Genomic DNA, 453,192 nt, shown 5'->3' on the forward strand with positions numbered 1-453,192 from the left:
GAATTCGCCACCCTCGGCGCCGACGGCTTCGGCTTCTCCGACACCCGCGCAGCAGCCCGCCGCTACTTCAAAAACGACACCCACTCCATCGTGGTCAAAGCGCTGCAGATGCTCGCGGCACGTGGGGAAGTTGAGGAGGGCGCCCCGTCATACGCCATGGACCGGTACAAGCTCCTGGACGTCAACGCCGGCACTACCGGCGGGGCTGGCGGGGACGCCTAAGTCCACGTCGGCGGCAGTCGGGGCAGTTTCCGGGGGAAGCTGCCCCGACTGCTTTGGCGTTGGCTAGGGTGCAGCTATGGAGAACAGTGAGGAATCCGGAGGGCCGGGCGCGCGGGCGACGGGGGTTTTGCTTGCCGCGGGGGCGGGCACCCGCCTGGGGCTGGGCCCAAAGGCCCTGCTTCCATACCGGGGGCGGCCCCTGGTGGAGGTGCTCGCCGGCAAGCTGCTGAAGGGCGGCTGCCGGGAGGTGGTAGTTGTCGCTGGCGCAGGAGCATCCGCGGTGCAGGCTGCCGCCGCCCTCGCTTGCTGCCGCGTGGTGGTCAATCCGGAATGGCAGTCCGGCATGGGCAGCTCGTTCTTGCTGGGTAACAACACCGCGGATCCTGAAGACCACCTGCTCATTGCCCTCGTGGACCAGCCAGGGCTGACCCCTGAGATCGTACGGCGGCTGTTGGCCGCCCACCGTCCGGGTCGGATCACGGCTGCAGCCTACCGCGGTCCTGAGTCCGACGGCGGCCAGCTCGGTGGCCTTCCGGACGCCGGCAGCCCGCTCGGCGGCTCGCCGGACACCCACAGCCCGGATGGCAGTGCCGGCCACGGCGGCAACGGAGGGCAGTCATGGGAACTCCGCCGCGGGCATCCACTGCTCATCGACGGGTCGCTGCGGGCCTCGGTGGCCGCAACGGTGACCGGTGACGCCGGCGCGCGCATCTTCCTCCGTACCCATCCGGAACTCGTCGATGAAGTGGATTGCAGTGACCAGTCCAGCGGCGAGGATATCGACACCCCGGACCAGCTCCGCCTTCTCCGGTAAACACCCAGGTACTCAGGAATGGGCGCTCAGGAACCCCTCCAAGGCATCCTCCCAAGGAGATCCGCGGTGGCGGACAATGTCTGCGGCACCCCCAAGGCATCCATGGGGCCACTTTGTGGGTTCCCAGTCCTGGTGTTCGCTGTGGTAGTGGCGGCCGGCCGGTGAGGTCCAGCCCGGTGGTTCGGTTTTGCTGGCCGGGGTGGGTTTCCAGCCGGTGGTGTGCCGGAGCCGGTGGTGTTTCGGGCAGGGCTGTCCCAGGTTGCTGATCCCGGTGGTCCCGCCGTTGGCCCAGGCCAGGATGTGATCGGCCTCCGTGTCCAGGGAGGGGTTGCTGCAGCCGGGGAACGGGCACTTACCGTCCCGGAGCCTGAGCCAATTCCGCATCGCCTTGCCCACCCGGTAACTCTTCCTGCCTATCTCCAACGGTGCCCCGTCCCGCGGATCCACAAGCACCCGGTAAAACGAGCCCGCCCCCTCAGCGACCAACCGGCGCGCCATCGAGGCCGGGATCGGCCCATGCCCATCCAGCACCGCCGCCTCATCCGTCAACCCGAGCAGCGAAAACACCGGCACGGTCACCAACACCTGCGCCCGGACCGCATCAGGCGGGACATCGGCAGGCCTCTCGAGGTCATCGGGGCTGGTGCAACCTTCGCCTGGCCCCACGTCTACCCTCCCGGCGGCCTGTCCCGTGCTCAGCCCCGCGGTCAGAAGGGACGTGGCAAACACATCGGCCCGGAGCTGGGTGAGGGTCCTGGCCTCGCCGGGGCCCTGCACGCCCCGGGCCACAGCGGTCAGCCGGTTCCAGCCCGCTGCCGCCTGGTCCGCGGGCAGATACGCACCCAGCCAAGCCATCCCGTCCCGGTCCGGCCGGAACTCCACCCGCCGGTCCACCACCCCCTTGGCGTGACGCTGCTCAATGCTCCCGGCATGGTGGCGTTCCCGCCAAACCCTGGCCTTGGCCCGGAACCGGTGCGCCGGCAACTCCCCCACCGCACACCCCCGCACCGGATCCGGTGCATCAGGGTCCAGGAAATGGGCCTCCAACCCCGCCGCCCCCGCAGCATCCAACCTGGCCGTTTCATCGGCCATCACCGTGGCGTGCTGCCAGGACAGGGTCCCGTCGTTCAAAGCAGCCGCAGTCCGCGGCAACCCCTTGACCACAGCGTGCGAGGTGGCCAGGAACGAAGACGCAGCCCGCGGACCCAGCGCCAGCACACACCCGATCTCCGCCGCGACCGCCATCTCCTGCGCCACCACCGGCACCCCCGGCCCCGCCACAACCCCGGCAGCATCCGCAAACGCCACCGCAGCCCGCGCCTTCAAACCAGCGACCCGGGCCTCCACCTCACGAACACCGGCCAGAACATCAAGGCAACCATCCGCCAACCCAGCCAACGGATCAGCAACACAGAACGGCACCCCACCACACCCGTCCACCTCGGCAACCAACACGGCAAGGGCAGCACGAATATCCGCCAACGCCCCCACCACCGCCGCTTTCCCCATAAACCCATCATGGCAACGGGGTACGACATTCAAGGTCCGAGATTTAGGGGCCGGCCACGACAACCGGTCACCCAAAGACACGGGACAGGTGTCGACAAGCCAAACCACCGGCAGGCCCGGCCACCCGGCTCCCGGTTTCGGCAAGCTCAACCACCGGTGCCCTCAACCACCAGCGGCGAGAAATTCCTCCAGCCCTTGTTTGAAGCCCGAGCGGCCGCCGTGGGCCGGATGCCTGATCTTGGGCGCAGCCACCCCGCTGCGTTGCAGGCTGTGCTGGGCCACGTTGCCCACCGCAACGATGGAGCTGATCCCAAACAATCCTGCCAGTTCCTGCCAGAAGGGCGTGCCGAGTTCGGTTTCGGACGGCTTGGGCGTGCGGTTGGACCACGGCTTTCCGGGTTGGTGCGGGTGCCAGGGGAAGGCACTCCACAGCAGTGGGAGGAAATTCACTTCTTCCAGGACCTGCCAGAGCACCGTTGCCGTTGGCTCGGCAGCTACCCCAGCAGCTTCGGGCGGCACAACGTACCCCTTGCCCGGGCCAAAGAGTCCAAAGCTGTTAGGCGGGCCTTCCAGGATGGTCCGGTTGGTAAACGGAATGCCGGTAATGCGCATGCCCCTGAAACCCGGCGCCTCCCCCAGCAACAGCACGCCGGGCTGCCGGTCCCGCATTTCCTGCAGGTAAATCTCCAGGTTCCGGCGGCGCAGCGCATTCTCCGGCACCGCGTCGGAGAAGAAGTTGGTGCAGGCCGGTCCGGTTTCCGCGGCTGACAGCCGCGCCACGAACTCCTTGATGCCGCTGCCGGAACGCACGCCGATACCTGCGGACAGGTATTACCAGCGGGGGTGGATGGCCTCGCGGAAGTAGTGGTCGTAGATCCAGCGGACACCGTCGTCGAACTCCTTGCCAACACTTACACCGGCAGCGGCGGCGTTGCCCTGGGCCTGCTCCACGTTGCGCGCGCCAGGAATGACGGAGCTGACGCCGTCCTGCGCCGCAATCCAGGCGATGGCCGCCTGTGCCGTGGTGGCCCCGGCGGGCACCAGTTGCTCGAACTCCGCCACGGCCTTCAGGCCCAGGTCAAAGTCGACGCCGGAGAAGGTCTCTCCCACGTCGAACGCTTCGCCGTGGCGGTTGTAGTTCCGGTGGTCGTTCTCCGCGAAGGTGGTGTCCTTCGAGTACTTTCCGGACAGCAGGCCGGAAGCGAGCGGCACCCGGGCGATGATGCCCACGCCGGCAGCCTTGGCCGCGGGGAGGACTTCATCCAGCGGCTTGAGCCGGAAGGCATTCAGGATGATCTGTACCGATGCGGTCCCTTCGTGGCGGATCGCCTCCAGGGCCTCGTCCGTTCGTTCCACGCTGACACCGTAGTTGCGGATGGCGCCTTCGGCGACCAGCGTGTCCAGCGCGTCATACACCTCGTTGTTGCTGTAGACGGCACTGGGCGGGCAGTGCAGCTGGACCAGGTCGAGGGTTTCGGTGCCCAGGTTCTTCCGTGAGCGGTCCACCCATTGGCGGAAATTGGCCAGTGAATAGTTTTCCGGCCGCTGCTCCATCCGGCGGCCCATCTTGGTGGCAACGGTGACGCCGTGCCCCGGGTTGTCCGCGAGGAACTTCCCGATGGCCTGCTCGCTCTTTCCGTCGCCATAGACATCGGCCGTGTCAAAGAAGGTGACGCCTGCCTCCACGGAGGCGGCGAGGATGGCCTGGGCCTGTGCCGGGTCCACGGTGCCCCAGTCCGCGCCGAGCTGCCAGGTGCCCAGCCCCACGATGGAGACGTTCCGTCCGGTCTTACCTAAAATCCGCTGTTCCATCCCCTGACTATATGGGTTTGGCGTAAAGCTCAGTGAATCCTCCGAAGGAATCTAGCTGCCCGGCACCGGTACGCCGCCCAAAGACCCGGGGTGCCCCAGGGCGCCCGTCCGCCGCCGGGCGAAGGTCCTGGACCGTTCGCTGGAGAGTGCGAGGATCAGCAGGATGTCCAGCGACAAGCTGACCAGCGTGGTGCCCAGCGTGATGGGCGGTCCGCCCGAGGCAGTGGTGGCGAATTGGGTGATGATGGAAAGGCTCCCCAGTGTCATGGCAGTTACCCGGGCGCGGTTTCCGCCCCGGGAGATGAACCGTGCAAGGAGGAACTCAGCGAGGGCGAAGACCCCCATGACGATTGCCCCGGGAAGCAGTGCCCCGGACACGTCCAGGTCGCCGGCGGAACCGCCCAGGAGCGGAGGCGCCAGGGCCTCGTCGGATGCGGCGGCCAGGAGCAGGAAAGCCAGGAAGAGGGCGGCGAATCCCCTGCATGTGACCAGGACTGCCCCGAAGAGAGTGGGCAGTGGCCGCCGCTCCTTCGCAGCCTGCGCCCGGGACAGTCCAGGATCAGCCGCCGGTATCCGGGTGAGGTCCACAATGGGCAGGTCGCCATCGGTCATGATGTTGTCCCCTCCCCCGTTCCTGGAGTGGTAGCCGGTGGAGAAGTCCTTGATGATCGTCACGGCCGCTTCCGGCGCAGCCGCTTGGATGGACCCCACCACGTAGTCCCGTTCCTCGTCGATGCCTGGGGCGATTTTGTGCGTTACCTGCAGCGTGAACAGGGAAAGTCCCACGGCCCTGTCGTAGCTCCCGGCGGCGAGCCAGTCCACCGGGATGCCCCCGGGAAGCAGCCAGCCCGGGGGTACCTTCCAAAAGCGGATGTGGTGGCGTTTGCCTGGGTTGCCGTCCACCTCCTGCTGGTAGGCGAAATCCTGCTGGCGGCCAAAAAGGAACAGTGGACTCACCGGCGCCTCGTCGTAGCTGCGCCTGGTCAGCGTGGAAGTGATGATGCGGCGGCTTGAGGCGAAGGTCACCGGATCGGCGAGGGTCCATCGGGCCTGCCGCATGGCTGCATGGATTTGGGCCTCCCGGCCAAGCAGGGCCACGTTGACCGGGTCCCCAAGCAATCCGTCGCTGGTGCGCGAACGGCCAATGAAGTAGTCGGGCAGGTAGATCCTGGTGAGGATGCGGTGCAGGCGGGGAAGCACCAGGTAGGCAAGCGCTGCCCAGAAGACCACCAGGACCCAGATGTGCGGCCATTCCAGGCTCGACTGCAGGAGCAGCACGGCAAACCAGATCGAGCTGAGGCCGCTGAACGTAAAGAACAGCCGGTCGACCACGGTGTCCGCCGCGGCCGTGGCGGCGGGCGCGGGGCCCGGCATGCCTCCGTCCCGGCCCGCGTCCATGGCTGTCTCGCCCGTCATGGCCACAGGCTACACCTGGATTACCGCACCGCACCCGCCTCAGCCGGAACGAGGCCTGCTTCCTTCAGCCCCAGGTAGATCCGGTCCCGGGCGATGGGAAGCTGCGCGAAGCGGACTCCGGTGGCGTTCCTGATGGCGTTGGCGAGCGCCGGGGCCACGGGGTTGAACGGACTCTCGCTCATCGATTTGGCGCCCAGCGGCCCCAGCGTGTCATTGGTGTCCGCGAAGTACACCTCGCTGCGCGGCACGTCCGCAAAGGTCGGAATGTGGTACTGACGCAGGATGTCCGTGGTGACCTTGCCGTCGTCGTTCACCACCACTTCCTCGTAAAGCGTGGCACCAATGGCCTGGGCGATCCCGCCTTCGATCTGTCCACGGCACTGTCGCGGGTTGACCACCACGCCGGCGTCGGCCGCCTGGACGCTCTGCAGGATTTTCAGCTCGCCGGTGCCGCGGTTCACCGCCACCCGGAACCCGTGCACGTTGAAGGCAACCGAACGCGGCGTGCCGCCCCAGCGTCCCTCGGCGGCGAGGTCGACGCCGGCTTCCTCGGCGGCCTGCGCCAGCTCAGCAAGTGCCACGCGGGTTCCGTCGACCACCACGGCGTCGCCGTCGAGGACGCACGCGGAGGCCTGCGTTTGGCGGATGCCGGCCGCGAACGCCCGGATCCGGACGGCCAGCTCTTCGGCAGCTTCAAGGGTGGCCTTGCCGGCCACCACGGTTCCGGCCGAACCGAACGCGCCCGTGTCGTGCTCCACCAGGTCCGTGTCCGATTGCCGCACCGCCACCCGGGATGCCTCCGTGGACAACGCCGTGGCGGCAAGCTGGGCATGCACCGTGGTGGTCCCGTTTCCGAACTCGGCGGTCCCGACGTCGGCCTGGTACGTTCCGTCCGGCAGGAGCCGGAGCCGGGCATGGGCAAAGTGGCCACGCGGCGGGACGGTATCGATCATGGAGAGCGCCGCGCCTTCGCCCACCATCCAGTCCGGCCCGAGGTCCTCAAGCCCTGCCTGCCGGTAGCGTTCGCTGCCCCGGTCCAGGGCGTCCCGGACCAAGTCCAGGCACTGGTCCAACCCGTAGCTTCCGTAGTGGACGTCCTCCTCCGGCTGGGGCTGCGTGGACAGCATGTGGTCCCCTTCCCGGACCATGTTCCGGCGGCGGAACTCGAGCGGATCCATCCCGATCCCGGAGGCCAGCTCATCCATCGCGGACTCGATCGCAAAAATCATCTGGCTGAGGCCGTAGCCGCGGAACGCGCCGGCCGGGACGGCGTTGGTGTAGACCGACTGGGCGTCCACCTTCTTGTTGGCGCACTTGTAGACCGCCAGCGATTCACCGCAACCATGGAACATGACGCCCGGGCCGTGGTTGCCATAGGCGCCGGTGTTGGTCACCACGTCCAGTTGCAGGGCTGTCAGCCGGCCGTCCTTGGCGGCACCGGCTTTCAGCTTGATGGTGAAGGGGTGCCGGGTTGTGGTGGCGGTGAACTGTTCCGTGCGGGTCAGTTCCAGCTGGACCGGCCGCTTCAGTTTCAGGGCCGCGAGCGCCACGAGGTCCTCGGTGAGGACTTCCTGCTTGCCGCCGAATCCGCCGCCCACGCGTCCGGCCACCACGTGCACGCGGTCCTCTTCGAGCCCGAACACCCGGCACAGCGTGCGGCGGACCAGGAACGGGACCTGGCTGGAGGTGCGGACCTGCAGCCGCCCGTCGTCGTCTACGGTGGCGATGGCCGCATGGGTTTCCAGGGCGACGTGCTGGACCCTCTGGGTCTGATAGGTCTGTTCGTGGATGAAGTCGGCGCCCGCGAAGCCGCCGGCGACGTCGCCCAGTTCCGAGTGCAGTTCAGCCACCACGTTCCGCTCCGGGCGGGAGATGCGCGCTTTCACGGCATCCTTGTCTCCGTGGACCAGGGGGGCACCAGGCAGCAGCGCTTCCTGCGGCGAGAAGACGGCGGGAAGTTCCTCATATTCCACCTGGAGTGCGCGGACACCGGCTTCCGCGGCGGCCACCGATTCAGCCACGACGGCGGCCACCCGCTGCCCGATGAACCGCACCACGTCATCGAGCACCCTGGTATCGTCCGGGTCGTCAGTGAAGAGTTCGTGCTGGGCGGTGGAGAACAGCTGCTCCGGGGCGTCCTCGGAGGTGAAGACCGCCACCACGCCTGGCACGTTCAGCGCTGCGTCCTTGGCGATGGAAAGCACCCGGGCGTGCGGGTGCGGGGAACGGAGGATCTTCAGGTGCAGCAGCCCTTGCTGCTCCTCTTTGGGCAGGTCCAGGGTGTAGCGGGCAGCGCCCGTGACTACGGCGCGGCTGGCTGGAGCCGGGACGTCGTCACCCAGCCGGCCCGGCGCAGGATCCGGTTGCCCCTCCCCTGCGATGCCGGAGCCCGGCCCCCCGGGATCAGGGTGCCCGGGGTGCCCGCAGACGGCGTCGGCGATGGCGCGGTAGCCCGTGCACCGGCAGAGGTTGCCTTTGAGGTTCCGGGGCAGGTTGTCCTTTTGGGCGTCGTCGAACGAGGCCGCCGTCATCACCATGCCGGCCGTGCAGAAGCCGCACTGAAACCCCTGCCGCTCCATGAACTGCTGCTGCACCGGATGCAGGGGGCCGCCGGCGGTACCGGCCAGCCCCTCAATGGTGGTCACCGAGCGCCCCTCGGCCCGGACGGCGGGATAGATGCAGCTGTGAACGGGCGTGCCGTCCACATGTACCGTGCATGCGCCGCAGTCGCCGCCGTCGCAGCCCTTCTTGACGCCGGTGTTGCCCTGCTCCCGCAGGAACGTCCGCAGGCATTGGCCGGGGCGCGGAGCCGCCCCGGACGCGGTGCCGTTGATCTCGATGCCCATGCTCAGGCCCCTTTCGGAAGTGCTGTGGAAACGGGAGCGGAATCGCTCCGGGGCGGCCAGAAGTCGCCGGACACGGGCAGCCCGGGCGTTCCCGCCGGCGCAGCGAGCTCGGCGCGGATTTCCTCGGCCAATCGGTAGGTCATGTCCCGGCGCCAGGCGGGCAGGCCATGGATGTCGTCGTGGTAATGGTCCGCGGGAATGGCGTCGTCCAAGGCAGCTGCCAGCCGGTCGGCATCGGGCAGGCCGTCGAACCGGAGCTGAACGGGCCGCTTGGTGGCCGCGGTGACGGTCAGGACCAGGGAGGTAGCGGCGTCGAGCCGTCCGATCAGGAGCACCCCGGACCGGCCCAGGTTGCTCAGCGACAGCCGGCGGAACGCCACCCGGGAAGAAAGGGCCGACGCCGGGAGGTGGACGCTGCGAAGCAGCTCGCCCGGTGCCAGGCAGTTGGTGGCGTCACCGGTTACGAAGTCCGCCACGGGAACGGTGCGGCTGCCGCCGCCTGGTGCGAGGACCGTGGCAACGCCGTCCAGTCCGGCGCAGAGCGAGATGACGGGCCCGGCGGGCAGGGACGTGCACAGGTTGCCGCCCACGGTGGACATGTTCCACACCTTGAACGAAGCCACGAAGGAATCGCAGCAGGCCCGGACCAGGTCCAGCCCGGGCCAGACGCGGCCGTCCGCGCCGGCGCCGGCCGGCAGGGTGTACAGCTCGGCAATGGTGCAGGTGGCGGCGAGGTCGATGCCGTCGTCACTGACGGTTATGGGAGTCCAGCCGGCTGAGCCGAGGTCCAGCAGCCGCTTGAGGGGTTGAGGCCCAAAGGCGTAACTGCCGTAGGAGAAGAGGACCGTTCCGCCGGCCAGCCAGGCGTCGCCGTCTCGCCAATCTGCGGGGTCGGTGGTGCGGACCACCGCCTCGATGGTGTTCATGTCCATGCGATCTCCTGCGGGGTAAGGTCTGTGGGCGCCGGTGCCGGCGCGCGGTGGTGGATGGTGCCGGCGGTGTCGCGCAGCGGCGCGCACGTGGCGTCGCGGCTGCGCGCGGCGATGAGCTCGGCGGTGACGGAGACCGCCACCTCGGCGGGGGTAGTGGCGCCGAGGTCCAGTCCGATGGGTGAGTGCAGCCGGGCAATCCGTTCCGGCAGGACCCCGGCGCTGAGGAGTTCCTCGACCCGCTGGAGGTGGCTGCGGCGCGATCCCATGGCGCCCACGTAGGCGAGGTCCAGGGCCAGCGCGGCCTCCAGCAGCGGAAGATCGAACTTGGGGTCATGGGTCAAGACGGCCGCCACGGCGCGGCTGTCCAGGCGGCCGGCGGCTGCTTCCGCCGCGAGGTAACGGTGCGGCCAGTCCGTCACCACCTGGTCTGCGACGGCGAACCGTGGCTGGCCGGCAAAAGCGGGCCGGGCATCCACCAGGGTCACGTGGTAGCCGAGCAGCTTGGCCGCCGGCACCAGGGCCGCCCCGAAGTCGTTGGCACCGAACACCAGCATGCGTGGCGGGGCGAGCCGGGACTCCACCAGGACGGCGGGCCCCCCGGGATGCCTGCTGTGGCCGTCGCGGTCCGGCAGGCAGTCCCCTGCCTGGACCAGCGGGACCAGACCGGCGCCGCCGCTGCGCAGGATGGATTCCACCCGAAGCTCTGACTCTCCGTGCAGCAGCGGGGCCAGTTCCGGGGATGCCGGTCCGTGGTGCTTGGCCGGGTCCGGGAGTACGACGGCGGCACCGCCCGATGCTCCCAGCAGCCGTACCAGCGCCACGGGTTCGTCGTGGCGGAGGCCGGCGAGTTGCCGGACGGCGGCCCGGAGCGGTTGCTCCGGTTCACCGGTAACGGCTGCAGGAACCGGCTGGATGTGGATCTCCAGCTGTCCCCCGCAGGTGAGCCCGGCGGCGAAGGCATCGGCGGAACTGAAGCCGAAGACCTGGTGGCGCGGGCCGCCGTCGTCCATTGCCTCCCGGGCGAGCGCCACCACGGCGCCTTCCACGCAACCGCCGGAGAGGCTGCCGAGCACCTCACCGGACTCCGTGACGAGCATGGAGGTCCCCACAGGGCGGGGCACCGAACCCGAGGCGGCAACGATGGTGGCCACTGCGAACCGCTTGTCCGAGAGTCGGGGCAGCCAGGGGCCGAGCGAAGGGATCAGGTCAAGCATGGCGGCACTCCTTCTTCCGCGCGGCGGTGGTGTCCATTGTCTGTCCTGTCAGGGGCCGGGCCAAGGGTTGGCCCGGCCCCCTGTGCGGCTGGGGCAACGATCAGCCGCCCAGCAGGAGGTTGATCGGCCCGCGGGCGAAGTACACCAGGAACCCGGCGCTCACCACCCACATCAGCGGGTGGATCTTTTTCGCCTTGCCTGATGCCGCCCCGATGACCGCCCAGCTCACGAAGCCGACGCCAATGCCGTTGGCGATCGAATAGCTCAGCGGCATGGTCACGATGGTGAGGAAGGCAGGCAGCGCCACGGTGAACTTGGTGAACTTGATCTCGCGGATCTGCGCCATCATCATGGCACCCACCACCACCAGGGCGGCGGCGGCGACTTCCAGCGGGACCACGCTGGTGAGCGGGGTGAGGAACATTGAGCCGAGGAACAGCAGCCCGGTGACCACTGATGCCAGGCCGGTCCGGGCGCCTTCGCCGATCCCTGCCGCGGAGTCGATGTACACCGTGTTGGAGGAACCTGAGGTTGCCCCGCCGGCCACGGCGCCGAAGCCTTCGACGATGAAGGCGGATTTCAGCCGCGGGAACGTGCCGTCCTTGTGTGCGACGCCTGCGCTCTTGGCCAAACCGGTCATGGTCCCCATGGCGTCGAAGAAGTTGGTGAACACGAGCGTGAACACCAGCATGGTGGCCGCAAGTCCGCCGATCCGGCTGAACGAACCAAAGAGGTCGAAGTGGCCCACCAGGCCCAGGTCGGGTGCGGAGACCAGCTGGCCGGACAGGACAGGGGTGTTCAGGTGCCAGCCGCCGGGGTTGGTGGTGCCGGCAGGACCCAGTTTCATGATGGCTTCCACGACGGCGGCCAGCACGGTGGTGCCAACGATGCCGATGAGCAGCCCGCCCTGTACCTTGCGCGCCACGAGGATCCCCATGGCCAGGAGGCCGACGACGAACACCAGCGTTGGCACGGAGGTGATGGAGCCGCCGTCGCCCAGCTGGACGGGCGGCCCGCCGGTGGTGGGCCGGACGAAGCCGGAGTCGACGAAGCCGATGAAGGCGATGAACAGGCCGATGCCCACGGTGATGGCGGCCTTGAGTTCCTTGGGAACGGCCCTGAAGATGGCGGTCCGGGCGCCGGTGACGCCGAACAGGACGATCAGGATGCCGTTGATGACCACCAGCCCCATGGCCTCGGGCCAGGTGACTTCGTGGATCACCGAGACGGCCAGGAAGGAGTTGATGCCCAGTCCGGCGGCGAGCCCGAACGGCAGGTTGGCGATGAGGCCGAACAGGATGGTCATGACGCCGGCGGTGAGGCCGGTGACGGCACCCACCTGGGATGCGGACAACCAGCCCCCGGCAACGTCGGTGGGGGCGTTGTCGGCGCTGAAACCGCCGAGGATGAGGGGGTTCAGGATGACGATGTACGCCATGGTGAAGAAGGTGACCAGGCCGCCCCGGAATTCCCGGGCAACGGTTGAGCCACGGCGGGTGATCTGGAAGAAGCGGTCCAGGAAGGATCCCGACGCCGGCGGGCCGGGTACGGAGGGGGTACGCGGCGACCGCCGCGAGGTGCTGGTGGTTGGAGCCGGATGCTCCTCGTGGGAATGGTCCAGGATGGTCATCTCAGCCGCCCGGCCTAGTAGTCGATCCTGGATTCGAGCGTGTTCCAGGTATTGAACGGCTGCAACGGCGCAGGGGCCTGGGGATCGCCCAGTTCCAGCTTGGAGACCGGCATCAGGGAGTCCCTGTCCTGGTTTTCGAAGTATTCGTAGAAGACGGCGTCGTCGAAGCCCACGGAGGCGGCATCGTGCCGGTCGGCGGCGTAGACCACGCGGTCAACCCGGGCCCAGAGGGCGGAAGCCAGGCACATGGGGCATGGCTCGCAGCTGGTGTAGAGGACCGCGCCGCTGAGGTCGAAGGTGCCGAGTTCACGGCAGGCGGTGCGGATCGCGGTGACTTCGGCGTGGGCCGTGGGATCGTTGTCCGCGGTGACGCGGTTGACGCCGTCGAACGTTTTACCGTCCGCGGTGACGATCATGGCGCCGAAAGGGCCGCCGCTGTTCAGGACGTTGGCTGTTGCCAGCCGGATGGATCTGGCCAGGAACTGCTCGGCCGTGACGGTGGTACTCATGATGCGACTTCCTTTTGCCGGGAAGCCTGTTGCCGTGCAAGGACCAGTAGAACCAGGTGCGACGGTTACCAGGCTTCAGCATGTGCTGTGAAGGTTAAGTTGCGCCTGGTAGATAGCTTCCCGGGTTCGGGTGCCCGCCTTTGGCAGAATCGAGATTAGCACCGCTTTGTGGCCCGCGCCATAGTTTTCTGGAAATTTATTTTCGCTATGTGAAATCCATGTTTCGGTCCGCTAACCCCCTCCAGTCACATCCCGCCGGTGTTGACGCCCCGCGCCCGGGCTGGCTAATCTCATCGGATCCGCGGTCCGCCGCGGCCACCTGGATCAGCAGACAGGGCCTCACTGAGCTGGAAAAATTGCCACCGCGCTCAGGACAGGAACATCCCATGCACCAGCCCCTTCCCGCACCCGCACCCCGGCTCTGGATCCGGAATCCGCAGGCCGCATTCACCGCCAACAACCTTGACGCCTCGGGCGGGGTTGTCATCAGCGGCGGCGTCATCACCGAGGTCCTGGCGGCCGGACAGATACCGTCCGAACCCTGCGCCGAGACATTCGACGCCGGCAGCCACGTGCTGCTGCCGGGACTGATCAACACGCACCACCACTTCTACCAAACGCTCACCCGCGCCTGGGGTCCGGTGGCCAACGCCCCGCTGTTCCCCTGGCTGCAGAACCTCTATCCGGTCTGGGCCCGGCTCACACCCAAGGATGTGGAGCTCGCCGCCACCGCCGCCCTCGCTGAGCTGCTGCTCAGCGGCTGCACCACCGCCGCCGACCACCACTACCTCTTCCCCGCCGGCCTGGAAAACGCCATCGACATCGAGGTGGCGGCCGTGCGCCGGCTGGGCATGCGGGCAACACTCACCCGCGGCTCCATGACGCTGGGAACGGACGACGGCGGCCTGCCGCCGCAGTCAACGGTCCAGGCACCGGAGGTGGTGCTGGCGGACAGCGAGCGGCTGATCGGCGCGTACCACGAGCGCGGGGAGGACGCCGTCATCCAGATCGCCCTGGCGCCGTGCTCGCCGTTCTCCGTCACGAAGGAAATCATGGCCGAGAGTGCCGCGCTCGCCGAACGGCTGGACGTCCGGCTGCACACCCACCTGGCCGAAACCCTTGACGAGGAGGACTTCTGTCGCGAGATGTTCGGGCTGCGGACCGTGGACTACCTGGAGAGCGTGGGCTGGCTGACGGACCGCACCTGGCTGGGGCACGGCATCCACTTCAGCGACGAAGAAATCGGCCGCCTCGGTTCGGCGGGGACCGCCGTCGCCCACTGCGCCACCTCCAACATGCGGCTCGCCTCGGGCACGGCCCGGGTCCTGGAACTTGAGGATGCGGGCGTTCCGGTGGGGCTGGGAGTGGACGGCTCGGCGTCGAACGATGCTTCCAACATGATCCTGGAGGCGCGGCAGGCGCTGTACCTCCAGCGCCTCCGCTATGGCGCTGATGTCCCCGTGGAGCGGGCACTCGGCTGGGCCACCCGTGGTTCGGCCGCAGTGCTGGGACGGCCCGGGCTGGGCCAGCTGGCGCCAGGGATGCAGGCCGACCTTGCCCTGTTCACGCTCGAAGACCTGCGCTTCTCAGGCAGCCATGACCCCGTCGCCGCCTTGTTGTTGTGCGCCGCCGACCGCGCCGACCGGGTGATGGTGGGCGGCCAGTGGCGCGTCGTGGATGGACAAATCCCCGGCCTGGACATCGCCGGGCTCATCGCTGAGCACTCAGCGGCGGCCAAGCGCCTGGTAAATGGGGTCCGGTGAACGGCTGACACGGAACCGGGCCACTGCTACCGTGGCGGCATGACTCCGTCAAAGACGCCGGCCGAAGTCCTGGATATCGAAGGTGTTGAGGTCCGGATCTCGAGCCCGGACAAGGTGGTGTTCCCGGACCCCGGGCTGACCAAGCTGGACCTGGTGCGGTACTACCTGGCCGTGGCGGACGGGGCGCTGCGCGGCGCGGGTGGAAGGCCGATGGTGCTCAAGCGGTTTCCCAAGGGCATCAACGCCGAGCCCTTCTTCCAAAAGCGCGTGCCGGAGAACCATCCACCCTTCGTCGACACCACCACACTGCATTACGCGTCCGGAACGTCGGCGGAAGAAGCTGTCATCCGGGATGCGGCGGGCCTGGCCTGGGTCATCAACCTTGGCTGCCTGGACCTGAATCCGCATCCCGTCAGGGCCGAAGACCTGGAGCACCCGGACGAACTCCGGGTGGACCTCGATCCGATGCCTGGCGTGGACTGGTCGCAGATCGTGGACGTCGCCTACGTGGCCCGGGAGGTCCTGGCCGACGCGGGGCTGGTGGGCTGGCCGAAGACGAGCGGGTCGCGGGGGCTGCATATCCTGGTGCGCATCACCCCGCAGTGGTCGTACCGCGATGTCCGGCTCGCCGCCGAAACCCTTGCACGGGAGGTGGAAAACCGCGCGCCCGGCCTCGCCACGGCACGGTGGTGGAAGGAGGAGCGCGGTGAAAGCGTGTTTGTGGACTTCAACCAGAACGCCAAGGACCGCACCGTGGCCTCCGCCTACTCGGTCAGGCCCCTGCCTGACGCCCGGGTGTCTGCGCCGCTCACGTGGGAGGAAGTCCGCACCGCACGGCCGGAGCAGTTCACAGTGCAGACGGTACCGCAGCGCTTTGCGGACATCGGCGACCCGCATGCCGGCATCGATGACGCGGTGGGCACACTCGGCGGGCTCCTTGCCTTGGCCGAAAAACTCGGCCCGGCAGAGAAAGCGCCCCGCAGCGGCAATGGAACCGGCCGCCGGCAGTCGCTGATGCCGCTTATCGAAGTTGCCCGGACCAAGACAAAGCCCGAGGCGCTGGCAGCCCTTGACCAGTGGAAGGCCCGGCATCCCGCAGCCGTTGGCGGCCTCCAGCCGGCCGACGTCCTTGTCGACGGGATGCGCGGGTCCAGCTCGCTCTGGTACCGGGTCCGCGTCAACCTCCAGCATGTCCCCGAGGACAAACGCCCGCCGCAGGAGGACCTCATCGCGGACTACGACCCCTGGGCAGGCAAGCAGTGGCCGGGACGCCCCGGTTCCTGAGCCTTGCCGCTACTGCCAGACCCGCACCCAGTCGACTTTGATGGCTCCGGCCGGTCCGAACGTCCTCTGGTTGGGGTTGAGTCCCACGTTCAGGAGCAAGTAGTGCGGCGCGTTGCCGTCCTGAGACGAATATGAATAGACCTTGCGGCCGTCGAAATAGATGTCGTTGACACCCGCCATCCGATGCACGCCGTACGTATGGTACCCACCGGCCCAGCACCCCACGATGGCACTTCCCAACTCGCCGCCACTCGCAGAGTGATACACGGTGCTCATGTTCCCCGCCAAGGGCTCCGCTATGTCAATCTCACCGGTTTTCGGATAGGACTGTCCGGTGGTCCACCAGGCTGGCCAGTTGTAGATGCCGCCCGAGCAGGTACCCGGAAAATAGATGCGGGCTTCGACGTATCCCGTGGTGTATTGGAAGCCCACGTGGCCGGAGACCCCATCCTTGGGATTGGTGGACAGCAGCGCCCCGGAATCGGAGTCGGAGAGCTGGAGGACGGCCTCGCCGTTGGCAACCGTAATGTTGCTGGAGCAGGTTTTGACACCGTTCATCTTGGACTTGGGATCACAGTCGTTGAACCAGTAAGGGGTCCAGACACCGGGGTTCAGGGTGTTGAATTCCTCATCGAACACCAAGTGCCAGGCGCCGGGAACCCCGGCGGGGCCCAGTCCCTGGCTGGAAACGACGGGTTTGCCTTCCAGCGGGTCGCCCTGGGCTGTGTCATCGGCGGGTGGCGCAGCGGGAGGAACGGCCTCCGAGGGGGCGGCGTCGGCCGGCGCTGCAGCCCCGGTTGAGGCATCCAATCCGGGTACTTCCGGGGCCTCCGGCGGTGCTGCCGGTGCGGCGGAGCCGGTAGGCCAGGGACTTCCAGAGGGTGCAGGGATAATGACTCCGGACGACCCGGAAGCCGCCTCCGCGGGATCCGCGGGCAGTCCGGACTCCGCCGGGGCGAGGACCGCACTGGCCGAAAGGCCGCCAACCACCAGGAGGCAGCATACGCATTGCAGGAGGCGGGTCTTCATGGACATGCCCCGCACGTCCCACGTCGGGAATCGGGCTGCTTCACACGTTCCTGCATCCTCGCCTCCCCGGCGCTCAACGGAAATCCGGCCCGGGCAGGCACGCAAGCCCAACTCCGGGCAACGACTTACCGCCTCAGGCTATGGGAGTTCGCTGCCGGGGTCGCCAGTAGCGACTACTTGTGTTTGGCCGGCGTGGTTCCGCAGGTAGGCAGGGGCGGTACTCACATCCGCCGGCCGAATACCGGCAACGCGTGGACCCAGCGCGAGAACAGCCCGCGTTCGTGGTGCCGTTCTTCCGGAACGAACAAGTCCGGGTCAATCCCGCCGCCGATGGGGAGGTAGAACTCCTGTGCGCCGGTTCCCGCGGCCGGGGCGGCCGGCACGGAAGGGGTGTCCTGCTGGTACATCGAAACCTCCTAATTTCATATTGCGGAAAGCAAATTCTGCTTTGTGAAAGTTTAGAAGCAACACTGCGGGGCGTCAACAGTCGGCCGCCTGGCCCTTCCCGGGCGATCCGGTCACAAACTGATTTTTGGGGTTGTGATGTACACCACCGGCCGGCGGGGGTACGCTGGTAGGCAACTCGTGGCGCACGTCACGTAACCTGGGAGCAGCAGGCAGGGTCGTAATGAGCTGGCATCAATGGATGCCGGCTCTTTTTTGTTGGGTCGGCTCCACCGGAAACGCGCTTGAAACGCGCGCTTAATTTCAGTGATGGAACCTTGGTTCCACTTACCGGAGATTGGGAAAAGACCATGAGCAGCAAGATCATTCTCGGCGAAAACCAGTACGGCAAGGCCGAAGTCCGCGTCGTCAAGATCACCAGGGACACCAACCGCCACGAGATCGAAGACCTGAACGTCACCTCGCAGCTGCGGGGCGACTTCGCCGCGGCCCACCTTGAAGGTGACAACGCCCACGTGGTGGCCACGGACACCCAGAAGAACACCATCTACGCCTTCGCCCGGGACGGCATCGGTTCGCCCGAGGCGTTCCTGCTGCGCCTCGGCGAGCACTTCACCTCCAGCTTCGACTGGGTCACCGGCGGCCGCTGGGAAGCGGAATCCTACGCCTGGAGCCGCATCCAGGCGCACGGCAGCGAACACGACCACTCATTCGTCCGCAACGGCCAGGAAGTGCGAACCGCGGTCCTGGTCCGCGACGGCGCCGCCACCCACCTGATCTCCGGACTGAAGGACCTGACCGTCCTCAAGTCCACGGAGTCCGGCTTCGTGGGCTACCCCCGCGACCGCTACACGACGCTTCCGGAGACCACCGACCGCATCCTCGCCACGGACGTTTCAGCACGCTGGCGCTTCAAGGCCGGCACCGACTTCAGCAGCCTGGACTTCAACAAGAGCTACGACGACGTCAAGGGCCTCCTGCTCGAAGGCTTCACTGAGAAGTACTCCCACGCACTGCAGCAGACCCTGTTCGACATGGGCGCAAAGGTGCTGGAGGCGCACAGCGAAATCGACGAGATCAAGTTCTCCATGCCCAACAAACACCACTTCCTGGTGGATCTCTCGCCGTTCGGCCTGGACAACCCCAACGAGGTTTTCTTCGCCGCCGACCGGCCGTACGGCCTGATCGAGGCCACCGTCCAGCGTGATGACGCAGCTGCCGCACCGGCGGCGTGGTCGGGCATCGCCGGCTTCTGCTAAAGGGCCACGCCCATGGTTTCGACAGGCTCAGCCATCGGTGGTTGAGCCTGTCGACGCCACACCCGGCACCACTCCCACATCTTCACAACACCTGTTAGCCAGACACCAGTTAGCCAGACGATGACGTCTGCCATGAACCAAGAAAGTCTGCCATGAACACCAAGAAGAAACTTGCCGCCGCAGCCACTGGAAAAGGCGCACGGCCTGGCCGCCCCGAGGACCAGCGGCTCCCCGTTGGAAGCATGTTTGCCTACGGCTTCCAGCACGTCCTGACCATGTATGGCGGCATCATTGCCCCTCCCCTGATCATCGGTGCCGCCGCGGGAATGAACTCCCAGGACATCGGCCTGCTCATCGCCGCCTGCCTGTTCGTCGGCGGCCTCGCCACCATCCTGCAAACCGTCGGCATTCCGTTCTTCGGCTCGCAGCTGCCGCTGGTGCAGGGCGTGTCTTTCGCCGGTGTCTCCACCATGGTGGCCATCGTGCACGGCGGCGGCGGGATCCAGGCGGTGTTCGGATCCGTCATCGCAGCCTCCCTGATCGGCCTGCTGATCACCCCGCTGTTCTCGAAGATCATCCGATTCTTCCCGCCGGTGGTGACCGGAACCGTGATCACCACCATCGGCCTGACGCTGATGCCGGTGGCTGCCAACTGGGCCATGGGCGGCAACAACAAGGCTCCGAACTACGGCAGCGTGGCCAACATCGGCCTCGCCGCCGGCACCATGGGCATCGTCCTGCTCCTGAGCAAGGTGGGCAGTGCGGCCATCTCCCGGCTCTCCATCCTCCTTGCCATGGTCCTGGGCACCCTCATCGCCCTGGTTTTCGGCATGGCCGACTTCTCCAAGGTGGGCCAGGGCGAGATTGTCGCCTTTCCCACCCCCTTCGCCTTCGGACCCCCCACATTCGAGATCGCAGCCATCGTCTCCATGCTGATCGTCATCCTGGTGACCCTCACGGAGACGTCCGCGGACATCATCGCGGTGGGCGAGATCGTGGGCACCAAGGTGGACTCCAAGAGGATCGGCAACGGCCTGCGCGCGGATATGCTGTCCAGCGCCGTCTCGCCCCTCTTCAACTCCTTCACCCAGAGCGCCTTCGCCCAAAACGTGGGCCTGGTGGCCATCACCGGCGTCAAGAGCAGGTTCGTGGTCAGCGCCGGCGGCGTAATCCTGGTGGTCCTCGGGCTGCTTCCCGTCCTTGGCCGGGTGGTGGCCGCGGTGCCGACGCCCGTCCTGGGCGGTGCCGGCGTGGTGCTCTTCGGCACGGTTGCAGCCAGCGGCATCCGGACCCTGTCCAAAGTGGACTACAAGAACAACATGAACCTGATCGTGGTGGCCGCATCCATCGGCTTCGGGATGATCCCCATCGCCGCACCCACGTTCTACGACCAGTTCCCGTCCTGGTTCGGCACCATCTTCCACTCCGGCATCAGCTCCGCGGCCGTCATGGCCATCCTGCTGAACCTTCTCTTCAACCACTTCCGGGCTGGAAATTCGGACAACCAGTCCGTCTTCGTCGCTGGCACCGAGCGGCTGGTCAAGGCGGAGGCCCTCCGTTCCCTGGCGGACGGCGACAGGTTCGAGAACGGCAAGCTCATCGACTGCGACGGGAAGGAAGTCCGGATCGACTCAGCCGAAAAGGCATCGGAGCATTAGCAAGGACACAGCGAACGACGACGGCCCGCACCTTCCAGCGAAGGTGCGGGCCGTCGTCGTCAGCAGTTCCGCAGTATCAGGTGCGGTTGAGCTCGCGGGAGATGGCCTCGGCGGCCTCGCGGAGGACGGGGACGGCCTTGTCGGCAAAGTTTTCGTCCACCCGGGACACCGGGCCGGACACTGAGATCGCGGTGGGCGTGGGGGCGTTGGGCACCGCCATCGCAAAGCAGCGGACACCGAGCTCCTGCTCCTCCTCGTCGATGGAGTAGCCCCGTTCGCGGATGAGCTTGAGGTCGGCCAGGAGTTCTTCGACGTCGCCAATGCTCTTGGCGGTGGGGGTAGGCATTCCGGCGCGGGCCACGATGCCGCGGACGGTGTCGTCGTCAAGCTGGGCCAGGATGGCCTTGCCGACGCCGGTGGCGTGGGTGTGGGCGCGCCGGCCCACCTCCGTGAACATGCGCATGGAGTGCAGCGAAGGGACCTGGGCCACGTAGATCACCATGTCCGAATCAAGCACGGCCATATTGGAGGTCTCCCCGAGGCGGTCCACCAGGGTTTTGAGCTGCGGGCGGGCCAGGGCGCCGAGCTGCTTGTTGGCGCCCTCGCCCAACCGGATCAGCCGGGGACCCAGGGCATAGCGCCGGTTGGGCAGCTGGCGGATGTAGCCGAGCGATACCAGCGTGCGGAGCAGGCGGTGGATGGTGGGAAGCGGCAAATCGGTCGACGAGGACAGTTCACTGAGCGTGACGTCGCCGCCGGCATCCGTGATGAGCTCCAGCAGCTCGAAGACGCGCTCCACCGACTGCACTCCGCCGGAGGCTTTTTCTGCCATTCCGTTGTCTCCTATGGCTCGGAATCCGACAACTCTTATCCGCATCGTGAAAAGAGTTGCTTAGACCACCCAACATACAGCACGGCAGGACGCGCGGCGATGTCCCTCGGCAGTCACATCGCGAAGGGGTTGTGTTTCCATAAAGTAGATAATAATATCCATAATACGAAAATATTCGGATCAGAGCAGAAGCCGGACAAGGCCTAACAGGAGGACATTCAATGGCGAACCCCAGCCCCGGAAATTCGATCACCCTGCGCGTGGAAGCACCGTCGAGCTTCAGCGCCACAAGCGAACTCGCGGCAGCCGTCGGAGCAGCCGGCGCCGCAATCACCGCACTGGACGTCACCGAGTCCCACCACGAAACCCTCGTCGTCGACGTCACCTGCAACACCACCGACGACGCCCACGCCGCGCGGGTCAAGGACGCCCTCAACGCCCTCGACGGGGTCACCGTCCAGCACGTCTCGGACCGCACTTTCCTGATGCACCTCGGCGGCAAGCTTGAAGTGGTCCCCAAGGTCCCGCTGCGCAACCGCGACGACCTGTCGCGCGCCTACACCCCCGGCGTGGCCCGCGTCTGCCTGGCCATTGCCGAAGACCCCGCCGCCGCCCGCAACCTGACCGTCAAGCGCAACACCGTCGCCGTCGTCACCGATGGCTCCGCAGTGCTGGGCCTGGGCAACATCGGCCCCGCCGCCGCCCTCCCGGTCATGGAAGGCAAGGCCGCCCTCTTCAAGCAGTTCGCCAACGTGGACGCGTGGCCGGTCTGCCTCGATACCCAGGACACCGAGGAAATCATCCGCACCGTCAAGCTCCTGGCCCCCGTCTTCGGCGGCGTGAACCTGGAGGACATCGCCGCGCCGCGCTGCTTCGAAATCGAAGCCCGCCTGCGCGAGGAACTGGACATCCCGGTGTTCCACGACGACCAGCACGGCACCGCCATCGTGACCCTCGCGGCACTGGTCAACGCGCTGCGCGTGGTGGACAAGAAGATCGAGGACGTGAAAATCGTGGTTTCCGGCGTCGGCGCCGCAGGCTCAGCGATTATCCAGCTGCTCAAGGCCCAGGGTGCCCGCCACATCGTGGCGGCAGGACGCTCGGGCGCCATCCACCAGGGCGAGACCTACAACGATCCGCACCGCACCTGGGTCGCTGAGAACACCAACCAGGAGGGTTTCTCCGGCAGCCTGCACCAGGCCCTCGCAGGCGCGGACGTCTTCATCGGCGTGTCCGCCCCGAACATCCTCGACGAAGAGCACGTGGCCTCCATGGCAAAGGACTCCATCGTTTTCGCCATGGCCAACCCCACCCCCGAAGTGGACCCTGCCATCGCGTCCCGGCACGCCGCCGTCGTGGCCACCGGCCGCAGCGACTTCCCCAACCAAATCAACAACGTCCTCGCCTTCCCGGGCCTCTTCCGTGGGCTCCTGGACGTCGGAGCGAGCGACATCACCCCGGAAATGCTGGTGGCCGCCGCGGAGGCAATCGCCAACCGGGTGAATGATAATGAGCTCAATGCCAGCTACATCATCCCGAGCATCTTTGACCCGCACGTGACCGCCAACGTCGCGGCGGCCGTCGCGGCCGCGGCCCACGCCTCACAAGTGGCAACGGCTGCCGTTCCCGCCGATTCCGCCAAGGAGCCGGTGGCAGCACTGGCCTCCGCCTGACCGCCCGACTTCCCGCACAAGGAAAGGACCAGAAATGGCCATCACCGTCACAGATCCCCGGCCGATCAACCGCGCTGAGGAGATCCTCACCCCCAAGGCACTGGCCTTCGTGGAGGAGCTCCACAACCGGTTCGCCGGCACCCGCAACGAGCTCCTGGCGGCCCGTGCCGCCAAGCGGCAGCGGGTGGCAGAGACCGGCAAGCTGGACTTCCTGCCGGAGACGCAGGACGTGCGCGACGGCGACTGGAAAGTTGCGCCCGCACCCGCCGCCCTGCAGGACCGCCGGGTGGAAATGACCGGGCCTGCCTCACCGGCGAAGATGGCCATCAACGCCCTGAACTCCGGAGCCAAGGTGTGGCTGGCGGACCTCGAGGATGCCAGCACCCCCACCTGGGCCAACGTCATTGACGCCATCCTCAATCTCCGGGACGCCGCGCAAGGCACACTGAGCTACACGTCGGAGGAAGGCAAGGAGTACCGGCTCCGCACCGACGCGCCGCTGGCCGTGGTGGTGGCCCGGCCCCGCGGCTGGCACATGCAGGAAAAACACCTGCTGCTCAACGGCGAACCCGCAGTGGGTGCCCTGGTGGACTTCGGGCTGCACTTCTTCCACATCGCCAAGCAGCTGGTGCTCAACGGCCAGGGCCCCTACTACTACCTGCCCAAGATGGAGAGCCACCTTGAGGCCAGGCTGTGGAATGACGTCTTCGTGTTCGCCCAGGACTACCTTGGCCTCCACCAGGGCACCATCCGGGCAACGGTCCTGATCGAGACCATCCCGGCAGCCTTCGAGATGGACGAAATCCTCTACGAACTGCGGGACCACGCCTCGGGCCTGAACGCAGGCCGCTGGGACTACCTGTTCAGCATTATCAAGTACTTCCGCGATGCCGGCGAGGAATTCGTCCTCCCGGACCGCGCCTCCGTGGCGATGACCGCCCCGTTCATGCGCGCCTACACCGAGCTCCTGGTCAAGACCTGCCACCGGCGCGGCGCCTTCGCCATGGGCGGCATGGCCGCGGTCATCCCCAACCGGCGCCACCCGGAAGTAACCGAAGCCGCGTTCGAGAAGGTGCGGGCGGACAAGACGCGCGAGGCCAACGACGGCTTCGACGGCTCCTGGGTTGCGCACCCGGACCTGGTCTCCACCTGCCGGGAGGTCTTCGACTCCGTGCTGGGGGACAAGCCGAACCAGGTGGACAAGCAGCGCCCGGAAGTGTCGGTCACGGCGGAGCAGCTGCTCGACGTCTCCTCCGCCGACGGCCAGGTCACCGAGGCCGGGCTGCGCCTGAACCTCTATGTGGCCGTGGCCTACACGGCAGTGTGGCTGTCCGGAAACGGCGCCGTGGCCATCCACAACCTGATGGAGGATGCCGCCACTGCGGAGATCTCCCGCTCGCAGGTGTGGCAGCAAATCCGCAACAAGTCCATCCTGGCGGACACGGGCAACACGGTGACCAAGGAGCTGGTGGAACGGATCCTGGGCGAGGAAACCGAGCGGCTCCGGACCGAGTTCGGTGACGAAGCCTTCCGCCGCTACTACCAGCCTGCCAGCGACCTGATCGCGGACATCTGCCTCTCGGACGGCTACACGGACTTCCTCACCACCCCCGCGTACGAACTGGTGGGCTGAGATGGCAGCACCCAAACCCTCCCTTTCGGCTGCGGACCTGGCCCACATCGACGGACAGCTGGCCGCCACGGACCGGCTGCTGGAGCAGAACTACCCCGGCGGCGACGGCTCACGCCAGCCCGTGCACACGGTGTACGTGCCCGCTGACCGTTTCACGCCGTCGCTCGCCGCGGACTGGGGCGCCCAGGCAACTGCGACGGCGGATGCGCACGGCGGCTTCGAAAAGCTGGGGCGGCTCCTGGGCCACAACGAAGGCCTTGCGGGGGCGGTAGCCACCCGGGTGGCGGCCAAACTGGCTGCCGAGCCGATCGAGGACTTGCGGCTGGACTTCGAAGACGGCTTCGGGGACCGGGGCGATGACGCCGAGGACGCCGCCGCGGTTGCCGCAGCGGCCGCGGTGGCCGCCGCCGTCCAGGCCGGGTCCGCTCCCCCGTTCATCGGCATCCGCTTCAAGTGCTTCGAGGCGCCCACCCGTGCCCGCGGCCTCCGCACCCTGGACCTGTTTGTCTCCGGCCTCGCCGCGGCCGGCGAACTCCCGGAAGGCCTGGTCCTGACCCTGCCCAAGGTCACCACCGTGGCCCAGGTCCAGGCGATGGACTACGCGGTGTCCAGGCTGGAGAATATCCACTCCCTGCCCGCCGGACGGCTCCGCTTCGAGGTCCAGGTGGAGACGCCGCAGCTGATCCTCGGCCCTGACGGCACCTCCCCGGTAGCACAGCTGCCGCATGCCGTGCCCGGCAGGATCAGCGGGCTGCACTACGGCACCTACGACTACTCGGCATCGCTGCAGATCTCTGCCGAGTACCAGTCCATGGAGCACCCGGTGGCCGACTTCGCCAAGGAAGTCATGCAGCTGGCCGTCGCCGGCACCGGCATCAGGCTCTCCGACGGTTCCACCAACATCATTCCGGTGGGCGACAACGTGGAGAACGCCTGGCAGCTGCACGGCCGGCTGGTCCGGCGGTCGCTGGAGCGCGGCTACTACCAGGGCTGGGACCTGCACCCCGCCCAGCTGGCCAGCCGCTTCGCAGCCACCTATGCCTTCTACCGTGAGGGCCTGCCTGCCGCGGCGGGCAGGCTGCGCAACTACGTGGAACGGACCGAAGGCGGGGTCATGGACGAGCCCGCCACCGCCCGGGCCCTGGCCGCATTCGTACTCCGCGGAGTCCAGTGCGGCGCCGTCGGTGCCGAGGAAGTCCAGGCGCTTGCCGGCGTCGGAATTCCGCAGCTGACCGGCCTGGCGCATCCTCGGCTCGCCACCACTTCCAACTCCTAGGCAAAGGATCCCTCTCATGGGCAAGTACTACTCCCCCACCGGCGGACTCCCGCCGCAGACCCACCTGACCACCGAGCGTGCCATCGTGACCGAGGCGTATACGGTGATCCCCAAGGGCGTCATGACGGACATCGTCACGTCCAACCTGCCCGGCTTTTCGAACACCCGGTCCTGGATCATCGCCCGTCCCATCTCCGGCTTTGCCACCACGTTCTCCCAGCTGATCGTGGAAATCGGCCCGGGCGGCGGGGCTCCCAAGGCCGAGTTCGAGGCCGGCGTCGAAGGCGTCATCTTCGTAACCCGCGGCAAGGTCAACCTCACCCTGGACGGCGAACTGCACCCGCTGGAGGAAGGCGGCTATGCCTACCTGGCCGCTGGTTCGGAGTGGGGCCTGGAGAACGTTTCGGACGACGTCGTGTCCTTCCACTGGATCCGCAAGGCCTACGAACGGCTTGAAGGATACGAGGCGAAGTCCTTCGTCACCAACGAGAAGGACGTGGAGCCCACGTCCATGCCGGACACGGACGACGTCTGGAAGACCACCCGGTTCACGGACTCCAACGACCTCGCCCACGATATGCAGGTGAACATCGTGACGTTCCAGCCCGGCGGCGTGATCCCGTTCCCGGAAACCCATGTCATGGAGCACGGCCTGTACGTCCTGGAGGGCAAGGCCATGTACCTGCTGAACAACGACTGGGTGGAGGTGGAAGCGGGTGACTTCATGTGGCTGCGCGCCTTCTGCCCGCAGGCCTGCTACGCCGGCGGGCCCGGCGAGTTCCGGTACCTGCTGTACAAGGACATGAACCGACAGGTGAAGCTCACCTAGGCGCGCACTCCGGGCCTGCAAAGACAAAGCAGGGGCTGTTACGGAAGATCCGTAACAGCCCCTGCTTTGGTATCCAGGTACCCGGGCTCAGGCGCCCGGGTTAAGGACCACTTTGATACAGCCGTCTTCTTTTTTCTGGAACTTTTCATACAGGGCGGGCGCGCCATCCAAGCCCGCACGGTGGGTGACCAGGTCCATTACGCCCAGAGGATCGTCGTCGTCCTCCACCAGGGGGAGCAAGCGGTCCGTCCAGTTACGCACGTTGCACTGCCCCATCCGGACCTGAAGTTGCTTATCGAACATGGTCAGCATGGGCAGCGGGCTGGCCTGGCCGCCGTAGACGCCGCTCAGCGACAGGGTGCCGCCGCGGCGGACCGCGTCGATGGACGCATGCAGGGCGGCCAAACGGTCCACGCCGCCTGTCTCCATGGCTTTCTGCGCCAGTTTGTCCGGCAGCAGCCCAAGCGCCTGGTGTGCAAATCCTGCCAGGGGGGAACCGTGGGCTTCCATGCCGACGGCGTCCACCACCGCGTCCGGGCCGCGCCCAGCGGTCATCTCCCGGAGTTCGTCCCCAATGGTCTTGCCGTAGTCGAGCGTTTCCACGCCGTGCCGCGCCGCCATTGCGCGCCGTTCGGGGACGGGATCAATACCGATCACCCGGAAACCACGATGTACGCCAATGCGGCCGGCGAACTGGCCCACGGGTCCCAGCCCGAACACGGCAAGGGTGCCGCCGGCCGGGACATCCGCGTACTCCACGGCCTGCCAGGCGGTGGGCAGGATGTCGGAGAGGAACAGGTACCGCTCATCCGGAAGCTCCTTGCCAACCTTCACAGGACCGTAATCCGCGTGCGGCACACGCAGGTATTCGGCCTGGCCACCCGGAACGGAGCCGTAAAGCTCGGAATACCCAAACAGCGCCGCGCCGGAGCCCTGCTCCGTGACCTGTGTGGTTTCGCATTGAGACTGCAAGCCCTGCCTGCACATGAAGCACGTGCCGCACGAGATATTGAAAGGGACCACGACGCGGTCGCCTTTGCGGAGGTTGGTGACCCCGCGGCCCACCTCCTCCACGATGCCCATCGGCTCATGTCCAATGACATCGCCCTTGTGCATGTAGGGGCCCAGTACCTCGTACAGGTGCAGGTCGCTGCCGCAAATGGCCGTGGACGTGATGCGGACGATCGCGTCCGTCGGTTCCTGGATCACCGGATCAGGAACTTCCTCCACACTTACAGAACGCTTGCCTTGCCACGTCAGTGCTTTCACAGTTTCCCTTTCGCGCTGCTTTCCCTGGTGCAGTTCGGGTGGATCAGTTGCTCCCGCGCGCCAGCAGCCGGCCAATGGCGCTTGAGCCAAGGTTTTCCAGCAGGTGACGGGGGCTTTCATAGACCTCGACAGCGCCCGCGGCCCTGAGTTCCGTCGCGCTGATTCCGCCGCAGGTGACGCCAATGGCGGGAATATCCAGCGCAGCAGCAGCCTTCATGTCCCACACGGCGTCACCGACATACACGGCGTTCGCGGCGTCGATTCCGAGCGCTTTCAGGGCCGCCGCGAGGATGTCCGGCGCAGGCTTGCTTTCCTCAGCGTCCTTGGAACTCGTGGCGGCATCGATAAAGGCGTCCGCGTCCAGCACGGAGCGCATCACCTGCAAGTCCCTTTCCCGGGCCGAGGACGCCAGAGCCACCGCCAAGCCGTCCGAGTGGCATTGCTCCAGGAGCTCCTTTGCCCCTGCAAAAGCACGCAGCGAGGGCCAGTGCGAGGCATACAGGGCGCCGTGGCTGGCCATGACGTCGTCGTCTTCGGAGCGGTCCCGGTCCGGCGGCAGGAGGTTGTCCACCAGGCGGGCGCCGCCCATGCCGACAAAGTGGTGGATGGCCGCCATCGGAACATCGTGTCCGTACTGGCGGAACGCGCCCCACCAGGCGAGCGTATGGATATAGGACGAGTCGATCAGCGTCCCGTCAACGTCAAAAAGGACTCCGTGGCGTCCATTGTCAGGCGGCGAAGAGGCTCCGGGCATCAGCCGACGGCCGTCCGCCGCACATCCGGCGCTTTTTTCCGTTTCGCCGCGTCTTCCTTCGGGGAGCTGACGGGCCGCACCCGCTCCCGTATCACCGAACCCGCGCCATCCAGGCTCTTGTCCCGAATGAGTCCCGTGCCCGCGATCTCCCTGGCCATGGCAATGCCTGCGACGGCCGCCCGTTTAGTCGGGAAAGTCACTGAAATGGCCATCAGGTTCCCGCTTCCGTCCATCATCCTGATCCGGTATCCGCCGTCAGGGGCATCCACGAGTTCAAAAAATCCGGCCACAACTATCACTCCTCCGTCAATCACGGCATTGTGCTGGGGAGCACTCCATGAGGTGTTAGTAAGTATACTTATCTATCCCGCGAAGGAGAAGTTGCGGCCCCGGCCCGCGCCGCCTCAGCGCGAGTCCGCCCCTTCCGGCGGAATGGGAGCGTCACTGCGCCGAACCGTATCCTGATGCAGCTCCAGGGCGCTAGTCACAAGGGCGAAGTGGCTGAACGCCTGTGGCGTGTTACCCAACTGGCGGCCGGCTTTGACCGCCCATTCTTCGCTCAGCAGCCCCACATCGTTGCGCAGTTCCAGCAACCGTTCGAACAGTTCCCGTGACTCTTCGTGTCGTCCGGCGCCGAGGAGCGCCTCCACCAACCAGAATGAGCAGGCCAGGAAGACGCCCTCATCCCCAGGCAAGCCGTCGTCGCTTTGTTCCGGCCGGTACCGGAGCACGAACCCGTCCTGGGTCAGCTCCTGTTGGATGGCCTCGATGGTCCCCACCACTTTGGGATCGTCCGGGGGCAGGAAGCCCACCCTGGGAATCAACAGCAGGCTGGCGTCCAGCTCAGGCCGGCCATAGGACTGGACGAACGTGTTGCGCTCCGCGTCGTAGCCGTTGGCCAGGATGTCCTGCCGGATCCGGTCCCGCAACGCCTCCCAGCGCACCACCGGCCCAGGCAGCCCGGAGTCCCGCACTCCCTTCACCATCCGGTCCGCGGCCACCCATGCCATGACCTTGGAGTGCGTAAAGTGCCGGCGCGGCCCCCGCATTTCCCAGAGCCCGTTGTCCGGCTGGTCCCAGATGGTCTCCAGGTGCTCCATCAGGGCAATCTGGACGTCCCAGGCCTCGTCCGTGTGCTTGAGCAGCGAGTTCCGGGTCAGCGCCAGGCAGTCAAGGACCTCACCCCATACGTCCAACTGGAATTGCTCGGCCGCCGCATTTCCGATCCGCACCGGAGCGGAATTCTCGTAGCCCTTCAACCAGGGCAGTTCCATCTCCGGCAGCCGCCGCTCGCCGTGGATCCCATACATGATCTGCAGGTCCGCGGGGTCTCCTGCCACAGCACGGAGCAACCAGTCCCGCCAGGCGGCCGCTTCGGCCTTGTACCCGGCAGCCAGCAGCGCCTGGAGGGTCATGGTGGCATCCCGCAGCCAGCAATAGCGGTAGTCCCAGTTGCGTTGGCCGCCCGGCTGTTCCGGCAGCGATGTTGTGACAGCGGCGACGATTCCCCCGGTGGGCGCGTAGGTAAGGGCCTTGAGGGTTACCAGGGAGCGCACCACGGCATCCTGGTACTTCCCTTGGACCGTGCATTGCGAGGACCAGCCCTGCCAGAACTCGAACGTGCTGTGCAGGACTTTTTCCGCCTCGACCGAAACCGGCCGGCCCACATGGCTGGGAGCCCACGTCAGCACGAACGGCACTTTCTCGCCCGCATTGACCGTGAAGTCGCTGACGGTATGCATGTTCTCGCCGTGCAAGGGTGCGGGGGTCACCAGGTAGACGGCGTCCGGGCCGGCGATGGCGTGCAGGCCGCGCTTGTCCTTGCGCACCCAGGGCACGATATGCCCATAGTCGAAGCGAAGCACCAACTCGCCGTGCATCTTTACGCTGCCGCTGACACCCTCGACGATCCGGACGATGTCGGCAACGGAGTCGCGGGGCGGCATGAAGTCTGTGACGCGAACCGTTCCGTCCGGCGTTTCCCACTCGGTATCCAGGATCAGGCTTCCGTCGCGGTAGCTTCGGCGGGTGCAGGTACCACCGCCTTCCGGAGCCAGCAGCCAGCGCCCGGCGTCCGGTGAGTCCAGCAAGGCGTTGAAACACGCAGGGGAATCGAACCGCGGCAGGCAGAGCCAGTCGATCGAACCCTCCTTGCTGATGAGGGCACCTGTGTGAAGGTCGCCAACGACCGCATAATCCTCAATTCGCGCCATGGCATTACCCTGCCACACAACACTGTAGGAACATCGAAGAATGGCAGTCCACATCGGTACCTCCGGCTGGAGCTACGACCATTGGGAGAACGTCCTGTACCCGCCCGGCCTGCCGGTCCGGGACCGGCTCCAACGCTATGCCGCCAGGTTCAGCACAGTTGAGCTGAATGCCAGCTTCTACCGCTGGCCCCGCGACACCACCTTCGCCGGCTGGAACAGGCGGCTGCCACCCGGTTTCAGCATGTCCGTCAAGGCTCCCCGCGGCCTTACCCACGCCCGCAAGCTGTACGCACCCGAAGTCTGGGTGGAACGCATCGCCCGGTGCTGGCATGAACTGGGGGACAAACGGGCTGTGCTCCTGGTCCAGCTGCCGCCGCAGTTGGGCCGCGACGACGCCCGGCTGGAGTACTTCCTGGCAGCGGTTCCGGAATGGATCCGGGTTGCCGTTGAGTTCAGGCACCCCAGCTGGGACTGCCCGGAGGTGTTTTCCCTGTTGGAGCGGCACCAGGCGGCCTATTGCATCATGAGCGGCGCCAACCTGCCGTGCATCCTGCGCGCCACCGCGCCATTTACCTATGTCCGCCTGCATGGTCCCGACCACGAGCACTTGTACGGCGGCTCCTACTCGGAGGCCGACCTGCACTGGTGGGCGGACCGGATCCGCGAATGGGACAGCGGCGGCCTGGACGTCTACGCGTACTTCAACAACGACGGCGGCGGGAACGCCGTGCGAAACGCCGAAACACTGCGTGGGATCCTCGGCGCCGGCTGATCCGAACTCCACCCTGTGGCAGAGTGGTGGCATGGACACGGCTCCCCAGCATCCGGCCCGGAAGACGGCACGCAAGCCCACGCAGGCGGTGCTGGCCCAGTACGCCCTCTCCGGGAACCAGGCCTTCCGGCTGGCCCACCGGGTCTCGGACGCGGTCAACAGCCTGCGGATCCGGCTGGCGAAGCGCTGGAATTTCGTGCCGCAGACCATCGCCTACCAGGGGTACGGTTCCACGACCCGGGTACGTGTGCTGGGCCGCGTGCTGCTGACGCAGAAGCCGCTGCCGGGAAGCCGGGCGGAGCGGGAAGCGAAAATCGGCAACCAGAACATCCGCGGCTGGCGTGCCTTCACCGGCGTGCCGCTGCAGTTTTCCGACGTCGAGATCACCATCGGCGACGTCGTCACCCACATGACCGCGGACCGGGGCGGACTGATCGACACCGAAGTGGACGTCCAGCTTCCCCCCGGCTGGCACACGGCGGTCCTGCGCGCTGAGGGAACCGAACCGGCCGAGGCGCTGATCCAGGTGATCGCACCGGAGGTGAAGTTCGGAATCGTCTCGGACATCGACGACACCGTCATGGTGACCGCGCTGCCCCGGCCCTTCCTGGCGCTGTGGAACACCTTCGTGCTCAGCGAACGGGCACGGATGGCCACTCCGGGCATGGCGGTGCTGCTGGACCGGCTGACCATCGAGCATCCCGATGCCCCCGTCATTTACCTGTCGACGGGCCCTTGGAATGCGGCCCCCACCCTGGGACGCTTCCTGACCCGCAACATGTACCCCAAGGGCGCGCTGCTCCTGACGGACTGGGGCTTGACCCAGGACCGATGGTTCCGGAGCGGCCAGGAACACAAGCGGCGGAACCTGGATCGCCTGGCGCAGGAATTCCCGGACATGCGGTGGCTCCTGATCGGTGACAACGGACAGCACGATGAAGCAATCTATTCGGCGTTCGCCGCGGAAAACGCCGACAAGGTGGCGGCCATCGCCATCCGGCAGCTGTCCGTCAGCGAATCGGTGTTCGCCGGCGGCCACTCCGAAGACGGTGACCACACCTCATCAAAAGTTCCGTGGATCTACTCCCCGGACGGGGCAGGCATCGCCAAGCAACTGGCCATGCTGGACCTGCTCCGGGGCTGACCCCGAACCGGCCCGGCCCCGCACGGTCTAGGCGCTGGCACCCAGCGCCGCGCCGTCGTCGGGCGCTTCACTGCCGTCCAAGGCCTCCGGAACAACGGCCTGGGCGATGGCGGCATCCGCGGCCAAGGCGAGGTCGCGTTCCTCGATGAGCTCCTGGAACCAGAAGTAGGAGGCCTTGGGCGTCCGCTCCAGGGTCTCGAAATCCACGTGCAGGAGGCCGAACGGCTGCTTGTATCCGGCGGACCATTCGAAGTTGTCCAGGAAGGACCATACGTAGTAGCCGCGGAGGTCAACCGATTCGGCTTCGCCGCCGGGGGCCGTGGCCTTCAAGGCGGCCTCAAGATGGTCGGAAATGTACTTCAGCCGGCGCTCGTCGGGAATGAACCTGGTATTGGTGGACTTGTCCCGGACAATGATGTCCTCAAAGCTCGCTCCACCCTCGGTAATGATCACCGGAGGCAGGTTGGGGTACCGCTCCGCCATCTCCTTCAGCGCGACCGCCATGTACTCGGGCTTGACCGGCCACCCGTAGGCGGTGATGTCCGCTTCAGGCCACGCCTCGACGTGGAACGGTGTGGCACCGCCGCCTGCTGCGTTGAGGTCGCTCCCCATCGCCTCCGCCATGCTCGGCGGCACCGCGCCGCTGCCGGGCCCCACGGCGACCTTGGTGGGCATGTAATAGTTCAACCCGTAGAAATCCAGGGGCTGCGAAATGATCTGCATGTCCTCCTCGGGATGCTCGAAGGAGCTGAAGAACTTGGCCGCCCGGATCACGTCCGGATACTTGCCGGTCAGGACCGGGTCCGCGTACAGCCGGTTCTGGCCCAGGTCCATCAGGCCGGCGCTGAGCTTGTCCAGCGGGTTGATGGAGTTCGGCACCATGGGGGAATAGACGTTGGTCATGCCGATCTCTCCCGGCACCCCAGCGGCACGGAGTGCCTGGACCGCAAGGCCGTGGCCGAGCAGCTGGTGGTGGACGGTGGGGAATGCACCCAGGGCCAGCTCCTTGCCGGGTGAATGCACTCCCAGCGAGTAGCCGTTGGCGCTCACCGTTGCCGGTTCGTTGATGGTGACCCAGCGGGCCACCCGGTCGCCGAACGCATCGGCTACGAGGCCCGCATACTCCCCCAGCCGGTAGGCCATGTCCCGGTTCATCCAGCCGCCCGCCTCGTCCAGCTCCAGCGGCGTGTCCCAGTGGTAGATGGTGGCCATGGGTGAGATCCCGTTGGCCAGGAGTTCATCCAGGAGCCGGTCGTAGAACGCCAGGCCCGCACGGTTTACCGGCCCGGTTCCGCCGGGCTGGATGCGGGGCCAGGAGAACGAGAAGCGGTACGAGTCCACGCCCAGCTGCTTCAGCAGGGCCACGTCCTGCGGCATGCGGTGGTAGTGGTCGGTGGCTATGGCCGGGCTGTGGTCCCCCACGATAGCCCCGGGCTTGGCGGCAAACACTTCCCAGCCGGACTTGCCGCGGCCGTCTTCGTCCAGCGCCCCTTCAATCTGGAATGCTGCGGTGGCGACGCCAAGCGTGAACCCCGGGGGGATAAGCGCTGCGAGGTCCTTGGCGGATTTGTGCATGGAGGCCAGCCTTTGTTGCAGTGGTTCGGGTACGTCTCAGGATTACACAGCAGGGACAGGCTGACGAACAGCAACTCCCTTGGCCGCCACGTTGGCTACTGCGAGCCGAAGAGGAACTCCTTGGCGTGCGCCACTGCCTTGCGGAAGGCGTCATTGCGCAGGGTCACCAGATGCTCTGCGTCGCCGTCGGACGGTTCCAGGTACCCGGTGTAGCCGGGCCGCAGGACCCAGATATCGCCGGCAGGTGGAAGGTAGAACACGCCGAAGGACCGTTGCTGCGCCTCATCGGCCGTCCAGATGGGGACCACTGCCAAGGCAGCACCGGTGGCCGGGTTGATCCATTGCGCCCGCGGCATGGGCTGCTCATGTGCTTCCGGGTCCAAAAACGGCGCAGTTCCCGGGCCCCACCGCTGCTCGAAGCGCTCATGGAATGCAGGAATCAGCGGTGAATCGTAGCGCCGCCACTCACTCATGGGGTTTCCGCCTCCTTGGATGAAGTCCTCTGTGCCCGCCAATGGCTGCCGGCGTCCCCACCCGGAGGCAGGGACGCCGGCGCAGCGCCACGGATCCTAGGCGTCGATCTGCTGCATGCCGCCTTGTTGGGTCTGGATCTCGATCTTTCGCGGCTTGGCTTGCTGGGCAACCGGGATCCGCAGGGTGAGCACGCCTTGGTCGTAGGCGGCCTTGATCCTGTCGGTATCCAGGGTGTCGCCCAGGATCAGTTGGCGGCTGAACACGCCGCGTGGACGCTCGGACGCAACCAGTTCCACGTTCGGCTGCATGGGGTCCTTGCGTTCGGCCCGCACCGTCAGGACGTTCCGTTCCACGTTCAGGTCCACGGAGTCCACGTCCACGCCGGGAAGGTCGAACGCCACCACGAATTCGCCGTCTTCCTGCCAGGCGTCCATCGGCATGGCTGCCGGGCGGGCGGCGGTTCCCAAAACCTGCTGCGCGAGCCGGTCCAGCTCACGGAACGGGTCCGTACGCATCAACATCATTTCCCACTCCTTCAGCTTCAAGGTGTCGGATATCCGGCCACCCACCACCTACTTATCTATGGTGGTGAATGTAGATTTTTTATAGCACCAGTGGGAAAATCGGGCAAGACCCTGTTGCGCGGATTTTTGGGAGAACCCATGACGGAACCTGCAGGCGGCCGGCCCGGCCGCTCCCCCGGCCCACGCGCCCTGTACGCGATCTCGGTAGCGGCGGAACTGGCAGGCACCGGACAGCAGAACATCAGGCTGTACGAGGCGAAAGGGTTGCTGACGCCTGCCCGGACCGCAGGCGGCACGCGGCAATACAGCGAGGAGGACATCGCCGTGCTGCTTCGGATTGGCGAACTCCTCCAGGAGGGATTGAACCTCGCCGGTGTCGCCAAGGTCCTGGAGCTGGAGGCAGCAAACCTGAAACTGCACCGGGCGCTGAAACGGGCGCGGTCAAGGCCTTAGCGGGGCAGGAAGCCAACCGGCTCGTCGCGCCGGTTCACTCCTGCGGCGATTCCGCCTTGGAGAGCTCCCCGGTGATCGGTTCACCTTCGATCCTGGCTGTCCGCCAGGTGTCGAGGGCGATGACTCCGCCGAGGATCATCAGCGAGAGGGAGAACGACGCCAAGGTGTCAGTGGGCCAGTGGTAGCCCAGGTAAAGGCGGCTGGCGATTGCCAGGACAATTCCGATGCCGGCTCCAATAAATCCGAAAAGGGCTGCCCGCCGGCTGCGGCGCCGGGACACGATCAGGTACGCGCCCACCAGCAGGAAGTCGCAGGCACCCAGGACATGCCCGGATGGGAACGAGAACGTTTGGTCCGCACCGAACAACATCTGGTCCACCGGCGGCCGAGAGCGCTGCACGATGTGGAGGATGATCTGCGAAACGATCACCCCCGCCAGCATCGCGGACGCCAGCAGGATGGGCCGCCAGGCATGTTTGGCCGCGAAGCCCCAGACGAGGATCACCACCAGCACAATGATGGGCAGGGCGATGGGTCCAAAGAACACCGCCAGGAAAATCATGATGGCGGTGACGGTGCCCGAACGCGTGGTCAGCAGCCAGTCATGCACGGGTTCGTCGGCCGCCGTCAATCCAGTGGACTGCACCACGCTGACAAGGATGGCGATAAAGAGCGCCAGCCCCACTACGGAGAGGATGACCGACGCCCGGTACAGCCCGCGCCGGTCCGCCACGTCCACGTAGCGCTCCTCCACGACGAACTTCTCGTTGAAGGTATGCCACTTGCCGGCCTTGTGCTCCGCAACCCCGGACCCTGATGATCTCTGTACCAATGTGCTGCCTTGTCCCTGCGCCGTGATAAATGCTTAGGGCTGAACACTATCCCGGTGAGGGCCCATTCACTCCATCATGCGCCCGGCAATCGCGGCGGCCGCGGGAAAAACGCAGGCGCTACCCGATGCCGCCCGCCGTGCCGGAGGGAGCGGCTGCGTGGTTCCGCCAACTGTGCTCGGGTTCGAAGCCAAGCATGCGCCGGGCTTTGTCGATGGAGAGCATGGTTTCGTGTTCGCCCAGTTCCTTGGTGACCTTGACGCCGGGGAAGACCTCCGCGGCGAGGCTGGCGCTCGAGCGGCTCATAACGGTGTCTGCGTTGGCAATGATGAAGGCTTCAAAGCCGGGCTTTGCGTTCTCCAGTGCCCGGGCCACTGCCTGCGCACCGTCCCTGCCGTCGATGTAGCCCCATAGGTTCCACTTGCGCAGCGTTGCGTCCTCATCGAACGAGGGGAACCGCTCGTAGTCAGACTCGTCCATGACGTTGGAGAAACGCAGTCCGGTGATGCTCAGCTCCGGGTCCCAGCGGGTCAGTTCCACGGCCATCCGTTCCTCCAGCGTCTTCACCAGGGAATAGGTGCTCTCCGGCCGGGGAGGGTATTCCTCGTCCACCGGAATGTAGGGCGGGTCGACGTCGAACGGCAGGCCGAGCACGGTCTCGCTGGAGGCGTACACCACCTTCTTGATGCCGGCCCGTCGCGCTGCTTGGAAGACGTTGTAGGTGGAGAGCATGTTGTTCTCGAACGTCGCGGCGTCCGGAAGGATGCCAGGGGCGGGGATGGCACCAAGGTGCACCACGGCGTCGAATCCGTCGTGGCGGTCATCCACGCCCAGGAGCGCATCCACCACCTGGCCGTAGTTGCGCAGGTCCACCACCAGCAGGCCCGGGCTCCGGCTACCCGCGCGGTCCAGGTTGAGGACCTGGTGGCCGTCGTCGGTAAGCCGGCGCACCACGTGCCGGCCAAGTTTTCCGCTTCCGCCTGTAACCGCAATTCTCATCAGTGTTTCCTTCTGTTCGAGTCCACCATGCTTTGCTCCGGTCAGGATGGCCGTCGCGGTGCTGCCAGGAATTGTTCGACGGCGGCAATCGCCAATGCGGTAATCTCCCCCGGATCCCCGCTGCCGTTGACGGATACCAGGATTCCCCGGCCCGCGTACACCGAGACTACTTCATGCGTCTGGCGGTGGTAGAGGTCCAACCTGCGTCGGAAGACGTCGATGGTGTCGTCGGTGCGGCCTTGTTCCTGCGCCCGCCGGTGCATGCGCTCTTCCAGTTCGGCGTCGGGAGCGCGCAACTCGATGACAGCGTCCAGCCCGTGCCCCTGGGCGGCGAGCATACTGTCCAGTTCCGTTGCCTGCGGTGCCGTGCGCGGGTAACCATCGAGCAGGAAACCGTGGCTGACGTCGCCATCAAGGAGGCGGTCCTTCACGAGGGCATTGGTGAGGTGGTCGGGAACGAAATGGCCGCCGTCGAGGTATTCGGCAGCCTGGTTCCCCAGCTCCGTCTTCCGGCTGACGTTGCTGCGGAAGATATCCCCTGTGGACACCGCCGGGACCCCGAAGTGCCTGGCCAGGTGTTCAGCCTGGGTTCCCTTGCCGGAGCCCGGCGGGCCGATGATAAGAAGCCTGGTCATGTTCCTGTCCTCCCCGGCGGGCTGCCTTTGGGTTGGCGCCGCATCCGGTGGCCGGCTCCCGCTTCATTGTGCCGGTTACCCCCTGCATGGCGCCAGCGTCCGGGCTGTGACGGCGCAGCGGGCATGACGTTTCGCCTTCCTTGCGGATGTATATACTCTGGTTATCGGTTTAGCAGCGGGCCGTTGGAAAGTTCTTCGATCCAGCGACCATCACCGACTCCCCGCCCACATTGCGGGGCGTTTGTGTGTTGCCGGCTCGTTTTGACCTGAGCGAATGGCACCAAGAAACAGTGGCCAGCGAGTCAACAGCTAAACCCGATACATCCATAACCGAGTACCTGCATGAAATTGTCCTGGACAGCTCCGACGTCGAGGACTTCCTCAATGAGTTGGCGCAGGTCTCCGCGCGCAACCTCTCCGAACCCGGCGATGAGATGCTGTGCGCCGTCACCCTGCTCAGGCAGCGGAAGGGCACCACGGTAGCCAGCAGCAGCGATGAGGCACGGGTCATTGGACGGTTTGAGCACCGGTTCACCGAGACACCGGGCATGACTGCAGCAACTGCCCAGGAAACTGTCCACGTCCCGGATCTCAACGCTGATGGCCGCTGGCCCGACTACTCCTCAGCTGTGCAGGCAGAGGGGATCCGGTCCGTCGCGGCGCTCCCGTTCCGGCTGGAGGGCGACACCAAGGCAGCCTTGCTGCTCTACTCCGGCCGTGCGCACCGTTTCGAGGGCCGCATCATGAAATGCGCCGAGGATTTTGTCAGCCAGACCTCGCTGGCCCTGCGGCTGGCGATCCGCTTTGCGCACTTCAGCGAAACGGCGGCGAACCTCCGCGCCACCCTGGAAAGCCGGACCGTCATTGACATGGCCGTCGGGATCATCATGGCCCAGAACCGGTGCAGCCAGCAGGACGCCTTCGACATCCTGAAGACGGCGTCAAGCACCCGCAATTCCAAGCTTCACGATGTGGCCGCCGCCGTGGTCCACTCCCTGGGCCAGGGACCCGCGCGGACACATTACGACGGATAGGGCCAGGGCCCCGGAAACCCGGCACAGGGGCGATAGACTGTTGCCAACTTTTTCGCCGGGGGGCTTGGATGGAACAGCAGCGCACCTGTCTTGTCGTTGAAGACAACGACGACATCCGCGGACTGATTTCAATAGTCCTTTCACGTGCGGGCTTCGTAGTGAAAGCCGTTGGCACCGGGTCGGAAGCCATCGCCGCGGCGTCCGACCCAGGCATCGCCCTGGTCACCTTGGACCTGGGACTCCCGGACATGGACGGGCACGTGGTTGCCCGTGCCATCCGCGCCAGGAGCTCTGCCCCGTTACTCTTCCTCACGGCCCGCTCGGAGGGGGATGACGTCCTGGCAGGCATGGCGTCCGGGGCCGCCGCCTACCTCACCAAGCCATTCCACCCCAGGGAACTTGAAGCGCTGGCACGGCGGTTGTGCCCCACACCATTGGCAGAGGAGCCCAGCACCACCGGCACCTCCCTCTGCTGAGCGGAGCGGCATAGGGCGACGACGGGACTCCCGCCGCCGCCCCGAGGATTCCTTACTTGGAAAGGAACCCGAGCAATGCCTCGTTGACCTCTGCGGCGTGCGTCCAGAGCAGGCCGTGCGGCGCGCCTTCGATCTCGACGTATTCCGCCGTGGGCAACGCCTTGGCGAACTGCCGCCCGGTCGAGTCGATGGGCAGGATGTTGTCGGCGGTGCCGTGGACGATAAGGGCGGGAACATCGATCTTGGGGATGTCCTGCCGGAAGTCCGTCAGCCACGTGGGCTGGGCGGCAACGGACGCGGTGGCACCGGCACCGGCGGCGAGGTTCCAGCTGGCGTCGACGGCTTCCTGGCTGAGGCGCGGAGTGCCCAGGAAGGTGTCCGAGTTGTAGAAATTCTTGAAGAATTCGGTGAAGAACGCATACCGGTCGGCAGTAACCGCGGCCTTGAGGCCGTCAAAAACGTCCTGCGGAACGCCGTCAGGATTGTCGTCGGTCTTGAGCAGGTAGGGCTCCAGGGATCCGAGGAATGCGGCGCGGGCCACCCGCGCCGAGCCATAGGTGCCAAGGTAGCGGCCCACCTCGCCGGTGCCCATGGAGAAGCCCACCAGCACCACGTTGTCCAGGTCCAGGGTGGTCAGCAGGATGTTGAGGTCTGCCGCGAAGGTGTCGTAGTCGTAGCCGTCGGCAGGCTTGCTGGACTTGCCAAAGCCGCGGCGGTCGTAGGTGATGACCCGGTAGCCCGCGCCAAGGAGCGCGGCAGTCTGTTTTTCCCAGGACGATCCGTCCAGCGGGTAGCCGTGGATAAGCACCACGGGCTGGCCCGAACCGTGATCCTCGTAGTAGAGCTCGATGTCGGTGCTGTTCTCCGTACCAACGGTAATGAAAGCCATCGGGGTAAATTCCTTTCGAGACTGGCCGAAGCGGCCGGCGTCACGCCGTGCCCGTACCCCTCCTACTGTAGGTGGCCGTGCTGGCTCGCCCGCGATGGCCGTCCGACAGACAGGCGTGCAGTGCGTCCGGGTCCGCGTTGTGACACTATATGCGCATGAATGCAGATAAGAATGCTTGCTCGCTGGGGACGGACAGCCAGTACGTGGAGTTGGCCGTGGAGGTCTTCTCGATGCTGGCTGACGCCACGAGGGTGCGGATCATCCTTGCCCTTCGCGACGGCGAAATGGCAGTGGGCGCCTTGGCCGACACGGTAGGCAAATCCCCCGCTGCCGTGTCCCAGCACCTGGCCAAAATGCGGCTGGCCAGGATGGTATCCACCCGGCAGGACGGGACGCGGGTGCTGTACCGGCTGGAGAACGAACACGCCCGGCAATTGGTGGCTGACGCCATTTTCCAGGCCGAACACGCACTCGGCGGCGAACCGGCGCACCACCGCGCACCCGCCCACCACGCACAAGGGAGCGCCTCATGACCGGGCCGCACCAGGAATCAACGCATGCGCACAGCCATCACGACAACGTCCACGCCGGCCACCATCACCACCACGACGACGATGCGCACAATCACGACCACCACCACGGGCACGGGCACGGGCACGACCACGACCACGACCACGACCACGGGCACCATCACCATTCCGGTTTCAAAGGATGGCTTTTCGAGCTGTTCGTGCCGCACACCCACGATGCCGCGGATTCCATCGATGACGCCATGGAGGCCAGCACGGAGGGCATCCGGGCGCTGAAGATCAGCATGTTCGTCCTGCTGGCCACCACGCTGCTGCAGTTCCTGGTGGTCCTGTTCAGCAGTTCCGTGGCCCTGCTCGCGGACACCATCCACAACTTCTCCGACGCCCTGACCGCAGTGCCACTGTGGATCGCCTTCATCCTGGGGCGCAGGGCCGCGACCCGCCGGTACACATACGGGTACGGCCGGGCAGAAGACCTCGCCGGCCTGTTCATCGTGGCTGTAGTGGCCCTTTCCGCCATCGTGGCGGCCTGGCAGTCCGTTGACCGGCTCATCCATCCGCAGGCCCTGCAAAACCTGGGGTGGGTCATGGCGGCGGGCCTTATTGGCTTCGCCGGCAACGAGGCGGTGGCAATCTACCGCATCCGGGTGGGCCGCAGGATCGGTTCTGCGGCACTCGTGGCGGACGGTGTGCACGCCAGGACGGACGGCTTCACGTCGCTGGCCGTGGTGATCGGCGCCGTTGGCGTCATGCTTGGTTTCCCCTTGGCGGACCCGATCGTGGGATTGGCCATTTCCGCCGCGATCATGGTGCTCCTGTGGGGAACGGTCCGCAGCATCGGGCGGCGGCTCATGGACGGCATCGAGCCGGAACTGGTGGAACTCGCCCAAGCCGCACTCGGAGGGACTCCCGGGGTCCTCGCGGTCCGGCAGCTGCAGCTGCGGTGGTCCGGCCACCGGCTGCAGGGGTCTGCCCGACTGGAACTGGCCGAAACCGGGTTGTCGCAGGCGGCAGAGACCCTGGACCGCGCCGAGCACCGGCTCCGGCACGCCCTGCCGAAACTGGACCACATGCTCCTGGCGCCTGAAGCCCGGCGCTAGGGCCCAAACGCAGGAAGTGACCCCGCCGGATGTCGCCGGCAGGGTCACTTTTTGCGTCGTGTGTGTGGTTCCTAGGCCCGGGCAGCCTTGCCGGGCAGCGCCAGCTTGAACACCTTCGCCCAAGACGAACCCACCTGCTTGAGCAGCGGACCGGTGGTGTATTTCAGGCCATAGCGCTGGCAGATCTCGCGGACCCTGGGGGCCACCTCCGCGTACCGGTTGGAGGGCAGGTCCGGAAAGAGGTGGTGCTCGATCTGGTGCGACAGGTTGCCGGTCATGAGGTGCATGAACCGGGACCCCGAAATGTTGGCGGAGCCGATCATCTGGCGAACGTACCAGTCGCCCCGGGTTTCACCCTCCACCATTTCTTCGGTGAAGGTGTCGGTGCCTTCCGGGAAGTGGCCGCAGAAGATGACGGCGTGGGCCCACACGTTGCGGATGGCGTTCGCGGCGATCGTGCCGAACAGGGCCTGCTTGGCGGAGCCGGTGAGCATCGCGAGCGCAGGGGTGGCAGCGTAGTCCTTGGTGAACTGGGTGATCACCTTGCGGCCGAGGGCCTTGAGGTCCTTGAGCAGGGCCTCTTTGGACTTGGTGCCTTCCTTGTATTCGGTCAGCTCGAGATCGTAGACGGCGATCCCCCACTCGAACACCGGCGCAAGGATCGCATTGAACAGCGGGTTGGCCAGGTTGATGGGCTTCCACGGCTGGTTCTCATCCATCCGGAGGAGGTTGTATCCGACGTCGTTGTCCTTGCCCACCACGTTGGTCCAGCGGTGGTGGAGGTCATTGTGCGTGTGCTGCCAGGAGCGCGACGGGGTAACGAAGTCCCACTCCCACGTGGTGGAGTGGATATCCGGATCCCGCATCCAGTCCCACTGTCCGTGCAGGATGTTGTGGCCGAGCTCCATGTTTTCCAGGATCTTGGCCAGGCTCAGGAGCGTGGTGCCGGTAACCCAGGCTGCTTTGTTCTTGCTGACCAGCAGGGCGGCCCGGCCGGAGATTTCAAGCCCCCGCTGGATCTTGATCATGCGGCGGATGTAAGCGGCGTCTTCCGCACCGCGCTTTCCCAGGATTTCGTCCCGGATGGCGTCGAGCTCACGGCCGAGCTCCGCCACTTGTTCGTCGCTGAGGTGCGCTGCCGCCGGGGGCCGGACCGTGGGGCTGCCGGATTCTGCGAGCTTGCCGGGGCGCGTTCTTGAGCTTCCCGTGGCCGTGGCCTTGGCGGGTGAGATTACTGACATACCGTGGTGCTCCTCAGATTTCGAGGTTGACGGGTCCGGCGGCTGCCGAGACACACGTTTGGATAAGTTCGCCGGGTTCGCCATGGACTTCCCCGGTGCGGAGGTCGCGGACCTGGCCGGCCAGGAGCGGAGTGAGGCAGCTGTGGCAGATACCCATCCGGCAGCCGCTGGGCATCAGGACCCCGGCGTCCTCGCCGATGTCCAGGATGGGGGTGTCGCCGTCGGCCTCCACCTCCCGGTCGGAGGCCTCAAAGGTGACCAGGCCGCCGTCGTGGCCTACACCGGCGTTGAAGGTGGTGTTGAAGCGTTCGATCATCAGGTTGCCGGCGTCTCCGGCCACTGCGACGTCGGTCCCGGGCGCGCCGGTGGTCAGGGCTGCCCGCTTCCACAGCGCTTCGGCGTCGTCCAGGAAGCTGTCCGGGCCGCAGGCGTAGGCTGACCGTTCCTTCCAGTCGGGACAGATCTCGTCCAGCTCCCGGGTGCTGGAGAAGTCCATCCGGCCCTGTTCGCCCGTGTACCAGTGCGCCAGCCGGAAATTCGGAAACTGGTCCGCCAACTCGGCCAGTTCCTCGCGGAAGAGGCTGTCACCCGGGGTGCGGGCGGAATGGACCAGGACGACGTCGGCATCAGGCCGCCGCGGGACAAGGGTGCGGATCATGGACATTACCGGGGTGATGCCACTGCCGGCCGTGACCATGAGCAGGGGCCTGGGATGCTCAGGAAGAACAAAATCACCCTGCGGCGGGGCAAGGAACAAGACGTCGCCCGGCTTGGTGGTGCGCACCAATGTGCCGGAAACGGCTCCGACATCGGTAACGGTGATGGCGGGGTCCTTGCCCGCCGGGGCGCTGAGGGAGTATGAGCGCCAGTGGCGTACGCCATCAAGTTCGACGCCGATGCGCGCCCACTGCCCGGCAAGGTGCGCCTTCCAGCCGCGCCCGGGACGGAAAAAGATCGTGGCCGACTGGGCCGTCTCCTGGACCACGCGGGTCACGACGCCCCGAAGCTGCCGGGCCGAGTAGACAGGGTTGAACAGGGACAGAATGTCCTCTGGCGCCAGAGGCGTGGTCAGCACAGAGGCCGCTTGGGCCAGCTGTCGTAGCCGGATCATGCGATCAAGCCTAAGGCGGTGTGAGCCATATTTCTCTCTCTCCGTCATATGACCGTTCCGCAGTCACACAGTAGTAGGGGCGCGAAGCCCCCACCACGCTCTTCAAGAGTAACGGTTAGGTCTCACGGAAAGTTCCCCGGCGTCAGCGGCGGCGCCATCCCAGGGCCGGCGCAACGTGTTCCACGATGGTGCCCAGGAGCTTGGAGTTGTACTCCACGCCCAGCTGGTTGGGGACGGTCAGCAGCAGCGTATCGGCCGCCTGCACTGCCGTGTCTGCCGCCAGCTGCTCCGCCAAGAGGTCAGGTGCGCCAACATAGCTCTTGCCGAACCTTGCGGTGAAGCCGTCAATCACACCCACCTGGTCGCGGCCGTCGCGGAGCGCGCTGCCCGCAAAGTAGTAGCTGTCCTCGTCATCCACGATGGGAAGGACGCTGCGGCTGACCGACACCCGTGGAGGGCGTGTGTGTCCTGCCGCGGCCCACGCCTCCCTGAACAGCTGGATCTGTTCAGCCTGGAGTTCATGGAACGGAACGCCGGTGTCCTCCGTGAGCAGGGTGGAGCTCATCAGGTTCATGCCGAGTTCAGCAGCCCACACCGCGGTCTTACGGCTGCCTGCGCCCCACCAGATCCGGTCCGCCAAACCGGGCGACTGGGGCTGGACGGGCAGGAGTCCGGTGGCACCGCCGGCGTACCGGGGGTCTGCCTGGGCCACGCCCGCACCCGTGATGGCCTGGCGGAAAGCCGCCGTATGGCGCCGGGCCATGTCCGCGTCGGTCTCCCCGGGCTCCGGCCGGTATCCGAAAGCCGAAGCGCCGTTCCGGGCAGGTTCGGGTGAGCCGCGGCTGATTCCCAGCTGCAGCCTGCCGCCACTGATCAGGTCTGCCGCAGCCGCTTCCTCCGCCATGTACAGCGGATTCTCGTAGCGCATGTCAATAACGCCTGTGCCGATTTCCAGCTTGCTGGTGCGCGCGGCTATGGCAGAAAGAAGTGGGAACGGGGAGGCCTGCTGGCGGGCGAAGTGATGGACACGGAAAAATGCGCCGTCAACTCCGAGTTCTTCGGCGGCTACCGCAAGATCAATCCCCTGGAGCAGGGCGTCGGCCGCTGTCCGGGTACGGGAACCCTGTCCGGGACCCCAGTGGCCGAAGGAAAGAAATCCGATGCGCTCCATACTTTCCCCCAACCGCGCGGCAGCCTGCCGAATTCCCGGCTGGCATGATGGCTGCGTGGATATTCCTGAAGGAACCGTCAGTGTCTTCAAGACGATTGTGCTGTTCGTCCTCGCCGCCGCAGCCGAAATCGGGGGCGCATGGCTGGTATGGCAGTCCGTCCGCGAGGGCAGGGACTGGTGGTGGGCCGGACTGGGCGTGATCGCCCTGGGCGCCTACGGCTTTGTGGCCACCCTCCAGCCCGACGCGCACTTCGGCCGGATCCTGGCGGCGTACGGCGGAGTGTTCGTGGCCGGTTCCCTGGCCTGGGGCATGGCGTTCGACGGTTTCCGTCCTGACCGGTGGGACATTGCGGGGTCCGTGGTGTGCCTGCTGGGCGTAGCACTGATCATGTTCGCACCGCGGAGCGGAGCGTGACGGGTAGCTAGACTCTAGCCACAACGAAAGGCGGAGAGCCGTGGAACGGACGGACTACTGCATCATTGGTGGCGGAATCGTGGGCCTTGCCACCGCCTACCAGCTCCTGCGGAAAGAGCCCGACGCATCATTGGTCCTGCTGGAGGCGGCCCCCGCACTGGCTTCGCACCAGACGGGGCACAACAGCGGCGTCATCCACTCCGGCATCTACTACGCCCCGGACAGCCTCAAGGCCCAATTCTGCAAGGCCGGAGCCCGCCAGACCAGGGAATTCTGCCGGGACCACGGCATCAGGTATGCCGAGCCGGGCAAACTTCTGGTGGCAACCTCGGCGGTGGAACGGGAACGGCTGGACCGGCTTGAGGAGCGTGCCGCCATCCACGGCCTGGACTGCGAGCGGATCGACGGCGCAGAGCTCAACCGGCGCGAACCCAATGTTGCGGGGCTGGGTGCCCTGTTCATCCCAAGCACCGGCATCGTTGACTACCAGGAGGTGGCGCGCAAGCTGGCCGAACTCATCACGGCCGCCGGCGGACGCGTCTACACCGGAGCCCGGGTCACCTCCATTGTGGAGCACGCCGGCCACGTGGAGGTTGGGACCGACCGGGACACCTACGCCTGCCGCCGCCTGGTGGCCTGCGCCGGGCTGCAGTCGGACCGGCTCGCCGAATTGGCGGGTATGAAAATCGACGTCCAAATTGTTCCCTTCCGGGGCGAGTATTTTGAGCTGCCGGCCGCAAAATCGCACTACGTCAAACACTTGATCTACCCGGTGCCCGACCCGGACTTGCCCTTCCTGGGCGTGCACCTGACGCCCACCATCGACGGCGGTATCACCGTAGGACCCAACGCGGTGCTGGGCCTGTCCCGGGAGGGGTACGCCAAGTTCTCGGTCCATCCGAAGGACGTGGCCCGCTACCTGCGCTTTCCGGGCTTGTGGCACGTGGCGAGGTCCAATGCCGCCACCGCCGTGCGGGAGGTCCGGAACTCCCTGTTCAAGGGAAGCTACCTGCAGGAATGCCGAAAATACGCGCCTGGCCTGGCCAAAGGCGACCTGCTGCCCCGCGAGGCAGGCATCAGGGCGCAGGCGGTACGCCGGGACGGCACGCTCCTCCACGATTTCCTGCTGGCAGGGACCGACCGGATGCTCCACGTATTGAACGCCCCGTCCCCCGCAGCCACTGCCGCGCTCCCCATCGGTGAGCATCTGGCCGGCAAGGCGGCACTCCGCCGGGCGGCCTGACCGGAGTCCGTGCTTTGACGGCGCGGCTACACTGGGCCCGTGACCAACAGTGAGCATCCGCCCGGGACCGCAGCCCCGCCGCCGCGCGGACGGCTCGCCGAACGCCTGTTGCCGGGCGGCGAGGAACCGGATCCGCGGTTCACCCTCGCGAACGAACGCACCTTCCTCGCATGGATCCGCACCTCCCTTGCGCTGCTCGCCGGTGGCATTGCCCTCGAAGCCTTTACCTCAGGCCTTTTCATCGAACCGGTCCGCAAAGGCCTGGCCATCATCCTCCTTCTCATGGGCATGATGCTCAGCGGCGGCGCTGCCATGCGGTGGCTTCGCGTGGAGCGCAGCATGCGCAACAAAGCACCGCTTCCGCTGCCTTTCTTCGTCCCCCTGCTGGCCGGGGCAGGCGCGCTGGCGGCCGCCGTCGTCCTCGTTTTTGTCCTTCTGCGCTGATGGCATCCGGCGCACCCCGGCCGCACGGTGATCCGGGTCTCCAACCCGAACGGACGGCGCTGGCCTGGGGCCGGACCATGTTGGCGCTGGTGACGGCGAGCGCCTTCTTCCTTCGCTGGCTTCCCACGTACGGGCCGCCCATCCTGATGCTCCCGGCGGTGTCCGGAGCCGCCGCCTTGGCCATCTACCTCACCCAGCGCCGCCGCTACCGGGCGAGGTCCCACGGCCTGGCCGGGGAGAGCATCGAAGCGGACCTTTCGGCTGTGCTCTGGACCGCCTTCGCGGGCGTGGTCCTGGGCGCCCTCGGCGTTGTGGTGGTGGTGACGGGTTAGCAGCCGAAGCTAGAACATCGGCAGGACGAAGCCGCCCAACAGGGCCACGGTGCCGATGGCCGTCAGGCAGCGGCCCAGGACTGACGCCGTCCTGCCCGCCTCTTCCGGTACGGTGGACTGCCACTGGGTTGGGCGTTTGGGGTGGTAGTAGATCGGCAACGTGTCCCCCACGGCCATGTCCCTGATGTCGTACGGGGACATGGGGGCGTTGTGCACCTGGTGCTTCCGGTCGTACCAGCGGAACCCTACGCCGGTGGAGTCCGAATACACCACGGCTTCTGCCACGTCCCACGGGTGGATGAAGCGGCGGAGGAACCCGGTGTAGAACAGCAGTCCCAGCCCGGCGGGCAGGCACAACCAGGTCAGTACTTCCAGGATGGGACCTGCCATATCGAGCGCAGTGGACATGAAATCGATGGTACAGCGCGGGACTGGTGGCTTCAGCACCAGCTACGTAGGCTGAAGGTGACCGGACCGGAGTGAGGGGAAGCCCAATGAATGATCAGGATATTTTGACGCACATCCAGGCCCTCGTGGAAGAGGAGCATGCGCTGCGCGAGGGGTCCGCCGGAGGCCAGGCCCCGGACCAGGCGCGCCTGGAGTACGTGGAGGAAAGCCTGGACCAATACTGGGACCTGTTGCGACAAAGGCGGGCCAAGAAGGAATCCGGGGAAAACCCCAACGAGGCCCAGGCCCGTCCCGTCAGTGAAGTGGAGGGCTACAGGCAGTAGCTTCGCGGCGCGGAAGGGTTCCGCCGCCCCTGGTGGGGCGGCGGAACCTTTTTTATGCCGTTATTGCCCCGGTGCAGCGCTTAGCCGATGGGCTGCGGCATTTGCTCCACGACGTACTGGACGTCCAGCGATTCTCCCGTCTCCGGATCCGCCATCTCCACCTTCCAGCTGCGGGCGAACTGGTTGACGCCGCCCGTCATCGCCACGGTGCCGGAAATCAGCACGGTGCCCGGCTGGTTGAGCCCGCGCGCGGCCAGCACCTCCAGCCAGTAGTCCGGGGTCAGCAGGGCCTCGAGGGAACTGTCCTGGATGAGGGTGTCCGGGGTCTCCCCCTCCCCTACCCAGCCGCGCAGCGTGATGCGGTCCAGGTGGTCCCGCACATCGTCAAGCCGCCACGCCTTGCGGCCAAGGACGTCAGGGCTGGCATTCTTGCTCCACGCCACACCATGCACTTCGAGCTCACGGTCCGTGTGATCGCAGGCGACGGTGAGCAGGACGCCGTCGTCGGTGATGACCAGCGCCCATTCCGCCTCACCGGACGTGCGTCCATGCTGGACGCGGACCTCGGATACCTGCTGCGCGAGGTAGGGCGAGACGGGGTACATGGCCGGAGTGGTGGTGGGGCCGGGGACCCCGAGCTCGGCAAGTTCTGCGATGTGGGCCTGCACCTCATCCTGCTCACGCCCCGCGTAGCCGGCGTTGAGGAGGTGCCGGACCTGCACGTTCTTGATGCTGCCGTCGGGAAGTTCAAAGCTGAGAGCCGTCATGGTGCCGTCCTTTTCGAAGGCCGCGGAGCCGGTGCACCGCGGGAAAATTAACAAACCGGAAACCGGAAACAGTCGCCAATGTACATCCAGTATGCGTAATGTATACATTTAACGCCAGCGTGACAGGCGTCACCTCAAAATCCACTGTGGAGGACACAATGAGCAATTCTCCGGTTTCCGGTGCGGGCGCAGCGCCGCAGTCAGGCCCGCCAATCCGCCCAAAGGGCCTTGTCAAGGCATTTGCGGCGAGCCTGACCGGCACGGCACTGGAGTGGTATGACTTTGCCGTCTATTCCGCGGCGGCCGCTGTCGTTTTCCCCATCGTTTTCTTTCCGTCCTCCGATCCCCTGACCGGCACCATCCTCGCCTTCTCCACCTACGCGGTCGGCTATGTGTCACGGCCCGTGGGCGGTGTGGTCTTCGGACGGCTCGGTGACCGGATCGGACGCAAGAAGGTCCTGGTCACCACTTTGATGATCATCGGCGTGGCAACGGTGCTGATCGGCGTCCTTCCGGGCTACGACAGCATTGGCATTGCCGCGCCGATCATCCTGGTGCTCCTGCGCTTCGCCCAGGGCGTGGGCGTGGGCGGTGAATGGGGCGGCGCAGTGCTGCTCTCCAGCGAATACGGCGACCCGCAGCGGCGGGGTTTCTGGGCCTCGGCCGCGCAGGTGGGTCCGCCCGCCGGGAACCTGCTGGCCAACGGTGCGCTGGCGGTCCTGACCCTGATGCTCACCGAACAGCAGTTCATCAGCTTCGGGTGGCGCATCGCGTTCCTGGTCTCCGCACTCCTGGTCGGTTTCGGCCTGTGGATCCGGCTCAAGCTGGAGGACACCCCCATCTTCAAGGCGATCGAAGCCCATGGAGAACAGCCCGCCGCGCCCATCCGGGAAGTGTTCAGTACGGAACTGCGGCCACTCGTTGCCGCCATCCTGTGCCGGGTGGGCCCGGACGTGCTGTACGCGCTCTTCACCGTCTTCACCCTCACCTACGGCATCCAGGCGCTCGGCTACGAACGCAACCAGGTGCTCACCGCCGTCCTGGTGGGCTCGGCCTTCCAGCTGTTCATGATTCCCCTGGCCGGCGCAGTCTCGGACCGTTTCAACCGGCGTCTGGTCTACGGCGTGGGCGCAGTGGCCGGCGCCGTGTGGACCTTTGTCTTCTTTGGCGTCCTTGGCGGCAACAATGAGCCGATGCTGATCGTGGGCATTGTCCTGGGCCTGGCGGCGCACTCCTTCATGTACGGGCCGCAGGCCGCCTTCATCGTGGAGCAGTTCTCACCCCGGCTCCGGTCCACGGGCAGTTCACTGGCCTACACCTTCGCAGGCGTCATCGGCGGCGCCATCGCCCCCTTGTTGTTCACCGTGCTGCTGTCGCAGTTTGGCACCTGGATTCCGGTGGCCATCTACGTTGCGGTCGCAGCGGCCGTAACCCTCGTGGGGCTTGCCCTGGGCCGCGACAGCAACACCGTGGAGGACCAGGACTACCGCCTGCTGCTGGAAGGCAGTGCTGAATCCAGGGCGGCCGGCGAAGCGGCTCGCGTGTCCGGCGCAGGCGAAACCCTGTGATCAGCTCCGCAGGAGGATGTCCCGCGTCACCGCGAGGTGATGGTCGATAGCCTCTTTGGCACGTGCGGAATCGCCGGCCACCAGGGCATCGAGGATGTCCTGGTGTTCGGCGCACACCGCCTCGCGCCTGCCTCCGGTGCGGAACAGTGCGGCAACGCCCACCAGGACCTGGCGGACATGCAGCTTGCTGTACGTTCGGGAAATGAGTTCGTTTCCGGCGGCGTCGATGAGCTGCTGATGGAAGAGCGTGTCCAGGCGGATGAATTCGCGGGCATCGTCCGGTTCATCGTTGTCCGGAATCTGCGCCTGCTGCCGCAGGGTGTCCTGCATTTGCTTGGCGGGCACCCGGTGTTCGTCAATGACAAGCTTGGCCGCATGGCTTTCCAGCACGCCGCGAAGTTCCATCAGCTCGGAAATCTCCCGGCCGGTGACCACCGGAACGTAGGCGCCCCGTTGCGGAATAAGCTCCACCAGCCCGTCGGAAACCAGAAGCAACAGCGCCTCGCGCACCGGAGTGCGGGACACCCCGATGTCCGCCGCAAGCTCCTGTTCGTTGAGGAAGCGGCCTTGCAGTTCCGGGTCCGTCAGGACGTTCTCGCGCAGGTAGGCGTACGCCTTTTCGCGGCCCGAGGCGGCCGAACCCGAAATTTTTACCATACATTATGTATACAACAGATCGGAGATCTTCCATGCGTATCGCCATCGCCCAAATCATCAGCAGCGCCGACACCGCGGCCAACCTCGGCATCATCAGGGACTACGCGGCCCAGGCGAAAAACGCCGGCGCACAGTTGGTGGTCTTCCCGGAGGCGGCCATGCGGGCCTTTGGGAACTCGTTGAAAGACATTGCCGAACCACTTGACGGCCCTTGGGCAGGCGAGGTGCGCCGCGTCGCCAAAGACCTGGACATCACCATCGTGGCAGGCATGTTCACCCCCGGCGCGGAAGGGCGCGTCCGCAACACGCTGCTGGTCACCGGCCCCTCCGTGGAGGCGTCCTACGACAAGGTCCACCTTTTTGACGCATTCGGCTTCACCGAATCCAAGACGGTGGACGCCGGGCAGGCGCCGGTAACGTTCGAGCTCGACGGCACCGTGTTCGGCCTGGCCACCTGCTACGACGTCCGTTTCCCGGCCCTGTTCACGGCCAACGCCAACGCGGGAGCACACGTCAACATTGTGTGCGCTTCCTGGGGAGCCGGCGAGGGCAAGGCCGAGCAGTGGGACCTGCTGGTGCGTGCCCGGGCACTGGACAGCACCACGTTCGTGGTTGCGTGCGGCCAGGGCGATCCCGAAACCATCGGCGCAGGCCCCGCAGGTGCGGCGCCCACCGGAATCGGGCACAGCGCCGTCGTCACTCCCCTGGGTACCGCCGTGGTGTCACTAGGCGGAAATCCCGAACTCGCCGTCGTCGACATCGATCCGGCGTCCGTGGACTCCGTGCGCGCCACGCTGCCGGTCCTGGCCAACGCCCGCAGCTTCTGAACGGGCGAATCGCCGTTCACGGCGCCGAAACATAAGGCGAAAAGACGCACGACGGCGGATTCTCACCCCTGAAACAGCCGGAAACCCCGCGAAGTCCGCAGCATCGCGGGGCCCGGCGGCCAGGACGATTCCTCACGGTGGGGGCGCGTTTACATTTCTGAAACATGGCTGATACGTGAACTTCACGCAGGAGCGATTTGTGTAACGCGGCCGCAACTTTAAGCGGCACTGGCTGAAACACGCGGCACGAAAAATGGACCGCGGGGGAAATGCCACGGGGCCAAAAGGGCCCCGCACAACGTTCACGCTGCGAAGGGACCCACCAGTGGAAATCACTGCCCAACACGTCTGGCTGATGATTTCAGCCGCGATGGTACTGCTGATGACTCCTGGCCTTGGCCTCTTCTACGGCGGCATGACCCGCGCCAAGGCCGCCCTGAACATGATCATGATGAGCTTCATCTCTGCCGGCATCGTCGGCGTGGTCTGGGTCCTGTGGGGTTACTCCATGACCACCGGCGACGGTGTGCTGGGAGTCTTCGGCAACCCCTTCACCAGCTTCGGCCTGCAGAACCTCATTGGATCCCCGGACCTGCTCAAGGCCGGGTACAGCGCCACTTTTGCCATCATCACCGTGGCTTTGATCAGCGGTGCCATCGCCGACCGCGCCAAATTCAGTGCCTGGGCCCTCTTCGTGCCCGTCTGGATCACGGTGATCTACTGCCCCCTCGCCTACATGATCTGGGGCGGCGGCCTGATGAGTGCAGGCGGCGCCGTCACGGCAATCTTCGGCCAGGTCATCGACTTCGCCGGCGGCGCGGTGGTGGAAATCAGCTCCGGCACGGCCGCCCTGGTGCTCGCCATCATCGTTGGCCAGCGGCACGGCTTCGCGAAGGACCCCAACCACCGACCGCACAACATCCCGTTCATCATGCTGGGCGCAGCAATCCTGTGGTTCGGCTGGTTTGGCTTCAATGGCGGCGCCGCAACCAGCGTGGAGCAGGCCGGGCTGATCTGGGTCAACACCCTGATAGCCCCCGCCGCGGCGATGCTGAGCTGGCTGGTGACCGAGAAGGTGCGCCACGGGCACCCGACCTCCCTGGGCGCCGCCTCCGGCGTGGTTGCCGGCCTGGTCGCCATCACGCCGTCCTGCGCAAACATCAGCCCGCTCGCGGCCGTAGGACTGGGCCTCGTTGCCGGGGTTGCCTGCTGCGTGTTCGTGGACCTCAAGTACCGCTTCGGCCTCGATGATTCGCTGGACGTCGTGGGAGTCCACCTGGGAGCGGGCCTCATCGGCACCTTGGCGCTGGGATTCGTTGCCCTGCCCGTAAACGGCCAAGGAGGCGGACTCTTCTACGGCGGCGGCATCCAGCAGCTGGTGGCCCAGGCGGCTGCCGTCGTCATCACCCTGCTGCTGTCCGGAATCGGGACGGCAATCATTGGCCTGGTCATCAACAAGACGGTGGGGTTCCGTGTCAGCCATGAAGCTGAGACCGCCGGCGTGGACCTGTCCGAGCATGCGGAAACGGCCTACGCCTTCGGAGAAATGGGCTCGGGCTTCAGCGCCCTGGGCCACATGCTGAACCACCACGCAGCCCACGCCGCCGCGGGCCCGGCCAAAGCCGCTGCACCAGCCGAGGCCGGGGTGCCCGCCAAGGAAGACGCGTTCGCTTAGCTTCTCCGCCCGGGAACTCTCTTCCCGGGACCTGCGGCCGGGCGCAGCCGGCGCCTGCCGGCCCGGACCGCCTGGAGCTGCTAGTCAGCAAGGATCTTGTAGAGGGCCCGGCGCGTTTCATCCATCTTTGCGACAGCTGCAGCGCGCTGTTCCCCGGTCACACCCGCGCGGAATTGATGGATGGCACCCATTAGCTTTCCAATGCTCTCGTGGAAGTCCCGGTCTGCACTGTCGGGCTCTGCATTCCAGGCGTTTTCCATCTCCTCTGCATGCTCTGCCACATAGGCCCTGCCCGCATCGGTGAGCGCGAACTCTGTTCCCCGGCCTTCGCTGAGCGCCTCGATCAGGCCTTCGTCCACCAGTTGCTGGAGGGTGGGGTAGATCGATCCGGGGCTGGGCCGCCACATGCCACCGGTCTTCGTGGCAATGGTCTTGATCAGTCCGTAACCGTTGGATGGCGCCTCGGCCAGGAGGGAGAGGATGGCCGCGCGGACATCCCCCCGGCTGGCCCGCCGGCCGCCGCGGCCAAAACCGGGACCGAACCCGGGACCAAAGCCCGGGCCAAAACCGGGTCCAAAACCGGGTCCGAAGCCGGGCCCAAACCCCGGCCCACGGTGCCCGTGCGGCCCCCTGTGGGCCCTCCCCCGCTCGAAGCGGCCTTTGGCGAACTCCGGGCCGGGGTGCTTGTCGTCGAATATGCCTTTCATAGCGGCATCGTCCTTTCACTTCAGGTATCTCGCTGATTACTTCAGCGATAGTTAACGATATGTCGGTAACTATCGCTGGTCAAGACCTTTGACGTGACCAAATCCTGACCGTCAAGCCTCTGTTACGCCGTTGGCCGGCGGCGTATCCTGATCACACCCTGGAGCACGAGGGCTGAGGAATGGCGAAGAAGCGGAAGCGCAGGCATGGATTTGGCGCAGCCGTGGGACGGCTCGTGGGGTTCATTGCAGCCAGCATCCTGTGTGGCGTACTGGCTGCCAGCCTGGTGGTCCCAGCAGTGGCAGCCGCGGGCCTCGGCGTCAGCTCCTCCATTGGATTCTTTGACAACCTGCCTGCGGAACTGACGGTGCAGCCGCCGTCACAAGCCACCAGGGTCCTGAGCGCCGACGGCCAGCCGATCGCGACCCTCTATGCGGAGAACCGCGTTCGGGTGCCACTGGACCAGATGTCACCCTTCATCAAGGACGCCATTGTTTCGATCGAGGACAGCAGGTTCTATGAGCATGCCGGGGTGGATCCGCAGGGCATCCTCCGCGCACTGTTTTCCAACCTGACCAAAGGCGGCGAGCAAGGGGCGTCAACCATCACCCAGCAGTACGTCACGAATGTCCTCAATGAAGCCCAGCTTTCACAGGACAGGCCGGATGCGGTGGTCCTGAGCGGGCAGAAGAACCTGGGCGACAAGCTGCGGGAGATGAAGCTGGCCATCGCCCTCGAGAAGAAGTACACCAAGAACCAGATCCTTGAGGGCTACCTGAACATCGTCTTCTTCAGCAGCAACGCGTACGGGATCGAGGCGGCGGCCCGCTACTTCTTCAGCACCACGGCAAAGGACCTTACCCTGCCGCAGGCGGCCCTGCTGGCCGGGCTGGTGAACAGCCCCACGTTCTACAATCCGGCCATCCATCCGGACAACTCGGCAGTACGCCGGAACCAGGTCCTGTCCGAAATGCTGCGCCTGGGCAATATCACCCGGGCCCAGCATGACGAGGCGGTGGCCGCTCCCATCGAATTGAAGATCACGCCCCCGGAACAGGGGTGCGCCAATGCCGCCATGGCGCCGTACTTCTGCGATTACATTTCCCACCTGATCCTGGACAATCCCGCGTTCGGGCAAAGCGAGGCCGAGCGGGAGCGGCGGTTGTACCGGGGCGGACTCACGATCGTGACCACCCTGGACAGCAGGCTCCAAGCTGCGGCCCAGGCACAGGTGGACGGGACGGCAGGCGCCAACCCGGACCGCTGGGCCGCATCCCTGGTGAGCATCCAGCCGGGCACCGGCAAGATCCTGGCGATGGCCCAGAACACGGTGTTCCTTCCACAACCGGGCAAGTTCGACACGAACCTGAATTTCAACGTGGACGCCAAGGACGCGCAGGGGAACGACCTCAACGGGGCAGGCGGGTTCCAGCCGGGATCGACCATGAAGCCGTTCACGTTTGCCGAGTGGCTGAACGAGGGGAAGGCCCTTACCGCGGTGGTGGACGCGTCACGCCGGGTCTATCCCCTCGACTTCCCGTGGAAGGACAGCTGCGGCAAAGTACTGGGCGCCTATGACACAGCGCAGAACAATCCCACGCTCGGCGCGGCGGACGACCTGCAGAACGCCGAGGACGGCTTCTACCGGCCAATGCCTGTCAATTTCGGCCTCTACAACTCGATCAACACCGCCACGTTCGCCTCGGCAGCACAGCTCGATTTCTGTGGCATCCAGAAGATGGTGGACTCGGTGGGCCTGCATAGCGGACTGGACAGCACGCCGGTCAACATGCACCAGCTGGGCAACTTGCTGGGCGGCACAGGAGTCGCACCCCTGACCCTTGCGAACGCTTTTGCCACCTTCGCCACCGAGGGCCGCTATTGCACGCCCATCGCCCTGGTGGAGGTCACTGATGGCGCGGGCGCGAAACTTCCCGTGCCGGCCCCGGACTGCCGTGACGCCGTCAAGCCTGATGTGGCCCGTGGCGTGAACTCGGTGCTGCAGGACGTTTTGAAACGGGGATCAGGCGTGTGGATCACCCCGAAGGTGCAGGACAAGTTCCCCACCGCAGCCAAGACCGGAACGTCGAACAATAACGGCTCCACCTGGGTGGTGGGCTACACCACCGGCCTGGTCACCGCGTCCTTCTTTGGGGATGCCCTGGGAGGCCAGACGCGTGCCGGCGAGAACGTCACCATCAACGGCACGTTCTATCCCAGCCTGGACGGTTACATGATTGCCGGGCCGCAGTGGGCCAACTACATGCTCAAGGTGGCGGCCCTGTATCCCGCAGCACCGTTCGCTCCGCCGCCAGCATCGATGATCGGCCCAAATCCGACACCGAAGCCTTAATACCCGAAGCCCTGGTGCCGAAAGCCCTGATACCAGCGCGGGATCGGCCTGCGCCGCAAATTGCGCTAGCCCCGGCCGGGCCCTTTCCACAGCCGCTGCCACCAGGAACGCACAGGCTCCGGCTCCGCGGGTAGTTCCACAACGCGCGCTGCCCGGCGGTTCCGCCAGCGGTCCAGTTCCACTTCTACGTCCCGCGTCTTCGTGATGACCGGCGGACCGCCCTGCAATTGCCGGCGTGCATCGACAACCCGTTTGTTGAAGTCCTGCAGGAGGTCCCGCACCTGCTGCTCCGTGGACAGGGCGTCGAGAGTCGCATCAAGGTGGGCATCCTCAGCGCGGAGCAGGATGGCTGCCGGCCCCAGGCCGCTGATATTCTCCCGCTGGATCAGCCCCTTGACCCACCAGTCCGGATCATAGGAATCGCCAAGGCCGGGAATCGGTTTGCCGGCGTACTTGAGGTTGTCGAACTTGCCCTGCGCCATGGCATCGCGGACCAGGTATTCCGCGCGGGCGGCGTCGCTGACCTTCCGGCGCTTGTCGCGCTCCTGAGCGTCCAGGGCATCCAACGTGGCTTCTTCCTCGGCGCTGATGCCCGCACCGCGGTATGAACGCACTTCGGCCGCCCGCTCCAGCCGCCTCCGGAACCCCGCCGACCCGCCACTCATTGCCGCCACCGCCTCACCTCAGGTTGGTCCGCCTTCCAGTATTGCGGCGCCGGCCTGCGCGTTCAACGCCCGCAGGTGGGCGGACGACGGCGGGACGTCCCGCCGTCGTCCGCCCACCTGGCGCCGCCGCAAGGTTCCCGCCGGTTGCCGGGTTCAGATGCAGGTTCAGATGTTGGCGGGCTCTGCGAGGATGCCGTCGATCTGGCCGGCGGCCAGCATCATCCCTTCCTCCATCCCCATGGCAACCATCTTCTCCAGCTGCTCTTCGGACTCGAACGCGGAATGGATGGTCATGCGCGTCCGCTCCCCCAGCGGCTCGAGCGTGACCGTCGCATGGGTGACGCCCAGGTCGCCCGTGGGGTTTCCGTCGCTGTCCGCGGACCCGTCGTCGAACTGAAGCTGCCGGGGTGCCTCGATGGCCGTAAACTCCCACCAGCCATGGGCCTTCTCGCCCTCCGGGCCGGTCATGTAGTAGTTTGCGCGCCCGCCGGGGACGAAGTCGTGCCGGTGGAACGTAGCCGGCCAGGTGGGTGGTCCCCACCAACGCTCGAGCTGGCGGGGATCTTCCCAGAGCTGCCAGACGCGTTCGACGCCGGCGTCGAACTCGGCGACCAGCGTGAGGGAGAGCGCCTCGGGGTCCTTGTCCATACTGATGACTGCCATGGCCGTGCCTTCCTAACCTTCAGCAAGAATGTCTGCCATCCTGGCGGCCCGCTGCCGCCAGATCTGTTCGTATTCGTCGAGCAGCCGCCGGGCTTCCTGGAGCCCTTCGTGGTTGCCCCGGACAACCTGCTCCCTTCCGCGTTTTTCCTTCGTGACCAGCGATGCGCGTTCCAGCAGCGCCACATGCTTCTGGACGGCGGCGAAACTCATGGAATAGAAGGCCGCGAGCCCGGACACGCTGTACTCGCCCACCGTGACCCGGCGGACGATGTCACGCCGGGTGGGATCGGCGAACGCCTGGAAGAGGCGGTCACGTTCGGACTCACGGAGCTGATCTACAACCATTTGGTTGTACGTTAGTCCGCCAGTATGGAGGTGTCAATGGGTTTCCAAACAGCCTTGGACGCCGGAACGGCCGGCATACAGTTACGCCTCGAAATGGGTCCTGACGCCATTCCCGGTCAACTGCTCGATGAGTTCGTTGGCGACATCCCGGAGTTTCCGGTTGCGGTTGCTGGAGACCCGGGCGAGGATATCCATCGCCTCCTGCTGTGAGCAGCGGTTCTGCGCCATGATCACCCCACAGGCAAGGTTGATGGCGGTTCTGCTCTCCAGGGCAGCCTCCAAGTTGTCAGCACGGTTCCGGGCGGTATCGATGCGCACCGACAAATGCAGTGTGTTCTGGGCTGCGGCCGCAAAGCCGAGTGCCTTTTCGAGGACGTCCGCTGTGAATACGCCGGGCCGCGAGGCGAAGAAATTCAATGCCGCGGCGGTCTCGCCAGTGATCTCCAAGGGAACACCGAGCGAGCTGTGGACGTTGGCCGCCAGGAGCGCCCGGTTGTATTCAGGCCATCGCGAATCGGACTCGACGTCGTCGATCAACACCAATGACATCTCACGCAACGCCTTCACGCAGGGACCATCACCCAACGCCTGTTCCAGCTGGTCCAGCTCCAGGGCACGTGCACTGCTGGCCGCAGCCGTGGTGGGCCGTCGCTTCATCTTCAGGGTGACGGCACACTCCACCACACCCCCGCCTGCCTCTGAAACGGCGGCGGCGGCAAGGCGTGACAACCCGGAAAGGAACTCGATGCCATTCTCTGAGCCCACCAGGATGCTCTGGAGGTCTTGGGCAGATTCAGGGTCGGATGAACTCAACATGTCCTCCAGCGAACCGCCACCCACCCATCCAGTCAAGCCCTCCCTGCCTGGGCGGGTTTCGGACGGTCCGGGCCGTGCGGAGCCCGGTGCGGGTGTGGATCTATGCTGGGACCATGGCGCAACTTCCCCTTGACGAGCTAACCGCGGTGATCGCTCGCATCCAGGGATTACTGCCAACGGAAGAAAAGGTCACAACCGCCATCCGTTTGTTGGCCCGGGCCGCCAAGGAATCAGTCCCCGGCACCATCGGGGCAGGCGTCTCACTCATCGACGGCCGGGGACGCCGTACCAGCAGTGGATACACCGACACGATCGTTTCCCAGGCGGACACGGTTCAATATGAATATGGCGAAGGACCTTGCCTTACGGCGTGGGCGTCAGAGCGACCCGCGCTGGTCACCGACCTCAACGTGGAACAGCGGTGGCCCCGGTGGCGCAACGGCATCGCCGGGCTGCCCGTACTCGCAGTAGTCAGCGCGCCGCTGTTGGCGGGGAAGGTATCCCTGGGTGCCCTGAAGTTGTACGCCGCAGCCCCCGACACCTACGACCACGGGAGCGCTGCACTGCTCCAGCTCTTCGCAGCGCCGGCCGCCACGCTGATCTCCCATATCCAGGCCAATGAGGCTCCGCATCGGATGACGGCGGAACTCCAGGCGTCGCTGTATACCCGCGACCTGGTCAACCGTGCCACCGGGGTCGTCATGGAACGGATGGGTTTGCGGCAGGAAGACGCCGTGCGGTTCCTCATCAGGCAGGCCCCGGAGGAAAAAACATCGCTGCAGCAGGTCAGCGAACGCGTCGTGGCCGGGACGCCGGCCTCCGGAACCTAGGTTCGCCATGGGCTTCGACCCCAACGAACCAGAACAGCGACGCCAACTCAGAGCCGCGATGAAGGCTGCCGACATCTCGGTCCCCGACCTCTGGCTGAAGTACTTTGGCCTCTCCGGAGACGCCGGCGAGTACGAAGTGGAGGCCTACCTGCAAGGGCTTCTTTCCCTCCCACCGATCCAACGGGACCTGCTTGCCTTGGCGGCGAACGAGCTGATCGACGACCTTCCCCGGCCCCGGGCGCCCTACTCCGACGATTTCAACGGCTCCCACCACTCCGAAACGGAAGACAGCGGCGAAAAGGACGGAGGCGACCAGGACGGTGGCCACCGTGCAGGTTCCGACGGGTAGCGCGTGCCGGCGCCCGCGTACCAAATGCAGGTGCGGAGGCGTAGTGTCGGATATAGGAGATTTCCGGATAGCCAGCAGATCCAGGGGTTGCCACACGGGCCAGCCGCGCAGAGAGCGGGGGTCGCAAGCCGGGAGCAGCAACCCTGGCGTACTGAGGATCGAGGCCCGATGGCCAAGGAAAATATCATCTCCCTGTCAGACAGGCTGCAGGACCTGCTCCTGGACAGCCCCGGCTTCCCGGACTTCCTCCTTGGCCTGGCAACTATCTCCGCTGCGCAGCTGGGCGCGGACGGCCGCACCATGGAGTGCACCATCACGGTGGAGCGGAACGGCGGACTCGCCACCGTGGCCGCGAGCAGCCAGGAAGGGTACCGGCTCGACGAGACGCAGTATGGTTTCGACATTGGCCCCTGCCTTACGGCCCTCCGGCAGCAAAGAACGGTACTGATTGGCGACCTGGCCAATGATCTGCGCTGGAGCCGGTACTTGGACAGCATCGCTGAAGACAATGTCCGCTCCGTACTGGCGGTCCCCATCCACACAGACTCCTCCGCACGTGCAGCGCTGAACTCCTACGCCTACACCACACACGCCTTCAATCCGGCCGCCATTGCCTTCGTGGAGGACCACGCGGCCTCGATGTCCCGCATCCTCCGCCTGGCGCTGCGGCTGCATGCGCCGGAGGCCCCTGGAGACGATTTCCGATCTGCGCTCAAATCCCGCGCCGTTGTGGACGCGGCCGTCGCCCTGGTCATGCTCCAGACCCGCGGCGGCAGGAACGGCGCCCTCACGGTGCTGCAGGCCGCTGCTGCATCAAACAACAAGCGGATCCGGGAAATTGCTGCCGAGATCGTTGATGGGGGCTACATCCCGGGATCGCCGGATGGACGGCAATGATGAACGCGGACTGGATGGGTGGCCCGGACCAACTGAACGAGGCAGATGCGCACCGCCGGATTGCAGCGAAGCGGTTCCAGGCCTCCAAGGTGACGCTGGTTGAACTCTGGACGTACTACTACGGCATCGGCGGGGACGTTGACGAACTGGCTCTGGATGCCTACCTCAATGAAGCCCTGCACCTGCCCGCAGCACAGGTGGGACTCGTCACGCTGGCTATGAACGAATTCATTGGAGGCGACGGCGCATGACCGACAACGAAGGTTCCCTTCCCACCGGATTCAAGAGTGGATGGGATGCCGATTTGTCGCTGCAGGAACTCGTCCTTGAGAGCAGCGACATCAGGGCATTCATGACGGAATTGGCCGTCCTGGTGTCTTCCCGGCTGAGCATCCCCGGCAACACCATCCACAGCGGCGTCACGGTTATCCGGCAAAAGAAACCCGAAGCCGTTGCCGCCAGTGACGCCGCCGCGAGCGTGTTGGATGAATTGCAGAACGGCTTTGGCGAAGGCCCCTGCCTGACAGCGCTGCGGGAGGAACGCACCCTCCTGGTTCCCGACCTTGCCGCCGAAACCCGCTGGCAGGACTACGTCCGGACTGCCTTGCATCAAGGGGTCTCCTCCATCCTCGCCGTCCCGTTGGACCTCGGTGGAGATGGCGAGGCAGTGCTGAACCTCTATTCCGGCCGCACCAACGGCTTCTCGGTCGAGGACATCGCAACCGTGGAGACTTTCGCCCGGCACGCGGCAAACTCGCTGCGCCTGGTCTTGCGGATTGCCCGCTTGCGTGAAACCAGGAACGACCTCTCCGCGGCCATGCAGTCCCGGACAGTCATCGATATGGCGGTGGGAGCGGTCATGGCCCAAAACCGCTGCACCCGGGACACGGCGTTCGGCATCCTCACCCGCGCCTCGAATACCCGCAACATCAAGCTCCGGCAGGTGGCCACCGCCGTCATTGCATCCATTTCCGGAGAGCAAACGATCCCGGCGCACTTCGACGAATAGACGCCGCGCCTCGCTAAACGTGACGAGAAACACCCGCAATAAAGCGCTTTTTGGTTTCGAGCGCCGTTCCGGCTTGGGCACTATGGATATGGAGGGCGGGCAAGCTCCCGCTCCGAAATCCTGGTGACGCAACGAGGCCCACCGGTGAGCGCAGGCCACCGATCCCCGAAGCGTGGACAGGCCACTCCAGCGGCCCGAAAGGGGCCGCACTGACGAAGGAAAGTACTGAACAATGACGTTTAACGCTGCCAAATCCGTGACGCTGAAGATCTGGGACCGGGCGTCTTTCCACGAGACCCTCGACTCCGCGGTAACGGACCTTTCCGCCCGGCACAACACCACCACCTGCCGCATCGCCGTCACGTGCAGCGGCCCCAACACCTTCACGCTGAGCGTTCGAGGCGACGAAGCGGCCCTGGCGGCCGTCTAAGCAGCGCCCCACGGGGAGCGGACGACGACGGGACCTCCCGTCGTGGTCCACTCCCCTTTTTCACGCCCTCAGTCAGGTGTGACAGGGGTCACTCAAGAAACTGCGTGACGTTTTCCGCCCTGGCCCCGTCCTTACTTGTGAAGGCGCAGAACGCGCCCTTGGAACCCTTTCCAGAGCAAACAAGGAGTGACGCAATGACTACCCAGGCGCAGAACCCCGCAGCAGTCCAGCAGAAGAAGGCAGCCACCGCACCCGGCCATGAACTGTCCCCCGCCAATGGCGCGGACGGCCGCGGACGCACCACGGTGGCCGACGGCGTAGTGGCAAAAATCGCCGGCATCGCCATCCAGGAGATTGACGGCGTGTACGCGCTGGGCGGTGGGGCAGCCCGCGCCATTGGCACCCTCCGCGAGAAGGTGGGCCAGAAGGACCTCACCCAGGGTGTCAGCGTGGAGGTCGGCCAGACCCAGGTGGCCGTGGATGTCACCCTGGTGGTCGAGTACCCGCACCCCCTGCAGCAGGTGGCGGACCGGGCCCGCGATGCCGTCTACACGGCAGTGGAAGACCTGGTGGGCATGGAAGTCACCGAGGTCAACATCACCATCACCGATATCCACGTCCCGTCCGAGGGCGATGACGCGGACGACGCCGAGCGCGAACCGAGGGTCGCATGACCCCCGTCGTCGCCGGCACGGCCGCAGGGGCCGTGCTGGCTCTGGCCGCCCTCGCCTTCGGCTTCTGGGGCTTCCTGCTGACGGCCATCTTCATGGCCATCGGCGCGGTCCTGGGCCGGGCGGCCGAGGGGCAACTGGACCTCGGCGCCGTGCTGGACGCCCTGCGCGGCCGGCGCTCGTCGTCGTGACCCGCCGGGGCCATACCCGGATCGCCCCGGCTGCCCTGCGGCACACCTTGGAAGCCGTGGCAGCCGGCGCGTACGGCGTCCCGCGGGATGACGTTTCCGCCGCCCTCCGGGACGATGCCGGAAAACTCGGGGTCGATCTCCAGATGCGGCTCCCTGTTCCCCCGCTCCTGGCCGCGGCCCCGGCGGGAAGGGAGCAACACTCCACCTTCGAGCAGGCAAACATTGCCCGGCTGAGGATCGCCTTCGCCGGGCGGCGGATCACCGGGATGGACATTGGCCGGATCAACATCCGGCTCACCGCGGCCCCACGGGCGGCCAAAGCAGCCCGCACGGACCGGGCACGGAAACAGGACGGGAGGCAGCCATGAACCAGGGCCGCATGCAAAAGCGGATGCTCCGGAGGGAGACGCACTCATCGCGCACCGGACTGTCCGTGGCCACGGCCGTGCTGCTGCTCGCCGGCTTCGTGTGGCTGGGGGCCGAGTGCGTCCTCGCACTCCTGGGCCGCGGTCCGCTCGTGGCCGGCCCCGATGCCATGGCGAATGCCATAAGGGACCTGCCACAGGCGGTGCAACCGGCCGGGCTGACAGCAGCCGGTACCGCGGCGGCGGTACTTGGGGCAGTGCTTCTCGTGGCTGCGCTCAAGGGCGGCCGCCGGGGCCGGCGGGCCATGCACAGCGAGCGCCTGGCGTTGGTGGTGGATGACGAAGCCATTGCCGCCGCCGTTTCACGCCAAGTGCGCCTGGCCGCCAACCTGGCGCCGGAGCAGGTGAGCACAACGGTGGGACGGCGCCGCGCGCACGTGTCGGTCCGGCCGACGTCGGGCCAGCCCCTTGACCGGGACGCGCTCACCGAAGCGGCAGCCCGGGAAGTTGCTTCCTGCCGGCTGGCCAGGAACCTGGCAGCGGATGTGGCCATTGCCGCGGAAGGGGCAGTAGGACGATGAACAACACGAACAGGGCAATGAACAGGACCTTTCTGGCCCTTGCCGGAGTGATCCTGATCGGCGCTGGAATCCTGGTGGCGGCCGCCGGGCTGAGCGCGGACGTACGCACGGGCTGGACCGCCGTCGCCGGCAGCGCCTTGACGGCGTGGCAGGCCCTCCGGGACACCGCGCCGTCGCCGGAACCGCTGGGCAGCTGGTGGTCCTTGGCCGTGCCAGCGGTACTGCTGCTGGCGGCGCTCACCACGATTCTCTGGCTGGCCCGCCAAGGCGGCGGCCGGACCAGGACGGCGGCGCGGGAAGACGACCCGGAACTGGGGGCTACCGCAGTGGAGGTCTCCTACCTGGCAGCCGCCGTGGAGGCGGCGCTGGAAGGCAACCGGTCCGTCGTCGGCAGTTCCCTGACCGCGTGGCGCCGGCGCGGCTCCAAAAACGCCGCGCGCACCTCCCTGCGCCTGACCCTCCAGGCACGCCGCGGCGCCTCGCCGCGGGAGGTGGCGGACGTGGCCGAGGAACTGGTCCGCAGCATTGATGCACTGCTGGGCCATCACACCGACGTCCTGGTCCGAATAGGAACTGGAACCAGGACCAAACTGGCCCGGGCACTGCGCGCGGGCTAGCACGAAACCGAACACGATAGAAAGGCACACCATCATGGGACTCGACGACAAGCTCAACAACGCGGCAACCAACCACCTCGGCGCCGCCAAGGAAGGTGCCGGCAAGCTGACCGGCAACGAGGAGCTGGAACGTGAAGGCCAGCGGGACCAGGCGCAGGCGAAACTCCAGGAAGCGGGCGAGAAGGTCAAGGACGCAGCCAAGAGCATCGGCAGCAACCTCAAGGACGCTGCCGCCAAGGTCAAAGAAGGTTTCCGCAAAGACTAGCCAATCCCGGCGGCAGGCCCGCGGCACCGCCACGGCGGTCCGCGGACCTGCCTGCCGCGCGTCAGGCGTTCGCGCCGATAGTGAAAGCAGGGTTCGGTGACAGGTTCACCCTTGATGCGGGACCAGTTGGATCTGGTCCCCGATGCCATTTTGGTGGGCAGGGCGGCCGACGGCGACACGGCGGCCTTTGAAGCCCTCGCCCGGCGCTACGGCCCACACATGCGGGCCTCCGCGCGCAGGCTGACAGGTTCCTACGCGGACGCCGACGACGCCGTGCAGGAAGCGCTGGTCCAAGCGTGGAAGCAACTGGACACCCTGCGCGACCCGGCGGCCGTCAAAGGGTGGCTGCTGCGGCTGACCGGCAGCCGGAGCATCGATTTGCTGCGCCGCCGCAGGAACCACACCAGCCTGGCCGGCGGGGAGGACGACGCGCCGCCGGACACTGTCTCGCCCGGAGCCGGGCCCGAGACGACAGCGGTGGCCGGCGCCGGCATCGAATCGCTGAAGGCGGCCCTGGCCACCCTGCCCGAAGAGCAGCGGCGCTGCTGGATCCTGAAAGAGATCAACGGACAGAGCTACGAAGAAATTGCGCAAACCCTGAACATCAGCCCAGCCAGTGTCCGGGGGCGGCTTGCCCGTGCCAGGACTGCCTTGGTCCGCGAAATGGAGGATTGGCGATGAGCATGCCCCACGACACATTCGAGTGCGGCCACACACTTGAGGAACTCAGCATCTACCTGGACACGGGTGAATTCGCCGACCCGCACCACCTGGAATCCTGCCCGGAATGCCGCAACGGGCTCGACTCCCTCCGCCGGCTTTCCGCCGCCGGCAACGAGCTCTTTGCCAGCGACGTTGCCGCGGCCGGCAGTGGCACGGACGAGTGGATGAAGGACATCCTGGCGAACCTGGCCTTGGAACTGCGGCCCGGCAGGACCATCCCGCTGCGGTCCGACGACCCCGCCGACACGCTGTCCGAAACGGAAGGGGCCGTGCTTGCGCTGGTCCGGTCCGTGGCTGACAACCTGCCAGGGACAGTAGCCGGACGCGTAAAGCTCGACGGCGACGTCACCCTCCCCGGAGAGCCGGTGACGGTCCGTGTGGACCTCGCCGTGCTGTTCGGCCAACACCTCATGGACAGTGCGGCATCGCTGCGGCAGGATCTGGCCGAGGCGTTGGCGAGGCACACGGAATTGACCATTGCGGCCATCGACATCACCATCACCGACGTCATCGACGCCCCCCGGGAGGAACAGTGACCACACCCTTGAAGAACGTCGTCATGGCGGTCGACGGCGTCACGGAAGTATTTCCCGCACGGAGCCTGTGGCAGCGCCTGCCGGCCCGGGCCGCGTCCGTACTGAACCCGCGGGCCGCGGAGCCGGAAAACGACGCCCTCGTGGACGTCCGTGACCAGGACGGCCGCACCGAGGTGACCGTGCGGGTAGGCGTCAGCTCGGAGGCCCGTACCCCGGATGTGGTCCGTGGTGTTGCCGCCGCGGTCCGGAAGCACTTTGCCCCGGCGGACGTTTCCGTGAAGGTCACGGTGGCGCGGATTGCGCCCGCAGGCCCGGTGGCGGCAGGAAGCCACGACGCCTAGGGACGTTCCCCCGCACGCCCCGGCCCTGTCACGGCCGGTCCATACCGGCGGCTCCATACCGGCGGCTCCATCCCCGCCGCTTCGTGCCGGAGCAGGACCGGCGTAGCATTCGTCAGGTAGGCGCAGCCGGCCCGGGAGGCATGAGTTGAACAGCGAGCGGAAACCACGTCGGTTCAGTCCCAGGTCCCTGGAACTGCCCGTCATCCAGGCGCCCATGGCGGGCGGGCCGTCCACTCCGGAGCTGGCGGTTGCGGTCAGCGCCGGCGGCGGCCTGGGTTTCCTGGCCGCCGGCTATAAGACGGCGGACGCGATGCGCGCCGACATTGAAGCCGTCAGGGAACACACGGGCGCACCCTTCGGTGTCAACCTCTTTGTCCCCCAGCCCTCCGTCATCACTCCCGACGCCCTGCAGCGCTATGCCGCCTCGCTCGCCCCCGACGCCGAACGCTTCGGCGTCGAACTGGGGGATCCACGGCACGACGATGACGGCTGGGACAGGAAGCTCGAGGTCCTGCTGGACCTGGCACCGGCGGTGGTGTCCTTTACCTTCGATTTTCCCGGTGCAGACGTTGTGGAATCCCTGAAGAAACGCGGCGTGTACGTCATGGCCACGGTGACCGGCCGGGACGAGGCACTCCAGGCACTTACCCGGGGTGCGGATGCCCTCTGCGTCCAAGGGCCCGAGGCCGGCGGCCACCGCGGCACCTTCGACTCCGCCGGCGCCCCGCCGGAGGTGCCCCTGCACGGGATCCTCGAGGAGCTGTCCGACCTCGACGTGCCCCTGGTCGCGGCCGGCGGGATCACCACTGCGGACGAAACGCGGGCCGCCCTCAGCATCGGTGCAGCAGCAGTCCAGGCCGGCACGGCTTTCCTCCGCGCCGACGAAGCCGGAACCAAGCCGGCGCACCGGGCGGCACTGGCGTCCCCGGAGCATTTCACCACCACCGCCGTTACCCGTGCGTTTTCCGGCCGCAATGCCCGCGGGCTGTACAACGCGTTCATGGGCCGCCACGACGCCGATGCCCCCTACGGGTACCCGGAAATCCACCACCTCACCACTCCCCTGCGTGCCGCGGCGGCAGCCGCGGGGGATCCGGAAGGGCTGAACCTCTGGGCAGGCATCAACTACCGGACCACCATGGCGGGCCCGGCCGCGTCGATCCTGCGAAGCCTCGCGCCGTGAGGCCGGTCCGGCCTCGTCCTTCACCCACGGGTTAAGCACGACGGCGGGCCGGCCCCTTTCGGAGCCGGCCCGCCGCACGTGGTGGTGCCTTAGAGGGTGGCGGTATCGATCACGAACCGGTACCGGACATCCGAGGCGAGGACGCGCTCGTAGGCCTCGTTGATCTTCTCGGCCGGGATGACCTCGATCTCGGCGCCCAGGTGGTGCTCGGCGCAGAAGTTGAGCATCTCCTGGGTTTCACGGATGCCGCCGATCATGGAACCGGCGAAGGAGCGGCGCCCGCCGATCAGTGCGAAGGCGTTGACGGGAAGCGGCTCGGCCGGGGCACCGACGTTCACCAGCGCGCCGTCCAGCTTCAGGAGGCCCAGGTAGGAGCTGATGTCGATCGAGGCACTGACCGTGTTGATGATCAGGTCGAAGGATCCGGCGAGCTCGGAGAAGGTGTTCTCGTCGCTGGTCGCGTAGTAGTGGTCGGCGCCCAGCTTCAGGCCGTCTTCCTGCTTCTTCAGCGACTGCGACAGGACGGTCACTTCGGCGCCCATGGCGTGGGCGAGCTTGACGGCCATGTGGCCCAGCCCGCCGAGGCCGACGACGGCAACGTTCTTGCCGGGGCCGGCACCCCAGTGGCGCAGGGGCGAGTAGGTGGTGATGCCTGCGCACAGCAGCGGCGCGGCAACGTCGAGGTCGATGCCCTCAGGGATGGTCACCACGAAGTCCTCGGTGACCACGACGTGGGTGGAGTAGCCGCCCTGGGTGATGGTGCCATCGCGGTCAACGGCGCCATAGGTGCCCACGTTGCCCTTGAGGCAGTACTGCTCCTCGCCCTTCTGGCAGTTGACGCACTCCTTGCAGGAGTTGACCATGCAGCCAACACCCACGCGGTCGCCGACTGCGTGCTTGGTGACGGCCGAGCCAACCTCGGTGACGATGCCGGCGATTTCGTGGCCGGGGACCAGCGGGTACTGCTGCGGGCCCCAGTCGCCGCGGACGGTGTGGATGTCCGAGTGGCAGATGCCGGCGAACTTGATTTCGATCATGACATCGTGCGGACCCACCTCGCGGCGTTCAATGGTGGTGGCCACCAGGTCCTCCGTTGCGGACGGGGATGCATAAGCCTTGACGGTAGTCATGGTTCTCCTCTGATCTGTTGGGGATAACTCGATGCTACAAGGGCTTCCCTGGTGAAACCCTGTGTGTTGGGGCGGCCAGGGTGGCCCTGTTGAAACTGGTCTTGGGAGTCCTACCCTCGACGGCCTCCAGTCGGGGGCAGGACCGTGGTCACGGGCGCAGCAGCACCTTGATGGCCCGGCGTTCGTCCATGGCCTTGTACGCCTCCGCTGCCTTTTCCAGGGGAAGTTCAAGGTCAAACACCTTGCCGGGATTGATCTCGCCGCGGAGGATCAGGTCGATCAGCTCGGGCAGGTACTGCCTGACCGGGGCAGGGCCGCCGTGCAGGTGGACGTGCGAGTAGAAGAGGTCCCGGCCGGGCAGCGCCACATCATGGGAGACGCCCACGAACCCTACGTGGCCTCCGGCGCGGGTGGCGTGGATGGCCTGCAGCATCGATTCCTGGGTGCCCACGGCCTCCAGCACCGAATGCGCGCCAAGGCCGCCGGTGAGTTCCTTGATCTTTTTCACGCCTGCGTCACCACGTTCTTCGACAATGTCGGTGGCACCGAACTCGCGGGCCAGGGCCTGCCGGTCCGCATGCCTGGACATGGCGATGATCTTCCCGGCGCCCATCTGCTTGGCTGCCAGGATCCCCAAGAGCCCCACCGCGCCGTCGCCCACGACCGCTACAGTCTTGCCAGGGCCCACCTCGGCTGCTTTGGCGGCGAACCATCCGGTGCCCAGCACATCGGAGGCAGCAAGCAAGGATGGAATGTGTGCGTCGTCGGGCATTTCCGGGGTAGCCACCAGGGTGCCGTCCGCCAGCGGGACGCGCAGGTATTCGGCCTGGGCGCCGCCCACGCCCTGGCGGTGGACGCAGCCGCTTTGGTAGCCGGAACGGCAGATCTCACAGGTGTTGTCCGAGGCGAAGAAGGACCCCACGACGAATTGGCCCGGTTGGACGTTCTTCACGTCGGCGCCGATTTCTTCGACGATGCCCACGTACTCGTGGCCCATGGGCTGCGGCCGGGCCAGCTTGTCGGCGCCTCGGTAGGGCCACAAATCGGACCCGCACACGCAGGCGGCAACGAGCTTGATGACCGCGTCCGTGGGCCGCTGGACGGCTGGTTTGTCACGGTCCTCGACGCGGACGTCTCCGGGGGCGTGCATGATGGTTGCGCGCATGCTGGGTCCTCCAAATGCTGAACGGCTGAAAGCGGACAAGTACATCAAACCCGCAGCGCCGGCAGTTGGCGAGGGTCTTGCCGAAACTGGTTTTGGCAGACCCTCCTTACGGTTCGCGGAATCGTCGTAACGTGGTCCCTATGGATAACCGAGCCGAGGTACGGCAGTTCCTCTCCTCCCGCCGTGGACGCATCACCCCCGAGCAGGCAGGCATTGAACCGTACGGCGGCCGGCGCCGGGTCCCGGGGCTGCGGCGCGAGGAGGTAGCCCGGCTGGCGGGCGTCAGCGTGGACTATTACACCCGCCTGGAACGGGGCAACCTCAATGGCGTCTCGGACAGCGTCCTGGATGCCATTGCCGGCGCCCTGGAACTGGACCGGGCCGAGCACGACCACCTCTACGACCTGGCCCGGGCAGCCAACTCCTCGGGACGCAAGCGGGCTGCGGGCGCCGGCGGTTCGGCGTCCACGGCGGTGCGGCCGGAGCTGCAGTTCCTCCTGGACACCATCACGGGGGCACCGGCCTTTATTGGCAACAACCGTTTGGACATCGTGGCTGCCAACACCCTGGGCTATGCGCTCTATTCGGACATGTACCGCACTCCGTCGCGGCCGGCCAACCACTCGCGGTTCATCTTCCTGGACCCCCGAGCCCACAACTTCTACACGGACTGGGAGCGGGCAGCGAACACCAACGTGGCCATCCTCCGCCGCGAGGCCGGCCGCAATCCGCATGACAAGGGGATCGCGGAACTCATCGGCGAACTGTCCATGCGCAGCGACGAATTCCGCAGCCTGTGGGCCGCGCACAACGTCCGGCGCCACTACGCGGGCACCAAGTTCTTCCAGCACCCGGTGGTGGGGCTCCTTGAGCTGAACTACCAAGTCCTCGGGCTGGAGGAGGACCCCGGACATACCCTCACCGTGTATCCGGCCACCCCCGGCAGCCCCTCCGAGGAAGCCCTCAAGCTCCTTGCGTCCTGGGCGGTCACCGAGAATATTGCCGGCTTGGCCCAGGGCCGCGTGCGGGCCTGACATCGGGCCTGACACCGGGCCACCGTTCCATCCTCAGTCAACAGAAAGCCGGTGACCTGTCCGTGCGTGACCTAAGAGCGGATCCGTTCGTCATTGAAGGGCTTGAACGGCTCAGCCGTGAGGCCTTTGGTCCCGCCGGGTTTGCCCGCGGGACTGAGGAAGTGGTGCAAGTGCTGGTCCACCGGGGCTCCAGTACCCTGGGCCACGGCTGTGCCCGTACCGGCGGCAAACTTCGTGACCTTGTGGATGGCAAGGAAGAGTTCTCCTACGAGGCGCTGATCGTATGGCTGGACGAATACCGCAGCCGGGCCTACGAACCGGGTATCGGAACCTGGACCTCGGCGGAGGTCCATGTTTACCCTGACCGCCCCGGAGTGGTGGAGCTCTTTGATGAGGAACTTCTCAAGAAGACGGACGACGGCCGGTGGCACCCCGGCGCGGAACCGGCTGGTGCGTCCATCTGGGCACGCCAACTCCTGGCCTACCCCCGGACGGCGGACTGCATCCCTGACTGGATGTGGGCCATCTTCACTGCGGAAGGGGTAGACCCGCCGCTCTACAATCCGGAGTTCGGGGCGGTCGACTGGAACAACAGGCGCCGGCCGGTGGAACGTTGGGGGACGGATCCCGGTGCACGGCCGGCCGTCATCGACCCTGCGCTGGAACCGGGGTTCTTCCAGGGCCTCGGCAGGAGGCTTTTCCGCGCCTGACGACGGGCCTTCGCGGACGTCCAGTCACATTAACGTCCGTTGCGGTTCATGGCGCCGGGTTGCCTGCTTTGTCTCCAGGATGGCGCCATAAGTAGCGCCATTTCGCCGCGTTGAGCGTCCGTTGCGTGGTGCTGGCCAAGATCCCACAGGCCGTGTTTAGGTGTTTCCACGGCACCGGCCAAGCCGTACGCACCACCTGAGGCATCAGCGCAAAAACACGCACCCAGCGCCGTTCAGGCGCCACCAACCTCCCACGCCCACCCGGGCACCCATCCCGGGTGCCGTCGTCGTACCCGGAATCTTCCCGAAAGGAACACCATGTCCTTCCCAGCATCCCCGCCCCGCCCCGGCCCCGCTCGGACGTTTACCCGCCGCCGCGCCCTGGGCGCCCTCCTGGCCCTGCCTGCCGCGGGGCTGCTCTCAGCCTGCGGCGGTGCCGCCACCGCGGGCGGCGAACGCATCAGCCAGTCATCCCTTGGACCGCTGGCCGCCTCCGTCCCGGCCGGGACCACCATCACGGTGGGAGATCCCAGCATCAAAGTGGCCCTGGAACTGTCCGGCCTGATCAAGGACCTGGACGGCTTTACGGTGGAATTCGCCAACATCTCCGGCGGTCCGCAGACCACCGAGGCCTTCCGCGCCAACGCCCTGGACGTCGGGTCAGTGGCGGACATTCCGCCCATCCACGCCACCTGGACCGGGCTGGACGTCCGCATCATCGCCGCCGGCTACCGGCAGGACGCGGTGAACCACCCCATCTACGAGCTCGGTGTGGCGCCGGGAGCCGGCATCCGCAAGCTCGAGGAGCTGCGCGGGAAGAAAGTGGCCTACTCCCCGGGCCAGGCACAGGGCGCCCTGGTGCTGCGCATCCTGGACAAAGCCGGCCTCAAGCAGGAAGACGTCAAGCTCGTGGAGCTCCCCAGCACCGGGGACGCCTACGCCACGGCGCTGGCCAGCAAGCAGGTGGACGCGGCTCCGCTGGGCGGCGTCCAGATCAAGCGCTACCTGGCCAAGTACAAGGCCGACGGCGCCAGCACCCTCCGCCACGGGCTGCGCGATGATCCCAGCCTCCTCTACTCCCCCGCCAAAGTCCTGGCCGATCCCGCCAAGGCTGCCGCCCTTGCTGGCTACGCGAAGGTCTGGGGCAAGGCGCAGCGCTGGATCGAGGACCACCCGGCCGAGTGGCTGGAGGGCTACTACGTCAAGGATCAGGGCCTGTCCCGTGAGGATGGCCAGTACCTGATCGACGCCACCGGCAAACGCGACCTGCCCACCACGTGGACCGACGCGATCGCCCGGCACCAGGAAACCATCGACCTGCTGGCGCGCGAGCAGAAGAAGCCGCAGTTGACGGCGGCAGATCTTTACGACACCCGCTTCGAGGCCATCGCCGGCACGGCGTTCGCCTCCGCCGCCAAGGCTGGCGCGGCATGAGCGCGGTCCTGGACCGTCCCGTCGTCGCACCGCACCAGGACCCGGCGCAGGCTGGCCGGCCGGACGTGCGGCCCACAGGCAGGAGGCTCGGGCCCGGACGACGACGGCGGCTCGCCTGGGTGGGCCCGTCCGCTTTGCTGCTGCTGTGGACAGCTGCTTCCGCCACCGGGGCTCTGGACCCGCGTATCCTCTCCGAACCCTGGACCGTCGTGGCCACCGCCGGTGAGCTCATCGCCGACGGCCGGCTCCAGGAGAACCTGGCGATCTCCGCCCAGCGCGCCGGCCTGGGACTGTTCTTCGGCATCCTGGTGGGAGCGGTGCTGGCCCTGCTGTCCGGGCTGAGCCGGATCGGTGAAGCACTCATCGACGGGCCGGTGCAGATCAAGCGCGCCATCCCCGGCCTGGCCCTGATCCCACTGCTCATCCTGTGGTTCGGCATCGACGAGACCATGAAGGTCCTCACCATCACCCTGGGCGTCTTTGTCCCCGTCTACCTGCAGACCCATGCCGGGCTGCGCGGCATCGACCTGCGGTTCGTCGAACTTGCCCAGACGGTGGGCCTGGGCCGGGCCGGCTTCATCCGCAAGGTGGTCCTCCCCGGAGCCCTGCCCGGTTTCTTCCTGGGCCTGCGCTTCGCGGTGACCGGCGCCTGGGTGTCCCTGGTGGTGGTGGAACAGATCAACGCCACCAGCGGGATCGGCTACATGATGGAGCTCGCCCGCACCTACGGCCAGACCAACATCATCATCCTGGGCCTTGCCGTCTACGGCATCCTTGGCCTCCTCTCCGACGGCATTGTCCGTTTCATCGAACGAAAGGCCCTCTCATGGCAGCGCACCCTGGCGGGCTGACCGCCCTCGCCCCCTCCCCCGCCGGCACTAAGTCCGGCGCCGCTGTTTCAGTCCGCGGGCTCATCCGCAGCTTCGGTACCAAGAGTGTCCTGGACGGTGTGGACCTGGACATCGCGCCCGGCGAGTTCGTGGCCCTGCTCGGACCCAGCGGCTGCGGCAAGAGCACGCTGCTGCGCGCCCTCGCCGGGCTGGACCACGACGTCCGCGGCAGCGGCGTGATCAGCGTCCCGGACCGCGTCTCCGTGGTCTTCCAGGACTCCCGGCTGCTGCCGTGGGACAGCGTGCTGGGCAATGTCACCCTGGGCGTCCGGGAGCACGACGCCGGGGCCCGGGCCCGCAAGGCCCTCGCGGAAGTGGGGCTCGCCGGACGTGAAAAAGCATGGCCGCACCAACTCTCCGGCGGCGAACAGCAGCGTGTGGCGCTGGCCCGTTCACTGGTCCGCGAACCCCAGCTGCTGCTGGCCGACGAGCCGTTCGGCGCCCTGGACGCGCTGACCCGGATCAGGATGCACGGACTGCTCCAGGACCTGGTGGCAGCACATCGTCCCGCCGTCCTGCTGGTCACGCACGACGTGGACGAGGCCATTGCGCTTGCTGACCGGATCGTGGTCCTGGACCAGGGCCGGATCGCCACGGTCCGGCCCGTGCCGGAACCCATCCGCACCTCCGCAGACGCCGCCGGACACGAGGCCCTCCGCCGCGATCTCCTGGCCGCACTCGGCGTCGAAGCAACGGCGGGCCACTGACCCCGGTGGCTGCGCCTGCCGAAACCCACGCCCCTTCCCTCCATCCAGCAAGGAAACAGCCATGACTGCCAACAACCAGCCCACCGACCGCCAGCTTCACCTCAACGCCTTCCTGATGAGCACTGGCCACCACGAAGCATCCTGGCGGTTGCCGGAAAGCGACCCGCACGCGGGCACGAACATTGGGCACTACCAAAAGCTCGCCCAAACAGCCGAGCGCGGCAAGCTCGATTCGATCTTCTTTGCCGACTCCCCCGTCCTGTTCGGCGAGGTGGGCCGCCGCCCGGGCGGCAAGCTGGAGCCCACGGTGCTGCTCACGGCCATCGCGGGCGCCACCGAACGCATCGGGCTGATCGCCACCGCCTCCACCACCTACAACGAGCCGTTCAACCTGGCCCGCCGTTTCGCCTCGGTGGACTGGGCCAGCGGCGGCCGCGCCGGCTGGAACGTGGTAACCACAGCCGGCCCCGACGCCGCCCGGAACTTCGGCGTGGACGATCAGCCCGCCCACGCCGTCCGGTACGAGCGTGCCGCCGAATTCATCGAGGTGGCGCGGAAACTCTGGGACAGCTGGCAGGACGATGCTGTGCTGGCAGACAAGGCCGGCGGCGTATGGGGTGACGCGGACAAGATCCGCACCATCGACCACCAGGGCACGCACTTCAAAGTCCGCGGTCCCCTCAATGTTCCCCGGTCGCCGCAGGGCCATCCCTTGGTTGTCCAGGCCGGTTCGTCCGAGGACGGCAAGGACCTCGCCGCCCGTTATGCGGATGCCGTCTTCACCGCACACCAGACCCTGGCCGACGCGCAGGACTTCTACCGCAACCTCAAGGCCCGCACCGCAGCCGCCGGCCGCGACCCGGAAACCATCAAGATCCTGCCGGGCATTGTCCCGGTCATCGGTGCCACCGAGGAGCAGGCCCTGGAGCTGGAGCGCGAACTGGACCGGCTGATCAAACCGGAGTACGCACGGATCCAGCTGGCCAGAACCCTCCGCGTGGACCCGGAGGACCTGCCCCTGGACCGCCAACTGCCGGCCAACCTGCCCAGCGAGGATGAGATCGAGGGGGCCAAGAGCCGCTACACCTTGATCGTGCAACTGGCCCGCCGCGAGCAGCTCACGGTGAGGCAGCTGATCGGCCGGCTGGGCGGCGGCCGCGGACACCGCACCTTCACCGGCACGCCCGAGCAGGTGGCAGACGCCATCCAGGAATGGTTCGACGGCGGCGCGGCGGACGGCTTCAACATCATGCCGCCGGTGCTCCCCTCCGGGCTGGAAACCTTTGTGGACCAGGTGGTGCCCATCCTCCAGGAGCGCGGACTGTTCCGCACCGAGTACACCGGACGGACCCTGCGGGAGCACTATGGGTTGGCGCGTCCGGAGAACCGGTACGCCGGAGCTGCCGCCCCTGAACTGGCCTCGATCGGTTCGGCGTTTTGATGGGCAGGCGGCGGCGGCGTTTGCGGCAGCAACTGTGTGATACCGAAGCATGACGGGGGTACTCCCTAGACTGGCAGGTGGACAATGCGCCAGGACTAACGAAGGAGTGCAGGATGAGTGGAGTAGTGGTTGTAGGCGTGGACGCGAGCCCGTCGGCACGGAAGGCAGCGGAAGTGGCCTTGGGCCTGGCGGAATCGCTGGGAGCATCCCTGCACGTGGTGACCGGGTTTGAAAGCGAAACCGCCGAAACTTTCGGCGTGGGTTCGGACAAGGTCAGGATTTCCAATGCGGACAGCTCGGAGATCGTGGCGAAGGACCTGGCCAACTCCCGGCCCGGGGTGGAGGTCACCCACTTCGCTGCCCGGGGCAAGCCCGCCGATTCCCTGATCAAGGAAGCGATCCGCCTGGACGCCCGGTTGATCGTGGTGGGTAACCGCAGGATGCGCGGCATCGGCCGGCTCCTGGGCAGTGTCGCCAACAGCGTGGCGCACAACGCCCCGTGCGATGTCTACATCGCCAACACCTACGACGACTGACCCTTCCCCGTGACGAGGAGAGCGGACGGCGCCGGATTCTTCCGGCGTCGTCCGCTCTTTTTCCTGTCCGGGACGGGAGCTAGGCCCCGTATTCCTCGTCAGTGACGTGGTCGAGCCAGGTGACCACCTGGCCGTCCGCATCAGCTTCCTGCATGGCCACGTGCGCCATGAACCGCTCGGGGGTGGCCCCGTGCCAGTGCTCCTCGCCGGGCTCGATGTAGACGACGTCGCCCGGACGGATTTCCTGGACCTCGCCGCCGCGGCGGGCCACCAGGCCGATGCCGTCGGTGACGTAGAGGGTCTGGCCCTTCGGGTGGTGGTGCCACGCGGTGCGGGCACCCGGGGCGAAACGGACATGGGCGCAGCCGATGGCCGACTGTTCATCGGGATTGCGGATCCCGTCGATCTGCACCGTCCCCGTGAACCATTCCTTTGGCCCGGCGCCGGTCTGGCCGCCGCTCTTGGTGAACTTCATGGTCTCCTCCTGTTGATTCGGTTGGCTGGAAATCTGTTGGTCACGCCATCCGGTGCGTGGCCTTGGCAGTCACGAAGGCCAGGACGCCGGCGGCGGACAGGACCGTTGCGCTGGCAACGAAGGTGCCGCCGTAACCGGCGGAGTCGAACAGGAGGCCGCCCAGGGTTGAGCCAATGGCGATCGAGGTCTGGACTACGGCCACCATCAAGCCGCCGCCTGCCTCGGCGTCGTGCGGCATGGCCTCGGCGACCCAGCTCCACCAGCCCACCGGCGCGGCCGTGGACAGCAAGCCCCACAAACCCAAAAGAACCACGACGGCGGCGAACCAGCCGCCGGCCGGCACGAGCAGCGCCGCAATGACGGCCATGAGCGCGGGAATGGTGGCGAGCGTCCGGTACAGGCGTTTCCCCAGGAACCGGCCGATCAGCATAGTGCCGGCAAAGCCTGCCACGCCCAGCACCAGCAGGACCAGGGACACCGTAGCCGCATCAACCCGCGTCACCCGTTCCAGGAACGGGCGGATGTAGGTGAACAGGACGAACTGTCCCATGAAGAAGGAACCGCATGCGGCCATGCCCCAGGCCACCGGGCGGTTCTGGAACGCGGCGAAGATCGCCAGGACGCTGCCGGCTTCCCGCGGCTTGTCCACCGTCATGGACGGAAGGCTGAACCACTGCCAGGCCAAGGCAACGGCGGCCAGTGGAACCAGGCAGAAGAAGGCCGCCCGCCAGCCCATGACGGCGCCCAGCCAGCTGCCCAGCGGGGCGGCCAGGACGGTGGCGAGGGCATTGCCGCCATTGAAGATCGCCAGGGCCCGCGGCACCTGGTGGGGCGGGACCAGCCGCATGGCGGTGGCCGCGGAAAGGGACCAGAATCCCCCGATCACCACGCCGATGAGGGCGCGGCCGATCATGAAGAGCAGGTATCCCGGCGCCAGGGCCACCAGTGCCCCGGAGACCGCCATCAACGCCGTGAGGCCCAGCAGCAGGGCCTTGCGGTTAAGGCTGCCGGCCAGGCGGGAGACGGACAGGCTGGTGAGGACCGCGAACAGGCCGGAGACCGCGATGCCCTGCCCCACCATCCCTTCGGAGACCTGGAGGTCCGCTGCCATTGGTGTGAGCAGGCTGACCGGCATGAACTCCGAGGCGATCAGGGCGAAGACGCACAGCGACATCGCAAAGACGCCTCCCCAGTGGGCCTGGCGATGCTCGCTGCCAGAGGTTTGTTGCGGCGCGCTGGTACTGCTGGTTGTGGTTTCGGGAGGCATACAGTCCATCAAAGCGTGGTCCCGAAGCCCTAGCGAGGGCCCTGCTGAAACGGGTCTTGGCAGACCCCCTTTAGCGCGGCAGTGCAGCCGACGGAATGTCCCTGCGTCGTATGCCTCGTGGTTCCGGCGGCCGGGGCTTGTAGACCCAGGCCACCAGCACCACGGAGATGAGCATCAGCAGGAACCAGGCCACGAGTTTCTCCAGGCCCACCGGATGCCAGCCTGCGGCCTGGCTGGGGTAGAGCCAGGCCCCGGACCAGGTGGCAATGTTCTCGGCGATCCAGATGAACAGTGCCACCAGCAGGAAGGAAACCACCAGCGGCATGCGGAACTCCTTGCGGAAGACACGGAAGTGCATCACGCAGCGGCCATAGACAACCACGACGGCGGCCAGCAGCACCCAGCGCAGATCCCAGATGTAGTGGTGGGTGAAGAAGTTGGCGTAGATGGCGCCGGCGAGGATGGCAGTGATCCAGCGCCTCGGGTAGGCAGCGAACCTGAGGTCGAAGAGCCGGTAGACACGCACCATGTACGAGCCCACGGCGGCATACATGAAGCCGCTGAAGAGCGGTACAGCCCCGATCCGGAGGACGCCCTCGGCCTCGTAGGACCAGGAGCCGACGTCCGTCTTGAACAGTTCCATCACGGTCCCCACCAGGTGGAACAGGACGATGACGCGCAGCTCCCTCAGGGTTTCCAGTTTGAACGCGACCATGAGGACCTGGATGACGACGGCGGCGAGCGTCAGGAAGTCGTTCCGCGCCAGCACCGCATCGTCCGGGTACCACAGCCGGGCGGCCATGAGCACGGCCAGGAGCGCGGCTCCGAAGATGCAGGCCCAGCCCTGCTTGAGGCCGAAAACGGCGAACTCGGTGAGCCGTGCCTTGGCGCCGCGGGCCGGGGCCGTGGCCAGGAAGCGGCGGGCGTAGTCGTCGATCCTCTGCTCGACGGGGGTGGAACTACGCACGGCTCCCCTGGCGCTGCTGCAGCCGACCGTTCCCGTGCAGGTCCTTGTCGAGCTCGCCCAGGCAGTAGTCCTTGAACCAGTGCCGGGTTCCCCGTGGAAGTTTGGGGTAAGCCACCGCCAGGACGCGCATGGTCAGGTTGAAGCGCCGCTCGTGACGGTCGCTCCAGGTGAGGCCGAAGTCCTTCCGCAGCTGGCCTGGCAGCAGCCCGGCGGTCAGGAAGCGTGCCGAGGGCATCATGGCCCGGTACCAGAAGGCGGTGTTTTCCGGGTACAGCAGGCCACGGCCAACCTGGGCGCCTTCGGCTTCCACCCGCAGGGCGGCGAGCTGCTCCTGCCAGTAGCGGCCGAACGCGGCCCGGTCCGCGGGCCACATGGCCGGCGGGACCTGCAGCGCCGTACCGAGCCGTGCATAGTCCTGATACATGGCGTCCGCGGCGGCTTCATCGAGCGGGCCGTAGATCTTCTCAATGACGGTGAGCGCTGTGTCGTAGAGCGTGGCCGCCACCCAAAGCTGCAGCGCGGGATCGAAGGCGCTGTACCCGGCGGACGATTCGTCGGGAATGCGCCGCACGGGGGCATGGGCCCGGTTCACCCTGCGGCGCACCTCATGCACCTGCTCATCGGTTCCGTACACGACGGCGTAAACATAGGTGAGCGTGCCCTTGAGCCGGTTGACGGGACGCTCGGTGAAGGTGCTGTGTGCCGCCACCCCGCGGCCGATGGCGGGATTGGCAAGCTGCAGCAGGATGGCCCGTCCCGCCCCGGCGAGCAGGATGCCTTCCGCCCGGTAATCGGCCACTTCCTGCACCATGTGAAAAGGGTACCGGAGAGGCAGGACGGCAGGGCGGGGCGTTGGTCCCCCATTGGCCGGGCGCCCCCCTGCCAACAGCGTCCGGCTAGTGCTGCACCGGCCGCAGCGAGGTGATCATCTTCCTGATGTCCGAATACTCGGACGTGCCCCGGTACTTCCGGGCGAGGTCCAGGTACGGGAGCGACGGGTCCCCTGGCGTCGCGTTGTTGTTGGGGTCGTAGGACGCCCCGAACATGGCAGCGTTTGGGGGCCACCTGAAGAACTGGAAGATGGGGCACGCGTCCGGTCCGCTGGCCGCGGGGCCCGAGGTGATGCCGTAACCGGCAGCCGGGGTGCTGTACAGGCCGGGGGTCGGGGCATTCGCACGGGATTCGAACACGAACTGCGGCACCTCTCCGCCCTGGACCAGCGCCGGGACGTCCACCGTGTCCAGGATTTCGTAGGGGTACCTTTCGGTGCAGGTGGATCCGGTGGCCATGTTGGTCCTCAGCGTGGCCATTATCTTTCCGGCCTGGTTCCGGACCTCGGCGAATGCCCCGCCACCCTCGGCCAGTTCACCCGCAGGGTCCTTGACGCGCCAGTCGGCGGGAAGGTCGAACGCCATGCTGCCATCCGCCGTCGTAAACGTGGTCCAGGCCGCCGCGGCGGAACTGACCGCGGGAGCGCCGGGCGCTGTTTCTGCGGGCGGTGAGGACGGAACGTCCGACGGCGTCGGCGGGGCGGGCGCTCCGGTCGCCGCTGCGGAGGCAGCAGCGGAGGACCGCGAGGGCTGTGGACTTGCCGGCTGCGGAGAGCAGCCCGCCAGCAGCACCATCACGAGGGCGGCTGCCGCGAGGAACGGTTCAAACCTGCGCACCACACCTCCCCGGGCCCGACGATGACCCTTCAAGTGTGGCGCCGAATTCCCTGGCGGAGGAGGGCCAATGGACCTGCCCTTCCCCCGCCAGGAACCAGCATTACCGCTCCAGCAGCGACACGTCCCGGACGGCACCCTTGTCCGCCGAGAGGGCCATGGCGGCGTAGGCGCGCAGGGCAGCGGAAACCTGGCGGTCCCGGTCCTTGGGCTTGTAACCGCCGTTGACCTCCAGCTTCTCGCGGCGCTCGGCCAGGACCTCGTCAGAGACCTCCAGCTGCATGGAGCGCTGCGTGATGTCGATGCTGATGATGTCGCCGTCCTCCACCAGGGCGATGGCGCCGCCGGAGGCAGCCTCCGGCGAAATGTGGCCGATCGACAGGCCGGACGTGCCGCCGGAGAAACGGCCGTCGGTGATGAGGGCGCACTTCTTGCCCAGGCCGCGGCCCTTGAGGAACGACGTCGGGTAGAGCATTTCCTGCATGCCGGGACCGCCGCGGGGGCCCTCGTAGCGGATGACCACCACGTCGCCTTCCTTGACGGTCTTGTTCAGGATCTTCTCCACGGCTTCATCCTGGGATTCGCACACCACGGCCGGGCCGGAGAAGACCCAGATGGACTCGTCAACGCCTGCGGTCTTCACCACGGCGCCGTCGACGGCCACATTGCCGCGGAGCACGGCCAGGCCGCCGTCCTTGGAGTACGCGTGCTCCACGGAGCGGATGCAGCCTTCCGCCGCGTCCGTGTCCAGGGAAGTCCACTCGTTCGACTGCGAGAACGCGGTGGAGGAGCGGACGCCGCCCGGGGCCGCGTGCCAGAGTGCCTTCGCTTCTTCGGTGGCCTTGCCGCCGCGGATGTCCCAGTCATCCAGCCAGCCGTCCAGGTCATTGGAGTGGACGGAGTGGACGTCCTTGTGCAGGAGTCCGCCGCGGTTCAGCTCGCCCAGCAGGGCCGGGATGCCGCCGGCACGGTGCACGTCCTCCATGTAGTAGGTCTTGTCCTTGGCGACGTTGGGTGCCACCTTGGCCAGGCAGGGCACCTGGCGGGATTTGGCGTCCATCTCGGCCAGGCCGTAGTCCACGCCCGCCTCCTGGGCGGCGGCCAGCAGGTGCAGGATGGTGTTGGTGGAGCCGCCCATGGAGATGTCCAGGGCCATGGCGTTGTCGAAGGCCTTGGCGGTGGCGATCGAGCGCGGCAGCACGGACTCGTCGTCGCCGTCGTAGTAGCGCTTGACCAGCTCGACGACGGTGGCGCCGGCCTTCTCGTATAGCGCCTTGCGGGCGGTATGGGTGGCCAGTACGGAGCCGTTGCCCGGCAGGGACAGGCCGATTGCCTCGGTGAGGCAGTTCATCGAGTTGGCGGTGAACATGCCGGAGCAGGAACCGCAGGTGGGGCAGGCATTCTCTTCGATGAGGTTGATGTCGGCATCCGAGATGGACTCGTCCACGGCGTCGGCAATCGCGTTCACCAGGTCCAGTGACCGGACGGACCCGTCGGTGAGGGTGACTCGGCCGGCTTCCATCGGGCCGCCCGAGACGAAGACCACGGGGATGTTCAGGCGCAGGGCCGCCATGAGCATGCCCGGGGTGATCTTGTCGCAGTTGGAGATGCAGACCAGGGCGTCGGCGCAGTGCGCGTTGACCATGTACTCCACGGAGTCGGCGATCAGGTCGCGGGACGGCAGCGAGTACAGCATGCCGCTGTGGCCCATTGCGATGCCGTCATCCACGGCAATGGTGTTGAACTCGCGCGGCACGGCGCCGGCGGCGAGGATCGCATCGGAGACGATCCTGCCCACGGGGGCAAGGTGGGTGTGGCCGGGGACGAATTCGGTGAAGGAGTTGGCCACGGCGATGATCGGCTTGCCGATGTCCGCGTTGGCGACGCCGGAGGCGCGCAGCAGTGCGCGGGCTCCGGCCATGTTGCGGCCGTGGGTGACAGTTTTAGAGCGAAGTGCAGGCATGCTTACCATCCTGCGGGCATGGCCCTCCATGCGGAAGACGCTCTTACTACTAGTAGCAGGAGTACCAGAGTAATAGTATTTTCTGGTGACTGAACCAGGGCGCCGCAAAGAACTCGGCCTCTTCCTCCGCGCCCGCCGGGACCAGGCGCTCCGGGCGGATTACGGCCTGCCGCCGATCGGCCGGGCGCGCGACCGGGGACTGCGCCGCGAAGAGGTGGCGTTCCTTTCCGGCGTCAGCGTCACCTGGTACACCTGGCTGGAGCAGGGCAGGGACATCAGCCCGTCCCGGCAGGTGCTGGAGGCGGTCAGCCGGGCCCTGCATCTCTCGGCAACCGGCGTGGGCTACGTCCTGTCCTTGGGCGGTTACGCAGCAGCGGCCCCTGCCGGCCCCGCAGCCGATTCCGCCCCGCCCCATATCCAGCGCCTGCTCGATGCACTGGACCCCAATCCGAGCTTCGCGCTGTTTCCGGACTGGGGCGTGGCCGGCTGGAATACGGCCTATGCCGCCCTGTTTCCGAACATCGCCACGGTGGCCCCGGCGGACCGCAACCTCCTCTGGCTGGTGTTCACCGATCCCTACGTCCGCAACCTCCTGCCGGACTGGGAAACCACCAGCAAGCGGTTCCTTGCCGAATTCCGCGCCGAAGCCGGGCAGCGGCTCGGTGATCCGGACATCCAGTACCAGGTAGAACGGCTGAAGGAAGCCAGCCCGGAATTCCGGCAGGGCTGGGACCTGTACGACATCCTGGGCTTCGAATCCCGCGAGCGCCTTTTCCACCACCCGGCCGTGGGTGTGCTCCAGTTGGAACACCACCAGGTGTCCCCGTCCGACCGGCCGGACCTCCACATCGTGGTGTATACCCCTGCACCGGGCAGCGACGCGGCCGCGCAGATGAAGTCCCTGCTGGCTCGAAACGGTTAGGAAGCCCCGGCGCCCAAGTACGCGAGGGCCGCAGCAGCCTGCGCCTGCGTAGCCACGCGCAGGGTGGGATCCACGGCGGGCAGGAAGAACGGTGAGTGGTTGGCTGGAATATCGGTGTCCACGGTGCCCGCTGCCACCGCCTGCCGGTAGGTTTCCCGAGGCACCGACCCGACAACCCAGTACACGTAAGGGGCCCCGAAAGCGTCGGGGATGCGGCTGAAATCCTCCGACGCCGTCTGCGGCGCGGTGCGGTAGACGGCGTCGGCACCGAACGTCGTGGTGAAGGCCGCCGTGACCCTGGCGTTGGCCTCCGGATCGTTGCTGGTCAGCGGGTATTGGTCGTAGTACTCGAACTCAGGTTGCCGCGGCGAGCCGGCAGCCGCGCACTCGCCGCGGACGATCCGCTCGATGGCGGCGAGCATCTGGCTCCGGACCGCCATGTTGTAGGTACGGAGGTTGAGCAGCAGTTCTGCCCGGTCCGGGATGATGTTGGCCGTGGCACCGGCGTTCACCGAGCCGATGGTCAGCACCGCGAACTCCCCCGGGCGCGTTTCACGGGACACCGCGGTCTGCAGGCGGAGGACGATCGAGGCAGCCAGCACCACCGGATCGACCGACTTGTGCGGCATGGATCCGTGGGCGCCCCGGCCGTGCATGGTGATCCGCACCGAATCTCCGGCCGAGAGGATGGGACCCGGCGTGGTACCGATGGTTCCCGCCTCGGTGGGCATGACGTGCTGGGCCAGCGCAACGTCCGGCCGCGGGATTCCGGCGGCCAGGCCGTCGTCGAGCATTGCCAGGGACCCCGCCGCTGTCTCCTCCGCCGGCTGGAACAGGACAACGTAGGTGCCACGCCATCCGTCCCGGTGGCCGGCAAGGTACCGTGCCGCGCCGAGCAGGGCCACCACATGAATGTCGTGGCCGCAGGCATGCATGACGCCCGGGACGGTGGAGGCGAAGGGCGCCCCGGTGGCCTCAGCAACCGGCAGGGCGTCCATGTCCGCCCGCGCCAGCAAGCAGGGACCGGCGCCGTTGGCGAGGACGCCCACGACGCCGGTCCCGCCGAAATGCCGGACGTCAAAGCCCGACCGGGCCAGGTTGTCCGCTGCCGCGGCGGACGTTTCGTGTTCGGCGAGGCCCAGCTCCGGATGCCGGTGGAACTGCTCGTACAGCGGAATCTGCCAGGCAAGTTCCTGCCCGATGCTGTCCTGAAGGCTGGCCATGAGGTCCATTCCGGCACTCCTCCCGGCCGGCGGCGCCGGCCCTTTTTCGGCCACTCTAGGCCAGGACCCCCTGCCGCACCACGGCCGGCTGGAATTGCGCACCCGCGCCCGGGAAGACCGGTACGTCAATCCGCGCGTGCGTGTGGACCTCCGTGACCGAGGCCTTGGTGTGCCGGGCAATCTGTTCCATGGTGGCGACCCACATGCCGTCCATCGCCTTCACCCGCTCGATCAGCTGTTCAAGGGCCACGGCCTTGGACGGCCGGCCGGAAATGAATGGATGGTTGGTCAGGACGAAGCAGCTGCCCTGGGAGTGGTGGGCCTGCGCCTCGAGGGTCCACATTTCCAGGACCTTCGCCGGGCTTTCGATGACGCCGCTGCCGGTCACACCGGGGTAGAAGGCGTACTGCTCCCAGTCATCAAGGGTCCAGTCCACGGGGATCTCCACGATGTCCCGGGGATCATCGGCGGCGACGGCGAAACGGTAGGGGGCATCGCCGTCGAGCAGGCTGGAATCGTAGAGGAAGCCGCGGTCCGCGAGGAGGCCCGGGGAGTGCCAGTTCAGTTCCCACCACGGTGCCCGGTACCCCACCGGCCGGACCCCGGCCACCTTCGCCAGGGCTTCGAGGCCGCGGTCAAGGTAGCCGGCCTCGGTGGCGGCGTCGATGCCCTGCATCGGTTCGTGCAGGTAGCCGTGGTGGCCCACCTCATGCCCGCCGTCGACGATCCGCCGGACCACGTCCGGGTAGGACTCGGCGGTGAAGCCCGGGATGAAGAAGGTGGCTTTGATGTCCTGGCGCTCGAGGATTTTCAGGAGCCGCGGTACGGCGACTTTGGGACCGTACGACTGGTGGGTCATCAGCGACATGCGCCGGGTGGAGCTGGGGTCGTGGGCGATCGTGCAGGACTCCGCGTCCACGTCGAAGGTGAAGGAGGCTGCGGCTTTGGCGCCGTCGGGCCAGGTGACCGGATGCAGGGCGTCCGCGATGGCGGGCTGGTTCACGGGAAATCCTTTCGGCGGGCGCAGGGCGCCCGCCAGGTGTTGGGGGATGGGAAGCTGTGCGGCCTAGCGGGCGGGCAGGACAGGGGCGGCGTCCGTTTCCTTGCCGCCTGCTCCGGGGGCGGGGCTCACGGCGGTGACCGTCCGGGGCTTCACTGCGAGGTACCGGATGTGCTGCCGCGGCCCGAGGATGGCGTACACCCCGGCGCTGGTCAGTCCGCCGGCCAGCCAGGACAGGTCCCAGCCGCCCAGGGCCACCGCGATGGGGCCCTGCATGATGGGGATCAGGCCGTACATGAAGAGCCAGGTTGCGACGATCCCGGCCACCAGGGAGATGACACCGGCCCAGTTGACGCCGGGCAGCCGCTTGGTGCCCACGGCGTCGAACAGGCGCTCCGGCTCGCCCGGCCATCGCTTGTCCAGCCAGAAGTAGTGCACCAGCATGATGCCGCCCCAGGCGGCCACCCAGGCCACCAGGCCGATCAGCCAGGCGTCGAGCACCGCGGCGAAGTCCTCCTGGAAGATGAAGAAGACGACGGCGGCGAGCGAGAAGACGCCGACGAACAGGTTGAGCTTGCGGCGGCTGATGGAGATGTCCAGGGCCTGGGTTGCGACCGAGAACGTGTAGATGTTCAGGATGTTGGTGGCGATGGGGCCGTGGAGCACCATCAGCAGCACGGGCAGCGCCATGGCGCCGAAGTTGAGGACGATCAGCTTGCCGGGATCGATCTCCCCGGAGTTGGTGGCAAGGCTGGCACCAAGGACGCCGAGCCAGACCACCGGGATGAACTGGCCCAGGACCGAGGCGAGGTAGACCTTCTTCTTGGGGACGCTGGTGCTGACGAACCGGGAGTAGTCCGCGGCGTAGGTGAACCAGGTGATGCCCCAGCCAATGCCGATGGCCGTCATGACGGCGCTCATGGCGGCGATCCGTTCCGAGCCTTCCAGGATGGCGCCGGCCGGTCCGGCGTAGCCCCAGTTGATGTCCATGCCGAACCAGGCGACGGCGGACATGACGGCCAGGATGAGGATGGTTGGCGGTACGGTCCATTTTTCGAAGGCCGCGATGGCTTTGTAGCCGAACCAGGCGATGGCGACCTGCAGGGCCATGATGAAGGTGGCGACGCCGATCTTCCAGGCGTAGTTGGGGGCTTCAGGGTCAACCCAGCCGAGGGTTCCGAAGAGTGCCATGACCAGGTCGAGGATGATCCAGGTGTTCACCGCGCACCAGCCGATGACCAGCAGGGCCTGGATGGCGGCCGGCAGGTAGTTGCCGCGGCGGCCGAAAGCGGCCCGGGCCAGGACCATGCCGGTGGCTCCGGTCTTTTGGCCCAGGAGGACGAAGCAGCCAAAGAGGAGCATGCCGATCAGGTTGCCCAGGACCAGGACGGTGACGGTGTCCGCCAGCCCGAGTCCCAGCTGGATGCCGAGTGCCCCCAGCACCCAGTTGATGGGAGCCAGGTTGGCGCCCGCCCAGATCCAGAACTGGCCGGATACCTTGCGTGTGCGCGCTGATTCGGGGATGGGCTGCAGCCAGGCTTCGTGGTCCACGACGTTGTGGTCCTGGCCGGCAGGGGCCGCGTGCCCGTGCGTTGCTGGTGAAAGCTTTTCTTGCATGGGGGCCTCCGTGAGGTGGATAAGTACTCAAAGGCTATGTGGCCCCCATCACAAGGAACAAGATACAATCTGTCGAACAGATTCCCCTACCACGTTACGGAATGTCGTGTCAGTGTTTCTTGGCGAAATACTCGCCCACCCCGCCCTTGCCGCCGCCGATCCCGTACTCCATCCCCTGGGCGTGGTGGCCGATGCGCAGCCGGTGCGCTGGGTCCATTCCAGCGAAGTCCTGGACATCGCTCCCCTGCTCCGTGGCGGCGAGCTGCTGCTCTGCGGCGGGATCACCCTGGCCACGGCCACCCCCGCCAAACGCGAGGACTATGTCCGCGAACTGGCCCAGCGGGGTATCGCGGCGCTCGCCATCGAGACGGGGGGCGCCCTCCCGGAAATCCATGCGGACATGCTGCGGACGGCCGAGGCATACGGCCTTCCGGTGGTCGAGCTGCGGAAGGTGGTGCCCTTTGTGGGCGTCATGCAGGCCATCAATTCCATGCTGGTCAGCGAGTCGGTGGGGCACCTGCAGCAGGCCGACGCCGCCACCCGCGCCATGGCGGCGGAGCTGGCCCACGGGGCCTCGCTGGACAAGATCCTGGCCGTACTGGCGGGCATCACGGGTTCCGCCGTGCACCTCACCTCCCCGTGGGGAGTGACCATGGGCAGCGCCGTCCCCGAGGGGTGGAGCAGCGGGGTGGCCGCCGGAGACGGGCCGGCGGACGACGACGGCTCCGGACCGGGCGCTCACGGCAGCCTTGCCGGCGGGGCCGGGCTGCCCGGCGGAACGGTGGTCAGCGTGGACATTCCCGTGCGCGGCGTCCTGATGGGGCGGCTTGAGGTGCGGGTACCGGAGGCCGCAGACGTGGCGCTGGCGCAGGTGGCCGGGGAACGCTCCGTGGACATCCTCGGGCTGGCGCTGCTGCAGCACACTCCACCCGGACTGCACGCCCTGGCCGGAGCAGAACTGATGCGGGCAGTGCTCAATTCCGCCCCGGAGTGGCGGCTTGAGCAGCTGGCCCCGGGGGCCGGCTTTCCCACGGATTCCCCGGCAGTGGTGGCGGCAATCCATGCGGCGTCACCGCAGGAGGTGCGCGGCGCCGTCGAAACCTTCCTGAGCTCACGCCGGATTCCCTGCGCCGCCTACCTGGACGACGCCGAGCTTGTGGTGATGATCGGCCTCCCCTGCACCGATGCCACCGGTGAGCGGCGGCGGCTGTTGGGATCGTTGCAGGGCCTGGCGGGGGACCCTGACGCGGTGATTGCCGTGGGGCCCCTGGCCGGCGGGGTGGCTGGGGCTTCCTGGTCGCTGGCAGAGGCGCGGCGGGCCTTGGAGGTGCGCCAGATCCGGCGGCGGAACGCCTCGGCACGCCGGCAGTATCCGGCCCGCGGCCTGGTGGTGGTGGACGCGGAGGATTCCGCGGTTGAAAGCCTGTCCCTGACCTGCCTGGATGCCTCGGCGCGGGAGGCGTTCGTGAACCGCCAGCTGCGGGCGGTCCTGGAGCATGACGCGCAGCGGCAGTCCCAGTTGCTGGAGACTTTGCGGGTATGGCTGGACTCGGGCTGCAACACCGCGCAATCGGCGCGCGAACTGCACTTGGAACGGCAGTCCATGCACCACCGGCTGCAGCGGATCTTTGAGCTGTGCGGTGGCGATCCCCGCGGGACGGGGCGGCTGGCGGCATTGCATCTCGCCGCCCGGATGGCGGGACTCCCCTGAGAAGCCCGTCCCGGTAAATTGGCCTCCCCATCCCCAAGCGCGGAGGTCGGCCGCTTTGAGTCTTGGCCTGCTCAGCGACGAACGTCGTACCGGGCCAGGACCGCGCCACCGGGAAAGGCCCTGGTCTCCACAAGCTTCAGCTGCACCCAATGGTCCAGGGAGGTAAAGAAGGGCGTCCCGCCGCCCACCAGGACCGGATGGGTGACCATCACGTACTCGTCGATCAGTCCGGCCCGCATGGTCGCCGCGGCGAGCGTGGCACCGACGATATCAATCGGACCGCCCTCCCCTGCCTTGAGCCGCGCGATCTCCGGAACTGCATCGCCGGTGACAAGGCGGGTATTCCAGTTGACCGGGCGGGGCTTGGAGGAGAACACCACCTTCGGCATGTCCCGCCAGCGTTGCGCGAACTCAATCTCCGCAGGCGTGGCACCAGGCTCCTGGTCCGCGGTGGGCCAGTGGGAGCTCATCGCCTCCCACAGCCTGCGTCCGTACAGGGCCAGGCCCGTCGCCGACACGCGGTCGGACCACCATTGGAACAGTTCATCGTCCGGGATGCTCCAGCCGAGGTCGTCCCCGCGAGCTGCGGTATAGCCGTCCAGGCTGACGTTCATGGCGAAGGTTAGTTTGCCCATGGCGCCAGTTTCCCGCGGGCCGGTGCTGGTTGTACAGACCGGCACGGCTCCGACGAGCGCCCGGACAGGCCGTGAAGAAGCCCGGGGCCGCGCTCCTTTGCGTCCATATCATGAGACATTCGGCATACGACAGCGGCCATCTTCCGGATGCACTGTTTGTGGACATGGACGCCTGGTTGTCCGGCGGCGATCCTGGACCCATCACAGAGGTCCGGGCCGCACTCGCGGAGGTCGGGCCGCCGAGCGGAGCCGGGCTGATAAGGGGCAATGCCCGACCGGACCCGCATCCACCTCCCGCCACGCCGCCGGCTTCGGACGTATGCTTGCCGTGCATTGCTCTTGGGGGCCGGCGCCACGCGTCCGGCGGCCCAGCCGGATTCGAGGGGGCGCACTATGGCCAAGCGGGATACATCGTCGGTAGGTGCACCCTGCTGGGTGGACACGTGGCAACCGGACCCCCGGGCAGCCAAAGAGTTCTACGGCCAACTTTTCGGCTGGAGCTTCGACGAGGCAATTCCCACGTCCGGCATTGACGGTGACTACTACCGGGCGCGCCTCAACGGACGCCTGGTGGCCGGCGTGGGACAGGCCCCGCCACAGTCGCCTGCGGGCTGGCTGACGCACATCCGGGTGGAGGACGTCGCCGAGGCATCGGCACGAGCTGAACAGGTTGGGGGCCGGCGGCTGATGCTCCTGGACGCCCAAGCCCCCACGGCACTGGTTGCCGACTCCTCCGGCGTGCTGTTCTGCCTGCGGCAGGCAGGCGAAAATGACGGCGTTGAGCTTGCCGACCAGCCGAACTGCTGGGCGATGAGTTCCCTGCATACCCCGGATCTTGGAAAAGCCGGGGATTTCTACAGGTCAATGTTCGCGTGGGAGCTGAAGCCATCGCCTGACGCAGCCTTCTCACTATGGCTTCTGCGAGACCGAATGGTGGCAGTGGCCACCTCAACGGAGGGCGTGGACGTTCCGCCGAACTGGAGTGTGAACTTCGCGGTGGCCAGTGCAGACTCCACTGCCGACCGGGCCGTTGCGTTAGGGGGCGGCATCCTCATGGCACCCTCGAACACCCCGGGATTCCGGAGCGCGGTGATCAGCGACCCGTGGGGTGGCGTCGTCGCAGTCAGCGCGGTCACAGCGTGAACCAGGTATTCATCCTGGCCACCTGAACATCCGGCCACCTGAACATGCCGGATCAGCTTGCCGGACGGCCGCCCAGACGGGTGGTCACCTTGGCGGCGGCAGCAACGCAGGCTTCAGCCAGCCTCTCGAATTGCTCTCTAGATACCCGGAAGCGCGGGGCCGGAATCAGGACGGCCGCTACCACGTCGCCACGATGGTCGCGGACCGGGGCCGCCACGCCCACTTCATCCATGGACGATTCACCGTAGTTGCCCGCCCAGCCCCGCCGCGCCACGTCCTGGAGCCGGGCCTCGTAAGCCGCCAGGCCGGCGTCGTCCATTCCGGGAAAGGTGATGGCTCCGCTCCGCAGCAATTCACGCACCCGCTCGGCCGGCAGCGTGGACAGGAATACCTGGACGGAAGCGCTCATGGCGTCCCGGTACCGGGCGCCCAGCGGCGTGGTGTGCTTGATCTGGTGGTGGCTGGCGATCTGCTCCACGCAAATGGCTTCGTCCCCGTTCCAGAGCATGAGCGCACTGGTTTCGCCGGTCTGCTCCGCCAGTTGCCGCAGCACGGGGTACGCAACGCGCCGTTCCTCCATCTCGGCCAGCAGCGGCCCGGCGACGGCGATCAGCCCCAGGCCCAGCCGGAACCGCTTGGTTTCCGGGTCCCGTTCCACCAGGTTCTCCTGCTCGAAGGTGGCCAGGATCCGGGAGACACTGCTTTTGTGCATGCCCACCCGGTTGGCGATTTCCGTAACCCCTAGCAAGGGTTCGTCCGCGGTAAAGGTGCGCAGGACGGCGATGGCATTGACGACGACGGAAGCGCCCTTGGCGTCCGTCCCGCCGTTGGTGCTGGTGCCTGTGCCGTTGCTGTCGGAAGTCGTTGCAGGAGTCATGGTGGACACCATCTTTCCTCATGGACGGCAGAAGCGGCGCCACGTGCATGGCGCCGCTTCGCTGTGGTGATGGTTAGGCCTGGACGATGTTGTGTTCCGGGCCGAAGGGGAACTTGGTGATGTTCTCCACCGTGTTGTCCTCGCCGATGACCAGGATGTCGTGCTCGCGGTAGCCGCCCGCGCCCGGCTGGCCGTCCGCCACCGTGATCATGGGTTCCATGGAGACCACCATTCCGGGTTCCAGGACGGTGTCGATGTCCTCGCGCAGCTCCAGGCCGGCCTCCCGGCCGTAGTAGTGGCTGAGGACGCCGAAGGAGTGTCCGTAGCCGAAGGTGCGGTTGGCCAGCAGGCCGTGGCTGATGTAGATCTCGTTGAGTTCGGCGGCGATGTCCTTGCAGACGGCGCCGGGCTTGATGAGTTCCAGGCCGCGGCGGTGCACCTCCACGTTGATGTTCCACAGCTCCAGGGACCGCTCGTCCGGCTGGCCCAGGAAGAGCGTGCGCTCCAGGGCCGTGTAGTAGCCGGAGGTCATGGGGAAGCAGTTCAGGGAGAGGATGTCGCCCTGCTGCAGCTTGCGGGTGGTGGCCCAGTTGTGGGCGCCGTCGGTGTTGATGCCGGACTGGAACCACACCCAGGTGTCGCGGACTTCGCGGTCGGGGAAGGTCCGGGCGATCTCGTGGACCATGGCTTCGGTGCCGATCAGGGCCACCTCGTACTCGGTGATGCCTTCGCGGATGGCGTTGCGGATGGCCTCGCCGCCGAGGTCGCCGATGCGGGCACCGTGCTTGATGACCTCGATTTCCTCCGCGGACTTGATCATGCGCTGGCGCATGGCGTCCTGGGAGACATCCAGGAGCGTGGCGCCGGGGAACGCTGCGGCGATCTTTTCGCGGGTCAGGCCCGGGAGGAAGTCGTCCTCGACGCCCAGCCGGGTGGCCTTGACGCCGCGCTGGCGCAGTGCCTCCTGGAGGCCGAAGTAGAAGTTGTCGCGTCGCCAGTCGGTGTAGACGATGTTCTCGCCGTAGGAGGTGCGCCATGGCATGCCGGCATCGATGTTTGCGGTGACGGTGACCGAGTCGTCCGCGGTGACAACCAGGGCGTAGTTGCGGCCGAACGTGGTGTAGAGGAAGTCGGAGTAGTACTTGATGCCGTGGTAGCTGGTGAGGATGACCGCGTCCAGCTCCTTGGCGGCCATGATCTGCCGCAGGCCGCCGAGGCGGCGCTCGAACTCTGCGTCAGAGAACGTGAGCTTGCCCTTGGTGCCGTTGTGCAGGACCTTGAGGCGCTCGAGTTCGGCGATGGATGAGGCGTTGTCGGTGGTGATGGTCACAGGTGTGCCTTTCGATATTGCGGGCAGGTTTTTGGCCGCACATGGGTGGGTAGGAAGGAAGAAAGTTCCGGGTCCCCTGCAGGATCAGAGGTGCTTGAGCGGCTTGCGCGAGGTTTCGGCGGCGAACAGGACTGCGGCGAGGGACACGGCGGACGCGGCCACGAGGTACCAGCCGGGGGCCAGCTTGCTCTGGGTCAGGCCGATCAGCAGGGTGGCCATGAACGGCGCGGTCCCTCCGAAGATCGCGTTGGACAGGTTGAAGCTGACGGCGAAGCCGCTGTACCGGACCTTGGTGGGAAACAGTTCGGCCAGGAAGCTGGGCAGGGTGCCGTCGTTGAGGGTGAGCATGCCGCCCAGCAGGATCTGGACCAGGACGATCACCAGGAAGTTGCCGGTATCCAGCAGCATGAACGCCGGGACGGTGAGGAGCATGAACAGCACCGAGGCGGTGATCAGCATCCGCTTGCGGCCGAACCGGTCCGAGGCCATGCCGGTGAGGAAGATGAAGCCGATGTAGCTGGCCAGGGCGATGGTGGTGGCCAGGAACGATTCGGTGGGGCCGAAGCCCAGTTCCTCGGACAGGTAGGTGGGCATGTAACTGAGGATGACGTAGAAGCCGACGGCGTTGAGCAGCACCGCTCCGCAGGCGATGAGCAGCTGCTTCCGGTAGGTCCGGAACATGTCCAGCGCCGGCGCCTTGGGGGCGGACTCTTCCTGCTCTGCCAGGGCGCGGAAGGCGGGAGTGTCCTCGAGCTTGGTGCGGATGTAGCGCCCGATCAGCCCCATGGGGGCGGCCAGGAGGAACGGCAACCGCCAGCCCCAGTCGTGCAGCTGCCCGGTGCTGAGTACCGAGCTGAGGAGGGCCGCGATCAGCGAGCCCAGGAGCAGGCCCGCGGCCGTGCTGGCGGGCACGACCGCAGCGTACAGGCCGCGGCGGTTGGCCGGCGCGTATTCCACCAGGAAGGCCGACGCCCCGGCGTATTCGCCCGCTGCCGAGAAGCCCTGGACGACCCTCACCAGCAGGAGCAGGACCGGGGCCAGCATGCCGATGGTTCCGTAGCCGGGAATGAGGGCGATGCAGAAGGTGGAGACGGACATGATGACGATCGAGAGGGACAGTGCCTTGCGCCTGCCCAGCTTGTCGCCGATGTGGCCCCAGAAGAAGCCGCCCAGGGGCCGGACGAAGAAGGAAATCGCGAACACCGCGAACGTGGCCAGCAGCGCAGTCTGGCGGTCGGCCTCGGGGAAGAAGACGGACGAAATGACGGCCGCGAGGTAGCCGTAGACGGCGTAGTCGAACCATTCGACGAAGTTGCCGATGAAACTGGCCGTGACCACCCGGCGTCGAACGTCCTTGCTTGCCACGGGGCTGCCGGCACCCTGGCCTGCCACGGCGGGGCCGTTGGCGTCAGCGGCAACGGCTCCTGCTCCGGAGGAGTTGGAATTGGTACTCATGGAACCACCATCAGAAAGTATGAGTTGCATTGCTTGCAACGTGGTTGTTTCAACATAGGTGGTGACGAGCGACACAGTCAAGAGGTTTCTGTACCTGCTTCATGATTAACACCAGCGCAGAACGTCTGGCGGGCAATCACGCCTTCGCTTCACCCGCTCCGGCTGGTGTTGCATATAGAGCAACATAGTTGTAATAAGCGCGAAATGTGGGCATTAACGCAGCAATGGCCGCCAAGCGAAGGCTTGGCGGCCATTGAAAGGGTTGGGTCCCTAGCGTGCCGGGACGGGCTCGGCAGCAACGACGGGATGGTCCCGATGCAAGTTTCCCAGTGCGGAGGCGCCCTGCGGCGAGCCCAGTTCATGGAAGAACTCCACGTTGGCGCGGACGTAGTCTGCCCATTCGTCCGGCACGTCCTCCGCATAGTAGATGGCCTCCACCGGGCAGACCGGATCGCACGCACCGCAGTCCACGCATTCGGACGGATGGATATAGAGTGACCGGTCGCCCTCGTAGATGCAGTCCACGGGGCACTCCTGGATGCACGCTTTGTCCTTCACATCCACGCACGGCTGGGCGATCACGTATGTCATGGGACTACACGCCCGTGTAGACGGTTTTGCCCCAGGTAAAGAACTCCAGGGCGGACCTGCCCTGCTCGCGGAACGTGTTGGTGGAAGAATCCTTGACCCCGCCGAACGGCACGTTCAGGTCCAGCCCGGCGGTGGGTCGGTTGACCTTGATGACCCCTGCCTGGGCCCTGGCGGCGAAGTCGGTGGCCAGGGCCAGGGAGTCCGTGCAGATGCCGGCGGTCAGGCCGTAGCGGGAATCGTTGATCCCTGCGAGGCCGGCCTCATAATCGGGGACCTCAAGGACCGCAACCACCGGGCCGAAGATCTCCTCCGTCACCGCAGGATCGTCGAAGTCAAGGCCAGTGAGCACGGCGGCAGGGAAGAACAGCGCCTCGGAGGAATCGCCGTCGTACTTTCCGTGCAGGAGCGTGGCGCCACGCTCAACGGCGCCGCGCACCGCCGCCTGGTCCTGCTCGAACTGCTGGGCGCTCACCACGGCCCCCATGGCGGATTCCAGGCCGTCTCCTGGGGTGTACTTTGCCGCCTCCGCCACCAAGGCGTCGAGGAATGCCGCACGGATACCGGGGGTGACGTACACCCTCGACGTGGCGGTGCAAGCCTGGCCGGTAAGGCCGAACGCGCCGGCAGCAACCACCTGTGCGGCCTTGGCTGGGTCCGCGTCGTCCAGGACCAGGACGCCGTTCTTGCCGCCCATCTCCAGCTGGACGCGGGCACGCCGGCCGTTCAGGATCTCCTGCAACCCCAGGCCCACGCTGGTTGACCCGGTGAAGGACATCCCGGCGATGCGCGGGTCGCGGGCCAGCGCATCGCCCACCACCCGGCCTTTGCCGTGCACCAGGTTGAACACGCCCGCCGGCAATCCTGCGTCCTGCAGGGCACGGGCCAAGTGGGTGGCAGACAGCGGGGTGAGTTCGGCGGGCTTGATCACCACGGCATTGCCGCTGATCAGGGCTGGCGCCGTCTTCCAGGCCGGAATGGCGATGGGAAAGTTCCAGGGGGTGATCAGGCCAACCACGCCCAGCGGTTCGCGCCGGGTGGTGATGGTGGTGTCCGGCAGTCCGCTGGGCAGCACCTCTCCGGTGGCGGCCCAGCCCAGCGAGCCAAAGAAACGCAGCACGTCCGAGGCACGCTTCACCTCGCCCTTGGCCTCGGCCAGGGTCTTGCCCTCCTCCCGGACCAGGTCCTCGGCGATCGCGGACTGCCGTTCGATCAGCAGGTTGCCTGCAGTGATCAGGATGGCCCCGCGGGAGGGTGCCGGCAGGGCGGCCCAGGCAGGCTGCGCTGCCGCGGCGGCGGTGATGGCGGCGTCAACATCCTCCGCGGTGCCGCTGGGCGAGAGTGCTGCCAGTTCGTCCGGGCGTGCGGGGTTGGTGCGGCGGGTTTCCGCGGTTCCCAGCCATTGCCCGTTGATGAGGTGCTGGGCGGTTTTGCTGCGATCCAGTGCGGTGGTGTTGGGGTCCAGGGCGGTGGAGGTCATGGCATTCCTTTGGAAGTTGGGGCTAGAGGCTGCGGATGAGGCCGCCGTCGCACCGCAGCGCCACACCGGTGATGTACGACGCCGGGGCGCTGCAGAGGAAGGCGGCGGCCGCACCGAATTCGGCGGGCTCGCCGTAACGGCGGGCGGGGATGGTTTTGCGGGATTCCAGCCGGATGTCCTCCAGCGTGGTGCCGCGGCGCTTTGCCGCTGCCTGGTCCAGTTCGGTGACGCGGTCCGTGGCGATCCTGCCGGGCAGGAGCAGGTTCACGGTGACCCCGTCCAGGGCTACCTCGGCGGCGAGCGTTTTGAGGTAGCCGGCTAGGGCTGCGCGGCCGGTATTGGAGACGGCCAGGTTGGGCAGCGGTGCTGCGACACCGCTGGAGCCAATGGCAAGGATCCGCCCCCACCGCCGTTCCCGCATGGCCGGGAGGGTGCGGGAGACCAGGGCATGGTGCGGCTTGACCAGGAGGTCGAACGCCGCGGCGATGTCCTCGCTGCCCAGTGTTGCGGCGGCTCCGGGCCGGGGGCCGGGGCCGTTCAGGACCAGGATGTCGATCGGCCCCAGGCCGGCCTCGGCCTGCGTCACCGCGGCGTCAACGCCCTCGGCACCGGTGAGGTCAGCCTCGACGGCGATGGCCGCAAAGCCCGGCAGGCCGCCGAACGCCTCCTGCAGCTCGTCCACGATCTCCTTGGCACGGACGCCGCGGCGGCCCACGATGGCCACCTTGGCGCCTTCCGCGGCGAGGGCACGGGCCACGGCGAGTCCCAGGCCGCCCGTGGAGGCGGCCACCAGCGCCGTCTTGCCGGCAATTCCCAGCTCCATCAGTTCCTCCCCGCCGGGGCGAGCGCCCGGTTCAGGTCCAGGGCCATGGCGGCCTCGCGGAGATGGACCTCCATGGCATGCCGCAGGTTCTCGGGAAAGCCGGCCGCCGGGGCACGGACGCCCGGGTCCTTGATCCAGCCCCGCTCGCGCAGGCATTCCTTGCGGATGGCCAGGGCCACCTTGGCCTGCTGCTCGAAGTTGATCAGCGGGAGGTAGGGCACCAGTTGCCCGGCGGCCGCCGCATACCCCTGCTCCCGCCAGGCTCGGACGCAGGCAATCAAGGCCTCGGGGTAGGAGAACCCGGTCATGGCACCGGCGGCGCCTGCCAGGAGCTCGTCCAGCAGCCCCTGGCCGCCGAGTCCGCCGAATACCGAAACCCCGGTACCGGCGTGGAGCTCGGCGATGGCCACACTGGTGGGCGGCGCCTCAGCCTTGATGGCGATGACGCAGGGGCTTGCCGCGACCACATCAACCAGGGCGGCGGTGGAGATGGCGACGCCGCTGGCCAGCGGATAATCCTGCAGCACCACCTTGGCTCCGGTGGCGCGGTGGATGGCGTCCAGGTGGGCGCTGACCACCTCGGGCTTTGCCGAGTTGGCCTGCACCATCACAGCGGCCAGCCGCTGCCCGGCTATCTCCTGGGCGGCGCGGATTTCCTCGATGGCCGGCCTGGTGGCCAACGCTGTTACGCCCACCACCAGGGGCAGTTCCGTGCATTCGACGGCGATTTCGAGGACCTGGCGGCGTTCCTCCGGGGTCAGCGCGGCGGCCTCCCCGAAGACGCCCAGGACGGTCAGGCCCGTGGCGCCGATGGTTTCGTAGCGTTCCACGAGGTCCGAGAGGCTGTCCAGGTCCAGGTCCAGCGTGCTGCCCTGGAACGGTGTGGCAACGACGCCCCACACGCCCGGCGTCAATGACTCCCGCATCGGGTTCTCCCTTGGTTTGTTGTTCATCTGGCGGCTTTCCCTATCTGCCGGGCCACGCCGGTTTCCGCTTTTCCTGGAAGGCGCGGACGCCTTCGGCGGAGTCTTCGCTGTCCAGGGCTGCCATCAGGGCCGGCAGCCGCAGGCCGCGGGCTTCCTTGGCGGTGAGGTGCCCGGTCTGCGTGACCATCTGCTTCACGGCCCGGACCGAGGTGGGAGCGCAGGCCAGGACCTGGTCCACCCAGCGCTGCACGGCGGCGTCGAGCTCGTCCGCCGGGACCACCTCGTTGACCAGGCCCATGGCCTGCATTTCTGCCGCGTCAGCCTTCCGGCCGGTGAGCAGCAGGCCCATCGCCTGGGTGTAGGGAACGCGGCGGACCAGCTGGTGGATGCCGCCGTCGAGCGCCAACCGCCCGACTCGCGGCTCCGTCAAGCCGAACTTTGCGCTGTCCGCTGCCACCACGATGTCCGCGCCCAGGACAATTTCCATGCCGCCGCCCAGTGCGTAGCCGTTCACCTTGGCAATCACGGGGATATCCAGCGTGGTCCGCAGGCTCAGGCCGCCGAAACCGTTGGGGTCCAAGCCGGCCCAGTATTCCAGGCCCGTCTTGTCCACGGCGGACGCGGACATGTCCGCACCCACGCAGAACGCCCGGGGGCCGGCGCCGGTGATGACCACTGCGCGGACGTCCGGATCAGCCTCAAGCTGCTCCCAGATGGCGTTGAGCCTGGCCTGGGCCGTGCCGTCCACGGCGTTGAGGACGTGCTGCCGGTCGATCACCACGGTGGCCACCTGGTCCTCGATGGCCAGGGTGACCTGGTCCACCGGAGCGGAGGCCTCCGCCGGTGCCTGGGGCTCCGCTGCAACCGCCGTCACCGGAGCACCCCGAGTTCCTGCAGCCGCTTGATGGTGGCTTCGTCGAAGCCGTTCTCCAGCAGCACTTCCACATTGTGTTCGCCCAGGCGGGGCGCCGCCCGGCGGACGCTCGGCGGGGTGGCGGAGAGCCGGATGGGAGCGTTCAGCATCTTCACCGTCCCCACTCCGGGGTGTTCGGCCTCCACGATCATCCCGTTGGCCTCGGTCTGGGCGTCGGCGAGCGCCTGTTCCAGGGTGTGGACGGGAGCGTTGAGCAGCCCCTGTTCCTCCAGCTTGCCGGTCCAGTACTCGGTGGTGTTGGCGGCGAAGTGTTCGCGGAAGATCGCCTGCAGCGCGGGCTTGTTCTTGAACTGCTGTTCCAGCGTTGCGAATCCAGGGCGTTCGGTGAGGTCCTCGTCCAGGCCCAGGGCATCGGAGATCCGTGCCAGCGGGTCCGGGGTGAAGCCGCCCACCATGCACACGGCGCCGTCGGTGGTTTCAAAGACGCCGCTCAGGGGCATGGCGCCCCAGTTGACCTCGTAACCGCGGTTGAGCTGCATGCACGCCTCCTGCATCTGCAGGTGCAGCATGGAGTCGTACATGGTCACCTCCACTTTTTGCCCGGTTCCGGTGGTTTCCCGGGTCCGCAGCGCCAGCAGGATGCCCTGCATCAAGTGCATGCCGGTGATGTAGTCGCACAGGGTGGTGGGGTAGATGGCCGGTTTCTGGTCCTCCGATTCCCGCCGCCACATCACGCCGGAGTACGCCTGCGCGATCGCGTCCTGGCCGCCCTTGTGCGAATACGGTCCTACGGGGCCGAACCCGGTTCCGGAGGCCCAGATGATGCCGGGGTTGTCCGCCTTGAGCTCCTCGTAGCCGAAGCCCATCCGTTCCATGACCCCGGAGCGGAAGTTGCTGACCACCACGTCCGCGTCCGCCATGATGGCGTGCAGGACATTGCGGCCCTCCTCGGTGCGGGTGTCGATGGAGACGCTCCGCTTGTTCCGGTTGATGGACAGGAAGATCGGGTTGTCCTGGCCGTCCTTGTCCGGGAACGAGTTGCGGGAGATGTCACCGGCGCCGGGGCGTTCCACCTTGATGATGTCGGCGCCGTAGTCGCCCAGCAACTGGGTGCAGGAGGGGCCCATGAACACCTGGGTGAAGTCCACGATCTTGATGCCGTCCAGCGGAAGCGGGGTGGCCGGCCGCGCGCCCCCGGTGAGGGGCGAGGCAGCGGCGGGTGCCGTCGTCGGGCGTTCTGCCGTTGCCATGCTCATGCCGGCACCGCCGCGTCGGCATCGATGGTGGCGTTCGACGACGGGACGTCGCCGGGGTCCGCGCCGTGCCGGCGCATGCCCTGCTGGATGTCCGCTGCCGCGACGTCGCGGACCAGCACGCCGGACTGGACGGCGAGCGCTGCTGCGACGCCGACGGCCTGGCCCATGGCCATGCACGGCGGAATTTCGCGCGACATCTTCTGCGCCTCGGGGGTGGCGGAGTAGTGGCGGCCGGCCACCAGCAGCTGGTCCACTTCCTTGGGCAGCAGCGAGCGGTACGGGTAGTAGTAGTCCCGGCCGCGGGCCACGCTGTCCTGGAAATGCCGGCGGGAGGTGACGTCCTCCTTTGTCATGACGTATTCGCCTTGCAGCAGGCGGGTCTGGCGGACGCCCATCTGGGAGGCGACGTCCAGCATGTAGCACTTTTCGAATCCGGGGAGGTTGGCACGGACGTAGTCCACGGCTTCGGAGATCTTGTCGCGGGCGGCGAATTCGGCGGCGGTCATGTCCGCCGGGTCCACGCCGTCGTAGCCGGTCATGTGCGGGGCGTTGCACCAGACCACGCCTTCGATGGGGGTCTTGAGCCACCACAGTTCCCAGGCGCCGCCGAGGAGGCGCTTGATCTTGCGGTTGATGGCGCGGGCTTCCTTGGGGTTGGCCTGTTCGAAGGCCTCCGCGGCCGCGGTGTCCACGTTGCCCAGCCGGAACACCAGGGTGGTGAGGTAGTTGTCCTTGGCGTAGGCGGCGCCGGCGCGGGAGGCGACGTCGATGTCTCCGGTGGTGTCGATGACCACGTCCGCCGTGAAGGCTTGCGGGCCAAGCTTGGTTTCGCAGACCACGCCCTTGATCACGCCGTTGTCCACGATGGGGCGGGAGAACCAGGAGTGAAGCCGCAGGTCCACACCGGCTTCGCGGACCAGGTCGTTGGAGACGCGCTTCCAGCCGTCAGGGTCGAATGCGGCGGCATAGCAGATGGGCTTGGGGGTGGTGTGGGAGTGGAAGTCGAAGGTGCCGTAGCGGCCCCACTTGTTCCAGAGTTCCTCTGAGGTGCGGCGGTCTTCGGCCGGCGGGACGATGGCCAGGCCCAGTTTCTGGAGCCGCTCCACGTACTCGGAGACGATCCCGGTGACCGTGATGTCCTGGCCGTTGATCATGTCGTCCAGCACCAGCACCATGCCGCCGGAGGCGAGGCCGCCCAGTGAGGAGTAGCGCTCCAGGAGGGTGACCTTGGCCCCGGAGCGGGCCGCGGTGACGGCGGCGGCGACGCCGGCGGGACCACCGCCTACCACCAGGACGTCGGAGCGGGAGATCACCGGGGCGGTGAGGTCCGCGGTAGTGGTGGACAGTTCCAGGGACCCGGTTTTGGGCGCGGCAAAGGTAGGTGGGTTGTTCATGGAGGAAATCCTTACTTTCCGACGAAGATGCCGTTGGAGCGGCGGGCGGCGAGGTAGAAAACGATGCTGAGGACGGAGAGGGCGGCCACGTAGACCGGGAACACCCAGGTGAGGTTCAGGGACTGCAACCACACCAGGAGGTAGGAGGCGGTGCCGCCGAAGACGGCCACACCGATGCCATAGCCCAGGGCCACGCCGGTGCCGCGGATGTTCTTGGGCATCAGGGACGAGCTGACCACGTTGTAGAGGGTCATGTTGAGGACCAGCACGATCGAGCCGCCGAGCAGCACGGCCGCGAAACCGCCGATGCCGGGCTGGACGTACAGGAGCATCAGGAAGACGGAGGGAATGGCCAGGACCCGCGTCACCAGGAACCACCGGGACATGGACCGGCCGTCGGCGAGCTTGCCGATGATCCAGCTGCCCACCACCAGGATGGCGCCCAGGATGGTGGTGAGGGCGAAGACCGCGGTGGGATCTTCCTTGAAACCGCTGCGTGCTGCGCTGGGCAGGCCCACGTTCCAGGCGTAGTTGTAAGCCTGGGCAGCGCCCACTACAAAGATGATGGCCAGGACGGAGAGCCAGTGCTTGCCGACTCCGGACCAGACGGACTTTGCCGTGGTGGCGGCCATTTCCTCGGCCTTCAGGGTTTCAGGCAGGGAACGGCGGAGGTAGAGCACCACGAAGCCGAACACGGCGCCGATGATGAACGGGACACGCCAACCCCACTCCCCCATGGCCGCGCCGCCGATCACCAGGCTGCAGACGAAGCTGACCAGGGACGCGAGCAGGATGCCGATGTTGACGTAGAAGGACATGATGCCGGCCACGTAGCCTTCGCGGCCTTCCGGGGCGAGTTCCACCGCGTGGGAGGTGGAGAGCGGCGCTTCGATGCCGGTGGAGATGCCCTGCAGGATGCGGCAGGCCACCAGGATGATGCCGGACCAGGCGCCGATGGTGGCGTAGCTGGGCGTGATGGCGATGACCAGGGTGGTGCCGGCCATCAGCATGATGGACAGCAGCATCACGCGGCGGCGGCCGATGCGGTCTGCCAGCGTGCCGAGCAGGATGCCGCCCAGCGGCCGGAAGGCGAATCCGACGGCGAACACGGCCAGTGCGTTCAGGGTGGCCGAGAGCGGCTCGTCATTGGGAAAGAAGTTGGGGCCGATGAAGGCGGACAGGAGGCCGAAGACCATCCAGTCGTACCATTCCAGGGCGTTGCCCAGGCCAAGGCCCAGGAGTCCCTTGCGGACTTCGGGCGTGAACTTTTCGCGGTTGCGGGGGGATGAGATGGTGGAACGGGGTGACGGGACTGCGTTGTCCGTAGCTTGGATGTCGAGCATGGAAGTGTCCTTACGCTGGCGCCGGGAACGGCGCAGGAGGGTATGACGCAGCGGCGCCTGTTGGAGGAGGCGCATGCTGCGAAGGTGGCAAGGATTGTCCGGGGCCACGTGGGGGGGGTCCGGGCAGTTAAGGGTGGACGTCGGCGCCGGCGGGGACCGGTATGCCTACCACTTGTGTGGTGCGTTCACCCAGATGGCTACGCATACCTCTTCGTAGCTGTTCTTGTACCAGTGCGGGGTCTCTGCCGGGTAGGTGATGGAGTCGCCCTCTTCCAGGCTGTAGCAGACGCCGTCCAAGTAGACGTCCTTGCGGCCCGAAATGATGTAGCAGAACTCTTCCCCGCTGTGGGTAAAAGGTGTCGCGCTGGTGTCGTGCCCTGGGGGCGTACTGATCCATTGCGCTTCGATGGTGCCGTCGCGGTCCGGGGTGAGCAGTTCATGGACTGCTTCGCCCACGGATTCGCGGGTGACGTTTTTCAGGTTGCGCCGTGCCGACCTGCGCACGACGGGGGATTTTGATTGTTCCTGGCCAATGAAGAACCTTCCCACGGGAATGTCGAGTCCATGGGCCAGCTGGGCAAGGGTCGTGAAGGACGGGTTGGCCATGCCGCGTTCGATCTGGCTGACGATCGCCTGGCTGAGTCCGGTGATGTCCGAGAGCTTGGCGAGGGTCATGCCCTTCTCCTTGCGCATGGCCCGCACCTTGTTTCCAACCGTGGCCAGCAGTTCGCTGGTGGCTGGAGGTGCGGTGGTGCTACTCTCGGTGGTCATCGATTGTCTTTCACTCGGTGAGCTAACTCACACAACTATAGTGAAGATTTCTGCCCAGTCAACGCTTTTTCTTAATTATGTTGAATATTGGCCCTGAACCCCCAAGGGAACGGGCCTAAAGGCACAGGTGAAAGCGGCTGCACGGATCCATACTCGTGCCATGGACGACGCAGCACGAAGACCGGACCGGATCCTCCTCGCGCTGGTGGGTGTGGTGGCCGTGCTGGTGGTGGTTGCACTGGCAGTGGTGTTCACCCGCGGTGAGCCGGCCCCACTTGACCAGGCCAGCCCCGCCGGAGTGGTCCAGCGGTACAGCAGGGCCGTGATCGACGGCGACATACCCACCGCGGAAACCTTCCTCACGCCGGGTGCCCGGAGCAGGTGCTACGGCTCCTATTCCGGCGAACCCCGTCCGGCCCGCATCGTGTTGATTTCGACGACGGAGCGGACCGATTCGGCCACCGTACGGGTTTCGATCGTCCAGTCCCCCCGGGGCGGCCCGTTCGGTCCGTCCGAGTATGAAATGGAGGACGCCTTCTCGCTCCTGAAGGTGAATGGACAATGGATGATCGACCAGGCGCCGTATCCCCTGATGGCCTGCACGGCAGTTCCGGCGAAGCCGTGAGCACCCCGGCAGGAATCGTTGCCCCCGTCCCGGCCGGAGGCCTGGCAACCCTCCGCCGGCTGATCGTGTACGGCCTGCTTTTTGCCTTGGTGGTCATTGCCGCCTCGGGCCTGGGCGGACTCCTCGAGCGGCTCTTCCGGACGGCAACCACTCTGGTTTCCGGTGATGTGGCCGGGCTTGCCCTCTCCCTCGCCTTCACCCTGATCGGCGGGCCGCTGGCCCTGCTGCTGTGGTGGCTCGTGTGGCGGCGCCTCGACGACGAAGCCGAGCGCACCGCTGCGGGCTGGGGCTTCTACCTGACCGGGATGTACGCCGTCTCGCTCATCATCGCCACCACCTCCCTGCTGGACCTCGCCTCCTCCTTCATTGGTGCGAGGGACAGCCAGTGGCCGTCCCCGCTGGCCAACGGACTGGTCTGGACGGCCATCTGGGTGTGGCACCGGTGGATGTGGAAGCACCCCCGCAAGCCCTCGTCCCACCTCGAGGACGTGCGGGCCGTCGTCGGCTCCGTTTTTGGCCTGGTGCTGGGCGCCGGCGCGGCGATTGCGGCGTTGAGCGCGCTGCTGGACATTGCCCTCCGCGGTTTCACGGCAGCAGCGTCCTTTGAACCCTGGTGGTTCGATGTCCTGCGTTCACTGCTGTGGGCGGCCGGCGGAGCACTGGTGTGGTGGTGGCACTGGTTCCACGAGGGCGGCCGGCGTTTCCGGACCGGCCTGGTGGACGTTGCCATCATCGCCGTCGGCATCTTCGTTGCCGGCATCACCGCCCTGGGTGGCCTGGGCGTGGCCGTGTTCGTCGTGCTGCGGCTGGCCTTTGACCGGACCGATCCCCTGGCTGTCCTCCTGGAGCCGCTGGCCCCGGCCATCGCGGCCGCCGTCATCGGAGCCGTGATCTGGCGCTACCACCGCACGGCCTCCGTCCGGCGTTCCACCCCGACCCGGCGTGCCAGCCTCCTGGTGACATCCGCCGTTGCCCTGGCGGCAGCAGCCTCCGGGGTAGGCGTGGTGGTCAACGCACTGCTGGCTGCCGCCGTCTCGCCGCTGGCGGGCGGCGCCACCCGCACCCTGCTCCTTGGCGGCATCAGCTCGCTGGCAGTGGGAGGCCCGGTCTGGTGGCTGGCGTGGAAGCCGCGGCACCAGCCCCGGACGGCGGACCAGATCCCGCCCGGGCGGCGCGTGTACCTGGTGGCGTTCTTCGGAGTCAGTGCCGTCGTTGCGCTGATCACGCTGCTGGTGATCGGCTACCGGCTCTTCGAGTTCCTGCTCAGTGACATCACGGCCGGAAGCGTCCTGGACCGGATCCGCGCTCCCCTGGGCCTCCTGGTGGCGGCCGGGCTCGTGGCGGGATACCACTTTGCATTGTGGCGGCATGACCGGACACTGCTCGCCGCCGCGGCCCCGGCGGGCAAGCGGGTGATCGAGTACATCACCTTGGTCAGCGGCTATCCGCCGGGCACCGTAGACCCCGAGGCCCTGGCCCGCGGCATCGCTGCCGCCGTTGGCGGAGCCAAGGTGACCACCTGGCTGCGGACGGACGACGGCGGTCCCGGCCCCACGCCGTCGTCCGCCCTTCCGCCTTCCCTGGAGGAGCTCACGGCGGATGCGGAGGCAGCGCTGGGCAGCGTGGCGGCACGGCACGTCCTGGTGCTAGCCGGCCCCGCCGGCAGGATGGAAATCATCCCGCTGGCGGGCGCCGATTCGCGGGCGCCGCTGAGTGGGGAACCTCGGCGCAGGGCCGCCGTTCCGGGTTCCCAGTAGCGGAGATCCTCAAGATTTGCGCAGTTTATCCCGGCTGTGGACTAACCCTCTTCCCATGCCATTGGAGGGCTCCTAGGGTGTGCATACAGGCTTGTCGAGGGGGACGCGTGAAAAGCTCAGTTGAAGATCCTCAAGGCACCGCAAACCATGATGCGCAGCAGGCGTCCGTGCCTGAGGTAGACGCAGATACTACCGTCCCCGAATGGTCATCCGACCTCCTCCTCACGCTGCACAGCCAGGTCCGGTTCACCCGCGCCGACTGGCCCTGAGCCCCTGCGCAACCCCGCCTTCCTTCCGGGGCGTCCGCGCGCATTAAATCCGCGTTAAGATTCACGGCCCTGCCGTTAAGGATCCGTTAGGCCCGCCTTACATCGCCACAACGGGCTATTCACTGGAACCAGGCCCCGCTTCCGGGGCAACAGTGAAAGGAACCTGATGGCCGACGTGGCTGTAATTGGAATCTTCGCGGCCTGCATGGGATTCGTCATGTGGATCGGTCACCTGCTGACCGCCGCGGCCCGCCAGGAGAAGGCGGAGGACTGGCAGTGAACGGGGACGCACTCATGTGGCTGATCCTGCTGCTGGCAGGGCTTGGCCTGTTCGGCTACCTGCTCGCCGCCCTGATCAAGCCCGGGAAGTGGTGAACGGCCGGTGGCCTTTAACGCTCCTTCCTTCCTCATCCAGGTGGCGGCCCTGGTGCTGGCCCTTGCCGCAGTCCACAAACCACTGGGCCTCTACCTCGCGCGCGTCTTCGACGGCACCGCTTCGAGCCGCCCGGAACGGCTGTTCTACCGGCTCGCCGGCGTGGACGCCGGAAGCGAACAGGCGTGGCCAACATACCTCCGCAGCGTCCTGGTGTTCTCCGCCGTCTCCATACTGGCGGTGTTCGCCCTCCAACGGGCACAAGGCCTGTTTCCCGGCAGCCCGGCGCTGCCCGGAGTGGACCCGTGGGTGGCCATGAATACCGCCATCTCCTTCGTCACCAACACCAACTGGCAAACCTATGCACCCGAATCCACAATCGGCATTGCAGTCCAGACGCTCTTGCTCGCCGTCCAGAACTTCCTCTCGGCAGCAGTGGGCATCGTGGTGGCCGTCGCCCTCATCCGCGGCATAGCCCGAACCAGGACGGACAGGCTGGGGAACTTCTGGGTGGACCTGGCCAGGACGTCATTCCGGGTCCTGCTGCCACTGGCCACCCTCGCCGCCCTGGTGATGGTTCTCGGCGGTGTGGTGCAGAACTTCGCACCCACGGACGTCACCAACAGCGCCACCGGAGTCTCACAGGTTGTCCCGGGCGGCCCGGTGGCATCCCAGGAAGCCATCAAAGTCCTCGGTACCAACGGCGGCGGCTACTTCAACGCCAACTCGGCCCACCCGTTCGAAAACCCGAACGCGCTGGTCAGCCTCTTCCAGGTGTTCCTGATCCTGCTGATCCCCTCGGCGCTGCCGTATGCCTTCGGCAGGATGGTGGGCGACCAGAAGCAGGGGCACACGATAGCCGGCGTCATGGCCACGCTGTGGCTGGCATCCACCGCGCTGACCGGCTGGGCAGTAGCCACCGCGCAGGGGACCGCGACGGCCGCCGCCGGCGGACTCGGCGAAGGGTTTGAGAGCCGCTTCGGCCCGGCGTCGAGCGCGATCTTCGCCGCCTCCACCACCCTCACCTCCACGGGCGCGGTGAATGTAGCCCACGATTCCTTGCCGCCCTTGGCCGGTGGCGTGGCAATGGTCAACATGATGCTCGGCGAAGTGGCGCCGGGCGGCACAGGGTCAGGGCTCTACGGGTTGCTCATCCTGTCCATCATTTCCGTGTTCATCGGCGGCCTCATGGTGGGCCGCACCCCCGAATACCTGGGCAAGAAGATCGGCCCCACCCAGATGAAGCTCGCGGCCCTGTACATCCTGGTGACACCGCTGCTGGTGCTCACCCTGGCCGGGATCACCGTCCTGCTCCCGGATGCCATGGCCAATGCTCCGGCCACGGGACCGCACCAGTTCAGCGAGGTCCTCTACGCCTTCACCTCCGGTGCCAACAACAACGGTTCAGCATTCGGCGGCATCACCACTTCCGGCCCCTATCTTTCGACGATGCTTGGCGCGGCCATGCTGCTGGGCCGGTTCCTGCCCATCGTCCTGGTTCTTGCCCTGGCAGGTTCCCTGGCCCGGCAGGCCCGGATTCCCGCATCCACCGGCACCGTCCCCACCCACGGCCCGCTGTTCGGCACACTGCTGCTGGGCGTGACGGTCATCCTGACCGCCCTGAGCTACTTCCCCGCACTCGCCCTGGGACCCCTCGCAGAAGGACTCCTGAAATGACCCGGTCCACCATGGACACCGCCCCCGGGGCGGAAACCCAAACCTTTGCCGACGGAAATCCGCTCGGCACCCCCGGCGCACACAAGCACCACACCAAGGCACCCGCCAAACTCACGCCGGCCGTGGTTGCAGCGGCCCTGCCGCTCGCGGTCCGCAAGCTGGCTCCGGGGCAGATGATCCACTCGCCGGTCATGTTCACCGTCCTGGTGGGGGCCGCGCTCTGCACGGGTATCTCCGTGTTCCGGCCGTCCGTCTTCGGTATCACCGTCACCGCATGGCTCTGGCTCACGGTCCTGTTCGGAACCCTCTCCGAAGCCATCGCCGAGGGCCGCGGCAAGGCGCAGGCTGACAGCCTCCGCGCCGGCCGCAAGGGAGTCCAGGCCCGGCTGAGGCTGCCGGACGGAACCACCAAGGAAGTACCGGGCACGGAACTGCGCCTGAACGACGTGGTGGTGTGCGAGGCCGGTGATGTGATCCCCTCCGACGGCGAGATCATCGAAGGCCTGGCCAGCGTGGACGAATCCACCATCACCGGTGAATCCGCGCCGGTGATCAGGGAATCAGGCGGGGACCGTTCCTCGGTCACCGGCGGAACCCGCGTGCTCTCCGACCGGATCGTGGTCAGGATCACGGCCGAACCGGGCCAGACCTTCATCGACAGGATGATCCAGCTCGTCGAGGGCGCTGTCCGGCAGAAGACACCCAATGAGATCGCGCTGCACGTGCTGCTGGTGTCGCTGACCATCGTCTTCCTCGTCGTCACCATGACGCTGGCCCCGTTTGCCGCCCTCGCCGGCGCAGCGCCGTCGCCCATTGTCCTGGTGGCACTGCTGGTGTGCCTGATCCCCACCACCATCGGCGCGCTGGTCCCGGCCATCGGCATCGCGGGCATGGACCGGCTGGTCCAGCACAACGTCCTGGCCACGTCCGGGCGTGCCGTGGAGACAGCGGGTGACATCACATCCTTGCTGCTGGACAAGACAGGAACCATCACGTTCGGCAACCGCCGTGCCGTCCACTTCCACCCGGCAGCGGGCGTGGACCGGGCCGAACTGATTAAAGCCGCGCGGCTCTCCAGCCTGGCGGACGAAACCCCGGAAGGCCGGTCCATTGTGGACCTCGCGGCCGAACACGGCGTGCTGGGCCCGGACCTGGCCGCCCTGGAATCGGGCGCGGAGCCGTTGGCGGTGGTCCCGTTTTCGGCCACGACGCGCATGAGCGGGCTGGACCTTGGCGGCCGGATGATCAGGAAGGGTGCAGCCTCCACCGTTGGCAGTTTCGCCGCCGATCTGGGCGCCCGCATGCCCGGGGAGGTGGAACGCCAGGTGCAGGATATTTCGTCGCAGGGTGGCACTCCCCTGCTGGTTGCCACGGCCGATGCCGCCGGCGCACGGGTCCTGGGGACCATCCACTTGGCGGACGTGGTGAAACCGGGCATGCAGGCCAGGTTCGCGGAGCTGCGCAAAATGGGGATCCGGACCGTGATGGTCACCGGCGACAATCCGGTCACCGCCAAGGCGATCGCCGCCGAGGCCGGGGTGGACGACTACCTGGCCGAGGCCACCCCGGAGGACAAGCTGGCGGTGATCAAGAAGGAACAGGCCGCGGGCCGCCTGGTGGCGATGACCGGGGATGGCACCAACGATGCCCCTGCGCTGGCGGCGGCAGACGTGGGCGTGGCCATGAACTCCGGCACGCCTGCAGCCAAGGAAGCCGCGAATATGGTGGACCTCGATTCGGACCCCACCAAGCTGATCAACATCGTGGGGATCGGAAAGCAACTGCTGATCACCCGCGGCGCGCTCACCACGTTCTCGGTGGCCAACGACGTCGCCAAGTACTTCGCGATCGTCCCGGCGCTGTTCACGGCGACGTTCCCCGGGCTTGGGCTGCTGAATATCATGGGCCTGGCAACGCCGTCCTCAGCCATCCTGTCGGCCGTGATCTTCAACGCGCTGATCATCATCGCCCTGGTACCGCTCGCGTTGCGCGGGGTCAAGTACCGCGCCATCTCGGCCAGCCAGGCCCTGGGCCGGAACCTGTTGGTCTACGGACTCGGCGGCCTTATTGCCCCGTTCATCGGCATCAAAATCATCGACCTCCTCATCTCCCTCATCCCCGGCATCGGCTAGGAATCCCCATGTATGCGCTCACCGGTTATCTCCGACAGTCGGGAACGGCCATCCGTTTCCTGTTCCTCGCCACCGTGGTGCTTGGCCTCGCCTACCCGGCCGCCGTCTTTGGCGTCGGGCAGCTGGTTGCCCCGTACCAGGCGAATGGCTCCATCCTCCGCGACGGTGCCGGCGCGCCCGCGGCATCGGCGCTGATCGCCCAGGTGAAGGACGACGACGGCACGCAGGACCCCGCCTGGTTCCACGCCCGTCCCTCCGCCGTCGGCTGGGACCCGGCGTCGTCGTCGGCCTCCAACCTGGGCCCCAACGACGCCAAGCTGACCGACGCCGTCAACGCCAACCGTGCCGCCGTGGCGGAGGCCGAGGGCGTGCAGCCGTCCGACGTCCCCGCGGACGCCGTCACCGCCAGCGGGTCGGGGCTGGATCCCGGCATCTCCCCCGAGTACGCCCGGCTTCAGGTACCGCGGGTTGCCGCCGCCCACCAGTTGGGCACCGAGGCGGTCCAGGCCCTGGTGGACAAGAACACCAGCAGTGGCCTTGCAGCGTTCCTGGGCCAGCCCACCGTCAACGTCACGGCGCTCAACCTCGACGTGGCGGCGGCCGGATCGCCGCGGTCCTGAGCGGCGTTGCCGGAGTGGAAGAATAACGGCATGGCACGTGGAACGCTGCGGATCTTCCTCGGGGCTGCGCCCGGGGTCGGCAAGACCTACGAGATGCTCGAGGAGGCCCACCGGCTGGCCAACCGGGGCGAGGACGTGGTTATCGCGTTCGCCCTTGACCACGGCCGGGCCGAAACCCGCGCCCTCATGGCAGGCCTGGAAACCATCCCGCCCCGGCGGCTGCCCTACCGCGGCACCGAGTTCGAGGAAATGGACCTGGACGGGGTCCTGCACCGCGCCCCGGCCACTGCGGTGGTGGACGAATATGCCCACTCAAATGTTCCGGGAAGCCGGCACGGTAAACGCTGGGAGGACGTTGACGAGCTCCTCAACGCGGGCATCAACGTCCTCTCCACCGTCAACATCCAGCACCTGGCCTCGCTGGGCGACGTGGTGGGCACCATCACGGAGGTCCGGCAGGCCGAGACGGTGCCCGACGAGGTGGTGCGCCGCGCAGACCAGATCCACCTGGTGGACATCTCCCCCGAACTGCTGCGCCAGCGCCTGGGTGAGGGAAAGATCTACGCCCCTGACAAGGTGGACGCCGCCCTGGCCAACTATTTCCGGCTGGGAAACCTGACCGCGTTGCGGGAACTGGCCCTGTTGTGGCTGGCGGACAGGGTTGATGAAGGCCTGGCCCGGTACCGGGCGGACAACGACATCCAGGCGACCTGGCCGGCGCGGGAGCGGGTGGTGATTGGCCTGACCGGCGGACCGGAGGGCGAGATCCTGATCCGGCGCGGGGCCAGGATCCTTAACCGGGTCAACGGCGGGGATCTGCTGGCGGTCCATGTCCGTGCGGCGGACGGGGTGGTCCATGAGTCCCCGCAGTCCCTGGAAGCCCAGCGCCGCTTAATCCAGGACCTGGGCGGCAGTTACCACATTGTGGCCGGTGAGGATCCGGCCGCGGCCCTGCTCGATTTTGCGCGCAGCGTCAACGCCACACAGATCGTGGTGGGCATTTCACGGCGGGGCAAGTTCGCGGGCACGGTGGGCGGCCTGTTGGGCGGGGGCATCGGCACGCGGGTGGTCCGCGATTCCGGGGACATCGACGTGCACATGGTGTCCCATCCCCTGGGCGGCCGGGGAGCCGGTCCACGGCGCGAACGGGACCTGGGCCGAGTCCGCGTCACGGTGGGCTTCATCCTCGCCGCGGTGCTGCCGGTGGTCCTGCAGCTCCTGCTGGCATTGGACCCGGACCCCGGTGTGTCCACCGCCATCCTGGTGCAGCTGACCGGATCGGTCACGGTGGCCCTGGTGGGCGGTCTGTGGCCGGCGGTGCTCGCCGCCCTGTGGAGCAGCCTGCTGGTCAACTACTTCTCGACGCCTCCCGTGGGCACCCTGACCATCAGCGATCCCCACAATTTCTTCTCCCTGCTGGTCTTCGTCGGGGTTTCCGCCGCCGTCGCCGTGGTGGTGGACCTCTCCGCGCGGCGCTCCAAGGAGGCCTCACGCGCCCGCGCCGAGGCCACCACGCTCTCCGACCTCACCCGCGGCGCCGTCCGGTCCGAGGATGGCGTGAAGGACCTGCTCCAGCAGGCCCTCGACGTCTTCAGCGTCCGCGGGGCAGCTTTGTACGGCAGCGGCCCGGACGGCAATGAGCGGACGACGGCGGGCTGGCGGCTGGTTGCCGGCGCCGGCGAGGTGCCAGGACCGGGCGAGACCGGAATCCCGGATTTTGGCAGCGGGGGTGGTGGCGCCCGAGGTTCCGGCGCAGGGAATTCCGGGGCCGCGGATTTTGGCACCGAAACGACGGAGAACATCGATCCCGCCACACGGCTGGTGTTGTTCGGCCGAGCGCTTCCCGCGGGAGACCGGCGCCTGCTGGCGGCGTTCGGCGTCCACCTTGCCGCCCAACTGGAGCGGCAGCAACTGGCGGACAGCCGCCGTGAAGTGTTGCGCCTGGCCGAGGGCAACACCATGCGCACGTCCATCCTCCGCGCGGTTTCCCACGACCTCCGCACTCCCCTGGCCGGCATCAAGCTTTCGGTGGGCATGCTGTTGCAGAAGGACCGGCACTACGCCCCGGAGCAGGAGCACGAGCTGTTGCAGACCATTGATGAATGTTCGGACCGGCTGGACCTGCTGGTGGGGAACCTGCTGGATATGTCCCGGCTCAGCTCCCCCGGGGCCGAGCCACTCCTGCGGCCCGTGCGCTGGTCCGAGGTCATCCCCAGCGCCCTCCGGTCCGTCCCCGCGGGCAGGGTTCGGGTGGAACTGCCGCCGAATATGCCTGAGATCGAGGCGGACCCCGGGATGCTGGAGCGGGTGATCGCCAATGTGGTGGAGAACGCGGTCAAGTACGCGCCGGGTTCCGATATTGCCGTGGTGGGCGGCGCCGGCGGCCTGAGCAACACAACGCTGAAGGGGCAGCCGGCCGGAGAGATCAGTATCATCGACCACGGCCAAGGCGTTCCGGCAGAGAGAGTGGTGGAGATGTTCCGTCCGTTCCAGCGGCTGGATGACATTCCGCAGACCACCGGCGTGGGCCTGGGCCTGGCCGTGGCCAAGGGATTTACCGAGGCGATGGGCGGCACGCTGACCGCGGAGGAGACCCCGGGTGGAGGACTGACCATGGTGATCAGGCTGCCGCTTTCCACCGGCTTTCCCGACGACGGACCCCACGGACAGGCGCCAGTGGTGCCCCAGTCGTTCCTGGCCCGGCGGATCCACCAGGCCCCGTTCCAGGCATCAACGGCGGATCAGCAGTGACGGGCGTCCTGGTAGTGGATGATGACCCGCACCTGCTGCGGATCCTGAAGCTTGCCCTCGAAACCAGCGGCTATGCGGTCACCACTGCCGTTGACGGGAGGTCAGCGCTGCTGGCCGCCACCCAGAATCCGTTGGCCCTGGTGATCCTGGACCTTGGGCTGCCGGACATCGACGGCGTCACCGTGATCAAGGAACTGCGGGAATGGAGCCGTGTCCCGGTCCTGGTGCTCTCGGCCCGGCATACCTCGGAGGACAAGGTTGAAGCCCTGGATGCCGGCGCCGACGACTACCTGACCAAGCCGTTCGGACCGGACGAACTGCTGGCCCGGCTGCGGGCGCTGCTGCGCCGGTCCGCGGACCTGCAGGCACCGGAACCGGTGGTGGTCACGGAGAACTTCACGGTGGACCTGGCCAAGCACCGGGTGAGCCGGGAGGGAGCGGATGTCCGGCTGACGCCCATCGAGTGGAAGATCCTGGAGATCCTGGTGCGGAATCCGGAAAAGTTGATCACCCACCGGCAGCTCCTGACCGATGTGTGGGGCCCGGCCTATGCCAAGGACTCAAACTACCTGCGCGTCTTTATGGCCCAGCTGCGCCGCAAACTCGAGCCGGACACCGGAAACCCCCGCCACCTGCTGACCGAGGCGGGCATCGGCTACCGGTTCCAGCCCTGAAGCGGCGCTGGGGGGTGCCACCCGGCCTACGTGGTGCCACCCGACCTGCGTGGTGCCACCCGACCTACGCGGTGTCACCCCAGGAACGTCCGGTGGACCTCACTGCCGTAGCGGCCGATGATGCTGCGCTTGGCTTTCCGGAAGGCGTCAAGGTCGCCGGCGTGGCCGTTCTGCTCCACCCGGCGCCGCGCCAGTTCCTCCGCGATCACGTCGAGGAACAACTCGGCCAGCAACAGCCGGGCGGAGTCACGGAACCGGCCGCGGCCATCGACGTACAGCTGCACGGTGGGCGCGGCGGTGTTGATGATGACTTTGCGCTCCGCCTCGCTGTAAACGGCCCGGTCGGTGGTGTTGTGGAGGTTGCGGAAGTCGTACCCGGTGAAGAGGTCAACGCCATGGTCCCGGCCGGGACGGTGGGCCTGGTGGCGCGCGCGCGGCGGGGTGCCGTAACCGGGGACTGCAGGGTGCGGCGGCTGGTCCGCGCTTCGACGTGAGGCATGTTCGGCGATGACGATTTCGCTGAGTGCCCAGTAATCCCCGGCACGCACGGTGATTTCCCCTTGGTCTCCGGGCCGGTCCCCGGTAGCCGTCCATTCAAGCCGGGTTGTGTCCTGCACACCGGAAACGGGAAGGGACACCGGGACCGGGACCAGGCGGATCGATGGCGGCAGGTCCACATCGAATTCCAGAAGCCCGCCGGCGGGGAGCTGGCCGGGATCCAGCAGCAGGGCCACGTGGAACGGATGCCCCGGCGGGCGGTAGTAGAACGGCGTGGTGAACCGCAGCGCCGCGGACGCCGGTTCCCCGGTCCCGGCGTCGCGGACTGGTCCGGTGTCCAGGCCCAGGTCCAGGACGGCGGCAGCGCTCATGTGCTGCAGCAGGCGTTCGATCATTTCGGCAGTGCGTCCGGAGGTGGTGGCGCGTTCCAGGTGGGTGAGTTTTTCCTTCTCCGCCTGCACGGCCCCGGCGATCATCCGGCTCACGGCGGCGGAGAAGGCGGCAACGAACGGATCTTTGGGGTTCAGCCCCTCGCGTTCGTCGCTGATGATTGCTTTGCCCCGGCCCAGCATTTCGGTCAGCGACGGGCACCTGACAGTGCCAAAAAGGTACTCCGTGCCTACCTGGTTTTCGTGGTCGAACATCTGGCAGTCCAGGACGGCCATACCGGATTCCACCACCAGGCCGGCGGTGCGCTCGTCGCCCTTCATGGCCAGTTCAACGCCGTTGGCCCGCTTGAGCGTGACGGTGAAGGCATAATCCACGCTGTCAACGGTGAAGGTTCCGGGACGGTCCGGGCCGATGAGCGTGGCGGCCGGGGGTTCTTCGAAGCGGATGGCGTCCCTGCTGTAGCCGTCGGTGCCCGCAGTCCCGCGCACCAGTTCCACGTTGCGGCGGCCCAGCACGTCGCGCAGGTAGATGTTGTCCGCGAGCAGCTGCAGCAGGGTCGCCTGCTGCGTGATCGTGGCACGGGGATTGTCGACGACGATGGTCACCTTGGTGCCGTTCCGTCCCTCTGCGGGGATCCCGCCGTCGTCTATTCCCAGCCGGGCGTAATCCGCAGGGAAGGCCTCGCGGTCGGCGCCGTCGTCGTCGTAGAGGTAGCCGCCGTTTTCGCCCCGGAAGACGTCGATGCGGGTGAACCTGCCGCCCTGGATGGTTTCGATCCAGCCGTGGCCCAGTCCGAAGATGGCCTGTTTCAGTCCGCGCCCGAAGTACCCGCGACCGGCGCCCTCGCCGCGGGCCAGGGGGCTGTGTGCGCCGCCGTAGCTAAGGATCCGGCCGGCCTGCTCGAAGGACATTCCTTCCGCCTGGTCGCTGACCGTCAGGACCGCGCCGGCGTGGTGGCGCTCATAGCCCACCACGATCCTGCCGGTGACCTGGCCGCCGGCCTTTTCCAGGCGCGCGTAGCTGTCGTCGCTGTTGGTGATCAGCTCCACCAGCGCCTTCTCCACCGAGGCGAACCGCCGGGAGTCGATTCCGATCACGCGCTGGTCCACCTGGATTTCCGCGACGGCCATGCTGGATACCCCGCTTACACGTGAATCTGCTGGTGGCTGGTGGCCGCCTGAAGGCTCATCGACGGGCCAACTACGTGGAGCGTAGCAGGTATGCGCCGATCTCAGGAGACCTCGGCGAGCAGCCCGTCAATCCTTGCCAGCAGGCCCGGCCAGCCGTTGCCCATGCCTTCGATCGCATGGCGGCCCATGGGGGTATCGAGGCGGAAGCCGGCGTGCTCGAAATGGAGGATCGTGCCACCGTCAATGGGCTCCAGGCGCCAGGTGATGGTGGTGTCCAGCTGGCCTTCGGCGAAAAGGAAGCTGATGGACGTGCCCGGGTCCACGGCGAGTACCTCGCACTGCTGCCGGCCCCAGGAGTCCATGTCCATGGTGAAGCGGTGGCCCACGGCGGGTGCGATGTTGCCCGGCGCCCACCACCGTGCCAGCAGTTCGGGCGTGGTGAGTGCGGCCCAGACCGCCGCTGCGGGATGCGGGAAGCGGCGTTCGAGCCGGATGGCGTTATCTGTCATGACGGTTTCTCCTCGTCCAGAAGGTCGGCCAGCGCATCCAGCCGCTGCTTCCAGTAGTGCTCAAAGCGCTTCACCCAGCCGCCGATCTCGGCGAGGGCGGCAGGCTGCAGGTGGTACACCCTGTTCCTGCCCTGGCGTTCTTCCCGGACAAGGCCTGCCTCGCGCAGGACTGCCAGGTGCTCGGAGGCGGCGGGGCGGCTGAGGTCCAGCAGCCCCGTGAGTTCACCCGCCGTTCGGGGTCCTTGCCGGAGCTCGTCGAGGATGACGCGCCGCGCCGGGTTGGAGACGGCGGCAAAAACATCAGGAAGCACAATGGCAGTATATGTCGGACTTATCCGACGTATCACCGGATGCCGGCTGAACAGGGGAAAGGATTATCCCGCGCACCTGCCCGGCCGTGTCCTACTCTTGAGTAACCATTCGAGAGGACCCCAACTTTGGCATGCGACGGCTGCACCACATCTTCACGGCTTGATTTCGACTTCAGCATGGCTTTCCAGCCGATCTATGACGCTGTTGCCGGCAGGGTGTGGGGCTATGAGGCGCTGGTCCGGGGCGTGGCGGGCGAAGGCGCGTACGAGGTCCTGCGGAGGGTTTCCCCGGAGCAGAAGTACCGCTTCGACCAGGACTGCCGCGTCAAGGCCATCGAACTGGCGGCGCGTCTCTTCCCGGCCGGCGAGAACCTGATGCTCTCCATCAACTTCATGCCCAACGCGGTCTACGAACCGGCGGCCTGCCTCCGCGCGACACTGCTTGCGGCTGCGAAAGCCGACTTCCCGTTGTCCTCGATCATGTTCGAGTTCACGGAGAACGAAGAAGTCACTGACACCGCCCACCTGACCAATATCATCACCGAATACCGCAAGCACGGCTTCATCACGGCGATCGACGACTTCGGGGCCGGCCATGCAGGCCTGGGACTCTTGGTCGACTTCCAGCCGGACCTGATCAAGATCGACATGAAGCTCATCCGCGGCATCGACGGCAGTCCCGCACGGCAGGCAGTGGTCGCCGGCATCGTGGCCATCGCCGGGTACCTCAACATCACCGTGCTCGCCGAGGGCATCGAAACGGAGGCGGAATACCGGGTTTTGCAGGCAGCCGGCGTCCGCCTGCTCCAGGGCTATTGGTTCGCCAAACCGGCGTTCGAGCAACTTCCCGAGATCCATGTACCCGTTGCCACCGCTGGCGGCGTGCAGGGCCTGGCGGTCTTCCCCCGCTAGCGGCGGAAGGGGCCAGCCCGACGGCCCGCAACCATGCCTGCCCAGAAAGAGAGCACCAGCAGTCCCACGCCGGCAACAGCCAGGCCCGCCTGCGTGCCTTGCGTGATGAACGCAGCCCCGTTGGCGCTGAAAGGCTGGTTGCTCAAGGGAGCGTAGGCAACCCAGCCCGTGAAGTCGCGATTAAGGTACGCGACGAGGCAGCCGACCAGCACTGCCGCCAGACCGAGGCAGGGCACGACGACGGCGGGCAGTTTGGCGCGTTTGGATGGTCGTTCTTCCCCGGATGTGATGTTTTCCCCCATGCAGGCGAGTCTAGCCGGACCTGCCCCGCCCGGTTTAGGCTGGGCGGATGTTGACCATCGGCACCATCGTCCTCGGCGTCAACGACGTCGCCGCCGCTACCACCTTCTGGCATGAAGCCCTCGGCTATGTCCCCCGGGAACCTGGTGACGACACCTGGGTGACCCTCGAACCGCCGTCGGGCCCCGGCGCCCACCTGTCCCTCATGCTCAGCGAAACATCTGTCCAGGCTTACCCGCGGATCCATCTGGACCTGTATGCGGACGATCAGGCCGCGGAGGTGGAGCGGCTGGTCTCCCTCGGCGCCAAGCGCGTGGACTGGGATATGTACCCGGAGGACCCGGACTTCGTGGTGCTTGAGGATCCGGACGGAAACCGGTTCTGCGTCATCGACAAGGGCCCGGAGTAGCGTCCCTGGCGGCCTACAGGCAGCCAGGCGGGCTAGGAGTCCTGGCCGGCAGCCCAGTCAACGGTGGTTCTTGCGCTGCTTTATAACGTGAAGCTCACTGCTTTCGGTTTTCGCCTTTTTTTCGGCACGTTTCTCAAGGATCGACTTGCCGACCTTTTTGGCCGCTCCGCCTTTTGATTTTCCAGACACCGGAACCACGCCCTTCTCTCGCGTTAACGGCCACCATACGCTCTTTTGCTTTTTTAGCCAGTCCCGCCGTCCTGCCCGGCCTGGGGCTTGGATTGGCGGCAGAATCGGCACCAATGACGTGACCTGGCCAGTCATGGCGACTTAATAATTTTGACGGCCTCCGACATTCTTTGCTCCTTTTGTCATCCCCTCTGAGAAGTGCCAAAGGCTCATGCGCCAAAAACTTCCGGGACGTTGGGCCCTACGCCACGGACCGGGAATTCGGCAAGGTAATACAGGACCCGATCCGGACACCACCAGGAGGCCAACGATGGGCAGCATCTACATCCCGTACGGGACCACCGAGGGCCAGACGGCCAGGATTGCCGAGTTCATTGGGGACGTCATCCAGGCGCATGGGCACCAGGCCCGCGTTGCGGACATCAAGCAGGCAGGCGACTCGATCCCGCCCGGGTGTGACGCGGTCCTGGTGGGGGCATCGGTGCACATGGGCAAGCACGAGGAGTACGTCCAGGACTTTGTCCGGAAGAACCGGGAAACCCTGGAGCGGCTCCCATCCGCCCTGTTCTCCGTCAGCCTGGCCGCGCACGGGGATGCCGAAAACGCCGAGAGCTACGTCCGGGAGTTCGAGGAGCAAACCGGTTGGCGGCCGGCCCATGTGGCGCTGTTCGGGGGCGCCCTGCTGTACACGCACTACGGGTTCATCAAGCGCCTCATCATGAAGAAGATCGCCGGCGACAAGGGCTCCCTGGACACCGATACGTCCCGGGACTACGTCTACACCGAGTGGGACGGCGTGAAGAGGTTCGCGGAGGATTTCCTGGCCACGCTGTAGCGGGGCACGTTCGACGCCGGGCGCCCACCCGCCGGCGAACGCGCACCCGCCGGCGAACGCGTCCCCGGAGGCGTCAGCTCCAGAAGGCGGCAAGCCGCCCGGCAAGGGCCGTTCCTTGGGTGTAGCCAGCCTGGGCGGCTGCGGGGCGCAGCCGCAGGTCCATGGCGTTGGCACCGAACAGGTGTTCCGAGCCGACGTCCGGGAAGACCGTTTCCACAACGCTGCCGGCGGCCCGCAGCTCATCGGCCTGCGCTGCGAGCTGCATGTTCCACTCCAGCGGCATCCTTGTCCTGCCGCCGAAGGGCGACAGGACCAGCACCCGCCCGCACCCCGCAGCCAAGTCGGCGTTCTCGTTGCGCCGGTAGCCGCCGTCGATATAGCTGCGGTTCCCGATCCCGTACGCGAAGCCGCTGGCGCAGCTGGCGGCCACGGCGTCCACCAGGTCCACGCCGCTGTGCCGGTGGAACACCACCGGTTCGCCACTGTGGGCATCAACCGCGGTCATCAGCAGCTCGTGCTGCGGCCATTCGAGCGTGGGGAGCCGCGTTGCAACTGTTGCGCGCCACTGCTCCCGGAGGGAACCGCCCTGGGCTGAACTCTCCCCTGCAGAACCTGCCGGCGACGCGCTGTCCTGCACCGGAGCGGTCGCCGTTGAAGGGTTCCGGGCAGCCGCCATTTCCAGGGCAACCGCACCCATCCGGCGGCGCATGTCGGCCGCATCCTCGGCGGCGGCAATGATCCTGCCGGTCCGCTCCAGGTGGTCGGACACCGGCCTGGCAGGGGCGTGGCCGGCTGGAGGGCGGCGTTGTGGCGGCAAAGGCGCGTCCAGGATGGCGGCATATAGTTCGGCCGGGGTTGCCCCGGCGATTTGGGCTGCGGCCGTGGATCCGGCGGAGGTACCGATGACCCGGTCGGCCCGGGTCACGTCCAATCCGGCATCGGCGAGGCCCGCCAGGACGCCGATCAGCCAGGCATTGCCCGTTGATCCGCCCCCGCCAAGGACCAGTGCGCGGCCGGGAAGTGAACCCTGGGAGGGGCGTGGTTGGGAGGAAGGTGTTGTATTCATGGGAGTCGCCTTTCGCGAATAGCCTGTGCGGCGCTCCCGGTGCGGCTAGTTCAGCCGCGCGATCGTGGACTGCGAGGGAGCACCCATTGCGGATACTGCATTCATGGGTCTCACCTCCTGCGTTCGGATCACGATCCCCCGAATAGTCGCACACCGCGGCGCCGCAGGCAACCGGTACCTTTGAAGTGATGATTTCCATAGAGCGGGACAGCCCCGAGCGCGACGACGTCCACCGGCTCCTGAGCGAGCACCTGGCGGACATGTTCGCCACCTCGCCTCCAGAAAGCGTGCATGCGCTGGACCATTCCGCGCTCTCCGCCCCATCCATCACGTTCTGGACCGCCCGCGAGCAGGGTGCACTGCTGGGCTGCGGGGCACTCAAGCTCCTGGGCTCCACACCGGGCGCAGCCGGGAAGGGCGAGATCAAGTCCATGCGCACCACCACATCGGCTCGGGGACGAGGCGTAGCCAGCCTCATGCTTCGGCACATCCTCGCCGACGCGCGGTCCCGGAACCTGGAGCGCGTCTACCTGGAAACCGGGACCGAGGACTACTTCGCCCCGGCCCGACGCCTCTATGCCCGCCACGGATTCACCGAGTGCGCACCATTCGCCGGCTATGTGCTGGATCCCCACAGCGTGTTCATGGAGCTCCGGCTCTAGGACGGCCGGTTTCCGGCACACAGGAAAGCGGACGACGGCGGGTGGGCGCCCGCCGTCGTCCGCTTCAGTGTGGTGCTACCCGCTGTACGGGACCTTTTCCCAGCTCAGGACGTCTGCGCCTTTGGCGTTGTTGCTTGAAACGGTGACGCGGAGGTAGTCGACGGCGTTATTGGCGCCGTCCACGGTGATGCGCTGCAGGTTGTCCGCGGCCGGCGCACCATAGATATCCAGCCAGGGCGAGCCGGCGGCGAGGGGCTGGTTCTGGGCGAAGACGTGGCTGTCGCCGTTGACGAGGTAGACCGGGGCGTCAAAGCGGTTCGTTTCGTCCACGATTGCCTGCACGACCTCCCGGAAGCCGGACACGGTCTTGGGGTCGGCGGCGGCGTCGGCGAGCAGCGCGGGATCGAACATGTCCGCCTGCTGCATGAGTACCACGGCCCGGTCGTTGCTGCGCTTGGCATCGGCGAAGGTCTGGTGGATCTGGGCCAGGACGGCGTCCGTGCGGTGTTCCACCTCGGCGAGCTGTTCCGGCGTGGGAGCGGTCTTGCCCAACCCCGTCCACGGCAGGAGCGAGTTGTTGCTGCCTTGGACGTTCAGAACGGAGAAAGCCACCCGGTTCTTGGTGAAGCGGACGTCCTCGGGCAGCCCCAGGTTCGCCTGGCTCTTGACGGGCATGGTGGCGCCGAGCGTCTTGCCAGGTTCGTTGAAGAACACCTCCCTGATCTTGTCCAGGCGTTCCAGCGGGTTGTAGGCGCCGTTGTTGGTTCGGTGGCAGTCCACCCATTCGTTGTCGCCCGGCGTGTAGACCAGCGGGTGGGTGAAGGTGTCGAACTGGGAGCGGATGTAGGAGAAGTACTCGTTGGAGCAGATGGAGGAGCCGTTCTTGATGTCGCCCACGTGTGCTACAAACTTCAGGTCCTCATCGGCGTTGAGGTCCCGGATGTGCGACGGGAACTTTGCGATCTCGGCCGCACCATAGGGAATGTCGCCGATAACGCCGAAGGTGAAGGCCTGGCTGCTGTCGCTTGTGTTGTCGGCTGCTTGGGCGGGAGCTGCGGCTGCTCCGGCGAGGGTGGCGAGGACGGCAAGCGTGGCCAGGGTGGATCTTACGAACACGGGGTACTCCTTGGACGGTGGGCCTTCCGCCCTTTGTATCGCGAGCCGCCGGGCAGTGGGTGCCTGCCAAGGCTTGTCCGCCCGAAAGAACGGAGGTGGACGTGGTGGTTGCGTAGGGATGAACTGGCCGGGACATTGCTGGGGCACGGTCATGGGCCGGGCACGGAACGGACGACGACCCGACGACGGCGGGGCACCCGGACAGACCCCGGCCAGGCACCGACCCGAGCAACCCCACGACGACGGCACGCATCCGCCGTCGCCCCCCTTCGCTGCATCGGCCGCTGAGTCGGCGCGGCAGTTTCGCCGCTGCAGTGTTCTAACTTTGTGCCGTGGCGTCACGAGGCGAGGTACGCCACGATGATCTCCTCGAATGGGCTGGCCCCACCCGGTGGGCAGCCCGGCGGAACGATCCATTCCGCTGCCGGGAATCCGGGCGGCCATTGCGGTTTCTGCCAGTCAGGTTGTTCGGCCGGATAGTGACGGCCGGCAGGGGAAGTCCATCCGGGTGGCTCGTTCATGGTTGCCGGGGTGGGCGTCCACGTGGAGCCGTGTTTCAGGCGGTGGTGCTTGAGGCACAGCTGCCCCAGGTTGCTGATTCCAGTGGCTCCACCGTGTTGCCAGGCGGTGAGGTGGTCTGTTTCGTTGTCCTGGGTGTGGTTGCTGCAGCCGGGGAAGGTGCACCTGCCGTCACGCATCCGGATCCACCGCTTCATGCTTTCCGGCAGCCGGTAGCTGGTGCGTCCGATCTCCAGCGGCGCCCCGTCCCGCGGGTCCACCAGCACCCGGTAGAACGAACCAGCCCCGTCCGCAACGAGCCTGCGCGCCATGGACGCCGGAATGGGACCGAACCCGTCAAGGTCGGCCGGTTCATCCGTGAGCCCCAGCAGGGAAAAGACGGGCACGGTGACCAGGACGTCTGCTTTTGGTGTGGGAATCCTGCTCAGGTCAACGGCGTAAGGGTTGCCGTCCTCGGTATGGGGGCCGTTGCCGGCATCGAACGAGCGGGCATCGTGGCCGTCGTCGCCAGCCCCGGGGTTCGAGGCGGCATTACGCTTCGAGGCAGCCCCGGGGTTCGAGGCGGCCGCGGGGTTCGAGGCGGCACCAACCGCGCCACCAGCCCTGGCACCCATCAGGAGTGCGGCTGCGATATCGGCACGCAACTGGGTCAGGGTGCGGTCCTCCCCGGGGCCCTGCAACCCGCGGGCCACGGCGGACGCCTTGTTCCACACCGCGCAGGCCCTATCGCCGGGAAGGTACAGGGAAAGCCACGCCATGCCGTCCACGTCCGGCCGGTATTCCATCCGCCGGTCCGCCACGCCAATAGCGTGCCGCTGTTCCAACGAGTCCGGATAGGTGCGCTCCCGCCAGGCCCGGGCCTTCCGCCGGAAGCGCGACGGCACGAGGTCGCCGGGCGCGGCGCCGCGGGCAGGGTTCGGGTCCTCTGGGTCGAAGAAATGGGCCACCAAAGCCGCAGCACGGGCGGGTTCGAGCCCTGTGGTTTCGTCGACCACGGCACGGGCGTGCTGCCACGAAATGGTGCCTGCCTGCAACGCATCCAGAGCCGCCGGCAACGTGGTGGTCAGCGCGTGGGCCTGCCCCAGCAGGGCCGATGCGGCGCGTTCGCCGATGGTGAGTACGCAGGCGATCTCCGCCACCATTGTCATTTCCTGGGCTGATTCCCTGTATGCGCCGACCGGGGGTGCCTCCAACAGGGTTGCCGCCTCCGCGTGGACGGCGATCATCCTGACCTTGGCCGCGGCTGTTGCCGCCTCAATCCGGGCCAGCACTTCCAGTCCCTCAAGGGAGGCTTCGGACAGCTCCCGCAACGGATCGGGCCCTGCGCCAGCCGGGCTGCCTCCGGCCACGACCCGCTCCAATTCATGGACCAGCCCGGCCACAGAGGCGACCGCAGAGGCGATTGCCGCCCTGCCTCCCGCACCTGCCACCACACCGGTTTCCATAACCAAAATCTTCGCAGCAGGGTCTGACATTTTGGGTGACGCCAACAACCTGCACCCCGGCTGGAACAGACAGCCCGCGAGGTACCAAAGCAGCCGCGCAGCACGGAGGCGTACGACGGCGGGTGCCCACCCGCCGTCGTACGCCTTGCCAAGGTGCTGAAGGGAGCCTGCGGGTACGGGTTCCGGGCCGTAGGCTGGGATTTCAGCTTTCTGTAGGGGGAACAGAAATGAAGCACATCATTACCGTCGGCACGGCCGTTGCAGCCCTTTTCGCGCTGGCGGCCTGTTCAGCGCAGGATCCCGCGCAACCGGCTGCCGCGAGTCCCGCTCCCGCGGTCCAGCAGGAGCTCACCACCAAGCTGCTCGTCTCGGATGGGGGCACCAAGGCACTCACGGTCGAGAGTGCACCGTCAGGGCCGCGGGTGGAAGCCACGGTGGCGGGGCAGGTGTCCAGGGATGGCGCCGGCTGCCTCATCCTGCTCGGGAAGGACGGCACCGACTGGACCTTGATCTTTCCGGCGGGCACCAGCCTGGACGGGGAGGCTGCGGTTTTGCCGGACGGCTCCGTCTTGACCCACGGGGACCACGTAAGCGTGGACGGGAACAGGGTTCCGGCCAACGAGGGCGCGAGCATGTGCTTGAACTACGCGAGGCTCTTGTCGGTTGAAAGGGCCGCAACAGGCTAGGTTTTACATCCCCGAAACGCAAAACACTGTTCGCAAACGAAATTGCAGAGTACATTAGATGCAATTGAACTTGCAGAGTGATCTGCGTTACAGGACGGGCACCAGCGTGAACCCCAGCGCTTCCACAGAGCAGGCAGAAGAGCAGGCACCAGGGCAGGCAACCCAGCCGGCAGCAGTGTCAGCAGCAGAGCCGGCACCCGGGCGCGCCGCCGACATTGACGGCAACGGCTCCGGCATCAGCTCCCACGCGTGGCTTGGTGATGCCCTGCCGGACGTTGCGCTGACCAAGGCCCAGAGCCGCGTGGTGGAGGTCATCCGCCGCAACCCGCAGCTGTCCTCCTACGCGGACATCGCCGAGATTGCCCAGCGCGCGGACGTGAACAGCTCCTCCGTGGTCCGCACGGCACAACACCTGGGCTACCGCGGCTGGCCTGACCTGCAGCGGGAACTCCGGTCCCGCTACCTGGTGATGATCTCCACCGAGGACACCCTTACCGAGCACGGCGAAACCCGCAGCCCGCTGTACGAAGCCATCACCCACGACATCGAAAACCTCCGCCTGACGCTGGACTCGAACACCCCCGAGGAAGCCGAGGCTGCCATCGCCGCGCTGGCGTCAGCGAAGTCCATCACCGTCGTCGGCATCGGCTCCTTTGCCGGCCCCGCCAGCGTCATGGCCCACCTGGGTTCCACCATGGGTTACCCGATCAGCCTGGAAAACCGTGCCGGCCCCCACCTGGCGTCCAGCACCAACAGCCTTGGGCCCGGTGATGTCCTGGTGGTGATCAACATGTGGCGCTCCGTCAAGCAGATCATCATCGCCGCCGAAGCCGCCAAAGAGGCAGGCGCAACGGTTGTTGCCATCAGCGACCTGCGCCGCGGCCGCCTGGCCACCGCCGCGGACCACCTCCTGGTGGTCGCTTCCGAAGGCATCTCCTTCTTCCAGTCCGTCACCGCCGCAAACTCACTGGTCTACGGCCTGCTCGCGGGCATGGAGGCAGCACATCCGGAGCGCAGCCGGGCCACCATCCGCCGCACCCAGCAGCTCTGGAAAGACCTGGACATCTACCTCGACTAGCTGCGCCGCAAATACAGAACCGCGCACGCAGAACCACCAACAGCCACCCAGGAGTACCTCTATGAACGAGCCACAAAACAACCGCGTCGCCGTCATCGGCCTCGGCGCCATGGGCGGAGCCATGGCCGCCACCTTGCACAAGGCGGGCTGGGACGTCACCGGCTTCGACCCCTCGGAAGCCGCCCGCCAAGCAGCCGCAGAAACCGGCATCGGCACCACGGACACCCTGTCCAGCCTGGCCGGAACACCTTACGCAGTCCTTTCACTGCCCGCTGCCGGCATCGTCGAAACCACCGTGCCGCAGCTCCTGGCCAGCCCGGGAACGGTCGCCATCATTGACACCACCACCTCCGAGCCCGCCACCAGCAAGCACATGGCCCAACTCGCGGAGGCCGCCGGTGCGGCGTTCATCGACGCCCCCGTTTCCGGTGGGCGCGACGGCGCCGCAACGGGAACGCTCAGCGCCTTCGTGGGTGCCACGGACGCCGCGCTGAAAGCTGCCGAGCCGGTCCTGCTGGCGCTCACCGGCGGCAACTACAGCCACATCGGCGCACCCGGCAGCGGCAACGTGGTCAAGCTCCTCAATAACGTCCTGGCCGCCGCGAACCTCGCCTCCGTGGGCGAGGCGCTGGGCGTGGCCAAGGCCTACGGCATCGATCCCGCTACGGCAGCGGCCAGCATCAGCGGAGCCTCCGGCGGCAGCAAAGTCTCGGCCGCCATGTATCCCAACTGGGTCCTCACCGGTACGCACGATTCCGGCTTCTCCATGGGCCTGATGGCCCGGGACGCCGCCCTTGCCGTGGACGTTGCCGCCCAAATCGGCGAGAAGCCCGCGCTTCTGGCCGCCGTCGCCGACCAGTGGCAGGAGGCCCTTGCAGTCCTTGGCCCGCGGGCTGACTTCACCGAGATCGCCCGAATCGTGGCCCCCGCCATCACCCCAGCCTCCACCTCCGCCGCCTAGAGCCAGCAGCGACAACAGCCCCCAAAGGAAACAAGAACTTGAGTATCACCACAGCACCCACCTCCTCCTCCACGGCCACCGCCAGGTCGGTCCTGGACGCCGCCTTCCCGGGCGGCCTCGGCGCGTTCGTTGACGGCCGCGTCGCCACCGGAAGCGGAGACAGCATCACGCTCACCGCAGCGGCCACCGGCGAGCCGTTCGCCACCTACGCGGACCCCGGCGCCGAGGGTGCCAACGCCATCCTGGAAAGTTCGACGGCGGGCGCCCGGGTTTGGGGCGCGCTGAACTGCTTCGAGCGGGCCGCCATCCTCCGGAACGTCAGCCGCGCCGTGGAGCAGCACGCCGAGGAACTGGCCATCCTCGAGTCCGCCACCACCGGCAAGCCCATCCGGGACGCCCGGGCAGAGGCGGCCAAGGTGGCCGAAATGTTCGGGTACTACGCCGGGTGGGCGGACAAGCTCACCGGGCAGACCATCCCAGTCCCCGGCAACTGGCACACGTACACCGAGCGCGTGCCGTGGGGCGTCGTCGTCGCCATCACGCCCTGGAACGCACCGCTTTTCACCGCCGGCTGGAACTCTGCCGCCCCATTGGCCGCTGGCAACGCGGTGATCATCAAGCCCAGCGAATTCACCCCGGCGTCGTCGGTCCGGCTGGCCCAGATCGCCCATGAAGCGGGCCTGCCGGCGGGCGTCTTCAACGTCGCCGCGGGCCTGGGCCAGACCGTGGGCGCGGCACTCACCACCGACCCGCGGGTGGGCAAAGTCAGCTTCATCGGTTCGGTCCCCACCGGGCGCCGTGTCGCCGTGGCCGCAGCCCAGGCGGGTATCCCGGCCCTGCTGGAGCTCGGCGGCAAGAGCGCCAATATCGTCTTCGCCGACGCCGACCTGGACCGAGCCGCGGACGGCGCCATCTCCGCCATCTTCTCGGGTGCGGGCCAGTCCTGCGTGGCTGGGTCCCGGCTCCTGGTGGAGCGCAGAGTGCACGCCCAGTTCGTGGAGATGGTCGCCGCCAAGGCCGCCCTGCTGCGGGTGGGTGATCCGCTCAGCGCAGACACCGAGGTGGGCCCCATCATCACCGCGCAGCAATTTGCCACCGTCACCGGCCTGATCGAGGCGGGAATGGACGACGGCGGCCGTCGCCTCACCGGGTCAGCGTTGCCGGAGGCGTTGAGCGGCTCGGCGCTGAACGGCGGCCACTGGGTCATGCCCACGCTGCTGGACGGCGTCACCCCGGCGAACCGGCTGGAAACCACCGAAGTGTTCGGCCCCGTGGTGGGCGCGGACGCATTCGATACCGAGGCAGAGGCCATCGCCCGCGCCAACAACACCAGCTTTGGCCTGGCCGGGGCGGTGTGGACCTCGGATGTGTCCCGCGCCCACCACGTGGCCCGCGAGGTCAAGGCCGGCACGTTCTGGATCAACTCCTACAAGACCATCCACGTGGCGGTGCCGTTCGGCGGGTTCGGGGATTCCGGCCACGGCCGTTCTTCCGGCCCGGGCGTGCTGGACGAGTACACCCAGACCAAGGCCGTGTGGGTGCCAACGCGCGCCGCCGGATCCCCCTTCCCATCCCTGTCCTACTAGGAGACCCGTGCACACGACTGACACAACCCCCGCCGCAGGTGCGCTGCGCACTGCCCTGGCGGACGGCGTCGAACGCTGGAAACCCCGCGTGGAGGCGCTGGCCAAGGACATCCACGGCTTCAAGGAACTCTCCTTCGAGGAAGTGAAGTCTGCCGAGGCCATCACCACGCTGCTGGCTGAGGGCGGCTTCGAGGTGGAGCACGGCAGCGCCGGGCTGCCCACCGCCTTCACGGCGACCGCCGGCAGCGGCGACCTGACCGTGGCGCTCTGCGTGGAATACGACGCGCTGCCGGGAATCGGGCACGCCTGCGGGCACAACCTGATCGCCGGCGCGTCGGTGGCCGCGGCCCTTGCGCTGCAGCCGTACGTGGATGAGCTGGGCATCACGCTCAAGGCCATCGGCACCCCCGCGGAGGAGCACGGCGGCGGCAAGGCGCTGATGCTGGAGCAGGGAGCGTTCGACGGCGTGGGGCTGGCTTTGATGGTCCACCCGGTCCAGGACGGGGTCACCTACAACCCGGCCGGGACCAGCGCCCAAGCCGTGGGCCGTTACAAGGCGACGTTCACCGGCAAGGCCGCTCACGCGGCTGCGGCCCCGCACCTGGGCGTGAACGCCGCCGATGCGGCGGTGCTGAGCCAAGTGGCGATCGGGCTGCTGCGCCAACAGATCCCGTCCGACCACCGGATCGCCTGTTTTGTCGCGGAGGCCGGCCACGTCACCAACATCATTCCGGAGAAAGCCGTGGTGGAGTTCGAGTGCCGGGCCTTCACCCTGCCCGAGTTCGAAGCGCTGCTGGTGCGGGTGCGGCGCTGCTTCGAAGGGGCGGCGCTGGCCACCGGCACCACGCTGGCGTTCGAGGACACCGAACCGCTGTACGAACCGCTGATCCAGGATGACGACCTCGCCGCGCACTGGACGGCGGCGATGGACGCGTTCGGCAAGGACACCTCCCCTGCGGCAGGCCTGAGCGGCGGTTCCACGGACATGGGCAACATCTCCCAGGTCATCCCGTCCCTGCACCCGTGGCTGAGCATTCCCGGTGCGGACGTTCCCATCCATTCGCACGCGTTCGCCGCCCTGGCGGACACTCCGCAGGCGTACGGGGTGATGTTCGAGGCCGGCACCGCGCTGGCCTGGACAGTTGCCGCGGCTGCCTCAACCCCCTCCCAACGTCAACGCTTCACCCAAGCGGCGTACCGCCGTCGTACTTTCACCCAGGAAGGCGCATCATGAGCACTGTCACAACAGCCCGGACCGATAAGGCCGGCACCAGGCTGACCATCCCCATTGCCGCTTTGGCGTTCGTGATTGCCCTCGCCGTCCAGTTCATCGGGCAGGCGAAGATCGATCTGGGCATCGGCGCCATCATCATTTTCCCCATGGTGTGGGGCCTGATCCTGGGCCTGCTGGTGTCCATCCAGAAGTTCAAGCCGCTGGGCATCGACCTGCAGCGGGTGGCGGCGGCGCTGGTGGGCGTGGCCGTGCTGCTGCTGGTGGCGCGGCTGGCGTTCAACATCGGCCCCAGCCTGCCCACCCTGTTGAAGGCGGGCCCGGCGCTGCTGCTGCAGGAGGTGGGCCACCTGCTGGGCACCATCGTGCTGGCGCTGCCGCTGGCTGTGCTGCTGCGGATGGGCAAGGCGACGGTGGGTGCCACGTTCTCGCTGGACCGTGAGCCGTCCTTCGCGATGGTGTCCGAGAAGTACGGGCCGGACTCTGACCAGTACCGCGGCGTGCTGGCCATGTATGTGTTCGGGACGCTGTTCGGTGCCGTTTTCATCACGCTGCTGACCTCGCTGGTGGCCAACTGGAAGATCTTCGATCCGCTGGCGCTGGCCATGGGTGCCGGCGTAGGGTCCGGTTCCATGATGGCTGCGTCCGTCGCGAGCATCACCGCCGCGTACCCGGGCGACCAGGACGCTGTCCTTGGCATGGCCGCCGTGTCCAACCTGATCACCACGGTGCTGGGTGTGTACGTGGGCATCTACATTGCGCTGCCGCTGGCGGACAAGTTCTACCGGGTGCTGACGCGGAAGCAGGCGAGCCGTGAGGTGGTTGCTGCCGGTGCTGGTGCTGGTGCTCCCGCTGTATCTGCTGCCGACGCCGAGCGCGAGGCCGCCCAGGCTGAGGAGAACCGGCTGTTCCGTGAGCGGGTGGCGGAGTCCTCGGCCGAGATGAAGCTGCCGCTGTGGCTCTCCCTGTCCGTGCTGACGGTGCTGGGTGTTGGAACTGCTTCCGTTGCGGCGAAGGGGTTGTCGCTCTCGATCGTGCTGGGGTACGTGATCCTGCTGGCGCTGGTCCTGGTGAGCATTGGGCTGGCCAAGGTCACCCGTAAGATCTCGGCGATCGTGTTCATCACGACCATCGGCGCGTACATCTCCAGTCCTTGGTTCTTCGGGGCCGAGGCACTGAACGCAGCGGTCAAGACCGTGGACTTCCTTTCGATCGCCACCGTGATGCTGACCCTGGCCGGCCTGTCCCTGGGCAAGGACATTCCGCTGCTGAAGAACATTGGCTGGAAGATCATCCCGGTGGGGCTGGTGGCCATCACGGCGTCGTTCCTGCTGTCCACGGTGATCGCAGAGTCCGCCCTGGGGTTGTGGCACTGAGGTAGTCACCCTCCCCTGTTGGGGCTTGGGCGGAGCGGACGACGGCGGGTGGGCACCCGGCGTCGTCCGCTTTTGTTTGGAAGGCCGGGGGTTCAAATCCCCCCGTCCAGAAAGAGTTCTCTGTCAGGAACGACTGCAACATGACGGTGACTATTCGGCCGTTGCGTGTAAATGTCGCCGATCGGATGTAGGTTTTTGCTTCATCAGCAGAAAGCGCCGTCGAACACAGAGCCGTGTCCGGGTAGGCCTTACTTGGGGGTAAGACATGGAGTTTGCAGAAAAGCTTTCAGCTCTGGCGGCAAAGGTGCGTCAGCAGCGCGGTGTTATTCAGACGGAAGAGGCAACAAAGAATGCTTTCGTGATGCCGTTCATTTCCACGATTCTCGGTTACGACGTCTTCAACCCCCTGGAGGTCGTCCCGGAATTCATCGCAGATGTGGGGCTCAAGAAGGGCGAGAAGATCGATTACGCCATCGTCAAAGACGGCGAAGTCCAGATTCTGATCGAGTGCAAGAAGTCCACAGAGCCCGTGAAGATTGAGCATGCCTCACAGCTTTTCCGGTACTTCGCGGTCACCAATGCTCGGATCGCCATCCTGACCAACGGCGAAGTGTATCAGTTCTTCACGGATCTGGACGCACCAAACCGTATGGATGCCAAGCCGTTCCTCGTGTTGGACCTGAACGACATCGACCAATCCCTGATACCCGAACTGCAGAAGCTGTCCAAGGACGTCTTCGACCTCGACTCGATCATCAGTGCCGCCGGTGAACTGAAATACATCGGCGAGCTGAAGCGCACCCTCGCTGCGCAGTTCAAGGAACCTGAAGATGATTGGGTCAAGTTCCTGACGGCCAAGGTCTATTCCGGGCCGTACACGCAAAAGGTGCGGGAGCAGTTCACCACACTGGTTAGGAAAGCCACCAAACAATTCCTCAACGACCAGGTCAACGAACGGCTGAAGAAGGCCCTTGGCAACCCGGGTTTCCCGCAGACCGAGGACACGACAGTACCGACGGCCTTCACCAGCGCTCCGGTCGCGGAGGCGGATCTAGCTGAGGCCGATGGTTTGGAAACGACGCTAGAGGAGATCGAGGGCTACCAAATCGTGCGCGCCATTGTGTGCAGCGAGGTCAAGCCAGTCCGTGTTGCTCAGCGCGACGCGAAGTCCTACTTTGCCGTGCTGCTCGATGACAACAACCGCAAACCCATTGCCCGGCTGCACTTCAACCGGACGCAGAAATACATCGGAATCTTCAATGACAGCAAGGAAGAAACTCGAGTGCCGATCAACTCGCTCGAAGAGATCTACGAGCACACTGAAGCACTGCGGGCGACAGTGAAGAGCTACCTGTGACTGCGGCAGCAAGCGACCTCGATCGGCTGCTGCTCGCAATCGCCAAGATTCCTACGCCGTGGAAAGAATGGCCCGGCGGCTACCCCACCAGGCTGGACCTAGCACTGATTGACGCTGTCATGTCCATTCGTTTCCGTTACGGCCGGGAACGCAGCGATGGCTCCTGGACTGGGGTCCGGGGCGCGGTCCTGCGCTACCAAAAGTATTCGGAGCACGTGGCCCATGATGAAAAGATGCGCTACTTGGCCAGTCAGGACCCTGTTGCTCTCGAAAAAGTTCTGAACCGCCAGAAGGTCCACGCGGGAAAGACCAAAACGAGCGCCATTGTCGAGGCGGCCCATCGGTTTGTCGATATCGGAGTTACCGAACCGGAAGACTTACGGCCAGACAATGCTGAACACAGGAGGCAGTACATTGGCGTCTCAGGGCTGGGCCCGATTACATGGGAGTACCTGACCATGCTTCTTCACAGTGACGGCGTCAAGGCAGACACGTGGATCACCAGGTTTGTCCAGCAGGCTCTTCAGCGATCAGTGTCGACCGAAGAGGCAGGCGCTCTGGTCAAGGTAGCTGCTCAAGAACTGGAAGTGACTGAAAAATCCCTCGATCACGCCATCTGGAGTTACGCCAGTACCGGAGGGTTGAGGATAAACCTCAGATGACTTGCCGACCGCGTTGATCCTGAATCCTGTCGAAGCCGAGTCACGGACCTCCTGCGGGCTCCGGGGCCACCGGTAAGTACCTGCTTCGCGATCCGGTCAGCGACGGCGTGGAGAAGCTGTGGACGGTCCCGAGGGTCCCTTCTATCGCGGTCCCGGCCGGCACGGCGCTCCTAGGCGATTGGCAGGAAGCCCAGCTAATGTCCGTAAAGACGCGACCCTGGCCTTGGATCGGTCCGGGAAAAACTTCATAAAGAACCTCGTAAACTCTGAGGCTCGGGGGCCCTTCGGCTTCGTAGTGAAGCGTCCAAAAGCCTTCGTGGAAGTCGCGCTGGCCTAGCCGACGCGAATGGCGTCAAACTTACCCGGCACACCGGTTTTCCTCAGCTTTTCGCGGCGTTCGGGATGGATGGGGGCTTAGCGCTTTTTCGGTGAACATGCTCCCAGCGCCACAGTTGGGGGGCCGGTTTTGCGGTTTGTGAATCGGCCCCACTTGAAATCCGCATAGGCTTTTGTCCGGACTTGAAACTTGTGAAGCGGCCAGGGGTATCGAAGGCCCAGCGGCTGGGGCGGGACTCGCGTGAAATTTTGGTATTGGCTCGCTGGCATTGTGCTGGGCGTCGTTGTTGTCGGCGTAGCGGCCGTGATGATTACTGACTTCTTTTGGCCAAGGCTCCAGGACAGTACGACCGCTAGCGCGGCTTCGGCAATGGGCTCTTTATACGGAGCGGGCGTTGGACTGCTCTCAGCCGTGGCCAGTGCGGCCGCGGCTAGTGCGGCCTTCATGGCCGCGAGGAAAAGCGACGAAACTGCCCAGCGAGCAGGCGAGGCCCTCGGTCTGGCAATGCAGCCCAAGGTAACGGCCCACATCGTGCGAATCAGCCAAAATTCGGGGCCAGCGGACGCGAAGAACCTGGTTCATCTCGAAGTGAAGAATCTTTCCCACTGGCCCGCATCCGACGTGAAAGTTTATCCGTCCGGGCGACGACTCCTACCTCTCGCTGAAATCGACTACCTGCCCGCGGCGACACAACCGAATTACACCGTTGCGGCGAAGCCTCACATCGTCACCGTAGACCTGACAAACAAAACTGCGGCAAGACGGAGTGACTTTGGGAACCTGTTAGTTGTTGAGTTCAGCGACGAACGACACATTCTCAGATGGAGACAAACGATAAATTACACCGGCGGTCTGGAAGCAGAGTTGGAGCGGGTGAAGTGACCCGATAAGGGCGTCTGTATCGCCAGGACCTAGAAGGACGGCCCCCTTTGCCGGCGTTGATCCATCTCCCCCTGCGGTTCACCGGGGGCCGCGCGGCGGCCACTCGTCTACGAATTGTGGACGAGCAAAACTGGAGAGTCCAAGAACGAGGCTGGTCCATTCCGCGCAGCAAGAGTGGCATTTTAGGAGTCGCGCGGCTCCTCATCATCTTCAAGCGGCTTGAAAACAAAATCCTCGCTATGCGGCGCTTCAAGGGCAGCGGAAAGATACGGCGCGTCTTCCTCGGCCTGGGGTATATCGAGCTCAAGCTGATCGGTGTGGCTGATTTCGCGCCGGAACTCGTACCGAGTTGATTGGACTCGATCCAATTTGTCCTTGGTTGAGATGACAGCCACTTGCCAGTTGACCGACTGACCCAGGACCAACCGCATGCCGGTTAGCGTCTGGGTATCGAAGTGCACATCGAAGGCCGGAGAATTGCGGCTTACGCCTTGCTTTACTTTGGCATGTCCAGATTCACGAAGTTCCGTGATGCGTCCGTTCACAGGGATGGTGTCTGTTGTCTCTTCCGAATCATGCAGACCCTTTACGTAGTCCATCCCCCGGGATGTCAATTTTGCCCCTCGCACGTCGCCACTTCTGGCGTAGAACCGAAAGTCTGCCACTAAGTTCAACCGGGAAAGTTCATCTGACAGTTTCTCCACGCCGCCCAGCATCGGGGACTTTGAGTACATGCGGACGTCTTGTTCGTTTTCCACTGCGTCCACGAACTCTATGAAGCGGCGGGCAGAACCAGCTAGTGGGGTTTCCCGAAATGCCGGCCCCTCATCTGAAAACAGTTCGACGGGATCGCGGCGCACAGCTCGGAAATGCAGAACGCTGCTTCCCTTGGAAAAGCCCGAGAGCTCCAACAAGACGTCCTCGGAAGTGGAGGCAGATACAGCCTCCTGCAGGGGCCTTAGCAGCCCGTCCCATTCCAACCGCAGTCCGGAACTTGTGGCGGTGTCACCAACAAGGCGGACGCAGAGTTCTTCGGCAAGGGTTGCGCCCGCGTCATATGATTGTGCAACTTCTAGCCACTGGGCGCGCTCAACACGCTCCCAGCCCAGTGCATCGAGTTTGGAACCGCTCTGCCCTTCCGACGCAACGGTGCGCTCGAATTCGGCTGCATGTTCGGCCATGACGCGTTTGCGCCATGCTGACGTTGACTTCCGTAAGCTCACTCGAACACCACCTCCAAATACCCTCGCCGCGGGGGGCACGTTTCCAACGTAGGCCCCTCACGTTCGCCGTCGCCTCTCCGCCGCTGCCACCAGTCATCCCAAGCACCGCGGCCGGCAAGGTAGTTTTTTTGCGACTCCTCCAACTGGTCCAAACGAAAAACGTGCACTACCGGTTCGTAGTCCAAGAATAGGCGTGAGACTTTGTACTCTTCTAGTACCGATTCCCGAGAGCGCGCGAATATACCCACGCCCGGCTGACCCTTGATAGCGTTTTTTGCCGCTTGGTTGATGTGCAGCGTTGCATCCACGTTCCTAGGATCCAGCTTGGCACTGACAAAGCTTCCGCCCAGCCAGATACGGTCCAGGAGCGGCATAGGGAGGATATCCGCGTACTTTTCCTCCAAGGCGAAAAACAGGGCAAGGTAGCGCTCGAAATTCTCCCAAATTTCCGCGCGGGTTTGTGAGTTCTGAAACCGGGGCGCTTCTACCAGCGCAGCACGGGCATCCTCCGGTGAACAGCTATACCGCCCCACTGGAAGATACCCAGTTTCAACGTCAAAGGTGGGCATCATCGCCAGTCCCCCCACTTACACACTGCGGCACTCCCCCGGTTCATCGTCCACAAATGCTAGTCGAACACCCGAATATATCGGGTCAGGTCACAGCAGCGCGACTCAGCGCGTCGCGAACGGATAACAGTTTAGGACTAGGGCCACGGTAGACATCTCCTTCCGGTTTGGGGTTTGCGCTCCTTCAGGAGTGTCCTATTTGTCCTGCCCGCTGGCACCGCTCGAAGGTAGCAGCATCACAGCTAATCCCTTAAACCTCCGCCACCGGCGCCGCGAACTGGGCCTCGTACAGGCGCGCGTAAGCCCCGCCGGCGGCCAGCAGTGACGCGTGGTTCCCCTGCTCCACGATCTGCCCGGCCTCCATCACCAGGATGAGGTCGGCGTCGCGGATGGTGGACAGGCGGTGCGCGATCACGAAGGACGTACGGTCGGACCGCAGGGCACTCATGGCCTTCTGCACCAGCACCTCGGTCCGGGTATCCACCGAGGACGTCGCCTCATCCAGGATCAGCACCGACGGCCGGGCCAGGAACGCCCGGGCAATGGTCAACAGCTGCTTCTCGCCCGCGGACACGTTCGCGCCCTCGTCATCCAGCACGGTGTCGTACCCCTCGGGCAGCGACCTCACGAACCGGTCCACGTAAGTGGCCCGCGCCGCCTCCAGGATCTCGTCCGAGGAAGCGGTGGGCCGGCCGTACGCGATGTTGTCCCGGATGGTCCCGCCGAACAGCCACGTATCCTGCAAAACCATTCCCATCCGCGAGCGCAGATCGTCCCGGGTCATGGTGGTGATGTCCACTCCATCCAGCGTGATCCGGCCGGCGTCCAGCTCGTAGAAGCGCATCATCAGGTTCACCAGCGTGGTCTTGCCCGCACCGGTCGGCCCCACAATCGCCACCGTCTGCCCCGGCTCCGCCACCAAGGACAACCCGGAAATCAGCGGCTTGTCCGGCGAGTAGGAGAAGGACACGTCCTCGAACACCAGCCGCCCGCGACCGGCACCATCCGGACTCTGCAAAGAAGCACCAACGGGATCAGCAGACTGCTCGTCCGTGTCCAGCAGCTCGAACACCCGCTCGGCAGAGGCCACACCGGACTGCAGCAGGTTGGCCATGGACCCCAGCTGCGCCAGCGGCTGCGTGAACTGGCGCGAGTACTGGATGAAGGCCTGCACATCGCCCAGCTGCATCGCCCCGGACGCCACCTGCAGGCCGCCCACCACCGCGATCCCCACGTAGACCAAGTTCCCAATGAACGTCATGGCCGGCATGATCAGCCCGGAAATGAACTGCGCACCGAAGCTCGCCTCATACAGCTCCGCGTTCTTCTGCCGGAACCGCTCCCCCACCTCGCCCTGCCGGCCGAACACCTTCACCAGCGCATGCCCGGTGTAGGTCTCCTCGATCTGGCCGTTCAGCTCGCCCGTGTTCTTCCACTGCTGTACGAACAGCTTCTGCGAGCGCTTGGCAATCAGCGCTGTGATCCCCAACGTCAAAGGAATGGTCACCAGGGCGATCAGTGCCAGCGTGGGCGAGAGGATGAACATCATCACCAGTACGCCCACCACGGACAGCACGGAGGTCACTGCCTGGCTGATGGACTGCTGCAGGCTCTGCGAGATGTTGTCCACATCGTTGGTGACCCGGCTCAGCAGCTCACCGCGCTGGATCGAATCGAAATAACGCAGCGGCAGCCGGTTGATCTTCGCCTCGATCTTCTCGCGCAGCCCGAACACCGTCCGCTGCACCACGCCGTTGAGCACATACGCCTGCCCCCACATGAAGGCCGACGCCAGCACATACAGCACCAGCGCCCAGGTCAGCACGCTGCCCAGCGCCGCGAAATCGATCCCCGCACCTGGCGTCAGCGTCATGGCGCTGAGCATGTCCGCCTTCTGGTTCTCCCCCGCCGCCCGCAGCTGCGCAATCAGCTGCGCCTGCGTCACGCCCGGCGGCAGCTGCTTGGACACCACGCCGGAAAAGATCAGGTTGGTGCCCTCGCCCAGCAGCCGCGGACCAATCACCTGCAGCACCACGCCCGCCACGGCCATGACCAGCACCAGCATCAGCCACAGCCGTTCCGGCCGCAGGGTGGCCAGCAGCCGCTTGGCCGAGGCGCTGAAGTTCATCGCCTTCTCCGCCGGCACGTTCATCCCGGCAAACGGTCCGCCACGTCCGGGTCCGCCGGCCGGGCGCGGGATGCGTACGACGGCGTCCTGGCCGCCTTTGCCGCCACCTGCGGTTCCAGCAGGCGTACCTCCGCCCGGGCCGGCTCCGGCGGGGCGGGTTCCTGCACGGTGCGTGCTCATACTGTCTCCTCCGCTGCCAGCTGGGACGAGACAATCTCGCGGTACGTCTCCGACGTCTCCAGCAACTCGTGGTGGGTGCCGTGCGCAACGATCCTGCCGTCGTCGAGCACCAGGATCTGGTCCGCCTCCACGATGCTGGACACGCGCTGGGCGATGATCACCATGGTGGCCCCCGCGGTGTTGCGCTTGAGCGCCTGGCGCAGCCGGGCGTCCGTGCCGGTGTCCAGGGACGAGAACGAATCGTCAAAGATGTAAAGCTCGGGCCGTTTGACCAGGGCCCGGGCGATGGCCAGCCGCTGCCGCTGCCCGCCGGAGACGTTGGTGCCGCCCTGCGAGATGGCCGCGTCCAGGCCCTCCTCCATCTGCTCCACGAAGTCGCGCGCCTGGGCGATCTCCAGCGCGGTCCAGAGCTCGTCCTCGGTGGCGTCCGGGTTGCCGTACAGCAGGTTGCTGCGCACAGTCCCGGAGAACAGATACGGCCGCTGCGGCACCAGGCCGATATGCCCCCAGAGCAGGTCCGGATCCAGGTCCCTGACGTTGACGCCGTCCATCAGGACCGCCCCGGAAGTAACGTCGAACAGCCGCGGCATCAGATTCACCAGGGTGGTCTTGCCCGAGCCCGTGCTGCCAATAATTGCCGTGGTCTCCCCCGCGCGGGCGGTGAAGCTGATCCCGGACAGGACGGGCTGGTCGGCACCTGGGTAGGCGAATCCGACGTCGCGCATTTCCAGCTCGCCGCGCCGCGGCTTGCCGGCGAATGCCGCGCTGGTGACCGGGTTCTCCGGCGGCAGGACGCTGGAACTGGTCCCCAGCACCTCGCCAATCCGGTCCGCCGATACTGAGGCGCGCGGGATCATCACGGCCATAAAGGTGGCCATCATGACTGACATCAGGATCTGCATCAGGTAGCTCAGGAACGCGATGAGGGTACCCACCTGCATGGACCCGTCCTCGATCCGGAACGAGCCGAACCAGATCACCGCCACACTGGAAATATTCAGGACCAGCATCACCACGGGGAACATGAGTGCCATCAGCCGGCCGGCACGCAATGCGACCTCCGTGACGTCCCTGTTGGCACCGGCAAACCGTTCCGTCTCCATGTCCTCGCGCACGAACGCCCGCACCACCCGGATACCGGTGAGCTGCTCGCGCAGCACCCGGTTCACGGTGTCGATCCGTGCCTGCATCTTGCGGAACAGCGGCACCATCCGGGTGACAATGAGCCCGACGGCGATCAGCAGCACCGGGACGCACACCGCAATGAGCCACGACAGTTGGGCGTCCTGCCGGATGGCCATGATCACCCCGCCGATGCTGAGCATGGGCGCGGCAACCATCAGCGTGGCGGACATCAGCACCAGCTGCTGGACCTGCTGGACGTCGTTGGTGGAGCGGGTGATAAGGCTGGGAGCCCCGAACTTGGTGACTTCCTGCTCGGAGAACTCACCCACCCGTTCGAAGATGGCGCCGCGCAGGTCCCGGCCCAGGCCCATCGCCGCCTTGGCGCCAAAGTACACGGCGATAACGGCACACACGATCTGCGCCAGCGTGATCAGCAGCATGAAGCTGCCGGTGGACAGGATGTAGCCGGTATCGCCCCGGGCCACGCCCTGATCAATGATGTCCGCGTTCAGCGTGGGCAGGTACAGGGACGCGATGGACTGCGCCAGCTGGAAAACCACGACGGCGGCCAGCAGCGTCCGGTGCGGCCGGAGGTATTCAACGAGTAGCTTCCAGAGCATGGGCGGCTCCAACCTGACGGTGTGTCCACAAACGTGGTGCGACAGTCAGTGTACGTCCGGAAACTGGGACTTGGCCGGGGGTTTCCGCCAGAACTTTCAGGGTTCACTGACGGCGTACGGCAGCCCGTTCTGTGAGGCCTTTCGTCGTGATCAGGGAATCAGATTGTCGGCGCGGTAACGGTCAAACAATGCCGTGAAGGAATCCAGCGTCCGCCGGTATCCTGTGAAGCCGGCGTCCCTGCTCTTGCCCATGTCCGTGACCACTTCGATGCCGCGCCCCAGGTCGCCGTCCGTGTGCCACCAGGACGCCACCCGGCCCAGTTCCGGTTCGCTGAGGTTGTGGTCGGCGGCAATTTTCCGCCATTGGTCCGCCCGCCCCGCCATGGACTGCTCAAGCGGACGGGGTGCATCCTGGTAGCCCTCCCACTCCACGCCGAAGTAGGCCGCGAGTTTCGGCCACATCCAGCGCCAGCGGAACACATCGCCGTTCACGATGTTGAAGGCCTCGTTGGCCGCCGCCGCAGTGGTGGAAGCCCACAGCATGTGCTCGGCAAGCAGCCCTGCGTCCGTCATGTCGGTCAGGCCGTTCCACTGCGTCTCGGAGCCCGGGAAGACGAACGGCTCCCCGCTGTCCCGGCACAGGGTGGCCTGCGCCGCCAGGGTGAGGCCCATGTTCATGGCGTTGCCCACCGCGTGCCCGATCACCGTATGCGCGCGGTGCACGGACCAGGTGAATCCCTGCCGGGCCGCTGCCGCCCAGAGCTCATCCTCCTGGGCGTAGTAGAAGTTGCGTACCGGAAGGCGCGGTTCCTCCTCGTGGAAGGGCGTGTCCGGCATTTCCCCTGCGGCGTACGCCTCGAACGGTCCCAGGTAGTGCTTGAGTCCGGTCATCAGGGCTACGTGGGCCACGTCCTTTCCCCGGAGTGCGGCGAGGAGGTCACGCACCATGCCCGCGTTGACGGCGATGTTCTCTTCCTCGGTGGCGCGCCGCGACCAGGCGGTGAAGTAGACGTGGGACGGATTCTCCGGACCAAGCACAGCGGCCAGCGACGAAGCCGAGGTCAGGTCTGCAGAGAGCCACCGGACGCCGGGGCGCTCGGATCCGGGCCTGCGGGACAAGGCAAGGACTGCCCAGCCTTCGCCCACCAAGGTACCTACCAGGGCGGATCCTGCGATGCCGGTGGCACCCACCACCAAAGCGGTCCGTCCGTTGCCTGCCGTTGTTCCTGATCCGATGGTCATGGTGCTCCTTCTCTAGGTGCCGGGAGTCTCCGCGCGCCGACGCGGCCTTCCGCTGTGGCGGAAGGCCCGCGCGCTGCATCGCGCCGGGAGGTTGGGCCGCCTGCTTGTGCCGATGACGGCCCTCTTGCGACAAGCCGCAGCCTCCGGCAGATATTCCGTCCCTACCCGGCAGCCGTTCCAGGCGCATCGGGCCAGACCCGTTCGGCGAGCGCGATGACCGGCGCCAGGGCCGGGTCGTCCGAGTCCCCGGGCCAAGCAGAGGTGCAGGGCTTGGAAGGTGCCCGTCGTGTCAGGCTCGATCGCCCAATGCGGGCTTACGCCGGTTGACCAACTGTTACGGATACTCCGGACGCACCCGTGGGCCCGCAAAATGGGGGCGCCTCCCCCTGTGCCTCTATGTTCCAATGGGAGGGTTGCACCGGCTGCCCGAGTCCAACCGCGGCCTCGGCCCAACGGAAGGAAGAAGCACATGACCGAACGCCCAGACCATCCCCCGGTACCCGCTCCCGGAAGCGCACAAAGCCCGGAGCAGAATGCCGGGGACGGGTGCCCGGTGGCCCATGGAAGCGCCACGGCCCAGGCCAGCGAGAGTGAAAACCCGGCCATCGATACACCCCAGCCCAAGGGAACCCGGCCGCGGACCAACCAGGACTGGTGGCCCAATCAGCTGGATCTTTCCGTTCTCCATGCCCACGGACGGTCCAGCAACCCGCTGGGACCTTCGTTCAGCTACCGCAAGGAATTCGAAAAGCTCGACGTCGAGGCCCTCAAGCGGGACATCACGGAGGTCCTGACCACCTCGCAGGATTGGTGGCCGGCGGACTTCGGCCATTACGGCGGCCTGATGATCCGGATGAGCTGGCACGCCGCGGGCACCTACCGCGTCCATGACGGCCGCGGCGGGGCAGGCGACGGCGGCCAGCGGTTCGCGCCGCTGAACAGCTGGCCGGACAACGCCAACCTGGACAAGGCCCGGCGGTTGCTGTGGCCGGTCAAGCAGAAGTACGGCCAGAAGGTGTCCTGGGCGGACCTGCTGGTCCTGGCAGGGAACGTTGCCCTCGAATCCATGGGTTTCACGACGTTCGGCTTCGCCTTCGGCCGGGAGGACGTGTGGGAACCCGAGCAGATCTTCTGGGGGCCCGAGGACGCCTGGCTGGGCGATGAGCGGTACACCGGTGACGCGACGATGGCCGAGGACGTGGGCTCCACCGAGATGGGATTGATCTACGTCAACCCCGAAGGTCCCAGGGGCAACCCGGACCCCGTGGCCGCCGCAGCGTTCATCCGCGAAACATTCAAGCGGATGGCGATGAACGATGAGGAGACCTTCGCGCTGATCGCCGGCGGCCACACGTTCGGAAAGACGCACGGCGCCGGTCCCGCCGACGCCCATGTGGGCCCCGAGCCGGAAGCTGCCGACCTGGAGTCACAGGGCCTGGGCTGGCTCAGCACCTACGGCAGCGGCAAGGGTGGCGACACCATCACCTCAGGACTGGAGGTCACCTGGACGGACCAGCCCACGCAGTGGAGCAACCGCTTCCTCGAGATCCTGTTCGAATACGAGTGGGAGCTGGTCAAGAGCCCGGGCGGCGCCCACCAGTGGGTTGCCAAGGACGCGCCGGAGATCATCCCGGATGCCCACGATCCGCACAAGAAGCACCGCCCCACCATGCTCACCACGGACCTGTCGCTTCGTTTCGACCCCGCCTATGAACAGATCGGCCGGCGCTTCCTGGCGAACCCGGACGAGTTTGCCCTCGCGTTCGCCAAGGCCTGGTACAAGCTGCTGCACCGGGACATGGGACCGGTGGGTCCGCACATGCTCGGGCCGTGGGTTCCGGAGGCGCAGCTGTGGCAGGATCCTGTTCCCGCCGTCGACCATGAACTGGTCACCGAACAGGACATCGCCCAGCTCAAGGCCAAGCTCCTGGATTCAGGCCTGACCATTCCGCAGCTGGCCGGGACGGCATGGTCCTCAGCCGCGACGTTCCGGAAGACCGATAAGCGCGGCGGCGCCAACGGCGCCCGCATCAGGCTGGAACCGCAGCGCAGTTGGGAAGCCGGCGAACCGGAGCAGCTGGCCACCGTCCTTCCCGTGCTGGAGCGCGTGCAGGAGGAGTTCAACGCGGCACAAAGCGGCGGCAAGAAAGTATCGCTCGCCGACCTGATCGTCCTCGGCGGGGCCGCCGCCGTGGAAAAAGCAGCCGCCGGCGCCGGGTTCCCCGTCACGGTGCCGTTCCGGCCCGGCCGCACCGATGCCGCCCAGGAGCAAACCGACGTCGAATCCTTCCAATACCTGCAGCCCAGGGCAGACGGCTTCCGCAACTACCTACGTGCCGGCGTCAAGCTCCAACCGGAGACGCTTCTGCTGGACAAGGCGTACATGCTGGACCTCTCCGCGCCGGAGATGACGGTCCTGGTGGGCGGCATGCGTGCCTTGGGGACCAACGTGGGCGGCTCCAGCCACGGCGTACTGACCGACAGGCCTGAGGTGCTCACCAACGACTTCTTCGTCAACCTGCTCTCGCCCGGCACAAAATGGAAGGCCTCTGAATCGGAGGAAAACGCCTACGAGATCACGGATGCCGCAACCGGTGAGCTGAAATGGACCGCCACCGCGGTGGACCTGGTCTTCGGTTCCAACTCGCAATTGCGCGCCCTGGCCGAGGTCTATGCCAGCGAAGACGCGGCGGAAAAGTTCGTCAATGACTTCGTCGCCGCCTGGGCGAAGGTCATGGAGCTGGACCGCTTCGACCTGAACTGATTGGCCCGTCTACCGGGCCGGCTACCTGTGCGGCCGGCCCGGTAGACGGCATCACGGGTGAACAGCCCCTTGAGGGTTTCCACGTCGCCCGTATTGATGGCTTCGTAACCGCGCCGCACTACTGCCGCGTCTTCTTCAATTCCCATCTCGAACCCTTTCCGTCATCTTTCCCGGGGGTCCCGGCGATCGATTTCACGTTCGGCCGTGTTCCCTTGTCCACGGTGAATGCAAGCGTGCCCGGCCCGTTGCTCCGGGCCCACCGCTCCCGCCCCTGCGGCTCGGCTACGATCGTTGAATGGCCCATCTCACCAGCCCTGACACCGCCCTGCAAGCTTCCTGGCTGGAGGCCGCCACGGAATTCGACGGAGCCCGCATGGATGGCGCCGGCCTTGACGGCTGGGAGCTGGAGGACTTCAAGGACCCCACCGTTTTTGCGCAGCTGGTCCAAGCACTGGCAAACGACGCCAAACCGGAAACAGTGCGTAGACCCGGGTACGTCCCGTGCACCTACCTGTGGATCGTGGAGGGCACCACCGTCCTCGGCTCACTGGCCATCCGGCACCACCTCAACGAGTTCCTCCTCAACGAGGGCGGCCACATTGGCTACAGCGTCCGGCCGTCCGCGCGGCGCCGCGGGCACGCTGCGAAGGCGCTGGCTGATGCGCTCCCGGTGGCCCGGGCGCTCGGAATCGAACGGGTTCTCCTGACCTGCGACGAGGACAACGCCGGGTCACGGGCAACGATCGAAAAGAACGGCGGCCGCTACGAGGACTCCCGCAACGGCAAACGGCGCTACTGGATCGGCGGCGGGGAAACTGCAGGGCCTGCCAGGTGATTACCGAACACGCCCTGCTCCCGGTGCTGCCGGGCCGGGAAACGGATTTCGAGGCGGCCTTCAACCAGGCCCGGGCGATCATCTCCGCCATGCCCGGCTTCCGCTCCCTTTCGCTCTCCCGGTCCATCGAGTCGCCCGCGACCTACCTCCTCCTCGTCGAGTGGGAAACCCTGGAGGACCATACCGTCGGCTTCCGTGACTCCCCCGAGTACCAGCAGTGGCGCCAGCTGCTGCACCACTTCTACGAGCCGTTTCCGGTGGTGGAGCACTTCGTGGCGGTGTCCTCAGCAGGACAGTGAGGTAAGGAACATTGGGACAGCCCCCGCGCGAGTCTCGCTCGAGCGCGGGGGCTTCCAGTACTTCCTGCCGGGGAACTGGCCTGGAAGCACTTAAGAATTACAAGCAGGTGGCCGGCACCAATCCGTGTCCCGGCCACCTTTGGCCAATCTTGATCCAACCTTGAGCGCGGACAGGCAAGGCCTGCTCCCCGGCCACTCCTGACGGGCAGGGGCAGGCCTGGAACGCTGACTGGGCAAGGAAACCACGACGGCGGCGCGCAGCTCCCAGGGTTCCCGGCCTCGAGTGCCGTCCCACCGCCGTCGTCCGATCCGGTCCTGCTAGCTGCCGGAGGAAGCGGCCCGCTGCTGCCGCAGGATGTAGCGCTGCAGCTTTCCGGACGGCGTCTTTGGCAGGTCCTCGACGAAGTGGATACGGCGCGGATATGCGTGTGCGGCGAATTGCGTCTTGACCAGGGCCTGGAGTTCAGCGACCAGGGCGTCACTTCCTAGGGTCCCGCCGGCCAGGACAACGTAGGCTTCCAGGACTTCTCCGCGCAGTTCGTCGGGGGCGCCCACCACGGCGCTTTCCGCCACCGCCGGATGCGTGGACAGGACGCTCTCCACCTCGAACGGACCAATCCGGTATCCGGCCATGATGATCACGTCGTCATCCCGGGAGGAGAAAAAGTAGAAGCCGTCCTCGTCCACCATGCCCGCATCACCGGTCAGGTACCACTTGCCGTCCGCGCTGAACCTCCCGGCCGTCTTCTCCGGCGCATCCTGATACCCCCGGAACCACATCATGGGGCTCCCCGCCACGTCTACGGCAACGCGGCCCAGCTCACCCGGCGCGGCCGGTTCGTCAGCATTGTCCTTGAGGACCGCGCAGCTCCACCCCGGCAGGGGCCGGCCCATGGAACCGGGCCGCAGCTCCGTCCTGACGTCGTCGTGCCAGGCGTTGATGATCATCATCCCGTGTTCGGTCTGTCCATAGTGGTCCCGCACCGGAACCCCAAGCATTTCCCGGGCCCAGCTGATCACCTCCGGGGTCAACGGTTCGCCGGCGGACGAGGCGCGCCGAAGGTGGAAAGGACCTGTTCCGGCGACGGCTTTCGCGCGCATGGTGCGGTACACCGTGGGAGCAGCGGCAAAGTTGGTGACGGAAAACGCCTCCAACACCTTGAAGCTGAGTTCCGGGGAGAAACCCGGGCGCAGCAGGAGGTTCCGCCGCCCCGCCGCCATCGGGCCCAGGATCCCGTAGTACAGGCCGTAGGCCCAGCCAGGGTCCGCGGCATTCCAGAACACATCCTCCTCGCTGACGTCCAGGCCCAGTTCGACGTACTGGCGGAAAGCGGCCAGCGCCCGGAGCGGCACCGGCACACCCTTGGGGGCGCCGGTGGTTCCGGACGTGAAGATCAGCACCAAAGCACCTTCACCGCCCACGGCTTCGGCCGCGATGCCGGGTTGTTGCCTGGCCAGGAGCGGGCCGAGCGCCACGTCGGGAAGGGAGGCCTCCGCACCGGCCACCACCACGGCGGCCCCGGTTTCCTGGATCTTCGTCCGCTGGTCGGGGTCGGTGATCACAGCCTTGGCGCCGGAGGCTGTGAGGCGAAGTTCGATGGCGGGCCACGCGAAGGCCGTGAACAGCGGGACGTGGACTGCGCCGCGCCGCCAGATGGCCAGGAGCATAACCACCAGGTCTGCCGACTTTCCCATCAGGGTGGCCACGGCATCCCCGGGCCCGATCCCCAGTTCCGCCAGGGCGGCCGCACCCCGCTCCGAGCGCTCCCGGAGCTCCCCATAGGTGATGTCCTCCGCTGAGAGGTCCGCAGCAACCACGGTAAAGGCAACGCCGCCCGGATCGTGGCTGTCGCAGAGGAGCTCCGCAGCGCAGGCATCGGCCGCGCCGTAGGTGGCAAGAAGGGCATCAACGGCGGGAACCGGACGGGACATTCGTTCTCCTTTGAACAGCGTGGCACGGGGGCAGTGGAATAAACCTACTGCACAGTAGGGCCACCGGGCGCCCCCGGCACTGTGTGGCAGGCACGCGGCAAGGTCCCGTGGCCCGACACGTCGCTCCATCAAAACTCAGCCCCTGGCGCCCGGCGGCCGGATGATGCGCCGCTGGGTGGCTGCGGCGATGGCGGCCGTGCGGTTGTCCACGCCGAGCTTGCCGTAGATGTGCACCAGGTGGGTCTTGACCGTGGCCTCCGAGATGAAGACCTGCCTGGCGATGCCCCGGTTGGACAGGCCGGTGGCCAACAGTTCCAGCAGCTGGACTTCCCGCGGTGTCAGCGAGGTTCCGGGGTTGCTGATCCGGTCCATCAGCAGTGCTGCCGCCCGCGGCGCCAGGGCCGTGCCGCCGGCCGCGGCCTGCAGCACCGCCTGCCGCAGCTGTTCCGGGGGTGCGTCCTTCAGCATGTACCCGCTGGCACCGGCCTCGACAGCGGCAAGGATGTCCGCGTCGGTGTCGTAGGTGGTGAGGATGAGCACCGGCGGAGCCGGGTGGAGCTTCCGGATCTCGGCAGTGGCGGTGACGCCGTCCATCCCCTCCCCCATCTGCAGGTCCATGAGCACCACATCCGGCATACCGCCCAGCGCTGCCAGCCGCGCCAGTTCGTGCAGCGCAGCCCTGCCGTCGGAGGCTTCAGCGGCAATGGAAATGCCGTCGAACCCCGTCAGCATGGCCCGCAGGCCGGCACGCACCACGGGATGGTCGTCCACCAGCAGGACCCGGACCTCACCCATCGCTTCCTCCCTCCAGCGGGGCAGCACCGTCCGAAACGGCACTCTCCACCGGCAGCCGGATGGCCACCACCGTTCCCTCCCCCGGTGCGGACTCCACCGCCAGCGAGCCGTTCAGGCCGGCAACGCGCTCCCGCAGCGAACGCAGCCCGAACCCGCTGCCGTCCGCAGCGTCAGGGGCACCGGCCGCAAGGGACGGCTCAAAGCCCGTGCCGTCGTCGTAAATATCCATGGTCACCTCCGTGCCAAGGAAGGCAAGGGTGACGACGGCGTTCGCGGCCCGGGCGTGGTCGCGGACATTGGCGAGGCTCGCCTGCGCCGCCCGCAGCAGGGCCACGCGCACGGGCTGGGGCAGATCCTGCGGCTCACCGTCCACCTCCAGCCGGCACCGCAGCGCAAGCCCGGCGGCTGCGGCGCCGGTCTCCGTGGTCCCGCACAGCCGGCGCAGGGCCTCCACCAGCGTGGTCCCCTCAAGGTGCGGCGACGACAGCCCGCGCACAAAGCTCCGCGCCTCGGCAAGGTTGTCCGCTGCGGCCTGCTGCACCAGCGCCAGCCGGGCGGCCGCCGTCGGTTCGTCACCGTCGGCCAGCGACTGTTCGGCGGCCCTCCCCAGGAGCACGATGCTGGACAGCCCCTGCGCCAAGGTGTCGTGGATCTCCCGGGCCAGGCGCTCCCGCTCCGCCAGCACCCCGGACTGGTGCTGGGACCGGGACAATTCCTCGCGCGTGCGCCGCAGTTCGTCCGCCGCACGCCGCTGGTTCTCTGCCTCCCGGTAGAGGGCCGCGTAGGCGAGGCCGGTGATCACGGAGAACACCGCGCCCAGCACGGGCCCCACCACGGCGGCCGCATGCGGGACCGGCGCGCCGCTCGCTGCCCACTGGGAGACGATCACCGCCGCGGTCATCAGGGCGATCGTCAGCAGCGCCGCGCGCCGCGGCAGCAGGTGCAGATGCAGGAAGAAGATGGGGAAGGCCAGCCAGGCGAAGTCCGCACTCCCGGCAAGCAGCACCGCCCACAGGGCCGTGACCAGGCCCAGCCACAGGAGGCCGTAGCGGCGGGGGTTGAAGCCGATCCTGGCTTCGGCGTGCCGCTTTTCCAGGACGGTCCCCGCCAGGTAGATGACGGCCAGGACGACTGCGGCTGCCGCCCACAGCCAGCGCAGCGGACCGCCGTCAAGGAACAACCGGACCAGGGCGACGGCCAACAGGACGGCGAACCCAGCGTGCAAGGTGACGCGCAGGACCCGGAGGATCGCGGCCGATGACGCATTTTCCAGGGCGGCCAGCGGCCCCTTGGCCGGGGCGCCGCCGGTTTTTTGCGGTGACGGCGGCAGGAGCGTGGCAGGCATTTCATCAGCTTATGCCGGGCCCGCCGGGACGGGATCAACCAAAAGGTTGACTGCGGGCTCAACCTTTCCATTCCCGCGGATCAACCGTCCCCGCGATGCCGCCGCAGGCTTCCGCCGGGAGAGTGGAAGGACAAGAGAATCCACCCTGCTGAGAGAAGAAAAAACGTGTTCCTGGCAATCCGCGATATCCGCTTCGCCAAAGGCCGGTTCGCCATGATGGGCGGCGTCGTAGCCCTGATTACCCTCCTGCTGGTCATGCTGTCCGGCCTGACGGCGGGACTCGCCGAGCAGTCGACGTCGGCAATCGGCAAGCTCGGTGCGTCCGCCGCCCGGCCGGTGGACGTCATTGCCTTCGGCGCCCCCGGAGCCGGCACGCCCACGGCGTCCTACACGGAAAGCTCCGTGACGGCCGGGCAGGTGGCCCGGTGGAGGAACCAGCCCGGCGTCCAGTCCGCCGAACCGCTGGGCATCACCCAGACCCGGGCGCAGGCGGCCGGCGGCGCGGGGACCGCCAACGTCGCCGTGTTCGGGGTCTCGCCGGGCAGCCCGCTGGCACCGGTGGAGGTATCCGCCGGGACCGCGGTGCTGGGCGCCTCGACGGCGGAAGCGCTGTCCGCAGGCCAGGGCGACAAGATCTCTGTTGGCGGCATCGAGTTGGGCGTAGCCGCCGTGGTGCCGGACCAGTGGTACGCGCACACCAGCGTGGTGTGGACGGCGCTGCCCGCATGGGCAAAGGTGGCGCACGTGTCCGACGGCGACCAGCTGGCCACGGTCATCGCCGTCACTTCCGTGCCCGGGGCCGCGGTGGACGGGGCCGAGGCCAATGCGGCCGCAGGCACGGTCAGCGAATCCCGGACCGGATCATTCCAGGCCCTGGGCTCCTTCAAGAGCGAGAACGGGTCCCTGACCCTGATGCAGGCCTTCCTGTACGGGATCTCGTCGTTGGTGATCGTTGCCTTCCTGACGGTCTGGACCATCCAGCGCACCCGCGACATCGCCGTCCTGAAGGCCATGGGCGCCTCCGGCTCCTACATCCTTAAGGACGCCATGACCCAGGCCGCGATCGTCCTGGTGGCCGGGGCCGCCATCGGTGGAGCAGTGGGCGTGGCCGCCGGTGCGCTGGCGGCCCAGGCTGCCCCGTTCCTGCTGAACGCCGGCACCACGGTGCTTCCCGTCGTCGGGATTGTTGCCCTGGGCCTGGCCGGCGCCGCACTGGCGGTCCGCCGCGTCACCAAGGTCGATGCGCTGCTGGCGCTCGGCGGCAACTGATCCACCCTTTCGAAAGGAACGCCATCATGTCCTCCCCCACCCCTGCTCCCCTGAGCCTGGTCGACGTCACCCTCGAATACCCCGACGGCGGCGGGACCACCACGGCCCTGGACCGGGTCAGCCTCACGGCCCGGGCCGGTCAGCTGGTCTCGCTGGTGGGCCCGTCCGGCTCGGGCAAGTCCAGCCTCCTGGCCACCGCCGCCACCCTGGTCCGCCCCACCCGCGGGCAGGTCCTCATTGACGGCACGGACACAGCCGGCCTCAAGGACAAGGAACTCACCGCCCTGCGCCGGGACAAGGTGGGCATCATCTTCCAACAGCCCAACCTGCTGGCATCGCTCACGGCCGCCGAGCAACTCATCATCAGCGACCACCTGCGGGGCAGGTCCGCCAAGGCGGCCCGGGCGAAGGCTGCGGAACTGCTGGACGTCGTCGGGCTCGGTGGCAGCGCCCGAAAACTGCCGCACCAGCTCTCCGGTGGCCAGCGCCAGCGGGTGAACATTGCCCGGGCACTCATGGGCAATCCCAAAGTGCTGCTGGTGGACGAGCCAACCGCCGCCCTGGACCACGAACGCAGCGCCTCGATCATCGGGCTGCTGCGCCAGGTGACCACCGAGTTCGGGGTTGCCACCGTGATGGTCACCCACGACACCGAGTTCGTGCCGCTGACGGACCTGGTGGCCACCATGCGCGACGGCAGGCTCACCGCGCCTGTGCTGGCGGGAGCCTGAACACGGGCCTCACCCCGGATGGCCCCGGCGGGATCACCGCCGGGGCCATCCTCATCGATGCTGCCCGCTGGGCAGCCGGGCTAACCTTTCGGGGTCACCTGGAGCCGGTCGAACGAGACCTGCTTACCGTCCTTGTCCAGCACCACCACGTCATCACGGCCGTTTTGCACGCCGGCGGGCAGGATGAATTCCACCGTGTTGTCCGTGGTGGGGAAGATCCAGCCGATCCGGTAGCTGCGCTTGTTCAGGTACACGTAATACCACTGCCCGTAGTCGAGCCCCGCGAGGACCACTCTTTGGCCGTTGCGGTATTTGTCCGCGGTGCCGAAGTCGAACGGTGCCACCTGTCCGTCCAGGTCCTGCACCGCAAGCGCGGGAACCAGGTCCGGCTGGGCAGGCTGCACATTCAACTGGATGGCACCGCCGGTCACTGTGGCGGACACGCCTTTGGCACCGTTGTTTGCCGTGGCAGCGAACGTGACCGGTCCAAGCTTCCCGGCCGCGACGTCCGCGGCGGTCAGGCTGTACGACCGGGTGGCCGCCAGGGTGCCGCCCGCCGCCAGGTGCGGTGCCTCGATGCCGGCATCCGGGGCGACCACATTGTCCAGGGATACGTTTCCGGCGTTGCCCAAGGTGTAGGTGTACGTGATGGCGTCGCCTGCGGAGGCATAGCGGTCGCCGTCCCGGTCCGTCCACTCGGCCGCAACGGTGCCGTCAAGCCTGGCGTCCCGGACTTTCACGTCGGTTTCGCCGCCGTTCACCGCGTAGGTCCGGGTAGTCTGGCCGGCCGCACTGACCTCCCAGGTGGAGTCCGGGACAAAGAATCCCTGGTCCGCTTCCGCGGCCGTCACGGTGTGGCGGGGCGTGGCACATGTGTACCCCTGTCCGGCGGGTAGGACGCTGTAGCGGCAGTTGCCCGGCCCTTCGGGAAGGAACGGACTGAAGTTGCCGGCGGTGGGGACCACCTTCTCCACCAGCGGACTGCTGTTGGTCACATCAAATTTGTACGGGAACGCTTCGCCCGCCGTGTACGGCTGGGTGGCGAGGTCGCGGCCGGCGTCGTTGCGGCTGCCTGCGATGCCGGCGGACACCAGCCCGTCCCGCAGCGGCACCGCGGCCCCGCTGAAGGCAACGTTCTTGGTGAGCGTCGGCGTCGCGCTGGCCGTGATGCTGAAAGTTGCCTCGGGGACGAAGTAGCCGCGGTCGATGTCCTGCGCGGTGAGCGTGTGCTTGGCAGTGGTGCAGTTGTAGGAGGCGCCGGCGGCCAGGTTGTTGTACCGGCAGTTGGGCGCCGACGGCGGCAGGAAACCTGCATCGAAGTTCCCCGAGACCGGCACCGAGTTGGCCGTCACGTTCGCCGTGCTTTTGACGGCGAAGGTGTACCCCAGCACGTCGCCGGCTTTGTAGGGGTTGGCCGCCACGTCCCGGGCGGGTGCAGCTCCCGTGATGCTGAGGCCCACCTGCGGCGCCACCGGCACGGTGGCGGTGAACGTGGACTGCGAGACCCGGCCGTCCGCCGTCGTTAGCGCTGCGTTGAGGTTCTGCGGCCCGCTGGCCGTGGCCGCCGCAGTCAGGGCGACGTTGACGGCAACCGAGGCGCCGGGGGCGACGTCGGGCACGGGCACCGTGGTGGCGGACCAGCCCGTGGGGGTAAAGACGGTGGCGGTGGCCCCTGACAGGGTGGCGGCTTCCTGGTTGGTCACGGTGACCGCCACCTGCTGGGTGGCACCGGGCGCCGTGGTGACGGCGGGGAGGGACAGCGGTGCGCAGGCGTAGTTGAGCCAGGCGTCGTCGAAGGTGGAGAACTGCATGTTGTCCGTGTAGTTCCCCTCGTAGAGGACGCCGAACCTGCCATCCTCCAGCCGGGTCACGGTGGAGTAGGCGGAGAACCCGGGACGGATGGTGCGCACCCCGGGCCAGGTGGCGCCGTCGTCGCACGAGACCCGGGCGGAGACGTTCTCGCGCGCGGTCTTGGAATTGGCGTTGGTGAAGACCAGTTTCCTGGCGTCCGCTGTGCCCGGGGCAGCGTTGGGGAACATGCGGGCGATGGAACCGTTGTTGGCCGGATCCGGCAGCTCCGTGTCCTGGGTGACGGGACCGTAGGTGGCCCCGCCGTCGCTGGAAACAGCAACCTTCCGGTAGCCCTGGTTGGCGTTGTCCCGGGAGTTCAGCAGGACCCTGCCGTCGGAAAGCTCAACGGTCTTGTTCTCATCCATCCGGTCACCCACGTTGGCGCCCTTGTGCCAGGTGGCACCGTGGTCGTCCGAATAGACGCTGTACGCCTGGATTTTGTTCGTTCCATCGGCCTGGCGGACGTCACCGGCATACTGCTGGATCAGCCGGCCCTTGTATGGGCCGTACTTGAGCTGGATGCCTTCGCCGGAGGATGCGAAGTTGGACCGGACATCGCCCGCAACCGGGCTGGTGCTGCTGGCGCCCGGCTTGGTGACGTTGGTGATGAGCCGCGGCCCGGTCCACGTGAGGCCGCCGTCGGAGGATTCGATCACGGCGGAGGAAATGACGTTGCGGTCCGCGTCATCATTGCCGAACTGGCTGCCGCCGAATCCTTGGTCCTTTGAGTAGACGAAGAACGCAAAGACCTTGCCTGCCTCCGCGTCGTAGACGTAGGAGGGATCGCTGTAGCCGTATTTCGGCCCCGCGGCATCGGCCACGTGGCCTGCGGCAATCACCTGCACCGGCCCCCACGTGCGCCCGCCGTCCGTGCTGCGCCGCTGGACGATCGAGTTGGGGTTGGGTGCGTCTGCGGAGCTGCCCGGCCGCCCGTCCCAGGCCGCCAGGACCACACCGTTGCCTAGGTAGGTCAGCGCGGGGATGCGGTAGAAGAAGTTGTCCGCGGTGCGGTCGGACCCCAGGTTGGTTTCCTGGAAGGTTCCGGGCGGGTTGGTGGGGCTGTTGCCAGGAATGGGCGCCGCCTGCGCCGCAACACCTCCGGCAAGCAGTGCCAGGGCCAGGGCGGCTGATCCGGCGGTTCTGCACAGTGTCAGGGGTGTGCGCTGTCTTTGGGAATGTGGCAAAGGGACTGACCTTTCTGGATGCCGCGGCGATGCGGCTCTCGGCAGGGCGTCGTCGTTCAGGACCTTCAAATGTTGTTCCTACTACGTACGACGTCCTACCAATGTAATGTGCCGACAGTCACAAAGCCAGAGGTGGCTATGCTGTAGATGTGACATCCCATCTCCTTCCCGCCACCCGCGCCGCACGCCCCGCCATCCCCGCCGCGCGGCCCGCCGTCGAGCATGTCCTGGCGGCCCGCGGCCGCGGCGGCTACCGTCAGTACCGGATCCCCGCCCTCGCCGTCACCGTCAGGGGGACACTGCTCGCGGCCTATGACGGCCGGCCCAACCTGGACGATCTCCCAAGTCCCATCGACCTGCTGATCCGGCGCAGTACGGACAGCGGGCGCACCTGGAGTGGCCAGGAAGTGGTGCGGACCGGAACCGGGCTGGAAGGATTCGGGGACCCCAGCCTGCTCGTTGACGCCGAGACCGGACGGATCTTCCTCTTCCACGCCGCCGGGACGCATGCCGGCTTCTTCGAGGCCACAGCGGGGATGGACCACCACGACCACCAGGTCCAGCATTGCGATCTCAGCATGTCCGACGACGACGGCCTGACCTGGCCGCACCGGCGCATTACGGCGGACCTCAAGGCAAGCAGCGGACGGGAGATCACGGGCATCTTCGCCGCGGCCGGCCAAGGGATCCAGGTCCACTGCGGCCCGCACCAGGGGCGGCTGGTGCAGCAGTATGTGGTGTTGAGCGGGGGCAGGATCATGGCAGCCTCGGCCTACAGCGACGACCATGGCGATACCTGGCGGCTTGGCCGGCTGATTGAGGGGACAGCCGACGGCGGCGCCCCCAACGAGAACAAGGTGGCCGCGCTCAGCGATGGCAGGCTGCTCCTGCACAGCCGGGCCACGCCGCAGCGCCTTGCGGCCGTCTCCGACGACGGCGGCCACAGCTGGAGCACGCCGGTTCCGGTCGCGGACCTTCCCGATCCCAGCGACAACGGTTCACTGGCCCGCTTCGACGGATTGCCGTCCGTCACCGGCCTCGCCGCGCCGGCCACGGATTCCTGGCTATTGGCCACCAACAACCAGGACCCCAATCTGCGCCGCAACACCGTGCTGAGCCTGTCGCCCGACGACGGCGCCACCTGGCCTGCCAAGCTGGTGCTGTGCCCGGGCAGCTCGGCGTACTCCACCGCCACCCGCCTGCCGGACGGCAACATTGGTGTGCTGTACGAACGCCAGGGCTACCGCGAGATCGTTTTTGCCTCGGTGCCGTCGGGCCAGCTCACCGGCCAGCTTTCGTCACCGGATACAGCAGGGCCCGACGCCGGCCTGCCGCCATCGGAGCCGGGCCTGGTCTTCGACATGGAGTTGCGGTCCATCACCCCGGGACTTCCCGACGTGTGGCAGAACGCCGGCGAGTTCCACGTGATGGCGCCAGGCAAAGACGGCTGGGGCGCCGAGTCGTGGAAGGAGATCGGCCAGGCCTACTCCCCCGACCAGGCCCAGGTCCTGGGCACCAGGGAGGCGCAGGACCTGAACTACGGCCCGGTCATTCCCGGGTACAAGGCCGGGGACATTCTGGCATTCACCGGAAGGGCCCGGAATGACGGCAGCCACACCGCCCGGGACGTGCGCCTGCACGGTCCGGGGGCAGGGGAGTTTCCGGCAACCGACCTCCCGCCGGGCCAGGAGGTTCTCTACTTCACGCCCACCTACACCGTGACGGCGGAGGACGTGGAACAGGATGCGTTTGAGGTTGCCTTTGCAGTGGAAGCAGCGGTGGGGGCCGGCAGGCGACAACTGTCCCGGACCTTCCGCTGCGACGTCGCGTCGGGAGCCATCACCGTGGCCGGGAGTACCGGGCGCTGAGCCGCTATTCCCCCACCAGGACCGACATGTGCCGGAGCCGCTCCACGCGTTCTTCCGGCGACAGCTGGTCAGGACCAAGCCCGACCTTGAACCCAAGGATGGGGAGCGGACCCGCTGCGGCAAGGCACCGGTCAATTTCGTGGCGGTTCAGCATGGAGCTGGGCGGGGCGCCCTGGATCTCCACTGCGGGGAGGTGCGCGTCGATCCACGCATAGCCGAAGCCGGTTTCCTCCGGCGAGCAGCCGGAAAAGACCAGGCCCTCGAGGACGCCTGCTTCACGGCCGAGCGACAGGTGTTCAACTGCCGTTTCAGGACTGCCTGATTCGATGACTGAGCGCGCCCAGTTAACGGTCACACCCACGCGCTCCAAACCTTGGTTCCGGAGCGAAACGGCGATGTCCACCTCTTCGGCAAAGGACAGGAAACCCTTCTCCGGACGTGCCCCGGGACGCGGGGCGTCGCAGTGTTCGATCAGCACTCGCGCCGATCCCCAGTCCCACTCCAGGACTTCTTTCAGCGATTCCTCGAACCAGCGGGCGGAGGCCCCACCGGCAGGCGCGGAATGGAGTTCAACAGCCTCCACCTCATGCCCGGCATCCTGCAGCCCGCGGGCATACTCCCGGACACCCGCCGCGAAGTCGAGGGCTTCCCGCCGGCCCGCCGTGTCAGCGGAGGCCAGGCCGAACGCCGCGTTGGCGGCCAGCCGCTGCATGGTCCCGGGGATGGCGGTGACCACCGCGGACCAGGCCTCCGGTGCCCCGGCGGGCCAGCCGGTCCCGCCATGCGGACCATAGGGAAGCTCAAGTCCGCGGATCGGGGAAATGGCAGCGAGGCCCCGGTAGAACTGCTCCTGCAGTTCGACGGGCTGGGCGGGGTAGGCGCCGACAATCAAGGACAAGGAAACTCCATTCGCGAAGGGTATGGCGTCAGGCCAAGCGTAAATGCAAGAAACATTAGTCCACTTGACGCTGGCTGTGATGGGACTTACAGTTTTCCATACGAGCTAGGACATCCTACATCCGATAAACATCTCCTGAACGGTGAGGCCAATGAACAACATCAAGAACCTGCCGCTGGTCAATGACGCCAGCCGCCGGAACTTCCTCAAACTCGGCGGGGCCATGGGCCTGGCCGCAGCCTTTGCCAGCTCCCTGGCCGCCTGCGGTGGACCGGCCGCCACCAGCAGCTCAACCACCAACACCTCGCCGATCAACAAGGACCTCACCATCGAGGCCGGCATCTCTTACGCCCTCTCCACCGGCTTCGATCCCATTTCCTCCTCCGGCGCCACCCCCATGGCCGCCAACCTGCACGTCTTCGAGGGCCTGGTTGAGCTCCACCCGGCAACCCGGGAGCCCTACAACGCCCTGGCTGCAACTGATCCCAAGATGGTCAACCCCACCACCTACCAGGTGGCCATCCGCGAAGGCGCCACGTTCCACGACGGCACCCCGGTCACTGCCGAGGACGTGGTCTTCTCCTTTACCCGGGTCATGGATCCCGCCAACAAGTCCCTGTTCTCGCAGTTCATCCCGTTCATCCAGGACGTCAAGGCCCTCGACGCCAAGACCGTGGAATTCACGCTGAAGTACGCCTTCCCCGGCTTCGGACCCCGGATCTCGGTGGTAAAGGTGGTGCCCAAGGCGCTCACCAACTTCCCGGCCGGCTCGGACCAGCTGAAATCCTTCGATGCCAAGCCCGTTGGAACCGGCCCGTACAAGCTGGTTTCCGCCGTCAAGGACGACAAGATCATCTTCGAGGCGAACCAGGCCTACAACGGCCCCATGCCGGCACTGGCCAAGGGCATGACCTGGCTGCTGCTCTCCGATGCCGCCGCCCGCGTGACCGCAATGCAGTCCGGCCGGGTCCAGGCCATCGAGGACGTCCCCTACCTGGACATGCAGGGGCTCAAGTCCGCAGCCACCGTTGAATCCGTACAGTCGTTCGGCCTGCTGTTCCTGATGTTCAACTGCTCCGCCGCGCCGTTCGACAACAAGCTGGTCCGCCAGGCCCTGCATTACGGCCTGGACAAAGACTCCATCATCAAGAAAGCCCTGTTCGGCAACGCCAAGCCGGCCAGCTCCTACTTCCAGGAGGGCCACCCGGACTACGTCAAGGCCAAGAACGTCTACAGCTACGATCCCAACAAGGCTGCAGACCTCCTCAAGCAGGCCGGCGTCTCCAGCCTGGAGTTCGAGCTCCTCACCACGGACACCGCGTGGGTCAAGGACGTTGCTCCCCTGATGCTGGAATCCTGGAACAAGATCCCCGGTGTCAAGGTGACCCTCAAGAACCTGCAGTCCGGCGCCTTGTATACGGACCGCGTCGGCAAAGGCGACTACAAGGTGGTTGCGGCGCCAGGCGATCCGTCCGTCTTCGGCAACGACGCAGACCTCTTGCTGAGCTGGTTCTACGCCGGTGACACCTGGATGAAGAACCGCGCCTACTGGGGCTCGACGCCGGAGCGTGCCCAGCTCGTGGACCTCATGACCAAGGCCGGCCAGTCGTCCAAGGATGACGCCAAGAAGCTCACCGGGCAGATCGTGGACCTGGTCTCCGAAGAGGTGCCCCTCTACCCGCTGTTCCACCGCCAGCTTCCCAGCGCCTGGGATGCAAAGAAGCTCAGCGGCTTCAAGCCCCTTCCCACCACCGGAGTTTCCTTCGTTGGTGTGGGCCGCACCGCCTAGCCACACCAACCGGAGACTACATTGACCACGATATTGCGCCTCCTGGGCCGGAGGCTGGCAGCCCTGCCGCTGATGGTCCTGGGCATCACCTTGCTCGTGTTCCTCGTCCTGCAGGCCGCTCCCGGCGACCAGGCGAGCAGCGCCCTGGGCGAAGGGGCCAGCGAGGAAGCGAAAGAGCAGTACCGGCAGGCCAACGGCCTGAACGATCCGCTGCTGCTGCAGTACTTCCGCTTCCTTGGAAAACTCCTCCAGCTCGACCTCGGAGTCACCACTCCGCCGGCGAAATCCGTGGCAAGCATGATCGGCTCAGCCTTCCCCCTGACGCTGCAGCTGACGTTCCTGGGCGTCATCATCGCGGTCGTGGTCTCGCTGGTCTTCGGCATCATCGGCGCCTTGTACCGGGACAAATGGCAGGACCAGCTGGTGCGGGTCTTCTCCATCGCCGCGGTGGCAACGCCGTCGTTCTGGCTGGGCATCCTGCTGATCCAGTGGTTCGCCCTTGGTCCGGCGCCGCTGTTCCCGTCCGGCGGCATTGCCACCCCGGAATCCGGTTTCGGCGGCTGGCTCAACTCGATGGCGCTGCCCGCCCTGGCACTGGGCATCCCGGTCTCGGCTTCCCTCATCAGGGTGGTCCGCACCTCCATGGTGGAGGAGCTGGACCGGGACTATGTCCGCACCGCCATCGGCAACGGCGTCCCGTACCGGGAAGTGGTCTCCAGGAACGTGCTCCGCAACGCCCTGGTCACTCCGGTCACCGTGCTGGGACTGCGGATCGGCTACCTGCTGGGCGGCGCCGTCGTCATTGAAATGATCTTTGCGCTGCCCGGCATGGGCCAACTGATCCTCAACGGCATCACCAACCTGGACGTGAACCTGGTGCAGGGCGTGGTCCTGACCATTTCCGTGACTTTCGTCCTGGTGAACATTGCCGTGGACCTCCTCTACCTGCTCATCAACCCCCGAATCAGGACCGTGTGACCCATGCGCAGCAAACTCGCTGAACGTCTGAGCGCCCCCGGACTTCGCTTCAAGGCCCTGCCCTGGGGCTCCCGCCTGGCCCTCTCCTTCCTGGTGGTGATCGCCCTCGCGGCCCTCTTCGCCCCGCTCCTGGCACCGCACGACCCGCTGGAGACCTTCCTGCCGGCCACGCCTCCCGGCGCCGAGCACTTCTTCGGCACCGACCGGCTGGGCCGCGACATCTTCTCCCGCCTGCTCCACGGTTCCCAGTCCTCGCTGATGATCGGCCTGGGCGCCGTGGCGCTGGCGGTCCTCGCCGGCGCGTTCCTCGGCTCGCTCGCCGCGACATCCAGCAAAGCCGTGAACGAACTGCTCATGCGCCTCATGGACATCCTCATGGCGTTCCCGGGCATCGCCCTGGCGGCGGTCCTGCTGGCGGCATTCGGCAACTCGGTGCCCACCATCATCGTGGCCATCGCCATCATCTACACCCCGCAGCTGGCCCGGGTGGTCCGCGCCAACGTGCTCGCCCAGTACGGCGAGGACTACGTCCGGGCGGAACGGGTCATCGGCGCCGGCCGCTTCTACATCCTGGCCAAGCACATCGTGCGCAACACCGCGGCCCCCGTCCTGGTGTTCGCCACGGTGATGGTGGCCGACGCGATCATCCTCGAAGCCTCGCTGTCCTTCCTGGGCGCCGGCGTGCAGGATCCGGCCCCGTCGTGGGGCAATGTGATCTCCTACGGCCGCAACCTGGTCCTCTCCGGCGGGTGGTGGGCCACCACTTTCGCCGGCCTCACCATCCTGCTGACCGTGCTGGCGCTGAACATCCTGGCCGAAGGACTCACCGATGCCATGGTGAACCCGCGGCTCCGCAAGGCGCCTGCGGTGAAGGACGACGACGGCGCTGCGGCATCGGTGGCCGGCGCGGCTGTCGCCGCGGTGGACACCGAGGTAGCCACCTCGGTTGCGCAACCCTCAGTCGTGGAGGAACACGAGCTCGACGGCGTCCGCGAGGCAACAACTGCGAATGCCGGCGAGCGCGAGCTGGCCCATTCCGCCCTGCTGACCGACCGCCGCGCGGCGGCCGCCAACCCGCACGCCCTGCTGGACCGCGAGCTGGAACTCCTCGCCGCCGTCGAGGCCACCCGCACCGACCGGCTGCCCCAGGTCCCCGCCAACACCCGCACCGTCCTGGAAGTCAGGAACCTGTCCATCCGGTTCCCCGGCCGCTTCGGTGACACAGCCATCGTGGACAACGTCTCCTTCACCGTCCGCGAAGGCGAAACCATGGGCCTGGTGGGTGAATCCGGTTGCGGCAAGTCCATCACGTCGCTGGCCATCATGGGCCTGCTGCCCAAGACAGCGAAGATCACCGGTTCCATCACCTTCGACGGCAAGGAACTGCTGGATCCAAAAACCGGGCACAGCAACGTCAAGGCCTACCAGGGGCTTCGCGGCGAACAGATCGCCATGGTCTACCAGGACGCGCTCAGCTCGCTGAACCCGTCCATGAAGATCAAGGACCAGATGACGCAGCTGACCCGCCGCGGCGGCCGGAAGACACCGGCCGAACTGCTGGAGATGGTCAAACTGGACCCCGTCCGCACCCTGGCCAGCTACCCCCACGAGCTCTCGGGCGGCCAGCGCCAGCGCGTCCTGATCGCCATGGCGCTCTCCCGCTCGCCCAAGATCGTGGTGGCAGACGAACCAACCACCGCGCTGGACGTTACGGTCCAGAAGCAGGTGGTGGACCTGCTCAACGAACTGCGGGAGCAGCTGGGCTTCGCCATGGTGTTCGTCAGCCACGACCTGGCGCTGGTGGCCTCGCTGGCCCACCGGATCACGGTGATGTACGCCGGCCAGGTGGTTGAATCCGCCCGCGCCTCCGAACTGCTGCGGAACCCGAAACACGAATACACCCGCGGTCTGCTGGGTGCCGTGCTCTCCATCGAAGCGGACGCTGCCCGCCTCCACCAGATCCCCGGCACCGTGCCTTCGCCCCAGGATTTCGCCAGCGGCGACCGCTTCGCACCCCGGTCGCTGCGCAGCGATGCCGACCCCAACCAGGCACTGGTCCTCACCGCCGTGGGCGGGGACTCGGACCATTACTGGGCCAGCCACCTTAAGGAGGACGCCAAGTGAGCGTATCCACCGGCAAACCGGTCATCGATCTCAAGGACGTAAAGGTCCATCACCGCGCACGCACCGGGGGGCTCTTCCGGCCCAACATCGTCAAGGCCGTCAACGGGGTTGACTTCACCATCAGCCGCGGCGAAACGGTGGGCATCGTTGGCGAATCCGGGTGCGGCAAGTCCACCCTGGCCTCGGTCCTGGTGGGGCTGCAGGCGCCCACATCCGGCGAGGTGCTGTTCCACGGCAAACCGGCCATCAAACGCAACGCCGCCATGCGAAAGGAGTTTGGCCGCGCCGTCTCCGTCGTCTTCCAGGACCCCGCCACGGCACTGAACCCGCGCATGACCATCCAGGACATCCTCACCGACCCGCTCCAGGTCCACGGCATCGGCAACGCCGCGTCCCGGGCCGCCAAGGTCAAGGAACTCCTGGCGCTAGTAGGCCTGCCAGCCTCCGCGGCGGAAGTAACGCCGTCGCAGGTTTCCGGCGGGCAACGCCAGCGTGTTGCCATCGCCAGGGCCTTGGCGCTGGACCCGGACATCATCGTCGCCGACGAACCCACCTCGGCGCTGGACGTGTCCGTCCGCGCCCAGGTGCTGAACCTGCTCTCGGACCTGAAGACCCAACTGAACCTGGGCATGGTGTTCATCTCCCACGACATCCAGACCGTCCGCTACGTTTCCGACCGCATCTGCGTCATGTACTTCGGCGAAATCGTGGAGGAAGGACCGGCGGCCCAGGTGTTCGACACCCCCCGGAACGACTACACCCGCAAACTCCTCGGTGCCGCGCCCAGTTTGCTGCACACCTGAAATTTTCAACCCCACCTCTTACAACCACGCATTGGAGTTTTCCGTGTCTTCCCAGTTCTCGGGCGTCATTCCCCCTGTCGTCACCCCCCGCCACGCAGACGGCAGCATCGACACCGCCTCGCTGCAGAACCTCACCAAGCACCTGCTCGACGGCGGCGTGTCCGGGCTCTTCGTCCTGGGCTCCTCAGCGGAGGTGCCTTACATGACCAACGCCGAACGCGCACAGGTGGTCAGCACCATCGCCGAGGCGAATTCTGCTGCTGGCGCAGCCCGCGTGCCGCTGATCGTGGGCGCCAACGAACAGACCACCAACCGCGTCATCGAGGAAGCCAAGCGGGTGGTGGACCTTGGCGCGGATGCCATCGTGGTCACCTCCATGTACTACGCGATCGGCAACGCCGAGGAAACCGAAACGCATTTCCGGAGCATCCATGCAGCCGTTGACGCCCCGGTCTTCGCCTACGACGTCCCTGTGCGCACCCATTTCAAGCTCCCCACCGACCTGCTGGTCCGGCTGGGCCGCGACGGCGTCATCGCCGGCGTCAAGGACTCCTCCGGGGACGACGTCGCCTTCCGCCAGCTCCTGCTCGCCGCCCGTGGCATCGACAACTTCGACATCTTCACCGGACACGAAGTGGTGGTGGACGGTGCCCTGCTCGGCGGCGCACAAGGCGTGGTTCCGGGCCTGGGCAACGTGGATCCCCGCGGCTACCGCAACCTGGTGGACGCTGCAGCTTCCGGCGACTGGGCGAAAGCCGCCGCCGAACAAGACCGCCTGGCCGACCTCTTCGAGATCGTCTACACCCCCAACGGACGAGTCTCCGGAGGGGCGGCCGGGTTGGGTGCCTTCAAGACGGCGCTGCAGCTCATGGGCGTCATCGAATCCAACACCATGAGCGCACCCATGCAGGCGTTGAACGAAGAAGAGACCACCGCGATCAAGGTCATCCTCGAACGCAACGGCCTGGTGTAAAACGCTGGTGATGTACGCCGTTGGTGTTGATCTTGGCGGTACCAAGACTGCAGCGGGAGTGGTCTCTGCCGCGGGGGAGGTCCTGTTTTCGGAGACCATCCCCACGCTGAACCGTGACGGCGGGTCCGCCATCCTCGATGCCACTGCTGCGCTGGTTACCGCGTTGATTGGCCGGGCCCGCAAAGAGGGCCTGGCCGTGTCGGGGGTTGGAATCGGCTCCGCCGGTGTGATCGATTCCGCCCGCGGCGTGGTGGTCTCGGCCACGGATGCCATCCAGGGCTGGGCCGGGACGGCACTGACCGCAGGCCTGGCCGCCCGGCTGGACCTGCCGGCGTCGTCCGTCCGGGCAGTGAACGATGTCCACGCCCACGCCCTGGGTGAAGCCTGGACCGGAGCGGCCGCAGGGACTGCAAGTTCATTGCTGGTGGCGTTCGGCACGGGCGTTGGCGGCAGTTTCGTGGTGGACGGCCGGCCCGTCCTGGGACACCGGCATGCCGGCGGCCATGTGGGCCATTTCGCTTCACCGCACGCCTTTCACGGGGGCGTTGCGCTGGCGTGCGTCTGCGGCGGGTCAGGGCACGTCGAAGCGATCGCCTCCGGCCCGGCCGTCCTGGAGGCCTACCTCCGGCTGGGTGGCACCGCCCCTGCCCGCGACGCCCGCGGCGTCTTCGCCCTGGCCGGCGCCGGCGACTCCACTGCCGCCAAGGCCATCCACGCCTCCGCTGCGGCCGCCGGCCAGGCGGTGGGCGGCCTGGCCAACATCCTCGATCCCGAAATCGTTGTGGTCTCCGGCGGCCTGGCCGATGCCGGGGAGCGGTGGTGGGAGCCCATGCGGGTAGCGCTCCGGGCCGAACTGCTGCCGGCGCTGGGAGACCTGCCGGTGGTACCCGCGGCCCTGGGCAATGCCGCTGCCCTTGTGGGTGCGGCCCGCCTGGTCCTTCTGCCCCTCCACACCAGCCAAGGAAGCACTCCATGATCCTGTCCCCCGATGCCCTGGAATCCCTGCGGGGCCGGCTCATCGTGTCCTGCCAGGCCTACCCCGGCGAACCAATGCGGGATCCCCGCACCACCGCCCAGGTGGCTGCCTCCGCCGTGATCGGCAGCGCCGCGGCGGTCCGCGTGCAAGGCCTGGCAGATATCCAGTACACGCGCGCCGCCGTCGAGGTTCCGGTCATTGGGCTCTGGAAAGACGGGCATGACGGGGTCTTCATCACACCCACGTTCAGGCACGCCCTGGCCGTGGCCAACGCCGGAGCCCACGTGGTGGCGGTGGACGGGACCCGCCGCGACCGGCCGGACGGCCTGACCCTGGCGCAGACTGTCGCCGGGATCCACCAGGAATCCCACGCCCTGGTCATGGCGGACTGTGGTTCGCTCCAGGATGCCGCCGCCGCCGTCGAGGCCGGTGCGGACCTCATCGGCACCACCTTGGCCGGTTACACCGGCGAGCGCCCCAAGACCGCCGGCCCGGACCTGGAGTTGCTGGCGGATATCGCAGCGGCCGGTTTCGGTGTCCCGCTGATCGCCGAGGGCCGTGTCCATTCGCCGGCGCAGGCCCGGCAGGCCCTCGACGCCGGCGCCTTCGCGGTGGTGGTGGGCACGGCCATAACGCACCCCGCCACCCTCACCGGCTGGTTCGTGGACGCCTTGGCCTAACCGCGCCTAACCGGTCTTTTGCAACGTTGCGTTGCGGGTCAGCAGTTCGGGAGCTTGGGGCTGCCGCGGTTCAGTGAAGGGCATGACCAGCAGGTTGCGGTGCAGGGTGACCCAGCCGTCCCGTTCCATCGGGCCGTGATCAAACTGGTCGGGGACGAAGAGAATGTCCCTGCCGTCGGGGTCCTGCACTTCCGCCAGGATGTCCCGGCCGTCAGGGATGTAGTCGCAGGCCTCCCAGTAGGACACCTGGTCCAGGTCATACTTACCCACCAGGCATGCGACGCCTGACGTCCTGGCCGGCGCGGCGTAGTAGGTCATGGACTCATAGGAGGCGAGCTTCCGGGATTCACGGATGACCGCTTCGCCGTCCTCGTCCTGGATGGCCGGGATGGCGTCGCTCTTGGTCAGCTGCCGTTCCAGCACTGCCATGGTCCCGGGCGTTGCCATCAGGAAGTGCGTGTAAATAAGCCAAAGACCCGCGCAGGTACCCACGCCCACCACGGCGGAGAGGGTGATGATGAGTTTCCAGAACAACGTCAACGGTTGCGCCTGCCGTTTGGCGTTCATGGATGCCCGCTGCCGAGGTCTCCGTGCGCCGGACGCACGGCTGTGACGGACTCGGTGATATTCAAGCGCTGCCCCCTCAGGCTGTTGATCTTCCTGCACGCTACACCGCGCAGGCGGGCGCCCTTTTGCTTTGCCTTCGTGTCGCAGCCTTCGCCGTCGTGCCGCAGCAGCGGTCCGAGGGGCAGGATCCTGTGGTGGCGGCCGGGACACGCAGGGACGGTCCTAGACGCCAACAGCCTCCCGGGGAACGCGCACGGGAACCTGGCCGCTACCGGGAGCCAGCAGTGCTGCCGCGGCTTCGTCTGCCACCACCGTCACGTGCTGGTGGAGTTGCAGCGCGGATGCGGGGCAGTCCTCCGAGACCTCGCCGTGCAGGGCACGGGCGAGGATGCCGGCTTTGTCAGTTCCGGCCACCATCAGGAGCAAGTGCCGTGCCTCGAGGATGGTTCCGAGTCCCTGCGTGATGCACCGGCGCGGCACGTCGGATTCGGACGTGAAGTACCGGGCGTTGGCGGCGCGCGTGCGTTCGGCCAGGACTTCCACCCGGGTGCGGGAGGAGAAGGCGGATCCGGGTTCGTTGAAGGCAAGATGCCCGTTGTGCCCGATGCCCAGGAGTTGCACGTCCACCCCGCCGGCAGCACGAATGGCAGCGTCGTAGTCCTCGGCTGCCTGCCCGGGGTCCGCCGCGTTGCCGGCGGGTACCCGAACGAGCGCCGGGTCCATTCCCAGCCGTTCGGTCACCTCCCGCCGCACCACCTCGCCATAGCTCTGCGGGTGTCCGGCAGGCAGCCCGACGTACTCGTCCAGGGCGAATGCGCGGACCCCGGACATGTCCAGCCGGTGCCCCGCGAGGGCTTGGTAGGCAGGAAGCGGAGAGCCTCCGGTCGCCACGCCCAGGACGGCGTCTGGCTTGGAGCGGACGACGGCGGCAAGAATCCCGGCGGCGACCACACCGGTGGCGGCGGCATCGGGAACGACAAAGATTTCCAAGGCTGGGCTTTCTCGTAAGGAAGGACTGAAGCAGGGCATGCGGCAGCTGGGCCGGTCGGCGTAGGGCCGCCTGCCGCGGAAGCGTGGTGGATCCGGGTTTGCGCCGCTAGGCGGACGCGACGTCCTTGAGTTTTTGGCGGATGCCGTCGAAGTGGCGCTGCAGGCGTTCGGCCGCGAGCGCCTTGTCCCGGTTGGCCACGGCCTCGTAGATGTCCCAGTGGATCCGGGCCTGTTCCTCCAGGTTGACCGGCCCCGATCCCAGGGCCTCATGGATCTGCCGGTAGACCTGCCAAAACACATCCATGAGATTGATCAGGAGTTCGTTGTTCAGGGGGGCATAGAGCTTCCGGTGGAATTCCGCGTCGTGCTCGGCCAGCGGCTCACCTTGGGCTGCGGCGGCCTGCATGGCCTCCATCGAGGACTTCAGGTCCGCGAGGTGTTCCTCCGTCAGCAGGTCGATGGCTGACCCAATCAGCCCTGACTCGAGGGCCTGGCGCACGTCGATGAGCTCCATGGCTTCTTCGCCCTTGTGCCGAAGGGACAGCCGGCCGCGGAACGTCAGTCCGGAAACCAGGGCGCTGAAGTTGTTGGGTGCCACGAACATGCCAAAGCCATGGCGGATTTCGATGACGCCGAGGGCTTGGAGGACCTTGAGGGATTCCCGGACGGTGTTCCGCCCGACGCCGAGCTCTGCGGACAGCTCGCTCTCGGTGGGCAGCGCATCGCCAACGTCCAGGCCACGTTCCAGGATGAGCTCCATGATTCGGGTCTGGAGGGCATGGGACCGGATTTGTGCACTGAACCTTGCGGGCGGTACCGCTGCGGATGCTACTGTCACGTCATCTCCTTTGACCGCACCGGGCGGCGGCCTTTCGTCTTCCATTAGTGTACAGGAGATGGGACGTCCTTTGTCTTATTTCGTTCATGCTGTCGGGAGCACGCACCACAGACCACCTTCGCCTCATGGTGCCCCGCGCAGAATTGATCCGATCTTGAGGCAAATCTTGCACCCCCTAGACATTTGAGGTCCACGCTGGAGGTATCAGACAAAACCAGCTTGGGGAGCAGGAAGTCATGGGAACCAAGACAGCATTGGACAACGAAGTCACCACAGTTGGAGGCGTGCTGACCGACCTCCAGCCGCTGGATTTCCACACTTTGGGGCTGGCCGGGTGCATCGACCGGCTCACGGCACCGCTTCGCCAGCACGGAATTACGGTCCACTGGGATACTCCGCACTGGGGCATCGAGATCCCGGCGGACTGTGCCTCCCTGCTGTACCAGTCGGCCCGGGAAGCCCTCAGCAACGCCTTTAAGTTCTCCGGCGCATCCACAGTGACCGTCCAGCTGCTGGCCGTTGACCACGGGATCCGCCTGGTGGTGGCCGACGACGGTGCGGGCTTTGACCGGGACGCCGCCACGTGCGGGCGGCACCACGGGTACGGGCTGCGGCTGATGGCGGTGGCCGTCCAGGAAGCCGGCGGCACAGTGGAGATCACATCCGCACCGGGCAGCGGCACCAGCGTGACGGTAACCCTGCCGCTGGACTAACAAGCTCGGATGGCCGCTGTCGCTGGGACGGCGGCCATCCGTATTCACGCCCGCGGCAGGACGCCAGCGTGAAAGCTTGGCATTGTCCGGTTCAAGCGTCGATGCGTCCGGGCGCATGGGCCGCCAGGACCCTGGCCACGAAGACCGAACACTCATCAGATGTGACCGTCACCAGCCGGGCAGGTAGTCCGGAAGGCAGAAACCCCTTGCGCCCGGCATTGCCGTCTATTACGTTGTAGTCGTAATCGAGAAAGCGCTTTCCTGCATTCTGGCGGGACCCCTGAGCGCGGCAATCACCAGTGGAATCGGATGACATGACGGACAGCACCCTCATCAGGTGGATCGATGGACAGGCCCCGGCAGAAATCAGCGGCGGAACAACGTGGGGCATGCCGTTCGCCCGCGGCTCAGTGCCCGGCGCTGATGCACTTTCGGTGGCGGACGCCGCCGGCACTCCCCTCCCCAGCCAGGCGTGGCCGCTGGCCACGTGGCCGGACGGCTCCCTGAAATGGGCGGGAATCGCCCTCCCGGCGACGGACACCCCGTCGGAAACCTACCGGGTGCGGACCGGCGCCGGTACGCCCGCAGCAGCAGGCCGGCAGGCGCCGGAAGGTACGGCCGTCACGGTCACCGAGGATGCCGGCGCGCTGACAGTTGATACCGGCGTCTTGCAGATGGTGATCAACCGCAGCGGATCCACCCTGTTCAGCAGCCTGTCCAGGGACGGCAGGCCCGTTGCCCGCGACGCACGGCTGGTCAGCCTGCTGCAGGACGGCGTTCCCGAAGGGGCCGGAACCGCGGGCCGGAAGGCCTTCACCGGCGAGGTGACCGCCGTCGTCCTGGAACAAGCCGGGCCCGTGCGCGCGGTGGTGCGGCTGGAAGGGCGCCACCACCCCGACCTGGCGGACTACGCGCATCGCGACTGGCTGCCGTTTGTGGTGCGCTTCTACTTCCACGCCAACGCCCGCAGCGTGCGCATGGTGCACTCCTTCATCTGGGACGGGGACCCGGAGCAGGACTTCCTGGCCGGCCTCGGCGTCCGGTTCAGCGTGCCGCTGGAGGCTGAACTGCATGACCGGCACGTCCGGATCGCCGGGGCCGACGGCGGGTTCCTCACCGAGGCCGTGCGCGGCCTGACCGGGCTGCGCCGGGACCCCGGCGCGGACGTACGGGAGGCGCAAATCGCCGGCCGCGCCACTCCCCCCGCGGAGGCATGGAACCCCGAGGTCTCAGGCCGGCTGCACCTCATCCCCAGCTGGGGAGACTACACCCTTACCCAGCTCAACGCGGACGGATTCGAACTGCGCAAGCGGACCACCGGCGGCCATGGCTGGGTGGGAATCTCCGGCGGCACCCGCTCGGCAGGCTTCTGCTCCCTGAGCGACACCCGCGGCGGCCTGGGCGTGGGAATCAAGGATTTCTGGCAGTCCCACCCGGGCCAGCTGGACATCCGCGGCGCTGCTACCGGCGAGGCAACCCTGACGGCATGGCTGTTCTCCCCGGAAGCCCAGCCCATGGACCTGCGGTTCTACCACGACGGCCTGGGCCAGGACACGTTCGAGGAGCAGCTCGAGGGGCTCGAGATCACCTACGAGGACTACGAACCCGGATTCGGCAATCCCACCGGCATTGCCCGCACCCACGAGGTGACCCTGTTCGCCTATGACGCCACCCCGTCCACCGTGGGCCTCGCGGCCGACGCCGCCGCCGCGTCCACCCCGGCGCTGCTGCAGGCCACACCGGAATACCTGCACTCCGTGGGCGTCTTCGGTGACTGGGACCCGGTGGACCGCAGCACTCCCGCACGTGCCCGGCTGGAAGACCAGCTGGACTTCCTCTTCGACTTCTACGCCGGCCAAGTGGAGCAGCGCCGCTGGTACGGCTTCTGGAACTTCGGCGACGTGATGCACACGTATGACTTCGACCGGCACGTGTGGCGCTACGACGTGGGCGGATACGCCTGGGACAACTCCGAGCTCTCCCCCGACCTGTGGTTGTGGTACTCCTACCTCCGCTCGGGCCGGGCAGACATCTTCCGCTTCGCCGAGGCAATGACCCGGCATACCGGCGAGGTGGACGTGTACCACCTGGGGCCATGGAAGGGCCTGGGTTCCCGGCACAACGTCCAGCACTGGGGCTGCAGCGCCAAGCAGCTGCGGATCAGCACCCCCGCCTACCGCCGCTTCTACTACTACCTCACGGCCGACGAGCGCACCGGAGACCTGCTGAGCGAACTGGTGGACAGCGACCGGAACTTCCTGGGCCTGGATCCGGTCCGCAAGGTGCGCCCGGATGCTGCCACCTACCGGCCCAACCGGGGCGCCCTGGGCGTCGGGCTGGGGACAGACTGGGGATCCCTGGCCGCTACCTGGCTCACCGACTGGGAACGCACCGGTAACCCATGGTCCCGGGACCGGCTGCTGGGCACAATGGCGGACATCGGTGCGCTGAAGTACGGCTTCCTCACCGGCGAAGCCTTGTACGACCTGGACAAAGGCCGGTTCGACACTGGCCGCGAACAGATCCAGGTCTCACACCTCAGCGCCGTCTTCGGGCTGGTGGAGATCTGCAGCGAACTGGTGGACCTGGTGCCGGATGCGGACTTCGAACGGGCCTGGCTGCAGTACTGCCGCCTGTTCCTGGCCACCAAGGAGGAGCAAGTGGAAGCGGTCGGCCAGCCCTTGGAGGGCGTCTACCTGACGCAGGCGCACAGCCGGCTGACGGCGTACGCGGCGGCAAGGTTGCAGGATCGTGACCTCGCAGCCCGGGCCTGGGACAGTTTCACCGAGGGTGGCGAGCACCTGAACCACGGATCCGCCTTCACGCTGCGCCGGATCGAGCCACCCCACGTACTGCTGCCCGTGGACGAGGCGCCCACCGTCTCCACCAATGACACGGCGCAGTTCGGGCTGGCGGTGATCCAGAACCTGGCATTGGTGGGCAAGTACCTGGACTGACAAGTCCACCGCCGCGGACAAACGGGCGACGACGGCACCTGGCCAGGTGCCGTCGTCGCCCGTTTTCCACTTCCTTGGCACCGCCAGGTCACACCGGGATAACGGCATTTCGTGCCGCTCGAGAAGTTATCCAGTCGACGCCCACCGCCGGTATACAGCATCTCCCGGGCCGCCGTAAGGTGCTCACCTAACCCTGTTGCATTCACGAGTGAGAAGGGAAAAGAGCACGATGAGACGCAAGATTGCCGTGGTGGCCCTCGCCGCCGCAAGCCTGGCCCTGAGCCTGCTGGCCGGCGGCCCCGCCGCGCCCGCGCAGGCTGCCGACAAGCCGCTGATCGGTCTGACCTTCGACGACGGCCCGTCGCCGGAGCGCACCGCGTTCGTCCTCGACGTCCTCAAAGAAAAAGGCGTCAAGGCGACGTTCTTCCTCCAGGGATCGCACGCCCAGCAGTACCCCGACCTGGTCCGCCGGATCAAGGCCGAGGGGCACGTCATCGGCAACCACTCGTGGGACCACGCCAACTTCCCCGACCTCACCCAGGCAGGCCAGAAACAGGAGATTGACGCTACCAACACCGCCATCGGCGCCATCACGGGGACGGCACCCACACTGGTGCGCTTCCCGTTCGGAAACAGCACCCCCTACGCATTGAACTACCTCCGGAGCATCGGCATGAGCGGCGGGATCCAGTGGCATTGGGAAGTGGGTGAACCCGGCGACTTCGAATGCCCGGGCGCGGCAGGCGTGCAGAAGTACGTCCTGGACGAAGCTGCACCCGGCGCCATCATCCTGCTCCACGACGGCAACGACGTCCTGGCCTGTCCCGCGACCCAGTGGACCTACCTGGCCAAGACCATCGACGCCTTGCGCGCCATGGGTTACGACTTTGGCGTGGTGGCCCCCTCCACCACGGCCAGCGCACTGAACGAAGGCTCGTACGGGGTGGTGGTGGCGCCCTAGCCGCACCCTCCTCCGGCCGTCTTTCGCCGGCCGCTCTGGAAACCTGGCCATCCCCACATGACGAAACAGCGCCGCCCGCCTTTGACCGAGGCGGGCGGCACTGTGCCTGCCGCTTCCGCTCAGAGTTTCCCGCCGACGACGGTGCCATCCTGGACTACGTATTCCAGGTGGTCGGCGATGTCCGCCAGCACGGCAATGTCCTCCACCGGGTCCGCCGAGAGCACCAGCACATCAGCGTCCGCTCCGGGGGCGATGACTCCCAGTTCACCCGGGCGGCCCAGCAGTTCGGCGGCGGTGGTGGTCGCGGACCGGATGGCGTCGATGGCCGGCTGGACCTTGCCCAGCAGCCGGAACTGCTCGTTCTGGTGCCGGTGCATCCCGCCCAGCAGGTCCGAGCCGTACACCATCTTCACGCCGGCCTCGTGCGCCCGGGCGATCGCTTCCAGGCCGCTGCTGAGGACTGAATCCACCTTTGCCCACATCTCCTCGGTCAAGCCAAACTCCTTGCCTTCTTCCTTCAGCGCCCAGTAAGTCACCAGGGTGGGCACCAGGAAGGCATCCTTCTCCAGGAAGAGCCGCAGGCTCTCGTCGTCAAGGAGGTTGCCGTGTTCAATGGACCTGACCCCAGATTCGAGGGCGCGGTTGATGGCCCGGGCCGTGTAGGCGTGGGCTGCCACGTAGCGGTTGGCCGCTTCCGCTTCTTCGACGGCGGCCCGCATCTCCTCGCGCGAGTACTGGGTGGAGTCGATGCGGTCCGTCGGGGAAGACACACCTCCGGACGCCATGATCTTGATGTGGTGGGCCCCCTTGCGGAGCTCGTCGCGGGCAGCGGCGCGCACGGCGTCCACGCCGTCCGCCACCCGCCCGATGCCACAGCATCCCCGGCCGTTGGGTTCGTGGTCCTCGCCGGGAAGGCGCATGTCGCCGTGGCCACCGGTCTGGCTGAGGGCGCGGCCGCAAAAGTGCAGCTTCGGCCCCTCCAGGAGCCCCTCGGCCTGGGCTTTCGCCAGGCCAAAGTCGGCGCCTGAGAGGTCGCGCACGGTGGTGAAGCCCCGGCTCAGCATGCCCTGCATGATCCTCGCAGTCTGGGCGTACACGTACGAGGCGGGCGTCCAGGTCAAGGACCGGAAGTCCGCGCTGGAAGCCACCACGTGGACGTGGGCGTCAATGAGGCCGGGAATGACGTATTTGCCCGTGCCATCGATGACCCGCGCATTATCCGGCGCTTCCGCACCAGGCCCAACACTGCGGATTTTTCCGTCGGAGGTCACGACGTCGGCCAAGGAGAAGGTGCCGGCATGGATATCCAGGACGTGGGCGTTCCTGATGACGAGTGGTTCGGTGGAGGAGGTCACGGGAGGACTGCATCCTTTCCTGTCGTAATGGTTTGGTCTGAATCGATGAAGGCTGCGGCAAGCCTTTCGGATGCAGCGGACACTGCCGCGGACGCCGCGTCCAGGCTGTGGCCGGTGTACTGCCCCTCGGCGTCGAGCAATGCCAAGACGCCCACCACCTCGCCGTGGCTTGTCACCGGGATGTTGATCACCGCGCCGCAGCCCAGGGACTGGATCAAGGCGACGTCCGTGAACACCTCCGCGAGGGCGGCGGCATCGGGAGCGAGGAACGGCTGCTGGTTGGCTATGACGGTGTCAAGCCAGCCTTCGGAGATTTCCACCGACTTTTCGGCACCCAGCGGGTAGTCCACCGGGTGGCTGGTGGAGACCCTTCGGAGCACGGAGGGCCCCGGCAGCCAGCGCAGCGCGGTGAACAGGATGACGCCCGGTTCGCGGCGGAGGTGCTCGTAGATTTCCTGGAAGGCGGGGTTGGGATCCTGCGTCATTTGCAGCCTCCCAACACGGCTGCCTGCTCGGGTTCGGTGCGGGCATTGATGTCTTCCAGCGATTTGCCCGCCGTGGACGTTCCGAAGATGACGACTCCGAGAACGCCCACGGCCAGGACCACTGTGGTCATGGTGAACACGCCGCCGAAGCCGAGCGTTGCGGCGAACACACCGATGATGGACGGCGCCAGGATGCTGCCCACGCGCCCTACCGCGCTGGCCAGTCCGACGCCGGTGGCGCGCATCCAGGTGGGGAAGAGTTCCGGGGTGTAGGCGTAAACCCCGGCGTAGGTGCCGTTGAGGAAGAAGGACAGCGTTGCCGCGGCCACCAGGATCATCCCGGAATCGTTGGACTGGCTCAGCCAGAACGCACTGAGGGCCGAGCCCGCCAGGTACAGGGCGATGGTGTTCTTGCGGTCGATCCGGTCGCACAGCCAGGCCGCGGAGAAGTAGCCGGGGATCTGCGCAAGGTAAATGATGATGGAGTATTCGAAACTCTTGGTGACGGTTATTCCGCGCCCCACCAGCAAGGTGGGGATCCAGGAAAAGAATCCGTAGTAGGAGAAGGTGATCACGAACCAGATCAGCCAGATCACGGCGGTCCTCCGACGCAGGGCGGGAGACCACATGACCTTCAGGGCGTTCCAGATGCTGATCTTCTGCCCGTGTTTGGTGATGTCTTCCCCACCGGCTTCCACCACCGGAAGCTCCTTGCCGGTGGCGAGGAGCACCTTCTGCTCGAACCCTTCCACCACCCGTTCAGCCTCCGCCGCACGGCCCTGGCTCATGAGGAAGCGGGGTGATTCGGGAAGGCTGCGGCGCCACCAAAGAAGGAGGAGGATGGGGACGGCGGTAATGACCTGGGCCCACCGCCAGCCGTCGTCACCCAGGGGAACCACAAACCGGCCGATGAGTGCCGCGGCCACGAAGCCGAACGAAAAGAACCCGGCCAGGGTCCCGATGAACCAGCCGCGCCGCTTGGGCGGAATGAACTCCGAAAGGAACGGGGCGATGATGACGCTCTCCGCGCCGGCGCCAAGTCCCGCCAGGACCCGGGCAACAAGGAAGACTTCGAAGTTCGGGGCGACGGCGGCCACCACGGACATGGCGCAGTAGAAGGCAAGCGCCCACAGCATGACCTTCTTCCGGCCGAACCGGTCACCCAGCCAGCCGGACAGGATGGCACCGAAGAAGAAGCCCAGCGGCGCCGCCGAGCCCACCAGGCCCAGGCTTGCGGTGCTCAGGCCCCAGATCTCCTGGATGCGCGGCAGCAGGAAGGCAACCACGGCGCCGTCCATGCCGTCAAAGGAGTAACCGAGCCCTCCGATGAGGAGGAGCTTGTAGTGTGGACGACTGAGTGGGAGCCGGTCCAGGCGTGCTGTGAGAGACATTGGGAATCCTGCCGAAGTGGGCCAAGTTGTACAGTTTTTAGGATTTGCACAGATCTGTGCATGTAGATTGAAGTTACGTGCATCACTTGCGGAGGTCAATAGGTGAAACAAGAAGTTAACAGCGCCACCTTGACCGAATGGCTCGATGGCCAGGCCCAGGGGCGGAAGCTCGCGGCCCGCCAGCTGCAGGTCTTGGGCGTCCTCCGTTCCCAGCCGCGGCTGGCTTCCTACGGCTCCGTCAGCGACATAGCCGCCGCGGCGTCGTCGAACGCCTCAACCGTGACCCGGACCGCCCAGACGCTAGGCTTCAAGGGCTGGGCGGAGTTCCAGTTCGAACTCCGCTCCCGCTTCCTGGCGTCCTTGAGCGCCGTGGAGATCGCCGCACAACACAACGGCCACGTGAGCAGCCCGGCGCAGGCATCCCTGACCACGGACCGGTCCAACCTGGCCCACTTGGAGCGGACCGTGGACCCTGCCGTCATCCATGCCGTTGCGGACGCCATGGCAGGTGCGCGGCAGACCCTCATCATCGCCGCCGGCAGCTATGCCATTCCGGGCAAGGCGCTGGAGCACAACGGCATCATCGCCGGCTATGACGTCCGGCTGCTGGATGCCGATGTGGCAGCGTTGACCAATGCGGTCGCGCGCCTGACGCCGGACGACCTGGTCATTGCCATCAGCCTCTGGCGGGTCTATGACAGCACAGTCCGCGCCGTGGACATCGCCCATCAGCTCGGGGCCCGGATCGTCAGCATCACCGACACCGCAAGTTCGCCGGTGGCAGCCCACGCCGCCCATAAGATCGTGGTCCCCGCCGAAAGCGCGGGCTTCTTCCCCTCCCTCACGGGAGCCGTTGCCGCAGTGCAGGCGGTGGCCGTCGAGCTGGCCTCCCTGGACCGTGAACGGTCCACCCGGAGCATTGCGGCCTCGGAGCGGACCTGGGACCAGATGCGGATCATGCATCCGCGGCCGAGCACATAAAAAGACGGCCGCCCCGCCCCCGGATGGGGCGGAGCGGCCGCGCTTTCTTCTCCGTGCTACTTGGCCTTGCCGGCGTAGTAGACCGCCGGCAAGGCCGGGGCCTGCATGCCCTCACCGAGGAAGAAGCTCGGGTGCGGGGGCTGGTTGTAGCCCACGGTCTCGCGCGCTACGCCGGTCCGGTACATGGGATCGTGCATCAGGGTGCGGAGCCGGACGTCGGTGTGTGAGGTGCTGGTATAAATCCGCAACTCTGTGCTGTCAGCCGACGGGAACACGAGCTCTTCGCGCCAATCGCCCAGGAGGTCCGCCTGCAGCGACGGGTTGCCCTTGGTGTAGTTGTTGGTGCGGGCGCCGGTGGCGGTCAACAGCCGGTCGCTGGACTCCGTTTCCCAATTCCACTTGGAAATGGTGGGCACGCCATAGCCGGCCACGGCGTCGAAATCGTGGTCCACGATCTCCCGCAGCAGGTCGCCGTCCCACCAGGCCATGAAGTTGGCGGCGGGAATCTTGTCGGAAATCCGCTCACCCTTGGCGGACATCAGGTAGCCGACGGTGGAGTTCCACGCGGCGTCGCCACCCACCGCCCAGCTCTCCGAACCCGGGAAACGGGGGTCGATGTCGCCGGTGGCGCCGCGGCCGGTGTCCTTGAAGGCCGGGATGCTCCACAGGACCTCACCGGTGGCGGCGTCACGGAAGGTGGCACCGCGGTTTCCACTCGACCGCATGTCCTCGTGCACCGCGAACGTTTCCAGGCCGGGCCGGGAGGGATCGAGGTCGCCGGTATGGATGGCGTCGCCGTGGCCAAGCTTGGTGTTGTACAGCGGCTGGCCGTCGTCGTCGATGGTCATGGAGCCAAAGACGAACTCGTCCTTGCCATCCTGGTCCACGTCCGCCACGGAGAGGTTGTGGTTGCCCTGGCCCTTGTATTCAGCCCCGGCAGCGTCGGAATCGAACTTCCACCGCTTGGCCAGCTTGCCGTTCACCAGGTCATAGCTGACCAGGACGGTACGGGTGTAATAGCCGCGGCTGAACATCATGGACGGATGCTCGCCGTCGAGGTATGCCACAGCACTGAGGAACCGGTCCACGCGGTTGCCGTAGCCGTCCCCCCAGGCGGTGACGGTGCCGCGGGGCGGATCATAGGGAACGGTGTCCATGGCGGTGCCGGCAGCCCCATTGAACACCGTGAGGAATTCCGGCCCGGACAGGACATAGCCCGCGCTGTTGCGGTAGTCAGCCGCCGGGTCGCCAATGACGGTGCCCGCGGCATCCGTGGTGCCGTCCGCGGTCTTGAAGGCAACTTCGGCCTTGGCGTCGCCGTCGAAGTCGTAGGCGAGCATCTGGGTGTAGTGGGCGCCGGCGCGGATGTTGCGGCCCAGGTCGATGCGCCAGAGTTTGGTGCCGTCCATCTTGTAGGCGTCCACGTAGACGTTTCCGGTGTACCCGGACTGGGAGTTGTCCTTCGCGTTGGAGGGATTCCACAGCTGGATGATTTCGTAGGCGCCGTCGCCGTCCAGGTCCGCCACGCTCGAGTCGTTGGCGCTGTAGGTGTAGGCCTGCCCCGCCGGGGTGACGCCGTCGGCCGGCTTATCCAGCTTGATGGGCAGGTAGTTTTGGGCCAGCGGACTGAACCCGGCGCTCAGCTTGTCCTGCCCCTCGCCGTTGCCCACGGTCTTGATGACGTAAGTGGAGTCCGCCTTGCCTGCGCGGTCCACGTAGGTGGTGGTGCCACGGACGGGTTGATCGGTGATCTGGACGCCGTCGCGGATGACGTGGAAGCCCACGCTGTCCTTGTCCAGGCCCAGCATCCGCCAGCCCAGCGAGACGCCCTGGTCCGTCAGGACGGCAACCGGGGCACGGTCAAGGCTCTCCACCTGCCGCTTCAGCTGCTGCCCTGCCGGCGCTGCCGGGACAGCCGGGGAGCCGGAATTTGCCGGCGTTGCGGGAATTGCCGGCGCCGCGGGGTCCGCGGCCGCTGATGGAAGGCCGGTGAACGCAATCGCTGCCGCCGCCAGGGCGGCAGCAGCAGCCTTCGGCGCCCTGCCCGTCCGGGGCGTCGGGGAATACATTGAGGGGTTTGCCAAAAGAACATCTCCTTTGATGCGGCGGCAGCACAGGGCACCGCCCAGCCATTTTGGAACGTTTCATTCACAGTGGACAGTCCCCCTTACGAGTGATTTTGAGGAGGATTGCTGCGAGGAAACGCTTTCTGCCCTTAACGTCTATCAGCGCCTGACAATTTCAGTCAAGGCTTTGACGGGATCTTAATGGGAGAAATTGTTCTGTTACGTTTCTTTCCGTTCGCCGGCGTTTCGCTGGTGGGTGGCCTGTCGCTGGACCGGCGCGACAAGGAGGACCTGGTGACCGTCACCCTGGAGCACCCGGTGCTGCGGCAACGCCAAGGCCAGATCCAGACCATGACCGGCCGCACCCAGCCGGCCACCCTGACCGCATTCGTGGACGCGCTCATCGACGCCCTGGACCAGCTTGCCTGACGGCGGTCCCGCTACTTCCGCGCAGCTGCCCGCAGCAGGGGCAGGGTCCGGGTGGGCATCACTTCCACCAGAGACATCGCGGTGCTGGTGCGGACGACGCCGTCGATGGCCAGCATCGCGTTGGTGATCCGGTGGAGATCGGCGGGGTCCTTCGCAGCCACTTTGGCGAGCAGGTCGGCGTCCCCGGTCGTGGCGTGCATTTCGATAATTTCCGGGATGGTCTGCAGTGCCGCTACGGCCTGGTCGCTGGATGACTGGCTGATGGAAATCGAGATGAAGGCAACCAGCGGCAGCCCCAGCGCCGCTGTGCGCACCCGCTGGCTGAAAGGGGCCAGGCTGCCGTCGTTCACCAGCCGCCTCAGCCTGGCGTGCACGGTGTTACGGGCCACGCCCAACGTCCGGGACAGTGAAAGGACGGTGGCTTGGGGGTCCTGGTCGAGTGTGAGGAGGATCTCGGCGTCCAGGGCATCAATGTGGTGCATAGTGAGCATTTTGCCACTTTCCCGGCAAGTAAATGCCTGATCTGTCCTGCCCGGGACGTCTGTGTTGCGCAGACGTCCTGCCTCACCCCACCATGCTGTCCATGACCGCTACCCTTCCCGATGCCGCCATGCCGGAACTCCGTGCCGCCGTCGCCCAGCTGCCCGCCTACGTGGCAGGCAAGGGCGCGCAGACTGATTTGACGGCCGCCCTGGCCGCCAACGAGAGCCACTTCGCTCCCCTGCCGTCGGTTGTGGAGGCGATTTCGGCGGAAGCGGGCCGGATCCACCGGTACCCCGGAATGGGAGCGCCGGAGGCCCGGGAAGCCATTGCCCGGCATTTCGGTGTCGCAGCCGAGGAAGTCGCTGCCGGCCCGGGCAGTTCCGGGGTGCTCCAGCAGATCATTTCGGCCGTGTGCGGCCACGGCGACGAAGTGGTGTTCGCATGGCGCTCCTTCGAGGCCTACCCCATCCTGGTGGCGGTGGCCGGCGCCGTTTCGGTGCCCGTGCCGCTCCTGGCCAATGAGCAGCACGACCTTCCCGCCATGGCGGCTGCCATCACGGACCGCACCCGGCTGGTGATCCTATGTTCGCCCAACAACCCCACGGGGGTCTCCATCAGCGCCGGCCAGCTGGAGGAGTTCCTCCAGTCCGTCCCGCCGCGGGTGCTGGTGGTGCTGGACGAGGCCTACATCGAGTTCCAGCGCGGACCCGGCGTTGATGCCCTGGATTTCTACCGCCGGTACCCCAACCTTTGTATCCTGCGCACTTTCTCCAAGGCCTACGGACTCGCCGGCCTGCGGATCGGCTACGCGATCGCCCGGCCGCAGATCACGGAGGGCCTCCGGCGCACCGCCGTGCCGTTCGGCGTGAACAGGATGGCGCAGGCCGCCGCGGTTGCCTCCCTTGCGGCCGGGGACGAAATCCTCCGGCGGACGGAGGCGGTGGCGGCGGAACGCAGCCGGGTCATCGACGCCCTCCGCGGCCATGGCTGGGACGTACCGGACAGCCAGGCGAACTTCTACTGGCTCCGCGCATCCGACGAGCTCCGCGAACAGGTCCTCGCCGCCCTGGGTGAGGCCGACATCCTGGCCCGCGGCTACGCCAAGGACGGCGTCCGGATTACGCTTGCGGACCCGGACACGAACGACAGGGTGCTTGCCGTCCTTGCCAATCGTGGACGCTTCCTGCCCCAGACGGGTGCGGCCCAGTGAGCGCCCCCGCGGAAACCCCCGCCGCACCCAGCATGGACGGCCGCGGGCACCAGGAAGGGCCGACGGCGGCGCGTCCAGGGCCGTCGTCGGCCGTCCGCCATTCGGCAGTCGAGGACGTCCTGGGCATCCTTACCGGCACCTTCGCAGCGTCCTTGGGCTTGTTCCTGCTCAAGTCGAGCGGGGCGGTGACGGGCGGAACCGCCGGCCTGGCGCTGCTGGTCAGCTACACCGTACCTTTGCCGTTCGGCATCATCTTCTTTGCGGTCAACCTGCCGTTCTTCGCCTTGGCAGTCTGGAAGAAGGGCTGGGATTTCGCCCTTCGGACCGGGGCGGCCATCGCACTGGTCTCGGTCCTGGCCGGCGTGCACCCGGCCGCATTCGGCTCCGTGCACCTGGACCCGCTGTACGGCGTGCTGGGCGGAAACCTGCTCGCCGGCGTCGGGCTGCTGATCCTGTTCCGGCACAAATCCAGCCTGGGCGGTTTCAACATCCTGGCCTTGCTCCTGCAGGAGAAGTTCGCGTGGCGCGCAGGCTACGTCCAGATGGTGCTTGACGTGGCCATCGTCCTGGCATCCCTCGTCCTCGTTGCGCCGCTGATGGTGGTCCTGTCCGCGGTGGGCGCCACCCTGTTGAACCTGGTCCTGGCCCTGAACCACCGGCCCGGCCGCTACCTGGGAATGTAAGCGGACAAGGGCCCATCCCGGCGACGGGAACTGCTATATTCTGTTCACTTGAATTTCCGGGCCAGGGGAGCCCGGATACAGCACGTCGAACGGCCCCACTGTGACTTCCAACAGCATCTCTTCACTTCCGGAATCAGCGGAGGATCTTAGCCCCGCGTACCTCAACTGCCCCACCGGGCTGGTGGAATATTTCTTCTCCGACGGTATCTTCCGCTGGTCTGATGACCTGTACCGCATTTACGGCTACGAGCGTGGCGACGTCATCCCCTCAATGGACATGGCCCTCGCCCACATCGAACCGGACGACAGGCCCACCGTGCAGGCGTTCTGGGACCGCGTGGCGGCATCGGGCGGCCCGTCATCGATCTACGTGTCCATCCGGGACCGAAAGGACCGGCAGCACAAGCTGCTCTTCTCGGCGGACTTCATCATCGAAAACGGTACCCCGGTGGGCGTCTGGGGTGTGGTGGTGGATCTGACCCAATCGATCCATACGGACCGGCACCAGCTGGCAACGGAAGCAGTCGCCGCGTCGGCCCGCAACCGCGCTGTCATCGAACAGGCAAAAGGCATCCTGATGGGCCGCAGCGGCGTCACCGCGGACGAAGCCTATGAGCTGATCAACCAACAAAGCCAGTCGCTGAACAAGAAGGTCCATGCGATTGCGCACGAAATCGTGGACCGGGCCGCACAGCATTCCCGCAGCCCACAGGGCTGACGCACTGGCAGGGCCCTGAAATATCCTGGCGCGGCCCGGTGTTGCCGCCCGTATGACAACAATCGGAATCATCGGTGCAGGACATATTGGCAGCCAGGTTGCACGGAAGGCCGTGGAGCTGGGCTACGACGTGGTCATCAGCAACTCCCGTGGGCCGGAAACCCTCCAGGAACTGGTGGCTGAGCTTGGCCCCAAGGCCCGCGCCGCCACCGCAGCCGAGGCTGCAGCCGCCGGGGACTTTGCCGTGGTCACCGTGCCGCTGAAGAACTACAAGGACATTCCGGCCGAGCCGCTGGCCGGCAAGATTGTCATCGACCCGAACAACTACTACTGGGAGCGGGACGGCAGGATTCCCGCCCTGGACAACGGCGAGGCCACCACCTCCGGCCTGCTCCAGGAGCACCTGCCCGAGTCCAAGGTGGCCAAGGGATTCAACCACATCATGGCCAAGGACATCACCTCAGACGGAACTCCGGCGGGAACCGAAAACCGGCGTGCGCTGGCCACCGCCAGCGACTACCCGGAGGCCGCCGAACTGGTCACGCGCCTGTACGACGAGTTCGGTTTCGACACGGTCAACGTCGGCCCGCTCTCGGAAAGCTGGCGGGTGGAGCGTGACCGCCCGGCCTACGTGAAGCGGCAGACGGCCGCTGAGCTGACCGCCAACCTGGCCAAGGCCCCGCGGACCATCTGACCCTGCAGCAGCGGGTTCAACCACTGGCCGGCAGGTCCTCCTGCCGGCCAGTGGTGCGCTCGGTGGCGCGTGGCGGGTCCTCGATGAGCCGACTGCAGGGCAGAAAGGGACCAAGGGAAGAAGCAATGAAAGCCGCCCCGAAGGCGAGGAGGTACCCGATCTGCTTACAATCGAAACCTCTGACCACTACTGAGGGACCCATGAAGAAACTCGCCACAGCCCTGTTTGCCGCCGGCCTCGTTGCCTCCGCCACGGCCTGCTCCGCCTCGCACCAACTGACCACCGCTGAAACCTGTGAGCGGATCCAGGCTGTTGTGTCGAACCCCGCCAACAACGCCGGCAAGACGGGCATGAACAACCTCGCCAACCAGATCCGCCCCATCCACGCCGTTGCGTCGGACGATCTCAAGCCCGCCCTCGCTTCGATCCTTGCGTACACGGATGAGCAGGCCAAGGAGAACCCGGACAAGGACAAGCTCGCCGATCTCCAGTCCGGCTACCAGGAGGCCGGCAGCACCTACAGCAAGTTCTGCGGCCAGGCCGCCGGCTAGGCTGCCGGGTGAAGGAACCGGCCGCCCCTCCGGGCGGCCGGTGACCTTTCAGAGCGTCGCCGGGTCTGTATTCGCGCCGCACAGGATCACGGCAACACGTTCATCCTTCCCGGGCACGTAAGCCCCGGAGGCCAGCGCGGCGTAGGCGGCTGCGGCACCATGCTCCACCACAATCCGGTAGTCGTTCCACAGCGCGGAGCGGGCGGCGACGATCTGTTCATCGGAGACCAGGACGCTTTTGACGCCGCAGCGGACCGCGACGGAGAAGCCGATGTCGCCTATGCGGCGGGCACCCAGGGAGTCCGCGGCGACGCCCGATACCGCGACGTCCACCGGTTCCCCTGCCGCCAGGGCGGCGTGGAGGGTGGGCGCAGTTTCCGGTTCCACAGCCACCACTTTGGCGCGGCCTTCCACTGCGGCAGCCACGCCGGCCATCAGTCCCCCGCCGCCCACGGCCACCAGGACGGTGTCCACCTCCGGCACCTGTTCCAGCAACTCGGAGCCCACGGTCCCGGCGCCGGCGGCAATTTCCGGCTGGTCGTAGGCATGGCAGTAGACGGCGCTGGTCTTCTCGGCGTGCGCAATGGCGGCCTGATAGGCGGCCGCGTACTCTGAACCGCCCTGGACCACGGTGGCACCGATGGCCCTGAGCTTGCCGACTTTGACGGCCGGTGCCGCTTCAGGAACGAAGACCGCTGCAGGCACCCCGAGCTGGGCCGCCGCATAGGCGTTTGCCAGGCCCGCGTTCCCGCCGGATGCCACAACCACCCCCACGTCCGCCTGCAGTTCACCCCGTTCCATGCTGGCCAGGATCCGGTTCAGCGCGCCACGGGCCTTGAACGTGCCCGTGTGCTGCATGAATTCGCATTTGAACCAGACCGGGCCGGCGGCGGTGCCGGCATCCGCCTGCAGGACTGGTGTCCTGCGGACAAGGCCCGCTGTCCGCTGCGCGGCCTGGTCGATGTCAGCGCGGGTGATCATTGTCAGACTTCGTCATCCCAGGTGCCCGGCTCCGCCAGCGCCTCTTCGGGCTTCTGTTCCGGGTCAGCCTCTTCGCCGCCCACATACGATGCCGGGACCGTTCCGGCAGCATGGCCCTGCTGTTCCTCGCGGATGTTGGATGCTCCCGGCTGTTCCAGGTGCTGGCCGGACTGCGGGGCCTTGGTGACGTCGTCCTTGGATTCGTCCTTGGCCCCGTCCGGGTCGCCCGGCCCACGGAGGTCTGCGGTGTTCTGGGGATCGTCGCTGGAAACGGTCATGGTCCTGCCTTTCACCTGGGAACTGCTGTACCGGCCGGGGAACCCCCGACCGGCTTCCAGCCTACGGCCTGGGATTTCGTATTCGATGAAACCTTGACGTCATCCCGGTCCGGCTCCGCCCGGCGTCGTATCCTGCTGTGGACGATGGCCGGCATGGCCAGCCGGCCACCCAGAACCCGGAGCCGAGCATGACTGCAGTCCAGATCATCCCGCTGGTGATACTCGTGGTGATGTTCGTTGCCGCCACCAAGTGGCCGCTGAACATCGGTGTGATGGGACTCGTGGCGTCCTTCGGCGTCGGGTACTTCATGCTGGGCATGTCGGACAGGCAGATCCTTGAGGCCTTCCCGGCCACGATCGTCCTGACCATCATTGGCGTCACGTATTTCTTCAGCATGGCCCAGCGGAACGGCACGATCGACCTCATCGTCAAGGGCTGCGTGCGCATGGTCCGCGGCAAGATGCTGCTGCTCCCATGGGTGTTCTTCCTGATCGCGGCCGCCCTCACCTCCCTGGGCACGTTCTCCCCCGCCGCGATTGCGCTGCTGGCACCGGCCGCCATCGGATTCGCCTATGAATCCCGCATCCACCCGGTGGTCATGGGCGCCTTCATCGTTAACGGCGCCCACGCAGGCGGGTTCTCACCGCTGTCCGTGGCCGGCGTCCTGGTCCACGACATTGCCCTCCGGAACGGCTTCCCGATCTCCCAGGCGGGCCTGTTCCTGGCCAGCTTCGCGCTGAACCTGCTCCTCTCGGTGCTGACCATCGCCTTGTTCGCCCTGCTGGGCAGGCTGCGCGACGGCGCGGGCGTCCGGGGCCAGGACATCGACACCGCTACCGGCCGCCCGCATGGCGAGCAGGTGCTGACGCTGGCACTGATTGCCGGCATGCTCGTGTGTACCCTCGGCTTCCACATGCCCATCGGCTTCGTTGCGCTCTCCGCGGGCCTCCTGCTGGCCTTCATCAACGTCAGGGAACACCGGTCGTTCATCGGCGGGATCTCCTGGTCCACCGTCCTGATGGTGGCCGGCATGATCACCTATGTGTCCCTGCTGCAGCATGTAGGCGTGATCGACACTCTCGCCGGGGAGGCCCTGGCACTCGGTGCGCCGCTGCTGATCGCCCTCATCCTGTGTTACGTGATTGGCGTCGGCTCCGCTTTCGCCTCCTCCACCGCCCTGTTGACCGCCTTCATCCCGCTGGCCGGCCCGCTGCTGGCCACGAGCTCGCTCAGCCCTTCCGGGACCATTGCCGCGCTGGCCGTCGCCGCCACCGTCGTCGATGTCTCCCCCTTCTCCACCGACGGCGCCCTGGTGGTGGCCAACGCCCGCGACGACGACCGCCCGCGGGTCTACAAGCAGCTGATGTTCTATGCGGGCGGCGTGGTCCTGGTGGCGCCGGCGCTGGCGTGGGCACTTCTGGTACCTACCGGGGTCATGTAGGCGGCTGGCTCCGGGCGGCCTGCCCGGGCCCCGGCCGTTCCCCACCCTGTGAATTGCGCCTCACTCGGGACGTTGCGCCCCGGCGCGGCGTTAAACGGGGCATCGGAGGAGGCCGGATGATCATTGTGCTGACAGGCATCGACGGATCGGGGAAGTCGACGGCGGCCCGTGCTCTAATCGCCGGTGTCCGGGCCCGGGGAGGCCGGGCCCGGTTGCTCAACAACCATGCGGGCCGGCGTGTCATGTCCCTGCTGGCCGCCAGGTTGGGAGTTGGCTTGCCCGCCAGGTTGTCCGACGCCGTCGAGACCGTCCTCAGGGTGGGCAACGTGCTGGTTTCACACCTGCGCGCCAGCCGCTACGACGGCTTGGTTGTCATGGACCGGCACCTCTACTGCCAGCTGGCGCTGCGAACCGCCAATGGACTGCCACGGGGCCGGTTGCTTCCATGGTTGCTCGCCCGCCTCCCGGAACCGGACGCCATCTTCCACCTGGACATCGAACCCGCCGAAGCATACCGCCGCATCGTTGCACGTGGCACGGATTCCGAGACCCTTGATGACCTCGCCGCATTCCAGTCGGGATACCGGGAACTGCCGGAGTACGCGGGGTTCGTGAAGCTGGACGCCTCGGTCCCGGCCCATGAGCTGGCAGCCGACCTGGCCTCGCGCCTGGCGCTGCCTTCAGTCACAAAGCCGGATTAGCCTTCCGTATTGTGGAATTTGGTTTTCCTCTTGCGGAATAGTGTGACCGGGATTACGTTGGAAACGAGCCCCGAAAACGGGCTGTTCCCAATTGATAGGCAAAGGTCAATGAAGATCCCTAACCCTGAGGCACTGAAGGCGAGTTCGGTGCCCGCGAAGAGGAAGCCGCTGTATAAGTCGCTCTTCTTCCAGATTCTGATCGCCGTCGTGGCAGGTGTGCTCATCGGGCATTTCTGGCCGGACCTCGGATCCCAACTGAGGCCGCTTGGAGATGGCTTCATCAAACTCATCAAGATGATCATCGCGCCGCTGATCTTCCTGGTGATCGTCACCGGAATATCGGCCGTTGGCGACGTCAAAGCGGTCGGCCGGGTTGGCGTCAAGGCCCTGCTCTACTTCACCGGGGCCACGCTGTTCGCCCTTGTCTTCGGCCTGATCGTGGGCAACATCGTCCAGCCGGGCGCCGGGCTGAACATCGACCCGTCCACCCTCTCCCAGGCCGACCTGGACGCGAAGACCGGGTCCGCGGCACCCAAGGATGCGGCGTCGTTCATCCTGGACATCATTCCCGCCAGCGTCATCGGCGCCTTCGCCAGCAACAGCCTCCTCCAGGTCCTCTTCTTCTCCGTCTTCTTCGGTGCAGCGATCGTCGTGATCGGCCGCGAGCGGTGCATGCCGGTGGTCAATGTCATGGAAACGGTCCTGGAACTGATCTTCAAGATCATGGCCTGGATCATGAAAGTGGCTCCCCTAGGCGCATTTGGTGCCATGGCCTTCATCATCGGCCAGTACGGGCTGGACACGCTGAGTACCTATGCGGTCCTGATTGCCGCCTGCTACGGCGCTGCGCTGGTGTTCATTGGCCTGCTGTTCGTCGTGGCCTGGGGCTTTGCCCGGGTGCCGCTCTGGCATTTCCTCAAATACACCCGGGAAGAATTCCTGCTGGCCCTGGGCACAGCGTCCACCGAAGCGGTGATGCCCCGGATCATGACCAAACTGACCAACGCGGGCTGCTCCCGCGCCACCACGGGCCTGGTGGTTCCCACCGGCTACTCCTTCAACCTGGACGGCGCGGCGATCTACCTGTCGATCTCCTTGCTGTTCCTTGCCCAGGCCTTCGGCCACCACCTTGACCTGGGCCAGCAGCTGGCGGCCCTGGGCGTGCTGCTGCTGACATCCAAGGGCATGGCAGGGGTCCCGGGATCGTCGTTCCTGGCCCTGTCGGCCACGGCCGCCGCACTGGGCATCTTCCCGGTGGCCGGCGTCGCGCTCCTCCTCGGCGCCGACCGGCTCATGGACTCGATGCGCGTGGTGGTGAACCTGCTGGGCAACTGCGTGGCAACGTTCGTGGTGTCCAAGTGGGAGGGCCAGTTTGACCACAGCGTCATGGTGCGGGCCTTCAAAGGTGAAATCACCAACCACGACTCGGCCATCCTGCTCGGCAAGGAAGAGGATTTCGAAGGCCAGGAGTTGCAGCGCCTGACCGAAGGCCAGGATCCTTCGCCGAAGTTCCGCGGCGCGCCAACCCGCGACGTCATCCCCGAACTCCCGGCGGATGGGAGTGCCCGCGTGGGGTTCGGCAGCAAGGCACAGTAGGCATTCTGCCCGGCAGGTAAAGGAAAAAAGGGGAAGGCCAGGACAGCGACGTCCTGGCCTTTCCGTCTTTCCTGCCGCTGCCGCTGCCGGCCAAGCGTCCGGCAGCCCGCCGCCAACACGCGTCTCCTTGGACGGCTCCGTGTGGAATAATCCGAGAAAGTGGTCCTAACCGGACCGCTCCAGACGAAGGAGGGGCTGGATGTCCGCCACACCCGGCAACACGGCGCAGGCGGCCACCGCGCCCATCAATAACACCCAGGTCCCCAAGCATGAGCAGCTCCGGCTCATCATCCTCAAACTTGCCAAGGAGGAGCTGGAGCCCGGCGCCCGGCTTCCCAGCGAGCGGACCCTCATGGATTCCTACGGCGTCAGCCGCATCACCGTGCGCGCCGCGATCGGCCGCCTGGTCAACGAAGGGCACTTGGTGCGGGTTCCGGCGAAGGGGACGTTCGTGGCGGACTCCCCGGTCCAGTCCACGCTGCACCTGGCCTCCTTCACGCAGGAGATGGAGGCGATGGGCCACGTCCCGAGCACGGTGGTCCTGGTGGCCGAACAGGTCCCGGCCCCCGAGGACACGGCAGCCGCACTCAGCCTCGCCCCGGGCGCGGAGGCGTTCCACCTGAAGCGGCTCCGCCTTGCGGACGGCCGCCCGGTGAGCGTGGACGATGCCTGGTACAACCCCCAGCATGCGCCGGGACTGCTGGGCATCGACCTCACCGGCTCCGTCTACAAGGCCCTGGCTGCGCAGTTCGGCCACCAGATCGACCGGGCGCGCCAGAGCGTCCGGTCCGAGGGCGCCCCGGCCGATATCGGGGCACTCCTGGGGACGGGCACCGGCGCGCCGGTGCTGGCGTTTGACCGCGTGTCCTATTCGGGCGCGCTGGCCATCGAGCATTCGCGCTCCTGGTACCGCTCGGACCGCTACTCCCTCAGCATGGAGGTCCGCTTGTGACGCGGTTCAGCCGAGCGTAAACAACAGCTCGCCGGCCGTGACCTTGGCGGCCTCCACCAAGGTGGCGGTGTCCGGCTTGGAATCCAGGACGACGACGGGGCTCACCATTGAGTAGCCCGCAGCCAGGGCTGCAGTGGGATCCACATGCATGACCGGCTCTCCGGCCCCGACCACGTCGCCTTGCGCCACAAGCACCTTAAAGCCTTCGCCCTTGAGCTTGACGGTGTCGATGCCGACGTGCGTCAGGACGCCACGGCCTGACGACTCGACCACCACGAACGCGTGCGGCAGCATCTTGACCACTTTCCCTGCGACTGGGGACACCACGTCGAACGCCACCCCGGCGGGCGGCTCCACGGCTGCGCCGGAACCCACCATCTGGCCTGCGAAGACGGGGTCCGGCACGTCGGCCAGCGGAATGACCGACCCGCCGATTGGGGCCTGGACCGGCAAGGACTGCGCCACTAGAGGAGGTCCTCGATGTCTTCGGCCAGCGTGTCCGCCTCCGGGCCCACAATGACCTGCACGGCGGTGCCGGCGGCCAGGACGCCATGGGCTCCCGCAGCCTTGAGCGACGCCTCGTTGACCAGCGAGGAGTCCTTCACCTCGGTGCGCAGCCGCGTGATGCACGCTTCCACTTCCACGATGTTGCCGGCTCCGCCCAGGCCTTCGATGATTTTTTCTGCTTTGGACATGGCTGCCCTTTCTGACGGTGCCCGTACGGAGCACATCTTCCTACACCTGGGCCGGCGGCCCCGGTACGACCAATGATGGCGTCTTTCGCCACGGGCGGCCCGTCCTGGAGGGAATTTTCCTTCCTTGACACCGGACCGTGGGATGAATCACACTGAACTGGTCATAACCAGACAGTACCGGCTGGAACCCATTCTTCACAAGCCCCCACCCGAACCCCGCAGAGGTGCAACCATGCCAACATCCGAGACCACCGCCCTGGCCCCAGAGAAGAAGCCAAACCGGGCCTTCGCCACCCTTCAGCGGCTGGGCCGCTGCCTGATGCTCCCCATCGCCGTCCTTCCCGCCGCCGGCATCCTGCTGCGCATCGGCCAGGCCGACCTGCTCGGCGCCATCCCCGGTTTCGAAGGCGGCGCGTCCGTCATCTCCGCCGCAGGCAACGCCGTCTTCACCTGGCTGCCCCTCATCTTCGCGGTGGGCATCGCCGTCGGCTGGGCCAAGAAGGCAGACGGCTCCACCGCACTTGCGGCGGTGGTGGGCTACATGGTGATCGACGGCGTCTTCAAGGCGATGTCTCCCCTGGTCCTGGACGGCCAGCTGGACCCCGCGGGGAAGCCGGCCATGATCAATTACGGCGTCCTCGCCGGAATCGTGGTGGGCCTGTTGTCCGCCGGCCTGTGGCAGCGGTTCTACCGCACCAAGCTGCCCGACTTCCTCGGCTTCTTCAGCGGCCGGCGCCTGGTCCCCATCCTGACATCCGTCACCAGCCTGGTGGCCGGCGTCGTCCTGGCCCTGCTGTACCCGCTCTTCAACGCAGGCCTCTCCGCAGTGGGACAGGCTGTGGCGGGCAACGCGGTACTCGGCGGCGGAATCTACGGCTTCGCCAACCGCATGCTCATCCCTGCAGGGCTCCACCACATCCTGAACTCGGGCGTGTGGTTCCTCATCGGCGATTACACGGACGCATCCGGCCACCTGGTCCGCGGCGACCTCAACCGCTTCTTCGCCGGCGACCCCACCGCCGGCACCTTCATGACCGGCTTCTTCCCCATCATGATGTTCGGCCTGCCCGCCGCGGCCCTTGCCATCTGGCGCCACGCCAAGCCGTCGCAGAAGAAGATCGTGGGCGGCATCATGCTCTCCACCGCACTCACGGCGTTCTTCACCGGCATCACCGAGCCCCTTGAGTACTCGTTCATGTTCGTCGCGTTCCCGCTCTACGTCGTCCATGCCGCCCTGACCGGAACCTCCATGGCCCTGGTGAACGCACTGGGCATCCACGACGGCTTCACGTTCTCAGCCGGCCTGATCGACTTCGTCCTCAACTTCGGTAAAGCACAGAACGCGTGGATGCTGATCCCGATCGGCCTGGGCTACGCGGCCATCTACTACTTCCTCTTCTCGTTCGTCATCAAGCGCTGGAACCTTCGCACGCCGGGCCGTGAGGACGACGAAGTGACGGTGGAAACCGAAGCCGCAAAGTAGACCGCCCACCAACTGCACCCTCCAGCCGAAAGCAACCCAACGCATGGAAATCATCATTCTGCCCACCCCTGACGACGTCGCCCGCACGGCCGCGGATGCCATCGAGGAACAGGTCCGCCGCGGCCCGTCCGTCCTGGGACTGGCCACGGGCTCCACACCCCTGGGTACCTACCGCGAACTGATCGACCGGCACCGGAATGGCGGGCTGAGCTTCGCCTCGGCCCAGGCCTTCCTGCTGGACGAGTACGTGGGCCTGCCTGCCGGGCATCCCCAGTCCTACCACTCGGTCATCCGGGACGAATTCACGGCAAGCGTGGACTTCGGCGCCGGCGCGGTCCACGGGTTGGACGGCATGGCCCGGGATCCGCAGGCGGAGGCCGCCGCGTACGAAGCCCGGATCGCCGCCGCCGGAGGGGTGGATATCCAGATCCTGGGCATCGGGACGGACGGCCATGTGGGCTTCAATGAGCCCATGTCCTCGCTCGCCTCCCGCACTCGGATCAAGACGCTCACCCGCCAGACCCGCCAGGACAACGCGCGCTTCTTTGCTGCACAGGAGGAGGTCCCGGACCATGTGCTGACCCAGGGCCTGGGCACCATCCGGGAGGCCCGGCACCTGCTGCTGCTGGCTATGGGCGAGGCCAAGGCAGAAGCCGTGGCGGCCGCCGTCGAAGGTCCCGTCGCGGCGGCCTGCCCGGCGTCGGCCCTCCAACTGCACCCGCACGTGTCGGTGCTGGTGGACGAGGCCGCGGCCTCACGGCTCGCCCACCGCGAGTACTACCAGGACACCTTCGGCCGGAAGCCGGCATGGCAGGGACTCTGAGCTCCAGGCGGGTGCCCAGGGCCGGGACCGTGCAGTTGGAGTTGGCGGTGGAGAATGCCGGCGGCGTCCGGCTGGCCGCTGCCGTGGGCGCTGCCCGCGTTGAACTGTGCGCCGCCCTGGCGGAAACAGAGGGCATCACGCCGAGCATCGGCACCATCGGGCAGGCCTGCGGCCTGGGACTTCCCGTCCATGTCCTGGTGCGTCCGCGGCCCGGCGACTTCAGCTATTCGCCGGAAGAGCTCGATGTCATCGAGCACGATGCCACCGCGGCTTTGGCCGCCGGAGCCGCGGGTGTGGTGGTTGGTGTCCTGTCCCCGGACGGCAGCCCGGACATCCCGGCGATCCGCCGCATCGTTGCTGCTGCGCGGGCCGTGAAACCGGAAGCCGAAATCACGTTCCACCGCGCGTTCGACGCAGCCCTGGCAGCTGGTGCCGACCCGGCCGAGGTGCTCTCCTTACTGGAGCACGCCGGAGTGGACCGCGTCCTCACCAGTGGGGGCGGTCCCGACTGCGCCGCGGGGTTGGAGATGCTGGGCCGGCTTGTGCAGCAGGGGCGCCACAGTGCGCCATCGGTCCAGATCATGGCGGGCGGGGGCGTCACCCTGGCGCTGGTACCGTCGCTCCTTGAAGCGGGGGTCCATGCCGTGCACACCTCGGCGCGGCCCCGGCACGGCGGCGCGGCGGGCGGCGGACACCGGTCCGGCGCCGCGGACCCCGCACTGGCAGCACGCATTGCCGCTGCTGTTTCCATCGATGATTTCACCGAACAAAGGACCTTGAACCATGGGCGATGACGTTGTTCTTCGCGGCCGCATAGTCACCGCCTCGCTGGATGTTGCGGATGGAGTGGTGGCGGCCGACGGCGGCCTGGTCACCTTCGCCGGGCCGGCGCGGGGCTTCCCCGGGGTTCTTCCGCCCGAGGCACCCGCCGGCCGGGTCTTGATGCCGGGCCTCGTGGACGTGCACTGCCACGGCGCCTATGGTTCGGATTTCTCGGAGGGCGATCCCGATGGCGCGGCGCGGGCGGCGCGCTACCTGCACAGCCGTGGAACCACCACGCTGGTGGCAAGCCTGGTCACCGGAAAGCCCGGGGACCTGGTGCGGAACCTTGGAATGCTAAGGGAGCTGGCAGGCCAGGAGCTGGTTGCCGGCTCGCACCTGGAAGGTCCGTTCCTCTCGGGCCACCAGTGCGGTGCGCACGATCCCGGCCTGCTCCTGGAACCCGATCCGGATTTGGTGGCCCGCATGCTGGCCACGGCGGGGAAATCCCTGGTATCGATGACCCTCGCGGCAGAGCTGCCGGGTGCCTCCGAACTTGCGGTCCGGCTTGCGGCCCAAGGGATCATTCCGTCCCTGGGCCACACCGCAGCGGACCATGCGACGGCGGCAGCCTTCCTGGCACGCGCGGCGGAGGCCTTGGATTCGGCCGGCAACGCGACCGGGAGGAACCGCCCAACGGTGACCCACTTGTTCAATGCCATGCCGCCACTGCACCACCGCTCGCCCGGGCCGGTATCGGCGAGCCTCAGTGCGGCCAAGGCCGGGCAGGCCGTGGTGGAGCTGATTGCCGATGGCGTTCACCTTGCCCCGGAAACCGTGAAGTTGGTGTTTGACCTCGTGGGGCCGGAGAACATCACGCTGGTGACCGACTCGATGGCCGCCACCGGCCTGGAGGATGGGCAGTACATGCTGGGCTCCCTCGCCGTGACGGTTGCCGGCGGCGTAGCCCGGGTTGACGCCACGGGTGCCATTGCAGGGGGTACCAGCACGTTGCTGGATGTCATCCGCTCCTGCGTGGCTGCCGGCGTTCCCTTGCGGGATGCCGTCACCTCCGCCTCCGCCGTCCCCGCATCATTGTTGGGTCTCTCGGCGCAGGCCGGTGACCTGCGCGCCGGGATGCAGGCCGACGTCGTGGTCCTTGACCACGACCTGAGCCTGGCGGCAGTGCTGCGCAGGGGCCAATGGGCCAGCGCACCCAGCTGAGCAATCGGGGCAGGCTCCGCGGGTGTTTGGGCCCGGTCCAGCATGGTCCCGGGCTCATCACCTGCGTTCATGGCAGATCTGGCCGGGCCGACTAGTCCTTGTCGAGTTCCTCAAGCAGCGACTTTGCCGCCTTGGCGATGTCGTCGTAGTTGTTTTGGGCGGCCCGGCTTTCGATGGCCAGCACGGCGCACCTGTGCAGCCGGCGGAAATCCCCGAAGGGAAAGCTGTACCGGCCCTTCGTTTCGGGGGTTTTGTCGCTGTCTTCGCCCAGGTGCCAGGTGCCGTATTCGGTGTAGCCGTGCTTGTCTATGTACGCATTTTCCTGCTCCGTGTCCGGGGCATGTTCGCTCCAGTCGTCGCGGGCATCGCGCGTGATTCTGGAGTCCTTGATCAGCTTCCGGGCCTGACGAAGTCCGGCGTCGTTCAGCTTGATGGTCATGAGGGGACCTCCGCCCTGTCGCAGTTCCGTTGGTGCGGTCAATTTCAGGCTATGCAGCCGCCGCCGGATCGTCCAGCACCTACGACAGGTACCCCGCTATCCGCCGTCTTCGGCTGCTTCCTCGATCCGTCGGCGCTGCCGCTCAATTTCTTTTTCGCCTTCCTCTTCGGCCTCGTACAGCTTCGCGTTGCTGATCTTGAGTTCGAGCATCAGCGCATCGAGCTTCACATGCAGGGCGGCGGTGTCCCTGTTTTGGGTGTTCTGGATGATGAAGACCATCAGGAACGTCACAATGGTCGTACTGGTATTGATGACCAGCTGCCAGGTGTCTGAAAACCCCAGCAGCGGACCGGTCAAGGCCCACACAATGAGTACAGCCACGGCGAGGACGAATACCCAGGCGTGTCCGAGTATCTTGGCCGTCCTGGTGGTAAAACGCGTAAAGACGTCAGGCCGGTTCTTATCGCTCGTCATGATGGCCTCCGTTTGAGTATTTTGTTGTGGTTCCCGTGCTGACTGAGAATTTTAGGCCTGACCAGCCCCGGAGGAACCGCGGCCGCAAAGCGGCGACGCTTCGATCGCCGCACATTAGACAGCCCCGGGTGCTCCCGCGGCGCGCCGCCGAAATGCGGTCCGCTGCCTTGGCTCCTTCGCGGCCAGTGCACGCAACCGGGGAGCGATCCCGAAAGTCAGCGGCTGCCCGTGCCCGGGCGCCAGCAGGCGGGGCCCCAGTCCGGCAAGCCGCGTGACCGAGGCCTTGGCCACGTCCATGTTCCACGTGGTGTACCAGGGCGGCCCGGACAGGTCGGGCAATCCCAGCAGAATCCCGCCGAGGGAGTTCAGGTTCACCGTGACGATTGCGTCGCCGGTGATGAGGACGCCGTCGCTTGCGCGCCAGTAGGCAACGTGCCCGGCGGTATGGCCCGGCGTGGGCACCGCCACCCATCCGGGCATGCCCGGCACCTCACCGCTGCGGGGAAGGGGCCGCACGAGGTCCGAAATGTCACCCGCGGCCTCAATCCTGCGACGCGCACGGGCCGGCAGCGACCACATCAGCGGGGCTGTAATCCACCGGTCCAGCGGCATGGACCGCGCGGGGACATATCTTCCGGCAGCCATGGGCAACTCGGCCTGGTGGGCGTACACCGGCACCTTCCACGCGCGGGCCAACGCGCCCGCGGCGCCGGAATGGTCCGGGTGGATGTGGGTCAGGAAGATCGCGTCAGGTTTCGCCCCCGGCCCGAGGACGCGCTCAACGGCGATGCGTGCTGGTTCCGCGCCGCTTCCCCAACCGCAGTCCACCAGCACCCAGGCCGGCCCGGTCCGGACAAGGTAGAAGTTCGAAGCCAGTGGCCCGCTGCCGGAGGTCAGGAGCAGGAGGCCGGAAGCGATCTCCCGTGGTTCAGAAACACGCATCGTCCAGTCGCACCCCCGCGTGGCGTATCACCGAACGCAGCTCCATGTTGACGCTGCGGCGTTGACTCATGGTTCCACTCCGCCGACACCCGCCATGGGCCAATTCTTTCGTCGTTCCGTACCGCGCAGTAGGGCCGAACGGCCTTCGCGCGCAGGCCGGGGCTCCCCGCTCAGTCAGCCCCGGGCAGGCACACCTCCACGAGGCCGCCATTGGTGCGCGTTTCGAAGACCGGCTGGCGGGCGGTGGCAGGCCCGGCCTTGACCTCGCCGGTCCGCAGCGAAAAGGTACTCCGGTGCCAAGGGCAGACGACGCACGGGTCCCCGCCGTCGTCCTTGACCTTGCCTTCATGAAGCGGTCCGGAAAGGTGGCTGCAAACGTCGGACAGGACGTTGACGGTGCCACCCTCGCGGTGGACCAGCAGCGGGATCCCGGCCACGTCGCGCTTGTGGAGGCCGCCTTCGGGCAGGTCAACCAACGGAGCCAAGGGATGCCAGCCGGACGGGAACCGGTGCGGGATTTCCTCGCTGTGGTTCACCCCGGCGGCTTGCCGGTACGTGAGGTGGCCGCCCAGGAAGCCGCCGGCGCTCACCGTGGCCAGCCCCAGGTACGCCAGCACCTTGCCGCTGCCTTGGCTGCCCCTTGCCCTCTGCACCAGCGAGGCAAGGTAAAGCCCGGTGGCCGTGACGTTGGCCGCTGCGTGCACCAGCCCCACCCGTTGCTGCTGCGGGTGCAGCTGCGACCAGTCGGTGAACCCGGCCAGGGCGGACGGAACCACGCTGGCCGCGCCGACTCCAATCAGGAGCCTGGCGGCCTTCTCGCCTCCCGGAACTGCATCAAGGACGCCGGCCGAAAGCCAAGCGCCAATGGGCACCTGGACGGCGAGGGGATGGACCGGGTGGCCGACAGGGACGCCGTGCAGGACATCGCGGGCCCAACGGGCCGGGATGACCTTCTTTACGGCTTTCCGGACACTCTTGGCCAGGGGATCAAGCCAGTCGGCGTCCTCGAGGCGGGTGACAAGTTCAAGCGCGGGCAGCGGTTTCATGTGTCCTCCTTACCCCGATTACCGTAGTCCACTCAGGCTGGAACGGTACCCGGATCCCGGAACAAAATTCCCGCTCCGGAATCCGGGCGTTTCAACGAGTGGCGCGCACCGGCCTACTCCAGCGGCGAGCCCAACACCGTGAACCGGTGGCCGGCCATTTCCCCGGACAGCAACGGCATGGCCTCAGCGATGGCTGCGCGCGTGCTGTCCAACTGCAGTGATGCCTGGTGCGCCTCGGCGGATTCCCAGAGTTCGGAGACGAAAACCGTGTCCGGAACCTCGTCATTCACCCCCACCTCGTACAGCAGGCAGCCGGCCTCCCTCATCCCGGGCTTGGGCCGGAGCAGGATGGCCACCAGGGCATCGCGCTGGCCGGGCTTGGTTCCGAGCATTCCCACATTGGCAAAAGTCATAGGGACAGTCTGCAACACGGGCCGGACAACAGTCTCAGGGGGACGGACCGCCGGGCCGGGGCAACATGGTGGGCGCGGAAGGCAGGACAGGCGGCCGGGACGCGCGCACCTACCGGACTGCCGCCGACGCAGCGCTTGCCGGCTGTGCAGTCACTGCGCCCGGGTGCGTGAACTCGGCGCCGGGTCCCGCTGCCTCCCCCTGCGGCACCGCGGCAACGTCCGGCTGTCCCTCGGCTGCCGTCGTCGTGCCTCCACCGACGGATTCCGTCGCAGCGTCCCCGCCGGCGAACGCCCGGAGCATGGCCTCGCGATCGAACTGTCCTTCCCATTTGGCCACCACAAACGTAGCCACGCAGTTGCCCAGCAGGTTCACCACAACACGCATGGAATCCATGAGTCGGTCGGCGCCGAGGAGGAGCGCGACGCCGGCTACCGGGAAGATGCCCAGCGCACCAGCGGTTGCGGACAAGGCAAGGAAGGCAGATCCGGGAACTCCGGCCATGCCCTTGGACGTCAGCATCAGGATGCCCAGGGCCGCGAGCTGCTGGCCCAGGTCAAGGTTGTAGCCAAAGGCCTGGGCCAGGAAGAGCAGGGAGATGGAGAGGTAGATGGCTGCTCCGTCCAGGTTGAACGAGTAGCCGGTGGGAACCACCAGGCCCGTAGTGGCGCGGGAGCAGCCCGCGTTGGTCAGTTTGGTCATGATCCGCGGCAGGACGGACTCGGTGGATGCCGTGCCCAGGGCCAGCAGGAATTCCTCCCGGGTGTACTTGAGGAACTGCCACAGCGGCACCCTGGGGTAGGCCCATGCCACCACGAAGAGGAGCCCGATGAACACTGCTGCGGCGCCGTAGCAGGCGGCGATCAGCACCGCGTAGGTCCCGAGGGAATCGAGGCCGTACTGGCCGATGATGAAGGCCATGGCGCCAAACGCTCCCACGGGCGCGGCACGCATCACCCAGCCCATGATCTTGAAGAACAGTTCCAGCACGGTTTCCATCAGGGTGATCACTGGCAGGCAGCGTTCACGGCCGACGACGACGATCGCCGCGCCGAAGAAGACGGAGAAACAGAGGACCTGGAGGAGGTTGTTGCCGGCAAAGGCGCCAACGACGCTGGTGGGGATGATGCCGAGCAGGAAGGCGCCGGCATCCTTGGGCGGGGCGGTGGAGGTTTTGGCGTTGAGTGCGTCCTGGGACAGCGTGGCGGGATCGATGTTGAGGCCGGCGCCCGGCTGCACCAGGTTGGCGACGACGAGCCCGAAGACCAAGGCGAACAGCGTGGCGCCGGTGAAGTACGCCAAGGCTTTGACACCCACCCGGCCCACGGCCTTGACGTCGCTGACCGCAGCGATGCCGGTGACGATCACCAGGAAGATGAGCGGCGCAATGATCATCTTGATCAGCTGGATGAAGCCGTCGCCGAGCGGGCGGAGTCCTGCGCCGAGGTCCGGCCAGAAGTGGCCGATGAGGATGCCCGCCACCACCGCCACGAGGATCTGGATGAAAAGGGACCTGTACAACGGCTTCCTGAGTGCATCCTGGGCCGGCGGCAGCGGCGTGGTGGAGGCGGTGATCTTCATGCTGTGTGCCTGTTCGTTGGGAAGGACGCCATACGGGAGCGGCGCCTGCTTCGGATGGCGGCGCCAGAACGCCGCAGGGTCATCCCAAACGTAGGTAACCCATGTTTCCGGAAAGATAAATCCGTAATGCGGAAATATTAAAGTATTTATTCCACACGCTGTATTATTGCTGCGGCTATAGTCCAACCAGCCAAGGCCGCACCGGCGGACCAGCAACGTCGGCGAACAAAGGGACCCCATGGAAGACCCCGCGCAGGACACGACCCGCCCGCCGCAGGACACCGGAACATCCGTCACGGACCCAGCCTCCCGGCGCCGCGGCCGGACCGACCGCACGCCCGCAGGCCGGACTCCGGCCGCGGAAACCGGCATCGCCGTCCTGCTCGGCATCGCTGCCGCACTCGTGGGACTCGCTCCGTGGCTGGCTACGGGAGCCCGGCTCCCGCTGCAGAATCTGTGGGCCAGCGACGCCCTTCCGGCGGACATGCCCCTCACGTTCCTGCCGCTGAGCCAATACCGGGGTACAACCATTGTGGCGCTCTTGACCGTTGGCGCCGCGGCCGCGGGCTTGGCCCTCCGCGTGTGGAAACCGGGCCGCCGCGGCCTCACTACGGCCGGCGCCCTGTCCGGCGTGCTGCTGGTCCATACAGGTGCCACCATCCAGTCATTCAGCGCACTCAACAGTGGATTGGCGCCCGGATCCAGCTCAGCCCTGTACTTCGCCGGCCTGCTGGGGGGCACCATCGCAGCCATAGCTGCCGGCGTCTTGGCGCTGCTGATGCTCGCCGCAAGATCCCGCGCCGTGGCCGCGCTGGGCGTCGGCTTCATGGCCGTGCCCTTCGCCTCCTGGCTGGCCGCCGCCACCACCTTCATGGCGGGCGCGGACGCCGTCCCCGCCCCGATCAGCATGGCGTGGCGCTGGCTTCCGGCGGTCCTGGTTGGCGTGGCCTTGGCGTGGTGTGGATTCAGGCCGCTCGTCCGGCTCCTGGTGTGGGCAGCCGACGCAGCCCTGCTCTGGCTTGTCCCAGCGCTCTTCACCAGCGTGAACTACGTCCTCGGGACCCGCGTCTACCTTGGCGACTTCCAGGAGATGGCCATGCTGTCGCGCCAGATCCTGGCGGCTACCCTCGGGCCGGCGGGCGGAGCCGGGCCCAGTATCCTCGTGGCCCTGGGCATCGGGACTGCCGGAGCAGTGCTCCTCAGCATCCGGGACAGGAAGAACGTGCGGCAGGCAAGCAGCGAGGCCGGCGGCGGCCGCACGGCGTAGCGCACCGCGCCCTCACTCTGCAGCGCCCAGGCTCGCTTCATGCACCACGGCACCGGTCGCCGTCGTATCTTCCCGCAGCATCCAACCAACCCGCTTGACCGTCCGCAGCATCACCGCGCTTTCGACGATCTCGATGCCGGGCACCTTCTGCTGCAGCGCCAGCTCGGCCGACATGATGTCGGCGAGCGAGTGCAGCCACATGATGATCACGAAGTTGGTGGGTCCTGTGGTTGAGGCACTCAGCCTGACGTTGCTGATGGTCCGGATTTCCGCCGCCGCCGCATCGTGGCCGCCGGCCGGGACGTTGACAAACCATTGGCACGTCACCGGGAACGACGAATAGCGCTGGGCGATTTCGCAGCGGAAGGACAGGATGCCGCTGGCCAGCACCCGGTTCAGCTGGCGCTGCGTCGTGGCCGGGTGGCGGCCCAGCGCGCGGGCAATGTCCGCGGCGGTGGCGCGGCCGTCCCTGGCCAGGAACGGCAGGAGGTCGAGGTGGCTCTCCGGCAGCCGGCCCGCGGCCGGACCCGGTTCGGACATGGGCTGGGTACCGAGCGCCCGGAGTGCAGCCAGCTGAGACCGGCTCAGGACGTTCAGCCTCCAGTCGTCCCCGCTGCTGTGCAGCCGCGTGCAAAGGGCCACCTGGTACTTGGTCAGGCCCTCGATGGCCTTGAGCCTGGAGATGATCTTGGCGCTGAATTCCTCCAGCGAGCGGGTGATGACGGTCAGCATCAGGTCCCGGTTGCTGGCCGCCTCTTCCACGGTGACGATCTCCGGGACGGCTGCCAGCTGGGCTGTGACGCTTTCGCGCCGGGTCATCTCGCAGTCCACCGCAACGTAGGCCAGGAGCATCTGCTTCGGATCCCCGGCAAGGTGGGCAGTAACCCACGATGCGCCGCTCGACGTCAGCCGCTCCCAGCGGGCGGCCAACGTGGTGGGGTGTACGCCGAGGACCTTGGCAGCATCCGCCCAGCCCAGCCGCGGGGAGGCCTGCAGGACCTGGATCAGGGCAAGATCGTCTTCGCTCAGCTCTTCCGACACAGCTCTTCCTTTGCGTGAATCCTGTTCCAAAGCGCGGCTTCGAGCATAATTCCAGCGGTTTCGCTGAGTGTGAACCACGCCACTCCAGAATAGTCCACAAGCCCGAATGCCAATTGCCAAGGAGTGCCACGTGCCCACGACCGCCGACGCCACGGACCTGCAGGAAGAGCTCATCCGCCTGCGCCACGACCTTCACCGCCAACCGGAAATCGGGCTCCAACTCCCCCGCACCCAGGAGAAGGTGCTCCAGGCATTGGACGGACTCCCCCTTGAGATCACGCTGGGCAAGGACACGACGTCGGTCACCGCAGTCCTGCGCGGCGGGCACCCCGGAGGGGAGTCCGTTGGCCCCCGCCCCGCAGTCCTGCTGCGCGCCGACATGGACGGACTGCCGGTGCAGGAGAAGACCGGCGTCGACTTTGCGTCGCAGGCGGACGGGGCCATGCACGCCTGCGGCCACGACCTGCACACTTCCATGCTCGTGGGAGCCGCAACGCTCCTGGCCGACAAGAAGCACCTGCTCGGCGGCGACGTCGTCCTCATGTTCCAGCCGGGCGAGGAAGGGTTCGACGGCGCAAGCTACATGATCCGCGAAGGCGTCCTGGACGCCGCCGGAACCCGCGTCCAGGCAGCCTACGGAATGCACGTGTTCTCCGCACTGGAGCCGCACGGCACCTTTTGCACCAAGCCCGGCGTCATGCTCAGCGCCTCGGACGGGCTGGAAGTCACGGTCCTCGGAGCCGGCGGCCACGGTTCTGCGCCGCATTCGGCCAAGGACCCTGTCACCGTTGCCGCCGAGATGGTGACCGCCCTGCAGGTGATGGTCACCCGGCAGTTCAACATGTTCGATCCCGTGGTCCTGTCAGTGGGCGTGCTGCATGCCGGCACCAAACGGAACGTCATCCCCGAATCGGCCCGCATCGAGGCCACCATCCGGACCTTTTCCGACGCGTCACGCCACAAGATGATGGACACTGTCCCGCGCCTGCTGAAGGGGATCGCGGCAGCACACGGGGTGGAGGTGGCCGTCGACTACCTGCAGGAATACCCCCTCACCATCACCAGCGAGGACGAAACACACACGGCGGAAAAGGTGATCACCGAACTGTTCGGCGAGCGCCGGCTCTCACGCTGGGCAACCCCGCTCAGCGGCTCCGAGGACTTCTCCAGGGTGCTGGCCGAGGTGCCCGGCACCTTCGTGGGCCTCAGCGCCGTGGCCCCCGGCGGCAATCCGGCCACCTCACCGTTCAACCACTCACCGTACGCAACGTTCGACGACGGCGTGCTGGCTGACGGGGCCGCGCTGTACGCGGAACTCGCCATGTCGCGGCTGGGTGCCCTCGCCCCGGCCTCCTAGGCTCCGACACCAGCGCAACCTGCCTCCCCCAAACCCAACCGACCAGGAAGAACACCATGTCCGTCGCAGTAAGCAAGCCCCAGACTGGACGCATGTCCACCGCGAAAACCATCGTTGGCACCGGCATCGGAAACGCCGTTGAGTGGTACGACTGGGCAATCTATGCCACGTTCACCCCCTTCATCGCCAGCCAGCTCTTCAGCAAGGAAGACCCGGCATCGGCCGTGTTGTCCACCCTGGCGATCTTCGCCGTCGGCTTCGTGGCCCGGCCGTTCGGCGGGTTCCTGTTCGGCTGGATCGGCGACCGGCTGGGCCGGAAGACTTCCATGACGCTCGCCGTGGGCCTTGCCTCGCTGGGCAGCCTGATGATCGGTGTTGCGCCAACCTTCGCCAGCGTCGGCGCGTTCGCGTCACTCATGCTCCTGGTGGCACGGCTGGTCCAGGGCTTGGCCCACGGCGGGGAGTTGCCGTCGTCGCAAACGTACCTGTCCGAAATGGCACCCAAGGAGCACCGCGGATTCTGGGCCACGCTGATCTACACGTCCGGAACCGTGGGAATCCTGTTCGGCACCCTCCTGGGGGCTGTCCTGAACATGGCGCTGACCACGGAGGCGATGAACGCCTGGGGCTGGCGGATCCCGTTCCTGATCGGCGCGGCCATGGGCCTGTACGCATTGATCATGCGGTCACGGCTGCATGAAACCGAAGCGTTTGAGGGGGCAGCCACGGCCAAGCGGGCTGCGATCTGGCCGCAGATTGTCCGCTACCGCAAGCAGGCGCTGCAGGTGGTCGGCCTGACCGTTGGCCTTACGGTGATCTACTACATCTGGGGTGTGGTGGCGCCAAGCTACGCCACCACGGCGCTGAAGATCGACCGCGGCGAGGCACTCTGGGCAGGCGTGGCCGCCAACATCGTCTTCATCGCGGCGCTGCCGGTCTGGGGCAAGCTCTCAGACCGGATCGGCCGCAAGAAAGTCCTCTGGGCCGGGGCCATCGGCGCAGGGATCATGCACTTCCCGATGACGGCCCTGCTCAAGGACTCCGCCTGGCAGCTGGCGGTGAGCATGTCCGTCATGCTGGTCTTCATCGCCGCCAGCGCAGCAATCGTCCCGGCTGTCTACGCAGAGCTGTTCCCGACGTCGATCCGCACCGTGGGGGTGGGCGTCCCCTACTCCATCTGCGTGGCGGTCTTCGGCGGCACGGCCCCCTACCTGCAGCAGTGGCTGGGGTCCTCGCTGGGCGCACCGCAGGTGTTCAACGTCTATGCGGTGCTCCTGCTGGTGATCAGTGCGGCCTTCGTGTTCACCATCCCCGAAACCAAGGGCAAGGACCTGACGCACTAGAACCCCGGCGGAAGGTCCCCGGTGGCCGGTACCGGCACCGGGGACCTTGTGCTGCACCGGTCGTTTCCCTACTGGCCCGCCAGCCCCGTAACAGCCCGGACACCTACTGACGGGGTTGCCCTGACAGCGTTGGCTGCCCTGTCGGCGGCCACCTGGGCTTCGGTTCCGGAGTCAAGGATCGTATTGCGGGTGGATCCGGCATCGACCTGTACGGCCGTGACGGCGAGCCCGTTGGCAGCGTCCGTAGCCAGGAGGGCGTCCACCTGCGCCTCAAAGCAGGAGTCGCTCGAGGTGGCATTGACGTCGAGGGCAACCACATGGTTGTTGGAGACGAAGTTGGCTGACCCTTCCACCAGCCGAATGATCACCGGGGTGGCGCCCTCCGGCCGGATGGTCTGCGAATCGATGACTTCGGAGAAATGGTTGCCGATAATCGAATTGTTGTTGCCACTGACGGACAGCAGCCCGTGGAGGTCATCCAGCCCGTTGCCGATCCCCAGGAAAGGCGTCCAGGGCTCGTGGTCGCGCAGGAAATGGTTGGTGGCCACAAGGTTCTCGGAACTGCCTTCCGCAAGGACCACCATCCCGGGGTAGAAGGAATGCAGCCGGTTGTTGCTCACGCTTGACCGCGTGACCGCCCTGAGGTGGACGCTGCTCGCACCCCGGGGAAAGACGTTGTTGGCAGTGACCAACAGTCCGCCGTGGTTCTCGGCATAGATTGAATAGCCCTTGAAGCCGGCTCCCACCAGGTTGTCCGTGATCTTCGATGCCTGTCCCCAGCCGCGCAGTTCGATGCAGCTTCCGCATTCAGCGATGAAGTTGTCGTGGATGGACAGTGCGTCCGCGTTGTGAATGGTCAGTGCGTTCTCGAGATAGACGAACCCCATGCCGTTGATGCGGAACGAATCGTTGGCGCTCGCCACGTAGATGCCGGTTTTGCCGTTGACGTAGGTGTTCTCCGGGTGAAGGCCCGAACCGTCCTGAACGAAGTGCAGGCCGTCGATGCAGAAATTGGAGAACTCCACGGAGCTGATCCGCGGGCTGCCGTCCCGCTTTATGAGGAAGGCGGCTCCCGCTGCGTCCCCTGCCTCACCACCGGAAACGAGGTCCACGAGGATCCGGCTGCCTCCCGGCCACAGTTCGTGCAGGTCGGGCCATTCGTCTTCGGGAACATTGAATCGGATGCTCGATGACGTGAAGCCGTGTCCCGAACCTTGGATCTTGAGGAAGCTGACGTCGATCACCACTTGGGTACGGAGCCGGTAGTCTCCGGGCGGCAGGTAGATCACCGCGCCCGGCTTTCCGCCGTGGTCCACATCGGTGGCGGTCTGCCGTTCCTTGACGTCCGCGATGATGCTGTTGATGACTTCCCCGACGTCCTGGGCCGGGTTTCCGATGGGCCACGCCGTCACGTCGTAGTAGTTGCTGCTGGACATAGCTTCTTTCCTTGGTGTTCTCACTGGTTCGCCGGCTGGTGTTGAGGCGCGTCTGACTGCAGTTCATCCAATGTTGGCGGTTGGGCACCGGGGCGGCCAACCGTGATGGCGGCGGCCTTTGACGCCATCCGTCCCAGCGCTTCGAGGACTGACGGCGCCAGTCCGTCTGCGCCGCGCATCAGGAGCCCGTAGATCAGGGCGGACATATAGGAGTCGCCGGCCCCGATGGTGTCAGCCACCGCGGCGGTGACCGGGGGGACCAGCACTTGGGCGTCCCGTGTTGCCAGCATGGAGCCGTCCGACCCCTTGGTGATGGCGACAAGCCCGGCGCCCAAGGCCAGGAGATGGCGTGACACTTCCTCCAGTGGCCGCCGCGGATAGAGCCAGTGGGCGTCCTCGTCGCTGAGCTTGACCACGTCGGTGAACGGGATGAGTTCCTCGAAGGTGGTCTTCGCCTGGACGTGGCTGCCGAGCAGCGCGGGGCGGATGTTGGGGTCGTACGTCACAACGCAGCGCCGGTGTGATTGCTCAAGGAGGTCCCGGACTGCTGCCGCCCCCGGCGCCAGGAAGGAGGCGATGGAACCGGTGTGCAGGATTTTGGGCAGCGTGGCAGGCGCCGTTCGTGGCAGGTCCCAGTGGATGTCGAAGTTATACCGGGCTGATCCATCCGCAGCCAGGACGGCGGTGGCGGTAGCGCTCGTGCCCGGCCGCCTGGAACCGGGCAGTAGGCCTACGCCGGCGCTTCGAAGGTGTTCTTCGATGGCCGTTGCACGGCGGTCCACGCCGATCGAGGTGAGGAGTGCGGTATCGACGCCCAGGCGGCCGAGTCCGTAGGCGACGTTTGCCGGTGATCCGCCCGGATGTTCAGCCGTGCCGTGGGCTGAGGCGACAATGTCCACCAAGGCTTCACCGACCACGATCACGTCCGGACCGGAACCACCGTGGAGGTGCGGGGCTGTTGACATTCTGGACCCTTCCTTAGGTAAGTGATGAAACCGCGAGGTGCAGCACGGTTGCCTGGCCCCCGTCGGCCGAGAGCCAGGTCTGCAGGTGCCCGGCGCCAGGGAAGACGAGGTCGGTCATCACCACCTTGCCCCCCTGTGCAAAGACCTCCACGGAGCAGTGGTCGACGACGATCTGCAGCTTGAGGACACCGTCTTCCAGGACCAGCGGGGCTGATTCGACCGAGGCGAACTTGGCATGGAAGCCGGTGTCGCCTGAGTGCCGGCGGTCAAGGCTGAGCCGGGCGCTGGCTGTGTCGTAGCTCAGGACGGCGCCCGTCGTCCGGTCGCTGCTGCAGAAGATCCGAACCTCGATCCGGTCAGCACCGCCAGGGGCAAGCTCGGCCTCGATGATCTGGGCGGCGCCGGGGATTGCGTCCGGCAGCCGCAGGCCTGCGGCGTTCAGCTCACGCAATCCCGCGTCCGTCAGCTCTGTGGCACGCGGGAGCCTTCCCTCCTGGCCTCGCCCTGCCAGGACTGGTTGCTGGACCAGGCGGGCGGAGCCGGTGACCGTGGCGAGCCGCAATTCGCGGGCCAGGGTCATGGACGACCGCCAGGGTGCGGTGGGCAGTTCGTTGGCGTAATCCCAGTTGTTCATCCAGCCGATGACGATGCGGCGGCCGTCCGGGGCGTTGCTGAAGGAGACAGAGGCGTAGCAGTCGCGTCCCCAGTCAAGCCAGAGGCATTCCCGCAGCGCCGCCGCAGCCTCCGAAGGGTCCGGGACGGTACGCAGCCCGGCCGGAGCCACGAGGGAACCTGCGTCCGGAACGAACCGGGCGCCGTCGAACTGGCCCACGAAGTACTGGCCGCCGGACCCCCCTGCCACTGCGCCGGGGTTGACGTTGACGATCAGGACCCATTTGGTGTTGCCCGGATCCCCGTCCACAGCGAGGGGAAAGAGATCGGGGCACTCCCAGTCACCGGCGTCGGCGTTGGCCGGGCCGAAATCGCTCAGGAAATCCCACGACTTGAGGTCGTCCGAACGGTAGAAGACCACCTGCTGGTGATGCGCTTCGACCGCGACCATGACCCAGTACGAGCCCTGGTCCCCTTGGTAGCGGAACACCTTGGGATCCCTGAAGTTCGCCGAATTCCTGGTGAGGACAGGGTTTCCGTCGTATTTCTGCCACGTCATGCCGCCGTCGGTGCTGTACGCAAGGGACTGGGCCTGCGTGCCGTTCAATTCTGAGGCGGCTTTGAAGGCACTGGTGTAGATGGCCACGAGTGCGGGCTGCTCCGCAGAGCCAAAGCCGGCCGTGTTGCCGTCGTCCACCACGACGCTGCCGGAGAAAATGTCCTCCTCGTCGTCGCAGGCGATGGCAACCGGGTGTTCAGTCCAGTGCAGCAGGTCGGTAGAGGTGGCGTGGCCCCAGGACATGTTGCCCCAGACGTTGCCGAACGGATTGTTCTGGAAGAAGAGGTGGTACTTGCCGTCGTGGAACACCAGGCCGTTGGGATCGTTCAGCCAAGTGTCCCTCGCCGTGAAATGGATGGCTGGACGAAACCTGGCGGTTCCGGCCGGTGTTTCCGGGCGTGCGGCATCAAGGAAGGTGGACATGTTGGTGCGGTCCTCCGGGAAGTGGAAGGGCTGGCTGCTCAGTGGCGTGGGGCCGCGATGGAATCGCGGCGTACCAGCGGGCAGCCCAGGATGGTCGGATGCAGTGCCATAAGGGAAAGGTCCGTCTTCCCCTCGACGGCGTCAATCAGGTGTTCGGTTGCCCAGGCGCCCATCTCGTAATGGGGCAGTGCGACGGTGCTGAGGCCCGGGTGCAGGTTCGCGGCGATGAGTTCCTGGTCATCAAAGCCCACCACGGAGAGGTCGGACGGGATGGAAAGTCCCAGCTCCGCGGCGGCCCGGTAGGCGCCCATCGCCATGCGGTCGTTGTAGCAGAAGAGCCCGGTGGGGCGGTCGTCGCGGGCCAGGATGCGCAGGGCCGCTTCGTAACCGCCCTGGACCTCCGAGGCCGCCGCCTCCACGGGCGCCGTGCCGCCATCGAGCCCTGCCTCATCCAGTGCGGCCCGGAAGGCGTGGAGCCGTTGCCGTGTCGCCGGGACATCGTCGGTGTTGTTGAGGAAGCCCACGCGCGTGTGGCCGGCCTCGAGGAGCGCACCCACAGCCGCGCGTGCGCCACCTTCTTCGTCCGGAATCACGGCTGTGATGTTGCCGTCCGTGGCCACCGAGTCAACCAGGATGGAGGGCACGCTGCCCAGGTTCGCCGGCAGCTTCACGGTGCGGTGGTACATGGTGGCGTAGAGGATCCCGTCCACCCGGCGCTCCAGGAGGGCCTCAACATCGGCCTGCCTCGATTCGAGGCTGGCGGAACCGGAGGTGTTGATGATCATGAGGTTGTACCCCCGGGCCTTCGCGGCCTCATCGGCACCCAGGATGATCCGGCCGGCGTGGGGCGTGGTGGCGATATCCTCGCTCACCAGCCCCAGCATCCCGGTCCGCTGGGTCCGGAGGGCCTGCGCAAGCCGGTTGGGGCCATAACCCAGCTGCTCGGCGGCGGACCGGACCTTGTCCCTGGTTTCGGGGCTGATCCGGGCATAGGAAACCTCGTTGAGGACGTGGGAAACAGTCGTCACGGACACGCCGGCGGCTACGGCCACGTCCTTGATCCCGATGTTCCTGTTACTCATCTGCGTCCCACGTCCTTATGGTTGGTGATGCCCCTGGGGGTTACCAGTAGGCTACTCGTTGCTGGTGGTCTAACCCTTGACGGCGCCGAGCGTCATGCCCGCCACGATCTTGCGCTGCAGCAGCAGGGTCAAAAGGATGACCGGGATGGAGTAGACGGCGGCCAAAGCCGTCATGGAACCCCAGTCCAGGCCAAATTGGGTCTGGAAGTTCGCGATGACCACGGGCGTTGTCTGGGAACGGATGGCCGTCATCAACAGGGCGAAAAGGAACTCGTTCCAGGACGCCAGGAAGGCGAAGATCGCGGTGACGGCGACACCGCCGGACACCACGGGGATCACCACCCGCCACAACGCGCCCAGCCTGCTGCAGCCATCCACGGTGGCAGCTTCTTCCAGGTCTTTGGGCACCGCCTCGAAGAAGCTGGACATGAGCCAGATCGAGAGCGGCAGCGAGATGGTGGTGTGCGCGATGGACAGGGCGATGGGGGTATCGGCAAGGCCCATTGACGCCATCATGGACGCCAGCGGGATGCCGATGGCCACCGGGGGCACCATCCGGGTCACCAGCGCGGCCATGATGAAGATCCGGCCGCTAAGGGTCTTGTACCGGGTGATGCCATAGGCCGCCGGTACCGCCAGCACAAGGGAAAGCAGCGTGCTGATCACCGCGGTCTGGATGCTGTTGATGAACGAGGCCGGGACTCCGTTCCGGCCCAGGGCATTGGCGTAGTTCTCCAGGGTCCACTCCCTGGGGAGGATCGTGGGTGGAACCGCAATGGTGTCGATGGGGGTCTTGAACGACGTGAACAGCAGATACAGGAAGGGGAAGCCGTACAGCACCATGGCCGCCGCGAGCAGGATCCAGAGCAGGGTGCGGGTCCCTCGCCTGCCGGCTTCCAGTCCTTCCCGGTTGACGCCGCGCCGTTTGCGGGGCTGGACGGTGCCGGTCTGCGCCGAAGGTGCCGGCGCCGCCTTGTGCCGCGTTCCGCCGTCGTACGTGGTTCGTTCTGCGGTGCTCATCAGGTGTCCTTTCCGGGCCGCCAGATGGTGGCCACCGCGAAGAATGCGACGGCGAGCATCGCCAGCAGGTAGATGGTGCCCATGGCACTGGCCAGGCCCGGATCGCCAAAGCGGATCATGGTGCGGTAGATCAACAGGCTCATGGTCTCGGAGGCCGACTGCGGGCCGCCGTTGGTCTGGATGAGGATGGTGTCGAAGGCCCGGGCAGCGTCAATGCCCCGGACCACGAGAGCCACGGCGATGACCGGCCGGAGGAGGGGAAGGATGATCCGGAACAGGAGCGCGGGGGCGCGGGCACCGTCCAGCCGGGCCGCCTCGATGAGGTCCCCCGGAATGTTTTGCAGTCCGGCGAAGAGCACCAGGCACATGAACGACGTGGTGAGCCAGATGTCCGGGATCGCCACCGAAAAGAGCACGATGTTTGGGTCCGACAGCCAGCCGATCTGGTTGGGGTCGGAGAGGATGCCGGCTTGGTGCAGGAGGGTGCCAATGAGCCCGAAGTTGTCGATCATCAGGAACTTCCACAGCAGGCCGGCCACGATCGGGGCGATCATGAGCGGATACATGAATACGGTCCGCCAAATCTGGGAGCTCCTGCCCAGCATGGTGAAGAGCAGTGCCATGCCAAGGCCAAGTGCGAATTCGAGCGTGACCACAACCAGTGTGTAGGCCAGCGTCCGCCATCCGGCGCCGGTAAAGGCCTCGGAGGCGAAGGCCCGGACGTAGTTGTCCAGGCCCACAAATTCGCGGGGGCCGCCGGCGATCGGGGAGATCTTGAAAAAGCTGTCCGCGACAAGGCGGAACAGCGGGAAGGCAACAAAAACTGCCAGGAACAGCGCCGCTGGTGTCATCAGGAACAATGCGAAGCGGCGATCGGAGATACGCACGGTTTTCTCTTCCGCTGGTTGGGGCCGCGGCCGGCGCCGGTAGTTCAGGCGCCGGCCGCGGGGGTCTTACTTAAGGAGATCCTCGATCTGCTTCTTGGCATCGGCGAGGAGGGTTGCGGAGTCACCACCGGCAACAGCCTTCTGAAGCATGGGAACCAGAACGGTGTCCACGATCTGCTGCCACTTCTCGGTAGCAGGTCGCGTGGCAGTGGCCTTGCCGTTGAGGGTTTCAATCAGTGGCTTGAAGCTCTCGTAGCCGGGCATGTCCTGGTACTTCTCGAAGGCAGAGATGCGCGCGGCCAGGCCCAGGTTGGATTCGATGCCTTTGTCGTTGTAGTCGTAGGCGCACTTCACGAATTTCTTGGCGGCGTCCACGTTCTTGGTGGCCTTCGGGACGGTCAGGTACCAGGGTCCGGGGACGCCGCCGATGCCGGCCGAGCCGGCGATCATCGGGGCAGCGCCAACCTTGCCTGCAACCGGGGAGTCCTTGGGGATCTGGCGGTAGGCGTGGGCCCAGAACCGGGTCATGGCGGTCTTGCCCTGGTTGAACAGGTTTTGCGCGGCAGCCCAGTCCACCTGGGCGGCCCCGGACGGGGCGTCCTTGACCAGGCTGGTGTAGAAGTCCAGGGCTTCCTTGTGGGCGGCGTTGTCGATGACCACCTTGTTGTTAGCGTCCAGCACCATGGGCGAGCCGGCCTGCAGCACGTGGGCGAGCCACTCGGTTTCCACGCCGCCCTTCACGTCCGTACCGAACATGCCGTCCTTGGTGAAGAACGCGGAAATGTCCTGGTACTGCTTCCAGGTGGTGGGAGCCGCCAGGTCGTAACCGTACTTCGCTTTGAAATCGGCCTTGTTCTTGGCATCTTCGAAAAGATCCTTGCGGTAAAGGATGATCTCGGCGTTCGTCCAGGCGGGCATGCCGATGAAGTGGCCGTCAACGTTGGCTTCCTTCACCAAGGCCGGGAAGATATCCTTTTTGGCTTCATCGGTAAAGAGTTCGTCGATGGGCTGGACCGCGTCCTTGAAGCTGGGGAGCCAGACTGAGTCCAGGGCGGCGACGTCGAAGGAAACGTTGCCGGAGGAAAATTCGCTGGAGAGCCGGTTGAACATGCCGTCATAGGGCAGTTCGACGAAGTTGACGTCGACGCCGGCTTCCTTCTTGCACTGTTCGGCGACGCCGGTCAGCTCGGCGTGGCCGCCGGCTTCGACCAGGACGTTGACCGTGTTGGTGCCGGCACTTCCCGACGTGGCGGCCGGGCCCCCTGCGCCGCACCCGGAGGCGACCAGGGCGACAGCGGTGCAGATGCCGCCGATGGCGAGCCTGTTGATGAATTTACGAGTGGACATCGCTGTCGACTCACTTTCTCTCGAACGGAATGGTGAGAATGAGCTTGGGGTGAAAAATCGTTTTGCCAAAACGACTTGGCAACACTGTAGGACCCCATTCCGTGGAGTGTCAAGTGTCACACCAGCTGGAAATTCGGCCATTGACGCAGCTCGGGATCCGGACTTAGTGTGGTTCTCACTGCCGAGAAGAATCGTTTTGGCGCGCGTTGGCAGGACGGCTGCAGCGCGCGTCAACTACCAGAGACGCGCCACATGGAAGCTCCGTCAGGCAGCGACCGGCACCACGAGGAGGTGCCCGGCCGGCAGTCCGCTGCTCCAGCGCCGCGGCTCGCGGATCACGAACTGCGTCGCCAGCTGCTCGGGACTGAGCAGGCTGTTGGGCGCCGGCGATGGCCCCCACTGCGTGCTGCCGTAGGGATAGAGGGGATCAAGGACGTGGATGCCCGTGACGGAGAAGTCGGCGAACTGCCGGGGGTCGCCCAGCGACTCAAAGCCGCTCATCACCCAAGCATGGCGGCCACTCCACATGACCAGCCCCACCGGCCTTCCCGTCTCGGCCATGGCGCGCGCGGCAGTGCGGAGCGCCTCGCCATAGTCCGGGATGCTGACCACCCGATACGGACCCATTCCCGATTCGGTCAGCACTTGCGCCCAGCCATAGGGGTTGGCGCCATTGAACGAGTCGGACGAGCGGGCGCGGGCCATTTCCCACAAATCGCTTTGCTGCGCCCTGTCAGCCCAGCCGCTTCCCCCGGTGTCGTCGATGAGGTTATGGGCCATCTGGATGCTCGCGGCAACACACCAGTCGAAGGTGTACTGGGGAACGAAGTCACCCTCCCGGTACAGGTTCAGGGCGAAGGGCTGCGGAGCCGGTGCGGGCGGAGCCGGGGTCGGCTCGGCAGCCGGTGAAGAACCAGGCGTCGATGCCGTCGCGGGCGCAGGCGGCGGAGTCAGGGCGTCGCCGGTCTCCGCCACCGCCAGGCCGGCAGACGCCGTTCCGGATGGTGCAGCCGTTGACACAGGCTCCGTAGCCGCCTCCGGAAGGCCCGTCGTCGGCGTGCAGGCCGTAAGGAATCCGGCCAGGGCGACCACCCAAGCCAAAACGCGCAGGCGGGCACCGGCCATGATCGATTGACTCCATCCCTGAGGAGCGGGCTTACCTCCCTCCAGTGTCCTGCCCATGGCGCCCCTTGACTACCCCACCCCAGGATCCCTACACTTTTCATAAAGCAGAATCTAAATTCCACAAAGCGGAAACGGTGAAGACCGGGAAGCAAGGGAAGATAGATCAAAGCCCCTCCTCGGAAGGACCTACGATGACGTACACAGTGAACTGCTCCATCCTCCTTACGGAGCTGCCCCTGCTCGAGCGCCCGGCGGCCGCCAAGGCAGCCGGCTTCGACGCCGTCGAATTCTGGTGGCCCTTCGAAACCTCCGTCCCGGCCGACAGCGAGATCACGAAGTTCGAGAACGCCATCACGGATGCCGGCGTCCAGCTCACCGGCCTGAACTTCAACGCCGGCAACATGCCCGCCGGTGACCGCGGCCTGGTTTCCTGGAAGGGACGCTGCTCCGAGTTCAAGGACAACATCGACGTCGTCACCGGCATCGGCGAACGCCTGGGCTGCAAGGCCTTCAACGCCCTCTATGGCAACCGGCAGGACGAATTCACCCCTGAGGAGCAGGACGAGCTCGCCGTCAAGAACCTGGCGGCGGCAGCCCAAGGGGTCGCCCGCATCGGTGGCACCGTCCTCCTCGAACCGGTCAGCGGCGCACCCAAATACCCGCTCCTCACCGCCAACGACGCACTCAACGTCATCTCCCGCGTCAAGGAAGAGACCGGCGCCGGGAACATCAAGCTCCTCGCCGACTTCTACCACCTGGCCGTCAACGGCGACGACGTCGAATCCGTCATCGAAAAGCACGCCAAGGACTTCGGCCACATCCAAATCGCTGACAACCCCGGCCGTGGCGCCCCGGGCACCGGCACCCTCCCCTTGGGGGAATGGATCGCCCGCAGCCGCGAACTCGGATACCAGGGGTACATCGGCCTCGAGTACAAGGAACCACAGGAAACCGCCTTCAGCTGGGCCATCCGCGAACACGTCGCCCGGTAACCACCGCCGCACACACGCAAGACCCCCAAGACTTCAGAAAGAGAACCATCATGAGCAACGTCGCAGTCATCGGACTCGGAATCATGGGCCTGCCCATGGCCATCAACCTGGTCAAGGCCGGCCACTCCGTCACCGGTTTCAACCGCAGCCAGGACAAGATTGACAAACTGGTCTCCGAGGGCGGCACGGGCGCCTCGAGCATCGCGGACGCCGTCAAGGATGCCGACGTCGTCATCACCATGGTGCCGGACTCCCCCGACGTTGAAGGTGTGGTCAGCGGCAAGGACGGCGTCTTCGCCAATGCCAAGCAGGGCGCCCTGTGGATCGACGCCTCCAGCATCCGTCCCGACGTCGCCGTCCGCCTCGCCGCAGACGCCAAGGAAGCCGGCATCCGCCCCCTCGACGCCCCGGTCTCCGGCGGCGAACAGGGCGCCATCGACGCCGTCCTCTCCATCATGGTGGGCGGCGACAAGGCAGACTTCGACGACGCCCAGGACGTCCTGAACGCCGTCGGCAAGACCATCGTGCACGTGGGACCCTCCGGCTCCGGCCAGACCGTCAAAGCTGCAAACCAGCTGATCGTCGCGGTCAACATCGAGGTCCTCGGCGAAGCCATCGCCTTCCTCGAGGCCTACGGCGTGGACACCGACGCCGCCCTCAAGGTCCTCGGCGGCGGCCTGGCCGGCTCCAAGGTCCTGGAGCAGAAGGGCCAGAAGATGCTGGACCGCAACTTCGACCCCGGCTTCCGCCTGGCCCTGCACCACAAGGACCTGGGCATCGTCACCTCCGCCGCCCGTGAAGCCAACGTGGCCATCCCGCTCGGCGCCATCGCCGCCCAGCTCGTCGCCGCCACCGTCAACCAGGGCGACGGCGCACTGGACCACTCCGGACTCTTCAAGCAGGTCCTCCAGCTCAGCGGCCGGAAGTAGCCACTCCCCGCGCAGCCGGGACAAAAAGCGCGGAAACAAGCACTTAAGCGGGGAGCCCGCCGTCGTGGATTACGACGGCGGTCCCCCCACCACACCCAAAAACAGGTTTCGACAGGCTCAACCACCGGGCCCGACCACAAGCTTTCAAGGAGCACCCCATGAGCAAGATGCGTACCGTTGATGCAGCGGTAGCCATCCTGGAAAAGGAAGGCGCCATCGAGGCGTTCGGCCTGCCAGGCGCTGCCATCAACCCCTTCTACTCGGCCATGCGCGCCCACGGCGGCATCCGCCACACCCTTGCCCGCCACGTCGAAGGCGCCAGCCACATGGCCGACGGCTTCAGCCGCGCCAAGGACGGGAACATCGGCATCTGCATCGGCACCTCCGGCCCCGCCGGCACCGACATGGTCACCGGCCTCTACGCCGCCTGGGCCGACTCCATCCCCATGCTCTGCATCACCGGCCAGGCACCCGTGGCCAAGCTGCACAAGGAAGACTTCCAGGCCGTGGACATCGAGTCCATCGCCAAGCCCGTCACCAAGATGGCCATGACCATCCTGGAGCCCGGCCAGGTTCCGGGCGCCTTTCAGAAGGCCTTCCAGCTGATGCGCTCCGGCCGCCCCGGCCCGGTTCTCCTGGACTTGCCCATCGACGTGCAAATGGCCGAGATCGAGTTCGACATCGATACCTACGAGCCGCTGCCTGTCGAGAAGCCGAAGGCCTCCCGCAAGCAGCTGGAAAAGGCCCTGGACATGCTCCTCGCCGCCAAGCACCCGCTGATCGTGGCCGGCGGCGGCATCATCAACGCCGGCGCCTCCGCGCAGCTGGTGGAACTGGCCGAAACCCTCAACATTCCGGTCATCCCCACCCTGATGGGCTGGGGCACCATTCCGGATGACCACCAGCTGATGGCCGGCATGGTGGGCCTGCAGACCAGCCACCGCTACGGCAACGAGAACTACCTGCAGAGCGACTTCGTGATCGGCATCGGCAACCGCTGGGCCAACCGCCACACCGGCGGCCTGGAAACCTACACCGCCGGCCGCACGTTCGTGCACATCGACATCGAACCCACCCAGATCGGCCGCGTATTCTCCCCTGACCTGGGCATCGCGTCCGACGCCGGTGCGGCGCTGGCCGGGCTGGTAGAGCTCGCCAAGGAGCGCAAGGCCGCCGGGTCCCTGCCGGACTACAGCGCCTGGGTTGCCGAGTGCCAGGACCGCAAGGCCTCCCTGCACCGCAAGACGCACTTCGAGAACATCCCCATCAAGCCGCAGCGCGTGTACGAGGAGATGAACAAGTCTTTCGGCCGCGACACCGTCTACGTATCCACCATCGGGCTTTCGCAGATCGCCGGCGCGCAGATGCTGCACGTGTTCGGCCCGCGCAAGTGGATCAACGCCGGCCAGGCAGGGCCCCTGGGCTGGACCGCCCCGGCAGCCCTCGGCGTCGCCCGTTCCAACCCGGAGCAGACCGTGGTGGCCCTGTCCGGCGACTACGACTTCCAGTTCATGATCGAGGAACTGGCCGTGGGCGCGCAGTTCAACCTCCCGTACATCCACGTGGTGGTGAACAACTCCTACCTGGGCCTGATCCGGCAGTCGCAGCGCGGCTTCAACATGGAGCAGAACGTGTCCCTGGCGTTCGAGAACATCAACAGCGCGCACCTGTCCGAGGACACCCGCGGCTACGGCGTGGACCACCTGAAGGTGGCCGAAGGCCTGGGCTGCAAGGCCGTCCGTGTGGAGGATCCCAGCGACCTCGCCGCCGCCTTCGACAAGGCCAAGGCTTTGATGGGCGAGTTCCAGGTTCCCGTGGTGGTGGAAGTGATCCTCGAGAAGGTCACCAACATCTCCATGGGCGTGGAAATCAACGCCGTGAACGAGTTCGAGGAACTGGCAGAGTCCGCCGCTGACGCCCCCACCGCCATCCTGGCACTGCAGGCGTAACCATGCGGATCGTGATTGCCCCGGACAAGTTCAAGGGATCCCTGTCCGCCCCGGAGGTGTGCAGGTTCCTCGAAAAGGGCCTGCAGCGCGGAGCCGGCGGCAACCTTGACGTCGTCCGGATTCCGGTGGCCGACGGCGGCGAGGGCACCCTCGACGCCGCCGTCGGCTCCGGCTTCACCCGCCGGACGGCAACGGTCACCGGTCCCACCGGCCAGCCGGTTGAAGCGGACTTCGCCGTCCGCGGGCACGAAGCGGTCATTGAGATGGCCACCGCATCCGGGCTCGCCCTGGTACCGCGGACCAGCAAGGGCGCCCGGCCGGACGCGGCAGCAGCCACCACGGCGACGTCCCTGGGGACCGGCCAGCTGATCCGGGCAGCATTGGACGCCGGCTGCCGCCGCATCGTACTCGGCGTTGGGGGCAGCGCGAATACCGACGGCGGCGCGGGACTCATGCAGGGACTCGGCGCCCGTCTCCTGGACAGCAGGAACAACGAACTCCCACCCGGCGGCGCAGCCCTCGCCAACCTGCACAGCATCGATTTCACCCACTTTGAACCGCGCTTGGTGGACACCCGCTTCGTGCTGGCATCCGACGTCGACAACCCGCTGCTGGGCGCCCAGGGCGCCGCGGCGGTCTTCGGCCCGCAAAAAGGTGCCACCCCACAAGACGTCGGCATGCTCGACGCCGCCCTGGCCAGGTTTGTCGAAGTCCTGGCCAGGGAAATCGGATTCCGCGCCGTCAAGGCCGCCGAGGCTCCCGGAGCCGGGGCGGCCGGCGGCGTGGGCTACGCCGCCATCGCCGTCCTGGCCGCAACGCGGCGGCCGGGCATCGACGTCGTCCTCGAATTCACGGAACTGGCGGACCGCCTGGCCGGCGCCGACCTGGTCATTACCGGCGAGGGCAGCCTGGACGAACAAAGCCTGCTCGGCAAGACCCCCATGGGTGTTGCCCGGGCCGCGGCGGCGCAAGGCGTTCCGGTCGTCGCCGTCTGCGGCCGGACCACCCTGGACCACGGGCAGGCGTCGGCCGCAGGATTCGACGATGTTTACGCTTTGACGGCGCTCGAATCAGATGTAAACAGGTGCATAGCAGAGGCAGGGCCGCTGCTGGAGCAGCTGGGCACCCAAATCAGTGCGGGGCTGGCGGCCAACAGGCCTGCCACCGCAAGTACCAAGGAGGACCTCCGTGTCTGAAGAACGTTTTGACCTCGTCATCCGGGGCCGGCGCATCCTGACCACCGCCGGGATTGCCCCACGCGAGGTGGGCGTCCGCAACGGCAGGATCGTGGCCCTCGAACCGCTCGGCAACGGCCTTGCCGGCGCCGAAGTCATCGAACTGGCTGATGACGAAACGCTGCTCCCGGGCCTGGTGGACACGCACGTCCACGTCAACGAGCCCGGCCGCACCGAATGGGAGGGCTTCGCGTCCGCCACCCGGGCCGCGGCAGCCGGCGGGGTGACCACCATCATCGACATGCCGCTGAACTCCGTCCCGCCCACCACCACGGTGGAAAACCTCAAGCTCAAGCGCGAGGTGGCCGAGGACCAGGCGTTCATCGACGTCGGATTCTGGGGTGGCGCCATCCCCGGCAACAAGGCCGACCTGCGCCCCCTGCACGATGAGGGCGTCTTCGGCTTCAAGTGCTTCCTCCTGCACTCCGGCGTGGACGAGTTCCCGCACCTGGACGCGGACGAGATGGAAGAGGACATGGCCGAACTCAAGTCCTTCGACTCGCTCATGATCGTCCATGCCGAGGACTCGCACGCCATCGACCGTGCCCCGCACCCCGGCGGCGACCACTACTCCACCTTCCTGGCCTCCCGCCCGCGCGGCGCCGAGAACAAGGCCATCGCGGAAGTCATCGAACGGGCCCGCTGGACGGGCGCCCGGGCACACATCCTGCACCTGTCGTCGTCGGACGCACTGCCCATGATCGCCTCCGCCAAGCGCGACGGCGTCAAGCTCACCGTGGAGACGTGCCCGCACTACCTGACCCTGATGGCGGAGGAAATCCCGGACGGCGCCACCGCCTATAAGTGCTGCCCGCCCATCCGGGAGGCCTCCAACCGGGAGCTCCTCTGGGAGGGGCTGCAGGACGGCACCATCGACTGCATCGTCTCTGACCACTCCCCCTCCACCCTGGACCTGAAGGACCTGGAGAACGGCGACTTCGCCGTCGCCTGGGGCGGCGTCTCCTCGCTGCAGCTGGGCCTGTCCCTGATCTGGACCGAGGCGCGGCAGCGCGGCATCCCGCTGGAGCAGGTAGTGTCCTGGATGGCTGAAAAGCCCGCCAACCTGGCCCGCCTCGGCAACAAGGGCCAGCTGGCCCTTGGCTACGACGCCGACTTCGCCGTCTTCGCCCCGGACGAGGCTTTCGTGGTGGACGTCTCCAAGCTCAAGCACAAGAACCCCATCACTCCCTATGACGGCAAGGCCCTGTCCGGCGTGGTCCGCAAGACCTTCCTCCGCGGCGCCGTGGTGGACGGCCAGACCCCCACGGGCAAGCTGATCCGCCGCGGCGGCGTATAAGGACCGGCCATGGCAGTGGAAGCCCATCATCCGCGGCCGGCGGCCGCGCACCAGGTTCCAGCCAGGCGGGCCACCGCTTACGGGCTGGCCCTGTGGGTGGTTCCGGCTGAGGGCGCGAGCCCGGAACTCCTGCGCCACGCCGCCCGCATGGTCCTCGCCAAAGCCTTGCAAACTGCTCCGGAGGCGGAAGTCCATTGGCCTGCCGCCGGAGCCCCCACGTCCGCCGCGGAGGGAGCCGCAAACCACTCCTCCCGCACTCCCTCCGCGGCGGAGGACCCCTGCCCGGCACAGCCGGGGGACGCCGACGGCACCCTGCTCCCGCCGTCGGCCGGGCCCGTCAGCCGGGTGGCCGTTGACCTCGCGGCCGATGCCGTCCTGCTGGACGGGACGCCGGTGGCCCTCACCGGCGTCGAATACAAGGTGCTGCACTACCTGGTGACCCACCTGTCCCGCACGGTAGGCCGGGAGGAACTGCAACAGTTCCTGGAGTCCCTGGCGTTTCCCGGCGCCACTGCACGGTCCATCGACGTGTACGTGGGGAGGATCCGCAGGAAACTGGGCAATGCCCGCCATGCCGTGGCCACCGTTCGCGGCGGCGGCTACCAGTTTGTTCCCGGTCCGCACGCAACCGTTCGGGGTCCGGCGGAATACTGCATATGACGCAGGAGTTGTATCACCAAGCGGCAAACCGCTTCACTGGATGTTTGGCCATCACTGACCAGTCTTACAAAGGAACGCCATGAGCCCCACCCTGACCACCAAGCTTCAGCCCGGCACGCCGGCTCCTGAGTTCACCCTCCGGGACGCCCAAGGCCGGGAGACCTCGTTGGCCGATTACCGTGGCAAGAACGTCATCGTGTACTTCTACCCCAAAGCCGCCACTCCCGGCTGCACCACCGAGGCCTGCGACTTCCGCGACAGCCTGTCCTCCCTGCAGGGCAAGGGCTACGAGGTTGTCGGCGTCTCCCCCGACGCCCAGGAGGCCCTGGCCGGCTTCACCGGTGATTTCTCCCTGACCTTCCCCCTGCTCTCAGACCCCGACCACACTGTCGCCCTGGCCTACGGAGCCTGGGGCGAGAAGCTGGTCAACGGCGAAATCCACGAAGGAATCGTCCGCTCCACCGTAGTGGTGGACCCCGAAGGCAAGGTCACCCTGGCCCAATACCAGGTGCAGGCCGACGGGCACGTCGCCCGCCTGAAGGAAGCCCTCGGCATCTAGACCTGCCTCCGCTTCCCGCAGCTGTTTCCCGAACGCCCCTGCACGTGGTGCAAGGGCGTTCGGCGTTCCCGGGACGGCACTTCCCCGGGTGCGTTGCCTGCGGCCGGCAGCCGGTGGAAGGATGGCGGGATGGCCATCGAGGTACGCCCGGCAACGGTTTTCGAGGACGTCATGACCATGGTGGGGCCCAAGCGCCCTGACGCGACGGTCTGCTGGTGCCTGAGCTACCGGATCCCGTCCCAGCAGAACGTCGCGCTGCGCGCTGAGGAACGTGGCGCGCTGGTTAAGGAATTGGTGGCCCAGGACCCGCCGCCGGGGGTCCTGGCGTACGACGGCGGCGAGGTGGTTGGATGGGCCGCGGTCCACCCCCGTGCGGACACCAGCTTCGCCCGGAACCGGAAAATTCCACACGTGGACGGACTGGACGCCTGGTCCGTGTGGTGCCTGCGAGTCCGTCCCGGACACCGCGGCAAGGGCATCTCGCACGTCCTCCTGGCCGGGGCGGTGGAAATGGCCCGCTCCTACGGGGCGCCGGCCATTGAGGGGTATCCGGTGGACAACGGCCGCAGCAAAGTGGACCTCACCATGGCCTACGTGGGCACCCGCAAACTCTTCGAAGACGCCGGGTTCGCCAAGGCCGCGGAAACGGACTCGGTGCTCAATGGCTTCCCTCGTGTCCTGATGAGGCTGGCGCTGCCCTGAACCTTCCCGGCCCGGGACCCGGAAGTGGCAGGTGCTACTTGCGGCGCCAGTACTTCCCCCAGTCAACCTCCATGGCCCACAACGCCAACAACAGCGCGTCCATGGTCATGAGTCCCGCCAAAAGGTACGCCCAGCCTGCCAACACGCCCACTGCAATCTCCTGACTATCCCCAGCCAATCGATTGCTGCTAAGTCTGGCACCTACAGCGCCGCTAAGGAATGCCCGCTTCCCGCAGTCTTTAAAAGATTCGCGAACCTGCTGTGGGCCTCGGTCTCCACCTTGAGCCGCCGGGTCAGCTTCTCCACGTGCCGGGACATCTCCTCCCCCACGGGGAGGCGGTCGCCGGGCCAGCTCGAAACTTCCCGCGATTCGGCGAGCGCCTGCTCCAGGTCCTTGGCCGCGGCCCGCACTTTCCGTGCGTGGAAGTACAGCCGGATCAGGGCCCTGGCCTTGTCCGCCCCTCTGTTCCTGACGTCTTCCATGGGCTTCCCCGCCTTCCGCAAGCTGTACAGTCTCCGCGCGGTCGTCGTCGTATCCTGATGCCCGGAAGCTGCTGCGTTCCTTCGAGTGTGCGCGGGCTTCCTCAACGTCTCGGCAAGCAGGTGCCAAGATTTCCGCAAGATCTGCTGGGTGCCCCGCGGCTGGGGCGGAAGGACCGGAAACCGCCCTGTCAGCCAAGTCACCGGAAACTGTGAAGCATAAGACATGCCCTGTGCGGCTTAATACGGTTAAGTAGAGCTATGGTCTCTCCCTCCGAATCCCGCCGTGCGGTGGTCATCGAAGATGACCCGGACATTCGCGGCCTGCTGGTCCGTGTCCTGGCGAAGCAGGGCTTCGATGTCACCCACGCCGGAGCCGGCCTGCCGGGGGTGGAAGAAGTCCGCCTCCGCAAGCCCGATCTGGTGACCCTGGACCTGAACCTCCCCGACCTCGACGGTCTGGAAGTGTGCAAACTCCTGCGCGAATTCTCCGACGCATTCATCGTGATGCTCACGGCACGGGCCGACGAACTGGACAAGCTGACAGGCCTGGACAACGGCGCCGATGAATACATCAGCAAGCCGTTCAGCCCGCGGGAGCTGCAGTCCCGCATCAACGCACTGTTCCGGCGCCGGCCCTCCGCTGCCGCCGAATCCGCGGCCCGGGGCGAGCTGGAACGCGCCACCGAGGTACAGCAGAGCCTGCTGCCCAAGGAGGACATCCGGATGGACGGCTATGACGTGGCCGGCATCTTCCGCCCCTCGCGCAACGTGGGCGGCGACTTTTACGACTGGTACCAGACGCCCGAAGGTCTCCACCTGACGTTCGCGGACGCCATGGGCAAGGGGATGGGCGCCGCCCTGATCGCGGCCACCGTCCGGGCCGTCATGCGCTCCACCGGCCAGCGGCAGGACCTCGACGCCGGTTTCGCCTCCGCCAGCAAGGCGATCGCCACGGACCTGGATTCCTCCAACTCATTCGTGACCCTGTTCCATGCCCGGCTCGACGCATCCTCCGGAAAGGTCAGCTACGTCGACGCCGGACACGGCCTGGCGCTGCACGTCCAGCCCGTCGGGCCTGCGGCACGCCTTCCTTCCGGCGGACCACCGGTGGGCGCATGGCCCGGGACACAGTGGCCGCATGCGGAACTGGAGCTGGCCCCCGGGGACACCCTGGTGGTGGTCAGTGACGGCGTCCTGGACGTCTTCGCATCGGTGGAGGACTTCACCGACGCCGTCCGGGCGGCCACGCAGTCCGCCGGCTCCGCGCATGAGGCCAGCAACGCCATCCTGGCCCTGGCGCCGGCCGACACCGCGGAGGATGACGTCACTGTGGTTGTGGTCCGTCGGCTGCCCGCAGAGGACGCGGCCGCATGACCCGTTTCTGGACCCGCCTGGTGGTGGTCCTCACCGTCCTGACAGGCCTGAACTACATCGCCTGGCGCTGGATGTCCTCCCTGAACTGGGACGCGTGGTGGATCGCGCTGCCGCTGGTGGCCGCAGAAACCTACAGCCTCATCGACGTCATGCTCTTCGGGATGACCGTGTGGAACCTGAAGATCCGCAAGGGCGCCCCCGAACCGCCCCATGACGCCACCGTGGACGTCTTCATCACCACGTACAACGAGGACCTGGACATGGTCCTGACCACGGCGCTGGCGGCCCAGAAGATCCGCCACCCGCACAGCACCTGGATCCTGGACGACGGCGCCCGGCCCGAGCTCAAGGCCCTGTGCGAACAGCACGGCCTGGGCTACGTCACCCGCAGCGAGGACTGGACCAAGGACCTCCCCCGCCATGCCAAGGCAGGAAACCTCAACAACGCGCTGATGGTCACCGACGGCGAATTCCTGCTGATCCTGGACGCGGACCAGATCCCCGAACCGGACATCCTGGAAAAGACCCTGGGCTACTTCAACAACCGGCGCGTGGCCCTGGTCCAGACTCCCCAGTACTTCAGCAACGTCCCGGCCAGCGACCCCCTGGGCAGCCAGGCGCCCCTGTTCTACGGCCCCATCCAGCAAGGCAAGGACGGCTGGAACGCCGCGTTCTTCTGCGGCTCCAACGCGATCCTCCGCCGCGAAGCCCTGATGCAGCTGGGCTTGGTGGGCTACGTCAAGGAAACCGAAAAGAGCATCCGCCGCGCCCTGGCCGCATCGCGCGCAGCCATCCGGCAGGCCCGCAAGTCCACTGATATCGACTCGCCGTTGGTGGCCGAGGTGCTGGACGAGGTGGAGGCCGCCACCCGGGAAGCCCAGCAGGAAGTGGACGCCGGCCAGCCCTTGGCCGAAGTCACCTACCGGGTACGCCGCCGGGTGGACGCCGCGGTGCAAACCCTGGTCCAGGCCGACGTCGCAGCGCTGCAGGCAGACCTCGAAGAGATCGCCGCCATGGAGCTGGCGCACGTGGGTGAGTCCGGCGTGCCCGTGGTGGCGGACGACGCTGTCCAGCGCATGTCCGCCCGCGACTGGTCGCCGCTGGGCGCGCTGGAATCTGTCCAGGCCGTGCTGGACGCCCTGACCGTGGAGCGGACCGGCGAGGCCCAGCCGGTCATGCCGCTGGCCACCATTTCCGTGACCGAGGACATGGCCACCGCCATGCGCATGCACGCGATGGGCTGGGAGAGCGTCTACCACCACGAAATCCTGGCCTATGGCCTGGCTCCGGAGGACCTGAAAACCATGCTCACCCAGCGGCTGCGCTGGGCGCAGGGAACCATCCAGGTGCTGCTCCGTGAAAACCCGCTGGTGCAGAAGGGCCTGAAGCTGGGCCAGCGCCTGATGTACTTCGCCACCATGTGGACGTACCTGAGCGGGTTCGCAGCCGTCATCTACTTCGCCGCCCCCATCATCTACCTGCTGCTGGGCATCCTGCCGGTGAGCAGCCTGAGCTGGGACTTCTTCATCCGGTTCATCCCGTTCATGGTGGTCAACCAGCTGCTGTTCGCGGTGGCCGGCCGTGGCATCCCCACCTGGCGCGGCCAGCAGTACAGCCTTGCCTTGTTCCCCACGTGGATCAAGGCATGCACGACGGCGGCGCGCAACGTATGGTTCGGCCGTCCCCTCGGGTTTGCGGTCACCCCCAAGGCGCGCCAAAGCGGCGGACCCAGCTGGAGCCTGATCCGGCCCCAGATCGTGGTGTCCGTCCTGCTGGCCGTCGCCGCCGTCGTCGGCATCATCCGCCTGGCCACCGGGCTGGCGGAACCGCTGGGCACCTTGGTCAATGTCATCTGGGTGGTCTTTGACCTGGTGGTCATGAGCATCCTGGTCCGCGCCGTGCTCTACAAGGGGTACGAACCGGCCGCAGAACCTGCAACAAGAGAGGAATCCTGATGGAGTTCAGTTATGAGGTCAAGGACTCATACGCGGAGGTCAAAGCGGACGGACGGCTGAACATGGTCTCCGCCCCGAAGCTGCGCGAGTTCGTCACCGACGTGATCGCCGGTGGGTCGAACCGGATCGTGGTCAACCTGGAAAACACCGCGTTCATGGACTCCTCGGGCCTTGGCGCGCTGATCGGGTGCCTGAAGGCGGCACGGCAGGCAGGCGGCGACCTCCGGATCGCCGCGGTGCAGCCGCAGGTGAACATGGTCCTGAAGCTGACCAGCATGGACAAGGTCCTCACGGCGTACACCACGGCCGAAGAGGCGTTCGGCAATGACTGAGGTCCTGGCCTCGCGCAGCTTCCGGGGGGCGGCCGCCGAGGATGCCATCGAAGCGGTCCACAACGACCTCGACAGCCTGTGGCTGGATGTTCCATTCGTCAACGACATGGACCAGATGACGTTCACCACCGCGGTCATCGAATCTGCGTCCAACATCGTCCAGCACGCCCAGCCCGCCGGTGAACGGGACGTGGAGCTGGGCGTGGAAACCACCGTGCAGCCCGCGCTGCTGCAGGCCCGCGTCAGTGCCTATTACGCCAAGCCGCCGTTCGGTCCGATGGAGGCTTCCACCCCGGACGAGGACGCCGAATCAGGGCGGGGCCTGGCGCTGATCGAAGCGTTGGTGACCACCGTGACGTTTGAACGCCAGGACGGCACCAACACGTGGGTGCTGTCCCGGACGTCCTCCCAGGACTAGGTTCGGGGCCGGCTACGGCCGGGCGGGGAACAGCACCGATACCGTCGCGCCACCGCCTGGTGTGTCACCAATGGCGAGTTCGCCGCCGTGCGCCTGGGCGATGCGCCGGGACGTCGCCAGCCCCAGCCCGGTCCCGGGCCCGTCGCCGGGGCGGTTCAGGCGGACCAACGGCTGGACCGCCCGTTCCCGGTCCGCAGGCAGGATCCCCTTGCCGTTGTCGGCCACGGTAAGGGTGGCGCCTTGGGGTCCTTCGCTGGCGCCGACGGTTATTCGCAGTGCACGGTCGGCGCGGCCATAGTTCAAGGAATTCGCCAACAGGTTCTGCACCAGCGTCCGCAACTGGGCCCGGTCCGCGAAGATTTCCGCGTCCTCGCACGAGATGCCGCTGCCGTAGCCCAGATCCACCCCCAGGTCCTGCGCGGCCTCGGCGGTGACGGCCAGCAGGGATACCCGTTCCGGGCGGATTTCGCCGTCCACCCTGGCATAGGACAGCACTTCTTCCAGCATGCCCAGCATGCGCCGGCCGCCGGTGCCAATCAGGTCCAGGTATTCCGCGGATGGGTCTGACGGCGTGATTCCGGGATCATCCTGTGCCAGCTCCACATATCCCAGGATGGTGGTCAGTGGAGTGCGAAGGTCATGGCTGACCCGGCCGGCGAATTCGGAGAGCAAAGCGTTGCTGCGCCACAGTTCGGCCAGGGCGTCGTTGAGCTGGAGGGTGCGGTGCTGCAGTTCCAGGAGTTCGACCACCTGGTGGGCCAACACCTCCAGCAGTTCGATCTGCTCCGGAGCAGGGAGTTTCGCCTCATCGGAGAACACGCACAGTGACCCAAGGACCAGTCCCGAGGATGTCTCCAACGGCACGGATGCGTAGAAGCGGACGTCGGCGATGCGGCCGGTGACGAACGGGTTGGCGGCGAACCGGGGATCCCGGGAAGCGTCCCGGACCACCGTGGTGCTGTGGTCGAGGAAGACCACGGCGCACATGGAATCCTCGCGGGCGCAGACCCCGGGGTCGATGCCATACGCAGCAATCTGGACCTGTTCACTGGACGTGATGATGTTGACCACGCTGTAGGGCACCCCGCACAGGGAGGCGGCGAGGCGGACCAGGTTCTCGAGCGCCTCCTGCGCCCCGTCATCAATCAGGCCCGCCGTGTCCCCCGCTGCCAATGGCAGCAGTCCGTAGGCCCGCAGGCCCGCGTCGCGTCCTGCATCCTGATCGGTCAGCACTTGCATAGCCGCCCCGTCCATAATTCCCTTGTGCCCCCAGTATCATCAGCGTGGGCCCGTGGCCCTTCCGCGATCCTACCGGCTGGCCCAAATGGCTGATGTACGCTCTTGACACGGGCGCCGGCCTGCCCTTAGATATTACGTATGCTGAAATAACAGTTCCATGATGCGGAAGCCGCTCGGATGATCGGCGCCGGGTCAACCGGCATCCGCATAGCCGTCACCATGGATGCCAGCATGACCACCAAGGAATACGCCAGCATGAAGCTTGCCGAATTCAACACCGCGGAGCCCGCCACGGCCCAGGCCACCCTCCGGCCCTGCATCGACGTCACCCGCTGGGTGGAGGCAGTGGCTGCAGCCCGGCCGTTCGCCAGCCGGGACGGGCTCCTGGCGTTCGCCGCGGACGCAGCCAAGCCGTTCACTCCCGCCGAAGTCGAAGCCGCCATGGCCCACCACCCGCGGATCGGGGAACGCCCGACGACGGCCGGCACCGAGGCGTCCATGTCCCGTTCCGAGCAGGCCGGGGTTGACCCGGCAGATACTGAGGCCGCAGAGGCCCTCGCCAGGGGGAACCGGGAGTACGAGGAAAAATTCGGCCGGGTCTTCCTGATCCGGGCCGCCGGACGCACCGCACCGGAAATCCTGCAGGCACTGAACCGGCGGCTCGCCAACTCCCCCGAAGAAGAAGACACCATCGTGGCCCAGCAGCTGCGCGAGATTGCCGTGCTGCGGCTTGAAGGACTGATCAGCGAATGAGCGTTTCCCACGTCACCACCCACATCCTTGACACCGGCGCCGGACGCCCGGCGGCGGGGGTCGCCGTCGTCCTTTCAAAGAACGACGCCGGCACCTGGCGCGAGCTGGCGGCCTCCAGCACCGACGCCGACGGCCGGGCAAAGGACCTGGGCCCCGAGCAGCTGGAACCCGGGCAGTACAAACTGAACTTCGCCACGGGAGAGTACTACGCCGGGCTGCAGACAGCCACCTTCTTCCCCGAGGTTGACCTGGTCTTCGAAGTGACCGGCCCTGAGCACTACCACGTCCCCCTGCTCCTGAGCCCGTTTGCCTACTCAACGTACCGCGGGAGCTAGCGCGGACGTCAGGGTCGACGTGTCAAGCAGGTAAACCGAATGTCACGGCGGTCACAGTTCCGGCATAGGATCTGGAGGTATGGCTTCGAATAGAGACCCGGAATCCGATACCGACGCCGAGGGCGGCCAGTCCGGCGGGGTGCAATCCGTGGAGCGCGCCCTGACCGTGCTGGAGATCCTGGCCCGGGACGGCCATGCGGGCGTGAGCGAGATCGCCGAGGAAATGGGGATCCATAAGTCCACCGTCTCGAGGCTGATGGGTTCGCTCGTGACCCGCCAGATGGTCCACCAGAACAGCGAACGGGGCAAGTACCAGCTTGGCTTCGGGATCCTCCGGCTGGCCAGCTCCATTCCCGGGCGGCTGAGCCTGGTCCACGAGGCAAGGCCGGTCCTGGAAAGCCTTGCGGACGAGTTCAAGGAGACCGTCAACCTGGCGGTGCTGCGTTCGAATTACGCCGTTAACGTTGACCAGGCCATGGGCCCCTCGACGCTGGCCACCCACGACTGGGTGGGGAGCCTGACGCCGCTGCACGCCACGTCCAGCGGCAAGGTCCTCCTGGCCGCGCTGGAGGCCGACGACCGGGACCGCATCCTGAAGGAGACCGGCCTGGCCGCCCGGACCGCCCGGACCATCACCAGCCGCAAGGAACTGGACGCTCAGTTGCTCAAAGCAGCGGCCGACGGGTATGCCGTGGTGCGCGAGGAGTTCGAGATCGGCCTGAATGCCGTTGCGGTTCCCGTGCGCAACCACCAGGGAACCGTGATTGGCGCCATCAGTATTTCAGGGCCGGCATTCCGCTTCGACCCGGAGCGGATTCCAGGCCTGCTGGATACATTGAAGGAAGCAGGCCATAAGGTCAGCGCCAACATGGGCTACCACGGCCACTAAGAAAATGGGTGACCCCCGGCTGGACCGGGGGTCATTTTTTTATGCAACGGGTCCCTCGCTTCGCCTGGTGAGCAGCGACTCCGCACCCCGTAACACCCTTGACTTTCAAAGTGACGTACAGCACTTTTGTTGCTTAGCGCGAACTCTGTTGATCTTTGCGGAACACCTCCCCATAGGGCCTAATGCCCTGCCACCGCTGGCCAACGGCCAGGCGGCGATTCATCCCCGGATTGCGCTGCCCGATGCCCAGCACTGAACGCAAGCCCATGGACTAGCCAAAGGACCCGCTTTCGTGGCCATTAACAGTGATCTCACCTCCGCCAAGCCAAAAGTGCCGCCTTCCGATGGAATTCCCGCCGAGCCACCGGGCGCCGGCCACGAGGAATCGACAGCCCTTCCCGCCGTCAACGAACACCAGCAGATACTGGAGGAACTGCGGCAGAGTAACAGGGAGCAGGCCGTCTCCCAGCGCCGCGACCGGAAGCTGACGCTGGACAAGGCCACGTTCGGCATCACCGGCGCCATCGCCCTCGCCTTCGTGGTGTGGGGATTTGCCGACAAGGACAGCCTGGCCACCACGTCCAAAGACGCCCTGGCCTGGGTCATGGAATACACCGGCTGGCTCTTTATGGTCCTCGCGTCCCTGTTCGTCGTGTTTGTCCTGTGGCTGGCCCTGGGCAAGTTTGGCAACATTCCCTTGGGCAAGGACGGCGAAAAACCCGAGTTCCGCACGGTGTCATGGATCGCCATGATGTTTGCCGCTGGAATGGGCATCGGCCTGATGTTCTACGGGGTGGCCGAGCCGCTGTACCACTTCGTCTCGCCCCCGCCCGGAACCGTTGACGGGCGTACCCCCGCAGCCATCCAGACGGCCATGGCCACCTCCATCTTCCACTGGACCCTGCACCCTTGGGCCATGTATGCAGTGGTGGGCATTGCCATGGCCTACGGCACCTACCGGCTGGGACGCAGGCAACTGATCTCCGCCGCCTTCACCTCGCTGTTCGGCATCAGGACCGTTGAGGGGCCGGTGGGAAAGGTCATCAACATCCTTGCCATCTTCGCTACGCTCTTTGGCACGGCCGCATCACTGGGTCTCGGCGCCCTGCAAATTGGCAGCGGCTTCACGTCGAACGGCTGGACAGGCGAGGTCGGAACACCTGTACTCGTGGCCATCGTGGCGATCCTGACAGCATGCTTTATCGCCTCCGCCGTATCCGGCATCAGCCGCGGAATCCAGTGGCTGTCCAACGTCAACATGGTCCTTGCCGTGGTCCTCGCCGTCATCGTGTTCGTGGCGGGCCCCACTCTCTTCATCCTTAACCTCATCCCCTCGGCGATTGGCGACTACCTGCGCGACCTGGCCGAGATGTCCTCCCGCACCGAGGCCGTCGGCGACGAGGCGCTGCGGACCTGGATGTCCGGCTGGACGATCTTCTACTGGGCCTGGTGGATTTCGTGGACGCCCTTCGTGGGCATGTTCATCGCACGGATCAGCCGCGGCCGGACCATCCGGCAATTCGTCACCGGCGTTCTGCTGGTGCCCAGCCTCGTCAGTGTCATCTGGTTCGGCATCTTCGGAGGGACGGCCTTCCACATCCAGCAGGAAGCCGACAAAGCCGGTACGCCGGGCCTGATGACCGTCACCGACGGCAAAGCAACCATCGATTTTGATGGGGCCTTGTTCAACCTGGTGAAGAATCTCCCCCTGCCGGGGTGGATGATTGCGGCCGTGATCGTCCTGGCCATGGTTCTGGTTGCAATCTTCTTCATTACCGGCGCCGACTCCGCCTCCCTGATCATGGCGTCGCTGAGCTCCAACGGCAGCTCCGAACCCAAACGTGCCCTGGTCATCTTCTGGGGTGCCCTCACCGGCGCCGTGGCCGCCGTCATGCTTTTGGCCGGCGGCGACCAACCCTCCGAAGCATTGTCGGGCCTGCAGCGGATCACCATCGTCGCGGCCCTGCCCTTTGTCATCGTGATGCTGCTGCTCTGCTTCGCCCTCACCAAGGACCTGCGCAGAGACCCCCTTTCCCTGCGCCGCCGGCTGGCGGACTCTGTGGTGGAGCGGGCTATCCGGACCGGAGTGGAGCAACACCGGGGCGCGCAGTTCGACTTTGTGACAAAGCACGAGTGCCCGGACGGATGCGCCGACGGCCAGCCGTGCCAAGGCAAGGGGCCGGATCTGGAGAAGGCAGCCGCACCGTAGGGAAACACCCGGATTTGGCCCCGGCGCAGCATGCGCCGGGGCCAATCCTTCACTGGCCCTGCTGGTGGGGCTCTGCGGCCACCAAGAAGCTAGGCGTTGAAGAGTGCCTCGCGCACCGCATGTTCGAATCCGCTCACGTGCACCTTGGCAAGCTCGGAAGCCCGCTCCTCGGCGCCGTCGATAACGGCCCGGAGCAGATCGAGGTGTTCGCGCACGTGGTGCGACAGGTCCGGAAGGCGGTCGATCACCATGCACCAGATCCGCGTTGCCAGGTTGTCGTACCGGATCAGGATGTCCTCCAGGTGCGGGTTGGCGGCGGCGGCATAGATGCCTTGGTGCACCCGGGCATCCAGCTGCAGCGTCTCGGTTACGGTTGCCGCGGCAACGTCGAATTCCTCGACCTTCTCGAGCGTGGCCCGCAACCCGTCCCGGACCGCAGGGGAGGCCACCCGTGCGGCCCGGGCGGCCGCAAGGGGCTCAAGCTGGGCACGGATCTCCGAGATGAAGGAAAGGTCCGTCACGTCCACCCGGGTGGCGAAAGTGCCCCGCCGCGGGTAGGTCTTCACCAGCCGGTCCAGCTCCAGCCGCTTCAGGGCTTCGCGCACCGGAGTCCGCCCCATGCCCAAGTTTTTGGCAAGGAGTTCGTCGTTGAGCAGCTCGCCGGGTTTGATTTCCAGCATAAGCAACCAGTCACGGATGCTCTCATAGGCGACGTCCGCCAGTGATTTCCTGCCGGCGTCGTCCGCCACCGCCAAAGCTTCGATCGCCATGCTGAGCCCCTTCTTCGCAACCTGGAAAAAACTATTGACCTCGCCTATGGACCAGTATACGCTGGCATCCAATCTAATATATCAGTCCGCAGCTTTTGAATATATCTAGAAGAAGGAGGAGGGACATGACCCTCATCGAAACAGCTTCAGCAACCGCCACCCTGCCGGCGCTCAAGGAAGAGCAGACGCAGAAGTTCGTGCTGACCCTGTCCTGCCGTGAGCAGGCCGGAATTGTGCAGGCCGTGACCACGTTCCTCTTCGAACGTGGCTTCAACATCGACGAACACCAGCAGTTCGACGACAGCCTGCGCGAGACGCTCCACCTGCGCACAGCGTTCTCCGGCTCCCCCAGCTACACGCCGGCGATGCTCGAAGAAGAGTTCGCCGGCATCGCCAGCCGCTTCGACATGAAGGCCAGCTTCCACGGCCAAACCCCCAAGCGCGTCCTGGTCATGGTGTCCAAGTTCGGCCACTGCCTGAACGACCTCATCTTCCGGTGGCGCGGCGGCAGCCTCGGCGCAGAGCTGGTGGCGGTGGTTTCCAACCACGAAACCCACCGCGCCATGGCGGAAGCCGCAGGGCTGCCTTTCATCTACATCCCCGTCACCCCGGACACGAAGGCCGACGCCGAGCGCCGGCTCCTGGAGCTGGTGGATGAGTTCAACGCCGACCTCGTGGTCCTGGCCCGCTACATGCAGGTGCTCTCAAATGACCTGTGCCGCGCCCTGGAGGGCCGAGCCATCAACATCCACCACTCGTTCCTCCCCGGTTTCAAGGGCGCACGCCCCTACCACCAGGCCTACGACCGCGGCGTAAAACTGGTGGGTGCCACCGCCCACTACGTCACGGCGGACCTGGATGAGGGTCCAATCATCGAGCAGGAAGTCATCCGCGTGGACCACACCTATGGTCCGGCGCAACTGTCCACCGTGGGCCAGGACGCCGAAGCGCTGGCCCTCTCCCGCGCCGTCCGCTGGCACTGCCAGCACCGTGTGCTGCTGGACCAGACCAGCACCGTGGTGTTCCGGTGAGCACCGGCCCTTACCCAGGCACAATCCGTAAAGCAGCAGGAGAGACTACCTTGGAATCGTCGCCACGCATTGTCATTATCGGAGCCGGCATCGTCGGCACCAACCTCGCGGATGAACTCGTCACGCGGGGCTGGAACAACATCACCGTCCTGGACCAGGGGCCCCTCACCATGCCCGGCGGCTCCACCTCGCACGCCCCGGGACTGGTCTTCCAGACCAATCCCTCCAAGTCCATGGCCCTGTTCGCCAAGTACACCGTGGAAAAGTTGCTGTCCCTGACCGAGGACGGCACCAGCTGCTTCAACCAGGTGGGCGGCCTGGAAGTTGCCACCACCGAAACCCGCCTCTCGGACCTGAAGCGCAAGCTCGGTTACGCCTCCGCCTGGGGCATCGACGGCCGGATCCTCTCCCCGGCGGAGTGCAAGGAACTGTACCCCCTCATTAACGAGGAGGAGATCCTGGGTGGCCTGCACGTCCCCAGCGACGGCCTGGCCAGCGCGGCGCGGGCCGTGCAGCTGCTGATCAAGCGCACCGAGGCTGCCGGCGTGAAGTACCAAGGCAACACCACCGTCACCGGCATCGAACAGTCCGGCCGCCGCGTCACTGGCGTCCAGACCTCCGACGGGGTGGTCCCGGCAGACATCGTGGTCTCCTGCGCCGGCTTCTGGGGTGCAAAGATCGGCGAAATGATCGGCATGACCGTCCCGCTGCTCCCGCTGGCCCACCAGTACGTCAAGACCACCCCGGTCCCGGATCAGAAGGGCAAGAACGAGCTGCCCAACGGCGCATCGCTGCCCATCCTGCGCCACCAGGACCAGGACCTCTACTACCGCGAGCACGGGGACCGGTACGGCATCGGTTCCTACGCCCACAAGCCCATGCCCGTGGACCTTGACGAACTCGGCACCTTCAAGCCGGACGAAATCAGCGAGCACAACATGCCGTCGCGGCTGGACTTCACGGTGGAGGACTTCCTCCCCGCCTGGGAGGCCACCAGACAGCTGCTCCCCGCCCTGCGCCAAAGCGAAATCGAAGACGGCTTTAACGGCATCTTCTCCTTTACCCCTGACGGCGGCTCCCTCGTTGGCGAGTCCAGGGAACTCGACGGCTTCTTCGTTGCCGAAGCCGTCTGGGTGACCCACTCCGCCGGCATCGCGCGCGCTGTGGCCGAACTCCTGGTGGACGGCAAATCCTCCATCGACCTGGGCGACTGCGACATCCACCGCTTCGAGGACGTTCAGTTGACGCCCGAATACGTCAGCGAAACCTCGCAGCAGAACTTCGTGGAGATCTACGACGTCCTGCACCCGCTGCAACCCAAGCTCTCCCCGCGCAACCTGCGCGTTTCCCCCTTCCACGCCCGGCACAAGGAACTGGGCGGCTACTTCCTCGAAGGCGCCGGCTGGGAACGGCCCTACTGGTTCGAGGCCAACGCCGAACTGCTCAAAGAAATGCCCGCCGACTGGCAGCCCCCGGCACGCGATGCCTGGTCCGGGATGTTCAGCTCCCCCATCGCCGCGGCCGAGGCCTGGAAGACGCGCACCGCCGTCGCCATGTACGACATGACTCCGCTGAAGCGCCTCGAAATCTCCGGCCCCGGCGCCCTGAAGCTGCTCCAGGAACTCACCACCGCCGAGCTGAACAAGAAACCCGGGGCGGTCACCTACACGCTGCTGCTTGACCATGCCGGCGGCATCCGCAGCGACATCACCGTGGCCCGCCTGTCCGAGGACACCTTCCAGCTGGGCGCCAACGGCAACATCGACACCGCCTACTTCGAACGCGCCGCCCGGCACCAGACCGAAGGCGGCGGCGCCGGCGATTGGGTCCAGGTCCGCGACACCACCGGCGGCACCTGCTGCATCGGCCTGTGGGGTCCGCTGGCACGCGACCTGGTCAGCACCGTCAGCAGCGACGACTTCACCAACGACGGCCTGAAGTATTTCCGCGCCAAGAAGGTGGTTATCGGCGGCGTGCCGGTCACCGCCATGCGCCTGTCCTACGTCGGTGAGCTTGGCTGGGAGCTGTACACCAGCGCCGACAACGGCCAGCGGCTCTGGGATGCACTGTGGAAGGCGGGCCGGCCGTTCGGCGTCATCGCAGCCGGGCGGGCAGCGTTCAGCTCGCTCCGCCTGGAAAAGGGCTACCGTTCCTGGGGCACGGACATGACCACCGAGCACGACCCCTTCGAGGCCGGCCTGGGCTTCGCGGTGAAGATGGCCAAGGACAGCTTCGTCGGGAAGGCTGCCCTGGAAGGCCGCACCGAGGAGAACTCAGCGCGGCACCTGCGCTGCCTGACGGTCGACGACGGCCGCAGCCTGGTGCTTGGCAAGGAACCGGTGTTCTACAAGGACCAGGCAGTTGGCTACGTGACCAGCGCCGCCTACGGCTACTCGGTCCGGAAACCGATCGCCTACTCCTACCTGCCCGCAGAAGTTTCGATCGGCGATTCCGTGGAGATCGAATACTTCGGGCGCCGGATCGTCGCCACGGTCACGCAGGACCCCCTGTACGACCCCACCATGACCCGGCTCCGCGGGTAGGGCCATGATCAGCTCGGAGTCAATCGGCAGCTACCTCGCCCGGCTGGCTGCCAAGCAGCCGACGCCTGGCGGCGGTGCTGCCGCGGCCCTGCACGCCGCACAGGGTGCAGCGTTGGTGGCCATGGTGGCGCGCTACACCACCGGCGCCAAGTATGAGCCGCACGCACCCTTGGTGCAGCGCATCACGGCGGATGCCGACGGCCTTATCGAGGAGGCGCTGCACCTGGCCGAGGCGGACGAGGCGGCCTTCCAGGCAGTCATCGACTCCTACAAACTCCCGTCCGGGACGGCTGAGCTCAAGGCCGCCCGTGCAGCCGGGATCCAGTCCGCACTCATCCAGGCGGCTGAAACACCCGCCCGGCTGGTCACGTTGTCCGGCGAGATCGTGGACCTGGCCACGGAGCTGTACGACGTCGCCAACGCCAACGTCATCAGCGACGTGGCAGCGGCCGCAGATGCCGCCAGGGCAGCCGCCACTACTGCACGCGTGAACATCGACATCAACGTTGTGGCAGTCAAGGACCCGGAGGCACGCGCCCGGCTTGCGCGGCAGACGGACGGCATTGAGGAAAAGGTGGTCTTGGCGGCAGATGCCCTCTCGGCCCGCGTGCGCGAAAGGATCCTTGGTTGAGCACCACAGTACTTTCCGGGAAGCCGTTGGCCGGTTTGTTCCACCAGGAGGTCCAGGCACAGGTCAGGTCGCTGGAAGTTGAGGGCGTCCGCCCGGTCGTGGCAGTGGTCATGGCAACCGGCGACGAATCAACGCACTGGTACGTCCGTTCCATCGAGCGGGCAGCAGAGCGCGCCGGAGTCGGCTGCCGGATCATCGACCTGGGACACGACGCAACGGAGCCGGTCCTGGCCGGCGTCCTGCGGGACCTCAGCGCCGAACCCTCCGTCAACGGCATCATCCTGCAAACACCGCTGCCTCCGGGAGTCCGGACCGACAACTTGGTGGGCCTCATCGCCCCGGAAAAGGACATTGACGGCGCCAATCCCCTGAGCCTGGGACGCCTTGCCGTCGGCCAGCCGGCCTTTGCACCCGCTACCGCGCGCTCCGTCGTCGAAATCCTGGAGCATTACCGGATTCCGCTGGCGGGCAAGGGCGTTGTGGTGGTGGGCCGGTCCGCCGTGGTGGGCAAACCATTATCCCTCCTGCTGCTGGCACGCGACGCCGCCGTGACGGTCTGCCATTCCAGGTCCGGGCCGCTGGCGCGCTATACGAAGGATGCCGATGTGGTGGTGGTCGCCGCCGGCCGCGCCGGACTGCTGGGAGGCGGCGACGTCTCCTCCCAAACAGTGGTGGTCGACGTCGGCACGAACGTCCTTCCCGACGGCTCGCGGGTGGGTGACGTAGACGAAGCCAGCGTCACCGGGACAGCAGCAGCGCTCACTCCGGTTCCCGGCGGCGTGGGCTCAGTGACCACGGTTTTGCTGCTCCTTCACACCGTAGAGGCCGCACGCAGGCAAGTGTCATCCCCGCCGCTGGCGCCCGAGGTCCCGGAGCTCCAGGCCCTGGAAGCCGCAGGCTAGGAACGCCACAGCGTTGGCAACGGGCGTCCCGTTCTCCGTGAAAGGTGCTTCGATGGGCCTAAGACCTGGGGAGGTATTCCTCATCGAAGCACCGTTTTCGGAGAACGGGACCCCGCAACAGCCGTGCCCGGAGCGCGCAACAGGAACGCTTACGGGCTACGTCTTTCTCAGGACTCACTCTTGACATTGGGTGTGAGCTAGCGCACGATTTTGTTGCATACAGCGAACGTTGTTGATCATCACGGAACGTAATACTCCTGGATATGCTCCTCCCGCCCTTCCGAGGCCACCCGCGATGGCATGGAAGCAGCCGGACAGAATTTATGAAGGCCGATCCGAGGGGGAGCCCGGCCCGCAACTCGGCCGCACACGCTGCCGCATCCACGCGGCAGCGCCAGATCACTAAAGGAAACTGTTTATGACTATCAAAGGTGCCAGCACCATCGATCAAAGCAGTGCCGAAGGGACCAGCTCGAAGTTCAAACGCCGCTTCATGGTGCGGCTCGTCGCTGTCTTCATCGGCGGGATGTTCCTCGACGGCTACATCCTCGGAATCATCGGACCCGTCACCGGCCCCATGCGGTCAGACCTCCAGCTCGACGCACTGTCCCTGGGCATGATCGCCGCAGGCCCGCTGGCCGGTATCTTCGTCGGCTCCCCGCTGGCCGGCTGGGCTACTGACAAGTTCGGACGCAAGCCCATGTTCCTCGTGGACATGGGCCTGTTCCTGGTTGCCTCAGCGGCCCAGTTCTTCGTAACCTCCGGAGACGGTGCCGTGATCCAGCTGGCCATCATCCGGTTCATGATGGGTGTCGCGATCGGCGGTGAGTACTCGATCGGCGGCCCCTTGCTGTCGGAGTTCTCTCCCCCAAAGCTCCGCGGGCGGTTGCTCGGGCTGACCCTGATCGCCTGGTACGTCGGTTTCATGATGGCATTCATCATCGGCACGCTCCTGCACGAGGCCGGCACCCCCTGGCGCCTCGTCATCGGGACGAGCACCATCCTCGCGTTCGTCCTGTTCCTCGCCCGCATCGGCCTCCCCGAATCGCCAAGCTGGCTCATCACCAAGGGACGGCGTGACGAAGCACTGGCGATCGCCCACAAGTATGTCGAATCGCCGCAGATGCACGACAGCATCACCGAGGAGATCGACCTGCGGATGATCCAGGAGGCCCAAGCCGCAAAGGGCAGGACCAAAATCAAGAACGCCTCCTTCGGAATGCTGTTCTCGAAGGAACACTGGCGCGCCACCGTCTTCACTTCCGGTTTTTGGTTCTGCGCGGTCACTCCGTACTTCGCGATCGCGACCTTCGCCGACGACGTGCTCACGCAGTTCGGCTTCGGCGGCGGCTGGGCCGGTGGAGTGGGCTTGTCCGCCCTTGCGGCCGCGGGTGTTGTCACCAGCGTGCTTCTGATTGACAGGCTCGGCCGCCGGATCCTCACCGTGCCCGGCCAGTGGCTCTGCGCAGGCATCCTGCTGGTCATCGGGGTCTGGGCTGACGCGCCGGCAATCCTGGTGCTGGCCCTGTTCCTCGCCTTCTCCTTCTTCAATGCCGGCTACACCACCTTGACCCAGGTCTATCCGGCCGAGGTATTCCCCGGCGACCTGCGCGGCATCGGCATGGGCTTCGCCGCGGCCTTCAGCCGCATCGGAGCCGCACTCGGCACCTTCGCCCTGCCGTGGGCGATCAGCAACATCGGCATGGGCCCAAGCATGGTCGTGGCAGCCGCCGTCGCATTACTCGGCGCAATACTCTCGCAATGGCTCGCGCCTGAGACGAAGGGGCGCACCCTCGCCGAGATCTCAACCAACTTCTCGCACTGACACCGGGCAACCGGCCGCAACCCACAGGAGGCCTTCGCCGCACCAGCGGCGGAGGCCTCCGTCATGCCCGCCCTTCCCGGAGCCAGCCTGGGCCCGCTGAAACAGTGACGGCAGCCGCAGCAACAATGCCGGAAACCCTTGACATTCCTTGTGAGCTACGCCACCGTGTTGCATATAGTGCTGCGCGTTGCTTATAGCGAAGCGCGGAGCCACGCACCAACCAGGAGAACCACGAACCATGAGCGCATCACCCCGCGTCGTCATCATCGGAGCCGGCATTGTCGGCACCAACCTCGCCGACGAGCTGGCAAGCCGCGGCTGGAATGACATCACCGTCGTCGAACAGGGCCCGCTGGAGCTGGCAGGCGGCTCCACGTCGCACGCTCCGGGCCTCGTATTCCAGAACAACCCGTCCAGGACCATGACGGAATTCGCGACCTACACCGTCAACAAGCTGCTCGCCCTGGGCAAGGATGGCCAGTCCTGCTTCAACCAGGTGGGCGGCCTTGAACTGGCAACGACTCCGGAGCGCCTGGCGGACCTCAAACGCAAGATGGGCGTGATGACCTCCTGGGGCGTCGAAAGCCGGATCGTGGATGCCGACGAGTGCGAAAAGATCTACCCCCTGCTGACCACGGGGAAGCTCAGCGGCGGCCGGGAAGTCCTGGGCGGCCTGCTCATCCCCACCGACGGCCTCGCCCTGGCGGCCCGCGCCGTCCAGCTGCTGATCGAGCGCACGCGCGAACACGGCGTCACCTACCGCGGGTCCACCACCGTCACCGGCATCGCCCGTGAGGGCGGCAAGGTCACCGGCGTCGAGACCTCGGCCGGACTCATTCCTGCCGATATCGTGGTGTCCTGCGCAGGGTTCTGGGGCCGTGAGCTCGGCAAGATGGTGGGCCTGGAGGTGCCGCTGCTGCCGCTGGCCCACCAGTACGCGGTCACCACGCCCCTCGCCGAACTTGAGGGCGTCAACGAGCTTCCCAACGGCGCCGGCAAGCCCATCCTTCGCTACCAGGACAAGGACCTGTACTACCGCGAATGGGGCGACCGCATCGGCATCGGCAGCTACGCCCACCGGCCGATGCCGGTGGACATGTCCGCACTGCCGAAGGTCCCGGCCGGGGAGATGTCCGACCACCGCATGCCCTCCCGGCTGGACTTCACCCTGGAAGATTTCGTTCCCGCGTGGGAGGACAGCCAGGACCTGCTGCCGGCACTGCGCAGCAGCGAAATCCAGGATGGCTTCAACGGCATCTTCTCCTTTACCCCCGACGGCGGCCCGCTCATGGGCGAAGCACCGGACCTCGAGGGCTTCTTCGTGGCCGAAGCCGTGTGGGTCACGCACTCCGCCGGCGTTGCGAAGGCCATGGCAGAGCTGATCATCGACGGCCAGCCGCGGACAGACCTGCACGGCTGCGAACTGACCCGTTTCGAGAAGGTGCAGACCTCGGACGCCTACGTCAGCGAAACCTCGCAACAGAACTTCGTGGAGATCTACGATGTCATGCACCCGCTGCAGCCGCGTGAATCCCCGCGCGAGCTGCGGGTCAGCCCCTTCAATGTCCGCCAAAGGGAGCTGGGCGCGTTCTTCCTGGAATCCGCCGGCTGGGAACGCCCGCACTGGTTCGAAGCCAACCGCGCGCTCCTCGAAGAACTCCCGGCCGAATGGCAGACCCCGGAGCGGGACTCCTGGTCCGCAATGTTCCACTCCCCCATCTCCGCAGCCGAAGCGTGGAAGACGCGCACCGCCGTCGGACTTTACGATATGACGCCGCTGAAGCGCCTCTCCGTCGCCGGCCCGGGCGCGCAGGCACTCCTGCACCGGCTCAGCACGGGCAACATCGCCAAGAAGCCGGGCGCCGTGACCTATTGCCTGTTGCTGGCGGACGACGGCGGCATCCGCAGTGACGTGACCGTGGCAAGGCTGGCCGAGGAGGAGTTCCAGCTGGGCGTCAACAGCAACGTCGACTTCGACTACCTCCGGGTGGAAGCCCGCCGGCAGTCCGCCGCCGACCCCGGCCAGTGGGTCCACGTCACCGACATCACCGGCAGCACCTGCTGCATCGGTTTGTGGGGTCCGCTGGCCCGCGAGGTGATTGGCAAGGTCAGCACCGACGACCTCACCAATGACGGCCTGAAGTACTTCCGGACCAAGGAGATCTCCGTGGGCGGCATCCCCGTCACGGCCATGCGGCTCTCCTACGTCGGCGAACTCGGCTGGGAGCTCTACACCACCGCCGAGTACGGTTTGAAGCTCTGGGACCTGCTGTTCGAGGCGGGCCAGGAGCACGGCATCATCGCTGCCGGCCGCGGCGCCTTCAACAGCATGCGCCTTGAGAAGGGCTACCGGCTGTGGGGCACGGACATGACGTCCGAGCACCACCCGTACCAAGCGGGCCTCGGTTTCTCCGTGGCCAAGGACAAGACCGGATTCGTGGGCGCCAAGGCCTTGGCTTCGCTCCGCGAGCAGCCTGCGGCGAAGATGCTGCGCTGCCTGAAGGTCGACGACGGCACGTCAGTGGTGCTGGGCAAGGAACCGGTGTACGTGGCCGGGGAAGCCGCTGGTTACGTCACGAGCGCGGCGTATGGCTTCACCGTCGGCAAGCCCCTTGCCTACGCCTGGCTGCCCTCGTCGGTGTCCGAGGGGGACGCCGTGGAGATCGAGTACTTCGGCCGGCGCGTAGCCGCCACCGTCAGCGCCGAGCCGCTCTTTGACCCGGGCATGGAGCGCCTCCGCGGCTGATCTGCCCCATCCACCACAAAGGTGGTTGGGCCTGCTTGAGACCTGCAGGCCCAACCGCCTCTTTTGTTGCCCGCGGAGCGCGCGCTGTTCCACCCCGGCATGCCAACGGCGGCACCCCTGCTGAGCGGGGCGCCGCCGTTGGAACCTTGCTGTTCTTCACAAACGGGAACCGCGCATCAGTTGTTGAGGTAGCCGTTCGGGTCCAGGACGTACTTCGTTGCCGCGCCGGCGTCAAACTCCGCGTACCCGCGCGGGGCGTCGTCGAGCGAAATGGCCTTGGCGTTGACCGCCTTGGCTATCTGGATCCGGTCATGGAGGATGGCCATCATCAGCTGCCGGTTGTACTTCATCACCGGGCATTGGCCCGTGGTGAAGGACAGGGACTTCGCCCAACCGGTTCCCAGGGACAGGGACAGGCTTCCCTTCCGTGCGGCTTCATCCGCGGCTCCCGGGTCCCCCGTGACGTAGAGGCCGGGGATACCCACGGAGCCGCCGGCGGTGGTGAGGTCCATCAGCGAGTTCAGCACGGTGGCAGGTGCTTCCTGGGCGCCGTGGCCGTGGCCGCGTGCCTCGAAGCCGACGGCGTCGATGCCGGAGTCGACCTCCCGGACGCCGAGGATCTGCTCGATCTGGTCTGCCGGGTCGCCGTTGGCCACATTGACGGTTTCGCAGCCAAAGGATCGGGCCTGGGCCAGGCGGTCTTCGTTGAGGTCGCCCACGATGACCACCGCAGCTCCCAGCAGTTGGGCGCTGGCGGCCGCGGCAAGCCCGACGGGGCCGGCACCGGCAACGTAGACGGTGGACCCGACGCCGACGCCTGCCGTGACTGCGCCGTGGAAGCCGGTGGGGAGGATGTCGGAAAGCATGGTCAGGTCCATGATCTTTTCCAGGGCCTGGTCCCGGTCCGGGAACCGCAACAGGTTCCAATCGGCGTAGGGAACCAGGACGTATTCCGCCTGCCCACCCACCCAACCGCCCATATCGACATAGCCGTAGGCAGAGCCGGGACGGTCCGGGTTCACGTTCAGGCAGATCCCGGTCTTGCGCTCCTTGCAGTTCCGGCAGCGCCCGCAAGAGATATTGAACGGGACGGAGACGATGTCCCCCACCTTGATGAATTCGACGTCGGGTCCGGTCTCAATGACTTCGCCGGTGATTTCGTGGCCCAGGACGAGGCCGGCAGGGGCCGTCGTCCGGCCGCGGACCATGTGCTGGTCCGAGCCGCAGATGTTGGTGCTCACGGTGCGCACGATGACCCCGTGCGGCACCTTCCGGCCGACGTTGGCGGGATTGACACCGGGGCCGGCCTTCAGTTCAAACGACGGATACGGGGTATCGATGACCTCGACAACCCCGGGCTCCTTGTACGCAACGGCTTTGTTACCTGACATGGGCGTGGCTCCTATGGTTAGGGTTCAATTGCCACGGAAGGCCTGACGCCGGCTGCATCAGACCCTCCGTGTGGTTATGACTTTCACTTGCGGTAAAACGTGGGACGGCGCGCGGTGCCGGCGGCTCAGGGAAGCGGCTAGGCGTCGATCACCATGTCGGTGCGCGCGGTGGAGCAGCAGGGAAGGAACTTGCCGGCATCGATTTCCCGTTTGCGGATTCCACCCTGGTGGTTCATGTCGATCTCCCCGGACAGCTTGACCACCTTGCAGGAGCCGCACATGCCCTCCTTGCAGTTGGCGCCGATCCGGACACCGGCCCGCTGGGCCACACCCAGGATGGGTTCCTGCGGGTCGATCCGCACATTGATTCCGGTGCGCATGAAAGACAGGGTGAGGCTGCCAGTTCCCACGGTGTCGAAGCTTGACGCATCCGGGGTGGCGGCTTCGGTTGCGGCTTCGGCGGCTTCCACGGACGCGGCTTCCGCCGAGGCCGGGGCTGCAGCTTCCAGCGCCAGCCCCGTGGCCTGCAGGGTTCCATCCTCGTCGTAGCCGGGCTCATAGATCCCGAACGCCGCCGGCTGGCTCTCGAAGTAGTCCTCGGCGGACTCCGCGATCTCGTCGGCGATTTCCTCGGCGATGTCCGCCGCCAGGGCGAGCTCGGCCTGGTATTCGAGGAGGGTCTGCCGGTCGCCGGAGAAGAACTCCATGTAGATGGAGGTATCGTCGACGCCCACGTTCTTGAGCAGTTCAGTGGCGGTGTTCAAGTACCCCTCGGGCCCGCAGGCGTACACCTGCCGGCCGTTGGCGTCCGGTGCCACCTCGTCGATCATGGCCGCCGTCAGCCGTCCGGTGAAGCCATCCCAGTCCTCGGGCCTGCCGCGGTCGCCCAGGGCGTAGAAGACCTTGATGCGCGAGTCCACCGACGCGATGTAGGCCAATTCCCGGTGGAAGGCGAAGCCGCCGGCTTCCGCGCCGTGGTAAAGCACCACCACATCGGCGGTTCCGGGCAACGAGTGGATGGTGCGCAGCATCGACATGATGGGGGTGATGCCTGCGCCGGCGGCCAGGAAGAGGTACCGTGCCCGCCGATCGGCGTCAGGCAGGTGGAATGCCCCGACAGGTCCCAGCATGTCCAGGACAGTTCCGGGCCTGACGTTCCCGTGCACCCACGGGGAAACCAGTCCGCCCGGGTCGCGCTTGACGGTGACGCTGAAGGTCCACGGTTCCGTGGGTGAACTGGACAGCGAGTAGCTGCGGTCCACCGGTTCCTGGTCCTCGCCGTTCACGGGGAAAGCGATATTCACGTACTGGCCCGCGCGGAACGCCAGGGGCGCACCGTCGCAGCGGCGGAAGACGAAGGTCATCATGCCGCCGGCTTCGGGAACGGTTTCGACGCATTCGGCCATGAACTCCTGCGGATGCCACGGGCCCAGCGCCTTGGCTGCACTGGCCGGGCCTTCCATGCTGCCCATCACCCGGTTCCACGGCATTTCAAGGCCGCGGATGCGCTGCGGTTCCCGGACCGGCGCCTGAGTGAGGACGTCAATCATGCCAAGTGCTCCTGCACGCGCTGGACGTACCAATTGATGAAGGCCTCCACCTGGTATTCGCTCTTCATGTAAGGGCCGGGCTCGTACGCGGGGCTGGCAGCACCCTGCTGGCACAGCTCAACGAACGCCTTGTCCTGCAGGTTGGTCTGCTTCCAGGTGTAGGTGAGCTTTTCGAGGTCGTAGTCAACGCCTTCCTCGGCGTCGTCAGCCACCAGCCAGGTGGTGCGGACCAAGGACTGGTGCTCGTTGATGGGGAAAACCCCGAACGTGATGACGTGGTCCCCCAGGAAGTGGAACCAGCTGTTGGGCTGCAGGTGCATCGAGCAGCGGCCCAGGCGGAAGTCCCGAAGGTCGCCGAGCAGCTTCTTCGAGAGCCTGCGGCCGTCTGCGGAGAAAGATTCGCCTTCGCCGTCCAGGGATTCGCGCGAGATGCGGATACCGGCAATGCGGGTGTCGAGTTCCTCCACCACCTCGTAGGGCAGGCCGTAGCGGCGGCACCGCTCCTCGAGGGAGGACTGGGCTTCCTTGTTGCGGTCCCAGACCTCTTCCAGGTGGGCCGGGATCAGTCCCTCGGTCAGGCCCCACGTGGGGAAGAGCGAGCAGGCGAGTTCCGGGTGGCCGTCGCAGTGGTAGCACTCACGGTTGTTCTCCATGACGAGCTTCCAGTTGCCTTCTTCGATGATGTTCTGCTGGTAGGCAATCTTCGTCTTGGACAGGTCGTGGGGGGCGAGGTAGGGCTCGAAAATCTTGGCGGTTTCGTCGAAGTCTGCGGGTGGCTCGTCAGCAATGCAGACGAAGATGAGCCCGGCAACCTCGCGGCTGTGGGCGCGCTTGAGGGCAAAGCAGTTCTTGTCGAACTTGGCTTCGCCGGGGGCGGATGCGTGGATCAGGTTGCCCTCGGGGGAGTACGTCCAGGAGTGATAGCCGCAGACCAGGTTTCCGGTGGAACCGGCGGCTTCGGTCAGGACGCGGGCACCGCGGTGGCGGCAGACGTTGTGCAGGACATTGACGCCGCCCTCGTCGGTGCGCAGCACGATCAGGGAGTAGGGTCCGTAGTCGACCGTGATGTAGTCGCCCGGCTCCGGCAACTCGGCAACGCTGCCGGCAAAGATCCAGTGCTGGCCGAAGATGGCTTCCATGTCGAGCTTGAAGATTGTCGGGTCAGTGTAGAACGGGGCATCAAGGGAGTAGCCGGTGCGCCGCAAAGCAAACAACTCGGTAATTTCGGCCAGCTGCTCGGCAGGCAATGTTGAGGCGAGCTTTCCGCGTGCGCTGAGGGGCGCATTCACTGAGGTAGTCATGTGTTTCCTCCCGATAGGGCTGGGCATGGGGCGATTTGGGGGTGGATACGGAGCAGGTGGGGCACAAGGGGTGTTCAAGACGTTCTGTCAACGAATGTGGGGAGGTTCATCAGCAACAGAAGCGACAACTCCGGAATAAAACTGAAGCGCCTAACGCAACAACGATCACCATATGCAACAGTGTGACTCCAGCCACGCTCACTGTCAATCAATTTCGGATATGACGAAAAAGCATGGCCGACATGGTTGCGGGGCCGGATGCGCCGGTGCAGGCGCAGGAGATGGCGGTCGCGGCGGAGATCGGGTGTGTTGGCCCTGGGTCCGCGCGCCGTGTCGTCGTTCCTGACGGCCTCGCACGGCGTAGTTACCTCATTGCCGAGGACATTGGAGGGGCTGCAGGCCGGGACCCTGTCGTGGCAGCATGCGGTGGTGATGGCGGATGAGACGCGTACCTTGATGCCGCGGGGGCGGCCGGGTTGGAAGCCCACTTCCTGGACCATGACGCCCCGGACCCGGTGCGGGGATGACCGGTGGGGCGGTTGCCGGCGCACCGGTTCAAAGCCAAGGCCCGGACCTGGCGGGAACGCCACCACGCCGAGAGCATCGAGAAACGCCACGTCGAGGGGGTGTCTGATCGGCGGGTAGAGTTCCGGGCGGACCAGGACGGGATGGCCTGGCTCTCCGCGTTTCTTCCCGCGGACCAGGCCCTGGCGGGGTGGAACCGGCTCACCGCGATCGCTCGTGGCAAGGACCTTGACCCGAAAGCCGGTCCGGACGGGAACCACCCGGCATAAAAACCTGTGTGGGGAACGGCGACGGCGGCACCCGGCACCTGCCGGACTGCCGCCGTCGTCATTGCCCGCACCGGCGCACCTTACCCATCCGGTGGGGCTAGGCGTGCGTTCCGGCCAGCTCCCCTGCAGATTCCCCGGCAACCGCTGCCTCTCCCCGGTGCGGCTCGAACCTGACGAACATGGCCTTGAAGCCGGGGGTGTTGGATACGCGGGCCACGTTTTCTTTGTGGACCAGCGCGTTCGCTTCGGGGAAGTACGCGGCCGCGCAGCCCTTGGCGGTGGGATAGGCCACCAGCCGGAACCTGTCCGCCCGGCGGTCCACGCCCTGGAAGGTGCTGACGACGTCCACGAGTTCCCGGTCCTGGAATCCTTGCTCGGCGAGGTCCTCAGGGTGGATGAGGATCACGCGGCGGCCGCCGGAGATGCCGCGGTAGCGGTCATCCAGGCCGTAAAACGTGGTGTTGTACTGGTCGTGGCTGCGGATGGTCTGCAGCACCAGGTGCCCCGGCGGCGGGGTGAGGTATTCGAGCGGGCTGACCGTGAACCGGCCGCGGCCGATGTCGGTGGCGAAGGAGCGGGTGTCGCGCGGCGGGTTGGGCAGCACGAACCCGTTCTTGGTCCGGACCCGGGCGTTGAAGTCCTCGAAGCCGGGCAGCACCCGGGCGATGTGGTCGCGGATCACGTCGTAGTCCTCGGCCATTGCCTTCCAGTCCACTGGGTGGTCCGGGCCAAAGGTGGCCTCCGCCATCCGTGCCACGATGACGGGCTCAGCCAGCAGGTGCTCGGAGACTGGGGTGAGGCGGCCTTGGGTGGAGTGGACCACGGACATCGAGTCCTCCACGGAGAGGAACTGTGCGCCGTTGGGATGCTTGTCGTCCTTGTCGGTGCGGCCCAGGGTGGGCAGGATCAGTGACGTGCGGCCGTGCACCACGTGCGAGCGGTTGGGTTTGGTGCTGATGTGCACGGTCAGCCCGATCCGCTGCATGCCCGCTTCCAGGGCCTCGGTGTCAGAGCAGGCGAGCGAGAAGTTTCCGCCCATGGACACGAATACGTCCACCTCGTCCCGTTCGAATGCCTCCATCGACTCCACGGCGTCGTAGCCGTGGTGCCGCGGGGAGGTGATGCCGAACTCGGCGTCCAAGGCCTGCAGGAGCCACTCCTTGGGTTTCTCCCAGATGCCCATGGTCCGGTCGCCCTGGACGTTCGAGTGCCCGCGGACAGGGCAGGCGCCGGCGCCGGGCTTGCCGAAGTTGCCCTGCAGCAGCAGGACGTTGACCATTTCCTTGATGGTGTCCACCGAGTGCGGCTGCTGCGTCACGCCCAGCGCCCAGCAGAAGATCGAGGCCTTGGACGCCTCCAGCATCGCCGCGACCTTCTCGATCTGGCCCCGGGTGAGGCCGGTGGCCTTCTCGGTTTCATCCCAGTCCAAGGTGCGCCGGGCTTCGCGGTAGGCATCGAACCCGTCCGTCTGGGCGGCAATAAAGGAATGGTCGACGACGGTCCCCGGATTGGCTGCCTCGGCCTCCAGCAGCAGGTGGCCGAGCGCCTGGAACAGCGCCAAGTCCCCGCCCACCTTGATCTGCAAGTACTCATCGGCCAACGGCGTCCCGCCGCCCACCACCCCGGAAACGGTCTGCGGGTCCTTGAAGTTGAACAGGCCGGCCTCGGGCAGCGGGTTCACGGCCACCACCTTGCCGCCCTTGTCCTTGCACTCCTTCAACGCGGACAGCATCCGTGGATGGTTGGTGCCGGGGTTCTGGCCCACCACGAAGATCAGTTCGGCGTCGTGGATGTCATCCAGGGACACCGTGCCCTTGCCAATGCCGATGGTCGGATTCAGGGCCGAGCCGGAGGACTCGTGGCACATGTTGGAGCAGTCCGGCAGGTTGTTGGTGCCCAGGGACCGCGCGAACAACTGGTACAGGAACGCGGTCTCATTCGCCGTGCGGCCGGAGGTGTAGAAGACGCTGCGCTCCGGGGTGGTCGCCCGGAGGTGTTCACCGATCAGCTCGAACGCGTCAGCCCACGAGATCGGCGAGTAATGCGTCTCCCCTTCGCGGATCACCACCGGTTCGCTCAACCGGCCCTGGTTGCCCAGCCAGTACTCGGTCTTCTCCGAGAGTTCGGCGATGGAGTGTTGGGCCCAGAACTCCGCTCCGACGGTACGCAGGGTGTTCTCCTCGGCCACCGCCTTGGCGCCGTTCTCGCAGAACTCCGCCGCTTTTCGCTTCTTGTCCGATTCCGGCCACGCGCAGCCGGGGCAGTCGAAACCGCCCCGCTGGTTCAGCCGCAGCAGCGACTGCGCCGTCCGGGCCACACCCGCCTGCGCCACCGCACGCTCGAGCGCAACCATGACGGCCTTGACCCCGGCAGCTTCGGTCTTGGGCTTGTGGACTTCGAGGTTGTCCTCATTGATGTCCGCAACGGGGGCGGGCTGCTTGCCGAACTTCATCGTTCCAACGTCCTTACCGGCTTGTGCTGATGGATCGCCGGCGGAGGCGCGCCGGGTCCTCCCAGCGCGCCTCCGCCGGGCGCTTTCTTGACTTATGGTTACTGCGGGACCTTCGCCAGCGTTTCCTGTTCGGCGGCGATGGTGGTGTTGTCCCCATGGCCGGTGCGGACCACGGTGTCGGCGGGCAGCGTCAGCAGCCGTTCACGGATGGACGCCAGGATGGTGGGGTAGTCGCTGTAGGACCGCCCGGTGGCACCTGGGCCGCCGTTGAACAGGGTGTCGCCGGTGAACACCGTTCCCTCGCTTTCCAGGTAGAAGCAAGTGGACCCGGGCGAGTGTCCCGGAGTGTGGATCGCACGCAGGGCCGCCCCGCCCACCTGGAACACGTCACCGTCGGAGTGGTAGTGGTCCGGTTTGGCGTCCGGGTAGACCTGCTCCCAGAGCACCAGGTCCTCCTTGTTCAGGTGGATCGGTGCGCCCAGGGCATCGGCGACCTCGCGTGCGGCACCGATGTGGTCGTTGTGCGCGTGGGTGAGCAGGATGGCCTTCACCTTCCGGCTGCGGACCTGGTTGATGATCGCGGCGGCGTCGTGCGGCGCGTCGATGATGATGCATTCCTCGTCATTGCCCACGATCCAGACGTTGTTGTCCACGTCCCAGGTGCCGCCGTCGAGCGAAAATGTGCCGGATGTGACCAGGTTTTCGATGGTGACGCTCATGCGGACGCCCCGGCCGGCTGGACCTCGACGACGGAGCGCAGCACCTTGCCCCCATGCATCCGTTCGAAGGCCTCTTCCACCTGGTCGATCGTGATGCGCTCGGACACGAACGCGTCCAGGTCCAGGTTGCCCTGCTTGTAGTGCGAGACGAGCATGGGGAAGTCGCGGGAGGGCAGGCAGTCGCCGTACCAGGAGGACTTCAGCGAGCCGCCGCGGCCAAAGACGTCCAGCAGCGGCAGTTCAAGCGTCATCTCCGGCGTCGGAACACCCACCAGCACCACGCGGCCGGCAAGGTCGCGGGCGTAGAAGGCCTGCTTGTACGTTTCGGGCCGGCCGACGGCGTCAATCACCACGTCCGCCCCGTGGCCTCCGGTGAGGGCCCGGATGGCTTCCACGGCGTCCTCCTGCTTGGAGTTGACCCCGTGGGTTGCACCGAGGGACCTGGCCATCCCGATCTTGTTGTCGTCGATGTCCACGGCGATGATCGTGGTCGCCCCCGCGAGCTTCGCGCCCGCGATCGCGGCGATCCCCACGCCGCCGCAGCCAATCACTGCCACGGACTCGCCACGCTTGACCTCTCCGGTGTTGATCGCGGCACCGATGCCTGCCATCACGCCGCAGCCCAGCAGGCCCACCGCGGCAGCATCAACCTCCGGGTCCACCTTGGTGCACTGCCCGGCTGCCACCAGGGTCTTTTCCGCGAAAGCACCGATGCCCAGGGCAGGCGAAAGCTCGGTGCCGTCCTCAAGGGTCATCTTCTGCGTGGCGTTGTGCGTATTGAAGCAGTATTGCGGCTGGCCCTTGGCACACGCACGGCACTCCCCACAGACCGCGCGCCAGTTCAGGATCACCCGGTCCCCAGGGGCCACCTGGGTCACATCGGGGCCAACGGCACTGACAACCCCGGTGGCCTCGTGCCCGAGCAGGTAAGGGAAGTCATCCCCGATACCGCCCTGCTTGTAGTGCAGATCCGTGTGGCAGACACCGCAGGTCAGGATGTCCACCAGCGCCTCCCCCGGCCCCGGATCCGGGACCAGGATGGTCTCCAACGACACAGGGGCGTTCTTCTCCCGGACAACAACTGCTTGAACTTTGTGAACCATGGTTCTTGTGTTCCTTTCCTGGATCCGCCCGGATCCGTGAGTCGGCACCAACTCCCAATCTAACTGACAGGCCCGGCCCGGGGACCACGGCGCCTCACCGTTCGAGGCGCAATGAGTTGCATAATAAACAACAGAATGCACATAGTGCCTACAGCAGAATATGGCAGCGACAAGACTCCATGTCAATAGATATATCAGTCACCGAGCAGTTGCCTACCAGTGTGCCACTCCCGCCTCTCCGGGCCGGGAGCGCCAGGCATCCCCAGACACCCGTTTCCCGGAGCAAAACAGTGGGCAGTAGGCTGGATGGCATGTCTTTTGAAGAAACCCCCGCCGAGCGGCGCGAGGTTACCGTCCGCCGGGCACCCAAGTACGTTCCCTTCCTGGTGGTCGGGGCGCTGCTGGGAGCCGTCGCTGCCGCGGTGGTGGCGTACGGGGTGCCGGGGGACACCACCTTCGACCCCGGGGCGGTGTTCGGTTTCTTCCTGGTGATGTTCGCGGCCGCAGGGGCCATCCTGGGCGCCGGGCTGGCGCTCGTGCTGGACCGCCGCAGCGTGAAGCGCCAGCAGCGGGCAGTGGTGGAAGCCGTGCCGGATTCCGAACCGGATACCGACCCCCAGGCCTAGCAGGTCACAATCGGGCAGCCGGAAAAGTCGTACCCCATATCGTGCGATAATCGATCAGTGGCACGCGGCGATGGAAAACTTTCCCATGATCTTCTCCCCGGCGAAAAAGGCCCGCAGGACGCTTGCGGCGTCTTCGGCGTTTGGGCACCAGGCGAAGAAGTAGCAAAACTTACCTATTACGGGCTGTATGCACTGCAGCACCGCGGTCAGGAGTCGGCTGGCATAGCCACCAGCGACGGCAAACGGATCAACGTCTACAAGGACATGGGACTCGTCTCCCAGGTCTTCGACGAGACCACCCTGAACACCCTGACGGGGCATCTGGCCGTGGGCCACTGCCGCTACTCCACCACCGGCGCCAGCCACTGGGCCAACGCGCAGCCCACCCTCGGAGCCACCTCCACCGGCACGGTTGCCCTGGCACACAACGGGAACCTGACCAACACCGCCGAGCTCAACGCCATGATCAACGAACGCAACGGCGGCCAGCTCACCGGCGAAATGAAGCAGGGCAACACCTCCGACACCGCCCTGGTCACCGCTTTGCTTGAAGGCGAGCCGGGCAAGACCCTCGAAGAAACCGCCACGGAACTCCTGCCCAAGATCAAGGGCGGCTTCTGCTTCGTCTTCATGGACGAAGGAACCCTCTACGCCGCACGCGACACCTACGGGATCCGTCCGCTGGTCCTCGGCCGGCTGGAGCGCGGCTGGGTGGTGGCCTCCGAACAGTCCGCCCTGGCCACCGTCGGCGCCAGCTTCATTCGGGAGATCGAGCCGGGCGAGTTCATTGCCATCGACGAGGACGGCGTGCGGTCCAAGCGGTTCGCGGAGCCGACGCCGGCCGGTTGCGTTTTCGAGTACGTCTACCTCGCCCGCCCGGACGCCGCCATCGCCGGCCGCTCCGTCTACGAGTCCCGCGTGGAGATGGGCCGCCAGCTGGCCCGGGAAAACACGCAGCAGGCGGACATCGTCATTCCCGTACCGGAATCCGGTACCCCCGCCGCCGTCGGCTACGCCGAGGAATCCGGCATCCCCTTTGCGCACGGTTTCGTCAAGAACTCCTACGTGGGCCGCACGTTCATCCAGCCGTCGCAGACCCTGCGCCAGCTCGGCATCCGCCTCAAGCTCAACGCCCTCGAGTCCGTGATCCGCGGCAAGCGGGTTGTGGTGGTGGATGACTCGATCGTCCGCGGCAACACCCAGCGCGCCATTGTGCGGATGCTCCGGGAAGCCGGCGCCGCAGCCGTCCACGTCAAAATCTCTTCCCCGCCGGTGCAGTGGCCTTGCTTCTACGGCATCGATTTCGCCTCACGCGCGGAACTCATCGCCAACGGCGCCACCATCGAGGAAATCTCCCAGGCCATCGGTGCGGACTCACTGGCCTACATCTCCGAGGACGGCATGATCGGGGCCACCCGGCAGCCCCGCGAACGGCTCTGCACCGCCTGCTTCACCGGCAAATACCCCATCAAGCTGCCGGACGCCGACAAGCTGGGCAAGAACCTGCTGGAGCGCACCGACCTTGGCGGCCTCAAGCCGTCCCCGGCCGCGCTTCCCGGCGAGACGGCCGCCCTGGCCGTTGATGCCGCGGAGGACCCGGCTGAGAAAGCCGGCGCCACCGGCTGCGATCCCGGACCGGACGCCGAACTCGAAAACCTGCTGACCGAAGCCGACCTCGTGCCCGACGTACACGCCGCCACCAGCGCCGACAAGAAGGACTCCGTATGACTTCCGCCAACACCGCCGCAGAAAACTCCGGCATCACCTACGCCTCCGCCGGCGTGGACGTTGAAGCCGGGGACCGCGCCGTCGAGCTCATGAAGGATGCCGTCAAGGCAACCCACAACTCCTCGGTGATCGGCGGGGTGGGCGGCTTCGCCGGCCTCTATGACGTCTCCAGGCTCCTGACCTACAAGAAGCCGCTGCTGGCCACCTCCACGGACGGCGTCGGCACCAAGGTGGCCATCGCCCAGGCCATGGACATCCACGACACCATCGGCTTCGACCTGGTAGGCATGGTGGTGGACGACATCGTGGTGGTCGGCGCCGAGCCGCTGTACATGACCGACTACATCGCCTGCGGCAAGGTGGTCCCCGAACGCATCGCGGACATCGTGCGCGGCATCGCCGCGGCCTGCTCCGTGGCCGGAACCGCCCTGGTGGGCGGCGAAACGGCTGAGCACCCGGGCCTGTTGGGCGAACATGAATACGACGTCGCCGGCGCAGCCACCGGGGTCGTGGAAGCCGACGCCCTCCTTGGCCCGGACCGCGTCCGCGCCGGCGACGTAGTGATCGGCATGGCCTCCTCCGGCCTGCACTCCAACGGCTACTCGCTGGTCCGCCGCGTCATCAACCACGCCGGCTGGGCACTGGACCGCCAGGTATCCGAACTGGGACGCACGCTGGGCGAGGAACTCCTTGAACCCACCCGCGTCTACGCAGCCGACTGCCTGGACCTGGCCCGCACCTTCCCGGTCAGCGCCGGCGCCGCCGTCCACGGCTTCAGCCACGTCACCGGCGGCGGCCTGGCCGCCAACCTGGCCCGGGTCCTCCCGCAGGGCCTGGTGGCAACGGTGGACCGCGCCACCTGGGAACTGCCCGCGATCTTCAAGCTCGTGTCCGAACTGGGAAATGTCCCGCTGCCCGACCTCGAGCGCACCCTGAACCTCGGCGTGGGAATGGTGGCCATCGTGTCCCCCGACGCCGCCGACGCCGCAGTGGCGCGCCTGAACGACCGGGGCCTGCCGTCCTGGATCATGGGCGCGGTCACGGAGGACTCGGATTCCATTTCCAAGTCCGGCCCCGATTACGTCCAGGGCGCCAAGGGCGTGGATGGCGGCGCCGTCCGCATGGTCAACGCCTACGCCTAGAGCCACCAACCATTGGGGTCCCGCACCGCACGGTGGGGACCCCAATGGTCTCAACTGACCTGGATCAGGCTGAGGATGCCGCCCTGCGGGTCCCGGATGGTGGTCAGTGAACCGTCAGCGGCATGCTCGTCCGGTTCAACGATGATTTCTCCCCCGGCCTGGACCGTTGCCACCGCCGCAGCACGGACGTCCGCGGCGCCAAAGTAGACCTGCCAGGCTGCGTCCCCGCCTTCTTCGGCAGGAACGACGCCGGCCACCTCGGCACCGTCGACAAGCGGCGTACTGTAGCTGCCGCCGTCGTCCTGGGGATATTCGGTGACCTCGTGCCCGAACAGCTGCTGGAAGAAGCCGACCGCGGCCTGCGGCCCGGGCGTGGACAGTTCGGCCCAGGCCAGCGCCCCCGGCTCGTTGAAGAGATGGCTCCCGTAATGGGTTCCGGCCTGCCAGACCCCGGTGGTGCCGCCGCCGGGTGGGGCGAGGAACGCCAGCACGCCGGTAACGCCCACCTGCTCCGGCCCGAACTGGACGGTCCCGCCGGCAAAAGCGGCATCGTCAAGGACCGTGGTGGCGTCCGACGCCGCGAAATAGATGTTCCACCTGGCCGGCGTGCCGGGCGGCTGCAGGGGGCCCTGCGGCGCGATGGTGGCGACCAACCGGCCGTTCATGAAGGCCTGCGCGTAACTGCGGCCGTCCGGAGTAGGAAAGTCCTGGTAGGTCCAGCCGAACACCCTGGCGTAGAAGTCCTTGGCGGCGGCGACATCGGGGGTCTGCAAATCCGCCCAGCAGGGCTCGCCATTGGCGTAAGTCGTCCGAACAGTCATCCGGTCAGGGTACCAACGCGGGAAAGCCCGCTGCCACCGGGTATCCCGGAAAGCAGCGGGCTTCCTCATGTCAGCGGTCACCCGAAAACGGGTACTAAAAAGGAGGTCCCGTGCCATCCCAACGCTGCGGGAAGGCACCTGCGGAGCTTGTTAGCGCGTAGCTGCGGTACGGCCTGGAAAACCGGGGGCCACGGCGGCTTTACGACAACTAGCCGATGCGACGGCTGTCAACCTCGTCGTCATCGTCATCCAAATCATCCGCGTACTTATCCACATAAGCCGAATAGTCCGGCTCGACCGGTTCATTCGAGTAATGGCTCGTTGAACGACTGCCTGGGCCCGTCAGCTCACGCTGAAGTGCCGAGTAATCAGTGTTCGGGGAGTAGTACTTGATGTCCCGAGCCTGCTTGGTAGCTTTTGCCTTTTGACGGCCGCGCCCCATGGCGTGACCCCCTTTTGTACTTGGACCGGAGGTGGTCACCTTGGCGATCGGTGAGGCCCCGGAATGTTTGGTCAATTTGTCGTACACCTAGATTACATGCTTTCGGCTGCCCCTGCTTGCCGCCCAGGGCCCCGGGACGGGGCGTGGGGTACCATGATGCACTTCGAGCCGCAAGAACACGGGATTTTTCTTCGCTAGAGTCACTTAAGAAGTGGCTGTTTCGCCCGGCCGTTGGCGAGCCGCGGCACACAAACCCAGGAGGATGCGCACCCGTGAACCACCAGGACATCCCACCCAAGCCTGCCTCGCCGCCGCGCACCGGCAGCCTGCCGGCGGTCCCACGCGGGGGCAGCGGTTCGGCGCCCGCCCCGGAAGCTGTGACCTGGTCCCAGCGGGTCCCGGATCCCCCGCAGCGCCGGGCAGCCAACAGGGCCGCCTCCTGGAAGGTGTTCCTCATCGTCGTGATCGCGGCCGTCGCCGGTTCGCTGACATGGCTTGCCGTGTGGTTGAACTCATCCTCCGGCGCGGAGAAGTCCGCGGCCGACGCGCCCGGAATGCTGGAGACCACCGCCACCGCGCCGGCCACTCCCCAGCCGCTTCCACGCAACGGGGTGGCACCTGCCGCTTATGCGGTGGGCGACTGCTTCAAGGACTTCGATCCGGAAGCCCTGGCGTCCACCGTCGTCGCCTGCGATACCGGCCATTCGGCACAGCTGGTGGCAACATACCGCTACCCCGCCGGAGCCGCCTACCCGGGGGCTGATCCACTGAAAGCCAAGGCCCTGGAGGCATGCCAGGCGGCCACCCTCGGTCCGGCAGCCAACCAGTTCCACCTCAACTACCAGCGCAGCTTCCCCAGCAGCACCAGCTGGGATTCGGGCGACCGCCGGGTGGACTGCTACGTCACGGCCGATTCCGGCAACGTGATCACCGCCAGCGTGCTGCCCTGACGGTCCGTCCGTCCGGGCAGCACGCCTGGGGCGTGAGTTTGGCCGCTAGTCTTTCCGCCGAACGGACAAACCCGAGCTAGGGGCGCCTGTCAGCGTGTCCACCGCGCCCTCGGTCAGTTCGCCAAGGTCCGCCGCGGTATCAACCAGGACGGTGTCGCCGTCGCTGATATCCCCGGCCAGGATGGCCTTGGCCAGCCGGTCGCCGATCTCGCGCTGCACCAGCCGGCGCAGCGGGCGGGCACCGTACGCCGGATCGTAGCCGGACAGGGCCAGCCACGCCTTGGCGCCGTCGGTGACCTCGAGGGTGAGCCGGCGTTCGTAGAGGCGGCGACCCAGTTCGGCCACGTGCAACTCCACGATGTGCGCCAACTCCTCCACCGTGAGGGCGTCGAACAGGACCACTTCGTCGAGCCGGTTAAGGAACTCGGGCTTGAAGGACGCGTTGACGGTGGCCATGACGGCATGGCGCTTGGCTTCGGGGTCCAGGGTCTGGTCCACCAGGAACTGGCTGCCCAGGTTGGAGGTCAGCACCAGGATGACGTTCCGGAAATCCACGGTGCGGCCCTGGCCGTCGGTGAGGCGGCCGTCATCCAGCACCTGCAGGAGGATGTCGAACACCTCGGGGTGCGCCTTCTCCACCTCGTCCAGCAGCACTACGGAGTACGGGCGGCGGCGGACCGCCTCGGTGAGCTGTCCGCCTTCCTCGTAGCCGACGTAGCCCGGAGGCGCCCCGACCAGCCGGGCCACGCTGTGCTTCTCGCCGTACTCGGACATGTCGATGCGCACCATGGCGCGTTCGTCGTCGAACAGGAAGTCCGCCAAGGCCTTGGCGAGTTCGGTCTTGCCCACGCCGGTGGGGCCGAGGAACAGGAAGGAGCCGGTGGGGCGGTTGGGATCGCTGATTCCGGCGCGGGCGCGGCGGACGGCGTCGGAGACGGCAGCCACGGCCTTGGACTGGCCGATCAGCCGCCTGCCCAGCTCCTGCTCCATGTGGAGCAGCTTCTGGCTTTCGCCCTGCAGCATCCGGCCGGCGGGAATACCGGTCCAGGCCGAGATGACTTCGGCGATGTCCTCCGCCGTCACTTCCTCAGCCACCATCTGCGCCGGTTTGTCCGTCACGGCGGCCTCCGCCTCGGCAGCGGCGTTCAGCTCGCGTTCAAGCGCCGGAATTTCCCCGTACAGGATCCGCGAGGCGGTCTCCAGGTCGCCCTCGCGCTGGGCCTTGTCCGCTGCGGAGCGTAACTCGTCCAGCTTGGCCTTCAGGTCGCCCACCCGGTTGAGCCCTGCCTTCTCGGCCTCCCATCGCGCGTTCAGCGCCGAGAGTTCCTCTTCCTTGTCCGCCTTGTCGGCACGGAGCGCGGCGAGCCGTTCCACCGAAGCGGCATCGGTCTCGCCCTCCAGCGCAAGCTCCTCCATGGTGAGCCGGTCCACCTGGCGGCGCAGCTGGTCGATTTCCTCCGGAGCGGAGTCGATCTCCATGCGCAGCCGGGACGCGGCTTCGTCCACCAGGTCGATTGCCTTGTCCGGCAGCTGGCGGCCCGAAATGTAGCGGTTGGACAGGGTGGCCGCGGCCACCAGGGCGGAGTCCGCGATGGACACCTTGTGGTGCGCCTCGTAACGCTCCTTGAGGCCGCGAAGGATGCCAATGGTGTCCTCCACGCTGGGTTCGCCGACGTAGACCTGCTGGAAGCGGCGTTCCAGGGCGGCATCCTTTTCGATGTTTTCGCGGTATTCGTCCAGCGTGGTGGCGCCGATCAGGCGCAGCTCGCCACGGGCCAGCATGGGCTTGAGCATGTTGCCCGCATCCATGGAGGAATCGCCGGTAGCGCCGGCGCCCACCACCGTGTGGATCTCGTCGATGAAGGTGACGATCTGGCCGTCGGAGCCCTTGATCTCCTCAAGGACCGCCTTGAGCCGCTCCTCGAACTCACCACGGTACTTCGCCCCGGCCACCATGGACCCGAGGTCCAGGGAGATGAGCGTCTTGCCGCGCAGGCTTTCGGGGACATCGCCCGCCACCATCCGCTGGGCCAGCCCTTCCACCACTGCAGTCTTTCCGACGCCGGGTTCGCCGATCAGTACCGGGTTGTTCTTGGTCCGCCGGGACAAGACCTGGACCACGCGCCGGATCTCGGAGTCGCGGCCAATCACCGGGTCAAGCTTCCCGGCCCGGGCCATGGCAGTGAGGTCCGTTCCGTATTTTTCGAGCGCCTGGAAGGTGTTTTCGGGGTCGGGGCTGTCCACCTTGCGGTCCCCCCGGACCCCGGGCAAAGCCGCAAGGAGCGCCTCACGGGACGCGCCGGCGTCCCGGAGCAGCCGGGCGGCGGCGTCGTTGCCGGCCGAGAGGCCCAGCAGCAGCACCTCGGTGGACACGAAGCTGTCGCCCAGCCGGTCCGCTTCCTCTTTCGCGTTCTGGATGGCCTGCAGGGCGGGCCGGCTCAGCTGCGCCTGCTGGCTGGAGCCCCCCGACGTCGCGGGCAGGGCCTTGATGGCGCTGCTGGCCTGGACGCTGACGGCGTCGGGATCGGCACCGGTAGCGCGGAGGAGCGCGACGGCGACACCCTCCCGCTGGTCCATCAGCGCCTTGAGCAGGTGGGCCGGCTCCACTTGGGGGTTGCCGGCAGTGGAGGCATTCATTGCCGCAGCGGAAAGAGCCTCCTGGCTCTTGGTGGTGAATTTGACGTCCAAAGAGGGCTCCTTTCGGGGGCTTGATAACTAAGTTGAGTGTACTACGCTCAACTTTTTAGGACGAGGCTCTCAAGCCATGTTTGCCCACGGCGAAACCGCTGTCCAGAGCCGGAGGTCCCGCCACGCCGCGCTAGGTCCCGTAGACGGAAACTGCGGCCGCCTTGACTACGAAGTGCACGGCCAGCCCCGGCACCAGCCCGAGGTCCGCTGACGCGGCCGGCGTGATGTCGGCGGCCAGGCCTCCGGCCCGGACACGGATCTGGTCGCCGTGCGGCTCAAGGTCGCTGATGGTCACCGCGAAGGAATTGCGGGGGCTGCCGTGCGCGTCGGTGAGGAACACGGAAACGGCCGACGGCGGGAACACGGCCACCCCGGGGCTCCCGGACCCGGCCACCGGGGAAGGTTCGCCGGACCTGCCCGGCTTCCCGGGCGCCGCCTGCTGCCCGTCGGCTTCCGGATCCCCGCCATGGCCGGCGATCCGCAGGCCTTCCTCCGTGCGCACGGCGGCCCCGTCCAACGTTCCGGGGACGAAGTTCAGCCCGGCCAGGCCGGCCGCAAAGGAACTGCGCGGGCGTTCCAGCACCTCCCGGGTTGGGCCGTCCTCGGCAATCCTGCCGCCCTCCAGGATGACCACCCTGTCCGCGAGGATCAGCGCATCAAGGACATCATGGGTGACGATGATGGCCTGCCGCCCCGCGAGGACGCGCTTGAACAGGCGGCGCAACAACGGGGCTGAGTGGATGTCGAGGGCGGCGAGGGGCTCGTCCAGCAGGAGCAGCGCGGGATCCGCGGCAAGCGCGCGTGCCACGGCAACACGCTGGGCCTGGCCGCCGGAGAGCTCGGCGGGGCGGCGACCGGCCAGGGCTTCAGCTTCAACGTCAGCCAGCCAGCCCAGGGCACGCTGCCGGGCTTCCCGTTTGGGAATGCCGGCACTGCGGGGCCCAAAAGAGACATTGTCCACCGCGCTCAGGTGCGGAAAGAGCAGGGGTTCCTGGGCGAGCAGGGCGGTTCCGCGATGGTGCGGCGGCACCCAGGTGCGGTTGCCGCCGTCGAGGTCGAACAGGGTCTTTCCGTTGAGTTCCGCCCTGCCGCTGTCCGGCCGCAACAGCCCGGCAATACTGGAGAGCAGGGTGGACTTCCCGGCGCCGTTGGGCCCCATCACGGCGACGGTTTCACCGGGCCCCACCGTCAGGGACACGTCGAATCCACGCCCGGCCACGGCTGCCTGGAAGGACAACGTCACTTGCTGTTCCTTCCTGCCGGTACCGGCGTCGTCGGCCGTTTTCCTGCTCCGCTGCGCGCTGCGGGCCGGCGGTACGCGAGCGCCACCACCGCCACGGCGACGGCCACCAGCACCAGCGACAGGGCGACGGCCGCGTCCGGGTCTGTTTCCCGCTGCAGGTAGATTTCCAGCGGCAGGGTGCGGGTCACCCCCTGCAGGCTGCCTGCAAACGTCAGTGTGGCACCGAACTCACCCAGGCTGCGGGCGAACGAGAGGACAGCGCCTGAAGCGAGGCCGGGCAGGACCAGGGGAAGCGTGACCCGCCGGAAGACGGTGCCCGGGCGCGCGCCGAGGGTGGCGGCCACGGCCTCATAGCGGGAGCCTGAGGTGCGCACGGCACCCTCCAGGCTGACCACCAGGAAGGGCAGCGCCACGAACGTCTGGGCCAGGACCACGGCGGTGGTGGAGAAAGCAATCTGCAGGCCCAGCATGTCGAAGGCCCGCCCCACCAGGCCCTGGCGGCCGAACGTATAAAGCAGCGCGATGCCGCCCACCACGGGCGGAAGCACCAGCGGCAGGAGCACCAGCGAACGCAGCAGCCCCTGCAGCCGGAAAGAATCCCGGGCGAGGACCAGCGCCAACGGGACACCCAGCACAATGCACAGCAGCGTGCTGGCCGCGGAGGTCCGCAGACTCAGTCCCAGCGCCGTCAGGGACGCGTCCGAGGTCACGAGCGGAATGAACCGGGTCCAGTCCACCCGCAGCACCATGGCGAGCAGCGGGAGCAGCACGACGACGGCGGCAACAACAGCCAGTGCGCGGACCCAGCCGGGAACGCCGGAATAGCCTTGCCCCACCACTTTGGTACCTTCCGTGTATGCCTCCCTCAGCGAGGTCCGCTGAGGAAGACCGTTATTGTCCACCGGGTCCGAATCCCGCCCCGGCCAGGACCTTTTGCCCTTCCGCGCCGGTCACCAGCGCAATGAACGCCTGCGCGGCCGCCTTGTTCCGGCCACTGGCCACGCCGGCGATGGGGTAGGTATTCACGGCGCCCTGCGACTCAGGAAATTCGATGCCCGCCACCTTTGCGCCGGCCGCCCGGACATCCGTGCCGTACACCAAGCCCGCGTCGGCCTCCCCGGAGGCGACCTTGCCCAGAACGTCGGTGACGGCATTTTCCTCGCTGACGGGAGCCAGCGAAATCCCTGCCGTGCCCGCCACCTTTGCCGCCGCGGCCCCGCACGGGACCTGCTTGGCGCAGACCACCAGCTTGACGCCCGGCCGCGCCAGGTCCTTCAGCGCCGAAATGCCGGCCGGATTGCCCGGTGGAACCGCGATGGCCAGGGTGTTGGTGGCGAAGTTGCGGGGTGTGCCGTCGACCAGGCCGGCGTCCTGCAGCTTCTTCATGTGGGCCGTGTCCGCCGAGGCAAAGACGTCCGCGGGTGCGCCCTGGTTGATCTGGCTGGCAAGGTCCGAGGATCCCGCGAAGCTCAACGTGACTGTGGTTCCGGGGTTCCCTGCTTCGAAGGTGTGCGCCAGTTCGGTGAAGGTGGCCTTGAGGGAGGCTGCCGCGAAGACCGTGATGGTTCCTGTTGGCGCACCGGAGCCTGCGCCCGCAGCGGAAGTGGTGCCCGCGGCCGGTCCGCCTGCCGGCGCGCAGCCGGAGAGGACGGCCAGTAAGAGTACCGCCAGCGGGAGGACGGCAGCCCGGACGGTGGACCCGGCGGGGCGGACAGCTTGCCTGCTCATGCGGTGGCCCGGCCTTTCGGGGATTCGATGATGACTGTTGTTGCCTTGACCACGGCGGTGGCGACGGCACCGGGCTCCAGCCCAAGATCGCGCACGGCTTCGCTGCTCATGAGGGACACCACCCGGAAAGGCCCGCACTGCAGCTCCACCTGGGCCATGACCTTGTCGGCGACGACGTTCGTGACGAGGCCGACGAACCGGTTTCGGGCCGAACTGCCGCCGCGTTGCGGATCATCCGGGAGCTGGGCCAGCTTCCGGGCATGCGTGGCGAGCTCCAGCCCGTCGACGGCCAGCCGGCCGGACTCGTCGCGGAACGGCGTCAGTGTTCCGTGATCGGTCCACCGGCGGATGGTGTCGTCGCTCACGCCCAGGAATCGGGCGGCTTCTGAAACGCGGATAAGGGCCATGCGGCAATCCTAATCCGCAAATGCAACCGTCGGGACGTCTTTACTGCGCAAATGAGGAATGCGACTGGAGCGCCCGGCTGGCAGGAACTGGACCGCCGGGCCGCCAGGAGACCGCCCAGTGGCAGCACTAGACTCCTTCCATGGCCATCTACATCGACCCGCCATTGTGGCCTGCTCACGGTACGCACTTCTCCCACCTGGTGTCCGATACGTCGCTGGACGAGCTGCACGCGTTCGCTGCCGCAGCGGAAATCCCTGAGCGGGCGTTCGACGGCGACCACTACGACGTGCCGGAGCGCCGCTTCGATGAGCTGGTCGCGGCGGGGGCCGTCCCGGTCGAAGCCAGGCTCCTGGTCCGCAAGCTGATCGCCAGCGGACTGCGGATACCGGCACGCCGGCGGAACAAATCGCTGAAAGTTCCGCTGCTGAACCGCTGGGAAGCCATCATGCCCGGGCACGATGCCCTCTTCCTGGACCTGCTGGACCGCTGGAGCGAACCCCACCGCCACTACCATGGCTGCACCCACCTGCTCTCCGTCCTGGAAGCACTGGACCTGCTTACCGAGCCGGCCGGGGCACCACGGACCGTGCTGCTGGCAGCGTGGTTCCACGACGCCGTGTACCGGGGCACGGCGGGACAGGACGAGGAAGAATCCGCCCGGCTGGCCGAGGACCGGCTCACCGCGGCCGGCCTGCCGGAGGCGGACGTGGCAGAGGTGGTCCGGCTGGTCCTGGTGACATCGGACCACCGGCCCGAACCCGGTGACGACGACGGCGCCCTCCTGAGCGACGCGGACCTGTCCGTCCTGGGCGGGGAACCGGAGGAGTACGCCCGCTACGTCGCGGCCGTCAGGAAGGACTACGCGCACGTCGGTGACGCCGACTTCGCTGCCGGCCGGGCCGCCGTCGTGCGTCACCTGCTGGAACTGGACCCGCTCTTCCGCCACCGCCGCGCCAAGGAACTGTGGCTGGACGCCGCGCACCGCAACCTGAAAGGCGAACTGGCATGAACGCTCCCCGTTCCACGCCGCGGCACACGCACTCAGCGAACGCCGCGCACCGGCAGCTCCCGTTCGAGGTTCGGCTTGACTGGGGACTGAACGGCGCCAGGACCGTGGCCCCGGGTGCGGACATCGCGGTGGTGGTGGACGTCCTGTCCTTCAGCACCTGCGTCAGCGTGGCGCTGGACCGGAACGCGGAGGTCTTCCCCTTTCCGTGGCGCGATACCCGGGCCGAAGACTTCGCCGCCCATCACCACGCCCAGCTGGCAGGCCCCCGCGACGGCGGTGGGCTGAGCCTCTCCCCGGCAAGCCTGCGCAGCGCAGCAACGCTGGACCGGATTGTCCTGCCATCCCCCAACGGCTCTGAACTGTGCCACGAGCTGGCAGGAGAGGTTCCACTGGTGGCCGCAGTGTGCCTCCGCAACGCCGCGGCCACGGCGGACTGGGTTGCGGCCAACCTTCCCGGCGACGCGGTGGTGGCGGTGGTTGCGGCCGGCGAGCGGTGGCATGACCGTACCCTTCGGGCCGCCGTCGAAGACCAGATCGGGGCCGGGGCTTTCATCGCAGGGCTGGCGGCCGCCGGGAAGGGCGGCTACGAAGCCGGCGACGGCAGGCACGGCTATGCGCCGGAAGCCGTGGCGGCGATGGCCGTTTTCGAAGCCGCCGAGCCGCGGCTGCGCGAGGTGCTGTTACGGTGTTCCAGCGGCCGCGAACTGACAGGTGCCGGCTACACGGAGGACGTGGACATCGCGGCCGAACTGGACGACAGCGGGTCCGTGGCCATCCTGCGGGACGGGGCGTTCCGGCCCCTTCCGCCGGCGCACTGACCCTCAGCGGTAGTTGCTGGCAAACGGCCTGCTCGACGGCACGATCTGCTTGCCCAGCGGCATCAGGGACACCGGGATCAGCTTGAGGTTGGCGATGGCCAGCGGGATGCCCACGATGGTCACCGCCATGGCGAACGCCGTGAGCACATGGCCGATGGCGATCCAGATGCCGGCAACGAGCAGCCAGATCACGTTGCCCAGCAGCGAGAAGACACCGTTGCCGCCGGGCCGGTCAACCACCATCCGGCCGAAGGGCCAGAGCGTGTAGGCAGCGATCCGGAAGGACGCGATGCCCCAGGGGATGGTGACGATCAGCAGGCAGCAGACCACGCCCGCGAGGAAATAGCCCAGGGCAAGCCAGAAGCCGCCAAAAACCAGCCAGATAACGTTCAGAAGTGTCTTCATGCACCCATTCTGCCCCCGGACCTCTGGCAAAAAGGTAGGGGACTCCCCTGATCTTGCCCTGAGCCGGGCGACTACACGGCGGCGGTTGCCTTGGCGGCCTGCACGAAGGCGCGGATCTTCGCCAGGTCCTTCACGCCGCGGGTCGCTTCGACGCCCGAGGAGACGTCCACGCCCCAGGCCTGGGCAGCGGCCGAGGCCTGGCCAACGTTGGCCGCGTCCAGGCCGCCGGCAAGCAGCCAGTCCCGGCCCTGCAGCACCGGCAACGCCGCCACGGAGGCGTAGTCCCAGGACTCGCCGGAGCCCGGCGCCGCCGCATCGATCAGGAGCAGGTCCTCGCCCCAGTCTTCGAATTCATCGTCGGAGGCACCCATGGTGATGGCCCGGACCAGCTTCATGCCGGCATTATGCACCGTTGCCACGTCCGCCCGGGAACGGTTCCCGTGCAGCTGGATCCATTCAAGGCCCGCCGCCCGGGCAATGGCGACGGCGTCCACCACGGGTTCGTCGCGGAACACGCCCATCGGGCGAACTCCAGCGGGCACCTCCGACAAGAGGGAGGCGGCCTGGGAGGGCGAGACCACCCGGGGGCTGGCGGTGAGCACGAAACCTACGGCGTCGGCCCCTGCTTCCACCGCCGCGCGGACCGATTCGGGCGTACTGAGACCACACACTTTGACGAACATTCCCGGCTCCTTCAGGCTGTTTTCGTGATGACCCCCCGGAGGAGATTAGCAGGACGGGACGCAACCTGCGACGCCGGACCCTGAACCTGCCGGGCTTGGGAACTAGGCTGGGCGGATGCAGATCATCCGCTTCGCAGGGCTCAAGGCCGAACCATGGCGCAACGGGGGCGGGGTGACGAGGGAAATCGCGCGCCAGGGCTCGTCCGACGGCGGCTGGGATTGGCGGGTGAGCATCGCGGACGTCACCAAGGCAGGTGACTTCTCCGCGTTCCCCGGCATGGAACGGGTCCTGACCGTGATCGAGGGTGAACTGCTGCTGCTCACGGTGGACGGAGCAGAGCAGCCGTTGGAGAAATACCGTCCCTTCCGGTTCGACGGCGGCGCGGCCACAACAGGGTCACTGCCCACCGGAGACATCCGCGACCTGAACGTCATCACCCGCGCCGCGGCATACAAGGGGTACACCTCCATCATCGAGCTGTCCAAGAAGCGGGCGCATCCGGTGTTCGATGGCCAACTGGCGGTGCTGCTGCAGGGTCAGGCTGTGGTGAGTGAAGGCGGCAGCGGGCAGGCGGACACCAACCCGGTGGAACTGGGCCGTTACGACGCCGTGGCCGGTTCGGACGACAACAGCCCGGAGATCCTGGGCCGGGGCTTCCTGGCAGTGGTGTCGGTCGACCCGCTGGAGCCCGCCGGGTAAAGCCCCCTCCCCCCGCATGGTGAGGTTGGGCACCATCGCTGGCCCCCCGGCGTCGTGCGTTGCTACGCTGGAATCCAAGGCTCCGCACCAGAGCCTCCGGACGACGGTTCAGTACCCGGCACGCGACAAGACTGGCCAAAGGATCTGGTCATGTCGTGGATAATCCTTCTTCTTTCCGGCGCCCTCGAGGCCGTCTGGGCAGCCGCCCTGCACCGGTCCGCCCAGGTTTCCGGCCGCCGCCGCATCGCGCCCGCGGCCGTGTTCCTGCTGGCCGTCGCGGCGAGCACCGGCGGCCTCGCCATCGCCATGCAGTCCATCCCCACCGGAACGGCCTACGCCGTCTGGGTAGGGGTCGGCGTGGTCCTGACCTCCGCCTACGCCATGGCCACCAGGGTTGAACGCCCGACGGCGGCCCGGCTGGCGCTGCTCACCGGCATCGCCGCGTGCGTGGTCGGCCTGAAGGTGGTGGCGTAACCGTGAAACGCTCAGTTCCCTGGCTGGTCCTTCTGGCCTCCGCGGTCCTGGAAGCTGTCTGGGCCACCGCCCTGGGCTTGTCCGAGGGCTTCAGCAAGCCCCTCCCCACCGTCGTTTTCGCCGTCACGGCGGCCCTGAGCATGTTGGGCCTGGGCATGGCCATCCGGAGCATTCCACTTGGCACGGCCTACGCGGTCTGGGTGGGCATCGGTGCTTCACTGACGGTCGGCTGGGCGATGATCACGGGCGTGGAGCCCTTCAGCGTCCTGAAGCTCCTGTTCATTGCCGGCATCGTGGGTTGTGCCGCCGGCCTGAAGGCGCTTCCCGCGAAGGACCAGGCAGCCGCGCGCAGCAGTGACTAGGCTCTTGCCATGGACTCCCCCGAGATCGTGCAGGCAGTCGATGCGCTCCGGCGCAGGCTGGCCCCGGAGACGCGCACCATCCTGGGCATCGCCGGCGCGCCGGGATCCGGGAAGTCCACGTTTGCCGCGTGGCTGCAGGAGCAGTTCAGCCCCGGCACGGCGGTGGTGGTCCCGATGGACGGCTTCCACCTGGGCAACGCGATCATCGAGGGGACGCCGCTGCGGGAGCGCAAAGGCGCCATTGATACGTTCGACGGCGGGGGCTACCTTTCGCTGCTGCGCCGGTTGGCGCGCCGGGACGAGGCCGTAGTGTACGCACCGGAGTTCCGCCGCACCCTGGACGAGCCGGTGGCTGCCTCGATTGCGGTGCCCGCGGACGTCCCGCTGGTCATCACCGAGGGCAACTACCTGCTGGCCGGGCAGGAGCCGTGGAAGGAGGTGCGGGCGCAGCTGGACGAAGTATGGTTCCTCGAAACTCCGCCCGCACTCCGCCTGCAGCGGCTGGTGGACCGGCACGTGTCATTCGGCATGGACCGTGCGGCCGCCCTGGCCTGGGCCACCGGACCCGATGAAGCAAACGCTCGGCTGATCCAGGTCGACCGGCAGGCGGCCGACCGGATCATCCCCTGGCTGTAAACGACCACCACTCCACACTGCAGGAACCGAACAGGAGCACCCATGGCACACACCCCCACTGACCACGGCCACCCGGTCCAGCTCGGCGACGGCCTGGCCGTCAGCCCCCTGGGCTTCGGCGGCATGGCCCTCACCCCGGTCTACGGCGACGTTGACCCCGCTGAGGCGCTCCGGACGCTGCACCACGCCGTCGATGCCGGTGTCAGCTTCATCGACACCGCGGACATTTACGGCGGAGGCAGCAACGAGGAGCTGATCTCCCAGCTCCTCAAGGAGCGGCGGGCCGAGATCCAGCTGGCCACCAAGTTCGCGCTGGTGGGCACCCCCGCGGACGGCTACACGGACATCCGGGGCGACGCGGAATACGTACGCCAGGCTGTGGACCGCAGCCTGCAGCGGCTGGGCACCGACGTCATCGACCTTTACTACATGCACCGCCGCGACGTCAGGGTCCCCATCGAGGAAACCGTGGGCGCCATGGCGGAGCTGGTGCAGCAGGGCAAGGTCAAGCACTTGGGCCTGTCCGAGGTGACGGCGCAGGAACTCCGGGACGCCTCCGCCGTCCACCCGATCTCCGCAGTCCAGAGCGAGTGGTCCATCTGGAGCCGGGATGTGGAACGCAACGTGGTTCCTGCCGCAGCAGAGCTGGGTGTGGGCTTTGTCCCCTACTCCCCGCTGGGCCGCGGCTTCCTCACCGGCACCGTGGATACGTCAAGCCTGGGCGAGAAGGATTTCCGCCGGAATATCCCGCGCTTCGCCCCCGATGCCGCAAGCGCCAACCAGGCAGTGGTGGACACCGTCCGGTCCGTCGCGGAACAGCTGAACGCCACGCCGGCGCAGGTTGCCTTGGCGTGGCTCTTCGCCCAAGGCAAGCAGCTTGGCCTGCCCGTCGTCCCCATCCCCGGGACCCGGAAGGCGGCCCGGATCGACGAGAACCTTGGCGCCCTGGGCCTGGACCTTACCCCGGCCCACCTGGCCGTCCTTGCCGCGGCGTCGGACGCCGTCGTCGGGTCCCGGTCCGCGAACCCCACCTGGGTGTCCGAAGGGCGCGAATAGCCGGCCGGCCGGATACGGCAAAGGGCGGCTCCCCCGGAGGGAGCCGCCCTTTTGGCCAGGCCGTGTGGATCAGGCGGTGCGTGCCGCGCGGACCAACTCCGCGCAGCGTTCGCCGATCATCATCGTGGTGATGTTCGGGTTCACGGTGGTCAGCTCGGGCATCACGGACGCATCGGCCACCCGGAGGCCGGTGACGCCCTTGACCCGCAACTGGGGATCCAACGGCGACATGTCGTCGTCGGCCGCTCCCATCCGCACCGTCCCCGCGGGGTGGTACACGGTGTTGTGGGTCTTGCGGATGTAGTCGGCGATCTCCTCGTCGGTCTGGATGGCGTCGCCCGGATACAGCTCGGTGCCCACCCAGTCAGCGAGTGCAGGCTGCGCGGCCATCTCGCGGGCCTTGCGGATTCCCGCGGTCATGACGCGCATGTCGTGGCCGTCCGGATCGGTGAAGTAGCGCGGATCCACCTTGGGCTTGTCCCGGAAGTCCTTGCTGCGCAACTTCACCGTCCCGCGGGAGCGGGCGTGGGTGACGTTGGGGGTCAGGCAGAAGCCGTTCTCCGTGGTGGGGAAGCCCTGGCGCAGGGTGTGCATGTCGAACGGAACCGACCCGTAGTGGAACATCAGGTCCGGCCGGTCCAGGCCCTCTTCGGTGGTGGTGAAGATACCGGCCTCCCACCACTGGGTGGACGTCTTGGTCATGGGCTGCTTGGCCTCCCACTGGATGACGCCCTCGGGGTGGTCCTGCAGGTGCTCGCCCACGCCGGGGGAATCAACGCGAACGGGGATGCCGAACTCTTCCAGTTGCGCGGCCGGGCCGATCCCGGACAGCAGAAGCAGCTTGGGCGAATCGATGGCGCCGGTGGAGACGATCACTTCGGACCTTGCGGTGAGCTGGTGTGTTTTGGCGAAGGCGTTGTCCACCACGGCCACGCCGGTGCAGCGGTTGGTCCCGTCAAACGTCAGTTCCTTGGCGCGCAGCCCGGTCAGCAGGGTGAAGTTCTTCCGGTCCATGATCGGGTGGATGTAGGACACCGAGCTGGAGGACCGGGTGCCGTCGGCGCGGCGGTTGATCTGGAAGAAGCCCGCGCCGTTGACCACGGTGTCGCCGGTGTTGAAGTGTGCCTTGGGGATGCCCGCCTGTTCGCAGGCTTCCAGCATGGCGCGGCCGGTGGGGTCCGTGGCCGGAACGTTCATGAGGTGGACGGGGCCGCTGTCGCCGTGGTGCGGCGCGTCCGGGCCGGCGTCCTCGTTGGTTTCCAGCTGCTTGTACAGCCGGTAGGCCGTCTCGGAGTTCCAGCCGGCGGCGCCGAACTTCTTCTCCCACTCGTCAATGTCTTCCCGGGGCGCCCAGAACGCAATGCAGGAGTTGTGGCTGGAACACCCGCCCATCACCTTGGCACGGGCATGCCGCATGAAGGAGTTGCCGTTCTCCTGCTCCTCGATGGGGTAGTCCCAGTCGTAGCCGGATTCCAGCAGCTCCATCCAGCGGTCCAGCTGCAGGATCTCGGGAATGTTGCGGTCATCCGGCCCGGCTTCCACCAGGGCAACGTCCACCGACGGGTCCTCGCTCAGGCGGGATGCCACGGCGGCGCCGGCGGAACCGCCGCCGATCACGATGTAGTCGAACTCAGTCTTTGCTTCGCTTGCCATGTGTCCTACTTCCCCTCTGCAGCGGCGGCATGGTCGCTGAACCAGCCGGTGACCTGCGGATCGATGTTCTGGTAAACGTGCTTGGCTTCCTGGTATTCGGCCAGGCCGGTGGGGCCCAGTTCGCGGCCCACGCCCGACTGGCCGAAGCCGCCCCACTCCGCCTGCGGCAGGTAGGGGTGGAAATCGTTGATCCAGATGGTTCCGTGGCGCAGCGCCCGGGCAACCCGCTGGGCCTTCCCGGCATCCTGGGACCAGACGGCACCGGCCAGGCCGTAGTGGGTGTCGTTGCCGATCTTGATGGCCTCCGCCTCGGTGTTGAAGGTTTCCACCGTGACCACCGGCCCGAACGCCTCGTCAACCACCACGGACATGCCGCTCTTGACCTGGTCCAGGACGGTGGGCAGGTAGTAGAAGCCCTTCTCGAGCTCCCCGCCGCCCCAGGCGCCGCCGCACCGCAGGCGGGCGCCTTCGGCGATGCCCTTCTCCACGTAGGCGGTGACCTTGTCCCGGTGCGCGGCAGAGATCAGCGGGCCGGTCTCGGCGTCGGGATCGAACGGACCACCCAGCCGGATCTTTTCGGCCCGGCGGACCAGTTCGGTTACGAACTTCTCCGCAATGGACTCCTCAACCACCAGGCGTGCACCGGCGGAGCAGACCTGCCCGGAGTGCACGAACGCGGCGTTGAGCGCGTTGTCCAGGGCGGCGTCGAAGTCGGCGTCCGCGAAGATGATGTTCGGGTTCTTGCCGCCCAGTTCCAGCGCCACTTTCTTGACGGTGGCAGCTGCCGAGGCCGCGATGGCTTTCCCGGTCTCCAGGCCGCCGGTGAAGGAGACCAGGTCAACCTCAGGGTGGCCGGAGAGGACGGGCCCCACGATCTTGCCGTCGCCCAGGACAAGGTTCGCGACGCCGGCGGGCAGGCCCAGTTCCTGCAGGACTTCCATCATCAGGATGGAGGTGTGCGGCGTCAGTTCGCTGGGTTTGAGGACGAAGCTGCAGCCGGCGGCGAGGGCAGGTGCAATTTTCCAGGCGGCCTGGAGCAGCGGGTAGTTCCACGGCGCGATCAGCGAGCACACGCCCACGGGCTCGTATTCGATCCGGCTGACCACGGTGCGGCTGCCCGCGTCCACCACCCGTCCGGAGTCCTGGCCGGCCAGCTTGCCGAAGTACTCAAAGCAGTTGGCGATGTCGTCCATGTCGATTTCGCTTTCCACCAGTCGCTTGCCGGTGTCCAGCGTCTCGGCGCGGGCGAAGTCATCCTTCCGTTCCCGCAGCCTGGCGGCGACCCCCAGCAGGAACGAGCCCCGCTCCAGTGCCGAGGTGCCTGCCCATTCCCCGGCGTCGAACGCCGTCCTGGCCGCGTGCACGGCGCGCTCGGCGTCCCCTGCTGTTGCTTCCGCAACGGTCCCGACCAGCTGCCCGTCCGCGGGGCAGTGGATGTCCCGGGTGCCGCCGTCGGACGCTGCAACCCAACTGCCGCCGATGAAAAGCGTTGACGTGCTCACTTAGTTTCCTCCTGCATGTCGAAGTCGGATTCCCAATTGTCTTTTGCCACCTGGTCCTCCACGAGGAGGGTGATTCCGGGCGCTGCACGGTTCAGGTGCAGGAATTCGAGGTGCTGTTCGTAGTGGTCCAGGACATCCGTGATGACCTGTTCCCTGGTGTAGCCCATGAGGTCGTAGCCGTGGCTTCCCTCCTGTGCGAACACTTCCATCCGGTAGTAGTGGTCATCCGGATCCGCCCGGCGGGTGGCGTAGCTGGGGGTCTCGTACCGGACCGGGTAGATCTGGTACTTGAACGCCCGTTCCTCCCCCATGGCCAGCTGCAGGTCGATGCTCGGAATCCCGCAGGCCTCCACCGTGGTGATGGCCAGGGTTGTTTCGGCGCCCTGCTCGCGCAGCTCCGCTTCCACTTCCTCCAGCGCCGGAATGGCCACGGTTTCGGCGAACCGGATGGTCTGCTTGCGGCCGGGATAGTTCATGGCCCGGACCAGCCGCTGCCGCCAGGTGCGGCCGGAGCGTTGGTCCGCGGCGCGGCCGGTAATGATGCCGGGAAGGCTGGCACGGTAGCTGTCGTTGAGCGAGTTCTCCACGCGGAGGGCCTTGTACAGGCCCAGCATGATCAGCACCAGCAGCAGGGACAGCGGCAGCCCCATGACGATCGTGGCGTTCTGCAGCGTGGTCACGCCGCCAACGGTCAGCATGGCCAGGGTCAGCAAGCCGGTGGCCACGGCCCAGAACACGCGCATCCACTCGGGACCGTCCGAGTCCGCGTCCTTCAGGTGCGAGGTGAAGTTGGACATGACCAGCGCGCCGGAATCGGCGGAGGTCACATAGAACAGCAGGCCCGTGAACGTGGCCACGGCGGCGGTAACCGGGACGGCCGGAAACTGCTCCAGCAGGCTGTAGAAGCCGCCCTCCGGGTGGATCATGGCCGCCTCGCCGAACGCTGCGTTGCCGTTCATGATCAGGTCGAGGCTGGAGTTTCCGAAGATGGAGATCCACAGCACGATGAAGATGAACGGAACGGTCATGGTGCCCAGGACGAACTGCCTGATGGTGCGGCCACGGGAGATCCGGGCCAGGAACAAGCCAACGAACGGGGCCCAGGCGATCCACCACGCCCAAAAGAACAGGGTCCAGGCGTTCATCCAGTCGGTGGGACGGTCATAGGCGAAGGTATCCAAAGTCATGCCCGGGAACCGGCTCATGACGTCGCCGACGTTCTGGACGATCCCGTCCAACAGGAAGCTGGTCTTCCCGGTTACCAGCACGAACAGCATCAGCGCCACCGCCAGGACGACGTTCAGTTCCGAGAGCCGGCGGATGCCCTTTTCGACGCCGGACACCACGGAGACCGTTGCCATCACCACGGACAGCACGATCAGCCCGATCTGCACGGCCAGGTTCTCCGGAATGCCGAACATGAAGTTCAGCCCGTAGTTCAACTGGACGACGCCGATGCCCAGGGATGTGGCGATGCCGAAGATGGTGCCGAGCAGGGCGGCGATATCCACCGCGTGCCCCATGGGCCCCTCGATCTTCTTGCCGAAGATGGGGTAGAGCGCGGAGCGGATGCTCAGCGGCAGGTTGTGGCGGTAGGAGAAGTAGCCCAGGGCGAGCCCCATCAGGGCGTACAGGGCCCAGCCGGTGATGCCGTAGTGGAACAGGGTCCACACCAGCGCCTGGCGGGCGGCTTCCGGAGTACCACCGCCGCCCTGCGGCGGGGCAAGGTACTGGCTGACGGGTTCGGACACGGAAAAGAACATCAGGTCGATGCCGATGCCTGCCGCGAACAGCATGGCCGCCCAGGTGAACATCCCGAACTGTGGCTTGGAGTGGTCCGGCCCGAGCTTGGTCTTGCCCACCCGGGACAGCGCGGCGACCAGGACGAAGATGACCACGGCGGTGACGATCAGGAAGTAGTACCAGCCCATGTTGGTGGACACCCAGCCCACCATGGACCCGATGACGGCGTCGGCGTTGTCCTTGGCAAGAATCGCCCAGAGCGCGATGCCCACCACGCCGATGGCGGAGCCGAGGAAGACAGTTTTGTTGACCCGGGTCCTGGCCTCCGGGCTGCCTGTTCCGGCCACCGCCGGCGGCTTCTGTTCCGATGTTTCACGCCCCGCGGTGCCCACGGGGGGTGCTGCTTTTTGGCTCATTGGATCCCATTTCAGTTTTGAGGCTGCGGTCCGGACGCCGGTTCCACGTGCTTGGTACTGACTGGGGAAAAGCACTCAGCCGGCGTCGCAAAGAGTCTGGCTTGACTTCCGACGCTAACAACCGGAACTGCAGAAGGCCCACTTTTATGAATCTCCTCACGGCGGATGCAGCCGCAGGTCACACCGGGATTTGGGTCCGGCAAGGGCGGGAAGAAAGCGGTCCGCAGCCGTGTTGCACGCAGTGGGTACCGGTCAGCCGGCCGTGCCACGCCCATGCCAAGGAGCCTCATGCCTGCCATCGTCCACTTCGAAGTCCGGATCGACCCCGCCCGCCGCAACGACGCCGCAAAGTACTTGTCCGAAACGCTCGCGGCCACCCGCGCGTGGCCTGGTAACCAGGGCATCGAGGCGCTGGTGGATGACGCGGACCCCTGCCACATCCTGGTCGTGGAAACCTGGGCCACCACGCAGGACCACGACGACTACGCCGCCTGGCGCACTACACCCGAAGGAAAAAACGCGCTGCACGAAATCCTGGCCGGCCCGCCGTCCAAGCAGGTCTACTCCACTGCCTTGCCGCTGGGCCTGTAGCCCGTCCCTAGACTGAAGCCATGGACTCACTTCTCTACGACCTGCCGGCCATCACCATCCGCAGCATCTCCGTCAGCGCAATGGACAACAACGTGTACCTGCTGACCGCCAAGGAAAGCGGCGCGCAGCTGCTCATTGACGCCGCTGACGACCTTCCGGCCATCCGGCAGTTGCTCGCGGACGGCGCCGCGGACACAGCCGCGGCTCCGCGGCTGGCCCTGATCGCCACCACGCACCAGCACTGGGACCACGTGCGGGCGCTGAAGGAACTGGTGGACGCCACCGGGGCCAGGACAGCGGCGGGAGCGGACGACGCCGATGCGTTGCCGGTTCCGGTGGACGTCCGGCTAAGCCACGGGGACGTCGGGAATTTCGACGGCTTCGACGTCACCGCCGTGCACCTGCGCGGCCACACGCCGGGCTCGATCGCCTTTGTGTACCAGGAGCCGGAAGGACCGGCGCACATCTTCTCAGGCGACTCGCTGTTCCCCGGCGGGGTGGGCAACACGGAGAAGGACCCGGAACGGTTCGCCCAGCTCCTGTCCGACGTCACGGAGCGGTTGTTCGACGCCTACCCGGACTCCGCCGTCGTGCACCCCGGCCACGGCAAGCCGACCACGCTCGGCGCCGAACGTCCGCACCTGGACGAATGGCGCGTCCGAGGCTGGTAAAACCAGGCGGCTATTTGGGTTAAAACACAGCGGCGGTTGAGCCTGTCGAAACCGACAAGCTCAACCACCGCTGTGGTCAAGGCGCGCTTCTAGCGTCCGCGGCGCTCGTTCGACGCCGGAGCCGACGCGCGGCGGGGGCCGCTGCGGGCGGGACGGCCCGAGCCGCCGTTGCCACCGCTGCCGGACCCGTAGGAGCCGCCTGAGGTTCCGCCGGTGTTGGAGGACCAGACGGCCTTGCTGCCGCCGGCGCCTGATGAACGCTGGCCGGAGGCACCTGCCGCTGCACGCTGGCCGGTTGCCGGGCGCCCGCTGCGCTGGCCCCCGCCGGACGCGGGGCGTCCGCCTGAGGCCGGGCGGCCGGAGCCGCCGCGCGGGGCATCGCTGCGGGTGATCCGGGAATCGCCCCGGCCCTCCGCTGCACGGCCGTCGGAACCGCGGCCGGCCGATGAGCGGCCACCTGCTGCGGGAACGTCGTTGCGGTGGGTTGAGGCGGTGCCGCGGCCGCGGGCATTGCGCCGGGCAGCCGCAGCTGCCACAGCGCGGTCCTCGTTCTGCTCTGCGTTGCGGTCAAAGGCGGCGCGGGCTTCGGTCCGGCCTTCGAAGGCTGCTGCGCGGCGCTCAGCACGGGGGGCGTCGCTGCGGGCGGCCTCGGCCGAAACCTTGCCACGTCCACCACGGCCACCACGGCCACCGGCACTCGGGGCAGCCTGGCGGCGTGCACGCTTGCGCTCGGCGTTGGCACCGGTGGAGGTTCCGGCACCCTGCTTGGGGGCCTTGGCCGCCAGCAGTGCGGCGCGGGTGCGGGGATCGACCTTTTCGGCGATATCGCCAACAAGCTCCGCCACGATCGGCGAGCTGGCGGTGACGCGTTCAAAGCTGACGTCCACGCCGGCGGCCTTCATGAGCTTCTTCACGTCGGACTGCTGCTCCGGCAGGGTCAGGGTGACCACGGTACCGTCGGAGCCGGCGCGCGCGGTGCGGCCGGAACGGTGCAGGTACGCCTTGTGCTCGGTGGGCGGATCCACGTGGATGACCAGTTCGACGTCATCGACGTGCACACCGCGGGCGGCAACGTCGGTGGCCACCAGGACGCGGACGTCGCCGTTGGAGAACTCGGCGAGGTTGCGGTCACGGGCATTCTGCGACAGGTTGCCGTGCAGGTCAACGGCGGGGATCCCGGCGTCGGTCAGGGTCTTGGCCAGCTTCCGGGCGTGGTGCTTGGTCCGCATGAACAGGACGCGGCGGCCGGCACCCGAAGCGAGCTCAACGATCAGCTGCTTCTTGACGGTCTGGTCGTTGACCACCAGCACGTGGTGCTCCATGGTGGTCACCGCGGCCTGCGGGTCGTCCACCGAGTGGGTGAGCGGGTTGGACAGGTAGCGCTGGACGATCTTGTCCACGCCGTTGTCCAGGGTGGCGGAGAAGAGCAGGCGCTGGCCCTGGCTGGGGGTCATGTCCATGAGCTTCTTGACCACGGGCAGGAAGCCGAGGTCGGCCATGTGGTCGGCCTCGTCCAGGACCGTGATCTCCACGCCTTCGAGGGTGAGGATGCGCTGGCGGATCAGGTCCTCCAGGCGGCCGGGGCAGGCGATGACGATGTCGACACCGGCGCGCAGCGCCTTCTCCTGCCGGGCCTGGGAGATGCCGCCGTAGATCACGGTGGTGTTCAAACCGGCGGCCTTGGCCAGCGGCTCGATGGTGGCGTTGATCTGGGTCGCCAGTTCACGGGTGGGTGCCAGGACCAGGCCCATGGGGCGGCCGGGCTTGCGGAAGTACTTGGCTTCCCGCTCAGCGAGTCTTGCTACAAGCGGGATAGCGAAAGCAATGGTTTTACCGGATCCGGTCCGGCCACGGCCAAGGACGTCACGGCCGGACAAGGTGTCCGGGAGGGTCTTCACCTGGATGGGGAACGGTTCAACGATTCCCTGCGCGGTGAGGGTGTCTGCAAGGGCCTTGGGAGTACCGAGGGCAGCAAAAGTAGTCATGTAGTTTTTTACGGTCTTTCTGGCGGTATCCGGGCGGATATCGGCCCCCGGTGCCGGTTGGCCCAGGGGTTTCGCCGAAGAAAAGTCAGGTGATCAACCGGGCGCTGCACATAGGGACAGCCGGCCGGGACCAAATGGAACGCGTTCATCGACGCAGGATGTGCCTCTCACATGAAGAAAGCCCACTCCCTGGAAGGAACTCCAGATCCGGAGCAGGCGGCATCACTGCACATCAAGTTCCTCCAGTCTAGCATCCCGAGGCCGGGCGGCCGTCCGCGGCGTTGCCAACGGGGACATGGCGGGGCAGTGTTGGAGCATGAGTGAACACCCGGGGCAGGGCCAGGACACGCACCAGGAGGAAGCGCACCGGCAGCACGCGCACGACGCCGGCGGGGCGCCGGAAGCGGGCAGCGGCGTCGACCCCGGGGCGGTTTGGGACGAGCGGTACCGGAGCAAAGCCCGGCTCTGGAGCGGAAAGCCGAACCCCCAACTGGTCCATGAGGCCGGCGGCCTGCGCCCCGGCAAGGCACTGGAACTCGGGTGCGGCGAGGGCGCCGACGCCATCTGGCTTGCCCGGCAAGGCTGGTCCGTCACCGCCGTCGATGTTTCCGCCGTGGCGCTGGAACGGGCCCACTCGCACGAACTGGCCGAGCTGGCACGCGAAAGCGTGAACACATCCAGCGGGGACATCCGCAGCCGGATCACGTGGCACCAAGCGGACCTCACGACGTGGCAGCCCGAGGGTTCCTACGACCTCGTGACCTCACAGTTCCTGCACTCCCGGGAACTCGACTGGCGGGTCCCGCTGCGCGCAGCCGCCGCTGCCGTCAAACCCGGCGGGACCCTGCTGGTGGTGGGCCACCACCCGGACCGGCTGCCGCCATGGGGCAACGACCACCACCAGCACCTGGACATGTTCTACACCGGAGACCAGCTGGTCCGTGAACTGGCCCTGGACGGCCCCGGCTGGCAGCTGGAAGTCCTCACCAGCCGGGCGCGCCCTGTCACCGGGCCGGACGGGCAGGAGGCGACCATTGCCGACGTCGTCCTGCGCGCCACCCGCCTTCCCTAGCCCGCCGGACCCTGCCTGCCGGTGACCCGCGGCGCCACCAGCACCGCGGCCAGCCCGAGGGCCGCGGTGAAGGCGAAGACGCCGGCAAAGGACTGGACCGCCGTGGTAAATGCCGCGAAGACTATCCCGGTGGCGGCGAGTGAAAGAGCCCCGCCCAGCGAGTCGGCGATTGACATGGCGGAGCTGTTGAAGCCCTCGTTGTCCTTGCTGGACAGTGCCAGTGTCATCACGCTCAGCCGGGGGTAGAGCAGGCCCATCCCGCCGCCGGCCAGCACCCACCCGGCGATGGCGACGGCGGCCGGCCAGTGCAGTCCCGCCGTGGCCAGGGCCAGGAGGATGGCAGCGAGCACCATCAACGAGCCCACCCGCACAGCCCTCCGGTGCTCCAGCCGCGGGCCCATGCGGCCCTGGACCGCCGCGGCACCGGCCCACGCCAGCGCCCCGCCGGTGAGGGTGACACCGGCCAAGGTGGGCGGGAAGCCGAACTGGTCGATCAGCAGGTAGGGAAGGTAGACCTCCGCCCCGAAGAAGGCCGCCGAGGCGAGGCCGCGGGACAGGATCACGCTGGGCAGTCCCCGCCGTGCCCTAAGGGTCCCGGCGGGCACCAGCGGCCGGACCGCTGCCAGAGCAAGGACGACGGCGGCAACGGCCAGGAGTGCCTTGGCGGGCGGGAAGGCGGGGATGCTGAGGCCGGCGGAGAGGTTGAGCCCCAGGACGGCAAGGGCTGCCAGCGCCGCCCAGCCGAGCCGGGCCGGAGCCCACGGCGGGAGGCTTCCTTCCGCTCCGCCGGCTGGTTCCGGCGGGTCCAGTCCGCGCAGGACCGGCACGATCATCGCGAGCGCCGGAATGACCAGCCCCACCACGCCCAGGAACACCCAGTGCCAGCTGAAGACCTGCGCCACCACACCGGCCGCGACGGGCCCCACGAGTGAGGGCACCACCCAGGCGGCCGAAAACGCCGCGAAAATCCGGGGATGCAGGGTGCCCGGGTAGAACCGCGCCACCAGGACGTAGAGGGCCACGGTGAGTGCGCCCCCGCCGAAGCCCTGGACCAGGCGGCCCGAGACCAGCATGGGCATGGAAACCGAGGTGCCCGCGACCAGCAGGCCGGCCACGAACAGCGCTACGGAGGCATACAGCGGCAGGGCGGGCCCGCGCCTGTCGGACCAGTTGCCGGCGCCCACCATGCCGATGACACCGGTGGCCAGGGGCCCTGCGAAGGCCAGCGCATAGAGGTTTCCGCCGTTCAGTTCCCTGCTGACCAGCGGCATGATGGTCGTCACGGCGAGGGATTCGAAGGCGGCCAGGAACACCAGGGCGCAGGTGCCCACTGTCACCCAGAAATACGGTGGCCGGAAGATTCCGGTGGCATGGTGGACGGCCGGAAGCGTGGGGTCCTGCATTACGTTTCCTCGCCCACATACCGGTTCCGGCCGGAGCGGTAGCCGAAGACGGCCGCGAGCAGGCCCACCACCGTGAACAGGACGCCGGCGGGAACGAAGGACCCGGTGGCCTGGTGGAGTTGACCCACCAGGAGCGTTCCGGTGGAACCCACCCCGTAGCCAACGCCCTGCATCATGCCCGACAGGTGCGCGGCGGTGTGCCCGTCCCGGGTCCGGAGCATGATCAGGGTCAGCGCACAGGCGGTCAGGCTTCCCTGGCCCAGGCCCAGCAGCCCCGCCCAGACCCAGACCAGATCCAGCGGGCCCACAATGCTCAACACGAACCCTCCCCCGGTCATCAACGCCACCACGGTATTGATGGCCCGCTGGTCGCGGAACCGCGCGGCCAACGCAGGGGCGAACAGGGACCCCAGCATCTGCAGCACGATGCACACGGCAACGATCAACCCAGCCGTGGCCCCGTCAACGCCTCTTTCCCGGAGGATGGGCGCCAGCCACGCAAAACCGCTGAAGGACATCATGGCCTGCAGCACCATGAAGATCGTCACCTGCCACGCCACCGGCGACCGCCACACGTTCACCCCGTCCCTGACCACCTGGTGCCGGACCGTCCCCTGCCGCACGGCAACAGGCAGGAACAGCAGGAGCACGACGGCGGCCGGCACCGCCCAGACCCACAGCGCCCTGGTCCACTCCCCCGTCGCCGTGTAGACCGGGTAGGTGAACCCGGCCCCCAGTGCCGCGGACGCGCAGATAGCCGTGGTGTACAGGCCGCCCATGAGGCCCAGCCGGTGCGGGAAGTCCCGCTTCACCAGGCCCGGCAGGAGCACGTTGCACAACGCGATCGCCGCACCGCACGCCGCCGTGCCGGCCAGGAGCGCAGGCAAATGCCCGGCCCCACCCATCCCAGCCCCGGCATCCACAGGCCGCAACAACAAGCCCGCCGTCAGCAAGGCCATGGCCCCCAACAGCACCCGCTCAGCACCAAACCGGCGCGCCAAAACCGGGGCCACCGGGGCAAAGACACCCAGCAACGTCACCGGAACCGTGGTTAACACCACCACGGACCAGCCAGGCAGCCCCGCCTGCGCGGTCACCTCGGGAAGGACGGCGGAGAGGCTGGAAAAGACGCTGCGGAGGTTCAGGCCGATCAGGACCAGGCATACACCCAGATAGGCAAGGGCACGGCGGCCGCCCACCCGGGTGGGCCCCGGCGCGGGAAGTTCGTCAACCTCCGCGTCCACCAAAGTACCCGGATCCACCAGGCTGCTGCCCGTCCTGGGACGTCTTTGGCTTTCTTCGGAGACAGCCCCTCGCCGTTGCTTCCTTGCGTCGGCATTCGTTGCGTCCGTCATCCGCCCATTCTTGCAGGAGCGCGCTGCGCCGGGAGTTATCCATCTGCGGCGGGGGCACCGCGGAGGCGGTTGCCGTCGAAGGCCGCCGGGCTGCCCGAATGATGCCCTGACCGCCGTTCTCTTCGCGGCGCTATTCTGGAAGGGATGAGCGAATCCCCTGAAAACCCCCAGCAGCCGCATGTCCCCAGGCCCGTCACGCCCGGAACCCAAGCCTCCTTCGGTACCTACGGCGGCCGGCCGGTCAGTTTCGTGCGCCGCGGCACCCGGTTGCAGGGCCGCCGCCAGGCCGCCTGGGCCGAGCACGCGGAGCGGTGGGCCGTGGACGTTCCCCGGCACGTGGCCAACACCTCGGTCCACCCCGACTACACCTTCGACGCAGCAGCCGAGTTTGGCCGCGAGGCCCCGCTGGTCGTCGAGATCGGGTCCGGACTGGGCGATGCCATCTGCCACGCGGCAGAACAGAACCCGGACACGAACTTCCTGGCCGTCGAGGTCTACACGCCCGGGCTCGCCAACACCATCATCAAGATCAACAGCCGCGGCCTGACCAACGTCCGGGTGGTGGAGGCCAACGCCCCGGAGGTTTTGGCCACCATGCTTCCCGCAGGCTCCGTCAGCGAACTGTGGGTCTTCTTCCCGGACCCGTGGCACAAGTCGCGGCACCACAAGCGCCGCCTCATCCAGCCAGAGTTCGCCGCCCTGGCGGCAAAGGCGTTGAAACCAGGCGGCCTGTTCCGGATCGCCACCGACTGGTCCAACTACGCCATCCACGTCCGGGACGTCATGGCCGGCTCGGCGGACTTCGAAAACCTGCACACCGGCGAGCGCCGCGGACCGGAAAGCCCGCTCACCCAAGTGTGGCAGTCCGGCGTCGAATCACTGGTGGGCGGTGCACCGGTCAGGGAGGGACGGGCGCCCGTAAGCACCGGGCACACCGGTCCCAATGAAGGCGTGGACGAAACCGGCGGCTGGGCGCCACGGTTCGAAGGCAGGATCCGGACCAGCTTCGAGGCGAAGGCCCACGAGGCCGGCCGGCTGATCTTCGATCTCTGCTACCGCCGCCGCTGACACGCCGAACGGCAAGGCCCTCCCGGCTGCTGCGGCGCGGGCGCGTTATCCCACGTTAATGGCGGCCACGATCTCCTTGAGCATGCCCAGCCGGGGCTCCGCCTCAGCGTTCAGGTACGGCCAGATAACCACCACGCCGATGAACCGGCCGCTCTCCCACACGCCGACCGTGGCTGCCACCTTGGCCGCCCCTTCGGCGTCGTCATAACCCACCACCACGCCATACGCGGACTTGCCGGGGAGGTTCAGCTCGCCCTCGGCCAGCAGGGTGCCGCCGCGCTCCTCACGGTAGAAGTCGGACATCAGGTGGGCCCAGCCGTTGGCCTGCGGCGCATCCTGGACGGAGGTGTCGTCCTTGATCACGGTGACCAGGACGCCGCCCAGCAGGCCGTACTGCTCGCTGTTGGGCCCGGCGGTGGAGTCGTCCAGGACCTGGGTGTGCTCGGGGAAGTCTGCGGTGAAGCCCAGCGGGGATTCGATGTGCACTGACATGGTTTCAGAGCCTCTCGAGCTTGGTGTCGTTGGGGACTTTATAGTACGTGGAGACGTTGGTGGTGGCCTGGTTCTCGGTCTTCACTTCCACCTCGCCGAGCTTCACGTCGAACCCCGCCTCATTGGTGGCGGTGACCACGGAGTTCACCTGGACGGTGGCGGAGCCGGCCTCGTACAACCTGGCGGCGTCCCGGGCAGCACCGGCCTCATTGCCGAGGGCAACGTTGCGAAGGTAGCTGTCGATGACGGGCCGGTTTTCCGGGGAGTAATCCACGTTGATCTTGACCGTTCCCTGGGTACCCGCGGTCACGGTCGAGTCGAACTTGGCGGCCTTCCCGTCCACGCCTTCGGTGACGCCCTGGGCCACGGTCCCGTCCATGGAGACGGACACCGAGTCGATGTTGTTGCCCTTGTCCATGTTGACCTGCAGGCCGCCCTTGCCGGAGGCCTCGAAGACACGGCCGTCCAGGTTGAGCTTGCCCTGTGCCGAGACCTCGCCGCTGGCCGTTGACGTTCCGTCCGTCAGGTTGCGCTCGTACGCGAGGTCGAGTTTCGCAGAGCCGGACGCCGGGCCGGATTCGCCCGAGGCCTCCAGCGAGAAGGTTCCCTTGGCCTTGTCCGTCTGGCCGGTGGAGCCGTTGTCGTGGGCGGCATCGTTGATGGTGTCCAGGATGTAGCCGGGTGGGTTTCCGGCCACGTCCTTGATGTCGCCGATGCTGTCCGGCGGCAGGTCCTTGTACATTTGCTCACGGGCCGCCATGGCTTCCTCCACGCTGGCGAACGTGTACTCACGGGATACTTCCCCGGTCAGGGTGGCTCCTGCCGTGCCGGTGGTGTCGTTCACGCCCAGGCCCATGTTTCCGTACACCTTCATGGTGGCGGAACCGTCGGCGTTCTCCACCACTTCCGTGCCCACTTCGGCGCCGCCGTGGACCCAGGCCACCCGGGCCTCGATGGAGGCCTTGCCCGTCTCCGAGTAGATCGGGATATCCGCCTTGGCAAGCTCCTGGAGGTGCTGCTTGGCCAACTGCTGGGCTGCGGCCGGGATGCCGCCGTCCATGCGCATCAGGTCCTCGGCGAAGGGCCCGTCGCTGCCTTCGCCTTCTATCAGGTATTTACGGTCTGCCGCTGACAGGCTGTCCCACCACTTGGCCTGCTCTTCCGGGCTGGCGTTGACCATGCGCTCCAGCCCGGCTTCGAGTTCCTGGCGGTGCTCGGCTGCCGCCCTGGCCGCCTCGGCCTTCTCCTTCAGCCACTCCCGGGCCTGGGCGGCCAGCGAGGTCAGCCGGTCCCAGGTGCTGGTCCCGGAACCGCCGGAACCCGCGGTGGAGGCTTTTTCCTGCTCGTCGGCCTGCCGCATCAGGACCTTTGAGTTCTCCCGCAGGCTGGCCACCACCTTGTCCAGGCTGGGCCGGTGGCTTCCGCTCCACTCCTGGCGGAAGCGCTCACCGTCCCGCCCCTTCCACGGAGCGGACTGGATCTGGCTGTGCAGGGTGCCGGCCCGGCTGCTCAAAAGAGACGCCGCCTGGTCCGCTGCCTTGGCCAGAGCCCGCAACTGGCTGACGTCAGCGCCGTAAAAAGTCATGGTTTCCCCCGGAAAGTGTGCAGTGCGTGTGAATCGCTGGTCCTTATGGTTGCACAGGTGGCCGGGCCCGGCGATGGGGATCCCTCCCCATCCCCGTACTCGGGAGCAACGGGTGGGCCATGCGGCGGCCGGCGGACGCTTGCGGGGCCGGCTGTTCCGGACCGGGCGGGCGTGGCACGATTGCCCTTGTAAGAAGGGCACGCACACCAGCGCACCACCGCGCTTGGCCAAAGGAACGACGATCAAAAAAGAATTGCAGCAGGCCGTTGACAAGGCCGAAGACGTCACGAATTCGCGTGTCCTGGAAATTCTTGCCCGGCTGGGTTTCGCGGTCAGCGGCATCCTGCACCTGCTGGTGGGGGCGATTGCCATCCGGCTCGCCGTGGGCGGTACCGGCAGCGCCGATTTCAGTGGGGCTGTGGCCGAGTTGGCCACCATGCCGGTTGGCCCCTTCCTGCTGTGGGGCAGCTTCGCCGCGTGCGCCGCCTTGTCGTTGTGGCAGACCAGCGATGCGATCTTCGACTTCAACCACCAGCCCACCAAGACCAAAGCGAAGAACAAGGCCAAAGCCGTCCTGCAGGCCATCGTCTACGCCGTGCTGGCCCTGACGTTGTGGCACTTCGTCACCGGCACCGGCTCCGGCGGCGACAACCGCAAGGCCACCAGCGACTTCACCGTTTCCATGATGGTGGCGCCCGGCGGTGTGGCGTTGCTGGTGCTGATCGGCGTGGCGGTGGCGGTCACGGGCGTGGTGTACGGCATCAGGGGACCCAAGAAGTCCTTCCAGAAACAGCTGCGGATGCCCGCTCCCGGCCCGGCCAGGACGGCGGTCACCGCGTTGGGTGTGACCGGCTACCTGGCGAAGGGAACGGTGCTGCTGCTCGCCGGCCTGCTGATCGTCGTGGCCACCGTGAAACAGCACCCGGAGGACTCCACGGGCCTCGATGGTGGCCTGCGCGCCCTCCGCGACCAGCCCCTGGGTCCGTACCTCCTCGCCGCGGTGGGGGCGGGACTGATTTGCTACGGCGCGTACATGGTAATGCGCGCCCGGATGGCAAAAATGAGCAAGTAAACGGCGGTGCGGGTGGCTAGGGTTGGGGCATGCCCCAGGTACGAGCCGAACGTTTCATCCGCACCGACCCGGATACTGCCTTTGCCTTCTCCCAAACCACCGGGACCTTCCGGCTGAAGTGGGATCCCTTCATTTCCGCCCAGGGGTTCCTGGACGGCGCCCGGGCTCCCGGAAAAGGCGTCCGGACCCGCACAAGGTCGCGGCTGGGCCTGTCCATGGTCAGCCAGTATGTCTCGTTCGCGCCGCCGCGCAGCGTCGGGATGACCATGGTGTCCGGTCCGTGGTTCTTCGATAATTTCGGGGGCGGCTGGCGCTTCACCGCGGACGACGGCGGCACACGGGCGGTCTGGAAGTACACCTTTTCCTGCCGGCCGGCCGTCCTCCGGGCAGCAATGGAGCGGATCGGCAGCCGGCTGCTCGGGTACGAGATCGAACGGCGGATCGAGGCTTTCGCCCGCGCCTGCGAGGACGAGGCGCTGGTGGCAGAGTTCCGGGCGATGAACGCCGGGCAGGGTGGGCCTACGGAACCGTAATCACCGCCACCGCGTGCTGGGCGCCGTCGCGCAGTTCCACACTGGAGATGCTGGCCAGCTGGATGGGCGTTGCCCCGGTGACCTTGACCTTCCCCGTGGGGGTGGCCGACCAGGCGCAGGCACGGTCCTCGCCGCCGGCGCGGTCGCGGACCCACAGCGAAAGCGTCCCGTCCGCGGGCAAGCTGCTGCCGCTCACTGCGAGCTCGGTCCCCCAGGCTTTGCGCGCCATGTCGATGTGGACCTGCAGCCCGTCCCCGGAAGCCACGGAGTAGGTGGCATCCGGCTGCGGCGGCCTGACCAGCAAGGGCCCCACCGCAAGGCCCACTGCCAGGCACGCGGCCGCAACGGCGCCCGCCAAAGCCACCCACCGCCGTCGTACATTCCGACGCCGGCGGGACAGTTCCTCGAAAAGGCGGGCGGGAACGTTGCTTCCGGCATCCTCGCGCCCACCGGGTACCGCGGTGAGCGCCAGGGCGTCAGGGACGGGAAGGGCGTCCAGGAGCACAGGCACCTTTTCCAGCGATGCCAGCTCCTTGCGGCAGGCAGCGCAGTCCTGGAGGTGGCTTTCGAAGACGGCGACATCCTGGGGATCGAGCCCGCCCAGGACGTAGGCGCCGAGCAGGTGGTGCGGGTTGGCGCTCACCGTTCCACCCCCATCTCGTCCAGGATGGTGCGCAGGGCCCGGAGCCCGTAGTACGCGCGGGACTTGACCGTGCCGCTGGGGATATTGAGCTGGGCGGCCGCCTCGTTGACCGTAAACCGGCGGTAGTGCAGGGCCACCAGGACCTCACGGTGTTCCTTGCTCAGCCTCACCAGCGCTTCCTCCATCAACACCCGGTTAAGCATGTCGTCGACGCGTCCCACCACCTCGACGGGATCTGCGAGGCCGCTTCCGAGGGCCTCAGCCGGCCGGCGTTGGCTCCGGCGATAGTTGTCGATCATGACGTTCCTGGCTGTGCGGTACAGGTAGCTGCGGAAGCTGCCGTTGATGTCCGGGGCGTGCTGCCAGACGCGGAGCACAGTTTCCTGGACCACGTCCTCCGCCAGCTGCGGATCCCGGATTGCGCTGAGCACGAAGCGGCGCAGGGCGCTGCCGTGTTCGCGGTAGATTGCCTCCACCACGCCGTCATCGAGCGGCATCCCACCCTCCCGTCACCTGGCTTGTCGCCGAAACACTGCGCTTCCGGCTGTTACGACGCCCGCGGGGCGGAAAAGGTTCAATCGCGCGCAGCGTGTGAACCATTCTTCACCCGAAGGCGTCGTAGGGGTTAGCGTCCGGTGATCCGACGCCGGGCCCTACCAAGGAAAGAATCCAGCCAAGGGAGCACACCATGAAGCACCATCTCGGGCCGGGCCTCGCCGTCCTGGCCCTCGCCGCAGCCCTCAGCGGCTGCGGCAGCAGCTCCGGCACCGCGCCGGTTGCCACCAGCCCGGCAACAGGCACCGCGGCTTCCGCGTCCTCCGCCTCCTCGCCTTCGTCCTCCGCATCGTCCTCGCCGGCCGGGGCCGCCGTCGAGCTTAAGACGGCGTCCTCCTCAGCCGCGGGCAGCATTGTGGTGGACGGAAAGGGAATGAGCCTCTACCTCTTCACGAAGGACACCAAGGATTCCGGTACCAGCGCGTGCACCGGCTCCTGCGCCGTCCAGTGGCCGCCGCTGACCACCACATCCGGGACGCCCACCGCGGAGGGGGTCACCGGCAAGCTGGGGACCATCACGGGCGCGGACGGAAAGATGCAAGTGACCTTGAACGGCATGCCCCTGTACTACTTCGCCAAGGACACCAAACCCGGAGACACCCTCGGCCAGGGCGTCGGCGGCGTGTGGTTCCTGTCCGATCCGTCAGGTGCCATGGCCAAGGCGGCGGGGCAGGCCTACTGATTGGCCTTCGACGGCAGGCCGGCTTACTTCAGGGGAACGTCTGTGGCCTTGCCGGGAAGCGGGACCCCGGTGGGGACGGGGACGGGGAGTTTCGGTGCCTGCTCCAGGCCCTTCCTGACGTCTCCGGGGACCTCCGTGGGCAGTGACGGCTCCGCCGGCACCCCGGCCGGCTTCGGGGCCGGGGACGCGGACGATCCGTGGCTGGGGGTGCTGCCCGGCCGCGAGGCAGCCGACGACGCCCCGCCGGCGGGTGCCGGAGCGGTTGCAGGTGCCGCCGGAACGGCCTCCGGGCTGGCGGCCGCGGGCCGGGTCGGCGCGGGGCCAGGCACCGGCACTTCCCCGCCCTTGGTGCCAGCGGGTGCGGCGGTGGAACCGGTCACGAAGGACGTGACTGCCTGGTTCAGCTGGCTGAACGAATCACGGAATCCCTGGTCGGAGGCGGCGGCGACCGCGCCGCCGGCCGCGAGGGACGCGGCAACGGAGAGCGTGGTGAGCGTAATACGGCGCTTGGCCCTGCGGCGGGCGGCCAGTTCATCTGCCGGTTTGGCCGCAGGAAGCGCCGCCGTTGCCGGGGCCACGGCGTGAAGCACGGTGGTGGCCGGGGCGGCGGTTGCCGCGCCGGCCATCAGGGCGGCGATTCCGGCTGAAGGCTCCGGGGTCCCGGCTGCCAGCGAACGCAGGTCGAGCAGGGCGTCACGGAGCTGGCCGTCGTCGTCGAGGCCTGCCTCCAGCAGGAGTTCGTCAACCACCCCGTCGTTGCGGGGTCCTGCGGTGTCACTCATGATTCGCCTGGTTTCTCTTGAGCGTTTGGGCCTTAAGGTTCTGCAGGGCGCGGCGCTGGAGCTGCTTGATGGCTCCGGCGCTCTTGCCCATGATGGCGGCCACCTGTTCGATGGACAGGTCAGCCACGACGCGAAGGGCCAGGACCTCCTGGTGTTCTTCGCTGAGTCCTTCCAGCATGGCGGCGGCTCCGCCGGTCAGTTCAACGGCGTGGTCCTCCGCGGACGGGGTTGTCCGGCCGTCGTGCTGGGGGTCGTACGGTGTCAGCTGGGGGCGCCGCTCCAGCCGGCGGTAGTGGTCCACCATGCGGGCGTGGGCGATGGAAAAGAGCAGCGACTTGGCGCCCTGCAGCCCGCCGGTGAGGTTGCCGATCCTGGGATAGAACGCCATGAAGACGTCCTGGGTGACGGCTTCGGGGTCATCAAGTCCGCGTGCTTTGAGGTAGCCCTGCACCGGCCCCGCAAAGGTTTTGTAGGCAGCAGCGAACAACGCGGCCGGATCCGTTCCGGCTGCGTTGTCGAATATGTCGGACTCTTCTTGGGCCAAAGTGTCTAGCACCAGCGGCTCCTCCATCCCGGGATCCGGTTCGCGGCTTTCCCGGTTTGCGGTATGGACTGCCAGTTTCCGTGGTCTTCCGGCTGCCTTGTTGCGGGTGGTTCAGGGATGCTGTCCCAGGCATGCGCACCCCGCCCGGGTGCCCGGACTGCGGCCGCAGCCGCAGTCCAGACTAGCCAACTGCCTTAGCGGACCGAAACTGAAGGGGCGTGGGCGGTGTTGCCACCCACTGCCGGAACGGCCGGAACGGCGGGCACGGTGGTGTTGCCTTCGGCGCCCGGAACGGCAGGGACAGCGGGCACGGCGGGCACGGACGGAACCGCGGGCTTTTCGGCCTCAACCGAGGCTGAACCCTTGGCTGCGGCAGCAGCCTTGGCGGCAACGTCGGCCTTGGCCACGACGTCAGCGCAGTAGCTCTTGATGTTCGCGTCACCCTTGGCGGCGATGGACAGCGAGGAGAACGCCGTCGAGGACGCGTTCAGTCCGCCATTGGCGAAGGCGGTGCAGAGGCCCAGGGCAGCCGGACCGGCAGCGTCTACAGCGGTCTTGGCGTCGGCGGAGGCGGTGGTGGTGGCGGAGACCTTTTCGTCTCCGGCCGCAGCGGTGCCGGTGGCCTTGGCGCCGGCGTCCGCGGAAGCGTCAGCGGTTTTCAGGGCGTCGGAAACGGCGGCGGTGGCGGTGGGCGCCGGGGTGGACTGGCCGTTGGCCGCGGCGTCGGCGCCGAGCTTGGGGGCCGGTGCGCCGAAGACTTCATGGGCCGTCTGCTGGGCCTGGGTGGGCAGGACGCCCGAGATGGCGGCGGCGCCGGTTCCGCCAACGGCCAGGGTTCCTGCAGCCAGGACTCCGGCGGCGACTTTGCTGGTGGCGAGCACGGTGAACACAGACATTTAACTTCTCCAAACCTAGACAACACGTCCGATTGGGCCCGGCGGGCGGACCCATCACTGACTACATCGCCGGGGAGGTGGCGGAGGTTACGGGTGTCTGCTTTTTTATTTCCGGTCTCCCCGGGTGGCCGCGCCGGGAACGGAGCGGCCACCCGCGCTGCTAGGCCTCCACCAGGTCTGCGTCCTCGAATTCCACGGCGGCCACGATCTCCTGGGTCTCGGGATTGATCATGAAAGCCTCGTCCTCCTCTTCCACCATGAGGAAGTCGCCGTTGTCGGTGCTGAAGTGCCACGCCAGGGTCTTTTCGCCGTCGTGAATGTAGTTGGGGTCGCCCATGGTGATCTTCGTGAGCTCGACGCCGGCAATGTCGCACAGTTCGCGGATGATCACTTCGAAGTCCGGCGCGTCCTCGAGGGCTTCGGCATCGGCTTGGGCGCGGCGTTCCGGCAGGTCCGGGATGTGCGCAACCAGGCCCTGGATGTATGGCCCCACCTCCTCGTCGTCGAGCACCACGAGGTCTGCCTGGCGGCGGAGCCAGCCGGCGTTGAGCGCCGTGATGTTCTCCTGCTCCAGCAGCTCCTCGAATTCGCCGTCCAGCTCCTCCATCCGGAGGACGGCGTCGGGGACATCGCCGCTGTCACCGACGCTGCCGTCGAGGTAGAGCTCCGTTTCCTCCCCGGACAGCGCGTCGTAGCATTCGACGGCGCGGTTGAACAGTTCCAGGTGCGCGGTGGCCCCCATGCCCGCCATGCCCTCGCAGATGAGCGTGTCCGTCGCGGTGCGGTCGAGCGCCAGGAAGGCGTATTGCGCGAAGCCGCCTTCCAGCGCCTGCGTCAGGTAGAAATCGACGTAGTAGCTGCGGACAGCCACCGGCGCCATTTCCTCGGTGCGGAGCAGGGCCGTATGCATGGCGTCGATGACGGTGACGTTGGCCTGGACCGCTTCCTCATCGCTCGCTTCAATGCTGCTGCTGGTCAGGACGACGGGCTGGGGCGTGGTGATCATGGAATTCCTCGCTGCTGGGGTGGTGGTGCTCCGGACGCTGTTCACGCTACGGGGGCCAGTTCACGGCAGCATTGAGGAGGAAGTGAACGTCAAGCGAAGTTTTCGAGGCCGCCCAAGAAAGAGCGCGGGACATGGGCCTGCTGCCGGGAGAACTAAGATGGATCAGATAACCACCCACCGGACCCGGCTCCGCCGTGGCCTGCCGAAAGTAGCGCGCACCATGCCATCCCAACCGGACGAAAGTGCGGCACTGGCAATACAGACACCCGCCATCAACGACCGTTCCCTCGCGGCCGGGCTGGCGTATGCCATGGCCAGCAGGGTTTCGGGCATGTCGTTCGACGCCGGTACCGGGCTCATGCTGGGCAAGGTCCGGGGCGGCGCGGAAGTTCCGTATTCCACTACCGCCAAGCTGGTCCGCAAGGCGGGCGGCTGGAGCTGCACCGTTGGCGTCTGCAGCTGCCCCGTGCGCAAGGACTGCAAGCATGTGGCTGCCTTGCTCTTCGCAGCGGAGGACAACCCGGCCATCCGGATGCAGCTGTTGGCCCCGTCCACGGCCACGCAGGTCTCCCGCGCCCCCTCCGCGGCCCTCTCGGACTGGGAGCAGGCCCTCAGCCCGCTGATTTCCCAGCCCGGCGCCGCGCCTTCGACCAGCGGTGTTCCCCTGGCGCTGCAGTTCGAGGTTGAAGAGCCGCCGCCGCATTTCTCCTACACCGGCCGCCGCGACCCGGTGCGCGGCGTGCGCCAGCTCAAAGTCCGGCCCGTCATCATGGGGGCCAAGGGCAAGTGGATCCGCGGGGACGTTTCCTGGAACACGCTGAGCTACCTGAACTTCCGGCGCGAATCGAACCACGCGCACGTGGAATGGATGCAGGAGTTCCTGGCCGGGCACTCGCCGTCCGCCAGCCGGATGCACAATTCTTCCGGCCTGTGGCTGGGCTTGAACTCCTATGCCGGGAAGAACCTGTGGGGCCTGCTTTCCGATGCCCGCAAGATCGGGCTGGCCCTGGTCCACTCGCGCGGCGCTGAGCCGGTCCGGGTCGCGGAGGACCCCGCCGCCGTCGGGCTTTCCCTGAGCAGGTTCGGGGCGCCGGCGGATCCCGGCGGCTCCGGAAATCCGGTGTCCGACGCCGGGCTGGAGTTGTCGCCCACCATCACCGTGGCGGGGGAAGAGGTTGATCCGGCAGCGGTAGGCACCATCGGCCGGCCCGCGCACGGCCTCTTCTTCACCTCCGGTGAGGCCGCACTGCCGGGCGTCCCGGATCCGGACGGCGCCATAACGCTGGCGCCGCTGGAGAACGGGCTGAGCGAAGAGCTCCTGGCATTCGTCACGGCCGGCAGCACCCTCCACATTCCCGCCAAGGACGAATCGCGGTTCCTCACGGGTTTCTACCCGAAACTCAAGCAGGCTGCCCGGGTCACGGCGCGGGACGAGTCCGTGGAGCTCCCCGAGCTGGCCGTCCCCACCCTGTCCCTGCTGGCCAATTACGGGGCGGACCACCGGGTGCGGCTGCACTGGGAGTGGCACTACCGCACCGGAAAACTGGTCACGGCGCAGCCCCTGTGGCGGCACCCCGGCGATCAGGGTTACCGGGACGACACCGCCGAGTCCCGCATCCTGGAAGGAATCGGCCAACCCTGGGACGCCGTGGCCGCCCTGGGCGAGTCCGCCACCGGCGGCTGGGGCACTCCGCGCCTGGCGGCGTCGGTGGAACTCAAGGGCCTGGATACGCTGGCGTTCACCGAAGAGGTGCTGCCCAGGCTGCGGGAAGCCCCGGACGTGGACGTGGAAACCGTGGGCGAGATCGCCGACTACCGCGAAGCGGAGGAAGCACCGGTGGTGTCCATCTCCACCAAGGCCACCGAACAGCGGGACTGGTTCGACCTCGGCATCCAGATATCCCTGGAAGGCCAGCCCGTCTCCTTCGCAGCCGTGTTCTCCGCGCTCGCCTCCGGACAGACCAAGATGCTGCTGCCCAGCGGCGCCTACTTCTCGCTCGACCTGCCGGAACTGCACCAGCTGCGGGCACTGATCGAGGAAGCCCGTTCGCTGCAGGACAACAAGGATGCGCCGCTGCAGATCAGCCGCTTCCAGGCAGGGCTCTGGGACGAACTGGCGCAGCTGGGCATCGTGGACCAGCAGGCCGCCGCCTGGCGCTCGGCCGTGGGCGGGCTCCTGGAGGGCGGGGTGGACGGTTTGCCGCTGCCGGCGTCCCTGAACGCCGAGCTGCGCCCGTACCAGCTGGAAGGCTACAACTGGCTCAGCTTCCTGTACAAGCACGGGCTGGGAGGCGTCCTGGCCGACGATATGGGCTTGGGCAAGACCGTGCAGGCCCTGGCACTGATGTGCGCTGCCAAGGACCATGGGCTTACGTCCGGGGAGCAGCCGTCCGGGGAGCAGCCGTCCGGAGACCGGCACGACGGCGGAGCTGCCGCCGACCCTGAAACCCAACCCGCCGGCGTCGCGCCCTTCCTGGTGGTGGCACCCACCAGCGTGGTGGGCAACTGGGCGCTCGAAGCCGCCCGCTTCGCGCCCGGCCTGACCGTGCGCACGGTGGGCGAGACGTTCGGGAAGAGCGGCCAGGACGTGGCCGAGGCCCTGGGCGGGGCCGACGTCGTCATCACCTCCTACGCTTTGTTCCGCATCGACTACGAGGCCTACGCCTCCCGGACCTGGGCAGGGCTGGTCCTGGACGAGGCGCAGTTCGTGAAGAACCACCAGTCCAAGGCCTACCAGTGCGCCCGGAAGCTGCCGGCGGTCTTCAAGCTGGCCATCACCGGCACCCCGCTGGAGAACAACCTGATGGAGTTCTGGGCGTTGACGTCCATCGTGGCGCCCGGCCTGTTCTCCAGCCCCAAGCGCTTCGCGGAGTACTACCAGAAGCCGGTGGAAAAGAACGGCGACAAAGCGCAGCTGGAGAAGCTCCGGCGGCGGGTCCGGCCGCTGATGATGCGGCGCACCAAGGACCAGGTGATCAAGGACCTGCCGCCCAAGCAGGAACAGATCCTGGAAGTGGTGCTGAACCCGAGGCACCAGAAGGTCTACCAGACGCACCTGCAGCGCGAGCGGCAGAAGATCCTGGGGCTGATCGAGGACGTCAACAAGAACAGGTTCACCATCTTCCAGTCGCTGACGCTGCTGCGGCAGCTCAGCCTGGACGTCTCACTGGTGGATCCTGCCTTGTCCGCGGTGCGGTCCTCGAAGCTGGATGTCCTCTTCGAGCAGCTCGAGGACCTCGTGGCAGAGGGGCACCGGGCCCTGATCTTCAGCCAGTTCACCGGATTCCTGGGCAAGGTCCGGGAGCGGCTGGACGAGGAAGGGATCGAGTACTGCTACCTCGATGGCGGCACCCGGAACCGCGCCGACGTGGTCAGCGAATTCAAGAACGGCAGCGCGCCGGTGTTCCTGATTTCGCTCAAGGCCGGCGGATTCGGGCTCAACCTCACCGAGGCGGACTACGTCTTCCTCCTCGATCCCTGGTGGAACCCTGCCTCGGAGGCGCAGGCCGTGGACCGGACCCACCGGATCGGGCAGGCGCGGAACGTGATGGTGTACCGGCTGGTGGCCAAGGACACCATCGAGGAGAAGGTCATGGCGCTGAAGACCCGGAAGTCCCAGCTGTTCGCCGACGTCATGGAGGGCGATGCCCTGGCCGGCGGCGCCATCACGGCGGAGGACCTGGCGGGGTTGTTCAAGGAGTAGCACCCGGTTTTGACGCATATGATGGACTCCAGCGCGAAACTACAACGTTGGAGAAGACTGTGCACCAGCAGCAGGCCGCCCAGGAAACCGTTGCCCTGACAGCACCGCCCCTGCGCGCGGACGCCTTCACCCTCCCGTACCGGGATCCGGTATGGGATGGACCCACGGACCCCATCCTCGTGGCCGACCACCTCACTGGTGAGTGGGTCCTCCTCTACACCCAGCGGCGCGCCACAGCGCCAGGGCTGACAGGCGTCGAGTGGGTTCACGGGACCGGCATCGGTGTTGCGAGGTCGTCCGACGGCGGCGCCACCTGGCGCTACCAGGGCACCGTTGAGGGACTCATCCCGCCCGGAACGGAACCACCGGCAACCCTCTGGGCTCCCGACGTCGTCCGCATCGGCAACCGGTGGATCATGTACCTGACGGTGCTGGGCGGGCGGCGGACGGACTGGAGCGGGAAAGCTGAAATCGTGCAGTTCGCCAGCCATGACCTGGCGAAGTGGGAGTACCTGGGCGCTGTGGACCTGGATTCACCGCGGGTCATTGACGCCGCCGTCGCCGGGTGCGGGGACGGCCGGTACCGGCTCTGGTACAAGGACGAGGCCCGCGGCTCCAATACCTTCAGCGCGGTCAGCGACACCCCGGATGATCCGTCGTCGTGGGTCCTTGAAGGGGTGGCCATCCCGGGCCGGCCGCACGAAGGCCCCAAGGTCTTCGTGCTGGGCGGCTGGTACTGGATGATCGTGGACGAATGGCGCGGCCAGGCGGTGTACCGCTCGGTGGACGGCACCGGAAACTGGACCCGGCAGGAGCACCTGGGCGGGCTGATCCTCACGGCGCCGGAGTCCTGGGACGGACGGCCCGTCGTCGGACGCCACGCGGATGTGGTGCCGCTTGGCGGGGACCCGGGCGACGGCGGCGCGGAGCGGGCGCTGCTGGTCTACTTCACGCATCCGTGCTGGGGCGGGGAGGACATCGGCACCATGGCGCCCGACCCGCGCACCCGCCTCAGCCACGTCCGTGCCGCTGTGCTCGAAGTGCGCGGCGGCGTCCTGGCCTGCACGGAACAGTAGGCACGACGAAGGGCCAAACCCTGGAACTATAAGCCGGCGGCTGCCGGCACCGGTCCAAGGTTTGGCCCTGACTCGTGCGCTGGGACCCGCGACGCGGAAGCGTCCACCGGGCGCCGCCCCCAGCAGGCGGGCGCCCGGTGCGTTGCGGCGGTTACACCCGCTGCGGCGAGCCCAGTTCCACCGGGTCCTCATCCGTAAGGTAGGCGAGCTCGGAGTGGGCTGCGAGGTCGATGCCCCGCAATTCGTCCTCGGGCTTGATGCGCAGGCCACCCATGGCCTTGTCCAGGATCTTGGCCAGGAGCCAGGTGATCCCGAAGGAGTAGGCCAGGACGCTGACGGTGGCGATCGCCTGGACGCCGAGCAAGTCGAAGCCGCCGCCGTAGAACAGGCCGCTGACGCCGTTCGGGGCCTTGTCGGTGGCGAAAAGGCCGATCAGCAGGGTGCCCAGGATGCCGCCGACCAGGTGGACGCCCACGACGTCGAGCGAGTCGTCGAAGCCGAGGCGGAACTTCCATTCAATGGCCAGCGAGCAGACGGCCCCGGCGATGGCGCCGATGGCCAGGGCGCCCAGCGGGCTGACGGCGCCACAGGCCGGGGTGATGGCCACCAGCGCGGCGATCAGGCCCGAGGCGGCGCCCATGCTGGTGGCGGCGCCGTGGCGGACCCGCTCCACGAGGGCCCAGGCAAGCAGGCCGGCGGAGGCGGCGACGGCGGTGTTGAGGAAGACCACGGCCGCGGACTGGCCGGCGGCGAGCGCGGAGCCTGCGTTGAAGCCGAACCAGCCCACCCACAGCAGGCCTGCGCCCACCAGGACCAAGGGTCGGCTGTGCGGCTTCGTGTGTTCCATTTTCGGCCAGCCGGAGCTCTTGCCCAGGACCAGGGCCAGGGCCAGGGCGGCAGCGCCGGCGTTCATGTGCACCGCGGTGCCGCCGGCGAAGTCGATGGCCTTGATCCCGTTGGCGATCCAGCCGCCCACCGTGCTGCCGTCCGCAGAGTCGAACGCGAACACCCAGTGCGCGATGGGGAAGTAGACCACAGTGGCCCAAATGCCGGCGAACACCATCCAGGCGCCGAACTTCATGCGCCCGGCGGCGGCTCCGGCAACCAGTGCGGTGGTGACGCAGGCGAAGAACAGCTGGAACGCTGCGAACAGGATGACGGGGATGGACGCGGAATCATCCTTGGCCAGCAGCTGCCCCATGCCGGGGAATTCGGTGACGTCACCGATCAGGCCCAGGCCGCCCACGGAGTTGCCGAAGGCCATCGAGTAGCCGAACAGGGCCCAGAGGACGGCCACCAGGCTGGCGCCGCCGAAGCACATCATCATCATGTTGAGAATGCGGCGCGACCCCACCATGCCCCCGTAAAACAGGGCCAGGGCGGGGATCATCATGCACACCAGCGCCGAGCTGGCCAAAATCCAAGCGACATTTCCCGAATCCATGGGAAACCCCTTTCGTGATGCGAAGAGAGAACGGTCGTTTGCCGTCAGAGCCGCTCTGCGGAGGGACGTGGCCGGAGAAACCACGTTCAGCGGGTGGGGCGGCTGTTGCCGTCTGATTCCAACTGTATGGCGGCAATTCCCGGGTGGGTTTCCGGTGTGTTAAATGGTGATTTCAGGCATCCACTCCCCCGTTTCAGGCGCCACGCCACGCGCAGGAGGCACGCGCGCGTCACGGCAGGCACGCTTTTGCGGGAACGTCCGACGGCGGAGGCCGGGTTTGCGCCGGACACGGCACCGCGGCGGGACGAAAGCGTGCTCCGCGTGACGCCGGGCACGCTGCCGGCGGCCGGCTGGCGGCTAAGCTGAAAAACACCCAAACACGGCAGGACCCGGCCCCGGAAGGACAGACTGGAATGGCTCGAGCGACCGTGCAGGACGTCGCCAAAACGGCGGGAGTATCCGTGGGTACGGTCTCCCGCGTCCTCAACGGCAGTCCCGCGGTGAGCGCCTCCAGCCGTGAGAAGGTGGCCGGGGCTATCCGGGAGCTCAACTACCGGCCGCTCGCCTCCGCCCGGGACCTGCGCCGCGACCGGACCATGCGCATCCTGGCCCTCGCCAAGAACCTTGAGTCCCCGGTCATCAGCGAAGCCTTCCGCGGGGTGGGCGACGCCGCGGCACGGTCCGGCTACGTGAGCCTGATTGCCCCAACCGCCGGAAGCCCGGATCGCGAACAGCAATTGGTGGACATGCTCCGGAACGGGTCCGTGGACGGGCTGGTCCTGTTTTCGCCCACCATGCCCGACGACGATGTGGAAGCCCTTGCAACCCAGCTGAGCGTGGTCCAGTTGTGCGAGGTGGCGGAGTCGGAAGCAGCCTTCGGCGTCTCGATCGATGACCGGCAGGCCGCCCGCGACATCACCCGGCACCTCATCGGAACCGGCGCCCGGCGGCTTGCCATGATCGGCAACCGGGCGGCCCGGTCCGGGCGGCTGCGCGAACAGGGGTTCCGCGAAGCGCTGTCCGAGGCAGGCCTGGAGGCGGCACAGAGCCTCTTTGCCGCCGGGGACTTCGACTTCCACGCCGGCCGTCGGCTCACCCGCGAACTCCTCGCCGCGGACCACCTTCCCGACGCCGTATTCTGTGGCAGCGACACGGTGGCAGCCGGTTGCGTCCGCGAAATCACCGACGCCGGCCTCCGGGTTCCGGAGGACCTGGCCGTTGCCGGCTTCGACGATTCCATCCAGGCGGAGATGTGCGTTCCGGAATTGACCACCATCCGGCAGCCCGCCTATGAGATGGGCCGTGTGGCGTTTGGGGCGCTCCTGGAACGGATGACGGAGCCGGGGGTGCACCGCCGCGGCCGGATGTTCCTCCCGCACGAACTGGTCATCAGGGACTCCACGAAGAACTGACAGGGGGTTGACGTCCCCGCGCTCTTGCTGACAAGCTTTTGGAATCGATTCCAAACACGCCTCAGCATTCATTGCTGATCATTTTGGAATCGATTCCACAAACCCAGTCCAGCACCAGCCCGGCACCGAAAAGGAAGCACCCTTGAACTACCAGCAAAGCCCCGGCCCGAAGCCCCCGGAACCAGGAAAGGCCCCGGCCAAGGAGCTCCGCGTCGGCGTCGTCGGCATCGGCTGGGCCGGCCAGCAGCACCTGAAGGCCTACAGCGACCTGGAGGGCATCCGCATCGTCTCGCTGGCAGGAATGGAGCAGGAACTCCGGACGGACCTGCAAGCCGAATACGCCATTCCCAACGGTTTCGCCGACTGGCAGGACATGCTGGACCACGGCGGCCTGGACGCCGTGAGCGTGGCCGTTCCCACCTTCCTGCACGCCCCCATTGCCATCGCGGCCCTGGAGCGGGGAATCCATGTGCTGAGCGAGAAGCCGATCGCCCGCAACGCTGTGGAGGGCCAGGCCATGGTGGATGCTGCCCGCAAGGCCGGACGGGTCCTGGATGTGGCGTTCAACCACCGCCGCCGCGGCGACATCAAGGCGCTCAAGGACGTCATCGACGCCGGCGGCCTGGGCCGCCCCTACTACGCCAAGGCCTCCTGGCTCCGCCGCTCCGGCATCCCCACCCTGGGCAGCTGGTTCACCAACCCCGAGCTCGCAGGCGGCGGACCGCTGGCGGACATCGGCGTCCACGCACTGGATTACGCCCTGCACCTGCTCGGAGAACCGAAGGTGGTGGCCGTCTCTGCCGCCACCCACTCGGAGCTGGGCCCGCAGGGACGCGGCGGCGGCAGCAGGTACTCGGCCCAGGCCACGAGCCACGCCTTCGAAGTGGAGGACTTCGCCTCTGCGTTCCTCCGCCTTGAGGGCGGCGGAACGCTGCTGATCGAGGCCGGCTGGGCAACATACCGGGAAACTGACGATCTCCTCGACTTCACGGTCTACGGCACGGACGGCGGCGCCGAACTGAAGGTGCACGGGGCTCCGTTCCCGCCCGTGGGCCAGCTCCGGGTGTTCACGGACACGGACGGCGAGTCAGCCGACTACGTGCCGCCGGTGCTGCCCGGCCGCGCCCACGACGCCGTGGTGGAAGACTTCGTGACCGCAGTCCGCGACGGGGAAGCGGCCTGGGCCGAGCATGACGGCTCCTTGGCGCTCTACCGGGCACAGGTCATCGACGCTTGCTACCAGTCGGCACTCGAGCAGAGGGAGGTCAGGCTCTAATGAACGGAAAACTGAGGATCCGGGTCTGGAATGAGGGCGTCCACGAGGCCAACAACGAGCCCGCCCATATCGGCGATATCTACCCGGATGGTATCCACGGCGCCATCGCCGCGGGGCTCCGGCCCTACTACCCGGACGCGGACATTACGACGGCGGTGCTCGCCAGCAACGACGACCACGGCCTGGACGAGGAGGTGCTCGCGGAAACGGACGTCCTGCTCTGGTGGGGCCACATCGCCCACCACGAGGTGAGTGACGCCGTCGTCGAACGCGTCCACCGGCACGTGCTCGGCGGGATGGGACTGATCGTGCTCCACTCGGGGCACTTCGCGAAGATCTTCACCAGGCTGCTGGGCACCAGCTGCTCCCTGGCCTGGCGGAACGACGGCGGGCGCGAGCTGGTGTGGACGGTGAAGCCGTCGCATCCCATCGCGGAGGGCGTGGAGAGCCCCATCGTCATCCCCGAGCAGGAAATGTACGGCGAACTGTTCGACATCCCGGACCCTGACGACCTGATCTTCATCAGTTCCTTCGCCGGCGGCGAAGTGTTCCGTTCCGGCGTCACGTTCACCCGGGGCAAGGGCAGGATCTTCTACTTCAGCCCCGGCGACCAGGAATACCCCGTGTACCACCATCCGCAGGTCCAGCGGGTGCTGGCCAACGGCGTGAAATGGGCGGCGCAGCCGGGGCTGGACCGCTCGGCTCCTGCGGTGACCAACCCGGCCCGGGAATGGTTCGAAGGGGCCGCCCGGCATTGACATCGCCGGCGCCGGAGAGCAGATTGAAATCGTTGCGACGCAAGGTCCGGCGGGTTCCTGACGGGCACTTCCCGCCCCGCCGGACCGTCATTCCCTGAGCGGCTCAGCGCCCGTGGGCGAATTTCATAACCACTCCCTTTCGAGGAGCCAGAAATGCCTGCAATAACGGTCAAGGACCTTGAAACCAAGTCCTTCAACGACGCCGACGAAAAGCGCCGTCCGCCCAAGACCCAGGTGGACGTAGTCAACATTGGCGGCGCCACCCTGGGCCGGCTTACCTTCGAGCCCGGCTGGCGCTGGTCCGAAACGGTCAAAACCGTGGTCCACACGGACAGCTGCCAAAACAACCACCTTGGCTTCTGCACCGCCGGGACCCTGACCGTCCAGCTGGACGACGGCACCCGCACCACCATCCACGCGGGGGACGCCTACTCCATTCCGGCCGGCCACGACGCCTGGGTGGAAAACGACGAGACGTTCGTTGGTTATGAAGTCATGAGCGCGGCCGAGTACGCCAAGCCCGCCTGACAACCGGACAAGCGCCAGGCCGCGCGTCGCCACCTTTCGCGGCACGCAGCCTGGCGTTTCTGCGCCGCCTACCGCCGGCGCAGCCTCGCCACCAACGTGGCGGCCACCAGGGCGGTGGCCAGTTCCAGGCCGATGACCAGCAGCAGCCGGGCGCTGCCGCCGGACTCAGCACCAGCGGACGACGACGGCACTGCGCCGTGCGCGTGGCCGGCACCGCCGGCTCCCAGCAGGAGGCCCGCGTGGACGGCGGCCATGGCCACGGCGGCAGCGGTGACCCGGTGGAGTGCGGCCACACCGCGGTGCCGCCAGATATGGACGGCACAGGGCACGCAGACCGCGGCAAGGGCCAGCATGAGGGCGCTAAGCCAGGCACCGTGGGTGCCTGTGGCGGCCAGCCAGACGTGCATGGCGCAGGAAACGGCGGTGACCACGGCCGCGAGCCGAGGGTGGACCACCGGACCGCCGGCACGGGCCCGGGCCGCCGCCGTCGTCCTTCCTGCTGCTGCCCTGCCTGCTGCCGCCCTGCCTGCTGCCGGCGCCGGGGCAGGGGCGGCGCTAGTGGCAGCCACCGCTGCCGCCCTCGGTGTGGCAGGACGCGGCTTGCCGGTTCGGGTTGGCCGGGACATCCAGCACCGGACTGCGGTCGAAGAAACCTTCCGGCCGGAGCTTGAAGCCCACGGTGTCCACGGGCATGATGGGCCAGTCCTCCACCCGGGGGAAGTGGGTGAGGCCGAAGGTATGCCAGACCACGATGTCCTGGCCGTCGATGTCGCGGTCCTGCGCCACGTAGGCCGGCAGGCCCGCGCCGCCGGCGTGCTGGTTGACGAAGTCGCCCGTCGGGTAGCGTTCCCCGTCCGTGTGGCGGGTGACCCAGAGATCCTTGGTGGCGAAGGCTGCGCGGCGGGCGATCGAGGAGTCCGGATCGGCCAGGAGCGTGGGCTGGTTGTGCGGGTGGAGCTTGTAGCCCACGGGCTCACCCAGCCGGTTGCGGGATTCGGGATTGGAAATGATCCAGGTGCGGCCTGCGCGGGCGTCGGCCTCGCGGACGGCCTCGGATTCCCGCGCCAGCACGGTGCGCTTGCGGGAGAAGGCGTTGCCGCGCTCGTTGCCCGGCCCCATGGCCTGCCGGACCACGTCTTCCTCCTCCACCCGGTTGGTGAAGCCGTCGATCGCCATGTCCAGCCGGGCGCTGAAGAGGTGCTGGTGGAACGGGGCGCCCAGGCCCGGGGCCAGCTGGGAGATGTTGTCCGAGCCGCCCGCCGGGAACGCGGACGTGAAAACGACGCCGGTGGCCTTGGCTTCGAACTCGATGGTGCCGTCCAGGTAGAGGTACCAGTAGAAGCCGTAGTCGTAGTTGCCGATAGTGGTGAAGAAGGAGATCACCAGGCGGCGGTTGCGGCGGGTGTAAGTGACGCCGCTCCAGAGGTCCGAGTGCTTGGCGAGGATGCTCCAGTCTTCCTCGTGCATGCAGATGCCGTTGCGGATTTCGCGCGGGTTGCCGAACGCGTCGGAGATGACGGGGCTGAGGTAGGTGATCTCGCCCAGGCAGTCGCAGCCCAATTCCAGGGAGTTGGCGTACTGGCCCACCAGGTATTCGCCGGTGTCGAAGTAGTTCTGCCATGACCGGACCGGCGACGGGTCGCCGTAGGGAACCACCATCTCGGCAATGGACGCCCGGTTGATGATGGGCCGCGTCCGGCCGCCGTCCCGGAAGGCGAGATTGTGCAGGACAACCCCTTCGCGGACATCGAAGCCAACGTCCACGCTCCACTTTTCCCACTCCACGTGGTTTCCGCCAGCGACAGTGAAGCTGGGGCCTTCGGGCTGGGTGATGCTGATGGGCTTTTGGGTGGTCCGCAGCGGGCCGGTCAACTCCGGGTCGGTGTAGTTGCCGTGCTCGGCCGGGACGGGCATCACGCCGAGGTCGACCACCTGGGTGACCTCCTTGCTGACCACATCCACATAGGCCACCAGGCCGTCCACCGGATGCGCCCAAGCACTGTCCTCCGGGAACTCCTGCACGAATGCCAGCCCGCGGAGGATCCGGCGGCCCTTCTCTTCGGCGTATTCGAAGACCCCGGCGGACAGCGGGGCCACCCGGACCTTCCCGACATCCAGCCCGCGGTCCGCCAGCGCTTTGAGCCACCGTTCGTCCGTGGCCAGCAGCGCCTCCACCACCTCGAACTCCTCCTCGAGGACCGGAAGCTCGCCGGTCACCGCGGTGTCCAGTTCGACGGCGGAGAGCACCTCGTGCCGGGTGGTGGAGACCACGACATCGCGCGGCGCAGCGCCTGAGACATCGTGGATGAAGACGCGGAAGCGTCGGTCGGCCGGCGCTGGATCGGTGCCGCGCGAAGGATCCAGCTGGCCCAGGTAGGCGATCCTGTGCTGCGGGCCGAGGTGGCCTTCCGACTGCAGGATGGAGCGCACGTCCAGGATTTCCTGCGCCGTGGCCAGCCGGTAGGCCGACGCAGAGGCTGATGCAGTGTCGGTGGGTGCAAGCGTCATGGAGCAAACCTTCGTCCGGGCCGTCGCCGGCCATTGGGTTTATTTTCTATAGTTGTAGAGAATAAACGTCCGTAACATGGCTCACAAGAGGTTGGGCAAAGAAATTTCCAGGGAGTGGCCGCCGTGCCGAAGATTGTTGACCATGACGAGCGCCGCCTGGAACTCGTGGATGCCACGTGGCGGATCATCGCCCGGCAGGGGCTTGAAAGTGCCACCATGCGCGAGATTGCCATGGAGGCCGGCTTCGCCAACGGCGCCCTGAAGCCATACTTCCCCACGAAGGACACGCTGCTTGAGTTCGCCTTCAGCCATGTGTTCAACCGGACCAATGAACGCATCGCCCAGGTGACGGCAGGCAAGGCCGGATTGGAGGCGCTGCGGTCCTTTTGCCTGGAGGTCCTCCCCCTCGATGAAGAGCGCATCAATGAAGCGCGCGTGGTCATCCCGTTCTGGCAGAAGGCCGTCAGCGATCCACGGAAGGCTGACATCCACCGCGAATCCATGGCCGAATGGCTGGCCGCCATCCGCCGCTACCTCGGAGAGGCACGGAACAGCGGGGACGTCAACGCCGGCGTCGCCGACTCCATCCTTGCCGGCCAGCTGCTGAACATGCTGCTGGGAGCCCAGGTCGAGGCCGCCCTTGCGCCGGAGGGCCAAGTGCAGTTCGGCCACGCCGCGCAGCTGGAAGGCTACCTCGCCCTGCTTGGCAAAATTCCCGGCGGCAAATGAGCCCTAAACTCGAAAGTATGCTTACTATTGACTGGTCAGGTTCTGGTGCAGACCGGAGCGAGCACGAATTGTTAGGAGCATCTCCATGGGTTTGGACGACAAGATCGGCAACGCTGCAGAGAAGCTTGGCGGCAAGGGCAAGGAAGCTGCCGGCAGCGCCACGGGCGATGAGAGCCTGAAGGCTGAGGGCCAGGGCGACCAGGCAAAAGCCGACCTCAAGCAGGCCGGCGAAAAAGTCAAGGATGCCTTCAAGAAGGATTAATTGACGCCTCCCACAATGGGTGCAGCTCCCGCAGGAGCTGCACCCATTGGCGTTAACGGAGCCAACCCGCCCACGCGGGCGTTTAGTGGATGAGGCCGGACACCAGGTTGATGGTGGTGGCCAGGACGATGGCCCCCAGCAGGTAGGACAGCAGGGCTTGCCGGAGGACCGTGGAGCGGATGGCGTTGGTCTTCAGGTCCGTATCAGATACCTGGAAGGTCATGCCAACGGTGAACGCCAGGTACGCGAAGTCCGCATAGCGGGGCTGGGTTTCCTCATTGAAATCGACGCCGGTCCCGTCGCGGTAGTAGATGGCCGCGTAGCGGAGCGTGAACAGGGTGTGGACCAGGAACCACGACAGGGCAATGCTGCCCAGGGCCATGGCCACCGTGGCATCCTTGCTCATGCCCTGCGAGCTGGAGGCATCCAGCAGGATCAGGGCCACTCCGGCAAAGCTGGCCACCGTGGCACTGAGGACCATCGTGTCCGAAAAGACCCGGCCCGGATCCTCCCGGCGGGCATGGGCGGCGGTTGCGCCGGGCCCCAGGTGCCGGATCACACTCCAGACCCAGACCAGGTACGTGGCCGAGGCGGCCGCCCAGCCGAGGGCGGGCGCGTAGGTCCAGTGCCCCAGCGCACCCACGCCAAGTGCCACCACCACGCCGACAGCGAGCATCACCACCATCCGCAGCCGGGAATGATGCGCGGGGGAATTGAAGTTGCGGTGGCGGTCCTGCGAAGCGGCGACGGCGTTCATGCGCGGATCATGCCACGGGAAGCTTGGAAACGCCTGACAGGCAGCCGAGCGATTCTTTTTTCGCCAACCGTTGAAAAAAGATTCGGCCCGCGGTACCCTGTACGTACTGTGTCGCAGGACACAGTCCGGGGGACATCAGGTGGCCATCTGTCGCAAGGAACATCCATGCCAGCAACAGCTACAGCCGGAAAAGTTACCCGGCCCGAACGCCAGCACGTTACTGCGAGCGTTGCGGCGTCCTTCGACCACTGGAGGCACCTGGTGGCAGAGTCCTTCGTGCCCCTCACCGCACAGACAGCTGACGTGGACGGGTTCCAGGGCCGGATGCGCTCCCGGGTGCTGGACCGGATGTCCGTTGTTGAAGTGACCGCCACCTCGCACGAAGTGCACCGCACGCCCGCCCTGATCGCACAGGCCCACGAACGCTATTTCAAGCTCAACCTGCAACTGGAGGGCACCGGGCTGCTGATCCAGGACAACCGCGAAGCCGTGCTCCAGCCCGGGGACCTGGCCATTTACGACACCAACCGGCCGTACACCCTCGCCTTCGAGGACACGACCCGCATCATGGTGCTGATGTTCCCCTGCGACGCCGTGTCCCTGCCCACCGACTATGTGGGACAGTTGGCGGCAGTGCGGATGGGCAGCGGAGGCCTGAGCGGACTCGTGGGTCAGTTCATCCGCCAGTTGTCGGAAAACCTGGACGTCCTGAACGGCCCCAGCGGGTCCCGGCTGGCAACGAATGCCCTGGACCTGGTGTCCACCATGCTGCATGCCGAAATGGATATTAAGCCGGACCGGATGAAGCCGCAGGCGCTGCTGGCCGTCTCGGTCCGCGAGTACATCGAGGCGCACCTCTCGGACCCGCTGTTGTCCCCGGCGAGCATTGCAGCAGCACATTTCATCTCCACCAGGCACCTGCATAACGTCTTTCACGAGTCCGGGACCACGGTGGCCAGCTGGATCCGGACCCAACGGCTTGAGGGCGCCCGCCGCGAACTCCGCGACCCGCTGAACGCGGGGCAGTCCGTCGGCGCGATTGCGGGCCGCTGGGGTTTCCTGGACGCAGCCCACTTCAGCCGCACCTTCCGCGACGCCTTCGGCGTCTCACCCAGCGAGTGGCGCAAAAGCGCCTAGGCCGCACCCGGCCGTCCCCACCAATTACGACCAGGGCCCGTTGGGCGCCGCCCCTCCGCTTCCGCTAACGTCCGTCAGGTGACAAAGAAGTTCCGCCTTGCGTTAGTTTTCCGGGAAGAGGGCCGCTGATGCCTTTCATTTGCCTCCTGCTCTCCGGTGCCGCGCTGCTGGCCAACGGGCTGGCGACCCTCGGGCACGTTCCCCGCCGCGACGCCGCGGCCCTCAACCTGCTGGTGGGCGGCACCCAACTGGTGCTCGCCGTCGTCTATGTCTCTGCCGCCGGGGACGCTCCGGCGCCGCTCCTCACGGCCGCCGGCATGTTCCTGTTCGGAGCCACCTATCTGTACTCGGGGCTGGACGTGTTGCTGGGGCTCGGGTCACGCGGCCTGGGCTGGTTTTGCGGGCTGGTGGCGTTCTGCGGCATTCTGCTGGCCACCGCCTGGCTGGGCGCGGATCCGCTGCTCGCGGTGCTGTGGGTGTGCTGGTCCGTGCTGTGGGCCCTGCTGTTCGCCTGCCTGGCCCTGGGCGCGGTGCGGCTTGAACGTTTCACGGGCTGGGCCTTGGTGCTGGCTGCTCCGGCGTCGGCCACAATTCCGGCGCTCCTTGGCCTGGCAGGGCTCTGGCCCGCTTCTCCGGCCGCAGCGTGGGGTGGCGCGCTGATCGGGGCCATCCTGATCGTCGCGGCACGCGCACTGGCCCGGCGCGAACCAAAGGTTCCACGCCGGGCCAGTGCCGGAGATCCCGCGCCAGCTAGGTAAGCACGTGGCCCGGGGAAGCTGAATGGTGGCGCCGCTCGATGACCCATTCCACCAGCACCCCGGACAGGAAGACCGCCGGGACCGTTGCGAGCAGGGCCGTGGCCGTCTCGGCATTGCCGCCAATGAGGGCGGTGAAATTGCTGACCACCAGGTAGAGGACCCATGCCAGCAGGACTGCCGCCAGGGCCGGGGCAATCCGGGTCTGCCACAGCCCGGCGCCGGCATGTTCCCGTCGGAAGAACGCGACGACGGCGGCTGAGCAGAGCATGTACAGCACCAGGAGAGCTGCCACAGCAAGGCCGCTGAACCAGGAGAACAGGGTCAGCACAGGGTCCATCGACAGGATGGCGAACGGCACCACCAGGACGACGGCGGTGGCGGTCTGGACCCAGGCGGCAACGGCTGGAGCCCGGTGTAGGTTGGTCCGGGCAAGGACGGCGGGCATGGAACCGCGCAGGGCCAGGGAGTGGAGGTAGCGGTTGATGCCGTTGTGGAAGGCGATGATGCCGGCGAGCAACGAGGTGACCAGCAGGATGCCGGCCACGATGCCCGCCCAGGGGCCGAACAGTTCCACCAGCGGACCCAGCACGAAGGACGTCGCATCCCCCGACTCGAGGGCGGCGCCCGCGGCGTCCATGACGCTTGAGGGCCCGTAGTAGCTCACCAGCATCCAGGAGATGAAGGCGAAGAACACCGAGATCACCCCCACCGAGAGGTACGTGGCCTTGGCGACGGTGCGGTGCGGGTCCTTGGCCTCGGCGGAGTAGATGGCAGTGGACTCGAAGCCGAACATGGACGCCACCGCGAACATGATGGCAACGCCGGGGGCACCTGCGCCTATCGCTTCGGGGGAAAAGGACGCCGCAACGCTGATGCCTTCCGGGCCGCCGCCGTGGAACAGTACGGTGAAGCCGAACATCAGCAGGATGGCCACCTCCAGGCCCACCAGCACGGCCAGGACGCGGGCGCCGATTTCGATGTTGAGGGAGCCCAGTACCTGGACTCCCGCCATGGTGGCCACGGCCAGCAGCCACCAGGGAATGTCCAGGCCGGTCGAGGCCAGGAGCCCGGAGAAGGCCGCACCGTACAGCCCGTACATGGCGGCCTGGACGGTGCTGTAGGCCAGCAGGGCCAGCCAGGCCGCCCCGGCTCCGGTCCGCCTGCCAAAGGCTGCCGTCACGTAGGCGTAGAAGGCGCCGTTCGCTTGGATCTTGCGGCTCATGGCAACGAAGCCGACGGCGAAAATCACGATGACTATGCCCACGATCAGGTACGCGCCGGGGGCACCGGCGCCGTTGCCCAGGGCCGCCGCCAGCGGCGCTGCCCCCACGATCCCCGTCAGGGGCGCCTGGGCGGACAGGACGAAGAACAGGATGCCGAGCACGCCGATGCTGCCGGCGCGGAGGGCGGTGGAATGCTCCTTGGCCGGAGCGTCAGCGGTCCGGGTCTCGGAATTCGAAATACTCATTGGATCCTTCTTAACGGTCATGAGCTCGGGAAAATTGCTGTGGAATCCAGCTTGGCAGCGGCAGGGATTTCCGCTTTGTCCACCAGCGATCAGTTGTTGTCGGTCCGCGCAGCGCCGGTCCGGGCATCCTCCCGCCGCTGAATTTCCCCACCTTTCCGCCCGCATCACTCGCAGCCGGCGGCGTTTGGCGGGGACACGCCGTCGGGCGAGCCCAAACATGGGGAGAATCAGCCGGGCACAACGATGCGCGGCCGGCCTCCCCTGGAAGGAAGCCGGCCGCGCCGTCGTAATTCAGTTATCTGGGATTACCGCAGCACCACGGTGCGGTTGCCCTGCAGCAGGACCCTGCCCTCGCAGTGCCATTTCACCGCGTTGGAGAGGGCCTTGCATTCGGTGTCGCGGCCCGCGGCCACCAGGTCCTCTGGCCCGTAGGTGTGGTCCACCTCCACCACCTGCTGGGCGATGATGGGTCCTTCGTCCAGTTCAGCGTTGACGTAGTGGGCTGTGGCGCCCACGGTCTTGACGCCACGCGCGTAGGCCTGGTGGTACGGCTTGGCGCCCTTGAAGCTGGGCAGGAACGAGTGGTGGATGTTGATGGCCCGGCCGTCCAGCTTGCGGGTCAGGTCGTCGCTGAGCACCTGCATGTACCGGGCCAGCACCACCAGTTCCACCTCCAGCCCGTCAACCAGGTCCATCAGCTGCGCCTCGGCCTCGGGCTTGGTGTCAGCCGTGACCGGGATGTGGTGGAACGGGATGCCGTGCCACTCGACCAACGCCTGGTGGTCACGGTGGTTGGACACCACGGCCACCACGTCAACGGGAAGTTCGCCGATCCGGGCACGGAACAGCAGGTCGTTGAGGCAGTGTCCGAACTTGGACACCATGATCAGCACCTTGCGCTTGGAGCCCTGGCGTTCCAGCTGCCACCGCATGCCGAATTTGTCCGCGACCGGGGCAAACGAGTCCCGCAGGACTTCCACGGTGGAATCGTCGCCCTCGGAAACGAAGTGCACCCGCATGAAGAAGTGGCCTTCGGAGCGCTCACCGAACTGCTTGTTGTCGATGATGTCGCAGCCGTGTTCCAGCAGGAAGCCGGAGACGGCGTGCACGATGCCGGGGCCCTCGGCGCAGTCGAGGGTCAGGACGTGCTCCACGGTGGTGGGCGCCTTCGGGGCGGGCATCCGGGTCTCAGTAACAGTCATGGCTCAGCACTCGATCACATTCACGGCGAGGCCTCCTCGGGAGGTTTCCTTGTACTTGGTTTTCATGTCGGCTCCGGTGTCGCGCATGGTCTTGATGGCCTTGTCCAGCGAGACCTTGTGGCTGCCGTCCCCATGGAGGGCCAGCCGGGCTGCGTTGATCGCCTTTACGCTGGCGATCGCGTTCCGCTCGATGCAGGGGATCTGCACCAGGCCGCCCACGGGATCGCAGGTCAAGCCCAAGTTGTGCTCGATCCCCACCTCCGCGGCGTTTTCCACCTGCGCCGGTGTCCCGCCGAGCACTTCGCAGAGCCCGGCCGCGGCCATGGAACAGGCGGAGCCCACCTCACCCTGGCAGCCCACTTCGGCGCCGGAGATGGACGCATTTGTCTTGAAAAGGATTCCGACGGCGGCCGCCGCCAGCAGGAAGCGGACCACGCCGTCGTCGTCTGCTCCCGGAACAAATTTCACGTAGTAGTGCAGGACGGCCGGCACGATCCCGGCCGCGCCGTTGGTGGGAGCCGTGACGATCCGCCCGCCGGCGGCGTTCTCCTCGTTCACGGCGAGTGCGAACAGGTTGACCCATTCCATGGCCAGCAGCGGGTCCGCCGGTGCCTGGACGGGCGACGGCGTTGCTGCCGCCGCCTGGGCGGAGGCCTCCGCCGATGCCGCAGCGGACGCCGTCAGGGTGCGGAACAGCGCCGGTGCGCGCCGGGGTACCTTCAGGCCGCCCGGCAGGATGCCCTCGGCGTTGCAGCCGTTCTCCACGCATTCGCGCATCACGGCCCAGAGCCCGAGCAGCTTCTCCCGGAGTTCTGCCTCGCTGTGCCAGGTGAGTTCGTTGGCCAGCATGACATCGGAAATGGACATGCCCTCGCGGCTGCAGATCTGCAGGAGCTCGTCCGCCGTGGCGAACGGGTAAGGCAGGACGGTGTCGTCCGCCACCACCTTGTCGGCCCCTTCGGCGTCGCCGTCCACCACGAAGCCGCCGCCAATGGAGTAGTAGCTGCGTTCGCTGAGCACGGCGCCGGTGTGGTCGAGGGCGCGGAAGGTCATGCCGTTAGGGTGCGCGGGAAGGGACTTGCGGCGGTGCAGCACCACGTCCTCTTCCCAGTTGAAGTCCACCCGGTGGCTGCCGGCGATGTGCAGCTCGGCGTTCAAGGCCGCTGCTGCCACTTGGTCGTCAGCGGTGAACGTGTTCACGGTTTCGGGCTCCAGGCCCTGCAGGCCCAGGACCACCGCCTTGTCGGAGCCGTGGCCGCGGCCCGTGGCGCCCAGGGAACCGAACAGTTCCGACTGGACACGCACGGTGGAGGCCAACTGGCCGTCGCCCTTCAGACCGTCGGCGAAGAGCTTGGCAGCCCGCATCGGGCCCACCGTGTGTGAGGACGAGGGCCCGATGCCAACGGAGAACAGGTCAAGGACGCTGAGCGCCATCAGGGCACCTCGGGTGAGGCGTACTCCCGCATGGCGTCCAGGAGCCACCGGCCCAGGAACTCGGCGAACGATGCCCGGGGGAAGATCCGGAAGGAGTCCTCCCCGGTCTTCCAGAGGATCGCTGGGATGTTCGCGATTTCGGTGGAAAAGGCGGTACCGGCTTTGAACACCCGGGGGTGCAGGTCCAACGAGCAGCCTTTTTCCAGGACGGCGCGGGCCCGGGGGCCCACCAGTTCGAACGTGGTGCGGTTGGCGGACAGGTCCACCACCTGGCCTGCGTCGTTGCCCAGCGCTTCGCGGAGGGCCGGGATCAGGTCCCCGCCAAGGGATTCGTGCGCCTCGGTGGGTGCCACCACCAGGAACTCGGAGGGCCCCAGCCACAGGACAGAGGTGTCCCCGGTGGTTGCCACAGCACCGGAGGCGGCGGGCAGTCCGCCGGTGGCGGCGGCCAGCCGCTGCGCCGTTTCCGAGCCGGCGTCTGCCCGCAGCCCCACCATGGTCAGGAAGGGGAGCTCGGACAGTTCGACGGTGCCGGCCAGGGAGCCTGCGGTGAAGGCTTCCGCCAGCTGGCGTGCCGGGCTGACGCGTGCCGAGAGGTTCTGCTCTGCGGAGCTCTGGGTGGGGGATGCTGCTGTTTCAGCCATCTTTACGGGTCCCTTCTGGGTCAAAAAGCACTGTTTCCGCAACAACCACGTCCACCAGCTGGTCGCCGGCGGCGGCCACCAGTGTTTCGCCGATGCGGTTGCGGCCGTTCTTGATCAGGGCCAGGCCGAAGGACCTGCCCAGCGCTGCGCTGTGGTAGCTGGAGGTGACGAAGCCTTCCATCGGAACCGGCCCGTAGGCCGGGTTGGTGGAGCGTCCCTTTTCCACCAGCTGGGTCCCTTCAGGCAGCCGGAGCGTTCCGTCGACAGGAAGCACGCTGACCAGGTGCTTGCGGTCCTCGCGGCTGGAATCGGCGCGGGAGTACGACCGCTTGCCAATGAAGTCCTTGGCCTTGGAAACGATCCACTCCATGCCGGCGTCCTGCGGGGTGACGGTGCCGTCCGTGTCCTGGCCGACGATCGGGTAGCCCTTTTCGGCGCGCAGCACGTGCATGGTTTCGGTGCCGTACGGGGTGATGTTGAACTCGGCTCCGGCGGCGGCCACGGCTTCCCAGGTGTTCAGCCCGTACCAGGCCGGGATGTTGATCTCGTAGGCCAGTTCGCCGGAGAACGAGATCCGGCAGATCCGGGCGCGGACGCCGGAAGCCAGGGTGGTTTCGCGGAAGGTCATGAACGGGAACGCCTCGGCGGCCAGGCCGCCGTTGGCAGCCAGTTCCGGTGCGACCCTGGCGATGATTTCACGGGACTTGGGGCCGACGACGGCGATGGTGCTCCACTGTTCCGTCACCGAGGTGCACTTGACGTCCAGTTCCGGCCACTCTGTCTGCAGCCACTCTTCCAGCCAGTCCAGGACCTTCGCGGCGCCGCCGGTGGTGGTGGTCATGAAGTAGGTGTCGTCGTCCACGCGCAGGGTCACGCCGTCGTCGAAAATCATTCCGTCCGGCGTGCACATCACGCCGTAGCGGGCCGAGCCCGGGGCGAGTTTCTTGAACGCGTTGGTGTAGACCCGGTTCAGGAACTCCCCCGCATCCTTGCCGCGGATCTCGATCTTGCCCAGCGTGGTGGCGTCCATGAAGCCCACGGACTCGCGGACAGCGGCACATTCGCGCAGCACTGCGGCGTCCATGTCCTCCCCGTCCTGCGGGTAGTACCAGGGGCGCTTCCACTGCCCGACGTCCTCGAAGAGCGCACCCTTGGCCACATGCCAGGGGTGGATGGAGGTGATGCGGGCGGGGTCGAAGAGTTCGCCGCGCTGGCGTCCGGCCAGTGCCGCGAAGGCCACCGGGGTGAACGGTGCACGGTAGGTGGTGGTTCCGATGTCGCCGATGCCGCGGGAGGCTTCGCCGGCCGTGCGGAGGGCCGCGGCGATCACGCCGATGGCGTTGACGCCGGAGGTCTTGCCCTGGTCGTTGGCGGTGCTGATGGAGGTGTACCGCTTGATGTGCTCGACGGAACGCATGCCGGCCCCGGTGGAGCGCAGTACGTCAGCCACGGACTGGTCGCGCTGGAAGTCCACGAAGTGGTGGTGCCAGTCGTCGGGGGTGCCGTTCTCGCCCGGCACCAGCCAGAGCTGGCGGGTGGGCGCGGCGGCCTTGGGCGCACCGAACGTTGACGGTTCGACGGCGGATTCGAAGCCCGCTGCGATGGCGGCCCGCGCGCCGGCGGAGACGCCCTCGGCAAGGCAGTCGGCGGTGGCGAAGGAGCCGCGGCCGGAGCCGATGGTCTGCTGGTTGGGCACTTCGGTGCTGGGGACGAAGGCTGCCAGTCCGTCGTCCCAGCGCAGCTTGCCCTGGCGCTGGGAGTGCAGGTGGACCAGCGGGCTCCAGCCGCCGGACACAGCCAGCAGGTCGCAGGCGATCTGTTCGACGCCGGAGGTGAGCTCGCCGTCGTCGTTGATGCTGCGGACGGTGACGCCGTCCAACCGGCCGTCGGCTGCGCCTTCTCCGGAGGAGGAAGTGTTGGCCACCGCGCTGCCGATCAGCACCCGGATTCCGGATTCGACGGCGGCAGTTGCCACGGCGGTCAGCGCGGGGCGGGCGTCCACGACTGCGGCAACCTTGACCCCGGCGGCGGCGAGATCGGCTGCGGCGGCGTAGGCACTGTCGTTGGTGGTGCCGATGACCACGCGCTTTCCGGCGGCCACGCCGTACCGGTTGAGGTAGGTGCGCACGGCCGATGCCAGCATGATTCCCGGGCGGTCGTTGTTCTCGAACACCAGGGGGCGTTCGTGGGCGCCGGGGGCCAGGACCACCTGATTGGCACGGATGTGCCAAATCCGCTGCCGGGACACGCCGGGGGCGGCGGGGCTGGAGAGGTGGTCGGTGCGGTTCTGGACGGCGATCACATAGTTGGCGTCGTAGGCGCCGAATGCGGTGGTGCGGTTAAGGACGGTGGATTCGGCGCCGGACACCAGCTCGGCTTCAACGTCGGCCACCCACTCCAGGGCGGGCTTGCCCTCGATGGTCTCGGCCAGGCCGGGCGCGGTGGAACCGGAGAGCAGGGAGCCGCCCAGTTCGGGCTGGTCATCCAGGAGCATGACGCGGGCGCCGCTGCGGACGGCCTCGCGGGCTGCGGCAAGTCCGGCGGGGCCGCCGCCGATGACCAGGATGTCGGTGTGGACGTACTTCTTGTCGTATTCGGCGCGGTCATCTTCCGGGTCCAGCTTGCCCAGGCCGTTGAGCCGGGTGGCCTGGAGCCCGTCCACCAAGGAAACGGTGGTGGCAGGCAGCATGGATTCGGCGACGTGGCCGGGGAAGCGGGCCTCGATGCGGACCAGGGCGTTGGCCTCTTCCACTCCGGCAGACATGATGCCGCGGGGCCGGTCCTGATAGAGCGAATTGCCGGCGGCGATGCGGCCGTTGGCGAGCAGGGCCGAGGCCAGCGTGTCGCCGGGGTGCCCGGTGAATTCCTCGCCGTCCACGCTGAAGCGCCAGGAGATGGTGCGGTCGATGCGGCCGCCGGTTGCCAGGCGGGCGTTCTGCGAGGTCACTTGGTGGCTCCTTCCGGGGCGGTGCGGGTAGTGCTGGCGGCAAGGCTGGTTGCTGAGAGGCTGGGTGCCGCGGCACCGGTGGTGGTGCTGTCGGCGGCTGTACTGGCGGTGCCTGCCTCGACGGCCGGACCAGCGGCAAGGTCCGGCCGGCGCGTACCCATCGGGTAGACCGCCTGGATGTCGTAGCTGACGGTGTCGCGGAGCATGTTGAACCATTGGCGGCAGCCCGTGCTGTGGACCCAGCGTTCGGCGAAGATGCCTTTCGGGTTCTCCCGGTAGAAGAGGTAGCGGGACCATTCGGTGTCGGTCAGCTCGTTCGGGTTCTCCGGGTAGGGCACGTGGGCCTGGCCACCGTAGTGGAATTCGGTTTCGTCCCGCGGGCCGCAGTTGGGGCATGGGATCAGCAGCATGTGCGTTAGTCCTTTTCTGGTGGCGGCGGCTAGTGGGCCACGGCGGCGGCGCCGTGTTCGTCGATGAGCGCGCCGGTTTCGAAGCGTTCCAGCGAGAACGGCTTGTTCAGCCGGTGCGGGGTGCCGGTGGCGATGGTGTGTGCGAAGGTCATGCCGGCGGCGGGGGTTCCCTTGAATCCGCCGGTCCCCCAGCCGCAGTTCACGAACATGTTCTCCACCGGGGTCAGGCCCACGATCGGGGAAGCGTCCAGGGTGGTGTCCACGATGCCGCCCCAAGTCCGGAGCACGTGGGCCCGGGCGAAGATGGGGAAGAGCTCGACGGCGGCCGCCATCTGCTGCTCGATCACGTGGAAGGAGCCGCGCTGGCCGTAGCCGTTGTAGGAGTCGACGCCGGCGCCCATGACCAGTTCGCCCTTGTGGGCCTGGGAGACGTAGACGTGGACGTGGTTGGACATGACCACCGTGGGGTGGACCGGCTCGTGCAGTTCGGACACCAGTGCCTGCAGCGGGTGGGACTGGATGGGCAGCTGGAAGCCGGCCATTTCGGCCAGGACCGAGCTGTGGCCGGCGGCGCAGAGGCCCACCTTTTCGGTGTTGATGGTGCCGCGGTTGGTCTTGACGCCCACCACCCGGTCGCCGTCCTTGAGGAAGCCGGTGACTTCGCAGTTCTGGATGATGTCCACGCCCATTTCGTCGCACTTGCGGGCAAAGGCCCAGGCCACGTGGTCGTGCTTGGCGATGCCGGCGCGCGGCTGGTATGTGGCGCCCATGACGGGGTAGCGGATGTTGTCGCGGATGTTCAGGATGGGGCAGAGTTCCTTGACCTGCTGCGGATCCAGCCATTCGGCGTCCACGCCGTTGAGCTTGTTGGCGCCCACGCGGCGGATGCTTTCGCGGACGTCGCCCAGGGTGTGTGCCAGGTTCATCACGCCGCGCTGGCTGAACAGGAAGTCGTACTCGAGTTCCTCGGGCAGGATCTCCCAGAGCTTGAGGGCGTGCTCGTAGATGGCCGCACTCTCATCCCAGAGGTAGTTGGAGCGGATGATGGTGGTATTGCGGGCCATGTTGCCGCCGGCCAGCCAGCCCTTTTCCAGGACGGCGATGTTGGTCATCCCGTGGTTCTTGGCCAGGAAGTAGGCGGTGGCCAGGCCGTGCCCGCCGCCGCCCACGATCACGGCGTCGTAGGAGGACTTGGGTTCCGGGTTCCGCCAGAGGAAGTCCGGGTGCTCCGGAAGGTGCTGGGTGCTCACTGGGCGGCTCCAATCAGGTCTGCTTCAGCGTCGGCCAGGCCGGCATCGGCGGTGAGGTGCGGGTAGAGGGGGAAGGCGTTGGCAAGGGCCGTCACGCGTTCGCGGAGTTCGACGGCGGTGTCCCCGGGCAGGGTGCCCGTGCCGTTTGTGCCAGAAGCGGCAGCCGCGATCAGCGCGGCGGCGATGATGTCGGCCACCTCCGTGAACTCGGCGGCGCCGAAGCCGCGGGCGGCCAGTGCCGGGGTACCGATCCGGAGGCCGGAAGAAACCATCGGCGGGCGGGGATCGAACGGGACGGCGTTGCGGTTGACGGTGATGCCGATCGTGTGGAGGGCGTCTTCACCCTGCTGGCCGTCCAATTCGGAGTGGCGGAGATCCACCAGGACCAGGTGGACGTCGGTGCCGCCGTTGACCACGGAGATGCCCGCGGCCTGGACGTCCGGCTGGAGGAGCCGTTCAGCCAGGAGCTTGGCGCCCTGCAGGACGCGTTCCTGGCGTTCCTTGAATTCGGGGGCGGCGGCGAGCTTGAAGGCCACGGCCTTGGCGGCGACGACGTGCTCCAGGGGCCCGCCCTGCTGGCCGGGGAACACGGCGCTGTTGATCTTCTTGGCGTATTCCTCCTTGGCCAGGATGACGCCGCCGCGGGGGCCGCCAAGGGTCTTGTGCGTGGTGGTGGTGACCACGTCGGCGTAGGGGACGGGGTTGGGGTGCAGGCCCGCGGCCACGAGGCCGGCGAAGTGGGCCATGTCCACCATCAGGTACGCGCCCACGAGGTCTGCGATGCGGCGGAATTCGGCGAAGTCCAACTGGCGGGAGTAGGCGGACCAGCCGGCCACGATCAGCCTGGGCTTGTGTTCCAGGGCCAGCGCTTCCACCTCTGCCATATCAATGCGGAGGTCCGATTCGCGGACGTGGTATGGCACCACGTTGTAGAGCCTGCCGGAGAAGTTGATCTTCATGCCGTGGGTGAGGTGGCCGCCGTGGGCCAGGGACAGGCCCAGGATGGTATCTCCCGGGTTGAGCAGGGCGAACATGGCGGCGGCGTTGGCCTGCGCGCCGGAGTGCGGCTGGACGTTGGCGAATTCGGCGCCGAACAGGGCTTTGACGCGGTCGATGGCGAGCTGTTCGATGACGTCCACGTGCTCGCAGCCGCCGTAGTAGCGCTTGCCCGGGTAGCCCTCGGCGTACTTGTTGGTCAATACCGAGCCCTGGGCTTCCATCACGGAGGCCGGAGCAAAGTTCTCCGACGCGATCATTTCCAGGGTGGACTGCTGGCGGTGCAGTTCCTGCGCGACGGCGGCGGCGACATCGGCGTCCACCGTGGCGAGCGAGGCGTTCAGTACGTCCTGCATTGTTCTCCTTCAAAGCCCTTCGGAGTTACTGATCCATAACTGATCTGTAACTGATATATTAGAACTAACGTAATAGTATGTTGTAGATCACGCGGCAGTCAATAGCTACCTTGGGAGAGCTCGCAATGAGCGTAATGACAGAGAACCAGCTGGCCGGCGAAGGCGATCTCTCGCTCGCCGAGCAGGCCTACCGGCACCTTCGGGACCGGCTCATCATGCTCGATATCCGGCCGGGTGAGGCCATCAACGACGGCAAGCTGGCCGCGGAACTCGGGATCGGCCGCACACCGGTACGCGAAGCGCTCAAACGCCTGGAAGGCGACCACCTGGTGGTCTCGTACCCCCGCCGCGGAACGTTCGCCACCGTCGTCGACATCACCGAACTCGCGGACGTCTCCGAGCTCCGCGAGTCATTGGAACCCCTGGCAGCCCGGCGGGCCGCCAAGCTGGCAACCCCTGCCCTGCGCAAGGAAATCCGGGAAACCGCGGCGGCAATTGCCAGGATGGGGGCGGATGACGATCCCTACGACCTCATGCGGTATGACATCAAGGTCCACCGCCTCATCTACCGGGCCGCCGCCAACACCCACCTCGAGGACGTGCTGATCCGGTACGACAACCTGGCTACCCGCATCTGGTGCATGGTGCTGGAAAAGGTGCCGTCCGTGGCGGAGCACATCGCCGAACACGTGGAACTGCTGGAGGCAGTGGCCGACGGCGACTCGGACCGGGCGGGCAAGCTGGCCCTTGAGCACGTGACCAGTTTCGAGCAGGCCATCCGCAGCGTGCTGTAGGTCCTGCTGCGATCCCTCAGGGCAACGACACGATCTGGTTTGGACACTGACCTGTCTGGCCACGTTTCCGCTGGTAATGCTGGCGTTCGGTGCTCCCAAGGCAGCCTCAACGTTCATGAGCCCGTGCCATCTTGGCGTCAGTTGTGGAAACCCTCGCGCATTCGAGAACGAGCAGGCGCGCCACGCTCTCTTTGCGCTGTATCAACAATTTCAGAGGATAAACAAAGCAGCCACGGAAGTGCGCCCTACTCCACATACCGGTTTCGGCCGGAGCGGTAGCCGAAGACGGCCGCGAGCAGGCCCACCACCGTGAACAGGACGCCGGCGGGAACGAAGGACCCGGTGGCCTGGTGGAGTTGACCCACCAGGAGCGTTCCGGTGGAACCCACCCCGTAGCCAACGCCCTGCATCATGCCCGAGAGGTGCGCGGCGGTGTGCCCGTCCCGGGTCCGGAGCATGATCAGGGTCAGCGCACAGGCGGTCAGGCTTCCCTGGCCCAGGCCCAGCAGCCCCGCCCAGACCCAGACCAGATCCAGCGGGCCCACAATGCTCAGCACGAACCCGCTCCCGGTCATCAACGCCACCACGGTATTGATGGCCCGCTGGTCGCGGAACCGCGCGGCCAGCGCAGGGGCGAACAGGGACCCCAGCATCTGCAGCACGATGCACACGGCAACGATCAATCCAGCCGTGGCCCCGTCAACGCCTCTTTCCCGGAGGATGGGTGCCAGCCAGGCGAAACCGCTGAAGGACATCATGGCCTGCAGCACCATGAAGATGGTCACCTGCCAGGCGACGGAGGAGCGCCACACGTTGACGCCGTCCCTGACCACCTGGTGCCGGACCGTCCCCTGCCGCACGGCAACGGGCAGGAACAGCAGGAGCACGACAGCGGCCGGCACCGCCCAGACCCACAGCGCCCTGGTCCACTCCCCCGTCGCCGTGTACACCGGGTAGGTGAACCCGGCCCCCAGTGCCGCGGACGCGCAGATGGCGGTGGTGTACAGGCCGCCCATGAGGCCCAGGCGGTGCGGGAAGTCCCGCTTGACCAGGCCGGGCAGGAGCACGTTGCACAACGCGATCGCCGCACCGCATGCTGCCGTGCCGGCCAGGAGCGCAGGCAAATGCCCGGCCCCACCCATCCCAGCCCCGGCATCCACAGGCCGCAACAACAAGCCCGCCGTCAGCAAGGCCATGGCCCCCAACAGCACCCGCTCAGCACCAAACCGGCGCGCCAAAACCGGGGTCACCGGGGCAAAGACACCCAGCAACGTCACCGGAACCGTGGTTAACACCACCACGGACCAGCCAGGCAGCCCCGCCTGCGCGGTCACCTCCGGCAACACAGCAGACAGGCTGGAAAAGACACTCCGCAGGTTCAAGCCGATCAGCACCAGGCACACACCCAGATAAGCCAAGTCACGGCGGCCGCCCACCCGGGTGAGTTCCGCGGCCGGCAGCTCGTCGATTTCAGCGTCCACCAGGGTGCTGCCCGTCCGGGTAATCCCTTGGGTTTCGCCTGTACCTTTCATGCGGTTAGGCGCGTAGTTGGTATTGTTCGGCAACGCTTCGGTCTTCGTTCACGCCCGCCGACTTCTGGGAGCGCACAGACTCCGTGCCGGGTTGTTCGAGTGCTTGTTCGGTGTGTTGGCCAAGGGTGGGCGCGGGTGACTTTGGTTTGTAGAGGGACCCCTGGCCTGAGAACGGCAGGCCGGGGTAGTCGTGGGTTCCTGCTTCCGGATGCGTCAGGGCGGTAAACCATCCTCGGTGCCGGAGCTGGGGGTCGAAGTAGAGATCTTTTCCGTTCTGCACAGGGGCAGCCGGAACGCCTGCTGTTTGGAGCGCGTGCGCGAGTTCTGACTTGTTTTCGAGTTCTGAGCGGGTCCGCAGGCGGTGCATGATGATCTCCGAATGCCGGCGGCGGCCTTCAACCGTAAGCAGCTCGTTGTCAGCGAGCAGGTCGTGCCAGCCGAAGGAACTGCAGAGTGCTTGCCATTGTTCTGCCGTTTCCACGCTTAGGGCCAGCCACTCGTCGTCACCTGCGCAGGCGAAGGCGTCTTGGGGGAAGGCAGACTTCACGGCGTTGCCGCTGGGTCCAGAAACGTGACCCGTGATCCTGCTGTCGAGAATCAGCTCTCCGATCCAGTGCATCGCCGCTTCTCTCTGGGGGACCTCGGTGTACTGGGCGGCGCCTGTCCGGTCACGGGCGATGAGTGCGGTCAGGGCAGCGGCGGCTCCAGCCAAGCCACCCATGGGGTCCAGGTATGCCGATCCCGAACCAAGGGGTTCGCCGTCCTCATATCCGATCAACGAGGTGATCCCGGCCATCGCTTCCATCGTTTGTCCGTAGGCGCGGTGTTCCCGCAGGAATCCGGTGTCTCCGTACCCGGACATCTCCGTCATGACAATGTCCGGGTTTGCTGTTCTGAGTTGGTCGAAGCCCAGCCCCAGGCGTGCCATGGTTCCGGGGCTAAAATTGCCCAGCACGATGTCGCACGATGCGGCCAAGGTGAGCGCGGAGTCCCGCTCAGTCGGGTTCTTCAGGTCCAGGGCGACAGACTGTTTGTCGACATTCTGAGTGTTGAACCATGCGTTGCGGTTATACGGTGACAAGCCAGGTTCGCCGCCGGGGTACGACTCCGGATGGGTCGCGTGGACTTGGGGTCCGCGCCAGGCGTCCATGTGCGTGCGGCTTTCGACTTTGATCACTGTCGCGCCAAGGGAGGCGAGGATCCGTGTTGCCAGCGGACCTGACCATGCGGTTGTGAAATCGGCAATTCTCAGCCCGTCAAGCGGGCGGCTGTTCTGCTCAAGGTGCGCCGGGTCGGCGTCAGACCTGGCCGCGTCCTTGAGGAAATCCCAAAAGGATGCGCTGGCGTCGTGCTCCTCGGTGTGGGTTTTTCCGGCTTTCGCACCGGGGCGGTAGTAGAACGGGCGCCACATCGGGCCAAGGAGAACATCCGAGCGCGCGGAGACAGGGCTGTTTGTCCAAAAGTCCCTTTCAGCAAGTTGTTGGTCCTGGAAGAGGTCTCCGAGACTCCGTACTGGTGAGAGCACCAGCTTATGCTTGAGCGCTGCGGTGAGTAACTGTTCCTGACTGATACTGCTTGCACGTTCTTCGAAGGCATCACGCGCCGAGGAAAGGTTCTGAATGAATGAGTTCCAGGAGGAAAACCTTGGATCCTCAAGGAGGTCATCGGCGCCAAATGCAGTAAAAAGCTCCGCGAGCCTGCTTGGCATGGCGAAAAATACGACCCAACCGTCCTTGCACTTCACGCGGCCTTTGGGTCTGGTAAGTTCTCCGCGTTGAGCGATGCTCTTGCTGTATGACCACTGTGTGGAAAAGTTCTGCTCCATGGCCGCAGCGGCTTCGTGGACCGCGATCTGCTGCAGACCCGGATCGCTGATTCCGACCATCCGCGCGCGGATGGTCGCGACAATGCGGATGTAGAGGCAGAGCCCAGCCGCGTACGATGCGCGGTCTCCTGCGCCAAAGAGTGGCGGTTCGCCAGACCGGCCGTTGTAGTACATAGAGCCCGATAGTGCCTGGTGAACGATTTCGGTGGCACTCCAGTTGCGATAGGGGCCTTCGTCGGCGAAGTCTGTGACAACAGCAATGATGCACTCCGGGTAGCGCTTCAGCGCGTCCGCCGCGGCCTGTCCGTTCGAGAAGATCATGATGTCAGCGTCGGCAGCAACGGAAGGACACGGCTCCCCAGTCGTCCAGGTCGCTTGAATCTTGGGTGCGTTCAGATGGTCCATTAGCGCGTGTTCAGCGGGGTGGCCGTCAACTGTGCCGGACTGCCGGGCGCCTGACTCCGGACGAGGACCGTTCTGTCGCACCAGCGTCACATCTGCCCCGTGGTCCGCCAAAAGCCTGGCAGCGAACTGACCGGCTATGGTTTCCGAGAAGTCGGCAACTTTCAAGTTTTCAAAAGGGAGAATGCGGGGTGAAGTGTGGGATGAAAAGTTCACGTCCATGTGCCTTTACCTAGATATTGGGTCATTCCCGGACCGCCCTGGCAGCTCACCACGTCGGGATCAGCGCGGGGGCGCGCGGGGCGTTTATGACAAATCAAACTTACTGAATAAGCGTTTAGTTAACGATAATGGAAGGTGTACCGGCTGGTGCCCGCGACGAAGTAGTCGTGGCGGTAGGATCGGGACGGCTTATGATCCTGACAAGGCAAGGTATACCGTGAAGGCTTCAAAAAACACCGCTGGTATCCCCGGCCTCTCGCCCGGGCAATCTTTGTTGTTCAAGGCCGCGGCGCAGTGCTTTTACGAACACGGCTATCACGGCACATCGGTGAAGGAAATCACTGATGCCGTTGGCTGGACGCCTGGCGCTTTGTACCACCATTACCGGTCCAAGCAGGATCTGCTGATGGATATCGTGAGCTGGTTCCTCAGTCAGTCCATTGCCGTCACTCGTGAGGCCCTTGAGGTTGCCGGCACGGATCCAGTCGCCCGTCTCTACCATGCCGCCAGGTCGCACGTTCTTTGGAATGCTTCGGATGTTGTCTCGAGCTTCGTCGTGAACAGTGAAATACGCAGTCTTGAACCCGAGAACCGTGCGCGCAACGTTGCCCAGCGTGATGAACTTCAGGGCCTGTTCGATACCGCGGTGGCTGACGGGGTGGCCTCGGGTGTATTCACCACGCCCTACCCGAAGGACGCCAGCAGGGCAGTGGTAACCATGTGTACGGCGGTTGCGAGCTGGTATAAGCCCGAGGGTCCCTTGACCCCGGCCGACGTTGCCATACGCTACGCCGAGATGTCCCTGAACCTGGTGGGATTTCAGGGACATCCACCCAGAGAGCGCGCTTAGCGGCCGCTGAAAACAGCTGGCCGCTTATCCATAAACGCTGTTGCTGCCTCGGCCGCGTCTTTGCTTTCCGCGCAGAACGAGTGCCTCTTGGCTTCCACGTGAAGGGCTTCGGAAAACGTCGAATATTCGCCATCTACCAGGTTCTGTTTGATCAGCTGCAGGGCAAGCGGGGCCGCTTGGGTCAGGCGTTTGGCCTTCGCCATGACGGTGGGCATCAACTCGTCGGCGGAAACGGCCTCTGAGACAAGGCCGATCCGCAGCGCCTCGGCAGCGTCAAACGGTTCAGACAGCAGGTACTTCTCCCGCGCCCGTCCGGCACCGATGATGCGGGGAAGTGTCCAGGTGCCGCCGAAGTCTCCCGACAGGCCCGCATCCAGGAATGCTGTGTTGAAGCGGGCCTTCACGGAGGCGAAACGAAGGTCTGCGGCGCAAGCCCAGGACAGGCCGGCTCCAGCGCAGGCGCCATTGACCGCCGCGATAGTAACAGCGGGCATGCTGTGCAGGATCATGGACGTTTCCATGAACTCCCGAAGCTTGTCCGCGGCTGCTTCCCCGGTGAGATTTCCTGTTACGGCACCTCCTGGCCCTTCGGCAAGATCACCGCCGGCGCAGAATCCTCTCCCGGCCCCGGTCAGGATCATGACCTTAATAAATGGATCGGCTGCGACGGTGGTGAACACGTCCCGAGCTTCTTGCAGCATGTCTGCAGTCATGGTGTTGAGCCGCTCAGGGCGGTTCAGGGTGACGAGGGCAATGCCTTCATCAGGTACTTCCAGTGTCACGAGTGGCATTGCGGGTTGTGTCCGTTCTGCTAGTGGGTTGCGGTGATTTGGCGCAGGCCGCTGCCGATAGCTGCTGAGGCTATCGTTCAGCGGTGGCTACGACCGCCGGGGCAGGAACCGGGCGGGCGCTCTCCTGCAGCGGGGCGGCCGGCTTGTCGCCGAGCCTGAAGATGTGGAATACGGCCATGACAATAATCGGTGTTGCGATAGCTATATACGCGTTGTCCACACCAAAGGGATTTCCGAGGAGGTACCACCCAATAGTTGTGATGAGGGAGCACCATATGGAAACTATGGCGCCCTGCTTGGTCCCGAACAGGGGTTTATAGAACATCAGAACGACGAACACGGCAAGCGAGGCCCGTAGGGCTTTGGCTAGGAAAGTTACTTCGAGAACGTTGGCAGCAAAGAGCGCTAGGGCCACGGGGATTAGGCCGCACACCACGGTGGCGATCCGTGCGAAGCGAATGGACTTTCCTTCATGGTTCTTTTTATTAAAGTACGGCTGGTAAAAATCCTTGAGAAGCAACGTTGAGGCGCCGATGGTCAGAGCTGAGATCAGCCCGAAAACCGAAGCAGTCAGGCCTGTTACGGCGAGTCCGGCCAGGAAGGGGTTCAGGTCGAGGACCATGACTGGCAGCGCGTTGAGGCTGTTGATGTCAGGGTGGACGACCGCGGCGGAAACTCCGATCAGGGCCGCGAGGAATCCGTAAGGAATGAGGATCAGGCTCGTGTAGAAACTTGCCCGCCGGGCTTTGGTTTCGCTGTCAACTGCAGTGATGGACTGAATGACGTACTGGGTGGAGAACATCGCGCCGCCGCCGGCGATGAGCCAAGCGCCGATCTGGGCCCAGCCCACGCCGTCCCAAGAGAGCATTTTGGCTGGAAGGGCGATACGCATGCCCTCGACGCCCCCGGCCGCGTTATAAGCGAATGCTGCGACAATGACGATGCTCACGACCTTGACGACAATGTTGATGATGTTCGTGTAAATCACGGACTTCATGCCGCCGATGCCGACGTAGACGCTAGCGAGGCTGCCGACGATAACGACCGCCCACTCGGGGCTGACATGGAAGAGTTCTGACAGCATAGCTCCGCCGCTCTTATAGGCAGCTGTGGCCACGAGCAGCAACGAAGCGATCATGGTGATGGAGGTGGCGCGCCGAACTTTTCCTCCGTAGGTGCGTTCGAGGGCGCCGGAGATCGTCAGCTCGTCCAGTGCTTTGAATTTCCGGGCCAGGAAGATGGCAAACAAGATAAAGCCGAGTCCGAGTGCGCCAATATTCCAGGCTGCCGAGATTCCGCCCTTGAACGCTCCCTGGGCCGTGCCGATGCTGGCCGAGGTTCCTATGACCTCGGAGGCGAGGAATAGCCCGATGATGATGGCAGGAAATGTCTTGCCGCCTCGGATAAATCCCTCGGAAGTTCTACCGGCTTTCCGTACCAGGAAGCTGACCAGTGCGAGGGCAACTATATAGAGGACGACCATTACGGTGATGATCCAGGATGACTCCATTGTTCTCCTTGAAATTTGATTTGTGGTGCGGTGATATGGGACTTCGATGCATGCTGCAGTCAGTGCCCACGCGGTAGCGGCCAAAAGGCATTGGCCCGGTGTGAGAGCCAGTGCCGCGGCAGCGCAAAAGGTGTTGACATGGCACCCTCAGGTTCTGAGGGCGCCTGCCAGCAACTGCTTTTTGACGTGGGATCCCCACAGGATGGTGTTCACGACACTTGTGCCGTCCGCCGTTGCGAGCATCTCTGCGTCATCACGGCGCGCGGCCACAGGGTGGGCCGGGTTCAAGCCTTTCGCGGCGCACATGGCCACCAGCTCGGTACATACGCCCACGGTCGTGTCCGTCGCGTGGGCTTTCGCGCCACTTGCCAGAGCCGGTGCTGAAGGGTGGCCCGACTCGATAGCGAGAACGGACTGATAGGCCATCAACTGGGCTGCGTAGAGACGGGAAGTAAGCTCACCGATACGGTGCTTGGTGTAGTCAAGATCGATGACGCGGCTACCACGTGCTGTCCGGCCTTGAAGGTAGCGGACCGTTTCCCGGACCGCTTCAAAACCCAATGAGACACTCTGGACGGCCACCAGGGAACGCGCCACAGCGAACCCTGCCTTGGCCCCGGCCACGCCTTCATCTGCGAGGATCTGCCACGCCTGGACCGGAACATTCTTGAACGTCAGGGATCCAAAGGTGAGATGTTTCAGTCCGCGGGTTGATGCTGGTGTGCGCTCAACGCCAAGGGCGTTGAGGTCTACCAAGACGCGGCAGGGAGTGTCGTCGGCTCCGACAGCGAGGACAACGGCCAGGTCGGCAGTCATGGCGTGGGTGACCCAGTCTTTTCGACCGTTGAGCGATAGGCCGGAGGAGCTGCGCGTGATCCGGGTTCGCAGGTTTTTCATGTCGCTGCCGCCCTGTTCTTCAGTGACAGCAACGGCGCCGATTAGGTCTCCGGAGAGCAGGCCCGGCAGCCAGTGGTCCTTGGCCTCCTGCGTTCCTGCCGCGGCGATGAATCGCTGCGGGCTGTGGTTTGACAGGAAGGGAGCGCCGCTGGCGCAGCCATCAAGCAGTGACGCGAAGCCCGACAGGGTCAACCCTCCATTAGCTGTACCCGGAATTGTTGAGTCAAGGTAACCTAACGGCCGGAGGGACCGGAATAGATCCTGAAGTTGGCTCCGACTGAACGGCGCGGAGGCAGGGTGCTCGATCTCAGCGTTTGCGAGAGCAGTACGGGCCGCGGCAACCAAGGACACGTTTCGACCCGGGAAGTGGGGAACCAGCAAGTCGTCAACGCGTTCCCCCGACGTCACGTCAGTCGCGAAATTCATAAGAGTCTCAATTCATCGCGCTCTCCCGATCAGTAGGGAGGGCGCGAGTAACAGGGGTGTGGGCTTTGGCCTAGATGAGGTGGATCGAGGCTAGCGCTGGATGGATTGGTGCTCAAGAAATTCCGAGATTCCCCAGGACCCGAGTTCCCGCCCGTATCCGGAGTGCTTGAACCCGCCGAAAGGGGCTGCCGGGTTGAAGGCTGCCCCGTTGATGTCCACCTGCCCCGTCCGGATAGCGCGGGCGACGCGGTGAGCCCGGTCCTCGTCCCGGGACCACACGGCTCCCCCCAACCCGAACCGCGAGTTATTGGCTATACGAATGGCCTCAGCCTCGTCGCGGAATCCTATGATCGACAGAACCGGTCCAAATATCTCTTCCTGAGCCAATGAGGAGTCTTCATCGACATTAGAGAAGATGGTTGGCTGAACGTAATAACCCGGGCCTGCGGGGACTTCCGGACCACCAAAGATCAATTTTGCACCGCTGGCTATCCCTTCGTTAATGGCCGCTACGATCCGTTCCTGCTGTCGTGCGCTAACCACAGGACCCATCCTTGTTCCACCATCGAGAGGATCGCCAGGAACGTACTTAGCAGCGGCAGCCGCGGCAAGCTCCTCGACTGAATCGAGGATGTCCATAGGGACAATCATCCGCGTCAAGGCATTGCAGCTCTGGCCAGTGTTGAGGAAGCAGTTAGCAACTCCAACCTTGACTGCCGTTGACACATCGGCATCATCAAGGATGACGTTGGCGGACTTTCCGCCCAGCTCCAAAGTGACGCGCTTAAAGTTTTCAGCCGCATCACGGGCGATAATGCGCCCAACCTCTTCGGATCCCGTGAACGATATGGCATCGACGCCAGGGTGGGCTACCAAAGCGTTGCCGACGACAGATCCGCGGCCTGTAATCACGTTCAGCACTCCGTCGGGCAGCCCAGCCTCCGACATAATCTCGGCCAGAGACAGCGCGGTAAAAGGTGTCAGGTCACTTGGTTTGAGCACGACGGTGCAGCCAGCAGCAATAGCAGGCACCACTTTGCTGACCACTTGGTGAAGTGGGTAGTTCCACGGAGTTATCGCCCCGACAACACCCACCGGGATGGACCGCACCAAGGAGTTGCCGATTTCAGTTTCGAAAGGTACGTCCCGCAGGGCCATAGCCGTGGCGCGGATGTCCCGGATCGGAAGGGCAGCATGAAGCGAAGCGGACAGCCGGATCGGCGCACCAAGTTCTGACGTGATGGTCCGCGCGAGATCTTCGGAGTGCTTTTCGAGGGCTACGCAAACCGCTTCAAGGATCGCAGCACGGTCCTCAACCGTGCTCTCCTGCCATGAAAGCAGCGCCGCTCTCGCACTCGCAACTGCCTTGTCCACATCGACAATGTCCGCTTCGGCAACAGTCCCCACCAATTCGCCAGTTGCCGGATTTTCAACACTGATAGACATTTTGCTGTTGCCGGCGATCCACTCCCCATTAATGAACAACATCCCGGTTTTCAAGTCCATGAGTCCTACTCCTCCACCTGGGGCGAAAGATCAGCTTCCGCTCTCCGATAACTAAATGATCGTTTAGCTAGAACCGTACAGCTAAATGACCATTTAGACAATGGAAGTTTCCGGGATTCTGCCGGACGACTATCGGAGCACCACTGATGTGTACTCATCCGCGCCTAAGCCGGGGCCTGGAACCGTGCTTACAAAAGCAGCTGCCCAGGGCAACCTCGCCAGTTTGAACTGGCCTATGCGCCAAGAGTTCTCAAGTGGCTTGGCATCGCACCGGGTTCATGCCGCTCCACCCCACGATCCACATCCACGTCACGGCAGCACCACCCCGTGTGACGTGGAATACTTCCGTACAGGTGCGCGGCCGGGATGTCCGGCGGAGTTGCGGAAGGGGCCGGTCACATGCAGGAATTCAACGAGGACGAAGAAGCGCTCCGGCAGGTGCTGTCCGCGGTGGCCCGGGAACGGGAGCTTGGACTGCGCCCGGACCCGGACTTTGACCGGCGGCTCGACGAGCACTTTCCCACCCTCCGCAGCCTGTTCCACTCCCTCTACGGTGCACGCCGGGACTGGCTGGACCAGCTGGCCGCCCTGGTGGTCCAGAGTGCCCGGTCCTGGCAGGAGCGCTCCCCGGAACTGAAGGCCCTGGATGCAGGCCGCGAACAAGAGCCGGACTGGTTCCAGTCCAACCGCATGCTGGGCGGAGTGTGCTACGTGGACCGCTATGCGAAGAGCCTGGAAGGGGTCCGCGCCCGCATCCCGTATTTCAAGGAGCTGGGCCTCACCTACCTGCACCTCATGCCCCTTTTCCTGGCGCCCGAACCCCACTCGGACGGCGGCTATGCCGTGTCCAGCTACCGCCAGGTCAACCCGAAGCTGGGCACCATGGAGCAACTGCGCGGCCTCGCGGCCGAACTGAAGGCCAACGGAATCAGCCTGGTGGTGGACTTCATCTTCAACCACACCTCGGACGAACACGAGTGGGCGCGCAAAGCTGCCGCGGGTGACCCCGGGTTCAGCGACTACTACTGGATCTTCCCCGACCGGACCATGCCTGACGCCTTCGAGGCGAATGTGCGCGAGATCTTCCCCGAGAACCACCCGGGGTCCTTTATCCGGATGGATGACGGCCGCTGGGTCTGGGCCACCTTCCACACGTACCAGTGGGACCTGAACTACTCCAATCCCGAGGTCTTCCGGGCCATGGCGGGCGAGATGTTGTTCCTGGCCAACCAGGGCGTGGACATCCTGCGCATGGACGCCGTGGCTTTCATCTGGAAGCAGCTGGGCACCCCGTGCGAGAACCTGCCCCAGGCGCACACGCTGCTGCGGGCCTTCAACGCGGTGTGCCGGCTGGCGGCGCCCTCGCTGCTGTTCAAGTCCGAGGCGATCGTGCACCCGGACGAGGTGGCGCTGTACATCGACCCGGCAGAGTGCCAGCTGTCCTACAACCCGCTGCAGATGGCCCTGATCTGGGAGTCCCTGGCCACCAGGGACGCCTCGCTCCTGGCCCAGGCCCTGGAACGCAGGCACAACATCCCTGACGGCACCGCCTGGGTGAACTATGTCCGCAGCCATGACGACATCGGCTGGACCTTCGCCGACGAGGACGCCGCCGAACTGGGCATCAACGGCTTCGACCACCGCCGCTTCCTGAACTCCTTCTACGTCAACCGGTTCCCTGGCAGCTTTGCCCGCGGCGTCCCCTTCCAGGACAACCCCAAGACGGGTGACTGCCGGATTTCCGGCACGACGGCGTCCCTGTGCGGGATGGAGGTTGACCCGGCCGAGGCGGTGGAACGGATCCTCCTGGCCCACTCGGTGCCGTTCAGCACCGGCGGCGTGCCGCTGCTGTACCTGGGCGACGAGGTGGGGCAGCTCAACGACTATTCCTACGCCTCCGAACCGGGCCATGGCGAAGACAGCCGCTGGGTGCACCGCCCGCACTTCCCGGCGGAGCAATACGCCCGCCGTCTTGACCCCGCCACACCGGAAGGGGCAATCTACGCAGGCCTCAGGCGGATGATCGAGGTCCGCGCCCGCACTCCCGAACTGGCTGGAACCACGCTGGTGGATTTCGCCACGAACAACCGCTCCGTGCTGGCATACCAGCGGCCCGGTGACGGCGAGGGCCCGGCCACCATCCTGGCGCTCGCCAACTTCAGCGACTCACCCCAGGCGCTGCCCGGGGAAACCTTCGGCGGATTCTCACCTGCCGCCGTCGACCTCCTCTCCGAAGCCGCCCTGCACCTGCACGACGGCGTCACGCTCCTCCCCCGGCAGTACCTCTGGCTGCGCGTTACGCCGCAGTAATTGGGAGCTGGCGCCGGGGCGTGAAACCATACGGATCATGGCCTCCAAGATTGCGTACCAGGGTGAGCCCGGCGCCAACTCCAATATCGCGTGTCAGCAGATGTTTCCCGACGTCGAAAGCGTGCCGTGCGCCAGCTTCGAGGACGCGTTCGAACTGGTGACCACCGGCGAGGCCGACCTGGCCATGATCCCGATCGAGAACTCCATCGCCGGCCGCGTGGCGGACATCCACATCCTGCTGCCGCAGTCCAACCTGCAGATCGTGGGCGAATACTTCCTGCCCATCCACTTCGACCTGCTGGGCATCCCCGGCAGCACCATCGAAGCGGCTACGGAAGTCCACAGCCACATCCACGCCCTGGGCCAGTGCCGGAAGCTGATCCGCGAGCACGGCCTCAAGCCCGTCATCGCCGGCGACACCGCCGGGTCCGCCCGGGAAGTTGCCGAGTGGAACGATCCCCGCAAGCTCTCCTTGGCTCCCCCGCTGGCGGCACAGATCTACGGCCTCGAGGTGCTGGCCTCGCGCGTGGAGGACGACCCTTCCAACACCACCCGCTTCGTGGTCCTGGCCCGGGAAACGGCACTTCCGGCCAAGGAGGAGCTGCCCGGACCGGCGGTGACCAGCTTCGTGTTCCGCGTCCGCAACGTCCCCTCCGCGCTGTACAAGGCGCTGGGCGGCTTCGCCACCAACGGCGTCAACATGACACGGCTCGAGAGCTACATGGTGGGCAACGAATTCGCGGCCACCATGTTCATGGCCGACGTGGAAGGCCACCCCGAGGACCTGCCGCTGAAGCTGGCCCTCGAGGAACTGGACTTCTTCACCACCGAGGTTCGGATCCTCGGCGTGTACCCGGCCGCGGACTACCGGGCTGCGGCAGCCACCGCCTGACGCGGTACCTGCGCGGGTGCCGGGCGGTTTAGCAAGGGCCCGAAGAACGCACCCAGCTCCGCCGTTGCGGTGAGCGGCAGGACGTTGGCCACGTACTGGTCGGGGCGGACCACCACCACGGCGCCGGCACGGTCGATGCCGCGCGCCTCGAAGATGTCCGCCTTGGGGTCCGTGGCGTACACCTTCTCGTAATCGGTCAGCTTGAAGGGGCCCACCAGGGGCTTGAACACGGCGGGCACGGCATTGATGTCGACGGCGGTGTGCGGCTGCTGGTAGATGACCTTCAGGTCGAACCACGCATCCAGGTCGGCGCCGGCGGGCGTGGCGGCCAGCGGGGACTCCGGCGAGTTCGCGAACCACTCGGCGAGCAAGTCCGTGGCGGAACCGGTGCCGGGCAGCGCGGGATCGGCGAAAACGTAGATCCGCCACCGTCCGTCCGCCGTGGCGTGGTGGCCCAGGTGGATGGGGTTCGTGTCCCCCACGCGGACCACAGGTGCGGACTTGAAACGCTTGCCCACGGGGAAGCCTGTGGCCAGGTCTTGGTGGTCGGTGCCGCCAACAATCAGCGACGGCGCGTACTGGGTCATGAACCCGGCCGGGAACTCGGCGGTCTGGACGTAGAAGTCCTCAAGGTCGGAGGGGTGCTCGAACTCCTCCGGCTTCTTGGCCATCATGGTGGACCATTCCTTGTCGAAGTCGATGAGGTTCTTTGCCACCACCTGGCGCTCCTCCGAGTAGGTGGAGAGCAGGCTTTCCGGGCTGCGGCCCTCGAGGACGTGCCCCAGCTTCCAGGCGATGTTGAAGCCGTCCTGCATGGAGACGTTCATGCCCTGGCCGGCCTTGGCGCTGTGGGTGTGGCAGGCGTCGCCGGTGATGAAGACCCGCGGGGTTCGCGTGCCGCGGTCGGCCGGCAGGACGTCGTCGAACCGGTCCGTGAGGCGGTGCCCCACCTCGTACACGCTGTGCCACGCAACGTTCCGCACGTCCAGCGTGTACGGGTGCAGGATGGCGTTCGCCTTGGCGATGATCTCCTCGATGGTGGTGTTGCGGATGGAGTGCTGGCTGTTCGGGTCTACTTCCCCCAGGTCCACGTACATGCGGAAGAGGTGGCCTCCTTCGCGCGGGATGAGCAAGATGCTGCCCTCGGCGCCCTGGATGGCGCATTTGGTCCGGATGTCCGGGAAGTCGGTGACGGCGAGGGTGTCCATGACTCCCCAGGCGTGGTTGGCCTGGTCCCCGGCGAGCGTGCAGCCGATCGCCTGGCGGACCTTGCTGCGGGCGCCGTCGGCGCCCACGACGTATTTGGCGCGGACTACCCGCTCCTGTCCCTCCTTGGGGCCGGAGGTGTGGACCAGCCGCACGGTGACCGGGTAGTCACCCTCGCCGGTGACCTCCAGTCCTTGGAAGTCGTAACCGTAGTCGGGCTTCATCCGGGTGGGTGCGTTGGCCATGTACTCGGCGAAGTAGTCCAGCACGCGCGCCTGGTTCACGATCAGGTGCGGGAACTCGCTGATGCCCATTTCGTCATCCACGGCGCGGGCGGTGCGGATGATGTTGGCGTGGTTGGCGGGGTCCGGCTTCCAGAAGGCCATTTCGGTGATCCGGTAGGCCTCGGCGATGATGCGCTCCGCGAACCCGAACGCCTGGAAGGTCTCCACGCTGCGGGCCTGGATTCCGTCCGCCTGGCCGATGGCGAGCCTGCCGGGGCGGCGTTCGATGATGCGGGTGCTCACGTTGGGGAACATGGACAGCTGCGCGGCGGCGAGCATTCCCGCCGGACCGGTGCCCACGATGAGAACGTCCACTTCCTCGGGGGGGTCCTCGGGGCGGTTCAGGCCGACGCCGGCCGCCGGTTGGACGCGGGGGTCGCCGGATACGTATCCGTGGTGGTGGAACTGCACGGGATGCCTCACTTCGTTGTGGATGATGATCTCCGCATGTGTTCTATATGAGAACTGGAGATTCGATAATAGAAAATCAGGAGCCTGGTTTCCACTGTACGCCGGATGTGACGCGGGCGACAAGTACCGCCGGGGACGCCCGCGTACCAGCGGAATTCCGGGGGTTGACGGACGCGGCAGCATGCGTGATAGTGATCGTATACGATTTCGTACCTGATGAGGAGAAGGCTTTGGAGCAGGTCAACGGCGACACCCTGGCAGCAGCCCGCAAGGTGGTCGCGGTGCACATCAACTACCCCAGCCGCGCTGCCCAGCGGGGCCGCACGCCGGCGCAGCCGTCCTACTTTCTCAAGCCTTCGAGCTCGCTGGCCCTGAGCGGAAGCCCCGTGGAGCGCCCGGCCGGCTGCGAACTGCTCGGCTACGAAGGCGAAATTGCGCTCATCATCGGCAAGGCCGCCCGCCGCGTTTCGATCGAGGACGCCTGGAGCCACGTTGCCGCCGTCACCGCCAGCAACGACCTCGGCGTCTATGACCTGCGCTGGGCGGACAAGGGCTCCAACCTCCGGTCCAAGGGCGGCGACGGGTTCACCCCCGTGGGCCCGGCACTTCTTCCGGCAGACGCCGTCGACCCTTCAAAACTTCGCATCCGCACCTGGCACAACGGTGAACTGGTCCAGGACGACACCACCGGGGACCTGCTCTTCCCCTTCGCCCGCCTGGTGGCGGACCTGTCCCAGCTGCTCACCCTCGAAGAAGGGGACCTCATCCTTACCGGCACCCCGGCAGGGGCGTCCGTGGCGAAGCCCGGCGACGTCCTGGAAGTGGAAGTGGAGACTATCGACGGCAGCCTCAGCACCGGGCGGCTGGTCACCACCGTTGAGGAAGGCACGACGACGCTCGCCGACTTTGGTGCCCAGCCCAAGGTGGATGACCTGCAGCGGGAGGAAGCCTATGGCTCCCGCGAGGCCGCCGGGCTGGCACCCGTTGCTGAACAAGCCCAGGCTCCTGCCGCCGTCGCGCCGGCCCTGTCCCCGGAGCTGAAAGCCAAGCTCGAATCCGTTGCCACCGCCACGCTGTCCTCACAGTTGCGTAAGCGCGGCCTTAATAACGTCAGCATCGACGGCCTTCAGGGCACCCGACCGGACCGCCGCGTGGTGGGCCTGGCCCGGACCCTGCGCTATGTTCCCAACCGCGAGGACCTCTTCAAGATCCACGGTGGCGGCTTCAATGCCCAGAAACGCGCCATCGATTCCGTCAACGAGGGCGAAATCCTGGTGATGGAAGCCCGCGGCGAAAAAGGCACCGGCACGGTGGGCGACATCCTGGCCCTGCGCGCCCAGGTCCGCGGCGCCGCAGCCATCATCACCGACGGCGGCGTCCGCGACTACACCGCGGTAGCCGGCCTGGACATGCCCACCTGGTTCGCCAACCCGCACCCGGCCGTGCTGGGCCGCCGGCACATCCCGTGGGACACCGACATCACCATCGCCTGCGGCGGCGCCACTGTCCAGCCCGGCGACATCATCGTGGCCGATTCCGACGGCGTCCTGGTGATCCCGCCCGCCATCGCCGAAGAACTCGTTGAGGACTGCATCCAGCAGGAAAAGGAAGAAGCCTTCATCTTCGAGATGGTCAAGCAGGGCAACAGCGTTGACGGGCTCTACCCGATGAACAAAGAGTGGCAGGCAAAGTACAAGGCATGGGAAGGGCAGGCCAATGACTGACACGGCCACCGACCTCCCCGCTGCCACTCCCGGCAGCAAGTCCGAGCAGGCATACCAGGCCGTCAAGGCCCGCATCGTGGAAGGCACTTACACGCCGGGCTACCGCCTGGTCCTGGGTTCCATTGCGAAGGACCTCGGCGTCAGCGTGGTCCCGGTCCGGGAAGCCATCCGCAGGCTCGAAGCCGAGGGCCTGGTGACGTTCGAGCGGAACGTCGGCGCCACCGTGGCCGGCATCGACCCCACCGAATACCTCTACACGATGCAGACCCTGAGCATCGTCGAGGGTGCCGCCACAGCCCTCTCGGCCCCGCTGATCGACCCGGCGGCCATCGCCCGGGCCCGCGCCGTGAACCAGGAAATGCGCGAGTGCCTGGACCACTTCGACCCTGTCCGGTTCACCCGGCTGAACCAGGACTTCCACAGCGTCCTGTTCGAGCACTGCCCCAACCCGCACATCCTGGACCTGGTGCACCGCGGCTGGAACCGGCTCGCCTCGCTCCGGTCCTCCACCTTCCGCTTTGTCCCCGGCCGCGCCCGCGACTCCGTGGAGGAACACGAGAACCTGCTGAAGCTCATCGAAACAGGCGCGGACGCAGAACAGATCGAAAAGGCGGCCCGGCTCCACCGCTCCGCCACCCTGGACGCCTACCTCGCCCAGGCCAACAACCCCTGACCCCCAGATAGGACTTCAACGATGACGACCTCGGTAGAAACCAGCACGCACTATGTCCCTGAGGACCTGCCCACCCATATCCAGCACTTCATTAACGGGAAGTTCGTGGACTCCGTGGGCGGGGCGACCTTCGACGTCCTGGACCCGGTGTCCAACCGGAACTACGCCACCGCCGCCGCCGGCCAGAAAGAGGACATCGACCTCGCCGTCGCCGCGGCCCGCGAAGCCTTCAAGAACGGCCCATGGCCGAAGATGAAGCCCCGGGAACGCGCCCGCATCCTGAACCGGATCGCCGACGCCGTCGAGGCCCAGGAAGCCCGGCTCGCCGAACTGGAAACGTTCGACACCGGCCTGCCCATCACCCAGGCCAAGGGCCAGGCCCTCCGTGCGGCGGAGAACTTCCGGTTCTTCGCGGACCTGATCGTGGCCCAGTTCGACGACGCCATGAAGGTCCCCGGCTCGCAGATCAACTACGTCAACCGCAAGCCGATCGGCGTGGCCGGCCTCATCACCCCGTGGAACACGCCGTTCATGCTGGAGTCCTGGAAGCTCGCCCCGGCCCTGGCCACCGGCAACACTGTGGTCCTCAAGCCCGCCGAGTTCACCCCGCTGTCCGCCTCCCTGTGGGCCACCATCTTCAAGGATGCGGGCCTGCCGGACGGCGTCTTCAATCTGGTCAACGGGCTCGGCGAAGAAGCCGGCGACGCCCTGGTCAAGCACCCGGATGTTCCCCTGATTTCCTTCACCGGCGAGACCACCACGGGCCAGACCATCTTCCGCAACGCCGCCGCGAACCTGAAGGGCCTCTCCATGGAGCTCGGCGGCAAGTCCCCCTGCGTCGTCTTCGCCGACGCCGACCTGGACGCCGCGATCGACTCCGCCCTGTTCGGAGTCTTCTCCCTCAACGGCGAGCGCTGCACCGCCGGCTCACGCATCCTGGTGGAGCGCGCCATCTACGACGAATTCTGCGAAAAGTACGCCGCCCGGGCAAAGAACATCGTGGTGGGCGATCCGCACGACCCCAAGACCCAGGTGGGCGCCCTGGTCCACCCCGAGCACTACCAGAAGGTGGCCTCCTACGTGGAGATCGGCAGGTCCGAAGGCCGGCTCCTGGCCGGCGGCGGCCGCCCCGACCACCTGCCCGAAGGCAACTACATCGCACCCACGGTGTTCGCCGACGTCGCCCCTGACGCCCGGATCTTCCAGGAGGAAATCTTCGGACCCGTCGTGGCCATCACCCCGTTCGAGACCGACGAGGAGGCACTCGCCCTGGCGAACAACACCAAGTACGGGCTCGCCGCCTACATCTGGACCCAGAACCTGACCCGCGCCCACAACTTCTCGCAGAACGTCGAAGCCGGCATGGTGTGGCTGAACAGCCACAACGTCCGCGACCTGCGCACCCCCTTCGGCGGCGTCAAGGCCTCCGGCCTGGGCCACGAGGGCGGCTACCGCTCCATCGACTTCTACACCGACCAGCAGGCCGTGCACATCACGCTCGGCACCGTCCACACCCCCAAATTCGGCGCCTAGCCAGCCCCCTTTCAAAGAAGAGAGACTCCCATGACCAACTTCGTTCCCACCCCCACCGTCCCGGCACCGGACATTGTCCGCTGCGCCTACATGGAGATCGTGGTCACCGACCTCGCCAGGTCCCGCGAGTTCTATGTCGACGTCCTGGGCCTGCACGTCACCGAGGAAGACGACAACGCGATCTACCTGCGGTCCCTGGAGGAGTTCATCCACCACAACCTGGTGCTCCGCAAGGGACCCATCGCCGCCGTCGCCGCCTTCGCCTACCGGGTGAAGTCCCCCGCCGAGGTGGACGCCGCCGAGGCCTACTACCGCGAACTCGGCTGCCGGGTGGAACGCCGCAAGGACGGCTTCACCAAGGGCGTGGGCGACTCCGTGCGCGTGGAGGACCCGCTGGGCTTCCCGTACGAGTTCTTCTACGACGTGGAGCACGTGGAGCGGCTCACCCAGCGCTACGACCTCTACTCCGCCGGTGAACTGGTCCGCCTGGACCACTTCAACCAGGTCACCCCGGACGTCCCGCGCGGCCGGGCATACCTGGAGGACCTGGGCTTCCGCGTCTCCGAGGACATCAAGGATGCCGACGGCGTCACCTACGCCGCCTGGATGCACCGCAAGCAGACCGTCCATGACACCGCCCTGACCGGCGGCAACGGCCCGCGCATGCACCACGTCGCGTTCGCCACGCACGAGAAGCACAACATCATCCAAATCTGCGACAAGATGGGCGCCCTGCGCATCAGCGACCGGATCGAACGCGGCCCCGGCCGCCACGGCGTGTCCAACGCGTTCTACCTCTACATCCTGGACCCGGACGGCCACCGCATTGAGATCTACACCCAGGACTACTACACCGGCGACCCGGACAACCCCACCATCACCTGGGACGTCCACGACAACCAGCGCCGCGACTGGTGGGGCAACCCAGTGGTCCCGTCCTGGTACACCGAGGCCTCCCTGGTCCTGGACCTGGACGGCAACCCACAGCCGGTCATCATCCGCGAGGAAAAGTCCGAAATGGCCGTCACCGTGGGCGCCGACGGCTTCTCCTACACCCGCAAGGACGGCTCGCCCGAAGGCGACCGGACGGGCTTCAAGCTGGGAGTCCAGGTCTAGCCATGCTGGAGCCCACGACGATTGAGGCCATCGCGGACGAGCTGGTGGAAGCCGGCCGGACCCGCACCCCTGTCCCCCGCCTGACCGCCCGGTACCCGGAGATGACGGTGGAGGATTCCTACGCGGTGCAGCAGCTCTGGCGGCGCCGCAACGAGGACGCCGGCCGGACCCTGGTGGGGCGCAAGATCGGCCTCACGTCCAAGGCCATGCAGGCCGCCACCGGCATCACCGAACCGGACTACGGCGCCATCTTCGATGACATGGTGCTGGAGACCGGCTGCTCCGTTCGGTGGGACCAGTACACCCACCCGCGGGTGGAGGTGGAGCTGGCGTTCGTCCTCAAGGACGGACTCAAAGGCCCGGGCGTGACCATCTTCGATGTCCTGAAGGCCACGGACTACGTGGTTCCGGCCCTCGAAATCCTGGACTCCCGGATTGAGATGGAGGGCCGGACCATCGTGGACACCATCGCGGACAATGCCGCCATGGGCGCCATGGTGATCGGCGGCAACCCGGTCAAGCCGGACGCCGTGGACCTCCGCTGGGTCTCCGCCATCCTCTACAAGAACCAGACCGTGGAGGAAACCGGCGTGGCCGCCGGCGTCCTGGACCACCCCGCCAACGGGGTCCACTGGCTGGCCAACAAGATCGCCGCGCACGGGGACTCGCTCAAGGCAGGCGACATCATCCTGGCCGGGTCCTTCACCCGTCCGCTCTGGGTCTACAAGGGCGATACGGTACACGCCGACTACGGACCCCTGGGAGCTGTGACATGCCGCTTCGAATAGAAGACACCTTCCGCTCCGCGCTGGCCGCGCAAAGGCAAAAGGGAAAGGCAGGCCGGCCACTGGCCGGGATGTGGGTGTGTTCCGGCAGCCCGCTGGTGGCCGAGCTCTGCGCGGGTGCGGGCCTGGACTGGCTCCTGGTGGACGCCGAGCACAGCCCCAACGGGCTCGAGTCCATCCTGGGGCAGCTGCAAGCCATCCACGGCTACCCGGTGCACACTATGGTCCGGCCGCCCGTGAACGACACCGTGGTGATCAAGCAGTACCTGGACCTCGGCGTGCAGAACCTGCTGATCCCCATGGTGAATTCGGTGGCGGAAGCCGAAGCCGCGGTGGCGGCCACCCGGTACCCGCCCCAGGGCGTCCGTGGCGTGGGGTCCGCCCTGGCCCGTGCCGCCCGTTGGAACCGGGTCCCGGACTACCTCGCCCGGGCCAGCGGGACCATCAGCGTCACCGTCCAGATTGAATCGACGGCGGCCGTCGAGGCTGTGGAGGACATCCTCAAAGTCGACGGCGTGGACGCCATCTTCGTCGGCCCCTCCGACCTCGCCGCCTCCATGGGCCTGCTGGGACAGCAGGAACACCCCGAGGTGCGCGCCGCCGTCGAACACTGCCTGTCCGTTGCCAAGGCGGCCGGGAAACCCGGGGGCGTCAACGCCTTCAACCCCGACACCGCCCAGCACTACCTGGCGTGTGGCGCGGACTTCATCCTGGTCGGCGCCGACGTCGCCCTCCTGGCCCGCGGCTCCGAAGCCCTCGCCGCCAACTACATCAAACCCGTCGACGGCGACACCCCTGCCAGCTACTGACGTCTGTTCCCCAAGGATTTCTTTCATGACAGTGGCTTCTGCGCTTCCCCGGTAGGTTGCGAGCCCGCCAACAACACCGAATACCGAAGGGGCGGCGGCGTCACGCACGGCAGCCTTTAGGGCCAACTTCGGTGGCGGGACCCAGGAAACACGGGGTCGCGCCACTGTCTGTTGCGCAAAAACGTGCTTGGCGTTACATTGCGTTCGCTGCCGTCCAAGGGCTCTGCGCACACAGACAAGAGCGGGACGGGGCTCTCAACCAGACTGGGAGCAACCCGCTATGCCGCCCGGCTGGCGCCCTTGACTACTCGAAGTGGAGTACCCCTTGGAAACCTACGATGCGCTCCTCGCGTCCATTGCCCCCGCTGCCGGCGCCGGCCGGACCATCCTCGATCCGGCCACGGGCCAGCCGGTCGGCGAAGCTCCCGTCCACGGCCTCGACGACCTTGAAAGCGCCGTGGCCGCGGCCGTCGCCGCGCAGCCGGCCTGGGCTGCGCTGGGCCATGAGGCCCGGTCCGCTGCGCTCCTGAAGGCAGCAGACGCCGTCGAGCGTTCCGCCGAGGAACTGGCCCGGTTGCTCTCCCGTGAGCAGGGCAAACCACTGAACGGCCCCAACGCCCGGTTCGAGGTGGGCGCCTGCGTGGCGTGGCTGCGTGCCACGGCCGGCCTGCCGCTGGAGCCGGAAACCATCGTGGACGACGGCGAAACCCGGGCCGAGCTGCATTACCGGCCCATCGGCGTGGTGGGCGCGATCGGGCCTTGGAACTGGCCCATGATGATCACCGTCTGGCAACTCGCGCCCGCACTGCGCATGGGCAACGCCATCGTGGTGAAGCCCTCCGAGTACACACCGCTTTCCGTCCTGGCGCTGGCCAAGGTCATTAATGAGGAACTCCCGGAAGGCCTCCTGACCGTGGTCTCCGGCGGCCGCGACGTCGGCGCCCGGCTGGCCGAACACCCGGCGATCGGCAAGGTCATGTTCACCGGCTCCACCGCCACCGGCCGGGCCATCATCAAGTCCTCCGCGGACACCGTTAAGCGGCTCACCCTGGAACTGGGTGGAAACGACGCCGGCATCGTCCTGCCCGACGCCGACCCCAAGGCCATCGCCCAGGACATCTTTTGGGGCGCCTTCATCAACACCGGCCAGACCTGCGCCGCCCTCAAGCGCCTTTACGTCCACAGCGACATCTACGACGCCGTCTGCGAGGAACTCACCGCCGTCGCCAAGGCCATGCCGATGGGCAACGGCCTGGACGAAAACAACGTGCTGGGCCCGCTGCAGAACAAGGCCCAGTACGACGTCGTCGCGAACCTCGTGGAGGCGGCAAAGGCTTCCGGCGCACGCATCCTGCTGGGCGGGAACCCGGACACCGGCCGGCCCGGGTACTTCTACCCCACCACCCTGGTGGCGGACATTGACAACGACAACCCGCTCGTCGCCGAAGAACAGTTCGGCCCCGCCCTGCCAATCATCCGCTACAGCACCATCGACGAAGCAGTGGAGAAGGCCAACGCCCTCGACGTTGGACTGGGCGCCTCGGTCTGGTCCCGGGACCTGGCCGCCGCGCGCGAGGTGGCCGCCCGCATCCAGGCCGGGACCGTGTGGATCAACCGGCACGGTGCCGTGGATCCCCGCATCCCCTTCGGCGGGGCCAAGCAGTCCGGCTACGGCGTCGAATTCGGCGTGGAAGGGCTCAAAGCACTCGGGGTACCGCAGGTCATCAACGGCTGAGGTTGAAGCGGGAGCCCGGCACGCAGGTTGCCGATGCCGGGCTCCCGGGGCTTTGCGGGGCTATCCCAGGGCCGGGGCGGCAGCGGTCCGGCTGGCGAACTGCCGGCGGGCCCAGCGGGCGAGCTTCCTGCCCTTGCCTTTCCACCAGTTGTCCTCGTCCTGGTTGTGGTGGAACCGGAAGACGATGGCCACCAGCACGAACATGCCCATCACCACATCCACCCAGGAGGCCATCACCAGGGCCACGAAGACCGTCAGTGCGTTGGCGACGATGGACGGGATGGCCAGTGTCCGGAACACGGTACTGGCCACATAGCGGCGGTGCGACCTCGGGACGGACAGTTCGCGGACCATGTCGAAGCAGACGCAGACCACCACAATGGTCTGCCCCAGGGCCAGGAGCATCTGGCCCTGCATTGAGCCGCTGAATGCCGCGACGGACTCCATGCCCGGGCTCATGGCCGGGCCTTGCGGTTGACACCGTTGCTGACTGCACCAAACACGGAAAACCCCCAGAACTTGCGGAACCACCGCCGCTGATCCGGCGATGGTTCCATTCAAGGTTCGGGAGGCTTTGGGGTCACGAGTAGTGGGTACTCTAGTTTTCGCAGGGACCCAACCGCTGTACTTACTTGCCGATGGCGCGCGGCCGCCACAGCATGACGGCCTGCGACCGTGGCCGGGGCCGCTGCCCGCGGGAAAGGCTCACGACGTCGCCGGCGGCACCAGCCGCGAAGATGCGCGAGTCCACGGCCCGCGGCCGGCGCCCCAGTTCCTCGGTGAGTTCCGCGATCCGGCTCTGGAGGGCAGCCACCTGGTTTTCAAGTTCCAGGATGCGCTTGATGCCCTCCAGCGAGACCCCCTCCTGGGACAGCCGCTGCACCTCCCGCAGCATGTTGACGTCGCGCTGCGAGTAGCGCCGGGACTTCCCGGGGGCACGGCTCGGCTTGACGATGCCGAGCCGGTCGTATTGCCGCAGCGTCTGCGGGTGCATGTCTGCAAGCTCGGCCGCCACGGAGATCACGAAGATCGGCTGGTCAGCACTGATGTCCACGGCTCACCTCCGCTCCTAGAGCCGGGCCTTGGCTGCCAGGCCCTCACGGACGTCCGCCGACGACGTCGCCTCGGCGAACGCCCTGACCGCAGCTTCGGCGTCCTTGTTGAGATTCTTGGGAACGGCGACGTCGATGGTCACCAGCAGGTCACCGGTCGCCTTGGACGTCTTTACGCCTTTGCCCTTGACCCGCAGCGTGCGGCCCGACGGCGTTCCTGCCGGAACACGGACCTTGACCTTGTCGCCGTCAATGGTGGGAACTTCGATGTCCGCGCCCAAGGCAGCCTCGGGGAAGGTGACAGGGACGTGGATGCGGAGGTTGTCGCCGTCGCGCGTGTAGAACGCATGCGGCTGGACCGCGACGGACACCACCAGGTCACCGTTGCCGGCCGCACCCGGCTGGCCCTTGCCGCGGACGCGGACCTTCTGGCCGTCCTTGATGCCGGCGGGGACACGGACGTCGATCACCTCGCCGCTGGGCTCGCGCAGGCCGATAGTGGTTCCGCGGATGGAACCGGCAAACGAGATGCTGGTGGACGCGGTGCGGTCGGCGCCCTTCTGAGGCGTGCGCTGGAAGCCGGGGGAACCACCGAAGCCGCCGAACAGGTCTGCGAACTCGGGCGGGATGCCGCCTGCGGACGGGTTGAACCCGCCCGAGTGGCGCCCGGTGTTGCCCGTGAAGAGGCCACCGAACATGTCCTCGAACCCGCCGTTGGGGGCGCCGGCGCCGCCGGGGGCAAAGCGGGCTCCGCTGCCCATGGCGCGAATAGCGTCATACTGCTGGCGCTCGTCCGGGTCCGAGAGCACCGAGTAGGCCTCGGAGATGTCCTTGAACTTCTTCTCGGAAGCAGCGTTCCCGGCGTTGGTATCAGGGTGGTGCTGCCGCGCAAGCTTCCGGTAGGCCTTCTTGATGTCGGCTTCGGAAGCGTCCTTGGCAACACCAAGGATCTTGTAAAAATCCTTGTCCACCCAATCCTGGCTAGCCAATGGCGTTTCCTTTCTTAAACAAAACCTAAGTGCCCGGCGGGGCGACGCTCCGCTGGGTAGGGGGCCGTGCCCGCTTCGCGGTGCCCGCCACGCCGCGGCCCCCTACCCAGCTGCGCTTCGCTTGCTCCCACCTTAGGTGAGACAACCGCTGAGCGCCGGACGGATCAGGGGGCCCGGGAGTGGCATCGGGCCTGCCGGAGGTGGGTGGCGGAGGATCGCAGATCCTTCGCCACCCACCGTAGGGGCGGGGCCCCCTTATCCGTCCGGCGCGTCTACGAGAGCAACCTAGGCCGGAACGGCCACAATCACCTGGGCGGCGCGGAGCACGCGGTCTCCTGATTTGTAGCCGGAGCGGAGGACCTGGCTGACGGTGTCAACCTCGATGTCCTCGCCGGGCTGCTGGATCAGGGCTTCGTGGATCGTGGGATCGAACTCCACGCCGGTCTCGTTGATCCGGACCAGGCCGTAGGTCTTCAGCGCGTTCTCCAGCTTGGTGGCGATCGCGGCGAAGGGCCCGTCGGTGAGGTCGCCGTGCTGCCGTGCGGCGTCGACGTCGTCCAGGACCGGGAGCAGGGAGTTCAGGACGCCGATGACGGCCATCTCCCCGGCCACGGCGCGGTCCCGTTCAACCCGCTTGCGGTAGTTGACGTACTCGGCCTGGAGGCGGAGCAGGTCGTTGCGCAGTTCGGCGGCCTCTGCGTTGCCGGCGGCGGCCGGAGCCCCCTGGGCCACGGATTCCTCTGCGGGCACGTCCACCCCGTTGAGGATTTCCTCTGCCTGGGCCAGTGCGTCGCCATCGGAATCGGCAGCGCCCTGCTGGTGGCCGGCGCTTGAAGCGTGGCCGCCTTCGGGGTGCCGGGCCTGGCCGGTCACCGGGTCAACCTTGCGGTTGTCCCGGATGACCGGTTCGCCGTTGCCCTGCTTGGCGTCATGGTTCGCGGATGAGTTGTGCTCTTCCTCGTTACCGTGGTGCGGCATGGCTACTTCTTCGCTTCGTCTTCGTCGATGATCTCGGCGTCGACGATGTCCTCATCGGCCTTGCTGCCCGCAGAGGCACCGGCGGCACCCTCGGCACCGGCAGCGCCGGCACCGTCCGGCGAACCGGCCTGCGAGTAGATGGCTTCGCCCAGCTTGGTCTGCGAGGCCTGCAGCTTCTCGAACGCGGCCTTCACGGCGGCGTCGTCCGTGCCTTCGAGGGCCTTCTTGAGGCTGTCGACGTCGCCCTGGACCTCGGTCTTGACCTCTTCGGGCAGCTTGTCCGCGTTGTCGGCGATCAGCTTGTCCACGGAGTAGGCGAGCTGCTCGGCCGTGTTGCGGGTGTCGGTTGCCTCGCGGCGGGCCTTGTCCTCGGCTGCGTGCTCCTCGGCGTCCTTGACCATGCGGTCAATGTCTTCCTTGGAGAGGCTGGAACCACCGGTGATGGTCATGGACTGTTCCTTGCCGGTGCCCTTGTCCTTCGCGGAGACGTGGACGATGCCGTTGGCGTCGATGTCGAAGGTGACCTCGACCTGGGGGACGCCGCGCGGAGCCGGCGCGATGCCGGTCAGTTCGAACGTGCCCAGCGGCTTGTTGTCGCGGGTGAACTCGCGTTCGCCCTGGAAGACCTGGATGGCCACGGACGGCTGGTTGTCGTCCGCCGTGGTGAAGGTCTCGGACCGCTTGGTGGGGATGGCGGTGTTCCGCTCGATCAGGTGCGTCATGACGCCGCCCTTGGTTTCGATGCCGAGGGAAAGCGGGGTGACGTCGATGAGCAGGACGTCCTTGCGCTCACCCTTCAGCACGCCGGCCTGCAGGGCGGCACCGACGGCAACGACCTCGTCCGGGTTGACGCCCTTGTTGGGCTCCTTGCCGCCGGCCAGTTCCTTGACCAGCTCGGAGACGGCGGGCATACGGGTGGAGCCACCGACCAGCACGATGTGGTTGATGTCGGAGAGCTTGATGCCGGCTTCCTTGATGACGTCGTGGAACGGCTTCTTGGTGCGCTCCAGCAGGTCCTTGGTGAGGTCCTGGAACTTGGCGCGGGTCAGCTGCTCGTCCAGGTGGACCGGGCCGTCGGGGGTGACGGAGAGGTACTGGAGGGAGACGTTGGTGCTGGAGGAGGAGGAGAGTTCCTTCTTGGCCTGCTCGGCAGCTTCGCGGAGGCGCTGCAGGGCAATCTTGTCCTTGGAGAGGTCGATGCCCTTGACCTTGAGCTGGTTGAGCAGGTAGTCAACAACGCGCTGGTCCCAGTCGTCGCCGCCCAGGCGGTTGTCACCGGCGGTGGCGCGGACCTGGATGGTGGAGAAGTTGTCTTCGTCCTTGCCGACTTCCAGCAGGGAGACGTCGAAGGTACCGCCGCCGAGGTCGAAGACCAGGATGAGTTCGTCTTCCTTGCCCTTGTCCAGGCCGTAGGCGAGGGCTGCCGCGGTGGGCTCGTTGACGATGCGCAGGACGTTCAGGCCTGCGATTTCGCCGGCTTCCTTGGTGGCCTGGCGCTCGGCGTCGTTGAAGTAGGCCGGGACGGTGATGACGGCGTCGGTGACCTTTTCGCCCAGGTAGGACTCGGCGTCGTTCTTCAGCTTCATCAGCGTACGCGCGGAGATTTCCTGCGCGGTGTACTTCTTGCCGTCGATGTCCACCTTCCAGTCAGTGCCCATGTGGCGCTTGACGGAGGCGATGGTGCGGTCGATGTTGTTGACGGCCTGGCGCTTGGCGATTTCGCCGACCAGGACTTCGCCGGACTTGGAGAATGCAACGACCGACGGCGTGGTGCGGCCACCCTCGGCGTTGGCAATAACGGTGGGCTCGCCACCTTCGAGAACGGAGACGACGGAGTTGGTGGTTCCGAGGTCGATACCTACTGCACGTGACATGTGTTGCTTCCTTCTTTCCTTGGAAACTGGGTGGCGCCCAATGATTGAGCGTTCTGGACTCAACTTTACTCAGGCACCACCAGATGTCAACACAACTTGAGTGAACTACGCTCAACTTTGCTCACGGCGTACAAGAAGGGCGGACGACGGCGGCCCGTCGCCATCGGCGCGGGGGCTTCAGTCGCGGGCGGGCGCATCCAGCACCGCCGCAAGCAGTCCGGGGAACCGCGCCTCGAGATCCTCCGTGCGCAGGGTCAAACGGCGGCCGCGGCCGTTAGCCTCGTTGCGGATCACGCCGGCCTCGCGCAGCACCTTCATCAGGTGGGACTTGGTGGACTTGGGCATGTCCGGGTTGCTCAGGGCACACTCGGCCATGTCAAGGGGGCCGGCGCGAAGCTGGCGCGCGATCTCCAGCCGGTCCGGGTCACTCAGGGCAAAAAGCACACTGGGCAACTGGAGGTCCGCGCGTTCGGGATGGGGAAGGTTCGCCGGTGTAGCCACAGTTCGACTTTAGTTGAACCATTAGCGTCACTGCCAGTAGGCTGAGGTTTCGACTATTTTCGAACCAAATTCACCCTACGCAGAAGGCGGCACGTTTTGACGCACTCCCCCGCAGCCCGGCCCCAGGAGGCACGCCGGCGGCTGGGCTTTGCCCTGATCGCGGCTGCCACGGCAGCGATGATGGCCGGAGCCAGCGCGCCGTCGCCTTTCTACCCCACACTGCAGGAGCAGCTGCACCTGCTGCCCGTGGCAACCACCGGGATCTTTGCCGTGTACGCCGTGGCCCTGCTGGCAGCCCTGCTGGTCTTCGGCTCGATTTCGGACCACTTGGGCCGCAGGCCGGTGATCAGCGCAGCCTTCATCCTGCTCGCCTCCAGCGTCACGGCCTTCCTGGTTGCCGATTCGCTGGCCATGCTCCTGGTGGCCCGCGTACAGCAGGGCATCGCCAGCGGCATCCTGCTGACCACGCTCTCTGCCGCGATCGCGGACCTGGAAGCAGAGGATGACCCGGGCTCCAGTGCCGCCTGGAACACCGTGGCGCCGCTGGGCGGCCTGGCACTGGGCGCCCTGGCATCCGGTCTGCTGCTGGACCTGCTGGCTGAGCCGCGCACGCTGGTGTTCGTTTCGCTGACCGTCCTGTACATGGTGTTCGCCGCACTGGTGTGGGCCGCCCCCGAAACCTCGCCCCGGACGCCCGGGGCAGCGGCCTCGCTCAAGCCGCACCTGACCCTGCCACCCGCCGCACGCCGCGGATTCGTCACCGGCGCCCCGGCCGTCTTTGCCGGCTGGGCCACGGGCGGGCTGTACCTCTCGCTCGGCGCCGCGATCGTCCACGCCACATTCGGCATCCGGGAGCACCTGTGGCAAGGCATGGTGATCACCATCCTGGCAGGCACCGGAGCAGCCACTGCTGCAGTCCTGCACCGCTTCGGAGCCCGTACCATCACCATTTTCGGCACCTCGGCTTTGGCCTTGGGAACTGCGCTGTCCCTGCTGGCCATCGGCCTGGGCTCGTTTGGCCTGTTCCTGGCTGCCGTAGTGGTGGCGGGAGCAGGTTTTGGCACGGCGTTCATGGGCGTGATCCGGTCCATCAGCCCCCTGGTCGAGGACCACGAACGCGCCGGCACCTTCGCCTCGCTCTTCGTGGTGGCATATACGGCTTTCGGCGTTCCAGCAGTGCTGGCCGGCCTGCTGGCCCCCGTGCTGTCCCTCCCGGTCACCACCTACGCGTATGGCGGGCTGGTGACGGTCTTGGCCGCGGTGGCTGCGATCAGCCGCGCCCGCAGCAGCGACGTCGAACCGGCCGGGGACGCCACAGTGGCGGCACCGGACGCCGGGAACCACTCGGGCAGCACGGAAGACGTCGCCGCAGGAGCGGTTCCGGAATCCGCGGGCCGCTAGCCGCGCCGTTGCGATAAATGGGCGAAGCGGGCCGCACAGGAAGCGGCCCGGGAGGGGTCCTTACCGGTCGGAGTCCGGGCGGCCGTGCAACGGTCCCCGGTCCTCCGCGGTCGACTGGACCTGGCCGTCGGTCAGGCCGTCGCGGATCGCTTCCTCCGTGCGCGCGCCTCCCGTGGTTCCGGCGTCGCCGTAGTTGCCTTCCTCGTATTCGCCGTCGGCTTCGCGTTCCGGCTCGTTGATGGTGCCCGCGGCGCCGTAGTCCCCGTCCACGTACTGACCACCTTCCCCTTCCAGGCCCGGGGCGCTGCTGCCCTTGCGTGGTTCCTCGGCTGCAACTTCGGGGTTCTCAGTCATGGTGCATCTCTCCTTCGAGGCTCCGCGTCCGTGCGGGCGCACTGGCAGTCTACCGAGGCTCCCTGGCCGCCAACAGGGCCAGGCCTACCCGTCATCACGGGACGCGCGCAGCTGCAGCCCCGCCACGCCGGCAAGGACGGCAAGATGGTGGTCGAAAAGTTCCGCCGGAACGCTGAAGGTATCCGGCCCGTACTGGTTGAAGGCCTCGAAGCTGACGGCGCCAAACAATGCGCTCCACACCAGGACTCCCCGGGCCACGAGTTCCTCGGGGACGGTAAGGCCGAACTGTGCCCGGATGGTGTCCAGGTCAGCTTGGAGCGCGGTGGGGATCTCTGCCCGCACGGCATCCGCCACGGCCAGCCGCCCGGCCCGGAAGGCAGACTCCAGGATGCCAATCAGGGCGACGATCACCCGGGTACCGGGGACCGTGGTCCGCTCGGCGGGCGCGTTGTAGCCGGGGACCGGGCTGCCGAACAGGAGCGCATAGCTTGCCGGCTCCCGCAGCGCCCAGGTCCGTACCGCGCGACCCAAGGCCGTGAAGCGGCCGGCGTGGTCATCGACTGGAACCGCCCCGATGGCGGCGTCCACCTCGTCCCCCAGCTCATTGAAGGCATCTATCAGCAACAGCGTCAGCAGCTCATCCCGGCTTTCCACGTAGCGGTACACGGCTGAGGAAACCACTCCCAAGTCCCTGGCCACCGCCCTGAGGGACAGTGCCGCCGCCCCGTGCAGGGCCAGGTGGCGCCGTCCCAGCCGGATGATGTCGGCCACGGTCTGCGTCCGTGCCCGCTGCCTGGGCGTCAGGGCCCGGGCCGGTGCCGCCGTCGCGTCCGTTTTTTCTGTGTCCGTCACAGGCTCCAGCATGCCACAACCGAGAGCGGTGCCAACAAAGGAGAGCAGTGCTCTTGACAAGGTTGCGACACCCGGTCCATGCTGAAAGCGAGAGCACCGCTCTCGCTACAAACTTTCCCAGGAGGACTCATGGTCAAGAATTTCGTCGTCACCGGTGCGGGGCCGGTGGGCTGGACGGTCGCCGAGCAGCTCGCGGCCGATGGACACCGCGTCCGCGTAGTCACCCGGTCCGGCAGCGGACCCGACCACCCCTTGGTTGAGCGGATCACGGGAGACGCCAAGGATCCCGAAACCCTGCGGCAGGTCTTCGCCGGTGTCGATGCCGTCTTCCACTGCATCCACGGCTCGTCCTACACCGCCGCAGCTTGGGAGGCGGAATTGCCCGCAGCCGAGCAGGCGGTGTTGAACGCGGCACACGAGGCAGGCGCCGTCGTCGTCTTTCCGGAAAGCCTGTATTCATACAGCGAGCCGGACCGCGTGATGACCGAGGACAGCCCGCGCCGGGCGGCCGGCGGCAAGCGCGGCGTGCGCACCCGCCTGCTGCAGGCGAGGGAGGACGCAGCTGCGGCAACTGTCAGCGTGGTGGCCGGGGACTTCTTTGGTCCGCGGGTCCGGATGGCGCACGGCGGCGAGCGCATCGTGGTCCCCATCCTCGCCGGCCGGAATGTCAGCGTGGTGGGGAGCGCGAACCAGCCGCACTCCTTTACCTACGTTCCGGACCTGGCCGCAGCGATGGTCGCCGCAGCCGCCAACCCCGCCGCCTGGAACTCGGTCTGGCACGCCCCCACCGGCCCGGCCCTGACGCAGCGGGAGCTGGTTCGTGCCTTTGCACGGGCCGCGGGCGTGCCGGCACCCAAGGTGCGCGTCCTGCCGGGCTGGGCCCTGCGGGCGGCGGCGTTCTTTTCCGCCGACATGCGGGAACTGGCGGAGCTCAGCTACCAGTTTGAGCACCCGTTCGTGATGGATTCGGCCCGTTCGGAGGCCATCCTTGGCATACGGCCCACCCCGCTGGACGCGGCTGCCGCCGCCACCGTGGAATGGTGGCGGCGGCAGGACTGAGCGTCAGCGGGTGGGTACCTCCGTGCGGGGCTCGAGGCCGGACTCCCGGGATCGGGTGCCGGATCCGGCCTGGGCGCGGGCCAGTTTTCCGGGCCACCAGATCTTTGGGCCGATGTCGTAGGCGAGCGCCGGTACCAGCAGCGAGCGCACCAGCACGGTGTCCAGCAGCACGCCGAACGCCACGATGAAGGCCAACTGCACCAGGAACATGATGGGGATGACGCCAAGGGCGGCGAACGTTGCGGCCAGCACCACGCCCGCCGAGGTGATCACCCCGCCGGTCACGCTGAGGCCGCGCAGGATCCCGGGCCGGGTGCCGTGCTTGAGCGACTCCTCCCGGACCCGGCTCATCAGGAAGATGTTGTAGTCCACGCCCAGGGCCACCAGGAACACGAAGCCGAACAGCGGGACAGTGGCATCCGCTCCGGGGAACCCGAAGATGTTGTTGAAGACGAACGCGGACACGCCGAGCGCCGCCGCGTAGGACAGCACCACGGACAGCACCAGCAGGACCGGGGCAACAATGGAGCGCAGCAGCAGCATCAGGATGAAGAGGATCACCACGAGCACCACCGGGATGATGACCACGAGGTCATGCTGGGCGGTGGTGTTGGTGTCCAGGGCTGTGGCGGTCACGCCGCCCACCAGCGCGCCGGGATCCACGGCCTTGACCTCGCTGCGGAGGGCCTTGATGGTTTCTTCAGCCTGCAGGGAGTCGGCGGCGTCGTTCAGCGTGGCGTTGATCAGGACCTTCCCGTCCCTCACGTCCGGGGTGTTGGGAGCTCCCGGCGCTCCGGTGATGGGCACGCTGCCCGGCCCCAGGAGGTAGGCCTCGCCCACGCCGTCGTCCGCTTTGACCCGGTCCAGCACTTCTGCGGCCTTGGCCTGGTCCGCAACCACGACGGCGGGGCTTCCGCTGCCGGCGTCGAAGTGGCGCGCCAGCGCGTCCTGGCCGTCAACGGCGTTGGAGGCCGTGAGGATGACGTCCGTTTGCGGTACGCCGTTGGCTTTGAGCTGCAGCAGGCCGCCGGCCGCCACCAGGAGCAGCAGGACCGACGCGACCCACACGGTCCTGGGGCGCCGGGACACCAGGGAACCCGTGGCGCGCCACAGGCCTTTCTGTCCTTCCAGCCCGGTCACCAGCTCGGGTTCGCGCTGGTCGGCGGGGACCAGCTTGGGGCGGAACGGCCAGAACGCGGCCCGGCCCAGGAGCGCCATCAGTGCAGGCAGCAGGGTCAGCGCGGCGAACAGGGCGCACAGGATGCCGGCGGCGGCGACCGGGCCGAGGGCCTTGTTGGAGTTGAGGTCCGAGAACAGCAGGCACAGCAGGGCAATGATCACCGTGGCGCCGGAGGCCAGGATCGGCTCGAACGAGGCCTTCCAGGCGGTGAGGACTGCGGCGGTGCGGTTGGTGGTGTGGGTGAGGGCTTCGCGGAAGCGGGCCACGAAGAGAAGGGCGTAGTCCGTGGCCGCGCCGATCACCAGGATGGACAGGATGCCCTGGCTTTGGCCGTTGAGCTGGATCCAGCCTGCCTTGGCCATCCCGAACACCAGCAGGATGGCCGCGCAGAGGGCAAAGACGGAGGTCAGCAGCACCATGATGGGCAGCAGCAGGGAACGGTAGACGATCAGCAGGATCACGAAGACGGCGGACAGGGCCACGAGCAGCAGGATGCCGTCAATGCCGCCGAACGCGGCGGCAAGGTCGGCGGCCAGCCCTGCCGGTCCGGTCACGAAGGTTTGGGTTCCCTGCGGCGCCGCCGCGGACACCGTGTCACGGAGCTCCTTGACGGCGTCCTTCAGTTCGGTGGAGGACCCGATGGGGACAACGAACTGGACGGCTTTGGCGTCTTTGGAGGGGATCGGGCCGATCACGGCGCTGCCCAGCTTGAGGCCTTCGAGGCTGGTCTTGAGCGTGGCCAGCTCGCCCAGCTGCGCGGGGGTGAAGGCGGCGGTGTTTTCGATGACGATAATGCCGGGCACCTCGTCCGAGTCCCGGAACTTTGCCTGCCAGTCCTGCGCCTCGGTCGCTTCGGCGCTGGCGGGCAGGAAGGACGCCTGGTCATTGCTGGAGACTTCTTCGAGGCGGCCGAACGTGGGGCCGCCCACCCCGGCCAGTCCCAGCCAGGTCACGACCAGGACGACGGGGATGAGCCAGCGCAGCCAGAACGGGACGCGCTCTTTGGCAACTTTTGTTCGTTTCATGATGCCTTCCATCCAGGGTGCCGCGAGTAGGATTGATTCCAGCATAGATTATCTCCATCATGGAGATAAGTGCCAGTCGAGCTTTTTTCCCGGTCCCGCCGGTACGGATAGCGCGGACAGGGCCGGGCCTCAGGCTGCTGCAGTAATATCCGTCAGTACGGTCGGGCGGAAAAGACCCGGCAGGAACGGTTCGGCACGAACGCAAACACGAATGGCTGAAGGGAGGCGGGCATGGCAGGACAGACTGCATCAGGTCCACCGTCCTTTCCCCAGGCCGGACCGGAATTCGGCCCGCCGAACCCCCTGCTTCGGCTTTTGCAGGAGTTCACCATCGAGGCGAACCGGTACGTGGACGCGGCCGGTGACCGCAAGGACATGCACCGGACAGACATGAATGCCCTGGCGGTGATCATGCGCCATACGGCAAGGGGCGAGGTGGTAACCCCCGGCGTCCTGCGGAAGGAGCTCAACCTGAGCTCCCCCGCCACCACGGCACTGATCGACAGGCTGGACAATTCCGGGCATGTGGTCCGTGAACGGCACGCCACGGACCGGCGCCAGGTCCAACTGAAGATGACGCCCAAGGCTTTCAGGGACGGCGGCGCCATCTTCGCCCCGCTGGCGCAGCACATGGACAGCGCCATGGCAGGGTTCTCCGCGGCGGAACTGGAAACAGTGACCCGTTTCATGACCGCCATGGTCGAGGCAACCGCCGCGGCCCGGGAAGAATCCGACGACGAAAAACCCAAGGGCGGCCACCCCGGATAAGCCACGGGGCTTGTGGTGTTGGCCGCGAAGAAGCGCCAACCGCAGCCCGGTTGGGAGTAGCGTTTGGTTATGAGTGCGCAGCAGCCAGGGGAAGACGTCTACACGCACGGCCACCACGAATCGGTGGTCCGCGCCCATGCCGCCCGGACCGCCGAAAATTCCGCGGCGTTCGTCCTCCCGCACCTTACGCCGGGAACAGCCCTGCTGGACGTGGGCTGCGGGCCCGGCAGCATCACCTGCGACTTTGCCGCACTGGTCAACCCCGGGCACGTCACCGGCCTGGACCGCTCGCCGGACGTCATCGCCCAGGCACAGGCCCTCGCCGCCGAACGCGGCGTTCCCAATGTTGAATTTGTTGCCGGCAATATCTACGACCTTGACTTCGCGGACGAAACGTTCGACCTCGTCCACGCGCACCAGGTGCTCCAGCACCTGACGGACCCGGTGGAGGCCTTGCGGGAGATGCGCCGGGTGGCCAAACCCGGCGGCATCGTGGCGGTCCGGGACGCGGACTTCCACGGGATGAGCTGGTATCCGGCCATCCCGGAACTGGACGAGTGGATGGACCTGTACCAGCGGATTGCCCGCCGCAACGGAGCAGAGCCCGACGCCGGGCGCCGGCTGGTCAGCTGGGCCCAGTCCGCGGGGTTCAGCGACGTCGCCCCCAGCAGCAGCAACTGGTTGTACGCGACGGCCCAGCAGCGCCGCTGGCAAGCGCGGGTGTGGGGCGAGCGGGTGCTGCATTCAGCCTTCGCGGAGCAGGCCCTGGAGTACGGGTTCGCCAACCCGGCGGACCTGGCCAGGATTTCCGCGGGCTGGCACCGGTGGGGTTCCACCGACGACGGCTGGTTCCTGATCCCCAATGGCGAAGTGATCGCCCGGGCCTAGCGCTGAACCCGAGGCGTGCCGCCCCTAGGATTGATGAGTGGAATTTTCCCTTTGGCTGGCCCTTGCAGGTGCCGGCGCCCTTATCAGCTTCACCCCGGGTGCCGGGGCCATCAACACCATGAGCAACTCGCTGAATGCGGGGTTCCGCCGGTCCATTTGGGGAATCCTGGGCCAGCAGGCGGCCCTGGTGGTGCATGTGCTGATTGTCGCTTTGGGCGTAGGGGTGCTGGTGGCGAGCTCGCCCGTGGCCTTCAACGTGATCCGATACGCCGGCGCCGCGTACCTGGTGTACCTGGGTATCCGCCAGTTCCTGAGCAAGCCCACGGCCGCCCGGGAGGAGGCCGCCGCCCTGCGCGATGAACCGGCGTGGTCCATCTTCCGGCGCGGCTTCTGGGTCAATCTGCTGAATCCGAAGGCGATCGTGTTCTTCCTGGCGTTCACACCGCAGTTCATCCGGCCCGAGCAACCCCTGTTCACGCAATACGCGGTGCTTACCGCCACCATCGTGGCCATCGACATCCTGGTGATGTGGTTCTTCTTCGCCGCGGCCGCCAGGTCCTTCCAGCGCTTCACCAGCACCGAGCCGGGCCAAATCGTCCTCAGCAGGGTCTTCGGCACCCTGTTCGTGGGCGTTGGCATCCTGCTGGCCCTGATCCACTAGCGGCCGGGCGAAGGGCACAGCCACACGGAAGCCATCCCCATATGACAGCCAGTAATTCATATTTACAAACCCGTAAAACATTGTGAACAGCCCGCTAGCCAAGACGGGCAACCAGCGCGCATGCTTAGCTTCATGAACTCAACGTCGAGCCCATACCGTGTCATCACCGTCTGCACCGGCAACATCTGCAGGTCTCCCATGGCCGAGTTCATGCTCGCGGCAGCGCTGGAACGCGAAGGGCTGGACGGGCTGGTGGAGGTGGACTCCGCCGGCACCACCGGCTACGAGGCCGGCAGGCCCATCGATCCCCGGGCCGCCCGCCGGCTGGCGGCAGCACAGTTGGCCTCCGAAAACCATGTCGCCCGGGAGTGGGACCCGCGGTGGTTCAGCGAGCGCGACCTGATCCTGGCCCTGGACATCGACCATTACGCCTGGCTCACCGAGGCAGCACCGGGCCGGGATGCCTTGAACAAGATCCGGATGCTCCGCAGCTTCGACCCGGCCATGGCCGGCCGCGACCGGCTGGACCAGGGCATCGAGGATCCCTGGTACGGCGGCCACGCCGATTTCGACGCCGTCTGGCACCAGATCCACTCCGCCCTTCCCGGGATCGTGGACCACATCAAGTCGGAGGCCCTGCGGGACACGGGACTGCAGCGGCAGGCACGCTGAAAACGGTACGCTCTAGTCCATGAGCCCAGCCCCCGTCATCATCGCCATCGACGGGCGCTCCGGAGCAGGCAAGACCACCTTGGCAGTCGAACTCGCGGCGCTGCTCCGCGCCCACCACAAGGTGTCCCTGTTCCACCTCGAGGACATCTACCCGGGCTGGGACGGGCTCGCGGCCGGCGTCGAACGCTATGTGTCCACGGTCCTCACGCCGCTGAGCAGGGGCGAGGCCGCCACCTGGACCAGCTGGGACTGGGCCAACCATTACGACGGCGATGCCCGGGTAACACTGCCGGCGGAGATCGTCATCGTGGAGGGCGTGGGCGCAGCGTCCGAGCCTGCCCGCCCGTTCCTGAACGCCGTGATCTGGGCGGAGGCACCGGACGACGTCCGACGGACCCGGGCCCTGGACCGCGACGGCGACACCTACAGGCCGTTCTGGGACCAGTGGGCGGCCCAGGAGGAAGAATGGCTGGGCGGCGACAACGTCCCCGGCCGGGCGGACCTGCGCGTCAACAACCGCGCTGACGGCTCCGCGCCCGCAGACCTGTTGCGGCTTCTCCCCTACCTGCCTGCGCTGGCACCGGTGCTCGCCCCGGAATTGTCCGCCCGCCGCGGCCTCCGCCTGCACGCCGAGCGCCTGGACCTGGCACCGGACGCACCGGCCCTGTTCGAATCCCTGTACGGCCGCTCCCCCAACGCCGTTTGGCTGGACTCCTCCAACCACCGGGACGCACCGGCCGCCCCCGGGCAGCCGACGTCCGGTCCGCAGGCGTCAGGTCCGCAGGACAGGACGGCCGCCGAACGCAGCCGGTTCAGCATCATGGCGGACGACGCCGGCACGTTCGGGCAGTATGTCACGCACCGCGCGGGGGTGGGCTTCATCAGCGCGGGTTCGTCCGTGGCGAAGGTTCCGGGCCCGTTCTTCCGCTGGCTGAACACCGTCTGGGGCCGGCGGGCGGTCCGGACTCCCGAGGGCTATCCGGGCGAGTTCACCCTGGGGTGGCTTGGCTGCCTGGGTTACGAACTCAAGCGCGAAACCGGCGGCAGCGACCTTTCCGCCCCCACACCGGACGCCGCCCTGATCTTCGCCGGCCGGGCCGTGGTGCTTGACCATACCGAAGGCACCGCCTGGCTCCTGGCGCTTGCGGCACCTGACGCCGATGAATGGCTGGACCGCGCACGGGCAGCCGTGCAGGCCGCCGCTTCAGCCTCCACGACCCCCGCGGGCCCCGCCGGAGCGGTGGGCACAAGAGCGGTGGGCGCCGGGGATGCCGGCGGCAGCACCGGCGCCGGACGCCCCGGCCCGCCCGTTTTCCGCAGCCGGGACACGGGCGCCCGCTACCGGGCGAAAATTGCGGCCGCCCAGCACGAGATTGCGCAGGGAAACACCTACGAAGTCTGCCTGACCACCACCCTGGAAGCCCGGATCCCGGCGGAGACCCTGGATCCCTGGGCCACCTACCTCGCGCTGCGCCGCCGCAACCCGGCCCCGTTCGCCAGTTACCTGCGGCTGGGCGGCCTTTCCGTCGCCAGCACCTCGCCCGAACGGTTCCTGAAGATAGCAGCCGACGGCGGCATGCGCGCCGAACCGATCAAGGGCACCCGCCGCCGGGCTGCCGATCCGCAGGAAGACTCGCAACTGCGCGCCGACCTGGCCACGTCCGTGAAGGACCGCGCCGAGAACATCATGATCGTTGACCTGCTGCGCAACGATCTCAGCCACTTTGCGGTGCCCGGCTCCGTGACGGTCAGCCGGCTGTGCGCGATCGAAAGTTACGCCACCGTCCACCAGATGGTCAGCACCATCGACGCCCGGCTCCTCCCCGGGGCGGCCCGGGCCGAGGCAGTGGCGGCCTGCTTCCCGGCAGGGTCCATGACCGGCGCGCCCAAGATCAGCACCATGGCCATCCTGGACCGGCTGGAGGCCGGGCCCCGCGGATTCTACTCGGGGGCCATCGGGTACTTCTCGCTCAACTCGGCGACCGACCTCGCCGTCGCCATCCGGACCCTGGTGATCGACGCCTCGGGCGACGGAGCCGCGGACCTGACGCTCGGCGTCGGCGGTGCCATCACGTCGGACTCCGACCCGGACGACGAGTACGACGAGATCCGCACCAAGGCCTTTGGCGTGCTCTCCACCCTCGGCTCGGACTTCCCGGAGGACTGACCCTGGCTTAGCGGAACACGGCGGTCCTACTGCACCGTGGCCGTCAGCCGGGCCACGTTGTCCACATACCGGGCGGCCAGCGGCCGGTTCAGCCAGTCCGCCAGCTTCAACTCGTGGGAGATGTCCCGGTAGGTGTCCTCCACCGCGCGCATCTTGTTGACGATGTCCTCGCCCAGGAGCATCACGGAAACCTCAAGGTTCAACGAGAAGGAACGCATGTCCATGTTGCTCGATCCCAGGACGGCCACTTCGTCGTCGATGGTGAAGTGCTTGGCGTGCAGCACGAACGGCGCCTTGTACAGGTAGATGCGTACGCCTGCCTCGAGGAGTGCTTCGTAGTAGGACCGCTGCGCGTGGTGGACCAGGAACTGGTCGCCCTTTTCGGAGACGAACAGTTCCACATCGACGCCGCGCTGCGCCGCGGTGGTGATGGCATACAGCAGGGAGTCGTCCGGGACGAAATAGGGGCTGCAGATGGAAATCCGGTGCTGCGCGGAGTAGATGAGCGTGTTGAAGAGCCGGAGGTTGTTTTCCGTGATGAACCCGGGGCCGCTGGGCACCACCTGGGCCGTGACATCTCCGGGCTCGGGATTCGCCGGCAGTTGCAGCTGGTGCTCCAGGGATTCGTCGGTCTCGCTCAGCCAGTCGGTGGCGAAGACGACGTTCAGGGTGGTCACGATCGGCCCCCGCAGGCAGGCCATCAGTTCCACCCATTCGCGGCCGGCCTTGCGGTGCCGCGGGTTGTTGTAGGAGGGCTCGATCAGGTTCTGCGACCCCGTGAAGGCGATTTCGCCGTCCACCACCATGATCTTGCGGTGGTTGCGCAGGTCCGGCCGGCGCCATTGGCCATGGATGGGCAGGAGGGGAAGCATCCGCTTCCACTGGATCTTGCCGGCCCGCAGGCGCTTGAGCAGCTTCCGGTAGCCCTTGATGCGCAACGTGCCGATGTGGTCGAACAGGAGCCGCACTTCCACGCCCCGTTCGGCCGCTTCCTCCATGGCGGTCAGAAGATCGTTGGTGATGTGGTCCGAGCTCATGATGTAGAACTCGGCGTTGACGAAGGTCTTCGCCTTCCGCACCGCGTTGGTCATGGCCAGGATGGAGTCCGGGTAGCCGGGGATGAGCTCAACGGAGTTGCCGTCCACCATGGGAAGCGAACCCAGGGTGCGGTTGAGCTCCGCCGCGGACTTCACCCATTCCGGCCCGGGGTAGTCGCTCTCAACGTCCGACAAGGCAGTGATGCCGGCCCGCACGCGGTCGTTAACCTGCTCCTGCTGCGCGCGGCGGCGGCTGGACAGCTGGAAGTTGCCGAACAACAGGAACAGGACGATGCCCAGGAACGGGATGAAGAAGATCCCCAGCAGCCACGCCATGGCTGTGGTGGGGCGCCTGTTGCCGGGGATGATGCCCAGTGCGAGGACCCTGATCACCAGGTCGGCAAAGCCCAGGAGCACCACAACCCACGTCGGCGCGGTGCCGGCAAGCGAAAAAGGCCACAACACGTCAATATCTCCCGGGGAGGTCGGGCTCCGGGGACGGTTCCGGCCGGCGCACTCCGCCCAGCTTAGCGGCGCCGCCGCACTAAGCTGGTGCCATGAGCTCTCCAGCCCCCGTTGTCCTCGTTTTCCTTGACCCTGCCTACCCTGACGGCAGGGTGGCCGACGCCGCCAAACCGCAGCTCCTGGTCACGGACCTGGGCGTCACCCGGGGTGACGGGATCTTCGAAACCATGCTGGCCGTCGGCGGGACAGTCCGGAAAATGCAGGCCCACCTGGACCGGCTTGCAGGCTCCGCCCGCGCGCTGGACCTCGACATTCCGGGGCAGGACGTGTGGCAGCGCGCCATCGCGGCCGCCGTTGCCCGGTACCGCGCCGGGAACCCGCCGTCGGACGCTGCCGCCGACGAACTGGTGGTCAAGCTGGTGGTGACCCGCGGTGTCGAGGGCGCCCCGGCCCCCACCGCCTGGGTGCAGGTCGCACCTGCCGGAGCGGCGGGCCGCCGCCAGCGGGAAACCGGCATCGACGTAATCCTGCTGGACCGCGGCTATGACAGTGACGTGGCCGAACGGGCCCCGTGGCTGCTCCTGGGTGCCAAGACGCTGTCCTACGCGGTGAACATGGCGGCCCTCCGGCACGCCCACAAGCAGGGCGCGGACGACGTAATCTTCACCTCATCCGACGGCCGCGTCCTGGAAGGACCTACCTCCACCGTGCTGCTGGCCCACGTGGAAAAGTCCGACGACGGCACTGCGGTCAAGCGCCTCATCACGCCGCAGCTGGACAGCGGCATCCTGCCCGGAACGTCCCAGGGCGCGCTTTTCGCGGCGGCCAAGGCGGCGGGCTGGGAGCTGGGGTACGGCCCGCTGGAGCCCCGCGACCTGCTGGATGCGGATGCCGTCTGGCTGATCTCCAGCGTCCGGCTGCTGGCCCCCGTGAACCGTATCGACGGCAAGGAAATCGGCACGCCGGCCGTGAAGAAGGAACTGACAGCGGAGTTGAGCGGACTTTTCGCCGGGATCCAGTAGCCGCGCAACAGGGCCACCGGCCCCTTTTGCCCTCCCGGCTTCACCCGTAAGGTGTGGACCATGGACTCGCACAAGCTGCCGATCGAAAACCTCTCCTTTGACGACTGCTGGGAACTCCTCGCCAATGACACCGTGGGCAGGCTGGCCATCGTGGTGGACGAGCATCCCGAAATCTTTCCCGTGAACTACATCGTCCACCTGCGCAGCATCGTCTTCCGGACAGCGCCCGGTTCCAAGCTCTGGGGCGCCAAAATGGAGCGGCCGGCGGCGCTGGAGATCGACGGCTACGACCCCGCCACCGAAATGGCATGGAGCGTGGTGGTGCGCGGCGATACCGGGATCATCGAGGACCAGGCGGTAAAGGACCAAGTGGACGGCCTCGGCCTGGAACCGTGGCAGCCCGGCGAAAAGGCCAACTACGTCCGGCTGAACGCGAAGGCCCTGACCGGCCGCAGGTTCCAGGTCAACCGGCCGGATGTCTGGAACACCCGCGTGCAGGACCGGCGCAGGGCCTCGTTCGAATAATGCCCCGCCGCCCGCTTCCGTTCTAGCCGAGCGCTGCTGCCGCCTGCCGGGACAGCTGTGCTTCCAGTCCGGACAAGAGGATGGTGAGCCCCTGGTCAAGCTCGCTGGCGCCGTCGTAATCTGCCAAGGCCGGGGCCAACGCCCGCAGGTTGGGAAATTCCTTGGCGGGCAGGCGGTGGAGCCCCAGCCGCAGCAGCACCTCGTTCTCTTCGGGGTCCACCACGAACTCCTGCAGTTCGTTGAGGATGTGGCCGTAGAGGAAGCCGTAGTACACGCGGTAGACGTGCAGCGCGTCTGAGGGATCGAATCCGGCCGACACCAGCAGGGAAAGGATCTTCTCCAGCGGCCGCAGCGTGCCCAGCGGGCGCAAGCCGAGGGGCGTGGAGAGTGGCCTGGTCACCAACAGGGGCACCACGTTGGGATGCTGGAGCGCCAGGGTCCGCAGGTTGTGGGCGATCGCCCGCAACTGCGCCTTCCAGTCAGGGTCATCCTGCTGGATGGTGAGCTGGTCCAGCACCAGTTCCGAAACCCCGTCGAGCAAGGCAGCCCGATTCTCCGCATAGCGGTAAAGGCTCATCGGGTCCCTGCCGAGCTCCTGGCCCAAGCGGCGCATGGTCAATGCTTCGAGACCTTCCGCATCCACCATTTCCAGCGCTTTGGCCAGCACGATGTCCCGGCTGAGCCTGGCCTTGGCCTTGCCGGTGCCGGATGGTTTGGGGGAAGTCATGAATTTGTCCTCGCTGCGGACAACTGACCCGAGATCATTCGAGAGGGTTGCCTCATATGTAGTCTACGGGTAAAGTCTACAGTGTAGACAGGCGTTGACGGCGCTCATGATCCCGGTTTCTTTCACAGGATTAATCTATGGACCCGATTGCCACCAGTGCAGGGCATCGAGGTTCGCTGCTGTAGCCGAACGGCGGCGCCACGCACTTAGCGAAGGGACGCCCTCATGGCACATTCCCAGTTTGATCTCTTTCTCCAAGACGCCACCTACTTCGACCAGACCTCCGAGTCCACCCTGGAACGCGACCGCTTCTACGGCCTGTACATGAGCTGGTGCTTCATCAACCAGCACCTGCCGGGTACGGAAACGACCTTCTGGTCAGCGATGAAGACGCGGTTGCCGGGCAGCCGCAAGGGCCTGCGCATGAAAGGTCCGGCTGCCGCCGACTACATCGTGTCCTCGTATCCCGAGCTGGTCTAGGACACATACCCTCCAAGGGATTCCCAGTCCTCACCTGGCACGTGATCGAAATGCTGTGGCACCCACCGTGCCGCAGCATTTTTCATGCCCGGGCCATGGTTCCCAGGTGGAAGATGGGGCCTAGGTGGGAATGATCCGGAACAGGAACCTGGTGCGGACCATCACCCACAGCAGGCCCAGCACCACGGCGTACGCCACGGTGTTGAGGAAGATACTCTCCTGCTGGAGGGCGGGGATGTTGGCCACGACGGCGATCAGCACCACGTGCATGATGAAGACATAGAGCGTTGCGCGGCCCAGCGGGATCAGGAACCAGCCCAGCGCCCACTCAACCGGTTTCCAGTAGGCGCTGAGGAACGCATACGCCGCCACCACCAGCAAGACGACGTTGAGCAGGCGGCCCGGAGCCAGGTAGGTCCGGCCAAAGAGGGCGTCATACATGGCCCGGTAGGTGGCGTCCGGCATCAGCGCCAGCCGGACGTCGTAGTTGTTGGCCAAGTAGGGGTTGCCCCAGGATAGGAAGGCCAGGGCGACTGCAGCCACCGTACAGGCGGCCACCACCCAGGCATGCGCCGACAACCACGCGATAATGCTGCGCCGGTGGTATCCCACCACGAGCCCCAGCACGAACAGCACCTGCCACACCAGCAGCGGAAAAGAGTCCTCGAACTGCGACGGCAAAATCCTGAACCTGGTTCCGGCCCCCACGGCGTACACCGCCAACGATACCACCAGGACCCATACGGCCTTTCCGCGGTTCAACAGGGCCAGGATCAAGGGGCTGGCCAGGAGCAACACCACGTACAGGCCCATCACGTTAAACTGCCAGGGCCCGAACTGCAGCAGCAGGATGGCCGGCAGGACCTGGGGCGGCACCGGGAACTGGAACAGCGACGACATCCCGGCGTAGAGGTCGTACGTCCGGCCGGCACCGTTATGCCCGGCCCCGCCGGTCCCCTGGTCCACGAACGTGGTTAAGGCCTCGGTGTGGAAGAACGGAAGCTGCGCGATGAGGAAGACGCCGATCAGCACCGACAGCGCGGTCACATAGAGCTTCCCCGCCCGGCGGGAGGTGAGGTCCACAACCTTGCCGAAGTCTTCCCTGGCCTTCGGCCCGTAGACCATGCCCACCACCAGGCCGGAGAACAGTACGAAGAGTTCGGCACCCGATACGAAGCCCACGGCCTCCTGGGTGAGCAGCTGGAACAGCGAGACCAGGCCCAGGTGGTTGACCACCACGAAGACAATGGCCATCCCGCGCAGCAGATCCACGCGCGAGTCCCTGTTTCCCGGCTCCTGGTAGCTCCATGCGGTGGCGGCGTTGACCCGGCGGGGAATCTGCCACAGCGCCGCCAGGAGGATGGCCATCGCCACGGCCACGGTCCAGACCGCTGCCCCGGACAGGGTGTTGGCCCGGACATACGATCCGTCCGCGGCCACATCGGTGACCGGCCCGGTGACCACAGCAGAGGACTTCAGCCGGTCCAGCGCAGCTTTGGCGATGGCGGGATTTCCGGTGAGCAGCCAGTCGATGCTGGCCACGCCGGTATCCCGGGTGCTGGTGCGCTCGTCCCACACCACCGCCGCCGTCCTGGCGAAAGCCGGCGAGGTGGCGGTACCCACCACCTGGTCCCACCAGGCCGTCTTGATATCCGCCTCCGGCGGTCCGCCCGCGGCAGGGCTGTAGAACGCCGACGTCTGGAGCAGTAGCGGCTTCCTGCGGACCTCCGCGTAGGCACTGTAGAAGTTCTCGCTGCCCGCGCCGGTCAGCATCTCCTGGAGTTCACCGGCACGCGGCACGGTGTTAACGGCAGCGGCGCCGGCAGTGTCGTCATGGTAGGCAGTCAGGCCCACCCAGTCCACGGCGTCGTCCCCCGGATAGTAGGGGGCGTAGGCGGCGTCGGAGCCGTTCCAGGCGCCGTCGCCGTTGGTGTCCAGGAGGGCGAAGCCGTCACTTCCAGGCTGCGGGGCATTCCTGCTCCGGTCAAAGGGGTAGTCCTTGCCCAGGTACGGCGCCCAGACCATGGCGGCCCGGCCGCCGTCGTCCTTTTTGACCGCTGCCGCGACCGCCTTGAAGGCCTCCCGGTAGGCGGCCGGCTGCTGCCCCCAGGCCACCCAGCTCGAGTTCATGTCCGGCGCAAACCGGATCAACAGCCGGCCCTTGAACCCGGAGGCCAGGTCGCGGACCTTGCCGGCGAAGGCTTCCGCTTCGGAGGCGCCGATCTGGTCCAGCGGCACCGTGGGCTTCACGGTGAGCATGGCGTGGGCGCCCTTGGCCGAGGCCTGCTGCAGGAACCCCTCGATGTTGTTCCGGTCCGAGTCGCGGAACGGCAGGCCGATGTCGTGGCCAAACACGGCCGGGCTCGCACCCAGCCGGTCGGAGAATCCAGCGGCGGTATCCTCGCCCCATTCAAGGACGGCACCCAGCCACGGCTTGCCTTGGTCCGGTACCGCGGAGGCCGCCTGCGCAGCACCGGCGGGCGCCAGCAGCGCCAGGAGCACGACGACGGCGGCGGCCAGGAACGCCCCGGGGGAACGGTGACGGGCACGACGACGGCCGGCCTGGTGGTGCGATGTTGCTGCTCGCATGCTGGCAAGACCCCCCGGTACTCCCACTGTGACGGCAGGGCGGCGCCCCCGGTAGAAACTTTATCGGTCCGGCCGCCTTGCCGCGTTCCCGTGACGCGGTGGTCGCGGGCTCTCAATTACGGAACATGACGACGGCGGCCGTGCGGCTTGGCGGCGCAGGTGTTACGTTTTTGGGGAGTAATGAGTACCGGTGCTAAGCCCTGACTGGCCGGTCGGCAACCCTCCTCTCGCGGCGGGGTGCCTCAGGTGAATACTTGGCATATCGACCGATTCGAGCTGCAAGCGTGAAAGAAGGAGATCCGTCGTGTCTGACGCACCCGCCCCTGACGAAAAATTGTCCTACCGCCTGATTACGGGCCCGGACGACCGCTCCTTCTGTGAGCGGATCTCGGCTGCGCTTGCGGACGGTTACGTCCTGCACGGCAGCCCGGCGGCCACTTTCAACGGCAGCAGCGTCATCGTGGCCCAGGCCGTTGTCCTCCCGGCCGCCATCGCGTCGGCTGACGCCGCGGTGGCCACGGCCGTTGACGACCTGGAAGGCGAGTTCGACGGCGAGGGCCACGCATGAGCTACGCGGGAGACCTGACGCCGCAGGAAGCGTGGGCCAAGCTGGAGCAGGGCGCCATCCTGGTGGACGTCCGCACCGAGGGCGAATGGGCCCACATTGGCATTCCGGATACCAAGGCAACGGACAACGATCCGCTCTTCATCCAGTGGACCTTCCCCGGCGGCATCCCCAACCCCGATTTCGTGAAGGACCTCAAGGAGCAGGCGCCTGAGGACCCGGGCGCTGAGCTCGTGTTCCTTTGCCGTTCGGGCCAGCGATCCATCGCCGCGGCCGTGGCGGCCACCCAGGCCGGCTTCACTTCCTACAACGTCCTGGAGGGCTTCGAGGGGGAACCTGACCGCTACGGCGAACGGACCGTCAACGGCTGGAAGAACCGCGGCCTGCCCACCAACCTCGGAAAGAACTAAGTGACTTTCAATCAAGATGCCCCCGGCTGGAGCCCCGACACCCAGGCTGTCCGCGGCGGGCTGGACCGCACCAACTTCCAGGAAACCTCAGAGGCCGTCTTCCTGAATTCCGGGTTCGTCTACGAATCCGCGGCCGCGGCCGAACGCGCCTTCACCGGCGAGGACGAGCGCTTTGTGTACTCGCGCTACGGCAACCCGTCCGTGGCCACCTTCCAGGAACGGCTCAGGCTGCTGGAAGGCACCGAGGCCTGCTTCGCGACGGCGTCGGGCATGTCCGCGGTGTTCACGGCCCTGGGCGCGCTGCTTGCAGCCGGTGACCGCGTGGTGGCCGCCCGCTCACTGTTCGGGTCATGTTTCGTGATCCTGAACGAGATCCTGCCGCGGTGGGGAGTGGAAACGGTCTTCGTCGATGGCCCGGACCTGGACCAGTGGCGCGAGGCCCTGTCCAAGCCCACCACCGCCGTCTTCTTCGAATCCCCGTCCAACCCGATGCAGGAAATCGTGGACATCGCCGCGGTGAGCGAACTGGCCCATGCCGCCGGCGCCACGGTAGTTGCGGACAATGTCTTCGCCACTCCCCTGCTGCAGCGCTGCGGGGACCTGGGCGCGGACGTCATCGTGTACTCCGGCACCAAGCACATCGACGGGCAGGGCCGGGTCCTGGGCGGTGCCATCCTGGGCACCAAGGAGTTCATCGACGGCCCGGTGAAGCAGCTGATGCGCCACACAGGTCCGGCGCTTTCGGCGTTCAACGCCTGGGTCCTGACCAAGGGCCTGGAAACCATGAGCCTGCGCGTCCGGCACTCCTCGGCCACCGCCCTGCGGCTCGCTGAGTGGCTCGAGGAGCAGCCTGCCGTGAGCTGGGTGAAGTACCCGCTGCTGACATCGCACCCGCAGTATGAGCTGGCGGCGAAGCAGATGAGCGCCGGCGGCACGGTCCTCACCCTTGAGCTGGCGCCCTCGGGCGGGCGCTCCGGCAAGGAGGCGGCCTTCGCCCTGTTGGACGGGCTGCGGATCATCGACATCTCCAACAACCTGGGCGATTCGAAGTCCCTGATCACCCACCCCGCCACCACCACGCACCGCGCCATGGGGCCGGAGGGGCGGGCCGCCATTGGCTTGAGCGACGGCGTGGTCCGGCTCTCCGTGGGGCTCGAGGACGCGGACGACCTCATCCGCGACCTGGAACAGGCCCTGAAGCAGATATAAGGCGTCAGGCCTGGCGGACCCGCAGCAGTTCCGGGGTGTCTTCCACGCCGGAAAGATCCAGGGCGCCGCGCATGGTGGCGTCTACGGCGTGCCGGACCACTGCACCGAAGCCCATATCCTCGGGAGGCGGTCCGGCCAGCGCCCTGTCGCGGGCCCGGCGCTGCTCAGCGGCCCCTGTCCCGCGGGCGATGATGTGCTCCACGCCCTGGCGGGCCATGGCCAGTTCGCCCTGTTCCTGAAGGACAGGCGCCAGGTAATCCACCAGGGAACGGGCTACGTCCGCGGCCGGGGCCGGACGGAAGTTCCCAAAGTCCAGGAGCTCGCCGCCGAGTCCCGAACTGCTGGCCTGCCAGGAGGCCATCCGCAGCAGGACAGTGGGCACGGGCGCCGGGTCCACCCCCTCGCGCCATTCCCTGCCGGCCGATTCCACCAGGGCGCGGACCAGCACGGCGATCAAGGCTGCATCCTCGGCGCGGAGGCAGACGTCCGCCACCCGCACCTCCACGGTGGGGTGGTTGCGGGAGAGCCGCGCGTCGAAATACAGCATCCCTTCATCGAGCATCACGCCGGTGTCCAGCAGCCGGGTGACCACCCTCCGGTAGGCGGGGTACGTCCCGTAGATCGCGGCCGGGCCGGACGTCGGCCACCGGTTCCAGGCCTGGGTACGGTAGCTTTCGAACCCGGTGGGGACGCCGTTCCAGTACGGCGAGTTGGCGCTCAACGCCGTCAGCACCGCCAGCTTGTCGCGGATCCGGTCCAGGACCGCCACGCCCTCTTCCGGCGATTCGATGTAGGTGTGCACGTGGAAACCGCAGGTCAGCTGTTCCTGCGCCGTGAGGCCAAAGCGCTCCAGCATCCTGGCGTAGCGAGGGTCCGGCGTGGTGTGGCTGGCGGATGCCAGCGGAGACGTGGCCAGCGCAGCCACCCTGGCTCCGTTCTTGGCGGCCGCCTGATTGGCCATGGCGCGGCCGGCCCTGATCTGCTCGAGCAGGGCCTCGGACTCCAGGCAGGGCTTTGTCTGCGTCTCGATCTGCTCAAGCTTCAGCTCGGCACTGAGGCCCATCTCGTCGTCGTGATCCGCCTGCTTCCCGGAGTGGTGGAGGTCCGGGTCCACCGGGAGATCGTCCGCAGCGACACGGTGTCCGGCGAGGAGGGCGTCCGCCAGGGCAAGCGGCTCCCCGGACTCCGGATCAACAATCAGGAGTTCTTCCTCGACGCCGAAAGTACGCATACGAACATTCTGCGTCAGGGCCAGGAAATTCCGGGCGCAGCTGCTGATCATGACGAAGCATGAACGCCTAGTCCTGGAAGTACTCCACCTTGGCGCCGATGGTGTTGAGGCGTTCCGCCAGGTCCTCGTAGCCGCGTTCGATCACGTAGATGTTGCGCAGCTCGGAGACGCCCCGTGCGGCGAGCATGGCCAGCAGCAGGCATGCAGCGGGGCGGAGCGCCGGCGGGCAGCCCACCTCCGCGGCACGCCACTTGGTGGGTCCGTTGACGTAGATCCGGTGCGGGTCCAGCAGCTGCACCTGTGCACCGAGCCGGTTCAGCTCCGTCAGGTAGATGGCACGGTTTTCGTACACCCAGTCGTGGATCATGGTCTGCCCGTGGGCGTTCGCGGCGATCACGGCAAAGAAAGGCAGGTTGTCGATGTTCAGCCCGGGGAACGGCATGGGGTGGATCTTGTCCTCGGGCGCGCGCAGCTCCGACGGTTTGGTAGTCACGTCCACCAGCCGGGTGCGCCCGTTGCGGGCCATGTATTCGCCGGAGATTTCGAGCTTCTGCCCCATCTGGCCCAGGGTGGCCAACTCGATTTCCATGAATTCGATGGGTACCCGGCGGACCGTGACCTCGGAATTGGTGACGATGCCGGCCGTAATCAGGCTCATGGCCTCAATCGGGTCCTCGGACGGGAAATACTCGATCTCGGCGTCGATCACGGGCCGGCCGGTGATCCGGAGCGTGGTGGTTCCCACGCCCTCGATGGCCACCCCGAGCATCTGCAGGTAGAAGCAGAGGTCCTGTACCATGTAGTTGGGGCTGGCGTTGCGGATCACGGTTGTTCCCGGCCGGTGGGCCGCCGCCATGATCGCATTCTCGGTAACGGTGTCCCCCCGTTCGGTGAGGACGAAGGAACGGTCCCTGGTGTCCGCGGGAGGCGCCTGGACCGTGTAGAAACCGGCGGTGGCTTCCACGGAGAGCCCGAATTCGCGCAGTGCCTGCATGTGGGGTTCCACCGTGCGGGTGCCGAGGTCGCAGCCGCCGGCGTAGGGCAGCCGGTACTCCCGTGACTCATCCAGGAGGGGGCCCAGCAGCATGATGACGCTGCGGGTTCGCCGGGCCGCGTCAACGTCCATCCCTTCCAGGTCCAAGACGGCCGGGCGGCGCAGGCGCAGATCAGTGTCGTTGAGCCAGGTGCATTCCACGCCGATGCTGGTCAGCACTTCAACGATGCGGTTGACTTCTTCGATCCGGGCGAGGCGGCGGAGCACGGTGGTGCCCCGGTTGATCAGGCTGGCGCACAGCAGCGCCACGCCGGCGTTCTTGCTGCTGTTGACGTCCACCGCGCCGGAGAGGGTGCGGCCGCCCTCCACCCGCAGGTGCGTCATCCTGGGCTTGCCCACGTTGACGATGCTCCGGTCGAAGATGGTCTCCAGCCGCTGGATCATCTTGAGGCTCAGGTTCTGCTTGCCTTGTTCCATCCGGGCGACGGCGCTTTGGCTGGTTCCGAGTTCGGAAGCCAACTGGCCTTGGGTCCAGCCCTTCTCAGTCCGGGCGTTCCTCAACATGGCGGCGACGTGGCCGGCGGTCTCCTGAGTCATGACGCGAATATATCATAAATGAGATAGAAGGTCGCGGTATGGCCATCCGAGGGAGTATCCGGGGTGACCTACCCGCTACATGCGATAGTACCGGCAGGTAACCCTGCTAGCTGCCCAGCCACACCATGTTCCAACGGCCCGCGGCAAGCGCCGCACCGAGGGCGCACCCGGCGATCAAGACGCCACCGCCTACCACCCACAGGTCCAGCACACTGAACGTCGATTCGCGGGCCCAGGTTCGCTGCCCGCCGCCGAAACCCCGCGCTTCCATGGTCACGGCAAGCCTCGACGCGCGGCGGATCGCCTGCACCAGGAGCCCGAAACTTTGGCCCAGGGTCGCCTTCACCCGCTGGACCACGTTGCCGCGCGACCCCACGCCGCGGGCACGCCGGGCCATCCCGATGGTCTGCCATTCCTCGGCCATGAGCCCCACCAGGCGCATCGCCGCCAGGGTTCCCAGGACGAACCGGTGCGGCAGGCGCGCCTTCTGTGCCAGCGCATCGGCAAGGTCCGTCGGATCGGTGCAGCTCATCAGGAGCACCGCCGGAAGGGCGATCGCGAAGCCCCGCAGCAGGAAGCCGATGCCCAGCTGGAGGGAGCCTTCGCTCATGGTCCAGATGCCGGCGTCGAGCAGGATCCTCCCGCTGTCCGGCGCCAGGATGGACGTGCTCCAGCCGCCGATGGCGGCGGCGAGGATCAGCGGCCAGCCCCGCTGCCAGAGCAGGGACACGGTGAGGCCGGCCAGGGGAAACAGGATCAGTTCGAAGACCAGCGCCACGGACGCGGAAACCCAGTCGATGGACAGCGCCAGGACCGCGGTGATCAGCACGACGGCGGCAAATTTGCTCAGCGGGTTGGCCCGGGCAAGAAGGGCGCGGTTGCAGTCCAGGGTCAGCTGCTGCCTCATGGCGCCACCGGTTCCGTGGCGGCCATCCGCAGCTCGGCCCCGCCCAAAGCCCGGGTGAATTCGGCGTCGTGGGTCACGGACACCACGGCCGTGCCGGCGTCCAGGAGTTCGGAGAGGAACGAGGCCAGCTCCGCCCAGGTGTTGGCGTCCTGCCCGAACGTCGGCTCGTCCAGGACCAGCACCTGCGGGCTGGCGGCCAGGACCGTGGCCACGGACAGCCGACGCTTCTCACCGCCGGACAATGTGTAGGGATTGGCGTCCACCAGCTGGGTGAGCCGCAGCCGCTCCAGCAGTTCCTCCACCCGGTCCTTGCCGTGGCCCAGGTGCCGCGGCCCGAACAGCAGCTCGTCCAACACCTTGCCCGTCACGAACTGGTGCTCCGGTTCCTGGAACACGGTACCCACCCGTGAGATCAACTGCTCTGCCTTCCACGCGTAGGGGTCGATCCCGGCACCGCGGCTCAGGTCCACGGCGGCCGACACCTTTCCGGACACCGGTTCAAGGAGCCCGGCAAGGGTCAGTGCGAACGTTGATTTTCCGGCGCCGTTCGGGCCGGTGACGGCCAGCGCCTGGCCGGCCCGGACCTGCGCAGCAACACCCTCCTGGACAGGAACCGGCGGAATCTTCCGGAAGCCTTTGCGGCGGGGACGCTCGCGGGAGACCGCCAGGTCTTCGGCTGCAAGCAGGAGGTTGCCGGTTACGGCGGCCGGGATTCCGGACCGGCGGCGGGTGGCCGGCACATACCCCGGCACCCAGACTCCGGCTGCCGTCAGCATGGCCCGGGCCTCGCTGAGCACCCGGTCCGGAGGTCCGTCCAGGAGCACGGCGGGATCCGAGGCGGAGCCCGGCTGCAGGACCACGATCCGGTCCACCAGGTCCTTCCAGACGGAAACCCGGTGCTCCACCACCACCAAAGTGGCCCCGGTCTTGTCGAGGCAGCGTGCCACGGCGTCCCGGACCTCCAGGACGCCGTCCGGGTCGAGGTTGGCGGTGGGCTCGTCCAGCAGGATCAGCCCGGGACGCATCGCCAGGATGCCCGCCAGCGCCAGGCGCTGTTTCTGACCGCCGGAGAGGGCCGACGTCGGGTGGTCCAGCGGGAGGTGGGACAGTCCGACGTCGGCAAGCGCCTCGTGCACGCGCCCCCAGATGGCGTCGCGGGGCACGGCAAGGTTCTCGGCGCCGAAGGCGACGTCGTCCCCCACCCGGGAGAGGACCACCTGCGTCTCCGGGTCCTGCTGCATCAGGCCGGAGCGGCCGCGACGCTCGCGGGGCGGGGCGCCGTCAACCAGCAACGAACCGGACTCGTCCGCATCGCCGGCCTCGCCGTCGTCGTTGATGTCGCCCAGGACCCCGGCGAGGGCATGCAGGAGCGTCGACTTCCCGGCACCCGAGGGACCGAGCAGGAGTACCCGCTCGCCGGGGCGGATATCCAGGTCGAGGGCGTGGACGGCAGGTTTGGCCCTGCCGGCATGCCGCCAGCCCCAGCCGCGGGCCGTGACGGCGGCAGGGCGCACGCCTCCTGCGGCGTCCTGGGAAGGTGCCATCAGGAGAAAACTGGCTCCGTTGCAGCCTTGCGGGACGCGAAGGAACTCAGCACCCCGGTGCGGGCCAGGCCGCGGGTGGCGAGCCAGGACAACGCGCCCGCCAGCACGGCGCCGGACACCGTGGTCAGGACGATGTAGGCGAGCTTGTCCGCCCCGGAGTAGGCAATGCTCCAGCCCCACGGTGCGAATGAGTCATTCAGGCCGCAGAAGAAGCCCGCGGCCGCCCCCGCCACGAGGGAGACGGGCAGGTTGAACTTGCGGTAGACGAAAACCGCGAAGATGATTTCCGCGCCCAACCCCTGGATGAAACCGGAGAAAAGGACGGAGGCGCCGTATTGGGAACCCATCAGGAGCTCGCCCGTTGCGGCCACAGTTTCGCAGAACAGGGCGGCTCCGGGTTTGCGGATGATGAGCATTCCCAGCACGCCGGGAATCATCCAGCCGCCGGCCAGGATCCCGGTCAAGGGCGGGTAGGCGGCGTTCATGGGGGCCGACAGGGCGGCGGCGCCCTGGTCCCAGGCCCAGAAAATGACCCCGCCGGCGATGGCCACCAAGGCCGCCACCACGATGTCGACGACGCGCCAGGACTTACTGGTGGTCTTCTTGATTGCAGCAGTACTCATGTGATCCTCCTGGGTAACAGGAGGGGAAAGTGGCTCCGGCTGGCGGACCGTTGCCGGTCCGGCCGGACACTTTGAGAACTCGACTCCCTTGCGCCGGTACTAACCGGATCAGGTTCGAGGGTCTGCGGCTGTCCCGCACTCTCAGCGCCCACCTGCGGTTCCCGGCATGGCCAGGTTGTCCGACGGCGGCGCTCCCCTGTCGTTTTTGAATGTTGATGTTCGCGTGTTAATATTGCCCGGTTTGGGCGTGGTCAAGTTTACACCTGGCGGGGGCTGGGCGGCGGCCATGCCGGCTGTTGAACCGGATGTGACCGCGGACCGCCGCCAGCGGGCCCGAGAGGATGCCGGCCATGCCCTTGCCCGGACCGGTCCGGGTGTACGGCTAGGCTGGAGGCAGTCCGTTTTCCGCCCGCAAGGAGTACTAGGAATGAACCTCTTCATCAAGCTGCTCGGTACCGCGGTGAGCCTGGGCGCAGGCCTGGTCGGCACCAAGCTCGTCAACACCATCTGGGAGAAGACCACCGGGCAGAAGCCGCCCAGCGGCAAGGGCGAGGACGTGCCCACCAGCCTGCGGTCGGCCTTGACTTTCGCACTGATCTCCGCGTCCGTCAGCGCCATCATCCAGGTCCTGGCCAACCGGGGCACCCAGCGCGCCATCACCCGCTTCGCCAAGACGCAGGACATCGTCTAGCTACTGGCGGTTTTCGCCGTCGTCGCGGTTGTCCGTCAGGGCAGCCTCGGCGGCGGCTTTTTGCACTACGGCCTCAAGCTCATCGGCGGCGAGCAGCTCCCGGTGCAGGTGCTTGGTGCGGTAGCCGGCCCGGCCCACCATGTGCGCGGACACCGGCACCGTGAGCAGCTGGAAGATCCAGGCCACCACCAGGACCGGCCAAACCCACCAGCTGCGCATCTGCAGCCCAATGGCTGCCAGCAGCAGGAACAGGCCCAGGACCTGCGGCTTGGTGGCGGCGTGCATGCGGCTCATCAGGTCCGGGAAGCGGAGCAGCCCGATAGCGGCGCCCAGGGACAGGAGCGCACCCGCCACCATGAACACCGCGGAGGCAAGGTCGATCCACGCGTCCGCGCCGGAAAAGTCAGGATTCATGGGGGTTCACCCTCCGGTCGGCGACGAACCGGGCCACCGTGACCGACCCGATGAACCCAATGATGGAGATGGCCACCACCAGCATCAGGTTGTTCAGGTGCCGGTTCACGGCCATGTCCACGCACAGGGCCCCGCCCAGGATGGCGAGCAGGACATCGGCCGCAAGCACCCGGTCCAGCAGCGAAGGGCCGCGGGCAATCCTGATGATGGCCCCGCCCGCGGCGAGGGAGAAGATGACGGCCGTGACCGCCAGGACAACGGGCATCATGCGGACGCCTCCATTCGGACGGCTTCAAGTTCTTCGGCGGACCCCATGATGCGGATCAGGCCCGCTTCGATGGACCGGACCTCGTTCCGCAGGCCCTCGATGTCCTGCTTGGAGGTGATGTTGAGTGCGTGCAGGTACAGGGTGGAGGCCGGGCGGTCCACCTCCACCACCAGGGAGCCGGGAATCAGGGAGATCACGTGCCCGGTGGCGGTGACGATCAGGTCCTGGTGGCTCCGGAGCTTCACCGCGACGACGGCGTTGGTCACCTTGGGTCCGCGGACGGTGGCCAGGTACAGGACCTGGCCGCTGGCGACCACCACTTTCGCCAGGAAGGCAAAGGCGAAGGGCACGGCGTACAGGATGTTGAACCGGCCGCTGAGTTCCACCGGCGGAAGGTAGAACAGCCTGGCAACGCCTACCGCCAGCAGGGCACCGAAGAGCAGGTTCCCGGGGCTGAAGTCCTGCCACAGGGCACCCCACACGATTACCAGCCACACCAGGAGGGGAAGCTCCTGCCGCAGCGAAATCCGTTTGCGGCTCATCGTCCTCCTCCCGTCACGGTGGCCGGAACGGCGGTATTGCTGCCGAGGACCGACTGGATGTAGGGGGCCCGGTCGAGCATGTCCCGCGCAGCCTGGTCGGAGAGCCCGAACAGCGGCCCGGCGAACACGGTGAGCGCGACGCCGAGCACCACCAGGCCAAGGGTTGATCCCACCATGGTGCGCGGCAGGAGCGTGACCGTGTTGAGTTTGGCGCCCGGACCGGCGGCGCGCCCCGAGGGGCCGGCCAGCAGCACGGGGTCCGGATGTTCGGCGTCCTCCGGCTTCCGCCAGAACGCCCGGTTCCATACGCGGGCAATGGCCAGCAGCGTCAGCAGGCTGGTCAGCACCCCGCCGATCACCAGTGCGTAGGCCAGCGGGGTCCCCAGCTCAATGCCGGCCTGCAGCAGGCCCACCTTGCCGAGGAACCCTGAGAACGGGGGGATGCCGGCCAGGTTCATGCCGGGGATGAAGAACAGCATTGCCAGCAGGGGCGAGAGCTTGGCCAGGCCGCCCAGCCGGTCAACGGAGGAGCTGCCGCCGCGGCGTTCGATCAGGCCGGTCACCAGGAACAGGCTGGTCTGGATGGTGATGTGGTGGGCCACGTAGAAGACCGCAGCCGCCAGCCCGGCCACGGAGGACATGGCCAGCCCGAACACCATGTACCCGATGTGGCTGACCAGGGTGAACGAGAGCAGACGTTTGATGTCGCTTTGCGCCAGCGCACCAAGGATGCCCACCACCATGGTCAGCAGCGCCACTACCATCAGTGGCGTGTTCAGGGTGTCGCCGGGGAACAACAGCGTCTCGGTCCTGACCATGGCGTACACGCCCACCTTGGTCAACAGGCCGGCGAACACGGCGGTGACGGGTGCCGGCGCCGTGGGGTAGGAGTCGGGGAGCCAGAAGGACAGCGGGAAGACGGCGGCCTTGATGCCGAACGCCACCAGCAGCATGACGTGCAGCAGGGTCCTGGTGCCTTGGTCCAGGTCGCCCAGTTTGAGGGCGAGGTCAGCCATGTTGACGGTGCCGGTTGCGCCGTACACCATGGCGATGGCGATCAGGAACAGCACGGAGGACACCACCGACACCACCACGTAGGTGACGCCGGCGCGGATCCGGGGCCCGGTGCCGCCCAGGGTCATCAGCACGTAGCTTGCGGTCAGCAGGATCTCGAAGCCGACGTAGAGGTTGAAGAGGTCGCCGGAGAGGAACGCGTTGGACACCCCCGCCACCAGGATCAGGTAGGTGGGGTGGAAGATCGAGACCGGTGCGTCTTCGTCGCCGTCGGCCATGCCTTGCCCGGTGGCGTACACCAGCACGGCGAGGCTCACTGCCGAGGAGACCACCAGCATCAGCGAGGAGAACTGGTCCACCACCATCACGATGCCCCAGGGCGGCAGCCAGCCGCCGATGGTCACCGCGGCGGTCCCGCTGTTCCACGCGGACGCCAACAGGAGGCATTCGAGGGCCAGGGTGAGTGACAACAGTCCGATGCTGACCGCCCGCTGGGCCCGGGAGTGCCGGATCAGGAGGAAGGTCAGTGCGGCGCCCAGGATGGGAAGGACGACGGCGAGCGGGGCCAGGCTGGCGATGTTCACTTTTTGCCGCCTTCCGGGCCGGATTCGATGGTGAGCGAGCCGGGCTGTTCTTCCGCGGCTGCCTGTTCGGCCGGCATTTCCCGGCCTCCCGCCGTGACGGTGGCGAGCGGAAACTCGGATGTTTCGGCCGGGATTTCGGCGTCGTCCTCCGCGTCGAAGCTCGGTGTTTCCGCCACCCGGAGGTCCTCCACGTCGTCCTGGATATCGTCCTGGCGGGCCAGGACCCACGTGCGGTAGATGATGCCCAGCATGAACGCCGTGACGGCGAAGGAGATCACGATCGAGGTCAGGATCAAGGCTTGCGGCAGGGGGTCGTTGTAGTCACCGGCGGGGGTGTCCTTGGTGAAGAACGGAGCCAGGCCGGCGTATCCCCCGGTGGAGAGGATCAGCAGGTTGGTGGCGTTGGCCAGCAGCATCAGCCCCAGCAGGACGCGGGTGAGGCTGCGTTCGAGGATCAGGTAGATGCCGCAGGCATAGAGGGCGCCCATGACGATCAGCAGGGTCAGGTTGACGCTCATGCGTTGCCCTTTGCGGTGGTCTCGGCAGGAATACGGTCCGGTTCCTGGTCCTGCTGTGCCGGTTCAGGCCCGGCCGCAGCGGACCGTTCTTCCATGTGTTCATCGATCTCGGCACCCAGGCTGCGCAGCACGTCGAGCACCAGGCCCACCACCACCACGTACACGCCGATATCGAAGATGGTGGAGGTGACGAACTTGATGTCGCCGAAGACGGGCAGCCACACCTCGATGATGGCGGACTGGAACACCTGGCCGCCCAACAGCAGGGGCGTCACGCCGGAGGCAGCGGCCAGGGCCAGGCCGGTGCCCAGCAACGCACCGGCGCTCAGCGGTGCGGCTTCCCTCAGTTCGAACCGCCCGCCGGCCAGGTAGCGGATGGTCAGGGCCAGGCCGGCGGTCAGGCCGCCGGCGAAACCGCCGCCGGGCAGGTTGTGGCCGGCCAGCAGCAGGTAGAGCGAGAAGATGATCATCGAGTGGAACATCAGGCGGGTGACCACCTCGAAGATGATGGAGCGGCGTTCCGGGGCGAGGGTCCTGCCCGCCACGATCCAGGCGTCCCGTGCCGAGGCGGCGAACTTCCGGCTGATGGCCAGCGCCGCACCGTCGCGGGACCCGGGGTCCACGCCGTGGTACCGCCCCACGGTGCCCTCGGCAACGGAGGCGGACCGTTGCAGGCGGTCTCCGCGGCCGCGGACGAAGATCAGGCTGGCCACGCCGGTGGCGGCCAGGGCCAGGACGCTGATCTCGCCGAATGTGTCCCACGCCCGGATGTCCACGAGCGTCACGTTCACCACGTTCAGGCCGCCGCCGCCCTCGTAGGCGAGCTGCGGGAACTGCAGGGACACCGGGATGGCGGTCCTGGCTCCCATGGCGAAGATCGCGGCGAACACCATGGTCACGCCGAAGCCCAACCCGATGATGACGCGCAGCACCCGGTACTTTCCGCCGGTGCGGTCACGAAGCTCAGGAGGAAGGCTGCGCATGGCCAGGACGAACGCCACCAGGATGATGGTTTCCACCAGCATCTGGGTCAGGGCAAGGTCGGGGGCGCCCTGCAGGGCGAACATGAGGGCGATGCCGTACCCGGTGACGGAGACCATCAGCACCGCCAGGAAGCGCTTGTTGGCCTTGACGGCGGCAAGGGCGCCAATCACGATGCCCGCGCCGGCCACGAGCTGCAGCGGCGAGTGCGGGTCCACGAGGTAGATGTCCTGCGGCAGGGCATTGCCGCTGAACAGGATGGCGGTGAGCGGCAGGACGAACGCCACGCTGAGGATTACGGCGAGGTAGAAGTAGAGGGAACCGCGCTGGGTCCGGCCCGTGATCCAGACGGCGGCGTCGTCCAGGGCGCCGATGGTGAGCTGGTAGCCCCGGTCGCCGTCCACCCAGCCCGGAACCCGTGCCTGCACCCTGGCCACGGCGTTGCGGCCGACGTACATCGCCAGGCCCAGCACGAACGTGACGGCCGTCAGCCCCAGTGCCGGGGTGAAACCGTGCCACAGCGCCAGGTGGCCGGCCTGCTCAGCCGGCGTTCCGGCGTCGGGCGCCGTGGAGGCGAACAGCGCCGCGTAAGGCTGGATCCAGGCGTCAACCGGTACCGGCCAGAGCCCGTAGGCGATGGTCAGGAGGCTCAGGACCGCGGGCGCGGCAAGGAAGGAGGGCCGGATGGCTTGAAACGGGGTGGGCTCCACGCCGGGCTTCGCCGCGAAGGCACCCCACATGAACCTGGCGCTGTAGGCGAAGGTCAGGATGGATCCCACCACCAGGCCGGCCAGCACCACCATGCCCCACGGACCGGCATGCGGGCTGGTGGCGTGGTGCACGAACGCTTCGAGTACCGATTCCTTGGCCACAAACCCGGCCAGCAGCGGCACCCCGGCCATGGAGGCCGCACCGATGCCCGCCACGATGCCCAGGGCCCGCGAGGACCGGAAGACGCCGGAGAGTTTCCGCACATCACGGGTCCCGGACTGGTGGTCGATGATGCCCACCACCAGGAACAGCGTGGCCTTGAACAGGCCGTGGGCCAGCAGCATTGCAAGCCCGGCCAGGGCGGCGTCCGGTGTCCCCAGGCCCACCACCATGGTGAGGAAGCCCAGCTGGCTGACGGTGCCGTAGGCAAGGATCAGCTTGATGTCGGTCTGCCGGAGCGCCCGGTAGCCTCCCACCAGCATCGTGGCCAGGCCCAGGCCCAGGACCACGGGCTGCCAGTACGCCGTCTCCGCAAAGCCCGGGGCAAGGCGGGCCACCAGGTAGATTCCCGCCTTGACCATCGCCGCCGCGTGCAGGTAGGCACTGACGGGGGTCGGCGCAGCCATGGCACCCGGGAGCCAGAAATGGAACGGGACCAGCGCGGACTTGGTGATGGCACCCACCAGAATAAGCACGACGGCGGCGCCCACCGTGGCGCCTGACGGTCCGGAGACCAGCGCGGCCGCTTGCTCAAGGATGCTGGAGATGCGGTAGGTCCCTGCGGTGCAGCCCAGCATGATCAGGCCCACCAGCATGGCCAGGCCGCCTGCCGTGGTGACCATGAGCGCCTGCAGGGCGGACCGGCGGGCCGCGAGCCGGGTCCTGGCGAACCCGATCAGGAGGTAGGACAGGATGGTGGTGAGTTCCCAGAAGATGAACAACAGCAGCAGGTCATCGGCCAGCACCAGGCCGAACATGGCGCCGGCGAAGGCAAGCAACTGCGCGCCGAACGCACCGAGGTCCTGGTCTTTCCGTTTGAAATACCGGGCGCAATAAAGCAGCACCAGCGCACCGACACCCAGCACCAGCAGGGACATCACCCAAGCCAGCGCGTCCATCCGGAACGCAAACTCAAGGTGGAGGCCGGGAATCCATTCAAAGACTTCGGATACTGCGCCGGACCCGGAATAGACGGCGTCGTGCTGGAAGGCCAACCAGGCGAAGGAAACAGCCGGGACGGCCGCCAGCGCGTAGAACGCATTCCGGCCCCAGGCCCTGAAGAGGAAAGGCGCCAGGACAGCCACCGAAAAGTGCACGGCAAGGACTGTTATCACTGGTATCTCCGCAACGTCAGGGATTCGATTGTCAAAAGTTGGAGCAGGCGGCAAGAAAGTTAGATCCGGGAGGCTCCAGTTTACCAAGGCCCCGGCACCACCTTTTCTTGTGCGGGGTGGGCCGGGCGGCGAATTCCCCCACGTCACAGGGCTGTGCTCCGCCGGGTGTTCGCCACGGGCGGATACGATTCAACGTATGAACAGCGCCAGCGCTCAGGGGGCAATGCGGCCTGCCTCGGAACTTGAGTCCGGAACCCGGACTTCCACCAAGCGCCGCATCCTGGCGTGGGCCTCCTGGGACTGGGGTTCGGCGGCCTTCAACGCGGTCATGACCACGTTCGTCTTCACCGTCTACCTGACGTCCAACGCCTTCGGCGGGGAGGACAGTGCTTCCGCGGTCCTGGGCTCCGCCCTGGCTGTTGCCGGATTGGCCATCGCGCTCCTGGCTCCGGTCACCGGCCAGCGCTCGGACGCGGGCGGCCGCCGCAAGCTGTGGCTGGGAGTGAACTCGGCCGCCGTCGCCATCCTTACCGCCCTGTGCTTCTTCGTGTTTCCGCACCCGGAATTCCTGCTTCCCGGCGCCTGCCTGATTGCGCTGGGCAATGTGTTCTTCGAGTTCGCCGGCGTGAACTACAACGCCATGCTGGCCCAGGTTTCCACGCCGCAGAACATCGGGAGGGTCAGCGGGTTCGGCTGGGGCGCGGGCTACGTCGGCGGAATCGTGGCCCTCCTGATCGTCCTGCAACTGTTCGTCCAACCGGCTTTCGACTGGGTCGGGGCGTCCACCACGGACAGCCTGAACATCCGGTTGGTAGCTGTCTTCTCCGCGCTCTGGTTTTTCGTCTTCGCCCTTCCGGTGTTGTTCGCCGTTCCCGAACTGCCCCGCGGCACCAATACCGCCCGCCTGGGCTTCCTGGCCAGCTACGGGCTGCTGTTCCGGCGCATCAAGGCCATCTACGCCACCAGTCCGCACACCATTTACTTCCTGCTGGCCAGTGCCGTCTTCCGGGATGGGCTGGCCGCCGTCTTCACCTTTGGCGGCATCATCGCGGCCGGGACCTTCGGCTTCGCTCTGTCGCAGGTCATCTTCTTCGCGATCTTCGGGAACGTGGTGGCGGCCATCGGTGCCGTGATCGGCGGCTTCCTGGATGACAAAGTGGGCCCCAAGGCCGTCATTACGGGTTCCTTGGTGGGGCTCCTGGCCGCCGGGACCGCCATCCTGGTGCTGGGCAACGGAAACTATTCCTTCTTCGGCATGAATTGGGCGGGGAGCACCACGTTCTGGGTGTTCGGACTGTTCCTCTGCCTGTTCGTCGGCCCGGCCCAGTCCTCATCCCGCGCCTACCTGGCCCGCCTGGCGCCGCATGGGGAATCGGGAGAGCTCTTCGGGCTGTACGCCACCACCGGACGCGCCGTCAGCTTCCTGGCCCCCGCACTCTTCACCCTCTGCATCACCGTGGCCACCCCGCTGGTGCCAGCCGGGCAGGCCCAGCGCTGGGGCATCCTGGGCATCATGGTGGTGCTCCTGGCCGGGCTTCTGGTCCTGCTGCCGGTGAAGTCACCGGACAAGGCCCCCATCGCCGTGGTCCCCACTGCCTGACCCTCCCTCAGGCACCCGGCCAGGGCCCGGGCCCGGTGTTGCCAGGCAGACTAGGCTGGAACCATGAACGTGGACGAGACCAACCTGCCCGGCCTGGGCCGCCGGAGGGATTTCATGACCGCCTCGGGGCGCCGCATTGGCGTCGTGGAGCTGCGGGAAGGCCAGACCGAACTCATCGTCTCCACCTGGGACGATCCTGATACCTGCCAGGCGTCGATTCCGCTCACCAGCGACGAAGCCGCCACGTTGGGCAACCTCCTGGGCGGCACCCACCTGGCCATGAAGCTCGCCGAGGAACACAAGGACGTCCCGGGCATCGTTACCCGCCAGTTCTCCATCGCCGCTGACTCCCCGTTCCAGAACCAGCCCATGGGCAAGGCCTGCATCCGTACCAGGTGCGGCGTCTCCATTGTGGCCATCATGCGCGAAGGAGAGGTGCTGCCCTCGCCCGGGCCCGACGTCGTCCTCCACCCTGGCGACCTGCTGGTGGCGGTGGGCACCCAGGAAGGCCTGGACTCGGCGGCCAATATCCTGCGCCACGGCTAAGCCGAATGGACCCGTTGGCCCAGACCCTCATTGAGCTGGGGGCCGTTGTGTTCTGCCTCGGCCTGCTGGCCAGGCTGGCCGGCCGGATTGGAATGTCCCCCATCCCGTTCTACCTGCTGGGCGGACTCGCGTTCGGGGCAGGCGGCATCGTCAAGCTGGAGGGAATGCACGAGTTTGCGCACCTTTCCGGCGAAATTGGCGTCATCCTCCTCCTCCTTATGCTCGGATTGGAATATACGGCTGCCGAGCTTTTCACCGGGCTGCGCCGTTCGTGGCAGGCCGGCGTCCTGGACCTGGTCCTGAACTTTATTCCCGGCGCAGGCCTGGCGCTGGTCCTGGGCTGGGGCGGCGTCGGTGCCATGGTCATGGGCGGGGTCACGTATATTTCGTCGTCCGGCATTGCTGCCAAGGTCATTACGGACCTGGGCCGGCTGGGAAACCGTGAAACACCGGTAGTGCTGTCCATCCTGGTCTTCGAGGACCTCGCCATGGCCGTGTACCTGCCCATCCTCACTGCCACGCTCGCAGGTGTGAGTTTCCTGGGCGGCCTCACCACGGTGGGAATCGCCCTGGCGGTGGTGAGCCTGGTCCTGATGGTGGCGCTGCGGCACGGGCACCACGTCTCCAAAGCCGTCCACAGCGAGAACTCCGAGGTCTTCCTGCTCAACGTCCTGGGTGCCGCGTTGCTGGTGGCCGGCGCGGCGTCGGCCATGCAGGTGTCCGCTGCGGTGGGCGCCTTCATGCTGGGCATCGCCATCTCCGGCGCCACGGCACACAGCGCCACCCGCATCCTCGAGCCGCTGCGCGACCTTTTCGCCGCTATCTTCTTCGTGGCGTTCGGGCTGAACACGGATCCCACGTCCATCCCCCCGGTTTTGGGCTGGGCCCTGGTGTTGGCGGCGGTCACGGCGGGCACCAAGATGCTGACCGGTATCTGGGCGGCGAAACGCGCCGGAATCGCCCGGCCGGGCCGCTTCCGCGCCGGCGCCGCGCTCATCGCACGCGGCGAATTCTCCATCGTGATCGCGGGGCTGGCGGTCGCGTCCGGGGCGGTTCCGCACCAGCTGGCGGCGCTGGCCACGGCCTATGTGCTGCTCATGGCGGTGCTGGGCCCGTTGGCGGCGCGCTACGTGGAACCCTTCGCAAAGGCTGCCATCCGGCGGCCCGTGATCGCGCCGCGGGTTTAGGGCTGCCGCGCCGCCGGATCCAGCGCTGCCGGAGCTAGATGCTGGTGCGGTGGAAGTTCAGGTGGCTGCGGCTGGCCGTGGGACCGCGCTGGCCCTGGTACCGGTTGCCGTACTCCCCCTGGCCGTAGGGGAACTCCGCGGCGGAGCTGAGCCGGAAAAAGCAGAGCTGGCCGATCTTCATGCCGGGCCAGAGCTTAATCGGCAGGGTGGCCATGTTGGACAGCTCCAGCGTGACGTGCCCGGAGAAACCAGGATCGATGAAGCCTGCAGTGGAGTGTGTCAGGAGGCCAAGCCGGCCCAAGGATGACTTGCCTTCCAGGCGGGCGGCGATGTCATCGGGCAGGGTGACGGTTTCGTACGTGGACCCCAGGACGAACTCCCCAGGGTGGAGGATGAACGCTTCGTCCTGCTCCACTTCCACCAGCCGCGTCAGTTCGGGCTGCTCCAGCGCTGGGTCGATGTGCGCGTACTTGTGGTTGTCGAACAACCTGAAGAATTTGTCGATCCGCACATCCACGGACGATGGCTGGACCATCGCGGGGTCGTAAGGTTCCAGCACGATCCGCTGGGAATCAATTTCGGCACGAATGTCGCGGTCAGAGATCAGCACGGCTCCCAAATTACCGTATCGGTTATCCACACCCGCACTTTCCCGTTGTTGCTGTGGCCCCGTGGGGCTAATGTTGCGAATGAAAGCCGCCGGAATGGTCTCCCGGGTAGGCATGACAGAGCTGGGGATGTTGTGAATAAATTGGTGGCACCGTCTTTTATTGGCGTGCTCTGCGCGTTGGCGCTGGTCTCATCGTCCGCCACTGCTCCTCCTGCGCCGCCGTTTGGCCAGGCTTCGGGCACGGCGAGCATCACCCTCGCGGCTCCCTTGGTGCGCGACGCCGGCCGGTCCGCTGCGGCGAACACAGGCGTCGGAAACCTCACGCCGGCCGTGGACCCGGACATCCGGGCCGCTTCACCGCTGCCCGCCTCCACCCCGCCCGCCGCTGCGTCCGCGCCCGCCACGTCATCAACGGCTGCGGCATCCTCCCCGTCCACGCCGTCCACCACGCCGTCCACCGGAGCGCTGCCCGCCGCCACCTCCGCAGCGACGACATCCGACGTGCCGTCCATCCCTCCGCTCTGGGCGCCCGACCACGAACTCGCCGCCCAGGCCCAGCTGGCCGCACCCGAATCGGCCACCGCGCTGCCCTCCACCGAGGCGCTGGTCCCGGACAGCAACGCCGCCGCCATCCTCACGGTCTTCACCAAGATCAATGAGTACCGGGTGGCCAACGGCCTGAACAAGGTGAAATACCACCCCACCGTGGCCGGCCTGTCCCAGGAATGGTCGGACAACATCGCCACCCGGGAGGTGGTGGAACACCGGGCCTCCTTCTGGACAGACCCCCGCGCGATGAGCCCCAACAACGGGGCCGGTGAGATCATCGCCATCCGCACGGACCGCGACGCCGCCCAGCTTGTGGAATGGTGGAAGGGCTCCCCCGGGCACAACGCCATGCTCCTGGATCCCAGGTTCAACGTCATGGGAGCCGGCATCTCCTACACCAACTCCACCTACCAGATCTGGGGAGTGGTGAACTTCTTCGGGTACACCACGCTGCCCGCCGGCACCCTCGATTCCCCGGGCGGCGCCGGCTCCGGCGGGCCCTTCCCGGCACCCCCGCCAAGCCTCTGCGATGCCCCGGTACGGCACATGCCGCCCACCCTGAACCTTTCCGCCGCCGCCATCACCGGCCCGGCTGACCTCGTGTCGGTCGACTCCGCGGGGCAACTGTTGAACAGGGCAGCCACCGGCCCCCGTACCTACGCCGCAGCGAAAGTGATCGGCTCAGGGTTCGCCGGCGCCAAGGAAGTCTTCGTGACGGACTGGGACCGCGACGGCACCTACGACGTCCTGGTCCAGTGGACCACGGGCAACCTGGCCCTCTACCGGGGTATCGCCACCGGCGGCTTCCAGGCGCCCATCACGCTCGGCACCGGCGGCTGGAACACCTTGACCCTGGCGGTGGGAGGCTGGTGCGCCAACAACAGGATGCCCCAGATCCTCGCCCTCGACGGCTCCGGAAACCTGTTCCTCTACCCGAACAAGGGCACCGGCGACATTGCCGACCGCGTCACCATTGCCACCGGCATCACCGCCTCCCGGCTGGCCATGGTGGACTTCGACGGTGACGGCTTCCAGGACATCCTGGCGCTCAAGGCCGACGGCAGTGCCACGCTGTACCGCGGGTGGGGTACCACCACGCTTCGCGCTGAGGCACGTCCCACCGTAGCCACGGGATGGACGGACGTCACCGGGATCCGCGCGCTGCGCAACGTCACCGCGCTGAACTCCCGGGGGGTGGCACTCCGCCGGGCAAACGACACCGTGCAGTACTGGGACCTGGGCTCCGGAAGCCTCGCGTCGCCGTCGAACCTTGCCGGGCCCTGGACCGGCCAGCGGCTGGCGCAGTAGTCCCGGGAGGTGGGGCCGCCGGCTCCGCAGGGTTCAGAGGGCGGGCTGGAGTTCCAGGACGTCCTTCAGCCGATCGAGCTGGCCGACGTCGGAGCTGACGCGGCGCTGCAGCATCCCGTCCAGGAGCCCCAACCGGTTGAAGATGCTGAACCGGCCTTCGCGTTTGGCCTCCACGGCGAACCTGACGCGGGTGCCGGAGCCTTCGGTGCTGAGGTAGTACCCGCCCCAACGGGTGGCGGGCCCGGAAACGATGTGGAATTCGATTTCAGCCCCGGGCCGGATATTGGTGATTTCCAGCTCCGCCGGAATGCTTAGCCCGGAGCGGCCGGCCACCATCTTGCGGTAAACGGCGCCCTTGCTGTCGGCCGGACCCTGCACGAGCTTGACACTGCGGACGTCGTGCCGCCAGGAGGGGAGGTTGGTGGCGTCAAGGAGGTACTGGTAGACGGCCATGGCGTCACGCTCAATGAGGACCTCGTTTTCTGCGCTTGCCATGAAGATATTTCCTGTGGTTGACGTCGGCTGCCGCAGTAGTTGCCTCCCCCAACGTGGCCGCTACCCGGATCAGGTTAGCCAGCGCCCGTCCGCCGGACCTAGCCGGCAGGGCCGACGTTATTGAAGAGTTACTGGATGACGCCGCAGGGTTGGAGGACACGCAACGCCCCGCTTGCCGGGTTGGCGGGGAGCCCCTCGATCTGCGCTAAGCTAAGTTCTGCCCCGCGCGAATGGGGGGCACTGCGGCTGTAGCTCAATGGTAGAGCGCTAGCTTCCCAAGCTTGATACGCGGGTTCGATTCCCGTCAGCCGCTCTGAAACCTCCCTCCCCGCATGTTGCAGCCACCCCGGTGCCCATTAGGTGCAGGGGTGTAGGGTCGGTAGTCAGGAACCCTTTCGGTTCCGCTACAGGAGCAATCATGGCTGACAAGTCCCCGCGTCAATCGGCATCAAAAAAGTCCGGCAAGTCCATCAAGGAAAAGCGCGCAGACAAGAAGGCCGCCGCAGCGCCGGCCAGCTCCCTGGACATCACGTCCACCAAGGCCGCAAAAAAGAAGTGAGCGGCCACGAACCCCGGCTGAGCCTGGGCGTCCTGGCCTCCACGCGAAAACCGGACGAGCGCCGCGTACCCATCCACCCCCTGCACCTCGAACGGATCGCCCCCGCACTGCGGCAGCGCATCATCCTGGAGCAGGGCTACGGCGAGCGCTTCGGCGTCCCGGACAGCCACCTTTCCACGCTGGTGGGACGCATGGCGGCCCGGGAAGAACTGCTGGCCGCGGCCGACGTCGTCCTCCTGCCCAAACCGCAGCCGGAAGACCTGGCGGAGATGCGGGACGGGCAGGTCCTCTGGGGATGGCCGCACTGCGTCCAGGACCGGGCCATCACCCAGCTGGCGATTGACAAGAAACTGACCCTCATCGCGTTTGAGGCGATGAACCACTGGGCCAGCGACGGCGGGTTCGGCCTGCACGTGTTCCACAAGAACAATGAGCTGGCCGGCTACTGCTCGGTCCTGCACGCCCTTGCGCTGACGGGTTCCACCGGGGACTACGGGCGCCGGCTAAGCGCCGTCGTGATTGGCTTCGGCGCCACGGCGCGCGGGGCGGTGACGGCGCTGAACGCGCACGGCATCCACGATGTCCAGGTGCTGACCAACCGCGGCGTAGCAGCGGTGGGCGCCCCCATCCATTCAGTGAACATCGTGCAGTTCGACCACGACGACGAGGCTCCCTTCCTGAGCCAGGTCATCACCGAACGGGGCAGGGTTCCGCTGGCACCGTTCCTCGCCGAGAGCGACATCGTGGTCAACTGCACGCTGCAGGACCCGAACAACCCGCTCACGTACCTGCGGACCGAGGACCTGGCAGCATTCAGCCCCGGCAGCCTTATCGTTGATGTTTCCTGCGATGATGGCATGGGCTTCAGCTGGGCCAAGTCCACCACGTTTGCGGCTCCGATGATCACGGTCGGCGACCACATCAACTACTACGCGGTGGACCACAGCCCGTCCTACCTCTGGAACTCCTCAAGCTGGGAGATCAGCCAGGCGCTTCAACCGTTCCTCGAAACAGTCATGGGCGGACCGGCAGCGTGGGACGCGAACGACACAATAGCGCGGGCCATCGAGATCCGCGACGGCGTCATTCGAAACGAGGCTGTGCTGCAATTCCAGGAACGCGCCGCGGAGTACCCGCACCCGGCGTTGCAGCTGGCAGCCCTCTAGGCAGCTCCCCCCGAAGGGCAACCGGGCACGGCGCCGACCCCGGTTGCCCCAGTAGCGCCTGCGGCCCCTATTAGGCGCCGGGTTTTTGGGGCGCCGGGGTTTTAGGCGCCGGCGTGCCGGCTGACGATCCGCAACGGGTGGCGCCCCTTCAGGTCCATCCGGAGCTGCAGGCCGCCCTTGCGGGCCAGCACGGACCCCACCGACAACGCGGCCAGCGCGGGTACGCCACCGGACACCAGCAGCGCGGCGTGCGGGTTCACATGCTCGGCGATCCAGCCCAGCATGGGCCCGCCCAGCGCCTGGCCGCCGATCAGCACCATGATGTACAGGCTCATGACCCGGCCGCGGATGGCCATGTTGGAACTGACCTGCACCAGTTGGTTGGACCCGGTGAGGAACATCAGGCACCAGAACCCTGACAGGACCATGACCGCCCCGAACCACACCATGGACGGGGCAAGGGCAGCCAGGCAGAGCATCAGTCCGTACATCCCGGCGCAGAACACCACGGACCGCAGGCGCAGCTGCCGACGCCGGGTGGACGCCACGGCGCCGAACAGTGCCCCGAGTGCCACCAGGGCGTTGAGGAGGCCATACCCGCCGGCCCCCACCTGGTAGACGTGGTCCGCGAACGCGGCAAGCAGCACCGGCAGGCTCATGGCGAACACCGCGATGAACCCGGCCATGAGCCATGGCCAGTAAATGGTGGGCTTGCTCAGGGCGTAGCGCAGCCCCTCCCGGAGCATGCCCTTGCTTTTGGGCGTCGGGGCGCTGACGAAAAGCTGGTCCTTGCGCAGGAGCAGGAGCATGGTCACCGTGGAGCAGCAGGCCAGCGCGTTCGCCGCGAACGCCCAGCCGGCCCCCACCGCCGTCAGGAGCAGCCCCGCGATGGCCGGCCCGATCAGGCCGCCCAGCTGGAAGGTGGTGGAGTTGACGCTGATGGCGTTCCGCAAGTACTTGGGGCCCACGAGCTCGTTGACGAACACCTGGCGGGCGGGCTGGTCAAGGACGGTCACCAGGCCCAGGACAAACGCGATGACGTAGACGTGCCACACCATGATCACGCCGGTCAGGGCCAGGACGGCCAGCGCCGCCGCAAGGACGGCGGCCACGCTCTGGCACAGGATCAGGATCTTCCGTTTGGCGAACCTGTCCGCGATCATCCCGCCCCAGGGGCCAAGCACCAGGGACGGCATGAACTGCAGGGCCACCGTGAACCCCACGGCCGTCACGGATCCCGAGAGCTGCAGCACCAGCCAGTCCTGGGCGATGCGCTGCATCCAGATGGCGATGACGGCGATGAAGTGGCCCATGGCGAAGATCCGGAAGTTGGGCACTTTCAGCGAGATGAAGGTGTGCCGCCAAGGCAGCTTTTCAGGGACGACGGCGAGCGGCTGGGTCTGGTTATCCGGCGGCGCTGAGCCCGCCGCGTCGATAACTGGCTGGGTGACGGAGGCCGACGAAGGCGGTGGGGGTGCCACAGGTGTGTCCTCAAAATTGCGGGCGGTCTGGGATGTCTTTAACGCTAGGCTGGCGGAGCCAATTATGGAGCGGTATGGTCCCTATAACTCGTATTGCAAAACGCAATACACGCCGACTGTGAATGCCGCGGGAGTCCCGAGATGTTTGAACCAGCCCAACTGCGATCCTTCCTTGCGGTGGCCGATACCCTGAGCTTCACCAAGGCCGCCGAACGCCTGGGGCTGGCGCAGCCCACCATCAGCCAGCACATCCGCAAGCTTGAAACGGCCGCCAAGCGCAGCTTGATCGCCAGGGACACCAGGGACGTGCGGCTCACCGACAACGGCGACGCCATGGCCGGATTTGCCCGGAATATCCTCGCGGCCCACGATGCAGCCGCACGCTACTTTTCCGGGTCCGCAATGCGCGGGCGGCTGCGGTTCGGCACGGCGGATGATCTCGCCATCACCGGGCTGCCGCGGATCCTGCGCGAATTCCGGCAGATCTATCCGCAGATCAACCTGGAACTCACGGTGGGCCAAAGTGACCAGCTCTACCGAAAACTCAACGCCGGCCAACTGGACCTGGTTTTCGTAAAGTGGGTGGCCGGGGCGAAGGACGGCACGGTGGTCCAGCATGATTCGTTCTCGTGGGTGGGCCTTGAACAAACGTCACTGGAACCCGGAACGCCCGTGCCGTTGATCGCCTACCCGTCCCCCAGCCTCAGCCGGAAACTTGCCATCGATGCCTTGGAAGCCCACGGCCGGACTTGGCGGATCACCTGCACCACCCGCCAGATCAGCGGGGTGCTCGCGGCCGTCCGGGCGGGCATCGGCGTTGCCGTCATGCCCACGTCACTGGTCCCGGATGACCTGAAGATCATCACCCGGCGCTTCGACCTGCCCGCGGTGGGAGATGTGGACTTCACCTTGATCCGCAATCCGCTGGCAAACTCAGAGGTAATTGACGCCCTCACCCAATCGATCGTTGGCCGGACCATTAACCGCCAAACTTAACCCCGTGGCAGCCCGAATTCCAGCATTTGGCGGGATTAGGGGGACCGTGTCCATTGATAGGGGAGGTGCCATCCCCTATGCTCTATTACCAAGGTCAAGCAGCAGGCCGCGTTCACTAACACAGACGCGCGTCCGCATGCCGGCCGCGTTTGGGACAGGCAGCCAATGACGACAGCCAGGAACACCCATCTCAACTCCGCGCACGCACGCCCGTACGCCGAGGCACGGCCTTCCACCCGCCAGAGCACCCTCGGCAGCGGACGGGCTTCGGTTGATACCGGATACGTCGGCAAACCCACCTGCGACAAGTGCCGGACCGACGAATTCGTCTACCTTGAGTCCTATATTCCCCCCACGTACCGTCGCGACGGCAGCGTGGCCGCACTGGGCGAAGTGGCCTACACCTGCACCCACTGCGAGGAATTCTCGGCCCACAACGTCCCAGTGACCTGGACGCCGCCCGGCTGGTACTTGGGCTAAAGAAACCGGCCAGACACACTGCATTAGAGACAAGGCCGGGCAGCCACCGTTCAGTGGCTGCCCGGCCTTTCCTTGCGCCTGGCTGCGGCGCGCGGGTTTCCAGGGATCAGAGCCTCAATGGCTCAGATCAGTGCGTCGGAGAGGTGGTTCGGGGTTCCGAACCGGTGGGCGGTGATGCTGACGGCCTGCTCGTGCAGGAACGGCAGCAGCTCCACCCGCCCGGCCTCCGTGACCGAATGGGCGTACACCGCAAGGTCGGGCCGTCCGCCGGTCGCCTCGGCAAGGGCGGATGCATCGCCGCCGATCAGGCGGATGCGGCCGCCGGACAGCTTGCCCGCGGAGGCGAGGCGTCCTGCCGAAGCCAGCCAGCCGGCGTCGGACTCCACCGTCACTTCAATATCCTGTGCGGTGAGCACGGCACGCAGCTGGGCCGGAAGTTCGACGGCGGTGGAAACGGTGAGCGCGGAGCCCGCCAGCACGCCGGCCGCCACGGTCCGTACGAGGTGCGACAGCGGAGCACCTTCGGACAGGCGGATCGTGACGGGGAGGTTCCGGTAGCGGAAGACGTTGCGTTCCGCGCTCAAGCCCGAAACGTCCTTGGCGGTGCCGAACTCCCCGGCCCAGGCCTCGGCGTCGGACGCCAGTGCCCGCTGGACCGATTCCAGCGCTGCGGCGCCAAGAACCGGTGCGGCTGCGTCCAGGACCCGGCGGACACCCCCGTGAGTCACCGGGGCAGTGGCGGTGCTGGTGGCAGGAACCCAGTCGCCCAGGCCCGCCAGGTAATTCGGGCCGCCCGCCTTGGTGCCGGCTCCGACGGCTGACTTCTTCCAACCGCCGAAGGGCTGGCGCTGCACGATGGCGCCGGTGATGCCGCGGTTCACATAGAGGTTGCCGGCCTGGATGGTGTCCAGCCAGATGCCGAGTTCCTCCGTGTTGAGCGAGTGCAGGCCCGCCGTGAGTCCGTACTCGATCTGGTTCTGGATGGCGATGGCTTCTTCCAGCGTCGCAGCGGTCATCACACCCAGGACCGGGCCGAAGAACTCGGTCAGGTGGAAGTAGGAGCCGCGCTTGACGCCGTACCGCACGCCGGGGCTCCACAGCCGCCCGGTGCCATCCAGCTTCTTCGGTTCCACGGCCCAGCTTTCGCCCTCGCCAAGCGTGGTGAGCGCGTTGAGGAGCTTGCCGTTGGCGGGCTCGATGATGGGGCCCATCTGGCTGGTGGGATCCTGAGGGTAGCCCACCTTGAGTGAGGTGACGGCGTCGATCAGCTGGTTGTGGAACCGCTTGGACGTGGCCACGGAGCCCACCAGGATCACCAGCGAGGCCGCGGAGCACTTCTGGCCGGCGTGGCCGAATGCGGAGTAGGCCACGTCCTTGGCTGCCAGGTCCAGGTCGGCGCTGGGGGTGACGATGATGGCGTTCTTGCCGCTGGTTTCGGCCAGCAGCGGCAGGTCCTTGCGGAAGGAGCGGAACAGTTCGGCGGTCTCGTAGCCGCCGGTGAGGATCACGCGGTCCACGGCCGGGTGGCTGATCAGCTGGCGGCCGAGCTCCCGCTCCCCCAGCTGCACCATGATCAGGACGTCCTTGGGGACGCCGGCTTCCCACAGGGCTTCGACCATCACGGCACCGCTGCGGGCGGCCTGCTTGGCGGGCTTGATCACGACGGCGGACCCGGCGGCGAGTGCCGCAAGCGTGGAGCCTGCGGGGATGGCGACCGGGAAGTTCCATGGCGGTGTGACGACGGTGAGCTTGGCTGGGACGAACGTGGCGCCGTCGACCGTGTCCAGCTTGCGTGCGGACTCGGCGTAGTAGTGCGCGAAGTCGATGGCCTCGCTGACCTCGGGATCGCCCTGGTCGATCGTCTTCCCGGTCTCGCTGGCCATCACCTCGAGGAGATCGGCGCGGCGGGCCTCGAGGATGTCGCCGGCGCGGTGCAGGATCTCGGCGCGCTCGTTGCCGGAAAGCTTGCCCCAGGCTTTGCCCTTTTCCACGGCGGTTTCGATGGCGGTGTTGAGCGCGGCTTCGCCGTTGATGAAGGCGGCCTCAACAGCGGCGTTGCCCAGGGTGGAGGACGGGACGCGTTCCAGGATGGCCCGGCCCCAGGTGCGGTTGGCCGGCAGCGCGGGGTCGGTATCGGGGGTGTTCCGGAATCCGGTGTGCGGCAGGGCCTCCGGGGCCTGGTTCCGGTCCTGCCTGCGGTTGGGCAGCGGAACGGTGTTGTCCAGGGCGTCCAGCGAGGACAGGAACCGCTGCTTTTCCCGCTCGAACAGTCCCTCGTTCTCACTGAGCTCGAACACTGCGGACATGAAGTTTTCCTGGCTGGCGCCCTCTTCGAGGCGGCGGATCAGGTAAGCGATGGCGACGTCGAACTCGGCCGGGTGCACCACCGGGGTGTAGAGCAGCAGGGAGCCGACATCCTTCTTGACGGCTTCGGCCTGGCCCTGTGCCATGCCCAGCAGCATCTCGAATTCGATACCCTGTTCTGCGGCATCCGCGATGCCGCGCTGCTTGGCCAGCAGCCAGGCGAAGGCGATATCGAAGAGGTTGTGGCCGGCCACGCCGATCCGGATGTTCTTGATCCGGTCCGGGTGCAGCGCATAGTTGATGACCCGCTTGTAGCTGGTGTCGGAGTCCTGCTTGGAGCCCCAGGTGGCCAGCGGCCAGTCGTGCAGCGAGGATTCCACCTGCTCCATGGGGAGGTTGGCGCCCTTGACCACGCGGACCTTGATGCCGGCCCCGCCGTTGGCGCGGCGCGCGGCGGCCCAGTCCTGCAGCCGGATCATGGCGGACAGTGCGTCCGGGAGGTAGGCCTGGAGCACGATGCCGGCTTCGAGGTCCTTGAACTCCGGATTGTCCAGGATCCTGGTGAAGACCGCGATGGTCATATCCAGGTCCTTGTACTCCTCCATGTCCAGGTTGATGAACTTGGCCTTCCTGCCAGGGCCCGCGAAGGAGGCAGCGCGCCGGAACAGCGGGGTGAGCTTGTCGACGACGTGCTCCACGGCTTCCTCGAAGGCCCAGGCCGAGTGCGGGGCCACGGTGGAGGAGACCTTGATGGAAACGTAGTCGACGTCGGGGCGGGCCAGCAGGGTGTGCGTGCCCTCCAGCCGGCGGGAGGCCTCGTGCTCGCCGAGGACCGCCTCGCCGAGCAGGTTGACGTTGAGCTTGATGCCGTCCTTCTTGATCTTTGCGATGGCCGGTCCCAGCTTGGCATCGGTGGCGTCAACGATCAGGTGGCCCACCATTTCGCGCAGGACCTTGCGGGCCACGGGGATGACCACCTGGGGCAGGACGGGGGCCATGGTCCCGCCGAGAGCCACGGCGCGGCGCATGTACCAGGGCAGGAAGGCCGGAACCTTGGGGGCCAGTGCGGCCAGGTTGCGGGCGGCTACGTTCAGGTCCTCGGGGCGGACCACGCCGTCCACGAATCCAACGGTGAACTCCAGGCCGTTGGGGTCTTTCAGCACGCCGGCGAGCTGTTGGGCGGAGGCGTCGACCGGAACCTTCGACGCCTCGGTGAGCCAGCGGCGGACCAAGGCGACCGCTTCGTCGGCGAGTGCCTTCGCCTGGGGGACGTCGACGTCGACCGTCTGCGCCGTGGCAGCGACGGGGGCTGCAGGTTCCATTGCAACGTGGGTCATGGTTTTCCCGTTCTTTCCTGGGGTTGGGAGGAGGTCTTTCCACCAGTATGAGCTTCGAATCACATAAGATAAAGCGATCTTTTCCAACCAATACAGGTTAGGAAAACCAATCTTTTAGCCCCTTTCGCAACCCCCGCTCACCTTCGACAGTCAAACCCCCAACCCCCGCTCAGATCCTGCGAATAAATTCCAAACGCCCGCTCACATTCTGCGACTAAACAGCGAAACCCTCCTGCACGTGATGCGCAGGAGGGTCCCCTGTTCTTGCAAGATGTGAGCGGGCGTTTCAGGAACCGCCGCCAGATGTGAGCGGGCGTTTCAGGAATTACGGTCGGATGTGAGCGGGCGTCGGGAAGGGGTCAGGACAGGGGGCGGTGCGTGTCCGCGAGCTCCTGGTGGCGCGGGCTGTTGGGGTTCATCAGCGAGTGCTTGCGTCCGTAGCCGAAGTAGATCACCAGGCCGATGATGAGCCACACCACAAACCGCAGCCAGGTTTCCCAGTGCAGCTGCAGCATCAGGAAGGCCGAGGCGAGCACGCCGAAGGCCGGGATCACGGGCATCAGGGGCAGGCGGAAAGTACGGGGCGCGTCCGGCCGCTTGTAACGGAAGATGATCACGGACAGGCAGACGACGACGAACGCGGCCAGGATGCCGATATTGGTCAGGTCCGCGACCGCCTTAATGGGGAAGACGCCGGCCAGGAAGGCGGACGCGATGCCGCCGATCCAGGTGACGCGCTGGGGGGTACCGTTGCGGTCCGTCTTGGCGAACCAGCCCGGCAGCAGGCCGTCGCGGCTCATGGAGAACCACACGCGGGTCACGCCCAGGAGGAAGGTGAGCATCACGGTGAGGATGGACAGCACGGCGAACACCGAAATGATGGTGGCAATAACCGGCAGCCCCACGGACGTGAACGCGGAGGCGAAGCCCGCCTTGGGGTCGATGTCCTTGTAGTTCTGCATGCCGGTGAGGACAAGCGTGGCGGCAACGTACAGCAGCATGGCAATGATGAGCGAGAGCACGATGGCCTTGGGCATGTGCTTTTTGCCGTCCTTGGCTTCCTCGGCCGCGGTGCTCATGGCGTCGTAGCCGAATACAGCGAAGAAGACGGTGGCGGAGCCGGCAACCACGGGGCCGAAGCCGCTGGGCATGAACGGGTTGTAGTTATTGGTGTCGATGTAGAAGACGCCCAGCCCGATGATGAAGAGGATCAGGACCACCTTGATGCCCACCGCCACGAGTTCAAACCGGCCGAACGCCTTGGTGCCGCGGGAGAGGATCCAGGTGACCAGGAGGCAGACCAGGATGGCGGGAATGTTGACGATGCCGCCCTTGCCTTCGTCAAAGGTGGAGGTGACCGCGGCCGGCAGGTGGATGCCGATGCCGGCGAGGAAGGCGTCAAGGTAGCCGGAGATGCCGATGGCCACCACGGCGACGATGGCAATGTATTCCAGCAGCAGGTCCCAGCCGATGAACCAGCCGATCACCTCGCCGAGCGCTACGTAGCCATAGGTGTAGGCGGAACCGGCACGCGGGATCATGCCCGCGAATTCCGCGTAGGAGAGGGCGGCGGCCGCTGAGGCGAGGCCTGCGATCAGGAACGAGATCAGCACCGCGGGCCCCACCCCGGGAGTTCCGTCGCTGCCGGCCGCCACCAGTCCCGCGAGGGAGAAGATGCCGACGCCGATAATGCCGCCAACACCGATGGCGGTGAGCTGCCACAGCCCGAGGGACTTGAAAAGGCCGCTGTGTTTGCTTTCTTCTTCGATGTCGTCGATGGGCTTGCGCCGCATGATCGACTGGGTCATGTCTCTACTCATCAGGAACTCCTGCTGTGGGGTGCGACCCCGCCGCGGCACGCCAGGGGATGGCTGTGACGGGGGTAACTCGGTTCCAACAGTATGCGTGGGCGCTTGCATTAGATAAAGTGAATCCTTCTAACCAATATTCGTTAGTTTCAGTTAGGAATCCGCTATGCTTGACGTCCGCCGGCTGCGGCTCCTGCGTGAATTGAGCATCCGTGGAACGCTCGCGGAGGTGGCGGAGGCGCTCCAGTACAGCCCGTCGTCCGTCTCGCAGCAGCTCGCGCTCCTGGAGAAGGAAGTCGGCGTCGAATTGCTCCGCAAAACCGGCCGCCGGGTACAGCTCACGCCCCAGGCCGAGGTACTCGTGGCGCACACCGCGCAACTGCTCGAAACCATGGAACAAGCCGAGGCGGACCTAGCCGCATCCCTGACCACGGTGACCGGCACGGTGCGGATTGCGGTCTTCCAATCGGCCGCGCTGGCGCTGATGCCGGACACCCTGACGCGCATGGCCGCCGCCTACCCCGAGGTGCGGATCGAGATGATCCAGCGGGAGCCCGAAACGGCACTGCACGAGACGTGGGCGCGGGACTTCGACCTGGTGATCGCGGAGCAGTACCCGGGCCACGCCGCCCCGCGCTACCCCGAGCTGGACCGGGTAAAGCTGACCACCGACGCCATCCGGCTTGCGGTTCCCCCGGCGTCCGACGACGGCCCGGCCATCCGGTCACTGGCGGACACTGCGGACCTTGCCTGGGTCATGGAACCGCGGGGTGCCGCGTCCCGGCACTGGGCGGAGCAGGCCTGCCGCAGTGCCGGGTTCGAGCCCGATGTCCGTTTTGAAACCGCTGACCTGCAGGCCCAGGCCCGCCTGATCGAGTCCGGCAACGCGGTGGCGCTGATGCCGGACCTGGTGTGGACCGGCCGCGGCACCACAGCGCAGCTCCTGGAGCTTCCCGGCACGCCGCACCGCACCATCTTCACCTCGGTCCGCCGCTCCAGCGTCCAGCGCCCGGCAATCCTCGCGGCCCGCGAGACGCTCGCCGCAGCCGCCGCAGCCGTGGCGGGGACGGACGCCGGGTGACCGGCCGCCGTCGTCCGTGACCAATGTGTTTCCTGCGTCACTGCGGGCAACGGAGCACAGGTCTAGACTGGATCCGTTATGAATCGAACAATGTTCAAGTCCAAAATCCACCGGGCCACCGTCACGCACGCCGACCTGCACTACGTCGGTTCGGTCACCGTTGACCTTGACCTGCTCGAGGCTGCGGACATCCTTCCCGGCGAGCTGGTGTCCATCGTGGACGTCACCAACGGGGCACGGCTGGAGACGTACACCATCGCCGGTGAACGTGGCTCCGGCGTGATCGGCATCAACGGTGCAGCGGCGCACCTCATGCACGAGAACGACATTGTCATCCTGATTACCTACGCCCAGATGACCACCGAGGAAGCGAAGGCTTACGAGCCCCGGGTGGTCCACGTGGACCAGGGCAACCGGATCATCCAGCTGGGCAACGACCCCGCGGAGGGCCTCACCGCCGGCACGATGCGTCCGCCGTTCGCGCTGAACAATGCCACCCTCTGAACCCGGAGCGTGAAGTCCGGTAGACGCTCCCGCCGCGGCCGCGGAGGGATCCCGTGCTAGGGGTCCTGGCAGGATTCTTCGTGGTTTGGTGCATCATCCTGGTGGGATGGTTCGTGGGCCGGCAAAAAATCCTCGGCGAGAACGCCCGGCCCGTGCTGAGCGGTCTGACTTTCTTCGTGGCAAGCCCGGCGCTGCTCTTTGAAACGCTGAGCAAGGCACGGCTCCATGAAGTCTTTGCCCAGCCGCTGCTGGTGACGGCGGTGGCCGCAATCACCACCGCGTCGATCTTTTTCCTGATCGCGCGGTTCTGGCTGAAGCGGGCCCTGCCGGAATCATTGATGTCCGCCATGTCCGCTTCGCTGGCGAACTCGGCCAACCTGGGTATTCCCATTGCGGTATATGTCCTGGGGGACGCCAGCTACGTGGCACCCTTGTTGATCTTCCAGCTGGCGTTCTTCACTCCCATGTTCCTCATGGTCCTCGATTCAAGCACCAGCGCCCACCGCACCACTCCCCTGCGGTTCGTGCTCATGATCCTGCGGAACCCGATGATCGTCGGCTCCGCCCTGGGCCTGGTGGTGGCCGGTACCGGTTTCCAGGTCCCGGCGCTGGTGATGGAACCCATCCACCTGATCGGCGGCGCCGCGATTCCCGCCATGCTGATCGCGTTCGGGATGAGCCTGAACGGTACCCGCCCCTTGCAGGCTTCCGCCGGGCGCCGGGTGGACACCCTGCTGGCGAGTGGCTTTAAGCTCGCTGTCCAGCCGGCCCTTGCGTACGTTTTCGCCCGCTTCGTGCTGGGAATGGACGGCCATGCCCTCTTCGCGGTGGTGGTCACCTCGGCGCTGCCCACAGCCCAGAACGTCTTCGTTGCCGCCAGCCGGTACAAGACCGGGCTCACCGTGGCGAAGGACACCGTGCTGATCACCACGGTGGTTGCCGTGCCGGCGATGATCGGCGTCGCGCTCCTGTTGGCCTAGCTTCTTGACCGCACCACCCCAGCTTGGAGGGCTGATGAATACCAATCTTGACACCGTGGTGATCGGCGGCGGCGCCATGGGCTCCGCGGCCGCCTGGGCGCTCTCCCGCCGCGGCCGCCAGGTGACGCTGGTGGAGCAGTTTGGCCCCGGGCACACGATCGGCGCGTCGCACGGCGCCACCCGGAACCTGAATCCGGGCTACCACCAGCCGGACTACGTGGCCATGCTGGCCGAGGTCTTGTCGCTGTGGGAGGAGCTGGAGCAGGAGAGCGGCGTCCGGTTGCTGGCGCGTACGGGCATCGTCAACCACGGGCCCGGCTTCGAACCGCAGCAGGTGGCCGCGGCGCTGGGTTCGGCCGGGATCCGCGCCGAGTTTTTGGCCCCGGCGGAAGCCGGTGAGCGGTGGCGCGGCATCCGGTTCGACCGACAGGTCCTGCACATGCCCGACGGCGGCCAGCTCAATCCGGAGGCCGCGCTTCCGGTGTTCCAGCAGCTGGCGGCGGCCCGGGGCGCCGAGATCAGGCACCACACCAAGGTGGTGGACTTCAAGGTGTTCGACGACGGCGTGCGGCTGACGCTCGAATCCGCCGGAGGCACCGAGGTGGTCACCGCAGCCCAGGCCGTGGTGACGGCGGGCGGCTGGACGGAGAAGCTGCTGGCCTCCGCCGCCGGGAACGACGCGGCCGGCATGCGGATCCCGACCTTGCGGGTCACGCAGGAGCAGCCGGCGCATTTCCGGGTGGCAGACGACGGGGCGGTGTGGCCGGGGTTCAACCACTACCCGGGCCCGGACTACCAGGGCTGGTACTCCCCCGTGTACGGCATGCAGACCCCCGGTGAAGGCATCAAGGCCGGCTGGCACGGTGTTGGGCCCGTGGTGGATCCGGACCACCGGGATTTCCTGCCGGAGCCGGCCCAGCTCGCCGCCCTGCAGGCGTACGCGCGGGACTGGCTGCCCGGCGTCGACCCCGAGCAGTTCGAGGCCATCAGCTGCACCTACACCACCACCCCGGATGAGGATTTCGTCCTGGACCGGGTGGGCCCGGTGGTGATTGGCGCAGGGTTTTCCGGCCACGGCTTCAAGTTCACGCCCGTGATCGGCCGGATCCTCGCGGACCTTGCCACCGGGACGCGGGACGCACCTTCCATCTTCCGGGCATCCCGCTAGCCGCGGCTTCCAACTGGCCGCGGCACCCGCCAGCCGCGGGTTTACGCTAGGTGGCGCTGCCCTCCGCGCTGCTGGGGACCGGCTGCCCGTCGGCCTTTCCGGCATCGTCAGCCTTCACTGCCGGCATGGCCAGGACCGCTGCCACGGTAAGCAGCCCGGCCACCAGTGCCGCCAGGAACACGGCTCCGGACGCGGCCACCACCGTGGCGGGGTCGGTATCGCCGCCGCTGCTGCCGCCGTAGATGGCATTGGCCACGGCGCCGAAGACGGCCACGCCCAGGGCGCTGCCGATGGACCGGGCAAACATGTTGGTGCTGGTCACCACGCCGCGTTCGTGCCAGGGGACGCTGGACTGGGCGGCGATCAGGGTTGGCGTGGCCAGCAGGCCCAGGCCGAGCCCGACGACGAAGCAGCTGATGGCGATCAGCGCCACGTTGGGCGAGGAGGCCGTCAGCGACAGGATCAGCAGGCCCGCCACGGAAATGGCGATGCCGATCAGGGCCGTGGATTTGAAGCCGATCCGCAGGTAGAACTTGCCGGCCTGCGAGGCACTCAGGGGCCAGCCGAGGGTCAGCGCGGCGAGCGCCAGGCCGGCCACCAGCGGCGAGGAGGACAGCGCACCCTCCAGGTAGGTGGGCACGTAGGAAGTCAGGCCGATCATGACGGACCCGACCCCGAAGGACACCAGGGTGGTGGTGGCAAGCAGGCGGCGCGACACCACCCAGGAAGGCAGGATGGGCTCCGCCGCACGCCGCTCCACCAGGAGGAACGCGACCAGCAGCACGGCACCCACCGCGAACACGCCAATGCTGATGGGCGAATTCCACGCCCACGCCTGGCCGCCTTGGAGGGCGTCGAGGATCAACAGGCCCAGGGATCCCGCCAGCAGCACGGCACCGGCAAAATCCACCTTGTGCTTGGCCCGTTCCACGTCCTCGTGCAGCGTGCGGACCAGCATCCAGCCGGCCAGCAGGCATAGCGGAATGTTGACCAGGAAGATGCCGCGCCAGATACCCAGTGCGGAGAAGATGCCGCCCAGGCTGGGGCCCACCACCGAGGAGACCGCCCACACGCTGGCCAGGTAGCCCTGGACCTTGGCGCGTTCCTGCAGGGTGTAGATGTCGCCGGCGATGGTCACGGACACCGGCAGCACCGCCCCGGCGCCGAGTCCCTGCAGGGCCCGGAAGGCAATCAGGGAGGGCATGCTCCATGCCAGGCCGCAGAGGACCGAGCCAAGCAGGAACAGCCCAATGCCGGTGAGGATGATGGGCTTGCGGCCGGTCATGTCGGACAGCTTGCCGTAGATGGGCACCGAGACCGCCTGGGCCAGCAGGTAGGCGGAGAAGAGCCAGGGGAAGGAGGAGAACCCGCCCACATCGCGGACGATCGACGGTACGGCGGTGGCGACGATGGTGGAGTCGATGGCCACCAGTCCGGTGGACAGCATCAAGGCGATGAGAATCGGGCCCCGCTCGGAACGGAACCCCACTCCCTGGGCGCGGGCAGTCATCATCAGTCTCGTTTCAGTCTTTTCGGGTCCCTGCTACCTCCACTCTAGGTACCCACGACGGAAGCGGACTACCGCCTGCCCTGGTGTGCGTCCAGGAGGCGGGCGCAGCGGATGAAACCCAGGTGCGAGTATGCCTGCGGGTGGTTGCCGAGGTGGGTTTCGGTGCCGGGATCGTATTCCTCCGGGAGCAGTCCGGTGGGCCCGAAGAGGTTCACCAACTGGTCGAACAGGTCCCAGGCCTCGTCGATGCGGCCCACGGCCACGTAGGCCTCGATCAGCCACGTGGTGCAGATGTGGAACCCGCCCTCCAGGCCCGGCAGGCCGTCGTCGTACCGGTAACGGAACACGGTGGGGCCCACCCGGAGTTCGCGTTCGACGGCGGTGACGGTGTCCAGGAAGCGCTGGTCCGTGACGTCCAGCAGGCCCGAGAGGCCGATGTGCAGGACGGCGGCGTCGAGGTCCGGGCTGTCGTAGGCCACGGTGTAGGACCTGGCCGATTCGTCCCAGCCCTCGCGCAGGACCTCGTCGCGGATGGTTGCCGCCGCCGGCGCCCATGCAGGGTCAGGCCGGCGGCCGTGGCGGGCCGCTGTCCGCAGTGCCCGGTCCAGGGTGACCCAGCACATCACCTTCGAGTAGACGTGGTGGCGGGCCGCGCGCCGGGCCTCCCAGATCCCGTGGTCCGGTTCGTGCCAGCGGGCCAGGACGGCCGATGCCATCTGCACCATCAGCTCCCAATGGGCGTCCTCCAGCGACCCCTCCCGCCCGCTCAGCGCGTGGATCAGTTCGGCGACCGGCCCGAAAACGTCCAGCTGGACCTGGTGGTCCGCCGCGTTGCCGATCCGCACCGGGCGGGATCCCGCGTACCCCGGCAGGCTGTCGACGACGGCTTCCGTGGAGAGCGGTGCGCCGGTCACCGAGTACAGGGGGTGCAGCCATTCGGGGCCGGGTGCGTGTTCGAGGATGCGGCCCAGCCAGTCCAGGAAGCCCGCGGCCTCGGCGGTGGAGCCCAGGTCCACGAGGGCGTTGACCGTCATGGAGCCGTCGCGCAGCCAGCAGTAGCGGTAGTCCCAGTTCCGTGTCCCGCCGATGCCCTCGGGCAGGGACGTGGTGGGTGCGGCGAGGACGGCGCCCGTGGGCTCGTGGACCAGGGCGCGGAGCACCAGGGCTGAACGCCGCACCAGGGAAGGCTTGACGGAAGGCAGGGCGAGGTCCTGCACCCACTGGCGCGATTGCAGGGCCACCCCTGCCCGGCGCTCCGTCTCGCCGTCGGGATCCGCAGGCTGCGGATCGGTATCGCCACAGCGCAGGTTCAACACCACGGGGCCGTCCTGCAGGTTCACCGACGCCGTGGCCGTGGCGTGGATGCCGTCCGAGGCGATGCTGAAGCTCACCCCCGGCGCGAACAGGATGATGGGATCCGACGTCCCCACCACATGCAGTTCCTCTCCGCGCGATTCCATGCTGAACGGGGCGTTGGCATAGTCCGGCCTGGGCGCGAAGGTGATCCTCGCGGCGCCGTGGCCGGAGAGCACCCGCACCAGGCTGGTGATGCCGTCCGGGGCGGGCTCCAGGTAGTCGGTTACCGTCACGTCCGCCCACCGGGTTTCGACGATCATGGTGCTGTCCACATAGCGCTGGCCCAGCACCTGGGAGGCTTTGACCGGTTCCACGGAAAAGTGGCCGGCGGCGTCGCCGCCCAGGATATGGGCAAACAGGGATCCGGAGTCCGGCAGCGGGTGGCTCATCCAGCAGATCTTCGCGTCCGGGGTCAGCAGCGCGGTGGAGGAGCCGTTGCCGATCATCGAGTGCCGTTCCAGGCCGACGGCGTCCTCACCGAACAGCCAGGCCCGGCGCAGTTCGAAGAGGAGGGCCAGGACGCGGGCGAAGGCTTCGGGGTCGCGGACGCGGTGTGCGGCGGCGGTCTCCCCGGGCCCGACCCGCAGCCCCAAGTCCGGACCGCGGAGGGTGGCGATGGCCAGTTCGTCGCTGTAGGCGTCACCGGCGCACATGGCGGCGCTGGCGCCGAGCCGGGAGCGGAGGCTTTCCAGTGCCTCCGCCTTGGACGGTTCCACCACGGAGAGGTCCAGCACGGACCCGTCCACGATGAAGAACAAGCCATGGAGGCGGGCGATTTCCCGGGCGGTTTCCGTGACCGATTCCACCACCTCCGGCGGTGCGGGCCGGGTGTGGACGGAAACGGCCACCGGCTTGCGTTCGATCCAGATGCCCTCCTGGAAGCCCACGGCCTCGTTGAGCGCGGCGTTGACCTTGAGCAGGACGGATTCGGTGGCCAGGCTCTGGGCATGTGCGAAGCCCATGTCCGTCTCCGCACCGTGCGACCCGATCAGGTGAACCTCCACAGGCAGCCGGGACACCGCCGCCAGGTCGCGCAGGGACCGGCCGGAAATAATCGCTGCATGCGTGTTCGGCAGGGCCGCCAGGGCGCGGAGGGCGATCGCCGCGTTGCCCAGGGGCAGGATCTCCGTGGAGACGCCCTCAGCCTCGCAGAGCGTCCCGCCGTAGTTGCAGGCCACCAGCAGGGACGGAACCCGGGCAAGCACCTTGAGTTCGGCCAGCAGCGCGGGGGTGAGCCCGTTGTCCGCGGCATCGGACTGGATGAAGGCGCGGAGCATGTCCAACGGGAGCGAGCGGGTGAGCAGCGCGGATTCCGCCACGCTTTGGTTCAACGGCGTAGGCATCCAGGTACCCCTTCAAGGCAGAACCAGGCCGGGAACTCAGCCGCTGGATCGCCTGCGGACTACCGGTTGGTGCCCCGCCCGGAAATCCCAGCAATCCCTGACGGGGCAGTACCCATCTTCAGCCGCGGGGGTTTCCCCGGGGAGTCGCTTTCATTGCGTCCGTGTAAAAGCAGCGGACAGGACCTTCGGGCATCGTGCCCGGCGAAACCTCAGGCGCCCACCCGGGCCAGTCCGGCGGCCTCGGCCAGCAGCTCGACGGAGCGCAGCCGCGCCTCGGTGCCGGTGCTCTGGTGCGCCACGATGAGTTCGTCGGCGTCGGCGTGCTTGCCGAAATCTGCCAGGTAGTCCACCACGGCGTCCGGGGTGCCCACGGCGGAGTAGCGCATCATCTGGGCCACATGCTGTCCTTGCGGGGAGTCCAGGACCATGTCCGCCTCGTCGTCGGTGAACTCCCGGCCGCCGCCGAAGAACAGCGAGACGCGGGCGCGCTTGGTGGCCTGGAACATGGCCTGGGCCTCGGCGGCGGAGTCGGCGGCGATCACGTTGACGCCGGCGATCACGTGCGGCGCGTCCAGCTGCGCGGAGGGCTTGAACTCGCGGCGGTAAATGGCCACGGCATCCCGCAGGGCGGCTGGGGCAAAGTGCGAGGCAAACGCGTACGGGAGGCCCAGCTGCGCGGCCAGGCGGGCGCCGAACAGGGAGGAGCCCAGGATGTACAGCGGGACGTTGGTTCCCTTGCCAGGGGTGGCTTCGACGCCCTGGATGCGGGTGGGGCCGGTCAGGTAGCCCTGCAGTTCCAGGACGTCCTGCGGGAAGCTGTCCGCGGACATCGGGTCCCGGCGCAGGGCGCGCATGGTGTTCTGGTCACTGCCCGGTGCCCGCCCCAGGCCCAGGTCGATCCGGCCGGGGTGAAGGGTTTCCAGGGTTCCGAACTGCTCCGCGATGGTCAGCGGCGAGTGGTTGGGCAGCATGATGCCGCCGGCGCCCAGCCGGATGCTTTCGGTGTGGGCGGCCACGTGCGCGATCAGCACGCTGGTGGCGGAGGAGGCGATGGAGGACATGTTGTGGTGCTCCGCGTACCAGACGCGCCGGTATCCGAGCTTCTCCGCGCTCTGCGCCATGGCCACGCTGCCCGCGAAGCTCTCCGCCGCCGTCTGGCCTTTGCCAATGGTTGCCAGGTCAAGGATGGAGAGGGGAAGAGTCACGTCAGGTGCCGGCCTTTCAAAAAAACGTTTCGTGGGGCGTGCCCCCCGGATTGCGGCGGGCACTTGATGCATAACGACGGCGGGCCCCGGCTTATTTCTGTGAGTTGCGGAATACTCAGCACGCTGATGATGTTGCCGCCCCTATGAGCCAAGATTCAACGAAGCAGCTGGAACTGTCCGCAACGATCGACCTCAAGGACCTGGGAACCGTGCACCGGCTCGGGTTTGGTGCCATGCGCATCGTCGGCGACGGGGTGTGGGGTGAGCCCGCAGACCGCGCCGCCGCCGTGGCCGTGGTGCGCCGCGCCGTCGAGCTCGGTGTGGATTTCATCGACACCGCCGACTCCTACGGACCCAACATCAGCGAGGAAATCATCGCGGAGGCCCTGCACCCGTACACGGAGGGCCTGAGGATCGCCACCAAGGTGGGCTTCACCCGTACCGGGCCCAACAAGTGGATCCCGGTGGGGCGTCCTGAATACCTGCGCCAGCAGACGGAACTGAGCCTGCGGAAGCTGAAGGTGGACACCCTGGACCTGCTGCAGCTGCACAGGATCGACCCCAAGGTGGACGCCGAGGAGCAGTTCGGTGTGCTGCGTGAGCTCCAGGACGAGGGCAAGGTCCGCGCCCTGGGCCTGTCGCAGGTGAGCGTGGCGGAGCTGGAGGCAGCCGGAAAGCACTTCACCGTCTCCACGGTCCAGAACCGCTACAACCTGACCGACCGGTCCTCGGAGGACGTGCTGCGGTACTCGGAGGAGAACGGCATCGGGTTCATCCCTTGGGCGCCCATCTCCGCGGGCGAGCTCGCCAAGCCGGGCGGACCGCTCGATGAAGCCGCCAAGCGCCTCGGCGCCACCACCTCCCAGGTGGCCCTCGCCTGGCTGCTGCGCCGTTCCCCGGTGATGATGCCCATCCCCGGCACCGGTTCCGTGGCCCACCTCGAAGAAAACCTGGCCGCCGCCGGCCTCACGCTCGACGATGAGACGTACGCCGGGCTCGAAGCCGCCGGCAAGTAGAAACCCAACGACAGGAGAAACACCATGGCAAACATCCTGATGATCGTCTCGGCCGCCGATTCCCTCACCATGAAGGACGGCAGCGAACACCCCACCGGCTACTGGGCGGAGGAGCTGGTGGTCTCCCACCAGACCTTGACCGATGCCGGCAACACCGTCCACATCGCCACCCCCGGCGGCAGGAAGCCAACAGTGGACCAGGTGAGCCTTGCCCCCGAATCGGCCGGCGGCGTGGACCGTGCGCAGGGCTTCCGCGACTACCTGGCCAAGATCGACGGCGAGCTGGCGCACCCGCTGGTCCTCGCCGACGTCGACATCAACGGCTATGACGCCGTGGTGATGCCCGGCGGCCACGGCCCCATGGCCGACCTGTTCAAGGACGCGGACCTGGGCCGCCTGCTAGTGGCAGCCAACAAGGACGGGAAGGTCATTGCGCCGTTCTGCCACGGTCCGGCCGGGCTGCTCAGTGCAACGGACGACGACGGCGGGTTCGCTTTCAAGGGCCGGCGCCTGACGGTCTTCACCAACGAGGAAGAACTCGGCGGCGGCACCGGCGAGAACACCCCGTGGCTGGTGGAGGACGCGCTCAAGGACAAGGGCGCCGTGGTGGAGAACGGGGCCGCCTGGTCCTCCCACGTGGTGCGGGACGGCAACCTCATCAGCGGGCAGAACCCGCAGTCCAGCGAGGACGTGGCCAAGGAAGTCCTGGCCGCGCTCAGCTAACGCCCGGCTGGCAGCGCAGGGCAAGGGGGACCGGTTCGCCGGTCCCCCTTTTGCGTGCCGCGGGCACCTCGATGGTGCGTGCCGCGGCGTCCGGGAGCGGCCCGTAATGTGACCGCCGCGGTCCTCCGGTTAACCGCCGTTACGCCCTGTATCTCCGGGTTTCGCGGGCTTTGATTCCCCCGCCGGGGCTGCCGGATAGTTGCTGCAACGCGCACTCCCGCCGCATCTTTCGGCCCCTTCCAGGAGGAACCATGCCCATCAAAACCACGCCGTCCGCCGTCGTGGCGCTCACCGTCGCAGCACTGCTGGGGCTGTCCGCCTGCGCCGATCCGGGCGCCTCGGCGGCGACAGCACCGTCGTCGTCATCAACCGCCAGCGCCGCGGGCAGGACCTTCAACCTGTCGCCGCAGCAGGACCGCTTCCCGGTGAGCAAGGACGCCGCCGCGGCGGCCCTGGTGCCTGAGGCGGTCAAGGCCGACGGCAAGCTCACCGTAGTGACCACGGGCGGCGCGGCGCCGCTGAGCCTGTTCGCCACGGACAACAAGACCCTGATCGGCAGCGAGGTGGACATCGCCTACGCCGTGGGCGGGGCCCTGGGACTGGACGTCGAGGTCCTCCCCGTCGCCTGGGCGGACTGGCCGCTGGGCATCGAATCGTCCAAGTACGAGGCCGTGCTGTCCAACGTGACCGTCACCGAGGCGCGCAAGGAAAAGTTCGACTTCGCCACCTACCGCAACGACCTGCTGGGCTTCTACGCCAAGAGCGACTCCGGCATCGGGGAGGTCAAGGAAGCCAAGGACGTGGCGGGCAAGCGGATCATCGTGGGCTCGGGCACCAACCAGGAAGCGATCCTGGTGCGCTGGGACGAGGAGAACAAGAAGAACGGCCTGGCGCCGGTCCAGTTCCAGTATTACGACGACGATTCCGCCTCAAGCCTGGCCCTCCAGTCCGGACGTGCGGACCTGACCTTCGGACCCAACGCCGCCGCGGCGTACAAGTCCGCGCAGGACGGCAAGACCAAGCAGGTGGGCACGCTGAACGGCGGCTGGCCTCTGACCGCGCAGATCGCCTTCACCACCAAGAAGGGCAACGGCCTGGCGGTTGCCGCGCAGGCCGCGCTGAACCACCTGATTGACGACGGCACCTACGCCAGGATCCTGGACCGCTGGGGCCTCTCTTCCGAGGCGATCCAGAAGTCCGAGCTGAACCCGGCGGGCCTGCCCAAGAAGTAGGCGGCCCGCCGATGAATGGATCCCCGCCGGGTTGTGAGCATGGCGCTTGCTCCCGGCGGGGATTCTTCTGTTTTGACGGGTATCCGGGAAAGTGCGCTCCGCGCCGGGAGGCAATAGTCTGGCCAGATGGGGACGAGTGCCGTGAACTCCGGCGAACAGGTGGACAGGCAATCGCGCATCCTCGAGGCGGCGATGGACCTGCTGTCCCGGCATGGCATCGCCGGGGTGAGCATGCGGTCCGTGGCCCGCGAAGCAGGCGTGGCGCTGGGCCTGGTGAACTATTACTACGATGACAAAACCACGCTGATCCGGGCTGCCCTGCGGCGCGTGGACGAGCATGACCTCCTGCTGGTCGCGCCGGACCCGTCGCTGCCCCCGGACGAGCAACTCCGCAAGGCGTTGCGGCGGGTGGCGGCCAAGGATTTGCTGACCACCCGCTACCTGTCCCTCCGCCTGCACCTGTGGGCCCTGGCCCAGGCCGACGAGGACTACGCCCAGATCAACGCAGTGGCCTTTGACCGTTACATCGACGGCGTCGCCGCGCTGGTGTCCGCCGCCCAGCCCGCACTGTCCTGGGAGGCCTGCAGGGACCGGGCGGCGGACATCGTGGTGATCCAGAACGGCGTGTGGCTGACGGCGCTGCTCGGCGTCGACACGGCCGCCATCCAGCGGAGCATCGAGCGGACGGAGCAGATCGCGTTCGCTCCCGTCCATGACGGAAGCACGGGCAGCGCGGAACTCCGCCCGCACTGAACGACCGGCCGCGGTCACGCCGGCAGCCCCTCAGTAACATTGAACGAGCGTTCAAAAAAGTATTGAACACTCGTTCAAGGTGCATTACTGTCCTTCCTATGACTTACGCCACACCAGCGCGGGAAGCCGCCCAGAGCACTGCACCCGAGGCAGCAGCCACCCTGTTCATCAACGGCGCGTGGGAGCCGGCCGCGTCCGGCGCTGTCCGTGAAATCCGCAACCCGGCCGACGGCGAACTGGTCGCCACGGTCTCCGAGGCCGGCCGCGAAGACGCCGAACGGGCCATTGCCGCGGCCCGCGCCGCGTTCGACGCCGGCGTTTGGTCCTCGGTTCCTGCCCCGGAGCGCGGGACCTTCCTGTTGAAGGTGGCCGCCGGGCTCCGTGAACGCCGGGAAAAATTCGCCCGCGCCGAGTCCCTGGACACCGGCAAGCGGATGGTCGAAAGCCGGATCGACATGGACGACATCGCCGCCTGCTTCGAGTACTTTGGCAGGCTGGCCGGGCAGCAGGCGGGCCGCATCGTCGACGCCGGGAACCCCGCCGTGGTCAGCAGGATCGCTTACGAACCCGTGGGCGTCTGCGGCCTGATCACCCCGTGGAACTACCCCCTGCTCCAGGCGGCGTGGAAGATCGCGCCCGCGCTGGCGGCCGGGTGCACGTTCGTCCTCAAACCCTCCGAGCTGACCCCGTCCACCGCCATCCTGGCCATGCAGCTGCTGCAGGACCTTGGCCTGCCGGACGGCGTCGCCAACCTCGTCACCGGGGCCGGCGCTGAGGCAGGCGCACCGCTCTCGGAACATCCCGACGTCGACCTCGTCTCCTTCACCGGCGGCCTGGAAACGGGCAAGCGGATCGCGGCGGCGGCCGCGGGCACCGTCAAGAAGGTGGCCCTGGAGCTCGGCGGCAAGAACCCCAACGTCATTTTCGCGGACGCCGACTTCGACGCCGCCGTGGACAATGCCCTGAACGGCGCCTTCGTCCACTCCGGGCAGGTCTGCTCCGCCGGGGCGCGTCTGGTGGTGGAGGAATCCATCGCCGAACGCTTCGTGGACGAGCTGGTCCGCCGCGCCCGGGAGATCCGGCTGGGCGGCCCGTTCGACGACGACGCCGAGACCGGCCCCTTGATCTCCGCCGCCCACCGGGACAAAGTCAGCGCCTACGTCCAGCGCGGTGTCCAGGAAGGCGCACGGCTCCGGACCGGCGGCGAGGCACCTTCCGGAGGGAAGTACGACGCCGGGTTCTACTACCAGCCCACCATCCTGGACCAAGTGAAGCGCGGCATGTCCGTGGTCACCGACGAGGCATTCGGCCCGGTGGTCACGGTCGAAACGTTCCGCACCGAAGACGAGGCCGTGGCCACCGCCAACGACACCATCTACGGGCTGGCCGGCGCGGTGTGGACCCAGGACGCCGGCAAAGCGCAGCGGGTGGCGTCCCGTCTGCGGCACGGCACCATCTGGATCAACGACTACCACCCCTATCTCCCGCAGGCCGAGTGGGGCGGCTTCGGCCAGTCCGGCGTGGGCCGCGAGCTGGGCCCCACCGGCCTCGCCGAGTACCAGGAAGCCAAGCACATCTACCAGAACACCAGCCCCCAGGTCACCGGCTGGTTCGCTGACCACGGCAAGGAGAACTAGATGCACTACGACAACATCGAGGACCTCACCGACCGCGGGTTCGACTACGTCGTCATCGGCGGCGGATCCGCCGGTGCCGCCGTCGCCGCCCGGCTGAGCGAGGATCCGGAGGTGACCGTGGCCCTCGTCGAAGCCGGCCCGGATGACCGCAATATCCCGGAGATCCTGCAGCTGGACCGGTGGATGGAACTGCTCGAATCCGGCTACGACTGGGACTACCCCATCGAACCGCAGGAAAACGGCAACTCCTTCATGCGCCACGCCCGCGCCAAAGTGATGGGCGGCTGTTCCAGCCACAACTCCTGCATCGCCTTCTGGGCGCCGCGTGAGGACCTGGACGAGTGGGAAGCCAAGTACGGCGCCACCGGCTGGAACGCCGACGCAGCCTGGCCGCTGTACCAGCGGCTGGAGACCAACGAGGACGCCGGCCCGGACGCACCGCACCACGGGGACTCCGGCCCCGTGCACCTGATGAACGTTCCCCCGGCGGATCCTGCCGGCGTCGCGCTTTTGGACGCCTGTGAGCAGGCCGGCATCCCCCGCGCGAAGTTCAACACGGGCACCACCGTGGTCAACGGAGCGGGTTTCTTCCAGATCAACCGGCGCGCGGACGGCACCCGTTCCTCCAGCTCCGTCTCCTACATCCACCCCATCATCGACCGGCCCAACTTCACCCTGCTGACCGGCCTGCGCGCCCGCCAGCTGGTGTTCGACGCGGACAAGCGCTGCACCGGCGTGGACGTGGTGGACGGGGCGTTCGGCCGCACCCACCGGCTCTCCGCGCACCGCGAGGTTATCCTGTCCACCGGCGCCATCGACTCCCCCAAGCTGCTCATGCTCTCCGGCATCGGCCCGGCAGCGCACCTGGCCCGGCACGGCATCGAAGTGCTGGTGGACTCCCCCGGCGTCGGCGAGAACCTGCAGGACCACCCGGAAGGCGTGGTGCAGTTCGAGGCCAGGCAGCCCATGGTGCAGACCTCCACCCAGTGGTGGGAGATCGGCATCTTCACCCCCACCGAGGACGGTCTGGACCGCCCCGACCTGATGATGCACTACGGTTCGGTTCCGTTCGACATGAACACGCTGCGGCACGGCTACCCCACCACGGAAAACGGCTTCAGCCTCACCCCCAACGTCACCCACGCACGCTCCCGCGGCACCGTGCGGCTGCGCAGCCGCGACTTCCGCGACAAGCCCATGGTGGACCCCCGCTACTTCACGGACCCTGACGGCCACGACATGCGCGTCATGGTGGCCGGCATCCGCAAGGCCCGCGAAATCGCGGCCCAGCCTGCCATGGCGGAGTGGACCGGCCGCGAACTCTCGCCCGGCATCGAGGCGCAGACGGGCGAGGAGCTGCAGGACTACATCCGCAAGACCCACAACACCGTGTACCACCCGGTGGGCACCGTCCGCATGGGCGCAGCCGACGACGACATGTCGCCGCTGGACCCCGAGCTGCGGGTCAAGGGCGTCACAGGCCTCCGCGTGGCCGATGCGTCCGTCATGCCCGAACACGTCACCGTCAACCCCAACATCACCGTGATGATGATCGGCGAGCGCTGCGCCGATCTGATCCGGGCCGCCCAAACGGCCGCGGACCGCACGGCCGAAGAGGCCATGGAAGAGAAGGAGCTCACCACGTCCCTCGCCTGAGCGGCAGGACCTCAGGGGGCCGTCTCCCCAACGGCAACGGCCCCCGCCAACGTCATTCCGCCGCACCCCAGGGCGGCCGGTCCAATCGTGCTTTCTGATCCAGGAGTCCATAGTGGAACCCAGCAAGAGTATTGATTCAAGCGGCATGGACGAATTCGGCTACACCCAGACCCTTGACCGGAGCATCGGCAAATTTGCCAGCTTCGCCGCAGGTGTCAGCTACATCTCCATCCTCACCGGTGTTTTCCAACTGTTCTATTTCGGTTTTTCCATGGCCGGCCCGGCGTACGCCTGGTCCTGGCCCATCGTGTTCGTCGGCCAGCTGATGGTGGCCCTGTGCTTCGCCGAACTGGCCGGCCGCTACCCGGTGGCCGGTTCCGTGTACAACTGGGCCAAGCGGCTCGCGTCGGGGACCTCGTCCTGGCTGGCCGGCTGGCTGCTGCTGCTCTCCTCCATCATGGCCTTGGGCTCGGTGGCGCTGGCCCTGCAGATCACGCTGCCGCAGCTCTGGTCCGGCTTCCAGTTCGTCGGTGACGGCACCGGCCCGTACGACTTCGCCATGAACGGCGTGGTGCTGGCCACCATCATGATCACCATCTCCACCCTGATCAACGCGTTCGGCGTGAAGCTGATGACCCGGATCAACAGCATCGGCGTGTTCGTGGAACTGGTGGCCGCCGTGCTGCTGATCCTGGCCCTGGGCTGGCATGTGGTGCGCGGCCCTGAGGTTTTCTTCCAGACCAACGGCTTCGGCGAAGGCCACGACCTTGGCTTCTTCGGCGTCTTCCTGATCGGCGCCATGGCCTCCGGCTACGTCATGTACGGCTTCGACACCGCCAGCTCCCTCGGCGAGGAAACCAAGGACCCCAAGAAGACCGCTCCCAAGGCCATCCTGCGCGCCGTCACGGCATCGTTCCTGCTGGGCGGCGGGATCCTGCTGTTCGGCATCCTGGCCGCACCGGACCTCACCGACCCCCAGGTGGGGTCTCCCGACGGCGGCCTGCAGCACATCGTGCTCTCCGTCCTGGGCGGCCCGTTCGGCAAGGCCTTCCTGGCCTGCATCGTGGTGGCCGTGGTGGTGTGCACCCTGGCAGTCCACGCCGCCGCCATCCGGATGATGTTCGCCATGGCGCGGGACAACAACCTGCCGTTCAGCCGGCAGCTCAGCAAGGTGGATCCCGTCCGCAGGACCCCCACGGTCGCGGCGATCGTCATTGGCGTCCTGGCCGTCCTGCCGCTCCTGGTCAACGTCACGCAGCCGGCCATCTTCACCATCCTGTCCAGCATCAGCATCGTCCTGATCTACCTCTCCTACCTCCTGGTGACGGTTCCCCTGCTCCGCAAACGGTTCCTGAAGAAATGGCCGCTGGCCGACGACAGTTCCGAGCCAGGGTTCTGCCTGGGCAAGTGGGGGGTTCCGGTGAACATCCTGGCGGTCCTGTGGGGTGCCGCCATGACAGTGAACCTGGTGTGGCCGCGCCCGGAGATCTACAACTCGGTGCCGCCGTTCGAGTGGTACCTGCAGTGGGGCGGGGTGATCTTCGTGGCCGCGGTGGTGGTTGGCGGGACCCTGCTCTACCGGCTGAAGATCCGCCACCAGACCGGGGTGCTGGCCGAGCATGCTGCGTCCGTTGCCGCCCATCCGTCGTCCAATGACCCGCGGTACGACGCGCCGGAGGACGCGGTGCCGGCCAACGCGGTCCTGGCAACCGAAAGCTAACAGCACTGAAACAGAACGGCCGACGACGGCGCCCACCCGGGTGCCGTCGTCGGCCGTTGCGCGGGGCCGGGTGCGCGCCGGGCCGAGACGTTGCGTCACACAAGGCGACCGCCTCCGGTTCCCGGCCCGGCACGCCCTACCCTTGACAGGTGACATTGACTAAGACCCGCACCGCCGCCGCGAGCTCCCTCGCCGCCGCCGGCCTCCTGCTGACCCTTGCCGCCTGCTCAACGCCGGCCGCCACCCAGTCCGCTCCCTCCGCATCCGCTTCCACCTCGGCATCGGCGAGCGCCTCTGCCTCCGCCGGGCCCTGCACCGGGGTGAAGGTAGTGGTGGATTCCGCCTCCCTGAAGCAGTCCGCCGCCGACACCTCCGCCTGCGTGCCCGCGGACGGACCCACCCTGGCATCGGACGTGCTGGCCAAGGCCAACGTGAAGATCGAGGGCACCGCCAAGTACCCCACGAGCTTCGCGTGCCGCGTCAACGGCGTGCCCGCTGCGGACTTCGACATCAAGCACAAGGGCGGCACCACCCGCGAAGCGTGCGATGACAAAAACACGGTCTCTTATTGGGCCCTCTGGGTGAAGCCCGCCGCCGGCGCATGGGCCTACGCGCAGGAAGGCCTGGACACCCTCAAGCTCAGCCCCGGCGAGAGCCTTGAACTGCTCTACACCGTGGACAACGAACCGGCTGCACCCGCGGCATGACCTTCCGGCCCGCGCCGTTGCGCGCAGCAGCGGTTCTCGCTGCTGTGTTCATTGCGGCGCGGGTCCTCTACCGGGTCCTCTTTAACGGGGCGGGTATTGGAGAGCCGCTCCTGCTGGCCCTGCCGCCGCTGCGGCTTCCGGCTCCGTACGCCCACGTGGTGTTCCTGGGCCCGGTCACCGCCCCGGGGCTGTGGGCGGCGGTCCTGTCCGCGCTGCCCATTGCCGGGCTGATCCTGGGCTTCGGCCTGCTCAATGCGTGGGTGGATGTGTCCCGCGGATTCGTCCGGCTGGCCCGGGGCGGCCCGCTGCAGGGCGTGGCCCGGATGCTGGTGGTGGCGTGGGCGGCGCTCCCGGCACTCGCCGACGCTGCGGCTTCGGTGCGCCTGGCGTTCCGGTTGCGTGGCGAACGCTTTGGGCCGCGGGCCTTGGTGCCCGTCCTGGAGCGCACCCTCGAACATGCCGGCCGGGTTGCGGCGGCCCTGGAGCTGCGCGGCTTCGCGGGCCGGCCCGTACCGCCACCGGCCTCCGGAAGCGACGCGCCGCTGGTGGTCCGGGACGCGCTGTTCCGGGTGGGCGGGGCGCAGGTGCACGCGGCCGGGTTCGCGCCCGCCGGCGGATCCCTCACCGTGATCACCGGGCCCACGGGGTCCGGCAAGTCCACCGTCCTGCGCGGCATCGCGGGGTTGCTCTCCCACGTCGACGGCGGTGGCATCTCCGGCACGGTGCAGGTGGCCGGCCTTGACCGCGCTGCCGTACCGCCGCGGGACACCGCGCGCCTGATCGGCGTGGTCCTGCAGAATCCCCGCGCCGCCTTTGCCAGTACACGGGTCCGGGACGAGATTGGCCTGGCCCTGGAGCTGCGTGGCGTGGGCCGGCCGGCCGCCAAAGCCCGGGTGCTGGAGGTGGCGGAGCGGGTTGGGGTTTCGGCGCTGCTGGATCGGGATCTCAGCACCCTCTCGGCGGGTGAGGCAACGCTGGTGGCCATCGCGGCCGCCGTCGTGGACCATCCCGTCCTGCTCCTGGTGGACGAGCCGCTGGCCGACCTGGATTCCACCGCCAGGGCCCGCGTGACCGCCGTGCTCGGCAGCCTTGCGCACCACTCCGGGGTGTGCGTGATCGTGGCGGAGCACCGGGCGGAAGCGCTGGTCCCCGTCGCCGATTCCTGGTGGTCCCTTGAGGGCTGCGTGCTGGTGGCGGGTACGGCCCCAACGCCCGCGACCCTGCGTCCCTTTGTTGGTCCGGCCACGGCGCCGCCTGCCTCCGCGCCCGTGCTGGCGGCCGTAAACCTGGCCGTGTACCGCGGTGGCACGCCCCTCGTGCGGGAGGCTTCCCTGGCCCTGCATCCCGGCGAGATTGTGGCGCTGGTGGGCCCGAACGGTGCCGGGAAGTCCTCCCTCCTGGTGGCGCTGGCCCTCGGTGAGGGGACCAGCGGTTCAAGGACGGACGACGGCGGCCGGGTGGCGTTGGTGCCGGACGCCTCGGACGACCTCTTCACCAGGGACACCGTCGCCGCCGAGTTGCGGGCGGCGGAGAGGCGCCTGGCACGGGGAAAGCCGGGCCAGCCTGCGGAGCCCGGCTTTGCGGCGTCCCGGCTGGCCCTCCTGCGGGGCAACGCCAGCATGCCGATCGGGCATGAGCATCCCCGGGACCTGTCCGCCGGCGAGCGCAGGATCCTTGCCATGACGTTGCAGACCATGGACCGGCCGCAGGTGCTCCTGATTGACGAGCCCACCCGCGGGCTGGATCCCGCGGCGCGGACGGCGGTGGCTGCGGCGTTGCGGGCGGCCGCGGATGACGGCGCCGCGGTCCTGTTCGCCACCCACGATCTCGAGTTTGCGCACCGGCTTGGGGCCCGGGTCCTGCCGATGCGGGACGGGGTGGCGCCGGCCGCCGTGACAGCCGGGGCAGCCGTGACAACAGAAGCTGCCGTTCCTGCGGCACTGCCCGTGGCCTCGGCCCGGGCCGCCGGGCGCCGGCCTGACCTGCCTGCCGCGAAGCCGGCCCGCCGCCCTCGAATGCCGCGGGGCGCCGAGCCGGCCGTCCTGGCGGCAGCAAACCTGCTGGCGTTGGCGGCGTTCTGCTGGCCGCTGCTGGCCGCGGCACTGCCGCAGGATGCCGCTGCGGCCACCCCGTACGCTGCTCTGGCCATCGCACCCCTGGCGGCGGCCGCCGTCGTGGTGGCCCTGGACGGCTCGGTCCGCTCGGCACACACCGTGGCGCTGCTCGGCGTCCTCGCCGCGGTAGGTTCCGCGGTCCGGGTGGCGAGTACCGGCGTCGGCGGCGTGGAGGCCGTGTTCATCCTGCTGGTCCTGGCGGGCCGGGCGTTCGGTCCACGGTTTGGCCTGCTCCTCGGCGCCGCCACCATCGCCGTCTCCAGCGTGCTGTGGGGCGGAATCGGGCCGTGGACACCGTTCCAGATGTTCGCCTGCGCCTGGGTGGGTGCGGGAGCCGGGCTGCTCCCCCGCCGGGTGCGCGGCAGGGCAGAGCTGTGGATGCTTGCCGGGTACGGCGTGGTGGCGTCCTATGTGTTCGGCCTGCTGCTCAACCTGTGGTTCTGGCCCTTCGCCATGGGCAGCGGCACCGGGATTTCCTACGTGCCGGGCGCACCGCTGGGCACCAACCTCAGCAGCTTCCTGCTCTACTCACTGCTGACGTCGACGGCGGGCTGGGACACCCTGCGCGCCGTCACCACGGTCATCGGCATCGCCGTGGTGGGGCGCGCCGTCCTGGCCTCGCTCCGCCGGGTGAAGCCGGTGGCCGGCGGCGCTTCCGGCACGGACGGCCACGCCGCCGCGCCATCCGCTCACAGAGGGGACCGGCGCCAGCTCACACCTTGAAGTACTTGGCCTCCGGGTGGTGGAACACGAACGCATCGGTGGACTGTTCCGGGTGCAGCATGAGCTCGTCGCTCAGGACCACGCCCATGCGCTCGGGCTTCAGCAGCTCGGTGACCTTGCGGCGGTCCTCCATGTCCGGGCAGGCGGGGTAGCCCAGCGAGAACCGGGCGCCGCGGTAGTCGAGCTTGAAATACCCGGCCGTGTCCTTCGGCTCCTCGGACCCAAAGCCGAGCTCCTTGCGGATCCGGGCGTGCCAGAACTCGGCCAGCGCCTCGGTCAGCTGCATGACCAGTCCGTTGAGCTCGTAGTAGTCGCGGTACTGGTTGGCCGCGAACATCTTGGACGTGAACTCTTCGATCTTGGAGCCGGCGGTGACCAGCTGTACGGGCAGCACGTCGATCTGTCCCGATTCGCGGGACTTCACGAAGTCGGCCAGGCACAGGTGCCGGTCGCGACGCTGGCGCGGGAAATCGAAGCGCAGGCGGTCGGTGCCGATGGGACCGCCTGAACCACCGTCCGGGGCGAGCAGGCCCGCTTGGCCCAGGACGCCGTCGTGATCCTCGCCGTGGTGCAGCACCACCACCTGTTCGCCTTCGGAGACCACGGGGAAGTAGCCGTAGGCGACCGACGCGTCCAGCATGCCCTCGCCCAGGATGCGGTCCAGCCAGTAGCGCAGGCGCGGCCGGCCTTCGCGTTCCACCAGTTCTTCGTAGGAGGCGCCGTCCTCGCCGCGGCCGGGCTTGAGGCCCCACTGCCCCATGAAGGTGGCGCGCTCGTCGAGGAAGGCGGAGTAGTCGTGCAGCGAGACGCCGCGGACAATCCGGGTGCCCCAGAACGGCGGCGCAGGAACGGGGTTGTCGGTGGCGACGTCGGACCGGCCGGGCATGGCCTCGGGCTCGGTGATGGTGAACTTCGGGCCGCCCTTGTGGATGCGCTTCTTCAGCGGCGGCAGGCCCACGGAGTCCGGGTCCTCGCCGCGGGCCACGCGGACCAGCGGTTCCATGAGGGCAAGGCCCTCGAAGGCGTCCTTGGCGTACCTGACGGTGCCCTCGAACTGTTCGGCCAGGTCCTGCTCCACGTAGGCGCGGGTGAGGGCGGCGCCGCCCAGGATCACCGGCCACTTCTTGGCCAGGCCGCGGGTCTGCAGTTCGGCGAGGTTTTCCTTCATCACCACGGTGGATTTCACCAGCAGCCCGGACATGCCGATCACGTCGGCGTCGTGTTCCTCCGCGGCGGCGATGATCTCGGCGATGCCCTGCTTGATGCCGATGTTGACTACCTTGTAGCCATTGTTGGTGAGGATGATGTCCACCAGGTTCTTGCCGATGTCGTGCACGTCCCCGCGGACGGTCGCGATCACCATGGTGCCCTTGCCGGAGGAGTCGGCTTTTTCCATGTGCGGCTCAAGGAGCGCCACGGCGTTCTTCATGACCTCGGCGGACTGCAGCACGAACGGCAGCTGCATTTCGCCGGCACCGAAGCGTTCGCCCACCACTTTCATGCCCTCAAGCAGGTGGTCGTTGATGATGCCGAGCGGGGTCATGCCTTCGCTGCGGGCCAGGTCCAGGTCCTCTTCCAGGCCCTTGCCTTCGCCGTCGATGATGCGCCGTTCCAGGCGGGCGCCGGTGGGCAGGGCGGCGAGTTCGGCGGCGCGCTGGTCCTTGAGCGCTGCGGTGTCGACGCCGGCGAAGAGGTCCAGCATGCTGGCGAGGGGGTCGTAGGTGGTGTTGCCGTCGGCGTCGTATTCGCGGCGGTCGTAGACGAGGTCCAGGGCCACCTTGCGCTGCTCTTCCGGGAGGGAGGCGAGCGGGACGATTTTGGCGGCGTCGATGATGCCGCTGGTCAGGCCGGCCTGGACGGCTTCGTGCAGGAACACGGAGTTCAGGACCATGCGGGCGGCCGGGTTGAGGCCGAAGGAGACGTTGGAGACGCCGAGCGTGGTGTTGATGCCGGGGTATTTGGCGGTGATCTGGCGGATGGCCTCGATGGTTTCGATGCCGTCGCGGCGGGTTTCCTCCTGGCCGGTGGCCACGGGGAAGGTGAGGCAGTCGACGATGATGTCCTCCACCCGCATGCCCCATTCGCCCACCAGGGCGTCCACCAGGCGGGAGGCGATGGCCACCTTGCCCTCGGTGGTGCGGGCCTGGCCCTCTTCGTTGATGGTCAGGGCTATCACGGCCGTGCCGTGTTCCTTGACCAGCGGCATGATGCGGGCGAAGCGGCTGTTGGGGCCGTCGCCGTCCTCGTAATTGACGGAGTTGACCACGGGGCGGCCGCCGATGAGTTCCAGGCCTGCCTGCAGCACCGGGGGTTCGGTGGAGTCGATGACCAGCGGGAGGGTGGAGGCGGAGGCGAAGCGGCTGACAACCTCTTTGATGTCGGCGACGCCGTCGCGGCCCACGTAGTCCACGCAGACGTCCAGCAGGTGGGCGCCGACGCGGATCTGTTCGCGGGCGATGTCCACGCAGTCGTCCCAGCGTTCCTCGAGCATGGCCTGGCGGAAGGCCTTGGAGCCGTTGGCATTAGTGCGTTCGCCGATGGCCAGGTAGGCGGACTCCTGGTCGAAGTTGACGTGCTGGTAGAGGGAGGCGACGCCGGCCTCGCGCTCGGTGGGGATTCGCGCCGGTGCGTTGCTTGCCTTGGCGTCCACGGCTTTGGCGCGGAAGGGGGCAAGGCGTTCGACGACGGCGGCCATGTGCTCCGGCGTCGTACCGCAGCAGCCGCCCACCAGGCCAAGGCCGAATTCGCGCACGAATTGTTCGTGGGCGGTGGCGAGTTCGGTGGGAGTGAGCGGGTAGTGCGCGCCGTTGGCGCCGAGGATGGGCAGGCCGGCGTTGGGCATGCAGGCGATGGCCACGGAGGACTGCTTGGAGAGGTGGCGGAGGTGCTCGCTCATCTCGTCAGGGCCGGTGGCGCAGTTCAGGCCGATGGCGTCGACGCCGAGCGGTTCGAGGGCGGTGAGGGCGGCGCCGATTTCGGAGCCCATGAGCATGGTTCCGGTGGTTTCGACCGTTACCTCAACGAAGATGGGGAGCCGGACGCCGCGGTTCACGATGGCCTGCTTGCAGCCGTTGACGGCGGCCTTGGTCTGCAGGAGGTCCTGGCTGGTTTCGATGAGGAACGCGTCCGCACCGCCGTCGATGAGGCCCTCGGCCTGAAGGGCGAAGGTCTGCTTGAGGTAGTCGTAGCTGGTGTGGCCCAGGCTGGGGAGCTTGGTGCCGGGGCCCATCGAGCCGAGGACCCAGCGCATGCGGCCGTCTGTTTCTTCTGCCGCTTCGGCGCGTTCGCGGGCGATGCTGGCGCCTTTGCGGGCGAGCTCTTCGATGCGGTCGTCGATGCCGTAGTCGGAGAGGTTGGACCAGTTGGCGCCGAAGGTGTTGGTCTCGACGGCGTCGATGCCGGTGGAGAAGTAGGCGTCGTGGATATCCGCGATGACGTCCGGGCGCGTGTCGTTGAGGATCTCGTTGCAGCCCTCGAGGTTCTGGAAGTCCGTTTCGAGCTGCAGGTCCCGGCCTTGCAACATGGTGCCCATGGCGCCGTCGGCAATGACCACCCGGTGGTTTACTGCGTCCAGGAGCTCCTGGGAACGGGCGGGACGGGGGACGGACTCGATGTCCAGTGCGAAACGAGGCATTTAATCAGGTTACGTGTGGGGGCGCCGGCGTTGCGCTGTGTGTCCGGATGCTACGAGGGGGTGGCGCCTTGCGCAGGCATCTGGCCCGGGCCGCCCGAATCGTCTACATCGAAAAAATTTGGACCTAATCCTATTGTTCGACAGCTAAGGGGCAGGGCGAGCAGCACCTCATACAGTTCGTGGCATTCTGCATGCGCGTACCGCTGGTAAGTCCTCTGCTCGGCCATCGATGCGGAGCCAATGGGGATCACCACCAAGCCCCACGTGACCGTCGCCCTTCGTTCCCAGCATGCTGCTGCCTTCTGAGAGACCGGGATCTGCGACTGCTGGCCGCGGGCAAAGTTTCGTTCCTGCTCTTGTTCAGGTGGCCCCCGCCGGCGGAAAGCTGATTGAAGCCGTTCTTGCCTGTCCAAAGGGCCGCATTGCGGCTGTCAGCCGCGCATCGTAGACGGTTCCGCAGCCCAGCGGAAGGCGTTTAAACGCTATTGAAGAATCTCCCCGTCAGCCCCATGCTTACCGGAAAATCCCCGCAATTAATCTCTTTTCGACGAGGCGGTCAAAGTGCTGTACGCGGCGAAACTGTAGTCCTTCATCCCGGGCTCTGAGAAATCAAACCGCGGGGACTTTCTTTGATACTACGTCTTGCCCTCAATGGGATCTCCAGGTTTGACGACACTGTTCGCATCTCGACTCCCTCCAACCTTGCGACACCTCCGAAAGTCGAGTGTTGGGCTACAAGACGTCGGATGCGCTTCGCTGCAATTCGGGACCATAGAAACGCTACCTCGCTTCTTTGAACGTCTTAGACCTTCCCGATGCGACACCAACGAGTAGACGTCCATGAAGCATGAATGCGGCTCGTGGAGCCATGATTCAGTTTTGATAACACCGTCGCCGCTACGCCGGTGCGTTATGACGCTCATCGAGAACCTATGCAGTTAGGCTTACCTGAAAACCAGAATTTATTTAGTAGTCAGTAAAGGCGGTTAATAATGTCCGAAGTGGAAGAGCTTGCACTAGCATTTTCTGAGGCAAGAGCTACCGTCTTGGTCGGAACAGGTCTGTCAATTTCTTGCTCCGAGCACGCACCAACTGCCAGTTGGATCGGCTTCATTGAGGAGAGTATCCACTGGGCAAACGATAATATTCCAGGGGTGACTGATGCTTGGACTTCCACAGTCAAACAGAACCTGAAAGCCGCGAAGGACGAAGGTGATACTTCCTTGCTGCTGGGTGCAGCAGGCCTGGTCTCGAGCAAAATTGGAAGCCAGGGCACCCAGGCCAAAGCCAACTGGCTGGCAGCACTTATCGGAAGCCTAGACCCAAAGAGTCCGGAGTGGGCTATTGCCATTGATGGCTTAAAGTGTCCAATACTTACAACAAATTACGACACATTGATCGAAAAGAGCACCGGAAGACTATCCGCAGACTGGTCAGAACCCATCGAACTCCAGCGTGTCATAAGCCGTCAATCCACAGCAGTAGGCCATTTGCACGGAGTTTGGACTAGGGAAGAGTCTGTTGTTCTAAGCGAGGGCGACTACCAGCGAGCTCTTAGCTCCGCACCTTTGCAGGCTCTGCAGCAAGCTGCTTCTTCAGTACGTTCACTGGTCTACATTGGGGTTGGTGAAGGCCTTGGAGACCCAAACTTCTCGCGGCTCTTGGCATGGCACAGACAGACTTTCTCGCCCTCTGCTGTCACCCACTTCCGCCTCTGTCGGGAGTCTGAACTTGCCCACCTGCGCAAGGTCCACTCAGCGGACAACATCACCCCTATCTCCTACGGCGCGGACTTCACGGACTTGCCGAAGTTCCTAGCAAAATTTCACCCGCAGACCGGATCGCCGGCCCTGGTACAAAACAGGGTCGAACTAGCCAGAGACCTCCTGGCAGAGCGTGTGCGTAGTCTTACTATTTTGTGTGAAAACGTACAGGACATAGATGAACGAACCATCGATCAACTGGTAGCTCCTCCTGTGCTGCAACCACTCTCGTCCGAACAGGAACGCGCGGCTCAGACATCGCAACTCACTGATAAGCGACAGGTAGAAAGGTCCGATCCGTATGGGGTTGCCACTCAGTCTGGGGTAACAATAATCGCCGGACACGACGGCTCGGGAAGGACCACTGCGCTCTACTGGCTACTTGAGGAGGCGTCTAAGTCGTCAGGGGCTATGCCACTACTGGTCGGGGCGAAGGACTTGCACAAAGGCGGACGGCCTCTAGTGAACGCTTTGAAAGATAAGTCCCGTGAGGCAGGCTTCCCAATCAAGCGCAACGATCCTTTCCCCAAGCTCATCATTGGGATTGATGATTTATCACCCTACAACACCACCATTTGCCAGCAAACCATCAAGGACATTAAAAGCCTCGATGGATCATCCGTTTTTATAACATGCCAAGAGGGTTACGAAGCTGAACTCGCAAGGCAGCTACTCGATTATGGCATTAAGACCGAGATGCAATACATTGGCGAGCTGTGGCGCTCCGACATTCGGCAGCTACTTGACCTGGTTTCCCCAACGCGATCGAAAACCATAGAAGACAATGTGGTTAGCATTCTCCAGCAGCATCATCTTCCACGTACGCCGTTCACGGTCTCACTGCTTATCTCGGTGCTCCTGGGTGGCAAAATTGTTCCCGCAAATAGCTCTCATACCACGTTACTTGATTTGTATCTAGACCAACTAATCGGCCGAGGTGACTTCGAGGAAGATTCTAGATGGGGAATGGATTCCGATCTACGTTCAGCTGTTCTCGCCGATTTGGCGACATTTTTTGTTGAAAAAGAGTCCGGCCTTATCCTTGAGGCCGAGGCGGCGACACGCGTTGCATCATTCTTCTCAGCACGCGGCATTCCCGAGTCAGCGGTCTCACTTTTGCATGAACTTCGCGACCGCAAGGTTTTACAATACGAACAAGGTCATATTTCTTTTTCGCACAGTAGCTACTTATATGTATTTGCAGCAAAAGCCGCAGCCAGAGATGGCGGCCTCAGAGACCATATGCTTGGAAACCCTCTTCTGTATGCTCCAATACTAAAACATTACCCGTCCCTTGAACGTGCGGATAGGCAGTTTCTTTTATCTTTAGAGTCTTTCTTCAAGGATCTCGATGCAACCGTTCAATCAAACCGGAGTCTTCATGTTCGAGTAAGCAAAGTTGACGCACCTGAAAATCTTGATGAAAACTTCTTGGATTTTCCTGAACATGCTGCGACGCCCGAGGCAAACGACTCTCAGGGCAAGGATGAGGATGTCGACGACCTCGATATGTTCCCGCGTCGAGACCCACAAATCGCTTTGCTTGCACTACCTGATGACCTACCGGCGTTCCACAAGTATTCAATCGGACTAGATCTCGTATCTACGGCATTACGCGACTCTGTACTTATCGCAGATCCCGTATTGAAGGCGCGCGTCCTTAGTGCAGTCCTGGTGGGGTGGGGAAAGCTAGGTTCGGTTTTCGTGGAGGATCCTGAACTTGTGATAGCTGTGGAGCGAACTCTGACGCAAGTCGCCGACACAATCGAAGTGCCAGCCGAAAAAAGGGAAGCACTCGTACGTATGCTTGCTGGGATTACCCCAGTGCTGCTCATCGCTGCTGGTATATCGAGTTCTCTAAGTACTACTCGTCTGGTCGCTGCTCTCAATGACGCACTTAAGGATGAAAACCTAGTTGCAAACCCTGATGCGGCTATTGCCACCGCATTATTTCTCCTTGATGTTCAAGCGCCAGGATGGGTCCGTGACCTTGAGAATGTCACGGAACAACATAGGGATTTGAAAATCATGGCCGAATCGATAAGAATGCTTGCCTTGGCGGCGTATTTGACCAAACATGGGCGTGTTGATGATGCACATCGGCTTGGTCGACTTATATCAGACCTAGAGTCCCGCCGAATCAGCTTCAAGAGGGACGCTGAACGTCAGTTCTACCGCGGGCAATTTGAGCAGAAAATTGCCGCAATTAGAACCGATCCGCGGTTCCGCGAACTGGAGTAGTTGCTGCCCGCTGATCCTCAGTAATCTGCATTGACGAAAGTTTGGCTCAGGACGTTCTTGGCTCGTATTTGTCCTCATGGCAACATGGGAACCGGCTCAGTCGCTTTGGAAGCAGGCGCTTACGTGCCCTCCGGCTAAGGTCGGAGGGCACGCACCAAATGGATGTCAATTTCTGAGCTCGAAGCGTGCAAGTACAGTAATTGTTTCGGAGCAGAGAGCTGGCAAGGTCTTTCAACAATAGATTTGCCTGTCCGTGCAGTCCAAATGCCTTTCCATATAACGCGCAACAGAGAACTTCTGCGAGCGCTTTGCCTATAGAAGGCTTGGGAATTAGTTCGAAGCGCTGATTGGACGCACCGGCTACTAGCCCTTCCCGGGCGCCCAGCCCAAGGCCGGCCCGAGCTTCCCCGCCATGTCCGTCAGGATCTGCACGTAGTCCTCGTGGTCGAAGCTGAAGGGCAGGGCGAAAGCCACTTCGTCCACTTCCTGGAACCCGGCGTGCGCGTAGAGCTGCTCGGCGATCTCATCGCTGGTGCCGATCAGGTCGCGCGCGAACATCATGCCCCTCGGCCCCTGCGGAGCTGCAGTGCGCGGCGTGCGTTCGTCGACGTATCGCTGGTATTTCTCTCGCTGGGCCGGCGATGCCGAGTCGGTTGGGATCACCACCAGTCCCTGCGAGACACGCGCCCCGGCATGCCCCGCCAAAACAGCAGCTTCCCGGAATGCCCGGATCTGCGACTGCTGGACCAGCGCGAAGTCCGGTTCCTGGTCCTTATCCGGGAAGATCACGCTGCTGGACAGCAGGTTGAACCCATTTGAACCGGCTGACACGGCTGACTTCGTGCTACCGGCCCCGTACCAAAGTCGGTCCCGCAGCCCAGGAGAGTGCGGCTCCACGCGGTTGGAGAACTCCTCCACCACACCCTGCTTGCCGGAAAATTCACGCACCGGCTCCCCCGCAATCAACCGAGCAAACCGCTCCACCCGCGCGTAACTGAAGTCCTCCACGTCAGCAGTGTCCGGGTACAGCTCATGCTTCACGGTGTCGTACTGCATCGGTTCGCCCACGCTTACGCCGGGGTTGATCCGTCCACCGGCGAGCAGGTCAACAGTGGCTAGGTCCTCCGCCAGGCGCAGCGGGTTCTCCCAGCCCAGCGGCGTCACTGCAGTTCCAAGCTCAATCCGCGAGGTGCGCTGGCTCGCGGCAGCCATCACGGCCACCGGCGAAGAGATGCCGAACTGCAGGTGCCGGTGGCGCAGCCAGGCACTGTCGAACCCCAGCCGCTCCCCCAGCTCAATGATCTGCAACGTGGACTCGTGGCCCGCAGCCGGGTTTGCCGGATCAAACAAACCAATGGTGAGGAACCCCAGCTTGCGCAAGGGACGGTCGGGGTGCGGCATCGGCTTCCTTCCGGAGCAGGCTACGTGGCTGGTTTCAGACTAGGCGGCAGGTCCTCACATAAACGAACAATCATTGACGCACATGACGGCAATGTGGTTAGGCTCACCACGGGCAGGCGACGGCGCCGCCACAGGAGGAATACATGTCACTGCAGGAAATCGAATTCACGTCCGCCAACGGCCGCGACACCATCCAGGCCTGGGTCTACGAACCCATCGGCCAGCCCAAGGCAATTGTGCAGCTGGTCCACGGGCTCGGCGAGCACTCCCGCCGCTACCTCCACCTCATCTCCACCCTGGTGGACACGGGATTCATCGTGGTGGCAGGTGACCACGCCGGGCACGGCCGCACCGCCATGCAGCAGGGCACCTGGGGTGACGCCGGCGAGGACGCCGCCAAGGTGGTGGTCGCGGACGAGGTCACGCTCCAGGCCAAAGCCAGGGCGGCGCTCCCCCCGCTTCCCTACGTGGTGTTCGGCCACAGCTGGGGCTCCATGATCGCGCGCGGCATGGCCGTGGACCCACAGGCTCAGCTGTCCGGCTTGATCCTGTGCGGCATCGCCGCCCAAATGCGCGGCATCGAAACTACGATCAACCGGCCGGAACTGGCGCGGCTTGCCTCCGGCGCCGGCGCGGCGGAGGCCGCACCGCAGGACCTCGTGGGCCAGCTGTTCGATGGTTTCCTGGGCCGCTTCGGCGACAATCCCGGCCCCACGGCCTGGGTGGCGCTGGACGCCGACGTCGTGGCCGACCACGCCAGGGACCCCTTCAACAACTTCGGCGCACCCCTGAGCGCCCGGTTCCTGCAGGGCTTCGTTGACCTCTACGACCACGTCAATTCCGACGACTGGTACAAACAGCTCCCCGCGGACCTCCCCGTCCTCATCCTCGCCGGCGACCAGGACCCCGTGACCAACTACGGCGAAGGCGCCTACCACGTGGCCAACCGCCTCACCGATTCGGGACACGCGGACGTCCGCACCCGCGTCTTCCCCGGCGTCCGGCACGAGGTGCACAACGAACCCACCACCCGCGCCGAAACCGAGCGCGAGACGGTCGAATTCATCCAGCGCGTCACCCAGCGGCAGGATTCCCCAGCCCCGTAGGCAGCAGGCTGGCCGCCCCGGAAGAAAGCACCCCTGCGGAAAGGTACGACGACGGCACCCGCCCGCCGCCGTCGTCGAACCTTCCAGCCAAGGCAGTCCGGTACGTCAGGCCTGCCGTGCCTTCCCCGGCCAGCGGGGCAGCCGTGAAAAGGTGGGCCCCGCGGGCGCCGGAATCCTGGCAGGGTCGGCGCCCGGCCGCCGTCGTCGCAGCTCCAACGCCAGCGCCTCTTGCCCACGCGCCATCGCCCACCGGTGGTTCGCGGCAAAGGCCGGCTTGAGCAGCCAACTCAGCCGCCGCAGCAGCGGTTTCGCGGCGCCGACCCGCCACTCATAGGTGACCACCGTTTCGGGCCCGTCCTGCTCAAAGGTCCAGCGGCCGGCGCCGTTGAGGTCGCCCCGGGCCGAGATGGCGAATCCGTGTTCCGTGACGGGCTCGGTGACGGTGAGCTGCCACGTGAGCGTGTACGGCAGCCAGCCTTTGGTGTGGAGGAAGAACGCCTTCCCGGTGCCGTCCGGATTGCCCGGATCCAGCTGCTCAACAGTCAGATACACCGACGGCCACCAGCGGGGAAGCGTGCCGGCATCGCCCAGGATGTCCGTGACCTCCCGCGGGGTTCCTGCCACCCGCCAGACAGTCAGGAATTCGTAGTCAGTGCTGCTGGTCGAAGTGCCGGCCATAGGTGCCTCCACGGCGAGGATGAATAGGCGGCCCACAGTACTCACGCCGCCGTTTGCGGTCAACGGGCGGCCGTGCGCTGCTGCCTACTGGCGCACCGGCCGGGACCTGTACACGTGGCCCGGGACCAAGGGCGTTCCCTCGAAGAGCTGCGGGACGGACACCAGCTGGTAGCCCTGGGCCTGCAGCGTGGACATCAGCTCCTGTTGCCCGGCGATCGTTGTCGGCTGCACGTCATGCATGAGCACCACCGCGCCGGGCGTGACCTCCTTGAGCACTTTGGGCACGAACACTGCCGGGTTCTTGCTCTGCCAGTCCAGTGAGTCCACGGCCCAGATAATGAGCGGCTTGCCCACAGCGCCCTGCACCGCGGCATCGGCCGCGCCGTAGGGCGGCCGCATCATGGCCGGTGTGGAGCCGGTCGCGGCCAGGATGGCGGCATCCGTACGCTCCATCTCCTTCTTGACTGCGGGGGTGGGCAGCTTGGTCAGGTAAGGGTGGCTGAACGTGTGGTTGCCGATCGCGAAGCCGGCGTCGGCCACCTGCTTCGCGGTTGCCGGGTTGGCGGCCGTATTGGAGCCTGTCATGAAGAACGTGGCCTGGGCTTTCCGCTCTGCCAGGATGGCCAAAAGCTGCGGCGTGGTGCGGGCGTCCGGCCCGTCATCGTACGTCAAGGCGGCGCACGGGACGATGTCGCAGTTCACGTGCCTGGCTGCCGGTGCTGTCGCGGGACGCGGGACGGCGGCGGCGTTCAGCTGCCCCAGGACCTGCCGGCCGTAGTCGCTGAGCACCGCCCCGGCATCGGCGGCGTTCATGGTCAAGGTCACGTTGCCCCCGGGGTTTCCCGGAACCTCCGCGGACACCGCCAGCTCCCCGGACGGTTTCAGGACCAGGTCGCCTACCGGGATGTCCTGCCGGACGGGGGTGGCGATCTGCGCTGGAACGCCCACCATGCGCGACTGGATGCCCGGAACCGCCTCCGGCCGCATCAGCTCCGCGCCGCCACGGACAGCCCCGGAAACCGTGTCAACATAGACGGTTTCGGATCGCTCGGAGACGGTCCCGCCCGTCCCGGAAGTCCGCACTTTTTGGCGGACAACTATCACTGTTCCCGCAGCCTGAACGGGCGCCGCGGACACCGTCAGCTCCTGGCCCGCGGGCTGCTGTGCGTTCAGCGCCATCGCGGGCCGGTACCGGCCGCCCGCCGGGGCAGCGGCATCGAGGAGTCCCAGCAGCCAGGAGTCAACGTGCGTGTTCAACCCCGGCACCCCGTCAACGTAGGTCCAGGACGCATGCACGTGGTGCTCACCCACGTGGGCCGTCAAGGCCATCCCGTACCCGCCGGGCACCTCCACCGGCCCGTCCAGCGCATCAGAGAGCGGCTGGGGCAACGCCACGGTCTCCGGTTGACTGGAAACTCGTTCGTGGGCGTGCAATGCCGGGTACGGCGCACCGGACATGCTGTCACCACCGCAGAGGAGCGCCGCCACGCAAATCGCCGCCAGGAGGACATGCAGGCAGGCGGCAGCTACGCTCCCGCGGGTGCGCCCCATCCCCAGCCCCATCGATCCGCACGCTCCTCAGGTGTTGACCCTTCGATTGTCCCTTACTGAAGAGCCCGGATGGTGAAACCGGGGGGGCGTTGCCTGGACCTGGGAAGCGCCGGCGCGCTAGATGGTCACGTTGAGCCCCGCCGTGTAGCCGGCCGCCGCCGAGCCGGTCATGGTCGCCAGCTGGTAGATGCCGCCGTCGTCCCCGAACACGTTGTCCGACTGCAGGGTGATGCGGGCCATGTTGGTGACGCTCTTTTCGTATCCGGAGGTGGCATAGACGTCGTCGCAGGCCGCCTTGGGCAGGGCGATCTGGGAGACGGCCAGCACCTGTCCGGCAGCGGTGGCATTGTTCATGGACTCGAAGACCTCAAAGTGGATGTGCGGCCAGCGCCCGGAGTAGGCGGCCGGGAAAATGGACGTAAAGGTGACCTGCCCGTTGGCATCCGCTTCCTGCACGCCGCGGAGGTAGTTCTCGTTCTTCAGGCTGGAGTCGTACATCGAGTACTTCCCGTCCCGGTCACAGTGCCAGGCGTACACCGCGGCGCCGGCCATCGGGGTGCAGCCGTTGGCGTTGTCCAGCAGGGTGAGCGTGAACGTCAGAGGCACACCCTCCGCCGTCGCTGACGCGCTGCCGAAGCTTGAGGTGATGTCCCGGCGCACCACGCCGGAGGCTTCCAGGACGTTCGGCCCGTTGGAGCCGTCGCCTGGGTAGGGGCCCGCCGTTTCCTCCGGCATCTCCACGCCGCATTCGGCGATGGCCCGCGTCAGCGTTGGCGTGGCCGAGGCGGCAGCGGAGCCCGTGGATGCTGCGGCGGAACCTGAGGACGCCGCCGAGGAAGTGGCTGACGTCGTAGCCGACGACGTGGATCCCGTGGTTCCGGCAGGGGTGCAGGCGGCGAGCGCGGCGGCCGCCCCGCCTGCACCCAGGAACAGCCCCAGGGTGCGGCGGCTCATCAGTGTGGTCAGATCGAACTCCAGCCCGCGGTCATGGTTGGGATGGGGCTGGTCGATGTCGGGCTGATCGGGTGTGCGTGAAGTGGTCATGGTCCAAGGAAACCGCATGCGGCTATGCCGGGGGCTGGTGGTATCTGTGCCCTTGCTGTGCGTCCTGGCAGGCTTCATGCTGCCGGAGCCTGCCCCACGGAAGGCTCGACGACGGCACCCACCCCGCCGCCGTCGTCGTCCGTTCCAGCAAAAGCAGCCCGGCGCACGAGGTGCCGGAAAAAGCGAGGCGGGGCAGGCCCTTGGGAGCCTGCCCCGCCTCTTTGCACCGGCTGATGACCTGCGCCCGACTTTCGGGTTTCCTGTTGCGATGGAGTATGCAGGAACATCTGCCGGCGGGTCTTTGTGCGGAACGCCCGCGGCCGTCGGTGCGGCCTAGAGCGTCCTTGGATCTTCGGCGTACATCTTCAACCTGATGTTCAAGGCGTCCGACATGTGGCGGGCCGCGATCTCCCCGGCGAGGGCGGAATCGCGGTCCCCGATGGCGGCCAGCAGGTCGGCGTAATCCGCCAGCACCACCGGCCACCGCCCCGGGTAGGTCAGGGTGGTGAGCGTGTACCGGCGGACCTGTTGGTCCAGGCGTTCCAGCAGTCCGATCAGCGACGGGCTGTGGGTGGCGCGCCACAGCTGGGTGTGGAAGGCGCGGTTGGTTTCCGCGAGCGCCCGGCCGTCGCTAGGGTCCAGCTGCTGCATCTGCGTCAGCAGCCCCGTGAGCAGCTGCCGGTCCAGGGCGGTTGCCTTGACGGCAGCCTTGGCCGCGGCGGCCTGCTCCAGGATGATCCTCGACTCGTAGATGTCGATGATTTCCTCGGCTGAATGCGTTCGGACCACCACCGCCTTGCCGCGCCGTTCCACCAGTCCGTCCTGTTCCAGCCGCTGCAGCGCCTCCCGCACCGGTGTCCGGGAGGCCCCGTACCGCTCGGTGAGCTTGGCCTCCGTGAGCGGCTCGTCAGGCGCAAAGACACTTGCGAGGACATCCTCGCGAAGCCGCTGGTGGATGGGAATGGCCACTTTTTCCTCTTTCCGTTGCTGGTGGGGTTGCTGGGCTGCCTAGGCGATGGAGCCTGCGCGGCGGCCGAAGACGGCGCCCGCCGCAAGCCCGGAGCCGCCGGGGTAGTTTCCGCTGAACAAACCACCCAGGGCTTCACCACAGGCATAGAGCCCATCAAGCGGCCCTGCGTCTTCGGTCAGCACGCGTCCCCAGGTGTCTGTCTTGAGGCCGCCGAACGTGAAGGTGATGCCGCAGGTCACCGGGAACGCGTAGTACGGGCCGGTGGCGATGCTTCGGGCCCAGTTGCTCTTCGGCGGCTGGGTATCCGCCAGGCGCCCGTCCTTGACGTTGGGGTCAAACGGGGCGCCCTCGGTGATCGAATCATTAAAGCTCTTCACCGTCTCCTCCAGCCCCTCAGGGCTGATGCCGGCCTTCTGTGCCAGCTCGGCAAGACTCGGCGCAGTGACCACCGAAACCCCCGGCATGTCGTACTCCTCCGCTCGCAGCATGGGACGGGAGGAAGCGTCAAAGATCTGGAAGGCGGCCGAGCCCGGCTGGGCAAGGATGTCCCGGCCGTACTTCGCATAGGTGTAGTTGCGGTAGTCGGCGCCCTCGTCCACGAACCGCTTCCCGTCGCTGTTCACCACGATGCCCAGCGGGTACCCGCCGCGGGTGAGCTGGTTGGTGAGTTCCAGGTTGCCCTCGTTCTCCGGGTGCCAGGCGTCCCAGGCGACGCTGTGGCAGGTTGACCAGTCGCCGCCCCTGGCCGCGCCGGCGTCCAATGCGGCGACGATCATCTCACCCGTGTTGCCCGGTGTGCCGCGGACCTTCGCGTTCTGCCAGCCCTCCCCCAGGTGTTGGCGGCGCAGTTCAGGTGATGCTTCAAAACCTCCCGAGGCGAGGATGACCGACTCGGCCCGGAGCTCACCTTCTCCGGATGAGGTGCGGTACCGGACCCCGCGGACGCGGCCGTCCTCCTGGATCAGTCCGGTGGCTGCGCAGTCATAGATGACCTCAACGCCCATGCGCTCCGCGGCCGCCCGGTGGTCGGCCATGAGCCCCTTTCCTCCTGCCACGTTGCCCACGTGCAGCCCGCCCCAGAACAGATACCCACCGTCCTGGGTCCGGTACGCCTGGCGCTCATACATCAGCCGGTATTTGAGTCCCATGCCGTGAAGCCAACGCAATGTCGGGTTGCTTTCGCTGACCAGGACCGCGGACAGTTCGGGGTCGTTGCGCCCTTCAGAGACCTTGGACAGATCGTCAAGGTACTCGGCAGCGGTATAGGCGGGGACTTCACTGACGGCGTGCCGATCGTCAGGCTCCACGAATTCGGTAAGCTCCTGGAGCCCGTCATGGGAGATGCGGGTGGCTCCGGCAGTGTAGAAGCTGTTGCCGCCCGATGCGGCCTCCCGGGACTTTTCCAGCAGGACGACTTTCCGTCCGCGCTCTGCGGCTGCAAGTGCTGCCGCAAATCCGGCGTTACCGCCGCCAACCACCAATACGTCGCTCTTGATCATCATCAATCTCCTCAGCTCCATCGCTGTACACGATTGTATACATAAGTATGCCGTCGCATGCAATGACGTCTTGGCGCAGGCTTAACGCGGCTCGGCGGGAGCGGTTTAGTGCCGGGATTTGTGGCTACCCGAGACGCGGGTGGCTGATTTCCTGGGCGTCGATGTACATCTGGATGCGGATGTTCTTTGCCTCGTCCATGTGGGCGCTGGCGATGCGGCCGGCCTCCTCCGCGTTCCGTGCGCGGATGGCCACCAACAGCTCCTCATGCTCCTTCAGTACGCGGTCCCAGCGCTCCTTGGTGGAGAGCGTGGTGCCGGGGTAGCGGATGAAGTGGACCAGGATCCGGTCCAGCAGGTCAAGGAGGGCGGCGCTGTGGCTGGCGGCCCAGATGCGCTCATGGAAGGTGCGGTTGGCGGCGGCCAGTTCAGCCGGAGTGGCAGCATCGAAATCAAGGGTGACCATGGCCTGGTGGGCGCGGTCGATCAGCATCAGGTCCATGTCGGTGTGCCGGAGAGCCGCGGTTTTTGCGGCCGCCTCCTCCAGGAAGGTCCGCACCTCGTAGAGGTCCAGCATCTCTTCCGGGCGGTACTCCCGCACCTGCATTCGCGAACCGTAGCGCTCCACGAGCCCCTCGGTTTCGAGGCGCCGCAAGGCTTCCCTGATGGGCGTCCGGGAGACGTTGTACTTCTTGGCCAGGGCACTTTCAACGAGCTGGGCACGGGGAGGCAGCTCCTGCGAGATGATGGCGTTCCTGATCATCAGGTAGGGGCTTGTCTCTGGTTGCGACGCCACGGGCGGCCTCCGGTCTTCATGCAAACAAGCGGCAGGACGCGCCGGCGCCATACCTTTAGCTGCAATTCTATCGCACTGCATACCGTTTCGGCGCGCTGTGAACACCGTGCCGATTTTCGGCACACCCGCTGCAGCAGGAAGCCCGCCAACCCACCTCGCCGGTATTCATATTCGAAGGACTGTTGCTTAAGTCATATCAACGGTATACCGTTTGTGACCAACGCCATACAGCAGAGCATGTACCGGATTCTGGTTTGCTCAGCTTTGAACATTCACCCGGCGGCTGCACACGGTGGCACGGGTATTTTCAGGAGAACCAATGACGCTTCTATCCAGGGAAGAGCCGCAGGCCGGCACCCTCCCCGTCACCCCGGTGCCGGCCACCCTCGTCCGTGGCGGCACCAGCAAATGCTGGATATTCCGGGACGTGGACCTTCCGTCTGACGCCCTGGAGACGGACCGCCTCCTTATCCGCACCTTCGGTTCGCCGGACCTCCGCCAAATCGACGGAGTCGGCGGCGCCTCGTCAACCACCAGCAAGGCCATCACCGTGGCCGGCACGGACCCGGACGGAACGGTCCGCTACCGGTTCGCCCAGGTGGCCATCGACAAGCCGGCAGTCGAGTGGGCCAGCAACTGCGGCAACTGCGCAACGGCGCTGGGTCTGTACGCGCTCCACGCCGGGCTGGTCGCTCCCACCGGGGAAGTCACCCGGGTACCCATCCTGAACACCGTGACCGGGCTGCGCCTGATTTGCGAGATCCCCACACCAGGGGCCAAGGTGCCGGCCTACGGCGGGCGGCGACTTGACGGCCAGCATTACCCCGGCGTCCCCATCGATGTCATCTTCCAGAAAACCTCATGGTCCACTTACGGAGCACAGTTCCCTACAGGCAACGCCATCGATGACATCGAGGTCGACGGGCAGCGGTACCAGGCGACACTGATCGACGCAGGCGCCCCGGCTGCACTCTTTGCCGCACAGGACCTGGGGCTGGACGCAACCGGCAGCGAGGACGCTTTGGAGGCGCTGGTCCGGATCGCTCCGCAGCTGCGCGCTGCGGCCGCCCGCAGGATGGGCCTGCCGCAGGACCTCAGCTCCATTCCGAAGGTAGGCATCGTGGGGCCTCCGCCTGCAGGCGCGACCGGCGTCTCGGCCCGGATGATCTCGATGACCGCACTGCACCCAGCCATCGGCCTCACCAGCGCGGTCGCCGTCGCTGCCGCCTCAGGAACAGCAGGCAGCGTGGTGCAGCGCAGCGTAGTTCCGGCGGCGGAGGCCGGACTCTTTATCCACTTACTGAAAGGCAAGACGGCGCTGGCATTGGATGCAGCCGATCCCACCGAAGTCTCCTTTCAACGCTCGGCCCGCGTCATCAGCGAAAGCACCATCCTGGTGCCCAGTGACTGAAGAAACCCCTACCGGAAAAACCCAGCCAAGGAATCAGCCATGAAAATCAGCATTCAAAACCTGCAGCTGAAGTACGGAAGCTTCACTGCCATCGAAAACCTCAACCTCGACATCGAAGACGGCGAGGCCCTCGTCCTGCTGGGCCAGTCCGGTTGCGGCAAGACCAGCACCATGCGCTGCATCGCCGGCCTGGAGGAACCCACGTCGGGGCGGATCATCATCGACGACGTGGTGGTCTTCGACTCCGAAAAGGGCATCAACCTGCCCCCGAACAAGCGCAACGTCGGCATGGTCTTCCAGTCCTACGCGGTATGGCCGCACATGACGGTGGCCCAGAACGTTGCCTACTCGCTCAAGCAGAAGAAGCTGTCCAAGAGCGAAATCGATGAGCGCGTCATGGAAGCCCTCACGCTGGTGGGCCTGGAGCCCTACGCGGACCGCGGCGCCAGCCTGCTCAGCGGCGGCCAGATGCAGCGCGTCGCCCTGGCGCGCAGCTTGGTCATGCGGCCCAGCGTGCTCATGCTCGACGAACCGCTCTCCAACCTTGACGCCCGCCTGCGTGACCGGCTCCGCGTTGAACTGCGTGAAATCCAGCTCCAGCTGGGGCTCACCTGTGTGTACGTCACCCACGACCAGCACGAAGCCTTCGCCCTGGCAGACCGCATCGCCCTGCTCCAGGGCGGCCGGATTGTGCAGATGGGAGCCCCGCAGCACATGTACGAGGCACCCGCCAGCGCCTCGATCGCCCACTTCCTCGGCGTCTCCAACATTATGGACTGCACCCCGGAGGGCACCGCCACCGGGTCCACCACCGCACGCATCACCAACAGCGAGCTCACCGTCCAGTCGGCGCAGCAGGCCAGCGATGCCGGCACATCCCCCAAGGTATGCATCCGGGCCGAGGACCTGCAGATCACCGCCATGCCCACCGAACACCCCAACTCATGGCCGGGAACGGTCCGGGTAGCGGGATTCCAGGGCAATGACATCCGGTACGCCATCCAGCTGGAATCCGGGCCCGAGCTTGATGCCCTGGGCGGACTTCGCCGCGGCGAACAGCACAAAGTGGGGGACCGCGTGTGGGTGACCGTCAACCCCCGCGAAGTCCAGATCCTGCCGGCTGAGGTCCTCGCATGAGCCTCAAGACCACCGAGGCGGCCACCCGCGCCGACGCCCGCCTCGCACCCACGCCGGCGCCCCGGGACTACCGTGCAGCCCGGACCCTTTCGGGCCTCCGGAAGAACACGCCGGGCCTGATCGTCCTGGTCATCCTCGGCGTCCTCATCGTTCTTCCTCTTGCCCTCGTCCTGCTCGCCGCCTTCTCGGACAGCGTTCCCCGGCCCGGCAGCATCTCGCTGGGCGGCCTGACACTGTCCAACCTGGCACTGCTGGCCACCCCGGAAGCACTCGGGGCCCTGGTCAACTCGCTCATGGTCGGTGCCGGCTCTGCGATCGTCGCCCTGCTAATCGGGGCATTCCTGGCCTTCGTGTGTGCCCGCTCCGATGCGCCGTTGCGGAAGTTCATTTTCTTCATCGGGATGGCGCCGATGTTCATCCCCGCTTTGGTGGGCGCATTGGCCTGGTCCCTCCTGTGCTCGCCCAGCGCCGGGTACATCAACATCTTCCTCCGCGACCTGGGCATTGATGCCGCCATCAACATCTACAGCCTGCCGGGCCTGGTGTTCGTGCTGGGAATCTTTTACGCCCCGTACGCTTTCCTGCTGCTGCACAGCTCGCTGTCTATGATGAACGCCGACCTCGAAGAGGCCGCCACCGTCCACGGGGCCCCACTGCGCACCATGCTGCGTACCGTCACCCTGCCCCTGGCCCTGCCGGCCATCCTGGGCTCCGCCGTCCTGGTCTTCGCCTTGACCATGGAGAACTTCCCCGTGGCCCAGGTCATCGGCAACCCCGCCGGCGTGGACACCCTGCCCACCTACATCTACCGCCTTATGAGCGCCACGCCCGCCAAGAGCAACCAGGCGGCGAGTGTCGCCGTGATCCTGACCGTTGCGCTGATGGCCGTGACCCTCATCCAGCAGCGCATCATCAACAAGCGCAAATTCACCACCATGACCGGCAAGGGCAACCGTCCCCGCCAGGTGCCGCTTCGCAAGATGCGCTGGCCGTTCACCATCCTGGCCCTGGCCTACTTCGCCGTTTCGGTGGTCCTGCCGATGCTGGCCCTGCTGGCCGCTTCGATGCAGGCCACCCCTTTCGTGTCCTCGATGTCGCAGCTGCTCGAAGCCAACTCCCTTAGCTTCGCGAAGCTGATCGAGGTCCTGGGATCCAACGACTTCCAGCTCGCCCTGAAGAACAGTGTCCTGGTGGCCCTGATCGCAGCCTTCGCCGGCACCACCCTCAGCTTCATCGCCTCCTACATCCGGTACCGCACCAAGTCCAAGGTGGGACGCCTGATCGAGCTGGTGGCCATGACCCCTCTCGCCGTCCCCGCCATCGTCATGGGCATCGGACTGCTCTGGACCTGGCTGCTGCTGCCCCTGCCCATCTACGGCACCCTGGCGATCCTCGCCGTCGCCTGCGTGGCCGTGTTCATGCCGCAGGGATACCGCGGTGTCTCCGCGTCAATGCTCCAGATGGACCAGGACCTCGAAGACAGCGCCGTGATGCTCGGCGCCGGGCGGACCCGGTCCGTACTGGATGTCACCCTGCCCCTGATGCGCGTCGGCATCATGTCCTCGTTCCTGCTGTTCCTCATGCTGTCCATGCGTGAGCTCAGCGCCTCCATCTTCCTCTTCACCTCGAACACCCGGATCCTGTCCATCCTCGTCTTCGACAACTTCGACAACGGCCAGAGCCAGGCAGCTGCCGCCGTCAGCGTCCTGTACTGCCTCGTCATCGGAATCCTCGCCGTCATCGCCCAAAAAGTCGGCGGCGAACGCAAGACCAAGAACTGACCTCCCACCCACCTTTGAAAGGGACACCACAATGAAGTTAGCGTTCAAACTGCCCGCTTTTACCGCAGCCGGAGTACTGCTCGCCCTCAGCCTTGCCGGCTGCGGAAGCCCCGCCCAGAGTGCCGGCGTGGTCACGGCCACAGCCACCGTAAGCACCGATGACGGACTGGTGATCAACGGCGAGTCCATCGCGGACAAGGCCACGTACGAGAAGGCAAAATCGCAAACCCTGTCCCTGTACTCCGGCTACACCGACTCCTCCGAAAGCGCGCTGGTGGACGCCTTCACCAAGGACACCGGCATCAAGGTCAACGTCGTCCGGCTCACCCCGAACAAGCTCTCCGAGCGCGTACTGTCCGAGCAGGGTGCCGGCAAGCTCAGCGCCGACGTCATCCGCACGTCCGACTACCGGATTGCCAAGTCCATGGAGGACGCCAAGGTCTGGAAGGCCTACGACGTACCCGGCGCCTCGGCCCTCAAGGACGTTTCCGTGGACGGCGGCCAGTTCACCCGCATGTTCAACTCCGTCTACACCCTGGGCTACAACACCCAGTTGGTGAAGGAAGCCGATGCCCCCAAGTCATGGGCGGATGCCGTCGGCGGGAAGTGGCAGGGCAAGCTGGGCATCGTCCAGGGCGGCTCGGGCGGGAGCACAGCTGCGCTGAACAGGTTCATGGAAACCAAGATGGGCGGCGACTACTTCGCCAAGTACGCTGCGCAGAAGCCCAAAATCTATGACTCCCTGGGCGCTGAAGCCACGGCGCTGGCCCGCGGTGAAGTGGCCGTAGGCACGGTCACCATCAGCGGCACCAACATCTCGGCCGTCCAGGACAAGGCTCCGGTCAAGTTCATCGTCCCCGAGGAAGGACTCGTCTCTTACGACTACTACCTGGGCATGACGGGCACCGCTACAAACGTGGAAGCCGCGAAGGTCTTCATGAACTACAACCTTTCCAAGCAGGGCCAGCAGGTCTTCGCGCAGATCGGTGAATACCCGGTCCGCACCGACGTGGCACCGCCCACCATCATGGGCGTGACGCTCCCCGCCGTCGATTCCGGCAAGGTCTACCGCATGCAGAACACCGACGCCGCGACCTACGGCAAGGACGACCTTGCCAAGTGGAACCAGGTCTTCGGCTACACCAAGTAACCCCGAAATCCCACGCCCGGGGACCCGGCCTCCGCCGGGTCCCCGGGCTTCTTGTTTCACACCACCATCAGGAGCCCTGTGACCGCCGTCCACGCCGCCGCACTTCCGGTACCCCGGAACACCTCGTCCCTGCTGGTCCTCCAGGACGGCAGGACCGTCGTCGAACTGGGCGACACCACCCGCGCCAGCTACGTCGCCTCTATGCGCAAGAGCCTGCTCTCGATCCTTTTCGGCATCCAGGTGGACGCCGGCACGGTCAGCCTCGACACCACCCTTGGTGAGCTCGGTGTTGACGATGTGGGCGGCCTGCTGCCCATCGAGCGGACGGCCCGGCTCCGTGACCTGTTGACGTCGCGGTCGGGGGTCTACCATCCGCCGTCCAGCCCGGGCAGTGACGAGGATGCTTTCCCTGCACGTGGCACAAAGGCGCCCGGGCAATATTTCGTCTACAACAACTGGGATTTCAACGCCGCCGGCGCCATCTTCGAGAAGGCCAGCGGCCTGGGCGTCTTCGATGCGTTCGAGAAGCACCTAGCCGGTCCGCTGGGGTTCGACGACTACGTCCCCACACGCCAGCAGATGCTCGGGGACGACCAAAAGTCCTCCTTCCGGGCTTACCACTTCTTCCTCTCCGCCCGGGACCTGGCGAAGATCGGGCTGCTGATGGCTGCCGGCGGCCAGTGGCAGCGCCGGCAGCATGTCCCCCGGGAATGGGTCAGGGAGAGCGTGGCCACCCATGTGAGGCGCGCAGACATGGCGCCGGCCACAGGTTTTGGCACCTGCGACTACGGCTACCTGTGGTGGCTCCCCCGGGAATCCGGCCCGCAGTGGGAGGGGGCGTTCCTGGCTGCGGGCAACTACGGCCAGTTCCTGCTGGTCCTGCCGGCGATCGGGAGCGTCATTGTGCACCGGCGCGTCGTCAGCGACAGCTTCGCCATCGCACGGAACACCCGCACGGCAACTGCCTCGACGGCAGGCCCTGCTCCGGTGACCCACTCCGAATTCATGGACCTTGCCAGGGCGCTGGTTGCCGGGCCCCTGGCCCGGTAGGCGTCAGGAAAGGCACGGTACGACGGCGGCCCCATCCATTGTCAGGAAGCCGCGCCCTTGGCGACGGAACGGAACACCTTGGTTGCCTGCTGCGCGGCGGGGCTGAGCCTCCGGTTTGCCAGGTGCGCAAGAAGGATGCGGCGCTTCGGAGCCCCCGCGAGCGGGACTGCAACGACGTCGGGGCGCAGGGCCGTCAGCGCCAGCCTTGGTGCCAGCGCGATCCCGATACCGGCCGCCACCATGCCCTGCGTCTCCTGGTAATCATTGGCCGCGAAGGCGATCCGCGGCTCGAACCCGGCGTCGCGGCATACCCGGCTGAGGACATCGGCCACGGGGTGCTCATCGCGCACCACCCATTCCTGGTCGCTCAATGCGCCGATGCGGACCGAGCGCAGTTTCGCAATGTGGTGCTCACGCGGGACCAGCAGCATTGTTGGATCGTTCATCAGCGTGGCCAGGGTCAAGTCAGGATCCTGGATCTGCTGCCAGGGGTAGTCCCACAGCAGCGTCAGCTCGATTTCCCGCCGCCGCAACCGTTCCAGCAAACCGTCCCGCCGGGCGCTCACCACCGTTACCGCCACCTCCGGATGGCGGGCGCGGAACGCCAGCACCACATCCGGCATCAGGGAGGCCCCGCCGGTGGGAAAGGTCCCGAGCCGCAGTTGGCCGCGCCGAAGGCCCGCGAACTCCCCCATTTCGGCACGGGCAGCTTCCACGGTCCTGTCGATCTCGTCGGCGTAGTGCAGCAGGGCGTGCCCCGCCTCGGTCAGGACCACGCCCCGCGGGTGGCGCTCGATCAGGACCACACCCATCTCCTGCTCGAGTTTCGCGATCTGCTGCGACACCGCTGACGTGGTGAAGGAGAGTGCGGCGGCAGCGGAGGTCAGGGAGCCGGAACGGCCCACCTCGCGGAGCACGTGGAGCCGGTGGAGGTCAAGGATTGCCATGCATTGAGTTTAGCAAAAGTAGATAGTCGTCCACTTATTTGCGATTGTGCTGAAGGCTGCCATCCCGGATCGTAGAAGGACAAGGTGCTGTGAAGTAGGGCACCTGCAAGTTACGAGGGAGAAATACAGTGGGACTCAAAGGACATTGGTACCGGGGCGGCACCAGCAAGTGCTGGCTCTTCGATGCCAGGGACGTGGCCCTCCACGCCGCCACCCGCGAGGACATCCCCGCACTGCTGTCCGCCGCATTCGGCGCAGCGGATGCGCGGCAACTGGACGGCGTCGGGGGCGGAACGTCCACCACGTCAAAGGCTGCGGTCATCTGGGCCACCCCCGGCGCGGAGGCAGACCTCGACTACCTTTTCGCCCAGGTGGGGATCGGCGACCCCACCGTTGAGCTGGGTTCCAACTGCGGCAACTGCGCCACCGCCATTGCCCTGTTCGCAGTCCAGACGGGCATCGTTCCCGCCGGGGACGGCATGACCAAGGTCCGCATGCGCCACGTCACGTCCGGCGCCGTGCTCAGCGGAGCGGTTCCAACTCCCGGCGGCCACATTCCCAAGTCCGGCCTGGCGCGGGTTCCGGGCAGCAGCGCCGCCGGTGTTCCCGTCAGCCTCTCGTTCCACGGCCCCTGGGGCCAGAACACCGGCGCACTCCTGCCCACCGGCAACCCGGTGGACCAGCTTGAGGTCAACGGCAGGATCCTGGGCGCAACGATGGTGGACGCCGGCGCCCCTGCCGTGCTCCTTGCAGCCGACCAGGCCGGCGTCGACCTTTCCTCGATGACGGACAACCTCCCCGCGCAGCTGCCCACCCTCATTGCGGCACGGGCATCAGCAGGCCTGATCATGGGGCTGCGCAAGCCTGAGGATCCGCCGCAGAACGCTGTCCCGAAAGTCGGGGTTGTGGCGCCTGCCGGGGACTACATCGCCGCGGACGGAACCACCATCACCGCCGGCAGCCACGACGTGCGGGTGCGGATGCTGTCCATGCTCGCGCCCCACCCGGCCATCGGCCTCACCTCAGCCGTGGCAGTGGCCCTCGCAGCCTCGCAGCCGTCGTCGGTGGTAGCCAACGCAGCAGCCCAATCATCCTCCGCCGGCACCGGAACTCCCCGCTTGCTGCGGATCGGGACACCTGCCGGCGTGATCACCGCCGAAATCATCACCGATGACACCGGCACCGTCAGCGAAGTGGCCCTCCACCGGGCGGCCCGCCATATCGCCACCGCAGATATCGACGTGGCCCCGGCCGCCGAGCTGTCTGCCTAACACCCCTATCTCTTTGCCCCATCATTAAGGGGCCGCACCAACCAGGAAGTTGTTCAATGAAGATCAAATCCATCCTCGGACACCTGTATGTCCAGGTACTCATCGGAGTCGCCCTCGGCGTCGTTGTGGGCGCGCTGTGGCCGGACCTCGGTTCGTCCCTCAAGCCCATCGGCGACGGCTTCGTGAAACTCGTGAAGTTCATGATCGCCCCCATCGTGTTCTGCACCATCGTCGGAGGCATCACGTCGCTGAGGGACACCAAGAAGGTGGGCCCCACCCTGATCCGTTCGCTGGGCCTCTTCTACGCGCTGACGGCACTCGCCCTGGCCCTGGGCCTGGCCGCGGTGACGCTGTTCCAGCCCGGCGCCGGGATGCACATCGATCCCACGCATCTGGACTCCTCGGTGGCGCAGAAGTACACCACGCAGCTGCCCAGCAGCAACCCCGTGGACTTCATCCTCAGCATCATCCCCACCACCTTCGTTGGCGCCTTCGCCGATGGTGAAGTCCTGCCCGTGCTGGTCATTGCACTGCTGTGCGGCTTCGCCTTCAGCAAGCTCGGCGCACCGGGCCAGCTGGCCCTGAACGTGGTCAACAGCTTCAACAAGCTGCTCTTCATCATGTTTGGCTACATCATGAAGGTGGCTCCGCTGGGAGCCTTTGGGGCCATGGCCTTCACGGTGGGCAAGTACGGCGCCCACTCCATCGGCAACCTCGGCATGCTGATCCTTGCCTTCTACGCCGCCTGCATCGTCTTCGTGGTGGTCGGCCTGGGCATCCTGGCCAAGGTGACCGGCTTCAGCCTGTGGCAGATCCTGCGCTACTTCAAGGACGAATTCCTGATCGTCCTGGCCACGTCCTCCAGCGAACCGGTCCTGCCGCGCCTGCTGTCCAAGCTCGAGCGGATCGGCTGCGACCGCAGCGTTGTAGGACTCGTGGTCCCCACCGGTTACTCCTTCAACCTCACCGGCACGGCCATTTACCTCACCCTGGCCTCCATGTTCATCGCCCAGGCCTGCGACATCCACCTGAGCTGGGGCCAGATCCTGCTGATGCTCGGCATGATGCTGCTGACCTCCAAGGGCGCGGCGGGCGTCACCGGCAGCGGCTTCGTGGCCCTGGTGGCCACCCTGACAGTCATGCCCACCCTGCCGGTGGCCGGCGTGGCCCTCATCGTTGGCATCGACCGGTTCATGAGCGAGGCCCGCGCCCTCACCAGCACGGTCTGCAACATCGTCTCCTGCGTGGCAATCGCCAAGTGGCAGGGTGAGCTGGACATGGTCAAGCTCCGCTCCGAGCTCCAGGCGGGCTTCGTGCCCACCGAGGCGGAGAAGGTCCAGCTGGCCGAACCGGCCCTGGCCCACTAACCGGCCGCCAAGCCACCACCCCAGGGTTTGCCCGGGACCCCGGAACGGGTCCCGGGCAGATCCCTGAGCGGGGTACTACTGCACAAACCCACACGGAAAGGACCCGCCAATGAGCCAGCGCCAAACGGAGCAGGACATTGCAGAAGACTGCGATGAAGGGACCTGCTTCTACTGCCAGAGCCCGGAAACCGACTAGCGGCCCAGCTGTCGGGCCCTACACCCACTGCTCCCATACCGTCAGCTTGAGGGTGATGCTCCCGGACGAACCAGCCACCACAGCACCAGCCCCCACGGAAGGGTCGACGACGGCACCCACCCTGCCGCCGTCGTCGTCCCGTCCGGCAAAACCAGCCTTCCAATTAAAGCCAGCCCCGCGGGCAAAACCGGCCCAGCGCATCACGCCCGGACCGCCTCAGCAGCCTCATCGGCGGTACGCACCGGCGTTTCCAGCCCCAGGTGATCGCGGAGCGTGTTCCCGCGGTACTCCGTGGGGTACACGCCGCGTTCCTGGAGTTCGGGGACCAGGTGGTTCACGATGTCATCCAGGCCGGTGGGGATCAGCCACGGGGAAATGTTGAATCCGTCCACGGCGCCCACCCGCGCGTACTCGGCCAGCTGGTCCGCCACCTCAACGTACGAACCGGTGAAGGTGGAATCAATCCGCGCGGTCTTCGAGGTGACGAACTGCCGGATGGACAGCCCCTTGTCCTTGGCTTCCGCCCGCCACTGGTCCGCCAGCTGCCGGGCCTTGGCGCCGTGGAAACCGCTGCCCCGGGTTTCGGACGTTTCCTCCACCACCGGATCGATCTCCGGCAGGGGGCCGTCCGGATCGTAAGAGGACAGCTCGCGGCCCCAGAACTGCTCCAGGTAGGCAATGGCCTGCTGCGGGCCGATCTGCAAGCTGCGCACCCACTCCTTCTTCTCAGCGGCTTCGGCGGCAGTAGGCGCCAGGATGAACTCGCTGGCCGGCATGATCTGCACGGCGTTGGCGCCACGACCGGCGGCCACGGACCGCTCCACGAGGTCCTTCCGGAAGTCCACGGCGTCGTCGAACTTCGGGTGGGCAGAGAAGATCACGTCCGCCTGCCGGGCTGCGAAATTGCGGCCCTCGGGCGAGTCGCCGGCCTGGAACAGCACCGGCCGGTACTGGGCGCTGCGCGGCAGCCGCGGCGTGACGTCCACCGTGTAGTGCTGCCCCTGATGCAGCACCCGGCGGGCAGGGCCGTTCGGCGTCTCCCAGGAATCCCAGATCCGTTTGGCTGTCTCCACGAATGCTTCGGCGTGCTTGTACCGGTCGGCGTGGTCCAGGTAGCCGCCGCGGCGGAAGTTCGCACCGGTCCAGGCGTTGTCAGTGGTCACGATGTTCCACGCCGCGCGGCCGCCCGAGATCAGGTCCAGGGAGGCGAGCCGGTGCGCCAAATCGGCGGGATCGTTGTAGGTGGTGTTCTGGGTCGCCACCAGGCCGATGTTCTTCGTCACCGACGCCAGGGCGGCGAGCATGGTTTGTGCATCCGGCCTGCCCACCACGTCCAGCGCGTGCGGGCGGCCCAGGTGCTCCCGCAGGCGCAGCCCCTCGCCCAGGAAGAACGCGGCGAACAGGCCCCGCTCCGCGGTCTGGGCGATCCGGCGGAACGATTCGAAGTCCGTCTGCGAGCCCGATTCGGCGGCCTTCCAGATGGTGCCCGAGTTGACGCCCTGGAAGAAGACCCCAAACTGGATCTGGCCGCTCGGGGTGAAGATCTCGGATTTAGCACGGGTGTGCTGTGTCATGTTTTTCCCTCACTTTCCGGCGCCGGCAGGCGCAGCAGCGGCGGCGGTTGCATAGCGGCTGGCCGGGCGCTCCAGGCCGAGCAGGTCGCGGAAGGTTCCGTCCTGCGCCACCGGGCGGAGTGCTCCGCGGCGCCGCAGTTCCGGAAGGACCAGCCGGCCCAGTTCCTCCACGTCAACAAAGAGCGACGCCGGGTGCAGCCGCACGCCGTCGGCCTCCTTTAGAAGGTCGGCGAGGAAGTCGGTGAGGCCGGCCGCAGAACCTGCGAAAGCCGCCCGGCCGCCGTCGAACGATGCGTCCCGCGCAGCCGCGTCCTGGCCGCGGGCGTCCAGGACGACGTCGAGCTCGGCGATCACGGCAATGGACGCCCCCACCCGGGCCCGGACGTCGCGGACCTCAGCCGCCAACAGTTCCGCTGCGGGCGCGGACACCAGCACGGCATCCACCGCGTCCGCCCGGACTTCGCCGAGCAGGGACGCGGGAACCAGCACCGGCAACTGCCCCTGGAGCGGCCGCGGAATGATGGATGGCCCCTTGACCGAGTACCCAACACCGGCAAACCCGGCAGGCGTCTGGAAACCAACGTAGTGCAGCTTGTCCACGTCGATGTACCGGCCGGTGGCAACGTCGCGGATCACGGCGTCGTCCTCCCAGGAATCCCACAGCCGGCGGGACACCTCGATGGAGGCGGCCGCTTCCTGGCCCAGCGCCGCGCCGGTGACGGCGGAACGGCCGACGGCGGCAGCCGCTTCAGGTGCGTCGGCGGCGGTGGCGATCCACCCGGCCCGGCCGCGGGACACGTAGTCCAGGCTGGCCAGCTGGGTGGAGACGTGGAAAGGCTCGGTGTAGACGGTGTCCACCTCCGGGACCAGCGCAATGGTGTGCGTCACCGGCCCCGCGAAGGCTGCCCGCTGCAGGGCGTTGGCCCCGGCGGGAACCGGTGCGTCGGTGAAGGTGGCGGCGTGGAAGCCGGCCGACTCTGCTGCCAGCACGGCGCGGGCAAGGTCCGCACCGTCCCAGCCGGCGCCGTCGAGCTCGATCGCCAGGAAGCCCGGCTTTTTGAAGGTACTCACTGCTGGTCCTGACGTTCGTAGGGAATCTTTTCGCCGGCTTCGATGGCCACGGGCAGCCGGTTTTCGGCTGGCGGCAGCGGGCAGGTGGCCAGGTCCGTGTAGGCGCACGGCAGGTTCACGGCCCGGTTGAAGTCCAGCACCACGGACCCGTCCGCGGCGGGCACCACCGAGAGGGAGCGGTTGGCCGCGTAGGTGGTCTTGCCGGAGGTCTGGTCGGTGAACAGCACGGACAGGGAGCCGGGCGCGTGGCCGTTGAACGCGGTCAGCGCCAGCTCCTGGCCGGCCAGCTTGAAGCGGATTTCCCCGGGTGCCTCGTAGACATGCTGGATGCCTTCCACGGCTGCACCCACGGTGGTGGGCCGCGGCGCCTCGAACGGCACGAAGGTTCCGCGGACGGCATAGGCAGCGTCCGGGGAGTAGGTGGGCGTGCCTTGGTAGGCCTGCAGGAGCGGGTTTTCGGGGTGACGCGGCCGCACGATGTACTCGCCGCCCCGCTTGGCCAGTTCAATGACGGTCTCGCCGGAGACCAGGTTGATGCCGCCGCGTTCTTCGACAGGCCCGAACTCCAGCGATGCGCCGGCTTCGGTGTTCAGCTCCGTGCCGTCCTGCTGCAGGCTGTCACCCGGTTCCAAAAGGACGCGGACGACGTCGGCCGCCACGCTCCAGGTGCCCGGGGCGCCTTCCAGCCGGGCGGGTTCGCTGCCCAGCCAGTGCAGGTGGGTCACCGCCAGGAAGCCGTGCGGGTGGGCGCGGTGCTGTTCGTGGGCGGCGTGCCATTCCTGCCAGTCGGCGTCGAAGGACTCGAGGGCGGTTTCAGTGTGTACGGCGTTCATGAGGCCTTCCCGGAAGGAGTTGCAGCGGATTGGGTGGCCGCGAAATTCTCATCGGTGACGGTCTTGGATTCCGGCAGGGCTTCCTCGGACAGGCCCCAGCGCTCCAGGACCTTGCCGTAGGAGCCGTCCTTGATGGCCGAGTTGAGGGCCTCGGAGATGACCGGCGCCAGGCCGTTGCCGCGCAGGGTGGTGGCTGCCACCAGGGTTTCGGACGGCCAGCCTGCGTTCACTTTGCCCACCACCTTCAGGTCGTCCCGGGTGTTTTCCCGGTACACGGTGGACGGGTAGGGGGCGATGTTAAGGTCCGTCCGGCCGGAGGAGAGCGCCAGGATGGTGTCGGCGTCGGACGAGTAGTACTGCAGCGTGGCCGGGGCCTTGCCCTTGGCCTCC

413 protein-coding genes, 1 tRNA gene, 1 pseudogene and 3 riboswitches (1 of these 418 only partly in view) are annotated in these 453,192 nt (G+C 66.7%); of the genes and pseudogenes, 215 read left to right on the top strand and 200 right to left on the bottom strand.

All coding sequences use genetic code 11. The features are described 5' to 3' along the window. The coding region (locus tag DFO47_RS11450; RefSeq protein ID WP_133831706.1) for a hypothetical protein at window positions 1-222 on the top strand (222 nt) is incomplete at its 5' end. A gap of 76 nt (window positions 223-298) precedes the next feature. Beyond that, entirely contained in the window at window positions 299-1,036 is a 738-nt protein-coding gene (locus DFO47_RS11455; protein WP_133831707.1) for a nucleotidyltransferase family protein, read from the top strand. A 12-nt stretch (window positions 1,037-1,048) separates the two neighbouring features. On the opposite strand, the gene DFO47_RS11460 is transcribed toward DFO47_RS11455, so the two are convergent. The 9 genes from DFO47_RS11460 to DFO47_RS11500 form a co-directional block, all read right to left on the bottom strand. Beyond that, window positions 1,049-2,545: an HNH endonuclease signature motif containing protein gene (locus DFO47_RS11460; RefSeq protein ID WP_133831708.1), complete on the bottom strand. Its 1,497-nt coding sequence runs from the start codon at window positions 2,543-2,545 to the stop codon at window positions 1,049-1,051. Window positions 2,546-2,707: 162 nt separating this feature from the next. Next, window positions 2,708-3,355: a uracil-DNA glycosylase gene (locus DFO47_RS11465; protein ID WP_133831709.1), complete on the bottom strand. Its 648-nt coding sequence runs from the start codon at window positions 3,353-3,355 to the stop codon at window positions 2,708-2,710. A gap of 21 nt (window positions 3,356-3,376) precedes the next feature. After that, complete coding sequence (locus DFO47_RS11470; protein ID WP_133831710.1) at window positions 3,377-4,357, bottom strand: aldo/keto reductase; 981 nt, start codon at window positions 4,355-4,357, stop codon at window positions 3,377-3,379. A 51-nt stretch (window positions 4,358-4,408) separates the two neighbouring features. Next, window positions 4,409-5,773: an LssY C-terminal domain-containing protein gene (locus DFO47_RS11475; RefSeq protein ID WP_243835460.1), complete on the bottom strand. Its 1,365-nt coding sequence runs from the start codon at window positions 5,771-5,773 to the stop codon at window positions 4,409-4,411. A 20-nt stretch (window positions 5,774-5,793) separates the two neighbouring features. Then, the gene (locus tag DFO47_RS11480; RefSeq protein ID WP_133831711.1) at window positions 5,794-8,619 is read right to left on the bottom strand and encodes a molybdopterin cofactor-binding domain-containing protein; all 2,826 of its coding nucleotides are present in this window, start codon (window positions 8,617-8,619) and stop codon (window positions 5,794-5,796) included. Between the two features lie 2 nt (window positions 8,620-8,621). Further along, the gene (locus DFO47_RS11485; RefSeq protein ID WP_018761067.1) at window positions 8,622-9,551 is read right to left on the bottom strand and encodes an FAD binding domain-containing protein; all 930 of its coding nucleotides are present in this window, start codon (window positions 9,549-9,551) and stop codon (window positions 8,622-8,624) included. Next, window positions 9,542-10,765 (bottom strand): XdhC/CoxI family protein, encoded by a 1,224-nt coding sequence (locus tag DFO47_RS11490; protein WP_133831712.1) that lies wholly within the window; start codon window positions 10,763-10,765, stop codon window positions 9,542-9,544. The genes DFO47_RS11485 and DFO47_RS11490 overlap by 10 nt, the downstream gene beginning before the upstream one ends. 100 nt (window positions 10,766-10,865) lie before the next feature. After that, window positions 10,866-12,395 carry an NCS2 family permease gene (locus DFO47_RS11495; RefSeq protein WP_133831713.1) on the bottom strand — a complete coding sequence of 510 codons (1,530 nt, stop codon included), beginning with the start codon at window positions 12,393-12,395 and terminating at the stop codon, window positions 10,866-10,868. Window positions 12,396-12,409: 14 nt separating this feature from the next. Then, on the bottom strand, window positions 12,410-12,904 hold the full coding sequence (locus tag DFO47_RS11500) for a nucleoside deaminase (protein ID WP_133831714.1): 495 nt from the start codon (window positions 12,902-12,904) through the stop codon (window positions 12,410-12,412). A 386-nt stretch (window positions 12,905-13,290) separates the two neighbouring features. On the opposite strand from DFO47_RS11500, the gene DFO47_RS11505 reads away from it, so the two are divergent. Further along, window positions 13,291-14,667 (top strand): 8-oxoguanine deaminase, encoded by a 1,377-nt coding sequence (locus DFO47_RS11505; RefSeq protein ID WP_133831715.1) that lies wholly within the window; start codon window positions 13,291-13,293, stop codon window positions 14,665-14,667. A gap of 39 nt (window positions 14,668-14,706) precedes the next feature. Then, window positions 14,707-15,951, top strand: coding sequence for a non-homologous end-joining DNA ligase (gene ligD, locus DFO47_RS11510; RefSeq protein ID WP_133831716.1), 1,245 nt, complete (start codon window positions 14,707-14,709; stop codon window positions 15,949-15,951). 9 nt (window positions 15,952-15,960) lie between these two features. Here the strand turns inward: ligD and DFO47_RS11515 are convergent, their stop codons facing one another. Beyond that, entirely contained in the window at window positions 15,961-16,986 is a 1,026-nt protein-coding gene (locus DFO47_RS11515; RefSeq protein ID WP_133831717.1) for a family 16 glycosylhydrolase, read from the bottom strand. A 215-nt stretch (window positions 16,987-17,201) separates the two neighbouring features. Further along, entirely contained in the window at window positions 17,202-17,387 is a 186-nt protein-coding gene (locus tag DFO47_RS11520; protein WP_109044984.1) for a hypothetical protein, read from the bottom strand. A gap of 348 nt (window positions 17,388-17,735) precedes the next feature. Here DFO47_RS11520 and pucL point away from each other — a divergent pair, with 348 nt between their 5' ends. Both pucL and DFO47_RS11530 read left to right on the top strand, forming a co-directional pair. Next, window positions 17,736-18,644, top strand: a complete 909-nt coding sequence (gene pucL / locus DFO47_RS11525) for a factor-independent urate hydroxylase (RefSeq protein WP_133831718.1) — start codon at window positions 17,736-17,738, stop codon at window positions 18,642-18,644. A 152-nt stretch (window positions 18,645-18,796) separates the two neighbouring features. Beyond that, window positions 18,797-20,302, top strand: a complete 1,506-nt coding sequence (locus DFO47_RS11530; RefSeq protein ID WP_133831719.1) for a nucleobase:cation symporter-2 family protein — start codon at window positions 18,797-18,799, stop codon at window positions 20,300-20,302. A 76-nt stretch (window positions 20,303-20,378) separates the two neighbouring features. Here DFO47_RS11530 and DFO47_RS11535 read toward each other — a convergent pair whose 3' ends face one another. Beyond that, window positions 20,379-21,134 (bottom strand): IclR family transcriptional regulator, encoded by a 756-nt coding sequence (locus tag DFO47_RS11535; RefSeq protein WP_018761057.1) that lies wholly within the window; start codon window positions 21,132-21,134, stop codon window positions 20,379-20,381. 221 nt (window positions 21,135-21,355) lie between these two features. Here DFO47_RS11535 and DFO47_RS11540 point away from each other — a divergent pair, with 221 nt between their 5' ends. From DFO47_RS11540 to DFO47_RS11555, 4 genes are read left to right on the top strand one after another with little or no spacing between them, the layout of a single operon-like run. Next, window positions 21,356-22,807, top strand: coding sequence for an NAD-dependent malic enzyme (locus DFO47_RS11540; RefSeq protein ID WP_133831720.1), 1,452 nt, complete (start codon window positions 21,356-21,358; stop codon window positions 22,805-22,807). A gap of 34 nt (window positions 22,808-22,841) precedes the next feature. Further along, the gene (gene aceB / locus DFO47_RS11545) at window positions 22,842-24,440 is read left to right on the top strand and encodes a malate synthase A (RefSeq protein ID WP_133831721.1); all 1,599 of its coding nucleotides are present in this window, start codon (window positions 22,842-22,844) and stop codon (window positions 24,438-24,440) included. Window position 24,441: 1 nt separating this feature from the next. Further along, on the top strand, window positions 24,442-25,716 hold the full coding sequence (locus tag DFO47_RS11550) for an aldolase (RefSeq protein ID WP_133831722.1): 1,275 nt from the start codon (window positions 24,442-24,444) through the stop codon (window positions 25,714-25,716). A gap of 16 nt (window positions 25,717-25,732) precedes the next feature. Then, window positions 25,733-26,545, top strand: coding sequence for a bifunctional allantoicase/(S)-ureidoglycine aminohydrolase (locus DFO47_RS11555; protein ID WP_018761053.1), 813 nt, complete (start codon window positions 25,733-25,735; stop codon window positions 26,543-26,545). 87 nt (window positions 26,546-26,632) lie between these two features. Here DFO47_RS11555 and DFO47_RS11560 read toward each other — a convergent pair whose 3' ends face one another. The 4 genes from DFO47_RS11560 to DFO47_RS11575 form a co-directional block, all read right to left on the bottom strand. Continuing rightward, the gene (locus DFO47_RS11560; RefSeq protein ID WP_133831723.1) at window positions 26,633-27,814 is read right to left on the bottom strand and encodes a zinc-dependent alcohol dehydrogenase; all 1,182 of its coding nucleotides are present in this window, start codon (window positions 27,812-27,814) and stop codon (window positions 26,633-26,635) included. Between the two features lie 43 nt (window positions 27,815-27,857). Further along, window positions 27,858-28,568 (bottom strand): HAD family hydrolase, encoded by a 711-nt coding sequence (locus DFO47_RS11565; protein WP_018761051.1) that lies wholly within the window; start codon window positions 28,566-28,568, stop codon window positions 27,858-27,860. Beyond that, a complete protein-coding gene (locus DFO47_RS11570; RefSeq protein ID WP_018761050.1) occupies window positions 28,568-28,858 on the bottom strand; it encodes a YegP family protein in 291 nt (96 codons plus the stop codon). Before DFO47_RS11570 ends, DFO47_RS11565 begins: the two co-directional genes overlap by 1 nt. Before the next feature lie 114 nt (window positions 28,859-28,972). Continuing rightward, window positions 28,973-30,781 carry a glycoside hydrolase family 15 protein gene (locus DFO47_RS11575; RefSeq protein ID WP_133831724.1) on the bottom strand — a complete coding sequence of 603 codons (1,809 nt, stop codon included), beginning with the start codon at window positions 30,779-30,781 and terminating at the stop codon, window positions 28,973-28,975. 40 nt (window positions 30,782-30,821) lie between these two features. Here DFO47_RS11575 and DFO47_RS11580 point away from each other — a divergent pair, with 40 nt between their 5' ends. Together DFO47_RS11580 and DFO47_RS11585 are read left to right on the top strand one after the other, a co-directional pair. Further along, window positions 30,822-31,553 (top strand): DUF72 domain-containing protein, encoded by a 732-nt coding sequence (locus DFO47_RS11580; RefSeq protein ID WP_133831725.1) that lies wholly within the window; start codon window positions 30,822-30,824, stop codon window positions 31,551-31,553. Between the two features lie 31 nt (window positions 31,554-31,584). Next, window positions 31,585-32,697 (top strand): phosphatase domain-containing protein, encoded by a 1,113-nt coding sequence (locus DFO47_RS11585; protein WP_133831726.1) that lies wholly within the window; start codon window positions 31,585-31,587, stop codon window positions 32,695-32,697. Between the two features lie 27 nt (window positions 32,698-32,724). On the opposite strand, the gene DFO47_RS11590 is transcribed toward DFO47_RS11585, so the two are convergent. The 3 genes from DFO47_RS11590 to DFO47_RS11600 all read right to left on the bottom strand — a co-directional run bounded on the left by DFO47_RS11590 (window position 32,725) and on the right by DFO47_RS11600 (window position 35,267). Then, window positions 32,725-34,272 carry a family 1 glycosylhydrolase gene (locus tag DFO47_RS11590; protein WP_133831727.1) on the bottom strand — a complete coding sequence of 516 codons (1,548 nt, stop codon included), beginning with the start codon at window positions 34,270-34,272 and terminating at the stop codon, window positions 32,725-32,727. Window positions 34,273-34,367: 95 nt separating this feature from the next. Next, complete coding sequence (locus DFO47_RS11595) at window positions 34,368-34,745, bottom strand: hypothetical protein (protein ID WP_018761045.1); 378 nt, start codon at window positions 34,743-34,745, stop codon at window positions 34,368-34,370. A gap of 96 nt (window positions 34,746-34,841) precedes the next feature. Beyond that, the gene (locus DFO47_RS11600; protein WP_133831960.1) at window positions 34,842-35,267 is read right to left on the bottom strand and encodes an Hsp20 family protein; all 426 of its coding nucleotides are present in this window, start codon (window positions 35,265-35,267) and stop codon (window positions 34,842-34,844) included. 141 nt (window positions 35,268-35,408) lie between these two features. On the opposite strand from DFO47_RS11600, the gene DFO47_RS11605 reads away from it, so the two are divergent. Next, complete coding sequence (locus DFO47_RS11605; protein WP_018761043.1) at window positions 35,409-35,723, top strand: MerR family transcriptional regulator; 315 nt, start codon at window positions 35,409-35,411, stop codon at window positions 35,721-35,723. Between the two features lie 34 nt (window positions 35,724-35,757). Here DFO47_RS11605 and DFO47_RS11610 read toward each other — a convergent pair whose 3' ends face one another. The 3 genes from DFO47_RS11610 to DFO47_RS11620 form a co-directional block, all read right to left on the bottom strand. Further along, window positions 35,758-36,555 carry a phosphatase PAP2 family protein gene (locus DFO47_RS11610; RefSeq protein ID WP_133831728.1) on the bottom strand — a complete coding sequence of 266 codons (798 nt, stop codon included), beginning with the start codon at window positions 36,553-36,555 and terminating at the stop codon, window positions 35,758-35,760. A gap of 118 nt (window positions 36,556-36,673) precedes the next feature. Beyond that, window positions 36,674-37,552: an NAD(P)-dependent oxidoreductase gene (locus tag DFO47_RS11615; protein WP_109045733.1), complete on the bottom strand. Its 879-nt coding sequence runs from the start codon at window positions 37,550-37,552 to the stop codon at window positions 36,674-36,676. Window positions 37,553-37,593: 41 nt separating this feature from the next. After that, window positions 37,594-38,187: an adenylate kinase gene (locus tag DFO47_RS11620; protein ID WP_109045732.1), complete on the bottom strand. Its 594-nt coding sequence runs from the start codon at window positions 38,185-38,187 to the stop codon at window positions 37,594-37,596. Window positions 38,188-38,477: 290 nt separating this feature from the next. On the opposite strand from DFO47_RS11620, the gene DFO47_RS11625 reads away from it, so the two are divergent. Together DFO47_RS11625 and DFO47_RS11630 are read left to right on the top strand one after the other, a co-directional pair. Beyond that, a complete protein-coding gene (locus tag DFO47_RS11625) occupies window positions 38,478-39,221 on the top strand; it encodes a GAF and ANTAR domain-containing protein (protein ID WP_133831729.1) in 744 nt (247 codons plus the stop codon). A 68-nt stretch (window positions 39,222-39,289) separates the two neighbouring features. Next, entirely contained in the window at window positions 39,290-39,697 is a 408-nt protein-coding gene (locus DFO47_RS11630; RefSeq protein WP_018761038.1) for a response regulator transcription factor, read from the top strand. A gap of 52 nt (window positions 39,698-39,749) precedes the next feature. Here DFO47_RS11630 and DFO47_RS11635 read toward each other — a convergent pair whose 3' ends face one another. Next, complete coding sequence (locus DFO47_RS11635; RefSeq protein ID WP_133831730.1) at window positions 39,750-40,586, bottom strand: alpha/beta hydrolase; 837 nt, start codon at window positions 40,584-40,586, stop codon at window positions 39,750-39,752. Between the two features lie 155 nt (window positions 40,587-40,741). On the opposite strand from DFO47_RS11635, the gene DFO47_RS11640 reads away from it, so the two are divergent. Beyond that, window positions 40,742-41,119 carry a metalloregulator ArsR/SmtB family transcription factor gene (locus DFO47_RS11640; RefSeq protein WP_081624115.1) on the top strand — a complete coding sequence of 126 codons (378 nt, stop codon included), beginning with the start codon at window positions 40,742-40,744 and terminating at the stop codon, window positions 41,117-41,119. Further along, entirely contained in the window at window positions 41,116-42,216 is a 1,101-nt protein-coding gene (locus DFO47_RS11645; protein ID WP_133831731.1) for a cation diffusion facilitator family transporter, read from the top strand. Before DFO47_RS11640 ends, DFO47_RS11645 begins: the two co-directional genes overlap by 4 nt. Window positions 42,217-42,287: 71 nt before the next feature. Here the strand turns inward: DFO47_RS11645 and DFO47_RS11650 are convergent, their stop codons facing one another. The 3 genes from DFO47_RS11650 to DFO47_RS11660 form a co-directional block, all read right to left on the bottom strand. Continuing rightward, window positions 42,288-43,457 carry an acyl-CoA desaturase gene (locus tag DFO47_RS11650; RefSeq protein ID WP_109045728.1) on the bottom strand — a complete coding sequence of 390 codons (1,170 nt, stop codon included), beginning with the start codon at window positions 43,455-43,457 and terminating at the stop codon, window positions 42,288-42,290. Between the two features lie 13 nt (window positions 43,458-43,470). Continuing rightward, on the bottom strand, window positions 43,471-44,568 hold the full coding sequence (locus DFO47_RS11655) for a ferredoxin reductase (protein WP_026264392.1): 1,098 nt from the start codon (window positions 44,566-44,568) through the stop codon (window positions 43,471-43,473). A 142-nt stretch (window positions 44,569-44,710) separates the two neighbouring features. Then, window positions 44,711-45,739 (bottom strand): LLM class flavin-dependent oxidoreductase, encoded by a 1,029-nt coding sequence (locus tag DFO47_RS11660; protein ID WP_018761031.1) that lies wholly within the window; start codon window positions 45,737-45,739, stop codon window positions 44,711-44,713. A 55-nt stretch (window positions 45,740-45,794) separates the two neighbouring features. On the opposite strand from DFO47_RS11660, the gene DFO47_RS11665 reads away from it, so the two are divergent. Genes DFO47_RS11665 through DFO47_RS11680 form a run of 4 tightly spaced genes read left to right on the top strand, consistent with a single transcriptional unit; the run spans window position 45,795 to window position 48,173 of the window. Continuing rightward, complete coding sequence (locus DFO47_RS11665; protein ID WP_018761030.1) at window positions 45,795-46,154, top strand: YnfA family protein; 360 nt, start codon at window positions 45,795-45,797, stop codon at window positions 46,152-46,154. Window positions 46,155-46,194: 40 nt separating this feature from the next. Continuing rightward, window positions 46,195-47,397 carry an L-2-hydroxyglutarate oxidase gene (gene lhgO, locus DFO47_RS11670; RefSeq protein WP_133831732.1) on the top strand — a complete coding sequence of 401 codons (1,203 nt, stop codon included), beginning with the start codon at window positions 46,195-46,197 and terminating at the stop codon, window positions 47,395-47,397. A gap of 39 nt (window positions 47,398-47,436) precedes the next feature. Next, window positions 47,437-47,841, top strand: a complete 405-nt coding sequence (locus DFO47_RS11675; RefSeq protein WP_133831733.1) for a DUF202 domain-containing protein — start codon at window positions 47,437-47,439, stop codon at window positions 47,839-47,841. Beyond that, window positions 47,841-48,173 (top strand): DUF202 domain-containing protein, encoded by a 333-nt coding sequence (locus DFO47_RS11680; RefSeq protein WP_018761027.1) that lies wholly within the window; start codon window positions 47,841-47,843, stop codon window positions 48,171-48,173. The genes DFO47_RS11675 and DFO47_RS11680 overlap by 1 nt, the downstream gene beginning before the upstream one ends. 9 nt (window positions 48,174-48,182) lie before the next feature. On the opposite strand, the gene DFO47_RS11685 is transcribed toward DFO47_RS11680, so the two are convergent. Beyond that, a complete protein-coding gene (locus DFO47_RS11685; RefSeq protein ID WP_018761026.1) occupies window positions 48,183-48,581 on the bottom strand; it encodes a hypothetical protein in 399 nt (132 codons plus the stop codon). An 86-nt stretch (window positions 48,582-48,667) separates the two neighbouring features. Here DFO47_RS11685 and DFO47_RS11690 point away from each other — a divergent pair, with 86 nt between their 5' ends. After that, window positions 48,668-48,904 carry a DUF2630 family protein gene (locus DFO47_RS11690; protein ID WP_133831734.1) on the top strand — a complete coding sequence of 79 codons (237 nt, stop codon included), beginning with the start codon at window positions 48,668-48,670 and terminating at the stop codon, window positions 48,902-48,904. 80 nt (window positions 48,905-48,984) lie between these two features. On the opposite strand, the gene DFO47_RS11695 is transcribed toward DFO47_RS11690, so the two are convergent. Then, complete coding sequence (locus DFO47_RS11695) at window positions 48,985-49,671, bottom strand: DUF2848 domain-containing protein (RefSeq protein ID WP_026264390.1); 687 nt, start codon at window positions 49,669-49,671, stop codon at window positions 48,985-48,987. A 158-nt stretch (window positions 49,672-49,829) separates the two neighbouring features. Here DFO47_RS11695 and DFO47_RS11700 point away from each other — a divergent pair, with 158 nt between their 5' ends. Continuing rightward, window positions 49,830-51,239, top strand: coding sequence for an MFS transporter (locus DFO47_RS11700; protein ID WP_133831735.1), 1,410 nt, complete (start codon window positions 49,830-49,832; stop codon window positions 51,237-51,239). Here DFO47_RS11700 and DFO47_RS11705 read toward each other — a convergent pair whose 3' ends face one another. Beyond that, entirely contained in the window at window positions 51,240-51,896 is a 657-nt protein-coding gene (locus DFO47_RS11705; protein ID WP_018761022.1) for a GntR family transcriptional regulator, read from the bottom strand. A gap of 32 nt (window positions 51,897-51,928) precedes the next feature. Here DFO47_RS11705 and DFO47_RS11710 point away from each other — a divergent pair, with 32 nt between their 5' ends. Continuing rightward, on the top strand, window positions 51,929-52,723 hold the full coding sequence (locus DFO47_RS11710) for a carbon-nitrogen hydrolase family protein (protein WP_133831736.1): 795 nt from the start codon (window positions 51,929-51,931) through the stop codon (window positions 52,721-52,723). Between the two features lie 325 nt (window positions 52,724-53,048). Further along, window positions 53,049-54,398: an ammonium transporter gene (locus tag DFO47_RS11715; protein ID WP_133831737.1), complete on the top strand. Its 1,350-nt coding sequence runs from the start codon at window positions 53,049-53,051 to the stop codon at window positions 54,396-54,398. 80 nt (window positions 54,399-54,478) lie between these two features. On the opposite strand, the gene DFO47_RS11720 is transcribed toward DFO47_RS11715, so the two are convergent. Beyond that, on the bottom strand, window positions 54,479-55,105 hold the full coding sequence (locus DFO47_RS11720; RefSeq protein ID WP_133831738.1) for a PadR family transcriptional regulator: 627 nt from the start codon (window positions 55,103-55,105) through the stop codon (window positions 54,479-54,481). Window positions 55,106-55,284: 179 nt separating this feature from the next. On the opposite strand from DFO47_RS11720, the gene DFO47_RS11725 reads away from it, so the two are divergent. Then, window positions 55,285-57,456, top strand: a complete 2,172-nt coding sequence (locus tag DFO47_RS11725; protein ID WP_133831739.1) for a transglycosylase domain-containing protein — start codon at window positions 55,285-55,287, stop codon at window positions 57,454-57,456. Between the two features lie 65 nt (window positions 57,457-57,521). On the opposite strand, the gene DFO47_RS11730 is transcribed toward DFO47_RS11725, so the two are convergent. The 4 genes from DFO47_RS11730 to DFO47_RS11745 all read right to left on the bottom strand — a co-directional run bounded on the left by DFO47_RS11730 (window position 57,522) and on the right by DFO47_RS11745 (window position 59,945). Then, a complete protein-coding gene (locus tag DFO47_RS11730) occupies window positions 57,522-58,121 on the bottom strand; it encodes a DUF1992 domain-containing protein (RefSeq protein ID WP_133831961.1) in 600 nt (199 codons plus the stop codon). Window positions 58,122-58,286: 165 nt separating this feature from the next. Continuing rightward, window positions 58,287-58,784, bottom strand: coding sequence for an SRPBCC domain-containing protein (locus DFO47_RS11735; RefSeq protein ID WP_133831740.1), 498 nt, complete (start codon window positions 58,782-58,784; stop codon window positions 58,287-58,289). A 12-nt stretch (window positions 58,785-58,796) separates the two neighbouring features. Beyond that, window positions 58,797-59,129, bottom strand: coding sequence for a metalloregulator ArsR/SmtB family transcription factor (locus DFO47_RS11740; RefSeq protein ID WP_133831741.1), 333 nt, complete (start codon window positions 59,127-59,129; stop codon window positions 58,797-58,799). A gap of 81 nt (window positions 59,130-59,210) precedes the next feature. Further along, window positions 59,211-59,945, bottom strand: coding sequence for a GAF and ANTAR domain-containing protein (locus DFO47_RS11745; protein WP_133831962.1), 735 nt, complete (start codon window positions 59,943-59,945; stop codon window positions 59,211-59,213). A gap of 113 nt (window positions 59,946-60,058) precedes the next feature. On the opposite strand from DFO47_RS11745, the gene DFO47_RS11750 reads away from it, so the two are divergent. From DFO47_RS11750 to DFO47_RS11825, 16 genes are all read left to right on the top strand, one after another. Beyond that, entirely contained in the window at window positions 60,059-60,775 is a 717-nt protein-coding gene (locus DFO47_RS11750) for a GAF and ANTAR domain-containing protein (RefSeq protein ID WP_133831742.1), read from the top strand. 7 nt (window positions 60,776-60,782) lie between these two features. Further along, window positions 60,783-61,124, top strand: a complete 342-nt coding sequence (locus tag DFO47_RS11755; RefSeq protein WP_133831743.1) for a hypothetical protein — start codon at window positions 60,783-60,785, stop codon at window positions 61,122-61,124. Window positions 61,125-61,292: 168 nt separating this feature from the next. Further along, window positions 61,293-62,021, top strand: coding sequence for a GAF domain-containing protein (locus DFO47_RS11760; protein ID WP_133831744.1), 729 nt, complete (start codon window positions 61,293-61,295; stop codon window positions 62,019-62,021). Next, entirely contained in the window at window positions 62,018-62,272 is a 255-nt protein-coding gene (locus tag DFO47_RS11765; RefSeq protein ID WP_231369847.1) for a hypothetical protein, read from the top strand. Before DFO47_RS11760 ends, DFO47_RS11765 begins: the two co-directional genes overlap by 4 nt. Further along, a complete protein-coding gene (locus DFO47_RS11770; protein ID WP_133831745.1) occupies window positions 62,269-63,030 on the top strand; it encodes a GAF and ANTAR domain-containing protein in 762 nt (253 codons plus the stop codon). Before DFO47_RS11765 ends, DFO47_RS11770 begins: the two co-directional genes overlap by 4 nt. Window positions 63,031-63,262: 232 nt before the next feature. Next, the gene (locus DFO47_RS11775; protein WP_018761008.1) at window positions 63,263-63,460 is read left to right on the top strand and encodes a hypothetical protein; all 198 of its coding nucleotides are present in this window, start codon (window positions 63,263-63,265) and stop codon (window positions 63,458-63,460) included. 194 nt (window positions 63,461-63,654) lie between these two features. Continuing rightward, window positions 63,655-64,134 carry an Asp23/Gls24 family envelope stress response protein gene (locus DFO47_RS11780; RefSeq protein WP_018761007.1) on the top strand — a complete coding sequence of 160 codons (480 nt, stop codon included), beginning with the start codon at window positions 63,655-63,657 and terminating at the stop codon, window positions 64,132-64,134. Further along, window positions 64,131-64,322 carry a DUF2273 domain-containing protein gene (locus tag DFO47_RS11785; RefSeq protein ID WP_133831746.1) on the top strand — a complete coding sequence of 64 codons (192 nt, stop codon included), beginning with the start codon at window positions 64,131-64,133 and terminating at the stop codon, window positions 64,320-64,322. The genes DFO47_RS11780 and DFO47_RS11785 overlap by 4 nt, the downstream gene beginning before the upstream one ends. Further along, complete coding sequence (locus DFO47_RS11790) at window positions 64,319-64,690, top strand: hypothetical protein (RefSeq protein WP_133831747.1); 372 nt, start codon at window positions 64,319-64,321, stop codon at window positions 64,688-64,690. The genes DFO47_RS11785 and DFO47_RS11790 overlap by 4 nt, the downstream gene beginning before the upstream one ends. Continuing rightward, a complete protein-coding gene (locus tag DFO47_RS11795) occupies window positions 64,687-65,268 on the top strand; it encodes a DUF6286 domain-containing protein (RefSeq protein ID WP_133831748.1) in 582 nt (193 codons plus the stop codon). The genes DFO47_RS11790 and DFO47_RS11795 overlap by 4 nt, the downstream gene beginning before the upstream one ends. Before the next feature lie 17 nt (window positions 65,269-65,285). Further along, on the top strand, window positions 65,286-65,885 hold the full coding sequence (locus tag DFO47_RS11800) for a hypothetical protein (protein ID WP_243835462.1): 600 nt from the start codon (window positions 65,286-65,288) through the stop codon (window positions 65,883-65,885). Between the two features lie 34 nt (window positions 65,886-65,919). Next, window positions 65,920-66,150: a CsbD family protein gene (locus tag DFO47_RS11805; protein WP_109045708.1), complete on the top strand. Its 231-nt coding sequence runs from the start codon at window positions 65,920-65,922 to the stop codon at window positions 66,148-66,150. A gap of 114 nt (window positions 66,151-66,264) precedes the next feature. Then, complete coding sequence (locus DFO47_RS11810) at window positions 66,265-66,831, top strand: RNA polymerase sigma factor (RefSeq protein ID WP_018761001.1); 567 nt, start codon at window positions 66,265-66,267, stop codon at window positions 66,829-66,831. A gap of 2 nt (window positions 66,832-66,833) precedes the next feature. After that, window positions 66,834-67,409, top strand: a complete 576-nt coding sequence (locus DFO47_RS11815; RefSeq protein ID WP_243835464.1) for an Asp23/Gls24 family envelope stress response protein — start codon at window positions 66,834-66,836, stop codon at window positions 67,407-67,409. Beyond that, complete coding sequence (locus tag DFO47_RS11820; protein ID WP_133831751.1) at window positions 67,406-67,750, top strand: hypothetical protein; 345 nt, start codon at window positions 67,406-67,408, stop codon at window positions 67,748-67,750. Before DFO47_RS11815 ends, DFO47_RS11820 begins: the two co-directional genes overlap by 4 nt. A 145-nt stretch (window positions 67,751-67,895) precedes the next feature. Beyond that, window positions 67,896-68,933: a nitronate monooxygenase gene (locus DFO47_RS11825; RefSeq protein WP_133831752.1), complete on the top strand. Its 1,038-nt coding sequence runs from the start codon at window positions 67,896-67,898 to the stop codon at window positions 68,931-68,933. A gap of 89 nt (window positions 68,934-69,022) precedes the next feature. Here DFO47_RS11825 and DFO47_RS11830 read toward each other — a convergent pair whose 3' ends face one another. Then, the gene (locus DFO47_RS11830) at window positions 69,023-70,063 is read right to left on the bottom strand and encodes an NAD(P)-dependent alcohol dehydrogenase (protein ID WP_018760997.1); all 1,041 of its coding nucleotides are present in this window, start codon (window positions 70,061-70,063) and stop codon (window positions 69,023-69,025) included. A 148-nt stretch (window positions 70,064-70,211) separates the two neighbouring features. Continuing rightward, complete coding sequence (locus tag DFO47_RS11835) at window positions 70,212-71,228, bottom strand: zinc-dependent alcohol dehydrogenase family protein (RefSeq protein ID WP_133831753.1); 1,017 nt, start codon at window positions 71,226-71,228, stop codon at window positions 70,212-70,214. A gap of 140 nt (window positions 71,229-71,368) precedes the next feature. Between DFO47_RS11835 and DFO47_RS11840 the strand changes: the two genes are divergently transcribed. The 7 genes from DFO47_RS11840 to DFO47_RS11870 all read left to right on the top strand — a co-directional run bounded on the left by DFO47_RS11840 (window position 71,369) and on the right by DFO47_RS11870 (window position 77,980). Next, a complete protein-coding gene (locus DFO47_RS11840) occupies window positions 71,369-72,262 on the top strand; it encodes a helix-turn-helix transcriptional regulator (protein WP_133831754.1) in 894 nt (297 codons plus the stop codon). 62 nt (window positions 72,263-72,324) lie between these two features. Beyond that, a complete protein-coding gene (locus tag DFO47_RS21325) occupies window positions 72,325-72,972 on the top strand; it encodes a hypothetical protein (RefSeq protein WP_240617782.1) in 648 nt (215 codons plus the stop codon). A gap of 318 nt (window positions 72,973-73,290) precedes the next feature. Beyond that, window positions 73,291-74,406 carry an ABC transporter substrate-binding protein gene (locus DFO47_RS11850; RefSeq protein WP_018760992.1) on the top strand — a complete coding sequence of 372 codons (1,116 nt, stop codon included), beginning with the start codon at window positions 73,291-73,293 and terminating at the stop codon, window positions 74,404-74,406. Next, entirely contained in the window at window positions 74,403-75,257 is an 855-nt protein-coding gene (locus tag DFO47_RS11855) for an ABC transporter permease (RefSeq protein ID WP_133831755.1), read from the top strand. The genes DFO47_RS11850 and DFO47_RS11855 overlap by 4 nt, the downstream gene beginning before the upstream one ends. Continuing rightward, window positions 75,233-76,003: an ABC transporter ATP-binding protein gene (locus DFO47_RS11860; RefSeq protein WP_018760990.1), complete on the top strand. Its 771-nt coding sequence runs from the start codon at window positions 75,233-75,235 to the stop codon at window positions 76,001-76,003. Before DFO47_RS11855 ends, DFO47_RS11860 begins: the two co-directional genes overlap by 25 nt. A 61-nt stretch (window positions 76,004-76,064) precedes the next feature. Further along, window positions 76,065-77,444 (top strand): LLM class flavin-dependent oxidoreductase, encoded by a 1,380-nt coding sequence (locus tag DFO47_RS11865; RefSeq protein WP_133831756.1) that lies wholly within the window; start codon window positions 76,065-76,067, stop codon window positions 77,442-77,444. A gap of 113 nt (window positions 77,445-77,557) precedes the next feature. Continuing rightward, window positions 77,558-77,980: a universal stress protein gene (locus DFO47_RS11870; RefSeq protein WP_026264383.1), complete on the top strand. Its 423-nt coding sequence runs from the start codon at window positions 77,558-77,560 to the stop codon at window positions 77,978-77,980. Between the two features lie 79 nt (window positions 77,981-78,059). On the opposite strand, the gene DFO47_RS11875 is transcribed toward DFO47_RS11870, so the two are convergent. The 5 genes from DFO47_RS11875 to DFO47_RS11895 form a co-directional block, all read right to left on the bottom strand. Further along, complete coding sequence (locus tag DFO47_RS11875) at window positions 78,060-78,455, bottom strand: cupin domain-containing protein (RefSeq protein ID WP_018760987.1); 396 nt, start codon at window positions 78,453-78,455, stop codon at window positions 78,060-78,062. A gap of 40 nt (window positions 78,456-78,495) precedes the next feature. Continuing rightward, window positions 78,496-79,722: an MFS transporter gene (locus DFO47_RS11880; RefSeq protein ID WP_243835465.1), complete on the bottom strand. Its 1,227-nt coding sequence runs from the start codon at window positions 79,720-79,722 to the stop codon at window positions 78,496-78,498. Window positions 79,723-79,792: 70 nt separating this feature from the next. Next, window positions 79,793-80,689: a DUF817 domain-containing protein gene (locus DFO47_RS11885; protein WP_133831757.1), complete on the bottom strand. Its 897-nt coding sequence runs from the start codon at window positions 80,687-80,689 to the stop codon at window positions 79,793-79,795. Beyond that, a complete protein-coding gene (locus DFO47_RS11890; RefSeq protein ID WP_133831758.1) occupies window positions 80,682-81,500 on the bottom strand; it encodes an oxygenase MpaB family protein in 819 nt (272 codons plus the stop codon). The genes DFO47_RS11885 and DFO47_RS11890 overlap by 8 nt, the downstream gene beginning before the upstream one ends. 85 nt (window positions 81,501-81,585) lie before the next feature. Beyond that, the gene (locus tag DFO47_RS11895; protein WP_231369844.1) at window positions 81,586-82,104 is read right to left on the bottom strand and encodes a hypothetical protein; all 519 of its coding nucleotides are present in this window, start codon (window positions 82,102-82,104) and stop codon (window positions 81,586-81,588) included. On the opposite strand from DFO47_RS11895, the gene DFO47_RS21330 reads away from it, so the two are divergent. Next, window positions 82,103-82,381, top strand: a complete 279-nt coding sequence (locus DFO47_RS21330) for a hypothetical protein (RefSeq protein ID WP_243835466.1) — start codon at window positions 82,103-82,105, stop codon at window positions 82,379-82,381. The two genes, DFO47_RS11895 and DFO47_RS21330, sit on opposite strands and share 2 nt — an antisense overlap. A gap of 75 nt (window positions 82,382-82,456) precedes the next feature. On the opposite strand, the gene ilvD is transcribed toward DFO47_RS21330, so the two are convergent. Beyond that, the gene (ilvD, locus tag DFO47_RS11900; RefSeq protein ID WP_133831760.1) at window positions 82,457-84,316 is read right to left on the bottom strand and encodes a dihydroxy-acid dehydratase; all 1,860 of its coding nucleotides are present in this window, start codon (window positions 84,314-84,316) and stop codon (window positions 82,457-82,459) included. An 85-nt stretch (window positions 84,317-84,401) separates the two neighbouring features. Between ilvD and DFO47_RS11905 the strand changes: the two genes are divergently transcribed. Beyond that, complete coding sequence (locus DFO47_RS11905) at window positions 84,402-85,238, top strand: helix-turn-helix transcriptional regulator (protein ID WP_109045697.1); 837 nt, start codon at window positions 84,402-84,404, stop codon at window positions 85,236-85,238. Here the strand turns inward: DFO47_RS11905 and DFO47_RS11910 are convergent. From DFO47_RS11910 to DFO47_RS11920, 3 genes are all read right to left on the bottom strand, one after another. Next, window positions 85,235-86,470, bottom strand: coding sequence for an amidohydrolase (locus tag DFO47_RS11910; protein WP_133831761.1), 1,236 nt, complete (start codon window positions 86,468-86,470; stop codon window positions 85,235-85,237). The two genes, DFO47_RS11905 and DFO47_RS11910, sit on opposite strands and share 4 nt — an antisense overlap. A 46-nt stretch (window positions 86,471-86,516) precedes the next feature. Beyond that, entirely contained in the window at window positions 86,517-87,464 is a 948-nt protein-coding gene (locus DFO47_RS11915; protein WP_109045695.1) for a polysaccharide deacetylase, read from the bottom strand. Between the two features lie 63 nt (window positions 87,465-87,527). After that, window positions 87,528-89,078 carry a cytosine permease gene (locus DFO47_RS11920; RefSeq protein ID WP_133831762.1) on the bottom strand — a complete coding sequence of 517 codons (1,551 nt, stop codon included), beginning with the start codon at window positions 89,076-89,078 and terminating at the stop codon, window positions 87,528-87,530. Between the two features lie 106 nt (window positions 89,079-89,184). Between DFO47_RS11920 and DFO47_RS11925 the strand changes: the two genes are divergently transcribed. Next, window positions 89,185-90,789 carry a PucR family transcriptional regulator gene (locus tag DFO47_RS11925; protein ID WP_133831763.1) on the top strand — a complete coding sequence of 535 codons (1,605 nt, stop codon included), beginning with the start codon at window positions 89,185-89,187 and terminating at the stop codon, window positions 90,787-90,789. Between the two features lie 71 nt (window positions 90,790-90,860). Here DFO47_RS11925 and DFO47_RS11930 read toward each other — a convergent pair whose 3' ends face one another. After that, on the bottom strand, window positions 90,861-91,424 hold the full coding sequence (locus DFO47_RS11930; RefSeq protein WP_133831764.1) for a dihydrofolate reductase family protein: 564 nt from the start codon (window positions 91,422-91,424) through the stop codon (window positions 90,861-90,863). Window positions 91,425-91,859: 435 nt separating this feature from the next. Here DFO47_RS11930 and DFO47_RS11935 point away from each other — a divergent pair, with 435 nt between their 5' ends. Beyond that, window positions 91,860-92,567, top strand: a complete 708-nt coding sequence (locus tag DFO47_RS11935) for a VOC family protein (protein ID WP_243835467.1) — start codon at window positions 91,860-91,862, stop codon at window positions 92,565-92,567. A 52-nt stretch (window positions 92,568-92,619) separates the two neighbouring features. Here DFO47_RS11935 and DFO47_RS11940 read toward each other — a convergent pair whose 3' ends face one another. The 12 genes from DFO47_RS11940 to DFO47_RS11995 all read right to left on the bottom strand — a co-directional run bounded on the left by DFO47_RS11940 (window position 92,620) and on the right by DFO47_RS11995 (window position 105,684). After that, on the bottom strand, window positions 92,620-93,456 hold the full coding sequence (locus DFO47_RS11940) for an IclR family transcriptional regulator (protein WP_133831766.1): 837 nt from the start codon (window positions 93,454-93,456) through the stop codon (window positions 92,620-92,622). Between the two features lie 61 nt (window positions 93,457-93,517). Next, entirely contained in the window at window positions 93,518-94,774 is a 1,257-nt protein-coding gene (locus DFO47_RS11945; protein WP_133831767.1) for an aminopeptidase P family protein, read from the bottom strand. A gap of 84 nt (window positions 94,775-94,858) precedes the next feature. Beyond that, window positions 94,859-96,229, bottom strand: a complete 1,371-nt coding sequence (locus DFO47_RS11950; protein ID WP_026264380.1) for an MFS transporter — start codon at window positions 96,227-96,229, stop codon at window positions 94,859-94,861. 270 nt (window positions 96,230-96,499) lie between these two features. Beyond that, window positions 96,500-96,820 carry a ferredoxin gene (fdxA, locus tag DFO47_RS11955; protein WP_133831768.1) on the bottom strand — a complete coding sequence of 107 codons (321 nt, stop codon included), beginning with the start codon at window positions 96,818-96,820 and terminating at the stop codon, window positions 96,500-96,502. Between the two features lie 4 nt (window positions 96,821-96,824). After that, a complete protein-coding gene (locus DFO47_RS11960) occupies window positions 96,825-98,297 on the bottom strand; it encodes an aldehyde dehydrogenase family protein (RefSeq protein WP_133831769.1) in 1,473 nt (490 codons plus the stop codon). 22 nt (window positions 98,298-98,319) lie between these two features. Further along, on the bottom strand, window positions 98,320-99,120 hold the full coding sequence (locus tag DFO47_RS11965) for an SDR family oxidoreductase (protein WP_018760969.1): 801 nt from the start codon (window positions 99,118-99,120) through the stop codon (window positions 98,320-98,322). Then, entirely contained in the window at window positions 99,120-100,073 is a 954-nt protein-coding gene (locus DFO47_RS11970) for a dihydrodipicolinate synthase family protein (protein WP_231369841.1), read from the bottom strand. Before DFO47_RS11970 ends, DFO47_RS11965 begins: the two co-directional genes overlap by 1 nt. Before the next feature lie 13 nt (window positions 100,074-100,086). Next, complete coding sequence (locus DFO47_RS11975) at window positions 100,087-100,920, bottom strand: enoyl-CoA hydratase-related protein (RefSeq protein ID WP_018760967.1); 834 nt, start codon at window positions 100,918-100,920, stop codon at window positions 100,087-100,089. Then, window positions 100,917-102,176, bottom strand: coding sequence for a CaiB/BaiF CoA-transferase family protein (locus DFO47_RS11980; RefSeq protein ID WP_133831770.1), 1,260 nt, complete (start codon window positions 102,174-102,176; stop codon window positions 100,917-100,919). Before DFO47_RS11980 ends, DFO47_RS11975 begins: the two co-directional genes overlap by 4 nt. After that, window positions 102,173-103,570, bottom strand: a complete 1,398-nt coding sequence (locus DFO47_RS11985) for an FAD-dependent oxidoreductase (RefSeq protein ID WP_109045685.1) — start codon at window positions 103,568-103,570, stop codon at window positions 102,173-102,175. Before DFO47_RS11985 ends, DFO47_RS11980 begins: the two co-directional genes overlap by 4 nt. Before the next feature lie 11 nt (window positions 103,571-103,581). Next, on the bottom strand, window positions 103,582-104,913 hold the full coding sequence (locus DFO47_RS11990; protein ID WP_133831771.1) for an MFS transporter: 1,332 nt from the start codon (window positions 104,911-104,913) through the stop codon (window positions 103,582-103,584). A gap of 165 nt (window positions 104,914-105,078) precedes the next feature. Next, complete coding sequence (locus DFO47_RS11995) at window positions 105,079-105,684, bottom strand: XRE family transcriptional regulator (protein ID WP_018760963.1); 606 nt, start codon at window positions 105,682-105,684, stop codon at window positions 105,079-105,081. 160 nt (window positions 105,685-105,844) lie between these two features. On the opposite strand from DFO47_RS11995, the gene DFO47_RS12000 reads away from it, so the two are divergent. The 8 genes from DFO47_RS12000 to DFO47_RS12035 all read left to right on the top strand — a co-directional run bounded on the left by DFO47_RS12000 (window position 105,845) and on the right by DFO47_RS12035 (window position 116,562). Beyond that, window positions 105,845-106,309, top strand: coding sequence for a hypothetical protein (locus DFO47_RS12000; protein WP_018760962.1), 465 nt, complete (start codon window positions 105,845-105,847; stop codon window positions 106,307-106,309). Next, window positions 106,246-108,066 carry a DUF5671 domain-containing protein gene (locus DFO47_RS12005; RefSeq protein ID WP_243835468.1) on the top strand — a complete coding sequence of 607 codons (1,821 nt, stop codon included), beginning with the start codon at window positions 106,246-106,248 and terminating at the stop codon, window positions 108,064-108,066. Before DFO47_RS12000 ends, DFO47_RS12005 begins: the two co-directional genes overlap by 64 nt. A gap of 545 nt (window positions 108,067-108,611) precedes the next feature. After that, complete coding sequence (locus DFO47_RS12010; RefSeq protein WP_018760959.1) at window positions 108,612-108,710, top strand: potassium-transporting ATPase subunit F; 99 nt, start codon at window positions 108,612-108,614, stop codon at window positions 108,708-108,710. Window positions 108,711-108,717: 7 nt separating this feature from the next. Continuing rightward, entirely contained in the window at window positions 108,718-110,385 is a 1,668-nt protein-coding gene (kdpA, locus tag DFO47_RS12015) for a potassium-transporting ATPase subunit KdpA (RefSeq protein WP_133831772.1), read from the top strand. Further along, the gene (gene kdpB / locus DFO47_RS12020; RefSeq protein ID WP_133831773.1) at window positions 110,382-112,517 is read left to right on the top strand and encodes a potassium-transporting ATPase subunit KdpB; all 2,136 of its coding nucleotides are present in this window, start codon (window positions 110,382-110,384) and stop codon (window positions 112,515-112,517) included. The genes kdpA and kdpB overlap by 4 nt, the downstream gene beginning before the upstream one ends. A gap of 8 nt (window positions 112,518-112,525) precedes the next feature. Beyond that, a complete protein-coding gene (gene kdpC / locus DFO47_RS12025; protein WP_133831774.1) occupies window positions 112,526-113,137 on the top strand; it encodes a K(+)-transporting ATPase subunit C in 612 nt (203 codons plus the stop codon). Window positions 113,138-113,167: 30 nt separating this feature from the next. Then, window positions 113,168-115,888 carry an ATP-binding protein gene (locus tag DFO47_RS12030; RefSeq protein WP_133831775.1) on the top strand — a complete coding sequence of 907 codons (2,721 nt, stop codon included), beginning with the start codon at window positions 113,168-113,170 and terminating at the stop codon, window positions 115,886-115,888. Further along, complete coding sequence (locus DFO47_RS12035; protein WP_109045678.1) at window positions 115,885-116,562, top strand: response regulator; 678 nt, start codon at window positions 115,885-115,887, stop codon at window positions 116,560-116,562. The genes DFO47_RS12030 and DFO47_RS12035 overlap by 4 nt, the downstream gene beginning before the upstream one ends. A 74-nt stretch (window positions 116,563-116,636) precedes the next feature. Here the strand turns inward: DFO47_RS12035 and DFO47_RS12040 are convergent, their stop codons facing one another. From DFO47_RS12040 to DFO47_RS12050, 3 genes are all read right to left on the bottom strand, one after another. Next, entirely contained in the window at window positions 116,637-118,580 is a 1,944-nt protein-coding gene (locus tag DFO47_RS12040; RefSeq protein WP_133831776.1) for an ATP-binding protein, read from the bottom strand. A 101-nt stretch (window positions 118,581-118,681) separates the two neighbouring features. Next, entirely contained in the window at window positions 118,682-119,089 is a 408-nt protein-coding gene (locus DFO47_RS12045) for an SRPBCC domain-containing protein (RefSeq protein ID WP_018760952.1), read from the bottom strand. Beyond that, window positions 119,086-119,400 (bottom strand): metalloregulator ArsR/SmtB family transcription factor, encoded by a 315-nt coding sequence (locus DFO47_RS12050; protein ID WP_133831777.1) that lies wholly within the window; start codon window positions 119,398-119,400, stop codon window positions 119,086-119,088. Before DFO47_RS12050 ends, DFO47_RS12045 begins: the two co-directional genes overlap by 4 nt. 177 nt (window positions 119,401-119,577) lie before the next feature. On the opposite strand from DFO47_RS12050, the gene DFO47_RS12055 reads away from it, so the two are divergent. Beyond that, a complete protein-coding gene (locus tag DFO47_RS12055) occupies window positions 119,578-120,312 on the top strand; it encodes an EAL domain-containing protein (RefSeq protein ID WP_243835469.1) in 735 nt (244 codons plus the stop codon). Here the strand turns inward: DFO47_RS12055 and DFO47_RS12060 are convergent. Further along, window positions 120,309-120,614, bottom strand: coding sequence for a hypothetical protein (locus DFO47_RS12060; RefSeq protein ID WP_133831779.1), 306 nt, complete (start codon window positions 120,612-120,614; stop codon window positions 120,309-120,311). The two genes, DFO47_RS12055 and DFO47_RS12060, sit on opposite strands and share 4 nt — an antisense overlap. Window positions 120,615-120,661: 47 nt before the next feature. Between DFO47_RS12060 and DFO47_RS12065 the strand changes: the two genes are divergently transcribed. After that, a complete protein-coding gene (locus DFO47_RS12065) occupies window positions 120,662-121,021 on the top strand; it encodes a VOC family protein (RefSeq protein WP_133831780.1) in 360 nt (119 codons plus the stop codon). A 57-nt stretch (window positions 121,022-121,078) separates the two neighbouring features. Here the strand turns inward: DFO47_RS12065 and DFO47_RS12070 are convergent, their stop codons facing one another. Then, window positions 121,079-121,345, bottom strand: a complete 267-nt coding sequence (locus DFO47_RS12070) for a hypothetical protein (RefSeq protein WP_133831781.1) — start codon at window positions 121,343-121,345, stop codon at window positions 121,079-121,081. Between the two features lie 175 nt (window positions 121,346-121,520). Here DFO47_RS12070 and DFO47_RS12075 point away from each other — a divergent pair, with 175 nt between their 5' ends. Beyond that, window positions 121,521-122,045, top strand: coding sequence for a flavodoxin domain-containing protein (locus DFO47_RS12075; protein WP_018760947.1), 525 nt, complete (start codon window positions 121,521-121,523; stop codon window positions 122,043-122,045). 73 nt (window positions 122,046-122,118) lie between these two features. Here the strand turns inward: DFO47_RS12075 and DFO47_RS12080 are convergent, their stop codons facing one another. Beyond that, window positions 122,119-123,111 carry a patatin-like phospholipase family protein gene (locus DFO47_RS12080; RefSeq protein ID WP_133831782.1) on the bottom strand — a complete coding sequence of 331 codons (993 nt, stop codon included), beginning with the start codon at window positions 123,109-123,111 and terminating at the stop codon, window positions 122,119-122,121. Between the two features lie 188 nt (window positions 123,112-123,299). Here DFO47_RS12080 and DFO47_RS12085 point away from each other — a divergent pair, with 188 nt between their 5' ends. After that, on the top strand, window positions 123,300-123,773 hold the full coding sequence (locus DFO47_RS12085; protein WP_133831783.1) for a GNAT family N-acetyltransferase: 474 nt from the start codon (window positions 123,300-123,302) through the stop codon (window positions 123,771-123,773). A 75-nt stretch (window positions 123,774-123,848) separates the two neighbouring features. On the opposite strand, the gene DFO47_RS12090 is transcribed toward DFO47_RS12085, so the two are convergent. Further along, on the bottom strand, window positions 123,849-124,889 hold the full coding sequence (locus DFO47_RS12090) for a metallophosphoesterase (RefSeq protein ID WP_133831784.1): 1,041 nt from the start codon (window positions 124,887-124,889) through the stop codon (window positions 123,849-123,851). A 338-nt stretch (window positions 124,890-125,227) separates the two neighbouring features. Continuing rightward, window positions 125,228-126,853, bottom strand: a complete 1,626-nt coding sequence (locus tag DFO47_RS12095) for an HNH endonuclease signature motif containing protein (RefSeq protein ID WP_243835470.1) — start codon at window positions 126,851-126,853, stop codon at window positions 125,228-125,230. Between the two features lie 227 nt (window positions 126,854-127,080). Between DFO47_RS12095 and DFO47_RS12100 the strand changes: the two genes are divergently transcribed. The 9 genes from DFO47_RS12100 (at window position 127,081) to DFO47_RS12140 (ending at window position 137,009) form a co-directional block, all read left to right on the top strand. Continuing rightward, complete coding sequence (locus DFO47_RS12100; RefSeq protein WP_109045667.1) at window positions 127,081-127,539, top strand: hypothetical protein; 459 nt, start codon at window positions 127,081-127,083, stop codon at window positions 127,537-127,539. A 214-nt stretch (window positions 127,540-127,753) separates the two neighbouring features. Then, window positions 127,754-128,617 (top strand): MurR/RpiR family transcriptional regulator, encoded by an 864-nt coding sequence (locus tag DFO47_RS12105; protein ID WP_051083420.1) that lies wholly within the window; start codon window positions 127,754-127,756, stop codon window positions 128,615-128,617. Continuing rightward, window positions 128,544-129,578, top strand: a complete 1,035-nt coding sequence (locus DFO47_RS12110) for an NAD(P)-dependent oxidoreductase (protein ID WP_279586708.1) — start codon at window positions 128,544-128,546, stop codon at window positions 129,576-129,578. The genes DFO47_RS12105 and DFO47_RS12110 overlap by 74 nt, the downstream gene beginning before the upstream one ends. Before the next feature lie 38 nt (window positions 129,579-129,616). Then, window positions 129,617-131,164 carry an aldehyde dehydrogenase family protein gene (locus tag DFO47_RS12115; RefSeq protein WP_133831786.1) on the top strand — a complete coding sequence of 516 codons (1,548 nt, stop codon included), beginning with the start codon at window positions 129,617-129,619 and terminating at the stop codon, window positions 131,162-131,164. Between the two features lie 7 nt (window positions 131,165-131,171). After that, window positions 131,172-132,398 (top strand): amidohydrolase, encoded by a 1,227-nt coding sequence (locus DFO47_RS12120; protein WP_133831787.1) that lies wholly within the window; start codon window positions 131,172-131,174, stop codon window positions 132,396-132,398. Beyond that, window positions 132,395-133,771 carry a DUF3100 domain-containing protein gene (locus DFO47_RS12125; protein WP_133831788.1) on the top strand — a complete coding sequence of 459 codons (1,377 nt, stop codon included), beginning with the start codon at window positions 132,395-132,397 and terminating at the stop codon, window positions 133,769-133,771. Before DFO47_RS12120 ends, DFO47_RS12125 begins: the two co-directional genes overlap by 4 nt. A gap of 265 nt (window positions 133,772-134,036) precedes the next feature. After that, window positions 134,037-135,128 (top strand): type I restriction endonuclease, encoded by a 1,092-nt coding sequence (locus tag DFO47_RS12130; protein ID WP_133831789.1) that lies wholly within the window; start codon window positions 134,037-134,039, stop codon window positions 135,126-135,128. Then, complete coding sequence (locus tag DFO47_RS12135; protein ID WP_133831790.1) at window positions 135,125-135,790, top strand: hypothetical protein; 666 nt, start codon at window positions 135,125-135,127, stop codon at window positions 135,788-135,790. The genes DFO47_RS12130 and DFO47_RS12135 overlap by 4 nt, the downstream gene beginning before the upstream one ends. Before the next feature lie 577 nt (window positions 135,791-136,367). Continuing rightward, complete coding sequence (locus tag DFO47_RS12140) at window positions 136,368-137,009, top strand: hypothetical protein (protein ID WP_133831791.1); 642 nt, start codon at window positions 136,368-136,370, stop codon at window positions 137,007-137,009. 182 nt (window positions 137,010-137,191) lie between these two features. Here the strand turns inward: DFO47_RS12140 and DFO47_RS12145 are convergent, their stop codons facing one another. The 5 genes from DFO47_RS12145 to DFO47_RS12165 form a co-directional block, all read right to left on the bottom strand. Further along, window positions 137,192-138,190 carry a hypothetical protein gene (locus tag DFO47_RS12145; RefSeq protein ID WP_133831792.1) on the bottom strand — a complete coding sequence of 333 codons (999 nt, stop codon included), beginning with the start codon at window positions 138,188-138,190 and terminating at the stop codon, window positions 137,192-137,194. Between the two features lie 38 nt (window positions 138,191-138,228). Next, window positions 138,229-138,804, bottom strand: a complete 576-nt coding sequence (locus DFO47_RS12150; RefSeq protein WP_133831793.1) for a hypothetical protein — start codon at window positions 138,802-138,804, stop codon at window positions 138,229-138,231. Window positions 138,805-139,051: 247 nt separating this feature from the next. After that, window positions 139,052-141,109, bottom strand: coding sequence for an ABC transporter ATP-binding protein (locus DFO47_RS12155; protein WP_133831794.1), 2,058 nt, complete (start codon window positions 141,107-141,109; stop codon window positions 139,052-139,054). After that, window positions 141,106-142,854: an ABC transporter ATP-binding protein gene (locus DFO47_RS12160; protein ID WP_133831795.1), complete on the bottom strand. Its 1,749-nt coding sequence runs from the start codon at window positions 142,852-142,854 to the stop codon at window positions 141,106-141,108. The genes DFO47_RS12155 and DFO47_RS12160 overlap by 4 nt, the downstream gene beginning before the upstream one ends. Before the next feature lie 150 nt (window positions 142,855-143,004). Next, entirely contained in the window at window positions 143,005-144,096 is a 1,092-nt protein-coding gene (locus tag DFO47_RS12165) for an SDR family oxidoreductase (RefSeq protein ID WP_133831796.1), read from the bottom strand. A 469-nt stretch (window positions 144,097-144,565) separates the two neighbouring features. On the opposite strand from DFO47_RS12165, the gene katG reads away from it, so the two are divergent. From katG to DFO47_RS12185, 3 genes are all read left to right on the top strand, one after another. Further along, window positions 144,566-146,860: a catalase/peroxidase HPI gene (gene katG, locus DFO47_RS12170; protein ID WP_133831797.1), complete on the top strand. Its 2,295-nt coding sequence runs from the start codon at window positions 144,566-144,568 to the stop codon at window positions 146,858-146,860. 295 nt (window positions 146,861-147,155) lie between these two features. Beyond that, window positions 147,156-147,695, top strand: coding sequence for a GNAT family N-acetyltransferase (locus DFO47_RS12180; RefSeq protein WP_133831799.1), 540 nt, complete (start codon window positions 147,156-147,158; stop codon window positions 147,693-147,695). Next, window positions 147,692-147,994 carry an antibiotic biosynthesis monooxygenase gene (locus tag DFO47_RS12185; RefSeq protein WP_133831800.1) on the top strand — a complete coding sequence of 101 codons (303 nt, stop codon included), beginning with the start codon at window positions 147,692-147,694 and terminating at the stop codon, window positions 147,992-147,994. The genes DFO47_RS12180 and DFO47_RS12185 overlap by 4 nt, the downstream gene beginning before the upstream one ends. Before the next feature lie 318 nt (window positions 147,995-148,312). Here DFO47_RS12185 and DFO47_RS12190 read toward each other — a convergent pair whose 3' ends face one another. The 3 genes from DFO47_RS12190 to DFO47_RS12200 all read right to left on the bottom strand — a co-directional run bounded on the left by DFO47_RS12190 (window position 148,313) and on the right by DFO47_RS12200 (window position 152,066). Next, window positions 148,313-149,926: an AMP-binding protein gene (locus tag DFO47_RS12190; protein WP_133831801.1), complete on the bottom strand. Its 1,614-nt coding sequence runs from the start codon at window positions 149,924-149,926 to the stop codon at window positions 148,313-148,315. A 135-nt stretch (window positions 149,927-150,061) separates the two neighbouring features. Then, window positions 150,062-150,721 (bottom strand): response regulator transcription factor, encoded by a 660-nt coding sequence (locus DFO47_RS12195; RefSeq protein WP_133831802.1) that lies wholly within the window; start codon window positions 150,719-150,721, stop codon window positions 150,062-150,064. Beyond that, a complete protein-coding gene (locus DFO47_RS12200; RefSeq protein ID WP_208294396.1) occupies window positions 150,714-152,066 on the bottom strand; it encodes a sensor histidine kinase in 1,353 nt (450 codons plus the stop codon). Before DFO47_RS12200 ends, DFO47_RS12195 begins: the two co-directional genes overlap by 8 nt. A 165-nt stretch (window positions 152,067-152,231) precedes the next feature. Between DFO47_RS12200 and DFO47_RS12205 the strand changes: the two genes are divergently transcribed. Both DFO47_RS12205 and DFO47_RS12210 read left to right on the top strand, forming a co-directional pair. Then, window positions 152,232-153,335 (top strand): ABC transporter permease, encoded by a 1,104-nt coding sequence (locus DFO47_RS12205; protein WP_133831803.1) that lies wholly within the window; start codon window positions 152,232-152,234, stop codon window positions 153,333-153,335. A 26-nt stretch (window positions 153,336-153,361) separates the two neighbouring features. Next, the gene (locus DFO47_RS12210; protein ID WP_133831804.1) at window positions 153,362-154,066 is read left to right on the top strand and encodes an ABC transporter ATP-binding protein; all 705 of its coding nucleotides are present in this window, start codon (window positions 153,362-153,364) and stop codon (window positions 154,064-154,066) included. A gap of 80 nt (window positions 154,067-154,146) precedes the next feature. Here the strand turns inward: DFO47_RS12210 and DFO47_RS12215 are convergent, their stop codons facing one another. Next, window positions 154,147-157,101: an exo-alpha-sialidase gene (locus DFO47_RS12215; protein ID WP_133831805.1), complete on the bottom strand. Its 2,955-nt coding sequence runs from the start codon at window positions 157,099-157,101 to the stop codon at window positions 154,147-154,149. Between the two features lie 149 nt (window positions 157,102-157,250). Between DFO47_RS12215 and DFO47_RS12220 the strand changes: the two genes are divergently transcribed. Continuing rightward, on the top strand, window positions 157,251-158,969 hold the full coding sequence (locus DFO47_RS12220; protein WP_133831806.1) for a sialidase family protein: 1,719 nt from the start codon (window positions 157,251-157,253) through the stop codon (window positions 158,967-158,969). 4 nt (window positions 158,970-158,973) lie between these two features. Here the strand turns inward: DFO47_RS12220 and DFO47_RS12225 are convergent, their stop codons facing one another. Next, window positions 158,974-159,867: a DUF4862 family protein gene (locus DFO47_RS12225; protein ID WP_133831807.1), complete on the bottom strand. Its 894-nt coding sequence runs from the start codon at window positions 159,865-159,867 to the stop codon at window positions 158,974-158,976. 151 nt (window positions 159,868-160,018) lie between these two features. On the opposite strand from DFO47_RS12225, the gene DFO47_RS12230 reads away from it, so the two are divergent. From DFO47_RS12230 to DFO47_RS12260, 7 genes are read left to right on the top strand one after another with little or no spacing between them, the layout of a single operon-like run. Beyond that, the gene (locus DFO47_RS12230) at window positions 160,019-161,656 is read left to right on the top strand and encodes an ABC transporter substrate-binding protein (protein WP_133831808.1); all 1,638 of its coding nucleotides are present in this window, start codon (window positions 160,019-160,021) and stop codon (window positions 161,654-161,656) included. Window positions 161,657-161,677: 21 nt separating this feature from the next. Continuing rightward, the gene (locus DFO47_RS12235) at window positions 161,678-162,634 is read left to right on the top strand and encodes an ABC transporter permease (protein WP_043423759.1); all 957 of its coding nucleotides are present in this window, start codon (window positions 161,678-161,680) and stop codon (window positions 162,632-162,634) included. Window positions 162,635-162,637: 3 nt separating this feature from the next. Beyond that, window positions 162,638-164,758, top strand: coding sequence for a dipeptide/oligopeptide/nickel ABC transporter permease/ATP-binding protein (locus tag DFO47_RS12240; RefSeq protein WP_133831809.1), 2,121 nt, complete (start codon window positions 162,638-162,640; stop codon window positions 164,756-164,758). After that, window positions 164,755-165,561 carry an ABC transporter ATP-binding protein gene (locus tag DFO47_RS12245; protein ID WP_133831810.1) on the top strand — a complete coding sequence of 269 codons (807 nt, stop codon included), beginning with the start codon at window positions 164,755-164,757 and terminating at the stop codon, window positions 165,559-165,561. Before DFO47_RS12240 ends, DFO47_RS12245 begins: the two co-directional genes overlap by 4 nt. Before the next feature lie 43 nt (window positions 165,562-165,604). Continuing rightward, window positions 165,605-166,534, top strand: a complete 930-nt coding sequence (locus DFO47_RS12250; protein WP_018760914.1) for a dihydrodipicolinate synthase family protein — start codon at window positions 165,605-165,607, stop codon at window positions 166,532-166,534. Window positions 166,535-166,544: 10 nt separating this feature from the next. Continuing rightward, entirely contained in the window at window positions 166,545-167,510 is a 966-nt protein-coding gene (locus DFO47_RS12255; RefSeq protein ID WP_208294397.1) for an ROK family protein, read from the top strand. Continuing rightward, complete coding sequence (locus DFO47_RS12260; RefSeq protein WP_133831812.1) at window positions 167,507-168,190, top strand: N-acetylmannosamine-6-phosphate 2-epimerase; 684 nt, start codon at window positions 167,507-167,509, stop codon at window positions 168,188-168,190. The genes DFO47_RS12255 and DFO47_RS12260 overlap by 4 nt, the downstream gene beginning before the upstream one ends. Before the next feature lie 6 nt (window positions 168,191-168,196). On the opposite strand, the gene DFO47_RS12265 is transcribed toward DFO47_RS12260, so the two are convergent. From DFO47_RS12265 to DFO47_RS12275, 3 genes are all read right to left on the bottom strand, one after another. Next, the gene (locus DFO47_RS12265) at window positions 168,197-168,757 is read right to left on the bottom strand and encodes a hypothetical protein (RefSeq protein WP_018760911.1); all 561 of its coding nucleotides are present in this window, start codon (window positions 168,755-168,757) and stop codon (window positions 168,197-168,199) included. A 222-nt stretch (window positions 168,758-168,979) separates the two neighbouring features. Then, entirely contained in the window at window positions 168,980-169,747 is a 768-nt protein-coding gene (locus DFO47_RS12270) for a glucosamine-6-phosphate deaminase (RefSeq protein WP_208294398.1), read from the bottom strand. Between the two features lie 106 nt (window positions 169,748-169,853). After that, window positions 169,854-170,585 carry an FCD domain-containing protein gene (locus tag DFO47_RS12275; protein ID WP_018760909.1) on the bottom strand — a complete coding sequence of 244 codons (732 nt, stop codon included), beginning with the start codon at window positions 170,583-170,585 and terminating at the stop codon, window positions 169,854-169,856. 236 nt (window positions 170,586-170,821) lie between these two features. On the opposite strand from DFO47_RS12275, the gene DFO47_RS12280 reads away from it, so the two are divergent. Continuing rightward, window positions 170,822-171,298 carry an ATP-binding protein gene (locus tag DFO47_RS12280; protein ID WP_109045641.1) on the top strand — a complete coding sequence of 159 codons (477 nt, stop codon included), beginning with the start codon at window positions 170,822-170,824 and terminating at the stop codon, window positions 171,296-171,298. 91 nt (window positions 171,299-171,389) lie between these two features. On the opposite strand, the gene DFO47_RS12285 is transcribed toward DFO47_RS12280, so the two are convergent. After that, on the bottom strand, window positions 171,390-171,614 hold the full coding sequence (locus tag DFO47_RS12285; RefSeq protein ID WP_133831814.1) for a hypothetical protein: 225 nt from the start codon (window positions 171,612-171,614) through the stop codon (window positions 171,390-171,392). Here DFO47_RS12285 and DFO47_RS12290 point away from each other — a divergent pair. Then, complete coding sequence (locus tag DFO47_RS12290) at window positions 171,613-174,255, top strand: Tat pathway signal sequence domain protein (RefSeq protein WP_133831815.1); 2,643 nt, start codon at window positions 171,613-171,615, stop codon at window positions 174,253-174,255. The two genes, DFO47_RS12285 and DFO47_RS12290, sit on opposite strands and share 2 nt — an antisense overlap. A 229-nt stretch (window positions 174,256-174,484) precedes the next feature. Continuing rightward, the gene (locus tag DFO47_RS12295; RefSeq protein WP_133831816.1) at window positions 174,485-175,216 is read left to right on the top strand and encodes a polysaccharide deacetylase family protein; all 732 of its coding nucleotides are present in this window, start codon (window positions 174,485-174,487) and stop codon (window positions 175,214-175,216) included. 119 nt (window positions 175,217-175,335) lie between these two features. Here DFO47_RS12295 and DFO47_RS12300 read toward each other — a convergent pair whose 3' ends face one another. From DFO47_RS12300 to DFO47_RS12310, 3 genes are read right to left on the bottom strand one after another with little or no spacing between them, the layout of a single operon-like run. Then, on the bottom strand, window positions 175,336-176,571 hold the full coding sequence (locus DFO47_RS12300) for an amidohydrolase family protein (RefSeq protein ID WP_133831817.1): 1,236 nt from the start codon (window positions 176,569-176,571) through the stop codon (window positions 175,336-175,338). Continuing rightward, window positions 176,568-177,056, bottom strand: coding sequence for a GAF domain-containing protein (locus DFO47_RS12305; RefSeq protein ID WP_133831818.1), 489 nt, complete (start codon window positions 177,054-177,056; stop codon window positions 176,568-176,570). The genes DFO47_RS12300 and DFO47_RS12305 overlap by 4 nt, the downstream gene beginning before the upstream one ends. Then, window positions 177,053-178,447 carry an MFS transporter gene (locus tag DFO47_RS12310; protein WP_133831819.1) on the bottom strand — a complete coding sequence of 465 codons (1,395 nt, stop codon included), beginning with the start codon at window positions 178,445-178,447 and terminating at the stop codon, window positions 177,053-177,055. The genes DFO47_RS12305 and DFO47_RS12310 overlap by 4 nt, the downstream gene beginning before the upstream one ends. Window positions 178,448-178,549: 102 nt before the next feature. Between DFO47_RS12310 and DFO47_RS12315 the strand changes: the two genes are divergently transcribed. Then, window positions 178,550-179,428 carry a MurR/RpiR family transcriptional regulator gene (locus DFO47_RS12315; protein WP_133831820.1) on the top strand — a complete coding sequence of 293 codons (879 nt, stop codon included), beginning with the start codon at window positions 178,550-178,552 and terminating at the stop codon, window positions 179,426-179,428. Window positions 179,429-179,484: 56 nt separating this feature from the next. Here the strand turns inward: DFO47_RS12315 and DFO47_RS12320 are convergent, their stop codons facing one another. After that, window positions 179,485-181,497, bottom strand: coding sequence for a rhamnogalacturonan lyase (locus DFO47_RS12320; protein WP_133831967.1), 2,013 nt, complete (start codon window positions 181,495-181,497; stop codon window positions 179,485-179,487). 198 nt (window positions 181,498-181,695) lie between these two features. Here DFO47_RS12320 and DFO47_RS12325 point away from each other — a divergent pair, with 198 nt between their 5' ends. Next, a complete protein-coding gene (locus DFO47_RS12325; protein WP_133831821.1) occupies window positions 181,696-181,923 on the top strand; it encodes a hypothetical protein in 228 nt (75 codons plus the stop codon). A gap of 11 nt (window positions 181,924-181,934) precedes the next feature. Here the strand turns inward: DFO47_RS12325 and DFO47_RS12330 are convergent, their stop codons facing one another. After that, the gene (locus tag DFO47_RS12330) at window positions 181,935-182,414 is read right to left on the bottom strand and encodes an Lrp/AsnC family transcriptional regulator (RefSeq protein WP_165838029.1); all 480 of its coding nucleotides are present in this window, start codon (window positions 182,412-182,414) and stop codon (window positions 181,935-181,937) included. A gap of 83 nt (window positions 182,415-182,497) precedes the next feature. Between DFO47_RS12330 and hisC the strand changes: the two genes are divergently transcribed. The 5 genes from hisC (at window position 182,498) to DFO47_RS12355 (ending at window position 186,262) form a co-directional block, all read left to right on the top strand. Further along, the gene (hisC, locus tag DFO47_RS12335) at window positions 182,498-183,616 is read left to right on the top strand and encodes a histidinol-phosphate transaminase (RefSeq protein WP_133831822.1); all 1,119 of its coding nucleotides are present in this window, start codon (window positions 182,498-182,500) and stop codon (window positions 183,614-183,616) included. Between the two features lie 32 nt (window positions 183,617-183,648). Beyond that, complete coding sequence (locus tag DFO47_RS12340; RefSeq protein WP_051083414.1) at window positions 183,649-184,299, top strand: YitT family protein; 651 nt, start codon at window positions 183,649-183,651, stop codon at window positions 184,297-184,299. Window positions 184,300-184,399: 100 nt separating this feature from the next. Continuing rightward, window positions 184,400-185,017, top strand: a complete 618-nt coding sequence (locus DFO47_RS12345; RefSeq protein WP_133831823.1) for a PAS and ANTAR domain-containing protein — start codon at window positions 184,400-184,402, stop codon at window positions 185,015-185,017. Window positions 185,018-185,042: 25 nt separating this feature from the next. Further along, window positions 185,043-185,711 (top strand): NAD(P)-binding domain-containing protein, encoded by a 669-nt coding sequence (locus tag DFO47_RS12350; RefSeq protein WP_347876405.1) that lies wholly within the window; start codon window positions 185,043-185,045, stop codon window positions 185,709-185,711. 200 nt (window positions 185,712-185,911) lie between these two features. Next, window positions 185,912-186,262: a hypothetical protein gene (locus DFO47_RS12355; protein WP_018760895.1), complete on the top strand. Its 351-nt coding sequence runs from the start codon at window positions 185,912-185,914 to the stop codon at window positions 186,260-186,262. 48 nt (window positions 186,263-186,310) lie between these two features. On the opposite strand, the gene DFO47_RS12360 is transcribed toward DFO47_RS12355, so the two are convergent. Continuing rightward, window positions 186,311-187,243: a threonine/serine dehydratase gene (locus DFO47_RS12360; RefSeq protein WP_133831825.1), complete on the bottom strand. Its 933-nt coding sequence runs from the start codon at window positions 187,241-187,243 to the stop codon at window positions 186,311-186,313. Between the two features lie 2 nt (window positions 187,244-187,245). Further along, window positions 187,246-187,521: a hypothetical protein gene (locus tag DFO47_RS12365; RefSeq protein ID WP_133831826.1), complete on the bottom strand. Its 276-nt coding sequence runs from the start codon at window positions 187,519-187,521 to the stop codon at window positions 187,246-187,248. 188 nt (window positions 187,522-187,709) lie between these two features. Between DFO47_RS12365 and DFO47_RS12370 the strand changes: the two genes are divergently transcribed. The 4 genes from DFO47_RS12370 to DFO47_RS12385 all read left to right on the top strand — a co-directional run bounded on the left by DFO47_RS12370 (window position 187,710) and on the right by DFO47_RS12385 (window position 192,212). Continuing rightward, window positions 187,710-188,963 carry an SLC13 family permease gene (locus DFO47_RS12370; protein WP_133831827.1) on the top strand — a complete coding sequence of 418 codons (1,254 nt, stop codon included), beginning with the start codon at window positions 187,710-187,712 and terminating at the stop codon, window positions 188,961-188,963. A gap of 116 nt (window positions 188,964-189,079) precedes the next feature. After that, window positions 189,080-189,664 (top strand): AAA family ATPase, encoded by a 585-nt coding sequence (locus DFO47_RS12375; protein WP_133831828.1) that lies wholly within the window; start codon window positions 189,080-189,082, stop codon window positions 189,662-189,664. 108 nt (window positions 189,665-189,772) lie between these two features. Then, window positions 189,773-191,260, top strand: coding sequence for a cation:dicarboxylase symporter family transporter (locus DFO47_RS12380; RefSeq protein WP_133831829.1), 1,488 nt, complete (start codon window positions 189,773-189,775; stop codon window positions 191,258-191,260). Window positions 191,261-191,459: 199 nt separating this feature from the next. Beyond that, window positions 191,460-192,212: a GntR family transcriptional regulator gene (locus DFO47_RS12385; RefSeq protein ID WP_018760889.1), complete on the top strand. Its 753-nt coding sequence runs from the start codon at window positions 191,460-191,462 to the stop codon at window positions 192,210-192,212. A 6-nt stretch (window positions 192,213-192,218) separates the two neighbouring features. Here DFO47_RS12385 and DFO47_RS12390 read toward each other — a convergent pair whose 3' ends face one another. Next, window positions 192,219-192,677, bottom strand: coding sequence for a PTS glucose transporter subunit IIA (locus DFO47_RS12390; RefSeq protein ID WP_133831830.1), 459 nt, complete (start codon window positions 192,675-192,677; stop codon window positions 192,219-192,221). Next, window positions 192,677-192,907: a PTS glucose/sucrose transporter subunit IIB gene (locus DFO47_RS12395; RefSeq protein WP_018760887.1), complete on the bottom strand. Its 231-nt coding sequence runs from the start codon at window positions 192,905-192,907 to the stop codon at window positions 192,677-192,679. Before DFO47_RS12395 ends, DFO47_RS12390 begins: the two co-directional genes overlap by 1 nt. 232 nt (window positions 192,908-193,139) lie before the next feature. Between DFO47_RS12395 and DFO47_RS12400 the strand changes: the two genes are divergently transcribed. The 4 genes from DFO47_RS12400 to DFO47_RS12415 are packed head-to-tail and all read left to right on the top strand — an operon-like array spanning window position 193,140 to window position 197,196. Next, the gene (locus DFO47_RS12400; protein ID WP_018760886.1) at window positions 193,140-194,390 is read left to right on the top strand and encodes a PTS transporter subunit EIIC; all 1,251 of its coding nucleotides are present in this window, start codon (window positions 193,140-193,142) and stop codon (window positions 194,388-194,390) included. Window positions 194,391-194,433: 43 nt separating this feature from the next. Beyond that, on the top strand, window positions 194,434-195,213 hold the full coding sequence (nagB, locus tag DFO47_RS12405) for a glucosamine-6-phosphate deaminase (RefSeq protein WP_133831831.1): 780 nt from the start codon (window positions 194,434-194,436) through the stop codon (window positions 195,211-195,213). After that, a complete protein-coding gene (locus tag DFO47_RS12410) occupies window positions 195,198-196,007 on the top strand; it encodes a copper homeostasis protein CutC (protein WP_133831832.1) in 810 nt (269 codons plus the stop codon). The genes nagB and DFO47_RS12410 overlap by 16 nt, the downstream gene beginning before the upstream one ends. Next, a complete protein-coding gene (locus DFO47_RS12415; protein ID WP_109045622.1) occupies window positions 195,997-197,196 on the top strand; it encodes an amidohydrolase family protein in 1,200 nt (399 codons plus the stop codon). Before DFO47_RS12410 ends, DFO47_RS12415 begins: the two co-directional genes overlap by 11 nt. A gap of 91 nt (window positions 197,197-197,287) precedes the next feature. Here the strand turns inward: DFO47_RS12415 and DFO47_RS12420 are convergent, their stop codons facing one another. The 6 genes from DFO47_RS12420 to DFO47_RS12445 all read right to left on the bottom strand — a co-directional run bounded on the left by DFO47_RS12420 (window position 197,288) and on the right by DFO47_RS12445 (window position 202,089). Next, window positions 197,288-197,635 (bottom strand): hypothetical protein, encoded by a 348-nt coding sequence (locus DFO47_RS12420; protein ID WP_018760882.1) that lies wholly within the window; start codon window positions 197,633-197,635, stop codon window positions 197,288-197,290. Between the two features lie 96 nt (window positions 197,636-197,731). After that, on the bottom strand, window positions 197,732-198,109 hold the full coding sequence (locus DFO47_RS12425; RefSeq protein WP_018760881.1) for a low affinity iron permease family protein: 378 nt from the start codon (window positions 198,107-198,109) through the stop codon (window positions 197,732-197,734). Window positions 198,110-198,223: 114 nt separating this feature from the next. Further along, window positions 198,224-199,051, bottom strand: coding sequence for an MBL fold metallo-hydrolase (locus DFO47_RS12430; RefSeq protein ID WP_133831833.1), 828 nt, complete (start codon window positions 199,049-199,051; stop codon window positions 198,224-198,226). 170 nt (window positions 199,052-199,221) lie between these two features. Next, complete coding sequence (locus tag DFO47_RS12435; protein WP_133831834.1) at window positions 199,222-200,097, bottom strand: Rieske 2Fe-2S domain-containing protein; 876 nt, start codon at window positions 200,095-200,097, stop codon at window positions 199,222-199,224. A gap of 113 nt (window positions 200,098-200,210) precedes the next feature. Further along, the gene (locus DFO47_RS12440) at window positions 200,211-200,510 is read right to left on the bottom strand and encodes a putative quinol monooxygenase (RefSeq protein WP_018760878.1); all 300 of its coding nucleotides are present in this window, start codon (window positions 200,508-200,510) and stop codon (window positions 200,211-200,213) included. Between the two features lie 109 nt (window positions 200,511-200,619). After that, on the bottom strand, window positions 200,620-202,089 hold the full coding sequence (locus DFO47_RS12445) for a C4-dicarboxylate transporter DctA (protein WP_018760877.1): 1,470 nt from the start codon (window positions 202,087-202,089) through the stop codon (window positions 200,620-200,622). 238 nt (window positions 202,090-202,327) lie between these two features. Here DFO47_RS12445 and DFO47_RS12450 point away from each other — a divergent pair, with 238 nt between their 5' ends. After that, complete coding sequence (locus DFO47_RS12450; protein ID WP_018760876.1) at window positions 202,328-203,356, top strand: hypothetical protein; 1,029 nt, start codon at window positions 202,328-202,330, stop codon at window positions 203,354-203,356. 12 nt (window positions 203,357-203,368) lie between these two features. Here DFO47_RS12450 and DFO47_RS12455 read toward each other — a convergent pair whose 3' ends face one another. After that, window positions 203,369-204,397: an Lrp/AsnC family transcriptional regulator gene (locus DFO47_RS12455; protein WP_109045617.1), complete on the bottom strand. Its 1,029-nt coding sequence runs from the start codon at window positions 204,395-204,397 to the stop codon at window positions 203,369-203,371. A 130-nt stretch (window positions 204,398-204,527) separates the two neighbouring features. Between DFO47_RS12455 and DFO47_RS12460 the strand changes: the two genes are divergently transcribed. Both DFO47_RS12460 and DFO47_RS12465 read left to right on the top strand, forming a co-directional pair. Next, a complete protein-coding gene (locus DFO47_RS12460) occupies window positions 204,528-205,754 on the top strand; it encodes a M20 family metallopeptidase (RefSeq protein ID WP_133831835.1) in 1,227 nt (408 codons plus the stop codon). A gap of 56 nt (window positions 205,755-205,810) precedes the next feature. Continuing rightward, window positions 205,811-207,097 carry an MFS transporter gene (locus DFO47_RS12465; protein ID WP_133831836.1) on the top strand — a complete coding sequence of 429 codons (1,287 nt, stop codon included), beginning with the start codon at window positions 205,811-205,813 and terminating at the stop codon, window positions 207,095-207,097. A 68-nt stretch (window positions 207,098-207,165) separates the two neighbouring features. Here DFO47_RS12465 and DFO47_RS12470 read toward each other — a convergent pair whose 3' ends face one another. From DFO47_RS12470 to DFO47_RS12505, 8 genes are all read right to left on the bottom strand, one after another. Continuing rightward, entirely contained in the window at window positions 207,166-208,533 is a 1,368-nt protein-coding gene (locus tag DFO47_RS12470) for a NosD domain-containing protein (RefSeq protein WP_133831837.1), read from the bottom strand. A gap of 20 nt (window positions 208,534-208,553) precedes the next feature. Beyond that, the gene (locus DFO47_RS12475; RefSeq protein WP_133831838.1) at window positions 208,554-209,498 is read right to left on the bottom strand and encodes a carbohydrate kinase; all 945 of its coding nucleotides are present in this window, start codon (window positions 209,496-209,498) and stop codon (window positions 208,554-208,556) included. 13 nt (window positions 209,499-209,511) lie between these two features. Next, window positions 209,512-211,092 (bottom strand): glycoside hydrolase family 32 protein, encoded by a 1,581-nt coding sequence (locus DFO47_RS12480; protein WP_133831839.1) that lies wholly within the window; start codon window positions 211,090-211,092, stop codon window positions 209,512-209,514. 38 nt (window positions 211,093-211,130) lie between these two features. Next, window positions 211,131-212,174: a LacI family DNA-binding transcriptional regulator gene (locus tag DFO47_RS12485; protein ID WP_018760869.1), complete on the bottom strand. Its 1,044-nt coding sequence runs from the start codon at window positions 212,172-212,174 to the stop codon at window positions 211,131-211,133. A gap of 69 nt (window positions 212,175-212,243) precedes the next feature. Continuing rightward, the gene (locus tag DFO47_RS12490) at window positions 212,244-213,194 is read right to left on the bottom strand and encodes a carbohydrate ABC transporter permease (RefSeq protein WP_018760868.1); all 951 of its coding nucleotides are present in this window, start codon (window positions 213,192-213,194) and stop codon (window positions 212,244-212,246) included. Then, on the bottom strand, window positions 213,194-214,081 hold the full coding sequence (locus tag DFO47_RS12495) for a sugar ABC transporter permease (RefSeq protein ID WP_109045611.1): 888 nt from the start codon (window positions 214,079-214,081) through the stop codon (window positions 213,194-213,196). The genes DFO47_RS12490 and DFO47_RS12495 overlap by 1 nt, the downstream gene beginning before the upstream one ends. Before the next feature lie 66 nt (window positions 214,082-214,147). Continuing rightward, window positions 214,148-215,428: a sugar ABC transporter substrate-binding protein gene (locus DFO47_RS12500; RefSeq protein ID WP_133831840.1), complete on the bottom strand. Its 1,281-nt coding sequence runs from the start codon at window positions 215,426-215,428 to the stop codon at window positions 214,148-214,150. Window positions 215,429-215,692: 264 nt separating this feature from the next. Further along, window positions 215,693-216,553 carry a hypothetical protein gene (locus tag DFO47_RS12505; RefSeq protein ID WP_133831841.1) on the bottom strand — a complete coding sequence of 287 codons (861 nt, stop codon included), beginning with the start codon at window positions 216,551-216,553 and terminating at the stop codon, window positions 215,693-215,695. 191 nt (window positions 216,554-216,744) lie between these two features. On the opposite strand from DFO47_RS12505, the gene DFO47_RS12510 reads away from it, so the two are divergent. The 8 genes from DFO47_RS12510 to DFO47_RS12545 all read left to right on the top strand — a co-directional run bounded on the left by DFO47_RS12510 (window position 216,745) and on the right by DFO47_RS12545 (window position 224,876). After that, window positions 216,745-217,545 carry a TIM barrel protein gene (locus DFO47_RS12510; RefSeq protein WP_109045609.1) on the top strand — a complete coding sequence of 267 codons (801 nt, stop codon included), beginning with the start codon at window positions 216,745-216,747 and terminating at the stop codon, window positions 217,543-217,545. A gap of 50 nt (window positions 217,546-217,595) precedes the next feature. Further along, complete coding sequence (locus DFO47_RS12515) at window positions 217,596-218,474, top strand: 2-hydroxy-3-oxopropionate reductase (protein ID WP_018760864.1); 879 nt, start codon at window positions 217,596-217,598, stop codon at window positions 218,472-218,474. A 158-nt stretch (window positions 218,475-218,632) separates the two neighbouring features. Further along, window positions 218,633-220,423: a glyoxylate carboligase gene (gene gcl / locus DFO47_RS12520; protein WP_133831842.1), complete on the top strand. Its 1,791-nt coding sequence runs from the start codon at window positions 218,633-218,635 to the stop codon at window positions 220,421-220,423. Window positions 220,424-220,425: 2 nt separating this feature from the next. Further along, the gene (locus DFO47_RS12525) at window positions 220,426-221,619 is read left to right on the top strand and encodes a glycerate kinase (RefSeq protein ID WP_133831843.1); all 1,194 of its coding nucleotides are present in this window, start codon (window positions 220,426-220,428) and stop codon (window positions 221,617-221,619) included. After that, window positions 221,612-222,955, top strand: coding sequence for an allantoinase AllB (allB, locus tag DFO47_RS12530; RefSeq protein ID WP_109045606.1), 1,344 nt, complete (start codon window positions 221,612-221,614; stop codon window positions 222,953-222,955). The genes DFO47_RS12525 and allB overlap by 8 nt, the downstream gene beginning before the upstream one ends. A 9-nt stretch (window positions 222,956-222,964) precedes the next feature. Continuing rightward, window positions 222,965-223,615, top strand: coding sequence for a winged helix-turn-helix domain-containing protein (locus DFO47_RS12535; RefSeq protein WP_133831844.1), 651 nt, complete (start codon window positions 222,965-222,967; stop codon window positions 223,613-223,615). Window positions 223,616-223,694: 79 nt separating this feature from the next. Beyond that, window positions 223,695-224,174 carry a thioredoxin-dependent thiol peroxidase gene (gene bcp / locus DFO47_RS12540; RefSeq protein ID WP_018760859.1) on the top strand — a complete coding sequence of 160 codons (480 nt, stop codon included), beginning with the start codon at window positions 223,695-223,697 and terminating at the stop codon, window positions 224,172-224,174. 129 nt (window positions 224,175-224,303) lie between these two features. Then, complete coding sequence (locus DFO47_RS12545) at window positions 224,304-224,876, top strand: GNAT family N-acetyltransferase (protein WP_133831845.1); 573 nt, start codon at window positions 224,304-224,306, stop codon at window positions 224,874-224,876. 201 nt (window positions 224,877-225,077) lie between these two features. Here the strand turns inward: DFO47_RS12545 and DFO47_RS12550 are convergent, their stop codons facing one another. Next, entirely contained in the window at window positions 225,078-225,359 is a 282-nt protein-coding gene (locus DFO47_RS12550; protein WP_240617774.1) for a hypothetical protein, read from the bottom strand. A 258-nt stretch (window positions 225,360-225,617) separates the two neighbouring features. Between DFO47_RS12550 and DFO47_RS12555 the strand changes: the two genes are divergently transcribed. From DFO47_RS12555 to DFO47_RS12570, 4 genes are read left to right on the top strand one after another with little or no spacing between them, the layout of a single operon-like run. After that, window positions 225,618-226,733, top strand: coding sequence for a SpoIIE family protein phosphatase (locus DFO47_RS12555; RefSeq protein WP_018760855.1), 1,116 nt, complete (start codon window positions 225,618-225,620; stop codon window positions 226,731-226,733). After that, entirely contained in the window at window positions 226,730-228,688 is a 1,959-nt protein-coding gene (locus DFO47_RS12560; protein ID WP_109045601.1) for a glycosyltransferase, read from the top strand. The genes DFO47_RS12555 and DFO47_RS12560 overlap by 4 nt, the downstream gene beginning before the upstream one ends. Continuing rightward, entirely contained in the window at window positions 228,688-229,020 is a 333-nt protein-coding gene (locus DFO47_RS12565) for an STAS domain-containing protein (protein WP_018760853.1), read from the top strand. Before DFO47_RS12560 ends, DFO47_RS12565 begins: the two co-directional genes overlap by 1 nt. Further along, complete coding sequence (locus DFO47_RS12570; RefSeq protein ID WP_018760852.1) at window positions 229,013-229,438, top strand: ATP-binding protein; 426 nt, start codon at window positions 229,013-229,015, stop codon at window positions 229,436-229,438. The genes DFO47_RS12565 and DFO47_RS12570 overlap by 8 nt, the downstream gene beginning before the upstream one ends. Before the next feature lie 12 nt (window positions 229,439-229,450). On the opposite strand, the gene DFO47_RS12575 is transcribed toward DFO47_RS12570, so the two are convergent. Next, entirely contained in the window at window positions 229,451-230,677 is a 1,227-nt protein-coding gene (locus DFO47_RS12575) for a GAF domain-containing sensor histidine kinase (protein ID WP_133831846.1), read from the bottom strand. Window positions 230,678-230,932: 255 nt separating this feature from the next. Between DFO47_RS12575 and uraD the strand changes: the two genes are divergently transcribed. The 4 genes from uraD (at window position 230,933) to DFO47_RS12595 (ending at window position 234,863) form a co-directional block, all read left to right on the top strand. Then, window positions 230,933-231,430, top strand: a complete 498-nt coding sequence (gene uraD, locus DFO47_RS12580; RefSeq protein ID WP_133831968.1) for a 2-oxo-4-hydroxy-4-carboxy-5-ureidoimidazoline decarboxylase — start codon at window positions 230,933-230,935, stop codon at window positions 231,428-231,430. Continuing rightward, complete coding sequence (uraH, locus tag DFO47_RS12585; protein WP_018760849.1) at window positions 231,427-231,765, top strand: hydroxyisourate hydrolase; 339 nt, start codon at window positions 231,427-231,429, stop codon at window positions 231,763-231,765. Before uraD ends, uraH begins: the two co-directional genes overlap by 4 nt. 79 nt (window positions 231,766-231,844) lie before the next feature. Next, complete coding sequence (locus tag DFO47_RS12590; protein ID WP_133831847.1) at window positions 231,845-232,654, top strand: IclR family transcriptional regulator; 810 nt, start codon at window positions 231,845-231,847, stop codon at window positions 232,652-232,654. Between the two features lie 349 nt (window positions 232,655-233,003). Then, entirely contained in the window at window positions 233,004-234,863 is a 1,860-nt protein-coding gene (locus DFO47_RS12595; protein WP_231369853.1) for a BCCT family transporter, read from the top strand. Between the two features lie 89 nt (window positions 234,864-234,952). Here DFO47_RS12595 and DFO47_RS12600 read toward each other — a convergent pair whose 3' ends face one another. Continuing rightward, a complete protein-coding gene (locus DFO47_RS12600; RefSeq protein WP_133831848.1) occupies window positions 234,953-235,633 on the bottom strand; it encodes a GntR family transcriptional regulator in 681 nt (226 codons plus the stop codon). Window positions 235,634-235,758: 125 nt separating this feature from the next. Here DFO47_RS12600 and purU (DFO47_RS12605) point away from each other — a divergent pair, with 125 nt between their 5' ends. The 6 genes from purU (DFO47_RS12605) (at window position 235,759) to DFO47_RS12630 (ending at window position 245,311) form a co-directional block, all read left to right on the top strand. Then, window positions 235,759-236,664, top strand: coding sequence for a formyltetrahydrofolate deformylase (gene purU / locus DFO47_RS12605; protein WP_133831849.1), 906 nt, complete (start codon window positions 235,759-235,761; stop codon window positions 236,662-236,664). A gap of 50 nt (window positions 236,665-236,714) precedes the next feature. Next, window positions 236,715-239,207 (top strand): FAD-dependent oxidoreductase, encoded by a 2,493-nt coding sequence (locus tag DFO47_RS12610; protein ID WP_133831850.1) that lies wholly within the window; start codon window positions 236,715-236,717, stop codon window positions 239,205-239,207. Between the two features lie 4 nt (window positions 239,208-239,211). Continuing rightward, complete coding sequence (locus DFO47_RS12615) at window positions 239,212-239,838, top strand: cyclodeaminase/cyclohydrolase family protein (RefSeq protein ID WP_133831851.1); 627 nt, start codon at window positions 239,212-239,214, stop codon at window positions 239,836-239,838. Next, window positions 239,835-240,740, top strand: coding sequence for a bifunctional 5,10-methylenetetrahydrofolate dehydrogenase/5,10-methenyltetrahydrofolate cyclohydrolase (locus tag DFO47_RS12620; RefSeq protein ID WP_133831852.1), 906 nt, complete (start codon window positions 239,835-239,837; stop codon window positions 240,738-240,740). The genes DFO47_RS12615 and DFO47_RS12620 overlap by 4 nt, the downstream gene beginning before the upstream one ends. Window positions 240,741-241,158: 418 nt before the next feature. Then, window positions 241,159-242,565, top strand: a complete 1,407-nt coding sequence (locus tag DFO47_RS12625; protein WP_109045592.1) for an MFS transporter — start codon at window positions 241,159-241,161, stop codon at window positions 242,563-242,565. A 238-nt stretch (window positions 242,566-242,803) separates the two neighbouring features. Next, window positions 242,804-245,311 carry an FAD-dependent oxidoreductase gene (locus DFO47_RS12630; RefSeq protein ID WP_133831853.1) on the top strand — a complete coding sequence of 836 codons (2,508 nt, stop codon included), beginning with the start codon at window positions 242,804-242,806 and terminating at the stop codon, window positions 245,309-245,311. 176 nt (window positions 245,312-245,487) lie between these two features. Here the strand turns inward: DFO47_RS12630 and fdhA are convergent, their stop codons facing one another. The 3 genes from fdhA to DFO47_RS12645 form a co-directional block, all read right to left on the bottom strand. Next, the gene (gene fdhA / locus DFO47_RS12635; protein WP_018760839.1) at window positions 245,488-246,702 is read right to left on the bottom strand and encodes a formaldehyde dehydrogenase, glutathione-independent; all 1,215 of its coding nucleotides are present in this window, start codon (window positions 246,700-246,702) and stop codon (window positions 245,488-245,490) included. Window positions 246,703-246,839: 137 nt separating this feature from the next. Further along, complete coding sequence (locus DFO47_RS12640) at window positions 246,840-248,252, bottom strand: ferredoxin reductase (protein WP_133831854.1); 1,413 nt, start codon at window positions 248,250-248,252, stop codon at window positions 246,840-246,842. After that, window positions 248,249-249,553, bottom strand: coding sequence for an aromatic ring-hydroxylating dioxygenase subunit alpha (locus DFO47_RS12645; RefSeq protein ID WP_109045588.1), 1,305 nt, complete (start codon window positions 249,551-249,553; stop codon window positions 248,249-248,251). The genes DFO47_RS12640 and DFO47_RS12645 overlap by 4 nt, the downstream gene beginning before the upstream one ends. 245 nt (window positions 249,554-249,798) lie before the next feature. On the opposite strand from DFO47_RS12645, the pseudogene DFO47_RS12650 reads away from it, so the two are divergent. Beyond that, window positions 249,799-250,296, top strand: a pseudogene (locus tag DFO47_RS12650) (endonuclease); the annotation flags it as partial. A gap of 148 nt (window positions 250,297-250,444) precedes the next feature. On the opposite strand, the gene DFO47_RS12655 reads toward DFO47_RS12650, so the two are convergent. The 3 genes from DFO47_RS12655 to DFO47_RS12665 all read right to left on the bottom strand — a co-directional run bounded on the left by DFO47_RS12655 (window position 250,445) and on the right by DFO47_RS12665 (window position 254,621). Further along, window positions 250,445-252,799, bottom strand: coding sequence for an FdhF/YdeP family oxidoreductase (locus DFO47_RS12655; protein ID WP_133831855.1), 2,355 nt, complete (start codon window positions 252,797-252,799; stop codon window positions 250,445-250,447). Window positions 252,800-252,897: 98 nt separating this feature from the next. Next, window positions 252,898-253,518 carry an MBL fold metallo-hydrolase gene (locus DFO47_RS12660; RefSeq protein WP_133831856.1) on the bottom strand — a complete coding sequence of 207 codons (621 nt, stop codon included), beginning with the start codon at window positions 253,516-253,518 and terminating at the stop codon, window positions 252,898-252,900. Then, on the bottom strand, window positions 253,515-254,621 hold the full coding sequence (locus tag DFO47_RS12665) for an S-(hydroxymethyl)mycothiol dehydrogenase (protein ID WP_018760833.1): 1,107 nt from the start codon (window positions 254,619-254,621) through the stop codon (window positions 253,515-253,517). Before DFO47_RS12665 ends, DFO47_RS12660 begins: the two co-directional genes overlap by 4 nt. Before the next feature lie 311 nt (window positions 254,622-254,932). Here DFO47_RS12665 and DFO47_RS12670 point away from each other — a divergent pair, with 311 nt between their 5' ends. From DFO47_RS12670 to purM, 3 genes are read left to right on the top strand one after another with little or no spacing between them, the layout of a single operon-like run. Further along, window positions 254,933-255,247 (top strand): hypothetical protein, encoded by a 315-nt coding sequence (locus tag DFO47_RS12670; protein ID WP_018760832.1) that lies wholly within the window; start codon window positions 254,933-254,935, stop codon window positions 255,245-255,247. Window positions 255,248-255,304: 57 nt separating this feature from the next. Further along, window positions 255,305-256,975, top strand: a complete 1,671-nt coding sequence (gene purF, locus DFO47_RS12675) for an amidophosphoribosyltransferase (RefSeq protein WP_133831857.1) — start codon at window positions 255,305-255,307, stop codon at window positions 256,973-256,975. After that, on the top strand, window positions 256,972-258,117 hold the full coding sequence (purM, locus tag DFO47_RS12680; protein ID WP_133831858.1) for a phosphoribosylformylglycinamidine cyclo-ligase: 1,146 nt from the start codon (window positions 256,972-256,974) through the stop codon (window positions 258,115-258,117). The genes purF and purM overlap by 4 nt, the downstream gene beginning before the upstream one ends. Before the next feature lie 50 nt (window positions 258,118-258,167). On the opposite strand, the gene DFO47_RS12685 is transcribed toward purM, so the two are convergent. Both DFO47_RS12685 and DFO47_RS12690 read right to left on the bottom strand, forming a co-directional pair. Next, window positions 258,168-258,938: a VOC family protein gene (locus DFO47_RS12685; RefSeq protein ID WP_133831859.1), complete on the bottom strand. Its 771-nt coding sequence runs from the start codon at window positions 258,936-258,938 to the stop codon at window positions 258,168-258,170. Between the two features lie 208 nt (window positions 258,939-259,146). Beyond that, window positions 259,147-259,380 (bottom strand): DUF3073 domain-containing protein, encoded by a 234-nt coding sequence (locus DFO47_RS12690; RefSeq protein ID WP_018760828.1) that lies wholly within the window; start codon window positions 259,378-259,380, stop codon window positions 259,147-259,149. A 272-nt stretch (window positions 259,381-259,652) separates the two neighbouring features. Here DFO47_RS12690 and DFO47_RS12695 point away from each other — a divergent pair, with 272 nt between their 5' ends. Next, on the top strand, window positions 259,653-260,330 hold the full coding sequence (locus DFO47_RS12695; RefSeq protein ID WP_133831860.1) for a septum formation family protein: 678 nt from the start codon (window positions 259,653-259,655) through the stop codon (window positions 260,328-260,330). 45 nt (window positions 260,331-260,375) lie between these two features. On the opposite strand, the gene clpB is transcribed toward DFO47_RS12695, so the two are convergent. From clpB to DFO47_RS12720, 5 genes are all read right to left on the bottom strand, one after another. Continuing rightward, the gene (clpB, locus tag DFO47_RS12700; protein ID WP_133831861.1) at window positions 260,376-263,018 is read right to left on the bottom strand and encodes an ATP-dependent chaperone ClpB; all 2,643 of its coding nucleotides are present in this window, start codon (window positions 263,016-263,018) and stop codon (window positions 260,376-260,378) included. A gap of 130 nt (window positions 263,019-263,148) precedes the next feature. Further along, window positions 263,149-264,261: an ABC transporter ATP-binding protein gene (locus DFO47_RS12705; RefSeq protein WP_133831862.1), complete on the bottom strand. Its 1,113-nt coding sequence runs from the start codon at window positions 264,259-264,261 to the stop codon at window positions 263,149-263,151. Next, entirely contained in the window at window positions 264,258-265,100 is an 843-nt protein-coding gene (locus tag DFO47_RS12710; protein WP_133831863.1) for an ABC transporter permease, read from the bottom strand. Before DFO47_RS12710 ends, DFO47_RS12705 begins: the two co-directional genes overlap by 4 nt. 52 nt (window positions 265,101-265,152) lie before the next feature. Then, complete coding sequence (modA, locus tag DFO47_RS12715; RefSeq protein ID WP_133831864.1) at window positions 265,153-265,989, bottom strand: molybdate ABC transporter substrate-binding protein; 837 nt, start codon at window positions 265,987-265,989, stop codon at window positions 265,153-265,155. Then, entirely contained in the window at window positions 265,986-266,396 is a 411-nt protein-coding gene (locus DFO47_RS12720; protein ID WP_109045578.1) for a TOBE domain-containing protein, read from the bottom strand. The genes modA and DFO47_RS12720 overlap by 4 nt, the downstream gene beginning before the upstream one ends. Before the next feature lie 140 nt (window positions 266,397-266,536). Here DFO47_RS12720 and DFO47_RS12725 point away from each other — a divergent pair, with 140 nt between their 5' ends. Further along, window positions 266,537-267,406: a DUF4031 domain-containing protein gene (locus DFO47_RS12725; protein WP_133831865.1), complete on the top strand. Its 870-nt coding sequence runs from the start codon at window positions 266,537-266,539 to the stop codon at window positions 267,404-267,406. Next, window positions 267,403-268,224, top strand: a complete 822-nt coding sequence (locus tag DFO47_RS12730) for a 2-phosphosulfolactate phosphatase (protein WP_109045576.1) — start codon at window positions 267,403-267,405, stop codon at window positions 268,222-268,224. The genes DFO47_RS12725 and DFO47_RS12730 overlap by 4 nt, the downstream gene beginning before the upstream one ends. A gap of 3 nt (window positions 268,225-268,227) precedes the next feature. On the opposite strand, the gene DFO47_RS12735 is transcribed toward DFO47_RS12730, so the two are convergent. Beyond that, on the bottom strand, window positions 268,228-268,629 hold the full coding sequence (locus tag DFO47_RS12735; protein ID WP_018760819.1) for a YccF domain-containing protein: 402 nt from the start codon (window positions 268,627-268,629) through the stop codon (window positions 268,228-268,230). A 71-nt stretch (window positions 268,630-268,700) separates the two neighbouring features. Then, window positions 268,701-269,312: a phosphoribosylanthranilate isomerase gene (locus DFO47_RS12740; RefSeq protein ID WP_133831866.1), complete on the bottom strand. Its 612-nt coding sequence runs from the start codon at window positions 269,310-269,312 to the stop codon at window positions 268,701-268,703. Between the two features lie 115 nt (window positions 269,313-269,427). On the opposite strand from DFO47_RS12740, the gene DFO47_RS12745 reads away from it, so the two are divergent. The 5 genes from DFO47_RS12745 (at window position 269,428) to DFO47_RS12765 (ending at window position 272,540) form a co-directional block, all read left to right on the top strand. Continuing rightward, on the top strand, window positions 269,428-270,012 hold the full coding sequence (locus tag DFO47_RS12745; RefSeq protein WP_018760817.1) for a HutD family protein: 585 nt from the start codon (window positions 269,428-269,430) through the stop codon (window positions 270,010-270,012). A gap of 74 nt (window positions 270,013-270,086) precedes the next feature. Beyond that, window positions 270,087-270,152, top strand: a riboswitch (guanidine-III (ykkC-III) riboswitch). Between the two features lie 10 nt (window positions 270,153-270,162). Further along, entirely contained in the window at window positions 270,163-270,486 is a 324-nt protein-coding gene (locus DFO47_RS12750; protein WP_018760816.1) for an SMR family transporter, read from the top strand. A gap of 2 nt (window positions 270,487-270,488) precedes the next feature. Then, complete coding sequence (locus DFO47_RS12755) at window positions 270,489-270,848, top strand: multidrug efflux SMR transporter (RefSeq protein WP_018760815.1); 360 nt, start codon at window positions 270,489-270,491, stop codon at window positions 270,846-270,848. A gap of 9 nt (window positions 270,849-270,857) precedes the next feature. Further along, window positions 270,858-271,484: a nucleoside/nucleotide kinase family protein gene (locus DFO47_RS12760; protein WP_133831867.1), complete on the top strand. Its 627-nt coding sequence runs from the start codon at window positions 270,858-270,860 to the stop codon at window positions 271,482-271,484. A gap of 42 nt (window positions 271,485-271,526) precedes the next feature. Then, the gene (locus tag DFO47_RS12765; protein ID WP_018760813.1) at window positions 271,527-272,540 is read left to right on the top strand and encodes an aldo/keto reductase; all 1,014 of its coding nucleotides are present in this window, start codon (window positions 271,527-271,529) and stop codon (window positions 272,538-272,540) included. Window positions 272,541-272,609: 69 nt separating this feature from the next. On the opposite strand, the gene DFO47_RS12770 is transcribed toward DFO47_RS12765, so the two are convergent. The 3 genes from DFO47_RS12770 to betT are packed head-to-tail and all read right to left on the bottom strand — an operon-like array spanning window position 272,610 to window position 277,854. Further along, window positions 272,610-274,193, bottom strand: coding sequence for a GMC oxidoreductase (locus DFO47_RS12770; RefSeq protein ID WP_133831868.1), 1,584 nt, complete (start codon window positions 274,191-274,193; stop codon window positions 272,610-272,612). Window positions 274,194-274,198: 5 nt separating this feature from the next. Continuing rightward, window positions 274,199-275,695 (bottom strand): aldehyde dehydrogenase family protein, encoded by a 1,497-nt coding sequence (locus tag DFO47_RS12775; protein WP_133831869.1) that lies wholly within the window; start codon window positions 275,693-275,695, stop codon window positions 274,199-274,201. Further along, the gene (gene betT, locus DFO47_RS12780) at window positions 275,692-277,854 is read right to left on the bottom strand and encodes a choline BCCT transporter BetT (protein ID WP_243835471.1); all 2,163 of its coding nucleotides are present in this window, start codon (window positions 277,852-277,854) and stop codon (window positions 275,692-275,694) included. The genes DFO47_RS12775 and betT overlap by 4 nt, the downstream gene beginning before the upstream one ends. Window positions 277,855-278,142: 288 nt before the next feature. Here betT and DFO47_RS12785 point away from each other — a divergent pair, with 288 nt between their 5' ends. Both DFO47_RS12785 and DFO47_RS12790 read left to right on the top strand, forming a co-directional pair. Then, the gene (locus DFO47_RS12785) at window positions 278,143-278,445 is read left to right on the top strand and encodes an antibiotic biosynthesis monooxygenase (protein ID WP_133831870.1); all 303 of its coding nucleotides are present in this window, start codon (window positions 278,143-278,145) and stop codon (window positions 278,443-278,445) included. Window positions 278,446-278,465: 20 nt separating this feature from the next. Next, the gene (locus DFO47_RS12790; RefSeq protein WP_133831871.1) at window positions 278,466-279,116 is read left to right on the top strand and encodes an MBL fold metallo-hydrolase; all 651 of its coding nucleotides are present in this window, start codon (window positions 278,466-278,468) and stop codon (window positions 279,114-279,116) included. Window positions 279,117-279,205: 89 nt separating this feature from the next. Here DFO47_RS12790 and DFO47_RS12795 read toward each other — a convergent pair whose 3' ends face one another. Then, entirely contained in the window at window positions 279,206-281,101 is a 1,896-nt protein-coding gene (locus DFO47_RS12795) for a DEAD/DEAH box helicase (RefSeq protein ID WP_133831872.1), read from the bottom strand. A 316-nt stretch (window positions 281,102-281,417) separates the two neighbouring features. Between DFO47_RS12795 and DFO47_RS12800 the strand changes: the two genes are divergently transcribed. Continuing rightward, window positions 281,418-282,173 (top strand): class I SAM-dependent methyltransferase, encoded by a 756-nt coding sequence (locus tag DFO47_RS12800; protein ID WP_133831873.1) that lies wholly within the window; start codon window positions 281,418-281,420, stop codon window positions 282,171-282,173. Here DFO47_RS12800 and DFO47_RS12805 read toward each other — a convergent pair. Both DFO47_RS12805 and DFO47_RS12810 read right to left on the bottom strand, forming a co-directional pair. Further along, window positions 282,170-283,576 (bottom strand): MFS transporter, encoded by a 1,407-nt coding sequence (locus DFO47_RS12805; RefSeq protein WP_208294399.1) that lies wholly within the window; start codon window positions 283,574-283,576, stop codon window positions 282,170-282,172. The genes DFO47_RS12800 and DFO47_RS12805 overlap by 4 nt on opposite strands. Next, complete coding sequence (locus DFO47_RS12810; protein ID WP_208294400.1) at window positions 283,576-284,931, bottom strand: MFS transporter; 1,356 nt, start codon at window positions 284,929-284,931, stop codon at window positions 283,576-283,578. The genes DFO47_RS12805 and DFO47_RS12810 overlap by 1 nt, the downstream gene beginning before the upstream one ends. 144 nt (window positions 284,932-285,075) lie before the next feature. Here DFO47_RS12810 and trmB point away from each other — a divergent pair, with 144 nt between their 5' ends. Beyond that, the gene (gene trmB / locus DFO47_RS12815; protein ID WP_109045562.1) at window positions 285,076-285,999 is read left to right on the top strand and encodes a tRNA (guanosine(46)-N7)-methyltransferase TrmB; all 924 of its coding nucleotides are present in this window, start codon (window positions 285,076-285,078) and stop codon (window positions 285,997-285,999) included. Window positions 286,000-286,044: 45 nt separating this feature from the next. On the opposite strand, the gene DFO47_RS12820 is transcribed toward trmB, so the two are convergent. Further along, window positions 286,045-286,491: a hypothetical protein gene (locus DFO47_RS12820; protein ID WP_133831874.1), complete on the bottom strand. Its 447-nt coding sequence runs from the start codon at window positions 286,489-286,491 to the stop codon at window positions 286,045-286,047. Window positions 286,492-286,495: 4 nt separating this feature from the next. Next, entirely contained in the window at window positions 286,496-288,076 is a 1,581-nt protein-coding gene (locus DFO47_RS12825) for a hypothetical protein (protein WP_133831875.1), read from the bottom strand. 253 nt (window positions 288,077-288,329) lie between these two features. On the opposite strand from DFO47_RS12825, the gene DFO47_RS12830 reads away from it, so the two are divergent. Together DFO47_RS12830 and DFO47_RS12835 are read left to right on the top strand one after the other, a co-directional pair. Then, window positions 288,330-289,148 (top strand): DUF1206 domain-containing protein, encoded by an 819-nt coding sequence (locus DFO47_RS12830; protein WP_018760800.1) that lies wholly within the window; start codon window positions 288,330-288,332, stop codon window positions 289,146-289,148. A gap of 29 nt (window positions 289,149-289,177) precedes the next feature. Then, window positions 289,178-289,681: an SRPBCC family protein gene (locus tag DFO47_RS12835; protein WP_133831876.1), complete on the top strand. Its 504-nt coding sequence runs from the start codon at window positions 289,178-289,180 to the stop codon at window positions 289,679-289,681. On the opposite strand, the gene DFO47_RS12840 is transcribed toward DFO47_RS12835, so the two are convergent. Both DFO47_RS12840 and DFO47_RS12845 read right to left on the bottom strand, forming a co-directional pair. Then, entirely contained in the window at window positions 289,668-290,324 is a 657-nt protein-coding gene (locus tag DFO47_RS12840) for a zf-HC2 domain-containing protein (protein ID WP_018760798.1), read from the bottom strand. The two genes, DFO47_RS12835 and DFO47_RS12840, sit on opposite strands and share 14 nt — an antisense overlap. Continuing rightward, entirely contained in the window at window positions 290,321-290,821 is a 501-nt protein-coding gene (locus DFO47_RS12845; protein WP_133831877.1) for a sigma-70 family RNA polymerase sigma factor, read from the bottom strand. The genes DFO47_RS12840 and DFO47_RS12845 overlap by 4 nt, the downstream gene beginning before the upstream one ends. Before the next feature lie 191 nt (window positions 290,822-291,012). Between DFO47_RS12845 and DFO47_RS12850 the strand changes: the two genes are divergently transcribed. Beyond that, window positions 291,013-291,561, top strand: a complete 549-nt coding sequence (locus DFO47_RS12850; RefSeq protein WP_133831878.1) for a hypothetical protein — start codon at window positions 291,013-291,015, stop codon at window positions 291,559-291,561. A 23-nt stretch (window positions 291,562-291,584) separates the two neighbouring features. Here the strand turns inward: DFO47_RS12850 and DFO47_RS12855 are convergent, their stop codons facing one another. The 4 genes from DFO47_RS12855 to DFO47_RS12875 form a co-directional block, all read right to left on the bottom strand. Beyond that, the gene (locus DFO47_RS12855) at window positions 291,585-292,343 is read right to left on the bottom strand and encodes a hypothetical protein (protein ID WP_133831879.1); all 759 of its coding nucleotides are present in this window, start codon (window positions 292,341-292,343) and stop codon (window positions 291,585-291,587) included. Further along, window positions 292,336-292,914: an RNA polymerase sigma factor gene (locus tag DFO47_RS12860; protein WP_133831880.1), complete on the bottom strand. Its 579-nt coding sequence runs from the start codon at window positions 292,912-292,914 to the stop codon at window positions 292,336-292,338. Before DFO47_RS12860 ends, DFO47_RS12855 begins: the two co-directional genes overlap by 8 nt. A 167-nt stretch (window positions 292,915-293,081) precedes the next feature. Beyond that, window positions 293,082-293,783 (bottom strand): protein tyrosine phosphatase, encoded by a 702-nt coding sequence (locus tag DFO47_RS21120; RefSeq protein ID WP_166651714.1) that lies wholly within the window; start codon window positions 293,781-293,783, stop codon window positions 293,082-293,084. Between the two features lie 160 nt (window positions 293,784-293,943). Next, window positions 293,944-294,789, bottom strand: coding sequence for a hypothetical protein (locus tag DFO47_RS12875; protein WP_133831883.1), 846 nt, complete (start codon window positions 294,787-294,789; stop codon window positions 293,944-293,946). Window positions 294,790-295,009: 220 nt separating this feature from the next. Between DFO47_RS12875 and DFO47_RS12880 the strand changes: the two genes are divergently transcribed. Both DFO47_RS12880 and DFO47_RS12885 read left to right on the top strand, forming a co-directional pair. Next, window positions 295,010-298,492, top strand: coding sequence for a DEAD/DEAH box helicase (locus DFO47_RS12880; protein ID WP_133831973.1), 3,483 nt, complete (start codon window positions 295,010-295,012; stop codon window positions 298,490-298,492). Between the two features lie 59 nt (window positions 298,493-298,551). Next, window positions 298,552-299,568 carry a family 43 glycosylhydrolase gene (locus DFO47_RS12885; RefSeq protein ID WP_133831884.1) on the top strand — a complete coding sequence of 339 codons (1,017 nt, stop codon included), beginning with the start codon at window positions 298,552-298,554 and terminating at the stop codon, window positions 299,566-299,568. A gap of 151 nt (window positions 299,569-299,719) precedes the next feature. Here the strand turns inward: DFO47_RS12885 and DFO47_RS12890 are convergent, their stop codons facing one another. Continuing rightward, a complete protein-coding gene (locus tag DFO47_RS12890) occupies window positions 299,720-301,012 on the bottom strand; it encodes an ammonium transporter (protein WP_018760789.1) in 1,293 nt (430 codons plus the stop codon). Window positions 301,013-301,425: 413 nt separating this feature from the next. Here DFO47_RS12890 and DFO47_RS12895 point away from each other — a divergent pair, with 413 nt between their 5' ends. The 4 genes from DFO47_RS12895 (at window position 301,426) to DFO47_RS12910 (ending at window position 304,986) form a co-directional block, all read left to right on the top strand. Next, a complete protein-coding gene (locus DFO47_RS12895; protein WP_133831885.1) occupies window positions 301,426-302,424 on the top strand; it encodes a LacI family DNA-binding transcriptional regulator in 999 nt (332 codons plus the stop codon). A 142-nt stretch (window positions 302,425-302,566) separates the two neighbouring features. Beyond that, window positions 302,567-303,700 carry a Gfo/Idh/MocA family oxidoreductase gene (locus tag DFO47_RS12900; RefSeq protein ID WP_133831886.1) on the top strand — a complete coding sequence of 378 codons (1,134 nt, stop codon included), beginning with the start codon at window positions 302,567-302,569 and terminating at the stop codon, window positions 303,698-303,700. Next, window positions 303,700-304,458, top strand: coding sequence for a ThuA domain-containing protein (locus DFO47_RS12905; protein ID WP_133831887.1), 759 nt, complete (start codon window positions 303,700-303,702; stop codon window positions 304,456-304,458). The genes DFO47_RS12900 and DFO47_RS12905 overlap by 1 nt, the downstream gene beginning before the upstream one ends. 153 nt (window positions 304,459-304,611) lie before the next feature. Then, window positions 304,612-304,986, top strand: coding sequence for a cupin domain-containing protein (locus tag DFO47_RS12910; protein ID WP_018760785.1), 375 nt, complete (start codon window positions 304,612-304,614; stop codon window positions 304,984-304,986). A 68-nt stretch (window positions 304,987-305,054) separates the two neighbouring features. On the opposite strand, the gene DFO47_RS12915 is transcribed toward DFO47_RS12910, so the two are convergent. Then, window positions 305,055-305,441, bottom strand: coding sequence for a hypothetical protein (locus DFO47_RS12915; RefSeq protein WP_133831974.1), 387 nt, complete (start codon window positions 305,439-305,441; stop codon window positions 305,055-305,057). A gap of 100 nt (window positions 305,442-305,541) precedes the next feature. Continuing rightward, complete coding sequence (locus tag DFO47_RS12920; RefSeq protein WP_133831888.1) at window positions 305,542-307,494, bottom strand: primary-amine oxidase; 1,953 nt, start codon at window positions 307,492-307,494, stop codon at window positions 305,542-305,544. 123 nt (window positions 307,495-307,617) lie between these two features. On the opposite strand from DFO47_RS12920, the gene DFO47_RS12925 reads away from it, so the two are divergent. Continuing rightward, window positions 307,618-308,223 (top strand): TetR/AcrR family transcriptional regulator, encoded by a 606-nt coding sequence (locus tag DFO47_RS12925; protein ID WP_166651715.1) that lies wholly within the window; start codon window positions 307,618-307,620, stop codon window positions 308,221-308,223. An 85-nt stretch (window positions 308,224-308,308) separates the two neighbouring features. After that, complete coding sequence (locus tag DFO47_RS12930; protein ID WP_018760781.1) at window positions 308,309-308,485, top strand: CsbD family protein; 177 nt, start codon at window positions 308,309-308,311, stop codon at window positions 308,483-308,485. Between the two features lie 82 nt (window positions 308,486-308,567). Here the strand turns inward: DFO47_RS12930 and DFO47_RS12935 are convergent, their stop codons facing one another. Then, a complete protein-coding gene (locus DFO47_RS12935; RefSeq protein WP_018760780.1) occupies window positions 308,568-309,242 on the bottom strand; it encodes a DUF1345 domain-containing protein in 675 nt (224 codons plus the stop codon). 165 nt (window positions 309,243-309,407) lie between these two features. Here DFO47_RS12935 and DFO47_RS12940 point away from each other — a divergent pair, with 165 nt between their 5' ends. After that, complete coding sequence (locus tag DFO47_RS12940; protein WP_133831890.1) at window positions 309,408-310,379, top strand: helix-turn-helix domain-containing protein; 972 nt, start codon at window positions 309,408-309,410, stop codon at window positions 310,377-310,379. A gap of 128 nt (window positions 310,380-310,507) precedes the next feature. Then, on the top strand, window positions 310,508-311,137 hold the full coding sequence (locus DFO47_RS12945) for an AmiS/UreI family transporter (RefSeq protein ID WP_133831891.1): 630 nt from the start codon (window positions 310,508-310,510) through the stop codon (window positions 311,135-311,137). On the opposite strand, the gene DFO47_RS12950 is transcribed toward DFO47_RS12945, so the two are convergent. The 8 genes from DFO47_RS12950 to glyA all read right to left on the bottom strand — a co-directional run bounded on the left by DFO47_RS12950 (window position 311,130) and on the right by glyA (window position 321,844). Next, window positions 311,130-312,605, bottom strand: a complete 1,476-nt coding sequence (locus DFO47_RS12950; RefSeq protein ID WP_133831892.1) for an APC family permease — start codon at window positions 312,603-312,605, stop codon at window positions 311,130-311,132. The two genes, DFO47_RS12945 and DFO47_RS12950, sit on opposite strands and share 8 nt — an antisense overlap. A gap of 305 nt (window positions 312,606-312,910) precedes the next feature. Beyond that, window positions 312,911-313,807, bottom strand: coding sequence for a formyltetrahydrofolate deformylase (gene purU / locus DFO47_RS12955; RefSeq protein ID WP_133831893.1), 897 nt, complete (start codon window positions 313,805-313,807; stop codon window positions 312,911-312,913). A gap of 3 nt (window positions 313,808-313,810) precedes the next feature. Further along, the gene (locus DFO47_RS12960; protein ID WP_109045541.1) at window positions 313,811-315,241 is read right to left on the bottom strand and encodes an L-serine ammonia-lyase; all 1,431 of its coding nucleotides are present in this window, start codon (window positions 315,239-315,241) and stop codon (window positions 313,811-313,813) included. Next, window positions 315,241-315,885 (bottom strand): sarcosine oxidase subunit gamma family protein, encoded by a 645-nt coding sequence (gene soxG / locus DFO47_RS12965; RefSeq protein WP_109045540.1) that lies wholly within the window; start codon window positions 315,883-315,885, stop codon window positions 315,241-315,243. Before soxG ends, DFO47_RS12960 begins: the two co-directional genes overlap by 1 nt. Then, on the bottom strand, window positions 315,878-318,832 hold the full coding sequence (locus DFO47_RS12970) for a sarcosine oxidase subunit alpha family protein (RefSeq protein ID WP_133831894.1): 2,955 nt from the start codon (window positions 318,830-318,832) through the stop codon (window positions 315,878-315,880). Before DFO47_RS12970 ends, soxG begins: the two co-directional genes overlap by 8 nt. Then, window positions 318,829-319,242, bottom strand: coding sequence for a sarcosine oxidase subunit delta (locus DFO47_RS12975; RefSeq protein ID WP_133831895.1), 414 nt, complete (start codon window positions 319,240-319,242; stop codon window positions 318,829-318,831). Before DFO47_RS12975 ends, DFO47_RS12970 begins: the two co-directional genes overlap by 4 nt. A 29-nt stretch (window positions 319,243-319,271) precedes the next feature. Further along, entirely contained in the window at window positions 319,272-320,492 is a 1,221-nt protein-coding gene (locus DFO47_RS12980) for a sarcosine oxidase subunit beta family protein (protein WP_018760771.1), read from the bottom strand. After that, window positions 320,489-321,844 carry a serine hydroxymethyltransferase gene (gene glyA, locus DFO47_RS12985; RefSeq protein ID WP_133831896.1) on the bottom strand — a complete coding sequence of 452 codons (1,356 nt, stop codon included), beginning with the start codon at window positions 321,842-321,844 and terminating at the stop codon, window positions 320,489-320,491. Before glyA ends, DFO47_RS12980 begins: the two co-directional genes overlap by 4 nt. Before the next feature lie 134 nt (window positions 321,845-321,978). Here glyA and DFO47_RS12990 point away from each other — a divergent pair, with 134 nt between their 5' ends. Then, the gene (locus DFO47_RS12990) at window positions 321,979-322,638 is read left to right on the top strand and encodes a GntR family transcriptional regulator (protein WP_082581758.1); all 660 of its coding nucleotides are present in this window, start codon (window positions 321,979-321,981) and stop codon (window positions 322,636-322,638) included. Window positions 322,639-322,883: 245 nt separating this feature from the next. Here DFO47_RS12990 and DFO47_RS12995 read toward each other — a convergent pair whose 3' ends face one another. After that, entirely contained in the window at window positions 322,884-324,170 is a 1,287-nt protein-coding gene (locus DFO47_RS12995) for an MFS transporter (RefSeq protein ID WP_133831897.1), read from the bottom strand. A 4-nt stretch (window positions 324,171-324,174) separates the two neighbouring features. Beyond that, on the bottom strand, window positions 324,175-326,619 hold the full coding sequence (locus DFO47_RS13000; RefSeq protein WP_133831898.1) for a CoA transferase: 2,445 nt from the start codon (window positions 326,617-326,619) through the stop codon (window positions 324,175-324,177). Window positions 326,620-326,836: 217 nt separating this feature from the next. On the opposite strand from DFO47_RS13000, the gene DFO47_RS13005 reads away from it, so the two are divergent. After that, window positions 326,837-327,469, top strand: a complete 633-nt coding sequence (locus DFO47_RS13005) for a TetR/AcrR family transcriptional regulator (protein WP_166651716.1) — start codon at window positions 326,837-326,839, stop codon at window positions 327,467-327,469. Here DFO47_RS13005 and DFO47_RS13010 read toward each other — a convergent pair. From DFO47_RS13010 to DFO47_RS13025, 4 genes are all read right to left on the bottom strand, one after another. Continuing rightward, window positions 327,466-328,260 carry an enoyl-CoA hydratase-related protein gene (locus DFO47_RS13010; RefSeq protein ID WP_133831900.1) on the bottom strand — a complete coding sequence of 265 codons (795 nt, stop codon included), beginning with the start codon at window positions 328,258-328,260 and terminating at the stop codon, window positions 327,466-327,468. The two genes, DFO47_RS13005 and DFO47_RS13010, sit on opposite strands and share 4 nt — an antisense overlap. A gap of 70 nt (window positions 328,261-328,330) precedes the next feature. Next, entirely contained in the window at window positions 328,331-329,770 is a 1,440-nt protein-coding gene (locus DFO47_RS13015) for a sodium:solute symporter family protein (protein WP_133831901.1), read from the bottom strand. Between the two features lie 147 nt (window positions 329,771-329,917). Beyond that, the gene (locus DFO47_RS13020; RefSeq protein ID WP_243835472.1) at window positions 329,918-330,859 is read right to left on the bottom strand and encodes an acyl-CoA dehydrogenase; all 942 of its coding nucleotides are present in this window, start codon (window positions 330,857-330,859) and stop codon (window positions 329,918-329,920) included. 324 nt (window positions 330,860-331,183) lie between these two features. Further along, on the bottom strand, window positions 331,184-332,599 hold the full coding sequence (locus DFO47_RS13025) for an aldehyde dehydrogenase family protein (protein WP_133831903.1): 1,416 nt from the start codon (window positions 332,597-332,599) through the stop codon (window positions 331,184-331,186). Window positions 332,600-332,998: 399 nt separating this feature from the next. Between DFO47_RS13025 and DFO47_RS13030 the strand changes: the two genes are divergently transcribed. Both DFO47_RS13030 and DFO47_RS13035 read left to right on the top strand, forming a co-directional pair. Beyond that, window positions 332,999-334,909, top strand: a complete 1,911-nt coding sequence (locus tag DFO47_RS13030) for an alpha-amylase family glycosyl hydrolase (RefSeq protein ID WP_133831904.1) — start codon at window positions 332,999-333,001, stop codon at window positions 334,907-334,909. Between the two features lie 37 nt (window positions 334,910-334,946). Next, window positions 334,947-335,801: a prephenate dehydratase gene (locus DFO47_RS13035; RefSeq protein WP_133831905.1), complete on the top strand. Its 855-nt coding sequence runs from the start codon at window positions 334,947-334,949 to the stop codon at window positions 335,799-335,801. Here DFO47_RS13035 and DFO47_RS13040 read toward each other — a convergent pair. Next, on the bottom strand, window positions 335,774-337,702 hold the full coding sequence (locus tag DFO47_RS13040) for an FAD-binding monooxygenase (RefSeq protein ID WP_133831976.1): 1,929 nt from the start codon (window positions 337,700-337,702) through the stop codon (window positions 335,774-335,776). The two genes, DFO47_RS13035 and DFO47_RS13040, sit on opposite strands and share 28 nt — an antisense overlap. A gap of 230 nt (window positions 337,703-337,932) precedes the next feature. Between DFO47_RS13040 and DFO47_RS13045 the strand changes: the two genes are divergently transcribed. From DFO47_RS13045 to DFO47_RS13075, 7 genes are all read left to right on the top strand, one after another. Continuing rightward, the gene (locus DFO47_RS13045) at window positions 337,933-339,426 is read left to right on the top strand and encodes a fumarylacetoacetate hydrolase family protein (protein WP_133831977.1); all 1,494 of its coding nucleotides are present in this window, start codon (window positions 337,933-337,935) and stop codon (window positions 339,424-339,426) included. Continuing rightward, a complete protein-coding gene (locus DFO47_RS13050; protein ID WP_018760764.1) occupies window positions 339,419-340,099 on the top strand; it encodes a GntR family transcriptional regulator in 681 nt (226 codons plus the stop codon). Before DFO47_RS13045 ends, DFO47_RS13050 begins: the two co-directional genes overlap by 8 nt. A 21-nt stretch (window positions 340,100-340,120) precedes the next feature. Then, a complete protein-coding gene (gene hpaE, locus DFO47_RS13055) occupies window positions 340,121-341,632 on the top strand; it encodes a 5-carboxymethyl-2-hydroxymuconate semialdehyde dehydrogenase (protein WP_133831906.1) in 1,512 nt (503 codons plus the stop codon). Window positions 341,633-341,662: 30 nt separating this feature from the next. Then, entirely contained in the window at window positions 341,663-342,748 is a 1,086-nt protein-coding gene (hpaD, locus tag DFO47_RS13060) for a 3,4-dihydroxyphenylacetate 2,3-dioxygenase (RefSeq protein WP_018760762.1), read from the top strand. 2 nt (window positions 342,749-342,750) lie between these two features. Next, window positions 342,751-343,536, top strand: coding sequence for a 2-oxo-hept-4-ene-1,7-dioate hydratase (gene hpaH, locus DFO47_RS13065; RefSeq protein ID WP_133831907.1), 786 nt, complete (start codon window positions 342,751-342,753; stop codon window positions 343,534-343,536). Beyond that, window positions 343,521-344,342: an HpcH/HpaI aldolase/citrate lyase family protein gene (locus DFO47_RS13070; protein WP_208294401.1), complete on the top strand. Its 822-nt coding sequence runs from the start codon at window positions 343,521-343,523 to the stop codon at window positions 344,340-344,342. The genes hpaH and DFO47_RS13070 overlap by 16 nt, the downstream gene beginning before the upstream one ends. 325 nt (window positions 344,343-344,667) lie before the next feature. Next, window positions 344,668-346,077, top strand: a complete 1,410-nt coding sequence (locus DFO47_RS13075) for an aldehyde dehydrogenase family protein (protein WP_133831908.1) — start codon at window positions 344,668-344,670, stop codon at window positions 346,075-346,077. A 60-nt stretch (window positions 346,078-346,137) separates the two neighbouring features. Here the strand turns inward: DFO47_RS13075 and DFO47_RS13080 are convergent, their stop codons facing one another. From DFO47_RS13080 to DFO47_RS13105, 6 genes are all read right to left on the bottom strand, one after another. Next, a complete protein-coding gene (locus DFO47_RS13080; RefSeq protein ID WP_133831979.1) occupies window positions 346,138-346,524 on the bottom strand; it encodes a hypothetical protein in 387 nt (128 codons plus the stop codon). A 181-nt stretch (window positions 346,525-346,705) separates the two neighbouring features. Beyond that, on the bottom strand, window positions 346,706-347,131 hold the full coding sequence (locus DFO47_RS13085) for a helix-turn-helix transcriptional regulator (protein ID WP_018760757.1): 426 nt from the start codon (window positions 347,129-347,131) through the stop codon (window positions 346,706-346,708). Between the two features lie 15 nt (window positions 347,132-347,146). Beyond that, the gene (locus tag DFO47_RS13090; protein ID WP_026264353.1) at window positions 347,147-348,118 is read right to left on the bottom strand and encodes a DnaJ C-terminal domain-containing protein; all 972 of its coding nucleotides are present in this window, start codon (window positions 348,116-348,118) and stop codon (window positions 347,147-347,149) included. 285 nt (window positions 348,119-348,403) lie between these two features. After that, window positions 348,404-349,096, bottom strand: a complete 693-nt coding sequence (locus DFO47_RS13095) for a nucleotide exchange factor GrpE (protein WP_133831909.1) — start codon at window positions 349,094-349,096, stop codon at window positions 348,404-348,406. Window positions 349,097-349,098: 2 nt separating this feature from the next. Further along, complete coding sequence (gene dnaK, locus DFO47_RS13100; protein ID WP_133831910.1) at window positions 349,099-350,970, bottom strand: molecular chaperone DnaK; 1,872 nt, start codon at window positions 350,968-350,970, stop codon at window positions 349,099-349,101. A 177-nt stretch (window positions 350,971-351,147) separates the two neighbouring features. Then, window positions 351,148-351,471, bottom strand: coding sequence for a helix-turn-helix transcriptional regulator (locus DFO47_RS13105; RefSeq protein WP_109045519.1), 324 nt, complete (start codon window positions 351,469-351,471; stop codon window positions 351,148-351,150). A 96-nt stretch (window positions 351,472-351,567) separates the two neighbouring features. Between DFO47_RS13105 and DFO47_RS13110 the strand changes: the two genes are divergently transcribed. Beyond that, window positions 351,568-352,872: an MFS transporter gene (locus DFO47_RS13110; protein WP_133831911.1), complete on the top strand. Its 1,305-nt coding sequence runs from the start codon at window positions 351,568-351,570 to the stop codon at window positions 352,870-352,872. Window positions 352,873-352,932: 60 nt separating this feature from the next. Here the strand turns inward: DFO47_RS13110 and DFO47_RS13115 are convergent, their stop codons facing one another. Both DFO47_RS13115 and DFO47_RS13120 read right to left on the bottom strand, forming a co-directional pair. Then, window positions 352,933-353,226, bottom strand: coding sequence for a hypothetical protein (locus DFO47_RS13115; RefSeq protein WP_018760751.1), 294 nt, complete (start codon window positions 353,224-353,226; stop codon window positions 352,933-352,935). 84 nt (window positions 353,227-353,310) lie between these two features. After that, complete coding sequence (locus DFO47_RS13120; RefSeq protein WP_206073923.1) at window positions 353,311-354,078, bottom strand: TetR/AcrR family transcriptional regulator; 768 nt, start codon at window positions 354,076-354,078, stop codon at window positions 353,311-353,313. 129 nt (window positions 354,079-354,207) lie between these two features. Between DFO47_RS13120 and DFO47_RS13125 the strand changes: the two genes are divergently transcribed. Then, window positions 354,208-355,137: an NAD-dependent epimerase/dehydratase family protein gene (locus DFO47_RS13125; protein WP_133831912.1), complete on the top strand. Its 930-nt coding sequence runs from the start codon at window positions 354,208-354,210 to the stop codon at window positions 355,135-355,137. A gap of 3 nt (window positions 355,138-355,140) precedes the next feature. On the opposite strand, the gene DFO47_RS13130 is transcribed toward DFO47_RS13125, so the two are convergent. After that, window positions 355,141-357,342, bottom strand: a complete 2,202-nt coding sequence (locus tag DFO47_RS13130) for an efflux RND transporter permease subunit (RefSeq protein ID WP_133831913.1) — start codon at window positions 357,340-357,342, stop codon at window positions 355,141-355,143. A gap of 231 nt (window positions 357,343-357,573) precedes the next feature. Here DFO47_RS13130 and DFO47_RS13135 point away from each other — a divergent pair, with 231 nt between their 5' ends. The 5 genes from DFO47_RS13135 (at window position 357,574) to pabB (ending at window position 362,498) form a co-directional block, all read left to right on the top strand. Continuing rightward, window positions 357,574-358,110, top strand: coding sequence for a MarR family transcriptional regulator (locus DFO47_RS13135; RefSeq protein ID WP_026264352.1), 537 nt, complete (start codon window positions 357,574-357,576; stop codon window positions 358,108-358,110). A 69-nt stretch (window positions 358,111-358,179) separates the two neighbouring features. Then, window positions 358,180-358,998, top strand: coding sequence for a class I SAM-dependent methyltransferase (locus DFO47_RS13140; RefSeq protein WP_133831914.1), 819 nt, complete (start codon window positions 358,180-358,182; stop codon window positions 358,996-358,998). A 37-nt stretch (window positions 358,999-359,035) separates the two neighbouring features. Then, window positions 359,036-359,659, top strand: coding sequence for a LysE family transporter (locus tag DFO47_RS13145; RefSeq protein ID WP_133831915.1), 624 nt, complete (start codon window positions 359,036-359,038; stop codon window positions 359,657-359,659). A gap of 132 nt (window positions 359,660-359,791) precedes the next feature. After that, window positions 359,792-360,331, top strand: coding sequence for a low molecular weight protein-tyrosine-phosphatase (locus tag DFO47_RS13150; protein WP_081624108.1), 540 nt, complete (start codon window positions 359,792-359,794; stop codon window positions 360,329-360,331). 19 nt (window positions 360,332-360,350) lie between these two features. Next, window positions 360,351-362,498, top strand: a complete 2,148-nt coding sequence (gene pabB, locus DFO47_RS13155) for an aminodeoxychorismate synthase component I (RefSeq protein WP_133831916.1) — start codon at window positions 360,351-360,353, stop codon at window positions 362,496-362,498. Window positions 362,499-362,524: 26 nt separating this feature from the next. Here the strand turns inward: pabB and cls are convergent, their stop codons facing one another. Continuing rightward, the gene (cls, locus tag DFO47_RS13160; RefSeq protein WP_133831980.1) at window positions 362,525-363,997 is read right to left on the bottom strand and encodes a cardiolipin synthase; all 1,473 of its coding nucleotides are present in this window, start codon (window positions 363,995-363,997) and stop codon (window positions 362,525-362,527) included. Window positions 363,998-364,092: 95 nt separating this feature from the next. Between cls and DFO47_RS13165 the strand changes: the two genes are divergently transcribed. Both DFO47_RS13165 and DFO47_RS13170 read left to right on the top strand, forming a co-directional pair. Further along, window positions 364,093-365,022, top strand: a complete 930-nt coding sequence (locus DFO47_RS13165) for an aminodeoxychorismate lyase (protein ID WP_133831917.1) — start codon at window positions 364,093-364,095, stop codon at window positions 365,020-365,022. A gap of 60 nt (window positions 365,023-365,082) precedes the next feature. After that, window positions 365,083-365,547, top strand: a complete 465-nt coding sequence (locus DFO47_RS13170) for a pyridoxamine 5'-phosphate oxidase family protein (RefSeq protein ID WP_109045511.1) — start codon at window positions 365,083-365,085, stop codon at window positions 365,545-365,547. 22 nt (window positions 365,548-365,569) lie between these two features. Here DFO47_RS13170 and DFO47_RS13175 read toward each other — a convergent pair whose 3' ends face one another. After that, window positions 365,570-366,274, bottom strand: coding sequence for a TetR/AcrR family transcriptional regulator C-terminal domain-containing protein (locus DFO47_RS13175; protein ID WP_109045510.1), 705 nt, complete (start codon window positions 366,272-366,274; stop codon window positions 365,570-365,572). A gap of 225 nt (window positions 366,275-366,499) precedes the next feature. Here DFO47_RS13175 and DFO47_RS13180 point away from each other — a divergent pair, with 225 nt between their 5' ends. Beyond that, a complete protein-coding gene (locus DFO47_RS13180) occupies window positions 366,500-366,754 on the top strand; it encodes a hypothetical protein (RefSeq protein ID WP_018760737.1) in 255 nt (84 codons plus the stop codon). A 120-nt stretch (window positions 366,755-366,874) separates the two neighbouring features. On the opposite strand, the gene opgC is transcribed toward DFO47_RS13180, so the two are convergent. Next, the gene (opgC, locus tag DFO47_RS13185) at window positions 366,875-369,343 is read right to left on the bottom strand and encodes an OpgC domain-containing protein (protein ID WP_243835473.1); all 2,469 of its coding nucleotides are present in this window, start codon (window positions 369,341-369,343) and stop codon (window positions 366,875-366,877) included. 176 nt (window positions 369,344-369,519) lie between these two features. Beyond that, window positions 369,520-369,634, top strand: a riboswitch (SAM riboswitch). Window positions 369,635-369,647: 13 nt separating this feature from the next. On the opposite strand from opgC, the gene DFO47_RS13190 reads away from it, so the two are divergent. The 3 genes from DFO47_RS13190 to DFO47_RS13200 are packed head-to-tail and all read left to right on the top strand — an operon-like array spanning window position 369,648 to window position 371,527. Beyond that, on the top strand, window positions 369,648-369,911 hold the full coding sequence (locus DFO47_RS13190; RefSeq protein ID WP_018760735.1) for a DUF1737 domain-containing protein: 264 nt from the start codon (window positions 369,648-369,650) through the stop codon (window positions 369,909-369,911). Beyond that, window positions 369,908-370,318 (top strand): rhodanese-like domain-containing protein, encoded by a 411-nt coding sequence (locus DFO47_RS13195; protein WP_018760734.1) that lies wholly within the window; start codon window positions 369,908-369,910, stop codon window positions 370,316-370,318. The genes DFO47_RS13190 and DFO47_RS13195 overlap by 4 nt, the downstream gene beginning before the upstream one ends. Then, window positions 370,319-371,527, top strand: a complete 1,209-nt coding sequence (locus DFO47_RS13200) for an O-succinylhomoserine sulfhydrylase (protein WP_018760733.1) — start codon at window positions 370,319-370,321, stop codon at window positions 371,525-371,527. 4 nt (window positions 371,528-371,531) lie between these two features. On the opposite strand, the gene DFO47_RS13205 is transcribed toward DFO47_RS13200, so the two are convergent. The 5 genes from DFO47_RS13205 to DFO47_RS13225 form a co-directional block, all read right to left on the bottom strand. Continuing rightward, a complete protein-coding gene (locus DFO47_RS13205) occupies window positions 371,532-372,758 on the bottom strand; it encodes a glutamate--cysteine ligase (RefSeq protein WP_133831918.1) in 1,227 nt (408 codons plus the stop codon). Between the two features lie 67 nt (window positions 372,759-372,825). Then, on the bottom strand, window positions 372,826-374,349 hold the full coding sequence (locus tag DFO47_RS13210) for a UDP-N-acetylglucosamine 1-carboxyvinyltransferase (protein WP_018760731.1): 1,524 nt from the start codon (window positions 374,347-374,349) through the stop codon (window positions 372,826-372,828). Between the two features lie 106 nt (window positions 374,350-374,455). After that, window positions 374,456-375,256, bottom strand: coding sequence for an energy-coupling factor transporter transmembrane component T (locus tag DFO47_RS13215; RefSeq protein WP_133831919.1), 801 nt, complete (start codon window positions 375,254-375,256; stop codon window positions 374,456-374,458). Further along, on the bottom strand, window positions 375,253-376,800 hold the full coding sequence (locus DFO47_RS13220) for an ATP-binding cassette domain-containing protein (protein WP_133831920.1): 1,548 nt from the start codon (window positions 376,798-376,800) through the stop codon (window positions 375,253-375,255). Before DFO47_RS13220 ends, DFO47_RS13215 begins: the two co-directional genes overlap by 4 nt. Next, window positions 376,800-377,423 carry an ECF transporter S component gene (locus tag DFO47_RS13225; RefSeq protein WP_133831921.1) on the bottom strand — a complete coding sequence of 208 codons (624 nt, stop codon included), beginning with the start codon at window positions 377,421-377,423 and terminating at the stop codon, window positions 376,800-376,802. Before DFO47_RS13225 ends, DFO47_RS13220 begins: the two co-directional genes overlap by 1 nt. Window positions 377,424-377,490: 67 nt before the next feature. Next, window positions 377,491-377,631, bottom strand: a riboswitch (TPP riboswitch). A gap of 219 nt (window positions 377,632-377,850) precedes the next feature. Between DFO47_RS13225 and DFO47_RS13230 the strand changes: the two genes are divergently transcribed. Further along, on the top strand, window positions 377,851-378,114 hold the full coding sequence (locus DFO47_RS13230) for a DUF4235 domain-containing protein (RefSeq protein ID WP_018760727.1): 264 nt from the start codon (window positions 377,851-377,853) through the stop codon (window positions 378,112-378,114). On the opposite strand, the gene mnhG is transcribed toward DFO47_RS13230, so the two are convergent. The 6 genes from mnhG to DFO47_RS13260 are packed head-to-tail and all read right to left on the bottom strand — an operon-like array spanning window position 378,115 to window position 384,480. Then, window positions 378,115-378,528, bottom strand: coding sequence for a monovalent cation/H(+) antiporter subunit G (gene mnhG / locus DFO47_RS13235; protein WP_018760726.1), 414 nt, complete (start codon window positions 378,526-378,528; stop codon window positions 378,115-378,117). Beyond that, window positions 378,518-378,796 carry a monovalent cation/H+ antiporter complex subunit F gene (locus tag DFO47_RS13240; RefSeq protein WP_018760725.1) on the bottom strand — a complete coding sequence of 93 codons (279 nt, stop codon included), beginning with the start codon at window positions 378,794-378,796 and terminating at the stop codon, window positions 378,518-378,520. The genes mnhG and DFO47_RS13240 overlap by 11 nt, the downstream gene beginning before the upstream one ends. Continuing rightward, window positions 378,793-379,338 carry a Na+/H+ antiporter subunit E gene (locus DFO47_RS13245; protein ID WP_018760724.1) on the bottom strand — a complete coding sequence of 182 codons (546 nt, stop codon included), beginning with the start codon at window positions 379,336-379,338 and terminating at the stop codon, window positions 378,793-378,795. Before DFO47_RS13245 ends, DFO47_RS13240 begins: the two co-directional genes overlap by 4 nt. Further along, window positions 379,335-380,936, bottom strand: a complete 1,602-nt coding sequence (locus DFO47_RS13250) for a Na+/H+ antiporter subunit D (protein WP_018760723.1) — start codon at window positions 380,934-380,936, stop codon at window positions 379,335-379,337. The genes DFO47_RS13245 and DFO47_RS13250 overlap by 4 nt, the downstream gene beginning before the upstream one ends. Then, the gene (locus DFO47_RS13255; RefSeq protein WP_133831922.1) at window positions 380,933-381,454 is read right to left on the bottom strand and encodes a Na(+)/H(+) antiporter subunit C; all 522 of its coding nucleotides are present in this window, start codon (window positions 381,452-381,454) and stop codon (window positions 380,933-380,935) included. Before DFO47_RS13255 ends, DFO47_RS13250 begins: the two co-directional genes overlap by 4 nt. Then, complete coding sequence (locus DFO47_RS13260; protein WP_133831923.1) at window positions 381,451-384,480, bottom strand: Na+/H+ antiporter subunit A; 3,030 nt, start codon at window positions 384,478-384,480, stop codon at window positions 381,451-381,453. Before DFO47_RS13260 ends, DFO47_RS13255 begins: the two co-directional genes overlap by 4 nt. 196 nt (window positions 384,481-384,676) lie before the next feature. Between DFO47_RS13260 and DFO47_RS13265 the strand changes: the two genes are divergently transcribed. The 3 genes from DFO47_RS13265 to DFO47_RS13275 all read left to right on the top strand — a co-directional run bounded on the left by DFO47_RS13265 (window position 384,677) and on the right by DFO47_RS13275 (window position 387,813). Further along, complete coding sequence (locus tag DFO47_RS13265; protein WP_026264349.1) at window positions 384,677-386,080, top strand: MFS transporter; 1,404 nt, start codon at window positions 384,677-384,679, stop codon at window positions 386,078-386,080. A 63-nt stretch (window positions 386,081-386,143) separates the two neighbouring features. Beyond that, window positions 386,144-386,626 carry a cation:proton antiporter regulatory subunit gene (locus DFO47_RS13270; protein WP_018760719.1) on the top strand — a complete coding sequence of 161 codons (483 nt, stop codon included), beginning with the start codon at window positions 386,144-386,146 and terminating at the stop codon, window positions 386,624-386,626. A gap of 5 nt (window positions 386,627-386,631) precedes the next feature. Next, the gene (locus DFO47_RS13275) at window positions 386,632-387,813 is read left to right on the top strand and encodes a cation:proton antiporter (RefSeq protein ID WP_133831924.1); all 1,182 of its coding nucleotides are present in this window, start codon (window positions 386,632-386,634) and stop codon (window positions 387,811-387,813) included. Window positions 387,814-387,847: 34 nt separating this feature from the next. On the opposite strand, the gene dcd is transcribed toward DFO47_RS13275, so the two are convergent. Continuing rightward, a complete protein-coding gene (dcd, locus tag DFO47_RS13280; protein ID WP_018760717.1) occupies window positions 387,848-388,423 on the bottom strand; it encodes a dCTP deaminase in 576 nt (191 codons plus the stop codon). 144 nt (window positions 388,424-388,567) lie between these two features. On the opposite strand from dcd, the gene DFO47_RS13285 reads away from it, so the two are divergent. Then, window positions 388,568-390,280 (top strand): CAP domain-containing protein, encoded by a 1,713-nt coding sequence (locus DFO47_RS13285; protein WP_243835474.1) that lies wholly within the window; start codon window positions 388,568-388,570, stop codon window positions 390,278-390,280. A 33-nt stretch (window positions 390,281-390,313) separates the two neighbouring features. On the opposite strand, the gene DFO47_RS13290 is transcribed toward DFO47_RS13285, so the two are convergent. Next, window positions 390,314-390,775, bottom strand: a complete 462-nt coding sequence (locus DFO47_RS13290; RefSeq protein ID WP_109045501.1) for an SRPBCC family protein — start codon at window positions 390,773-390,775, stop codon at window positions 390,314-390,316. 242 nt (window positions 390,776-391,017) lie between these two features. On the opposite strand from DFO47_RS13290, the gene DFO47_RS13295 reads away from it, so the two are divergent. The 3 genes from DFO47_RS13295 to DFO47_RS13300 all read left to right on the top strand — a co-directional run bounded on the left by DFO47_RS13295 (window position 391,018) and on the right by DFO47_RS13300 (window position 392,500). Beyond that, a tRNA-Gly gene (locus DFO47_RS13295) sits at window positions 391,018-391,088 on the top strand. A gap of 105 nt (window positions 391,089-391,193) precedes the next feature. After that, window positions 391,194-391,334, top strand: a complete 141-nt coding sequence (locus DFO47_RS21125) for a hypothetical protein (protein WP_018760714.1) — start codon at window positions 391,194-391,196, stop codon at window positions 391,332-391,334. Next, entirely contained in the window at window positions 391,331-392,500 is a 1,170-nt protein-coding gene (locus DFO47_RS13300; RefSeq protein WP_133831925.1) for a N(5)-(carboxyethyl)ornithine synthase, read from the top strand. Before DFO47_RS21125 ends, DFO47_RS13300 begins: the two co-directional genes overlap by 4 nt. 101 nt (window positions 392,501-392,601) lie before the next feature. Here the strand turns inward: DFO47_RS13300 and DFO47_RS13305 are convergent, their stop codons facing one another. Further along, on the bottom strand, window positions 392,602-393,981 hold the full coding sequence (locus DFO47_RS13305; protein ID WP_133831926.1) for an MFS transporter: 1,380 nt from the start codon (window positions 393,979-393,981) through the stop codon (window positions 392,602-392,604). Between the two features lie 141 nt (window positions 393,982-394,122). On the opposite strand from DFO47_RS13305, the gene DFO47_RS13310 reads away from it, so the two are divergent. Beyond that, on the top strand, window positions 394,123-394,977 hold the full coding sequence (locus tag DFO47_RS13310; protein ID WP_018760711.1) for a LysR substrate-binding domain-containing protein: 855 nt from the start codon (window positions 394,123-394,125) through the stop codon (window positions 394,975-394,977). 165 nt (window positions 394,978-395,142) lie between these two features. After that, the gene (locus DFO47_RS13315) at window positions 395,143-395,457 is read left to right on the top strand and encodes a hypothetical protein (protein ID WP_018760710.1); all 315 of its coding nucleotides are present in this window, start codon (window positions 395,143-395,145) and stop codon (window positions 395,455-395,457) included. A gap of 122 nt (window positions 395,458-395,579) precedes the next feature. Here DFO47_RS13315 and DFO47_RS13320 read toward each other — a convergent pair whose 3' ends face one another. Together DFO47_RS13320 and DFO47_RS13325 are read right to left on the bottom strand one after the other, a co-directional pair. Further along, a complete protein-coding gene (locus DFO47_RS13320) occupies window positions 395,580-399,098 on the bottom strand; it encodes a bifunctional proline dehydrogenase/L-glutamate gamma-semialdehyde dehydrogenase (protein WP_133831927.1) in 3,519 nt (1,172 codons plus the stop codon). A 359-nt stretch (window positions 399,099-399,457) separates the two neighbouring features. Then, entirely contained in the window at window positions 399,458-400,906 is a 1,449-nt protein-coding gene (locus DFO47_RS13325) for an amino acid permease (protein WP_018760708.1), read from the bottom strand. Between the two features lie 166 nt (window positions 400,907-401,072). Here DFO47_RS13325 and DFO47_RS13330 point away from each other — a divergent pair, with 166 nt between their 5' ends. The 4 genes from DFO47_RS13330 to DFO47_RS13345 all read left to right on the top strand — a co-directional run bounded on the left by DFO47_RS13330 (window position 401,073) and on the right by DFO47_RS13345 (window position 404,639). Then, window positions 401,073-401,987 carry a LysR substrate-binding domain-containing protein gene (locus DFO47_RS13330; RefSeq protein WP_133831928.1) on the top strand — a complete coding sequence of 305 codons (915 nt, stop codon included), beginning with the start codon at window positions 401,073-401,075 and terminating at the stop codon, window positions 401,985-401,987. A gap of 78 nt (window positions 401,988-402,065) precedes the next feature. After that, window positions 402,066-402,491, top strand: coding sequence for an aspartate 1-decarboxylase (gene panD, locus DFO47_RS13335; RefSeq protein ID WP_026264347.1), 426 nt, complete (start codon window positions 402,066-402,068; stop codon window positions 402,489-402,491). 53 nt (window positions 402,492-402,544) lie between these two features. Beyond that, a complete protein-coding gene (locus DFO47_RS13340; protein ID WP_109045497.1) occupies window positions 402,545-403,471 on the top strand; it encodes an AEC family transporter in 927 nt (308 codons plus the stop codon). Between the two features lie 34 nt (window positions 403,472-403,505). Further along, window positions 403,506-404,639: an FAD-dependent oxidoreductase gene (locus DFO47_RS13345; protein ID WP_133831929.1), complete on the top strand. Its 1,134-nt coding sequence runs from the start codon at window positions 403,506-403,508 to the stop codon at window positions 404,637-404,639. A gap of 46 nt (window positions 404,640-404,685) precedes the next feature. Here DFO47_RS13345 and DFO47_RS13350 read toward each other — a convergent pair whose 3' ends face one another. From DFO47_RS13350 to DFO47_RS13360, 3 genes are all read right to left on the bottom strand, one after another. Beyond that, window positions 404,686-406,152, bottom strand: a complete 1,467-nt coding sequence (locus tag DFO47_RS13350; RefSeq protein WP_133831930.1) for an MFS transporter — start codon at window positions 406,150-406,152, stop codon at window positions 404,686-404,688. Window positions 406,153-406,217: 65 nt separating this feature from the next. Continuing rightward, a complete protein-coding gene (locus DFO47_RS13355) occupies window positions 406,218-408,848 on the bottom strand; it encodes a trehalase-like domain-containing protein (protein WP_133831931.1) in 2,631 nt (876 codons plus the stop codon). A 209-nt stretch (window positions 408,849-409,057) separates the two neighbouring features. Continuing rightward, entirely contained in the window at window positions 409,058-410,053 is a 996-nt protein-coding gene (locus DFO47_RS13360; RefSeq protein ID WP_018760701.1) for an LLM class flavin-dependent oxidoreductase, read from the bottom strand. A gap of 143 nt (window positions 410,054-410,196) precedes the next feature. On the opposite strand from DFO47_RS13360, the gene DFO47_RS13365 reads away from it, so the two are divergent. From DFO47_RS13365 to DFO47_RS13405, 9 genes are all read left to right on the top strand, one after another. Continuing rightward, on the top strand, window positions 410,197-411,069 hold the full coding sequence (locus tag DFO47_RS13365; RefSeq protein WP_133831932.1) for an aldo/keto reductase: 873 nt from the start codon (window positions 410,197-410,199) through the stop codon (window positions 411,067-411,069). A gap of 24 nt (window positions 411,070-411,093) precedes the next feature. Then, the gene (locus DFO47_RS13370; RefSeq protein WP_133831933.1) at window positions 411,094-411,792 is read left to right on the top strand and encodes a type 1 glutamine amidotransferase domain-containing protein; all 699 of its coding nucleotides are present in this window, start codon (window positions 411,094-411,096) and stop codon (window positions 411,790-411,792) included. Window positions 411,793-412,043: 251 nt separating this feature from the next. Continuing rightward, complete coding sequence (locus DFO47_RS13375; protein WP_133831934.1) at window positions 412,044-413,024, top strand: ABC transporter substrate-binding protein; 981 nt, start codon at window positions 412,044-412,046, stop codon at window positions 413,022-413,024. A gap of 126 nt (window positions 413,025-413,150) precedes the next feature. Beyond that, window positions 413,151-413,777, top strand: a complete 627-nt coding sequence (locus DFO47_RS13380; protein ID WP_051083403.1) for a TetR/AcrR family transcriptional regulator — start codon at window positions 413,151-413,153, stop codon at window positions 413,775-413,777. A 98-nt stretch (window positions 413,778-413,875) separates the two neighbouring features. Further along, a complete protein-coding gene (locus DFO47_RS13385; protein WP_133831935.1) occupies window positions 413,876-415,414 on the top strand; it encodes an aldehyde dehydrogenase family protein in 1,539 nt (512 codons plus the stop codon). Next, window positions 415,415-417,070: a GMC oxidoreductase gene (locus DFO47_RS13390; RefSeq protein ID WP_133831936.1), complete on the top strand. Its 1,656-nt coding sequence runs from the start codon at window positions 415,415-415,417 to the stop codon at window positions 417,068-417,070. Between the two features lie 145 nt (window positions 417,071-417,215). Then, a complete protein-coding gene (locus DFO47_RS13395; protein ID WP_081624114.1) occupies window positions 417,216-418,790 on the top strand; it encodes an APC family permease in 1,575 nt (524 codons plus the stop codon). A gap of 149 nt (window positions 418,791-418,939) precedes the next feature. After that, the gene (locus tag DFO47_RS13400; protein ID WP_166651717.1) at window positions 418,940-419,497 is read left to right on the top strand and encodes a hypothetical protein; all 558 of its coding nucleotides are present in this window, start codon (window positions 418,940-418,942) and stop codon (window positions 419,495-419,497) included. Next, window positions 419,494-422,334, top strand: coding sequence for an ATP-binding cassette domain-containing protein (locus DFO47_RS13405; RefSeq protein WP_133831937.1), 2,841 nt, complete (start codon window positions 419,494-419,496; stop codon window positions 422,332-422,334). Before DFO47_RS13400 ends, DFO47_RS13405 begins: the two co-directional genes overlap by 4 nt. Here DFO47_RS13405 and metH read toward each other — a convergent pair. Continuing rightward, window positions 422,324-425,968, bottom strand: a complete 3,645-nt coding sequence (gene metH, locus DFO47_RS13410) for a methionine synthase (protein ID WP_133831938.1) — start codon at window positions 425,966-425,968, stop codon at window positions 422,324-422,326. The genes DFO47_RS13405 and metH overlap by 11 nt on opposite strands. A gap of 1,001 nt (window positions 425,969-426,969) precedes the next feature. Between metH and DFO47_RS13415 the strand changes: the two genes are divergently transcribed. Next, window positions 426,970-429,972, top strand: a complete 3,003-nt coding sequence (locus DFO47_RS13415; protein ID WP_166651718.1) for an SIR2 family protein — start codon at window positions 426,970-426,972, stop codon at window positions 429,970-429,972. Window positions 429,973-430,335: 363 nt separating this feature from the next. Here DFO47_RS13415 and DFO47_RS13420 read toward each other — a convergent pair whose 3' ends face one another. Further along, on the bottom strand, window positions 430,336-431,373 hold the full coding sequence (locus DFO47_RS13420; RefSeq protein WP_133831940.1) for an LLM class flavin-dependent oxidoreductase: 1,038 nt from the start codon (window positions 431,371-431,373) through the stop codon (window positions 430,336-430,338). A 143-nt stretch (window positions 431,374-431,516) separates the two neighbouring features. On the opposite strand from DFO47_RS13420, the gene DFO47_RS13425 reads away from it, so the two are divergent. Further along, a complete protein-coding gene (locus DFO47_RS13425; protein ID WP_133831941.1) occupies window positions 431,517-432,479 on the top strand; it encodes an alpha/beta fold hydrolase in 963 nt (320 codons plus the stop codon). Between the two features lie 105 nt (window positions 432,480-432,584). Here DFO47_RS13425 and DFO47_RS13430 read toward each other — a convergent pair whose 3' ends face one another. The 6 genes from DFO47_RS13430 to DFO47_RS13455 form a co-directional block, all read right to left on the bottom strand. Further along, the gene (locus DFO47_RS13430; protein ID WP_133831942.1) at window positions 432,585-433,157 is read right to left on the bottom strand and encodes an SRPBCC family protein; all 573 of its coding nucleotides are present in this window, start codon (window positions 433,155-433,157) and stop codon (window positions 432,585-432,587) included. Between the two features lie 84 nt (window positions 433,158-433,241). Beyond that, the gene (locus tag DFO47_RS13435; protein ID WP_243835475.1) at window positions 433,242-434,708 is read right to left on the bottom strand and encodes a polysaccharide deacetylase family protein; all 1,467 of its coding nucleotides are present in this window, start codon (window positions 434,706-434,708) and stop codon (window positions 433,242-433,244) included. Window positions 434,709-434,825: 117 nt separating this feature from the next. After that, window positions 434,826-435,752, bottom strand: a complete 927-nt coding sequence (locus DFO47_RS13440; protein ID WP_243835476.1) for an intradiol ring-cleavage dioxygenase — start codon at window positions 435,750-435,752, stop codon at window positions 434,826-434,828. A 333-nt stretch (window positions 435,753-436,085) separates the two neighbouring features. After that, window positions 436,086-436,721 (bottom strand): GntR family transcriptional regulator, encoded by a 636-nt coding sequence (locus tag DFO47_RS13445; protein ID WP_018763868.1) that lies wholly within the window; start codon window positions 436,719-436,721, stop codon window positions 436,086-436,088. A gap of 39 nt (window positions 436,722-436,760) precedes the next feature. Then, window positions 436,761-438,224, bottom strand: coding sequence for an FAD-dependent tricarballylate dehydrogenase TcuA (gene tcuA / locus DFO47_RS13450; protein ID WP_133831944.1), 1,464 nt, complete (start codon window positions 438,222-438,224; stop codon window positions 436,761-436,763). A gap of 121 nt (window positions 438,225-438,345) precedes the next feature. Further along, window positions 438,346-439,014, bottom strand: a complete 669-nt coding sequence (locus DFO47_RS13455; protein ID WP_223992974.1) for a GntR family transcriptional regulator — start codon at window positions 439,012-439,014, stop codon at window positions 438,346-438,348. A gap of 319 nt (window positions 439,015-439,333) precedes the next feature. Between DFO47_RS13455 and DFO47_RS13460 the strand changes: the two genes are divergently transcribed. The 5 genes from DFO47_RS13460 to DFO47_RS13480 all read left to right on the top strand — a co-directional run bounded on the left by DFO47_RS13460 (window position 439,334) and on the right by DFO47_RS13480 (window position 445,543). Beyond that, the gene (locus DFO47_RS13460) at window positions 439,334-440,425 is read left to right on the top strand and encodes a PrpF domain-containing protein (RefSeq protein WP_133831945.1); all 1,092 of its coding nucleotides are present in this window, start codon (window positions 439,334-439,336) and stop codon (window positions 440,423-440,425) included. A gap of 39 nt (window positions 440,426-440,464) precedes the next feature. Continuing rightward, a complete protein-coding gene (locus tag DFO47_RS13465) occupies window positions 440,465-441,562 on the top strand; it encodes an ABC transporter ATP-binding protein (RefSeq protein ID WP_018763864.1) in 1,098 nt (365 codons plus the stop codon). Then, complete coding sequence (locus tag DFO47_RS13470; protein WP_018763863.1) at window positions 441,559-443,343, top strand: iron ABC transporter permease; 1,785 nt, start codon at window positions 441,559-441,561, stop codon at window positions 443,341-443,343. Before DFO47_RS13465 ends, DFO47_RS13470 begins: the two co-directional genes overlap by 4 nt. A 31-nt stretch (window positions 443,344-443,374) precedes the next feature. Then, on the top strand, window positions 443,375-444,493 hold the full coding sequence (locus DFO47_RS13475; RefSeq protein ID WP_133831946.1) for an extracellular solute-binding protein: 1,119 nt from the start codon (window positions 443,375-443,377) through the stop codon (window positions 444,491-444,493). Between the two features lie 78 nt (window positions 444,494-444,571). Further along, entirely contained in the window at window positions 444,572-445,543 is a 972-nt protein-coding gene (locus DFO47_RS13480; RefSeq protein ID WP_133831947.1) for a serine hydrolase, read from the top strand. Window positions 445,544-445,584: 41 nt separating this feature from the next. On the opposite strand, the gene DFO47_RS13485 is transcribed toward DFO47_RS13480, so the two are convergent. Further along, entirely contained in the window at window positions 445,585-446,490 is a 906-nt protein-coding gene (locus DFO47_RS13485) for a LysR family transcriptional regulator (protein ID WP_133831948.1), read from the bottom strand. A 128-nt stretch (window positions 446,491-446,618) separates the two neighbouring features. On the opposite strand from DFO47_RS13485, the gene DFO47_RS13490 reads away from it, so the two are divergent. Both DFO47_RS13490 and dctA read left to right on the top strand, forming a co-directional pair. Continuing rightward, complete coding sequence (locus DFO47_RS13490; protein WP_133831949.1) at window positions 446,619-447,761, top strand: PrpF domain-containing protein; 1,143 nt, start codon at window positions 446,619-446,621, stop codon at window positions 447,759-447,761. Between the two features lie 56 nt (window positions 447,762-447,817). Further along, window positions 447,818-449,128, top strand: a complete 1,311-nt coding sequence (dctA, locus tag DFO47_RS13495) for a C4-dicarboxylate transporter DctA (RefSeq protein ID WP_018763858.1) — start codon at window positions 447,818-447,820, stop codon at window positions 449,126-449,128. 214 nt (window positions 449,129-449,342) lie between these two features. Here the strand turns inward: dctA and DFO47_RS13500 are convergent, their stop codons facing one another. The 5 genes in view from DFO47_RS13500 to DFO47_RS13520 are tightly spaced (at most 9 nt apart) and all read right to left on the bottom strand, a layout consistent with a single transcriptional unit that may run on beyond the window. Then, window positions 449,343-449,525, bottom strand: coding sequence for a hypothetical protein (locus DFO47_RS13500; protein ID WP_133831985.1), 183 nt, complete (start codon window positions 449,523-449,525; stop codon window positions 449,343-449,345). After that, a complete protein-coding gene (locus DFO47_RS13505; protein WP_133831950.1) occupies window positions 449,525-450,898 on the bottom strand; it encodes an NtaA/DmoA family FMN-dependent monooxygenase in 1,374 nt (457 codons plus the stop codon). Before DFO47_RS13505 ends, DFO47_RS13500 begins: the two co-directional genes overlap by 1 nt. A gap of 9 nt (window positions 450,899-450,907) precedes the next feature. Next, window positions 450,908-451,969, bottom strand: a complete 1,062-nt coding sequence (locus tag DFO47_RS13510; protein ID WP_133831951.1) for an LLM class flavin-dependent oxidoreductase — start codon at window positions 451,967-451,969, stop codon at window positions 450,908-450,910. Beyond that, window positions 451,966-452,802, bottom strand: a complete 837-nt coding sequence (locus tag DFO47_RS13515; protein ID WP_133831952.1) for a DUF1684 domain-containing protein — start codon at window positions 452,800-452,802, stop codon at window positions 451,966-451,968. The genes DFO47_RS13510 and DFO47_RS13515 overlap by 4 nt, the downstream gene beginning before the upstream one ends. Continuing rightward, window positions 452,799-453,192, bottom strand: partial view of a transporter substrate-binding domain-containing protein gene (locus DFO47_RS13520; protein ID WP_133831953.1) — the 3' end only. It continues 647 nt past the right edge of the window; 394 of the gene's 1,041 nt are visible here — the last part of the coding sequence; its start codon lies beyond the right edge, outside the window; its stop codon occupies window positions 452,799-452,801. The genes DFO47_RS13515 and DFO47_RS13520 overlap by 4 nt, the downstream gene beginning before the upstream one ends.

This window comes from Arthrobacter sp. AG258 (genome assembly GCF_004364695.1).
GTDB lineage: Bacteria > Actinomycetota > Actinomycetes > Actinomycetales > Micrococcaceae > Arthrobacter.

What these genes read in the sequence shown, in the direction of transcription:
- DFO47_RS12615 (WP_133831851.1), top strand. Translation starts at nt 239,212, where the DNA reads ATGATCAGCTCGGAGTCAATCGGCAGCTACCTCGCCCGGCTGGCTGCC.
- DFO47_RS12740 (WP_133831866.1), bottom strand. Translation starts at nt 269,312, where the DNA reads ATGTTCGTCAAAGTGTGTGGTCTCAGTACGCCCGAATCGGTCCGCGCG.
- dnaK (WP_133831910.1), bottom strand. Translation starts at nt 350,970, where the DNA reads ATGTCACGTGCAGTAGGTATCGACCTCGGAACCACCAACTCCGTCGTC.
- purU (WP_133831893.1), bottom strand. Translation starts at nt 313,807, where the DNA reads ATGACTGTTACTGAGACCCGGATGCCCGCCCCGAAGGCGCCCACCACC.
- DFO47_RS12505 (WP_133831841.1), bottom strand. Translation starts at nt 216,553, where the DNA reads ATGGCCGGTGCCCGCCTGCGCGTTTTGGCTTGGGTGGTCGCCCTGGCC.
- DFO47_RS13485 (WP_133831948.1), bottom strand. Translation starts at nt 446,490, where the DNA reads ATGGCAATCCTTGACCTCCACCGGCTCCACGTGCTCCGCGAGGTGGGC.
- DFO47_RS11645 (WP_133831731.1), top strand. Translation starts at nt 41,116, where the DNA reads ATGACCGGGCCGCACCAGGAATCAACGCATGCGCACAGCCATCACGAC.
- DFO47_RS11780 (WP_018761007.1), top strand. Translation starts at nt 63,655, where the DNA reads ATGACTACCCAGGCGCAGAACCCCGCAGCAGTCCAGCAGAAGAAGGCA.
- DFO47_RS11505 (WP_133831715.1), top strand. Translation starts at nt 13,291, where the DNA reads ATGCACCAGCCCCTTCCCGCACCCGCACCCCGGCTCTGGATCCGGAAT.
- DFO47_RS13215 (WP_133831919.1), bottom strand. Translation starts at nt 375,256, where the DNA reads ATGAGGCAGCAGCTGACCCTGGACTGCAACCGCGCCCTTCTTGCCCGG.
- DFO47_RS12645 (WP_109045588.1), bottom strand. Translation starts at nt 249,553, where the DNA reads ATGACTACCTCAGTGAATGCGCCCCTCAGCGCACGCGGAAAGCTCGCC.
- DFO47_RS11685 (WP_018761026.1), bottom strand. Translation starts at nt 48,581, where the DNA reads ATGTCCACTGCGCTCGATATGGCAGGTCCCATCCTGGAAGTACTGACC.
- DFO47_RS11515 (WP_133831717.1), bottom strand. Translation starts at nt 16,986, where the DNA reads ATGTCCATGAAGACCCGCCTCCTGCAATGCGTATGCTGCCTCCTGGTG.
- pabB (WP_133831916.1), top strand. Translation starts at nt 360,351, where the DNA reads ATGAGCCCAGCCCCCGTCATCATCGCCATCGACGGGCGCTCCGGAGCA.
- mnhG (WP_018760726.1), bottom strand. Translation starts at nt 378,528, where the DNA reads ATGAATCCTGACTTTTCCGGCGCGGACGCGTGGATCGACCTTGCCTCC.
- DFO47_RS13220 (WP_133831920.1), bottom strand. Translation starts at nt 376,800, where the DNA reads ATGGCACCTTCCCAGGACGCCGCAGGAGGCGTGCGCCCTGCCGCCGTC.
- hpaE (WP_133831906.1), top strand. Translation starts at nt 340,121, where the DNA reads ATGACGACCTCGGTAGAAACCAGCACGCACTATGTCCCTGAGGACCTG.
- DFO47_RS11850 (WP_018760992.1), top strand. Translation starts at nt 73,291, where the DNA reads ATGTCCTTCCCAGCATCCCCGCCCCGCCCCGGCCCCGCTCGGACGTTT.
- DFO47_RS12725 (WP_133831865.1), top strand. Translation starts at nt 266,537, where the DNA reads ATGGCCATCTACATCGACCCGCCATTGTGGCCTGCTCACGGTACGCAC.
- DFO47_RS12890 (WP_018760789.1), bottom strand. Translation starts at nt 301,012, where the DNA reads ATGGATTCGGGAAATGTCGCTTGGATTTTGGCCAGCTCGGCGCTGGTG.
- DFO47_RS12155 (WP_133831794.1), bottom strand. Translation starts at nt 141,109, where the DNA reads ATGAGCACGCACCGTGCAGGAACCCGCCCCGCCGGAGCCGGCCCGGGC.
- DFO47_RS13380 (WP_051083403.1), top strand. Translation starts at nt 413,151, where the DNA reads ATGGGGACGAGTGCCGTGAACTCCGGCGAACAGGTGGACAGGCAATCG.
- DFO47_RS12420 (WP_018760882.1), bottom strand. Translation starts at nt 197,635, where the DNA reads ATGACCATCAAGCTGAACGACGCCGGACTTCGTCAGGCCCGGAAGCTG.
- DFO47_RS13070 (WP_208294401.1), top strand. Translation starts at nt 343,521, where the DNA reads ATGCCGCTTCGAATAGAAGACACCTTCCGCTCCGCGCTGGCCGCGCAA.
- DFO47_RS12820 (WP_133831874.1), bottom strand. Translation starts at nt 286,491, where the DNA reads ATGTCAGTGCACATCGAATCCCCGCTGGGCTTCACCGCAGACTTCCCC.
- DFO47_RS12200 (WP_208294396.1), bottom strand. Translation starts at nt 152,066, where the DNA reads ATGCCTGCCACGCTCCTGCCGCCGTCACCGCAAAAAACCGGCGGCGCC.
- DFO47_RS11600 (WP_133831960.1), bottom strand. Translation starts at nt 35,267, where the DNA reads ATGTTGATGCGTACGGACCCGTTCCGTGAGCTGGACCGGCTCGCGCAG.
- DFO47_RS11870 (WP_026264383.1), top strand. Translation starts at nt 77,558, where the DNA reads ATGAGTGGAGTAGTGGTTGTAGGCGTGGACGCGAGCCCGTCGGCACGG.
- DFO47_RS11595 (WP_018761045.1), bottom strand. Translation starts at nt 34,745, where the DNA reads ATGAGTGAGTGGCGGCGCTACGATTCACCGCTGATTCCTGCATTCCAT.
- DFO47_RS12100 (WP_109045667.1), top strand. Translation starts at nt 127,081, where the DNA reads ATGAAGCACATCATTACCGTCGGCACGGCCGTTGCAGCCCTTTTCGCG.
- DFO47_RS13345 (WP_133831929.1), top strand. Translation starts at nt 403,506, where the DNA reads ATGAATACCAATCTTGACACCGTGGTGATCGGCGGCGGCGCCATGGGC.
- DFO47_RS13395 (WP_081624114.1), top strand. Translation starts at nt 417,216, where the DNA reads ATGGACGAATTCGGCTACACCCAGACCCTTGACCGGAGCATCGGCAAA.
- DFO47_RS12430 (WP_133831833.1), bottom strand. Translation starts at nt 199,051, where the DNA reads ATGCGTGTTTCTGAACCACGGGAGATCGCTTCCGGCCTCCTGCTCCTG.
- DFO47_RS13435 (WP_243835475.1), bottom strand. Translation starts at nt 434,708, where the DNA reads ATGGGGCGCACCCGCGGGAGCGTAGCTGCCGCCTGCCTGCATGTCCTC.
- DFO47_RS12800 (WP_133831873.1), top strand. Translation starts at nt 281,418, where the DNA reads ATGAGTGAACACCCGGGGCAGGGCCAGGACACGCACCAGGAGGAAGCG.
- DFO47_RS11965 (WP_018760969.1), bottom strand. Translation starts at nt 99,120, where the DNA reads ATGGAGCTGGGAATTGCCGGCAAGACGGCGCTGGTGGCCGCCTCCACG.
- DFO47_RS12995 (WP_133831897.1), bottom strand. Translation starts at nt 324,170, where the DNA reads ATGAAAGGTACAGGCGAAACCCAAGGGATTACCCGGACGGGCAGCACC.
- DFO47_RS12465 (WP_133831836.1), top strand. Translation starts at nt 205,811, where the DNA reads ATGTCCGTCGCAGTAAGCAAGCCCCAGACTGGACGCATGTCCACCGCG.
- DFO47_RS11455 (WP_133831707.1), top strand. Translation starts at nt 299, where the DNA reads ATGGAGAACAGTGAGGAATCCGGAGGGCCGGGCGCGCGGGCGACGGGG.
- DFO47_RS11615 (WP_109045733.1), bottom strand. Translation starts at nt 37,552, where the DNA reads ATGAGAATTGCGGTTACAGGCGGAAGCGGAAAACTTGGCCGGCACGTG.
- DFO47_RS12000 (WP_018760962.1), top strand. Translation starts at nt 105,845, where the DNA reads ATGGACGACGCAGCACGAAGACCGGACCGGATCCTCCTCGCGCTGGTG.
- DFO47_RS11800 (WP_243835462.1), top strand. Translation starts at nt 65,286, where the DNA reads ATGAACAGGACCTTTCTGGCCCTTGCCGGAGTGATCCTGATCGGCGCT.
- DFO47_RS12545 (WP_133831845.1), top strand. Translation starts at nt 224,304, where the DNA reads ATGGCCATCGAGGTACGCCCGGCAACGGTTTTCGAGGACGTCATGACC.
- DFO47_RS12835 (WP_133831876.1), top strand. Translation starts at nt 289,178, where the DNA reads ATGCCCCAGGTACGAGCCGAACGTTTCATCCGCACCGACCCGGATACT.
- DFO47_RS12655 (WP_133831855.1), bottom strand. Translation starts at nt 252,799, where the DNA reads ATGAAGTTCGGCAAGCAGCCCGCCCCCGTTGCGGACATCAATGAGGAC.
- glyA (WP_133831896.1), bottom strand. Translation starts at nt 321,844, where the DNA reads ATGCAGGACGTACTGAACGCCTCGCTCGCCACGGTGGACGCCGATGTC.
- DFO47_RS11620 (WP_109045732.1), bottom strand. Translation starts at nt 38,187, where the DNA reads ATGACCAGGCTTCTTATCATCGGCCCGCCGGGCTCCGGCAAGGGAACC.
- DFO47_RS12765 (WP_018760813.1), top strand. Translation starts at nt 271,527, where the DNA reads ATGGCACACACCCCCACTGACCACGGCCACCCGGTCCAGCTCGGCGAC.
- DFO47_RS12600 (WP_133831848.1), bottom strand. Translation starts at nt 235,633, where the DNA reads ATGGCGATCGAAGCTTTGGCGGTGGCGGACGACGCCGGCAGGAAATCA.
- DFO47_RS11650 (WP_109045728.1), bottom strand. Translation starts at nt 43,457, where the DNA reads ATGTCAGTAATCTCACCCGCCAAGGCCACGGCCACGGGAAGCTCAAGA.
- DFO47_RS12785 (WP_133831870.1), top strand. Translation starts at nt 278,143, where the DNA reads ATGCCTGCCATCGTCCACTTCGAAGTCCGGATCGACCCCGCCCGCCGC.
- DFO47_RS13375 (WP_133831934.1), top strand. Translation starts at nt 412,044, where the DNA reads ATGCCCATCAAAACCACGCCGTCCGCCGTCGTGGCGCTCACCGTCGCA.
- DFO47_RS12590 (WP_133831847.1), top strand. Translation starts at nt 231,845, where the DNA reads ATGGCTTCGAATAGAGACCCGGAATCCGATACCGACGCCGAGGGCGGC.
- DFO47_RS12085 (WP_133831783.1), top strand. Translation starts at nt 123,300, where the DNA reads ATGATTTCCATAGAGCGGGACAGCCCCGAGCGCGACGACGTCCACCGG.
- DFO47_RS12975 (WP_133831895.1), bottom strand. Translation starts at nt 319,242, where the DNA reads ATGCTGCTGATCCCATGCCCCAACTGCGGCCCGCGGGACGAAACCGAA.
- DFO47_RS13390 (WP_133831936.1), top strand. Translation starts at nt 415,415, where the DNA reads ATGCACTACGACAACATCGAGGACCTCACCGACCGCGGGTTCGACTAC.
- DFO47_RS11980 (WP_133831770.1), bottom strand. Translation starts at nt 102,176, where the DNA reads ATGAGCATGGCAACGGCAGAACGCCCGACGACGGCACCCGCCGCTGCC.
- DFO47_RS12825 (WP_133831875.1), bottom strand. Translation starts at nt 288,076, where the DNA reads ATGACTTTTTACGGCGCTGACGTCAGCCAGTTGCGGGCTCTGGCCAAG.
- DFO47_RS13125 (WP_133831912.1), top strand. Translation starts at nt 354,208, where the DNA reads ATGGTCAAGAATTTCGTCGTCACCGGTGCGGGGCCGGTGGGCTGGACG.
- DFO47_RS11720 (WP_133831738.1), bottom strand. Translation starts at nt 55,105, where the DNA reads ATGAAAGGCATATTCGACGACAAGCACCCCGGCCCGGAGTTCGCCAAA.
- pucL (WP_133831718.1), top strand. Translation starts at nt 17,736, where the DNA reads ATGAGCAGCAAGATCATTCTCGGCGAAAACCAGTACGGCAAGGCCGAA.
- DFO47_RS13320 (WP_133831927.1), bottom strand. Translation starts at nt 399,098, where the DNA reads ATGACCCACGTTGCAATGGAACCTGCAGCCCCCGTCGCTGCCACGGCG.
- DFO47_RS13035 (WP_133831905.1), top strand. Translation starts at nt 334,947, where the DNA reads ATGGCCTCCAAGATTGCGTACCAGGGTGAGCCCGGCGCCAACTCCAAT.
- DFO47_RS13270 (WP_018760719.1), top strand. Translation starts at nt 386,144, where the DNA reads ATGAACGTGGACGAGACCAACCTGCCCGGCCTGGGCCGCCGGAGGGAT.
- DFO47_RS11735 (WP_133831740.1), bottom strand. Translation starts at nt 58,784, where the DNA reads ATGGCAGTCATCAGTATGGACAAGGACCCCGAGGCGCTCTCCCTCACG.
- DFO47_RS11930 (WP_133831764.1), bottom strand. Translation starts at nt 91,424, where the DNA reads ATGGGCAAACTAACCTTCGCCATGAACGTCAGCCTGGACGGCTATACC.
- DFO47_RS13405 (WP_133831937.1), top strand. Translation starts at nt 419,494, where the DNA reads ATGACCTTCCGGCCCGCGCCGTTGCGCGCAGCAGCGGTTCTCGCTGCT.
- DFO47_RS12795 (WP_133831872.1), bottom strand. Translation starts at nt 281,101, where the DNA reads ATGACTACTTTTGCTGCCCTCGGTACTCCCAAGGCCCTTGCAGACACC.
- DFO47_RS12720 (WP_109045578.1), bottom strand. Translation starts at nt 266,396, where the DNA reads ATGGCCCTTATCCGCGTTTCAGAAGCCGCCCGATTCCTGGGCGTGAGC.
- DFO47_RS12625 (WP_109045592.1), top strand. Translation starts at nt 241,159, where the DNA reads ATGACTATCAAAGGTGCCAGCACCATCGATCAAAGCAGTGCCGAAGGG.
- DFO47_RS12525 (WP_133831843.1), top strand. Translation starts at nt 220,426, where the DNA reads ATGCGGATCGTGATTGCCCCGGACAAGTTCAAGGGATCCCTGTCCGCC.
- DFO47_RS13275 (WP_133831924.1), top strand. Translation starts at nt 386,632, where the DNA reads ATGGACCCGTTGGCCCAGACCCTCATTGAGCTGGGGGCCGTTGTGTTC.
- DFO47_RS12080 (WP_133831782.1), bottom strand. Translation starts at nt 123,111, where the DNA reads ATGAATACAACACCTTCCTCCCAACCACGCCCCTCCCAGGGTTCACTT.
- DFO47_RS13195 (WP_018760734.1), top strand. Translation starts at nt 369,908, where the DNA reads ATGAGCTACGCGGGAGACCTGACGCCGCAGGAAGCGTGGGCCAAGCTG.
- bcp (WP_018760859.1), top strand. Translation starts at nt 223,695, where the DNA reads ATGAGCCCCACCCTGACCACCAAGCTTCAGCCCGGCACGCCGGCTCCT.
- DFO47_RS12945 (WP_133831891.1), top strand. Translation starts at nt 310,508, where the DNA reads ATGCCTTTCATTTGCCTCCTGCTCTCCGGTGCCGCGCTGCTGGCCAAC.
- DFO47_RS11785 (WP_133831746.1), top strand. Translation starts at nt 64,131, where the DNA reads ATGACCCCCGTCGTCGCCGGCACGGCCGCAGGGGCCGTGCTGGCTCTG.
- DFO47_RS12230 (WP_133831808.1), top strand. Translation starts at nt 160,019, where the DNA reads ATGAACAACATCAAGAACCTGCCGCTGGTCAATGACGCCAGCCGCCGG.
- modA (WP_133831864.1), bottom strand. Translation starts at nt 265,989, where the DNA reads ATGAGCAGGCAAGCTGTCCGCCCCGCCGGGTCCACCGTCCGGGCTGCC.
- DFO47_RS11770 (WP_133831745.1), top strand. Translation starts at nt 62,269, where the DNA reads ATGACCGACAACGAAGGTTCCCTTCCCACCGGATTCAAGAGTGGATGG.
- DFO47_RS21125 (WP_018760714.1), top strand. Translation starts at nt 391,194, where the DNA reads ATGGCTGACAAGTCCCCGCGTCAATCGGCATCAAAAAAGTCCGGCAAG.
- DFO47_RS13225 (WP_133831921.1), bottom strand. Translation starts at nt 377,423, where the DNA reads ATGAGTACTGCTGCAATCAAGAAGACCACCAGTAAGTCCTGGCGCGTC.
- DFO47_RS13350 (WP_133831930.1), bottom strand. Translation starts at nt 406,152, where the DNA reads ATGATGACTGCCCGCGCCCAGGGAGTGGGGTTCCGTTCCGAGCGGGGC.
- DFO47_RS13420 (WP_133831940.1), bottom strand. Translation starts at nt 431,373, where the DNA reads ATGCCGCACCCCGACCGTCCCTTGCGCAAGCTGGGGTTCCTCACCATT.
- DFO47_RS11815 (WP_243835464.1), top strand. Translation starts at nt 66,834, where the DNA reads ATGCCCCACGACACATTCGAGTGCGGCCACACACTTGAGGAACTCAGC.
- uraH (WP_018760849.1), top strand. Translation starts at nt 231,427, where the DNA reads ATGAGCGTTTCCCACGTCACCACCCACATCCTTGACACCGGCGCCGGA.
- DFO47_RS11755 (WP_133831743.1), top strand. Translation starts at nt 60,783, where the DNA reads ATGGGCTTCGACCCCAACGAACCAGAACAGCGACGCCAACTCAGAGCC.
- DFO47_RS12685 (WP_133831859.1), bottom strand. Translation starts at nt 258,938, where the DNA reads ATGACTGTTCGGACGACTTACGCCAATGGCGAGCCCTGCTGGGCGGAT.
- DFO47_RS11630 (WP_018761038.1), top strand. Translation starts at nt 39,290, where the DNA reads ATGGAACAGCAGCGCACCTGTCTTGTCGTTGAAGACAACGACGACATC.
- DFO47_RS13210 (WP_018760731.1), bottom strand. Translation starts at nt 374,349, where the DNA reads ATGACTCAGGAGACCGCCGGCCACGTCGCCGCCATGTTGAGGAACGCC.
- DFO47_RS13265 (WP_026264349.1), top strand. Translation starts at nt 384,677, where the DNA reads ATGAACAGCGCCAGCGCTCAGGGGGCAATGCGGCCTGCCTCGGAACTT.
- DFO47_RS12075 (WP_018760947.1), top strand. Translation starts at nt 121,521, where the DNA reads ATGGGCAGCATCTACATCCCGTACGGGACCACCGAGGGCCAGACGGCC.
- DFO47_RS12355 (WP_018760895.1), top strand. Translation starts at nt 185,912, where the DNA reads ATGAAGAAACTCGCCACAGCCCTGTTTGCCGCCGGCCTCGTTGCCTCC.
- DFO47_RS11585 (WP_133831726.1), top strand. Translation starts at nt 31,585, where the DNA reads ATGGACACGGCTCCCCAGCATCCGGCCCGGAAGACGGCACGCAAGCCC.
- DFO47_RS12400 (WP_018760886.1), top strand. Translation starts at nt 193,140, where the DNA reads ATGCCAACATCCGAGACCACCGCCCTGGCCCCAGAGAAGAAGCCAAAC.
- DFO47_RS13500 (WP_133831985.1), bottom strand. Translation starts at nt 449,525, where the DNA reads ATGCGCTGGGCCGGTTTTGCCCGCGGGGCTGGCTTTAATTGGAAGGCT.
- DFO47_RS12730 (WP_109045576.1), top strand. Translation starts at nt 267,403, where the DNA reads ATGAACGCTCCCCGTTCCACGCCGCGGCACACGCACTCAGCGAACGCC.
- DFO47_RS12240 (WP_133831809.1), top strand. Translation starts at nt 162,638, where the DNA reads ATGCGCAGCAAACTCGCTGAACGTCTGAGCGCCCCCGGACTTCGCTTC.
- DFO47_RS12410 (WP_133831832.1), top strand. Translation starts at nt 195,198, where the DNA reads ATGGCAGGGACTCTGAGCTCCAGGCGGGTGCCCAGGGCCGGGACCGTG.
- nagB (WP_133831831.1), top strand. Translation starts at nt 194,434, where the DNA reads ATGGAAATCATCATTCTGCCCACCCCTGACGACGTCGCCCGCACGGCC.
- DFO47_RS11690 (WP_133831734.1), top strand. Translation starts at nt 48,668, where the DNA reads ATGAATGATCAGGATATTTTGACGCACATCCAGGCCCTCGTGGAAGAG.
- DFO47_RS11540 (WP_133831720.1), top strand. Translation starts at nt 21,356, where the DNA reads ATGGCGAACCCCAGCCCCGGAAATTCGATCACCCTGCGCGTGGAAGCA.
- DFO47_RS12805 (WP_208294399.1), bottom strand. Translation starts at nt 283,576, where the DNA reads ATGCAGGACCCCACGCTTCCGGCCGTCCACCATGCCACCGGAATCTTC.
- DFO47_RS12440 (WP_018760878.1), bottom strand. Translation starts at nt 200,510, where the DNA reads ATGACTTTTGCCAATGTGGGAATGCTCGGAACCAAGCCCGGCCAGCGC.
- DFO47_RS12920 (WP_133831888.1), bottom strand. Translation starts at nt 307,494, where the DNA reads ATGACGCTTGCACCCACCGACACTGCATCAGCCTCTGCGTCGGCCTAC.
- DFO47_RS11555 (WP_018761053.1), top strand. Translation starts at nt 25,733, where the DNA reads ATGGGCAAGTACTACTCCCCCACCGGCGGACTCCCGCCGCAGACCCAC.
- purM (WP_133831858.1), top strand. Translation starts at nt 256,972, where the DNA reads ATGACTTCCGCCAACACCGCCGCAGAAAACTCCGGCATCACCTACGCC.
- DFO47_RS13330 (WP_133831928.1), top strand. Translation starts at nt 401,073, where the DNA reads ATGCTTGACGTCCGCCGGCTGCGGCTCCTGCGTGAATTGAGCATCCGT.
- DFO47_RS13355 (WP_133831931.1), bottom strand. Translation starts at nt 408,848, where the DNA reads ATGCCTACGCCGTTGAACCAAAGCGTGGCGGAATCCGCGCTGCTCACC.
- soxG (WP_109045540.1), bottom strand. Translation starts at nt 315,885, where the DNA reads ATGGCTGAAACAGCAGCATCCCCCACCCAGAGCTCCGCAGAGCAGAAC.
- DFO47_RS13150 (WP_081624108.1), top strand. Translation starts at nt 359,792, where the DNA reads ATGAACTCAACGTCGAGCCCATACCGTGTCATCACCGTCTGCACCGGC.
- DFO47_RS11985 (WP_109045685.1), bottom strand. Translation starts at nt 103,570, where the DNA reads ATGAACAACCCACCTACCTTTGCCGCGCCCAAAACCGGGTCCCTGGAA.
- DFO47_RS11530 (WP_133831719.1), top strand. Translation starts at nt 18,797, where the DNA reads ATGAACACCAAGAAGAAACTTGCCGCCGCAGCCACTGGAAAAGGCGCA.
- DFO47_RS12850 (WP_133831878.1), top strand. Translation starts at nt 291,013, where the DNA reads ATGAAGCACCATCTCGGGCCGGGCCTCGCCGTCCTGGCCCTCGCCGCA.
- DFO47_RS11795 (WP_133831748.1), top strand. Translation starts at nt 64,687, where the DNA reads ATGAACCAGGGCCGCATGCAAAAGCGGATGCTCCGGAGGGAGACGCAC.
- DFO47_RS13325 (WP_018760708.1), bottom strand. Translation starts at nt 400,906, where the DNA reads ATGACCCAGTCGATCATGCGGCGCAAGCCCATCGACGACATCGAAGAA.
- DFO47_RS12210 (WP_133831804.1), top strand. Translation starts at nt 153,362, where the DNA reads ATGTCCTCCCCCACCCCTGCTCCCCTGAGCCTGGTCGACGTCACCCTC.
- DFO47_RS11950 (WP_026264380.1), bottom strand. Translation starts at nt 96,229, where the DNA reads ATGAGTACCAATTCCAACTCCTCCGGAGCAGGAGCCGTTGCCGCTGAC.
- DFO47_RS12670 (WP_018760832.1), top strand. Translation starts at nt 254,933, where the DNA reads ATGTCTTTTGAAGAAACCCCCGCCGAGCGGCGCGAGGTTACCGTCCGC.
- DFO47_RS12310 (WP_133831819.1), bottom strand. Translation starts at nt 178,447, where the DNA reads ATGTCTCTCACAGCACGCCTGGACCGGCTCCCACTCAGTCGTCCACAC.
- DFO47_RS11565 (WP_018761051.1), bottom strand. Translation starts at nt 28,568, where the DNA reads ATGCCCGGAGCCTCTTCGCCGCCTGACAATGGACGCCACGGAGTCCTT.
- DFO47_RS12960 (WP_109045541.1), bottom strand. Translation starts at nt 315,241, where the DNA reads ATGGCGCTCAGCGTCCTTGACCTGTTCTCCGTTGGCATCGGGCCCTCG.
- DFO47_RS13440 (WP_243835476.1), bottom strand. Translation starts at nt 435,752, where the DNA reads ATGACCACTTCACGCACACCCGATCAGCCCGACATCGACCAGCCCCAT.
- DFO47_RS12665 (WP_018760833.1), bottom strand. Translation starts at nt 254,621, where the DNA reads ATGGTTCACAAAGTTCAAGCAGTTGTTGTCCGGGAGAAGAACGCCCCT.
- DFO47_RS11495 (WP_133831713.1), bottom strand. Translation starts at nt 12,395, where the DNA reads ATGACCATCCTGGACCATTCCCACGAGGAGCATCCGGCTCCAACCACC.
- DFO47_RS12065 (WP_133831780.1), top strand. Translation starts at nt 120,662, where the DNA reads ATGTTGACCATCGGCACCATCGTCCTCGGCGTCAACGACGTCGCCGCC.
- DFO47_RS11470 (WP_133831710.1), bottom strand. Translation starts at nt 4,357, where the DNA reads ATGGAACAGCGGATTTTAGGTAAGACCGGACGGAACGTCTCCATCGTG.
- DFO47_RS12070 (WP_133831781.1), bottom strand. Translation starts at nt 121,345, where the DNA reads ATGACTGGCCAGGTCACGTCATTGGTGCCGATTCTGCCGCCAATCCAA.
- DFO47_RS11655 (WP_026264392.1), bottom strand. Translation starts at nt 44,568, where the DNA reads ATGATCCGGCTACGACAGCTGGCCCAAGCGGCCTCTGTGCTGACCACG.
- DFO47_RS13470 (WP_018763863.1), top strand. Translation starts at nt 441,559, where the DNA reads ATGAGCCTCAAGACCACCGAGGCGGCCACCCGCGCCGACGCCCGCCTC.
- DFO47_RS11890 (WP_133831758.1), bottom strand. Translation starts at nt 81,500, where the DNA reads ATGGTGCAGGAAGTGGCCGATTACCGGGCGGAAGGCATCCTGCTCGCC.
- DFO47_RS12750 (WP_018760816.1), top strand. Translation starts at nt 270,163, where the DNA reads ATGTCGTGGATAATCCTTCTTCTTTCCGGCGCCCTCGAGGCCGTCTGG.
- DFO47_RS12325 (WP_133831821.1), top strand. Translation starts at nt 181,696, where the DNA reads ATGGGAGAAATTGTTCTGTTACGTTTCTTTCCGTTCGCCGGCGTTTCG.
- DFO47_RS11995 (WP_018760963.1), bottom strand. Translation starts at nt 105,684, where the DNA reads ATGACCACCGAGAGTAGCACCACCGCACCTCCAGCCACCAGCGAACTG.
- DFO47_RS12950 (WP_133831892.1), bottom strand. Translation starts at nt 312,605, where the DNA reads ATGAGTATTTCGAATTCCGAGACCCGGACCGCTGACGCTCCGGCCAAG.
- DFO47_RS12895 (WP_133831885.1), top strand. Translation starts at nt 301,426, where the DNA reads ATGGCTCGAGCGACCGTGCAGGACGTCGCCAAAACGGCGGGAGTATCC.
- DFO47_RS12760 (WP_133831867.1), top strand. Translation starts at nt 270,858, where the DNA reads ATGGACTCCCCCGAGATCGTGCAGGCAGTCGATGCGCTCCGGCGCAGG.
- DFO47_RS12320 (WP_133831967.1), bottom strand. Translation starts at nt 181,497, where the DNA reads ATGTATTCCCCGACGCCCCGGACGGGCAGGGCGCCGAAGGCTGCTGCT.
- DFO47_RS11710 (WP_133831736.1), top strand. Translation starts at nt 51,929, where the DNA reads ATGCGTATCGCCATCGCCCAAATCATCAGCAGCGCCGACACCGCGGCC.
- DFO47_RS12415 (WP_109045622.1), top strand. Translation starts at nt 195,997, where the DNA reads ATGGGCGATGACGTTGTTCTTCGCGGCCGCATAGTCACCGCCTCGCTG.
- DFO47_RS11575 (WP_133831724.1), bottom strand. Translation starts at nt 30,781, where the DNA reads ATGGCGCGAATTGAGGATTATGCGGTCGTTGGCGACCTTCACACAGGT.
- DFO47_RS12125 (WP_133831788.1), top strand. Translation starts at nt 132,395, where the DNA reads ATGAGCACTGTCACAACAGCCCGGACCGATAAGGCCGGCACCAGGCTG.
- DFO47_RS11460 (WP_133831708.1), bottom strand. Translation starts at nt 2,545, where the DNA reads ATGGGGAAAGCGGCGGTGGTGGGGGCGTTGGCGGATATTCGTGCTGCC.
- DFO47_RS11835 (WP_133831753.1), bottom strand. Translation starts at nt 71,228, where the DNA reads ATGCGCGCAACCATCATGCACGCCCCCGGAGACGTCCGCGTCGAGGAC.
- DFO47_RS12910 (WP_018760785.1), top strand. Translation starts at nt 304,612, where the DNA reads ATGCCTGCAATAACGGTCAAGGACCTTGAAACCAAGTCCTTCAACGAC.
- DFO47_RS13425 (WP_133831941.1), top strand. Translation starts at nt 431,517, where the DNA reads ATGTCACTGCAGGAAATCGAATTCACGTCCGCCAACGGCCGCGACACC.
- DFO47_RS13370 (WP_133831933.1), top strand. Translation starts at nt 411,094, where the DNA reads ATGGCAAACATCCTGATGATCGTCTCGGCCGCCGATTCCCTCACCATG.
- DFO47_RS11705 (WP_018761022.1), bottom strand. Translation starts at nt 51,896, where the DNA reads ATGGTAAAAATTTCGGGTTCGGCCGCCTCGGGCCGCGAAAAGGCGTAC.
- DFO47_RS13385 (WP_133831935.1), top strand. Translation starts at nt 413,876, where the DNA reads ATGACTTACGCCACACCAGCGCGGGAAGCCGCCCAGAGCACTGCACCC.
- DFO47_RS11500 (WP_133831714.1), bottom strand. Translation starts at nt 12,904, where the DNA reads ATGAGTACCACCGTCACGGCCGAGCAGTTCCTGGCCAGATCCATCCGG.
- DFO47_RS12395 (WP_018760887.1), bottom strand. Translation starts at nt 192,907, where the DNA reads ATGTCCAAAGCAGAAAAAATCATCGAAGGCCTGGGCGGAGCCGGCAAC.
- DFO47_RS12365 (WP_133831826.1), bottom strand. Translation starts at nt 187,521, where the DNA reads ATGACCGTTTCCAGCGACGATCCCCAGAACACCGCAGACCTCCGTGGG.
- opgC (WP_243835473.1), bottom strand. Translation starts at nt 369,343, where the DNA reads ATGCGAGCAGCAACATCGCACCACCAGGCCGGCCGTCGTCGTGCCCGT.
- DFO47_RS12855 (WP_133831879.1), bottom strand. Translation starts at nt 292,343, where the DNA reads ATGAGTGACACCGCAGGACCCCGCAACGACGGGGTGGTTGACGAACTC.
- DFO47_RS13310 (WP_018760711.1), top strand. Translation starts at nt 394,123, where the DNA reads ATGTTTGAACCAGCCCAACTGCGATCCTTCCTTGCGGTGGCCGATACC.
- DFO47_RS12340 (WP_051083414.1), top strand. Translation starts at nt 183,649, where the DNA reads ATGGACGGCCGCGGGCACCAGGAAGGGCCGACGGCGGCGCGTCCAGGG.
- DFO47_RS13230 (WP_018760727.1), top strand. Translation starts at nt 377,851, where the DNA reads ATGAACCTCTTCATCAAGCTGCTCGGTACCGCGGTGAGCCTGGGCGCA.
- DFO47_RS11910 (WP_133831761.1), bottom strand. Translation starts at nt 86,470, where the DNA reads ATGGACCTCATGGCCAGCCTTCAGGACAGCATCGGGCAGGAACTTGCC.
- DFO47_RS13205 (WP_133831918.1), bottom strand. Translation starts at nt 372,758, where the DNA reads ATGCGTACTTTCGGCGTCGAGGAAGAACTCCTGATTGTTGATCCGGAG.
- DFO47_RS13505 (WP_133831950.1), bottom strand. Translation starts at nt 450,898, where the DNA reads ATGACACAGCACACCCGTGCTAAATCCGAGATCTTCACCCCGAGCGGC.
- DFO47_RS13115 (WP_018760751.1), bottom strand. Translation starts at nt 353,226, where the DNA reads ATGACTGAGAACCCCGAAGTTGCAGCCGAGGAACCACGCAAGGGCAGC.
- DFO47_RS12790 (WP_133831871.1), top strand. Translation starts at nt 278,466, where the DNA reads ATGGACTCACTTCTCTACGACCTGCCGGCCATCACCATCCGCAGCATC.
- metH (WP_133831938.1), bottom strand. Translation starts at nt 425,968, where the DNA reads ATGCCTCGTTTCGCACTGGACATCGAGTCCGTCCCCCGTCCCGCCCGT.
- DFO47_RS12150 (WP_133831793.1), bottom strand. Translation starts at nt 138,804, where the DNA reads ATGATGCCCACCTTTGACGTTGAAACTGGGTATCTTCCAGTGGGGCGG.
- DFO47_RS12515 (WP_018760864.1), top strand. Translation starts at nt 217,596, where the DNA reads ATGAGCAACGTCGCAGTCATCGGACTCGGAATCATGGGCCTGCCCATG.
- DFO47_RS12295 (WP_133831816.1), top strand. Translation starts at nt 174,485, where the DNA reads ATGAGACGCAAGATTGCCGTGGTGGCCCTCGCCGCCGCAAGCCTGGCC.
- DFO47_RS12375 (WP_133831828.1), top strand. Translation starts at nt 189,080, where the DNA reads ATGATCATTGTGCTGACAGGCATCGACGGATCGGGGAAGTCGACGGCG.
- DFO47_RS11745 (WP_133831962.1), bottom strand. Translation starts at nt 59,945, where the DNA reads ATGTTGAGTTCATCCGACCCTGAATCTGCCCAAGACCTCCAGAGCATC.
- DFO47_RS11550 (WP_133831722.1), top strand. Translation starts at nt 24,442, where the DNA reads ATGGCAGCACCCAAACCCTCCCTTTCGGCTGCGGACCTGGCCCACATC.
- DFO47_RS12930 (WP_018760781.1), top strand. Translation starts at nt 308,309, where the DNA reads ATGGGTTTGGACGACAAGATCGGCAACGCTGCAGAGAAGCTTGGCGGC.
- DFO47_RS12810 (WP_208294400.1), bottom strand. Translation starts at nt 284,931, where the DNA reads ATGACGGACGCAACGAATGCCGACGCAAGGAAGCAACGGCGAGGGGCT.
- DFO47_RS12450 (WP_018760876.1), top strand. Translation starts at nt 202,328, where the DNA reads ATGGAAGACCCCGCGCAGGACACGACCCGCCCGCCGCAGGACACCGGA.
- kdpB (WP_133831773.1), top strand. Translation starts at nt 110,382, where the DNA reads ATGACCCGGTCCACCATGGACACCGCCCCCGGGGCGGAAACCCAAACC.
- DFO47_RS12040 (WP_133831776.1), bottom strand. Translation starts at nt 118,580, where the DNA reads ATGGCCGTCGCGGAAATCCAGGTGGACCAGCGCGTGATCGGAATCGAC.
- trmB (WP_109045562.1), top strand. Translation starts at nt 285,076, where the DNA reads ATGAGCGAATCCCCTGAAAACCCCCAGCAGCCGCATGTCCCCAGGCCC.
- ilvD (WP_133831760.1), bottom strand. Translation starts at nt 84,316, where the DNA reads ATGCCTGCACTTCGCTCTAAAACTGTCACCCACGGCCGCAACATGGCC.
- DFO47_RS12130 (WP_133831789.1), top strand. Translation starts at nt 134,037, where the DNA reads ATGGAGTTTGCAGAAAAGCTTTCAGCTCTGGCGGCAAAGGTGCGTCAG.
- DFO47_RS11475 (WP_243835460.1), bottom strand. Translation starts at nt 5,773, where the DNA reads ATGACGGGCGAGACAGCCATGGACGCGGGCCGGGACGGAGGCATGCCG.
- DFO47_RS13465 (WP_018763864.1), top strand. Translation starts at nt 440,465, where the DNA reads ATGAAAATCAGCATTCAAAACCTGCAGCTGAAGTACGGAAGCTTCACT.
- DFO47_RS11940 (WP_133831766.1), bottom strand. Translation starts at nt 93,456, where the DNA reads ATGGTGTCCACCATGACTCCTGCAACGACTTCCGACAGCAACGGCACA.
- DFO47_RS11730 (WP_133831961.1), bottom strand. Translation starts at nt 58,121, where the DNA reads ATGAGTGGCGGGTCGGCGGGGTTCCGGAGGCGGCTGGAGCGGGCGGCC.
- DFO47_RS12565 (WP_018760853.1), top strand. Translation starts at nt 228,688, where the DNA reads ATGGAGTTCAGTTATGAGGTCAAGGACTCATACGCGGAGGTCAAAGCG.
- DFO47_RS12285 (WP_133831814.1), bottom strand. Translation starts at nt 171,614, where the DNA reads ATGTCATCCGATTCCACTGGTGATTGCCGCGCTCAGGGGTCCCGCCAG.
- DFO47_RS11875 (WP_018760987.1), bottom strand. Translation starts at nt 78,455, where the DNA reads ATGAAGTTCACCAAGAGCGGCGGCCAGACCGGCGCCGGGCCAAAGGAA.
- hisC (WP_133831822.1), top strand. Translation starts at nt 182,498, where the DNA reads ATGCTGTCCATGACCGCTACCCTTCCCGATGCCGCCATGCCGGAACTC.
- DFO47_RS11865 (WP_133831756.1), top strand. Translation starts at nt 76,065, where the DNA reads ATGACTGCCAACAACCAGCCCACCGACCGCCAGCTTCACCTCAACGCC.
- DFO47_RS12940 (WP_133831890.1), top strand. Translation starts at nt 309,408, where the DNA reads ATGCCAGCAACAGCTACAGCCGGAAAAGTTACCCGGCCCGAACGCCAG.
- DFO47_RS11485 (WP_018761067.1), bottom strand. Translation starts at nt 9,551, where the DNA reads ATGGACATGAACACCATCGAGGCGGTGGTCCGCACCACCGACCCCGCA.
- DFO47_RS12165 (WP_133831796.1), bottom strand. Translation starts at nt 144,096, where the DNA reads ATGACCATCGGATCAGGAACAACGGCAGGCAACGGACGGACCGCTTTG.
- DFO47_RS11695 (WP_026264390.1), bottom strand. Translation starts at nt 49,671, where the DNA reads ATGACGGCTCTCAGCTTTGAACTTCCCGACGGCAGCATCAAGAACGTG.
- DFO47_RS12535 (WP_133831844.1), top strand. Translation starts at nt 222,965, where the DNA reads ATGGCAGTGGAAGCCCATCATCCGCGGCCGGCGGCCGCGCACCAGGTT.
- DFO47_RS21330 (WP_243835466.1), top strand. Translation starts at nt 82,103, where the DNA reads ATGCTGCCATCCGCCGTCGTAAACGTGGTCCAGGCCGCCGCGGCGGAA.
- DFO47_RS11840 (WP_133831754.1), top strand. Translation starts at nt 71,369, where the DNA reads ATGGATAACCGAGCCGAGGTACGGCAGTTCCTCTCCTCCCGCCGTGGA.
- DFO47_RS13165 (WP_133831917.1), top strand. Translation starts at nt 364,093, where the DNA reads ATGAGCTCTCCAGCCCCCGTTGTCCTCGTTTTCCTTGACCCTGCCTAC.
- DFO47_RS12860 (WP_133831880.1), bottom strand. Translation starts at nt 292,914, where the DNA reads ATGGAGGAGCCGCTGGTGCTAGACACTTTGGCCCAAGAAGAGTCCGAC.
- DFO47_RS13080 (WP_133831979.1), bottom strand. Translation starts at nt 346,524, where the DNA reads ATGGAGTCCGTCGCGGCATTCAGCGGCTCAATGCAGGGCCAGATGCTC.
- DFO47_RS12145 (WP_133831792.1), bottom strand. Translation starts at nt 138,190, where the DNA reads ATGGCCGAACATGCAGCCGAATTCGAGCGCACCGTTGCGTCGGAAGGG.
- DFO47_RS12630 (WP_133831853.1), top strand. Translation starts at nt 242,804, where the DNA reads ATGAGCGCATCACCCCGCGTCGTCATCATCGGAGCCGGCATTGTCGGC.
- DFO47_RS11920 (WP_133831762.1), bottom strand. Translation starts at nt 89,078, where the DNA reads ATGCAAGAAAAGCTTTCACCAGCAACGCACGGGCACGCGGCCCCTGCC.
- DFO47_RS11680 (WP_018761027.1), top strand. Translation starts at nt 47,841, where the DNA reads ATGGCATCCGGCGCACCCCGGCCGCACGGTGATCCGGGTCTCCAACCC.
- DFO47_RS11860 (WP_018760990.1), top strand. Translation starts at nt 75,233, where the DNA reads ATGGCAGCGCACCCTGGCGGGCTGACCGCCCTCGCCCCCTCCCCCGCC.
- DFO47_RS13515 (WP_133831952.1), bottom strand. Translation starts at nt 452,802, where the DNA reads ATGAACGCCGTACACACTGAAACCGCCCTCGAGTCCTTCGACGCCGAC.
- fdxA (WP_133831768.1), bottom strand. Translation starts at nt 96,820, where the DNA reads ATGACATACGTGATCGCCCAGCCGTGCGTGGATGTGAAGGACAAAGCG.
- DFO47_RS11805 (WP_109045708.1), top strand. Translation starts at nt 65,920, where the DNA reads ATGGGACTCGACGACAAGCTCAACAACGCGGCAACCAACCACCTCGGC.
- DFO47_RS13430 (WP_133831942.1), bottom strand. Translation starts at nt 433,157, where the DNA reads ATGGCCGGCACTTCGACCAGCAGCACTGACTACGAATTCCTGACTGTC.
- DFO47_RS13460 (WP_133831945.1), top strand. Translation starts at nt 439,334, where the DNA reads ATGACGCTTCTATCCAGGGAAGAGCCGCAGGCCGGCACCCTCCCCGTC.
- DFO47_RS12260 (WP_133831812.1), top strand. Translation starts at nt 167,507, where the DNA reads ATGATCCTGTCCCCCGATGCCCTGGAATCCCTGCGGGGCCGGCTCATC.
- betT (WP_243835471.1), bottom strand. Translation starts at nt 277,854, where the DNA reads ATGAGCCAAAAAGCAGCACCCCCCGTGGGCACCGCGGGGCGTGAAACA.
- DFO47_RS12770 (WP_133831868.1), bottom strand. Translation starts at nt 274,193, where the DNA reads ATGGCAAGCGAAGCAAAGACTGAGTTCGACTACATCGTGATCGGCGGC.
- DFO47_RS12480 (WP_133831839.1), bottom strand. Translation starts at nt 211,092, where the DNA reads ATGTCCACCTTCCTTGATGCCGCACGCCCGGAAACACCGGCCGGAACC.
- DFO47_RS11895 (WP_231369844.1), bottom strand. Translation starts at nt 82,104, where the DNA reads ATGGCGTTCGACCTTCCCGCCGACTGGCGCGTCAAGGACCCTGCGGGT.
- DFO47_RS11590 (WP_133831727.1), bottom strand. Translation starts at nt 34,272, where the DNA reads ATGCACAAATCCGCCAAGGACCTCGCAGCGCTTATCCCCCCGGGGTTC.
- DFO47_RS21120 (WP_166651714.1), bottom strand. Translation starts at nt 293,783, where the DNA reads ATGTCTGTGTTCACCGTGCTCGCCACCAGCAAAGTCGCCGCCGGAGTC.
- DFO47_RS13130 (WP_133831913.1), bottom strand. Translation starts at nt 357,342, where the DNA reads ATGAAACGAACAAAAGTTGCCAAAGAGCGCGTCCCGTTCTGGCTGCGC.
- DFO47_RS13240 (WP_018760725.1), bottom strand. Translation starts at nt 378,796, where the DNA reads ATGATGCCCGTTGTCCTGGCGGTCACGGCCGTCATCTTCTCCCTCGCC.
- DFO47_RS11810 (WP_018761001.1), top strand. Translation starts at nt 66,265, where the DNA reads ATGCGGGACCAGTTGGATCTGGTCCCCGATGCCATTTTGGTGGGCAGG.
- DFO47_RS11700 (WP_133831735.1), top strand. Translation starts at nt 49,830, where the DNA reads ATGAGCAATTCTCCGGTTTCCGGTGCGGGCGCAGCGCCGCAGTCAGGC.
- DFO47_RS12640 (WP_133831854.1), bottom strand. Translation starts at nt 248,252, where the DNA reads ATGATTGACGTCCTCACTCAGGCGCCGGTCCGGGAACCGCAGCGCATC.
- DFO47_RS12195 (WP_133831802.1), bottom strand. Translation starts at nt 150,721, where the DNA reads ATGGGTGAGGTCCGGGTCCTGCTGGTGGACGACCATCCCGTGGTGCGT.
- hpaD (WP_018760762.1), top strand. Translation starts at nt 341,663, where the DNA reads ATGACCAACTTCGTTCCCACCCCCACCGTCCCGGCACCGGACATTGTC.
- DFO47_RS12255 (WP_208294397.1), top strand. Translation starts at nt 166,545, where the DNA reads ATGTACGCCGTTGGTGTTGATCTTGGCGGTACCAAGACTGCAGCGGGA.
- DFO47_RS11830 (WP_018760997.1), bottom strand. Translation starts at nt 70,063, where the DNA reads ATGACTACCGTCAAGGCTTATGCATCCCCGTCCGCAACGGAGGACCTG.
- DFO47_RS11520 (WP_109044984.1), bottom strand. Translation starts at nt 17,387, where the DNA reads ATGTACCAGCAGGACACCCCTTCCGTGCCGGCCGCCCCGGCCGCGGGA.
- DFO47_RS13050 (WP_018760764.1), top strand. Translation starts at nt 339,419, where the DNA reads ATGACTGACACGGCCACCGACCTCCCCGCTGCCACTCCCGGCAGCAAG.
- DFO47_RS12475 (WP_133831838.1), bottom strand. Translation starts at nt 209,498, where the DNA reads ATGTCAACAGCCCCGCACCTCCACGGTGGTTCCGGTCCGGACGTGATC.
- DFO47_RS11740 (WP_133831741.1), bottom strand. Translation starts at nt 59,129, where the DNA reads ATGGTTGTAGATCAGCTCCGTGAGTCCGAACGTGACCGCCTCTTCCAG.
- DFO47_RS12550 (WP_240617774.1), bottom strand. Translation starts at nt 225,359, where the DNA reads ATGGAAGACGTCAGGAACAGAGGGGCGGACAAGGCCAGGGCCCTGATC.
- DFO47_RS12555 (WP_018760855.1), top strand. Translation starts at nt 225,618, where the DNA reads ATGGTCTCTCCCTCCGAATCCCGCCGTGCGGTGGTCATCGAAGATGAC.
- DFO47_RS12190 (WP_133831801.1), bottom strand. Translation starts at nt 149,926, where the DNA reads ATGTCCCGTCCGGTTCCCGCCGTTGATGCCCTTCTTGCCACCTACGGC.
- DFO47_RS13010 (WP_133831900.1), bottom strand. Translation starts at nt 328,260, where the DNA reads ATGCCACTCGTGACACTGGAAGTACCTGATGAAGGCATTGCCCTCGTC.
- DFO47_RS12490 (WP_018760868.1), bottom strand. Translation starts at nt 213,194, where the DNA reads ATGAGCACCGCAGAACGAACCACGTACGACGGCGGAACGCGGCACAAG.
- DFO47_RS13170 (WP_109045511.1), top strand. Translation starts at nt 365,083, where the DNA reads ATGGACTCGCACAAGCTGCCGATCGAAAACCTCTCCTTTGACGACTGC.
- DFO47_RS11660 (WP_018761031.1), bottom strand. Translation starts at nt 45,739, where the DNA reads ATGGAGCGCATCGGATTTCTTTCCTTCGGCCACTGGGGTCCCGGACAG.
- DFO47_RS12180 (WP_133831799.1), top strand. Translation starts at nt 147,156, where the DNA reads ATGGCCCATCTCACCAGCCCTGACACCGCCCTGCAAGCTTCCTGGCTG.
- DFO47_RS12560 (WP_109045601.1), top strand. Translation starts at nt 226,730, where the DNA reads ATGACCCGTTTCTGGACCCGCCTGGTGGTGGTCCTCACCGTCCTGACA.
- DFO47_RS11970 (WP_231369841.1), bottom strand. Translation starts at nt 100,073, where the DNA reads ATGAACAACAAACCAAGGGAGAACCCGATGCGGGAGTCATTGACGCCG.
- DFO47_RS11725 (WP_133831739.1), top strand. Translation starts at nt 55,285, where the DNA reads ATGGCGAAGAAGCGGAAGCGCAGGCATGGATTTGGCGCAGCCGTGGGA.
- hpaH (WP_133831907.1), top strand. Translation starts at nt 342,751, where the DNA reads ATGCTGGAGCCCACGACGATTGAGGCCATCGCGGACGAGCTGGTGGAA.
- DFO47_RS12445 (WP_018760877.1), bottom strand. Translation starts at nt 202,089, where the DNA reads ATGAAGATCACCGCCTCCACCACGCCGCTGCCGCCGGCCCAGGATGCA.
- DFO47_RS12055 (WP_243835469.1), top strand. Translation starts at nt 119,578, where the DNA reads ATGGCTTTCCAGCCGATCTATGACGCTGTTGCCGGCAGGGTGTGGGGC.
- DFO47_RS12845 (WP_133831877.1), bottom strand. Translation starts at nt 290,821, where the DNA reads ATGCCGCTCGATGACGGCGTGGTGGAGGCAATCTACCGCGAACACGGC.
- DFO47_RS11635 (WP_133831730.1), bottom strand. Translation starts at nt 40,586, where the DNA reads ATGGCTTTCATTACCGTTGGTACGGAGAACAGCACCGACATCGAGCTC.
- ligD (WP_133831716.1), top strand. Translation starts at nt 14,707, where the DNA reads ATGACTCCGTCAAAGACGCCGGCCGAAGTCCTGGATATCGAAGGTGTT.
- DFO47_RS12880 (WP_133831973.1), top strand. Translation starts at nt 295,010, where the DNA reads ATGCCATCCCAACCGGACGAAAGTGCGGCACTGGCAATACAGACACCC.
- DFO47_RS11640 (WP_081624115.1), top strand. Translation starts at nt 40,742, where the DNA reads ATGAATGCAGATAAGAATGCTTGCTCGCTGGGGACGGACAGCCAGTAC.
- DFO47_RS13175 (WP_109045510.1), bottom strand. Translation starts at nt 366,274, where the DNA reads ATGACTTCCCCCAAACCATCCGGCACCGGCAAGGCCAAGGCCAGGCTC.
- DFO47_RS11490 (WP_133831712.1), bottom strand. Translation starts at nt 10,765, where the DNA reads ATGCTTGACCTGATCCCTTCGCTCGGCCCCTGGCTGCCCCGACTCTCG.
- DFO47_RS12570 (WP_018760852.1), top strand. Translation starts at nt 229,013, where the DNA reads ATGACTGAGGTCCTGGCCTCGCGCAGCTTCCGGGGGGCGGCCGCCGAG.
- tcuA (WP_133831944.1), bottom strand. Translation starts at nt 438,224, where the DNA reads ATGATGATCAAGAGCGACGTATTGGTGGTTGGCGGCGGTAACGCCGGA.
- DFO47_RS12360 (WP_133831825.1), bottom strand. Translation starts at nt 187,243, where the DNA reads ATGATCACCCGCGCTGACATCGACCAGGCCGCGCAGCGGACAGCGGGC.
- DFO47_RS12875 (WP_133831883.1), bottom strand. Translation starts at nt 294,789, where the DNA reads ATGATCACCACGCCCCAGCCCGTCGTCCTGACCAGCAGCAGCATTGAA.
- DFO47_RS13025 (WP_133831903.1), bottom strand. Translation starts at nt 332,599, where the DNA reads ATGGACTTGAAAACCGGGATGTTGTTCATTAATGGGGAGTGGATCGCC.
- DFO47_RS11760 (WP_133831744.1), top strand. Translation starts at nt 61,293, where the DNA reads ATGGCCAAGGAAAATATCATCTCCCTGTCAGACAGGCTGCAGGACCTG.
- DFO47_RS12575 (WP_133831846.1), bottom strand. Translation starts at nt 230,677, where the DNA reads ATGCAAGTGCTGACCGATCAGGATGCAGGACGCGACGCGGGCCTGCGG.
- DFO47_RS12005 (WP_243835468.1), top strand. Translation starts at nt 106,246, where the DNA reads ATGGATGATCGACCAGGCGCCGTATCCCCTGATGGCCTGCACGGCAGT.
- DFO47_RS12470 (WP_133831837.1), bottom strand. Translation starts at nt 208,533, where the DNA reads ATGTCCAGCAGCAACTACTACGACGTGACGGCGTGGCCCATCGGAAAC.
- DFO47_RS12425 (WP_018760881.1), bottom strand. Translation starts at nt 198,109, where the DNA reads ATGACGAGCGATAAGAACCGGCCTGACGTCTTTACGCGTTTTACCACC.
- DFO47_RS11990 (WP_133831771.1), bottom strand. Translation starts at nt 104,913, where the DNA reads ATGCTCGACATCCAAGCTACGGACAACGCAGTCCCGTCACCCCGTTCC.
- kdpC (WP_133831774.1), top strand. Translation starts at nt 112,526, where the DNA reads ATGTATGCGCTCACCGGTTATCTCCGACAGTCGGGAACGGCCATCCGT.
- DFO47_RS12500 (WP_133831840.1), bottom strand. Translation starts at nt 215,428, where the DNA reads ATGTCCACTCGTAAATTCATCAACAGGCTCGCCATCGGCGGCATCTGC.
- aceB (WP_133831721.1), top strand. Translation starts at nt 22,842, where the DNA reads ATGGCCATCACCGTCACAGATCCCCGGCCGATCAACCGCGCTGAGGAG.
- DFO47_RS12160 (WP_133831795.1), bottom strand. Translation starts at nt 142,854, where the DNA reads ATGCTCTGGAAGCTACTCGTTGAATACCTCCGGCCGCACCGGACGCTG.
- dctA (WP_018763858.1), top strand. Translation starts at nt 447,818, where the DNA reads ATGAAGATCAAATCCATCCTCGGACACCTGTATGTCCAGGTACTCATC.
- DFO47_RS11750 (WP_133831742.1), top strand. Translation starts at nt 60,059, where the DNA reads ATGGCGCAACTTCCCCTTGACGAGCTAACCGCGGTGATCGCTCGCATC.
- DFO47_RS12385 (WP_018760889.1), top strand. Translation starts at nt 191,460, where the DNA reads ATGTCCGCCACACCCGGCAACACGGCGCAGGCGGCCACCGCGCCCATC.
- DFO47_RS12265 (WP_018760911.1), bottom strand. Translation starts at nt 168,757, where the DNA reads ATGAACGCCAAACGGCAGGCGCAACCGTTGACGTTGTTCTGGAAACTC.
- DFO47_RS12060 (WP_133831779.1), bottom strand. Translation starts at nt 120,614, where the DNA reads ATGGGGGAAAACATCACATCCGGGGAAGAACGACCATCCAAACGCGCC.
- DFO47_RS12905 (WP_133831887.1), top strand. Translation starts at nt 303,700, where the DNA reads ATGAACGGAAAACTGAGGATCCGGGTCTGGAATGAGGGCGTCCACGAG.
- DFO47_RS13365 (WP_133831932.1), top strand. Translation starts at nt 410,197, where the DNA reads ATGAGCCAAGATTCAACGAAGCAGCTGGAACTGTCCGCAACGATCGAC.
- DFO47_RS12735 (WP_018760819.1), bottom strand. Translation starts at nt 268,629, where the DNA reads ATGAAGACACTTCTGAACGTTATCTGGCTGGTTTTTGGCGGCTTCTGG.
- DFO47_RS13030 (WP_133831904.1), top strand. Translation starts at nt 332,999, where the DNA reads ATGCAGGAATTCAACGAGGACGAAGAAGCGCTCCGGCAGGTGCTGTCC.
- gcl (WP_133831842.1), top strand. Translation starts at nt 218,633, where the DNA reads ATGAGCAAGATGCGTACCGTTGATGCAGCGGTAGCCATCCTGGAAAAG.
- DFO47_RS11535 (WP_018761057.1), bottom strand. Translation starts at nt 21,134, where the DNA reads ATGGCAGAAAAAGCCTCCGGCGGAGTGCAGTCGGTGGAGCGCGTCTTC.
- DFO47_RS12370 (WP_133831827.1), top strand. Translation starts at nt 187,710, where the DNA reads ATGACTGCAGTCCAGATCATCCCGCTGGTGATACTCGTGGTGATGTTC.
- DFO47_RS12030 (WP_133831775.1), top strand. Translation starts at nt 113,168, where the DNA reads ATGGCACGTGGAACGCTGCGGATCTTCCTCGGGGCTGCGCCCGGGGTC.
- DFO47_RS13315 (WP_018760710.1), top strand. Translation starts at nt 395,143, where the DNA reads ATGACGACAGCCAGGAACACCCATCTCAACTCCGCGCACGCACGCCCG.
- DFO47_RS12690 (WP_018760828.1), bottom strand. Translation starts at nt 259,380, where the DNA reads ATGGGGCGCGGCCGTCAAAAGGCAAAAGCTACCAAGCAGGCTCGGGAC.
- DFO47_RS12380 (WP_133831829.1), top strand. Translation starts at nt 189,773, where the DNA reads ATGAAGATCCCTAACCCTGAGGCACTGAAGGCGAGTTCGGTGCCCGCG.
- DFO47_RS11855 (WP_133831755.1), top strand. Translation starts at nt 74,403, where the DNA reads ATGAGCGCGGTCCTGGACCGTCCCGTCGTCGCACCGCACCAGGACCCG.
- DFO47_RS11765 (WP_231369847.1), top strand. Translation starts at nt 62,018, where the DNA reads ATGATGAACGCGGACTGGATGGGTGGCCCGGACCAACTGAACGAGGCA.
- uraD (WP_133831968.1), top strand. Translation starts at nt 230,933, where the DNA reads ATGAAGCTTGCCGAATTCAACACCGCGGAGCCCGCCACGGCCCAGGCC.
- DFO47_RS12990 (WP_082581758.1), top strand. Translation starts at nt 321,979, where the DNA reads ATGACAGAGAACCAGCTGGCCGGCGAAGGCGATCTCTCGCTCGCCGAG.
- DFO47_RS12305 (WP_133831818.1), bottom strand. Translation starts at nt 177,056, where the DNA reads ATGACGCAGGATCCCAACCCCGCCTTCCAGGAAATCTACGAGCACCTC.
- DFO47_RS12435 (WP_133831834.1), bottom strand. Translation starts at nt 200,097, where the DNA reads ATGAAACCGCTGCCCGCGCTTGAACTTGTCACCCGCCTCGAGGACGCC.
- DFO47_RS12510 (WP_109045609.1), top strand. Translation starts at nt 216,745, where the DNA reads ATGACGTACACAGTGAACTGCTCCATCCTCCTTACGGAGCTGCCCCTG.
- DFO47_RS11480 (WP_133831711.1), bottom strand. Translation starts at nt 8,619, where the DNA reads ATGGGCATCGAGATCAACGGCACCGCGTCCGGGGCGGCTCCGCGCCCC.
- DFO47_RS13475 (WP_133831946.1), top strand. Translation starts at nt 443,375, where the DNA reads ATGAAGTTAGCGTTCAAACTGCCCGCTTTTACCGCAGCCGGAGTACTG.
- DFO47_RS13135 (WP_026264352.1), top strand. Translation starts at nt 357,574, where the DNA reads ATGGCAGGACAGACTGCATCAGGTCCACCGTCCTTTCCCCAGGCCGGA.
- DFO47_RS12330 (WP_165838029.1), bottom strand. Translation starts at nt 182,414, where the DNA reads ATGCTCACTATGCACCACATTGATGCCCTGGACGCCGAGATCCTCCTC.
- DFO47_RS11580 (WP_133831725.1), top strand. Translation starts at nt 30,822, where the DNA reads ATGGCAGTCCACATCGGTACCTCCGGCTGGAGCTACGACCATTGGGAG.
- DFO47_RS13245 (WP_018760724.1), bottom strand. Translation starts at nt 379,338, where the DNA reads ATGAGCCGCAAACGGATTTCGCTGCGGCAGGAGCTTCCCCTCCTGGTG.
- DFO47_RS13180 (WP_018760737.1), top strand. Translation starts at nt 366,500, where the DNA reads ATGGCACATTCCCAGTTTGATCTCTTTCTCCAAGACGCCACCTACTTC.
- fdhA (WP_018760839.1), bottom strand. Translation starts at nt 246,702, where the DNA reads ATGTCAGGTAACAAAGCCGTTGCGTACAAGGAGCCCGGGGTTGTCGAG.
- purU (WP_133831849.1), top strand. Translation starts at nt 235,759, where the DNA reads ATGACCCTCATCGAAACAGCTTCAGCAACCGCCACCCTGCCGGCGCTC.
- DFO47_RS12660 (WP_133831856.1), bottom strand. Translation starts at nt 253,518, where the DNA reads ATGAGCGTCACCATCGAAAACCTGGTCACATCCGGCACATTTTCGCTC.
- DFO47_RS11960 (WP_133831769.1), bottom strand. Translation starts at nt 98,297, where the DNA reads ATGACCTCCACCGCCCTGGACCCCAACACCACCGCACTGGATCGCAGC.
- DFO47_RS13000 (WP_133831898.1), bottom strand. Translation starts at nt 326,619, where the DNA reads ATGGACGTGAACTTTTCATCCCACACTTCACCCCGCATTCTCCCTTTT.
- DFO47_RS12935 (WP_018760780.1), bottom strand. Translation starts at nt 309,242, where the DNA reads ATGAACGCCGTCGCCGCTTCGCAGGACCGCCACCGCAACTTCAATTCC.
- DFO47_RS13140 (WP_133831914.1), top strand. Translation starts at nt 358,180, where the DNA reads ATGAGTGCGCAGCAGCCAGGGGAAGACGTCTACACGCACGGCCACCAC.
- DFO47_RS12485 (WP_018760869.1), bottom strand. Translation starts at nt 212,174, where the DNA reads ATGAGTAACAGGAACATCGGGATCAAGGACGTGGCCGTAGCCGCCGGC.
- panD (WP_026264347.1), top strand. Translation starts at nt 402,066, where the DNA reads ATGAATCGAACAATGTTCAAGTCCAAAATCCACCGGGCCACCGTCACG.
- DFO47_RS13255 (WP_133831922.1), bottom strand. Translation starts at nt 381,454, where the DNA reads ATGAGCGTCAACCTGACCCTGCTGATCGTCATGGGCGCCCTCTATGCC.
- DFO47_RS11880 (WP_243835465.1), bottom strand. Translation starts at nt 79,722, where the DNA reads ATGCCTCCCGAAACCACAACCAGCAGTACCAGCGCGCCGCAACAAACC.
- DFO47_RS13290 (WP_109045501.1), bottom strand. Translation starts at nt 390,775, where the DNA reads ATGGCAAGCGCAGAAAACGAGGTCCTCATTGAGCGTGACGCCATGGCC.
- DFO47_RS12745 (WP_018760817.1), top strand. Translation starts at nt 269,428, where the DNA reads ATGCAGATCATCCGCTTCGCAGGGCTCAAGGCCGAACCATGGCGCAAC.
- DFO47_RS12045 (WP_018760952.1), bottom strand. Translation starts at nt 119,089, where the DNA reads ATGACAGATAACGCCATCCGGCTCGAACGCCGCTTCCCGCATCCCGCA.
- DFO47_RS13095 (WP_133831909.1), bottom strand. Translation starts at nt 349,096, where the DNA reads ATGCCGCACCACGGTAACGAGGAAGAGCACAACTCATCCGCGAACCAT.
- DFO47_RS12095 (WP_243835470.1), bottom strand. Translation starts at nt 126,853, where the DNA reads ATGGAAACCGGTGTGGTGGCAGGTGCGGGAGGCAGGGCGGCAATCGCC.
- DFO47_RS11775 (WP_018761008.1), top strand. Translation starts at nt 63,263, where the DNA reads ATGACGTTTAACGCTGCCAAATCCGTGACGCTGAAGATCTGGGACCGG.
- DFO47_RS11605 (WP_018761043.1), top strand. Translation starts at nt 35,409, where the DNA reads ATGACGGAACCTGCAGGCGGCCGGCCCGGCCGCTCCCCCGGCCCACGC.
- DFO47_RS12290 (WP_133831815.1), top strand. Translation starts at nt 171,613, where the DNA reads ATGACGGACAGCACCCTCATCAGGTGGATCGATGGACAGGCCCCGGCA.
- DFO47_RS12280 (WP_109045641.1), top strand. Translation starts at nt 170,822, where the DNA reads ATGGGAACCAAGACAGCATTGGACAACGAAGTCACCACAGTTGGAGGC.
- katG (WP_133831797.1), top strand. Translation starts at nt 144,566, where the DNA reads ATGACCGAACGCCCAGACCATCCCCCGGTACCCGCTCCCGGAAGCGCA.
- DFO47_RS13015 (WP_133831901.1), bottom strand. Translation starts at nt 329,770, where the DNA reads ATGGAGTCATCCTGGATCATCACCGTAATGGTCGTCCTCTATATAGTT.